Origin of the sequence: Glutamicibacter arilaitensis Re117, from assembly GCF_000197735.1 — a bacterium.
Taxonomy (GTDB): Bacteria; Actinomycetota; Actinomycetes; order Actinomycetales; family Micrococcaceae; genus Glutamicibacter; species Glutamicibacter arilaitensis.
Genome location: NC_014550.1, coordinates 1,493,001 through 1,954,373 on the forward strand (window position 1 = coordinate 1,493,001; position 461,373 = coordinate 1,954,373).

Annotated in this window: 393 protein-coding genes, 11 tRNA genes, 1 other RNA gene and 13 pseudogenes (2 of these 418 running past the window's edge); 254 read left to right on the top strand and 164 right to left on the bottom strand. The window is 57.7% G+C overall.

Going from position 1 to position 461,373, the window contains the following annotated elements; all coding sequences use genetic code 11:
- A protein-coding gene (locus tag AARI_RS07300) for a glycosyltransferase (protein WP_157867114.1) crosses the window boundary here: on the bottom strand, positions 1-1,641 show its 5' portion. Its footprint begins 207 nt before the window's first position; only the first 1,641 of its 1,848 coding nucleotides appear in the window; it begins with the start codon at positions 1,639-1,641; its stop codon lies off the left edge, out of view.
- A 130-nt stretch (positions 1,642-1,771) separates the two neighbouring features.
- Between AARI_RS07300 and AARI_RS07305 the strand changes: the two genes are divergently transcribed.
- The 3 genes from AARI_RS07305 to AARI_RS07315 all read left to right on the top strand — a co-directional run bounded on the left by AARI_RS07305 (position 1,772) and on the right by AARI_RS07315 (position 6,548).
- Positions 1,772-3,217: an IS481-like element ISAar22 family transposase gene (locus tag AARI_RS07305; protein WP_013348684.1), complete on the top strand. Its 1,446-nt coding sequence runs from the start codon at positions 1,772-1,774 to the stop codon at positions 3,215-3,217.
- A 262-nt stretch (positions 3,218-3,479) separates the two neighbouring features.
- Positions 3,480-4,772, top strand: coding sequence for a CDP-glycerol glycerophosphotransferase family protein (locus AARI_RS07310; RefSeq protein WP_013348685.1), 1,293 nt, complete (start codon positions 3,480-3,482; stop codon positions 4,770-4,772).
- Positions 4,773-5,111: 339 nt separating this feature from the next.
- Positions 5,112-6,548 carry an IS1380-like element ISAar9 family transposase gene (locus AARI_RS07315; protein WP_013348686.1) on the top strand — a complete coding sequence of 479 codons (1,437 nt, stop codon included), beginning with the start codon at positions 5,112-5,114 and terminating at the stop codon, positions 6,546-6,548.
- Between the two features lie 354 nt (positions 6,549-6,902).
- Here AARI_RS07315 and ilvD read toward each other — a convergent pair whose 3' ends face one another.
- A complete protein-coding gene (gene ilvD, locus AARI_RS07320) occupies positions 6,903-8,831 on the bottom strand; it encodes a dihydroxy-acid dehydratase (protein ID WP_013348687.1) in 1,929 nt (642 codons plus the stop codon).
- A gap of 85 nt (positions 8,832-8,916) precedes the next feature.
- Between ilvD and AARI_RS07325 the strand changes: the two genes are divergently transcribed.
- Complete coding sequence (locus AARI_RS07325) at positions 8,917-9,696, top strand: helix-turn-helix transcriptional regulator (RefSeq protein ID WP_013348688.1); 780 nt, start codon at positions 8,917-8,919, stop codon at positions 9,694-9,696.
- Positions 9,697-9,859: 163 nt separating this feature from the next.
- On the opposite strand, the gene AARI_RS07330 is transcribed toward AARI_RS07325, so the two are convergent.
- From AARI_RS07330 to AARI_RS07340, 3 genes are all read right to left on the bottom strand, one after another.
- The gene (locus AARI_RS07330; protein ID WP_013348689.1) at positions 9,860-10,552 is read right to left on the bottom strand and encodes a hypothetical protein; all 693 of its coding nucleotides are present in this window, start codon (positions 10,550-10,552) and stop codon (positions 9,860-9,862) included.
- Between the two features lie 264 nt (positions 10,553-10,816).
- Positions 10,817-11,566, bottom strand: coding sequence for an alpha/beta fold hydrolase (locus tag AARI_RS07335; protein WP_013348690.1), 750 nt, complete (start codon positions 11,564-11,566; stop codon positions 10,817-10,819).
- Positions 11,567-11,569: 3 nt separating this feature from the next.
- Complete coding sequence (locus AARI_RS07340) at positions 11,570-12,151, bottom strand: hypothetical protein (RefSeq protein WP_013348691.1); 582 nt, start codon at positions 12,149-12,151, stop codon at positions 11,570-11,572.
- A gap of 206 nt (positions 12,152-12,357) precedes the next feature.
- Here AARI_RS07340 and AARI_RS07345 point away from each other — a divergent pair, with 206 nt between their 5' ends.
- From AARI_RS07345 to AARI_RS07375, 7 genes are all read left to right on the top strand, one after another.
- Positions 12,358-13,086, top strand: coding sequence for an NUDIX hydrolase (locus AARI_RS07345; RefSeq protein ID WP_013348692.1), 729 nt, complete (start codon positions 12,358-12,360; stop codon positions 13,084-13,086).
- A 51-nt stretch (positions 13,087-13,137) separates the two neighbouring features.
- The gene (gene nadA / locus AARI_RS07350; RefSeq protein ID WP_013348693.1) at positions 13,138-14,427 is read left to right on the top strand and encodes a quinolinate synthase NadA; all 1,290 of its coding nucleotides are present in this window, start codon (positions 13,138-13,140) and stop codon (positions 14,425-14,427) included.
- Entirely contained in the window at positions 14,424-16,067 is a 1,644-nt protein-coding gene (locus tag AARI_RS07355; protein WP_013348694.1) for an L-aspartate oxidase, read from the top strand. Before nadA ends, AARI_RS07355 begins: the two co-directional genes overlap by 4 nt.
- Entirely contained in the window at positions 16,064-16,930 is an 867-nt protein-coding gene (gene nadC, locus AARI_RS07360) for a carboxylating nicotinate-nucleotide diphosphorylase (protein WP_013348695.1), read from the top strand. The genes AARI_RS07355 and nadC overlap by 4 nt, the downstream gene beginning before the upstream one ends.
- Positions 16,927-18,069, top strand: coding sequence for a cysteine desulfurase family protein (locus tag AARI_RS07365; RefSeq protein WP_013348696.1), 1,143 nt, complete (start codon positions 16,927-16,929; stop codon positions 18,067-18,069). The genes nadC and AARI_RS07365 overlap by 4 nt, the downstream gene beginning before the upstream one ends.
- Positions 18,070-18,314: 245 nt before the next feature.
- A complete protein-coding gene (locus tag AARI_RS07370) occupies positions 18,315-19,127 on the top strand; it encodes an SH3 domain-containing protein (protein WP_013348697.1) in 813 nt (270 codons plus the stop codon).
- Positions 19,128-19,198: 71 nt separating this feature from the next.
- On the top strand, positions 19,199-19,789 hold the full coding sequence (locus tag AARI_RS07375; protein WP_041648649.1) for an SH3 domain-containing protein: 591 nt from the start codon (positions 19,199-19,201) through the stop codon (positions 19,787-19,789).
- An 83-nt stretch (positions 19,790-19,872) separates the two neighbouring features.
- Here AARI_RS07375 and AARI_RS18940 read toward each other — a convergent pair whose 3' ends face one another.
- A complete protein-coding gene (locus AARI_RS18940; protein WP_013348699.1) occupies positions 19,873-21,300 on the bottom strand; it encodes a D-alanyl-D-alanine carboxypeptidase family protein in 1,428 nt (475 codons plus the stop codon).
- A gap of 438 nt (positions 21,301-21,738) precedes the next feature.
- On the opposite strand from AARI_RS18940, the gene AARI_RS07385 reads away from it, so the two are divergent.
- Both AARI_RS07385 and AARI_RS07390 read left to right on the top strand, forming a co-directional pair.
- Positions 21,739-22,254, top strand: coding sequence for a GNAT family N-acetyltransferase (locus AARI_RS07385; RefSeq protein WP_013348700.1), 516 nt, complete (start codon positions 21,739-21,741; stop codon positions 22,252-22,254).
- Positions 22,255-22,318: 64 nt separating this feature from the next.
- Positions 22,319-22,795: an SRPBCC family protein gene (locus AARI_RS07390; RefSeq protein WP_013348701.1), complete on the top strand. Its 477-nt coding sequence runs from the start codon at positions 22,319-22,321 to the stop codon at positions 22,793-22,795.
- 12 nt (positions 22,796-22,807) lie between these two features.
- Here the strand turns inward: AARI_RS07390 and AARI_RS07395 are convergent, their stop codons facing one another.
- The 5 genes from AARI_RS07395 to AARI_RS07415 form a co-directional block, all read right to left on the bottom strand.
- Complete coding sequence (locus AARI_RS07395) at positions 22,808-23,401, bottom strand: dihydrofolate reductase family protein (RefSeq protein WP_013348702.1); 594 nt, start codon at positions 23,399-23,401, stop codon at positions 22,808-22,810.
- 111 nt (positions 23,402-23,512) lie between these two features.
- Entirely contained in the window at positions 23,513-24,202 is a 690-nt protein-coding gene (locus AARI_RS19630; RefSeq protein WP_013348703.1) for a hypothetical protein, read from the bottom strand.
- A 124-nt stretch (positions 24,203-24,326) separates the two neighbouring features.
- Positions 24,327-24,785, bottom strand: a complete 459-nt coding sequence (locus AARI_RS07405) for a MarR family winged helix-turn-helix transcriptional regulator (RefSeq protein ID WP_013348704.1) — start codon at positions 24,783-24,785, stop codon at positions 24,327-24,329.
- On the bottom strand, positions 24,769-25,902 hold the full coding sequence (locus tag AARI_RS07410) for an LLM class flavin-dependent oxidoreductase (protein ID WP_013348705.1): 1,134 nt from the start codon (positions 25,900-25,902) through the stop codon (positions 24,769-24,771). Before AARI_RS07410 ends, AARI_RS07405 begins: the two co-directional genes overlap by 17 nt.
- Positions 25,903-26,018: 116 nt before the next feature.
- Positions 26,019-26,687 (bottom strand): response regulator, encoded by a 669-nt coding sequence (locus AARI_RS07415; protein WP_013348706.1) that lies wholly within the window; start codon positions 26,685-26,687, stop codon positions 26,019-26,021.
- Positions 26,688-26,833: 146 nt separating this feature from the next.
- Here AARI_RS07415 and AARI_RS07420 point away from each other — a divergent pair, with 146 nt between their 5' ends.
- The gene (locus AARI_RS07420) at positions 26,834-27,568 is read left to right on the top strand and encodes a TVP38/TMEM64 family protein (protein ID WP_013348707.1); all 735 of its coding nucleotides are present in this window, start codon (positions 26,834-26,836) and stop codon (positions 27,566-27,568) included.
- A gap of 84 nt (positions 27,569-27,652) precedes the next feature.
- Here the strand turns inward: AARI_RS07420 and AARI_RS07425 are convergent, their stop codons facing one another.
- On the bottom strand, positions 27,653-31,030 hold the full coding sequence (locus AARI_RS07425; RefSeq protein WP_013348708.1) for an efflux RND transporter permease subunit: 3,378 nt from the start codon (positions 31,028-31,030) through the stop codon (positions 27,653-27,655).
- A 271-nt stretch (positions 31,031-31,301) separates the two neighbouring features.
- Here AARI_RS07425 and AARI_RS07430 point away from each other — a divergent pair, with 271 nt between their 5' ends.
- The 3 genes from AARI_RS07430 to AARI_RS07440 all read left to right on the top strand — a co-directional run bounded on the left by AARI_RS07430 (position 31,302) and on the right by AARI_RS07440 (position 33,972).
- Complete coding sequence (locus AARI_RS07430; RefSeq protein ID WP_013348709.1) at positions 31,302-32,747, top strand: IS481-like element ISAar22 family transposase; 1,446 nt, start codon at positions 31,302-31,304, stop codon at positions 32,745-32,747.
- Positions 32,748-33,151: 404 nt separating this feature from the next.
- Positions 33,152-33,541 carry an OsmC family protein gene (locus tag AARI_RS07435; RefSeq protein WP_197535091.1) on the top strand — a complete coding sequence of 130 codons (390 nt, stop codon included), beginning with the start codon at positions 33,152-33,154 and terminating at the stop codon, positions 33,539-33,541.
- A gap of 152 nt (positions 33,542-33,693) precedes the next feature.
- Complete coding sequence (locus AARI_RS07440; protein ID WP_013348710.1) at positions 33,694-33,972, top strand: hypothetical protein; 279 nt, start codon at positions 33,694-33,696, stop codon at positions 33,970-33,972.
- A 69-nt stretch (positions 33,973-34,041) separates the two neighbouring features.
- Here AARI_RS07440 and AARI_RS07445 read toward each other — a convergent pair whose 3' ends face one another.
- The 3 genes from AARI_RS07445 to AARI_RS07455 all read right to left on the bottom strand — a co-directional run bounded on the left by AARI_RS07445 (position 34,042) and on the right by AARI_RS07455 (position 38,536).
- A complete protein-coding gene (locus tag AARI_RS07445) occupies positions 34,042-35,556 on the bottom strand; it encodes a malate:quinone oxidoreductase (protein ID WP_269446615.1) in 1,515 nt (504 codons plus the stop codon).
- 51 nt (positions 35,557-35,607) lie between these two features.
- Positions 35,608-37,452, bottom strand: coding sequence for an ABC transporter substrate-binding protein (locus AARI_RS07450; protein ID WP_013348712.1), 1,845 nt, complete (start codon positions 37,450-37,452; stop codon positions 35,608-35,610).
- Positions 37,453-37,603: 151 nt separating this feature from the next.
- A complete protein-coding gene (locus AARI_RS07455) occupies positions 37,604-38,536 on the bottom strand; it encodes a 2-hydroxyacid dehydrogenase (protein ID WP_013348713.1) in 933 nt (310 codons plus the stop codon).
- A gap of 173 nt (positions 38,537-38,709) precedes the next feature.
- Between AARI_RS07455 and AARI_RS07460 the strand changes: the two genes are divergently transcribed.
- The 6 genes from AARI_RS07460 (at position 38,710) to AARI_RS07485 (ending at position 40,777) form a co-directional block, all read left to right on the top strand.
- Positions 38,710-38,782 (top strand) — tRNA-Lys (locus AARI_RS07460).
- A gap of 49 nt (positions 38,783-38,831) precedes the next feature.
- A tRNA-Lys gene (locus tag AARI_RS07465) sits at positions 38,832-38,904 on the top strand.
- A 387-nt stretch (positions 38,905-39,291) separates the two neighbouring features.
- A tRNA-Lys gene (locus AARI_RS07470) sits at positions 39,292-39,364 on the top strand.
- Positions 39,365-39,430: 66 nt separating this feature from the next.
- A complete protein-coding gene (bcp, locus tag AARI_RS07475; RefSeq protein ID WP_013348714.1) occupies positions 39,431-39,922 on the top strand; it encodes a thioredoxin-dependent thiol peroxidase in 492 nt (163 codons plus the stop codon).
- A gap of 92 nt (positions 39,923-40,014) precedes the next feature.
- Positions 40,015-40,099 (top strand) — tRNA-Leu (locus AARI_RS07480).
- 117 nt (positions 40,100-40,216) lie between these two features.
- Positions 40,217-40,777, top strand: a complete 561-nt coding sequence (locus AARI_RS07485; protein WP_013348715.1) for a MarR family winged helix-turn-helix transcriptional regulator — start codon at positions 40,217-40,219, stop codon at positions 40,775-40,777.
- 24 nt (positions 40,778-40,801) lie between these two features.
- Here the strand turns inward: AARI_RS07485 and AARI_RS07490 are convergent, their stop codons facing one another.
- Positions 40,802-42,265, bottom strand: coding sequence for an SDR family oxidoreductase (locus AARI_RS07490; RefSeq protein WP_013348716.1), 1,464 nt, complete (start codon positions 42,263-42,265; stop codon positions 40,802-40,804).
- Positions 42,262-43,092: a tryptophan-rich sensory protein gene (locus AARI_RS07495; RefSeq protein ID WP_013348717.1), complete on the bottom strand. Its 831-nt coding sequence runs from the start codon at positions 43,090-43,092 to the stop codon at positions 42,262-42,264. The genes AARI_RS07490 and AARI_RS07495 overlap by 4 nt, the downstream gene beginning before the upstream one ends.
- 115 nt (positions 43,093-43,207) lie before the next feature.
- Here AARI_RS07495 and AARI_RS18540 point away from each other — a divergent pair, with 115 nt between their 5' ends.
- The 8 genes from AARI_RS18540 to idi are packed head-to-tail and all read left to right on the top strand — an operon-like array spanning position 43,208 to position 49,455.
- Positions 43,208-43,693 carry a MarR family winged helix-turn-helix transcriptional regulator gene (locus tag AARI_RS18540; protein ID WP_013348718.1) on the top strand — a complete coding sequence of 162 codons (486 nt, stop codon included), beginning with the start codon at positions 43,208-43,210 and terminating at the stop codon, positions 43,691-43,693.
- A gap of 12 nt (positions 43,694-43,705) precedes the next feature.
- On the top strand, positions 43,706-44,809 hold the full coding sequence (locus AARI_RS18545) for a polyprenyl synthetase family protein (RefSeq protein WP_157867115.1): 1,104 nt from the start codon (positions 43,706-43,708) through the stop codon (positions 44,807-44,809).
- Positions 44,810-44,814: 5 nt separating this feature from the next.
- Positions 44,815-45,759 (top strand): phytoene/squalene synthase family protein, encoded by a 945-nt coding sequence (locus tag AARI_RS07510; protein WP_013348720.1) that lies wholly within the window; start codon positions 44,815-44,817, stop codon positions 45,757-45,759.
- Positions 45,756-47,348 carry a phytoene desaturase family protein gene (gene crtI / locus AARI_RS07515; RefSeq protein ID WP_013348721.1) on the top strand — a complete coding sequence of 531 codons (1,593 nt, stop codon included), beginning with the start codon at positions 45,756-45,758 and terminating at the stop codon, positions 47,346-47,348. Before AARI_RS07510 ends, crtI begins: the two co-directional genes overlap by 4 nt.
- Complete coding sequence (locus AARI_RS07520) at positions 47,345-47,707, top strand: lycopene cyclase domain-containing protein (RefSeq protein WP_013348722.1); 363 nt, start codon at positions 47,345-47,347, stop codon at positions 47,705-47,707. Before crtI ends, AARI_RS07520 begins: the two co-directional genes overlap by 4 nt.
- Positions 47,697-48,053 (top strand): lycopene cyclase domain-containing protein, encoded by a 357-nt coding sequence (locus AARI_RS07525; RefSeq protein WP_013348723.1) that lies wholly within the window; start codon positions 47,697-47,699, stop codon positions 48,051-48,053. The genes AARI_RS07520 and AARI_RS07525 overlap by 11 nt, the downstream gene beginning before the upstream one ends.
- Positions 48,050-48,913 (top strand): prenyltransferase, encoded by an 864-nt coding sequence (locus AARI_RS07530; RefSeq protein ID WP_013348724.1) that lies wholly within the window; start codon positions 48,050-48,052, stop codon positions 48,911-48,913. The genes AARI_RS07525 and AARI_RS07530 overlap by 4 nt, the downstream gene beginning before the upstream one ends.
- A 26-nt stretch (positions 48,914-48,939) precedes the next feature.
- Entirely contained in the window at positions 48,940-49,455 is a 516-nt protein-coding gene (idi, locus tag AARI_RS07535; RefSeq protein WP_013348725.1) for an isopentenyl-diphosphate Delta-isomerase, read from the top strand.
- Positions 49,456-49,615: 160 nt separating this feature from the next.
- On the opposite strand, the gene AARI_RS07540 is transcribed toward idi, so the two are convergent.
- A complete protein-coding gene (locus tag AARI_RS07540; RefSeq protein WP_013348726.1) occupies positions 49,616-50,077 on the bottom strand; it encodes a hypothetical protein in 462 nt (153 codons plus the stop codon).
- A gap of 168 nt (positions 50,078-50,245) precedes the next feature.
- Between AARI_RS07540 and AARI_RS07545 the strand changes: the two genes are divergently transcribed.
- From AARI_RS07545 to ilvC, 4 genes are all read left to right on the top strand, one after another.
- Positions 50,246-51,316, top strand: a complete 1,071-nt coding sequence (locus AARI_RS07545) for an IS1595-like element ISAar1 family transposase (RefSeq protein ID WP_013348727.1) — start codon at positions 50,246-50,248, stop codon at positions 51,314-51,316.
- A gap of 569 nt (positions 51,317-51,885) precedes the next feature.
- A complete protein-coding gene (locus AARI_RS07550) occupies positions 51,886-53,769 on the top strand; it encodes an acetolactate synthase large subunit (RefSeq protein WP_041648652.1) in 1,884 nt (627 codons plus the stop codon).
- A gap of 3 nt (positions 53,770-53,772) precedes the next feature.
- Positions 53,773-54,291: an acetolactate synthase small subunit gene (ilvN, locus tag AARI_RS07555; RefSeq protein WP_013348729.1), complete on the top strand. Its 519-nt coding sequence runs from the start codon at positions 53,773-53,775 to the stop codon at positions 54,289-54,291.
- A 124-nt stretch (positions 54,292-54,415) separates the two neighbouring features.
- A complete protein-coding gene (gene ilvC, locus AARI_RS07560; protein ID WP_013348730.1) occupies positions 54,416-55,447 on the top strand; it encodes a ketol-acid reductoisomerase in 1,032 nt (343 codons plus the stop codon).
- Between the two features lie 189 nt (positions 55,448-55,636).
- Here ilvC and AARI_RS07565 read toward each other — a convergent pair whose 3' ends face one another.
- On the bottom strand, positions 55,637-56,245 hold the full coding sequence (locus AARI_RS07565) for a sunset domain-containing protein (RefSeq protein ID WP_041649615.1): 609 nt from the start codon (positions 56,243-56,245) through the stop codon (positions 55,637-55,639).
- A gap of 247 nt (positions 56,246-56,492) precedes the next feature.
- On the opposite strand from AARI_RS07565, the gene AARI_RS07570 reads away from it, so the two are divergent.
- The 5 genes and pseudogenes from AARI_RS07570 to AARI_RS07595 all read left to right on the top strand — a co-directional run.
- The gene (locus tag AARI_RS07570) at positions 56,493-57,194 is read left to right on the top strand and encodes a class I SAM-dependent methyltransferase (RefSeq protein WP_013348732.1); all 702 of its coding nucleotides are present in this window, start codon (positions 56,493-56,495) and stop codon (positions 57,192-57,194) included.
- A 673-nt stretch (positions 57,195-57,867) separates the two neighbouring features.
- Positions 57,868-60,306, top strand: a complete 2,439-nt coding sequence (locus AARI_RS07575; RefSeq protein ID WP_157867116.1) for a helix-turn-helix transcriptional regulator — start codon at positions 57,868-57,870, stop codon at positions 60,304-60,306.
- Positions 60,303-62,969: a helix-turn-helix domain-containing protein gene (locus AARI_RS07580; RefSeq protein ID WP_013348734.1), complete on the top strand. Its 2,667-nt coding sequence runs from the start codon at positions 60,303-60,305 to the stop codon at positions 62,967-62,969. Before AARI_RS07575 ends, AARI_RS07580 begins: the two co-directional genes overlap by 4 nt.
- Positions 62,970-63,575: 606 nt before the next feature.
- Positions 63,576-64,883, top strand: coding sequence for an ISL3-like element ISAar20 family transposase (locus AARI_RS07590; protein WP_013348736.1), 1,308 nt, complete (start codon positions 63,576-63,578; stop codon positions 64,881-64,883).
- 500 nt (positions 64,884-65,383) lie between these two features.
- Positions 65,384-65,620 (top strand): annotated as a pseudogene (locus AARI_RS07595) (IS110 family transposase); the annotation flags it as partial.
- Positions 65,621-65,627: 7 nt separating this feature from the next.
- Here AARI_RS07595 and AARI_RS07600 read toward each other — a convergent pair.
- Entirely contained in the window at positions 65,628-66,935 is a 1,308-nt protein-coding gene (locus AARI_RS07600) for an ISL3-like element ISAar19 family transposase (RefSeq protein WP_013347368.1), read from the bottom strand.
- Positions 66,936-67,071: 136 nt separating this feature from the next.
- Between AARI_RS07600 and AARI_RS07605 the strand changes: the two are divergent.
- The 3 genes and pseudogenes from AARI_RS07605 to AARI_RS18550 all read left to right on the top strand — a co-directional run.
- Positions 67,072-67,929 (top strand): annotated as a pseudogene (locus tag AARI_RS07605) (transposase); the annotation flags it as partial.
- 126 nt (positions 67,930-68,055) lie between these two features.
- Positions 68,056-69,405 carry a sugar transferase gene (locus tag AARI_RS07610; protein ID WP_231849477.1) on the top strand — a complete coding sequence of 450 codons (1,350 nt, stop codon included), beginning with the start codon at positions 68,056-68,058 and terminating at the stop codon, positions 69,403-69,405.
- Between the two features lie 543 nt (positions 69,406-69,948).
- The gene (locus tag AARI_RS18550; protein WP_013348738.1) at positions 69,949-71,556 is read left to right on the top strand and encodes a carbohydrate binding domain-containing protein; all 1,608 of its coding nucleotides are present in this window, start codon (positions 69,949-69,951) and stop codon (positions 71,554-71,556) included.
- A 75-nt stretch (positions 71,557-71,631) separates the two neighbouring features.
- Here AARI_RS18550 and AARI_RS07620 read toward each other — a convergent pair whose 3' ends face one another.
- From AARI_RS07620 to AARI_RS07635, 4 genes are all read right to left on the bottom strand, one after another.
- A complete protein-coding gene (locus AARI_RS07620; RefSeq protein ID WP_013348739.1) occupies positions 71,632-72,600 on the bottom strand; it encodes a sulfotransferase in 969 nt (322 codons plus the stop codon).
- The gene (locus AARI_RS07625) at positions 72,593-73,123 is read right to left on the bottom strand and encodes a serine O-acetyltransferase (RefSeq protein ID WP_013348740.1); all 531 of its coding nucleotides are present in this window, start codon (positions 73,121-73,123) and stop codon (positions 72,593-72,595) included. The genes AARI_RS07620 and AARI_RS07625 overlap by 8 nt, the downstream gene beginning before the upstream one ends.
- Positions 73,120-74,619, bottom strand: a complete 1,500-nt coding sequence (locus AARI_RS07630) for a GumC domain-containing protein (protein WP_013348741.1) — start codon at positions 74,617-74,619, stop codon at positions 73,120-73,122. The genes AARI_RS07625 and AARI_RS07630 overlap by 4 nt, the downstream gene beginning before the upstream one ends.
- Positions 74,620-74,732: 113 nt before the next feature.
- Entirely contained in the window at positions 74,733-75,668 is a 936-nt protein-coding gene (locus tag AARI_RS07635) for a glycosyltransferase family 2 protein (protein WP_041649627.1), read from the bottom strand.
- Positions 75,669-75,821: 153 nt separating this feature from the next.
- Here AARI_RS07635 and AARI_RS07640 point away from each other — a divergent pair, with 153 nt between their 5' ends.
- A complete protein-coding gene (locus tag AARI_RS07640) occupies positions 75,822-77,147 on the top strand; it encodes an O-antigen ligase family protein (protein WP_013348743.1) in 1,326 nt (441 codons plus the stop codon).
- Positions 77,148-77,217: 70 nt separating this feature from the next.
- Here the strand turns inward: AARI_RS07640 and AARI_RS07645 are convergent, their stop codons facing one another.
- Positions 77,218-77,901 (bottom strand): hypothetical protein, encoded by a 684-nt coding sequence (locus AARI_RS07645; protein ID WP_013348744.1) that lies wholly within the window; start codon positions 77,899-77,901, stop codon positions 77,218-77,220.
- A 197-nt stretch (positions 77,902-78,098) separates the two neighbouring features.
- On the opposite strand from AARI_RS07645, the gene AARI_RS07650 reads away from it, so the two are divergent.
- From AARI_RS07650 to AARI_RS07675, 6 genes are all read left to right on the top strand, one after another.
- Positions 78,099-79,655 carry a flippase gene (locus AARI_RS07650; protein WP_013348745.1) on the top strand — a complete coding sequence of 519 codons (1,557 nt, stop codon included), beginning with the start codon at positions 78,099-78,101 and terminating at the stop codon, positions 79,653-79,655.
- 27 nt (positions 79,656-79,682) lie between these two features.
- Positions 79,683-80,582 (top strand): sulfotransferase domain-containing protein, encoded by a 900-nt coding sequence (locus AARI_RS07655; protein WP_013348746.1) that lies wholly within the window; start codon positions 79,683-79,685, stop codon positions 80,580-80,582.
- Between the two features lie 78 nt (positions 80,583-80,660).
- Entirely contained in the window at positions 80,661-81,947 is a 1,287-nt protein-coding gene (locus tag AARI_RS07660) for a hypothetical protein (protein ID WP_013348747.1), read from the top strand.
- A gap of 280 nt (positions 81,948-82,227) precedes the next feature.
- A complete protein-coding gene (locus AARI_RS18555) occupies positions 82,228-86,541 on the top strand; it encodes a PKD domain-containing protein (RefSeq protein ID WP_013348748.1) in 4,314 nt (1,437 codons plus the stop codon).
- 82 nt (positions 86,542-86,623) lie between these two features.
- On the top strand, positions 86,624-88,435 hold the full coding sequence (locus AARI_RS07670; RefSeq protein ID WP_231849455.1) for an SLC13 family permease: 1,812 nt from the start codon (positions 86,624-86,626) through the stop codon (positions 88,433-88,435).
- 376 nt (positions 88,436-88,811) lie between these two features.
- Positions 88,812-90,089 (top strand): ISL3-like element ISAar15 family transposase, encoded by a 1,278-nt coding sequence (locus AARI_RS07675; protein ID WP_013348066.1) that lies wholly within the window; start codon positions 88,812-88,814, stop codon positions 90,087-90,089.
- 101 nt (positions 90,090-90,190) lie between these two features.
- On the opposite strand, the gene cysC is transcribed toward AARI_RS07675, so the two are convergent.
- Positions 90,191-91,168: an adenylyl-sulfate kinase gene (gene cysC, locus AARI_RS18560; RefSeq protein ID WP_231849456.1), complete on the bottom strand. Its 978-nt coding sequence runs from the start codon at positions 91,166-91,168 to the stop codon at positions 90,191-90,193.
- Between the two features lie 366 nt (positions 91,169-91,534).
- On the opposite strand from cysC, the gene AARI_RS07685 reads away from it, so the two are divergent.
- From AARI_RS07685 to AARI_RS07715, 8 genes and pseudogenes are all read left to right on the top strand, one after another.
- A complete protein-coding gene (locus AARI_RS07685; protein ID WP_013348751.1) occupies positions 91,535-92,293 on the top strand; it encodes a 3'(2'),5'-bisphosphate nucleotidase CysQ in 759 nt (252 codons plus the stop codon).
- Between the two features lie 33 nt (positions 92,294-92,326).
- Positions 92,327-93,250, top strand: a complete 924-nt coding sequence (gene cysD, locus AARI_RS07690; RefSeq protein WP_013348752.1) for a sulfate adenylyltransferase subunit CysD — start codon at positions 92,327-92,329, stop codon at positions 93,248-93,250.
- A gap of 1 nt (position 93,251) precedes the next feature.
- Positions 93,252-94,502, top strand: coding sequence for a sulfate adenylyltransferase subunit CysN (gene cysN, locus AARI_RS07695; RefSeq protein WP_013348753.1), 1,251 nt, complete (start codon positions 93,252-93,254; stop codon positions 94,500-94,502).
- 294 nt (positions 94,503-94,796) lie between these two features.
- A complete protein-coding gene (pssD, locus tag AARI_RS19215) occupies positions 94,797-95,249 on the top strand; it encodes a PssD/Cps14F family polysaccharide biosynthesis glycosyltransferase (protein WP_013348754.1) in 453 nt (150 codons plus the stop codon).
- The gene (locus tag AARI_RS07700; RefSeq protein ID WP_013348755.1) at positions 95,246-95,827 is read left to right on the top strand and encodes a glycosyltransferase; all 582 of its coding nucleotides are present in this window, start codon (positions 95,246-95,248) and stop codon (positions 95,825-95,827) included. Before pssD ends, AARI_RS07700 begins: the two co-directional genes overlap by 4 nt.
- A 357-nt stretch (positions 95,828-96,184) precedes the next feature.
- Positions 96,185-97,780: a phosphoglycerate dehydrogenase gene (gene serA / locus AARI_RS07705; protein WP_013348756.1), complete on the top strand. Its 1,596-nt coding sequence runs from the start codon at positions 96,185-96,187 to the stop codon at positions 97,778-97,780.
- Between the two features lie 1,026 nt (positions 97,781-98,806).
- Positions 98,807-100,528 carry a heparinase II/III domain-containing protein gene (locus AARI_RS07710; protein ID WP_013348758.1) on the top strand — a complete coding sequence of 574 codons (1,722 nt, stop codon included), beginning with the start codon at positions 98,807-98,809 and terminating at the stop codon, positions 100,526-100,528.
- A gap of 282 nt (positions 100,529-100,810) precedes the next feature.
- A pseudogene (locus tag AARI_RS07715) lies at positions 100,811-101,020 on the top strand (ISL3 family transposase); the annotation flags it as partial.
- 278 nt (positions 101,021-101,298) lie between these two features.
- On the opposite strand, the gene AARI_RS07720 reads toward AARI_RS07715, so the two are convergent.
- On the bottom strand, positions 101,299-102,744 hold the full coding sequence (locus AARI_RS07720) for an IS481-like element ISAar27 family transposase (protein WP_013348760.1): 1,446 nt from the start codon (positions 102,742-102,744) through the stop codon (positions 101,299-101,301).
- 225 nt (positions 102,745-102,969) lie between these two features.
- Between AARI_RS07720 and AARI_RS07730 the strand changes: the two genes are divergently transcribed.
- From AARI_RS07730 to metG, 13 genes are all read left to right on the top strand, one after another.
- Entirely contained in the window at positions 102,970-103,242 is a 273-nt protein-coding gene (locus AARI_RS07730) for a helix-turn-helix domain-containing protein (RefSeq protein ID WP_041648670.1), read from the top strand.
- 81 nt (positions 103,243-103,323) lie between these two features.
- On the top strand, positions 103,324-104,601 hold the full coding sequence (locus AARI_RS07735; RefSeq protein ID WP_013348761.1) for an ISL3-like element ISAar13 family transposase: 1,278 nt from the start codon (positions 103,324-103,326) through the stop codon (positions 104,599-104,601).
- A gap of 131 nt (positions 104,602-104,732) precedes the next feature.
- Positions 104,733-105,140 carry a hypothetical protein gene (locus AARI_RS19635; protein WP_013348762.1) on the top strand — a complete coding sequence of 136 codons (408 nt, stop codon included), beginning with the start codon at positions 104,733-104,735 and terminating at the stop codon, positions 105,138-105,140.
- Positions 105,141-105,203: 63 nt separating this feature from the next.
- Positions 105,204-107,015, top strand: a complete 1,812-nt coding sequence (locus AARI_RS07745; protein ID WP_013348763.1) for a glycosyltransferase family protein — start codon at positions 105,204-105,206, stop codon at positions 107,013-107,015.
- Positions 107,016-107,017: 2 nt separating this feature from the next.
- Positions 107,018-107,593 carry a hypothetical protein gene (locus AARI_RS07750; protein WP_013348764.1) on the top strand — a complete coding sequence of 192 codons (576 nt, stop codon included), beginning with the start codon at positions 107,018-107,020 and terminating at the stop codon, positions 107,591-107,593.
- Positions 107,590-112,581: a glycosyltransferase gene (locus AARI_RS18565; protein ID WP_013348765.1), complete on the top strand. Its 4,992-nt coding sequence runs from the start codon at positions 107,590-107,592 to the stop codon at positions 112,579-112,581. Before AARI_RS07750 ends, AARI_RS18565 begins: the two co-directional genes overlap by 4 nt.
- A 115-nt stretch (positions 112,582-112,696) precedes the next feature.
- On the top strand, positions 112,697-114,610 hold the full coding sequence (locus tag AARI_RS07760) for a glycosyltransferase family protein (protein WP_041648675.1): 1,914 nt from the start codon (positions 112,697-112,699) through the stop codon (positions 114,608-114,610).
- 59 nt (positions 114,611-114,669) lie between these two features.
- The gene (locus tag AARI_RS07765; protein WP_269446616.1) at positions 114,670-115,836 is read left to right on the top strand and encodes a glycosyltransferase family 4 protein; all 1,167 of its coding nucleotides are present in this window, start codon (positions 114,670-114,672) and stop codon (positions 115,834-115,836) included.
- 10 nt (positions 115,837-115,846) lie between these two features.
- Positions 115,847-117,592: a glycosyltransferase family 4 protein gene (locus AARI_RS07770; protein WP_013348768.1), complete on the top strand. Its 1,746-nt coding sequence runs from the start codon at positions 115,847-115,849 to the stop codon at positions 117,590-117,592.
- A gap of 131 nt (positions 117,593-117,723) precedes the next feature.
- Positions 117,724-118,956: a UDP-N-acetyl-D-mannosamine dehydrogenase gene (gene wecC / locus AARI_RS07775; RefSeq protein ID WP_013348769.1), complete on the top strand. Its 1,233-nt coding sequence runs from the start codon at positions 117,724-117,726 to the stop codon at positions 118,954-118,956.
- A 26-nt stretch (positions 118,957-118,982) separates the two neighbouring features.
- Positions 118,983-120,167 carry a non-hydrolyzing UDP-N-acetylglucosamine 2-epimerase gene (gene wecB / locus AARI_RS07780; RefSeq protein WP_013348770.1) on the top strand — a complete coding sequence of 395 codons (1,185 nt, stop codon included), beginning with the start codon at positions 118,983-118,985 and terminating at the stop codon, positions 120,165-120,167.
- Positions 120,168-120,290: 123 nt separating this feature from the next.
- Positions 120,291-121,298, top strand: coding sequence for an NYN domain-containing protein (locus tag AARI_RS07785; protein WP_013348771.1), 1,008 nt, complete (start codon positions 120,291-120,293; stop codon positions 121,296-121,298).
- A gap of 57 nt (positions 121,299-121,355) precedes the next feature.
- Entirely contained in the window at positions 121,356-122,906 is a 1,551-nt protein-coding gene (gene metG / locus AARI_RS07790) for a methionine--tRNA ligase (protein ID WP_013348772.1), read from the top strand.
- Positions 122,907-122,975: 69 nt separating this feature from the next.
- Here metG and AARI_RS07795 read toward each other — a convergent pair whose 3' ends face one another.
- Both AARI_RS07795 and AARI_RS07800 read right to left on the bottom strand, forming a co-directional pair.
- The gene (locus AARI_RS07795; protein WP_013348773.1) at positions 122,976-123,668 is read right to left on the bottom strand and encodes a response regulator; all 693 of its coding nucleotides are present in this window, start codon (positions 123,666-123,668) and stop codon (positions 122,976-122,978) included.
- Positions 123,669-123,674: 6 nt separating this feature from the next.
- Complete coding sequence (locus tag AARI_RS07800; RefSeq protein ID WP_231849458.1) at positions 123,675-125,027, bottom strand: sensor histidine kinase; 1,353 nt, start codon at positions 125,025-125,027, stop codon at positions 123,675-123,677.
- A 62-nt stretch (positions 125,028-125,089) separates the two neighbouring features.
- Here AARI_RS07800 and AARI_RS07805 point away from each other — a divergent pair, with 62 nt between their 5' ends.
- The 15 genes from AARI_RS07805 to thiL all read left to right on the top strand — a co-directional run bounded on the left by AARI_RS07805 (position 125,090) and on the right by thiL (position 141,500).
- A complete protein-coding gene (locus AARI_RS07805; RefSeq protein ID WP_013348775.1) occupies positions 125,090-126,148 on the top strand; it encodes a 3-isopropylmalate dehydrogenase in 1,059 nt (352 codons plus the stop codon).
- A gap of 114 nt (positions 126,149-126,262) precedes the next feature.
- Complete coding sequence (locus AARI_RS07810; protein ID WP_013348776.1) at positions 126,263-127,357, top strand: branched-chain amino acid aminotransferase; 1,095 nt, start codon at positions 126,263-126,265, stop codon at positions 127,355-127,357.
- A 74-nt stretch (positions 127,358-127,431) separates the two neighbouring features.
- Positions 127,432-128,463 (top strand): UDP-glucose 4-epimerase GalE, encoded by a 1,032-nt coding sequence (gene galE, locus AARI_RS07815; protein WP_013348777.1) that lies wholly within the window; start codon positions 127,432-127,434, stop codon positions 128,461-128,463.
- Positions 128,464-128,616: 153 nt separating this feature from the next.
- Positions 128,617-130,059, top strand: a complete 1,443-nt coding sequence (locus AARI_RS19640) for a ligand-binding sensor domain-containing protein (protein WP_157867119.1) — start codon at positions 128,617-128,619, stop codon at positions 130,057-130,059.
- Positions 130,060-130,123: 64 nt separating this feature from the next.
- Complete coding sequence (locus AARI_RS07825; RefSeq protein ID WP_013347743.1) at positions 130,124-131,401, top strand: ISL3-like element ISAar13 family transposase; 1,278 nt, start codon at positions 130,124-130,126, stop codon at positions 131,399-131,401.
- Positions 131,402-131,444: 43 nt separating this feature from the next.
- On the top strand, positions 131,445-131,744 hold the full coding sequence (locus AARI_RS19645) for a hypothetical protein (RefSeq protein WP_157867120.1): 300 nt from the start codon (positions 131,445-131,447) through the stop codon (positions 131,742-131,744).
- Positions 131,745-131,847: 103 nt separating this feature from the next.
- Positions 131,848-133,155, top strand: coding sequence for an ISL3-like element ISAar19 family transposase (locus tag AARI_RS07830; RefSeq protein ID WP_013347368.1), 1,308 nt, complete (start codon positions 131,848-131,850; stop codon positions 133,153-133,155).
- Positions 133,121-133,672: a hypothetical protein gene (locus AARI_RS19650; RefSeq protein ID WP_157867121.1), complete on the top strand. Its 552-nt coding sequence runs from the start codon at positions 133,121-133,123 to the stop codon at positions 133,670-133,672. The genes AARI_RS07830 and AARI_RS19650 overlap by 35 nt, the downstream gene beginning before the upstream one ends.
- A 41-nt stretch (positions 133,673-133,713) precedes the next feature.
- Positions 133,714-134,478: a fumarylacetoacetate hydrolase family protein gene (locus AARI_RS07835; protein WP_013348780.1), complete on the top strand. Its 765-nt coding sequence runs from the start codon at positions 133,714-133,716 to the stop codon at positions 134,476-134,478.
- A 102-nt stretch (positions 134,479-134,580) separates the two neighbouring features.
- Positions 134,581-136,086 carry a glutamate--tRNA ligase gene (gltX, locus tag AARI_RS07840; protein ID WP_013348781.1) on the top strand — a complete coding sequence of 502 codons (1,506 nt, stop codon included), beginning with the start codon at positions 134,581-134,583 and terminating at the stop codon, positions 136,084-136,086.
- A 686-nt stretch (positions 136,087-136,772) separates the two neighbouring features.
- Positions 136,773-136,844 (top strand) — tRNA-Gln (locus AARI_RS07845).
- A 48-nt stretch (positions 136,845-136,892) separates the two neighbouring features.
- Positions 136,893-136,968: transfer RNA gene (locus AARI_RS07850), tRNA-Glu, on the top strand.
- 99 nt (positions 136,969-137,067) lie between these two features.
- Complete coding sequence (locus AARI_RS07855) at positions 137,068-138,834, top strand: dynamin family protein (RefSeq protein WP_013348782.1); 1,767 nt, start codon at positions 137,068-137,070, stop codon at positions 138,832-138,834.
- Entirely contained in the window at positions 138,834-140,477 is a 1,644-nt protein-coding gene (locus AARI_RS07860) for a GTPase (RefSeq protein WP_013348783.1), read from the top strand. Before AARI_RS07855 ends, AARI_RS07860 begins: the two co-directional genes overlap by 1 nt.
- Positions 140,478-140,483: 6 nt before the next feature.
- Entirely contained in the window at positions 140,484-141,500 is a 1,017-nt protein-coding gene (gene thiL / locus AARI_RS07865; protein ID WP_013348784.1) for a thiamine-phosphate kinase, read from the top strand.
- Positions 141,501-141,527: 27 nt separating this feature from the next.
- Here the strand turns inward: thiL and AARI_RS07870 are convergent, their stop codons facing one another.
- Positions 141,528-142,253 carry an IclR family transcriptional regulator gene (locus AARI_RS07870; RefSeq protein ID WP_013348785.1) on the bottom strand — a complete coding sequence of 242 codons (726 nt, stop codon included), beginning with the start codon at positions 142,251-142,253 and terminating at the stop codon, positions 141,528-141,530.
- A gap of 122 nt (positions 142,254-142,375) precedes the next feature.
- Between AARI_RS07870 and leuC the strand changes: the two genes are divergently transcribed.
- From leuC to AARI_RS07900, 6 genes are all read left to right on the top strand, one after another.
- A complete protein-coding gene (gene leuC / locus AARI_RS07875) occupies positions 142,376-143,815 on the top strand; it encodes a 3-isopropylmalate dehydratase large subunit (RefSeq protein ID WP_041649644.1) in 1,440 nt (479 codons plus the stop codon).
- A gap of 14 nt (positions 143,816-143,829) precedes the next feature.
- A complete protein-coding gene (gene leuD, locus AARI_RS07880) occupies positions 143,830-144,435 on the top strand; it encodes a 3-isopropylmalate dehydratase small subunit (RefSeq protein ID WP_013348787.1) in 606 nt (201 codons plus the stop codon).
- Positions 144,436-144,692: 257 nt separating this feature from the next.
- Positions 144,693-146,012, top strand: coding sequence for a UDP-N-acetylglucosamine 1-carboxyvinyltransferase (gene murA / locus AARI_RS07885; protein ID WP_013348788.1), 1,320 nt, complete (start codon positions 144,693-144,695; stop codon positions 146,010-146,012).
- Between the two features lie 17 nt (positions 146,013-146,029).
- Positions 146,030-146,794 carry a lysophospholipid acyltransferase family protein gene (locus AARI_RS07890; RefSeq protein WP_013348789.1) on the top strand — a complete coding sequence of 255 codons (765 nt, stop codon included), beginning with the start codon at positions 146,030-146,032 and terminating at the stop codon, positions 146,792-146,794.
- 33 nt (positions 146,795-146,827) lie between these two features.
- On the top strand, positions 146,828-147,862 hold the full coding sequence (locus AARI_RS07895) for an NAD(P)H-dependent glycerol-3-phosphate dehydrogenase (RefSeq protein WP_269446608.1): 1,035 nt from the start codon (positions 146,828-146,830) through the stop codon (positions 147,860-147,862).
- Positions 147,862-148,974: a D-alanine--D-alanine ligase family protein gene (locus tag AARI_RS07900; RefSeq protein WP_013348791.1), complete on the top strand. Its 1,113-nt coding sequence runs from the start codon at positions 147,862-147,864 to the stop codon at positions 148,972-148,974. Before AARI_RS07895 ends, AARI_RS07900 begins: the two co-directional genes overlap by 1 nt.
- A 74-nt stretch (positions 148,975-149,048) precedes the next feature.
- Here the strand turns inward: AARI_RS07900 and AARI_RS19220 are convergent, their stop codons facing one another.
- Positions 149,049-149,498: a DUF3515 domain-containing protein gene (locus AARI_RS19220; protein WP_013348792.1), complete on the bottom strand. Its 450-nt coding sequence runs from the start codon at positions 149,496-149,498 to the stop codon at positions 149,049-149,051.
- Between the two features lie 141 nt (positions 149,499-149,639).
- Between AARI_RS19220 and AARI_RS07905 the strand changes: the two genes are divergently transcribed.
- Genes AARI_RS07905 through rsmD form a run of 4 tightly spaced genes read left to right on the top strand, consistent with a single transcriptional unit; the run spans position 149,640 to position 154,464 of the window.
- The gene (locus AARI_RS07905) at positions 149,640-150,686 is read left to right on the top strand and encodes an LCP family protein (RefSeq protein WP_013348793.1); all 1,047 of its coding nucleotides are present in this window, start codon (positions 149,640-149,642) and stop codon (positions 150,684-150,686) included.
- A 23-nt stretch (positions 150,687-150,709) separates the two neighbouring features.
- Complete coding sequence (locus AARI_RS07910; protein WP_013348794.1) at positions 150,710-151,678, top strand: DAK2 domain-containing protein; 969 nt, start codon at positions 150,710-150,712, stop codon at positions 151,676-151,678.
- Positions 151,671-153,860: an ATP-dependent DNA helicase RecG gene (locus AARI_RS07915; RefSeq protein WP_013348795.1), complete on the top strand. Its 2,190-nt coding sequence runs from the start codon at positions 151,671-151,673 to the stop codon at positions 153,858-153,860. Before AARI_RS07910 ends, AARI_RS07915 begins: the two co-directional genes overlap by 8 nt.
- A 19-nt stretch (positions 153,861-153,879) precedes the next feature.
- Entirely contained in the window at positions 153,880-154,464 is a 585-nt protein-coding gene (gene rsmD, locus AARI_RS07920; RefSeq protein WP_013348796.1) for a 16S rRNA (guanine(966)-N(2))-methyltransferase RsmD, read from the top strand.
- Here rsmD and AARI_RS07925 read toward each other — a convergent pair.
- Positions 154,441-155,223 (bottom strand): spermidine synthase, encoded by a 783-nt coding sequence (locus tag AARI_RS07925; protein ID WP_013348797.1) that lies wholly within the window; start codon positions 155,221-155,223, stop codon positions 154,441-154,443. The two genes, rsmD and AARI_RS07925, sit on opposite strands and share 24 nt — an antisense overlap.
- On the bottom strand, positions 155,220-156,470 hold the full coding sequence (locus AARI_RS07930) for an aminotransferase class I/II-fold pyridoxal phosphate-dependent enzyme (RefSeq protein WP_231849459.1): 1,251 nt from the start codon (positions 156,468-156,470) through the stop codon (positions 155,220-155,222). The genes AARI_RS07925 and AARI_RS07930 overlap by 4 nt, the downstream gene beginning before the upstream one ends.
- Positions 156,471-156,543: 73 nt before the next feature.
- Between AARI_RS07930 and coaD the strand changes: the two genes are divergently transcribed.
- The 11 genes from coaD to AARI_RS07985 all read left to right on the top strand — a co-directional run bounded on the left by coaD (position 156,544) and on the right by AARI_RS07985 (position 168,197).
- Positions 156,544-157,011, top strand: coding sequence for a pantetheine-phosphate adenylyltransferase (gene coaD, locus AARI_RS07935; protein ID WP_013348799.1), 468 nt, complete (start codon positions 156,544-156,546; stop codon positions 157,009-157,011).
- Between the two features lie 92 nt (positions 157,012-157,103).
- Positions 157,104-158,003, top strand: a complete 900-nt coding sequence (galU, locus tag AARI_RS07940) for a UTP--glucose-1-phosphate uridylyltransferase GalU (protein WP_013348800.1) — start codon at positions 157,104-157,106, stop codon at positions 158,001-158,003.
- Between the two features lie 116 nt (positions 158,004-158,119).
- On the top strand, positions 158,120-159,187 hold the full coding sequence (locus tag AARI_RS07945; RefSeq protein ID WP_013348801.1) for an LCP family protein: 1,068 nt from the start codon (positions 158,120-158,122) through the stop codon (positions 159,185-159,187).
- Positions 159,188-159,323: 136 nt separating this feature from the next.
- Positions 159,324-160,172 (top strand): ABC transporter permease, encoded by an 849-nt coding sequence (locus AARI_RS07950; RefSeq protein WP_013348802.1) that lies wholly within the window; start codon positions 159,324-159,326, stop codon positions 160,170-160,172.
- Positions 160,162-161,049, top strand: coding sequence for an ABC transporter ATP-binding protein (locus AARI_RS07955; protein ID WP_231849460.1), 888 nt, complete (start codon positions 160,162-160,164; stop codon positions 161,047-161,049). Before AARI_RS07950 ends, AARI_RS07955 begins: the two co-directional genes overlap by 11 nt.
- A gap of 7 nt (positions 161,050-161,056) precedes the next feature.
- Entirely contained in the window at positions 161,057-162,100 is a 1,044-nt protein-coding gene (locus tag AARI_RS07960) for a glycosyltransferase family 2 protein (RefSeq protein ID WP_013348804.1), read from the top strand.
- A gap of 119 nt (positions 162,101-162,219) precedes the next feature.
- The gene (locus AARI_RS07965; protein ID WP_322786112.1) at positions 162,220-162,915 is read left to right on the top strand and encodes a CDP-alcohol phosphatidyltransferase family protein; all 696 of its coding nucleotides are present in this window, start codon (positions 162,220-162,222) and stop codon (positions 162,913-162,915) included.
- A 39-nt stretch (positions 162,916-162,954) separates the two neighbouring features.
- A complete protein-coding gene (locus AARI_RS07970) occupies positions 162,955-163,845 on the top strand; it encodes a glycosyltransferase family 2 protein (protein ID WP_013348806.1) in 891 nt (296 codons plus the stop codon).
- A gap of 64 nt (positions 163,846-163,909) precedes the next feature.
- Positions 163,910-164,371 (top strand): adenylyltransferase/cytidyltransferase family protein, encoded by a 462-nt coding sequence (locus AARI_RS07975; RefSeq protein ID WP_013348807.1) that lies wholly within the window; start codon positions 163,910-163,912, stop codon positions 164,369-164,371.
- An 85-nt stretch (positions 164,372-164,456) separates the two neighbouring features.
- Positions 164,457-165,794: a stealth conserved region 3 domain-containing protein gene (locus AARI_RS18570; protein ID WP_049862603.1), complete on the top strand. Its 1,338-nt coding sequence runs from the start codon at positions 164,457-164,459 to the stop codon at positions 165,792-165,794.
- 171 nt (positions 165,795-165,965) lie between these two features.
- On the top strand, positions 165,966-168,197 hold the full coding sequence (locus AARI_RS07985; RefSeq protein WP_041648682.1) for a glycosyltransferase: 2,232 nt from the start codon (positions 165,966-165,968) through the stop codon (positions 168,195-168,197).
- 234 nt (positions 168,198-168,431) lie between these two features.
- Here AARI_RS07985 and AARI_RS07990 read toward each other — a convergent pair.
- Positions 168,432-169,909, bottom strand: a protein-coding gene (locus AARI_RS07990) for an IS3-like element ISAar44 family transposase (RefSeq protein ID WP_157867122.1) whose coding sequence is annotated in 2 segments (ribosomal slippage) — positions 168,432-169,519 and positions 169,519-169,909 — 1,479 coding nt in all. Because the reading frame shifts where the segments join, the coding sequence is not laid out codon by codon here.
- Positions 169,910-170,195: 286 nt separating this feature from the next.
- A protein-coding gene (locus AARI_RS08005) for an IS3-like element ISAar46 family transposase (RefSeq protein ID WP_157867123.1) occupies positions 170,196-171,577 on the bottom strand; the annotation gives its coding sequence in 2 pieces (ribosomal slippage) (positions 170,196-171,259 and positions 171,259-171,577; 1,383 coding nt in all).
- A gap of 227 nt (positions 171,578-171,804) precedes the next feature.
- Here AARI_RS08005 and AARI_RS18575 point away from each other — a divergent pair.
- Together AARI_RS18575 and AARI_RS19230 are read left to right on the top strand one after the other, a co-directional pair.
- Complete coding sequence (locus AARI_RS18575; protein ID WP_049862604.1) at positions 171,805-174,654, top strand: bifunctional glycosyltransferase/CDP-glycerol:glycerophosphate glycerophosphotransferase; 2,850 nt, start codon at positions 171,805-171,807, stop codon at positions 174,652-174,654.
- A gap of 327 nt (positions 174,655-174,981) precedes the next feature.
- Positions 174,982-175,437: pseudogene (locus AARI_RS19230) on the top strand (transposase); the annotation flags it as partial.
- Positions 175,438-175,470: 33 nt separating this feature from the next.
- Here the strand turns inward: AARI_RS19230 and AARI_RS08025 are convergent.
- From AARI_RS08025 to AARI_RS08040, 3 genes and pseudogenes are all read right to left on the bottom strand, one after another.
- A pseudogene (locus tag AARI_RS08025) lies at positions 175,471-176,304 on the bottom strand (IS3-like element ISAar45 family transposase); the annotation flags it as partial.
- A 27-nt stretch (positions 176,305-176,331) separates the two neighbouring features.
- A protein-coding gene (locus AARI_RS08030) for an IS3-like element ISAar44 family transposase (protein ID WP_157867122.1) occupies positions 176,332-177,809 on the bottom strand; the annotation gives its coding sequence in 2 pieces (ribosomal slippage) (positions 176,332-177,419 and positions 177,419-177,809; 1,479 coding nt in all).
- 70 nt (positions 177,810-177,879) lie between these two features.
- Positions 177,880-178,244: pseudogene (locus tag AARI_RS08040) on the bottom strand (transposase); the annotation flags it as partial.
- 75 nt (positions 178,245-178,319) lie between these two features.
- On the opposite strand from AARI_RS08040, the pseudogene AARI_RS08045 reads away from it, so the two are divergent.
- From AARI_RS08045 to mutM, 6 genes and pseudogenes are all read left to right on the top strand, one after another.
- A pseudogene (locus AARI_RS08045) lies at positions 178,320-179,015 on the top strand (IS3-like element ISAar3 family transposase); the annotation flags it as partial.
- A gap of 295 nt (positions 179,016-179,310) precedes the next feature.
- Positions 179,311-180,984, top strand: coding sequence for a stealth family protein (locus AARI_RS08050; protein ID WP_013348814.1), 1,674 nt, complete (start codon positions 179,311-179,313; stop codon positions 180,982-180,984).
- A gap of 393 nt (positions 180,985-181,377) precedes the next feature.
- Positions 181,378-181,899: a YceD family protein gene (locus AARI_RS19235; RefSeq protein ID WP_013348815.1), complete on the top strand. Its 522-nt coding sequence runs from the start codon at positions 181,378-181,380 to the stop codon at positions 181,897-181,899.
- 2 nt (positions 181,900-181,901) lie between these two features.
- Complete coding sequence (gene rpmF / locus AARI_RS08060; RefSeq protein WP_013348816.1) at positions 181,902-182,105, top strand: 50S ribosomal protein L32; 204 nt, start codon at positions 181,902-181,904, stop codon at positions 182,103-182,105.
- Between the two features lie 3 nt (positions 182,106-182,108).
- On the top strand, positions 182,109-182,807 hold the full coding sequence (gene rnc, locus AARI_RS08065) for a ribonuclease III (RefSeq protein WP_041648699.1): 699 nt from the start codon (positions 182,109-182,111) through the stop codon (positions 182,805-182,807).
- 11 nt (positions 182,808-182,818) lie between these two features.
- Positions 182,819-183,742, top strand: a complete 924-nt coding sequence (gene mutM / locus AARI_RS08070; RefSeq protein WP_013348818.1) for a bifunctional DNA-formamidopyrimidine glycosylase/DNA-(apurinic or apyrimidinic site) lyase — start codon at positions 182,819-182,821, stop codon at positions 183,740-183,742.
- 201 nt (positions 183,743-183,943) lie between these two features.
- Here mutM and AARI_RS08075 read toward each other — a convergent pair whose 3' ends face one another.
- Entirely contained in the window at positions 183,944-184,756 is an 813-nt protein-coding gene (locus AARI_RS08075) for a serine hydrolase domain-containing protein (protein WP_013348819.1), read from the bottom strand.
- 149 nt (positions 184,757-184,905) lie between these two features.
- On the opposite strand from AARI_RS08075, the gene smc reads away from it, so the two are divergent.
- On the top strand, positions 184,906-188,478 hold the full coding sequence (smc, locus tag AARI_RS08080) for a chromosome segregation protein SMC (protein WP_013348820.1): 3,573 nt from the start codon (positions 184,906-184,908) through the stop codon (positions 188,476-188,478).
- A 74-nt stretch (positions 188,479-188,552) separates the two neighbouring features.
- On the opposite strand, the gene AARI_RS08085 is transcribed toward smc, so the two are convergent.
- Positions 188,553-189,788 (bottom strand): MFS transporter, encoded by a 1,236-nt coding sequence (locus AARI_RS08085; RefSeq protein ID WP_041648701.1) that lies wholly within the window; start codon positions 189,786-189,788, stop codon positions 188,553-188,555.
- A 173-nt stretch (positions 189,789-189,961) separates the two neighbouring features.
- On the opposite strand from AARI_RS08085, the gene ftsY reads away from it, so the two are divergent.
- On the top strand, positions 189,962-191,143 hold the full coding sequence (gene ftsY / locus AARI_RS08090; RefSeq protein WP_013348822.1) for a signal recognition particle-docking protein FtsY: 1,182 nt from the start codon (positions 189,962-189,964) through the stop codon (positions 191,141-191,143).
- A 461-nt stretch (positions 191,144-191,604) separates the two neighbouring features.
- Here ftsY and AARI_RS08095 read toward each other — a convergent pair whose 3' ends face one another.
- A complete protein-coding gene (locus AARI_RS08095; protein WP_013348823.1) occupies positions 191,605-192,252 on the bottom strand; it encodes a DNA-3-methyladenine glycosylase in 648 nt (215 codons plus the stop codon).
- A 338-nt stretch (positions 192,253-192,590) separates the two neighbouring features.
- Between AARI_RS08095 and AARI_RS08100 the strand changes: the two genes are divergently transcribed.
- The 4 genes from AARI_RS08100 to AARI_RS08115 all read left to right on the top strand — a co-directional run bounded on the left by AARI_RS08100 (position 192,591) and on the right by AARI_RS08115 (position 197,955).
- Positions 192,591-193,811, top strand: a complete 1,221-nt coding sequence (locus AARI_RS08100) for an ammonium transporter (protein WP_013348824.1) — start codon at positions 192,591-192,593, stop codon at positions 193,809-193,811.
- A gap of 234 nt (positions 193,812-194,045) precedes the next feature.
- The gene (locus AARI_RS08105) at positions 194,046-196,148 is read left to right on the top strand and encodes a catalase (RefSeq protein ID WP_013348825.1); all 2,103 of its coding nucleotides are present in this window, start codon (positions 194,046-194,048) and stop codon (positions 196,146-196,148) included.
- 97 nt (positions 196,149-196,245) lie between these two features.
- Positions 196,246-197,376 carry a YihY/virulence factor BrkB family protein gene (locus tag AARI_RS08110; protein ID WP_013348826.1) on the top strand — a complete coding sequence of 377 codons (1,131 nt, stop codon included), beginning with the start codon at positions 196,246-196,248 and terminating at the stop codon, positions 197,374-197,376.
- Positions 197,377-197,478: 102 nt separating this feature from the next.
- Entirely contained in the window at positions 197,479-197,955 is a 477-nt protein-coding gene (locus tag AARI_RS08115; RefSeq protein ID WP_013348827.1) for a pyridoxamine 5'-phosphate oxidase family protein, read from the top strand.
- 128 nt (positions 197,956-198,083) lie between these two features.
- Here the strand turns inward: AARI_RS08115 and AARI_RS08120 are convergent, their stop codons facing one another.
- The 3 genes from AARI_RS08120 to AARI_RS08130 all read right to left on the bottom strand — a co-directional run bounded on the left by AARI_RS08120 (position 198,084) and on the right by AARI_RS08130 (position 200,919).
- Complete coding sequence (locus AARI_RS08120; protein WP_013348828.1) at positions 198,084-198,275, bottom strand: CsbD family protein; 192 nt, start codon at positions 198,273-198,275, stop codon at positions 198,084-198,086.
- A 231-nt stretch (positions 198,276-198,506) separates the two neighbouring features.
- A complete protein-coding gene (locus tag AARI_RS08125) occupies positions 198,507-200,216 on the bottom strand; it encodes an MDR family MFS transporter (protein WP_013348829.1) in 1,710 nt (569 codons plus the stop codon).
- A gap of 37 nt (positions 200,217-200,253) precedes the next feature.
- Positions 200,254-200,919, bottom strand: a complete 666-nt coding sequence (locus tag AARI_RS08130; protein WP_013348830.1) for a TetR/AcrR family transcriptional regulator — start codon at positions 200,917-200,919, stop codon at positions 200,254-200,256.
- Between the two features lie 354 nt (positions 200,920-201,273).
- Here AARI_RS08130 and AARI_RS08135 point away from each other — a divergent pair, with 354 nt between their 5' ends.
- Genes AARI_RS08135 through AARI_RS08145 form a run of 3 tightly spaced genes read left to right on the top strand, consistent with a single transcriptional unit; the run spans position 201,274 to position 204,426 of the window.
- Entirely contained in the window at positions 201,274-202,335 is a 1,062-nt protein-coding gene (locus AARI_RS08135; protein ID WP_013348831.1) for an acyl-CoA dehydrogenase family protein, read from the top strand.
- The gene (locus tag AARI_RS08140) at positions 202,329-203,699 is read left to right on the top strand and encodes a bifunctional PIG-L family deacetylase/class I SAM-dependent methyltransferase (RefSeq protein WP_041648703.1); all 1,371 of its coding nucleotides are present in this window, start codon (positions 202,329-202,331) and stop codon (positions 203,697-203,699) included. The genes AARI_RS08135 and AARI_RS08140 overlap by 7 nt, the downstream gene beginning before the upstream one ends.
- Positions 203,692-204,426 (top strand): glycosyltransferase, encoded by a 735-nt coding sequence (locus tag AARI_RS08145; protein WP_013348833.1) that lies wholly within the window; start codon positions 203,692-203,694, stop codon positions 204,424-204,426. The genes AARI_RS08140 and AARI_RS08145 overlap by 8 nt, the downstream gene beginning before the upstream one ends.
- Before the next feature lie 108 nt (positions 204,427-204,534).
- Here the strand turns inward: AARI_RS08145 and AARI_RS08150 are convergent, their stop codons facing one another.
- The 4 genes from AARI_RS08150 to AARI_RS08165 all read right to left on the bottom strand — a co-directional run bounded on the left by AARI_RS08150 (position 204,535) and on the right by AARI_RS08165 (position 208,179).
- Complete coding sequence (locus tag AARI_RS08150) at positions 204,535-204,861, bottom strand: hypothetical protein (RefSeq protein WP_231849461.1); 327 nt, start codon at positions 204,859-204,861, stop codon at positions 204,535-204,537.
- Between the two features lie 442 nt (positions 204,862-205,303).
- The gene (locus AARI_RS08155; protein ID WP_013348835.1) at positions 205,304-206,731 is read right to left on the bottom strand and encodes a phytoene desaturase family protein; all 1,428 of its coding nucleotides are present in this window, start codon (positions 206,729-206,731) and stop codon (positions 205,304-205,306) included.
- Positions 206,728-207,258 carry a hypothetical protein gene (locus AARI_RS08160; RefSeq protein ID WP_013348836.1) on the bottom strand — a complete coding sequence of 177 codons (531 nt, stop codon included), beginning with the start codon at positions 207,256-207,258 and terminating at the stop codon, positions 206,728-206,730. Before AARI_RS08160 ends, AARI_RS08155 begins: the two co-directional genes overlap by 4 nt.
- 195 nt (positions 207,259-207,453) lie before the next feature.
- Entirely contained in the window at positions 207,454-208,179 is a 726-nt protein-coding gene (locus AARI_RS08165) for an esterase/lipase family protein (protein WP_013348837.1), read from the bottom strand.
- A gap of 270 nt (positions 208,180-208,449) precedes the next feature.
- On the opposite strand from AARI_RS08165, the gene ffh reads away from it, so the two are divergent.
- Complete coding sequence (gene ffh, locus AARI_RS08170) at positions 208,450-210,015, top strand: signal recognition particle protein (RefSeq protein ID WP_013348838.1); 1,566 nt, start codon at positions 208,450-208,452, stop codon at positions 210,013-210,015.
- 353 nt (positions 210,016-210,368) lie between these two features.
- On the opposite strand, the gene AARI_RS08175 is transcribed toward ffh, so the two are convergent.
- On the bottom strand, positions 210,369-210,746 hold the full coding sequence (locus AARI_RS08175; RefSeq protein WP_193760142.1) for a hypothetical protein: 378 nt from the start codon (positions 210,744-210,746) through the stop codon (positions 210,369-210,371).
- A gap of 236 nt (positions 210,747-210,982) precedes the next feature.
- On the bottom strand, positions 210,983-211,432 hold the full coding sequence (locus tag AARI_RS08180) for a hypothetical protein (RefSeq protein WP_013348840.1): 450 nt from the start codon (positions 211,430-211,432) through the stop codon (positions 210,983-210,985).
- A 171-nt stretch (positions 211,433-211,603) separates the two neighbouring features.
- Here AARI_RS08180 and AARI_RS08185 point away from each other — a divergent pair, with 171 nt between their 5' ends.
- The 4 genes from AARI_RS08185 (at position 211,604) to AARI_RS08200 (ending at position 215,539) form a co-directional block, all read left to right on the top strand.
- Entirely contained in the window at positions 211,604-212,167 is a 564-nt protein-coding gene (locus tag AARI_RS08185; protein ID WP_013348841.1) for a MarR family winged helix-turn-helix transcriptional regulator, read from the top strand.
- A gap of 226 nt (positions 212,168-212,393) precedes the next feature.
- The gene (locus AARI_RS08190; RefSeq protein ID WP_013348842.1) at positions 212,394-212,669 is read left to right on the top strand and encodes a BAR domain-containing protein; all 276 of its coding nucleotides are present in this window, start codon (positions 212,394-212,396) and stop codon (positions 212,667-212,669) included.
- 332 nt (positions 212,670-213,001) lie between these two features.
- Positions 213,002-214,195, top strand: coding sequence for a hypothetical protein (locus AARI_RS08195; protein WP_013348843.1), 1,194 nt, complete (start codon positions 213,002-213,004; stop codon positions 214,193-214,195).
- Between the two features lie 144 nt (positions 214,196-214,339).
- Positions 214,340-215,539, top strand: coding sequence for an IS4-like element ISAar21 family transposase (locus AARI_RS08200; RefSeq protein WP_013348844.1), 1,200 nt, complete (start codon positions 214,340-214,342; stop codon positions 215,537-215,539).
- 662 nt (positions 215,540-216,201) lie between these two features.
- Here AARI_RS08200 and AARI_RS08205 read toward each other — a convergent pair.
- Entirely contained in the window at positions 216,202-217,509 is a 1,308-nt protein-coding gene (locus tag AARI_RS08205; protein ID WP_013347368.1) for an ISL3-like element ISAar19 family transposase, read from the bottom strand.
- Between the two features lie 204 nt (positions 217,510-217,713).
- Between AARI_RS08205 and AARI_RS08210 the strand changes: the two genes are divergently transcribed.
- The 3 genes and pseudogenes from AARI_RS08210 to AARI_RS08220 all read left to right on the top strand — a co-directional run.
- The gene (locus AARI_RS08210; protein ID WP_081461126.1) at positions 217,714-219,102 is read left to right on the top strand and encodes a glycosyltransferase; all 1,389 of its coding nucleotides are present in this window, start codon (positions 217,714-217,716) and stop codon (positions 219,100-219,102) included.
- 619 nt (positions 219,103-219,721) lie between these two features.
- Positions 219,722-221,029, top strand: coding sequence for an ISL3-like element ISAar23 family transposase (locus AARI_RS08215; RefSeq protein WP_013347623.1), 1,308 nt, complete (start codon positions 219,722-219,724; stop codon positions 221,027-221,029).
- Between the two features lie 133 nt (positions 221,030-221,162).
- Positions 221,163-222,119: pseudogene (locus AARI_RS08220) on the top strand (IS1380-like element ISAar32 family transposase); the annotation flags it as partial.
- A gap of 33 nt (positions 222,120-222,152) precedes the next feature.
- Here the strand turns inward: AARI_RS08220 and AARI_RS19240 are convergent.
- Positions 222,153-222,464 (bottom strand): annotated as a pseudogene (locus AARI_RS19240) (transposase); the annotation flags it as partial.
- 107 nt (positions 222,465-222,571) lie between these two features.
- On the opposite strand from AARI_RS19240, the gene AARI_RS08225 reads away from it, so the two are divergent.
- On the top strand, positions 222,572-223,849 hold the full coding sequence (locus AARI_RS08225) for an ISL3-like element ISAar14 family transposase (protein WP_013348847.1): 1,278 nt from the start codon (positions 222,572-222,574) through the stop codon (positions 223,847-223,849).
- Positions 223,850-223,861: 12 nt separating this feature from the next.
- On the opposite strand, the pseudogene AARI_RS08230 reads toward AARI_RS08225, so the two are convergent.
- Positions 223,862-224,854: pseudogene (locus AARI_RS08230) on the bottom strand (ISL3 family transposase); the annotation flags it as partial.
- Between the two features lie 107 nt (positions 224,855-224,961).
- On the opposite strand from AARI_RS08230, the pseudogene AARI_RS08235 reads away from it, so the two are divergent.
- A pseudogene (locus AARI_RS08235) lies at positions 224,962-225,447 on the top strand (transposase); the annotation flags it as partial.
- Between the two features lie 229 nt (positions 225,448-225,676).
- Positions 225,677-226,876: an IS4-like element ISAar21 family transposase gene (locus AARI_RS08240; protein ID WP_013348844.1), complete on the top strand. Its 1,200-nt coding sequence runs from the start codon at positions 225,677-225,679 to the stop codon at positions 226,874-226,876.
- Between the two features lie 157 nt (positions 226,877-227,033).
- Here AARI_RS08240 and AARI_RS08245 read toward each other — a convergent pair whose 3' ends face one another.
- From AARI_RS08245 to AARI_RS18585, 4 genes are all read right to left on the bottom strand, one after another.
- Positions 227,034-228,746 (bottom strand): AMP-binding protein, encoded by a 1,713-nt coding sequence (locus tag AARI_RS08245; protein ID WP_013348848.1) that lies wholly within the window; start codon positions 228,744-228,746, stop codon positions 227,034-227,036.
- A gap of 237 nt (positions 228,747-228,983) precedes the next feature.
- A complete protein-coding gene (locus AARI_RS08250) occupies positions 228,984-230,690 on the bottom strand; it encodes an AMP-binding protein (RefSeq protein ID WP_013348849.1) in 1,707 nt (568 codons plus the stop codon).
- A gap of 202 nt (positions 230,691-230,892) precedes the next feature.
- Positions 230,893-231,960 carry a thermonuclease family protein gene (locus AARI_RS18580; protein WP_013348850.1) on the bottom strand — a complete coding sequence of 356 codons (1,068 nt, stop codon included), beginning with the start codon at positions 231,958-231,960 and terminating at the stop codon, positions 230,893-230,895.
- 255 nt (positions 231,961-232,215) lie between these two features.
- Positions 232,216-233,274, bottom strand: coding sequence for a thermonuclease family protein (locus AARI_RS18585; protein WP_013348851.1), 1,059 nt, complete (start codon positions 233,272-233,274; stop codon positions 232,216-232,218).
- A gap of 207 nt (positions 233,275-233,481) precedes the next feature.
- Between AARI_RS18585 and AARI_RS08265 the strand changes: the two genes are divergently transcribed.
- Positions 233,482-234,351, top strand: a complete 870-nt coding sequence (locus AARI_RS08265) for a VOC family protein (RefSeq protein WP_013348852.1) — start codon at positions 233,482-233,484, stop codon at positions 234,349-234,351.
- 107 nt (positions 234,352-234,458) lie between these two features.
- Here the strand turns inward: AARI_RS08265 and AARI_RS20270 are convergent, their stop codons facing one another.
- From AARI_RS20270 to AARI_RS20415, 3 genes and pseudogenes are all read right to left on the bottom strand, one after another.
- Positions 234,459-235,232: a CatB-related O-acetyltransferase gene (locus tag AARI_RS20270; RefSeq protein WP_013348853.1), complete on the bottom strand. Its 774-nt coding sequence runs from the start codon at positions 235,230-235,232 to the stop codon at positions 234,459-234,461.
- A 79-nt stretch (positions 235,233-235,311) separates the two neighbouring features.
- Complete coding sequence (locus tag AARI_RS08275) at positions 235,312-237,120, bottom strand: glycosyltransferase (protein WP_013348854.1); 1,809 nt, start codon at positions 237,118-237,120, stop codon at positions 235,312-235,314.
- A gap of 280 nt (positions 237,121-237,400) precedes the next feature.
- Positions 237,401-237,742 (bottom strand): annotated as a pseudogene (locus tag AARI_RS20415) (DUF3237 family protein).
- A 230-nt stretch (positions 237,743-237,972) separates the two neighbouring features.
- Between AARI_RS20415 and AARI_RS20275 the strand changes: the two are divergent.
- Positions 237,973-238,101, top strand: a complete 129-nt coding sequence (locus tag AARI_RS20275; protein WP_013348855.1) for a hypothetical protein — start codon at positions 237,973-237,975, stop codon at positions 238,099-238,101.
- Positions 238,102-238,223: 122 nt separating this feature from the next.
- Here the strand turns inward: AARI_RS20275 and AARI_RS08285 are convergent, their stop codons facing one another.
- On the bottom strand, positions 238,224-239,234 hold the full coding sequence (locus tag AARI_RS08285) for an ABC transporter substrate-binding protein (RefSeq protein WP_013348856.1): 1,011 nt from the start codon (positions 239,232-239,234) through the stop codon (positions 238,224-238,226).
- 211 nt (positions 239,235-239,445) lie between these two features.
- Here AARI_RS08285 and AARI_RS08290 point away from each other — a divergent pair, with 211 nt between their 5' ends.
- The 3 genes from AARI_RS08290 (at position 239,446) to AARI_RS08300 (ending at position 243,279) form a co-directional block, all read left to right on the top strand.
- Positions 239,446-240,435 (top strand): FecCD family ABC transporter permease, encoded by a 990-nt coding sequence (locus AARI_RS08290; RefSeq protein ID WP_013348857.1) that lies wholly within the window; start codon positions 239,446-239,448, stop codon positions 240,433-240,435.
- A complete protein-coding gene (locus AARI_RS08295) occupies positions 240,432-241,487 on the top strand; it encodes a FecCD family ABC transporter permease (RefSeq protein WP_013348858.1) in 1,056 nt (351 codons plus the stop codon). Before AARI_RS08290 ends, AARI_RS08295 begins: the two co-directional genes overlap by 4 nt.
- A 64-nt stretch (positions 241,488-241,551) precedes the next feature.
- Positions 241,552-243,279, top strand: a complete 1,728-nt coding sequence (locus tag AARI_RS08300) for an HNH endonuclease signature motif containing protein (protein WP_013348859.1) — start codon at positions 241,552-241,554, stop codon at positions 243,277-243,279.
- 45 nt (positions 243,280-243,324) lie between these two features.
- On the opposite strand, the gene AARI_RS08305 is transcribed toward AARI_RS08300, so the two are convergent.
- Positions 243,325-243,954 (bottom strand): LysE family translocator, encoded by a 630-nt coding sequence (locus AARI_RS08305; protein ID WP_013348860.1) that lies wholly within the window; start codon positions 243,952-243,954, stop codon positions 243,325-243,327.
- Between the two features lie 250 nt (positions 243,955-244,204).
- Between AARI_RS08305 and rpsP the strand changes: the two genes are divergently transcribed.
- From rpsP to AARI_RS08360, 11 genes are all read left to right on the top strand, one after another.
- Positions 244,205-244,615, top strand: coding sequence for a 30S ribosomal protein S16 (rpsP, locus tag AARI_RS08310; RefSeq protein ID WP_013348861.1), 411 nt, complete (start codon positions 244,205-244,207; stop codon positions 244,613-244,615).
- A gap of 2 nt (positions 244,616-244,617) precedes the next feature.
- Entirely contained in the window at positions 244,618-244,860 is a 243-nt protein-coding gene (locus AARI_RS08315; RefSeq protein ID WP_013348862.1) for an RNA-binding protein, read from the top strand.
- Positions 244,861-245,014: 154 nt separating this feature from the next.
- Positions 245,015-245,557, top strand: coding sequence for a ribosome maturation factor RimM (gene rimM / locus AARI_RS08320; protein WP_013348863.1), 543 nt, complete (start codon positions 245,015-245,017; stop codon positions 245,555-245,557).
- Positions 245,558-245,560: 3 nt separating this feature from the next.
- The gene (trmD, locus tag AARI_RS08325) at positions 245,561-246,385 is read left to right on the top strand and encodes a tRNA (guanosine(37)-N1)-methyltransferase TrmD (RefSeq protein WP_013348864.1); all 825 of its coding nucleotides are present in this window, start codon (positions 245,561-245,563) and stop codon (positions 246,383-246,385) included.
- A 250-nt stretch (positions 246,386-246,635) separates the two neighbouring features.
- Positions 246,636-246,995, top strand: a complete 360-nt coding sequence (gene rplS / locus AARI_RS08330; protein WP_013348865.1) for a 50S ribosomal protein L19 — start codon at positions 246,636-246,638, stop codon at positions 246,993-246,995.
- Positions 246,996-247,008: 13 nt separating this feature from the next.
- The gene (gene lepB, locus AARI_RS08335; protein WP_013348866.1) at positions 247,009-247,656 is read left to right on the top strand and encodes a signal peptidase I; all 648 of its coding nucleotides are present in this window, start codon (positions 247,009-247,011) and stop codon (positions 247,654-247,656) included.
- Positions 247,657-248,079: 423 nt separating this feature from the next.
- On the top strand, positions 248,080-250,521 hold the full coding sequence (locus AARI_RS08340; RefSeq protein WP_013348867.1) for a trypsin-like serine protease: 2,442 nt from the start codon (positions 248,080-248,082) through the stop codon (positions 250,519-250,521).
- Positions 250,522-250,694: 173 nt separating this feature from the next.
- Entirely contained in the window at positions 250,695-251,282 is a 588-nt protein-coding gene (locus tag AARI_RS08345) for a hypothetical protein (RefSeq protein WP_013348868.1), read from the top strand.
- 167 nt (positions 251,283-251,449) lie between these two features.
- The gene (lepB, locus tag AARI_RS08350; RefSeq protein ID WP_231849462.1) at positions 251,450-252,154 is read left to right on the top strand and encodes a signal peptidase I; all 705 of its coding nucleotides are present in this window, start codon (positions 251,450-251,452) and stop codon (positions 252,152-252,154) included.
- Positions 252,155-252,165: 11 nt separating this feature from the next.
- Positions 252,166-252,891: a ribonuclease HII gene (locus AARI_RS08355; protein ID WP_013348870.1), complete on the top strand. Its 726-nt coding sequence runs from the start codon at positions 252,166-252,168 to the stop codon at positions 252,889-252,891.
- Positions 252,891-253,211, top strand: coding sequence for a DUF2469 domain-containing protein (locus AARI_RS08360; RefSeq protein WP_013348871.1), 321 nt, complete (start codon positions 252,891-252,893; stop codon positions 253,209-253,211). Before AARI_RS08355 ends, AARI_RS08360 begins: the two co-directional genes overlap by 1 nt.
- Positions 253,212-253,306: 95 nt before the next feature.
- On the opposite strand, the gene AARI_RS08365 is transcribed toward AARI_RS08360, so the two are convergent.
- From AARI_RS08365 to AARI_RS08380, 4 genes are all read right to left on the bottom strand, one after another.
- Entirely contained in the window at positions 253,307-254,200 is an 894-nt protein-coding gene (locus tag AARI_RS08365; protein ID WP_013348872.1) for a glycine betaine ABC transporter substrate-binding protein, read from the bottom strand.
- Between the two features lie 108 nt (positions 254,201-254,308).
- Positions 254,309-255,205: an ABC transporter permease gene (locus tag AARI_RS08370; protein ID WP_013348873.1), complete on the bottom strand. Its 897-nt coding sequence runs from the start codon at positions 255,203-255,205 to the stop codon at positions 254,309-254,311.
- Positions 255,205-256,473 carry a quaternary amine ABC transporter ATP-binding protein gene (locus tag AARI_RS08375; RefSeq protein ID WP_013348874.1) on the bottom strand — a complete coding sequence of 423 codons (1,269 nt, stop codon included), beginning with the start codon at positions 256,471-256,473 and terminating at the stop codon, positions 255,205-255,207. Before AARI_RS08375 ends, AARI_RS08370 begins: the two co-directional genes overlap by 1 nt.
- Positions 256,474-256,947: 474 nt before the next feature.
- A complete protein-coding gene (locus AARI_RS08380; protein ID WP_013347743.1) occupies positions 256,948-258,225 on the bottom strand; it encodes an ISL3-like element ISAar13 family transposase in 1,278 nt (425 codons plus the stop codon).
- Positions 258,226-258,493: 268 nt separating this feature from the next.
- On the opposite strand from AARI_RS08380, the gene AARI_RS08385 reads away from it, so the two are divergent.
- From AARI_RS08385 to AARI_RS08410, 6 genes are all read left to right on the top strand, one after another.
- Positions 258,494-258,856: a YraN family protein gene (locus AARI_RS08385; protein ID WP_013348875.1), complete on the top strand. Its 363-nt coding sequence runs from the start codon at positions 258,494-258,496 to the stop codon at positions 258,854-258,856.
- Entirely contained in the window at positions 258,853-260,406 is a 1,554-nt protein-coding gene (locus tag AARI_RS08390; RefSeq protein ID WP_013348876.1) for a YifB family Mg chelatase-like AAA ATPase, read from the top strand. The genes AARI_RS08385 and AARI_RS08390 overlap by 4 nt, the downstream gene beginning before the upstream one ends.
- A gap of 8 nt (positions 260,407-260,414) precedes the next feature.
- The gene (dprA, locus tag AARI_RS08395; RefSeq protein ID WP_013348877.1) at positions 260,415-261,659 is read left to right on the top strand and encodes a DNA-processing protein DprA; all 1,245 of its coding nucleotides are present in this window, start codon (positions 260,415-260,417) and stop codon (positions 261,657-261,659) included.
- 25 nt (positions 261,660-261,684) lie between these two features.
- On the top strand, positions 261,685-262,683 hold the full coding sequence (locus AARI_RS08400) for a tyrosine recombinase XerC (RefSeq protein WP_102597714.1): 999 nt from the start codon (positions 261,685-261,687) through the stop codon (positions 262,681-262,683).
- 142 nt (positions 262,684-262,825) lie between these two features.
- Entirely contained in the window at positions 262,826-263,329 is a 504-nt protein-coding gene (locus AARI_RS08405; RefSeq protein WP_013348879.1) for a DUF3145 domain-containing protein, read from the top strand.
- Positions 263,330-263,623: 294 nt separating this feature from the next.
- Complete coding sequence (locus AARI_RS08410; RefSeq protein WP_013348880.1) at positions 263,624-264,004, top strand: VOC family protein; 381 nt, start codon at positions 263,624-263,626, stop codon at positions 264,002-264,004.
- A 2-nt stretch (positions 264,005-264,006) separates the two neighbouring features.
- Here the strand turns inward: AARI_RS08410 and AARI_RS08415 are convergent, their stop codons facing one another.
- The 6 genes from AARI_RS08415 to aceE all read right to left on the bottom strand — a co-directional run bounded on the left by AARI_RS08415 (position 264,007) and on the right by aceE (position 271,829).
- A complete protein-coding gene (locus tag AARI_RS08415; protein ID WP_013348881.1) occupies positions 264,007-264,582 on the bottom strand; it encodes a dihydrofolate reductase family protein in 576 nt (191 codons plus the stop codon).
- Between the two features lie 191 nt (positions 264,583-264,773).
- Positions 264,774-266,021 (bottom strand): beta-ketoacyl-ACP synthase II, encoded by a 1,248-nt coding sequence (gene fabF / locus AARI_RS08420; RefSeq protein ID WP_013348882.1) that lies wholly within the window; start codon positions 266,019-266,021, stop codon positions 264,774-264,776.
- Between the two features lie 120 nt (positions 266,022-266,141).
- Entirely contained in the window at positions 266,142-266,387 is a 246-nt protein-coding gene (locus AARI_RS08425) for an acyl carrier protein (RefSeq protein WP_013348883.1), read from the bottom strand.
- A 222-nt stretch (positions 266,388-266,609) separates the two neighbouring features.
- Positions 266,610-267,533, bottom strand: a complete 924-nt coding sequence (locus AARI_RS08430; protein ID WP_013348884.1) for an ACP S-malonyltransferase — start codon at positions 267,531-267,533, stop codon at positions 266,610-266,612.
- Positions 267,534-267,709: 176 nt separating this feature from the next.
- On the bottom strand, positions 267,710-268,921 hold the full coding sequence (locus tag AARI_RS08435; RefSeq protein ID WP_013348885.1) for a PucR family transcriptional regulator: 1,212 nt from the start codon (positions 268,919-268,921) through the stop codon (positions 267,710-267,712).
- A gap of 133 nt (positions 268,922-269,054) precedes the next feature.
- On the bottom strand, positions 269,055-271,829 hold the full coding sequence (aceE, locus tag AARI_RS08440) for a pyruvate dehydrogenase (acetyl-transferring), homodimeric type (RefSeq protein WP_013348886.1): 2,775 nt from the start codon (positions 271,827-271,829) through the stop codon (positions 269,055-269,057).
- Between the two features lie 332 nt (positions 271,830-272,161).
- Here aceE and AARI_RS08445 point away from each other — a divergent pair, with 332 nt between their 5' ends.
- From AARI_RS08445 to AARI_RS08455, 3 genes are all read left to right on the top strand, one after another.
- The gene (locus AARI_RS08445) at positions 272,162-272,578 is read left to right on the top strand and encodes a DUF3052 domain-containing protein (RefSeq protein WP_013348887.1); all 417 of its coding nucleotides are present in this window, start codon (positions 272,162-272,164) and stop codon (positions 272,576-272,578) included.
- Positions 272,578-273,030: a redoxin domain-containing protein gene (locus AARI_RS08450; RefSeq protein WP_013348888.1), complete on the top strand. Its 453-nt coding sequence runs from the start codon at positions 272,578-272,580 to the stop codon at positions 273,028-273,030. Before AARI_RS08445 ends, AARI_RS08450 begins: the two co-directional genes overlap by 1 nt.
- A gap of 115 nt (positions 273,031-273,145) precedes the next feature.
- A tRNA-Val gene (locus AARI_RS08455) sits at positions 273,146-273,221 on the top strand.
- Positions 273,222-273,463: 242 nt separating this feature from the next.
- Here the strand turns inward: AARI_RS08455 and AARI_RS08460 are convergent.
- Positions 273,464-273,721 carry a hypothetical protein gene (locus AARI_RS08460; protein WP_013348889.1) on the bottom strand — a complete coding sequence of 86 codons (258 nt, stop codon included), beginning with the start codon at positions 273,719-273,721 and terminating at the stop codon, positions 273,464-273,466.
- A gap of 192 nt (positions 273,722-273,913) precedes the next feature.
- Here AARI_RS08460 and AARI_RS08465 point away from each other — a divergent pair.
- The 5 genes from AARI_RS08465 (at position 273,914) to AARI_RS08485 (ending at position 276,267) form a co-directional block, all read left to right on the top strand.
- A tRNA-Val gene (locus AARI_RS08465) sits at positions 273,914-273,989 on the top strand.
- A gap of 111 nt (positions 273,990-274,100) precedes the next feature.
- A complete protein-coding gene (locus AARI_RS08470; RefSeq protein ID WP_013348890.1) occupies positions 274,101-274,709 on the top strand; it encodes a class I SAM-dependent methyltransferase in 609 nt (202 codons plus the stop codon).
- A gap of 259 nt (positions 274,710-274,968) precedes the next feature.
- The gene (locus tag AARI_RS08475) at positions 274,969-275,631 is read left to right on the top strand and encodes a hypothetical protein (RefSeq protein ID WP_013348891.1); all 663 of its coding nucleotides are present in this window, start codon (positions 274,969-274,971) and stop codon (positions 275,629-275,631) included.
- Positions 275,618-275,911 (top strand): transcriptional regulator, encoded by a 294-nt coding sequence (locus AARI_RS08480; protein ID WP_013348892.1) that lies wholly within the window; start codon positions 275,618-275,620, stop codon positions 275,909-275,911. Before AARI_RS08475 ends, AARI_RS08480 begins: the two co-directional genes overlap by 14 nt.
- Before the next feature lie 161 nt (positions 275,912-276,072).
- Positions 276,073-276,267 carry a CsbD family protein gene (locus AARI_RS08485; RefSeq protein ID WP_013348893.1) on the top strand — a complete coding sequence of 65 codons (195 nt, stop codon included), beginning with the start codon at positions 276,073-276,075 and terminating at the stop codon, positions 276,265-276,267.
- Positions 276,268-276,353: 86 nt separating this feature from the next.
- Here the strand turns inward: AARI_RS08485 and AARI_RS08490 are convergent, their stop codons facing one another.
- Both AARI_RS08490 and AARI_RS08495 read right to left on the bottom strand, forming a co-directional pair.
- The gene (locus AARI_RS08490; protein ID WP_013348894.1) at positions 276,354-277,580 is read right to left on the bottom strand and encodes a methyltransferase; all 1,227 of its coding nucleotides are present in this window, start codon (positions 277,578-277,580) and stop codon (positions 276,354-276,356) included.
- Positions 277,581-277,655: 75 nt separating this feature from the next.
- A complete protein-coding gene (locus AARI_RS08495; RefSeq protein WP_013348895.1) occupies positions 277,656-278,879 on the bottom strand; it encodes a glycosyltransferase in 1,224 nt (407 codons plus the stop codon).
- 94 nt (positions 278,880-278,973) lie between these two features.
- Between AARI_RS08495 and AARI_RS08500 the strand changes: the two genes are divergently transcribed.
- The 3 genes from AARI_RS08500 to AARI_RS08510 all read left to right on the top strand — a co-directional run bounded on the left by AARI_RS08500 (position 278,974) and on the right by AARI_RS08510 (position 282,148).
- A complete protein-coding gene (locus AARI_RS08500) occupies positions 278,974-279,615 on the top strand; it encodes a TetR/AcrR family transcriptional regulator C-terminal domain-containing protein (RefSeq protein ID WP_013348896.1) in 642 nt (213 codons plus the stop codon).
- Positions 279,616-279,707: 92 nt separating this feature from the next.
- Entirely contained in the window at positions 279,708-280,877 is a 1,170-nt protein-coding gene (argE, locus tag AARI_RS08505; RefSeq protein WP_041648718.1) for an acetylornithine deacetylase, read from the top strand.
- Between the two features lie 50 nt (positions 280,878-280,927).
- A complete protein-coding gene (locus AARI_RS08510) occupies positions 280,928-282,148 on the top strand; it encodes an MFS transporter (RefSeq protein ID WP_013348898.1) in 1,221 nt (406 codons plus the stop codon).
- Between the two features lie 80 nt (positions 282,149-282,228).
- Here AARI_RS08510 and trhA read toward each other — a convergent pair whose 3' ends face one another.
- Positions 282,229-282,918, bottom strand: coding sequence for a PAQR family membrane homeostasis protein TrhA (gene trhA, locus AARI_RS08515; protein ID WP_013348899.1), 690 nt, complete (start codon positions 282,916-282,918; stop codon positions 282,229-282,231).
- A gap of 113 nt (positions 282,919-283,031) precedes the next feature.
- Between trhA and AARI_RS08520 the strand changes: the two genes are divergently transcribed.
- Positions 283,032-283,964, top strand: a complete 933-nt coding sequence (locus AARI_RS08520; protein WP_013348900.1) for a zeta toxin family protein — start codon at positions 283,032-283,034, stop codon at positions 283,962-283,964.
- Positions 283,965-284,046: 82 nt separating this feature from the next.
- Here the strand turns inward: AARI_RS08520 and AARI_RS08525 are convergent, their stop codons facing one another.
- Positions 284,047-284,307, bottom strand: coding sequence for a GlsB/YeaQ/YmgE family stress response membrane protein (locus AARI_RS08525; RefSeq protein WP_013348901.1), 261 nt, complete (start codon positions 284,305-284,307; stop codon positions 284,047-284,049).
- A 319-nt stretch (positions 284,308-284,626) separates the two neighbouring features.
- Here AARI_RS08525 and AARI_RS08530 point away from each other — a divergent pair, with 319 nt between their 5' ends.
- The 3 genes from AARI_RS08530 to AARI_RS08540 all read left to right on the top strand — a co-directional run bounded on the left by AARI_RS08530 (position 284,627) and on the right by AARI_RS08540 (position 287,500).
- Positions 284,627-285,133, top strand: a complete 507-nt coding sequence (locus AARI_RS08530) for a gluconokinase (RefSeq protein WP_013348902.1) — start codon at positions 284,627-284,629, stop codon at positions 285,131-285,133.
- 67 nt (positions 285,134-285,200) lie between these two features.
- Complete coding sequence (locus AARI_RS08535) at positions 285,201-286,616, top strand: GntP family permease (protein WP_013348903.1); 1,416 nt, start codon at positions 285,201-285,203, stop codon at positions 286,614-286,616.
- Positions 286,617-286,897: 281 nt separating this feature from the next.
- On the top strand, positions 286,898-287,500 hold the full coding sequence (locus AARI_RS08540) for a hypothetical protein (RefSeq protein WP_013348904.1): 603 nt from the start codon (positions 286,898-286,900) through the stop codon (positions 287,498-287,500).
- A 100-nt stretch (positions 287,501-287,600) separates the two neighbouring features.
- Here AARI_RS08540 and AARI_RS08545 read toward each other — a convergent pair whose 3' ends face one another.
- Positions 287,601-288,335, bottom strand: a complete 735-nt coding sequence (locus tag AARI_RS08545) for a FadR/GntR family transcriptional regulator (protein WP_013348905.1) — start codon at positions 288,333-288,335, stop codon at positions 287,601-287,603.
- Positions 288,336-288,544: 209 nt separating this feature from the next.
- On the opposite strand from AARI_RS08545, the gene gndA reads away from it, so the two are divergent.
- Positions 288,545-289,984, top strand: coding sequence for an NADP-dependent phosphogluconate dehydrogenase (gndA, locus tag AARI_RS08550; protein ID WP_013348906.1), 1,440 nt, complete (start codon positions 288,545-288,547; stop codon positions 289,982-289,984).
- Between the two features lie 102 nt (positions 289,985-290,086).
- Here the strand turns inward: gndA and AARI_RS08555 are convergent, their stop codons facing one another.
- Together AARI_RS08555 and AARI_RS08560 are read right to left on the bottom strand one after the other, a co-directional pair.
- On the bottom strand, positions 290,087-290,611 hold the full coding sequence (locus AARI_RS08555; protein ID WP_013348907.1) for a hypothetical protein: 525 nt from the start codon (positions 290,609-290,611) through the stop codon (positions 290,087-290,089).
- Positions 290,612-290,690: 79 nt separating this feature from the next.
- Entirely contained in the window at positions 290,691-291,281 is a 591-nt protein-coding gene (locus AARI_RS08560; RefSeq protein ID WP_013348908.1) for a TetR/AcrR family transcriptional regulator, read from the bottom strand.
- A 92-nt stretch (positions 291,282-291,373) separates the two neighbouring features.
- Here AARI_RS08560 and AARI_RS08565 point away from each other — a divergent pair, with 92 nt between their 5' ends.
- The 3 genes from AARI_RS08565 to AARI_RS08575 are packed head-to-tail and all read left to right on the top strand — an operon-like array spanning position 291,374 to position 293,419.
- Entirely contained in the window at positions 291,374-291,766 is a 393-nt protein-coding gene (locus tag AARI_RS08565) for a DUF1304 family protein (RefSeq protein WP_013348909.1), read from the top strand.
- A gap of 52 nt (positions 291,767-291,818) precedes the next feature.
- Entirely contained in the window at positions 291,819-292,829 is a 1,011-nt protein-coding gene (locus tag AARI_RS08570) for an NADP-dependent oxidoreductase (RefSeq protein ID WP_013348910.1), read from the top strand.
- Between the two features lie 56 nt (positions 292,830-292,885).
- Entirely contained in the window at positions 292,886-293,419 is a 534-nt protein-coding gene (locus AARI_RS08575; protein ID WP_013348911.1) for a hypothetical protein, read from the top strand.
- Here the strand turns inward: AARI_RS08575 and AARI_RS08580 are convergent, their stop codons facing one another.
- Both AARI_RS08580 and AARI_RS08585 read right to left on the bottom strand, forming a co-directional pair.
- Entirely contained in the window at positions 293,420-293,920 is a 501-nt protein-coding gene (locus tag AARI_RS08580; protein WP_013348912.1) for a GNAT family N-acetyltransferase, read from the bottom strand. It abuts the gene before it with no gap.
- Between the two features lie 2 nt (positions 293,921-293,922).
- Positions 293,923-296,184 (bottom strand): ATP-binding cassette domain-containing protein, encoded by a 2,262-nt coding sequence (locus AARI_RS08585; protein ID WP_013348913.1) that lies wholly within the window; start codon positions 296,182-296,184, stop codon positions 293,923-293,925.
- Between the two features lie 130 nt (positions 296,185-296,314).
- Here AARI_RS08585 and AARI_RS08590 point away from each other — a divergent pair, with 130 nt between their 5' ends.
- Positions 296,315-296,866, top strand: a complete 552-nt coding sequence (locus tag AARI_RS08590; protein WP_013348914.1) for a hypothetical protein — start codon at positions 296,315-296,317, stop codon at positions 296,864-296,866.
- A gap of 297 nt (positions 296,867-297,163) precedes the next feature.
- Positions 297,164-298,444, top strand: coding sequence for a dicarboxylate/amino acid:cation symporter (locus AARI_RS08595; RefSeq protein WP_013348915.1), 1,281 nt, complete (start codon positions 297,164-297,166; stop codon positions 298,442-298,444).
- Positions 298,445-298,628: 184 nt separating this feature from the next.
- On the opposite strand, the gene epsC is transcribed toward AARI_RS08595, so the two are convergent.
- The 3 genes from epsC to msrA form a co-directional block, all read right to left on the bottom strand.
- The gene (gene epsC, locus AARI_RS08600) at positions 298,629-299,213 is read right to left on the bottom strand and encodes a serine O-acetyltransferase EpsC (protein ID WP_013348916.1); all 585 of its coding nucleotides are present in this window, start codon (positions 299,211-299,213) and stop codon (positions 298,629-298,631) included.
- A gap of 143 nt (positions 299,214-299,356) precedes the next feature.
- Positions 299,357-300,292, bottom strand: a complete 936-nt coding sequence (gene cysK, locus AARI_RS08605; protein ID WP_013348917.1) for a cysteine synthase A — start codon at positions 300,290-300,292, stop codon at positions 299,357-299,359.
- Positions 300,293-300,418: 126 nt separating this feature from the next.
- Positions 300,419-301,039 carry a peptide-methionine (S)-S-oxide reductase MsrA gene (gene msrA, locus AARI_RS08610; protein WP_013348918.1) on the bottom strand — a complete coding sequence of 207 codons (621 nt, stop codon included), beginning with the start codon at positions 301,037-301,039 and terminating at the stop codon, positions 300,419-300,421.
- 38 nt (positions 301,040-301,077) lie between these two features.
- Here msrA and AARI_RS08615 point away from each other — a divergent pair, with 38 nt between their 5' ends.
- Both AARI_RS08615 and AARI_RS08620 read left to right on the top strand, forming a co-directional pair.
- The gene (locus tag AARI_RS08615; protein WP_013348919.1) at positions 301,078-302,031 is read left to right on the top strand and encodes a Nif3-like dinuclear metal center hexameric protein; all 954 of its coding nucleotides are present in this window, start codon (positions 301,078-301,080) and stop codon (positions 302,029-302,031) included.
- A 12-nt stretch (positions 302,032-302,043) separates the two neighbouring features.
- On the top strand, positions 302,044-302,427 hold the full coding sequence (locus tag AARI_RS08620; protein WP_013348920.1) for a VOC family protein: 384 nt from the start codon (positions 302,044-302,046) through the stop codon (positions 302,425-302,427).
- A 53-nt stretch (positions 302,428-302,480) separates the two neighbouring features.
- On the opposite strand, the gene AARI_RS08625 is transcribed toward AARI_RS08620, so the two are convergent.
- From AARI_RS08625 to AARI_RS08645, 5 genes are all read right to left on the bottom strand, one after another.
- Positions 302,481-302,699, bottom strand: a complete 219-nt coding sequence (locus tag AARI_RS08625; protein WP_013348921.1) for a hypothetical protein — start codon at positions 302,697-302,699, stop codon at positions 302,481-302,483.
- On the bottom strand, positions 302,696-303,736 hold the full coding sequence (locus tag AARI_RS18595; RefSeq protein WP_013348922.1) for a WxL protein peptidoglycan domain-containing protein: 1,041 nt from the start codon (positions 303,734-303,736) through the stop codon (positions 302,696-302,698). The genes AARI_RS08625 and AARI_RS18595 overlap by 4 nt, the downstream gene beginning before the upstream one ends.
- A 68-nt stretch (positions 303,737-303,804) precedes the next feature.
- Entirely contained in the window at positions 303,805-304,431 is a 627-nt protein-coding gene (locus AARI_RS08635) for a hypothetical protein (RefSeq protein WP_013348923.1), read from the bottom strand.
- 40 nt (positions 304,432-304,471) lie between these two features.
- Positions 304,472-306,778, bottom strand: a complete 2,307-nt coding sequence (locus AARI_RS18600) for a purple acid phosphatase family protein (RefSeq protein WP_013348924.1) — start codon at positions 306,776-306,778, stop codon at positions 304,472-304,474.
- A 343-nt stretch (positions 306,779-307,121) separates the two neighbouring features.
- Positions 307,122-307,901, bottom strand: coding sequence for a YaaA family protein (locus AARI_RS08645; protein WP_013348925.1), 780 nt, complete (start codon positions 307,899-307,901; stop codon positions 307,122-307,124).
- Between the two features lie 135 nt (positions 307,902-308,036).
- Between AARI_RS08645 and rnpB the strand changes: the two genes are divergently transcribed.
- Both rnpB and AARI_RS08650 read left to right on the top strand, forming a co-directional pair.
- Positions 308,037-308,391, top strand: an RNA gene (gene rnpB / locus AARI_RS18890) — RNase P RNA component class A.
- A 219-nt stretch (positions 308,392-308,610) separates the two neighbouring features.
- Positions 308,611-310,068 (top strand): glyceraldehyde-3-phosphate dehydrogenase, encoded by a 1,458-nt coding sequence (locus tag AARI_RS08650; RefSeq protein ID WP_013348926.1) that lies wholly within the window; start codon positions 308,611-308,613, stop codon positions 310,066-310,068.
- Positions 310,069-310,148: 80 nt separating this feature from the next.
- Here AARI_RS08650 and AARI_RS20070 read toward each other — a convergent pair whose 3' ends face one another.
- Positions 310,149-310,469 (bottom strand): FAD-binding protein, encoded by a 321-nt coding sequence (locus AARI_RS20070; protein ID WP_041648724.1) that lies wholly within the window; start codon positions 310,467-310,469, stop codon positions 310,149-310,151.
- Between AARI_RS20070 and AARI_RS20420 the strand changes: the two genes are divergently transcribed.
- A complete protein-coding gene (locus AARI_RS20420) occupies positions 310,420-310,527 on the top strand; it encodes a DNA glycosylase AlkZ-like family protein (protein ID WP_353744401.1) in 108 nt (35 codons plus the stop codon). The genes AARI_RS20070 and AARI_RS20420 overlap by 50 nt on opposite strands.
- Before the next feature lie 189 nt (positions 310,528-310,716).
- Positions 310,717-310,875, top strand: a complete 159-nt coding sequence (locus tag AARI_RS08660) for a hypothetical protein (protein WP_157867130.1) — start codon at positions 310,717-310,719, stop codon at positions 310,873-310,875.
- 12 nt (positions 310,876-310,887) lie between these two features.
- Here AARI_RS08660 and def (AARI_RS08665) read toward each other — a convergent pair whose 3' ends face one another.
- The 4 genes from def (AARI_RS08665) to AARI_RS08685 form a co-directional block, all read right to left on the bottom strand.
- Positions 310,888-311,460: a peptide deformylase gene (gene def / locus AARI_RS08665; protein WP_013348927.1), complete on the bottom strand. Its 573-nt coding sequence runs from the start codon at positions 311,458-311,460 to the stop codon at positions 310,888-310,890.
- A gap of 24 nt (positions 311,461-311,484) precedes the next feature.
- Positions 311,485-312,633, bottom strand: coding sequence for an acyl-CoA dehydrogenase family protein (locus AARI_RS08670; RefSeq protein ID WP_013348928.1), 1,149 nt, complete (start codon positions 312,631-312,633; stop codon positions 311,485-311,487).
- Between the two features lie 461 nt (positions 312,634-313,094).
- On the bottom strand, positions 313,095-315,743 hold the full coding sequence (locus tag AARI_RS08675; protein WP_157867131.1) for a LuxR family transcriptional regulator: 2,649 nt from the start codon (positions 315,741-315,743) through the stop codon (positions 313,095-313,097).
- An 807-nt stretch (positions 315,744-316,550) separates the two neighbouring features.
- Positions 316,551-316,626: transfer RNA gene (locus AARI_RS08685), tRNA-His, on the bottom strand.
- 368 nt (positions 316,627-316,994) lie between these two features.
- On the opposite strand from AARI_RS08685, the gene AARI_RS08690 reads away from it, so the two are divergent.
- Together AARI_RS08690 and AARI_RS08695 are read left to right on the top strand one after the other, a co-directional pair.
- Positions 316,995-317,411 (top strand): hypothetical protein, encoded by a 417-nt coding sequence (locus tag AARI_RS08690; protein ID WP_013348132.1) that lies wholly within the window; start codon positions 316,995-316,997, stop codon positions 317,409-317,411.
- Between the two features lie 212 nt (positions 317,412-317,623).
- Positions 317,624-318,427, top strand: a complete 804-nt coding sequence (locus tag AARI_RS08695; protein WP_157867086.1) for a DDE-type integrase/transposase/recombinase — start codon at positions 317,624-317,626, stop codon at positions 318,425-318,427.
- A 348-nt stretch (positions 318,428-318,775) separates the two neighbouring features.
- Here AARI_RS08695 and AARI_RS08700 read toward each other — a convergent pair.
- Together AARI_RS08700 and orn are read right to left on the bottom strand one after the other, a co-directional pair.
- Positions 318,776-318,851, bottom strand: a tRNA-His gene (locus AARI_RS08700).
- Positions 318,852-319,010: 159 nt separating this feature from the next.
- Positions 319,011-319,622, bottom strand: coding sequence for an oligoribonuclease (gene orn, locus AARI_RS08705; RefSeq protein ID WP_013348931.1), 612 nt, complete (start codon positions 319,620-319,622; stop codon positions 319,011-319,013).
- A gap of 212 nt (positions 319,623-319,834) precedes the next feature.
- On the opposite strand from orn, the gene mptB (AARI_RS08710) reads away from it, so the two are divergent.
- The 7 genes from mptB (AARI_RS08710) to AARI_RS08740 all read left to right on the top strand — a co-directional run bounded on the left by mptB (AARI_RS08710) (position 319,835) and on the right by AARI_RS08740 (position 328,399).
- On the top strand, positions 319,835-321,358 hold the full coding sequence (mptB, locus tag AARI_RS08710; RefSeq protein WP_013348932.1) for a polyprenol phosphomannose-dependent alpha 1,6 mannosyltransferase MptB: 1,524 nt from the start codon (positions 319,835-319,837) through the stop codon (positions 321,356-321,358).
- Positions 321,358-322,839, top strand: a complete 1,482-nt coding sequence (gene mptB, locus AARI_RS08715; protein WP_013348933.1) for a polyprenol phosphomannose-dependent alpha 1,6 mannosyltransferase MptB — start codon at positions 321,358-321,360, stop codon at positions 322,837-322,839. Before mptB (AARI_RS08710) ends, mptB (AARI_RS08715) begins: the two co-directional genes overlap by 1 nt.
- A 57-nt stretch (positions 322,840-322,896) precedes the next feature.
- Positions 322,897-324,000 (top strand): VanZ family protein, encoded by a 1,104-nt coding sequence (locus tag AARI_RS18605; RefSeq protein WP_013348934.1) that lies wholly within the window; start codon positions 322,897-322,899, stop codon positions 323,998-324,000.
- Between the two features lie 130 nt (positions 324,001-324,130).
- Positions 324,131-324,907, top strand: a complete 777-nt coding sequence (locus AARI_RS08725; RefSeq protein ID WP_013348935.1) for a DUF2637 domain-containing protein — start codon at positions 324,131-324,133, stop codon at positions 324,905-324,907.
- 83 nt (positions 324,908-324,990) lie between these two features.
- Positions 324,991-326,091 (top strand): GTP pyrophosphokinase, encoded by a 1,101-nt coding sequence (locus AARI_RS08730; RefSeq protein ID WP_013348936.1) that lies wholly within the window; start codon positions 324,991-324,993, stop codon positions 326,089-326,091.
- A gap of 192 nt (positions 326,092-326,283) precedes the next feature.
- The gene (locus tag AARI_RS08735; protein ID WP_013348937.1) at positions 326,284-327,885 is read left to right on the top strand and encodes an ABC-F family ATP-binding cassette domain-containing protein; all 1,602 of its coding nucleotides are present in this window, start codon (positions 326,284-326,286) and stop codon (positions 327,883-327,885) included.
- 67 nt (positions 327,886-327,952) lie between these two features.
- A complete protein-coding gene (locus AARI_RS08740; protein ID WP_157867132.1) occupies positions 327,953-328,399 on the top strand; it encodes a hypothetical protein in 447 nt (148 codons plus the stop codon).
- A 73-nt stretch (positions 328,400-328,472) separates the two neighbouring features.
- Here the strand turns inward: AARI_RS08740 and AARI_RS08745 are convergent, their stop codons facing one another.
- Genes AARI_RS08745 through AARI_RS08755 form a run of 3 tightly spaced genes read right to left on the bottom strand, consistent with a single transcriptional unit; the run spans position 328,473 to position 330,085 of the window.
- The gene (locus tag AARI_RS08745) at positions 328,473-329,384 is read right to left on the bottom strand and encodes an SURF1 family cytochrome oxidase biogenesis protein (RefSeq protein WP_013348939.1); all 912 of its coding nucleotides are present in this window, start codon (positions 329,382-329,384) and stop codon (positions 328,473-328,475) included.
- Positions 329,385-329,630: a hypothetical protein gene (locus AARI_RS08750; protein WP_013348940.1), complete on the bottom strand. Its 246-nt coding sequence runs from the start codon at positions 329,628-329,630 to the stop codon at positions 329,385-329,387.
- The gene (locus AARI_RS08755) at positions 329,630-330,085 is read right to left on the bottom strand and encodes a DUF3099 domain-containing protein (RefSeq protein WP_013348941.1); all 456 of its coding nucleotides are present in this window, start codon (positions 330,083-330,085) and stop codon (positions 329,630-329,632) included. The genes AARI_RS08750 and AARI_RS08755 overlap by 1 nt, the downstream gene beginning before the upstream one ends.
- A gap of 177 nt (positions 330,086-330,262) precedes the next feature.
- On the opposite strand from AARI_RS08755, the gene AARI_RS08760 reads away from it, so the two are divergent.
- The 3 genes from AARI_RS08760 (at position 330,263) to AARI_RS08770 (ending at position 332,508) form a co-directional block, all read left to right on the top strand.
- Positions 330,263-330,985: a beta-ketoacyl-ACP reductase gene (locus AARI_RS08760; RefSeq protein WP_013348942.1), complete on the top strand. Its 723-nt coding sequence runs from the start codon at positions 330,263-330,265 to the stop codon at positions 330,983-330,985.
- A 34-nt stretch (positions 330,986-331,019) separates the two neighbouring features.
- Positions 331,020-331,769, top strand: coding sequence for an SDR family oxidoreductase (locus tag AARI_RS08765; protein WP_013348943.1), 750 nt, complete (start codon positions 331,020-331,022; stop codon positions 331,767-331,769).
- Between the two features lie 373 nt (positions 331,770-332,142).
- Complete coding sequence (locus AARI_RS08770) at positions 332,143-332,508, top strand: hypothetical protein (protein ID WP_231849463.1); 366 nt, start codon at positions 332,143-332,145, stop codon at positions 332,506-332,508.
- A gap of 130 nt (positions 332,509-332,638) precedes the next feature.
- Here the strand turns inward: AARI_RS08770 and AARI_RS08775 are convergent, their stop codons facing one another.
- Positions 332,639-334,387, bottom strand: a complete 1,749-nt coding sequence (locus AARI_RS08775) for a VanW family protein (protein WP_013348945.1) — start codon at positions 334,385-334,387, stop codon at positions 332,639-332,641.
- A 162-nt stretch (positions 334,388-334,549) separates the two neighbouring features.
- Complete coding sequence (gene serB, locus AARI_RS08780; protein WP_013348946.1) at positions 334,550-335,470, bottom strand: phosphoserine phosphatase SerB; 921 nt, start codon at positions 335,468-335,470, stop codon at positions 334,550-334,552.
- A 189-nt stretch (positions 335,471-335,659) separates the two neighbouring features.
- Here serB and AARI_RS08785 point away from each other — a divergent pair, with 189 nt between their 5' ends.
- The 5 genes from AARI_RS08785 to AARI_RS08805 all read left to right on the top strand — a co-directional run bounded on the left by AARI_RS08785 (position 335,660) and on the right by AARI_RS08805 (position 339,707).
- Positions 335,660-336,445 (top strand): ABC transporter ATP-binding protein, encoded by a 786-nt coding sequence (locus AARI_RS08785; protein WP_041648736.1) that lies wholly within the window; start codon positions 335,660-335,662, stop codon positions 336,443-336,445.
- A 29-nt stretch (positions 336,446-336,474) separates the two neighbouring features.
- Positions 336,475-337,272, top strand: a complete 798-nt coding sequence (locus AARI_RS08790) for a sulfite exporter TauE/SafE family protein (protein WP_013348948.1) — start codon at positions 336,475-336,477, stop codon at positions 337,270-337,272.
- A 4-nt stretch (positions 337,273-337,276) separates the two neighbouring features.
- Positions 337,277-338,110, top strand: coding sequence for a TrmH family RNA methyltransferase (locus AARI_RS08795; RefSeq protein WP_013348949.1), 834 nt, complete (start codon positions 337,277-337,279; stop codon positions 338,108-338,110).
- Between the two features lie 146 nt (positions 338,111-338,256).
- A complete protein-coding gene (locus tag AARI_RS08800; RefSeq protein WP_013348950.1) occupies positions 338,257-338,514 on the top strand; it encodes a type B 50S ribosomal protein L31 in 258 nt (85 codons plus the stop codon).
- 137 nt (positions 338,515-338,651) lie between these two features.
- Positions 338,652-339,707: a lipoyl protein ligase domain-containing protein gene (locus tag AARI_RS08805; RefSeq protein WP_013348951.1), complete on the top strand. Its 1,056-nt coding sequence runs from the start codon at positions 338,652-338,654 to the stop codon at positions 339,705-339,707.
- A 12-nt stretch (positions 339,708-339,719) separates the two neighbouring features.
- Here AARI_RS08805 and AARI_RS08810 read toward each other — a convergent pair whose 3' ends face one another.
- From AARI_RS08810 to AARI_RS19255, 3 genes are all read right to left on the bottom strand, one after another.
- Positions 339,720-340,475, bottom strand: a complete 756-nt coding sequence (locus AARI_RS08810; RefSeq protein ID WP_013348952.1) for an MBL fold metallo-hydrolase — start codon at positions 340,473-340,475, stop codon at positions 339,720-339,722.
- Positions 340,476-340,630: 155 nt separating this feature from the next.
- On the bottom strand, positions 340,631-343,279 hold the full coding sequence (gene pepN, locus AARI_RS08815; protein WP_041648738.1) for an aminopeptidase N: 2,649 nt from the start codon (positions 343,277-343,279) through the stop codon (positions 340,631-340,633).
- A gap of 26 nt (positions 343,280-343,305) precedes the next feature.
- On the bottom strand, positions 343,306-343,485 hold the full coding sequence (locus AARI_RS19255; RefSeq protein ID WP_081461131.1) for an FCD domain-containing protein: 180 nt from the start codon (positions 343,483-343,485) through the stop codon (positions 343,306-343,308).
- Positions 343,486-343,604: 119 nt separating this feature from the next.
- Here AARI_RS19255 and AARI_RS08820 point away from each other — a divergent pair, with 119 nt between their 5' ends.
- The 5 genes and pseudogenes from AARI_RS08820 (at position 343,605) to AARI_RS08840 (ending at position 347,269) form a co-directional block, all read left to right on the top strand.
- On the top strand, positions 343,605-344,165 hold the full coding sequence (locus AARI_RS08820) for a hypothetical protein (protein WP_013348954.1): 561 nt from the start codon (positions 343,605-343,607) through the stop codon (positions 344,163-344,165).
- Positions 344,166-344,422: 257 nt separating this feature from the next.
- On the top strand, positions 344,423-344,902 hold the full coding sequence (locus AARI_RS08825) for a hypothetical protein (protein WP_041648739.1): 480 nt from the start codon (positions 344,423-344,425) through the stop codon (positions 344,900-344,902).
- Positions 344,903-345,292: 390 nt separating this feature from the next.
- A pseudogene (locus AARI_RS08830) lies at positions 345,293-345,793 on the top strand (DMT family transporter); the annotation flags it as partial.
- Positions 345,790-346,728, top strand: a complete 939-nt coding sequence (locus tag AARI_RS08835; protein ID WP_013348956.1) for a dihydrodipicolinate synthase family protein — start codon at positions 345,790-345,792, stop codon at positions 346,726-346,728. The pseudogene AARI_RS08830 and the gene AARI_RS08835, both read left to right, overlap by 4 nt.
- Positions 346,729-346,822: 94 nt before the next feature.
- Positions 346,823-347,269: a VOC family protein gene (locus AARI_RS08840; protein ID WP_013348957.1), complete on the top strand. Its 447-nt coding sequence runs from the start codon at positions 346,823-346,825 to the stop codon at positions 347,267-347,269.
- Positions 347,270-347,327: 58 nt separating this feature from the next.
- On the opposite strand, the gene AARI_RS08845 is transcribed toward AARI_RS08840, so the two are convergent.
- Together AARI_RS08845 and AARI_RS08850 are read right to left on the bottom strand one after the other, a co-directional pair.
- Positions 347,328-349,343, bottom strand: coding sequence for an acyl-CoA dehydrogenase family protein (locus AARI_RS08845; RefSeq protein WP_013348958.1), 2,016 nt, complete (start codon positions 349,341-349,343; stop codon positions 347,328-347,330).
- A 46-nt stretch (positions 349,344-349,389) separates the two neighbouring features.
- On the bottom strand, positions 349,390-350,049 hold the full coding sequence (locus AARI_RS08850) for a TetR/AcrR family transcriptional regulator (protein ID WP_013348959.1): 660 nt from the start codon (positions 350,047-350,049) through the stop codon (positions 349,390-349,392).
- A 75-nt stretch (positions 350,050-350,124) separates the two neighbouring features.
- Between AARI_RS08850 and AARI_RS08855 the strand changes: the two genes are divergently transcribed.
- The 3 genes from AARI_RS08855 to AARI_RS08865 are packed head-to-tail and all read left to right on the top strand — an operon-like array spanning position 350,125 to position 353,618.
- Positions 350,125-351,420 carry an acetyl-CoA C-acetyltransferase gene (locus AARI_RS08855; protein ID WP_013348960.1) on the top strand — a complete coding sequence of 432 codons (1,296 nt, stop codon included), beginning with the start codon at positions 350,125-350,127 and terminating at the stop codon, positions 351,418-351,420.
- Positions 351,420-352,757, top strand: coding sequence for a 3-oxoacyl-ACP reductase (locus tag AARI_RS08860; RefSeq protein ID WP_013348961.1), 1,338 nt, complete (start codon positions 351,420-351,422; stop codon positions 352,755-352,757). The genes AARI_RS08855 and AARI_RS08860 overlap by 1 nt, the downstream gene beginning before the upstream one ends.
- Complete coding sequence (locus AARI_RS08865; RefSeq protein ID WP_013348962.1) at positions 352,758-353,618, top strand: MaoC family dehydratase; 861 nt, start codon at positions 352,758-352,760, stop codon at positions 353,616-353,618.
- A gap of 63 nt (positions 353,619-353,681) precedes the next feature.
- Here the strand turns inward: AARI_RS08865 and AARI_RS08870 are convergent, their stop codons facing one another.
- The 6 genes from AARI_RS08870 to AARI_RS08900 form a co-directional block, all read right to left on the bottom strand.
- On the bottom strand, positions 353,682-354,866 hold the full coding sequence (locus AARI_RS08870; RefSeq protein ID WP_013348963.1) for a glycosyltransferase: 1,185 nt from the start codon (positions 354,864-354,866) through the stop codon (positions 353,682-353,684).
- A 66-nt stretch (positions 354,867-354,932) separates the two neighbouring features.
- The gene (locus tag AARI_RS08875; RefSeq protein WP_013348964.1) at positions 354,933-355,910 is read right to left on the bottom strand and encodes an alpha/beta fold hydrolase; all 978 of its coding nucleotides are present in this window, start codon (positions 355,908-355,910) and stop codon (positions 354,933-354,935) included.
- 221 nt (positions 355,911-356,131) lie between these two features.
- On the bottom strand, positions 356,132-356,527 hold the full coding sequence (locus AARI_RS08880) for a hypothetical protein (protein ID WP_041648746.1): 396 nt from the start codon (positions 356,525-356,527) through the stop codon (positions 356,132-356,134).
- 390 nt (positions 356,528-356,917) lie between these two features.
- Positions 356,918-357,002 (bottom strand) — tRNA-Leu (locus tag AARI_RS08890).
- 228 nt (positions 357,003-357,230) lie between these two features.
- Positions 357,231-357,875, bottom strand: coding sequence for an NADPH-dependent F420 reductase (locus tag AARI_RS08895; protein WP_013348966.1), 645 nt, complete (start codon positions 357,873-357,875; stop codon positions 357,231-357,233).
- Between the two features lie 80 nt (positions 357,876-357,955).
- Positions 357,956-359,236: an Nramp family divalent metal transporter gene (locus AARI_RS08900; protein ID WP_013348967.1), complete on the bottom strand. Its 1,281-nt coding sequence runs from the start codon at positions 359,234-359,236 to the stop codon at positions 357,956-357,958.
- 242 nt (positions 359,237-359,478) lie between these two features.
- Between AARI_RS08900 and AARI_RS08905 the strand changes: the two genes are divergently transcribed.
- The 6 genes from AARI_RS08905 to AARI_RS08925 all read left to right on the top strand — a co-directional run bounded on the left by AARI_RS08905 (position 359,479) and on the right by AARI_RS08925 (position 365,133).
- On the top strand, positions 359,479-360,147 hold the full coding sequence (locus AARI_RS08905; RefSeq protein WP_013348968.1) for a response regulator transcription factor: 669 nt from the start codon (positions 359,479-359,481) through the stop codon (positions 360,145-360,147).
- On the top strand, positions 360,144-361,580 hold the full coding sequence (locus AARI_RS08910) for a sensor histidine kinase (RefSeq protein ID WP_013348969.1): 1,437 nt from the start codon (positions 360,144-360,146) through the stop codon (positions 361,578-361,580). The genes AARI_RS08905 and AARI_RS08910 overlap by 4 nt, the downstream gene beginning before the upstream one ends.
- Complete coding sequence (locus tag AARI_RS08915; RefSeq protein ID WP_049862611.1) at positions 361,570-362,328, top strand: TAXI family TRAP transporter solute-binding subunit; 759 nt, start codon at positions 361,570-361,572, stop codon at positions 362,326-362,328. Before AARI_RS08910 ends, AARI_RS08915 begins: the two co-directional genes overlap by 11 nt.
- A gap of 11 nt (positions 362,329-362,339) precedes the next feature.
- Complete coding sequence (locus tag AARI_RS20280; protein WP_269446609.1) at positions 362,340-362,543, top strand: TAXI family TRAP transporter solute-binding subunit; 204 nt, start codon at positions 362,340-362,342, stop codon at positions 362,541-362,543.
- An 84-nt stretch (positions 362,544-362,627) separates the two neighbouring features.
- Positions 362,628-363,944 (top strand): M20/M25/M40 family metallo-hydrolase, encoded by a 1,317-nt coding sequence (locus AARI_RS08920; protein ID WP_013348970.1) that lies wholly within the window; start codon positions 362,628-362,630, stop codon positions 363,942-363,944.
- A 49-nt stretch (positions 363,945-363,993) separates the two neighbouring features.
- Positions 363,994-365,133 (top strand): acyl-CoA dehydrogenase family protein, encoded by a 1,140-nt coding sequence (locus AARI_RS08925; RefSeq protein ID WP_013348971.1) that lies wholly within the window; start codon positions 363,994-363,996, stop codon positions 365,131-365,133.
- A 2-nt stretch (positions 365,134-365,135) separates the two neighbouring features.
- On the opposite strand, the gene AARI_RS08930 is transcribed toward AARI_RS08925, so the two are convergent.
- Positions 365,136-365,369, bottom strand: a complete 234-nt coding sequence (locus AARI_RS08930; protein ID WP_013348972.1) for a DUF5703 family protein — start codon at positions 365,367-365,369, stop codon at positions 365,136-365,138.
- Between the two features lie 44 nt (positions 365,370-365,413).
- Here AARI_RS08930 and AARI_RS08935 point away from each other — a divergent pair, with 44 nt between their 5' ends.
- The 3 genes from AARI_RS08935 (at position 365,414) to mshC (ending at position 367,916) form a co-directional block, all read left to right on the top strand.
- Entirely contained in the window at positions 365,414-365,623 is a 210-nt protein-coding gene (locus AARI_RS08935; RefSeq protein WP_013348973.1) for a hypothetical protein, read from the top strand.
- Between the two features lie 78 nt (positions 365,624-365,701).
- On the top strand, positions 365,702-366,526 hold the full coding sequence (locus tag AARI_RS08940) for an undecaprenyl-diphosphate phosphatase (RefSeq protein ID WP_013348974.1): 825 nt from the start codon (positions 365,702-365,704) through the stop codon (positions 366,524-366,526).
- 127 nt (positions 366,527-366,653) lie between these two features.
- Positions 366,654-367,916, top strand: a complete 1,263-nt coding sequence (gene mshC, locus AARI_RS08945; RefSeq protein ID WP_013348975.1) for a cysteine--1-D-myo-inosityl 2-amino-2-deoxy-alpha-D-glucopyranoside ligase — start codon at positions 366,654-366,656, stop codon at positions 367,914-367,916.
- Between the two features lie 33 nt (positions 367,917-367,949).
- On the opposite strand, the gene AARI_RS08950 is transcribed toward mshC, so the two are convergent.
- On the bottom strand, positions 367,950-368,858 hold the full coding sequence (locus tag AARI_RS08950; protein ID WP_013348976.1) for a proteasome assembly chaperone family protein: 909 nt from the start codon (positions 368,856-368,858) through the stop codon (positions 367,950-367,952).
- A gap of 84 nt (positions 368,859-368,942) precedes the next feature.
- Between AARI_RS08950 and AARI_RS08955 the strand changes: the two genes are divergently transcribed.
- From AARI_RS08955 to AARI_RS09030, 16 genes are all read left to right on the top strand, one after another.
- A complete protein-coding gene (locus AARI_RS08955) occupies positions 368,943-369,656 on the top strand; it encodes an HAD family hydrolase (protein WP_013348977.1) in 714 nt (237 codons plus the stop codon).
- Complete coding sequence (locus tag AARI_RS08960) at positions 369,653-370,780, top strand: site-2 protease family protein (RefSeq protein WP_013348978.1); 1,128 nt, start codon at positions 369,653-369,655, stop codon at positions 370,778-370,780. Before AARI_RS08955 ends, AARI_RS08960 begins: the two co-directional genes overlap by 4 nt.
- 42 nt (positions 370,781-370,822) lie before the next feature.
- Positions 370,823-371,884: a tRNA (adenine-N1)-methyltransferase gene (locus tag AARI_RS08965; protein WP_013348979.1), complete on the top strand. Its 1,062-nt coding sequence runs from the start codon at positions 370,823-370,825 to the stop codon at positions 371,882-371,884.
- A 220-nt stretch (positions 371,885-372,104) separates the two neighbouring features.
- Positions 372,105-373,742, top strand: coding sequence for a proteasome ATPase (gene arc, locus AARI_RS08970; protein ID WP_157867230.1), 1,638 nt, complete (start codon positions 372,105-372,107; stop codon positions 373,740-373,742).
- The gene (gene dop, locus AARI_RS08975) at positions 373,739-375,358 is read left to right on the top strand and encodes a depupylase/deamidase Dop (RefSeq protein WP_013348981.1); all 1,620 of its coding nucleotides are present in this window, start codon (positions 373,739-373,741) and stop codon (positions 375,356-375,358) included. The genes arc and dop overlap by 4 nt, the downstream gene beginning before the upstream one ends.
- A gap of 66 nt (positions 375,359-375,424) precedes the next feature.
- The gene (locus tag AARI_RS08980; protein WP_013348982.1) at positions 375,425-375,610 is read left to right on the top strand and encodes a ubiquitin-like protein Pup; all 186 of its coding nucleotides are present in this window, start codon (positions 375,425-375,427) and stop codon (positions 375,608-375,610) included.
- 78 nt (positions 375,611-375,688) lie between these two features.
- Complete coding sequence (gene pafA, locus AARI_RS08985; RefSeq protein ID WP_013348983.1) at positions 375,689-377,065, top strand: Pup--protein ligase; 1,377 nt, start codon at positions 375,689-375,691, stop codon at positions 377,063-377,065.
- A gap of 118 nt (positions 377,066-377,183) precedes the next feature.
- Positions 377,184-378,119 (top strand): FKBP-type peptidyl-prolyl cis-trans isomerase, encoded by a 936-nt coding sequence (locus AARI_RS08990; protein ID WP_013348984.1) that lies wholly within the window; start codon positions 377,184-377,186, stop codon positions 378,117-378,119.
- A gap of 16 nt (positions 378,120-378,135) precedes the next feature.
- Positions 378,136-378,531, top strand: coding sequence for an FKBP-type peptidyl-prolyl cis-trans isomerase (locus AARI_RS08995; RefSeq protein ID WP_013348985.1), 396 nt, complete (start codon positions 378,136-378,138; stop codon positions 378,529-378,531).
- Between the two features lie 93 nt (positions 378,532-378,624).
- On the top strand, positions 378,625-380,628 hold the full coding sequence (locus AARI_RS09000; RefSeq protein ID WP_013348986.1) for a helix-turn-helix transcriptional regulator: 2,004 nt from the start codon (positions 378,625-378,627) through the stop codon (positions 380,626-380,628).
- A gap of 3 nt (positions 380,629-380,631) precedes the next feature.
- Positions 380,632-380,991 carry a hypothetical protein gene (locus AARI_RS09005; RefSeq protein ID WP_013348987.1) on the top strand — a complete coding sequence of 120 codons (360 nt, stop codon included), beginning with the start codon at positions 380,632-380,634 and terminating at the stop codon, positions 380,989-380,991.
- Between the two features lie 35 nt (positions 380,992-381,026).
- Positions 381,027-381,239, top strand: coding sequence for a Sec-independent protein translocase subunit TatA (gene tatA / locus AARI_RS18615; protein ID WP_081461216.1), 213 nt, complete (start codon positions 381,027-381,029; stop codon positions 381,237-381,239).
- A gap of 9 nt (positions 381,240-381,248) precedes the next feature.
- Complete coding sequence (gene tatC / locus AARI_RS09015) at positions 381,249-382,118, top strand: twin-arginine translocase subunit TatC (protein ID WP_013348989.1); 870 nt, start codon at positions 381,249-381,251, stop codon at positions 382,116-382,118.
- 28 nt (positions 382,119-382,146) lie between these two features.
- The gene (locus tag AARI_RS09020) at positions 382,147-384,930 is read left to right on the top strand and encodes a DEAD/DEAH box helicase (protein ID WP_013348990.1); all 2,784 of its coding nucleotides are present in this window, start codon (positions 382,147-382,149) and stop codon (positions 384,928-384,930) included.
- 56 nt (positions 384,931-384,986) lie between these two features.
- Positions 384,987-386,594 (top strand): amidohydrolase, encoded by a 1,608-nt coding sequence (locus tag AARI_RS09025; protein ID WP_013348991.1) that lies wholly within the window; start codon positions 384,987-384,989, stop codon positions 386,592-386,594.
- A gap of 414 nt (positions 386,595-387,008) precedes the next feature.
- A complete protein-coding gene (locus tag AARI_RS09030; protein ID WP_013348992.1) occupies positions 387,009-387,737 on the top strand; it encodes a polyprenol monophosphomannose synthase in 729 nt (242 codons plus the stop codon).
- Between the two features lie 213 nt (positions 387,738-387,950).
- Here the strand turns inward: AARI_RS09030 and AARI_RS09035 are convergent, their stop codons facing one another.
- The 6 genes from AARI_RS09035 to zapE all read right to left on the bottom strand — a co-directional run bounded on the left by AARI_RS09035 (position 387,951) and on the right by zapE (position 392,601).
- Positions 387,951-388,298 carry an RNA polymerase-binding protein RbpA gene (locus tag AARI_RS09035; RefSeq protein WP_013348993.1) on the bottom strand — a complete coding sequence of 116 codons (348 nt, stop codon included), beginning with the start codon at positions 388,296-388,298 and terminating at the stop codon, positions 387,951-387,953.
- A 184-nt stretch (positions 388,299-388,482) separates the two neighbouring features.
- Positions 388,483-389,421, bottom strand: coding sequence for an SPFH domain-containing protein (locus AARI_RS09040; RefSeq protein ID WP_013348994.1), 939 nt, complete (start codon positions 389,419-389,421; stop codon positions 388,483-388,485).
- A gap of 57 nt (positions 389,422-389,478) precedes the next feature.
- The gene (locus AARI_RS09045) at positions 389,479-389,955 is read right to left on the bottom strand and encodes an NfeD family protein (RefSeq protein WP_013348995.1); all 477 of its coding nucleotides are present in this window, start codon (positions 389,953-389,955) and stop codon (positions 389,479-389,481) included.
- 104 nt (positions 389,956-390,059) lie between these two features.
- Complete coding sequence (locus AARI_RS09050) at positions 390,060-390,911, bottom strand: putative RNA methyltransferase (RefSeq protein ID WP_013348996.1); 852 nt, start codon at positions 390,909-390,911, stop codon at positions 390,060-390,062.
- A complete protein-coding gene (gene def / locus AARI_RS09055; RefSeq protein WP_013348997.1) occupies positions 390,911-391,552 on the bottom strand; it encodes a peptide deformylase in 642 nt (213 codons plus the stop codon). The genes AARI_RS09050 and def (AARI_RS09055) overlap by 1 nt, the downstream gene beginning before the upstream one ends.
- A complete protein-coding gene (gene zapE, locus AARI_RS09060) occupies positions 391,549-392,601 on the bottom strand; it encodes a cell division protein ZapE (protein ID WP_013348998.1) in 1,053 nt (350 codons plus the stop codon). The genes def (AARI_RS09055) and zapE overlap by 4 nt, the downstream gene beginning before the upstream one ends.
- Before the next feature lie 322 nt (positions 392,602-392,923).
- Between zapE and AARI_RS09065 the strand changes: the two genes are divergently transcribed.
- From AARI_RS09065 to AARI_RS09075, 3 genes are all read left to right on the top strand, one after another.
- A complete protein-coding gene (locus AARI_RS09065) occupies positions 392,924-393,271 on the top strand; it encodes an ArsR/SmtB family transcription factor (RefSeq protein WP_013348999.1) in 348 nt (115 codons plus the stop codon).
- Between the two features lie 195 nt (positions 393,272-393,466).
- On the top strand, positions 393,467-393,937 hold the full coding sequence (locus AARI_RS18620) for an SRPBCC domain-containing protein (protein ID WP_013349000.1): 471 nt from the start codon (positions 393,467-393,469) through the stop codon (positions 393,935-393,937).
- 337 nt (positions 393,938-394,274) lie between these two features.
- Positions 394,275-394,736, top strand: a complete 462-nt coding sequence (locus tag AARI_RS09075; RefSeq protein WP_013349001.1) for a DUF3817 domain-containing protein — start codon at positions 394,275-394,277, stop codon at positions 394,734-394,736.
- 133 nt (positions 394,737-394,869) lie between these two features.
- On the opposite strand, the gene AARI_RS09080 is transcribed toward AARI_RS09075, so the two are convergent.
- Positions 394,870-395,844, bottom strand: coding sequence for an arsenic resistance protein (locus AARI_RS09080; RefSeq protein ID WP_013349002.1), 975 nt, complete (start codon positions 395,842-395,844; stop codon positions 394,870-394,872).
- A 144-nt stretch (positions 395,845-395,988) separates the two neighbouring features.
- Between AARI_RS09080 and AARI_RS09085 the strand changes: the two genes are divergently transcribed.
- Positions 395,989-396,363 (top strand): DUF3054 domain-containing protein, encoded by a 375-nt coding sequence (locus AARI_RS09085; protein WP_013349003.1) that lies wholly within the window; start codon positions 395,989-395,991, stop codon positions 396,361-396,363.
- On the opposite strand, the gene AARI_RS09090 is transcribed toward AARI_RS09085, so the two are convergent.
- Positions 396,352-396,894 carry a hypothetical protein gene (locus tag AARI_RS09090; RefSeq protein ID WP_013349004.1) on the bottom strand — a complete coding sequence of 181 codons (543 nt, stop codon included), beginning with the start codon at positions 396,892-396,894 and terminating at the stop codon, positions 396,352-396,354. The two genes, AARI_RS09085 and AARI_RS09090, sit on opposite strands and share 12 nt — an antisense overlap.
- A complete protein-coding gene (locus tag AARI_RS09095) occupies positions 396,895-397,491 on the bottom strand; it encodes a sigma factor-like helix-turn-helix DNA-binding protein (RefSeq protein ID WP_013349005.1) in 597 nt (198 codons plus the stop codon).
- 165 nt (positions 397,492-397,656) lie between these two features.
- On the opposite strand from AARI_RS09095, the gene AARI_RS09100 reads away from it, so the two are divergent.
- A complete protein-coding gene (locus tag AARI_RS09100; protein ID WP_041648761.1) occupies positions 397,657-397,938 on the top strand; it encodes an Lrp/AsnC family transcriptional regulator in 282 nt (93 codons plus the stop codon).
- An 87-nt stretch (positions 397,939-398,025) separates the two neighbouring features.
- Here AARI_RS09100 and trpD read toward each other — a convergent pair whose 3' ends face one another.
- The gene (gene trpD, locus AARI_RS09105; RefSeq protein WP_041648763.1) at positions 398,026-399,093 is read right to left on the bottom strand and encodes an anthranilate phosphoribosyltransferase; all 1,068 of its coding nucleotides are present in this window, start codon (positions 399,091-399,093) and stop codon (positions 398,026-398,028) included.
- A gap of 287 nt (positions 399,094-399,380) precedes the next feature.
- Here trpD and ctaE point away from each other — a divergent pair, with 287 nt between their 5' ends.
- The 4 genes from ctaE (at position 399,381) to qcrB (ending at position 403,683) form a co-directional block, all read left to right on the top strand.
- The gene (gene ctaE, locus AARI_RS09110) at positions 399,381-400,019 is read left to right on the top strand and encodes an aa3-type cytochrome oxidase subunit III (RefSeq protein WP_013349008.1); all 639 of its coding nucleotides are present in this window, start codon (positions 399,381-399,383) and stop codon (positions 400,017-400,019) included.
- Between the two features lie 76 nt (positions 400,020-400,095).
- Positions 400,096-400,890, top strand: coding sequence for a cytochrome bc1 complex diheme cytochrome c subunit (gene qcrC / locus AARI_RS09115; RefSeq protein WP_013349009.1), 795 nt, complete (start codon positions 400,096-400,098; stop codon positions 400,888-400,890).
- Between the two features lie 70 nt (positions 400,891-400,960).
- The gene (qcrA, locus tag AARI_RS09120; protein WP_013349010.1) at positions 400,961-402,010 is read left to right on the top strand and encodes a cytochrome bc1 complex Rieske iron-sulfur subunit; all 1,050 of its coding nucleotides are present in this window, start codon (positions 400,961-400,963) and stop codon (positions 402,008-402,010) included.
- Positions 402,011-402,012: 2 nt separating this feature from the next.
- The gene (gene qcrB, locus AARI_RS09125) at positions 402,013-403,683 is read left to right on the top strand and encodes a cytochrome bc1 complex cytochrome b subunit (RefSeq protein WP_013349011.1); all 1,671 of its coding nucleotides are present in this window, start codon (positions 402,013-402,015) and stop codon (positions 403,681-403,683) included.
- 716 nt (positions 403,684-404,399) lie between these two features.
- On the opposite strand, the gene AARI_RS09130 is transcribed toward qcrB, so the two are convergent.
- From AARI_RS09130 to AARI_RS09155, 6 genes are all read right to left on the bottom strand, one after another.
- Positions 404,400-405,182, bottom strand: coding sequence for a GntR family transcriptional regulator (locus AARI_RS09130; protein WP_013349012.1), 783 nt, complete (start codon positions 405,180-405,182; stop codon positions 404,400-404,402).
- Positions 405,183-405,295: 113 nt separating this feature from the next.
- The gene (locus AARI_RS09135; protein WP_013349013.1) at positions 405,296-405,697 is read right to left on the bottom strand and encodes a cytochrome c oxidase subunit 4; all 402 of its coding nucleotides are present in this window, start codon (positions 405,695-405,697) and stop codon (positions 405,296-405,298) included.
- A 2-nt stretch (positions 405,698-405,699) separates the two neighbouring features.
- Complete coding sequence (ctaD, locus tag AARI_RS09140; RefSeq protein WP_013349014.1) at positions 405,700-407,418, bottom strand: aa3-type cytochrome oxidase subunit I; 1,719 nt, start codon at positions 407,416-407,418, stop codon at positions 405,700-405,702.
- Between the two features lie 2 nt (positions 407,419-407,420).
- Positions 407,421-408,302 carry an aa3-type cytochrome oxidase subunit II gene (ctaC, locus tag AARI_RS09145; protein ID WP_041648767.1) on the bottom strand — a complete coding sequence of 294 codons (882 nt, stop codon included), beginning with the start codon at positions 408,300-408,302 and terminating at the stop codon, positions 407,421-407,423.
- A 214-nt stretch (positions 408,303-408,516) separates the two neighbouring features.
- Positions 408,517-408,891: a HesB/IscA family protein gene (locus AARI_RS09150; protein WP_013349016.1), complete on the bottom strand. Its 375-nt coding sequence runs from the start codon at positions 408,889-408,891 to the stop codon at positions 408,517-408,519.
- 134 nt (positions 408,892-409,025) lie between these two features.
- On the bottom strand, positions 409,026-410,435 hold the full coding sequence (locus AARI_RS09155; RefSeq protein WP_013349017.1) for a dipeptidase: 1,410 nt from the start codon (positions 410,433-410,435) through the stop codon (positions 409,026-409,028).
- Positions 410,436-410,504: 69 nt separating this feature from the next.
- On the opposite strand from AARI_RS09155, the gene AARI_RS09160 reads away from it, so the two are divergent.
- Positions 410,505-411,098: a DUF3043 domain-containing protein gene (locus AARI_RS09160; RefSeq protein WP_013349018.1), complete on the top strand. Its 594-nt coding sequence runs from the start codon at positions 410,505-410,507 to the stop codon at positions 411,096-411,098.
- 367 nt (positions 411,099-411,465) lie between these two features.
- Here AARI_RS09160 and AARI_RS09165 read toward each other — a convergent pair whose 3' ends face one another.
- Positions 411,466-412,530: a quinone-dependent dihydroorotate dehydrogenase gene (locus AARI_RS09165; RefSeq protein WP_013349019.1), complete on the bottom strand. Its 1,065-nt coding sequence runs from the start codon at positions 412,528-412,530 to the stop codon at positions 411,466-411,468.
- Between the two features lie 60 nt (positions 412,531-412,590).
- On the opposite strand from AARI_RS09165, the gene AARI_RS09170 reads away from it, so the two are divergent.
- On the top strand, positions 412,591-413,628 hold the full coding sequence (locus AARI_RS09170; RefSeq protein WP_013349020.1) for an alpha/beta hydrolase: 1,038 nt from the start codon (positions 412,591-412,593) through the stop codon (positions 413,626-413,628).
- A 6-nt stretch (positions 413,629-413,634) separates the two neighbouring features.
- Here AARI_RS09170 and AARI_RS09175 read toward each other — a convergent pair whose 3' ends face one another.
- From AARI_RS09175 to leuA, 3 genes are all read right to left on the bottom strand, one after another.
- The gene (locus AARI_RS09175) at positions 413,635-414,441 is read right to left on the bottom strand and encodes an isoprenyl transferase (protein ID WP_013349021.1); all 807 of its coding nucleotides are present in this window, start codon (positions 414,439-414,441) and stop codon (positions 413,635-413,637) included.
- Positions 414,438-415,187: a DNA repair protein RecO gene (gene recO, locus AARI_RS09180; RefSeq protein WP_013349022.1), complete on the bottom strand. Its 750-nt coding sequence runs from the start codon at positions 415,185-415,187 to the stop codon at positions 414,438-414,440. The genes AARI_RS09175 and recO overlap by 4 nt, the downstream gene beginning before the upstream one ends.
- Before the next feature lie 103 nt (positions 415,188-415,290).
- Entirely contained in the window at positions 415,291-417,030 is a 1,740-nt protein-coding gene (gene leuA, locus AARI_RS09185) for a 2-isopropylmalate synthase (protein WP_041648769.1), read from the bottom strand.
- A 292-nt stretch (positions 417,031-417,322) separates the two neighbouring features.
- Here leuA and AARI_RS09190 point away from each other — a divergent pair, with 292 nt between their 5' ends.
- The gene (locus AARI_RS09190) at positions 417,323-418,495 is read left to right on the top strand and encodes an FAD-dependent oxidoreductase (RefSeq protein ID WP_013349024.1); all 1,173 of its coding nucleotides are present in this window, start codon (positions 417,323-417,325) and stop codon (positions 418,493-418,495) included.
- A gap of 80 nt (positions 418,496-418,575) precedes the next feature.
- Here the strand turns inward: AARI_RS09190 and era are convergent, their stop codons facing one another.
- Genes era through AARI_RS09210 form a run of 4 tightly spaced genes read right to left on the bottom strand, consistent with a single transcriptional unit; the run spans position 418,576 to position 422,320 of the window.
- Entirely contained in the window at positions 418,576-419,538 is a 963-nt protein-coding gene (gene era, locus AARI_RS09195; protein WP_013349025.1) for a GTPase Era, read from the bottom strand.
- Positions 419,531-420,817 (bottom strand): hemolysin family protein, encoded by a 1,287-nt coding sequence (locus AARI_RS09200; RefSeq protein ID WP_013349026.1) that lies wholly within the window; start codon positions 420,815-420,817, stop codon positions 419,531-419,533. The genes era and AARI_RS09200 overlap by 8 nt, the downstream gene beginning before the upstream one ends.
- Before the next feature lie 4 nt (positions 420,818-420,821).
- On the bottom strand, positions 420,822-421,295 hold the full coding sequence (gene ybeY / locus AARI_RS09205) for an rRNA maturation RNase YbeY (protein WP_013349027.1): 474 nt from the start codon (positions 421,293-421,295) through the stop codon (positions 420,822-420,824).
- The gene (locus AARI_RS09210) at positions 421,292-422,320 is read right to left on the bottom strand and encodes a PhoH family protein (RefSeq protein ID WP_013349028.1); all 1,029 of its coding nucleotides are present in this window, start codon (positions 422,318-422,320) and stop codon (positions 421,292-421,294) included. Before AARI_RS09210 ends, ybeY begins: the two co-directional genes overlap by 4 nt.
- 292 nt (positions 422,321-422,612) lie before the next feature.
- Between AARI_RS09210 and AARI_RS18625 the strand changes: the two genes are divergently transcribed.
- Entirely contained in the window at positions 422,613-423,539 is a 927-nt protein-coding gene (locus AARI_RS18625) for a GerMN domain-containing protein (protein WP_102597619.1), read from the top strand.
- Positions 423,540-423,834: 295 nt separating this feature from the next.
- Here AARI_RS18625 and AARI_RS09220 read toward each other — a convergent pair whose 3' ends face one another.
- From AARI_RS09220 to hrcA, 3 genes are all read right to left on the bottom strand, one after another.
- The gene (locus AARI_RS09220) at positions 423,835-424,608 is read right to left on the bottom strand and encodes a 16S rRNA (uracil(1498)-N(3))-methyltransferase (RefSeq protein WP_013349030.1); all 774 of its coding nucleotides are present in this window, start codon (positions 424,606-424,608) and stop codon (positions 423,835-423,837) included.
- Positions 424,609-424,610: 2 nt separating this feature from the next.
- On the bottom strand, positions 424,611-425,735 hold the full coding sequence (dnaJ, locus tag AARI_RS09225) for a molecular chaperone DnaJ (protein WP_013349031.1): 1,125 nt from the start codon (positions 425,733-425,735) through the stop codon (positions 424,611-424,613).
- A gap of 66 nt (positions 425,736-425,801) precedes the next feature.
- Complete coding sequence (gene hrcA, locus AARI_RS09230) at positions 425,802-426,815, bottom strand: heat-inducible transcriptional repressor HrcA (RefSeq protein WP_013349032.1); 1,014 nt, start codon at positions 426,813-426,815, stop codon at positions 425,802-425,804.
- A 127-nt stretch (positions 426,816-426,942) separates the two neighbouring features.
- Here hrcA and AARI_RS09235 point away from each other — a divergent pair, with 127 nt between their 5' ends.
- Both AARI_RS09235 and AARI_RS09240 read left to right on the top strand, forming a co-directional pair.
- Positions 426,943-427,815 carry a DUF3097 family protein gene (locus AARI_RS09235; RefSeq protein WP_013349033.1) on the top strand — a complete coding sequence of 291 codons (873 nt, stop codon included), beginning with the start codon at positions 426,943-426,945 and terminating at the stop codon, positions 427,813-427,815.
- A gap of 88 nt (positions 427,816-427,903) precedes the next feature.
- Entirely contained in the window at positions 427,904-428,305 is a 402-nt protein-coding gene (locus AARI_RS09240; protein ID WP_013349034.1) for a DUF4870 domain-containing protein, read from the top strand.
- Positions 428,306-428,321: 16 nt separating this feature from the next.
- On the opposite strand, the gene hemW is transcribed toward AARI_RS09240, so the two are convergent.
- Complete coding sequence (gene hemW, locus AARI_RS09245; RefSeq protein WP_013349035.1) at positions 428,322-429,551, bottom strand: radical SAM family heme chaperone HemW; 1,230 nt, start codon at positions 429,549-429,551, stop codon at positions 428,322-428,324.
- A complete protein-coding gene (gene lepA / locus AARI_RS09250; RefSeq protein ID WP_041648772.1) occupies positions 429,552-431,399 on the bottom strand; it encodes a translation elongation factor 4 in 1,848 nt (615 codons plus the stop codon).
- Positions 431,400-431,511: 112 nt separating this feature from the next.
- Between lepA and AARI_RS09255 the strand changes: the two genes are divergently transcribed.
- Together AARI_RS09255 and rpsT are read left to right on the top strand one after the other, a co-directional pair.
- A complete protein-coding gene (locus AARI_RS09255; RefSeq protein ID WP_013349037.1) occupies positions 431,512-432,081 on the top strand; it encodes a type II toxin-antitoxin system PemK/MazF family toxin in 570 nt (189 codons plus the stop codon).
- Positions 432,082-432,251: 170 nt separating this feature from the next.
- Positions 432,252-432,512 (top strand): 30S ribosomal protein S20, encoded by a 261-nt coding sequence (rpsT, locus tag AARI_RS09260; protein ID WP_013349038.1) that lies wholly within the window; start codon positions 432,252-432,254, stop codon positions 432,510-432,512.
- Positions 432,513-432,666: 154 nt separating this feature from the next.
- On the opposite strand, the gene holA is transcribed toward rpsT, so the two are convergent.
- The 5 genes from holA to leuS are packed head-to-tail and all read right to left on the bottom strand — an operon-like array spanning position 432,667 to position 440,058.
- A complete protein-coding gene (holA, locus tag AARI_RS09265) occupies positions 432,667-433,659 on the bottom strand; it encodes a DNA polymerase III subunit delta (RefSeq protein ID WP_013349039.1) in 993 nt (330 codons plus the stop codon).
- 34 nt (positions 433,660-433,693) lie between these two features.
- Entirely contained in the window at positions 433,694-435,961 is a 2,268-nt protein-coding gene (locus AARI_RS09270; RefSeq protein ID WP_013349040.1) for a ComEC/Rec2 family competence protein, read from the bottom strand.
- On the bottom strand, positions 435,958-436,605 hold the full coding sequence (locus AARI_RS09275) for a ComEA family DNA-binding protein (protein WP_013349041.1): 648 nt from the start codon (positions 436,603-436,605) through the stop codon (positions 435,958-435,960). Before AARI_RS09275 ends, AARI_RS09270 begins: the two co-directional genes overlap by 4 nt.
- 15 nt (positions 436,606-436,620) lie before the next feature.
- Positions 436,621-437,559 (bottom strand): DegV family protein, encoded by a 939-nt coding sequence (locus AARI_RS09280; protein WP_013349042.1) that lies wholly within the window; start codon positions 437,557-437,559, stop codon positions 436,621-436,623.
- A 9-nt stretch (positions 437,560-437,568) separates the two neighbouring features.
- The gene (gene leuS, locus AARI_RS09285; RefSeq protein ID WP_013349043.1) at positions 437,569-440,058 is read right to left on the bottom strand and encodes a leucine--tRNA ligase; all 2,490 of its coding nucleotides are present in this window, start codon (positions 440,056-440,058) and stop codon (positions 437,569-437,571) included.
- A 288-nt stretch (positions 440,059-440,346) separates the two neighbouring features.
- Between leuS and AARI_RS09290 the strand changes: the two genes are divergently transcribed.
- On the top strand, positions 440,347-442,197 hold the full coding sequence (locus AARI_RS09290; RefSeq protein WP_013349044.1) for an ICP22 family protein: 1,851 nt from the start codon (positions 440,347-440,349) through the stop codon (positions 442,195-442,197).
- A 90-nt stretch (positions 442,198-442,287) separates the two neighbouring features.
- Here AARI_RS09290 and glpK read toward each other — a convergent pair whose 3' ends face one another.
- The 3 genes from glpK to AARI_RS09305 are packed head-to-tail and all read right to left on the bottom strand — an operon-like array spanning position 442,288 to position 446,293.
- Positions 442,288-443,808, bottom strand: a complete 1,521-nt coding sequence (glpK, locus tag AARI_RS09295) for a glycerol kinase GlpK (RefSeq protein WP_013349045.1) — start codon at positions 443,806-443,808, stop codon at positions 442,288-442,290.
- Between the two features lie 17 nt (positions 443,809-443,825).
- The gene (locus AARI_RS09300) at positions 443,826-444,554 is read right to left on the bottom strand and encodes an MIP/aquaporin family protein (protein WP_013349046.1); all 729 of its coding nucleotides are present in this window, start codon (positions 444,552-444,554) and stop codon (positions 443,826-443,828) included.
- A gap of 59 nt (positions 444,555-444,613) precedes the next feature.
- On the bottom strand, positions 444,614-446,293 hold the full coding sequence (locus AARI_RS09305; protein WP_013349047.1) for a glycerol-3-phosphate dehydrogenase/oxidase: 1,680 nt from the start codon (positions 446,291-446,293) through the stop codon (positions 444,614-444,616).
- 106 nt (positions 446,294-446,399) lie between these two features.
- Here AARI_RS09305 and AARI_RS09310 point away from each other — a divergent pair, with 106 nt between their 5' ends.
- Entirely contained in the window at positions 446,400-447,407 is a 1,008-nt protein-coding gene (locus AARI_RS09310; RefSeq protein ID WP_013349048.1) for a sugar-binding transcriptional regulator, read from the top strand.
- Positions 447,408-447,416: 9 nt separating this feature from the next.
- Positions 447,417-448,289, top strand: coding sequence for an alpha/beta fold hydrolase (locus tag AARI_RS09315; protein WP_013349049.1), 873 nt, complete (start codon positions 447,417-447,419; stop codon positions 448,287-448,289).
- Here AARI_RS09315 and AARI_RS09320 read toward each other — a convergent pair.
- From AARI_RS09320 to AARI_RS09375, 12 genes are all read right to left on the bottom strand, one after another.
- Positions 448,286-450,247 (bottom strand): primosomal protein N' family DNA-binding protein, encoded by a 1,962-nt coding sequence (locus AARI_RS09320; RefSeq protein WP_013349050.1) that lies wholly within the window; start codon positions 450,245-450,247, stop codon positions 448,286-448,288. The genes AARI_RS09315 and AARI_RS09320 overlap by 4 nt on opposite strands.
- Positions 450,248-450,256: 9 nt before the next feature.
- Positions 450,257-451,462, bottom strand: coding sequence for a methionine adenosyltransferase (metK, locus tag AARI_RS09325; RefSeq protein ID WP_013349051.1), 1,206 nt, complete (start codon positions 451,460-451,462; stop codon positions 450,257-450,259).
- Positions 451,463-451,562: 100 nt separating this feature from the next.
- Entirely contained in the window at positions 451,563-452,765 is a 1,203-nt protein-coding gene (coaBC, locus tag AARI_RS09330) for a bifunctional phosphopantothenoylcysteine decarboxylase/phosphopantothenate--cysteine ligase CoaBC (protein WP_013349052.1), read from the bottom strand.
- A 97-nt stretch (positions 452,766-452,862) separates the two neighbouring features.
- Positions 452,863-453,123 (bottom strand): DNA-directed RNA polymerase subunit omega, encoded by a 261-nt coding sequence (gene rpoZ, locus AARI_RS09335; protein ID WP_013349053.1) that lies wholly within the window; start codon positions 453,121-453,123, stop codon positions 452,863-452,865.
- Positions 453,124-453,131: 8 nt separating this feature from the next.
- Entirely contained in the window at positions 453,132-453,698 is a 567-nt protein-coding gene (gene gmk, locus AARI_RS09340) for a guanylate kinase (protein WP_013349054.1), read from the bottom strand.
- A 3-nt stretch (positions 453,699-453,701) separates the two neighbouring features.
- Positions 453,702-454,037: an integration host factor, actinobacterial type gene (gene mihF, locus AARI_RS09345; protein WP_013349055.1), complete on the bottom strand. Its 336-nt coding sequence runs from the start codon at positions 454,035-454,037 to the stop codon at positions 453,702-453,704.
- 146 nt (positions 454,038-454,183) lie between these two features.
- Entirely contained in the window at positions 454,184-455,026 is an 843-nt protein-coding gene (gene pyrF / locus AARI_RS09350) for an orotidine-5'-phosphate decarboxylase (protein ID WP_013349056.1), read from the bottom strand.
- A complete protein-coding gene (gene carB / locus AARI_RS09355; RefSeq protein ID WP_013349057.1) occupies positions 455,019-458,297 on the bottom strand; it encodes a carbamoyl-phosphate synthase large subunit in 3,279 nt (1,092 codons plus the stop codon). The genes pyrF and carB overlap by 8 nt, the downstream gene beginning before the upstream one ends.
- Positions 458,297-459,466 (bottom strand): glutamine-hydrolyzing carbamoyl-phosphate synthase small subunit, encoded by a 1,170-nt coding sequence (carA, locus tag AARI_RS09360; RefSeq protein WP_013349058.1) that lies wholly within the window; start codon positions 459,464-459,466, stop codon positions 458,297-458,299. Before carA ends, carB begins: the two co-directional genes overlap by 1 nt.
- On the bottom strand, positions 459,467-459,973 hold the full coding sequence (locus AARI_RS09365) for a PH-like domain-containing protein (protein ID WP_013349059.1): 507 nt from the start codon (positions 459,971-459,973) through the stop codon (positions 459,467-459,469).
- The gene (locus AARI_RS09370; protein ID WP_013349060.1) at positions 459,966-461,270 is read right to left on the bottom strand and encodes a dihydroorotase; all 1,305 of its coding nucleotides are present in this window, start codon (positions 461,268-461,270) and stop codon (positions 459,966-459,968) included. The genes AARI_RS09365 and AARI_RS09370 overlap by 8 nt, the downstream gene beginning before the upstream one ends.
- A gap of 11 nt (positions 461,271-461,281) precedes the next feature.
- Positions 461,282-461,373 carry the 3' end of an aspartate carbamoyltransferase catalytic subunit gene (locus AARI_RS09375; protein WP_013349061.1) on the bottom strand. Its footprint extends 871 nt past the window's final position, so the window shows 92 of its 963 coding nt (coding positions 872-963); its start codon lies beyond the right edge, outside the window; it ends in the stop codon at positions 461,282-461,284.

Below are 461,373 nucleotides of genomic sequence, written 5' to 3' on the forward strand. Positions count from 1 at the left end.
GAACACATGTTCAGAAGCAACCTCACCGCGGGGCGTGATTTCCAGTTGGATGCTATCCAAATCAAGATCGTCGGCATTCCAACCGATCCGTAGGTCTATGCCGCCATCGTCCTGGAACTCGATGCGTTTGGTTGTGGGTTTCAAAGTGGCAAGCACACCGAGAATCAGTCTGTCGTTGCGTACCCTCTTCAGCCATTGCGCCCAATTATTGAAGACAGCTTCTTCAGAATACGACGCGGACGCTGAGAAAGCTTTCGACGAAATTCTCGAACTCAAATTTTCATCGCTAAGCAATCGGATGACGATGCCAACTAAGGCCTGCACATCGCCACGGGCAGAAAGGAACCCGGTTTCGCCGTGCTCGATTACATCACGTGGGCCGAAATTCACATCGTAGGCAACAGGAATGCAACCATTGGCTTGTGCCTCTAATAATGCCAGGGGTTGACCTTCGAACGCGCTGCACAGAAGAAGGACATTAGCTCGTTGGAGATGTTCGCGCACATTATCTACGTGTCCGTGAAATTGAACTATAGGGTCCAAGCCCAATTCGCGAACCAACCGCTCAAGATTTTCGCGCTCAGGCCCCTCGCCCACAATATCCAACGAAACTGGCTGTCCAGATTTGGCGACCGCATGAACAATCCGGATAACATCTCCGACGCCTTTGGCTTCAGTCAACCGGCCAACGTGGATAACCTTTGAGAGATCGCGGAGAGATCGGTCGGGCAAGTTTCCGACTCCTCGTGAGGGATTGCTCAATACATGGGTTTTGCCGTCATCGCCGAAACGTCGGATAAAGGCGTCTTTCTGGGATTTCGTGAGAAACACCAGCCCATCCCAGTTGGAACGGGCATTGATTATCGGCAGGTGGGCTTTGGATAATTTCCCGGACAACGTGTCTTCGCCCGCAGCGACATGCGTGCTATGAAAGTTATAGATCTTGATAGCCAAGGGGTGCTGCCAGTTATTGAGAAACGCTGCAGCATACTTGCTGTCAACGATAACGTCAGTAGTTTTCTCGCCCACAATAGTCGAAAGCCAATGGCGATACAGGCTAGCCGCCGTAGAAAACTCCTGGACGAATAAGTTGCCCCGTCGAAAAAGCTGCAACCGCCGTAGCGTTTTCGATTCATCCTTCGGATCCGGATAGCTGAAATCCACCAAATACTTGGTGCCGTCGCGGCGGAAATATTCGCGACGATTCAACAACGAGTGGGAAGCCGATTTGTAGTCGCGGAAGAAGAGCGAATTGTCTCGCGTGCGATACGTTTCAGTTGGCTTGCCCCAAACAACGTCCGGTAACGGTGTCGGTTTAGTATCGTCGGTCATTCTCGCAGGTGCTTCATGATCGTAATATTCATGCAGGTTAACGATGGGGACTGCACTATGCAACCGTCCGGAAGAAAGTAGCGTTTCACTAATCTGTTCAAAGTTTGGTTCGGGTGCGAAGGTCACAACGGCGGACGGTACTCCTTGTTCATGGAATATTCCTGCGCGGTTTAAACACATGGCAGTCATGCCGCCGAAAGAATCCTTAACTTGCCACGTAACCATCAATGCGCGGCAAGCATTCTCGAGTCGATTCTTCGGCTCGCTAATCAATTTAAAAGAGGTTCCGCCGATGGTAGGATGTGACATGTCCTCTCTCAGAACATCGCTTACACCCTGACTCACAACATCGCTTACAGGATGTATCAGCACATCGCTGACAGGTAGCAAGACATGCTGGCAGGCCCCTTCTGGTCAGCGATCAATTTGATAATTAAACGTGTCAAATTCATTATCGGCGTCGATACGCCGCCAAATCATCGAGTTCGATCCGGGCCTGCCAGACTCCTTGAGTATCTCGCAGTTCTGCAAGGAACTGGGAATCAGCAGACCCTCCTACTACAAAGTCAAAGAGCGATTCGTTGCCGAAGGGAACAAAGCACTCAACCCGCACTCCAGAGCCCCGAAAACAGACCGGCGCATCTACAGCGACCAAACCAAAACCACGGTCCTACGCATCCGCAAGCGACTGGCCAAGGACGGGTGGGACAACGGGCCCTTATCTATCTGGTTCGAAAGCCTTGATACTCAGGAGTTCGGTGAGCTACGCCCCTCGGTGGCCACGATCGGCAGGATCCTTGCCGAGGCCGGAGCTACCAAGCGAAACCCGCGCAAACGCCCCCGTAAATCATGGCTGCGCTTCGCCCGTTCGCATCCGATGGAAATGTGGCAGATCGACGGACTGGAATATCGATTGTTCGACCAGGACGCGACCAAGGCGATGATCTATCAGCTCATTGATGACGGCTCCCGATTCGACGTGGGTACGCGGTGCTTTGAGCAAATGGAGAACGCGCAAGATGCGATGGAAACGCTCAAGGCAGCGTTCGCGGAGTATGGGGTGCCGCAACAACTTCTCAGCGACAATGGTGGTGCTTTCAATCTTTCTCGGCAGGGCCTGGTGAACCAGACTGAAATATTCTTGGCTAGCGTGGGCTGCGAAGCGATTACGGGCCGGTTCAGTCATCCGCAAACGCAAGGCAAGAACGAACGCAGCCATAATACGTTGACCCGGTTCCTCGACGCGCATGCACCACATAACCTGGCGGAGCTTTCCACGTTGTTGGAGCAGTATCGGAATCACTATAACCACCGTCGGCGCCACCAGGCGCTGAAAGTGGGGCACACGTATCTGACGCCTGCTCAAGCGTGGGAAGCCGGTGATCATCGTGGTTCGGATGGCGTGGCCATCGATATTGCCAGGATACAGGCCAAAGCCCAGTCGTACTTGGACAAGGCTCTGGCCGTGAAAGCCGATTTGGTTCCGGAGGGCGTAGTGGATGATGGGCTTCAGGTGTTGGGACGTACGAAGGTTGAAAACTACACCGGTAGCCCCAGCGTACTGACGGATCAACGCGATGATGTGATCCAGATTCGACGGACGAATCCGCAGATCTATTTTCGTGGCCGTGTTTTCAAGGTGCCAGCTCACCTGATCGGTGAATACCAGCTGGTCTTGAGCAAGGATGCTTATACGCTTTACAGCACTGTTGATGGTGAGCAATCACTGTCATTTCCGTTACCGGTCAGGCTGCATTCCAGTGCGCGTTTGGTGCCGTTGTGGCAGGTGTATGGAGCCCGGATCAGGGATCCGAAGCCGGCCTGGACTCAGAAGCGGATCGAGTATGAGGACATCTACTATTCGTCTGACGTCGCCGTTTCCTAGCTAAGGAGATTCGTTGCGCACGGTGTCAGCGATGTTGTGAGTTTGGTTGTCAGCGATGTGCTGATGCCGCGTGTCTACGATGTCCTGAGTTTGGTTGTAAGCGATGTGGTGAGTTCGTGTGTAAACAAACTACCGAGTGATTACATGGTAGAATGTGACATCGTATACTACTTTCGTTGATGAAGCGCTGCTGTTTCCTGTGGCCAATCGTAGCTAAGAATAGGCCGGAATCTTGCTTCAATCGACCATTTAGGGGAAATGAATGATTGGATTCTTGCTAGAACTTGGTACCTCTCTCAAATCAGAGACCAGACAGCTTCTCAGTTCATTGGGGCGAAGCATTAAAATCCAAGAAACTCTGGGATGGATCGGTATTGAGAATGGTAGGACTTTCAACCATGAAATTGAAAATTTGCCAGTCCCGGCTACGGTTGTCGTGTACTTCGGCGATGAACCGGATAAGACTTATCAGCTAATACAGTGGTTGCCGGTGTTAGAGCAGTTGAATCAGAAGCATCCTGTGGTGCTGCTTTTTAGGCGTGTTGAGTCGTTCCGGATGATGCAGCGGCATACTGATCTACCTAGAATCTTCGTCAGAAGGTTCTCCAGCCTCATGGATCTTTACGAGGACAACCGCTACCAGCTCGTCATTTATGTAAATAATAGCCGCACTAACTTTCAGTCTCTTGAGCATCCTCGACCGGTTCATGTTCACGTAAACCATGGAGAAAGTGACAAAGTTTCCATGGTTTCCAATAAGGCGAAGGCCTACGATCGAGTATTTGTTGCGGGGCCAGCGGCGATTGACAGGCATCGGCAACGACTTATTGATTTTGGGCTGGATAAGTTATTGGTCACCGGACGACCGCAGTTAGATATTGAATTCGATCCCTTGGTTGAACCTAGCAATAGAAAAACGGTGATGTACGCGCCCACCTGGCAAGGCGAGAATGAGGACAATAACTATACTTCGATGGACCTTTATGGCCGGGAGATCGTGCAGGCTCTCTTGGCGGATCCCGGCAACAGAGTGATCTACAAGCCGCATCCTCGAATTCTGGATACCAGAGATCTAGAAGTGAAGGCAGCGCACGAGGCGATTTGTAGTCTAATAGCTAAGGCAAATTCAGTTGGTGCCGATCATGAATTTTTTGATTCGGGGAACATCCTTGCCATGTTTGACAGCGTGGATGCCATGATCACAGATGTTTCGAGTGTTGGCTTGGACTTCCTTTACCTGTGCCCAGAAAAGCCGCTAATCCTTACTGACAGGCGCCAAAATGAAGATCAACTCGCGATCGACGCGCCTATATCCCGTTCTTGCCCAATCATCAATCTGGTGACCAAGGAGTCGCTGGGAAGCCTGCTGCCGGTATGGATCGAGGATGACGAAATGGCTCGAATGCGCCTTGAATCGCGGGAGTTTTATTTTGGAAATCTGAAACGCGGAGAGTCGACTCGCAAGTTCTTCGAACAGATCTCGAGCTTGATTGCGGAACGACAGGATAAGATCAGCGGATATCGCGCCTGGCATCCAACGATCGAAAGCGAATGATGTACCTGGGGTAGTTGAATAGCTCGAGCGGCTATTGTTCTCTCAATCTCGTCGCTCAGTAACGTTCAATCGAAGTTCGGTTGCTGCTGTGGATTTGGTTATGGACCCCCATACGCCGTTTACTAGGATGCTGTGTGCATCGACGAGCTAGGAAAACCTGAGACTATCTTCGTTGATCTGAATCCAAATGTTCTGTGTTCAGATTTAGCCTGAGCTAGCCCGGGTATTTCATGAAGGCCGGTAGTCATTAACTGACTTAAAAGATGAAAAGGTGATCTGAACTGGGAAAATGGGAGTGTCTAAGCTTCCAAAATACCCGTTCGAAGGATCACCTTTTCTGTGAACCATTCTACCCAAGTTTTCCCTGCCATCCCGACCCAACTCACCGGCCAAACCTTGGTCTCTCACGCAGGGTTATCTGTACTGACCAGTTTCCTGAACGCCTTGGACTTCCGCAGCCTCTGCGAGGACCGGTTCAGCCAGTTCGTGCCAGCCTCCGCGACGCACCGTCCAGGCAAGATCCTCGGAGCATTGGCTCTATCGTTGGCGGCCGGCGGTGAACAAGCCACAGACATCGACCAGCTACGAGCCGCACCAGACCTCTTCGGTCCTGTAGCGTCGGATGCCACAATCAGCCGATTCATGGGCCGGATCAAGGAACAACCAGAAGCTTTCTCCTACGGGTTCGCCACCATGACCCGGAGTCTGCGTTCCAAGGTTTGGGCGGCGGCCGGGCCCCGGAATCCCGCCCGGCTGGCTACGGCAACCAATCCGCTGATTATCGACATCGATGCGTCGCTAGTTCATGTCCATTCCGAGAAAGAATCCAGCGCAGGAACGTATAAAGGCGGATACGGCTTTTCACCGATGATCGCCATGGCTGACTACGGCAAAGCCCACGGCACCGGAGAAGTCCTCGCCGTGCAGTTGCGCCCGGGAAACCGGGGCGCAAACTCCGCGAAATCCCATATCGAGGTGCTCGGCCAAGCACTGGCCCAGCTGCCTGATGATTTCTATGACGAGCACGGAAACCTGGTCGGTGAGAAGATCCTGGTCCGTACCGATAGTGCTGGGTCCTCCCGGGAGTTCTTGCACCACCTGGATTCGTTGGGGATCCAGTTCTCCACCTCATATTCGCTGCCGGTCATCAAGGAACGGTTCGTCCGGTGGATCGATGAGAAGAAGTACTGGGAACCAGCACTCACCGCTGACGGGCAGCAGCGTGATGACGCGTGGGTGATTGACGCGAGCAAAGTCTTGGAGCTGAAGGACTACCCACCAGGAACAAGGATCTATCTGCGCGCTGAGCCGTTGCATCCCGGTGCGAAAGCAAACTTGTTCGATACCGACGGGAACCGGGTGACAGCGTTCTTGACCAATGCTCCGCGGTTCAACGTGGCGTTCCTCGATGCCCGGCACCGTGCCCGTGGCCGGTGTGAGAACAGGATCAAAACGTTGAAGAATGCGGGGTTGGGGAAGCTGCCGTATTGGTCTTTTGCTGCGAACCAGGCGTGGGCTGACCTGGCAATGTTCGCGGTGAACTTGGTCGCATGGCTGCAACTGGCCGTGCTGCCTGGCGGTCATAAGGCTTCGGTCTGGGATCTTAAGCGATGGAGGTACCGGCTGTTCTCGATGGCGGGGAAAATCGTCTCTGGTGGGCGGCAACGCCGGCTGTTAATCTCGGCAAGAGCACCAGAAGCGCGGCTGTTACGCCAACTGAACGAGGGTGTTGACGTGTTGTTCCAGCGGTGGCGGCACGACCAGCTGGCTACCTGAATCGGTGGTTTCTTTGTTTCTCTGGTTTGAAAGGTCATTCTGGTCCGGGTCGGTGGAGCCTGGCATTCAGCGTCGATGGTTCAGGCGCTCTTTGTCGTGGGTGGAATCAGAAACGGCCGCCGGGAATCCTGGGTATCGGATTTCGGCGGCCGTCAGATAGCTGATGAAAAATCTGGGCTAAACCAAACTTCCGGTGGGCCCACTCAGCGCGCAACACTTTATCGACCGGCAGCAGGAGTGAAAGGGCTACGCGACAGGGTATGGACAAAACTGCCGGGAATATGGGCAAAGCCCGTTTTCCCTGAAGACTTCAGGGAAAACGGGCTTAGCGCTGTGCGGTAGTGCGCAGCTGGTTTATGCCTTGGCAGATCCTGCAGCGCGCAGAGCCGCTGCAGCGCGTTCATCGGATTCACGCATGGCACGCTCGACACGATCCACATCGCGTACGGCGCCCTTGTCTGCAGACAAGGCCATGGCTGCGTAGGCACGCAGTGCAGGAGAGACCACGCGCTCGCGGTTCTTCGGACGGTAGCCGGTGGTGGCGATCAAGCGCTCGCGGCGTTCGTCCAGTACTTCGTCGGAGACGTTCAGGGTCAACTCGCGGGTTGGGATGTCGATGGAGATGATATCGCCATCTTCAACCAGAGCGATCATGCCGCCGGAAGCCGCCTCGGGGGAGACGTGTCCGATGGACAGACCCGAGGTGCCGCCCGAGAAGCGGCCATCGGTAATCAAGGCGCAGGCCTTGCCCAGGCCACGGCCCTTAAGGAACGAGGTTGGGTAGAGCATTTCCTGCATGCCCGGGCCGCCCTTAGGACCTTCGTAGCGGATGACCACCACGTCGCCTTCCTTCACCTGCTTGTTCAGGATCTTCTCGACGGCTTCATCCTGTGATTCGCAGACCACTGCCGGGCCGGAGAAGGTCCAGATCGATGGGTCAACGCCAGCGGTCTTGACCACGGCGCCGTCCACGGCGATGTTGCCGCGCAGCACGGCCAGTCCGCCGTCCTTGGAGTAGGCGTTCTCTACCGAGTGGATGCAGCCTTCAGCATCATCGGTATCCAGTGCGGCCCAGCGTTCGGACTGCGAGAAGGCGGTGGAGGAACGCACGCCGCCCGGAGCTGCATGCCACAGGTCGAAGGATTCTTCCTTGGCCTTGCCGCTGCGGATATCCCAGTCATCCAGCCATTCGCCCAGGGTTGCCGAGTGGACGGTGTGCACGGTTTCATCCAGCAGGCCGCCGCGGCGCAATTCGCCCAGGATTGCCGGAATGCCACCGGCGCGGTGGACATCTTCCATGTAATAGATGGTGCCGTTGCCGGCAGCGTTCGGAGCAACCTTGGCCAGGCAAGGTACGCGGCGCGAAACTTCATCGATCTCGTCCAGGCCGAAGTCCACGCCGGCTTCGCTGGCAGCAGCCAGCAGGTGCAAGATGGTGTTGGTGGAACCGCCCATGGCGATATCCAAGGCCATGGCGTTGCCGAAGGCCTTCTTGGTGGCGATGCTGCGTGGCAGCACCGTCTCGTCGTCTTCGCCGTAGTAGCGGTTGGCGATATCGACAACCAGCTTGCCGGCGTTCTGGTACAGGTCCTTGCGAGCCGTGTGGGTGGCCAAGGTGGAACCGTTGCCTGGCAGGGACAAGCCCATGGCTTCGGTCAGGCAGTTCATCGAGTTGGCGGTGAACATGCCCGAGCAGGAACCACAAGTAGGGCAAGCCGACTCTTCGATGCGCAGCAAGTCTGCATCCGAGACGTTCTCGTTCACTGCCTCGGAGATGGCGTCAACCAGGTCCAAGGTGCGCACAGTGCCATCGACCAAGGTGGCACGGCCCGATTCCATTGGGCCGCCGGAAACGAAGACGGTAGGGATGTTCAGGCGCAGTGCGGCCATGAGCATGCCGGGGGTGATCTTGTCGCAGTTGGAGATGCAGATCAGCGCGTCAGCACAGTGCGCATTGACCATGTACTCCACCGAGTCCGCAATCAGATCGCGCGAAGGCAGGGAGTAGAGCATGCCGCCGTGGCCCATGGCGATGCCGTCATCTACGGCAATGGTGTTGAATTCGCGAGGAATGCCGCCAGCTGCGGTGATGGCCTCGGAAACAATGCGGCCTACCGGCTGCAGGTGGGTGTGTCCGGGGACAAACTCGGTGAAGCTGTTGGAGACAGCGATAATCGGCTTGCGCCCGAGGTCAGCGCCGTTCACGCCGGCTGCGCGGAACAGTGCGCGAGCGCCGGCCATATTGCGGCCATGGGTGACAGTGTGTGAACGAAGTGTGGTCATACATAAAATCTCACCATATTTTTGCCCTCAAACCCAGACGGTGACGATACTAGTAGTACTACTACCATGCAACAAGGTGATTCCAATGAAACCAAGTCAACGACGCCGTGAAGAACTCGCAGCCTTCCTCAAGGACCGCAGAGCTCGGGCAGATAGGTCTTCGCACGGACTGCCGGAGATCGGACGCAGTAGGGTGCGTGGTTTGCGCCGCGAAGAGGTGGCCACCTTGGCCGGTGTTTCTGTTACCTGGTACACCTGGCTGGAGCAGGCCCGCGACATCAATCCCTCGCGCCAAGTTCTGCAGTCTCTGGCCAGACTGTTCCGGCTCACTTCGGTGGAATCCTCGTATCTGTTTTCGCTGGCCGGGCATGGTGAGCTTGAGCCCATCGGAAACGGCGGCATGACCCCAGCCCTGCAACGCCTGCTCGACGCCTTGCAGTTCCCGGCCTTCCTGCTTTCGGCTGACTGGACCATCTTGGGTTGGAACACCGCCTACGAAGAGCTGTACCCGCGCGTGGCTTCGCTGGAGCGCGAAGACCGGAACCTCTTGTGGCTGGTTTTCACCGATGCGCAACTGCGTGAGATGCTCCCGGACTGGGAGGTGCAGAGCCGAGGTTTCGTTGGAAGCTTCCGTGCGGAAACCCGCGGGTGGCTGAGCCCTTCGGGGGAGAGTGGCATCGTTGCCCGAGTCTCCGCGGCTTCCGCGGAGTTCGCTGCCATTTGGAATGAGCGGGACGTTGCAGGATTCCAAACCGGTGAGCGGGTATTCCGTCATCCAACCAAGGGCCTGACCCGCTATGAACAGCACAATCTGACTCCTACGGAAGCCACGGACCTGACCTTGCTGATGTACACGCCGCGGTAGAGGCAGATTGCAGTCGAAAACAATCTTGAGCGAGCTAGAGATGTTACACAGATGTATTCATGAACAGAGGCAAAGTGCGTTGATGGGGCACACTTCGTGATTCAGTCGCTGGTAAGCATCAAGTCCTTCGAAAGCTAGCTATCCAAAACTATGTTCGGGCGGGCTAATCAAGATCCAGTGTGAACTCCGTGCCTGAACTGCGGGGGAAGCTGATCTTTCCGAGATCGCTAGCCGTTTTTGCTTCCATGGCAACGGAGACCAGCCCGAAATCGGTGGCCGCGAATTCCACTAGCGGACGCAAGTCTTCGTGATTTCCTTCGATTTTCAGCAGCTCGGTACGCACCGTTTCTTCGGTGAGGTCAGGTGGAAGCAGGTAGAGCTCCACGCCAGGGGTGCTGCTGGTGGCGTCAACGTCCAGATGCAAACCTTCCTCTTTGACCTCTGCGGGATCCTCGCATTCAACTTCTTCCTCGCTCATTGTGCCGTTGGCGTCTTGCGATCCGTCGTAGGCCCATGCAATCAGGCACAGTTCGCCAGAATCGTTCACGGCAGCGTATTGCTTCGCGTAGCTCATCTGGGCCAATGCTCGGATGCTGTCTTGATCGATTTCAGGATCAGTGACAGGTTCCGGAGTCTTGTCTTGATCCGTGGCGGCATTTTCCAGAGTCGGAACAATGTCAGCTGCCTGGACCGATGCCGGTGAGGAAGGTTGTGCGGAAGAAGATTCTGCTGCGGCGGGTGAGGATTGGGAAGGTGCTGGGGAGGTTCCCGGTGCCGGGTCTTCTGTTGCGGCGCACGCGGTAGCCAGCAGTGCGATAGTACCGAGTGCGAGTGCTGCAGAGGCTTTGCGGTTCATTTTCTACCTTCGTTTACGTGGGCAGTCGCCATGATTCGATTGATGGAGGTGATACACCGTGCCATAAATCATCAGAGCAGATATCGAGGAGCTAGCTTGCTATTCCGACCTTAACGATTCCGAAGCGCGGAGGGCAACAGGAAAGTGAAACTAACAGCGCGAATTAACGAAATCGTTATGATGAAAAGTCGGATTGCCGATTAACTGCACAGCTGGCGGCACCTGTGCGTTGATTCGCGCAGGTGCCGCCAGCTTGGTGATCGGCTAGATGGAGAAGAACTCCACAGCTTTTTCCTTGAACTCACGGCTTGTGACCGCGTTCGCGTGATTGCGTCCTGGCAGCCAATGAATTGATGAGTCGGTTCCGGCCTCCCTGAGCAAGCGGCGCAGCTCGGGCATGGTGGTCGCCAAGTCATCGTGGTCCCCGGCGACCAGCAGAACCGGGCATGCGGGGATCTTGGATGCCGGGACGTACGGATCGGTTTTAATTGCTTCGATCAGGCGGAAAAGCGCTTCGAAATCGTTGCTGCCCTCTGCCTTGGCAATAGTGATGACCTTGGCGGTGTATTCGTCATGCACCTCTTCGCCGTGGTCAATGAATGCGCGGGCCTGGTCGAGTTCGAAGGCTGCCAATGGATCGATGCTGGCAGCTCCGCCCATGACCAGTTTGTTGACCAGCTCGGGGAAGTGCGCAGCGAATTCCCATCCCAGGCGTGCACCCAAGGAGTAGCCCAAGACATCGACCTTGCTGATGCCATGCTCTGCCAATGCGGAGGCGATCGATTCGCGGATCCGGGTCGGAGTCCACGATCCGTCGTTTCGGTAGGGATCGGTGCCGTGGCCTGGCAGGTCTAGCAAGATGGCATCGCGCCCGTGGGTAGTGAAGTGCTGGACCCAGCGTGAGCGCATCCAGTTCATATCAGCCGACGAGGCGAAGCCGTGGATGAGAAGCACCGGAGGTGCGCCGGTCTCGGTATCCGTTGAAATCACACGTAGGTTCAGATCCAGAGTCATGCTCTAGATCCTAGGCGACTTCAGGCTTTCGCGCCTGTCATCGCGGCATTGGCAGATGAATGCGCTCAAAGAGCGGTTGAAACCGTGCTGGCGTAGACAAAATGTCACTTCCATCCCGGCTGCGGGAGCGCTCTGCCTGATCCATTGATACCAGATTCCAGCGTTTGGACTCTGCCGATCCTTGAGGGTCTTGGATGCGCTGCCCAGCTCCAGGATTTGGGCCTTGGCGAGACCTGCATCAGGGTTATCGGACAAAACCGATACGTCTTCGATCAGGCTGGCAAGGCAATTCTTGGCATCCTGAACCGAGCTGATAAGCAACTTGTCGGCTTCAGATTCGATCTCCAAGTAGGCGAATTCTGAGGTGGCAATGTCCAATACCCACCGGGCAATGAGCGGTTTGGCCAGTGCCGGTGCGGACTGAACCCACAATTTGGCGAAGTCCCAATATGGCTGCGCATCATCAGAGATCCGGTGGAAGTCGAAGTTCTCGTAAATCGCTTCCGGGTCAAGGCACAAGGCCAGGGAGGCCACCTCGGTCGGCTGTCCTGCCTCAATGGCATCTTGAATCTGTGAAACCGTCAAGTTTATTCACTCATCCGTCCGTTTGCAGAAGTTTAGGCCTTTTGAGCGAGGGGATATGCCTCAACCAGCGAGTGTGTCGTTGGGTGCATCGCGGTTTGATAAGCATGTTTTGGATTTTCTGGTCTACATGTAGCAGTGCAGGCCTTGTTAATGTCAGAATGACTTTAACAAAATTTGAAAATATCGCATCGGAGAGCACGCGCAAGATGTCATCGGTACCAGGATGGGCGAACGTCAACGAACGCCGGAACCTGCCACCAGCCCTAGCCGTATCCACCGTGATTCTAGGAATCCGGGAAGGGAAAGACGGCGGTCCGGATAAGCTCTGCTTGCCGCTGGTACGTCGCATCCGCCAGCCACACGCCGGCATGTGGGCGTTGCCCGGAGGCCCGGTAGAAACCCGTGAATCCTTGGGCCAGGCGGCCAGCCGCAACCTAGCCGAAACCACGGGCCTGCGTCCGAGCTATCTGGAGCAGCTTTATACCTTCGGGGATATCGACCGCTCGCCAACCCACCGGCTGGTCACCATCGCCTACTTTGCGCTGCTGAACGCAGATCAAGTGGGCGCCACCGTCCAATACGAAAACGTGGCCTGGTTCGATATCGATGATCCGCAGATTGCCCAGATGGCTTTCGACCACCGGAAAATAGTCGACTACGCGCTCTGGCGATTGCGCAACAAGACCGAATACGGCCAGATTGCGCACCGGTTGCTCGGTGAACGCTTCACCCTGGCAGCCCTGCGCGGAGTCTACGAAGCGATCCTGGGACGCCGGCTAGACCCAGCGAACTTCCGCCGCACCCTCAAGAGCACGGCCTCCATTGAGGAAACCGATGAGTATCTGGCCGGAGGAAAGCACCGGCCGCCACGGCTCTACCGCTATGCCGGACACGGACGCGACCCGCTGCAGGTCGACACCGAACAGAACAACTAGGCAACACCAACCACGCCAAGCACGCTGAACAACCCCGCGAAAGGGGACCTCATGAACTCGCATCACATCCAAACCGCTGAAGCCACCGGCTCGGTCGCCCAGAACATTGCCCAGCTGAACCTGCTGGCACCGGAGTCCACCTGTTCCACAGACCTCGCGGCCAGCCCGTGGGACACACCAGCCGGATACGGTCCGGGCGCATCCCAAGAAGACCAGATTCCTTCCGGCTACCCGGTGCAAAGTTCGATTCCCGAGGAATACCTGAAGGCCAGCGACGAGGAATTGGACGCGCGGATCGTGGCCGCCAAGGCAACACTGGGGGATAAGGCCGTGATCCTCGGCCACTTCTACCAGCGCGATGAAGTGGTCAAGTACGCCGACTTCGTGGGAGATTCCTTCCAGCTGGCCAATGCGGCATTGACCCGAGACAAGGCAGAAGCCATTGTCTTCTGCGGAGTGCACTTCATGGCCGAAACCGCCGATATCCTCAGCCGTGAGGACCAAGCGGTCATCCTGCCCAACCTGGCAGCCGGCTGTTCCATGGCGGATATGGCCGATGGCCCCAGCGTCCAGCAGTGCTGGGAAGAACTCACCGCGCTGTACAAGGATGAAGAAGACGATGGTCGGATGCCGGTCATTCCGGTGACTTACATGAACTGCTCGGCTGAACTCAAGGCTTTCGTTGGACGCAACGGGGGACTGGTGTGCACTTCCTCGAATGCCGCCACCGTACTGGAGTGGGCCTTTGAACGTGGACGCCGAGTCTTGTTCTTCCCCGACCAGCACCTGGGACGCAACACCGCCAAGGCCATGGGCATTGCGCTGGAGCAGATGCCCATGTGGACCCCGCGCAAGGCTCTGGGCGGCAATGATGAAGCCATCATGCACGATGCCAAAGTCATTTTGTGGCACGGCTTCTGCTCGGTGCACAAGCGCTTCAACCCTGCCCAGATCGCCAAGGCCCGTCAGGAATTCCCGGGCGTACGCGTCATTGTGCACCCAGAGTGCCCCATGGAAGTAGTGGATGCAGCAGATGAAGCCGGATCCACCGACTACATCCAGAAGGCCATCGCAGGCGCGACCGAGCCGACAACCTTTGCCATCGGCACCGAAATCAACATGGTCAACCGCTTGGCCGCGCAGTACCCGCAGCACACCATCTTCTGCCTGGACCCGGTGATCTGCCCGTGCTCCACCATGTACCGCATCCACCCCGGCTACCTCGCCTGGGTGCTGGAAGAACTCGTGGCCGGGCGAGTGGTCAATCAGATCACCGTTCCGAAAGATCAGCAGGGTGATGCAAAGATCGCTCTGGAGCGCATGCTGGCCGCCAAGCCATGAACCGGGAAGAGAACTCATCACCGCAACTGGTGATCGTAGGTTCCGGGGTGGCCGGTTTATGCGCGGCGCTGCAAGGCGTTGAACTGGGTCTGAACCCCATCGTGCTGAGCAAGGACAAGCTGGGAGACTCGAACTCCAAGCTCGCCCAGGGCGGACTCTCTGCTGTCACCGCAGCTTCGATTTCCCACGGAGACTCCGTTGCCAAGCACGTGGCCGATACGCTCAGCGCTGGCGCAGGGCACTGCGGGGTGGGCCCGGTGCAATACATGTGTTCGGCAAGCGACGAGCTGGTCCAGGCCTTGGAATCATATGCGGTGAACTTTGACCGTGATGAAGCCGGCACCTATGAGCTGGGTCTTGAAGCGGCGCACAGTGCACACCGTATTTTGCATATCGAGGGAGATGCCACCGGCGCCATGATGGTGCACGCCTTGGTTCGCGCCGTACGTGCGTTGGAAGCAGAGCATAAGCTGCGCATCGTTGAAGATGCTGTTGTCACCGACCTGGAACTGCAAGATGGAAAAGTCACCGGGGTGAAGTACCTGCACCACGATGGCGAGCAAAGCCTGCCTGCCCCCGCAGTGCTTCTGGCCACCGGGGGTCTGGGCCAGCTCTATGCTGCTAGCACCAACCCGCAGGGAGCAACTGCCGACGGCATTGGCCTTGCAGTCAGAGCCGGTGCAGTGATTGCTGATGCCGAATTCATCCAGTTCCATCCGACCTTGGTTGACCCGGCCCAATATCCAACAGCAGGCATGGTCTCCGAAGCCGTCCGCGGAGAAGGGGCCATCTTGGTCAATGAAACCGGGCAGCGCTTCATGAAAGAGATCCACCCGGACGCCGAACTGGCACCACGCGACGTCGTAGCTCGCGGCATCCATGGACAAATCCAAGCAGGGCACCGGGTCTACCTCGATGCCCGGGTGGTAGAAGAATCCCGGGGAGCGGGATTCCTAGCCAAACGATTCCCCTCCATCACCGCCAGGCTAGCCGCCTGCGCCAAGGACGGAACCGGGCTGGATATGGCACACGACCTGATCCCAGTAGTTGCCGCCCAGCACTACTTCATGGGTGGAATCTATACCGACACCGCAGGGCGAACCTCAGTGCCCGGGCTCTACGCGGCCGGCGAATGCGCCAACACGACAGTTCACGGGGCCAATCGCCTGGCCAGCAACTCCTTGCTGGAAGCGATGGTGTTTGCCCGAGGTGCCGTAACCGCCATGCGCGGCGATTCGCCAGCTGCCAGCTGCGAGGTCGATCCACTGAGCATCCAGCAGATCGATACGCCCAACCCAGCAGCACCATTAGGCCTTGAACAGCTGCAAACGGCCGCCAGCGCCAAACTCGGGGTCCATCGAACCGCAAACGATCTCGAAGAAATGGCGCAGCTGCTGGCAAAGGGCGCACCGGTAGCCGCAACCGCGCGCGAACAAGCTGAACTGCGCAATCTATGGATCACCGCGCGGATCATCACCGCAGGCGCCATTGCACGTACCGAAAGCCTGGGCGCACACCACCGTGTGGACGCACCGGAGAACCTGTCCGGCAACGCTGGCGCAGGGATTCGCTATGGCTGGACCCTGCACCCCAGCGAGCTGAACAATGAGAACCTTTTGAGCAAGGAAATGAACGCGTGAACACTTTGATCCACCCGGTACCCGTAGCGGCTATGGACCGCATCATCGAGCTGGCGCTCGCCGAGGATAACCCGCGTGGCGATATCACCGCACTGACTATCGTTGCGCAAGATGCCCGAGCTACCGCAGTGGTTAAGGCGCGCCAGCCCGGCGTGCTGTCCGGCGGAGATGTATTCACCCGGACCATGCACCTGGTTGATGCCCAGCTGGAAGTTGAGCAACTGATTCCCGAGGGGGAAAAGTTCGAGGCAGGGGACGATTTGCTCAAGGTAACCGGTCCGGCAGCCAGCCTGCTGACCGCAGAACGCGTGGGACTGAACCTGCTGCAGCGCATGAGCGCTATCGCCACCGCAACGGCGCAGCTTGTGGACCTCGTGGCACATACCAAAGCCCGAATTGTCGATACCCGCAAAACTACTCCGGGCCTGCGCGTCCTTGAACGCTATGCGGTGCGATGCGGTGGCGGGGTGAACCACCGAGACAACCTCTCTGATGCTTTCATGGCTAAAGACAACCACCTGGCCTTGTTGGACAACGGAGAACAACTCACCGCGGCGCTGAAATCAGTTCGCGCACGGCTAGGACACACCACCTCGATGGAAGTTGAAGTAGATTCCATCGAACAGATTCCGCCGGTGCTCGCCGCCGGAGTAGACATCATCATGCTGGATAACTTTGATCCTGCAGATATCCCGGCAGCCATTGAACTGATCGATGGGCAGGCAGTGGTGGAAGCCAGCGGAAACATCAACGCGTCAACCGTCGTGGCTGTTGCTGAAGCCGGCGTTGATGTCATCTCCTCGGGCGCTATTACCCACTCGGTGAAAGCAATTGACCTTGGACTGGATATGGTTATTGCATGATTTACATGGATGCCGCAGCTACTGCGCCACCTCGGCAAAACGTTCTGGACGTGATCAATCCGTTATTGACCAGGGACTTCGGTAACCCGGCATCTTTGCACGAATCCGGGCAGCAGGCCAAACGAGCCAACGACTGGGCCCGCACGCAGGTAGCCGGCCAATTAGGCGTGGCAGCTCAGGAAGTCTATTTTACTTCCGGCGGCACCGAAGGAGCCAATGCAGCGGTCATCGGGGCGGCCTTGGCCAACCCCCGGGGACGAGTGGTGGTGTGCAGCTCGGTGGAGCATCCAGCAGTAATGGAAGCCTGCAAGTATCTTGTTGAATTCCATGGATTTGAACACCGGATCATCCCGGTCACTGGCACGGGCCTTGTTGATCTGAAAGCAGCGGGCGAACTCATTGACACCGATGTTGCAGTGGTATCGGTGATGGCCGTGAACAATGAAGTGGGGACCATCCAGCCGGTGGCTGCAGTTGCCGAACTGGTCCATGAGGCCGGAGCCCTGATGCACACCGACGCAGTGCAAGGTGCCGGGTGGATTGATCTGAAGCCATTGTGTGCCGCCGTGGATGCGCTGAGCATCTCGGGACACAAAATCGGAGGTCTCAAGGGCAGCGGGGCAATGTACCTATCTGCCAAGCATCGCTTTGTGCCACTGCTGCAAGGTGGCGGGCAGCAAGGGGGAATGCGGTCTGGAACCGAAAATCCGGCGGCCGCTGTAGGCATCGCCGTGGCTCTGCAAGCAGCGACCTCACAGCGTGAAGGTGGCCTTGGCGCAAATTTCGGCCCATACCTGATCGAACGGATCCTCAAAGAACTCAACGCCAAGCACCCAGGAAGCGTGCAGCTCACGGGGGACCCAGTCCATCGAGTGGGCGGCATCGTTTCCTTTGTCTTCCCGCAGACCGCCGGTGAAACGGTGCTCATCGAGCTGGCACGCAAGGGAATCCTCTGCTCATCGGGTTCGGCGTGCGCGGCTGGCTCAACCGAACCGTCAGCGGTGCTGACCGCCATGGGGTATGACGAACAGCTGGCGCACACGGCCCTGCGACTGTCGTTCACCCGCACAACGAAAGAAAACGAGATCAGCCAGGTCGCTTCGGCGGTTGTCTCCTGCGTTTCGGGGTTGTTGGGCTGAACGCACTGAAGGCGTAATCCTACTCACTTATGGACCGGCTCAAGAGACTGACTTTGGCATCGAGGATGCTTGACGGCCTCGAATGTGGCAAAGTTGCCTTGAAAATATTCTCTTGGAGTTTCAAGTAACCGGGATTTCCTGGAGAAAATGCACTGCCATTTCCATCCTGCACCAACCACTCAGTCCACTGCTGTGCTGAGTGGCGCGCAGGAAATCTGGCTTCCGAGGATGAAGTTGAAGGGCGTATGAAGATTCCTGGACGCGCCGCTGCACTGGCACTGGCCATGACCATGACCGTCGGAACCGGCGGGCAAGCGTATGCCGCACCCGTTGCGGCTTCCCAAGTGCCCAGCGCGCTGCCGGCAACCGGGCCTGCAATCAAGTCCGTGAAGTCTTCGGTGGCCAAGCGGACCACCGCAAACCTGCGCTTGCGAGCCAAGTCCACGTTGCAATCAAGCACCCTGCGAGTCATTCCCAATGGCGCCAAAGTAGCCGTGCTCGATACCAAAGGATCCTGGGATAAAGTCCGCTACTCCGGGATGACCGGCTGGTCCCACAACTCCTACCTCCATGCTCTGGCCAGTGCATCGAAAACTCCGAGCCAAACGGCTCGCTACACCACAGCCAATTTGAACCTGCGCGCTGGAGCTGGCACCAATCACCGTTCCCTAGGAGTAATTCCCCAGGGTGGGAAGGTCACGTTGCACCGGGTATCGGGCAACTGGGCCCAGGTGACTTCTTCCAAGGGCAGTGGATGGGTCAGCCGCCTGTACCTGAGCAGCAATGCGCAGCCAAGCATTCCGAAGAAACAAGAAAAGCCTTCGGCCCCGAAGCAGAGCCAGAAGTACGCATACGCTTCAGCTTTCCTTAACCTGCGTGCCGGAGCTGGTACCAGCCACCGTTCGATCGGCGTGATCTCGAAGGGCGAGAAAGTCGCCGTCCTGGCAACCTCCAGAGGCTGGTCCAAGGTCCGCTCCAGCAAGGGCACAGGTGGTCCAGCAGCGCTTATCTGGTTTCCAAGGCCCCCGATTCGAACAAGCATGAGACGACCCCGGTAGAGCGCGACAAGCCGCAGTCGGAACATCGGATTAGCCCCACAGGCGGCAGCGCCCGCTACGCCAAGACAAATTTGAACTTGCGTTCCGGGGCTGGCGTCAACCACCGTTCCCTGGGCGTCATCTCTAAGGGCGAGAAGCTCACCGTACACCTGAGCACCTCAGGGTGGTCCAAAGTCACTTCTTCCAAAGGCACCGGTTACGTCAGTTCCACGTACCTTTCTGTTGGCAAGCCAACCGCCGAGATCAAGAGCGTGCGCCCTGACACCCAGCGGGTCATGGACACCGTCCGGCGGCTGTTCAGCGGAGACTACACGTCTTTCGGAACCATTCGTCCAGGCTCGGTAGGGCACAGCTCGGGATGGGCCGTGGATGTGATGATTTCCCGCTACAACAGCGCTGGCGGCGTCCAAGCTGGCGACCGCATCGCCCGATTCCTGATCGATAACCGCAGTCAGCTCGGCGTCAGCTACCTGATCTGGCAGGACCAGATCTGGCTTGGTGCGCAAAAGGGCTGGGAACCGTACTCGACTTCGGGCAAGTACGGCACGCACCTGTCCAAGAACTGGAACGACACCAGCCGGCACATGGACCACATCCACGTGGAAACCCACGGTTCCTCGGCCCGAGGCGGAGCGCTGGATTACAGCGCCTTGAACGACTAGGCCGAAGCAACTGTTCGCTGGGAATTAAAGCAAAATGCCTGGCCTTGGAATGGAATTCCAAGGCCAGGCATTCATGCAGGAGATCAACGCAGGTATTTGCCTGACACCCAGCCGTTCTTGCCTGCGTACTTCACTGGGTACCAGCCGGACTTCTTCGCCCCGCGGATGCTCACCTTCTTGCCCTTGGGAATAGTGAGGATCACTCGCTTGCTCGTTCCGGCGCCACTGCGCATGTTCAAGTTCGCGATGGTCTTCTTGGAAGCAGAGCTCGAGGACTTGGGGTCGGAGGACTTCGGAGAATAAGTCGAAGAGGAGAAGCTTCGCAGGTAGGTACCTGAGACCCAGCCGTTCTTGCCTGCGTACTTCACTGGGTACCAGCCGGACTTCTTTGCCCCGCGAATGGCGACCTTCTTGCCTTGCGGGATAGTCAGGACAACGCGATGGCTGGTGCCCACCCCGGTGCGCATGTTCAAGTTTGCGCTGGTCTTTGCAGACTTGGCATTGCTGGTGTTTTGCTTCGGGGTGCTCTTCTTCGATTCCTTCTTTGGCTTCGAAGGCATTGAAATGCTGCTCAGGTACTTGCCTGAAACCCAACCGGTGCGGGAGCTGTAACGCACCTGGTACCAGCCGGACTTCTTCGAACCGGTCAGCTGCACGCTCTTGCCCCGTGGGATGGTCAGCAGCACGCGATTGCCGGTGCCTGCCCCGGTGCGCATATTCAGATTCGCGGTGGTCTGTGCAGTGCCCTTGGAATTCTTCGGAGCGCTGTCAGACTTCTTGCCGGAAACCCCGTAGTAGGCCTCGAGGCTCTTGGCCCCTGAATTCTTGACGCTCTTGGCCAGCGAGGTGCCCAAGTAGCGGAAGTGCCATGGTTCGTAGGAGTAGCCGGTAACGGATTCCTGGCCCTTCTGGTAGCGCATGATGAAGCCGTACTTGTGCGCATTCTTGCCAACCCACTTGCCCACTGGAGTGTTGGCGAAGCAGGCTTGCAATCCGCAAGCGCCGTTGGCATTTCCAACGTCAATGGCCAGACCGGTCTGGTGCTCGCTGGTGCCTGGTACAGCAGAGATGCGCGAAGCGTAGCTCTTGCCGTAAATGCGGGTGTAGTAGTTGAACAGTTCGGCCTGGCGGTTATACGAACGGTAGCCGCTCACTGCACGGATCTTCACGCCATCCTTGGCAGCGGCCTTGGCCATCTTGTTGTAGGCTTTCGCCGCCGAAGAGCGAAGCCGTACGTTGGAGCCCTGGATCGCTACCGTCTTGGGAGCATACTTCTTGGGACTCAGCGGGTACTTCTTGTTGACGAAGACATCATCCTTCGCCGGGTTGCGCTGGATCTTCTTGGCAGCGATCTGAACTGATGCGTCGACGCTCAACGCTGGGGCCTGAACCTGGATGCTCACGGGCGCAGGTGCCGCAGCAGCCGCTGGCGTAGCCGGTAGCAGAGTGGCGAACAGTGCAGCTGACAGCGTGGCAGTAAGGGAAAGTTTGAAAGCACTAGGCTTCGTCATGGAATTCTCCGTGATAGGTGTCAAGCGATGCGACCCCTATTCCATCATTGATAGCTACTTGCTTCAAGACGTTAGTGCATTCGGTAGAGAATGGGTAGGTAGATGGGCAGGTGATTATTCGCCGCATACCGGCCAACGTATTTCGCGGTGAAACCCTGTGATCACTCCGGATTCCCGAAATTGATGGCACTCCGAATTTCCGGTGCCACTTGTACCCATGTAGCCTTGCGCCGCAGGTTCAAGCTGAATCTCATGCAATGCCCGTGCCTTGGATGCGCGGATAGCACTGGAACTAAAAGTGAGTCAATGATTGAACTGAAGTACGTCACTAAGTCAGCGTAATCTTTGCTTCTAGTGGGGGTGGAAGCGGGTCAAATTGGTTGATGAACGCGAGGAATCAATTTTCCTAGACTCGCGAGATTTGGTAGGTTTGCGTGCATGCGTATCCGTCCAGAAGTCTTCGATGACCGAGCCGCGGTGTATGCATTGACGCATGCAGCGTTTGCTGGGATTGATCCGATGGTCGAGCCAGAAGAAGTCGGGCTGCTGCAGAACCTGTTCAACTGCGAGCAATATGATTCACGCTTTTCCATCGTGGCATTAGATGACACGGCCGTGATTGGACACGTCATTGCAACCTGGGGTGAAGTTGAAGGCGAAGCCCTCTTGGGCCTGGGGCCACTGGCCGTGGCACCGGAATACCAGCATCGTGGCGTCGGCTCGATTCTGATGCAAGAAATTCACGACAAGGCCGAGGAAGAACGCGTTAGCGGCATTGTCTTACTTGGGGCACCGGCTTACTATCGCCGTTTTGGATACGGCCCAGCACAAGCGCAGGGAATCATTCCTACCCAGAGCATGTGGGGCGAACACTTCATGGTTCGCGTTTTCGACGAGGCCCGTCTGCCACGGGGAACATTCCACTATGCCAAGCCTTTTCGCTCCGACCGCTAAAATTTCACTTTGAAAATTTGCAGAAGCATTGCCTGTGCGGGGCATCAGGCGTAAACCATAAAGTATGGAACCGCTCGAAGAACTCAATGAACTGTCATTTAGCGTGAAAGGCTTTATTTCAAAGTCTGTCAGGCAGGTCTACGACGCTGTTGCCGATCCCGAACAGCTCTCGCATTACTTCACCACCGGTGGAGCCCAAGGATATCTGGCAACTGGTGCTACGGTGACGTGGGATTTCCATGATTATCCCGGCGCTTTTCCGGTGCATGTTCTTGAAGCCGAAGTGGGGAAGAGGATCATATTGCGGTGGGGCGGTCAGGAAACGCTCGCGTCCGATGGGATGAACACCGTCACCTTCGAATTCACCTCCGAGTCCGAGAGTTCACGTACCAAGGTCGTGATTACCGAATCGGGTTGGAAACCTACTGCCGCCGGTATCCAAGCGGCCTTTGGGAACTGCGAAGGATGGACCGGAATGCTTGCCGCCATGAAAGCCTGGCTGGAGCATGGGATCAACCTGCGCGAGGATTTCTACAAATAACGCAATCGGCACTTAGCGCCGGCGCTGATAGTAGACATGCGTTGCCAGAGTGGTCTCGCGATGATTCGTGCGGTCCATATGCATTTCGATGTCTTCAACGGTAATTGCCTCACCTTGCCCCAAACGGATTGGTGCAATATGAAGGCGGAGTTCGTCAATCAGCCCAGCGCGCAGGAACTGCACGATCGTTTGTGCTCCGCCGGCGATGGCCACAGGACGCTCGCCAGCGGCATCCTGCGCCTGGCAGAGCGCTTCTTCGATTCCCTGGGTGATGAATTGGAAGGAAGTTCCGCCTTCCAAGCATAGGGTCGGCTTGTGATGATGGGTCAAAACGAAAACCGGCGAATGATACGGCGGGTTATCACCCCACCAGCCAATCCAGTCGGCCTGTTCGTCGCCCGACGGTGGGCCGAACATGTTTTGTCCCATGACGAACGCCGAAGCCTCGGTGATGGCCGCGATCTCGGTCGCGTTCTCTTCGGTTTGCTCGAACTGCCAGCGGTGCAAGTCTTCGCCACCGTCACCGAGCGGGTGCTGCATGCTTTGTCTTGCGCCGGCACAGAATCCGTCGAGGGAAACGGTGACATCGCAATGAACTGGTCCCATGGCAAGAGCCTCGATTCAACCTGTGTGCTGGTGGCCGGATGGCTACTTCAACAGTGAACCCGCTGGCAGGCAGATGCAAGAGTACTGAGGGAAGGTAATAATTCTGTTGGGCTAGGCTTGGGCATCCTTGGGAATACCGGCCGTGTTCCATAGAGAGGCGTGGTGCTTCTGGATCAAGGCGGCTTCCAGCAGCAGCGCGGCCTTGCGGTGGATGCAGATCACCCAGCGCCCCTCAAGATTCAACCGGTCGATGGCCTGGCGTGCCACCTGCTGAATGGTGCGCGGTTCACCGCGCTCGGCTTCGTCGAGAAGTCCGCGCAGCCATTGGGGATCAGCCAAGCCTAGGTCAAAGGCGTACTTGCCCATTCCAGAGGTAGCGCCCTTGCCGCTGGAGTAGATCTTCAGCCGGCCCTTGATTCCTTTGCCGCTGCGCTCACCGGCCTGGCCTACGTAGATTGGTTCTTGTCCGCGTTCGCACTCACCGGCGAAACGGAACATATACACGCCGGGAGCAACCGGAGCAGAATCAACTGTCTGTTCAAAAGAATTCCACTCTGACCATTCCAAAGATTCAATGGTTTGCTCATCAATGGCTTTGAGCTCGATGTTCAGCCCTGGCGCGCCGGCAAATTGAAGCTGTGTCAGCAATGATTCGGACACATGCCAGTTTCCTCCGGGCTGTGGTGGTTTTTGCACGGCACCCTTGGGGCGATGCTGGCGGAGGTAACTGCGCAAATCCTTGGTTTCTACGCCCAGGGTGCTGGCAGCTTCGTCCAAGCCCAGTAGCTTTTCGTCCTTCAAGAGTGTTCTGCCTTCTATGCGCCGAGATCGATCAGTTTCCGCTGATTCAATTTAATCCCATGAGATGCCCAAGAGCTCGGAAGGAGCAGCCCTATGGCATGTCCTTCCGAGCCGCGTGGAATGCTTACTGCACTGCTTGCCGCAGTTTATTACTCAAGCGTTCCAACTCATGGAATTCGTCTTCACTTAGTGCACAGCCTAGTAGCTTGTGCAGATGCTTCACATGCTCCCTGCCGATGTCCTGCTGGAGCTTGCGGCCCTTCGCAGTTAGCGAGAGCTGCATGGCGCGGTGATCATCAGGATCTGCCTCGCGTACCACCAGCTCCTGGTCTTCCAAGCGGTTGACCATGCGGCTCAGGCTCGGCTGCGAAATGAGCAGCTGCTTATTCAAATCCACCATCCGGCTCTTGCCGCCCGGGCAGGTCCGCAAATTGAAAAGCACGTCATACTCGCGCATGGACAGCTTGCCGAACTCGGGCATTGCGGTGATTTCACGCATGACCGCCACCTGCGCCCGGAAAAGTGCTTCCCAGGCGTCGGTGGTGACCTTCAATGAGGCTGCTGGATTACTGGTCCCGGTCACTGACTTCAGGCTCCTTGGTGTTTGCTTGCTCAGCTTCTAGTTTAGCGTTGCGAGCAGCAACCAATCCCTGGTGGGTAGGAGCTGGCGTCAGGTCCTTTGGTGCGCGGGATTCCATTTCCTTGCGCAGCTCAGGCAGGACGTACTCGCCAAACATATCCAGCTGGTTCAGCACAGTCTTCAGCGGCAGGCCTGCGTGGTCGATCAGGAACAGCTGGCGCTGGTAGCTGCCGAAGTACTCCTGGAAGGTCAGGGTCTTTTCCAGCACCTGCTGCGGGGATCCGACGGTCAGCGGGGTCTGGGCGGTGAAGTCTTCCAACGATGGGCCATGGCCGTAGACCGGGGCGTTATCGAAGTACGGGCGGAACTCCTTGACTGCCTGCTGGGAATCCTTGGCCATGTAGAACTGTCCGCCAAGTCCCACGACTGCCTGATCTGCCCGGCCATGTCCGTAGTGCTCGTAGCGCTCGCGGTACAGGTTGATCAGCTGCTGGTAGTGCTCCTTTGGCCAGAAGATGTTGTTGGCGAAGAAGCCGTCACCGTAGTATGCGGCGATTTCGGCAACCTGCGGGGTGCGGATCGAGCCGTGCCACACGAATGGTGCCACATCGTCCAGCGGGCGCGGGGTGGAAGTGAAGTTCTGCAGGGGAGTGCGGAACTTTCCTTCCCAGTTCACTACATCCTCATCCCACAGGCGGCGCAGCAGATGGTAGTTCTCCACAGTCAGGTTCACCGAGTCCTGCATGTTCTTGCCGAACCATGGGTAGACAGGGCCGGTGTTGCCGCGGCCGAGCACCAGATCCACGCGGCCGTCGGCCAGGTGCTGGAGCATGGCGAAGTCCTCGGCGATCTTCACCGGGTCATTGGTGGTGATCAGCGTGGTGGTGGTTGAAAGGATGATGCGCTTAGTCTGCGCAGCGATGTAGGCCAGCGTGGTGGTGGGGGATGAAGAGAAGAATGGACGGTTATGGTGCTCGCCGATGGCATAGACATCCATGCCGATTTCTTCGACCTTCTTGGCGATGGCTACCTGGGCGTCGATGCGCTCTTTTTCGGTAGGGATGCGGCCGGTGGTGGGGTCGCGGGTGATGTCGCTGACTGAGAATACTCCGAATTGCATGTCCACTCCTGTTGCTACGGTGCAAGTGCTTTGTCCTGCTACCAATTTATATGCGTATGCATGTAATAACAAGTTGATGCGTCAAATATTTCCTCTGGAACCAGGCACCCTGGAACCTAGGCGTCGACGATCCCTGCCCGGTAGGCAATCAGCGCTGCATCCACACGGTTCCTGGCATTAATCTTGAGCATGATGCTGGTCATGTGTCCCTTGACTGTGGCCTCGGTAAGAAAGAGCCGACCGGCAATCTCCGAGTTGGTCAAGCTTGCTCCCACCAAAGCCAGTACGTCATGTTCCCGCGCGGTCAGTTTCCTGACCAGCGTTTGCGCGTCGGATTGCCCAGAGGAATCGAGATTCCGCACCTTTTCGATGACTCGTTGGGCGATGCGCGGAGAAAGAGCTGCGGCGCCTTCGGCAACAGCTAAAACCGCGCTAATGAGCTCATCTGGCCCGGAGCTCTTGAGCATGAATCCAGCTGCGCCACCGGATAAGGCGCGGTCAATGTAGCTCTCGTCTCCGAAAGTCGTCAGGATCATGACCTTGGCATCCGGTTTCTGATCCAGGATGGATTCCATGGCACTTAGGCCATCCAGCTGCGGCATGCGGATATCCATCAGGATGACCGCTGGATCCAAGCGCTGGGATAGTTCGATTGCCCGGTGGCCGTTTTCAGCTTCGCCAACAATGCAGATGCGTTGATCGCTGCCCAAGATAGCGCCTAGGCCGGCACGAATCAGCGAGTCATCGTCAACGAGCAGAACTGTCACGGGGGAATCAATGTTCATGGCGAAACGTGATCCTAGTAGGTCGGGTATGCATCGCGACATCAGAACAGAGCCTCTGTGGATTTGGCCGAAATGCAACTGCTCCGTGTCACTGCGCGGGTTGGAAAGAATATCTGCATTCAAAGCAATGAGGATAAGCTACCACTATGAATGCCGAGCCTGCAGTACCTGAGTTTGACCCATCATCCGGTCTTCCTGATGATCCTGCCAAGGCGCCGTCACTATGGGAAAACTACCTGCGCAACGGGCTGCTCATCGCTGTATTCCTGCTCATGGTCTGGCTGGCATTCAATGTACACCTGCCATCCATCGAGGAGATCAGGTCAAGGGTTGATGGGACCAGCTGGAGTGCCCGGTTCGGCTTCATCATCCTCTACGCATTGGTAGCCATCACGCCCATTCCGATATCGGTCATGGCCATCTGCGGTGGCCTGCTCTTCGGCGTATTCCAAGGTACCGCGTTCTCGCTGATCGGCGTGCTGCTAGGCAGCTGGGCTGCTTACTGGCTCGCCCGGGCTCTGGGACGCGCTACGGTCCGCAAGCTGATGGGCAAGCACGCGGTGCGCATCGAACAGCGGCTTGAGTCCCGAGGCCTGCTAGCGGTCTTCATGCTGCGTCTGATGCCGGGCATTCCGTACTGGCCAGTGAACTACGGCAGCGGAGCCTTTGGTGTCTCGCAACGCGACTATTTGGTGGCCAGCGCACTGTCGGTCATCCCGGGGCAGCTGTCTTTGGTGGCCATTGGTTCCTTTATTGCCGTACCGAATGTTTTCAACGGCGTGGTGATAGGCATTTCGTGGATCGTGGTGGGCGTGCTGACCATTTGGGCCTATCTGAGGTGGCGGCGCCAACCCGTGCCGGCTGCCCCTGTCGCTTCCTGAATTTCACAGCTTTAACGACTTCGCCCCACATGATTCCCAACTAATTGCTGGGTTTCATGCGGGGCGAAGTCGTTGCTTGCTGGACTATGCTTCAGGCTTCTCGTTTGAGGCCTTCTTCATCATTTCCTCGAACTCCCTGCGTTCCTTGCGGGAGACCGGGATTTGTCCGGTCAGGGGATTGACCACTGCATCGGACGCAACGGCTGGCGCCGAGCGCTTGGCAGCAGGCTTGCCGCTGGCGGATGCTTTTTCATCCGCCCGGAGCTTGCCTGGTTTCGGTGATTGCTGCTCGGGGGCCACAGATGCTGCTGGGGCCGTGATCTTGGCGTGGGCGCTATTCATGGCACGGGTCAGATCCTGTGTCGCGGTGTGCTGCTGGGCTGAATGCTTGCGCGCTGCACGTGCGTTAGCGTTCTTCTCCTTGCGGGACTCGACCAAACGGTAAAGTACCGGCACCAGGATCAGGGTGAGCAAGGTAGAGGAAACCAAACCGCCGATAACCACGACCGCCAGCGGCTGGGAGATGAAACCGGACTGGCCTGTCAGGCCCAAGCCCATCGGAACCAACGCGAAGATGGTTGCCAAAGCGGTCATCAGAATCGGACGCAGACGCTGGCGGGCACCTTGCATGATCGCTTCTTCCAGAGCCATTGCCGGGCGTTCTGGCGTATCCTCACGGTACTGGTTGATCAGGTCAATGAGCACAATCGCGTTGGTCACCACGATACCCACCAGCATCAGCATGCCGATCAGCGATGGCAAGCCCAGCGGGATGCCTGAGATCAGCAGCAAGCCGATGGCTCCGGTTGCCGCAAATGGAATCGAGACCAACAAGACCAGCGGCTGGATCAGCGACTTGAAGGTCGCCACCATGATGACGTAAACAATCGCGATTGCCGCCAGCAACGCCAGGTACAGCTGGTTGAATGACTCAGCCTGCTCGGTAGCAGCGCCACCGAGTTCAGCGGTTGCACCCTCGGGCAGCTGCACCGATTCCAGGCGTTCGGTGACCGAAGCGGAGACCGCTCCGAGCATATTCTCTGCCGGGGTCAGCGTGAGCGTGGCGATACGTTCGCCGTTGGAGGTGGTGACCTGCTGGACAACATTGGCACGCTCAACGGTGGCCAGATCCTGCAGTTCCTTGACGCCGGTTGCGGTAGGGATCTTCAGCTCGCGCAGCTTGTCCATGCTGTTCAGATCCAAGCCCTGGCCAATCTGCACGGTCATATCCGTGTAGTCCAGGCGCAAGGTGCCTGCTGGCACAGGGGAGACCTGGGAAGCAACCATGCCAGCGAGCTGGGTCTCGGTCAGACCAGCTTCGGCAGCCTTTTCGGCATCAATATCGATTGATACCTGCTCGCGCTTGGCCGAGAGGTTATCGGAGAGCTCGGTAACGTGCTCGGTACCTTCCAGGGCTTCACGCATCTTGGAGGTCGCCTCACGCAAGATATCCTCGTCCGGAGCCTTGACCTCTACCGTGACATCGCTGGACATCATGGCCGAGGAGTTCGAACCGAAGCTCAAATTCAGATCCTTGGCCAGATCCAAGCCTTCGACCTGTTCCCGTACGGTGTTGGTCAGTGATTCCTGATCTTCATCGGCGTTGGTGATCACGGTGAAACTGGCAGTATCGGAACCCGAGGAGAACATTGCGGCCATGCCGCTGGCACTGCCCACGGTCATCTGGACATCTTCAATTCCGTCGATTTCAGCCAGCTTGGCTTCAATCTTCGCCGCTTCTTTCTCAGTGGTTTCCATGGCAGTGCCAGATGGCATTTCTGCGGTGATGGAAATCGAGTTCTCTCCGGTGGAGCCAAGGAGGTTGGTGTTCAGCAGTGGAGTCATCGCTACGGTGCCGGCAAGAATCAGCACCGAGGCGAGCAAGGTGATGACCGGGTGCTTCTGGGTCTTCTTCAGCACTGGAACGTAGGCACGCTGCAACCAGGACTTGTCTTCAGCCACATGGACGGTTTTGGTTTCGCCGCTGCCTGGGCGATGAGGCAAGAACCAGTAAGCCAATACCGGAACGATAGTCAGCGAGACCAGCAGCGAAGCGAGCAAGGCGATGGTCATGGTCAGTGCGAACGGACTGAATAGTTCTCCGGCCATGCCTCCAACCAGCGCGATTGGCAAGAAGACTGCCACGGTGGTCAGGGTTGCTGCGGTAATTGCCCCGGCAACTTCCTTGACCGCCAGCAAGATGGACTGGGCCTTGGACTCGCCATGGGCCAGGTGGCGCTTGATATTTTCAATGACCACAATCGAGTCATCCACCACGCGGCCAATAGAGATGGTCAACGCGCCCAACGTCAGCATGTTCAGCGTGTATCCGAAGACATTCATGCCGATGAAGGTTGCCATCAGCGAGAGCGGAATGGAGATCGCGGTAACCAGGGTTGAGCGGACCGAGAAGAGGAACACCAAGATGATGATCACTGCGAAACCAAGACCCAATGCGCCTTCCAAGGCCAGGTGCTTGATGGAGTCCTCGATGAACGGGGCCTGGTCAAAGACCGTGGTGATGGTGGCCTTATGGCCCAATTCAGCTTCCAAGTCGGCAATCATGGCGGTTACCGCATGCGAGATGGCTACGGTATCGCCATCAGGAGTCTTGGTGACCTGGATGGAAAGCGTCTCTTCACCATTGGTTCGGGTAATGCTAGTTGCCTCATCGGCCTGCACCGAAACCTTGGCAACGTCCTGGAGCAGCACTGGGCCGTTGTCGGTGATCAGCGGGATCTGCTTGATGGCATCCAGGGTATCGGGAGTGGAACCGGCAATAACTGGCAGTTCCAAGCCGTCGACATCCATGTTGCCAATTGGCATGGGGGAGCCGGCATTTTCAATGCCGTCCTTCAGATCCGCGACACTCAAACCAGCGTTCTGCATCTGGTCATCTTCCGGGATCACCGCAATGTGCTGGGAGGAACCGCCGGAGACCGATGCCTCACGCACGCCATCGATCTTCTGCAGCTTTGGCAAGGTGATGCGTTCTACCGCATCGTTGAGCTGTTCCAGCGACTGGTCAGAAGAGACGGCCAGGGCCAGTACCGGGAAGTCGGCGATGGAGCCGGCAAATGCGGTCGGTTCCACATCTTCAGGCAACTGGGCCTTGGAATTGGCAATGGCACGCTCAACCTGGGTGCGGGCGCGGTCCATGTCCGTCCCGTATTCAAAGGTCAGGGCTATGCGGGTGAAGCCGGCCTGCGAGACGGCGCTGGAGGATTCCAGCCCTTCGACGGCCTGCAATGCGGTTTCCAGCGGCTCAGCCACTTGCTCATCGATGACCTCGGGGCTGGAACCCATTTGGGTTGCCATGACGGAGATTTGCGGAAATTCCAAAGCGGGAATCAACTCTTGTTTGAGCGATCCCATGGAAATCACGCCGAAAATGGCGGCGAAAACCGTGATGAGCGCGATCAGCGCCCGGTTTTTCAATGACAATGTGGCCAAGCGCTGCATGCGGGTGAGTTCCTAGCGGTGTCCTGGGTGAATGGGGTTTGCCTATAACTCTAGTTGGTTGCAAATGTTCATCGGACGCCAGGTGGGGTAAAGCACGCAAAATCATCCCAACGGAGTACCCGTTATTGCTCGGAACGCTGTGTCCTCTCTCAGAACATCGCTTACACCCTGACTCACAACATCGCTTACAGGATGTATCAGCACATCGCTGACAGGTAGCAAGACATGCTGGCAGGCCCCTTCTGGTCAGCGATCAATTTGATAATTAAACGTGTCAAATTCATTATCGGCGTCGATACGCCGCCAAATCATCGAGTTCGATCCGGGCCTGCCAGACTCCTTGAGTATCTCGCAGTTCTGCAAGGAACTGGGAATCAGCAGACCCTCCTACTACAAAGTCAAAGAGCGATTCGTTGCCGAAGGGAACAAAGCACTCAACCCGCACTCCAGAGCCCCGAAAACAGACCGGCGCATCTACAGCGACCAAACCAAAACCACGGTCCTACGCATCCGCAAGCGACTGGCCAAGGACGGGTGGGACAACGGGCCCTTATCTATCTGGTTCGAAAGCCTTGATACTCAGGAGTTCGGTGAGCTACGCCCCTCGGTGGCCACGATCGGCAGGATCCTTGCCGAGGCCGGAGCTACCAAGCGAAACCCGCGCAAACGCCCCCGTAAATCATGGCTGCGCTTCGCCCGTTCGCATCCGATGGAAATGTGGCAGATCGACGGACTGGAATATCGATTGTTCGACCAGGACGCGACCAAGGCGATGATCTATCAGCTCATTGATGACGGCTCCCGATTCGACGTGGGTACGCGGTGCTTTGAGCAAATGGAGAACGCGCAAGATGCGATGGAAACGCTCAAGGCAGCGTTCGCGGAGTATGGGGTGCCGCAACAACTTCTCAGCGACAATGGTGGTGCTTTCAATCTTTCTCGGCAGGGCCTGGTGAACCAGACTGAAATATTCTTGGCTAGCGTGGGCTGCGAAGCGATTACGGGCCGGTTCAGTCATCCGCAAACGCAAGGCAAGAACGAACGCAGCCATAATACGTTGACCCGGTTCCTCGACGCGCATGCACCACATAACCTGGCGGAGCTTTCCACGTTGTTGGAGCAGTATCGGAATCACTATAACCACCGTCGGCGCCACCAGGCGCTGAAAGTGGGGCACACGTATCTGACGCCTGCTCAAGCGTGGGAAGCCGGTGATCATCGTGGTTCGGATGGCGTGGCCATCGATATTGCCCGGATACAGGCCAAAGCCCAGTCGTACTTGGACAAGGCTCTGGCCGTGAAGGCCGATTTGGTTCCGGAGGGCGTAGTGGATGATGGGCTTCAGGTGTTGGGGCGTACGAAGGTTGAAAACTACACCGGTAGCCCCCGCGTTCTGGCGGATCAACGCGATGATGTGATCCAGATTCGACGGACGAATCCGCAGATCTATTTTCGTGGCCGTGTTTTCAAGGTGCCAGCTCACCTGATCGGTGAATACCAGCTGGTCTTGAGCAAGGATGCTTATGCGCTTTACAGCACTGTTGATGGTGAGCAATCACTGTCATTTCCGTTACCGGTCAGGCTGCATTCCAGTGCGCGTTTGGTGCCGTTGTGGCAGGTGTATGGAGCCCGGATCAGGGATCCGAAGCCGGCCTGGACTCAGAAGCGGATCGAGTATGAGGACATCTACTATTCGTCTGACGTCGCCGTTTCCTAGCTAAGGAGATTCGTTGCGCACGGTGTCAGCGATGTTGTGAGTTTGGTTGTCAGCGATGTGCTGATGCCGCGTGTCTACGATGTCCTGAGTTTGGTTGTAAGCGATGTGGTGAGTTCGTGTGTAAACAAACTACCGAGTGATTACATTGCTCGGAACGCTGGATCCGGTCGCGGCAACTGGTACTCGGTAGCGCCAGCTCTTCAGCGAACCCTGACCGTGCGTCCTGCAGTCAGGTAATTAGCCCCGGAATTCCGGGGAACACCCGATGGTGATCTCCTCAGGGGGAATGAGTGGTTAACCATGTAGCAAATCCTCGTCGACTGCCAGGATCTTTCGGCCCGGTGCGCGCGCATACTCGGTATATGGGAAAGTCCCACGGTAGTTGACAGGTGAGAAGGGCAGTCATGGATCGGGAAATCCTGCGTAGCGTGCAACGGCCATTGAAACAGCTGTACCGCGAGAAGCCGCAGGCCGGAAGAATTCTATTGGAAGCCAGCGGAAGGCTCGGGGAAGAGGGGCTTTCCTGCTCGGTGCAAACAGGCCAGGCCTTGGTGAGCGCCGGCCTGCACCCATCCACCGGCGGGGACGGGACGCTGGCCTGTTCCGGGGAGATGCTCCTGCAGGCGCTGGTTGCCTGTGCCGGAGTCACCATGGCGGCAGTCGCGGCCAACAGGTCGCTGGGCGTTGCCGGCAGCGTCCACGCGAGCGGTGTGCTTGATGTACGCGGCACCTTGGGCATGAATCCCGAAGTCCCGGTGGGATTCAGCTCGATCAAGCTCACTTTCAAGCTGTAAACCGACGCCAGCGAGCAGGACTTGGCGCAGCTCATCGAGACCACGGAAAAGTATTGCGTGGTGCTGCAGACCTTGCATTGCCCGCCGGATATCGAAATCATCGCTACTAGGCTCTGAGCAAACGGCCGCTGGAAGCATGGAAGACTGGAGTAATGACTGCACAGATGCCGATAGCGGTGCAAGCCACCGCGCAGCAGGGGATAAGGCGGCTGACCAGGATCCGCTACCGCTATTTCAGCTACGCCCTGCGTTTCGCCGATGGGCGGGAAGTCCACGGATTGGGCTGGGCCGAGGCGGACAAGCTGCTGCAAGGCTACCGGTATCCTGCCGATGCCTCGTGCACGCACCACGGCGCTGAGCGGCATTGCCCCGCATTCGGTGCCGGAGCCTGGGTGGACTACCCCTACGGGCGGCCGCTGGCGCAGCAGTAGCCCGGCACTGCCCGGATACGCGAGAACCGCCCACCAGCACTGGTGGGCGGTTCTCGCGTTGCTTGGTGCTTACAGGCCCAGAGTCTTATCGGTGGCTGCCTTGACCTCAGCGTAGAGCGCTGGGTTTTCGTTCAGCTTCTGGCCGTAGGAAGGAACCATGTCCTTGAGCTTGGTCTCCCAGCCAGCGAACTGCTTGGGGAAGCAGCGCGAGAGCAGGCCGATCATGATCGGGGTTGCCGTGGATGCACCTGGCGAAGCGCCGAGCAGACCGGAGATCGAGCCATCCGAGGAAGTGATGACCTCGGTGCCGAACTGCAGTACGCCGCCCTTCTTGGCATCCTTCTTGATGACCTGGACACGCTGGCCAGCGGTGATCAGTTCCCACTTGGAGCCATCGGCTTCAGGGAAGTACTCCGCCAGCGACTCGTCCTTCTTGGCGCGGGACTTGAGAACTTCCTTGATCAGGTAAGTGGTCAGATCCAAGTTGTCCTTGCCAACAGCCAGCATCGGTATGATGTTGTGCGGACGCAGGGACAGCGGCAGATCCAGCTGGCCGGTGGACTTCAGGAAGTTCATCGAGAAGCCGGCGTATGGGCCGAACATCAGCGAGCGCTTGCCATCGACAAAGCGGGTGTCCAGGTGTGGAACCGACATTGGAGGTGCGCCGACCGAAGCCTGGCCGTAGACCTTGGCGTGGTGCTGGTTGATGATGTTCTCATCGGTGCAGCGCAGGAACTGTCCGGAGACCGGGAAGCCGCCGAAGCCCTTGATCTCATCGATGCCTGCCTTCTGCAGCAGTGGCAGTGCGCCGCCGCCGGCACCAACGAACACGAACTTGGCCTTGACGTTCTTCAGTGCGCCCGAAGCTTTGTCCTTGACGGTCAGCTCCCAGCCGGCACCCGAGCGTTTGATGCCCTGGACCTTGTGGCCGAAGTTCACCGAGGCGCCAGCGGCACCCAGCGAATCGGTCAGCTCGCTAGTCAGGCGTCCGAAGTCGACGTCGGTACCGGAGACCACGCGCGAAGCGGCGACCTTCTGCGAGGCGTCGCGGCCCTTGGCAACAAGCGGGGTCCACTCGTTGATGGTGTCCAGGTCGTTGGTGATTTCCAGTTCCTCGAACAGCGCGTTCGGCTTCAGTGCCTCATAGCGGGTCTGCAGGTACTTGGAGTGGTCATCGCCGATGACGAATGACATATGCGGCAGGGCATTGATGAAGCTGTTGTCAGCGACGCGCTTGTTCTCAACAGCCCATGAGTAGAACTGGCGGGAAAGCTGGAACTGCTCGTTGATGCCAATGGCCTTGGCTGGATCTACCGATCCATCAGCCTTGGCGGCGGTGTAGTTCAGTTCGCATAGTGCCGAGTGACCGGTACCTGCGTTGTTCCATGGGGAGGAAGATTCCTGCCCAGCCTTGTCCAGGTTCTCAAAGAGACCGATAGACCAGGTTGGTTCCAGCTGGTTGATCATGGTGCCAAGGGTGGCACTCATGATGCCGGCACCGATTAGTACTACGTCAAAAGATTCGGTTGACGTTTCAGAAGGCACGAGGATCTCCATCGACAGTGATACTTTGCTCTCTCCCAGAGTAGACCTATATAGCCGGGGGTTAGAAATCGTTAGCTGGGTTAACGGTCGCTAACTTGAGATAGACGGTGAATTTGTCATTTGCACATCGGCGTAGCACTCATTGAGCATTGGTGAGGGCGGGTAGAAAGTGACATTTCCGTTAAACGCCAACGCAGAGATGGGGAAGACCAGTGGGAGTACTGGCAGATCAGCATTCAAGATGGTGAGAATATCCGCGTAGGCAGCTGTTTGCGCTTCGCCAGCAGGGATAGAACGAGCCAGCATGACCTGTGAGTCAAGTAACGGCGAGGTGTAGCCGAACTCATTCTCCTTGGAGGACAAGATGCCGGAAAGGAAGTCATCTGCCGAGCGGTAGCCGCCGGAGAAGCCCAGCAGGTGCAGTCCGTTGAAGTCCTTGGACTGCACGGTCTGGACATAACCATCGGTCCAGGCGATGGGACGGGGCTTAACCCGGATCCCCGCGGCTGCCAGGTCATCTGCGATCTGGGCGAAAGTGCGTTCAGGAAGCGGCAGGTAGTTGCGCGAGACCCGCAGCGGATAGGCGAATTCGATTTCTTCGCCGTTGTAGCCCAAATCGGCCAGCAAGGTCTTGGCCTTGGTGGTGTCGTGGTTGGGGGTTTCATCGGGAGCGGGGATGCTCAAGGCAGAGGGCAGCAGGGTTGAAGCATTCTTGGAGCCTTGCAGGAACAATTTTTCGGCCAGTGAGGTGCGGTTGACCGCATGGGCAATGGCCATGCGGAATTCCGGCTTGGCCAGCCACTTATTTCGCTGGTCCATTCCCAGGTACAGCACGGAGAAAGGATCGCGCTGGACAACAACCTTGGCGTTGCGTACCAGCGTGCGCATGGTGTCAACGGAGACCATGTCGAAGCCATCGATTTCATCGGCCAGCAAGGCGCCTTCACGGTTATAAGGCGACGGAACCGAAGAGATCAGGGCAACTTCAGGATGCGTCTTGTTTTCGGCCAGCCGGGACTGATTCCAATAATCCTTGAAGATCTCCAAGCGCACCACACCGTCCTTATTGGATACGAAGGTGTATGGGCCGGTTCCCACAGGCTTGGTGGAAAGCGACTGGGCTGGATTCTCCTTGGGCCCGCCGGTCAACGCGCTTGGGGCGGCGATGGCCATGCCCGGCAAGGTCAAGGCTTCAATCAGCCCTGGCAGGCGGCGGCGCAGATTCAAGGTGACCAGATAGGTATCGGTGGCTTTGACGGACTCGAAGTAGCTTGCCGTTCCACCCTTGGACTTGCCTTCAAAGAGGTCGGTCTTGTACTGCGTGGCCAGCTCTTCGAGCTGCTTGAGGCGCAACTGCTGGGCAGCGAGTTCTGCCTCGGTTGGGCCTTCAACGCCTTGGAACTCCTTTTCGAGGTCCTTTACGGTGGGAAGCTTGGGAATATCGGAGCCGAAGTGGAAAACATCCGTAAAGCCCTGGGTGGAGTCTGCGCGCAGCGTAGCTGACAAGTTCTCCCAGCGGTTGAAGTTCGCGACGACGGCCTTGGCATTCAATTCGGTACCGTCATGGAAGAGGACGCCCTGGCGCAGGGTAAAGGTGTAGCGCAATCCGTCGGGGCTTTCGGTCCAAGCCTCAGCCAGGCCGGCTACCGCGCCACCGGTATCGGGATCGATGTCGATCAGAGTCTCGTAAACCTGGCGGGTGACGCGGAAAGATTCGTTATCTGCCACAATGGCCGGATCAAACTTGACCGGGGGAGCGGCGGCTGCCAGACGCAAGGTCCGTGGAACTGGAGTGGCGCTGGCGGAAGCGGCTGGCGAGGCGGAACCAGCGGTTCCCGAATTGCCGGTGCAGGCGGCCAGGGTCAGTGCGGTCGTCGCCAAAGTACCGGTCAGCAATGCGCGTCGTGATACGAGATTCAATGGCGTTTCGGGCACTGGGATAACTCATCTTCCTTTGGGCAAGTATTGCTGCTTTGCGCAGGGAACAAGCAAGGAACTTTGCGCAAAGGTATTTATCAAAGATAGCGCACTAAAGCGATGGCTCCGGGAGCCAAAACTCCCGGAGCCATCAACTGAGATGAAATCGTTAGCTGCGGTGCACGAGGTTCTCGCCGTCGTGCCCAGCTGCCCAGGATTGGACCTGCTTCTTGAGAAGCTTCACCATGCGAGGGAAGAATGCCTTGGTGTTGCCTCCGTTATGCGGAATGACCAGGGCGTTGGGGTGCTGCCACAATGGATGATCGGCCGGTAGCGGCTCTGGATCAAAGACATCCGAGGCCATGTTCAAGCGACCTGAAGCAACTTCTGCCACTATCGCCTCGGTCTGCACTACCGGGCCGCGTGCAACGTTGACTACTGTCGCACCGTCTGGAAGCTGGGCCAGCAGTTCTGCATCCACCAGGTGATGGGTCGATTCGTTGAGCGGAACGATCAGGATCAGCACTTCGATCTCGGCGGCACGCGCTGCAAGATCTGCGGTGGCGAAAACCTGTCCGTGATCATCGGTTCGAGCAGTAGAGCCGAAGCGAAGCAGATTCACTTCAAAGGGTTCCAGGCGCTTGCGGATTTCTTCTCCGATGCCGCCAACGCCTACCAATGCCACGGTGCGGTCAGCCAAGCCAGGCCACTGCTGTGGATTCCAATGCCCGGATTGCTGGTCGCGAACAGCCTGGGGGTAGCCGCGCAAGGAAGCGATGGCCAAGCCGATGGCCATCTCGGCGGTAGCTGCCGCATGGACGCCGGCAGCCGTGTTGATGTCGGCGCGATCACCGATCAAGTCAACCATTCCGTCGTAGCCGGTGTTTTGGGTCTGAACGATCTTCAGGTTTGGCGCCTGGCGGATGTTCTTGAGCCGTTGCGGGGATGCCATATACGGAAGGACTGCAATCTCAATATCCTCCAGTGGGGTCCGGGGTTCGTTCTCCAAGTCCCAGAGCACAGCTTTGAGGTTTTCTGGAATGGGACCGACTGCGTCGATGAGTTCTTGGGTCGGGAATGAAATTGTTCGTTGGCTGCTCATGGAATCACTGTACAAACACCTTTCATGCTTTGGTAGTAACCCCTAGTCATCTCCTGTAATGAAGGTCACCGCTGAATGCCGGCCCTCGAATTTGCGCTGAGGGAAATTGCTGGTAAAGTTTTATCTCGTTGCGAAAGCGCGAAGCCCAAAAAGCTTCTAGAACATCGCAGCGGGCGCCTCTAGCTCAATTGGCAGAGCAAATGACTCTTAATCATTAGGTTCCGGGTTCAAGTCCCGGGGGGCGCACGAACAAATTGTTCGGCTTGCCAGACAACTTGTTTGCATAAATAAATACGCGCTTTTAGCTCAATTGGTAGAGCAAATGACTCTTAATCATTAGGTTCCGGGTTCGAGTCCCGGAGGGCGCACAAAACAAAGGCCAGACTTCCATCTGGCCTTTTTTGTTTTTCCTAGAGAGGCAAGGCGAGCCGAAGGCAGGGTAGATGTGCTGGGGCTCTGACTCATCGCCTTGCGACCCGGGAGCCGCATTTGCGGTGCCAAAGGCCGCGGCGATCAGCGGTGGAGCCCACGGCATTGATGGGCCGCTAAGGGGGAGAGTGATTGCGAGCCGGGAAAGAAGTTATTTGTGTTTTAGATTACTTTGAAGTCGGATCGATGATGCTATCATAGATTTGACTAGGTCTTTTGTGGATCGAGATCGACTACTGGGCAATTTTTGATTTCATGCAACTTCTGCCTATGATTGTCTACGTCGCAAAGACGAGTTCGCAAAAAGAACTAGTCAGAGCGAATAAGCGCCTTTAGCTCAATTGGTAGAGCAAATGACTCTTAATCATTAGGTTCCGGGTTCGAGTCCCGGAGGGCGCACAGTAGATCCGATCTGATTCATCAGGTCGGATTTTTTGTATACCGCAAAGAAAAGAGGATCAGCTCATGAGTACTCCCGAGAAGACTAGCCGTCTAACCGCCGGTGACCAGGCCCCTGATTTCACCTTGCAGGACGCTGCCGGCAATTCGGTAGCCCCGGCAGATTACCGCGGCAAGAAGACCATCGTGTACTTCTACCCAGCAGCATCCACCCCGGGCTGCACCAAGCAGGCCTGCGACTTCCGTGATTCGCTCGAATCCTTGCAAGGCTTGGGCTATGCAGTAGTGGGAATTTCCCCAGACAAGATCGCCAAGCTGGAAAAGTTTGTCGCCAAGGAAGAGTTGAACTTCCCGCTGCTCTCCGATGAAGACCATTCCGTAGCTGAGGCTTACGGAGCATGGGGAGAAAAGAAGAATTACGGCAAGGTATACGAGGGCTTGATTCGCTCCACCATCGTGGTGGACGAAGAGGGCAAGGTTGCATTGGCTCAATACAACGTGCGTGCCACCGGGCACGTAGCCAAGCTGCGCCGTGACTTGGGTATTGACCCCAAGTAGAGTTTGCCCTTATCTGATTTCATATCAGGCAAGAGTTCCGCTACACTAAATGAGGTCGCCTTCAAGGAAACGCTGTTTCCGGTGTAGCGCTAGCGAGTATGGCGGAATTGGTAGACGCGCTGGATTTAGGTTCCAGTGTCTTCGGACGTGAGAGTTCAAGTCTCTCTACTCGCACCAACAAAACCCTGCGGTCTGCTTCCATGAGCCGCAGGGTTTTTGCATGCATTCGCATGCCGGCCATGAGGCGTAGGATCCAGGTAGGCCAGCGGCCGCGTTCTGAACAGGAGAAGCACTATGGCAGCGAAGGATCTGTCCACCATGTATGGGCTTTCCGAATCCGACCCCGAGCAGAAGCTGATCAACCGGGCGGGCATGTCCGCGTCGGATCTGGAGCAAATCGACCGGATTATGGCTGAAATGGGCCGGATGCGCCAGATTGAGCGCCGGATCATGCGCAGCTCCCAGGAATTCATGAAGCTCAACGAGACTGATATGCGCGCACTCCGCAAGATCATCTCTGCCAAGCACGCAGGAAGATCGGTCACCCCAGGCGAACTGAGCCAGTATCTGGGAATTTCCAGCGCCTCGGTCACCAAGATGATTGACCGCTTGGAGGCCCATGGCCATGTGCTGCGCACCAAGCATCCTACCGACCGCCGTTCCCAGTGCGTCGAGGTGACTGAGGAAACCCACTTGGCGGCTCGCGATCAAGTCGGACGCCATCATGCCAAGAGGTTCGAAGCTGCCAGTAGGCTCAGCAGTGAAGAACGCGATGTGGTGATCAAGTTCCTTGCCGGCACCTCGGATGCCATGGAAAGCAGCCTTGGTTCTCCTTTGGATGATGACGCCCGCTAAGTGAAATCCGCGGGGCGACGATAATCAGTCGGCCTCGTGCTTTTGCGCCGCGCGGACGATGTTCGCGATGGTAGCCGGGAAGATAGCTGCATGGAAGGGGTATACCGCCCACCAGTAGCAGCGTCCGGCAAGGCCTCGTGGGAAGAACACGGCCCGCTGGATCAATTCGGTTTGCCCATCGGTGCCCTTCTGGATTCTGTAATCCAGCCATGCCCGTCCAGGTGCCCGCATTTCCGCGCGCAAGCGCAGCAAACTGTTCTCCTCCAAGGCTTCCACGCGCCACCAGTCCAGCACATCTCCCAGCGCCAGGGTGCTGTGCGAGCGCCTGCCACGCCGGGAGCCTACTCCGCCGGCCAGCTTGTCCAGCAGGCCGCGCAGCTTCCACAGGCCGGGGAAAGCGAAATACGTTGATTCTCCGCCGAGCCGTTGCAGCACGCTGAACAGCTGTGCCTCGGTTGCGGTCGTGGTGGCCCGGCGGATATCGGTATAGGCCTTGTGTCCGGACCAATCCGGATCCGAGGGCAGCGGCTCTGCCGGAGCGGTCACCGGATGCGCAGTAGCCCAGCTGGTTGGCACCGCGTCCGCATCCATCTTCTCCAATGCCAGCTGCACGGCCCTGCGGTAGTCGCATAATCCTTCGGCGGGCGGGGCAATGAGTTCATCGATCTCCCGGGAACCCATTACGCAATCATGCTGCAGGGACTGGACCAGCGCCGAAGCAAGGGTGCGGGGCAAGGGGGTGACCAGGTTGACCCAGTGCGAGGCCAGCCGCGGGGTGAGCAGGGGAAGCGCCCAGATTTTCGGTTCGCGCAACCCGGCAACCTGCGCGTAGATCTTCATCAGCTGGGCGTAGGTGTAACTGGAAGGGCCTCCAATGTCATAGGTTTTATGGACCGGGCGCGGCAAGTCTGCGCAGGCGGCCAGATAGTGCAGGGCGTCGCGGATGGCTATGGGCTGGACCCGATTCAACACCCAGCGCGGGGCTGGCATCACCGGCAGGACCTCGCTCAGATGCCTGACCATCTCGAAGCTGGCTGATCCGGAGCCAATCACCAGCCCGGCCTGGAGCACCAGGGTATTAGCCGAAGTCGAGAGGATCTCGCCCACGGCCACGCGCGATGCCAAATGCTCGCTGAGCGCCCCGGCCGGATGCAAGCCCGAGAGGTAGACCAGCTGGCTAACTCCTTGTTCGCGCGCTGCTTGGGCCATGACCTGCGCGCAGGCTTTCTCCTGTGCTGTGAACTGGCGGGTTGAAGACATTGAATGCACCAGGTAGTAGACCAGGTCCGCATCCTTGCACAGCTTCGCCACTGCGGCGGGATCCTGCAGATCGCCTTCCACGACTTCAACTTGGCCGCGCCAGGGCACATCGCGCAGCCGCTGCGCATCGCGGGTGAAAACCCTGACCTGATGCCCCTTGCCCAACAGCAGCGGCACCAGGCGTCCGCCGATATATCCGCTTGCTCCGGTGACAGCTACCAGGCTCATGGCGCTGGCACCCCGCGCTTGCGCCAGGCGATGGCGATGGACCCGAGCAGCAAAAGCGCGGCGCATGCCAGCGCTGCGTACCCGACCAATTCAGACTGGTTGCTGCCGGCCAGCCGGCTCTGGCCAATCCAAGCCAATCCCCAGGCCATGGCCAAGGCAGTGAAGATCCTGCCCGAGTAGGCGCTGGTGCCAAGCCCGATTGCTACTGCCACTGCCAACAAGGCTACGGCCAGCCCTGGCGCCCAGGATGCGTTCTCGCCGAAACCCAGTGAGAGCAGCCAGGCAGAGGTGTTGGCGATGCTGGCCACGCAGACCCAGCCCAAGTAGATGCCAAAGGTCAACCACATGATCCAGTATTCGGTGCGCGAGCTCGGGGTTCGGGACACCATGATGGTCAGCATCCAGGCCAGGTATGCCACGAGGATGAAGATCACCGCGAAGCTCATACCTAGCAGGCCCAGCTGGACCACGGTAATCCAAGCCGCGTTCAGCAATGCGGAAAGCAATGCCGGGACGCGCAGGCTGGCTGCCCAGTCCGAGCGCCGTCCCGCGGCAGTGAGCTGGAAGATTCCGTAGACGGCCAGCCCTGTGTAGATCACGCTCCAGATCGAGAAGGCTGGTCCGGCGGGAGCCAAGAGCGTTGAATCGGCGCCCAGGTATCCTCCGGCTGCTTGCTGGATCGGGGTGCCGCCCAGTGCGCCGCTTCCGATGAAGGAGACTGCGATGGCCAGCACCAAGGCAATTGCGGTGATCACCGGCAGCGTCCAGGACACTGAAGGTGCGCGGGTTGGAGGGGAGGTGCTTGGGTAATCCGGAGAACTGCTCATGGGGTGCTCCTGAGGTCGGTGGAAAAGTTTTTCCCGTTTCGAGTCGACAAAACGAGATAGTTAAACCATGATGTATCTAGACAAGCTAAATATCAACTTAGCGAGAGAAGTAATCATGGAATGTTCACCTCCGCTGAACAGCTCGGAAGTCTTCCGGATGCTGCTCAGCCTCCACCGGTCCTATGAACTGTGTGAAACGCGCCTGCGCCACCGGCTTGACCTGAACGATACAGACCTGCGCGCGGTGAACCTGCTGCGTTCCATGCAAACACCCAGCTCCGGTCAGCTGGCACGTGAACTGGGCGTTTCCTCGGCAGGAATCACCTCGGTGCTGGACCGGCTCGAGGCCCGAGGGCTAATAGAGAGAAAGCACCATCCAGCGGACAGGCGGCGCACGATGGTGGCCGCAGGGCCCCGATTCCCGGAAGCCACCGGCCCAGGGCAAGTGCTGCTGCGCGGCGTGCACAAGTTCTACGCGCAACTGGATCCCCCTGGGCGCAGGAATCTGGCAGAGCTGCTGCAACAGGCCCGCACAGAGCTGGATCAGAGTGGAACGACCAGCGATGAAAACCAAGCAACCCCCGACAAATCCTTTCAGTAGGGAACCATGACCATGCATACCGCAACACACTTGGCTCAGCCGGCCACAGCCATCAGCGCGGCAATCGGCTCCGGGCTCATCGATGGACCTACCCGGCAAAAAATCAGCGACCGGCTGGAGGAGATCGCTATCCAGGCCCAGCGGCGCAGCGCCGCCTACTCGGCGCAGACCGCACTGCTCTGGTCCCGCATTTCCAAAAGCCTGGCTACCGGCAAGCTCATGCGACCTTCGCTGGTGATGCTCGGCTACCGGGCGTTTGGCGGCGGCAATGAGGCGCGCGCCATCGACCTGGGCTGCGCTTTTGAGCTGCTGCACGCGGCACTGCTGATCCATGACGACGTGGTGGACCGGGACTTCATGCGCCGTGGGAAAGCGACAATCTCAGCGCTGTACCGCGACCAGGCATCAGCCTCCGGCCGCAGCTTGGCCGATGCCGAGCATGCGGGAAATTCCGTCGGGATCATCGCCGGAGACCTGCTGATCAGCGAAGCGATCAAGCTCGCTGCCCGGGCCGCGGCCGGAAGCGACAGCGAAGCGGGTGTGGAGCAGGCCTTCTTCGAAGCCATCGAGCAAGCAGGAGCCGGAGAACTAGAGGACCTGCTCTACTCGCTGGGATCAGCCGCCGCCACGACCAGCCAGGTGCTGCGCATGGAGCAGATGAAAACGGCGGCCTACTCCTTCCAGCTACCCCTGCAGGCAGGAGCCCTGCTGGCCGGTGCCCATCCCGGGCAGGCAGAGGCCATCGGCGCAGTGGGCTGCCAGCTGGGAGTCGCCTACCAGATCATCGATGACGTGCTGGGCACCTTCGGTGATCCGGCGCAAACCGGGAAGTCAATTGAATCGGACCTGCGCGAATTCAAGAGCACCATCTTGCTGGCCCTGGCCAGCGAGGACAAGGAATTTGCCGCGCTGCTGAGCGGATTCCGCGAAGGGAAAGTGGACGCAGGCCGGATCCGCCATGAGCTGGCCGCCCACGGCACCGAGCGCTTCGCCAGGCAGCTGGCAAAGCAGCTGTGTTCCAGGGCCACCGGATCCTCGGCCTTCCTGGATCTGCCCGAAGAAGCACGGACGCTCTTGCACCAATGCAGCGCCCTGATCCTGGAACGGAGCAGCTGATAGCCATGACCCGGGAATTCTCGAGTACCGATACCACCGGCACCGCCGCCTTGGAGCACTACTCGCGTGCCGCCTCGCGCAGCGCAAGGGTAGTGCTGGGCGAATACTCCACCTCCTTCTCGCTGGCCTGCAGGCTACTGGATGCCTCCAGCGCCGGGCATATCGCCAACATCTATGCGCTGGTGCGCCTAGCCGATGAGATTGTGGACGGAGTGGCCTTCCAAGCCGGCCTGGATGATCCTGCCATCGGTGCGTGCCTCGACGAGCTGGAAGCAGAAACCCTGCGCGCCATGGACCGCGGATACAGCACCAACATGGTGGTCCACGCTTTTGCCATCACGGCCCGGGCCACCGGCATCAAAGCCGAGCTCACCACCCCGTTCTTCGCCTCCATGCGCGCGGACCTGTCTACAGGGGAGCATGATGCGCGCAGCTTGCAGGAGTACATCTACGGCTCGGCTGAAGTCATCGGGCTGATGTGCCTGCAGGTCTTCGCGGCAATGCCCGGCGCCCCGCAGTTGAACCGCGCCGAAGAACAACGCACCAAACTCGCTGCCCGCAGCCTGGGCGCGGCCTTCCAGAAGGTCAACTTCCTGCGCGATTTGGCGCAAGACAGCCAAGAACTGGGCAGGACCTATTTCCCGGGCATGGACCCGGAAGGCTTCGATGAGCAGGGCAAGGCCCTGCTGGTAGCCCAGATCAACCAAGACCTCGCCGCGGCCCGCGCCGGGTTGCCCTACCTGGCCCCGCAGGCAGCCCGCGCGGTGTGCCTGGCCCATGACCTGTTCCAGGAGCTGAACGTTCAGCTGGAGAAGGTTCCGGCCGCCGCTTTGCTGCGTACCCGCATTTCGGTCTCTGCGCCGCGCAAGGCGATGATCGCCCTGCGCGTGCTGCTGGGCGCCGGCACCCCCTCGCACCACAAGCTAAGAATGGAAGTATCAAGCAGATGAACCACCAAGACCAAGAGGTCGTTGTCATTGGCGGCGGGTTCTCCGGCCTGGCCAGTGCCGGGCTGCTGGCGGCCCGGGGCTGCAAGGTCACCTTGATTGAACAGCAGGAGCATCCTGGCGGGCGCTCCGGGCGCCTGGAGCGCGAGGGATTCCGCTTCGATACCGGGCCTTCCTGGTACCTGATGCCCGAGGTCTTCGATCACTGGTTCAGGCTCATGGGCACCAGCACCGCCGAACAGCTTGATCTGCGCGAACTGCCCACCGGCTACCGCGTCTTCTTCCAGAACCGCCAAGCACCAGCGGACTTCGGAATCGGCGCTGCAGCCAGCGACCTGTTCGAAACCCTGGAGCCAGGCAGCGCACCGGCACTGGAGAGATATCTGCGCACCGCCAAGGAAGGCTATGAACTGGCCTTGGAGCATTTTCTCTACGACGATTTCCATTCGCTGAAATCGCTGCTTGATCCAAGGATCCTGCGCCGGGCTCCGCAGCTGGCAAAGCTGCTGTCCACCAGCCTGCAGAGCCACGTGGCGCGCCGCTTCGCCAGCAATGAAATCCGCCAGGTGCTCGGCTACCCGGCAGTGTTCCTGGGATCAAGCCCGGAGAAAACCCCGGCCCTCTACCAGCTGATGAGCCACCTGGACCTGGCCGACGGGGTGAAATACCCGATGGGCGGCTTCGCCGCCGTAGCCGATGCCATGGCGCAACTGGCACGAAAGCACGGGGCGCAAATCCAGCTGGGCGCCACCGCAACAGCCATTGAAACCAGTACGGGGAAGAACCTGGCGGTCAGCGCGGTGCGCTGGATCGACGCAAACGGCACGCTGCACCGCACACCGGCAACCAAGGTCATCGGTGCGGCCGATGTCCGCCACCTGGAAGGCGAGCTGCTGCCCGAATCGCTGCAGACCCATACCGCAAAGAGCTTCGCGCGCAAGGACCCTGGACCCAGCGCGGTGCTGCTCTGCCTGGGAATCAAGGGCAAGCTGCCGCAGCTGGAACACCACAACTTGCTGTTCACCGAAGACTGGTCGGAGAATTTTTCGCGCATCCGCCAAGGAAGGGAACTGGAGCCGGAAACCAGCATCTATGTCTGCAAGCCCAGCGCCACCGACCCGGGCACCGCACCGGAAGGCTGCGAGAACCTGTTCATCCTGGTTCCAGCTCCGGCATTGCCAGAATGGGGGATTGGTGCGGCAGATGGCCAAGGCGATGCGGCCGTCGAAGCGGTCGCGGAGGCGGCCATCGACCAGCTCTCGGCCTGGGCACGCATCGATGATCTTCGCGAGCGGATCGTGGTGCGCCAGAGCATCGGACCGGGCGACTTCGCACAGCAGTACGGCGCCTATCGCGGAGGCGCGCTGGGCCTGGCCCACACCCTGGGGCAAAGCGCGATGCTGCGCCCGGGCAACCGCAGCGCCAAGGTGGAAGGGCTGTACTATGCCGGCAGCACCGTGCGCCCGGGAATCGGCGTGCCGATGTGCCTGATCAGCGGGGAGCTGGCCGCGAAAGCGGTGCTGGGGATCAAGGACGCCGGCCCGATGCCTGAAAACCGGTCTGTCATGCGCGCGCAGGAGGCAGGAGCATGATCTACCTGGGCACCTTGGTATTCCTGCTCGTCTGCATGGGACTGCTGGACGCAAAGGGCAAGCTCTTCATCTTCCGGCATCCGCTGCGCGGGTTCCTGGCCTTGGCGCTGGGTACCGGTTTCTTCGTGTTCTGGGACGTGCTGGCAATCAGGGCAGGAATTTTCCTGCACAAGGAATCACAGTTCATGACCGGGATCATGGTTGGCGAGCAATTTCCGCTGGAGGAAGTCTTCTTCCTGGTGTTCCTGTGCTATTGCTCCATGATCGCCTTTACCGGGTTGCCTGTGGCGGCCCGGGCACTGCGCAATCGGCGCCTGGATACCGTGGGGCGCAGGCAGGGAGGAAGCCATGTTTCTTGAAATGAGCTTGATCTTCCTGATCGTCGCGGCAGCCGTATTTGCCGCCGGGATGGCGGTGGGCAAGCAGAGCCTGCGCTCGGTGGCCAAGCCGTTGGGTGCCGCAATGGCGCTGATGCTTGCGCTCACCGCGGTATTCGACAATCTGATGATTGCCGCAGGGCTTTTCGGCTACGGCAGCGGCACGCTGACCGGCTGGCGCATCGGCCTGGCCCCGATTGAGGATTTCTTGTACGCCGCCTGCGCGGTCCTGCTGATACCGGGACTGTGGTGGCTGCTGGGCTTTGGCCGTACCGGTTCCACTACTAGCGCTTCAGAAGGAAGCACAAGCAGAAAGGATGGCTCATGATCCGCGGAATTGTGGCCAGCTCCCGGCCGATCTCCTGGGTGAATACCGCTTACCCCTTTGCGGCGGCCTATCTGCTGGCTGGCGGGGGAGTCGACTGGAAATTCATTCTCGGCACGGTATTCTTCCTGTTTCCCTACAACCTGCTGATGTACGGGGTGAACGATGTCTTCGACTACGAGTCGGATATGCGCAATCCGCGCAAGGGAGGAATCGAGGGGGCGGTGCTTTCCAAGCAGAGTCACAAGGCGCTGCTCATCGCATGCACGGTGTGCTCGCTGCCTTTCCTCATCGTGCTTGCTGCCGGCGGCGATGCAGCATCCAATATCACGCTGGCAGTTTCCATCTTCGCAGTGCTGGCTTATTCGGCACCGAGGCTGCGTTTCAAGGAGCGGCCGGGCCTGGACTCGCTGACCAGCGCTGTGCACTTTGTCTCGCCGGCTGTCTACGGGTGGGTGCTGGCCGGTTCGGCCGTGCAGGCGGAGCAATGGATGGTTTTCTTGGCGTTCTTGCTGTGGGGGATGGCAAGCCATGCTCTGGGGGCCATCCAGGATATTATTCCGGACCGCCAAGGCGGGCTGGGCTCGATTGCCACCGTGTTGTCGGCTCGCAAGACCATCTACCTGGTTCTGGCCTGCTACCTGCTGGCCGGCGGGCTGGTGGCTGTGGGTGTTTCGGGGATTGGCCGCTGGGCGGCAGTGCTGTCGCTGCCCTATGTGCTCAACGTCCTACCGCATCTTGGAATCAGCGACGCAAGCTCGGGTACGGTTAATCGAGGTTGGAAGAGATTCCTCTGGATCAATTACCTGTGCGGTTTCCTGCTGACCATGCTCCTGATCTTTTCAGCGTTTTTCACCTACTAGTCCCGGATGGGGATACAAGGAATTCAATGGACGTCATTTTGCTTTCGGAGGAAGGCCAGCGGATTGGCACCTGCCCGAAAGAATTGGTTCACACCACCGATACCGTGCTGCATCAGGCATTCTCCTGCCATGTGCGCAATGAAGCAGGCGAAGTACTGGTGACGCGCCGTGCGCTGTCCAAGGTGACCTGGCCAGGAGTTTGGACGAACTCCTTCTGCGGGCATCCGCAGCCCGGTGAAAGCTTTGAAGAGGCCATTGCGCGCCATGCGATGCACGAACTCGGTTTCAAGGTCTCGACTATCGAGCCGGCGTTGCCGGACTTCCGCTATCGGGCCGTGGATGCCTCGGGAATCGTGGAAAACGAAATCTGCCCGGTTTTCACTGCAGTTATCGACAGCGAAATCACCGCAAACCCGGATGAAGTCATGGACTACTGCTGGGTGGATCCGGCAAAGCTCGGCCAAGCCCTGCGCGCCACTCCGTGGGCCTTCAGCCCGTGGCTGGTCATGCAGGCAAAGGGCATCGCACTCTACGCCGCGTAGCTAGGCCGGCCCGGCCCGGAAACTGCCAGTTCTGCCGGAGCGTGCTGGTGCCGGGGCAGGCGCCGGAAGTGCTGTGCGCAAAAAAGGTCCTCTGGCCACCAGGTTCAAATATGAACCTGGTGGCCAGAGGACCTTTTGCTTTTGGAAAGTCGTTTATTGGCTAGACGAAGTTTTCAGTGCCTTCGATGGTGTTCATGAAGTGATCCATGAAATCAGCGAAGTCTTCTGCATCCGACTTCTGGTCGATAGTGGCGCCGATGCTGACCGCGTCGTCTACGTGGAAGTCCACACTTGGCGCTTCGGGGATGTTGAAGCGGAACACGCGGCCCGAAGAAATTGCTACTTCATAGCCGCCATCGCTGAGCTCGGCCAGCTGGTTCACGTTCGTGTTGTTGATATTGATGGCGTCTTCAGATGATTCCAAGCTGTTTGCGTTGACTGGCGCAATGATCAGTTCAGCTGGTTGGCGTCGATATCCAATGACCTTGAGCCCTCCGGAACCGGCGACGCCGGTGCCTGCCACGAGGTTGTAGCTGGCGAAGTTGGGGATCTGCGAGTCGAAGGCCGCATGGAGGCGGGCCTTGATCTGCTCGGTTGGATTTTCGTCTGGGCGGTTGTCCATACCTCCTATTCTACCGATAACTTTGGACAATTTGATCAGTCGCATCATTTATCGAAAAGGGGTATCCATTTAGTGGCCGATATCAGGAGTACGATCAGAAGCTAAGAAACTCCCGCGCTGCGTCAACAGCCGGGAGCATGGACTACACACCGTGGAGGGGTGTTCGTCATGACTCAGCCTACCCCTGAATCGACAGGAAACCGACCGCTGGCCGGGCGGGACTACCCGGCAGATCTTGCCCAGCTGCTTGCTTGGTTTTCCGACGATGAATCCTGCGTGGACTACTTGCAGTGGCTACGCTGGCCGGAGGGGATCTGTTGCCCTCGATGCCTTAGCGCGTTCGTGAACAACGAGCCTGATAATCGCTTTCGCTGCAAGAAGTGCTGGTACCGCTTCTCTGCTACCGCTGGCACCATCTTCGACAAGACCCGCACGCCGCTGACCGTGTGGTTCCAAACCGCGTGGTTGATGACCGCAGGAAAAAGCGGAGTCTGCGCGGCGCATCTGCACCGTGTGCTGCCAATATCTTCGTATCAGACTGCCTGGAGCATGCTGGGCAAGTTGCGTAGTGTCATGAGCACGCAAGACAGCTCGTTGCTCTCTGGGCGGGTCGAAGTCGATGAAAGTTTCTTCGGTGGCCATCGCCCTGGTCGCACAGGACGTGGTGCGGCAGGAAAGACTCTGGTGGCGGGCGCGATTGAAATTGCAGATGATGGGTGGGGGCGAGCGCGGCTGGCGATCATCCCTGATGCCTCGGCAGCATCGTTGCGTGAGTTCATCACCGCGAATATTGCTCCTGGCTCCACGATTGTTTCTGACGGGTGGAGGGGATATCGAAACGCGGTGGAAGGGTATGCGCATGAACCGGTGAGTGTCTGGAAATCAGGGCTTGAAGCGCATGCTTCCCTCCCGGCAGTGCACCGATTGTTTGCGTTGGTGAAAAGGATGATCGAAGGGACCTACCAGGGGTCGGGCAGCGTGGGGCACTTGCAGGAGTATCTGGATGAGTTCGTTTTTCGGTTCAACCGTAGGCACAGTACCCATCGGGGACTTGTGTTCATGCGCTTGCTCGAGCGCGCAGTGAAGCGAGGTCCAGTAACCTATCGGAACCTGGTGCGTAAGCCGGAGCCGAAGGCGGTTCATCCTCGCGGTGTTTCCGGACCGCATGCCCTGCCCGGGTCGATGGAGCGGGAGGCCTCGGAGCGGCCGTGGCGATCACCTCGGGCAACGCTAGAATAGCGTTTTTCCTTCGGCCACTAAATGGATACCCCTTTTATCGAAATATGTCATCGACACGTCATGGGTTATCTGATTGGTCATATTGACTCCTAGAATGGAAATTATGAGCCAGGATGCTAATCCATGCTTCATGCCATGATCCCGTGTGGTCATTGGTGCGATTCATGCATCTCTTGGATCAACGCTGTAAGCGAAGCGGCCTGGACGATAGGCGGCTTCCGCGCGGCAACTGGTGCTGGTCGCCGGTAAACCTCGTTTCGACTGGTGCGTTTAGGGCCAGTTGAACGAAAATGCTGAAGGTTGAACGTATTACTACGTCCAACCTTTGGACATCTATCTCATATAATGAGATAAACAGGGTGTCTAGTTGCTCTTTGCCGTGAGGTGGAGAAAACTAGAGGCATGCAAACAAGCACCGATGTACTACTAGTTATCAGGCGCGGAGCCTGAGCCGCTATCCAAGAGAACGGATAGTGCATCGGTAACGCGCAAGCCCCCTTTCGTCAATCGTGACGGCCGCGGGGCGTTTTTTATGCGTAAACGAAGAGATAGAAATGGAAAGGATCCCGATGAGCAACTCAACACCCGCCAATCCGGCGTCGGTTGCGAAGTCAATCAATCGAACCAAGGATGCCCCCGCCGCTGTCTCTTCCGTTGTGGAGGCTTCGAACCCGGTACAGGGTCCGAATAATATCGTTGCTCCCACACAGATGACGGGCTCACAAGCCATCGTCCGCTCGCTGGAAGAACTGGGCGTCAAAGACGTCTTCGGATTACCAGGTGGGGCCATCCTTCCCACCTATGATCCACTGATGGATTCGACCAAGATCAACCACGTCTTGGTCCGCCACGAACAGGGTGCCGGCCATGCCGCACAGGGTTACGCTATGGTGAGCGGGGAAGTGGGCGTCTGCATCGCCACTTCCGGTCCAGGCGCAACCAACCTCGTCACCGCACTGGCCGATGCCAATATGGACTCGGTGCCAATGGTGGCAATCACCGGTCAGGTCAATAGCGCATTCATTGGCTCTGACGCGTTCCAGGAAGCAGACATTGTCGGCATTACGATGCCGATTACCAAGCACGCTTTCTTGGTCACCAACCCAGAAGATATTCCGCAGACGCTGGCAGCCGCTTTCTACCTGGCACAGACCGGTCGTCCCGGTCCGGTGCTGGTGGATATCACCAAGGATGCCCAGACTGCGGACATGACCTTCTCATGGCCGCCAAAGGTCGACCTGCCTGGCTACCGCGTGGTCACCCGCGGACACAACAAGCAGCTGCGTGAAGCTACAAGGCTCATCGCTTCGGCAACCCGCCCGGTGCTGTACGTCGGGGGCGGCGTGATCAAGGCCAATGCCCATGAGCAGCTGAAGGAATTCGCAGAATTCATCAACGCTCCAGTGGTCACCACGCTGACCGCACGCGGCGCCTTCCCGGACTCGCACCAGCAGCACGTAGGCATGCCAGGCATGCACGGGGCCGTTTCTGCAGTGACCGCACTGCAGCAGTCGGACCTGCTGATTACCCTCGGTGCCCGCTTCGATGACCGCGTCACCGGCGTGCTCTCGTCCTTCGCGCCAAACGCCAAGGTAATCCACGCCGATATCGACCCTGCTGAAATCTCGAAGAACCGCGTGGCCGATGTGCCTATCGTGGGCTCGCTGGATGAAATCATCCCGCAGCTGCATGAAGCCTGCGCCACCCGCTTTGAAAATGAAGCCCCGCAGGATCTGACCGGCTGGTGGGGACTGCTCAACCGCCTGCGCGAAACCTACCCAATCGGCTACACCGAAACCCATGATGGACTCTCGGCTCCGCAGAACGTCATCGGGCGCATCGGCGAGCTGACCGGTCCTGAAGGCGTTTATGTGGCAGGCGTAGGCCAGCACCAGATGTGGGCCGCGCAGTTCGTCAAGTACGAGCGCCCGCGCTCATGGCTGAACTCCGCAGGCCTGGGCACCATGGGCTACTCGGTACCCGCAGCAATGGGTGCCAAGGTAGCGCAGCCGGACCGCGTGGTGTGGGCTATTGACGGTGATGGTTGCTTCCAGATGACCAACCAAGAGCTGGCCACCTGCGTGATCAACCAGATCCCGATCAAGGTTGCCATCATCAACAACTCTTCGCTGGGCATGGTACGCCAGTGGCAGACCCTGTTCTACGATGGCCGCTACTCGAACACCGATTTGAACACTGGACACGGCACCGCCCGCATCCCGGACTTCGTGAAGCTGGCAGATGCCTACGGTTGCGTGGGCCTGCGTTGCGAACGCGATGAGGATATCGATGCCACCATCCAGCAGGCACTTCAGATCAATGACCGCCCGGTAGTCATCGACTTCGTGGTCTCGGCCGATTCCATGGTGTGGCCAATGGTCCCATCGGGTGTCAGCAATGACCAGATCCAGATTGCCCGCGGCATGACCCCTGAATGGGAAGATGAGGACTAGAACATGGCAAAGCATACGCTTTCGGTACTGGTAGAAGACGTTCCTGGCGTGCTGACCCGCGTCGCCAGCCTTTTTGCCCGCCGTGCCTTCAACATCCACTCGCTGGCTGTAGGCCCCACGGAAATTCCCGGCATCAGCCGCATGACCGTGGTGGTGGACGTCGAGGGGGATTCCCTGGAGCAGGTGACCAAGCAGCTGAACAAGCTGGTCAACGTCATCAAGATCGTGGAACTGCTGCCGGAAACCTCGGTACAGCGCGACCACATCATGATCAAGGTGCGCGCTGATGCGGCTACGCGCCTGCAGGTGACCCAGGCCGCGGAACTCTTCCGTGCCTCGGTGATCGACGTTTCCACCGATTCGCTGGTGGTTGAGGCCACCGGCAACGCAGCGAAGATCGATGCGCTGCTGGCAGTACTTGAGCCATTTGGCATTCGTGAAATCGTCCAGGCCGGCACGCTGGCTGTGGGACGCGGATCGAAGTCTATGAGCGACCGTGCCTTGAAGACGCTGTCCGCCTAAGCGCACCACGACTTCAAGAGACACGAACTACAAAATTTAGATACTTGGCACCTAGCTTAGAAGAAAAGCAAAAGTGCCTAAGCACAAGACTTCTTTATCAGAAGCACAAATAAGGAGAATTACAGTGGCTGATCTGTATTACGAAGACGACGCAGACCTCTCGATCATCCAGGGCAAGAAGGTAGCTGTCATTGGCTACGGCTCCCAGGGCCACGCCCACGCACTGAGCCTGCGCGACTCGGGTGTCGAGGTTATCGTCGGCCTGGCTGAGGGCTCGAAGTCCCGTGCCAAGGCTGAAGCCGAAGGCCTGAAGGTCGCTACCGTTGCCGAGGCAGCTGCTTGGGCAGATGTCATCATGATCCTGACCCCGGACCAGGTCCAGGCCCAGGTCTACACCGAGTCGATCGCAGAGCACCTCGAAGAGGGCAACGCACTGTTCTTCGGCCACGGCTTCAACATCCGCTTCGGCTTCATCCAGCCACCAGCCAACGTTGACGTGGCACTGGTTGCTCCAAAGGCGCCAGGTCACACCGTACGCCGCGAATTCGAAGCTGGCCGCGGTATCCCGGACCTGATCGCAGTGGAGCAGAACTTCACCGGCGGCGCCAAGGAACTGGCTCTGTCCTACGCAGCAGGCATCGGCGGCACCCGTGCCGGCGTTATCGAGACCACCTTCACCGAAGAGACCGAAACCGACCTGTTCGGCGAGCAGGCTGTGCTCTGCGGCGGTACCTCCCAGCTGGTCCAGTACGGCTTCGAAGTCCTGACCGAAGCTGGCTACAAGCCAGAAATCGCCTACTTCGAGGTGCTGCACGAGCTGAAGCTGATCGTTGACCTGATGTGGGAAGGTGGCATCGCCAAGCAGCGTTGGTCCATCTCCGACACCGCTGAGTACGGCGACTATGTCTCCGGCCCACGCGTCATCACCCCAGAGGTGAAGGAAAACATGAAGGCTGTCCTGGCTGACATCCAGTCCGGTGCTTTCGCAAACCGCTTCATGGAAGACCAGAAGGCAGGCGCTCCAGAATTCAAGGAACTGCGTGCCAAGGGTGAAGCGCACCCAATCGAGACCACCGGCCGCGAACTGCGCTCGCTGTTCTCCTGGATCTCGGATGCATCCTCGGATGACTACGTAGATGGTTCCGTAGCCCGCTAATCGCGAGCTGAGAACTAGCTTTATTATCTGAAAGCAGCTGGCTCCAAACGATAGGAATATCGTTTGGAGCCAGCTGCTTTCGCGTAAGGGAAACTTGCGTCATGTTCAAGAAATCGACCTCGGCTGATTCCCATGCGGGAATCAGCCGAGGTCGATTTTCAGCTAGTTGGATGACTCTGGCTAGGTAGCTTAGATCTTCGAAGCCCGGTAGCCGGCCTTGCGTGCATCGGATCCAGTCTTGAAGCATTCTTCAGGCTTGGTGATGTCGTAGAAGCGCTGGCCCTTGACGTGGTACTTCCATTCTTTCTGGCTGCCTGTGCGATTGCCCTTGACCGGGTATCCCGCAGGGCAGTTCTTTGCCTTGCCGTTCATCTTCACGGAACGTTTGGCCGCCGCTTTCTTTACCAGCAAGGTTTGCGTCTTCTTGACCGTCGAGGTCTTGCCCTTGAGCTGGTACTTGACCGTGGTGGTTACCTTGTAGGTGCCAGCTGCAAGCTTAACGGACTTCTTTTTGCTTGCGATGGTCTTCTTGCCCTTGACCACCTTCAGCAATGCTGATTTGATCTTGACGTTCTTTGCCTTGGAATAGCTTGGCTTGATCGTCGCTTTGGCCGAACCCTTGACAGTTTTCGTACCAATTTTCTTGATGGTTACCGCCGGAGCCTTTTTCTTTGCAGCAACGACGCTGGCGGATGAAATGCTGGCTGGCAATGGAGCGGCCGCAGCCGCGGAGACACCTGAGAATACAAGGGCTCCCGAAGCGATTACTGCGAGCGAACGCTGAACTAGTTTATTCAATTTCTCCCCATGGAAATTCGAGCGAGCATGGGCACCGAATCGGCCCATACGCTGATTCTAAACCGAATGCTGAATAAAACGAATCACTTGCTGTAATGGAGTTCTCCAGTGCTTGAATGGACAATGCCGAATGCGGCACGCTGCGGTGGTTTGGCTCCGGAACGATACCCGATCAGATGCGTGTATTCCCAATGGTTGGTTGAAATCATCTGTAGGCTAGGGCAAAACCCTACGAAGGAGAATTCCGGTGCCGCAGGAAAGCAACTACGACGATTTCGCCAAGGACTATGCCGACGAGAACGAATTCAGCATGCTTAACGCCTACTATGAGCGTCCAGCAACGTTGGAACTTGCCGGAGATGTCGCTGGCCGCAAAATCCTGGACATCGGATGCGGCGCAGGGCCCCTGGCGGAACAACTGACCAGCCGCGGAGCCACCGTCTCAGGATTCGACACCAGCCAGGAGATGGTGGAACTGGCGCGCCAACGGCTGGGCGGCGGATCAGACATCAAAGTAGCGACCTTGGGCGAGCAGCTTCCATATGAAGATGACAGCTTCGATGATGCCATTGCCTCGCTAGTGTTCCACTACCTGCCGGACTGGAGCTATGCCTTGGAAGAAGTCCGCCGCGTGCTCAAGCCTGGCGGCCGGTTGATCATGTCGGTGAACCACCCAATCCTCTATCCGTTCAACCACCGCGGCCAGGACTACTTCCAGCTCACCCGGTACACCGATGAAGTGACTTTCAACGGGAAGCCCGCCGAACTGACCTATTGGCATCGTCCGTTGCATGACACCATGACGGCGCTGATCTCCGCCGGGTTCGCCATTGCGCGCGTCTGGGAGCCACCGTATGCCAAGGATGCGCCTGAAGGCGTGATTCCTGAGGCTTTGCGCGAACGCGACGCTTTCTTGAGCTTCCTGTTCTTCTCACTGCGCGCTAATTAGGTTGTGGATCATCATTCCCAGTTCGCACATCTAAATCGCAATTGACGGGTGTAGGGGAGTGCTGATGCTGCCTGTACTACTTGCCGTTTTCGCGCAGGCAAAGTAACAGGAACGAGAGTCAACGGAAGGTTTGCGATGCCTTGCCGAGGGTGACAATCGTGGAACAAGTGAATTTCGAGTATGAAACAAGTTGCCTGCGCTAAGCCTATGCTTGTTTGGAGTGCCGCACTTCGCGCTAATTCGAAAGCTAATTTGTTCCAAGTCAAATCGAAACCTAGGGTGCTCTGCTCATAGGTGTATACCAACCCCCTAAAATGTGTCTGTCAGATGAATATTCTGAGAAGTGACTGAGGATCATTTTCTGGCGCTGAACCCGTGATTTCTAGATCGATTCGTTCTAGGATGATCAATTACGCAGGTGGAACAAAGTGGTCAACCTGTAATTTGGGGGACTTGAACCGAATGGGGCGGTTTGAAAATGGAGTATTCACGTTTTTCGTCGTTTAACGATGCCAGCTTGGGGCTAGGGCATTGGAGCGAACTAAACTATTTGAAGGAATTGTCGAGGATTCCTGAATTGACGATGGAGAAGATCCTCTCCAATCAACACGTCATGGGAGCAGTGATTTCCGGGCCCCCGGGCAGCGGCAGACGTGCCTGGGTAGAAGCCGGAATGGAAAAACTCGAAAATCCACCGCAGCTGATCCGCTTGAATGGCAGCAACTTCGGTACCAAGGTTCCGTTGGGAGCGTTGTCATACCTTCTTGCCCGGCTGGATCTGGACGACTACACCTCGCGGCATGAACTGGTCCACGGGCTGGGACGTATCTTATGCAGTGAAAACCGGCCGGCCGCCGTTATGCTCGGCCGCCCCGAGCTGATCGACGAGGAATCCAGCTCGCTGCTGGCCCAACTGGCCACCATGGGCAAAATCAAGCTCTTCGTGATTTGCGAGCAAATTCAAGACCTGCCTGGAGACCTTTTCGCGCTGTACCGTTCCGGGCGTATCAAGCACCGGCTGATCCATCGCATGGACAATGCGGAAACACACCAGTTTGTGGAATCCGAGCTGGGCGGACCAGCTTCAACCTTCAGCTCGGCAGTGCTTCGCTACCTCACCAGTGGCAGCCGGGAACTCATGTCCAAGTTAATCCAGTGCTGGCGGGACGACGGGCAGCTGTTGCAGCGCAATGGCAGCTGGATCCTGAAATTATCAGGGTTCGGCACAGGATCTGCCACCCATGGGCTTTATTCGCTAATGACTCGCGGCTTGGACTCCCGCGAATATGATCTAATGTTGGCTATTGCCTTGGGCGGACCGGTGACGCTGGAACGAATACACCTCTGCGAGCTGACTGAATCACTGGATGTGCTGCTGAACCGGGGCCAGGTCAGGTACCTGCCCGGGGCAAGCCGCCGAGTTGGTCTCTGCAACCCGTTGCTTGCGCTTCTAGTGCGCACCGATGAGCAAGAAAACAAAAAGGAATCGGTGAAAGCACTGCTCAAACAGCTTCACGCCGACCCGTTGGCGGCCCAGGTGCTGGCTCAAGTACAGGCGCTGAGCGACATGAACGACCATCAAGCGCAAATTGCTGTGGCTAAGAGATACCAAGCTACTGGCTACGGACCTGACGCATGGCCAGCTGATCCCAAGACACGGATGAAGATCGTGGACATGCACGTCAAGGCCTTGGCCATGACCTCGCAATTCCAGCCGGCTTTCGAAGTTATCGAAGTGGCTCGGACTGGGGCTATGGCAGCGCGTGATAAGAATGCTCCAGATGAGGCCTTGGATGCTGCACTTCAGGAACTGGACCTATTGGCCCAGTTCGTTAGCCACCTCGAAGACGAGATGAGCAGAACGAAGAGCGATATTTCCAGCACTCAGGAACTCGTTGAATCGGCCAACTGGATGAACGAATCCCTGCGCTTGCGTGCCCTGTCTGTCCAGGCCTCGGTATGGGCCGCCCGGCAGCGTCAGGCGGATGCCTTGAAGCTGACGCTCTACGTTGACAGCAGGCTTAAAGACACCCATCTGATGAGCTCTCAAATATCTACTTTCGATCCCGAAGACGCGGTGGATATCGAATTCGAGTTGCTCCAAGCTGAATTGCTCAGTGGACATTGGAACCTAGCACTGGAACGTTCGAAGAAGCTGGCTTCCGGATTCTACAGCAGCCCGCTTTCAGTGACCTTCTCAGAAACCGTGTACGGAATCCTGCTGGCCTTGGACAATGACCTTGATGGAGCCGTGGCCGTACTGAAAAAGAATCGCGAACAGCTGGCTGCCGGGCAGAGGCCACTGTTGCCAGCAATTATCAACGCCATCACAGCATATGAGCTAGCTCGTTCTGGGCAACGTCATGAAGCCTCGGCGATGCTCGAACGCAACAGCTTGTACCACCCGACAGTCGATGTCCCAGTGAACTTCTACCGCTGGGTTCAAGAAATCTTTACCGCGTTGACGCATGCCGAAATTGGTGCGACAGATCTGGCGTTAGACATGCTGAAGAACTTCACCACTCAGATGCGGGGTGAAAGCCATACCCTGCTTGAGTCACTGACATTGGGATACCGGGTTCGGCTTGGAGACAGCGAAGCACTAACGGATTTCCTGCGCGCCAGCGCACTGTGCCAAGGAACAGTAGGTGAAGGCATGTCGCAGGTCGCTAAGGCCATCGCGGCAGGAAATTCATCCTGCACTGCTGCTGGTTTGGGCGATCTGGCCAAGCTGGGCCACGTCTTGTTCTCCACGGCATCCAACAACCGTATTTTTGCAAATCTAGAAATCAGGGACCAACGCAAGATTTCCCGGATTATCAACGAATCCAAACGTTCGCACGCAACGCAATTCAGTGGCATGGCTGCGGAGCTTGAGGAATCTGGTGAGTACCGGCCGGCCTGGATGCGCGAACTGACCAAACGTGAAGTGCAAATTGCCAAGCTGGCAATCGGGGGCAAATCGAATGCGGAGATCGCCAAGGCCAATGGAGTATCAATTCGTACCATCGAAGGCCACCTTTACCAGGTGTATTCGAAGCTGCAAGTTCGCAATCGACAAGAACTGACCGCGCTGGATCGTTCCAGCCAGGGCACAGCAGGGCTCAGATGACACAAGAATTACAGGTGCACCGGACCCATCCAAGTGAATATACCGAGCTGATCCAGGTACTCAAACGCAGCGAGCCTTCTGGAGCGGTCATTCTCGGCGCGTTGGGAATGGGCAAGACTACCTTGGTTGAATCCGCCCTCCAAGCACTGGGGTTTCCAGAACCGGTGATGCGGCTCTACTGCACGCGTTCGCTGAGCGAAGTGCCTCACGGAGCCTTGTCGCCGTACCTTGGCGGTCTTGAGAGCATCGAAAATCCAGTGACCGTGTTGCGCGAACTGAACCGAACCCTGCTCGCGTCACCGAGCGTTTCCGGAACCCGCATCGTGGTGGTGGAGGATGCGCAGTATCTTGACGCCCAAAGCTGCTTCATCCTCTCCTTGCTGGTGGAAAACGGTGTCGTCAAAGTCCTAGCCTTAGGTGGAAGCAGCTTGGAAGAGGGCACGCCGTTGGCCTCTCTCGGCGAGTTGCCCGCCTTCACCCGGATCCAGATGCAGCCACTTGACCGCGAAGGCATAAGACAAGTTGCCCAGAGCATCCTGGGACGACAGCTCAGCGAAGGCTCAATTGGCATCATCGAGAGAGTCAGCGGCGGAAATCCGCGCTTTGTGGAAGCCTATGTAGCATCTTGCATGGATCAGGGTACCTTGTTCCAGGACACGTCACTGCTCCAAGATCAAGCCGTTCATGAGCCACTCTGGGTGGTTGCACGTGCGCTGCCCGAAGTTGATGCACGTCTGCGGGCGCTAGGTCGTGAGTTCTTCCGTTTCGTTACGGCTGAAGAGGAACGTACACTGCTGCTTCTGGCGTTGGCCGGTCCTCAGTACAAGGCGTTGCTCGACGAGTGCGCACTTCCATATCGCAGGATGCTCAGTTCCGGCGATCTGGAAGTGCGCGGCGAAACGGTCTCGGTGCGCTCTAAACTGCTGCAACGTACCTTCCGGGAACTTGCTTCCGTGCAGCAAAATGCTCAGCTGAACGAGCTTTGGGCAAGGGCACTGTCTGCACTGGGGATGGAACCCAATGCACGTGAGATCCTATGGTGCTTGGAATTAGGAGTGGAAGTTCCCAGCGAACAAATCTTGGCCTGTGCATCTGGGGCCGCTGCCGAGATGAATTTCCGTGTGGCTTTGCGCCTGTGCCTTCTTGGGCAGCTGCCACAGCACCACGAGGAAGGCGGCTTGCTGGAAGCTCAGGCGCTTTTGGGCCTAGGGCGGCACTACGCAGCACGGGCCCAGCTGCTTCGGCTCATCGACCAGCTGACAGACCTGGATTTGCTGGGCCAAGCCTATGCCCTGTTGCTGGAGGTAACTAGCTGCATCGGGGTCGATGTCCAAGAAGCAGCGATCATCATGGACAAGTGGCAGGATGCTGCCGCAGGGTACGAGGACAAAGCCGCAGTCGAGCGATTCCTGGCACTGCACACCGACGCTTTAAGGGTCCTCAAATTCTGGGTCGGAATCAATACGCCCTCCGGAACGCTGCCAGAGGTCCAAGACATGCGCGACTACCTTGATGATCCCGATCTGAACGTCCAAGCGCGGATCATTGCCATGTTAGCGCTCGGAGACCGATTGACTAGCGAAGGCTTGTGCCATGATGCCTTAGACGTTCTATACCCAGCGATGCAGCTGCTCAAGGAGCATGCTGTATTGGGTACTTTGTACGAAGTACGCGTGTTCTTCCGCATCGGATGGAACCTGCTGTTCTCCGGTGAGTATGGGAAGGCACAGGCCTTCATTGGACAGTATCGCGGGGACCGTCTGCGGATCATCCACCACTACCGTGGGTCGGTCGCACTATTGGACGGAATTCATGAACTACTTCAGGGAAGGGTACGCAAGGCAATCGAGAAGATGGCTGAAGCCATCACCGAGTTGCGCACATTCGATACAGCGCAGGTACTGGCATTGGCATGCAACGTGTATCGCATGCTGCTATACCGCTTCGGGCTGCCCCAGCCTGAAGCGCTCCAGCAGGCTCTGAATGAAAGCCAAGACAAAGGTGCGTCTGCGCTATCTGGCCAGCTCGGCGAGGAATCATCGGAATACCGGATCTTGGCTCGCGGATTCGCGGCCGCACTTGAGAGCCCTTATGAGGGGGAAAGCATTCGTGACTTCCAGCTGATCCACCGCGAAATCCTGTTCAGCAAGGTCCGGCAGCTCTCGGACGATGAACTATCCAAGAACGCCGATCACGCAAGTTTGCGCATGCTGGCCAAACAACAACAGGGCACGAGAGCGCGCCTGCTGTCGCGGTTGGCGGAACTGCGGATCAGCGAGGGCACTGAAGCGTTGGAACACCTTGCAGACGAAGCATTGCAATGTTGCGAGAACCTGGTGGCCGTCGAAGCACTGGCGCGGGCAGCTGAACGCCACGCTGCCGCCGGTGACCAGAGGCGCTGCGGTGCCTTGCTGCGGCGAGCCACGGAGCTGATCGAGCAGCATCAGATGGACCCGGGCAAGTACCTGGCCAGAGTACTTGCCATGACTGAGCTGACATCCAGGGAAGCGGAGATTGTGAATCTGGCGCGCCGTGGGTTGAATAATGCGCAGATTGCACGGAACCTGATTCTTTCTCAGCGGACAGTTGAAGGTCATTTGTATCGGGTTTTCTCCAAACTGGGAATCAACGAGCGGTCAGAACTCAAGAAAATCAGTTCCTGAGTAGGTATCAAAGCGGAGCAGAACATCCGGGTGCGCGCAATCTTGGAGTAAGTACCACCCGTGTGGAGCCAATGCAGTGTGCGTATTGTGAATCACGGGAGCAGACGAACAAGGTGTATGTTCTCGTTTCTCACGAGTGCGGACCGCTATGGCATGAGAAGAGTGCCTGGAAAGCGAGCCTCACCCCGGAACGGGGCCGGCGGCTCGTTGATCCTCACGGATCGCCCCCAGCACGGTCGCCGGCTCCTTTTGACCGCAGGCTCCGTACCAGTAGGCATATTCGCCTCGTGGTACGGAGCCTTTGCCATGCTCGGAAAGAAGATCCAGGTGGCAGCGCGCAAGTACGATCCGAGTGAATTTCGGGTAGGCGTACTTGAAGACCCAGGCCCAATTGGGTGTCAGGCACTCGTGCACCGCCATTGATTGCACCATAGGCTCAAGCCAACTAGAGAATCGGACTTTGGGGAAAGGGGCTCTTCAGGATTGAGAGTGTAGCCACCTAAAACCAACACCCGGGATCCCGGGCATGTCGCCAAAACGCGAAAAAGTCGAGGTCTTCCAGAAGAATGGAAGTTACCACACAAACATTCTTGAAAGACCTCGACGTTGCTCAATTCTACCTTCACCGAACCAGACCTCACCACTTTCACCGGACTTGATGGCTTAGGACTCACCGCGATTGGGCAGTGTCTGGGCGCAGCGAAAGCCGAGATCCTCTGCCACGTCACCACCCCGAACCCGTGGTGCCGCACCTGCGGGGGCGAAGGAACACCGAGGGATACCGTCACCCGCAGACTTGCCCACCAACCCTTCGGTTGGCGTCCGACCGTCCTGGTCATCAAACACCGACGCTACCGCTGCGGCCACTGCCAACGGGTGTGGCGTGAAGATCTGTCCAGAGCTGCACCGGAACGCCAGAAAATCAGCAGGACCGGCCTGGCCTGGGCCTTGAACGGTTTGGTCTGCCAACACCTCTCCGTCTCACGGATCGCCGAAGGACTCGGCGTCACTTGGAATACCGCCAACGACGCAGTGCTGGCTGAAGGCCAACGCCTGCTGATCGATGACCCTGCACGGTTTTCCGGCGTCAAGGTCTTAGGCGTAGACGAACACGTATGGAGGCATACCCGCACCGGCGACAAATACGTCACCGTCATCGTGGATCTCACCGCCGTGCGCGATGGCACCGGCACCGCACGCCTGCTGGATATGGTTCCAGGAAGGTCCAAAGCCGTATTCAAGACCTGGCTGGCCGGACAAGACGACCAGTGGAAGCAGGGCATTGACGTGGTCGCGATGGACGGGTTCACCGGCTTCAAAACCGCAGCTGCCGAAGAGCTTCCCCACGCGGTGGAGGTCTTGGATCCGTTCCATGTCGTCAAATTGGGTTCCGAGGCCCTGGATCAAACCCGGCAGCGGGTCCAGCGCGAACAGCATGGCCGGCGGGGACGCAAGGATGACCCGCTGTATAAGTGCCGTCGGACCTTGACCACGGGGCTGTCCTTAGCCACTGACAAGCAGAAAGCCAAGCTTGAGGACCTTTTTACGGCGCCGGAGTATGAGCCGGTTCAACTGGTCTGGAGCGTGTATCAAAAGATGGTGGATGCCTACCGGCAACCGAAACCAGAGATCGGGCGGTGGGCGTTGGAGCAACTAATCAACGGGGTTGGCACAAAGGTCCCGAAGGGGTTGCCGGAGCTGAAGAAGCTCGGTGGCACCCTGCGGCGGAGGAAGACGGACATCCTCGCGTATTTTGACCACGTCGGCAGTTCAAATGGGCCTACTGAAGCGCTCAATGGCCGGTTAGAGCATTTGCGGGGTATCGCGTTGGGGTTCAAGAATCTGACGCACTATATCGCACGGTCGTTGCTGGAGACTGGCGGGTTTAGGCCTTGGTTACACTCTCAATCCTGAAGAGCCGGGAAAGGCCGATTCACTTGCTTGGGGAACTTGTATATTTCTTGGGGGAATACAAATGATGTTTGTTGTATTGCCGATTTGCAACGTCCCTTGCTCCACCTTCAAGCTGCACCAGGTGGAAGCAAGCCATGTCGCAAGTTAGCAGTAGGTTAGGGGAATCGGAACTCGGAACCTTAAGCGGTTGGACACTTACACGTCTGTGAGTATTGAAGTGGCTGGTCTGGGACTAGCTGGCAGGATAGGAACCAGCCGTCCCACCCCCCTGGATGTGGCTCATTACACAACTGACCCGAAGGGTGTCATCAGGTGGACTTGTCCATCCACTCGGGGTGGGTCGGCCGGGACCAATCCGGCCCACCACGGTAGCTTCATTAGAAGAATGTCCACCCCTTTTAGGGTCGTGACCCATCACAGTTCTGTTCCGTCGTGACTCCTACCCGGACTGGTACCGGCCGGTCACGGCCAACCACGAAAATTCAGGAAAGGAAAATTCGGTGACCGCCGCATCTATCGTCGCGCATTCTTATCCATTTGTCGTCGGTGTCGACACTCACGCACGCAATCATGTCTACGCCATCATTGATTCCAGCAACGGCGCACTACTTGATACTCAGTCCTTTCCGGTGACCATGGCCGGCATCAGCCGAGCCATTAGCTGGGTCGGGAGACGCACTGAAGGCAACGCAGACACCCTCTGGGTTATCGAAGGAGCTGCGACGTACGGAGCAATCCGGCTCTTCAGGATTGAGGGTGTAAACGCCGTCTAAACCCACCGGTCTCCAACAACGACCGGGCGATATAGTGCGCCAGATTCTTGAACCCCAACGCGATACCTCGCAGATGCTCCAACCTGCCATTCAAAGCCTCGGTAGGACCATTCGAACTACCAATATGATCAAAGTACGCGAGAATGTCCGTCTTCCTCCTGCGCAGGGTGCCGCCGAGCTTTTTCAGCTCCGGCAACCCTTTCGGTACCTTCGTGCCAACTTCGTTGATCAGTTGCTCCAAGGCCCACCGTCCGACCTCGGGCTTCGGTTGCCGGTAGGCATCCACCATCTTCTGATACACGCTCCAGACCAATTGAACCGGCTCATACTCCGGCTCCTTGAACAGGTCTTCAAGCTTGGTCTTCTGCTTTTCCGTAGCCAAGGATAGTCCCGTGGTCAGCGTTCGCCTGCACTTGTAAAGCGGGTCATCCTTGCGTCCTCGACGCCCATGTTGCTCACGTTGAATCCGTTGCCGGGTCTGGTCCAGCGCCTCGGAACCTAGTTTGACTACATGGAATGGATCCAACACCTCCACCGCGTGGGGTAGCTCCTCGACGGCAGCTGTTTTGAAGCCGGTGAAACCGTCCATTGCGACGACTTCAATGCCCTGTTTCCATTGTTCTTCTTGATCAGCCAGCCAGGTTTTGAATACAGCTTTGGATCTTCCAGGGACCATGTCGATCAGTCGTGCGGTACCGGTGCCGTCACGCACCGCGGTGAGGTCCACAATCACGGTGACGTATTTGTCGCCGGTTCGGGTATGCCGCCAAACATGTTCATCGACTCCCAGCACTTTGACCCCGTCGAAGCGGGTTGGATCATCAATCAGTAAGCGTTGACCTTCAGCCAGCACAGCCTCATTGGCGGTATTCCAGGTGACGCCGAGGCCTTCGGCAATTCGGGAGACTGACAAGTGGTGGCAGACCAGTCCAACCAGCGCCCAGCGTAGCCCGGTCCTGCTGATTTTCTGGCGTGGCGCTACTGCTTGGGACAGCTCTTCACGCCAGACTCGTTGGCAATTGGCGCAACGGTAGCGGCGGTGTTTGATGACTAGGACAGTGGGACGCCAGCCCAATGGTTCGTGGGCGAGGCGGCGAGTGACGGTATCGCGTGGAATGCCTGCTGCTCCGCAGGTTTGGCACCAAGGGATCGGGTTGGTGACGTGGCAGAGGATTTCGGCTTTCGCTGCGCTCAGGTGTTGCCCGATTGCGGTCAGTCCCAAGCCGTCAAGATTGGTGAAAGTGGTGAGGTCTGGTGCGGTGAAGGTAGGATTGAGCAACGTCGAGGTCTTTCGAAAATGGCTAGTGTAGTAACTTCCATTCTTCTGGAAGACCTCGACTTTTTCGTGCTCGGCGACATGCCCGGGAATCGGGGTGTTGGTTTCAGGTGGTTACACTCTTATTCCTGAAGAGCCAGCAATCCTTGCCGGCACCGTGGCCGCCCACGGATTCCCCGTCACCGAAGCCCCACGCATGAGCACAAAGCAGAACCGCGGCGTCGGAAAAACCGATTCCTTGGACGCCCACCGCATGGCGATGGCTTCCCTGCCGCTGCCGGTAGACAAGTTGCGTCATCCGCGGCTGAATGAAGGAATTCGGCAGGGTCTGCGCATCCTTGTCACGGCACGCAGCTCGATGGCGAAGGACCGCACCAGGTCGGTCAACGCCTTGAACGCTATGGTACGCAGCAACGGCTTGGGGATCGACGCCCGAAAAAAGCTGACCGGTGGCCAGATCGCTGAGGTCAGCCGGTGGCGGGAACGGGAAGAAGAGCTATCGATGAGAATTGCACGCTCTGAAGCGGTGCGGCTGGCCAAACATATTCTGGATTTGGATCAACAGCTTGCTGCCAACGAGCAGCAACTGGATGAACTGGTCAGGGTCAGCGAAGCGGCACCATTATTGGATGAGACCGGCTTCAAGGCAATCACGGTGGCGAAGTGCTTCGTCGCATGGTCCCATGAAGGCCGGGTGCGCAATGAGGCGGCTTTTGCCTGCCTGGCTGGCGTGAATCCGATTCCTGCGTCATCGGGGAACACTACCCGCCATCGACTCAATCGAGGCGGGGATCGATCGTTGAATTCTGCTCTGCATATGGCTGCGATCACTCGAATGACTTATGACGACGAGACGCGAATATATGTTGAAAAACGGCGGGCCGAAGGCAAGAGCGATCGGGAAATCCGCCGATGCGTTAAACGATATCTGGCCCGTCGCATCTTCAAAATATTCAGTGTTTCAACAATGACTGACGAGGTTCCGGTTGCGGCTTGACAGACATAGAAGAGTCCAGCGGCCAACGACTTCACTTCGAGTCAAAGATCAAAAGGACGGGCGCATCTGCGCAGGCTGTTCATCTCGGATCTTCTCATTGTTGGGGCAGTTGCTGCCTTGCCAGCTGTGGCCGTAGCGCAAAACTCAGCCTTGGGGCTGCTGGCAACAGGCAACACCGCCTACTACGCAATCGCCGGCCTGCTGCTGGCGCTTGCCTGGATGGCCAGTCTGCGGCTATTCAAGACCCAGACCATTGGCACCGTGGCAGCCGGATTGCAGGAGTACAAATTTGTGTTAGTCGCCTGGGCTGCGCTCGCCGGTGGATTGGGAGTAACCATCGGACTGACCGGCCAGCACAGCCTGCGAATCTTCCTGATCTACTCATTACCGCTGGGCCTAGGCGCTTTGCTGGTAAGTCGGTGGACCTGGAGGCAATGGCTGATGCGCCAAAGCCGCAATGGTTACGCCTTGAGCAACGTGCTGCTCTACGGTCAGGCGGTAGATGTGCCATTTGCACTGCGCCAGATTTCCAAGTGCACCAGGCAGGTCTATCGGGTCGTGGGCGTAGTGGTTGATGGCCAATCGGAACCGGAAGCGCAAGTGGACATCCGAGCCGCTGATCCGACCCTGCCGGTGATTTTTGGAGCGGAATCACTACACACTGAAGCGACTAGGCTGAACGCCGATTCAGTTATTGTGGCCGGCCCATTGACCGGTGGCAACGAAGCACTCCAGCACTTGGGATGGAACCTGGAAAGTACCGGGACCAAGTTGATCGTCGCATCTTCGTTGATCGGCATCGCCGATCGCAGAGTGCGGACCAGCCCGTTGGATGGCATGGCATTGCATCATGTGGAACCCGCGAGATTCACCGGGGTACGTTATTTCCTGAAGCGCTGCTTCGATGTGCTGTTCTCCTCTCTGGTGTTGCTGGCGCTGGCTCCGATCTTCGCGTTGATCGCACTGCTGATTAGACGCGATGGCCCGGGGAAGATCTTCTTCCTGCAGGAACGTGCCGGTCAAGATGGCCGTCCGTTCAAGATGTTCAAATTCAGAACCATGGTCGAAGACGCTGAGACACAGCTGGCAACGCTGCAGGAACAGAACGAAGGATCTGGCCCGCTGTTCAAGCTGAAGAACGATCCACGAGTAACGCGTTGCGGCAAGTGGTTGCGCAAGCATTCGCTGGATGAGTTGCCGCAGTTCCTGAACGTGCTGCGCGGTGAGATGTCCGTGGTTGGTCCGAGACCTCCGCTATTCACTGAGGTGGATAAGTACCAGGGACATACCAATCGACGCTTGCTTCTCAAACCTGGTGTGACCGGGCTGTGGCAGGTCAGCGGTCGGTCTAATTTGAGTTGGCAGGAGAGCATCCGGCTGGATCTGTACTACGCGGAGAACTGGACCGTTTGCAGTGACCTTCGAATCATCTGGAGGACGCTGAGCGTGATGCTCAAGCCTGAAGGAGCTTACTGAGCTACTGGAATGATCCAGAGCTCGAAGGCTTTGGATTCAGGAGCGTCAATGTGCTTATAGGCAGGGCGGTCCCGGACTGAAATTAGTCCGGGACCGCCCTGCCTATAGCTATACCTAGGTCCAGGGAAATTCTCTAAGGCGGAGCAAGGGTGGGGGAGCGGTCGATGTGCGAAGATGCTTTGGAACGTGAGCAGATTGGAAACGAAATGTGATGAAAAGTTCTAGATTTGTTTCTTTCGCGTATTCCTGCCACGCAACTTTAATGAAAGCCATGCGCAAACCGTTGCGGACGAGGTCCTCTTTCTTCAGCTCAGACTGGAAAAGTCTGGAACTATGATGATGCCCGATGAGCGGCGCAGGAGGACTTGCGGGAGTGGTCTATCCAAACCCGAAGGTCACATAGAACCTGTCCAGCAACACGCTCAGTCTCGTAGATTGTTATCAAAATGTTGTATAGTTTTTAATCGTGCTGGGGAGCATGGACACTTTTTGCTGATACGTGGCGTGTTCGCTGCGTACCGACGGCCTATGGCCAGGAGATACATGAAAGAACCAACCCCAAGCATTTCCCGACCAAAATACCAGCAGGCTGCGCCCGGCGCTTCGTTGCTGAAGAAGACCTTCGTCACCATTGCATCCGCAAGTCTGCTCACTGGATTGGGCGCGGTCCCCGCCGCGCAAGCAGCTAAGCCAGACGAAGCAAAAAACCTCGTGGTCAACGGTAAATTTGACGCCGGAACCGAGGGGTGGCGGACAAATGATGCCAATACCGAAAAGCTCAGTGTGCGCAAATATGCGCAGGGTGCCGTAGCAGAGCTGCGCACGACGGAAACGAAAACTGCAGTCCTTAACGACATCACCAACACGATTAAATCGACTGAAGCGGACGCGTCCTACACAGTTTCTGCGCGAGTGCGGACTGAACATCCTGGAATCTGGGGGCAGCTACGAACCCGCATCGTGGGCAACGGAGAAACCAAGATCGTGGGCGAGTCCTTTGGGCTGAACGATACCTCGTGGACGACTGTTTCCTTCGACCTCACAGTGCCCACTTCTGGAAGCACTGTGGATCTAAACGTGCTGGCGTGGTCGCTGGATCCGAGTAAGAACCTGATCATCGATGACGTAAAGCTGGTTGAGCGAGATGCAGCTTCGACCCAGCCTGTCCCGGCTCCGGTTGAAGAAGATCCAAAGGGCCCGGCAACGGTTGAAGAAGATCCAAAGGGCCCGGCACCGGTTGAAGAAGATACCCAAAAGCCCGAGCAAAACACCGACACCCCTGCTCCGATCCAGCCGGAACCGATCGACAAATGCGATGTAGCACCGAAAACCGATCGTACGCTCTTCGGAGTCAGCCTTGGCGGTTCGACCACTGGTGCCAAGGAAACCTTCGCACAGAGCATGGCCCGTCAGGATGCCAACTACGACGATACCGAAGTCGTTCGCCTATTTGATCCAGGTATGCCTGTCAGCTGGTCCAAGCGGGCACCATATATCGAAGACAAGACCATTTCGATTTCCTTCCGCCCTGATCCTGCTGAAGTACTTACCGGACAACACGACGCGGCACTACTGAATTGGTTTAATGCTGCTCCGTCGGACCAGACGATTTACTGGACCTACTTCCACGAGCCCGAGCCTAAGATCGCAGCCGGAGAGTTCACCGCGGCCCAGTACCGTGCCGCATGGGCGCGCATCGCCAAGCTGGCAGATCAGGCTTGCAAGCCAAATATGCATGCGACCCTGATCCTGACCGGATGGACAGCTAACCCTCGCTCGAATCGTGATTGGCGAGATTACTATGCCGGTGATTCGGTCATCGATGTGCTGGGCTGGGACCCATACAACGATGCCACCAGCCAGGAAGGACCAAAGTCCTACGCCTCACCGGAATCCATCTTCGGAAACGTTGTCGAGATCTCGAAGAATGCAGGCAAGCCATTTGCCATTGGCGAAACCGGCACCCGATTGATCCCGACTGATCCTAACGGCACCCAGCGTGCTGAATGGCTGAAGGACGTCGCCCGATATCTCGATAATGAAGATGCGCTGTTTGTCGCCTACTGGGATTCGAAGACCTTCGCAGACTTCCGATTGCTAGACTCTGCCTCACGCGATAGCTGGGCCGGAATCATTGACGGAAAATACTAGGTAGCCACAGCTTGTAAACGGAAGTGACCTCCAACCATGGTTGGAGGTTACTTCTGTTTCGAAGGGCAACCTGGATTATGTCCCGAGCTTGCCTGCGTAGCCATAGCAATAGCGCAGCGAGGCTGTCAGTACAGAGACTAGCCTGCGGTCCTTGGAACCCATTTGGGTGCGCCAAGCAGTATCAGGACGAAGTTTCGTTGTCCCTACACTGAAGCGCATAGGATTACCTGCGGCAGAATGGTTCGGCAGCAAATCAATCGTCCCGTCATCAGCGATGGGCAGTTCCAAGTCTTCAGGCATCCCCAGAGACTGGAACATTTTGAGCAGGGTCGGTTTCGGCCGAGCAACGAGATCCTCGTAGCGCATGCGGTAGCGGGGGACACCGCGTAATCGAATGCCCTCTGCTGCAAGGTTGGTGCTGAGCCAAAGGACGCTGGAGATCAAAGGCGAATACTGCTGCATCATGGCATCTTCATCGGTGGTAGCTTCCGGGCGTTGCACTGCCTTGCCCCAACTGTGCGAAACGCCCCGGCTGTCCCTTACCAGATGCACAATCCGCAAGTCGATGTCATTTCGATGCGTCAAGGCCAGCGCCAACGAGGGATGCTTTCCGGAGTCCACGATGATCCGTGCACCGGTTGTCTTCTGCACCGCGTGGTACACCCGTGCGTAGTAGTCGGTGTATTCAAGAAGCTTCCGGGTGCGTTCCTTGGAAGTCCAAGGGGATGCGGTCACGGGCTGGTGTCGCTGCCGGTCTACTTGTGATTTGAGACGTTCCACTTCATCGACTGAAACCTTGTCCCACCCGCCGAAGGCTTCCTGGCCGACTTGGGACCAGAACTCGCACTCGGTGAAGATTTCTGAGCAACCGCATTGCTCATTTTTCCCTATAGCGCGCAACCACATGTGATGCACTTCGCCCAGGGTCTGGACTCCTTCGAGCTGACCGAGCAGGCGTTCTAGCAGCGTTGAGCCGCTGCGCCCGGACCCGGCAATGTATAGAACTAGCGGCTTGGAGCCGCTGATCGCATCTGGATTAGCCACGATTGCCTTCCTCAACGACGGGAACAGGACGCGGTTCCTTGATCACAGCAGGGTTTCCCTTGGCCTGCCCGCCGGCTGGAACATCTTTGGTCACCAAGGCGCCGGCTGCGATGCTTGCGTGGCTACCGACGGTAATTCCACCGAGCAGCACCGCCGAGGCACCGATGTCTACGCCGTCTTCAATCACCGGGCAATCCACACCGTGTCCGGAATTTCCGATGGTGATTCCCTGACGCAAGCGCACATCATCACCGAGTTGTGCGCGGTCATTGATGACCAGGCCCACTCCATGGTAGATACGCAAGCGGCGCCCAATCTTCGTGCCCCAGGGGATTTCGATTCCCAAGACCCACTCCACGAGTAAACGGTAGACCAGTCCGATGGGCAGGGCCCAAATTCGCGGAGGCTGATCCAAGGGCTTGCGCGCAGCATGTGCGAGCCGGTAACCGATTACTGCTAACTGCCCTTTGGGCTGTCCGGCATTGGCCTGCAGGTCTTCCGTGAGTATGGCAAGCAGTTTCATCGCGTGCTCACCTCCTTCATAGAGTCCATCCGTTCAACCCCAGAAGAAGCACGTTGCTTGGCTTCCGCCTTCATATGGCGGGCCCTGGAGCCCTTGGCCATGCGGACTCCGAACACCGCCAGCACTGGCTTTTTCAAGTCAGCGACCAATTCGCCAAAGCGCTTCACCTCGGACTTCAAAGTGGCCTTGAACGGCACTAGAATGACCACGGCATCTGCCAGCCGCGCCGCAGAGAACTTGCTGGATTCAAAAGAACCTCGCGGCAAGGAAACAATGCGGGTGATTGTCTCATCGGTTTCGACCATGCGCTCACGCACGAAATTGGTCACTACTGGATCCGGGGCCAAGCCGTTGGAATCCGGTTTCGCCACGACTAGGGAGAGTTCCTTGAGCACGGCAGAGGAATAGAAGACCGCGTCAGTGGTTTCTTGCTCAATGCGGAAATCGTAGGGTTCTAAGCCCCATGGGAAGTCCTCAGCCGCCGGAGCCAGCACCAGTAGTTCAACACGTTGGCTGGTATGGGCGAACGCAGCTGCGATCTGCGGGCCAAGCCGAGAAGCCAGCCCTAGGTTTCCCAAATCAAGCAGGAGAAGATTCCGCACTGTCGGCGATGAATTCAAAACTCGCTCGCGCAATGTACGGAACAAGTCCAACTCATGGGCTGCAACACGGTCATGGGATGCAGCGGGAGCAGTGATCGTTGGCAGCAGCGCCGGGAATCCGACCAGTTGCAGATCGTTGTGATCACGGATCTTGCGCGAGAACCTATGGCAAGCGAACGCCGCGACGCAACCTGCGAACAACCCCGTGACGCCGCCGCCGGCTACGAACAGTTTCTTGCTTGGTTCACTGAATACCCCGGTTTCCGAAGCCGGATTCAAAACCGATCCGCCGTTGGTATCAATGAGCGCCAGCTGGTTGAGTTGGCGTTCGATGGTTGCGATTTGGTCTTGTACAACCGGTTTCGCCTCGCCTGAAGCGGCGTTGAACACCGGTCGCAGGCTTTCGATGCGATCCTCGAGCTGGTCGCTGATCCTGGCTTTTCGGGAGTCAGCCTGCTCCTGGCGGAAGTCGAGATAGGCGGTGGCAAGGGCATCAGCTACTGCCCGCGCCTCGGACTCTGAAGGTGCATGATACGAAATCGATACGGTTGTCGCGTTGATGTCGGCTCGCACTTCGGTGTTCTGTCGCATCGTCATGACATGCATGTCGTCCCCGAGTTCCTCTGTCGCGCGTTTGGCCACAATCCATGAAGAGGCCATTGCCTCCTCCGTCGTTACATCCAGAAGTCCGGAGGCAGAGCGTGTGGGGTTGAAAGGATCAGAGACAATTGGCGTGATATTCACCCTTGCAGATGCGACATAGCTCTTGGGCAGCGCAAATGCCAGTGCGACACCGGCCAGAGTGAAGAGCACGGTAATGATCAAGATCAACGGTAAGTACCGCTTGAAGATGATCCAGAAGATATTAAGACTGACTGATTCTTCACTGGACATGGTCGCTCCTAGGAGCGATCCGATTAGCTGCAACGCGGTTCGAAGTCCGCGCCGCCTTCCCGAACGGTGCTTTGCACAGACACGGTGCGGTGAAATTCGAATAGTCGCGCATGCTAGATGCCACGCCCCTTGCGCTGAAGTCGGTCAATGACCGTCTGGTCAGAGACCAGACCGGAGGCCACAGCCAGGGCCAGATAAGCCCGGGGTTCGCGCCAATTGGATTTTAGCGATTTCCTGACCCATCCCAGCGCGTTGTGTGGATTCTTCAATGCTGCGTGCCCGAACGCCAGTTGCCCGAAGACACGAGAGCTGCCGATCTTGCTGGTCAGAATGTCCGGGTAGTGCTCCAGCATCCACTGGTGTGCTTGGTTTTTGACATCCCATTGGTGATAGAAATACGAAGTCCCGCCCCACAAGACACGGATAAGTGGTTCATCAACATGCAAGATTGGATGGCGCTTGGAAGCGCGAAGTAGCAAATCCCAGTCCTCGCACATGCTGTTGGGCAGCCCTTCTTCAACGAGTCCGATTCCCTCGATTAGCTTCTGCCTGCGGAAAAGCAGTGATGATGAATGCACCATGGCCATCCGCGAATTCAGGAAGTCTTGGTAGCCAACATGCTGCTTGCCCGCACACCGGACACTCTCAGTACCGTTGTAGATGACTTTCATGGCGGTTGAAGCGACCTCGGAATCAGGCGAGCTTTCCAGCGCGTGGACCTGGCGGGCTAATTTCTGCTCGAGCCAGGTATCGTCATCGTCGCAGAATGCGACCAGTTCAGTTGATAAGGCGAGGATTCCCGTATTCCTTGCCCCTGCCAGCCCCGGAGCCCGGGTGTTGGCAATGGTTCGCACCGTGCGTAAGGGCGTAGAACGTTCCAACGAATAATCGACTGGCGATTTGTCGAAGACAATGACAACCTCGATCGGGCCGTCGTAGTCTTGAGCCGAAATTGATGCCAGCGATTTGCGCATCAACTCAGGTCGATTGTGCGTCGCTAGGACGACGCCTACAGAAAGACGCGCTTTTGAGCGCGCGGAATTAGCCAAGCTGTTCCCCATGACAGAACCTTTCCCCAAATAAAATTCTGCTTTACAACTAGATACCGCGAGTGTAGCAAATCACAGGGCCTCGGCGGTAGGCTATCGAGCGAACGGATAAGTATTCCGTGGTTATAGCGCGAAGTCTGGGGGACAATCGCTATGAATAATTCGTTTGGGGACGAAGAAAAATCGGGACTGGCAAGAGCCCAGCTCAATTCTCCAGCCCTGGTCACCATTGATGCAGTCGGCCGCAAATCGTTGCCGGCTTGGCCTTTCGCCGTTGCTTTTGTCGGATACCCCGTTTTGTGGGTCCTAGGATTGGGCGACACCGGTTGGCCCATGATCGCGGTTTACATGGTCATATTGCTGGCCAAGCTCGTTCATGGCCCGAAGGTTCCAAAGGCCTTTGGGATCTGGCTCCTATTCATGCTTTGGGCCTTGTGCTCGGCACTAATGCTCGATTCCGCGGGCCGTATCGCGGGCTTCGCATTCCGTTATTCGTTGTACTTGGCGGCCACAGTTGTTTTCATCTACGCCTACAACGCGCGTATTAACCTCAATGCCCAACGTGTTCTGGGAATCCTTACGGCCATGTGGTACTTCACCGTGATCGGTGGGATTGCAGGATTGCTCTTCCCCGTATTCGAGCTGCGCACGGTGCTGTCCTATGTGCTCCCGCAGGGGCTGCTGTCCAATGAAATGATCCATGAGATGGCCTTCCGGTCGCTGACCCAGTACAACCCGAATCCAGACGCCTATGTCATCAGTGCACCCCGGCCCAGCGCCCCGTTCCTTTACGCCAATAGCTGGGGCAACGTCTACTCGGTACTTACCCCAGCCGTACTTGTATATCTGGGCATGGTGCGTAGAACCAAGCGCTTCTGGTGGATTGGTGCCAGCGTGCTCGTCTCGCTGATTCCTGCATTCTTGACACTCAACCGGGGCATGTTCTTGGCAATGGGAATCGCGTTGGCTTACGTGGGTGTTCGAGCCATCATGGTTGGGAACATGCGTGTTCTGGGAGCCATGCTGGGGTTGGGGCTGGTGGCTGCCATCGCCGTGACTACGCTGCCGGTGATGGAACGGCTTGATGAGCGCACCTCGAAGGTCAGCAGTGTAGAAACGCGTGAAAACCTGTATATAGAAACCTTCGACCGAACGCTGCAGTCGCCTGCGCTTGGTTATGGAGCGCCTCGGCCTTCAATCCATCCGGGTGCGCCGTCCGCGGGAACCCAAGGGCAGTTCTGGATGGTTCTGTTTGCACACGGATTCCCGGGGGCCATCTTGTTTGTGGGTTGGTTCGCATGGATCTTCGGAAAGACTTTCAAGCGCACTGACAAGCTCGGGCTACTTAGCAACACCGTCGCGCTGATTACTATTATCGAGATTTTCTACTACGGGATTCTCACGACAGGTCTGGTCGTAGTCATGACGCTGGCAGCTATCGCCCTGCGGGAAAAGCCCGGTGGCACTCCATCTGAATAACCCCGGCAAGTCCGCGCAGGAAGCACCTTCGTGGACGCTGAACCGGCGCGAGTGCACAAGTAAGATTCTTCTAGCAGGATGGATCATCTGGGAAGGACATATTTACCAAGACCCAGGATTCATCGTCATTCTGCTGCAACTCGAAAATATTCATTGCACGCCCGGCATTCGACGGCACTCGGGTTCCCGTCGTTGTCGTGATCTTCACCGGGGACGAATCCACGCAGGCGAAAACGGTCATGGTTGGAGGTGCCGCCTCTTCATCAAGCTCGCGGACAGAGCTCGCCACAATTTCCGGCGCTCCGGTCATCACCCAGCCATTCGCCGCGTATTCGGCCGCGCTCGCCTGAACCTGTCCCAGCGCCGCGTCCTGCAGGGTTTTCTCCAAATCCTCGATCAAATTTTCGTCAGCTTCTTCTGGTGCGGCCAAGACCTCCGAGTAGGACTCGAGGAACTCATCTAGCTGTGTATTGGCCGTCTCCACCAGCTCTTCGCTGACGTTTTCCGCTTGTTTAGGAAGATTCTCTGGCTCTGATTCTGGATCTGTCTCAGCGCTGGGGATGTTCGATGGTTTTGGCGCTGCCTGCTCCACCGGGTCATCGGCAGGATCAACTTCATCCATTCCTTGCGGTATTTCTTCAGATTCAGCCTCTGCTGTCGCTGCGGTGCTTGGAACTGAGCCGGGATCGCTGGAATTTACCGTACGGTTCTGCATCTGCAAGCCCCAAATGACAGCAATGATGATGGCTGCCACTAGTAGGATTCCCCACAATAATGGACGGCGCGAAGTTGCGCGAGAGTTGTTCACCTTGATGCCCCAATCATCGAAGTAGCGGCCGGTGCCGGTGCACGTAGCCTAAGGAGATTATGGCTTTGTATTGTGCTCTGAGCAATGCTTGGGATACTTTCAAGTTTGGGTAGCTCAAATTTTTGGGGGAAGGAGGCTACCTGATGAATGTTGGCGACGGCAGTTCTGCCACCAGCAAAAGCAAGAACCCGCATCAGCAACTTGGGGGAGTAGCCAAGAGCGGAATTATCAGCCTGACCGGTTCGATGACCAGTGCCATCATGGGCTTTGGATTGATCCTAGTCTTGGGCAGGTTGCTGGGAGAATCTCAAGCTGGCATCGTTCTCCAATCCATTGCGGTCTTCAGCATCGCACTGGCTGTCGCACGTCTGGGGATGGACACCACCGGAGTCTGGCTGCTTCCCCGACTGAAGCTATCGGAACCCGCACTGATTCGCCCAGCGGTGTTCCGCTTGCTCGTCCCCACCGCTGCTCTTGGGATGCTGGGTGGGCTAGTCCTCTGGTTCGGGGCACCGCTTCTGGCCTCCGAGCAAGGCGGTGCGGCCGAATTGGTCAGCTCGGTGCGGGCTATGGCTTGGGCATTGCCTGCAGGCGCCGTCATGATGGTTGCCCTGCAGATCACCCGTGGTCTGGGTAACATCAATCCATTTGCCCTGATCGGCAACGTCTTTGTTCCAACGCTGCGCCCGTTGTTCGCAGTACTCGTCGTTGCCGTCGGCGGTACCGCGGTTGCAGTGAGTATTTCCTGGGCAATTCCGCTGTTGCTGGGAGCCATTGCGGCCTTATGGGTCGCGGGCCGGCGCGTCAAGAAAGCTTCCTTACTCACGGCCGACCCGCAGATCCAAGATCCGTCAGCGGGTAAGCCGATTGGCCATCGAATTTGGGGCTTTGCCATGCCACGGTGGTATGCCTCGATTCTGGAGCAGTCCATCACTTGGTTTGATGTCGTGGTTGTCGGTTTCATTGCCGGTGCCTCGGCTGCGGGTGTGTATGGCGCGGCTTCACGATTCGTGACCGCTGGATTGATCATTTCCACCGCAATGAGGATTGTGGTCTCTCCGCGCTTCAGTTCACTGCTGGCCCAAGGCAAGCGCACCGAGGTGCAGCACCTGTACACCACCACCATCACTTGGGTAGTCCTGTTCGGAACACCGATCTTCGTGGTCTTCGGATTCTTCCCGCAGACGATTCTCGGTTGGCTAGGCGATGGATTTGAAACCGGAGCCGGTGTGCTGCTGATGCTCAGTGCTGCGACCGTTGGCTGCATGATGTTTGGCAATGCCGACTCGTTGCTGATGATGAGCGGTCGAAGCGGGCTGCTGGCTCTGAACAAGAGCATCGTTCTGGCCCTCAACATAGTGGGCAACCTGGTTCTCATCCCGATCTGGGGAATTGAAGGAGCTGCAGTGGTCTGGTCCGTGTCCATGCTGCTGAACTGTCTGCTAGCGGCAACGCAGAACAAGCTCACGCTGGGCATTGGGTGGGAATCCAAACCGATACTTTATTCGGTGTTCGTAGCGTTGGCCTGTAGCGCGATCCCGTGTTATGTATTCACCCGCTTCATGGGGCAAAGTACCCTTTCGCTGGTGATCGCGGTGCCCGTACTGCTGACTTTTTTAGCTTTTTGGTGTTTCATGGATCGAAGGAGATTGGGATTGGCTGACCTGATGCGCATCAGGCGAGCTACACCGATTGACTGAAATTTGGGGAAAATTTCTGGGGGAGAAATGAATAATTTAACACTGTCGAAAGACTCAGCACCGCGGTGGCTGAAAGATGCCGCTGATATTGCTACGCGTTCCTATGCGCAGCTGACCGCGCCCAACCGGCCGGCACCTGACTACCTGATCACAGGAACCAAACGCGGGGGCACTACCTCGCTGTTCAACTACCTGCTGATGCACCCAGGGGTCATGGGCCTCTTTCCGCAGGTGCGCGAGAAGAAGAGCACAGATTACTTCTTCAAGGAATTGGAGCGGGGTGATACCTGGTACCGCTCACATTTCCAGACCGAGGCCTACCGGAAGCTCAAAGGAAGCCAGCTGGGCTATCGGCCAATCAGCGGGGAAGCATCGCCGTACTACATGTGGGATCCGCGTATTGCTACACGGATCAAAGCGAGTGCTCCACAGGTCAAGTCCATCATCCTGCTACGTAATCCAGTAGAACGAGCGTGGTCTCATTATCAGGAACGCGTACAAAATGGGGTGGAACCGCTGGATTTCGTCACCGCGTTGCACCTCGAAGATGAGCGGATGTCGTCGGAATACGCGGCCATTGAGGATGGTTCCGAAGAGTATTCCGAGGCTTTCGACTTCTATGCCTATCGCGAGCGGGGTAACTACTTGCCGCAGTTGAAGAATTGGTTCGCGAAATTCGATCTGGACCAAGTTTTGGTCATGCGTAGTGAAGACATGTACCAAGATGTGCAGGGCGCCGTAGACCAGGTCTGCGATTTCTTGGAGATCCCGCGCCACGAGCTGCCGACCAAGCGCACGTTCAATGCACGCAAAAAGTCCACGCCCATGCCTTCCGAGGCTCGCGATTACTTGACAAATTATTTTGCCGACAGGAACGCGGAGCTCTTCGATTACTTGCAGGTCGAGCCCTTTTGGAAGATTGGCTAAAGCAAAAGGCGCGAACCGCATTGCTTACGGCAGCACTATGGTGGCCGCCGAACCGTTTTCTTGGGGGGAAACATCATCATGATAGAAAACAACTTGCAATCGGACAAGAAAAAACCCGCGTCGCTAGGCTTTGCCTTGGAGAGGCTGGGGCAGCAGATCTGGGCCGCTGGGATTGAAGATGGATCGCTTCGCTTGGGAGTCAATCCGAAGCCGGACAACCAGTACATGCAGGTCGAAAGCTACTGGGTTATTCCGTCCGCGAAGAATCCAAAGTTCCTGGTTCCAGACGCTTCTTCGAAACTGGCAGCCGGTGCCTTGACTAGCTATCGAGGGTTGCGCAACGGAACTGCGAATGCAGCTCGCTTCATTTTGGGCCTGGTAGCCAAGTCCGGACTGCCGCTTTCGCGCGACCGTTTGGTAGTCCAGCTTCGCACAGGTACTGCCAACTGCAGCCCACTGAGCATCCTGAAACAAAAAATGGATTTCGAACAGCTGCATGCGGCTACCGGCGTTCGATTGGGGCTCAATGCGAAGCCCACCCTGCATCTGTTCGATGAGACGGGCAACCCAGTGGGATTTGCGAAAATGTCGTGGAACAACGCCAGCACCACGCTGGTGGAAAATGAAACCAGAGTGCTGGGAGAACTCGATGGAGGCTCTGCGGCCCTGCGCGTTCCGCGGGTGCTGGACCACGGGGTAATCCAAGGACGCAGCTACTTAGTCACACAACCATTACCCGCCGGTGTGCGGGGATTGAGCCAGGACGATCCAGCCCCAACACCTGTGGAACTGCAGGCGATCGCTCCACTTTCTGGAGAGAGCACGCTCTTAGAAATGAAGTTCTTTCTAGGGCTTCAGACGAAGCTGGATGATTTGATTGTTTTGGACAGTGGCTGTGGACTCTGTGACCCGGTGCAGGAGTTGTCCCGGCGCCTTACACAGCATGATCGCAAGTTACCGGTGGCCACCAGATGGCATGGCGATCTGGTCCCATGGAACTGTGCTCGGGATCGAGATGGAACGCTATGGTGCTGGGATCTGGAAACCTCCGACGACGGCCCAGCGGCCGGCATGGATATCCTGCATTGGCACTTCAATGTCCGCCGGAGAGGCAAGTCTCAAGGCGCAGTTGCCGACTTCGAGGGCGCGGTGCAGGATTCCCGGCTCCACCACCGTGCGCTGGGATTGGATGACATTGCCGTGTCCCTGGTTGCTGCGGTCTACGCCCTGAAGCTGGTTGAGCGAGCATGGACGCTTGCCAGTAACAGCTCCGGTTGGGATCGCTCGTGGATCTCTGCAGAGGAACTCTCGCTGTTGCTTGGCGCAGCCCGGACACAGCTGGATTCTCCGATTGGCCGCAGGTAGCCAACGCGCATGGCGGACGTCAACAGGCGTAGGAACCGCGAATGGGCAGCATCGGTGCTCCCGGCCCAAGTGCATCCGAGGGAAATGGGTGCTGCGGTGGTTAGCCTGACCATGCGGGAACCAAGTAGTTGGGGACCAATATCGAGTACATGATCTGTCTGGCCACTCTAGGAAAAGACCGAGTCGAATCCTAAAATGAACACGGAATTGCACTTCATCCTGCTCTTGGGGAACTTGCAGGAAATGAAGGCAAATTATCACCGCACTGTAGGGGGCACCGGTGAATCTGATCCCGAATGTTCGAAAATTCCTGGGCGTGGCTGCAGCAAGCAGCATGGTGGGAATGCTGCTCGTTGCCGTACCGATGTCTGAGGCAGCCAACGCGGCACCACTTGATGGACTAAGCGAGGCAACTGCGGCTGCTTCATGCTGGGAGATCAAGCAAGAAGACAGCAACGCGCAGGATGGTTCATATTGGGTGATGACACCCGCCATGCATGCACCGCAACAGGTCTATTGCGATATGACCACCGATGGTGGCGGCTGGGTCTTGGTTGGCAAGGGACGCAACGGCTGGGCGACGAACTACGACGGCAAGGGACGCGAATCCGACTTGGCTACGGCCGGGGTTTCGCCCATGAGCTCGCACACCACACAGTATCCATCGACTCTGATTGACGGACTACTCAACGGCCAGCACGTAGACACCTTGGAAGAAGGCGTGCGCGTCAAGCGCGCCGCGTCTTCAGATGGCCAGTCATGGCAGGAAGTGCGCCTGGGCATGTCCAAGCTGGACGGATGGTCCTGGACGTTCGGCGCACTCAATGAGATGAACTGGTATGAATTCGACGGGACGCGCCGCTCCGGTGGCCGGACCAACGATTTCGGCTGGGACAGTGGCGCCAACCATGTGACAACTACTCCGATACCAAGCCAAGGATATTCAAGCGGATTCGCCTACGGCACTTCAGTTCCAGGCAGCACCAGCTCCACTTCCTACCTGTTCTCGCGTACGGAAAACCGTGGACCGGCCATTCCATATGCCGAAGTCTACGTACGGCCCAAAGTCATGACATCTTCAGCCGAGTGGGAGCGCATAGGGGATAGCGGTACCGAGGAATGGACGATTCCCTCGGGTGTGCGCTCACTGGCGCTTAACTCACCGTGGGGAGTTGCCGGACTGGGCCACAGCGCTCAGCGTGAAGGTGACGTCGAGGTCCAGGCTTTCGTGGAATCCAATGGCGTGGTTTACGTCGGTGGAAACTTCAAGTATGTGCAGAAGAGTGCCAACTCCACTGGCAGCGACAGGGTGGAACAGTCTTATTTGGCAGCTTTCAACCGCGATAACGGTGAATTGATCACCTCATTCACTCCATCCCTCAACGGCACAGTCATGTCCCTGGCGGCATTGCCCGATGGAAATATTGTTGCCGGCGGCACCTTCTCTACCGCCAACGGCGAGCCTAGCCGCATGGTGGCACTGGACCCCGACAGCGGAAATACCGTGTCCTCGTGGTGGGTGGAAATAGAGAACAACACTTCATCCGGAGTGACTATCAGGGGCATGGACATTCAAGGCCAATGGTTGTATTTTGGCGGCTCTTTCACCCATATCCGTGGTGGCAGCAGAACGGGCAACATGCTCTACTCGCGCAACGCGGCACGCGTATCACTCAGCGATGGAACCCCGGGCACCAACTGGAACCCGGAGTTCAACGGAACCGTCGTAGACGTTGACGCTTCGGAAGACGGAGATCGATTCTACGCAGGCGGATTCTTCACCACTTCGCGTCGAGTCCCGGCAGAAAATGCGGCAGCGGTGCTGACCAGCAGTGGAGCCTCCTTGGCAACTCCGACATGGAGTCCAACCTGGAGCAGTTCGAAGAGCTACCAGCAAGCGATTGCAGAAGTCGGGGACCGGGTATGGTCAGGCGGCTCCGAACACAGCCTATTCGGGTTCAACACCGCGACGTTTGAACGAGAACGCACCTATATCGAATACAACAAGGGTGACCTGCAAACTATCGCTACTGGCAATGGGAACTTCTACGCCGGCTGCCATTGCAACGAATACAGCTACGACGGTGCCTCGACCTGGCCGAGCTTGGGCAACTCGTGGTCCCGAGCGGATTCCATCGGCTGGATCGGAGAATGGGACGCGGAAACCGGCGACTACAATCCACACTTCACGCCGAATATGGCGATGCGTCTGGGGTCCGGACCGTGGGCTTCACAGGTTGACAGCAACGGAACGCTTTGGGTGGGCGGCGACCTGACAAGTGCCGCGGCTGAATCCTCTCAGGGCCGTTGGGCTGGTGGCTTTGCACGCTTCCCGAAGCTGGATTCCACAGCACCTAGCACTCCAGGGTCGTTGAGCATGTCCGCAGATTCCGCGGATACCGTGCGCCTGGCATGGGGTGCGGCCAGTGATGCCGGGGGCAGCGTCAGCTACCAGGTGCTGCGCGATGACCGGGTCATTGCGACCACGAGTTCCAGGGCGATGACCGTGGCAAAAGGCGGGGAGAATCGCTTCTTCGTCCGCGCAGTGGATGCCAATGGCAACCTGTCGGCCAGCACCGATGCGGTGAAGGCCAGCGGAGGCAATGCGGCGCCGGTGCCCGAGTTCGAGATCGAAGCTGCGGGCAAGACTGTTTCCTTCGATGCCAGCAGTTCCACCGATGACGGGCAGATAGTCCGCTACGCCTGGGACTTCGGTGATGGAAGCGAGGGACAAGAAGCGGTCGCGCAGCACGAGTATGCAACTTTTGGAAGCTATGAAGTGACCTTGGAAGTTGAAGACGAGCACGCAGTGGTGCGCAGCCTGACCAAGACCGTGGACGTGATCCCGGGTGTTCCCGCGGATGCCTATGGGGCCGAGGTTTACGATGATGAGCCATTGATCTACTGGCGTTTGGACGAGTCGAGCGGAGAGCGCGCTGATGACTCTGCCACCGGAGCGAACAGCGGAACCTACTTCGGATCCACCACCTTGGGCGAGCCACCGCTTTCCGATAATGTGCCGGGCACCTCGGCGCGCTTCAGCGGAAGCGAGAACTGGGTGGCTTCCAGCACCCGATTCGATCCTGTATCGGTCTACAGCCTGGAACTCTGGTTCAACTCCCAGAGCACATCCGGCGGCAAGCTGATTGGTTTCGGCAATACCGAGACTGGGCTGTCCAGCTCCTATGACCGGCACGTGTTTATGCAGAACGACGGAACCTTGAAGTTCGGCACCTATACCGGAGCCGAGAACGTGGCAGTTTCACCGCAGTCCTACAATGACGGCGCCTGGCACCATATGGTGGCTACGCAGTCCGATGCAGGCATGAAGCTGTATGTGGATGGCGCGCTGGTAGCAGAAAATCCACAAACACAAGCTGAAGGCTATTCGGGCTATTGGCGCATCGGCGGTGACCGCGTATGGGGAGGGGCTTCGAGCAACTACTTCGCCGGATCCATCGACGAGGCGGCGGTCTATCCGAAGGCACTGACACCGGAACAAGTGGTCGAGCACTACCGTATTGGATCGGGTGCACCGGAACCTGCAAACCAGGATCCCGTAGCCGAATTCACTGCAGAGGTGCAGGACCTGACGGTGAACGTGGATGCAAGCGCATCTACTGATCTGGACGGCGAGATCACGGAGTACTCCTGGGACTTCGGCGACGGGTCCGCTGGGACCGGACAAAGTGCGGAGCACGCCTACGCGGACTCCGGGACCTACGAGGTCACCTTGACGGTTACCGATAACCGGGATGGTACGGCGACCGCGACGCACAGCGTTGAAGTCCAAGCGCCGGCCAACCAGGATCCAGTCGCGGAATTCAACGCCGGAATAGTCGGGTTCGCCCTGCAGGCCGATGCCAGTGGCTCGCAGGATCCCGATGGACAAATCGTGGAATATGACTGGGACTTCGGCGATGGTAGCACCGCTACGGGTGAAACCGTGCAGCATGATTATGCGGCCGCCGGGTCCTACCAGCTGGTCTTGACTGTCACCGATGACCGCGGTGGAACCGCGACCAAGTCGCAGACCATCGAAGCTGAGGTGTTGGCCGATCCGCAGGAAAGTGAAGTGATTGCACTGGACGCCAATTGGTTCTGGTACTTCGACTTGGCCGCTCCGCCGACCGATTGGATGAGTGCCGGTTTCGACGCCAGCGGCTGGGAAGAACACCCCGCACCGCTGGGCTGGGGAAACAGTGCCATCGAAACCGACATCCGCCCGGATAACTGGGACGAGGGAAACGCGGTTCGCGGGCGGGCAGCGTACTTCGTCCGGGACTTCCAGATTGCCGATGCCAGCAAGGTCGTAGCACTGCAATTGGAATCCGTGGCCGATGACGGCGTGGTGATCTACATAAACGGAACCGAAGTGGCACGCAGCAACATGCCAACCGGAACTATCTCGTACTTGAGTTTCGCCAGCTCTTCGCGACGTTATGCAACAGCAATGCAGAACCCGGTCACAGTGGATGTGCCGCCGGATCTGTTGGTGGACGGCATCAACAGGGCTTCGGCAGAAACACATGTGAACTACCGGAACACTCCGGATGCCACATTCCATCTTCAGGCTACGCTCACAAGCCGTTGACCGGGTTCCGGGCAACCGGAACCTCGGTGGATGAAAGAGCACTCGCGCTTCCTTGCAGCCTCATTGGTTGCAAGGAAGCATCTTGCTGGCGTACACCCGCCGGCAAGCGGGCAATACTAGGGGGAGTATTGTGGAAATTGATGCGATATTCACGTTAATCATCGTGGGGTTGGTGCTGGTCCTGCTTGCGGCGACTCGGCTGACAGCGGACTTGATTTTGCTTGGCGCTTGCCTGGTTTTAATGCTTTTGGGGATTCTCGAACCGGTCGAAGCCTTCGTAGGATTCAGTAATCCGGGCGTGATTACCGTGGCTGTGCTCTATGTCGTCGCCGCGGGACTGACCGAAACCGGGGCCGTCCAATGGATTACGCAATACCTTCTGGGCCGGCCGCGAACGATTCGCGGAGCGTATCTGCGGATGCTGTTGCCGGTTGGTGGAATGAGCGGTTTCCTGAATAACACTACGGTTGTGGCCATGCTGATGCCGGCGATCCAGGAATGGTCGGCGAAACTCAAGATCTCGCCATCCAAGCTGCTAATGCCATTGAGCTACATGGCAATTTTGGGCGGTACGATGACGCTGATCGGAACGAGTACCAACTTGGTGGTCAACGGGTTGCTGCAGTCAGAAAAGGGAATTTCTCTGGGCATGTTTGATATCGCGGCGGTGGGTCTTCCTCTGACTATTGCGGGGGCGTTGTATCTGGCTTTCTTCGGAAACCGGCTCATGCCAGATCGCCAAGGAGCACTGGCGCAAATGGAAAGCGCCAGGGAATACGCGGTGGAATTCGAGGTTGCCGCTGGCGGCCCGCTCGCCGGAAAGAGCATCGCCGTTGCCGGTCTGCGGAATCTTGCACATGGGTATTTGGTTCGGTTGGAACGAGGGTCGCAGGAAGTCGTTGAGGTCGCACCGGAAACCATTTTGGAACCGTTCGACGTACTGACGTTCATCGGCGCTCCTGAGTGCGCTGGCGAACTGCGCGGGGTGCGCGGGCTCCACCCGCATGCGGGTGATGTCGGCAAGCTCAAGGTCAAGCATGACTACCGCCGCTTGGTAGAAGCCATTGTCGGCCCTGATTTCAGCGGCATCGGCCAGAGCATCAAGGACAGCAAGTTCCGTTCGAACTACCAAGCAGTGATCCTCTCAATTTCCCGCAATGGAGAAATGCTCCACGAGAAGATTGGAGACGTCAAGCTTCGCGTCGGAGATACGCTGCTGCTAGAAGCCGGTGCGGGTTTCGAGCGCAGATACCGGTTCCGCCGGGATTTCATGCTGGTCAGCGGCATCAGCCAGAGGGCCCCGGCCAACTTCCGCAAAGCGCCGTGGGCGCTGGGAATCTTGGGTGCCATGATCCTGCTGAACGCCTTTGGGGTGCTTGAAGTTATTGAGGCCGCAATGCTGGCAGGTGTTGCGATGATCGTGACCGGTTGCCTTTCCCTGGGAAACGTTCGACGGCATATTGATACACAAGTCATCATCGTCATTGCTGCGTCTTTCGCACTGGGTGCAGCCATGGTCAAAACCGGTGCGGCCCAGTACATTGCTCTGAAACTTCTTGGAGTTGGCGTCGGTCCTTGGGGAGCGCTCGCGTTGGTTTTCCTGCTGACACTATGCTTCACGGAGATGCTGACGAATAATGCAGCTGCAGTGCTGGTCTTTCCCATCGCGATGTCCGTCGCCGATACCGTTGGAGCGAATTTCATGCCCTTTGCCATCACCGTGATGGTCGCTGCTTCGGCCAGCTTCATCATCCCCATCGGATATCAGACAAACCTCATGGTCATGGGCCCCGGAGGGTACAAGGTCTGGGACTATGTACGGGCCGGTGTGCCGATGAGCATGATCACGGCAGTAGTCACGCTGAGCGTGGTCCCACTGGTGTGGCCGCTCTAGCGTGTACCGAACCGCCAGCTGTTCACATGCCCATGAAAGGAAAATGATAAACGGTTTTTAAAATGCGAAAAAAGAGGACATCGCATCACTGGAAATACGGACTCAAAATAATTGTTTTGAGCTGCTGATTCAACGCGCCAAATTTCGGGTAAGGACTAATTTGTACTCAGTGATCGATGAATTTTGGTGCGGCATATCCGGTGAGAAAAATTTCTGAAATTCTGGCATCCAGATTATTTTGAATTACCGACCGGTGCTGGTTCAAACCGGCTCTTCGATTTTTAGCGTGGTGACCCGAAAAAGAAGTAAGGCTCGCAGTCCCTTCTGCGAAAATGGATGTTGACTAAAACAATTCATACGCAAGGAACTACGAGCCGTGATCAAGGATACCGGCCGAATCGATGCTGCGTCGATTCTGTTGAACCTCACCGACTACCGCGTCATCACCGTGACTCAGGAACTTGCCGGACGGCAGGTACTTGTTGAGCCCATCGAAACCGAAGCCGCTTGCCCCTCCTGCGGGGTACTGACTACCCGAATCCAAGCAAGGCCGGTGCACCAGGTCAAGGACCTGCCCGCCGGCGGTGACGACCTGCAGGTGTTGGTACGCAAACGCCGCATGGCCTGCCAAGAACCTGCCTGCGAACGCCGTTCGTTCGTGCAAACCACCGAGCAACTGCCCTTCCGCGCACGGATCACCACCAGGCTCTCCCAACGGCTCGTGGACGAGATGAGCTGCGAACTGCGAGCCGTGTCCCGGGTCGCCGCAGCGCATGGGGTGTCATGGCCAACGGTCATGGCCCGACTGACCACCGTCGGTGAACTCGTCGGGAATGTGGACCGGATGTTCATCCGGCGCCTGGGCATCGATGAGCACCGGTTCCGCAAAGTCCGCTACGCCCTTGGCCGGACCGGGAAAGTCGTTCGGATTGAGCCGTGGTCCATCGTCTTCACCGATCTGGACACCGGAAAGATCCTGGATATCGTGGACGGACGCCGCGGAACAGCGGTAAAGAAGTGGTTGAAGAACCGGCCACGGTATTGGCGCCAACGGGTGCAGTACGTCGCGATCGACATGTCTGCCGAGTTCCGCAAAGCGGTGCGTGAGAATCTGCCCAAGGCGAAGGTCAGCGTGGACCATTTCCACGTGATCGCCCGGGCGAATCTGATGATCACCCAGGTCCGCCGCCGCCGTTCCCACGAAGTGCACGAACGCCGTGGCAGGGCCACGGATCCGGCCTACAAGTACCGGAAGCTACTAACCTGCAACTTAGAGAACCTGTCGATCAAGCAGGTGGAACGGCTGAAGCTGATCCTTGAATCAGACCCGGAACTCGGAGTGATCTATGGAATCAAGGAACACGTGCGGCAACTGCTGAAAACCGCTGATATCCATGAATTCCAGTCCCGGTGGGCGGTGCTGGAGAAATCAGTGAAGGCCACAAAAATGACCGAGGCGAAAACATTGTTCCGCACGTTGACCGCCTGGCGGCGGGAGCTGCTGGTGTTCGTACGAACGAGGTTGACCAACGCCCGGAGCGAGGCGGCGAACCTGACGGCGAAGAACCTGAAACGCATCGGTCGAGGCTATCGGAATCATGGTCATTATCGGCTTCGGATATTGTTGTACACGGCGGGCCTACGGCCGTGCTGAACATCCTGCACCACGCTTAACTTTTAAGAGCCTTCAAACCTCGATTTCGGTGGAGGTTGGAAGGATCGGAACCTTTAGGTTCCGATCCTTGGTTCGCGCACCTAGTGATGAGTCGAGCGGATAAGCTCAAGCACTTGGTCGCTGGCTGCTTCGATGCTTAACGTCGATAGATCCAGAGTCAGCGACGCGTCTTCTGGGACCTCATATGGCGAATCGATCCCGGTAAAATCCTTAACCAACCCTGCTCTGGCTTTTGCATAGAGCCCCTTGCGGTCGCGTGCTTCGCAAACTTCCAGTGGCGTGTTCACGTGTACTAGCACGAAGCGCCCTGCTTGCTCCGCTAACGCTCGCATCTGCGCCCGGGCCTGTGCAAACGGAGCGATGGGGGCACAAAGTGCAATCCCGCCGACCTGGCTGATTCGCGAAGCAATCCAGCCGATGCGAACTACATTGGTTTCCCGATCTTCAGGTGAGAAACCCAAGCCCTTGGAAACGAATCGACGTATGTCATCTCCATCCAATAACACTGCTTCGCGGTTCATCTCTAAATGAATGCGTTCCATGACACTGCGAGCCAAAGTAGATTTCCCGGAGCCGGACAGGCCACTGAATAGCACCACTAGACCTTGCTGAACCAAGCTTTCATCAGTAGGTTTTCGGAAATCGTAGAGCACCTCCATGACTGCCCGTTGTACTACCTGCTGCATGTCGGCTTCCTCTGGAATGATCAGGTGCCCAGCGCCTTGGGCGCCAGCAAGCAGTGCCGCATCGTGTAATTCCCGAAGCTGGTTTGGATAGTCCGTCTGGCTAGCACGCTTACTCGATGAAACCAGTACTAGGAAGGCTTGCGAAGCAACAGTTGATAAAGAAAGCTTATGGATCTCGGAAACAGTTGGCGCTTCCGAAAATAAGACAGCCGACTGCGTGGTCAGTGCGCTCGTTAGACGACTAGCTCGCCCTGGCCCATGCTCACTTCTTGCCAGCGGCTTCAGCTGTGCTACATCCAACGAGTTGTCACTGATGGTGGATGAAGGTCGTACTTCCACGCTGGCCAACGCAGTGCCATCGGGATCGGCCAAGAGCAACCGCCGTGAATTCGCCGAATCCGGATACACATATCCCGCGGCGCAAAGCCAACGGGCCAGGTCCTGCTGGTCTGCCAGCCCGCCTAGAGCCAGTTCAAGAAGGTCCAAAGCTGGCCCGTCAAGCTGGAGGACTGTTTCCAGCCCCTGAAAATTGTGAGTCTTACTCATACCGTCTCCCCAAAATATCGGCACAAATATCAGCGTAGATTCAAACGGTGAATAGTTCCAGTATTTCGTATTTTAAATTGCGCTCTGGAAACACTTCATTCTTAGGTTGAAATGTGGGTAATATGGCAGGACACCATGCGAATTATTGGGGTACGCTGGTGCTACTTGTTGGGGCAAGGAAAGGGGGAACCCGTGAGCGACGTGCAATTCGCTGCTGAAATTGCAAAGGAATCTGGACGGGTATTGTTGCAGCTGCGTGCTCAGGCGCGATCCAAGGCAATGACTGAGTCAGAGCTGAAGGTTGCTGGTGACCGCGCATCTCAGGAATTCTTGAATCGTAGGCTTGTCGAGAGCTACCCGGATGATTCGATTCTTTCGGAAGAAGCCACCGACGACTTGACTCGTTTGAGTAATGACCGTGTGTGGATCATCGACCCGCTGGACGGAACCCGCGAATATTCAGAAGGTCGTGACGACTGGGTCGTTCATGTCGCGCTCTGGAAATCCGGTCAGCTGGTTGTTGGAGCTGTAGCGCTTCCCGGCTTAGATGAGTTGCTCGTGAGCCGATCTGAACCCATGGGGGCATTGAATCGCGGAATGCGTCCGGTCCGTATAGCGGTATCGCGCACTCGGCCGCCACAGATCGTTGCGGAGCTGTCCAATCACTTGGACATCGAATTCGTGCCGATGGGCTCGGCTGGGTTCAAGGCCTGTGCTGTAGCACGCGGTGAAGTGGATGCCTATATCCACGCCGGTGGGCAGTACGAGTGGGATTCTGCTGCGCCTGTGGCTGTCGCAGCAAGCAGAGACTTGCATGTCAGCCGCATAGACGGCAGCCCACTGGAATACAATCAAGAAAATCCGTATCTACCAGACCTGCTGATCTGCAGGAAGGAACTGCGAGCCGCCTTGCTTGGGGCAATGGCCGGCATCACGTTGCAGACAACTTAATACGTTCATTAATTGAATTTGGGGGTTCTATCAATGAAACTGAAACAAGCCACAAGCATGCGATATCAGCTGGACCAGCTCTCAGCGCTAGAGGCTGAATCCATCTACATCATTCGCGAGGTAGTGGCCGAATTGGAACGGCCTGGCCTACTGTTTTCCGGGGGCAAGGACTCTGCGGTCCTGCTACACCTTGCAGCCAAGGCCTTCGCGCCAGCAGTTATCCCGTTTCCAGTAGTCCACATTGACACCGGGCACAATTTCCAAGAAGTCCTCGACTTCCGTGATGCTGAAGTTCTGCGCAGGGGAGTGCGTCTCATCGTCGGATCTGTGCAGGAAGCGATCGATGCCGGTGAAGTCGCCGAAGAGCGCAATGGATCCCGTAACCGCATCCAGACTCCAGTGCTGTTAGATACCATCGAGAAGCACCGGTTGAATGCGCTCATGGGCGGCGCCAGGCGCGATGAAGAAAAGGCCCGGGCCAAGGAGCGTGTCTTTTCATTCCGCGATGAATTCGGCCAGTGGGACCCGAAGAATCAGCGCCCCGAACTGTGGGGCCTGTACAACAGCCGGCTGAATTTGGGGGAGAGCATCCGTGTCTTCCCGCTGTCCAATTGGACGGAGTTGGACATCTGGCACTACATTGCACGCGAAAACATCCGGATTCCGTCCATTTATTACGCGCATGAGCGTGCGGTCTTCGACCGTAACGGCATGGTCTTCGGAGTTCACGAATTCTGTCTACCCATGGAACATGAAGCGGTTGAAATCCGCACGGTCCGGTACCGCACCGTGGGCGATGCAAGCCTGACTGCGGCAGTGGAATCAACTGCTGGCACCACTGAGCAAATCGTCGACGAAGTTGCCTTGACGCGCATCACTGAACGCGGAGCAACACGGGGAGATGACCAAGTTAGTGAAGCGGCCATGGAAGACCGCAAGAAGGAAGGGTACTTCTAAAATGGACTTGCTACGTATTGCTACGGCCGGATCAGTTGATGACGGCAAAAGCACCCTGATCGGGCGGTTGCTTTTTGATTCGAAGGCGATCTTCAGCGACCAGTTGGATGCGGTGGAGAAGACTAGCACCGAGCGCGGTTCCGAATATACGGACCTCGCCTTGCTCACCGACGGATTACGGGCCGAACGTGAACAGGGAATCACCATTGACGTGGCATACCGCTACTTTGCCACGCCTAAGCGGAAATTCATTATCGCTGATACGCCCGGGCACATCCAATACACCCGGAATATGGTAACCGGTGCTTCCACATCCGATCTGTCCATCGTCCTGGTCGATGCGCGCAAGGGCATGGTGGAGCAGTCCAGGAGGCATGCCTTCCTGGTTTCGTTGCTCAAGGTGCCTCACCTGGTCGTCGCGGTGAACAAGATGGATTTAGTGGATTGGTCCGAAGAAGCGTTCGAGGAAATCCGCAACGAATTCGCTGACTACGCGTCACGTTTGAACATCGCCGATGTCCAAGTGATTCCAGTATCCGCGCTGACAGGTGACAATGTGGTCAGCCGCTCGGAGAACATGCCGTGGTACCAGGGATCATCGCTCATGCACCACCTGGAGAATGTGCAGATAGCCAGCGATTCGAACCTAGTTGATGTCCGATTCCCTGTGCAGTACGTCATCAGGCCTCATAGCAACGACTACCATGACTACCGCGGCTATGCGGGCCAGGTGGCAAGTGGCGTGTTGAAACCCGGAGATGAGGTTGTCGTGCTTCCTAGCGGGCTGCCATCTACGATCAAAGAGATTTCCACGGCAGACGGACCTGTTGAGGCAGCCTATCCGCCGATGTCGGTGACCATCCGCTTGAATGACGATGTGGATGTCTCGCGAGGAGACATGATTGTGCGTCCCAACAATCAGCCAATGGTCGCCCAGAACTTCGAAGCCATGGTCTGTTGGATGAGTGATCGTCCAATGCGCGTGGGACAGAAGCTGGCGATCAAGCAAACGACTAAGTCTGCACGGGCCCTGGTCAAGGGTCTGCGCTATGGCTTGAACATCAACACCCTGCACCGGGATGAAGAGGCTGGCAGCTTGTCTTTGAACGAAATAGGGCGCATCACAATGCGGACTACGCAACCGTTGTTGGCTGATGCTTACCAGCGGAATCGGACTACCGGCGGGTTCATACTGATCGATGAGATGACCAATGACACGGTTGCTGCCGGCATGATTATCGAGGGCAGCTGATTCTGTTGTCCTCGGTACCTTGTGTGCCGAGGACACCAGCGGATCCTGCGCAGAAAAAGGGGAGATGCGTAGCGGGGTTTGGTGATTGATATGTCGGCTTCTTGCCTGAACTGCCATTGCGGGTTGGACGTCCGCGTCCGACAGCCGCTCGAGTCATGGGGGAACTCGTAGCCTTCTGAAATGCATTTTCAGGACCGAGCGCGATGCTCAGAGACAACGCACCGGGCTTGGTGTGATTGCCAAATCACGGCGGGCTGGTGAACAACTTGTATTGGGGAACAAGGGGGTAATGAGATGAGTGGTTTGCTGTTTGTAGGGTCTAGTGGAGGCCATCTAGCGCAGATGCTTTCAATGGCTGCATGGTGGAAAGAGCGTGAAAGGTCTTGGGTTACCTTTGATACGCCAGATGCAACGAGTGCGCTTGCCGGGGAACAAGTGGCCTGGGCGTATCACCCAACCACACGCAATCTCTGGAATACGGTGCGTAACCTGTGGCTGTCTTTCAAGGTTCTGCATCGCCAACAGCCTGAGGCAGTCATCAGCACCGGAGCTGGGGTAGCGCTGCCGTTCTTCCTCATGGCCAGATTGAGAGGCATTCCTACAATTTACGTCGAAGTTTATGACCGCATTGATTCGCGAACTCTGACTGGAAAACTTTGCCGTCCGCTGTCCTCGGCATTTTGCGTCCAATGGGAGGAACAGCTTGAATGCTATCCGGGCGCGACGGTGATCGGACCATTGCTATGAACGAGAAAACAGCGGAATTCATGATCCTAGCGCTGGTAGGAACCGATCATCACCCCTTTGACCGCATGGTGGAGCTCGTGGATGCGTTGCAACAGGCAGGGGAGCCGGGGCGTAATGGCAGGAAGTGTCTGATTCAGTTTGGAACATCGAGTCCACCTCGGTATGCACAAGGCATGGATTACCTGCCGAAAAGCGATGTGCAGAGGCAAATAGATCTCGCAGATCTAGTGATTTGCCATGGTGGACCATCAACCATCGTGGAGATTCTGCGCAGTGGTAAGCGACCGTTGGTAATAGCTCGCGATCCACGCAAAGGGGAACACGTTGATGGTCATCAGCAACGGTTCGCCCGGCACATGGCAAATCAGGGACATATCGACTTGGCGGATAGTGCATACGACGTCGAGCAATTGCTGAGTCATGCAGCTTCCACCACGATCTCAGCTTCCAACGCCAATGTATCGCTACCGTCGCCAGATGCTAGTGCTTTGCTCTTGGGTGCTCTGGTGGATGGCCTCATCGCCGAAGGTAAGTCTTATCGGATCTGGCATTCACGGCGAAACGAAAGCAGAGCCTGACTACCTGTGATGAACTGCCACGAGGTCAGTCCCATCCCTGTGCGAAAGCGGTCTAAGACAGAAGCTAATTATGCTGGCGTTCGGATGAAATGAAAGCTTGAGATAACTGGGATAAACGACGATGCAGCTACTCGAATGCAATTAGTGATCTGCACCACTGTGAACTAACGTGTGGTCGTCAAGTAGTCATCATATCGAATAAGTGAAAGTTTTCACAAAGTCGGATTTTCCCTGCGTAACATGCGTGAATTCAAGGGAAAATGGGGGATGCATAGCGCTACTCTGGAAATGTAGGCAGCGAAAAACAGCTGCTTTCATGCCACCATCAGCCCAAGAAATCGCAAAGGTGCCACACCCGTGTCTGACAACAAGCCAATCGTACTTCTGGCCGAACAACTATCCCCAGCAACTGTTGCTGCACTCGGCCCCGACTTTGAAATTCGTCAGACCGACGGAGCCGACCGCTCCCAGCTGCTCGAAGCCATTGCCGACGTAGATGCAATCCTCGTCCGCTCTGCAACCCAGGTAGATGCAGAAGCAATTGCCGCAGCCAAGAACCTCAAGGTCATCGCCCGTGCCGGCGTAGGCCTGGACAACGTAGACATCAAGGCAGCCACCCAAGCTGGCGTCATGGTAGTCAACGCTCCAACCTCCAACATCATTTCCGCGGCTGAATTGACCGTGGGCCACATCGTGTCCCTGGCACGCCGCATCCCCGCAGCCAACGCATCGCTGAAGAACGGCGAATGGAAGCGCAGCTCCTTCACCGGCGTTGAACTCTTCGAGAAGAAGGCCGGCATCATTGGGCTCGGCCGCATCGGCGCCCTCGTGGCCGCACGCCTGCAGGGCTTCGGCATGGAAATCGTTGCCTACGACCCATACGTCACTCCAGCTCGTGCCGCGCAGCTCGGTGTCACCCTGCTGACCTTGGATGAATTGCTGGCCGAAGCTGACTTCATCACCATCCACATGCCAAAGACCCCGGAAACCTTGGGCATGCTGGGCAAGGACGCATTCACCAAGATGAAGAAGTCCGCATACGTGGTCAACGTGGCCCGCGGTGGCCTGGTGGATCAGGATGCGCTTTACGAAGCATTGAAGGATGAAGAGATTGCAGGCGCTGGCATTGACGTGTTCGTCAAGGAGCCAAGCACCGATCTTCCATTCTTTGAATTCGAGAACGTCACCGTCACCCCGCACCTTGGCGCATCCACCGATGAAGCACAGGAAAAGGCCGGCGTCTCGGTAGCCAAGTCGGTTCGCCTGGCACTGGCTGGCGAATTGGTCCCGGATGCTGTGAACGTTGCTGGCGGTGTCATCGATGAGAACGTGCGCCCTGGTATCCCGCTGATTGAGAAGCTGGGCCGTATCTTCAACGCATTGACTTCCGGCTCCCTGACCAGCATTGACGTTGAAGTTGCCGGCGAGATCGCTTCACTGGATGTCAAGGCTCTGGAGCTTTCGGCACTCAAGGGCGTTTTCATGGACGTAGTCTCTGATCAAGTCTCATACGTGAATGCACCGGTCTTGGCTGAGCAGCGTGGTGTTGCTACCCGACTGATCACCACCCCTGATTCGCCTGAGTACCGTAACCAGCTGACCATCAAGGGTTCGACCAATGAGGGCACCCAGCTCGCTGTGGCAGGTACCTTGACTGGGCCTAAGCAGATTGAGAAGCTCGTGGGCATCAACGGCCACGAGATCGAAATTCCTATTTCGGATCACATGATCGTGGTCCGCTACGCGGATCGTCCAGGCGTCGTTGGCTCGCTGGGCAATGTGCTGGGAGAGCAGGGCGTCAACATTGCAGGTATGCAGGTATCGCGCGATGAGAAGAAGGCTGAAGCACTGGCTGTCATCAACATCGATTCTGCGCTGCCACAAGGCGTGCTAGACGTTGTAGGTGCAGCGATTGGTGCGAGCGTTGCGCGCGAGATCAACCTGGCCGACTAATATTTAGCAAACGTTCGTCACGAGGCATAGGCGACCGATCTCGACTCAACTGATTCAGTGAGCTCGGGATCGGTCGCTTTGTGGCACCTCAAGAAAGGTCACAAAGCTACAGGAGCGTTCGTAACGAGAACCATTTGGCTCCGATGTTCGCGGGTTTGTTACGCCATGACGATTCTATCGTTACGAAGCATGCCATGCGCTAAAGCCGGTCGTTACCAGTTACATGACGGTTCTTACTCTTTCCATTGGGAAAGCACCAATTGCTGGCCATTCGATTTTCGCCTCATCACGGGGTTGACTTTGGACTGGTGGCCCGGCTTCAATCCCGGCCACCACGCTTGTTTCATGAAGCTGAGTGTTTCTCTCGTTGTGCGATGCATCAATGGAACGTCCTACCGTATCGCTGCAAAGGAGCTAGACCAACAAGCTTATTTCCTAGCGATCACGGTATTCGCTTTCACGGGTGAGCTTGCCAGGCTGATCAGTGGTTGTCCGGCGGTCAGCATCCTGGGATTGCCATTCAACCCACGTGCAGGCAATGGATTCCATTCTCGGAATGGAGACAAACCAAGGAAGCCTCGATCCCGATGATCGGAGACTTGCAGGCAGGCAGTGGACATGGACGGTGTTAGGGCTCCGAGGATTATATTCGGTCCGGTGTGTTGCGGCGGTTGGCACAAACGGGGAGAACCAATTTTCGCGTAGAGCGCGGAAGTCAACGCGTGCAAGAGACTAGTCAGCACAGACAAACCGGTGTAGGAGACCATTTCTTTACCGGTGAGTAGGATTCGGACAGCGTGGGAAGCATGAGTAGAATGGTTCACAGAAATGGTGAACCGTGATTTTGGTGATATGGAATTTAGAGACTCCTATTATCCCAAGTCGGGGTCATCTTTTCGTTTTGTTGCCTGTTAATGACGTGCCCGTCATGAAGCTGCCGGGCTAGCTCTGGCATAATTATCCAATAATGCATAGTCAACCAAGTTCAAGCATTGAATTTTCTACCTCGTCGAACGCGCTAAGGAAATGATGACAGCTTTCAATACTGACGGACAACTTTTCCACACGTACTCAACAGTTTCCACGAATGATTTGAGCGACCAAGAGTTTCTTGGGCAGTTGCTCACAGGTTCCCTGAAGTTATTACCTCATCGGTCAGTGAACCTTGGACAAACTATCGTGTGGGACTCAGACCCACTCAATGATGACAATTGGAGATTTCAGTTCCATTGCCTCGTATGGTTGGATCGCTTACGTTCCGTTTCGATTACTGAACAATCAGATCGGGGGCTAGAACTTTATGAGAAGTTGCTCAGATCTTGGATTGTGTCTAACCCTACAAGTAGTCCAAAGGATGAATATGCTTGGTTCGACATGGCTGTTGGCATGCGAGCAATTGTTCTTTTGATGGCGGCGAAGCATTTTGATAACCCCGATTGGATAGTCGAGTCGATCCAGACACACGCCACTCATTTAGCAGACCCTGCCAATTACGAAGGACGTGGCAACCATAGTCTTCATCAGGACATGGGACTGATTGCTCTCGCTCAGTACTTAGATCGTTCTGACTGGATCGAACTCGCTAAATCCAGGATATTGAAGATGTTAGACGAAGCCATTGACGAACAAGGTGTGTCTCGCGAGGGGTCAATCGACTATCAATTCCGTAATTATCGATGGTACGAAGAAGCATTCACAAGAATGAAAGCTGCTAAAGCAGATCCTCCGCGAGAAAAATATGAGCTTCTGTCAAAAATGACTGAATTCATGGCGCATGCCACGAGCCCGAGTGGTTATTACGCAATGTTGGGCGATACTGTCTACCACAAGGCACCGCGAATACAAGACACGCCATCTGATTGGACGCGCGACGTTTCCTTAGCGCCTGCGGATAAGTCTAGGATTTACGATTCAGGCTATGTCTTCGCTCGTGCTAGTTGGAGTCATGTTGATAAGCGGAGTAATTCATATCTAACACAGCGGTTTGGGCCAGGTAGGTCCTCGGCCGTGCATGGCCACGAAGATGCCGGCTCGATAACTTTGGATGCTTTTGGTGAACGCCTGCTTTGTGATTCGGGCTTATTTGCCTACGAAGCAGGTGAGGAAAGGCTATACTTCCGAGGTCGAGAGTCTCATAACGTTATCGACGTGGAAGGACGTAAATACTATCCAAGTGCCGATTCCCCGTTGGTCCATAGCCACCAGACTAATGATGTAATGCAGACCACGATCAGAATCCAAGGTCTTCAAGGTGTCGTTTGGTACAGAACTATGGCTTATTTTCCGAATGACGATTTTATTTTGATAGATGATCGAATCACCAATACCTTGCCTGGCGAAATTAAACAGCAATGGAACTTGCCGAAAGATTCAGTAATTCGATCCTCGAAGAAAGACGGCTATGAAAGCGTTAGAACGACTTCAGGATCGGAAATTCGAATTTATTGTCTGAATTCTGAAGTGAGTACCGAGTTCGTTAAAGGAAATCGAGATCCTATAAGTGGGTGGATTTCTGATGAGTATAGAGTTAAAGCTCCATCTCCGAAACTCTCTTATATCCAAGAAGGGAAGTCGGTCAGATTTACCAATTTAATTGAGTGGTCAAACACGAAGTCTCCCTTCTGGTCGAATAAGCTTTATACAAAGCGATCCAGTAAGTCGTTCGTAATCTCTCTCATGAAAACAAATGAGTTAATTGAAATTGACATGGAGAGCGAGAATATTTCAATTAAGCGGACAAAGAAGTGAACGTTTTTCGTGTTCATTTGGCCTATGTTACTTGACGCCTGAAATCAGCAGAAGTGCAAATTGTCGGGTCTTGCAGAGCCGCGGATAATTCGGTTTGATTTCCACGCTTGCTTGTACAGCATCTCTATTTTAGAGCCATTCGTAGCTTGTCAGACCTGCGAATGGCGCTAAATTCACTCTTCGATTTTTAGTATGGTGTCCCCGAAAAAGAATTTGGCTCGCAGTCCCTTCTGCGAATAAGGATGTCGGCTAAAAAAATTCAACCGCAAAGAACAACGAGCCGTGACCAAGGATACCGGCCGAATCGATGCTGCGTCGATTCTGTTGAACCTCATCGACTACCGTGTCATCACCGTCACCCAAGATTCTGCCGGACGGCAACTACTTGTTGAGCCCGTTGAAACCGAAGCCGCCGGCCCTTCGTGCCGGGTACTGACTACCCGGATCCACGCCAGACCGGTGCACCGAGTCAAAGACCTTCCAGCCGGCGGTCCCTGACCCTTCTATATTTGTCAAGCCGGTAACACCTCCGGAATAGCGGCATTGAGGATCCGGTAGATCTTCCTCGCGAGGTAGCGTTTGATGCATCGGCGGATCTCCCGAAGGCTCTTGTGTATAGCAGACGCATTTGGTAGCGTATGTGCGCGTATCGGGTGTGAAATTTCGTGACTTCGTGGACACTGAATCTCGTCACTTCGTGGACAATGGATCTCAATACTTTGTACACAGCTACCGGCGGCTCCCCTTCGAGCGCCGCCGGCAACAGCCAACTACCGATAATCAAAGACCTCGGGCATGTCTTCTTCCCGCGCCTCGTACTGGGCCTGGTACTCGGCGACCTTCCGGCTCCACTGCTTTGTCGGGTTCGCCAAGCGAATTCCCCTGATCGAGTACGAGGACACAAACCGCCGATGAACACGCAACGCCACCATGGGCAACGGGAAACTCAGCACCACTTCCGCGGTATCGGGATCCGACAAGATGAATTCGTCTTCGGTGATGGTCCTCAGGAACTGGCGTCCAGCATAGGTCTGCGGCAGGGAGATCTGCTTGCCACGATAATAGGCTTGGCAATTATCCTTATTGACCCGCACTAGTAACTGATGGCTTTCCCGATCCATGTCAGGCTCGTGCTGCTCCGTGAGCTTCTTCAGGATGTCGCCAGTTTTCGAAACGACAACATCCGCGCGATTCGCCGCCGAGCTTCCGATTCGACGCTTCATCAGGTATTCAGCGGCCTTCGCTTCCAGCACCACCATCGAGATCGGCTCGGTTGCCGGCGTGTGCTCCAGCAGCTCCCAGGCCTTCTGCGGGGTTGCCTGGTTCAAGGATTGATGGGGCCGGCGCTGGTTATAATGCTCACGATAACGTCGAAGCAGCTTCTGCACGTCCGCAAGATTTTGCGGCCTGTTGGCCTTGAGGAACTGCTGAAGGGTCTGGTGCGAACGTTCATTCTTGCCCTGAGTCGTCGGCCTGCCCGGCAACCCCGTGATCGGCATTGTTCCCTGGGACGCCAGATAGGCTTCCACGATGCCGATGGTTCCGCCGCGAAGCTGATTGAACGCCTTGGAGTTATCGCTGAGGACTTCCTTGGGCGGCCCGTAGTCATTGATGGCACGTGCGAGCACCTGTTGCGCGTCACCGCTGTTCTCATGGCGTGCGTACGCGCTGGAGCCCACGTCGAATCGGGTCGCATCGTCAATGAGCTGGTAGACGGTCACCACCTGATCGGAATGGGTTCTGAACTCGAACGCGTCGAGTTGCCACAACGCCATGGCAGCAGAGCGCGCGAAGGGAACGTACGAGGATTTCGGGCGCTTGCGCGGACTGCGCTCAACATGCCCCACACTGGCCAGCAGCCGCGCAATGGTCGCCACGGACGGGATCTGGCCACCAGGAAACTCGTCCAGGATGGTCGCTTCGTAATGGATGGTCTTCGGTCCGTAGTCCCACCCATCCTTTTTGAGTTCCTTGCGGATCCTGACCAGCTCATTGATCACGTCGGGACCGTAGCGTCTGGAGGGTAGTTTCGGGGCTCTGGAGCGCGGGTGGAGCGCGCCGGCTGATTCTTGTGTGGCTCGTTCGCGGATGCGGTAGAAGATGCTTCGCGAGATTTTCTGGGTCTTGCAGAATTCGCTGATGCTCAGGGCCTCGGGCTGTGTGGGATCGAAACTGATGATCATCGCGCGCAGGCGTGGAGAGAGTGCGTTAGGCATGCGATTGAGCGTGCCAGAAAATCACGTCTCGAATGTCCACGAAGGTATGAGACATCGTGTCCACGATGTCATGAGATCGTGTGTCCACAAAGTCTTGAGACAGGACAGTGCGCGTATCGGGTAGCACCAATGTAGGGATCGGGTAGCGCTTTTCGAATGTTGACGGCAAGATGATCCTGACATCTACGACACCGAAGTCGTGGCCGTCGAAAGGAATCACCCGTCATGGCTGATTACCGCAAAATCATGCTCCTGCTCTTGCAGGGGCGTTCCTACCGGCAGGTGCACACGCTGCTGAATTGTTCGCATCGTACGATTTCCAAAGCTCGTCAGGTTTTGGACGAACAAGGGTTCACCACACAAGCTCAGCTCAAAGAGCTCAGTGATGAAGACCTGGAGCGCTGCTTCACCGATGGACGCAGAGCTGTGTCCGCGAGCTTCGTCCCGATTGATATCGAAGCGGTGATCAAAGCGGCTCTTCAAGTTTTAGCGTGGTGAGCCCGAAAAATAAGTAAGGCCCGCAGTCCTCTGCGAAAATGGATGTTGTCTAGACAAACCATCAGCAAGGAACTACGAGCCGTGTTTAAGGATACCGGTGGAAACGACGCTGCGTCGATTCTTCTCAACCTCACTGACTACCGCGTCATCGACGCAACCCAAGAACCAGCCGGACGACAAGTCCTTATCGAGCCCAAAGCCACAGAGGCAGCCTGTCCAACTTGTGGGGTGATCACCACCCGCATCCACGCCAGACCAGTGCACCGGGTCAAAGACCTCCCAACCGGTGGCAACGACATTAAGGTCCTGGTGCGTAAACGCCGGATGGCCTGCCAAGAGACCGCCTGCGAACGCCGCTCGTTCGTGCAAACCACCGAACAGCTACCGTTGAGGGCCAGAATCACTACCAGGCTCTCTCAAAAGCTCGTGGACGAGATGAGCTGCGAACTGCGAGCCGTGTCCAGGGTCGCTTCTGCGTACCAAGTTTCCTGGCCAACCGTGATGGCAAGAGTGAACATGGTCGGTGAGCTTGTAGGCAACGTGGACCGCATGTTCATCCGCCGCCTCGGTATTGATGAGCACCGTTTTCGTAAGGTCCGCTACGCACGCGGCCGCACCGGGAAAGTGGTCCGTATTGAGCCGTGGTCTATTGTCTTCACCGACCTGGATACCGGAAAAATTCTAGATATTGTGGACGGACGACGCTGTGCAGCGGTGAAGAAGTGGTTGAAGTCCCGGCCACGGTACTGGCGTCAACGAGTACAGTACGTGGCCATTGACATGTCTGCTGAGTTCCGCAAAGCGGTGCGGGAGAACCTGCCGAAAGCAAAGATCAGCGTGGACCATTTTCATGTCATTCAGCGGGCGAATCTCATGATTACTCAGGTGCGCCGGCGTCGCTCCCACGAGGTGCTCCAGCGCCGAGGAAGGGCCGCTGATCCGGCCTACAAGTATCGGAAACTGTTGACCTGCAATTTGGAGAACTTGTCGATTAGGCAAGTTGAGCGGCTGAAGTTGATCCTTGAAGCAGATCCTGAGCTGGGCGTGATTTATGGGATTAAGGAACACGTGCGGGAGCTGTTGAAAACCAGGGATATCCATGATTTTCAATCGAGGTGGGCGGTGCTGGAGAAATCGGTGAAGACAACGAAAATGGTGGAAGCGAAGTCGTTGTTCCGGACGCTGACTGCGTGGAGGCGCGAGTTGCTGGTGTTCATTCGTACGCGGTTGACGAATGCTCGGAGCGAGGCGGCGAACCTGACGGCGAAGAACTTGAAACGGATCGGTCGGGGTTATCGGAATCATGGTCATTACCGGGTCAGGATATTGTTATACACGGCGGGGCTACGGCCGTGCTGAGCATCCTGCACCACGCTTAAACTCGAAGAGCCACTATATTGAAGCGGCTCTGGCGTTTTAGTTAGGCGCTCATCCCAAGATGATGGATATACTTGGATAGCCATTCTCTAATCTCATTTTGGGAGTACTTCGTGTCACGCAGTTCGTATGTGAAAATCGCCGCAAAGCTAGCACCTGTAGCTGCCGTCGCATTATTTTTGACAGCAGGCGTAGTATCGCTTTTCAGTTTGCGCTTTGCGCTCTTAGCTCTGTCTGTTGGCCTCGCAGCAACAGTGGTTAGTTCATTGCTACGTCAGAAACAGTCTCTTCATGACACTCGTACGGTCGTGCGTCAGGAACTTCGTGGTGTGAGTCTTGGAGCGGCACCAAGCGCTGATGCTTCGACGAATGAAGCGTCAAAGCGACTCGTTGATATTGCTGACAAGTTGTCGCGTGAGCAGAGTCCGGTCGCGCGCGAACTGCATATCAAAACTGTCGAAGAAATTCGCTTCCTTCAAGCTCAACTTGATTCGTATTTCAAAGGCGGACAGCAGAACTAACTGCGAGTCAACTAAATATATGCCGTAATTTTCGGCAGTTTTGATACTCAGGGAGAGCACTACATGAACGCACCTATCGTTAGAATTCTTGATCATGAGATCTCAAGAACGATCACCCCCCAGGAATCGGGTACTTCCCGAGGGTCAAGGGGAATAGATAACGCCGCTGAAATCACCCGAGCGCTTGAGGCTGCTTCATTTCTCAATACGCCAGGTAATTTTGCGCTGGATCTATCTTTAGGGTCAGCAGACTATAGTGAGATTTCTTTGAATTCTTGGAGCGTACGACATCGTTTCCTAGCACTAGAAATCTATCTCCGTGCTTCAGTTATTGCACTAGTCGAAAAGGTCGGGCTTGATACTTTCGATGATTCGATCGTGTTTGCCACCGAGGGTCCCACGGCTGTGCGTGCAGCTGCCGAGAAATACATTGTGGATATCAGATCGCTTAGCCGTGCTCGACGCTTCGTTACAGCTAGCACGTCGCATGTGTTTCTCTCAATTGAATCGGGCCTATACGAAGAAATTAAGAGTTTTCGTTCGCGTCTGAGCAAAGACGACAGCATTCGCTTTAATGACTTAATGGCAACTGCACCAAACCTTGAGATTGACTGGGCGCAATTAGTAGCTGAATCGAACGCGTTGGCAGTTCTATACAACTTTTCTCCATACACCGACACTGGCGCGGTAGTCGCTTCCAAACGAATTCGAGCTAGCGGCGACACATACGATGTTATCGCTTGTAGCTTCGCGCATAGGAAGAAAATCGACAGCACGATTGATCGCATAGCCGCGCCTTATGTAGCCAGCAAGCAGTTTTTGCCAATGGTTCCCTCCTGGGCAACTTGGAGTGCCTTTAAAGCTTATGCCTTGAAATCCAGTAGGATCGCGCAGAAGAACATTGACTCAGGTAAGAAGTATGAGTATCTCTATACCCGTGCAATGTGGGCGCCTTCGCACTACGCTGGGCTGTTACTGAAGAAAGCCAATCCGACGTTGAAATGGGTGGCAGAGTTCTCCGATCCATTGTCGTTGGATGTTGAGGGGTTGCCACGTGGTGGTGCTCCGCTGGATGATGATTTTGTAACTGACCTGGTCAAACCTATCGAAGAATCATTTGGTCCGATTCCCATGAGCGAACGAACGATCTTTGCTTTGGCTGAACTGATTGCGTACGCTCATGCAGACGAAATCGTGTTTACTAACGAACATCAGAAAACTACAATGCTTGCTCATATCTATAGCGATTCACTGCGCGCAAGGGTAGCGGCCAAGTCACTTGTAAGTAATCACCCAACGCTGCCATCCGAGTTCTATGAAGCTGAACAAGTCGATTACTCTGTTGATAACTCCAAAATTAATCTTGCCTATTTTGGTGAATTCTACGCTACGCGAGGTCTCACTGAAATAACTACCGCGATTCGTATGCTTCCTGCAGAATATCGTCATTTAATCCGCTTGCATGTTTTCACAAACTACATTCCGGTTAGTGGCTCAGGTTCCAGACCACGCGGTATGTCGGCCAAAGCCTACAATGACCTTGTTGATAGAGCCATTAACGGTGTGGGAGCACATGGCATCGAGAATCAAGTGACGCTCAATGGTTCATTGCCCTATTTGAAATTCTTGGCTATTACGAAAAACTTCGATTATCTGCTCGTAAACGACGCGCGCTCCGGTGAACATCACGAAGTCAATCCCTATCTTCCTTCCAAATGGAGCGATTATGCGGGCTCCGCAGCAAAGTCTTGGGCCTTTGTGGAGGACGGAAGCAGTTTGTCTCACAAACCAGCAACGATCCACACACCACTTGGTGAAGTGCAAGCAATCACAAGGGAACTCCACCGGATCATCATTGAAAAGCTAGGAGCATAGTCATGGGTTTAACTCCTCCAAGCGACAACGGATTGAACGAAGTCCTTACCAAGATTGGACGCGCATCAACTCCTCAGGTGCCGCACAACTCTCTGGGCCTTACTTTGCCGCGTGCGCTCCGGTGTGAAAGCTGGTTGAATCAGAAAACGGATTTCTTCGGTGTGATTAGTGGCTATCTGTCCGAAAGTCTTCAAGAGCGCGATTATACAGTTGTGACGGCTACACCAGGCCTCAGTCATCATATAATGCCGGAGAATTTTGCAGGTGTCGTCGTTATTGATCGCTTAGCTTTCGATGAGGGGACCTGGTTCGGGGCAATTTCGGAGACAGCGGCTACTTTGCGGGAAGAGGTTTACGAGTTGTGTCGTAAAGCTCGGCAAAATGGTATTCCGGTTTGGTTCTTGGACCGACCAGCAACCACAGAACCTTTTGGCATAACGAGAATCAAGAGCGCGAGTGATGTCGTCATGCCCATTATCAATCCCGAAGAATTTGAAGAGGGTGCAAAGATCTCCGAATCTTTCACTTTAATTATGAGTCTTGTGGAAGCGCGCTTTGCATCGGAGAACTACAAATGAGCTTAAACCGAAACAATATGGATGAATCTCTTTCCGCGAAGACAATTCTCTGTGTTATTGACGAAGAATCGACAAATCCCCAGGTCTATCGTCGGCTAGTTTCGACGCAGCTTAGTTCTCTTCGAGACATGGGTGCTGAACTTGTATTGTTGCACGTTGATGGACGAGCTGAATTGCTCCCCGCTGAGTACCGTTCGTTGGACGCAGAGTTACTTGTTGACAAGCCTATCGAAGGAGAATCTGATAATCAGCGTTCTCGTAAGTTGGCTCAACGTGCCGTCAAACATGGTAAGGATTCTCGCTACGATATCGTAATCGGATTCGGCTGGACACTGAGCCGTCGAGTTGCGGGTGGACAAGCCTTGTCCAATAAATTCTGGTCAGTTGTTGACGATCCAACCGAGTCAATTGATCGATCTGCATGGACTAATCCAACTATTGTCGATGCTTTGTATCGAGGCTCTCGCAAGGTCTTTGTTTTTAGTGATGAACGCCGATCGATCCTTGAAAATACGTCGAACGCTGCGAACGGCCGCACGTACCTGCCGGCCTTACACGCCTACCTTGATACGAGTGCTTTAAAAAAGAAGACTTATGAGCTCGGAGCGGCCACTCGCGTAATCCTACCTGGACTGACACAACCGGCTCATTACATCGATCTGCTATCTGAGCTATCAGAATTAGCGAAGTCTGGTCGCTCCTCCTACGAATTTTTATTTGATGGTGCCGAGGAGACTTGGGGTGAACTGCAAAATGCGCCGACGACTGCCGTCGCTGCTGCAATTCCGGGCCTAAAGATACTTCGAGGTCACGAACGATTCGACGGTGAGCTTACGCTTGGGCTCGTTCCAAATACTGCGGGAGAAGAATGGCTTTCGTCCTTCCTCATCGGAGAATATCTCCGTCATGGGGTAGTGCCAATTTCTCTTGACCGCTTCTTGTCACTAGACCATGGGAATCCCGCAGAAACTATTTCGGTAGCCGACGAACTTTCTCATCTGACAATTGACGTTGAGCGACTTGAAGATGCCAACAGAGTCATCGCCGCTGCTAATTTAGACACTGTTGGCGGACGATCCGTTGACGGCAACGAGACCGCTCCGCGAAAAGTCGTATTGGCTGGAGCCGATTTCAAATTTGCTGGTGACTTAGTAGAGTTACTTAACGAATCTCCCGACTTCGACCTTAAAATCGATCTCTGGGCAAACAATTCCCATCCGGACCCGACTCAGAGCACACCGTTTGTCGAATGGGCGGATATCGTTATTTGCGAGTTCGCCAGCTTTAATGCCATCTGGTATTCACAGAATAAGCGTCGTAACCAGAAACTCATCGTTCGTATGCATGGCTATGAATTGCTTCAGCCATGGATTGATCAACTTGCAATCGACAACGTTGATCAAATTGTCTTCGTCTCCGAATTCTACCGTCGTAAAGCGATCGAAACGAAGGGTTGGGACGAATCCAAAACTTCTGTCATTTCGAATACAGTTGACTTTGGCGACTTATCGCGACAGAAGTTGCCCGGTGCAGAATTCCATCTTGGGATGGCAGGGTACGTACCAATTTTGAAGCGGCCTGATCGCGCCTTGGATTTGCTCGAAGAACTGCTGAAACACGATGATCGGTTCGTCCTCCATATGCGGGGGCATGAACCATGGAACTATCAGTGGGAATGGAAAAAACCTGCTCATCAAGCCGCTTATCGCGATTTCTACTCTCGTATAGCAACGGATGAGAATTTACGTACTCACATCTCGTTCGAGTCTTTCGGCCCGGACATGGCTGGATGGTTCAGGAAAATCGGCTGGATGCTATCGCCGAGCTATCGTGAAACTTTCCATCTGGCTCCGGTTGAAGGCATGGCAAGCGGTGCATTGCCAGTTGTTTGGGAACGAGATGGCGCAGACGAGATCTTCCCTGCCGACTATGTTGTATCTGACGTTACTGAAGCAGCTCAACTTATCCTCAGTACTATCGAGGACTGTGGGGCGTATGAGACGCGTGCGTTTGAAATACAAAGTTTTGCTGCTCGTTATTCGAGATCCACAGTAAAGTCCGAATGGATAGAGTTAATTCATTCAACGGCCGACATGGAGGTAGAAGCACGTGGCACTTCTGCGTCTCCTCATTCCAGCCTCGAAGCCCTGATCGAACGGCACGAATCCAATAGTTCGGCGACTAGTTTACTGAACGCTGTCTCCGAAGCCTGGAGGATTCGCGATTACGCGACTGCTATCTCTTTGCTGGATGCCAACATCAAGCTGACGGCAAATGACACTGGAGAGTTGAAACAATGGGAGCATTGGGTTCGTGGCACGTTCCAAACGGCAATGAATCTCGAATCTGTATTACTTAAATCTGTCGACGGTTGCGTTTATCATCCAAGAAATGATCGCGCCGTTGTGGTGTCTAGTGAGCAGGCCGGAGCAGTAATATTAAAGTCTGCCGTTGAGGGGCTAGACACAAAGTCAATCGGCATTAAACTTCCCGTACCAGGAATCGAGCTAAGCCACGACAACGATTTGTCGAATGCCTCCGCGGTTTCAAAGGACTATCTAGTCAAATACGATGGGACCTTGCGCAGCAACTATTACTTAGTTCAGGCGGCATCGGAAATCGCTAGTATTTTCAGAGATACTTCTGCGCGCGTAGCTGTAGCTAACGGCGGGTTCTTTGAGTCGTTGGCCACGTTAGTCGCGGCACGTCGAGTAGGTATTCCTTTCATTTGGGCACCCTCAGCGAGCACGGATGCTGCCGAGTTCTTTAGTGCGTTTGATGAGATTCGTAATGACGATCCAGTTCATGAGATCTACCAAGCGATCTTGGAGAACACGGATGCAATACTTAATTCCCAGGACCATAATGTGGTTCTGGCGTCTCTGAAACACAAGATTCCGGTATTTGATTCTATTTCGGTTGAAAACCTCGAATCAGTGATTGCCCAAAAGGGCATTAGGCCGCAGGGAACGCAGAATAAGCTCTCCATTGCTTATGCTGGTGACGGCACGAGTGTCGACACTTTGTCTATCGTGGCGCATGTTGAAGTCTGCACAAGTGACAACGTACTACAAGTACTTGACACAGCTCCTGACGTTTTTGTGCTTGAATTGGCAAGTGGTAACGTTGCGCCTCCTGCATATGAAAAATCAGCCAATTTCGCAGATACCACGAATTTACAACAGATTCAAAAGTCGATACTGCATTCACGGGTTATGGGCGCCCGATCAGTCTTCATCTCCCATAACGATCCAGAGGCGCTCGGTCTTGGTAAAGAAATAGCTCGGAAATGCGATGTAGTTGTATCAAATGATCGCAAGTCGCTCATTTCGTACATGCGCTTGAATCCGAACTCCAATCAAATGGCTGCAAACATCTCTGGTGGTAGACGAACAGCAATCATTCCGAGCATCCCGTCACGAAACATCAAGCCGATCACGCCCTGCGAAGACGGAAGTCTATATCCAGCATCATTGGAAGACGGATTGGTTGCCGGTCGCCCTGTAGTACCTGCTTGGACTTCCGGTCTAAGCTGGGTGGACTCTTCGCAAATTGGCGACCACGACGCCGTGCTTCGGTATGAAGCTACCGGAAAACAAGAAGACGGACTTGCGTCTTTGTGGGCGAATTGCGTGGAGCTCAGCCAAGGTCGCAGTGGACTTGATTTCGCTGTATCTGTTCTCCGCACAGCCGGTTTTCCCGTAATTCACCCACGAGGTGAAACATCGAAACCATTTGGCCAACGGTTGACGGTAAATGCTGACACTACCACGCAGTTCAAGCCGGAAATCGTAGTTAAAGACTCTGTAATTTTGGATGATGGGCTCAAACGTGATCTCGTTGCTTTGTATCGCGTTTCTGATGCGCAGAGGATTGTGGTCGAAACGGGAGCTGACAGTGCTCAATCGATCACTATTACGTCGGCAAATGGTCACGAAAGCGTGGTATCGCGGGCAAGGCGAACAAACCAAAAAAGTTTGAAATCGGCTAGTTTGTCAGAGTTCAGCGATTCTGGCGTCTCGATTGTAGTTGCTACATACAATGGTGCCGCGCGACTGCCGCGGTTATTGAGCACCATTTTGAAGCAGCGGCTACCGTTCTCTTTGCTGGAACTGGTCGTCGTTCCTAATGGTCCCGATGATGGAACTCAAGATTTACTGAGAGCTTGGAGCGGAGAGCATCCTGACATTTCGTTAAAGATTCTTCCTGTAGAAGAAGCGGGTGTTGCCAAAGCACGCAACCTAGGTATAGCAAACGCGTCGAGGCAGTACATAACCTTTGTCGACGATGATGATTATCTGGAACCGAACTACTTGCTTTCCCTCTATTCGCGTGCCGATAACAACACTGTTGTGCTTGGAAGGCTGTCGGATGTCGATGAGGAGACAAACGAGATCGTCCGCGACACGACGACAAACAGGCGAGTTACTGAACTTTCTGGAAGATTATTGCCTCTGGCACAGCGTGCAGGTGCTTTGGGCATGAACGGCGCTAAGCTCCTTCCAACGTGGCTGACTCGTGAATGCACCTATGATTCATCGTTACGCAGTGGGGAAGACGTGGCCTTCATGGCTCAGCTGCTAAGGAAGCCAGGTATATTCGTGACATCTTCGGCAGACGTCGGCGAAGCGGACTATATGCGGGTCATGAGGTTCAATTCGATTTCTCGACGTGAGGAGACCTTCGAATTCATGGTTCTTGAACGGTTAGATGTCCTGGCGCTTCTTCATCGAACTTGGGAACAGAGTGAATACAAGGGTGGAAAGGGCACGATACAGTATTTGGCCACGGGACAACTCGGCTTCATGAAGCGCTTCGTTCTGGAGAGCAGGAGCATCGCGGATTATGAGCGAACACTTCACGCCATTGAAGAGCGTAATATGGATTCGTTAGCAATCCTCCAGCCGTTACTTGCTAATCTGCGTTCGGCAATAAGCGATCCCATGTCGTTGAATGACGGTAAGCGAATTTCGCTAGCACGCGAGTAATAGTGCGAACCGCAGTTTAGAGTTGCTGCAGATGCCTGCTTAAGAATTCTGCAGCAACTCATTGCATTGCTTAGCGTCTGACCCGATTCAAAACCGAGAGAATTTTCAACGAGGCATGAAACTTACATCGATAGAACTTCGTCGTGCATTATGGCATTTGAGAACCGGTGGTATTTCTCAACTGCGAGAATGGTATGAGCGGGAGACGTATACTGCTCGGTCGAATGGGATCAGAGGTTCTCGTGCGAGTTCTTTGGAAAATGAACTAGGTCTTCAATTCCCGGTCATGGTCTCCGAAGACCGCCACCGACCTGTACCTGTAACAAATGTTGCAGTAATTTTGGATGATTTCAGTGCAAAAGCATGGGCTCCAGAATGGAACTGCACATTCATTACTCCTGAATCGTGGAAGCAAGATCTGAAAAGCCAGAAATTCGATTTACTCTTTGTAGAATCTGCCTGGGCAGGAAATAAAAAATCTTGGCAGTATCATTTGACAGGACCAACGGCGCCCCGGCCTGCATTTGTTGAGATGGTGGAAGGCTTCAAACAGCTTTCGATACCTACTGTCTTTTGGAATAAAGAGGATCCACCGCATTTTGCTGATTTTCTGGAGACAGCAAAGCTCTTCGAACATGTCTTTACTTCTGATTCAAGATTAATCCCCGAGTATCGCAAAGAACTGGGTCACGACCGCGTGTCAGCTCTGAGTTTCGCCGCCCAACCTGAGTTCCATAACCCCGTCCGTCCCTTGAACCAAGAACGTCGAGACGTTGCCTTCGCCGGTATGTACTTCGCCGACAAATACCCCGAGCGTAAGGAACAGATGGACATAGTCCTGGGGGGAGCGAGCGATATTTCCTCACGTTTGTCGACAGGGCTTGACATCTTTTCCCGGCAGCATGGCGGGGATAAGAAATATCAGTTCCCAGCGCCGTATGACAAGAATGTCGTGGGCTCACTGGATTACGAGAAGATGCTTTCTGCGTATAAGTACTACAAGGTGTTCCTAAACGTGAATTCCGTTGTCGATTCCCCAAGTATGTGCGCTCGTCGCATCTTCGAGATCACCGCGGCAGGTACTCCAGTAGTTTCTGCGCCAAGCGCTGCAATAGAAAATTTCTTTTCTGCTTCTGAAGTTCTTCAGGTATCCAATAGGAAAGAGGCCTCGGACGCAATCCGTAGCTTAGTACGAAGTCCAGAACTTCGTGATCGCATGGTCCATATGGGGCAACGCCGGATTTGGCAGAATCATACCTATGCGCATCGTGCTATTCAGATTGAGCAGCAAGTTGGGCTACAAAATTCTGATAACCAGCCGTTGAGGATGACCTCTACACCCAACGTCACCGCGATCGTATCCACGATACGTCCGCATCAGTTGCACCACATATTTAAAACTGTAGGAAAGCAAAGAGACGTTAATGTTGAGCTGATCCTTGTTACTCACAAGTTCACGCCTGATTACAATGAATTAGCTTCATATGCTCGTGAAGCAGGAATATCTGAGTACCGAGTCCTGGAATTGGGAGAGCAAAGCACATTAGGTGACTGCCTTAATGCTGCTGTATCCGAAGCCTCAGGTGATTTCATCACCAAAATGGACGATGATGACCTGTACGGAGAGCATTACCTCTTTGATCAAGTAGCATCATTACGATTCAGCGGTGCATCCGTGGTTGGAAAGCAAGCACACTATATGTATCTGGCTGATTCAAACGCGACATTGCTCCGGTTTGCGGAGCGAGAACATCGTTTCACTGACCTTGTCATGGGTCCAACGATGTTGGGGCATGCTTCCGTTTTCAAGGAAACGCCATTTAAAACTCGGAACCGTGGAGAAGATACGCGATTCCTGAAAGACATTGTTGAACGTGGTGGGACGATCTATTCAAGCGACCGATTCAACTTCACTCAGATGCGCGGAAGCGACGGACAGTCTCATACATGGGACTTGAGCGACGCTGAGCTTACTGCTACGGGGAGTATTCAGTGGTTTGGGCGCAATGAAAACCACGTGTTTTTCTAAGAGAGCATGATAGTGCAGATAGTTCGAGCAAGGACGAAAGGGTGTAATCGATGAGAATCATGCTTCTTACGCACTCGTTTACCCCTGAAATCTCGCCACCTCAGCGACGCTGGTCTATTATCGCTGACGAGTTAGCCCAATTGGGACACAGGGTCACAGTAGTGACTCCGAAATCAGATCGAATTGCGACAGAGAGCCAACGTCTTCTGCTCAGTAATGATCGTGTGAAGCTGCAAAATTACCCCTCGATGCGGCGTTCTCGGACGATGCTGGGAAAAGTGGTAAAGCACGGAGTGGATGCCATAATCAGTGTCCCTGCCGCCTTCCTTGGACAAAAGCCTGACGTAATCGTTGCTACTGTGCCCGCGATTCCAACACTTATTGTCGGTTACATCGCAAGTCAATTGCGGAGAGTCCCGTTTGTTGTTGATTTGCGTGATGCCTGGCCCGACTTACTGAGCGAATCGCAAGTCCTGAAACTGCGGTGGCTGGAACCGCTCATATCGAAATTTATCAGTTTTGTGGTGAATAGAAGTGACATGCTGATAACCGTTACCCATGGTCTAGCTGAGAAGATGCAGAGCAATGGAGCTAAGAATGTCGCGACTATTTCTAATGGCGTTGAAACTGAACGGGCCAGTCTCCCAATAACCCCGCGCGCACATAACGACGAATTTCATATTCTTTATCTTGGAAATATTGGACGCAGCCAGGGTCTGGAAACCGTCATTCGTGCTATGACACAAGTCCCGGATAATGTTTATCTACGCGTGGTCGGGCAGGGGACTGAAAAAAATAAGCTGGTTGAAATGGCCGAAACGCTTGGCATCAACGCAGAGTTTCTTGATCCCGTGTATGGGCGAGAAGTGTTAGAAAATTATTCTTGGGCGGATACGTGTCTGGTCTCACTTCGGTCTGACTGGCCGAGTTTCAAATACACGGTGCCTTCGAAGCTATACGAGCTTCTATACCTCAATCAGCACGTGACAGGGCTAGTGCAAGGGGAAGCCGCCGGGATTATCAGAGCTTCAGAAGCGGGTATTGTAGTAGAGCAAAGTGTCCCAGCGCTGGTCGAGTACATTAATCAGATGGCTGCGAATCCGGAATTTTTGCGCACAGAACGTCGAGGGACAGCATGGGTTCTAGAAAATGGCTCATTACGCAAGTCTGGCCGTGAGTACGCCAGTATCCTGAGCGAAGTTATTGAATCGAAGTCCAAGAGATAGAGCAAGTCTGTTGAATCTGAAAGTTATTCCGAACGCAATCAACACGGCTAATCTGGTTATTTCAAATATTGCCGACGATCCGACTTATTTTGCTTTGCAGATTGGTCGTCGATTCCGTGGAAATCCAGTTATTCGCCTCGTGACCAGCTATCTGGATAGAAACAGTGCACCTGTAGAGCAGCGAGCGCTGGGTGCGATGCTCAACGATGACAGCAGCGGATTGCGAGCTGCGTGCGGAGAATGGCTCGGCATGGAAACAGAATTGCCATATTCCGTTTTCTTGGCGAATCTATGTATTGCTTCAGGCGAATGGCACCTGGCAGGCATGTTGCTCGACGGTGATTCCAAATCGAGTCGGAAGATCAGAGCAAAGGCACGCTTAATGTGGTCATTGGGACACATGACGAATGCGATCGAGATTTTGGAGCTGATCGGCCGCGGCAGGCAACTCAGTCACTACCGATCAGAACTGGCGACCTTCCAAGGTCTGGCACCAACAATCTCAGCCCAAGCACAAAGTAAGTCCACATCGAGTGAATTTCGGAGTGTCTTATACGTAGCGACTAATTCGCTGCCCCACACGGGAAGCGGGTACGCTCAGCGCACGCAGTCGATTCTAAAGTCGTTGTCTGGCAAAAAGTGGAACGTCAAAGCGCTAACTAGGGTTAACTATCCGATTAACATCGGTAAGCTAACCGCAGGCAAATCCGATGTAGTCTCCGGAATTACTTACGAACGTTGCTTGCCGTTCCCCGCAAAACACGATTTCGCCGGCAGAGTCCAACAACAAGCGGATGATCTCCTGGCTAGGGTGCTTAATGATCGTCCGGATGTACTGCATACGACCACTGACTTCTCCAATGCACTAGCGGTTCGGGCCGTTGCCGAAGCGACAGGAACTCCATGGATCTACGAAGTTCGTGGGCAATTAGCTGATACGTGGCTCTCGACACGGCCAGAAGATTCAAGAAGCTCTGAACGATATCGGCTTTTTGTGGAGCGAGAGGCTGATGTGGCGCGGCATGCGGACTACGTATTCACGCTTGGAAACGAGATGAAGCAGAATTTAGTGCTTGCGGGTGTCGACGAGTCCAAGATCTCGTTATTGCCCAATGGGATTGGAGAAGAGTTCCTTCAACTTCCTGTCAATCGAGAAGATGCGCGAGGACAGCTCGGTCTGGATTCAAAAGCAATATATGTAGGCACCGTCAGTAGCTTGGTCCCATATGAAGGGCTGTCCACGGTCGTCGAAGCAATTGCGAAGCTGGCAAGCGAACATTCTAATCTTCGTTTACTGATCGTAGGAGACGGCACGGATAGAGAAAACTTGATCCGACTCGCTAAGACGCTTGGCATCGAATCTCGCTGTGAATTCCCAGGACGCGTTGCCCGTGAAGTTGCGCATCTTTACCACGCATCGCTGAATGCGTTTGTCGTACCACGCGTGGATTCAGCGGTAACCCGATCGGTCACACCACTGAAGCCTGTCGAAGCCATGGCCTCCAGCGTGCCCGTTTTGGCCTCGAATCTCCCGGCCTTGAGCGAATTAATCACCGATGGTGAGAGCGGCCACTTGATTGCAGCGGAAGATGTTTCCGAGTGGGCTGAGGCAATCGAGAAGTTAATCCTTAATCCTGAAAATGCAGAGCTCATGGGCAAGTCAGGACGAGAATTTGTGTTAGCCAACAGAACCTGGGACCAAAACGCTCACCACATTGTCGAAGTTTACGAGCGAGTAATAAATAAAGCGCTGTGACAATGAGACTGTCCCTGTTCACAGGCATGAGATATGATTCTTGAGGCTAATCCTTAGTTTTCTTGGCTATAGGATCAGTTTGCAGGCCCTTTCGTAGGGAAAACGCTCGTACCAGAAGGAAAGTCACTTTAGTGAACAACATTAAAGAAGTCGCCGTAATCGGTTTGGGTTACATCGGATTGCCAACCGCGGCAATTCTTGCCTCGAAGGGCATTACCGTAAAAGGCGTAGATGTAACTCCTCGCACTGTAGAAGCCGTCAACAAGGGCGAAGTACCGTTTGTGGAACCAGCGTTGGGCGAGTTCGTATCCGCTGCTGTAGCTGCGGGCACTCTGTCTGCAAGCTTCGATACCCCAGAAGCTGAAGCGTACATCGTAGCCGTTCCCACTCCATTCAACGATGACTACACCGCTGACCTGTCTTACATCGAGGCAGCCGCTGAGGGTATCGCTCCAAAGCTGAAGGGCGGCGAACTGGTTATCCTCGAGTCGACTTCGCCTCCAGGTGCAACCCAGCACCTCTTCGACTACCTGCTGAACAAGCGCCCTGACCTGAACAAGGAAAGCCTGCTTGTAGCACACTGCCCAGAACGCGTACTTCCTGGCTACGTCATGGAAGAACTGGTTACCAATGACCGTATCGTTGGCGGCATCACCCCTGAAGCTGCAGACAAGGCAAAGGCTCTTTATGAGACTTTCTGCCAGGCAGCCATCCTGACCACGGATGCCGTAACCGCCGAAATGGCGAAGCTCGTTGAAAACTCTTTCCGCGACGTGAACATCGCCTTTGCCAACGAATTGTCGGTTATCTCTGACAAGCTGGGTATTGACGTATGGGAATTGATCTCCCTTGCAAACCGTCACCCACGTGTGAACATTCTCCAGCCTGGTCCAGGCGTAGGCGGTCACTGCATTGCAGTTGATCCATGGTTCATCGTTTCGGCGGCTCCTGAAGAATCCAAGTTGATCCGCATGGCTCGCAACACCAACGATGCCAAGCCAAACTGGGTTATCGACAAGGTTGTAGAAGCTACCAAGGCTCCTTCGTTCAACGGTAAGGTTGCCGTTCTCGGTTTGGCTTTCAAGGCCAACATCGATGACATGCGTGAATCGCCATCGATCGCTATTGCCCGTAAGCTGGCTGAGAGCAACCCAAGCATTGAATTCTTGGCAGTCGAGCCACATGTTGACGCATTGCCTAAGAATCTTGCAGGCATCGACAACCTGAAGCTCGTATCCACAGAGGAAGGTCTAGAGTCGGCAAGCGTAATCACTTTGCTGGTCGACCACGATCAGTTCAAGGCTGTACCAGCTACCGCGCTGGCCGGTAAGGAAGTCATCGACACCCGCGGTCTCTGGCGTTAATTTCCGAGCTGACAAGGTTTATGTCTATGAAGAAGATCATGCCAATCTATGGCACTCGTCCCGAGGCCATCAAGGTTGCGCCGATCGTCAAGGCTTTGAAAGAAGCTGACGAGTTTGAGTGCGTAGTTGTTGTTACTGGACAACACCGCGAAATGCTGGATCAGGTCAACGAACTCTTTGGCATTACGCCGGACTATGACTTGGACGTTATCCAGCCTCGCCAGACTCTGAACGGTCTGCTCACCAAGACCATCGCTGGGTTGGATGAGATTTTTGAGAAGGAAAAGCCGGATGCAGTCGTCGTCCAGGGCGACACCACGACCTCGACTGCTGGCGCTATTGCTGCATTCTACCGTGGTATCCCAGTGGTTCACGCGGAAGCCGGACTTCGCAGCTACGACATCTTCTCTCCGTTCCCGGAGGAAGCCAACCGTAAGCTGACCAGTCAGATTGCTAGCCTGCACCTTGCGCCAACTTGGTTGAGCAAGCGAAATCTCGAGCGCGAAACGTTCAAGAGCAGTGACATCGTCATCACCGGCAACTCCGTGATTGATGCGCTGTTGACGGTTGTCGAAAAGAAGGTTCCTTTCTCGGACGCCAAGCTGGAAGAACTTGTTTCTTCGGGGAAGCGAATCGTTCTGGTTACGACTCACCGTCGCGAAAACCAGGGTGAACCTATGCGCGGCATCGGCCGTGCACTAGCGAAGCTGTCCAAGGCTGAGCCCGACGTTGAATTCATCTTGCCGTTGCACCGCAACCCTGCTGTTCGCGAAGCCTTGCTTCCGGAGATTGACGGACTGTCGAACGTAACGCTTACCGAGCCATTGGCTTACGGCGAATTCACTCGTATCATCGATGCATCCAGCGTTGTGTTGACTGACTCCGGTGGAGTGCAGGAAGAGGCGCCAAGCCTTGGCAAGCCGGTTCTCGTGATGCGTCTGAACACCGAGCGTCCTGAAGCTGTGACTGCTGGTACCGTACGACTGATCGGCACCGATGAGAAGCGCATTTTCGATTCGGTAACCGAGCTCTTGCATGATGAAGCTGCTTACAACGAGATGGCTAACGCTGTTAACCCTTACGGTGACGGCAAAGCCTCCGAGCGTACCGTGGCTGCAATCGCAGAATTGCTTGGTGTAGGTTCCCGCATTGAGGAATTCGACTCCAAGCTTTCGGATCCAGAAGACATGATGCGCGCAACCAGCATCTAGTACAAATTCAAAAGACCAGTTCAACGTCCGTTGAGCTGGTCTTTTGAAGTTTAACTCGCCTGGTGCCATACGCGGTACCCGCAACCAATATGGTTTGCGTCGTTTTATCAGTACGATCGAATCATGATGAATCAAACAGCAATATTTATTGACGCCGGATTTCTACTCTCACTAGGCGGTCATCGTGCAGCCGGAACAACCTTACGCTCAGCATTTACAACACATTATGAGTCGCTGGTGCGTGGAATCGTGCAGACAGTCAAGAAAAATACTGGTCTGAATAATCTTCGTGTTTATTGGTACGACGCTTCGAAAGATGGCCTATTTACTGAGCAGCATAAGCGTATTGGCCTGATACCTGGTGTTAAGGTCCGTTTAGGCCGTATCTCCTACAACGGTGAGCAAAAAGGAGTTGATCTTAGACTGGCCTTGGACCTGGTAGGAGTAGCCCGCAACAGGTCGGCTTCAATTGCCTACCTGGTTTCAGGTGATGACGATCTAGCTGAGGCCGTTGAAGAAGCACAAGACTTAGGGATGAAAGTAGTGCTTCTAGGCGTGGCTAAATCCGATAGTCGTCTTGGTGTTGCTTCAGTTGCCGAACATCTGGCTTTGACTGCTGACTACATTGAGACTATTTCTGATCAGCTGCTGGATAGTGCGTTTACCAAGGTCCTCGAATGGGATAAGAACCATTCGGCGAAAACTTCCTTGATCGCTAATGCTTCTACGGCGGATCAATTAAAGCCAACGGGTAAGCCGTTGGTTCCCACGCCTGCTGTCATGGCGCAGAAGCCTGTTAGTAAACCAATTCCAGACCGTGAATCAGAGCCGTCAGTTGTATATTCCAGCGGTGGCGAAGGTTCGGGCTACCAAGGTTCGGCTGCCTATGAACAAAAAGAGCTGAAAGTTGCTGAAGAAATTGGTGCAAAGGTAGCTGAATCCTGGCTTGCCTTCACTACTCAGTCAGATGTTCTTGATTTGGTAGCTGATAAACCACAACTGCCGCCTGAAATCGACAGGACTCTGCTTAAGGATTGCGCGCAAGTATTAGGGGAGTGGAAAACTGATCAGCAGACCATCCGCCGTACGCTTCGCGGTGCGTTCTGGGAGTATCTGGACCGGATCATGTGACGAGTCAGTAGCATCCATAAATCCGCTATCAGACGCAAGCTAAGGTAAATTTAACTCGTGACTTCTCAGCAGAAACCTTTTTACATCACCACGGCCATTTCCTACCCGAACGGCACTCCGCATATCGGGCACGCCTATGAGGTAGTGGCCACCGACGTTATGGCTCGTTTCAAGCGCCTCGACGGTTATGACGTATTCTTCATGACCGGTACCGATGAGCATGGGCAGAAGATGATGCAGACGGCTGAAAAGCTCGAGATCACTCCAGCCCAGCTAGCGCAGCGCAACTCGGATGCGTTCCAGAGCATGAACGACGAGCTGGGCACCAGCTATGACCGGTTCATCCGCACTACCGATGCAGACCACCACGCAGCCGCCCAAGAGCTCTGGCGCCGCATGGAGGCCAACGATGACATCTATCTTGATAAGTACGCTGGCTGGTACTCCGTACGTGATGAAGCATTCTACACCGAGGAACAAACCGAAGTTCGTGAAGATGGCATCCGCTATGCCGCTGAAACCGATACCGAGGTTACTTGGACTGAAGAAGAGTCTTACTTCTTCCGGCTGTCGAAGTACCAGGACAAGTTGCTGGATTACTACCGGGACAACCCTGAATTCGGTGCACCACGTTCGCGCTTCAACGAAGTAGTTCGGTTTGTGGAAAGTGGATTGACGGACCTTTCCATCTCCCGTACGACCTTCGACTGGGGAATCCCAGTTCCTGGCAATGAAAAGCACGTCATGTACGTGTGGGTAGATGCCTTGACCAATTACCTGACTGGTGTTGGTTTCCCGGATGTTGACTCTGCTTCCTTCAAGAAGTACTGGCCGGCCGACGTTCATGTCATTGGTAAAGATATTTCGCGTTTCCACGCAATTTACTGGCCTGCGTTCCTCATGTCCGCGAAGCTGCCTTTGCCCAAGCGCGTCATGATCCACGGTTTCCTGCATAACAACGGCGTGAAGATGTCCAAGTCACTTGGCAACACGGTGTCGCCTGACGATTTCGTAAACCGTTATGGTTTGGACCAGGTGCGTTACTTCTTCCTTCGCGAAGTGCCTTTCGGTGCAGATGGAAACTACAACCATGAAACCATTGTTGCCCGTATTAACGGCGACCTGGCCAATAACTTCGGTAACCTTGCTCAGCGTTCGTTGTCGATGGTTGCCAAGAACTGCGGGGGAGTAGTTCCGACCCCCGCCGAATTGTCGGAGGCCGACAACGCGATCTTGGATGCCGCTGGCCAGCTGCTGGAGATCAACCGTGAGGCATACTCGCGTCAGGAATTCAGCAAGGCACTAGAAGCTGTGTGGCATGTTCTGGGCGACACGAATGCCTATTTCGCTGAGCAGGAACCATGGAAGCTGAAGAAGACCGACCCAGAGCGTATGGCTACGGTCTTGTATGTGACCATTGAAATTGTCCGCAAGGTAGCGTTGCTGCTTCAGCCTGTATTGCCGCAGGCAATGACGTCCATGCTCAACGCATTGGCCGTCGGTGAAGGTTCGGCACGCAACTTTGAATCCTTCGACAGCGCACTTGTTCCGGGAACGGAGCTACCTGTTCCTTCGCCGGTGTTCCCACGCTACGAAGAAGAGAAGTAAAGTCTTCCTTTACAGATGAGGTGTCCTGCTCGATTTAATATCGAGCAGGACACCTCATTTTTTATCTGGCTAGGCAGTGACTACTCCAGTTTGATACGCAATAACTACCGCTTGGACCCGGTCGCGAGCTTCTAATTTTGCCAGAATGTGTCCCACATGGGTTTTAACGGTAGCTTCTGACAAGAACAGTTTTTCCGCGATTTCCGGGTTGGATAAGCCTACCGCGATCAAGCCGAAGACTTCCCGCTCACGGGGAGTCAGGGATTCGACGGCAGCAATTAGATGTTCGTCGTGCTGCGCTGCATTCTTCTTGAGCATTGGTGTCATATGATCCAGCAATCGCCGAGTTGTCGAAGGAGCGATGACTGCATCTCCACGGTTGACGGTACGCACGGACTCCAATAGTTCTTCTGGGGGAGCATCCTTAAGCAGGAAGCCACTAGCTCCGGCTTGTATGGCCCTCAGTGCGTATTCATCCATGTCGAAAGTTGTTAGCACGATGATCTTAGGGCCATCGGCGGCTTTCTTCTCAGGATCCAGTAGGCGTTCAGTAGCTTCAATCCCATCCATTTCCGGCATGCGAACGTCCATCAGGATGACGTCTGCCTGGGACATCAACGGTGCTGCCAAGGCATCACGCCCATTGCCGGCTTCAACGATGACTTCCATGTCATCTTGTGAATTGATGAGCATTCTGAAGCCACTGCGAACTAATAGTTGATCATCAACCAGAGCGACTTTGATGGTTTCGGTGTTAGGCATTGTGTATTAGTCCTCGGAGTAAGGTATTGAGACTGAAACGGCGAATCCGCCACCGGACTGGGGGAGCGCACTGCAACTACCCTCATATAAAGCTACTCGTTCTCGCATTCCCAGCAGGCCCTGGCCGGCGCCTTCAATGACAACGGAACCGGCACCGCGGCCATCATCGATGACACTTAGATTCAAGCCGCGAGATGTCCATTCAAGCTGTACTTGCGCTTTAGCCTCTGGCCCAGCGTGTTTGATGACATTCGTCAGCGACTCTTGGACACAGCGATAAATCGTGAGTTCTGCGCCCGCGGGCAGTTCTTTGCGTGGGGTACCTGTGATCTCGAACTGTACGTTCAATCCGGAGACCATGGCACTTTCTACTAGTTCAGAGACATTCGCCAGTGACGGAAGCGGCCGGTTGTCCAATTCCTCATCCTTGCGCAGTACACCGAGCAATCTGCGCATTTCCTTCAGCGATGCGCGGCCGGTATCTGAGACAGTCTTCAACGTCTCAATGGCAATCTGGGGATCCTTGGCAGCCGCATAACGTGCCCCATTGGCTTGCGTGATAATCACCGAAAGCGAGTGTGCCACGATGTCATGCATTTCGCGCGCAATATGATTTCTTTCGTCGGAAGCGGCCAAAGCTCGCTCGATAAGGCGTTCCTTTTCAAGCCGTTCGGCATGTTCTCTCAGGGACTTCATTGCCAGCCTCCGCGTGCGCGCTAGATCTCCAAAAGTCCATGAGAGGGTGACGACTAGTGCAAGTCCTACGAAGGAGATCATCATGTCGAAGGTGAAAATTGACTGTGGGTATGGGGAATTGCCTGCTGCCGAGAACATGCTGAACGTCGCCAATAAAGCTCCGAACAAACCCAGCCCCAAGGTGAAGAACGATTGCCATCGTTTTCCATAGACCGCCATGGTGTAAACCATGATCGGTACGGAGACTTGCGAGAACAAGATCAGTCCGTCAAAGCCGAGCTGCAGCAGATGCCCCAAGGCAACCACCAAAGTGACAGCCCAAGGATATCGACGACGCGCCATTAGCGGGGCGGACTGCACCAGGGAGAGCGTCAAGATGGACAAGACTGCCGGCGTCGACATCGAAGAAGCAAGGCCGAGAGCCGCTGGAATGCAAAACAGCGTGTATAGAAGTCCAGCGATGAAATCTACGCGTCCGGGATTCTCGCGGATCCAACCGTCAATTCGACGGTGGGGATTGGCAAAGATCAAGTGCTCCTGCAATTCGACGTGTCGGTACTTATGGATCCATATTGCAATGCAAAGAATCTGTTGATCTAAGGCTATAGGCATCAGTGAGGGTTTTGCCTCATGCCCAGGGTGGAAATAGTCGCCAGAAAACATCTTTATCTCATAATTTGAGATGAACTCTCAAATGGCGGACGCAACTCGATAGAATCTGTGGCATGGGAAATTTAATTGATATTGCGGTCATTCCGGGTGACGGTATTGGCCCAGAAGTTGTTGCCGAAGCAGTTAAGGTTCTGAACTTTGTCACCAATGGTGGCAAGAATGAAATCAAGCTGACCAACTACAAGCTTGGTGCCGAGCACTGGCTGGAGACTGGGGAAACGCTTCCGGAAGAGACGCTGGAAGCCATCAAGAAGCATGATGCAATTCTCTTTGGTGCGGTGGGTGCTGCCCCAGGGGATACCAGGATTCCATCTGGGATTATCGAACGCGAAATGCTCTTGAAGCTCCGCTTCTCGCTGGATCATTTCGTGAATCTGCGTCCAGCGAAGCTTTACCCAGGAATCGAGAGCCCGCTGGCCAACCCAGGCGAAATTGACTTCGTCGTGGTTCGCGAAGGAACTGAAGGCCCATACGTAGGCAATGGCGGTTCGGTTCGCACCGGTACGGCACATGAAATCGCGACCGAAGTCTCGGTAAATACTGCCTATGGTGTTGAACGCGTTGTCCGCGATGCGTTCCGCCGCGCCTCAGAGCGCGAACGCAAGCACGTCACGCTGGTGCACAAGCACAATGTCTTGGTGTACGCAGGACATCTGTGGAAGCGTACCGTCGAAATGGTTGCGCAAGAATTCCCTGAGGTTGCCCACGACTACTTGCACGTAGATGCAGCGACCATCTTCCTCACCACGGATCCTTCGCGCTTCGACGTGATTGTGACCGACAACCTCTTCGGTGACATCCTCACCGATCAGGCTGGAGCCATCACCGGTGGCATCGGTCTGGCGGCCAGCGGGAATATCAACATGGACCGCACCTACCCGTCGATGTTTGAGCCGGTTCATGGTTCTGCGCCAGATATTGCAGGCCAGCAGAAAGCGGATCCAACGGCGGCAATCCTGTCAGTGGCCTTGATGCTTGAACATCTTGGACTGACGGAAGAAGCTCGTACAGTTGAGCAAGCTGTTGAAAAGGAGATCACTTCGCGTCAGGAATTGACCGATAATCGCACCACAAGTGAAATTGGCGATGCAATTGTCGCGTTACTGGCATAAGCTGAAAGTGACGTTTCTGGTTAGCCACTAACCAGCAGCAAATCCACGAACGGGTGTTCCGCATAGGCGTGGAGCATCCGTTCTCTGTTTATTGAACTAGGAAGTCCAAGGTAGATGGAATTCACCGAAAATCTCTCAACGAATCGCAAGAGCGAGCAGGAGCGCGCCGAAATCTTGGCTAACCCTGGGTTTGGAGACTTCTTCACTGATCACACCGCAGTCATTGACTGGTCGGCAGACGCTAGCGGACGCAACGGTGAATGGCATGACGCTCGTATTGAGCCATACGGCCCTATCGCCATGGACCCAGCTGCCTCTGTACTGCACTACGGCCAGGAAATTTTTGAAGGCCTCAAGGCTTACCGTCACGCCGATGGTTCAGTTTGGACATTCCGCCCGCATGCCAATGCTGCGCGCTTGAACAAGTCGGCACAGCGTCTAGCTCTCCCGCAGCTTGATGAAGAAGTCTTCGTCGACTCGCTGCGCAAGGTCGTCGCAACGGACATTGAGTGGGTTCCCTCCGGTGACGGCGAAGCCTTGTACCTGCGCCCATTCATGATTGCTACCGAAGCATTCCTGGGGGTGCGTGCAGCTCGCGAGGTCTCCTTCCGCGTCATCGCTTCACCTGCCGGCAATTACTTTGGTGGCGAGCTCAAGCCGGTTGCCATCTGGGTATCGCAGAACTACGCCCGTGCAGGCCGTGGCGGCACTGGTTCGGCTAAGTGCGGCGGCAACTACGCTGCGTCGCTGGTAGCCCAGCTGGAAGCCGAGGAAAACGGATGCAAGCAGGTCCTGTTCCTCGACTCGTTCAATGAGAATGCAGTTGAAGAGCTCGGTGGCATGAATGTCTTCTTCGTCACCAAGGACCACAAGCTGATTACCCCAGCATTGACCGGAACCATCCTCGAAGGCGTCACCCGTTCATCGGTTATCCAGCTTGCCAAGGATCGTGGCATGGTCGTTGAAGAGCGAAAGATCACCCTTGATGAGTGGCGTGAAGGCATCGCCTCAGGCGAGATTGCTGAAGTTTTCGCATGCGGCACCGCTGCGGTAATCACTCCAATCGGTCTGCTGAAGAACGGCGACGAACTCATCGGAGACGAGAACGCTGCAGCTGGTGAAGTGACGATGTCCATTCGTGAAGAACTTCTGGGAATTCAGCTCGGAACCGTTGAAGACCGTCATGGTTGGTTGGAGCGTTTGGCATAGAAACTTCTTAAACCACTACGATAGTCTCAAGACACTAGTCTTGAGACTATCGTTTATCCCAAGTAAGGATCAGAATGCACGTTCTAGTTACGGGTGGCGCTGGCTATATTGGCTCCCATACAGTTCTCCTTCTGCTGAATGAAGGGCACACCGTTTCGGTATTGGACAACTTTAGTAATTCGTCTCCAGAGTCGCTACGAAGAGTGCAGAATCTTACTGGAAGAGAAGTTGCGGTTTATGAGATGGATTTACTCGATCGTGAACCATTGATGCAACTGGTGAGCCAGCTCAGCCCGGATGCTGTGGTTCATTTTGCCGGTCTCAAGGCAGTCGGAGAATCCGTTTCAAAACCGTTGCAGTACTATCGAAATAATGTCGTTGGAACGTTAAATTTACTTGATGCTATGTCCGCGACTGGATGCACGAGTCTTGTATTTAGCTCGTCAGCTACGGTCTACGGTGAGTCCACTGAACTGCCGTTGGTCGAGACCACCGCGCGAAGTGCCACCAACCCTTACGGTCGTACAAAGCTCCACATTGAAGAGATGCTCGAGGAACTTGCCGCATCAGATCCCCAATGGTCGATTGCCACTCTTCGATACTTCAATCCAGTTGGGGCTCACGAATCGGGACAGATCGGTGAGGATCCTCAAGGGATACCCAACAATTTGATGCCCTTCGTTGCCCAAGTAGCCATTGGTAAGCGCGATAAAGTGAACGTCTTCGGAGCCGACTATGCAACCGCAGACGGAACTGGTGTTAGGGACTATATACATGTAATGGACCTCGCCGCAGGTCATCTCGCTGCCCTGGATTACATGAGTAAACATAACGGTGTAGGTGCGTGGAACCTGGGTACTGGGCAAGGCACATCCGTTCTAGAAGTTGTACAAGCTTTTTCGCGAGTCTCGAAGCGCGATGTTCCTTACACCATCGTTGCCCGTCGTTCTGGTGACGTTGCGGAAAGCTATGCCCATCCTGAAAAGGCCATGCTCGAATTGGGTTGGAAAGCTGAACGCGGCCTAGAACAAATGGTGGAAGATATGTGGCGCTGGCAGGAACAAAATCCAGATGGTTACATTCGGGCCACTAGTGATAAAGATTAATTTTAGACGCTGTTCTTGCGGTCCAATGACACTGAACTAGCAGGTAGTGTGGCACTGCACTCTTCAGAATCCAATGGATGAAGGAGAGTGTTTTTGCTTTCGGCTAAAGGAACTGGCTAGCGCAGTAATTAAGCTTCAGAAGTAAAGGAACTAATGCCAGTTACGGACCCGGTAGAGCCTAGTAAAGTTCCAAGGAGAAGAATTCTTGGTCTTGCGCTGCTCGGCGGCGCGGCAACAAGTTTATCGATATTGAGAGCTCCACGTACTGAGCTGTCAGGCTTGGAACCTGCACCTATCCCTAGGGCTGAACTGACGAGGCCGGTCCCGAAAGATCAGCGATTGATCGGTAGACTCAATGAGGGGCTGCCTACCAGAGGTTACTTGGAGAAGCATGCTCACGCATTCTCCACGGTTCGAGTCTTAGACGTAGTTGAACTGCCTGGGCTTGGTGAAACGGCCCCCTGGCTGGCAGTCGCAATTGTTGGAACAACCAATGAACTTCAAATAGTTGATCCTTCCGACGGGAAAATACTGCACGTATTGGAAATTCCTAGTGAGTACGGAACTGGCTTGGAATCTTTAGTGTGGGACCCTCAGCGTAGAAGACTTTATCTATCTATAGATTCGACGTTAATCATGTGGGATTCGAACAACCCTAAACATGTCAGAAAATTTGCGCAAATCGACGGTGCGACGGCGCTATATTCTCTCGATGTCGATCGATCTGGAAATGTTTTTGGTGGCACGTACCCGTTAGGGGCTGTCTTCAGGGTTTCTAATAGTGATAAATCGGTACGAATTTATAAACGTTTTGCCGATGATTCTGATTATGTTCGAAATATTGCAGTGGACGAAAAAGGTAATGTTTGGGCTGGCACGGGCGCAAGTAATCCGCGCCTCTTCTACCTGGATGTAACCAGCGATCGCGAGCCGAGTCAATTTGACCTTCCGAACCGCGTACACAACGGATTCGTCAGCTCAATCAATCTATTTGGTTCGAAAGTTGTTATCTCGGCTAGTGGCGTAGCTCCACAAATGGTCTTCGACCGGAAATTGAATGCTTGGATCGCCCCGATCGACGACATGTGGACTCACCGCCAGATTTCTCGAGTCAAAGATGGACATTTCTTTGCTCTAAGCGCCAACAAATTGATTAGAATATCGGTGGACGACTTCAAGGAAGAAATGATTTCTCCTATTTCTACTGTCACTCCGTTCTGTATTTCTAATTTGGGTAATCGTGTGATCGTCTATTCCCAGGAAGACGAATTATTAAATCTTGAGATATATAACGTCGAATCTGGTGAATTGGAGAATCGTCGAGGAGTTAACCTCAGTCCCAGTTCTTTCAAAATTCAATCTGTTGTCGCTTCCCAGAACAACGAATTATATCTTGGCGGATATAAAGCGAAAGGAATTGCCTCTTTCTCACCCTCTAGTGGGAAAATCTGGAATTCACCTTCAGGTGAAACACTGATTCAACAGATAGAGGGAATGATTCCATTCGGAGATAATCGTTTGTATATCGGTTCATATCCGGGAGGCGATATTATTGGCTCTTCAAGTTTTAGCGTGGTGAGCCCGAAAAATAAGTAAGGCCCGCAGTCCTCTGCGAAAATGGATGTTGTCTAGACAAACCATCAGCAAGGAACTATGAGCCGTGTTTAAGGATACCGGTGGAAACGACGCTGCGTCGATTCTTCTCAACCTCACTGACTACCGCGTCATCGACGCAACCCAAGAACCAGCCGGACGACAAGTCCTTATCGAGCCCAAAGCCACAGAGGCAGCCTGTCCAACTTGTGGGGTGATCACCACCCGCATCCACGCCAGACCAGTGCACCGGGTCAAAGACCTCCCAACCGGTGGCAACGACATTAAGGTCCTGGTGCGCAAACGCCGGATGGCCTGCCAAGAGACCGCCTGCGAACGCCGCTCGTTCGTGCAAACCACCGAACAGCTACCGTTGAGGGCCAGAATCACTACCAGGCTCTCTCAAAAGCTCGTGGACGAGATGAGTTGCGAACTGCGAGCCGTGTCCAGGGTCGCTTCTGCGTACCAAGTTTCCTGGCCAACCGTGATGGCAAGAGCGAACATGGTCGGTGAGCTTGTAGGCAACGTGGACCGCATGTTCATCCGCCGCCTCGGTATTGATGAGCACCGTTTTCGTAAGGTCCGCTACGCACGCGGCCGCACCGGGAAAGTGGTCCGTATTGAGCCGTGGTCTATTGTCTTCACCGACCTGGATACCGGAAAAATTCTAGATATTGTGGACGGACGACGCTGTGCAGCGGTGAAGAAGTGGTTGAAGTCCCGGCCACGGTACTGGCGTCAACGAGTACAGTACGTGGCCATTGACATGTCTGCTGAGTTCCGCAAAGCGGTGCGGGAGAACCTGCCGAAAGCAAAGATCAGCGTGGACCATTTTCATGTCATTCAGCGGGCGAATCTCATGATTACTCAGGTGCGCCGGCGTCGCTCCCACGAGGTGCTCCAGCGCCGAGGAAGGGCCGCTGATCCGGCCTACAAGTATCGGAAACTGTTGACCTGCAATTTGGAGAACTTGTCGATTAGGCAAGTTGAGCGGCTGAAGTTGATCCTTGAAGCAGATCCTGAGCTGGGCGTGATTTATGGGATTAAGGAACACGTGCGGGAGCTGTTGAAAACCAGGGATATCCATGATTTTCAATCGAGGTGGGCGGTGCTGGAGAAATCGGTGAAGACAACGAAAATGGTGGAAGCGAAGTCGTTGTTCCGGACGCTGACTGCGTGGCGTCGGGAGTTGCTGGTGTTCATTCGTACGCGGTTGACGAATGCTCGGAGCGAGGCGGCGAACCTGACGGCGAAGAACTTGAAACGGATCGGTCGGGGTTATCGGAATCATGGTCATTACCGGGTCAGGATATTGTTATACACGGCGGGGCTACGGCCGTGCTGAGCATCCTGCACCACGCTTAAACTCGAAGAGCCATATTATTTCGATGAATATCCATGAACGATCCGTTGGTTCCGCTTATAAATTGTTATCCAGATTAGGCCGAAAGTACAAGCAATCACGGCCCTTTGGGTGGGCAGTAAATTCTAAGAATATATTTTTTGGAACGGTTCCAGATTACGGGCTTGCTGGGGGAGTCGTGGGAATGATTGATCCGGTCAAAGACGAAATCGTTTGGGTGATTGATGCGAAAGCCTCGGGAATTGCCAATGGTCATTCGATCGTTGGATTATGTGCAGACGATGAATATTTGTGGCTCTTCAGGAATAAGAGTGTAACCACCTGAAACCAACACCCCGATTCCCGGGCATGTCGCCGAGCACGAAAAAGTCGAGGTCTTCCAGAAGAATGGAAGTTACTACACTAGCCATTTTCGAAAGACCTCGACGTTGCTCAATCCTACCTTCACCGCACCAGACCTCACCACTTTCACCAATCTTGACGGCTTGGGACTGACCGCAATCGGGCAACACCTGAGCGCAGCGAAAGCCGAAATCCTCTGCCACGTCACCAACCCGATCCCTTGGTGCCAAACCTGCGGAGCAGCAGGCATTCCACGCGATACCGTCACCCGCCGCCTCGCCCACGAACCATTGGGCTGGCGTCCCACTGTCCTAGTCATCAAACACCGCCGCTACCGTTGCGCCAATTGCCAACGAGTCTGGCGTGAAGAGCTGTCCCAAGCAGTAGCGCCACGCCAGAAAATCAGCAGGACCGGGCTACGCTGGGCGCTGGTTGGACTGGTCTGCCACCACTTGTCAGTCTCCCGAATTGCCGAAGGCCTCGGCGTCACCTGGAATACCGCCAATGAGGCTGTGCTGGCTGAAGGTCAACGCTTACTGATTGATGATCCAACCCGCTTCGACGGGGTCAAAGTGCTGGGAGTCGATGAACATGTTTGGCGGCATACCCGAACCGGCGACAAATACGTCACCGTGATTGTGGACCTCACCGCGGTGCGTGACGGCACCGGTACCGCACGACTGATCGACATGGTCCCTGGAAGATCCAAAGCTGTATTCAAAACCTGGCTGGCTGATCAAGAAGAACAATGGAAACAGGGCATTGAAGTCGTCGCAATGGACGGTTTCACCGGCTTCAAAACAGCTGCCGTCGAGGAGCTACCCCACGCGGTGGAGGTGTTGGATCCATTCCATGTAGTCAAACTAGGTTCCGAGGCGCTGGACCAGACCCGGCAACGGATTCAACGTGAGCAACATGGGCGTCGAGGACGCAAGGATGACCCGCTTTACAAGTGCAGGCGAACGCTGACCACGGGACTATCCTTGGCTACGGAAAAGCAGAAGACCAAGCTTGAAGACCTGTTCAAGGAGCCGGAGTATGAGCCGGTTCAATTGGTCTGGAGCGTGTATCAGAAGATGGTGGATGCCTACCGGCAACCGAAGCCCGAGGTCGGACGGTGGGCCTTGGAGCAACTGATCAACGAAGTTGGCACGAAGGTACCGAAAGGGTTGCCGGAGCTGAAAAAGCTCGGCGGCACCCTGCGCAGGAGGAAGACGGACATTCTCGCGTACTTTGATCATATTGGTAGTTCGAATGGTCCTACCGAGGCTTTGAATGGCAGGTTGGAGCATCTGCGAGGTATCGCGTTGGGGTTCAAGAATCTGGCGCACTATATCGCCCGGTCGTTGTTGGAGACCGGTGGGTTTAGACGGCGTTTACACCCTCAATCCTGAAGAGCCATATTTGTTCGGTACAACCTCTGTTAGAAATGGATATGGCGTTCCGGACACAAAGGGTGACGGGCGTGTATTTAAGTTTCATCTGGCTTCGAAAAAAGTTGTTTGGTCAAGAACTCCGGTAAGCCAAGCCGGGGCGCTATATTCGCCGGTGTTACTCGGCGGCTGGCTTTTGATTGCGGATCATCAAGGCATTAAAGTTCTTAATAGGGAAACCGGATCATTAGTCGCGACTCACAATTTGAATCATTCTAACAACGCTGAATTTCGCGCTGGGTGGGCTGAGGCCAAGTTGGCTGTCATAGGAACCGGTGGGAAAATAGTTCATAGCGCGCACGGAAAATGCAGCATTGTGAATTTGCGTACTCGCTCTTACCATCGCATTGGCTCCGGTGACGAGAAGTTTGGGAATCGATTAACAGTTACGGCTGACGGATCAGTCTATAACTCGCTAAACCAAACCGATCTTGTGCAGCTGGATTTAGAACCGGCGCGTCAACGACCTAGCGAATAAACGGCATTACTATCCATAGCAACTAGTTTAGGCTTGTAGTCATGCGCATTGCACGATTTGTAGTAGACAGCGACCCCATGTACGGCGTTGTTGACGGTAACGACATCCACGTCCTTGCAGGGGACCCGTTCTTCCAAGGCATCAAGACCACCGGAACCACGCACTCCTTGGATGATGTGCGGCTGGTTGCGCCGATTATTCCTCGCTCAAAGGTTGTCGGCTTTGGCCGCACTTACCGCGAACATGCTAAGGAACTGGGAAATGAAGTTCCCGACGAGCCATTAATGTTCCTCAAGCCGAACACAGCGGTCGTAGGCCATGGCGACCCAGTTACCTTGCCAGCGTTTTCGGAAGAAGTTTCCTTCGAAGGTGAACTCGCTGTAGTTATCGGACGTATCTGCAAGGACGTACCAGCCGACAAGGCTCAAGACGTGATCTTTGGGTACACCGTAGCTAATGACCTAACTGCTCGTGACGCGCAGCGCACTGACCCGCAGTGGGCCCGTGCCAAGGGGTTTGATGGTTCTTGCCCCTTGGGCCCTTGGATCGAAACCGAAATTGCAGACCCGGATGATTTGGGAATCGTCAGCCGGGTTAATGGCGAGGTTCGCCAAGACGGCACAACCAACGACATGATCTGGCCAGTAAATGAACTGGTTGCCCGTGCTTCCGAAGCATTCACCTTGCTGCCAGGAGACGTGATTATGACTGGCACCCCTGCTGGTGTCGGTCTGGTTAACGCCGGCGACGTTGTCGAAGTAGAAGTTGAGGGTATAGGTTCATTGCGAACTGTCTTCCGCCGCTAGAAACGACAGTTGAAGTTTGTGAGGCTCTCGATCACTAATGTGATCGGGAGCCTCGCGCATTAACTGCAAGTTTCTGCGCATAAGGCATAGAATGAAAACATCATGACTGATCTATCGTTGATTCCCGTTGTTACCGAAGATACCCCGGTACGCGTCCGTTTTTGCCCATCTCCAACTGGTACCCCTCACGTAGGTTTGATTCGTACCGCCCTGTTCAACTGGGCATACGCACGTCACACCGGCGGCAAAATGGTCTTCCGCATTGAAGACACCGATGCCAAGCGTGACTCTGAAGAAAGCTACAACCAGCTTTTGGACGCCCTGGCATGGCTGGGCATTGATTGGGATGAAGGCGTCAACGCAGGCGGTCCACATGAGCCGTACCGCCAGTCGCAGCGCGGGGACATCTACGAGGACGTCATTGCCAGGCTTCGTGCTGCAGGCCATCTGTACGAGTCCTACTCGACCCCAGAAGAAGTTGAAGCACGCCACAAGGCAGCCGGCCGTGACCCGAAGCTGGGATACGACAACTTCGACCGCGAACTGACCGTTGAGCAGAAAGCTGAGTTCAAGGCCGAGGGCCGCGAACCGGTATTGCGTGTTCGCATGCCGGATCACGACATTACCTTCAACGACCTGGTACGTGGCGAGATCACCTTCAAGGCTGGATCCGTTCCCGACTATGTGGTGGTGCGCGCCAACGGCAAGCCGCTATACACCCTGGTCAACCCAATCGATGATGCGCTGATGGGCATTACCCACGTACTTCGTGGCGAAGATCTGTTGTCCTCGACTCCACGCCAGGTCGTCTTGTATGCGTTGCTGCACGATATCGGCGTTGCCCAGTACATGCCGCGTTTTGGCCACCTGCCATACGTTATGGGACAGGGCAACAAGAAGCTATCCAAGCGTGATCCAGAATCCAGCGTATTCTTGCACCGCGACAATGGATTCATCCCGGAAGGCCTGCTGAACTATCTCGCGCTTCTTGGCTGGTCGCTGAGTGCTGATGAAGATATCTTCTCCCGTGAACAGCTGGTAGAAGCCTTTGATGTAACGGACGTACTGTCCAATCCTGCCCGCTTCGATGTGAAGAAGGCAGAAGCAATCAACGGAACCCACGTGCGCATGCTCGAAGCACAGGATTTCCGTAATCGTTTGGTTCCTTACCTGAAGGCCGCTGGTCTGGTGGGTGAGGAGCTGACTGAACGTGAAAACGACATCCTGGACCAAGCTGCGCCACTGGTTCAGGAACGTATTGCCCTGTTGGGTGAAGCGACCGACATGCTTGAATTCCTCTTCAAGTCTGATGACAAAATTGTCATTGACGAGAAAGCACTCAAGGGAATGCCGGCCAACCTGGTTGAGGTTGTCGATGCTACTGTCCAGGGCCTCGAAACCCTTACCGAATGGAATGCCGAAACCATTCAGGCAGCACTGCGCACGAAGCTTGTGGACGAACTGGAACTGAAGCCTCGTCAGGCATTCGGACCAGCCCGCGTTGCTATCTCCGGAAAGCGCGTATCTCCACCGCTCTTCGAGTCCATGGAGATTCTTGGACGCGAGTCGAGCCTCAAGCGTCTGCGCGCATTTGGTGAGTCCCGCTAGCTATTCTCCGAAAGCCCAGTGAAAAGCACTTTGAACGCCTCGGATTGTTCCAGTCCTGTGAGCTGGTCCTGTCCGAGGCGTTTTCGTTGAGATTGTTGACGCACTCGTAGATGTGCGAACGGCCGCAATCCGCGTTTATCGTCCATATCCGAGCCGGAACTGGCGCATCTGTATCCTGAGCGACTGGCCGGGATTGAGCCAGGTTTTGCGGATGATGGTGCTTATGCCCGGGAAAGGTACATGGCTGGCGGGCTTATGTTCATGGGGCAGCGAGAAGTGCGGTTGCTGCGTGCGTGGAGTTTGGCAAGATTAACCGCGTCAAGCGGAGAAGCCTAAACCCCATTTGTGCCCCGTTCCTTGGCCGGCGCGCTGAACTAGAGGGTCTGCCGGCACAGGCGCTTTGCATAGGGGATGACCCTGTTGGCGGCTATCAATGTGCCGTTGACGCGGGACTCCAGTATTTTCTCACGGACAGTGCTTCACTTCACGAGAATTTCCCTGCTTGGCTAGTGGCGGATTTGGTTTGACTGGCAGCTGTTCTTTGCTGATTTTCCGCGGATTCTGCGTGGGGCACCGGTCGCGAGGCTCGATTTGTGTACTGAACATTAGGCCGGTATAGTTTTATCTCGTGCTACGGCAGTGGCCGGAATGATGCTCAGCTGAATTCCGGAAAGGCCAAGTCACAGTGGGATATGGTGTAATTGGCAACACAACGGTTTCTGGTTCCGTCATTCTAGGTTCGAGTCCTGGTATCCCAGCGCTTCACCAAAGAGATTTGGTGAGCTGAAGATTAATCTTCAGCATACGGCCCCATCGTATAGCGGCCTAGTACTCCGCCCTCTCACGGCGGCAACACGGGTTCGAATCCCGTTGGGGTCACCACAGTAAAACCGCGGAGAATTCCGCGGTTTTTGCGTTTCCCGGACAAAATCTGCATCAGGCTCGCGGGTTTCCCTGTTGGCATGAGGCAAGATAGTTCTCATGGAGTCGAATTCAGATCTGGCTAAGAGCTCAGGGCAGGAAACTGCCTCGCAAACCGAAATTGGCAGTGATTCCGCGGCGCGTTTGAGCGAGCTCCAGAAGCTGCTCGAAGAGCTTTCCTTTGTAAATGGCCAGCCACGAGAAGCCTCTGCGTTCGAAGAACTGCGCAACAAGGCATTGCATCAAATCTCGGACTACCTGATTCCACGAGTTTCGAATCTCGGCGCACCGCTTCTGGTGGTCGTCGGTGGCTCCACGGGCTCGGGCAAATCGACTCTTGTCAATTCCCTTCTGGGGGAACAGGTCAGTCTTTCCGGCGCTGTGCGTCCGACCACGCGAACTCCGGTCTTGGCTTTCAACCCTGTTGACCAATCCTTCTTTGAATCTGAACGGATTCTTCCCGAACTTAAACGCGTAGCCGGCCGTGGCTTCAATGCCGACGCCGGAGCAGCCAGTAACCACGCGCTGTTGATGACGCCCCGTGAGCAGGTACCACGAGGTTTGGCCATCCTCGATGCCCCGGATATCGACTCGGTTTCCGACGAGAACAGGGAATTGGCAGGCCAGCTTCTGAACGCAGCAGATCTGTGGATTTTTGTCACCACAGCTAATAGATACGCCGACGCTCTTCCTTGGGATATGCTCACCGAAGCCGGCGCACGGAAAATTACCGTCTGCGTCGTCTTGAACAGAGTGCCACCGGGAGCCGAAGACGATATTGTTCCGGATTTGAAACGCCTGTTAAGCGAGAAGGACCTGGATCCGTCGTTGCTGCATGTCCTGAACGAGACGCACCTGGATGACCAGAAATTGATTCCAAGTGAGCACGTGGAACCCTTGCTCGCGTGGCTGAACTCACTGGCAGCAGATTCCGCTAAACGGCAGCAGATTGCGGCCCAAACACTTGATGGCGCGTTGCGGCGCACCACCGCAGATGTCAGTGAGTTAATCGCTGAACTGCAAGAGCAGGAAAAACAGCTCGGTGAATTGCGAGCCCTTACCAATGAGCGCTTTGAGCAATCGCTGGCCAGAATTAACGATTCGCTCAATGACGGCTCATTGCTGCGTGGCGAAATCCTGGCCCGGTGGCAGGACTTCGTAGGAGCGGGCGAGCTGCTGCGCGGAATCGAAGGCGCCATTGGACGGATGAGGGATCGAGTTGGCGCATTTCTGACTGGTAGACCGCCAGCGACCCATCGTGTTGAACAAGCCATCGAATCAGGCCTGCACATGGTCTTCATTGCCGAGGCAACCAAGGCCTGCCATGACGTTGACAGATCGTGGAAGAACACGCCATTTGGCCAAGCGCTACGCTCTAATCTGCAATCGCCGCGCCCGCCACAGGATCTCAATGAGCAAACGTCGGAAAGCATCCGGCTTTGGCAAAAAGATGTCTTGGACATGATTCGCCAGGAGGGCGCCGGGAAGCGCAAGACGGCCCGCATGGCGGCATTTGGAGTCAACGGGGTGGCAGTCATCCTGATGGTCGTGGTCTTTGCGTCAACAGCGGGCCTCACCGGTCTGGAAATCGGTATTGCCGGCGGCTCCGCATTGGTAGGGCAGAAGCTGCTGGAAGCAATTTTTGGCGAGGATGCGGTACGTCGCATGGCCACCAAAGCCCGCAAGATGCTTGACGCCCGGGCACGGGATCTACTGGATAGGACCTCGTCGATCTACCTGGACGAGCTAGCTGCAAAATCGCAGCCGGAGCTTGCCGATCGATTGGGCAAGATTACCTCAGCCTTGAGCAGCAAAGGGGCTCACTAATGTCCGAGCGCAAGATTCTCAGAGCAGTCAGCGGTCTCAACTCGCAAATCAACAGCGTCGTGGAAGCGATGCAGCTTGCAGAACCATATCTGGAACCAGAAACCATCGATCTAGCCGCGGACGTTATCACGCGTGCTGAATCCCGGCGCCAGTTTTCATCCGAACATGTGGTTGTAGGACTTTTCGGTGCCACGGGCAGCGGAAAATCAACGATGTTCAACGCTTTGGTAGGACAGGAGTTGGCCGCCACGGGTGTCATCCGCCCGACTACTACTGATACTGTCGCTGCAATCTGGGAACCAGAAGGATCAAGTGAATTACTGGACTGGCTGGAAGTGACTACTCGTCACGTCATGGGCGATCAGGACAGCCGGGCACAATCTGGAAAGAAAAAGAAGTTCGACTCCGGTCTATTGCTGTTGGACCTACCCGACATGGATTCCACGGCAGTCGATCATCACAAGATTGCTGCTCGTTTGGTTGGCCAGGTGGATTATTTGGTATGGGTGCTTGATCCGCAGAAATACGCCGATGCGTCTATCCATCATGGATATCTCAATTCTTTGCGCAGCCAGCAGGGGAACCTGCTGATCGTCCTGAACCAGATTGACAAGATTGCAGAACAAGAACGCAAGCAAGTCGTCGATTCCTTGCGCGGCATCTTGGCAACGTCGGGTTTGGAGAACCTTCCCATCGTTTGCGCCTCTGCTGCCACGGGTGAAGGGGTCGCAGATGTGCATGCCAAGATTACGGCCGCGGCGAAAAACAAGGCACTTTCCACGCGTCGGCTCCGCGCAGACGTTGATCAAGTCATCCACCGCCTAAGTGAGGAACTCCAGGTGGAAAAGGTGCGCCTGCCTAGCCAGCTGCACCAAGCGGAGCTGGAGCGTGTGATCGCAAAAGCGCACGGCGCCCAGTACATTGCTGATGCAGTGGAGACCTCCTACCTGCTTCGGGGTGCTTCGCGAACAGGATGGCCTTTGACCACGTGGCTGGTGAAGATGCGCAACGATCCGCTGAAGCGGATGAATCTCGGGCGCCGGCATGAAGACCCGGAATTGTCCTTGACTTCGCGTCCAGAGCTTTCTGTCGCGGAGGCTTCGGCTATCGAACATGGCATCGACCAGTACGTTTCCGAGGCTTCCAATGAACTTCCGGAAAGCTGGAAAGAGCCACTGCGTGAAAAGGTGCACGCGAATACGGAGGTACTAGATGACGGTATCGATGCGGCTATAGCAGGCACGCCGCTAGGTGTTGAACGGTCATCGTGGTGGTGGCCGGTAGTTAAAGTCATCCAATGGGTGGCACTTGTTGCGGCCCTGGGCGGCGCCTTGTGGCTCGCGGGCTATCCGGTGGCTGGATACTTCCAATTCGACCTGCCGCAGGCTCCGCGGGTCGAAGGAATCGCTGTGCCGACGCTGCTGGTTTTCATAGGAATACTGCTGGGTATTGTCCTTGGCTTGGCTTGCTCGTTTGTCAACCGAATAGTCGCTAAAGTTAAGCGTAGGAAAGCGTTGAAGAACATTGAACGCTCGGTATCCCACTTGGTCAGGCAGGCCGTGATTGATCCTGTTGACCAGCATTTGGACACCTTCAATAGTTATTCAGCATTGATCACCTCAGCAGCCAAGAAAGCCGATTAGAACTCTGTGACTACAAACCAACCAAACGTCGATGCAACGGTAGGTGACCTTGGGGAACAAGGCATCCTGGACGCGATGTTGCCGCTGCTTGATTCTGAACAAGCAAGTCTCGGGCCCGGCGATGACGCAGGTGCGTTGCGCGTGCGCGGAACGGAAGTTCTCGTCTCCGTGGATACCTTGGTTGAGAATCAAGATTTTCGGTTGATCTGGCCCAGCGGGTTAGAGCACAGAGCCTATGACATCGGGTGGAAATCCATTGCACAAAATGTTTCGGACATTAATGCGATGGGCGGTGACGCTACTGGCGCCGTGATTTCTTTGTCCCTGCCGAAGGACACTTCCTTGGAATGGGTCAGGGACTTCAGCCGCGGCGTTGCCGAGGCGATACAGGGACTTGGCGCACAGGAACTTACCATTCTCGGGGGAGACCTCGGGAAGTCCCAAGAAATTTCCGTTACCACTACAGTTCTGGGCGAATGCGAGCATGGCAAGGTCCTGAGGAGCGGAGTCCAAGTTGGCGACCGCATTGCCGTGGCAGGACGTGTCGGTGCTGCTGGGGCAGGGCTTTCGGTCCTTGAACATGATCGCAACGAACAAGTCTGGAGTCGGGCGGTGCGCCGGCTGGTCCAGGCGCAGTGCCGTCCCGTGCCACCGTTGGAATCGGGCCCGCGTGCCGCGGAAGCGGGTGCTACAGCCATGATGGACATATCTGATGGGCTGATCCGTGACGCTGGTCGCTTGGCGAAAGCCAGCCATGTGAATCTCGAGTTAGAGTCTTCCGTGCTGCAGGATTATGCTGTTCGCTTGGAAGCCGCGTCAGAACTGACCGGCACCGATCCAATGTCGTGGGTATTGTACGGCGGCGAAGATTTTGGACTCCTTGCTGCCTTCCCAGAGGGACTTGAAATCCCAGAGGAATTCACCGTAATTGGTGCTGCCAAGCCGGCTAATGGCCGCCGCGCAGTAGTGAAACTTGATGGCAAGGTAGCAAAGCCCGAGACAGGCTTTGACCACTTCGGCTAGCTGCTCCGAACGTGCTTCATGACCTGGCTACGCGCGGTCATTCTGGATGCGCAGCAGTTCGGAAAGCTCGTGGGCGGCACTAGTCACGGCTTCGTGGTGAATCTTCCCTGGCTGGCGCGTGAGTCGTTCAATCGGGCCAGATAAGGACAGTGCGGCAATGACTCGCCCGGACTGCCCACGCACCGGAGCGGAGACGGAAGCGACGCCCGGCTCGCGTTCTCCCAATGATTGAGCCCATCCTCGCCGGCGAACACCTGCCAAGATCGTGGGGGTGAAACGTGCATGGTGCAATCCTTCCACCATGCGTTCATTGTCTTCCCACGCGAGCAGGATTTGGGCAGCTGAGCCTGCCTTCATGGACAACTGAGTCCCAACAGGAATCGTGTCACGCAGGCCAATGGGGCGCTCTGCACTTGCAATGCATACGCGGTAGTCGCCCTGCTTGCGGAAAATCTGCGTACTTTCACCGGTCAGGTCGCGAAGCTTGATAAGGACCGGCCCTGCGGCGCTAACCAGCCGGTCTTCACCTGCGGCACTGGCTAATTCCACAAGACGGTTACCCAATTCAAAGCGGCCATGCATATCGCGGCCAACCAATCCATGATGAACCAATGACTGGGCGATGCGGTGAACCGTAGGACGGGAAATTTCAGTCAGTTCCACCAACTGGGATAGGGAAGTGGGTCCATTCTCCAGAGCATTGAGAATGGCTGCTGCCTTATCGAGTACGCCTACGCCGCTACCTATTGTCATAGAACCAGTATCCTGTCTCAGCATTTGAGATTCAAGTCCGCATACTGGAAAAGTCGATCTATGAAGTGTCAAAGTTGGAGTATCAAATGTTCGTAGCTTGAGGAGTGTGTCGCATGTCCGCCATGCAGTCGCCCCAGACATTGGCAGAAAAAGTCTGGAATGCACATGTTGTGCGCCGAGGAGAAGGCGAAGGTGAAGCCCGCCAGCCGGATTTGATCTACATTGATCTCCACCTGCTGCACGAGGTGACCTCGCCCCAAGCCTTCGAGGGCCTACGCCTGGCTGGCCGTCCGCTGCGTCGTCCGGACCTGACGATTGCGACCGAAGACCACAACACTCCCACGCTGGATATTGACAAGCCCATTGCCGACCTGACCAGCCGCACCCAGATCCACACCCTGCGGGATAACTGCAAGGAATTCGGTGTTCGCCTGCACTCCTTGGGCGACAAGGAACAGGGCATCGTTCACGTGGTAGGTCCGCAGCTGGGTCTGACCCAGCCAGGCATGACTGTGGTCTGCGGTGATTCGCATACCTCAACCCATGGCGCCTTCGGAGCCCTGGCTTTGGGTATCGGCACCTCGGAAGTCGAGCATGTCATGGCCACCCAGTCGCTGAGCTTGAAGCCGTTCAAGACTATGGCGATTAACGTCGAAGGCACCTTGAAGCCTGGTGTTACCTCCAAGGACATCATCTTGGCGGTCATCGCCAAGATCGGTACCGGTGGCGGCCAGGGATACGTGCTGGAGTACCGTGGTTCCGCGATTCGCTCGCTGTCCATGGATGCCCGCATGACCATCTGCAACATGTCCATCGAGGCTGGCGCCCGCGCCGGCATGATCGCTCCGGACGAGACCACCTTCGAATACGTCAAGGGACGCCCGCATGCACCGGCAGGCGAAGACTGGGACGCCGCCGTCGAGGACTGGAAGCAGCTGCACACCGATGAAGGCGCGCGCTTCGACGCTGAAGTCTTCTTGAACGCAGACGAACTTGAACCATTTGTCACCTGGGGTACTAACCCGGGCCAGGGTGTCTCGCTGTCCGAAAATGTGCCTTCTCCGGAAGACTTCGAAGACGAGAATGACCGCAAGGCCTGCGAGCGTGCCTTGAACTACATGGGTCTGACCGGCGGCACTCCGCTGAAGGACATCCGTGTGGACACCGTCTTCCTGGGATCCTGCACCAACTCCCGCATGGAGGACCTGCGTGCAGCTGCTCAGGTCATCAAGGGCAAGGAAAAGGATCCTGATGTCCGCATGATCGTGGTACCCGGCTCGGCGCGAGTTCGGCTGGAAGCCGAAGCGGAAGGCCTGGACCAGATTTTCAAGGACTTCGGTGCTGAATGGCGCTTTGCAGGTTGCTCCATGTGCCTGGGCATGAACCCGGACCAGTTGGCCGAGGGGGAGCGCTGCGCGTCCACCTCCAACCGCAACTTCGAAGGACGCCAGGGCAAGGGCGGACGTACCCACCTGGTGTCGCCACTGGTGGCCGCGGCTACCGCAATCCGTGGAACCCTCTCGTCGCCTAGCGACCTCGTCAACGCACCGGCTTCGGTCTAGGAAGGATCACCGTCATGGAAAAGATTGTCAGCCACACCGGTATTGGTGTTCCACTGCGCCAGAGCAATGTGGACACGGACCAGATTATTCCTGCCGTTTACCTCAAGCGCATCACCCGCACCGGCTTCGAGGATGCGTTGTTCGCGGGTTGGCGACGGGATGAGAACTTCATCTTGAACCAGGAACCTTTCAATACGGGCTCCGTGCTGGTGGCAGGTCCCGACTTCGGCACCGGTTCTTCGCGCGAGCACGCTGTCTGGGCGTTGAAGGACTACGGATTCAAGGCTGTGATCTCCGCTCGTTTTGCCGATATTTTCCGTGGCAACTCGGGCAAGCAGGGACTGGTTGCTGCTGAAGTTGCCCAGAGCGACATTGAATTGATCTGGAAGGAACTGGAGAACAATCCAGGCACCACGGTCACCGTTGACCTGGAATCGCGTACGGTCCAGTGCGGTTCCATCTCGGCACCGTTCCAGATTGACGACTACACCCGCTGGCGCTTGATGGAAGGCCTGGACGATATCGGTCTGACCTTGCAGCATGAGGAAGATATCACCGCCTACGAAGCCAAGCGTCCTGCGCATAAGCCGCAGACTTTGCCGGCACGAACCGCAGGCTAAGCACCGAGTTCAAAGTAATTGGAATGGTCCGCTCATCCCTGACGTTGTTAGGGGTGAGCGGATTATTGCATTCCTAATGGAATGAATTTCGGCAGAGCATAATAGGTCTGTCTGAAAGCATGCTCACAATGTGTGCGCCACGAGATGATCTGGGCATACTGGCAGGTACAGAGGCGGTATGCTTACTTAGTCCTGCCAGTTCGAAAGCCTAGAAGCTTCGGCGGGCGATAACGACTACGCGATGAGGTAATTCATACATGGGTAAGATCCTGACGATCCATGGTGGTGTCCCGCTCAAGGGCACCGTACGAGTCGGCGGAGCAAAGAACCTAGTGCCAAAAGCCATGGTCGCGGCTCTGCTTGGCGATACCCCTTCGGTATTGCGCAACGTACCGGAGATCAAAGATGTAGCTGTCGTGCGCAGCCTCCTTGAAATCCACGGTGTCAAGGTTGACCAGGACCCTGAAACCGGCGATCTGACCATGGACCCTACCCAGGTCAAGATCGCCTCGAACCAGGCGATCGATGCCCATGCCGGTGACTCGCGTATCCCTATTCTTTTCTGCGGACCATTGATCCACGCCTTGGGCGAAGCGTTCATCCCGGATCTGGGTGGCTGCCGCATCGGCGACCGTCCGATTGACTTCCACCTGGAAGTGCTGCGCGACTTTGGAGCGATCGTTGACAAGGCAGCCGATGGCATCCGCATCTCGGCCCCTAATGGGCTGACCGGCGCCAAGGTTGAACTGCAATACCCAAGTGTTGGCACCACCGAACAGGTCCTGCTCTCGGCCGTTCGAGCCAAGGGTGTCACCGAGGTCAGCAACGCGGCCATTGAGCCAGAAATCCTTGACCTGATCTCGCTTCTGCAGAAAATGGGCGCGATTATCTCCGTGCACCGTGATCGCGTAATCCGCATTCAGGGTGTCGAGAAGCTCTCCGGCTTTGACCACTCCGCTATGCCTGACCGCAATGAGGCCGCTTCGTGGGCCTCTGCCGCGCTGGTCACCAAGGGAGATATTTTTGTTCAGGACGCCACCCAGCGCGACTTGACCGCTTTCCTTCACGTATACCGCCAAATCGGTGGCGAATTCGACGTCAAGAGCGACGGCATTCGCTTCTATCACCCCGGTGGAGATTTGAATCCGCTGATTTTGGAAACCGACGTTCACCCCGGATTCATGACCGACTGGCAGCAACCACTGGTCGTTGCGTTGACGCAGGCAAAGGGTGTCTCGGTAATCCACGAGACCGTATACGAGAACCGCTTTGGCTTTACTGATGCTTTGGTTCGGATGGGATCTACCGTCCAGGTGCACACTGACTGCCTCGGCTCCACCCCTTGCCGCTTTGGCCAGCGCAACTTCAAGCACTCAGCTGTAGTTGTGGGCCCTGCAAAGCTGACCGGTGCCGATATTGACGTTCCAGATCTTCGGGGCGGTTTCTCCCACTTGATCGCTGCCTTAGCGGCCGAAGGGACCAGCAAGGTCACCGGTATTGAGATCATCAACCGAGGATACGAGCACTTCATGGAGAAGCTGCAAGCCTTGGGTGCAAACGTCGAGCTGAGCAACTAAAAAAGGGGAACGGGTTCGTGGTAAAGATTCTGGCCCCCGGAGAATCTGCAAAGACTAAACGCGTTTTCTCAGTGTTGGCGGGCATTGTCCGTTCAGCTATGAACGCTTTAATTGGCAAAACGTGGAAGGGTTTCGAAGCCCTTCCGCAGGGTGGTTATATCCTTTGCCCAAATCACTTAACTGAGATTGATCCGTTGGTTGTTGGCCATGCTATTTACAGCAATGGCCGGCTTCCACGATGGCTGGCCAAGGAATCCTTGTTCAAGATTCCCGTGCTCGGATGGATGCTGCGCGAGACCGGCCAGGTACCGGTAGCGCGCAGCGCAACCAGCGCCGGTGAATCCCTGAAAGCAGCCAAAAAGGTTTTGGATGCTGGTGGCGTTATCGTTATCTACCCCGAAGGTACGCTAACCCGTGACCCTAATCTGTGGCCAATGGTTGGACGGACAGGTGCTGCACGTTTGGCCTTGCAGACCGGCGCGCCAGTGGTACCGATGGCTCACTGGGGCGACCAGGAACTTCTGCCACGCTATTCAAAGAAAATGAACCTGTTCCCACGAAAGCACGTCACCGTGTTGGCTGGGAAACCGATTGATCTTGAAGATTTGCGAGAAGTCCCGCGTACTCGTGCCGTGCTGGAAGATGCCACTGATCGAATCATGGATGCAATCACCGACCTGACTGCAGAACTGCGTCAGGAAGATGCGCCAGCTGAGCGCTGGGACCCCAGCAAGCACGGGCAGTCGAAAACCGGACGCAATTTCGATTCCCCAGAAAACTAACCACTTTGATCATCACCTTGCAGAGGACTGACATTGACTAAGCCGCTACCACGTAAAATCGCCGTCATGGGCGCTGGCAGCTGGGGGACTACCTTCGCCAAGGTGCTTGCCGATTCCGTTTCAGATCAGGGCATCCCAGTTCAGATTTGGGCGCGGCGCGAAGACGCAGCCAAGGAAATCAACGAACGCCACACCAATTCGCGCTATCTGCGTGAAACCAAGCTTCCTGCCAATATTTCGGCGTCCTCCGACGCGCAGGCCGTACTTACGGACGCTGATCTGGTGGTCCTGGCAATTCCAGCTCAGTCATTGCGCGAAGAACTGGCGAAGTTCAAAGAACTGCTTGAACCTGATGTTGTCTTACTTTCCCTGATGAAGGGTTTGGAGCGTGGCACGGACCTGCGCATGAGCCAGGTTATTGCGGAAGTTACCGGGTTGCCCTCAGCACAGATCGCAGTGCTGTCTGGACCGAACTTGGCGATGGAAATCGCCCGCGAGCAGCCAACAGCCTCCGTGGTTGCCTGCACTGATTCCGATATCGCGCAGTGGATCGCTGAACTGTGCTCCGCTTCTTACTTCCGCCCGTACACGAATGATGACGTCTTGGGTGTTGAACTTGGCGGAATCGTCAAGAACATTATCGCCCTGGCCGTTGGCATGTGTGATGGCATGGGCATGGGGGATAACACCAAGTCCACCGTCATCACTCGCGGCTTGGCCGAAACCACTCGCTTGGTCTTGGCCCTCGGTGGCCGGTTAGACACCTTGGCAGGTCTTTCTGGCCTGGGCGACCTTGTCGCTACCTGTTCTTCCTCGCTCTCGCGCAACAACACCGCCGGACGACTGCTCGGCCAGGGGCTCTTCCTAGAAGAGGTCAATGACCGCATGTCGCAGACCGCGGAAGGCATCAAATCAGCACGTGCCGTATTCGACCTTTCCCGAGCCCATAACGTGGAAATGCCGATTACCGAAGCAGTGGTGATGGTCCTGGAAGGCACCTTAAGCGTTGAGAACATGGCCGCACGCCTGTTGTCGCGTGAATTGAAATCCGAAGGAGAACGTCACTAATGACTGAACGCAAGCTACGCGTCCTCTTGCTCTTCGGCGGCCGTTCCTCAGAACACTCCGTTTCCTGCGTGACCGCTGCCGGCGTCATGCACGCCATCGACCGCGAGCGCTTTGAAATCGTTCCGGTAGGGATCACCCGCGACGGAGGCTGGACCCTGCTGGATGAAGATCCGGAAGGCTGGGCTCTGAACACCGGCAAGCTGCCGGAGATTTCCTCGGTGGATCATCCGGTGCACCTGTCTACCGATGCGCAGAAGACATCATTGCTGTCCTACTCGGATTCCGCTGTGGCGGACCTGGGCGAGATTGACGTGGTCTTCCCGTTGCTTCACGGTCCGTTCGGTGAAGACGGGTCGATCCAAGGCATGCTGGAAATGGCAGGCGTGTCCTATGTGGGCTCCGGTATCGCAGCCAGCGCCATGGGCATGGACAAGCACTACATGAAGGTGGTTTTCGAAGGGGCCGGCTTCAATGTGGGACCGTACGAAGTGATCACCAACAAGCAGTGGCTGCGTGATAGCGAAGCTGCCATGAAGCGTTGCGATAACCTGCAGTACCCGTTGTTCGTCAAGCCGGCCCGCGCAGGGTCTTCGGTAGGCATCACGAAGGTTGATGATCCGTCCGAGCTGCGTGCTGCTATTGAAATCGCCCGGGCCGAAGATCCCAAGGTGATCATCGAGCAGGGGATCGTCGGGCGGGAAATCGAATGCGGCGTTCTTGAAGGCCGCGGCAGCGGACCATCGCGCGCTTCATTGCCAGGAGAAATTGCGGTGGCGGACAACCTGCACACCTTCTATGATTTCGAAGCCAAGTACGTTGATGGAGCCGCAGCTGAGCTCAGCTGCCCAGCAAACTTGAGCGACGAAGCCACGCTCGAAATCCGCGAGCTGGCAGTCAAGGCCTTTGACGCCATCGACGCAGAAGGCCTATCCCGGGTTGATTTCTTCTACACTCCCGAGGGCGACTGGATCATCAATGAAATCAACACCATGCCCGGCTTTACGCCGTCCAGCATGTATCCGCAAATGTGGGCCAAGACCGGAATTGAATACCGTGAACTCATTGATGAGCTGATTGCCCTGGCGACCGAGCGGAACATCGGTTTGCGCTAGGCCAAAGAACAATGGTGAAACTTTGGGGTGTGTTGAATATTCAACACACCCCAAAGCTTTTGTCGAAGGGTTGCTTACAAGTTCACTGACTTGTCAACGCTGACGCACTTCTTAGAAGCTGGGATCTTCTGCGCAGCGTCCGAAAGCGTAGCGAGCACCGTACTTGACGGGATGACATTAGGGTCAAGAACAACTTCGGTCGCTGGCGTGCGGCCATAAGTGGTTAAAGTCCAAATACTTGTTGCTTCATCCTCATGGGCTACCCAATCAACTTCATTCACGGATACGCAAGGGTCAGTTGTTGGTCCTGGAACTTCGACACCGCAACGCAGGACAACTTTTGAAGGATCGCCCCAAGCTGCCGTCGCCTGGGATGTCGTTGAACGGCGTTCCGCATCATCGATGGCTTCAGGCAGGACAACCATCATTTCCGCACAAAGCGGGTTTGCTGCGTCTGGGGCAGCGTCTACGGAGGCAACTGATGCGCAGCCTGCAAGTAAGGGTAGTAATAAAGTACTGCTCATCACCAATGCCGAAGTTTGGGCTAGTTTTCGGTTAAGTTTTGGTGACAGTCGGGCTTTCGAGCTGATTTTAGACACGTTATAAGCCTACATGGGCAGTCTGAAAGATAAGATGTACAGAGTTGAAACTGTGAAAGGTAGCAAATGTCTTTTGAAGAGCATCCAGTGCGACCGCGCAAGAAGAAAAAGCGCACGGGTCGAGCCATTGTCTTAAGTGTGCTTGCCCTTGTGGTGGTCGCGGGACTCGTCGCCGGAGGTTACCTTTGGAACCTAGGCCGAACTTTCGACTCTGAAAGCAAGACGATTACGAACGCCTTCCCAGCGGAAGAAACTCGTCCTGAGGTCAAGGAAGAGTCCAAGGGAGCGGTTAACATCTTGTTGCTTGGTAGTGATACTCGTGCAACTCGCGACGCGGATGAAGACAGCGACGACTTTGGCACCCTGCCCAATGGTGGTCGCTCCGACACCATGATGCTGGTCCATATTCCTGCAGACCGCAAGAACGTGTTTGTCACCTCCGTCATGCGCGATACCTGGCTTGATATTCCGGGCGTTGGCACGGCCAAGATTAACCGCGCTTTTGCCAGCGGTGGCGTGCCAAAGGCTGTTGAAACGCTTGAAGGGCTCTTTGGCGTGCGTATTAACCACGTTGCGTCCGTCGACTTCGAAGGATTCAAGGGACTAACCGATGCAGTAGGCGGGGTTACCGTCAATAACCCCCGCGGGTTCAAGCAGTCGATTGTTAATGGCATGTACTTCCCAGAGGGTGTTCAAACACTGAACGGTGAACAAGCACTGGCATTCGTCCGCGAACGCAAGTCCTTCCCAGGCAGCGACTACCAGCGCGTCAAGAACCAGCAGCTTTTCGTCAAGGCGCTGCTCGGACAGTTGATGTCCAAGGAAACCCTGTCCAACCCGGGTAAGGTATCTGAAGTTGTTTCCCAAATTGCACCGTTTATCGCAGTTGACGAAACTCTGGATGCTGCCAAGGTTGCTTCCTATGCCTCTTCGATGCTGAACTTGCGTTCAAGCGATATGGAATTCTTCACCCTTCCCAACAAGGGCCCGGGACGTTCGGCCGACGGGCAGTCCATCGTTATTCCTGATATGGCAGTGATCGAGAAGTTTGGCAAAGCATTGCAAGAAGACAAGATGGCAGAGTTCGTAGAATCTACTGATTTGTCTCGCTAATTCCACCGAAGGACCAACTTTCCATGACTCCCCAAAAACTCGATACTTCGGTGCGTGCCATCAGAGAATGGTTGGCACAGAGCGTCAAGAGTCTCGGGAACCACTCTGACCGACTCAATGCTATAAATGTTTTCCCTGTAGCGGATGGCGATACCGGCAGCAACCTGTATCTCACAGCACGAGCCGGTCATGATGCGGTCAGCAAATTGGAAAGCGACGACATCGGTGGATTTCTAGAGGTTGCCGCGCGGGCTTCCATGGAATCAGCGCGCGGCAACTCGGGAACCCTTCTAGCCGTATTTCTTAGCGGTCTGAGCGAACCATGGATAGGGCATGATCGCCTGAACGCTTCGCTCTTAGCCGCTGGGCTTGAAAGGGCCAAGGTGCGTTCCTGGTCAGCGTTGAGCGAACCGGTTGAAGGCACCATGCTCTCGGTGATTAACGCCATCGCCTTGGCAGCTGGCTCAACGCTGGCTCACCTGAAGACTGATTTGGATAGCCGGGCAGCGCTGGACACCGTTCTAACGCAGATGGCACAAGCTGCACGGCTGGCAGTTAAAGGAACTGAAACAGAACTGCCGTCCCTAGTTGAGGCCGGCGTTGTAGACGCCGGCGCCGTTGGCATGCTGGTTATCATTGACGAACTCTGCGCAGCGATTCGAAATGATTCACCAGATTTTGAATCCTATGAGAAATTCCATGGATATCAGGTTCAAGATCCCCATGTTCACTTAAACAAAGATACTGAAACCGGCGTCGAGGTCATGTGCACCGTATCCCTGGACGCCTTAGGCGCGGCAACGCTTCGAGGTCAGTTAGACACTATGGGCAATTCGGTGATCATGTCACCGGTCAATCAGGTAGAAGATGACACCTACCGGTGGCGCGTACATGTGCATGTACCGGAGTCTGAAAGAGCATTAGAGCTGATCAAGAAATACGGTGACCCAGTAAATATCAGCGTCACCGATCTGTGCACTCACGATGGCTGAAACTACGCAGACCTCGTTTGAGAATGCAGAGCTGTCCGCTTACCTCGGAAAAAAGAACTCCGCTGCCCTGGAAAAAGCTTTTGGGTACACCACAGTGGGTGAATTCCTCTGGCATTTTCCGCGTCGCTATGTCGAGGTTGGAGAACTAACTCCAATCGCGGAGTTGCCTTTCGATGAACATGTCACGGTCGTTGCCCAAGTTGTGAACGTCAGCCAGCGTCAGATGCATTCGAGACGTGGTTTTATCTTTGAAGTAACCGTCAGTGATGAACTTAGTGCTGGCGGCCAAGAACTCAAGATGACCTTCTTTAATGGCTATCAAGCACGCACCGACCTGCATATCGGTACCATCGCGATGTTTAGCGGTAAAGTCAGCTGGTACCAAGACTACCTGCAGCTGAGCCAACCAGAATACGCAATCCTGGATGAAGCCTCACAGGCTGACCCTCGCCCTATTCCGATCTATCCGGCTTCGGCCAAGATGCCCAATAAGCGCATCAGGGATTTGATGGGCTTGCTGCTCGAACAATTCACAGATCAGAATATCCCCGAATTTCTGCCCACTGAAGTTCTAAGCTCTCGCCATTATCCGGTACGCCATCAAGCTTTCTTGGATCGCCATTTTCCTAAAGAGATCAAGTACGCGTACGTTGCTCGCCAGCGTTTTGCCTTTGAAGAAGCCTTTCTGCTGCAACTGGCGCTCGGGGAACGGGGCCGCCAACTGGGAGCACAGAAAGCTATTGCCCGTCCGCCTGCACCTGGTCGGCTAGCCGCCAAATTTGATGCTCAGCTGCCGTTCAGGTTAACTGAGGACCAGGTATTGGTCGGTCAGCATATCAGCGCGGATCTCGAGCAGTCGCATCCAATGCATCGCTTGCTTCAGGGAGAGGTGGGCTCTGGCAAGACGATTGTTGCGTTGCGTGCAATCTTGCAAGTGATCGATGCAGGGGGACAAGCAGCACTCTTGGCTCCGACGGAAGTCCTGGCCGCACAGCATTATGCTTCGATTCGCAAAATGCTGGGCAACCTCGCAGAGCCTGGGTTGTTTGGCGAAGGCGAAGGAACTGGAGTCGCGCTTCTGACAGGTTCGGCAAAAACTGCGCAACGTCGCGAAGCCTTACTCGGAATCGCCAGCGGTGAAACCGGACTGATCATTGGTACTCATGCCCTGCTAAGTGACCAGGTGCAATTTGCTGAACTGGGTCTTGTGGTCGTGGACGAGCAGCATCGATTTGGTGTAGAACAGCGTGATGCGTTGCGGGCTAAGGCAGGAGACACCGTTCCACATACCTTGGTTATGACTGCTACTCCCATACCGCGTACAGTGGCCATGACAGTATTTGGGGATTTGGAAACATCGACAATTAAACGCCTGCCCGCCGGTCGCGCACCGATCCAGACTCACATCGTGCCAATGCAGCTAAGCGGCTTTCGTGACAGGCTCTTCTCAAGAATCACTGAAGAAGTGCAAAAAGGCCACCAAGTTTATGTTGTGTGCCCAAGAATTTCAGATACAACTGCGGAACAAGGAGTTCTGCTGTCCACGTATGACGATTCTTCAGTCGGACAAACGATGAGTGTAGAAGCAATGCAAGAGATGCTCGCGGGCATGCCTGAATTTGCGGGGATACGTACCCAAACACTTCACTCGCAGCTAGACACAACTGACAAGCAAGAGACAATGGATTCCTTTGCACGTGGAGAGATTGACGTGCTGATTTCTACTACGGTCATTGAAGTTGGCGTTGACGTTCATAACGCGACGCTGATGGTAATTATGGACGCCGAGCGCTTTGGCATCTCGCAGCTGCACCAGTTGCGTGGTCGTGTAGGCCGTGGTGGTCTTCCTGGGACATGCTTGATGACCACATGGTTGGATGCAGACCATCCTTCGGTTGGACGATTGAAAACTATCGAGTCAACAACTGATGGATTTGAACTGGCTGAGGCAGATCTAGCTGAACGCAGAGAAGGAAATATCTTGGGCGTCCAGCAATCGGGCAGCAAGTCGTCATTGCGGGAACTGAGCATCATCAAAGACCGCTCGCTCATCGAGCAGGCCAGAGCCGATGTGGGTCTGGTCCTTGCCAATGGGAAATGGGGCACCCACCATCCAATGCTCCTGGCAGCTGCGGGTAGCTGGATTGATGAACCCACCAAAGAATTTTTGAATAAGAACTAGTTGGAGGTAGATCTAGGCAATGAGCCGTATTATCGCTGGTGCCGCCGGCGGACACCCATTGAAGTCCGTACCTGGTGATGCCACACGCCCAACAACGGACCGAGTCAAAGAAGCATTGTTCTCACGTCTGGAAAGCTGGGACATTCTTTCGGGCGCACGGGTGCTGGACCTCTTTGCCGGTTCAGGATCACTAGGAATCGAGACAGCCAGTCGAGGCGCGCGCCAGGTGGTGCTTGTTGAAAAGGCACCCAAAGCGGTTGCAGTCTGCCAGCATAACGCGGCACTGGTGAACAAGGTTTTGAAAACCAATACTGTGACCGTTCAGCGAGGGAACGTAGACAGTGTTCTAGATGGTTATTACAACGCAATATCGGGAGTTCCCAGCAAAACTTTTGATGTTGTCTTGATGGATCCTCCCTATCCGCTGGCTGAAGAAGAACTAGCCATCACGCTAGAGAAAATATCCAAAATTTTGGCCGAAGACGCCACGGTGATTATTGAGCGTTCCGCCCGTTCGCCAGAACCGGTATGGCCGAGCTCCCTGGAGAAGTTCGCTGACAAAAAATACGGCGAAACCCACCTATGGTTTGCAGAACCCGTCTAAGTCCATCGCATGACGAACTTCTGACGGGAATGGTCCCGCCGCTTGGCACTGTAGTATCTGGTCCTCATGGAACGCTTGAGACGATGCAGTGAGAATCATATTCCCAGGGAAGCGCTTGGTAAACATTTCTGGACTGGAACTTAGCATCACCGTCTCGAAGCTGCTACGTGCTGCTTCAACTTGAGAACACGTGAAATCCAACGGGGGATCGTCGCCAATGTTCACGAAGAGCAATCCGTCATTGGTCAGCGAATTCTTGAGTTCCGCGTAGTATCCGGCAGTCGTCAGATGCTCCGGTGCTTCAGGTCCGGAGAAGATATCCAATACGATGACGTCAAACTTTTCATCGGATAGCTGTTCGGCAAGCACGCTGCGTGCATCAGCGACAATTGGCGACAGCTCGCAGCCTAGAGGCAGAGGCAGATGCGTTAGGACGAAATCAAGTAGTTCTCGTTCAATATCTACAGCTACGTGGGTGCTGGATGGATAAATGACACTGGCCCAGCGGGCAAGCGTTAATGCTCCTGCACCCAAATGCAGCATTTTCAGTGGACGATTCTCCGGGCGCAAAACGGTCAAGTGATTGGCAATGCGCGCCAGATATTCGTAGAAGACTTCTTCTGGATGCGAAAGATTAACGTGTGACTGGGGCGCATCGCCAATGGCGAGAATCATCGATCCAGGAACTATGTCATCATCGTAAATCGTGGCATGCTCTTGGACGAACCCGAGCCATCGTTTAGCCAGTTTCTGAGTCATTTGGAAAGTACCTCTGGAAGCCGTTGCAAACGTTCAACGGCCGCAGAAATGACGTCCGGCTGTTTGCAGAAGGCAAAGCGTAACAGTCCTTGATAGTCATTTTGATTCTCTGGGTGCACAAAAACAGACATTGGTATAGCTGCAACACCCAATCGTTCGGGCATAACTCGTGCAACTTCTGCCGCGTCATTTAGATCAAAACTGCGTACGTCTGCAACTAAAAAGTAGGTGCCCTTAGGGCGGATAACGGGGATGCCTGCTTTTTCGAGCCCCGATGCCAGAACTTCGCCTGCCTGTCCGAGGCTTGCAGCGAAGTCTGAGAAGAAGCCATCGGAAAGTTGAAGTGCCTGGGCAACGGCGGGTTGGAATGCGGGGCCGGAAGAATAGGTGAGGAACTGTTTCACCGTACGAACAGCAGTAATCAGTTCACGAGGTCCAGTTGCCCAACCGACTTTCCAGCCGGTAAAGGAAAATGACTTGCCCGCTGACGAAATGGTAATGGTTCGTTCAAATCCTCCGGGCAGGGTAGCGATAGGAACATGCTGTACCCCAAAGGTCAGATGTTCGTAGACTTCATCGGCGATGATAATGCAGTTGTGCTGATGTGCCAGAGCGATGACTTCTTTGAGCACTGATTCATCAAGCACAGTGCCTGTGGGGTTGTGAGGATTATTCACGAGGATCACTCGAGTTTTGTCAGTGACCGTGCGTCGAAGTTCCGCTAAATCTGGTTCGAAGGTAGGCGCTTTGAGCTGGACAACCTTGTGTACAGCGTTGGCCAATCCGATCATGGCTGCGTAGGAATCATAATACGGTTCAAAAGTTACAACCTCATCGCCGGGTTCCAAAAAGGCAAGCAGGCAAGCCGCGATGGCTTCTGTTGCACCGGTTGTCACGACAACCTCGGAACCTGGGTCAATCTTCAGCGAATAGAAGCGTTCTTGGTGGGCCGCGATGGCTTCGCGGAGGATCGGGGTTCCTGAACCTGGTGCATATTGGTTTGCACCGTTTTGAATCGCTTCCACAGCGATTTGTCTGATTTCGGTTGGCCCTTCGGTATCGGGGAATCCCTGACCTAGATTTATGGCCCCGTGATGATTTGCTAGTGCGGTGATTTCTTCGAAGATAGTCACTCCAGGCTGGCCGGTGGAATCTAGTAGGTTGACGCTGTAAGCAGTCCGCTGCCAGGGAGTGAAATTATTGCTCATGGTTCCATTATCGTCTTGTGACTGGCGGATGTTAGGCATTAAGTCATTGAATCGTTACGAGACATTCACGCCAGATCGCATAATTGACAATAGTTCTTGATAGATTCAGAACATGCGAAGAGCGGTTTGCCCGGGTTCTTTTGACCCGATTCATAATGGACACGTCGAAATCATTGCCCGTGCGGCGAGCCTTTTTGATGAAGTGATCGTCGCTGTATCGACAAACTACTCCAAGAAGTATCGCTTCAGCGAAGACGAGCGTGTAGCCATGGTGGAAGAAACAGTCGGAGGCCTGCGCGGAGTTTCAGCCATGCCCATGGGGCAAGGACTATTAGCTTATTTCTGCAAGGAACAAGGAGCAGAAGCAATAGTAAAAGGATTGCGTAGCACCGTCGATTATGCCTACGAAATTCCGATGGCCACGATGAACCGGCATCTCACAGGTGTTGAAACCGTCTTTCTGCAAGCAGACACACGCTTTACTCACCTATCCTCGTCGTTGCTTAAAGAAGTGCAAGCACTTGGCGGGGACGTAGACGATTACTTCCCACGCGCAGTTATCAAGCGACTTCTGACCTAGTGAAAGCTCGACTAACTTGGTGCTCCCACAGCTTGTGGATAAAATGAAGCGTCCCCAGAATTTTACTCGAACAAACTGAATGGGTTTTTAAAATGCCAAAGTCGGCTATTACTAAGGCAGTGATTCCAGCGGCAGGCTTGGGCACTCGATTCCTACCTGCAACGAAGGCAATGCCTAAAGAGATGTTGCCGGTTGTCGATAAGCCAGCCATTCAATACGTAGTCGCAGAAGCCGTTAAGTCCGGTTTCACTGACTTGCTGATGGTTACTGGTCGTAATAAACGTGCTCTTGAAGATCACTTCGATCGTGTTCCGTCGCTCGAATACTCGTTAGAAGCGAAGGGCGACAAGAAGAAGCTTGACGCGATTCATGAGGCCACTCGCCTAGGTGATATCCACTATGTACGCCAGGGCGATCCACGCGGCCTAGGACATGCTGTCCTGTGTGCCAAGCAGCATGTAGGCAACGAACCGTTCGCTGTTCTATTAGGCGATGACTTGATTGACGAGCGTGACGAGCTGCTGTCCGTCATGGCCGAGGTTCAACGGAAAACTGGTGGTTCCGTCATTGCGCTGATGGAAGTGGAGCCGGAACAAATCAGTGCGTACGGATGTGCCGATGTCTCCCTGGTGGAAAGCGAAGACTTTGTTAAAGTCAACGCTCTCGTCGAAAAGCCCGAGATCAACGAGGCACCAAGCAACCTGGCAATTATTGGTAGGTACCTTCTTCATCCACGTGTGTTTGAAGTCTTGGAGCACACGGCACCCGGTCGTGGAAACGAAATCCAGCTTACAGATGCGTTGCAGATACTCGCTGCGGCACATGGCGAAGGCGCCGGAGTGCATGCAGTCATTTTCCGTGGACGCCGTTATGATACTGGCGACAAGCTCAGCTATCTGCAGGCAAATATTACATTGGCCGTTGAGAACGATGAACTGGGACCAAGTCTAAAATCGTGGCTCAAAGGATTTGTCAATCAGCTAGCGGACTAGCGTTTGGATAGAGGCTACTCAGGATAATCACATTTATCTTGGGTAGTCTTTTTCATTGCACGAAGTCACCCCGGTATGCCGTTGACTTTGGGGATCACTGCCCGGGTGGAGAAGGAATGAAGAAAGAGCAAGACCAAGACCTAATATTTTCGTCGCGAAGCGCACGGAATAGGCTCGAACGTAAGAAGAAGCGGACCCGCAGCATCGTCGTTTCCGTTGTCGTCGTGGTTCTGGTGGCGGTTCTGAGTGCCGGTTACGTTTTGTTTGATTTGCAGCGACAGTTCAACAGCAAATCTAATACCGTCGCGTTGAGCTTTTCGGATGCCGAGGAGCAAGCTCGTCCCATCAAAGATCCCGACGACAAATCGATGAACATCTTGTTGTTGGGTGTTGACCATGCTGACGAAGATACGACGCAGTCCGCTGCCTTGAACGAGGCGGTTTCACAGCGTAGTGATTCCATGATGCTTGTTCATATTCCAGAAGACCGGTCTCAGGTATATGTCATGTCGATGGTTCGAGACATGTATGTGGATATCCCAGGGTACGGAATGAATAAGCTCAATGCTGCAATATCCCTTGGTGGAGTACCGCTGCTGATGCAAACCGTTGAAGGACTCTTTGACACCAAGCTTGATCATTTGGCAATGATTGACTTCGAAGGGTTCCGTGAATTGTCTACGGCACTAGGCGGGGTGACTGTTGACAACGAGATTCCTTTTACGGCCAACGATACGGACTATTTTTACCCTGCTGGAGATATCACGTTGCAAGGTGATCGAGCGCTTCGGTTTGTTCGTGAGCGAAAGTCTTTTACCAACGGTGACTACCAGCGCGTCGCTAATCAACGTAAATTCATTTCAGCTGCGGCTAATCAAGTGCTGTCCTCAAATACGTTAGCTAATCCGGTGAAGCTCTATGAAATCGTCGACAAGGTTTCTCCGTATCTGACCTTCGACCAAAATTTCGATGCAGCAACTCTGGTCGGTCTGGGACTGCAACTCAAGAACGTAGATACGAAAAATATGAAAATGTTTACCATGCCAACTGCTGGGACATCTACTAGCGCAGACGGTCAATCAATAGAACTAGCTAGCGAACTCGCAATTGCTCAAATTAGCGACGCTTTGCAAACCGACAGGATGGCTAACTATCTTCAGGAAAACCCTCCAGAAACGCCCTGAGTTGCAGGTGTGGGATGAACAACACCATGCTGATGGGGAAAAGCCCGAAGAACAGCTTGTCATCTACTAGACTTTGAACATCTATGCTTAGCCGATAATGCATCAAAACGCATTCTAACAAGAGGACATATTTCGCATGACAGTTGCGGATGAAGCCGAAAAATACGGCTTGCACCGAGTTGGCGCAAGACCGACATTGGTCAATTACTTGAAGGAAACGTGGCAGCGCCGCGAGTTCATTTATGAGTTAGCGAAGGCTCGCGTTCAGTCGCAAAACCAGAGAAACCGACTTGGTATTGTCTGGATCGTACTGAAGCCTACATTTAACGCACTGATGTATGGCTTCATTTTTGGAATTCTCCAGGGCGGAAGCAGAGGGATCGACTATCCTGTTTTCGTTGTCATCGGAGTCTTCTTGTTTGAGTTCTTCTCAACTTCCATGACTGGCGGTGCGAAAGCAATCACCGGAAATAATGCCCTGGTCCAGTCTTTGTCTTTTCCTCGATTAGCTTTGCCTGTAGCGCAAATTACCCAGAACGTACTTACGCTCATGCCCATGGTTGTGGTCATGTTCATTTATGCGCTCATATTAGGAACTACGCCCAAATGGTCTTGGCTTACGATTATCCCAATTATTGCTCTGTTTACAGTCTTTAATTTGGGAGTGGCACTCATATGTGCGCGAATTACGGTGCATGTTCGCGACTTTACCCAGATTCTCCCTCTTATAGGTCGTGTCCTGTTCTATACATCTGGAGTGTTGTTTAGTGCTGAACGTCTGCTTAGCCACTGGCCGTGGATGATTGCGATCTTCGACGTTCATCCTGTCTATCAGACGCTTCAACTCGCACGTGGGATGATTATGAACGTGTCCGAGTATGATTCATGGGCTTGGTGGGTACTTACTGCATGGGCTGTTGTCACGCTGCTTGTGGGATTACTTTATTTCTGGAAGGCAGAGGAGCGTTACGGCCGTGCGAATTAGTTTCGATGATTTGATCAACCCTGAACTACATCCAGATTATGAACCTGCACCCATCTTTTCGGATGATACTTCATTCATAGATGTTGTTAAACCAGAAGAAATCAAGAACTCTCAACTCCAAGTTGACGAATCTCGTCAACCAGTCGTGATTGTAGATAATCTGCACGTCAAGTATGAAGTTTTCTCAAGTGGCAAGGCAGTTGGCAATGCTGGAGCACGACGATTATTGCAACCAAAGCTTAAGGGTGTGCGGACCGTTCATGCGCTAAAGGGAATTACCTTTGTTGCCTACGAGAATGAGTCGATCGGTGTCATCGGCTCGAATGGTTCGGGCAAATCGACGTTATTGAAGGCGATTACGGGATTGACACCTCCATCTAGTGGTGCCGTATACGCGCGATCGCGTCCGAGCTTGCTCGGCGTTGGAGCTGCTCTGATTCCAGACCTTTCCGGCGACAAAAACATTACGTTGGGTGGTCTCGCCCTTGGATATTCGCGCGAACAGGTTGAGGAAATGCGCACGGATATAACTCATTTTGCTGAGTTACAGGAATTCATCGATCTTCCCATGCGCACTTACTCCTCGGGCATGAGCGCTCGTTTGAAGTTTGCTATTGCGGCGTCTAAGAAGCACGATATTTTGATCGTTGACGAAGCTTTGGCTGTTGGAGACGCGAAGTTTAAGAAACGTAGTGAAGCCAAGATCAGGGAGATTCGCGATAGTGCGGGCACTATCTTCAACGTTTCACATTCCATGGGATCCATCAGAGAGACTTGCAATCGAGTTATCTGGATCGAAAAAGGTGTCCAAATGATGGACGGCGATCCGGACACAGTGATCAAGGAATACCAGAAGCATCTGAAAGCGAAGAAGTAAGGGCCGAATGACTGAATTTCCTGGCGTCTCTTATGTCATGCCTGTGCTCAATGAATCGGCGTATCTGGAAGAGGCAGTGACCTCGATCCTCGCGCAAGAGTATGCAGGAGAGAAGGAACTGGTCCTAGCACTGGGCCCCAGCCACGATTCCACTAACGAGGTTGCCAAGCAACTATCGGCAGCAGACTCACGAATTATTCTTGTTGATAATCCATTAGGCAGAACTCCGATCGGTCTCAACCTGGCCATTCGTGCGTCTACCTTGCCAATTGTTATTAGGGTTGACGCACATAGCGAACTTCCGAAGAACTATACGCAACGTGGGATCGAGACACTGTACCGCGTGAATGCCCACGATGTCGGTGGGCTAATGGACGCCAAAGGGCGCACCCCTATTCAGCGCGGCATTGCTGCTGCCTACCACTCGAAATTTGGTTTTGGCGGACCTGCCTATCATTCAGGCGCGCCCGAAGGCCCGTCTGAATCCGCGTACCTGGGTATCTTCCGCCGGGAAGTATTTGAAGAAGTCGGTTATTACAACGAAGAACTATGGCGCGCCCAAGACTGGGAACTTTGCCTGCGCATTCGCAAAGCGGGACATACGGTTTGGTTCGACCCCGAACTAAGAGTTGGCTACTACCCACGCGATAGCTTCAAGTCCCTTATTAGCCAGTCCATGGCTTCCGGGACTTGGCGGGCGGAAATTGCTCGGCGCTTCCCTGAAGGAAAATCGTTGCGCCATGATGTGCCACCAATCTTGCTTGCGGGCGTAGCGACGGGATTCGTTGCAGCAGTAGTAGAGCCGCTAACTAGAGAATCTGCACCCACCGGGCTGCGAGTTGTACTAAACGTTGCGAAGACAATCCCTGCCATCTATGCGTCCATTGCATTGGTTGCAGGATTAAGTAGTAACGCAAAAGGACTCAAGGATAAGTTGTTGGCCGCGTGTGCGTTCCCTGCGATTCATTTGCCTTGGGCAGTGGGATACATCAAGGGGCGCGTGTGCGGTGCAGCTGGCACCGTCGACAAGGGACGCGTTAAAAAATCATGATTGTCCGTCCAAAGAACCCGACGCTAGATCAACTACGCGAGGTCTGCCAGCCGCCAGAAGTCCGTGCCCGTAAGAATGCCGAGCATTGGACGGCAGAGCTGTACCTGCGTCATATCTCCATTTACCTCACTGCAGTCCTGGTACGTACGCGTATCAGTGCCAATGGGGTCACCGGCTTGATGATTCTAGCCGGATGGTGCATGTCTTTAGCATTGCTGATCCCTGGCATCTGGGGACCGTTGCTGGCAGTTACCTTGTCTCAGGTACAGCTGTATTTCGACTGCTCCGACGGTGAAGTAGCACGCTGGAGAGCAACGCAATCCCCACGCGGTATTTTCATTGACATGGTTGGACACCACACAACTGAAGCACTGATTCCAATTGCATTGGGCTATCGAGTTTTCAAGGAACTTTCCGCGGATAATTCACCCATCGAGCAAGCTTGGCCGATTTTGTTCATGTCAGCCTGCCTTTCGGTGCTCCTTGTCTTGAACCGGTCCCAATCTCTCATGGTTCATGCAGCCCGAGGTATGGCAGGACTTGGAAAGTTGCCGGATACTGCTGCCGCGAGATCGGTACCAACAACTTCACTTGTTGGAAAGCTGCGTTCCCTGGCTCGCTTCCTGCCATTCCATAAGCTGCTTCATGCGGTCGAGCTGTCTTTGATCATTCTTGGTTGCTCGATTATCTCTTTGATCGTGGGTACGCCGGGAATCGCCGAGAAGTGGATGATCTGGATTTTGTTGCCTGCGTGCGTCCTTGTGAACTTTGGACACTTCCTTTCTAATATGGCCTCGTCCCGCCTCAAGGCCTAGATTGGCCAAATTCGAATATCCCACCGTCCTAGGGGAGTAATGCCTGCAGAGACCAAACCGACCATCGGCGTAGTTGTATTGACCATGGGCAATCGCCCGGTTGAGCTCAAGCGTGCCTTGGAATCTTTGCTAGCCCAGCGATCTGTGGCGATTGATGCCGTCGTCGTGGGCAATGGGTGGGACCCAACGGATATTCCGGAAGGAATCAAGACCCATTTCCTTCCAGAAAATTTGGGTATTCCGGCCGGCCGCAACGCTGGAGTGAAGCAAATACAAGGCGAGTACCTGTGCTTCCTCGATGACGATTCATGGTTCATTGATGATGACTTCCTGATCACCGCTGTCGAGCGATTCAGGCATTATCCCCGGATGGGACTGCTGCAGCCGCGTATCACTGATCCAGAAAACGAGGACCAGAATCCTAGGCGCTGGATTCCACGCTTGAAGAAGCGCACGGCGCTGGAACCAAGCAAGGTATTCCATGTGGGGGAGACCTGCCTGGTGACTACCCGTAATATTTTTGATGCCACGGGCGGTTGGGCCGGCGGTTTCTGGTACGCACATGAGGGCATCGAACTTGCATGGCGTGTCTGGGACACCGGAACTTACGTTTGGTATGCCGGGGATATGCAAATCGGTCATCCGATCGTAGATCCACGTCGCCATGATGAGTTTTATCGTTTGAACGCCCGCAACCGGGTATGGCTGGCCCGGCGCAATTTACCACTGCCACTGCGTTGGGTCTATCCAACAACCTGGATGCTCATTGAGTGCCTGCGCCTGCGACGGAACAAGAGCGCCGTGGCACAATATATAGCCGGATGGCGGGCTGGCTGGGCAGGCAGCCCCTGGTATCGGGAACCACGCCCTAAACTTAGGTGGAAGACGATAGTTCGAATGACCCTCGCGGGCCGTTTACCTATAATTTAACGATGGACACTAGTAACCGCTAGCAGCTAACCCCTTAGCTTCTAAGTTGCTTTGAAAGGGACCAATGACTAAAACTGTTTTGACTTACGGAACTTTTGATCTGTTCCATATCGGGCACTTGAATATCCTGAAGCGCCTCAAGGCAAAGGGCGACCGCTTGGTAGTCGGCGTATCCACCGATGAGTTCAACGCGATCAAGGGCAAGAAGCCCGTAGTTCCATTTGAACAGCGTCTTGAGATCGTCCAGTCAATCAAGTACGTGGACCTAGCCATCCCTGAGGAAAACTGGGCGCAAAAGCGGAGCGACATCAAGAAATATGATGCCAAGGTCTTCGGGATCGGCGAAGACTGGAAAGGCCACTTCGACGACCTCGGCGATGAAGTGGAAGTCATCTACTTGCCGCGCACCGCAGGCATTTCAACGACCGAGATGAAGCGCGTACTCAGCGAGTATGACGAGCGCCATGTTGAATCCTTGAAGAACACTCTTGATACGCTCAGCCAAATTGTCAAGGAATTGAGCTAGAACATCGCAGGCGCCCTGTGTAGCCGAACAAACTTAAAAGGGGAAGATCATGCTCGCAGGATGGCGAGGAAGAATTGGTCGAGCTGTGCCTGAATCGATTATCAGCAAAGTTCTGGAGCGGTCGTTGGCGGCATCTTCCACAGACGTACAGCGCACAGCTCCAGATCTTCGCCGCAGCGCAGAGCACAAATCGATCGAGATTGCCAGCCGCAGAAAGATTGACTTCTCGCGAGCTTCAAAAGACATGCCGCTGTGCGTCGCAGCAAAGGACTGGCAGAGCCTGAGGCGGGATTTTGAAGCCTCGGGCATGATTGTGCGGAAACTGCATGGGCAGCATTCCTTCGCGGCGTCGGAAGCTTGGAGCGTAGGCGTTCAGTTGCCTCACTCGGAAAGCATCGCTGATCTTCGCGGAGCTGGGGCTATCTGGCAGGTGTTCCCAGGGCTGATCAAAGAACCTGTAGACGTACATGATTTTGGCGGAACCGTTGATGCGGTTTACACCTGGGTCGATGCAGAGGATCTGCAATGGGCTTCGGCCTATCAGGATGCCCTGGGAGCATCTGGCCGTGAAATGACCGACAGCTCAGTGAACAGAGCTAGGTTCCAGTCACACGATGAACTTAGATATTCTCTGCGCTCCTTGGAATTGAATTTGCCATGGATCAATAAGATCCATTTGGTCACGGCCGGGCAGCGCCCTTCCTGGTTAGTGAAAGAGCACCCTAAGCTGGTGCTTGTTGACCACCAGACGATCTTCAACGATCCAGAGTCTGATCTGCCAACATTCAATTCGCACGCAATTGAATCACAGCTGGTCAACATCCCAAATTTAGCCGAACATTTTCTGTATGTAAATGATGACGTCTTCTTTGGGCGCTACCTTTACCCCAATGCCTTTTTCGGCCCAGCAGGGCAGGCCAAATACAGCCTGAGTAGCTCGCATTTCGCGCAGGCTGAAGACCCTGGGCTCCCAGTCAATCAGGCAGCTGTAAATAACCGGAACGTTGTTGTCGAACGTTTCGGACGTACTTCATCGCATAAATTTCGGCATGTGGCCCACCCGCAACGGCTAAGCGTGCACCGCCAACTCCATGAAGAGCTCGAAGAGTCTATCGCCCGTGTCGCAGCGAATCGTTTTCGTTCAGAAAACGACCTGTCTATTCCATCTTCACTGGTCCACCAGTTTGCAGCGCAAATGGGTATGGGTTACCCGTCTTCAACTAGCTATCGGTATATCGACATTGGTTCCAAAGCCTCAGTGCTGGAACTGATGAGGCTATCTCGCGATAGGGGAGTTGACATGTTTTGTATTAATGAAGTTCTTGCGTCCAGCGATGCCGACAGGCGTTCAGTTCTGGCTCGGGAAATCCTTGCGAGCAAGTTTCCACTGCCATCGACATTCGAGTTGAGCAAGCCGGAATGATGAGTATCTTCACTGAAAGCGGCATTTCGCGGATCAGCTGAATCTGAGTTAGGAACCACTAAGATCTAATTGGATGTTGGTTTCAGTACGGATGACTACGGTAAGAGCTGGCACGCACAGTGATCAATGCACTTCAACGTGCGTCCAGCAAATACACTACGAAAGAGAATAATGCAGGAAAGCAGTTCGACGACCTACAGCGAGACGGTAGAACCAGTCATCTCGATCATTTCCGCGGTGTATAACGTCGCCGAGTATCTTCCGGCCTACCTCGGCTCCCTCGACGCACAGCTCGTGGATCCCAAAAAAATCGAGGTGATCCTCGTCAGTGATGGTTCACCCGATGAATCTGAACAGATCATTAAGACGTGGATGGCTACTACGCGTATTCCATCCTGTTTGCTGACCAAGGCCAACGGAGGGCAAGCTTCGGCCCGCAATCTCGGTTTGGAATCGGCTCGTGGAACTTGGGTGACTTTCTGCGACCCGGACGATTTTCTGGATCCAGCTTATTTGAGCGAAGTATTCGCCAATATTAAACTGAATGCCGACAATCCGCCGGCGATGTACGCTACGCGTCTTGTTAGCTATATCGAGGCCACTGATTCATATTCACACAGCCACCCGTTGAAGCGCCGGTTCCGAGACGGAACTCGAGTTGTTGATCTCAACCGATCGCCAGATTTCTTCCACATGCATGGGCCAACAGCTATCGTCAACCGGATGACCGCTGAACGAATGTCTTTGCGTTTTTCGGAGGAGCTCCGATTCAGTTTTGAAGACGCGCACTATGTCGCGAGCTATCTGCTGGATCAAGATGTTCCGAGCATCGGATATGTCGATACTGCGGTCTATAATTACCGCATTCGAGCGGCCCGTAACTCGTCGGTGCAGATCGGTGCGACAAAACCCGAAAAGTACACAGAGGTGCTTGAATATGGGCATCTGGACTTGATTGCTCAATGTAAAGCTGCCGGACATCCTGTGCCCAAGTGGCTGCAGTTCATGATGTTATACGACACGCTGTGGTACTACCGAGGCGACCGTCGAGTAGGTGCTCCTTCCAAACAGTTGACTGCTGAGCACTTGGAGATTTTCCACCGGAACATGTCTGAAATTCTGGCTGAAATCGACGATGAGTCAATCGGCGACTTCGAAGTCATGCCAACAGACCAGGAACTGCGCAATGCCTTGTTGCTCGGCTATAGGCACCCCAATTCCAGGCCGTCGCAGATCAACATCATCGAGCATGACCCGCAGCGGGAAATGACCCGACTGGAGTATCTCTACAGCGGTGCTCTTCCTCGGGAGGAAATCACTTACCGTGGACGTTTGGTCGCGCCAAAAATGGCTAAAAGCCAAGCTGTGCGCCTGATGGGCCGAGTGCTGTTCTTCCACCGTCACATCTGGATTCCATCGAACGGAACGTTCACCATCCATTTGGACGGTGTGATGACGCCGCTGGTATTTGGGCGTACTCCCCGGCCCGTATTTACGATTCGACCCATCCAAGTACAACGGCATTTCGATAAGGGCAGCGAGGAAACACTGCCCATCATGCGCGGGCGGCAAAACAGTAGTAAGTTGAAACGCGCCATTGGCCTGGCAGAATTCACGGTTAAAAACCGTGTGGCAGCAATTCGCAAGAGCCTCCCACAACGCAAAACCCCGTTGCAACGGCTGAAGGACTACATCGAATCCCCACGTGCTACCTATGTGTTCGGCGGGTCCTGGGTGCTAATGGACCGTCCAGGTGTTGCCAATGACAATGCTGAGCATCTTTATCGTTATCTGCGCGCCAAGAACCCAAAGATCAACGCATGGTTCGTGCTGGAGAAAGAATCAGCCGACTGGCAGCGCTTGGAAGACGAAGGGTTTAGACTGCTCGAATACGGCAGCCGAAGCCACTATGCAGCGCTGGGGCATGCAGTGGTTTACGCATCCTCCCACCTCGATCGATTTGTCACCAACCCGTTCCCGAAGGGGCTGAAGGTCCCTCAAGCTTGGAAGTTTGTTTTCCTGCAGCATGGAGTCACCTTGCATGATCAATCAGCTTGGTTCAATAGCAAGAAGATTGATCTGCTCATCACCGCTACGCGGGATGAGTACCAATCGATAGTCGGCGACGCGAACACCTACAAGTTCACAGCCAAGGAAGTTGCACTGACTGGTTTTCCGCGTCACGATGCACTGACGGCGTACGACCCAAGCAAATCGTTAAAGCGGGTTAAAACCGTCGTGCTTTCGCCGACTTGGCGAGCTGGCCTATTGACGGTGGCGGACGAACGCGGAAATCGAGAGCTCCTTGAAGGCTTTGAGGAAAGTACCTACGCACGTTCCCTGTCAGCCGTCCTAGGTTCTGCCACGTTCATAGACGGCTTAGCGGATGTAATCACTCGGTAGTTTGTTTACACACGAACTCACCACATCGCTTACAACCAAACTCAGGACATCGTAGACACGCGGCATCAGCACATCGCTTACAACCAAACTCACAACATCGCTGACACCGTGCGCAACGAATCTCCTTAGCTAGGAAATGGCGTCGTCAGACGAATAGTAGATGTCCTCATACTCGATCCGCTTCTGAGTCCAGGCCGGCTCGGAAATTTTCAAGTCAAGTGAGACCAATGAGTGTTAACCAGCTTGCATTTCTTGTCCTTCCAACCGCTTCACCGGCTCATTGATCCACGCCGCTTCGGGCATCTGAAGCTTCTTCGGCAACCTGCGCCGCCCAAAACGCTCAGGATGCTCATCCCAAGCCCTCTGCAATGCAGCCAACCTCTGGTCATCAACATGCCCAGTCATCCCGAAATGAACATCAGCAGGCGTATGGAACCCAATCCCCGAATGGCGATGGTGCCCGTTATACGACTGAACAAACCGGTCCATGAAAGCCCGGGCATCAACAAGTGATCCAAACCGCTGCGGGAATGTCGGAAGATACTTCAAGGTCTTGAACCACGCCTCACTGAACGGGTTGTCATTGCTGACCTTCGGCCGCGAATGCGATTTGAGCACGTCCAAGTCCGCCAACAAAGCCGCCACGGGTTTCGAGGTCATCGAGGTGCCGCGGTCGGCATGCACAACTTTCGGCACCTGGTCTTTGGCGAACACCCCGGCAATGAAATCACGCGCCAGCTCCCCGGATTCACGAGTATGGACCTGGCAACCGACGATATAGCGCGAATAGATATCAATCATCACGTACGCGTCGAAATACACGCCCTTCGTCGGGCCGGCCAGCTTAGTGATATCCCAAGTGAACACCTCTCCAGGCTGATCCGCGACCAGCTCGGGGACCTTTCGTGCTGGATGACGGGCCTGTCGACGGCGTTCAGCCACTTGCTTCGCCCTCCGCAGCAACCGATACATGCTCGATACCGAGCACAGATATGTCCCTTCAGACAGCAGCGTGGCGTGGATCTGCTCTGGGGCTTGGTCCACGAACCGTTCGCTGTTCAGCGTTGCCAGAATCGTGGTTTCTTCCTGCGCGGTGAGCTTGTTCGCTGGTGCCGGGCGAGGAGCGGTAGCCCGCAGTGCTCGCCCTGCGCGGGCAGCGTTTTGGCGGCGGTTCATCGTCGCCCTACTGACCCCGGCCAGCGAGCTGGCCTGACGTGTTGATACCCCGCCGGTGACCAGTTGTTCATAAACGTGGGACAGGAGGTCCTGGGCTGCTATTTGGAATCCGCGCTCTTCGAGATTTGTTCCAAGAGCGCGTGTGCTTTTCCCATGATCTCCAACGCGGTTTGGGTGGTTGCAAGCTTCTGCTCGTTGGCAGCTAGCTGCTTTTTCAGTCGGGCGATTTCCGCTTGTTCCTTGCTCAGCCGGCTACTGGACCGGGCCGGGAAGCTGTTGCTGGTTGAATCTCCGAGGACTCCGGCGTCGCGTAGCCTGCGCCATTCAACGATCTGCGAGGAATACAAGGCGTTGGCGCGCAGGTAGCCTCGGCCCTCGCCGGTTTGGATCGCTTGTTCGTAGCCGTCGAGGTAAGCCAGTTTCTGGGCTGGGCTGATGCTCCTGCGGCGGGGCTGTTCTGGGCGCGAATCGATGGAGTCCATAGTTCCATTCTCCGGCATGTTCCCCGGGGTGGGGTGGATGGAATCGATGCTCATGATGGCGGTTGTACCTGTTCTCGCCCTGTCTGAGGGGAGGTTTACTTGCTATGAATCAGTGGTCTCACTCCAGCCTGACAGACAGGGGGCGCGGACGACCTTCTATGAAGCCATATCAAGTGGCCGGATTGGCGCCACCCATCAAGACGGACGAGTCGTTGAAAAGTCATCCAGAATTCAGTGAAGACATAGTCTTGATGAGTCACATCTTGGTGGGTGGCATCTATCTTGCCAGCGGGTCGGAATTTTTCAAGTCAAACGGTACCAACACGAGTCTAAATAACTATCAAGCAGCCTGAACTGCCCGATCCTTCGGATTGTTAATCCATGCAGCTTCAGGCATCGCCAAAATCTTCGGATCCTGCGACGTACTAAAGCGTTCAGGATGCCGCGCACGAGCCGCTGCCAGCGTTTGTGAACGTTTCGCAGCGACCGAATTAGCCAACCCAAAATGAACGTCCGCCGGCGTATGCAACCCGATCCCCGAATGCTGATGAGCATGGTTGTACCACTGCACGAATTCACTGATAAATAAGCGCGCATCACTCAATGAAGAGAAACGTTCAGGGAACTGCGGAGCATACTTCAAAGTCTTGAACAACGACTCGCTGTAGGGGTTGTCGTTGCTGACCCGAGGCCGCGAATGCGACCTAGTCACTTCCAAATCAGAGAGCAAAGCCGCGACCGTCTTCGACGTCATACTCGTTCCGCGGTCCGCGTGAACAACCAGGGGGATTCCATGGACGCCAAAGATCTCTTTCATCATCTCCACGGCTAGCTGGCCGGACTCGGTTGCGTGCACATGCGCGCCAACGATATACCGCGAATAAATATCGACCATCAAATAGCAGTCAAAGTACTTACCCTTCACCGGACCAGCCAGTTTTGTGATGTCCCAACTATAGACTTCACCTGGTGCATTAGCTTCCAGCTCTGGGATCGCACGCGGCTTATGCCTCGCTAAACGGCGGCGTTCCTTGACCAGCCGGTTCTCATTGAGCACCCGATAAAACGATGAAAGAGAACCCAAATATTGACCTTCATCGAGTAGCTTCGCATAGACCTGCATCGGGGCCATATCCACCCACTCAGGGCTATTCAAAGCACTTAGAATCGCAGCCCGTTCAACATGGCTGAGCTTGTTCGGTGGCGCCGGACGCGGAGTATCCTGCGGCTTGCTCGGTTTGCGGTTCATTGTGGTGCGTGAAACGCCCGCTATGACAGCGGCTTTCCGTTGCGGGATCTTGATGTCAAGCAACCGCTGGTACGCGGCTTTCATTTCTTCTTGGACTTCGCCTCGTCCTGCGACTCGTTGATGGCGTTCTCGAAGAACGCCGAGAGTTTTCCCATGATATCTAAGGCTTCTTCCGTCTGTTTCCGCTTGCCCTCACTCACCTCTAACTGGCGGCGTAGGCGGGCAATCTCGGCCTGTTCGGCGCTGAGCTTGCCGAGACGGGTTCCGGCTGTTTTTCCTTCGAGGACGCCGGCATCGCGTAGTTTGCGCCATTCGGTGATATGCGAGGAATACACGCCATGCTCACGCAGGTAGGCGCCGCCCTTCTGCTCGGTGATAGCTTCGTCGTAACCGGCAAGCAGTTCAAGTTTCTCGGTTGGGGTGAACGTCCTGCGTCGGGACGGTCCACCGGCGCGGGGTCCGGGATTAGTCATAGGACTATCTTGTCCTATGGTGGTTGTGGCTAGGTCAGGCATTGAGGATGATTTCCTGGTTCTCGCCCTACGTGCTGGAGTGGATTTGCTGTGTGGCGTTGGTACCGTTCCAGCCTGACACGTAGGGATATTCCGAGTTCCTACAGGAGACTAGGGCATAATGGGCAGTTGAGCCGGCCTTCGAAAGGCACACGTTTCATCGTCAAAACAGGAGAAGCATAATCTACATGGAAAAGTACGACAGAAATCCGCTCGTTTCATTTGTTGTATCTGTCTACGGGGTAGCGCAGTATTTGCCGGATTTTTTGGATTCCCTGATCCAGCAGTCTGCTGATATACGCCGTGTGGAACTCATCTTTGTCAATGACGGTACGCCTGACAACTCAGTCGAGATCATTGAGGCATGGATTGAAAAGAATGACGTTGTAGCAAAGGTGGTATCGAAGCCCAATGGTGGCCCTAGCTCAGCCCGAAATACAGGTTTACAGCATGTGTCGACAGATTGGGTCTCTTTCCCAGATCCCGACGATGTTCTTGTCCCTGAGTACTTAGAGACAGTCTTAGACACCCTCGATACCAAAGACGGTACGAGTACCGATCTAATCGTCACTAATCTTCAGTTCATGGATGACTTGACGGGTGAAGTAACCGATACGCACCCACTTCGAGTGCGATTCAAGAAAAAGAGTCAGACAGTTGAACTGAACCGGCATCCGGACTACATCCATTTGTCAGCGGCAACTGGTTTCTACCGTATTGCCACGATTCGACAGTTAGAAATCGAGTTCGATTCACGAGTAAAGCCAAACTTCGAAGATGCGCACTTTACCGCTAAGTATTTAATGGGTGTTACCTCGCCAAAGGTAACCATGTTGCGTGAAGCTAAGTATTGCTACCGTCGTCGGAACGATGGATCCTCTCTCGTGCAGACTAGCTGGCAAAAGCCAGAAAAATATATAGATCTGCCAAAGTACGGATACCTAGCTCTGCTTCAAGAAGCTAAGGAAAAACTAGTACGTATCCCTGAATGGGTTCAGAACGTAGTTCTGTACGACATCTTTTGGTACTTGCGCGAAGATGACCGAATGCATTCCGCGACGGCGAATATTGATCCGCAGCTCGCCAAGGAGTTCCACACGTACTTGGAACAAATCATTGCGCTTGTTGACGAACATGTAATTGCAGATTTCCGCGTGGTTAAGACGAATTGGTACCACCGACAGGAACTGCTGCAGCGTTTCAAACCTAAGCCAATTCAGTACACTGATGTTTCCGTAAACGCTCTAGATGTTGATAAGCAAATCGTACGCGCTAGGTACTATTTCTCCGGCGAACTACCCGTTGAGACGTTCCGAGCACGCGGATTTGAAATTCAGCCAATTCATGCCACTGTTCAGAAATACACACTTTTCGGTGAAATCATGATGTACGAGCGTATCGCGTGGTTGCCAGCCACCGGTACTTTGTCACTTGACCTGGACGGTCATCGTATTCCTCTGTCTCCAGGCGGATTCCCTGATGCTCCTTATCGGTTGCCTGCGTCCAAAATTTGGCGACAGCTCAATAAAACAGCTGTCCCCGTAGTTGGGGAACCGACTTTCCAAGATTCGGGTAATGCTGGTTGGCGCAGGGAACTGCTACGAAGCTCAAAGAGAGCTTTGAAAGATACCGTTAAGTCGGGCCTGCGAAAGTACGACAGCTGGACTGTCGACAATACGGTGCGTTCGCTCGAAAGCGTTATTTCCCGCGAGGGGAACACAGGAGGAGACTCCGTTGTAGACCTTTTCGGTAAGGCACATGGCGCCGGTAAGAAATTCGTAGATTCTTTGCAGGGGGACTTCGACTCGTTTGATAAGTTCCAAAGAGAAGTGATCCTTGGTCTTTCGAAGAGTTCTAAGATAAGTTCTCTTTTCAAGAACTCGTGGACGCTGATCGATCGAGATACTGAAGCGCACGACAACGCTGAACACCTGTACCGTTACTTGGCGAAGCAGCGTCCAGATATCAACGCGTGGTTTGTTTTGACGAGCGATTCAAGCGATTGGCAACGCTTGGCTAATGAAGGCTTCAAGCTGGTTCCGCACGGATCGATCGAACATCTGCTTCTATTACTTTGCACCACGCACTTGGTCTCTTCGCAGGTGGATCACTACATAGTCCACCCGTTCACCCCCAAGTTGTATAAGGCCTTCCCATGGAAGTTCACTTTCCTTCAGCATGGGGTCAGCAAAGACGACGTTTCCAGATGGCTCAACCGAAAGCCAATTGACTTGCTCATCACCGCGTCGAGTCACGAGTATTCTGATTTTGTAGATGACTTCGGTCCATATCGGTTCAGCAGCAAGGACACCGTTCTTACCGGTATGCCTCGGTTCGACAAACTCTTTTCCGATGCGTTGGACTTGCCAGAGTCAGACAGGAAGACGTTACTAGTGATGCCGACTTGGCGTCGTTGGCTGTTGGGTGAAGCTGTTGACGGTGGTAACTTGCGCGAAACCCTCGCCGATTTCTGGGAGTCAACGTATGCTGAATCGTGGGTAGGATTCCTGCAATCAGACGAATTGCGTGATTTCGCGGAGAAGTTTAATTTGAATGTTGCCTTCATGCCTCATCCAAATATGCGTCCGTACCTCGAGGATTTCAATCTTCCTGAGCACGTAACTGTCTACAGCTACCTGGATACTGACGTTCAGTCGCTTCTGGTCAAGGGAGCAGTGTTGGTCACCGACTATTCATCGGTTGCTTTCGACGGCGCATATATCGGAACCCCAGTCATCTATTATCAGTTTGACCGGGACGAGTTTTTCTCCGGAAACCATGTATTTAGGCAGGGGGATTGGAGCTATGACGATAAGGGCTTGGGTCCTGTCACTGTGTCGCAAAACGAGCTATTCGCTTCTCTCAACGACATCGCGAACAACGATTTCCACCCGGTAGAAGAGTTTAGCGAACGCGTACATCAGACGTTTGCAGACCCAGATGCGGGATCATGTGAAAGAGTGACCGCTGCAATCGAAAATCTTCGACGTCCGTTGACTTATGCAGAGGCCTATCTACGCATAACGGAGCAAAACTAATAGTTTTATTCCACTTTTGCGCACTTCGGTGGATGCATCCAATGCCTGAATTAGTCGTTGAGAAATAACTTGTAGCCACGACACTAATTCAGTTTCTGGTACATCTATCTCGTTTTGCAGTGGCTAGCCGTTGGTCTCGATTTTTCGGGGCCAACGGCTGCTTTGCTACAACTAAAGATTTCTGATTTCCAACCGTAGGCGCCTTAAGGCATCCGAGGGTACATGATCTTTCGTGATGGAAGCGGGTGGTTGGGTCCCCAGAGAGTAGTCCAGTGACTATGTGAGTACTCGTGTCCGACCATGGACACAGGAGGAATCACAGAAACAATGGCACGCAGACACACACCAGACCAGGTCATCGCTAAAGTCCGTCAAGGACAAAAGATGCTCAACGACGGACACCCGATGATCGAGGTCATCAAGGAACTTCAGATCACTGAAGCTACTTGGTACCGCTGGATCAACCAGTACGGGTCCGAGAAAAACGCTGAAGCCAGCAAACGTACCAAGGAGCTAGAGAAGGAAAACGCGCGCCTCAAGAAGCTGCTCGCTGATCAGATGCTCGCCAACGACATCCTTACTGAGGTTGCCAAGGGAAAATTCTAAGCCCCGAACCACGCCGCCGTGCTGTACGGATGGCGATGAAAAAATTCGGGGCGTCCGAACGCTTCGCTTGCCAAGTTCTGGGCCAGAACCGCTCTGCACTACGTAAGAAAAAAAACACCGATGAGCTTTGACGAAGCGCAGCTACGAGCCGGCTTGAGGGCTGTCGCGTCTAAGCATCGGGTCTGCTGAAGGTTTGGTTGACACCAAGGTTTACGCTGCCAGAGCGACAGACTCGATCATTGTAGCCTCGAATTGGATCGGGGTCATTCTCCCCAAACCTCTTTGCTTACGCTTGCGATGATACTTCCCCTCCAGCCATCCAATAATGGCCAGACGAAGTTGTTGGCGGGAGGACCACCAACGGCGGTCCAGCACATTCTTCTGCAACAGACTGAAAAACGACTCCATGGCCGCGTTGTCGCCGGCTGCCCCGACCCTGCCCATCGAACCGACCAACCCGTGACGTTCGAGAGCCTGCGTGAATTTCTTAGACCGGAACTGGCTGCCACGGTCGCTGTGGACCTTGACCCCGCGCGGGTGGCCACGGTGCGCCACAGCCATTTCCACGGCGTTGACGGCCAGGTGGGCCTTCATCCTCGAATCAATCGAGTACCCCACGATTCTGTTGCTGAACACGTCCTTAATCGCGCACAAATACAGCTTTCCTTCGCTCGTGTGGTGCTCTGTAATATCGGTCAGCCACAACTGGTTAGGCTGGTCAGCGGTGAAGTTCCGCTGCACCAAGTCGTCATGCACCGCAGGGCCCGCCGGAACGTGCTTGCGCTGGCGTTTGCTGATCACTGAGCGGATCCCTGCCTTGCGGCATAACCGCCAGACCCGGCGCTCGGAGACCTGGTATCCGGCGTCTTCCAGATCATCGGCCAACACCCGGTACCCGCCCTCGGGATCTTCCTCATGAAGCTCATGCAGTTTGCCGATCAACTCCCGCTCTTCGATTTCCCGGGCTGAGACAGGGCTCTTCAACCACTTGTAGTACGCCTGGGTGCTGAATCCCAAGACCCGACACGTCACCGCCACGGAAATTTTCAAGTCAAGTGAGACCAATGAGTGTTAACCAGCTTGCATTTCTTGTCCTTCCAACCGCTTCACCGGCTCATTGATCCACGCCGCTTCGGGCATCTGAAGCTTCTTCGGCAACCTGCGCCGCCCAAAACGCTCAGGATGCTCATCCCAAGCCCTCTGCAATGCAGCCAACCTCTGGTCATCAACATGCCCAGTCATCCCGAAATGAACATCAGCAGGCGTATGGAACCCAATCCCCGAATGGCGATGGTGCCCGTTATACGACTGAACAAACCGGTCCATGAAAGCCCGGGCATCAACAAGTGATCCAAACCGCTGCGGGAATGTCGGAAGATACTTCAAGGTCTTGAACCACGCCTCACTGAACGGGTTGTCATTGCTGACCTTCGGCCGCGAATGCGATTTGAGCACGTCCAAGTCCGCCAACAAAGCCGCCACGGGTTTCGAGGTCATCGAGGTGCCGCGGTCGGCATGCACAACTTTCGGCACCTGGTCTTTGGCGAACACCCCGGCAATGAAATCACGCGCCAGCTCCCCGGATTCACGAGTATGGACCTGGCAACCGACGATATAGCGCGAATAGATATCAATCATCACGTACGCGTCGAAATACACGCCCTTCGTCGGGCCGGCCAGCTTAGTGATATCCCAAGTGAACACCTCTCCAGGCTGATCCGCGACCAGCTCGGGGACCTTTCGTGCTGGATGACGGGCCTGTCGACGGCGTTCAGCCACTTGCTTCGCCCTCCGCAGCAACCGATACATGCTCGATACCGAGCACAGATATGTCCCTTCAGACAGCAGCGTGGCGTGGATCTGCTCTGGGGCTTGGTCCACGAACCGTTCGCTGTTCAGCGTTGCCAGAATCGTGGTTTCTTCCTGCGCGGTGAGCTTGTTCGCTGGTGCCGGGCGAGGAGCGGTAGCCCGCAGTGCTCGCCCTGCGCGGGCAGCGTTTTGGCGGCGGTTCATCGTCGCCCTACTGACCCCGGCCAGCGAGCTGGCCTGACGTGTTGATACCCCGCCGGTGACCAGTTGTTCATAAACGTGGGACAGGAGGTCCTGGGCTGCTATTTGGAATCCGCGCTCTTCGAGATTTGTTCCAAGAGCGCGTGTGCTTTTCCCATGATCTCCAACGCGGTTTGGGTGGTTGCAAGCTTCTGCTCGTTGGCAGCTAGCTGCTTTTTCAGTCGGGCGATTTCCGCTTGTTCCTTGCTCAGCCGGCTACTGGACCGGGCCGGGAAGCTGTTGCTGGTTGAATCTCCGAGGACTCCGGCGTCGCGTAGCCTGCGCCATTCAACGATCTGCGAGGAATACAAGGCGTTGGCGCGCAGGTAGCCTCGGCCCTCGCCGGTTTGGATCGCTTGTTCGTAGCCGTCGAGGTAAGCCAGTTTCTGGGCTGGGCTGATGCTCCTGCGGCGGGGCTGTTCTGGGCGCGAATCGATGGAGTCCATAGTTCCATTCTCCGGCATGTTCCCCGGGGTGGGGTGGATGGAATCGATGCTCATGATGGCGGTTGTACCTGTTCTCGCCCTGTCTGAGGGGAGGTTTACTTGCTATGAATCAGTGGTCTCACTCCAGCCTGACAGACAGGGCCACAGGAATATGTTTCCTACCTGTTCTGGCGGCTAATTCTTGGACGAGCCGGCCCATTATTTTGGGGAACGAATATGCGACTGGGAAAGGTAGGCTGCGGCCTTGCGCAGCACCTCGTTCTCCATTTCGAGCTCCCGGATGCGTTTGAGCGCTTGGGACATTTCCTTGCGTTCGTCAGCATCGGAGGACGGTGTCATTCCGTGGGATTGGTAGCGGGCATCGCGGACCCAGGTTTGCAGGGCTGTCTTTGAGACTCCCAGATCCGCGGAGACTTGCTTCTGGGATATCCCCGATTCGACGAGAGCGACGGCGTCCTTCTTGAATTCTTCGGTGAAGATTCTTGGCATGGTTTTGTTCCTTCGTTTGAGCATAACCATAGCTGGGTTATGCGGTCGAAGTGTCAACCAAACCTTCAGCAGACCCATCCAACGTGGGGATGGCGCAAAGCCCGCTGGCACTTGCTGGCCACCGAACGATGGAAAGACACTGTCTTGAACAGCAAGCGCATCCGACGATTATGGCGAGAAGAAGGCTTGGTCTGTAAGCCCAAGCGTCGAAAGAAGCGGCGCACCGGCCCAGACGCTGGGGAACAGAATCGGTTGACCGCCGAGTACCCGATGCATGTACTGAGCTTTGATTTCCAGTCGGATGTCACCTCTTGTGGCCGTCATATCCGGTTCTTCAATGTCATTGATGAGTACACGCGGACCGCTTTGGCGATCAATCCCCGCAGGTCTTTTAAAGCTGCTGATGTGGTGGCTGTTTTGGAGGACATCATTGATGAAATTGGGATCCAGCCAACGTTTGTGCGGTGTGATAACGGGCCTGAGTTCACTGCTGGCGCGCTGGTGGATTGGTGCAACACTGTGGGGGTGTCCACTGCGTTTATCGATCCGGGCTCACCTTGGCAGAACGGTTTTATCGAGTCGTTCAATGCGCAGTTCCGGCGTGAACAGCTTTCCGGGGAAATTATGGACACTATGGTGGAAGCGAAGTATTTGGCTGATGAATGGAAAGACATTTACAATCATGAGCGTCCGCATGGGTCTTTGGATGGGTTGACGCCGTCCCGGTTTTGGGATGAGTGGGTTAGAGAGAATCAGTTAGCTATCGCATAGCTGCTGGATGCTTAAAGGGACCCAACCACGGGGACGGCTGTACCATCCTTGACCCGCATTGCCCGGTATCATAATCGCAGTTTAGGGATCGTCGTCTATCGTAGTTAACTTCTTCGGTATCCTCTGACTCTCGGAGACGAACAACGCGAGGTTAAGATATCGTGTGGGTCTTGTCCGTTTCTATCTACTGATATGAACCTTTGTAGGATCCTAAATCGCGGCTCTCTAACCCAAGATTAAAACTGTTACCCTCGCCGACCATTGAATGACAAATAGAAAGATTGAAGTTCAAGACATGCAGAAGCAACTACCGAAACCATCGTTAACGAATCTAAAGACTGCGGTTAAGAAGACACTACCGGTAGATTTTTACATCAAGCTTAGGTCTGCAGGATTACGTGGCCTCGAAAGTTACGGTGTTGCTGAGAGACGTCTAAAGCTCTTCCTACACCGTGATCGGAACGTGAATTTCATCTGTGACGTACGCAGCTACAAAGGACTACAGTGGAAAGTTGATACACCTGTCCTTCCCAGCACAGTCGCAAAAGAGTCATTCGATCTAGTGACCAAAAAGCTTAACGACGCTGGAATACAGTGGTGGTTTATTGGCGTTGATCAATTTCAATCCGGCATCGTAGCTTTGAGAGACGATGAAAAATCACGTGCTCGGAAGGTGCTTAGCGGAATCGACGACGGTGCGCCGGTATACGCAGCAGGCGAAGATGGAACTACCGTTTTGCCGGTGTCAACACTTGCCAGCAATAGCGTCTGGGATGACCAAAACGTCATCTCGATTTTTAGTCCTCGGTGTTTCAATGACTCCACCCTGCTATTTGGTGCTGAAAGAAATTGCCAGATCGAGTTTTGGAAGTTTGAACCTACTGAGGCTGGAGTGCGTGTAACAGCACCGCGGGAGAACAGAGCCTCTCGGCTACTATCCCAGTCAGACGTTGAATTTAAAGAAATTGAGACTCGTTTTGGGAAAGTACCCACTCCCAAAGTACTGACTCAAACTATGATCGATGACATCACTTTTCCGATCGATGCGGTGTACACATGGGTAGACGGTGAAGACCCAGCGTGGTTAGAGACCAAACGTCGACGCGAGTCGGAGCTTTCTGGCGAGGAATATCACGAGGAAGCGAACCATACTGCGCGTTTTCGTTCCCGCGATGAATTAAAATATTCGTTACGGTCACTTCAAATGTTTGCACCGTGGTTCCGCAAAATTTTCATAGTGACTGCTGGACAGGTACCTGCCTGGTTGGACACCAGCGACCCTCGGATTGTGGTTGTTGATCATCGTGACATCTATCCAGCTGGAGAGTATCTCCCAACCTTTAACAGCAACTCGATCATTTCGCGGTTACATCACATAGACGGATTGAGCGAGCACTACGTCTATATCAATGACGATGTCTTCTTTGGACGAGACCTTGGCCCCGAACGATTCTTCACCCCAACGGGAATCGCGAAAGTTTCACCTTCCAATAATCGGCGGCCATTTGGTGAGGCCACTTTGTTGGACGAGCCTCATTTCAACTTAACCCGCAACATTCGGCGTTTACTTCAAGAGCGATTCAACGTAACTGTTTCGCGCGCGATCAAGCACACCCCTCACCCACAATTGAAGTCTGTGCACTTCCAGATGGAAGAGGAATTTCGGGATGAGTACGAAAATACTTGGGCCAGTCCATTCCGTGACCATCGAGACATCGTCGCGGACCAGCTGCATCATTACTATGCGCAGATTACGGGTAGAGCAATCACCACTGGCCTGAGATATCACTACATCAACATCCGTGACAACAATTACCGTTTGGTTATGGAAAATACTTTGAGGTTGAGAGATCGTGATACCTTCTGCATCAACGATGCGCCGGTCGCTGGCGCCACTCCTATCGACGATGAGTTCGTGAACGACTTCCTCGAATCATATTTTCCAGTCAAATCTGATTTCGAGAAATAAGATTCTTCGACGAACCAGGCTAGGGATGTCGTCTACGGACCAGGGTTGATCTGACGAAATAAAACAAATAGCACGCCAGTACTATTGGCAATAGTCCTTTGTTAGCAAGTAGCGATCTTTCGTACCGTTAGAACGGCTCGTTCAGTCTCGTCGGTAGCCCGTCGACCACCTGCCTGTTCGAGTAATACTTGTCACAAGCGTCGGTTCTGTGCCTTGAACGCTGTTTGTCAGTTTGAGTTCTCCGGTTGTTTCGGGATAGGATGAAATGTCGGATTATGTTCTATAGGAGTCGTCATTAGCGAAAAGCGTTCTGATCGGTCGTCACGCGACGCACTCGATCGCAACTCGCCACTGGTTTTTTCAACCAGAGATCTGGGCCGTTCGCCTGGTTCGATGCATATTCTAAATGAACAAGTTCCGGCTCCCACTGATGTGGGAAATGCACTCATCGGTATTCGTGGAGGATCTGAGCTTGACTTAGATCTTCGCCTTGAATCCGTACATGAGGGAATCCTGGTATCGGGTACCGCTACGGCACAAATTGCTGGGGAATGTGGACGATGCTTGGAGCCTATCGAGTACGATTTCGAGGCTGATATTCAAGAACTCTTCTACTATGAAGAGAGCGAAGAATTCGAAGACGATGACGATGTGGACCAGTATTGGGTGGTCGATGACTTGATTGACATCGATCCGGTATTGCGTGGTGCAGTAGTAACTGCCCTGCCTTTCCAGCCGGTTTGCAAGAAGGATTGCTTGGGGCTCTGCAGTGAATGTGGAATTAGCCTCAACGATGATCCTGAGCATCAACATGAGATCCTGGATCCACGTTGGGCAGCGCTAGCGCAGCTGTCTGACAATGTCGCATCAGATGCGACAAACGATAAAACGTCATTCAAGAGAGAAGAGAAGTAGTCGTGGCTGTTCCAAAGCGGAAGATGTCCCGTGCGAATACTCGTGCCCGCCGTTCTCAGTGGAAGGCTACCGCGCCGAACCTGGTGAAGACCGTTGAAAACGGTCGCGTAACCTACAGCCTGCCTCACCAGGCTAAGGTTGTCACCGACTCGGCTGGTACCGAATTGTTCCTTGAGTACAAGGGCCGCAAGGTCGCAGACGTCTAAGACATGTCTTCTAAAGAAGAACTAATGAAGCGTCTCGGAATCAATATTGATTCCGAGACGTTTCGTCTTGCATTTACCCACCGATCATATTCATATGAACACGGTGGTATTCCAACGAATGAGCGGCTTGAATTTCTAGGCGACTCCATTCTTGGCTTCTGCGTTGCAGAATACCTCTACGCTAGCTTCCCGGATCTTCCGGAAGGTGATTTGGCTAAGCGCCGTGCGGCGATTGTCAGCACTCGTGCGCTGGCCATGATTGCCCGTGATCTCGAAGTTGGCGAACACCTGTTCCTTGGCCGAGGCGAATCACAGTCCAATGGCGCAAATAAGTCTTCGATTCTAGCTGACACCATGGAAGCAATTCTTGGTGCCACGTACCTGGTCCAAGGCATGGACGAAGCTCGTGCCTTAGTACTTCGATTTGTAACTCCATTGCTTGAAGATCCTCGCTTGTTGGGTGCAACTACAGACTGGAAAACCGTTATCCAAGAAGAAGTCGCGTCCCAAAAGCTTGGTGAAATGTGCTATGAAGTCACCGGCTCTGGCCCAGACCATGCACGTACCTATGTAGCTAAATTGTGCATTGGCGCAAAGAGTTACGGTGAAGGACATGGTCCTTCGAAGAAAGAAGCTGAACAGGAAGCCGCGCATAATACTTGGCTTCTGTTTCACCCTGGCGAAGTACTTCCCAAGGGATAGTCAGCGTAACCATGCCTGAGCTACCTGAAGTTGAAGTGGTCCGTGAAGGACTGGACAAGTGGATCCGCGCTCGGACGGTGCAATCCGTTCAAGTCCTGGACCCTCGTTCAGTGCGTCGCCACATTGATGGCGTAGATGACTTCGAGCAGACTTTGACTGGGTGCACTATCACTTCGGTGGTGAGGCGTGGAAAATTTCTTTGGATGGACCTTGAAGGTCTAGAAACCCCAACAGCACTCGTTGCACATCTCGGGATGAGTGGACAGCTACTGGTGGAAGAACCCGATGCGCCAGATGAGAAACATCTTAAAGTCAGGCTTTCGCTAAGCCAAAAATCTGTTTTCCCTAGAGAGTTGCGTTTCGTTGATCAGCGTATCTTTGGTGGAATGTTCCTTTCCCCATTGGTAGCGACTGCGGATGCGTTACCCGCCGGCGCAGGGTCGATTAGGGCTACAATTCCTGAAGCTGCTGCTCATATTGCGCGAGATGTGATGGACCCTCACCGTGCCCCAGAGGACTTGTACGTTTCGCTTCGGAGGCGAACGACTCAGCTCAAACGGGCCATCTTAGACCAAGGGATTATCTCCGGTGTGGGAAATATCTATGCTGATGAGGCTCTTTGGCAAGCGGGCCTTTCAGGATTACGGAATACCGCAACCATTAGGCGTCCAGAGGTAGACCGTCTCAACGACGCCTTGGTTGATGTAATGACTCGCGCCCTAGCTGCTGGCGGAACCAGCTTCGACTCGCTTTACGTCAACGTCAACGGAGCCAGTGGATATTTCGCGCGGTCGTTGAACGCGTATGGGCGAGAAGGAAAGGCCTGTGCCCGCTGCTTGGAAAACGGACGGGATTCTTTGATTAGGCGTGACCCATTTATGGGACGATCTTCCTACAGTTGTCCGGTATGCCAACCGCGTCCGCGAAAGCGCTGAATTTCAACCTAAAGTTTTAGAACGGAAAAGCATCAGGTCGATCACTAGTGATTGGATCTGATCCTCTTCCGTATTGTTCACAAATTTGCCCAGTAGAACAGATTCTGAGGGTTCGCCTAGATCATAAAACTTCTGGGTCGATGGTGTGTCATTCCAACCATGTCCGTGATCGCTAAAAAGGCAGCCGGCGCTGCAACCAGGCTAGCTATGCTTTTGCAATACCTGTTCATTGAACGGTGCCCAAGCATCTACGGCCCATTGACCGAAATTCTTGTCGGTCAGAGTGACGCAAGCCAACCCATGCTGTGGATCTACCCATAGGAAGGTTCCCGACTGCCCAAAATGCCCAAAAGTATCAGTTGGGTGCGAAGCGCCAGTCCAATGAGGGCTTTTCGTTGAACGAATTTCAAAGCCGAGGCCCCAATCGTTTGGATTTTGTCGGCCGTAACCTGGTAAAATACCTGCCAGATTTTCAAAGTGCACACGTGTGGCATCAGCCAATGTTTCTTTGGCCAAGATTGTTGGATTCAGTAACTCAGCTGCAAACTTGGCAAGGTCGGCTGCCGTGGACCGACCATCCTTTGCACAACTACCGGCAATCACGGTGTTGTTCATTCCTAATGGAGCGAATACTGCTTCTTGAGCATACTCTGGCAAGGAAATGCCGGTTTGGGCTTCCAAATGCTCCGCGAGCTTATCGAATCCCGTATTCGAGTATCCACGCTTGGTGCCCACAGCAAAGCGGATTGTCTCACTGTCAAAGTCATAGCCTGCAGTATGTGCCAGTAAATGATGAACTGTTGATCCCTCGGGGCCTGCCGGCTCATCGAGTGAAATTGCTTCTTCTTCTAGCGCCACGAGGAACGCATAAGCGCTGAGCAGTTTAGTCACTGAAGCCAAGGGGAAGGCATGTTGAGTATCGCCATGCTGGTCAATGATCTGGCCAGATACGTCAACCACCACGCTTACCGCATGCCCGGACGGCCACTGGTCAATCTGTGTCAGAACGCTCATAGAATGATCTATCCCTCGATTTTCTTGCTGAGATTTGCGAGCAGAACCAGAGAATCCCCACCATGCTTCGCTAGAATTACGACGTAGGGTTGAGTTTAACTGGTCAAACCAACCTTAGCGACCTGACCCAAACTTAGGAACTTCACGCCGTGCATCTTAAGACTCTCACCGTTCGCGGATTCAAGTCTTTTGCTTCAGCGACCACTTTTGAGTTTGAGCCAGGCGTGACAGCGGTGGTGGGACCAAACGGTTCCGGGAAATCCAACGTCGTAGATGCGCTGTCCTGGGTGATGGGGGAGCAAGGTGCCAAAACGCTCCGTGGTGGCAAGATGGAAGACGTCATCTTCGCTGGTACTTCCGGACGTGCGCCGCTAGGACGTGCTCACGTTTCCCTGACCATCGATAACACTGATGGTCAGCTTCCCATTGACTACGCTGAAGTTACAATCTCACGTACCTTGTTCCGTGCCGGTGGTTCAGAATACGCGATTAACGGCAGCTCCTGCCGCCTGCTGGATATCCAAGAACTGCTTTCGGATTCTGGCCTTGGCCGTGAAATGCACGTCATCGTAGGACAGGGGCAGCTAGACCGGATTCTTCATGCCACGGCTGAAGACCGTCGAGGATTTATTGAGGAAGCGGCGGGTGTACTTAAGCACCGCCGACGCAAAGAAAAAACACTTCGCAAGCTTCAGGCAATGCAAGGCAACCTGGATCGACTTGAAGACCTCAGCAGCGAGGTACGCCGTCAGCTTGCCCCCTTGGGCAGACAAGCCAAAATTGCCCGCCGTGCAAAGACAGTTCAGCTGGATGTTCGTGATGCAAAGTCACGATTGCTCGCTGATGACCTCGTGACGCTGAATAATAAGCTTGCCCAAGACATCGATGATGAATCAAGAATTCAGGCTCAGCAGGATGACGCGAATGCTCGTCTGGAGCGGGGTAGAAAACACCTAGCCGAATTGATCTCAAAACTAGAGCTGCTCAGCCCGCGTCTCGGTACTGTGCAAGAAGCATGGGTGTCGCTGAGCACTCAGGCTGAACGATTCCGTTCCCTTTCCGCGTTGGCGCGAGAACGTGGAAAGCTACTGCAGAGCAACGAGACACACTTCGACTCAAGCCGAGACCCGCAGCGCCTTGAAGCCCAAGCTGAGCGTATGAGCGAAGAACTCGAAGAGCTGGAAGAAGCTTTGGAGGACCGCCACGAAATCCTTGCTGAAGCTGTCGAAGCCAAAGAGCAAGCAGAAGAAGCGTCCCGTGCCGAGCAACAGCGGATGGCTACAATGCTCCGTGCAGCAGCTGACCGACGCGAAGGCATGTCGCGACTTGCCTCGCAGGTAGCCTCGGCACGTAGCCGTGTGGATGTCACTCGCGCCGAAATTGGCCGGCTACAAGAAAACGCGCAGACCTTTGATTCTGATGTGGAATTGGACCAACGGTCATACATCCAGATTTCAGCTGACCTTGAAACTCACATGGGCGCTGAAGCACAGCTGAATTCAGCTTTTGAATCGGCGGAAAACGCTTTTAGCGTGCTTGATACTGCCCAGCGCAATGATAATCAACGTGAGCGAGAACTTTCTGTACGAGTTTCGGGTCTTTCTGCTCGCCTTGAAGCCCTGAAGCTGAATAGCAAGCCAAACGATCAGTCTGCCAAGCTGCTGGAATCAACTTCTGCGCAGCTAATGGGACGTCTCGGTGAGCTGCTGACGGTTAGAGCAGGATATGAACAAGCTGTGGCCTCGATTCTGCGAGATAACGCTGAAGCGTTGGTAGCAGAAAACACCTCAACTGCGCTGAACCTTGTTGCGCAGCTGCACTCGGAACAAGCCAGTGCCATTTTCCTGCACACGGATATTCAAGCGCCGCTCAATGCAATGCCGGTAATTCCTGATGCCGTCTTTGCCCGAGAAGTTGTGAGCGCTCCAGCAGAACTTGATGCCTTGCTGGAGCGACTATTTTCCGGTCAGTACATTGTTGAAGATCTTGGCCAGCTGCAGGCCATTCTTGACCAATATCCTTCAGCTCAACTAACAACGCTAGAGGGAATATCTGTCAGCGCAGCTCGAAGCGCAGTGGGGGATTCAGCTAGTGCTTCGCTAATCGCCCAGCAGGCATTGGTAGAGCAGACTACTGCCGAGCTGCAATCCTGCCGGGAAGAACTCGGCGCCATAGAATCACAGCTTGCCCAGCGCGGTCCCCAACTATCGATTGCTCAACAAGCACGCGATGAAGCGGCATTTGCATTAAATGAATCTGACGCGACTATTGAAGAACTTTCTTCCTACCTTGCTCGGCTGGGGGAGAAACTGCGAACGACGCAGGCCTCCAAACAGAAGCTGTTGCTCAAACTAGAGACGCTCAACGAAAAATTTGAGATCGAGCAGGAATCTCTGGAAGAGATTACCGAGCGTATGGAGCTGGCCTCTACCGAGCAAGACGATGAAACAGTTGATGATGCAGGGCGGGCAGTCCTAGTTGACGCTGCTGCTTCGGCACGCCAGCAGGAGCTGGAAGCACGTCTTTCATTACGTAGTAGCGAAGAACGCGCGGTAGCACTGCGCTCTCGCATCGAGGGGCTGCGTCGTACAGCTGCGGCTGAACGCAATCACCGTGAAGTGGCAGCCCGCCTAGCGGAACAGCGAAAGGCTCAGGCTGCTAACGCTAATCGTGTTGAACAGGCTGCTGAGCGCGTATTGCGTTTCATTGAAGTCTCTACTTCAATGGCAAGTCAGGAGCGCGACGAGCTTTCTGTCAAGAAGACGGAACTCGAATCGATGATCGGCAGTCAACGTACCGAAGCGGAACAGCTATCGGCTGAACTGACGCGTCTGGCTGATGCCGTACATCGTGATGAGATGGCTCGCGCTGAATTGCGCATGCGTATCGAAAACTTAGAGACTAAAGCGTTGGAGGAGCTGGGCTACACCCCAGATCATCTGATCGCTCACTTCGGTCCGGACCAGTTGATCCCTGAGGCTCTTGACGAAGATGATAAATGGGGTTCACTGCGTCAGAACGTAGATGAAGATGGTAATCCGATTGGAACCAAACCCTACGATCGCGGTGAGCAAGAAAAACGCCTGAAGAAAGCAGAGAAGGATCTTTCTGCTCTGGGTAAGGTCAACCCGTTGGCGCTGGAAGAATTTGCTGCGCTTGAAGAACGCCACAAGTTCCTATCCGGGCAGTTGGAAGATCTCAAAAAGTCTCGTAGCGATCTCCAGCAGATCATCGTTGATGTAGACTCCCATGTCGAGAGAGTCTTCACCGAGGCCTATGAAGATACCGCGGTACAGTTCAAACGCATTTTTGAACGGCTATTCCCTGGGGGAGAAGGACAGCTTGTTCTTACCGATCCAGGGAATATGCTCGCCACAGGTATCGAAGTTGAAGCACGCCCTGCAGGTAAGAAAATTAAACGACTCTCTCTACTCTCTGGCGGTGAACGCTCGCTAACCGCAGTTGCTTTGCTGGTGGCAATTTTCAAGGCACGCCCTTCACCGTTCTACGTGATGGATGAGGTTGAAGCCGCCCTGGATGATATGAACTTGGGTCGTTTGATCACGATTTTTGAAGAGCTACGTGAATCTTCGCAGCTGATTGTGATTACTCATCAGAAGAAGACCATGGAAGTTGCTGACGCGCTGTATGGCGTGACCATGCGTGGAGATGGTGTTTCAACTGTCATTGGTCAGAAGATGGATCGCGCCCCAGCTGAGTGACTGTCTGGTGGGGAAATATCCCAGCGGCGTTGCTAAAGGCTCAACACTGCTGGGATATTTCATTTTTCTGCTCGTTAGTCATTCACGGTGACTGGTTTGATGGTCTTAGGAACCAGCAGCCAGGCGATAACGCCTACCAAACCAACAATTGCAGAAATGTTGAAGGCTAGCTGGAAACTAATGAGGTCAGCCATCGCGCCTGCAAATAGTGGACCAATGATGGACCCAAGGTCGGTGCACATTTGGAACCCGGCAAGTGCCTTGCCGCCGTTACGGCCTGAGCCAATGACGTCAGCAACGGTTGCCTGCTGTGCTGGTCCAAGTAGCCCGCCACCCAAACCTGCCAAGACTGAGAAAACCACGAATCCGACTAAGGAAGTCGAATATCCCATAGCGCCAATGGATAGCAGCAAGACGCTCATGCCTACGATCACCGGAAGCTTGCGTCCGATACTGTCCGTCAAACGTCCGGAGAACACCAAAGCGCAACCGTTGCCAATGGCAAAGGCAGTCATCGAAATGCCGGCTGCAGTCGCGCCCATGGATTGGCCAAAGACTGCCAGGGCAAAGAGCGGGATCATGCTATTACGGACACCAAAGGCTAACCAGCCGTAGCTGAATCCAGAGAATAACGCAGCACGGTACGCGGGGGAGGCTAGCGCCTCACGGGTGGTGACTACCTCAATGTCAGAATGTTTGGTTCGTGGATTAGCAGCGTCCGAATCCAGGTCACGGCGTCTTCCCAGTGCCATGTAGACCACGCCGGCTGCAATGACCAACGCCGTGCCATAAATGAGGAAAGGGATACGCATTCCCAAAGGTGCCAACAAGGTACCCAATACTGGGCCAAAGACGTTGCCTAGCAAGAATGAGCCTGCATAGAGGCCAGAGATACGTCCGCGTGACTTATCCGGAGCCAACCGGGCAATGAGTGCCATAGCCGAAATGGTGAACATGGTGGAACCAAAGCCACCAAGGCCACGGGCAATCAATAATTGCGTGTAATCCTGTACTACCGCACAGAGCAAGGTGGAGACGGCCACCAAAAGCACACCGGTGACATAGATCTTTGGTTCGCCGAGTTTCCCAACAAGCACTCCCGCAACGGGCGCAAAGATCAGGCGGGTAAAGGCAAAGATACTGACAATGATTGTCGCTGCAGCATTGCCCACGTTGAAGCTCACCGCGTACTGCGGCAAGATCGGGGCAATCAACCCGAAGCCAAGCGCGATAATGAATGCCGCAACAAGCAGCACTCGAATCTCTTGGGGGATCGGTGGCTTAGCTTTGCGGGTAGGTGTCAATGACATATCTATATAAGTGATGGTTCTGCTATCGCTGCGCAGTAACCCTCAGCCTTTCTGCAACAGGTTATGGGCCAGAATGCCCACCTAGCAGTCTATCCCTGAATCAAATACTGTTCCCGCTAGTTCTACCTGCCACATAAACCCTAAACGCGTGCAGGTATGAGACGATTTAAAGCGTGACTGATTTGCTTATTACAATTATCATCGCTGTCGCGGCTGTCCTCATTGTGGCTATTGGCATCATTGCCTTCGTCGCCAAGGGCCGCAAGCCAAAGACTCCGTACACCTCAGAGCGGGACTTAGATGACCTGCCAACTGGCCAGAGCGCTGAGGGCGATACTGATGCCGCAGCATCGGAGGCCGGCGCCACCGATGTAGCCGTAGCGGTCGAAGAGCCTGTCGCACCGGCTGCCCCGCAACTCGATGTACCTGAACCTGTTCAGAGCCGCCTGGCTCGCCTGCGCGCACGCCTGACCAAGTCCAACAACATGTTCTCCAAGGGCCTGCTGGCCCTGCTCTCCCAGGACTCGATTGACGAGGATGTCTGGGAAGAAATCGAAGAGAATCTGCTGATGGCAGATCTGGGCACCGAACCTGCCTTGGAACTTGTTGACGCACTGCGTGAACGCGTGAAAATTGAAGGCAGCACCGACCCAGCACGCGTCAAGGCCATGCTGCGTGAAGAACTGCTCAAGCTCGTGGATCCAACCATGGACCGCAGCTACCTGCCAGCACCCCACCCGGACCGCCCAAGCATCATCATGGTGGTAGGCGTCAACGGTGTAGGCAAGACCACCACCATCGGCAAGCTGGCTCGTGTATTGGTAGCAGAAGACAAGGACGTGCTCCTTGGCGCTGCTGATACATTCCGTGCCGCTGCAGCTGAACAGCTGGCCACCTGGGGAGACCGCGTGGGCGTGCCTACCGTACGTTCAGACATTGACGGTGCAGACCCAGCATCTGTAGCTTTCGAAGCCGTATCTGCCGGTATTGACCAAGAAGTCGACATCGTCATGATTGACACCGCGGGACGCCTGCAGAACAAGGTCGGCTTGATGGATGAGCTGGGCAAGATCAAGCGCGTGGTGGAGAAGAAGGCTGCCATTGATGAGGTCCTGCTGGTCTTGGATGCAACCACCGGTCAGAACGGTTTGCAGCAGGCCAAGGTCTTCTCGGAAGTTGTCAACGTTTCCGGAATCGTCTTGACCAAGCTGGACGGCACCGCCAAGGGCGGGATCGTTGTGGCGATCCAGCGCCAGCTCGGCGTTCCGGTGAAGCTTGTTGGTCTGGGTGAAGGCCCAGATGATCTGGCACCGTTCAATGCAGAAGATTTCGTAGACGCATTGCTCGAAGGCTAAGCGTAGCGCCTGCTACCGGTGAACTCCCTGTCATGAATCCCATGGCCGGGAGTTCGCTGTTTAACCGGTGTTTCCCGCACCGCGCGGCAGAGGCAGCACGTTGCTTGCTGAAGATCCTTGTAACTGAGGATTTTCTTGGTCAGTGCAAACGCTCTTCCAATAGAAAGAATCCGGTAGAAGAGAACGCGTTTGCAGTTTGTGCTCATGATTCTCCGGCGCCGCACGTAGATCTGAGAGCCATCGCAATAGATAGCGTGGTGCCGCAGCACTGCTGGGGCACCGCTTGTCCAGCTGATCTATCTGAGTTGATATTTCATGCGCTCGCAGGCTTGCTGGTTTCCTCCTGAATGATCATTCTCGCTGGATGCACGGCTGGGAAGGCGCGGGACTCGCGGATGCTGTTTCGGCCGCATGAACACCAGCCCCCCGGTGAATGATCGCCAAAGCCTCGCTTTGCCGTTCTAGCGCGGTGCGTTGCGTCCGGGACGGAAGGCCGAGACGCTCGGCTCTCCGGGCAGCCAGAAGCGCCAAGGAAATTCCGGGCCGCCCGCAACCCCGGCCACGCCCACGCGCGGGCCCGCCATGATGTCCTGCGCCGGCTGTTCCGGCCGGAAGATCCGGAACGGCGCAGCGAAAAGATCCCGCCCGTCATGGGCCTCGCGGGTGATGCCCAGCGCCGTAGCCAGGTTGCCTGGACCCCGGGCCAGCTGCGGCTCCTTGAGCGGGCTGGCGCCTTCCTGCTGCGGGCGTTTGGCGTGGCGACGCGCAGCGGCCAGCGCAACGCCGTCGACCACCTGACCGGCGCGCACCAGCACCCCGGAAGCCGTGTCAGCCGGCGAGCACACCAGATTCAAGGCAAAGTGCATGCCGTAGCTGAAGTACACGTACGCATGGCCTGCTTCCAGGAACATCGATGCATTGCGCTGGGTCTTCCGGTCCTTGGAGTGGCTGCCCGGGTCATACCGGCCGGCAGTCCCCACGCCCATATACGCTTCGGTTTCCGTGATCCGCACGCCCACCGCACCTTCGGGAGAATCCACTTCCAGAATGGCCCCGAGCAGTTGCGGGGCGACATCTACGGCATCAGGCAGGAAAAAAGAACGGTCCATGGCCCCAGTATGCCAAGCGAAGCTACAGCGTCCCTGAATGCCAGCAAGTTCAGCGGCACCTTGATCTGGAGGAATCCCGGCAAAAGCCAGCATGTCCGCCCCGCAACTCCGCTGGCATCTTGCGCTGATGGCGCTGCGGGGCCGCTTGATTCCTGTGGCACAGATAGCGCAGTGAATTCTTTGAAACGATCGCGAAACATTAACGAGAAGCAACCGTTACCCCGCGAGTCATCTTGATACACAGCCGAAACGAAGCAGCCAGTGTCCGGAAACATCTGCGGCGTTGAATAGTCATAACAACACCGATACACCGAACACCTTGAGGGGATGTGGTCCAGATGGAATTGGATGTAGCCAATTTATGGATCCTGATAGCCGCCGCACTCGTACTGCTGATGACGCCAGCACTGGGGCTTTTCTACGGCGGCATGACTCGCGCCACCGGCGTAGTGAACATGATGCTGATGAGCTTCTCGGCCGCGGCGATCACCGCGGTGGTCTGGGTGCTCTGGGGCTACTCGTTCTCCGCCGGGGAACCAGCCATCGCCGGAATCGTCGGCAATCCAATCAGCGACTTCGCCATGCACAACACCGAGCAGTCCGAATTGCTCGCCGCCGGATTCGCCGGTACCTTCGCCATGATCTCGGTAGCCATCATCTCCGGAGCCATCGCCGACCGTGCCCGCTTTGCGCCATGGCTGTTCTTCGTCCCGCTGTGGGTCACCCTGGTGTACGCACCGGTGGCCTTCTGGGTCTGGGGTGGAGGCTTGCTCTCAGCAGACGGATTCCTGGGCAGCATCTTCGGCGAAGCCATTGACTTCGCCGGCGGCGCAGTGGTCCACACCAACGCAGGTATCGCAGCCCTGGTCCTGGCCCTGAAGCTGGGCCAGCGCCACAACTTCCACGACCGTCCGCAGCCGCACAACACCCCACTGGTCATGCTCGGTGCCGGTCTGCTGTGGTTCGGCTGGTTCGGTTTCAATGCCGGTGCGGCGACCACCGTCGAGCAGGCTGGACTCATCTGGGTCAACACCCTGGCAGCTCCGGGTGCAGCCGTCCTTGGCTGGATCCTGGTTGAAAAGCTTCGCGGTTCCCGCCCCAGCTCGCTGGGTGTCGCCTCCGGTCTGGTGGCCGGCCTGGTCGCCATCACTCCTTCCTGTGCAGATGTGGCCCCGTGGGCCGCGATGCTGCTGGGCGTCCTGGCTGGCGCCGGTGCAGCCTGGGCAGTGAACCTGAAGTGGAAGCTGGGCTACGACGACTCGCTGGATGTTGTCGGCGTGCACCTGGTCGCCGGCTTGATCGGAACCCTGTTCCTGGGCTTCTTCGCCCTGCCAACCGAGGAGAGCGCTGGCGGACTGTTCTACGGCGGAGGCGTTGCCCAGCTGATCGCCCAGGCAGCCACCCTGATTGTGGTCATGGTCTTCTCCGCGGTGATGACCTGGGTCATCGCCACGGTCATTGGAAAGTTCAGCCCATGGCGTGTCGCGGCAGATATCGAAATTGCCGGGATCGACGAGGCGGAGCACAACGAAAATGGATACCAGCTGGTTTCCAAGTAAGGAGCGGAATCTGGAAAATAACGCAACACAAGCACGAGGGGCAGGGCGTTTCTGAAACGTCCTACCAGGACCGCCGGTGGGCCATGCAGCCACCGGCGGTCCTGGCGTGTTCACGCCCGGTGGCGGGCACATGTGTAAATCATGGGAATCGCCTAGTGCGCTGGCATCAGCGGTGCACCGGCCCCTAGCGTGGCATTCACCAGCCGATTATTCCCAAGCAGCTAGGAGAGTGCCATGGCCAGCGAACCAGAACAGCAAGCAAGCCCGGGAGGGGAACCGGTGTTGTCCGGCCCCGGCCAGGACAGCGAATTCCTGACCACCAACCAGGGAGCTCCCGTCAGCGATACCGACCATTCGCTCAAAGCCGGAGAGCGCGGGCCCACCTTGCTGCAGGATCACCACCTGCGCGAGAAGATCATGCATTTCGACCACGAGCGGATTCCGGAGCGCGTGGTGCACGCCCGCGGCGCCGGTGCCCACGGCTCCTTCATCAGCTACGGCAACGCCTCCGAGCTGTGCCGGGCCGATTTCCTCAAGCCCGGGAAGCAGACCCGGGTCTTCGTGCGGTTCTCCACCGTGGTCGGTTCCCGCGGCTCGATGGACACGGCCCGCGACACCCGCGGCTTTGCCACGAAGTTCTATACCGAAGAGGGCATTTTCGACCTGGTGGGCAACAACATCCCGGAGTTCTTCATCCAGGACGGCATCAAGTTCCCGGATCTGGTCCATGCCGCGAAGCCGCACCCGGATGTGGAGATCCCGCAGGCGCAATCGGCCCACGATACCTTCTGGGATTTCGTCTCCCTGCATACCCCTGCCCAAGCCCACGTGATGTGGCAGATGAGCGACCGCGCGATACCCCGCTCGCTGCGCATGATGGAAGGGTTTGGCGTGCACACCTTCCGCATGGTCAACGAGGCGGGCAAAGCGTCCCTGGTGAAGTTCCATTGGAAGCCCAAGCTCGGCGTGCACTCGCTGGCCTGGGAAGAGTCCCAGCTGGCCGCCGGTGCGGATCCGGACTTCCACCGCCGCGATCTGGCCGAAGCCATTGACGCAGGCGCCTACCCCGAATGGGAACTGGGCGTGCAGATCTTCCCCGATGACGGCACAGCGGTCTTCGAAGGCATCGACCTGCTGGATCCGACGAAATTCGTGCCAGAAGAACTGGCCCCGGTCCAGCCGCTGGGCAAGATGGTGCTGGACCGCAACCCGGAGAACTACTTCGCGCAGACCGAGCAGGTGGCCTTCCACCCCGGCCATCTGGTTCCGGGCATCGATATCAGCGATGACCCGTTGCTGCAGGCGCGGCTCTTCTCCTACCTGGACACCCAGCTAACGCGCTTGGGCGGGCCCAACTTCGCGCAGATCCCGATCAACGCTCCGGTGTCCCCGGTCAATGACATGTTCCGCGATGGCTTCCACCAGCACCGGGTGCCCAAGGGCATCGCACCGTACAAGCCCAACTCGCTGGATGGCGGCTGCCCCTACATGTCGCAAGTGGTTTCCGGGCAGCAGCCTCCGCTGGACTTCCCGCAGCCGGTGCCTGAAAGCAAGAAGGTGCGTTCTGAGCCTGCCAGCTTCTCTGACCATTACAGTCAAGCCCGCTTGTTCTACATCAGCCTCTCGGCCGTTGAACGCGCCCATGTGCAGCAGGCCTACTCCTTCGAGCTGGGCAAGTGCACCGATCCGGTGATCCGCCAGCGCCAGGTGGAATGCCTGGCCAAGATCGATAGCCAGCTGGCCGCCGGCGTCGCCAAGGCACTGGGCTTGCCTCAGCCGGCAGCCATGGAGCTGGCTGACCCGATAGCCAGTCCCGCGCTTTCGCAGATCGGGAAGTCCTGGCCGGTGGACGGGCGCAAGGTCGGGGTGGTGTTCAATACCGGCAACCACCAGCACGTGCCGGGAATCGCCCAAGCGCTGGCCGAACGCGGAATGTCCCCGCTGCTGGTCTCGGCCTCGGGCGGCGAAGTGGCTCCCGGGTTGCCCATTGACCGCACCTACCTGACGGCGCGGTCCATCGAATTCGATGCGCTGGTGCTCATCGGCCCGCTGCCTCCGGCCCCTGATGCTTCGGTTGCCTTGGATGCCAAGGCCGGTGCCGCCGGCGCGGGCGGGGTTCCCCTCGACCCGCGTCTGGCATTGCTGGTGACTGAGGCCTACCGGCACAACAAGGCCATCATCACCCTGGAAGGGCTCTCCGATGGCCTGCTCCAGGCAGTCGGCCTGGAAGATGATGCCCCGGGCATTGAACTGGTCCAGGTAGACGGGGTTGCCGACAGCGCTCAACAGCTGCTGTCCACCCACCGTGCGTGGGAACGTTTCCCGGTCAAGGACTAGCGCACCCAGGCGGGCGCGGCGCGGCCGGTGCATCAGCTGGTGCGCCTGCGCGCCGGCGCTGCCCGCTGGCACAAGTAATTGTTGAGGAGATTTGCACATGACTTCAGAATCCGAGAGCCATGATGGAAAAGGCAGCGCGGGCGCAACGGCTGCGAAAGCCAGGCGTGCTCCGGCACCAGATGCCCGATCCAAGCCCGATTCCCCACCGGACATGCACCCGCGGTCATGGAAGTACGCGGCCGGGCGATCCATCAGGGAATTCTCCCGGAAGAAATGCACGGATCTGGCGGCATCGCTGACGTATTTTGCGATGCTCTCCATTTTCCCTGCGCTGCTGGCCGTGGTTTCCTTGCTGGGAGTTGCCGGCCAAGCGGAAAACATGACCCGCAATATCCTCTCGCTGATCCAGGAACTGGCCAGCAAGGAAGTGGTCGAAACCCTGCGCCAGCCCATCGAGCAGCTGGCGTCGGCCCCGTCGGCAGGGCTGGCTCTGGTAGCCGGTTTGCTCGGCGCCCTGTGGAGCGCTTCAGGCTATGTCGGAGCTTTCGGGCGAGCCATGAACCAGATCTATGAAGTTTACGAAGGCCGTCCGTTCTACAAGCTGCGTCCGCTGATGCTGGCGCTGACCCTGGTGCTGCTGGTTGCCGTATCCGTGCTGGGGATGCTGCTGATCGTCTCCGGCCCGCTGGCCCAGGCGATCGGGAACGTCCTGGGACTGGGCGAAAGCGCCGTGGCCATCTGGAATATCGCCAAATGGCCGGTGATTGTGCTGTGCGCGATTGTGCTGGTGGCCGTGCTCTACTACGGGGCGCCTAATGTGAAGCAGCCGAAGTTCCGCTGGGTCAGCCTCGGATCGGCCATCGCGCTGCTGGTGCTGGCGGTGGCTACCGTGGGCTTCTTCTTCTACGTCTCGAACTTCGGCAACTACAACAAGACCTACGGCGCCATTGGCGGGGTCATCGTGCTGTTGCTGTGGCTGTGGATCGCCAACCTCTCGCTGCTGTTCGGCGCGGTCTTCGACGCGGAGGCCGAACGCGGACGCCAGCTGCAGGCGGGAATCGCTGCCGAACGCTCGGTCCAGCTTCCGCCACGGGATATCAAGGCCAGCGTGAAGCAGGCAGAAAAAGAAGAGCAGGACATCAGCGACGGACGGGCGCTGCGCTTCACAAGTGAACTGCAGGCCGAGGAGCAAGCCGATCCGCAGCCGGGGCGGAGCCCGGAGCGCTGAGCGGCAGCCGAAGCTGGCAATCATCTGGGTGCGCCTTGGCGCGGGCCGGCACCTCGGTAGCGTGGGATACGACCGGAAAATTCCAATTCAAAGGAGCTGAATATGGCCAACGAAGAGGCAAGCAAGGTTATCGGCATCATTAAGGACCTGCGCATTGCAATGGTCTCGACACACAGCGCGGGAAAGCTGGCCAGCCGCCCGTTGACACTGATTGAAGCCAGCGAGCAGGGAGAACTCTGGTTCTTCTCCACCGCGGATTCTGAAATTGTCCACGAAATCCGGGCCCAGGGATTGGTCAATGCCGCGTTCAGCGGATCCAAGGCGTGGGTCTCGGTCAGTGGGCAGGCGCAGGTGGTGCAGGATGTTGCCAAGAAGAAGGAACTGTGGAATACCGCAGTGGAAACCTTCGCCAGCGAAGGCCCGGAATCTGCGCAGACAGTGCTGCTGCGCATCGATGCCGACTCCGCTGAATACTGGGAGAACCCCGGCGGGGCAGCGAGCCTGGTGGCCGGCTGGGTGAAGCAGAAGCTCACCGGAAAGCCAGCCGAGCCAGGGGATTCGAATACAGTCGAGTTGTAGTCCACCGGAAACCGGCATCGGCCGCTGCTCCTGATTGAAGGAGCAGCGGCCGTTTTTTTGTGCAGGGTGCCTAGCACACAGCTGCGCCCCATGGATTTGCATCCATGGGGCGCAGTTGGCTGAAGGGCTTAGGACAGGTCGTCTCTGACATCCTTGGCGGCGTCCTTGACGTGTTCTCCTGCCTGCTTTGCCTTGGCTGCGGCCTGGTCCTTCATGCCTTCAGCCTGCAGCTTCTCATTATCGGTGGCATCTCCGTAGGCTTCCTTGGCCTTTCCAGATGCTTCCTGGGCCTTGTTCTGGATCTTGTCTCCAATACCCATGATTCTTACCTCCTGTGTGGATCTGGTTACTGACAATTTGGACTATAGGCCAGTTTGCAACCAGGGGATCCGCAACTGGATGTTTGCTTGCGGCCAACTTTGCAATTCATCAAGAAGGTTGCTTCGCGGTGCTGAAGCGGATTAGGGAACGCTCCCAGTTATCCGGCCACATTCTATGCAAGAGCTTTTGGGCCGCGCATGGTCCAGTTCTATCTGAGAACACCGGTGGCACTACTTGGCCGCATCACCAGTACCGGCCTTGACTGCGTCACCAGCATCCACTGGGGAGCCTTCCGGCTGGGTCTGCACGCCCTGCGGCGCCGTCGCGGCCAAACGCTGGTGCTTCTCGATCTTCTCGGCCTCGGCACCGCTGATGGCTTCGCCTCGGGCCACCATGCCGGCGGTATCGGAGAGCGGAACCTGCTTGAGCAACAGCGCCAAGGCGAAGGCGACGACCAGGAACGGGATCAAGTACCAGAAGACCGGTGCCAGCGAACTGGCGTAGGCATCCACAATTCCATCCTGCAGCGCTTGCGGCAGGGAGGAAAGGGTTTCCGGGTCAAGGGTGGCCGTGGCCTGGCCGGCATCGGCGGCACTTGCTCCGGCGCCGGAGAAGACATCCATGAGCTTTTCGGACAGGCGATTGGTGAACATGGCTCCGAAAATGGCTACGCCCAGCGAAGCACCGACTTCACGGAAGTAGTTGTTCGTGGAAGTCGCGGTACCGACCATCTCCGGTGCCACGGCGTTCTGCACCACCAGGACCACGACCTGCATGATCAAGCCCATGCCTGCACCCAGCACGAACAGGTACGTGCAAACTAGCCACAGCGGGGTCTGCGCGGTCAGGGTGGTGAAGGCCAGCATTGCCACCGCGGTGATGGCGGTGCCTGCGATCGGGTAGCCGCGGTAGCGGCCGGACTTGGAAATCGCCATACCGGAATAGATTGACGTGCCCATCATGCCGACCATCATCGGCAGCATCAGCAGCCCGGAAACCGCGGCCGAGGTGCCCGAGGACATTTGCAGGAATGTCGGCACGAATGCGATCGCCGAGAACATGCCGATGCCCAGGGTGAAGCCAATGGCGGTGGCATTGATGAAGACCTTGTTCTTGAACAGGCTCAGGGGAATGATTGGATCCTCGGCCTTGGCCTCAACCAGGACGAACAGCATGGCCGCAACCACCAGGCCGGCGCCCCAGGCCCAGGTCTCCAGCGCGCTCCAGCCGTGGTTGGCCGAGCCTCCGAAATCGGTGAAGAAGATCAGGCAGGTCGTGGCGATCGACAGCAGCAGCACGCCGAAGACGTCGATTTTCCTCTGCGACTTCTTGGAAGGCAAGGTCAGGGTGAACCATGCAATGGCAAAGGCTGCGATGCCCACGGGGATGTTGATGTAGAAAGCCCATTGCCAGGTGAGGTGGTCAACGAAGTAGCCGCCCAGCAACGGTCCGCCTACGGCGGCCAGGCCGAAGATGCCGCCCATCGGGCCCATGTACTTGCCGCGGTCGGAGGCCGGGACGATGTCTGCGATGATCGCCTGCGAGAGGATCATCAGGCCGCCGCCGCCCAGGCCCTGCATGGCGCGGAACACCACGAACATCCAGAAACTGGTGGCGAAGGCAGCCCCGACGGAGGCGAGGGTGAACAGGGCGATGGCAATCAGGAACAGGTTGCGCCGTCCGAGCACGTCGCCGAACTTGCCGTAGATCGGCATCACGATCGTGGTGGCCAGCAGGTAGGCGGTGGTGATCCAGGCCTGGTGCTCGACGCCGCCGAGCTGGCCCACGATGGTGGGCATGGCTGTGGAAACGATGGTCTGGTCCAGCGATGAGAGCAGCATTCCTGCGATCAAGGCCGAGAAGATGATCCAGATGCGCCGCTGGGTCAGCACCAGCGGACCATCGGCCGGGGTTTTCCGGGAACTGGTAGAGGTGGTCATTGCAATCCTTGCAAGATATGTATTGGGATGTGTGGGGTTATTCGGACGCGCGGCGCAGGGGCTGGCTCAAGACCTGCTGGCCTTGGGCGATGTGCTCCAGGAAGAGGTCTCCCAGAGAGGATTCGCCGGATCCTTCGACGTAGCGCTCAATGGCTTGGATGGTGGCAAAGTGCAGGGTGTGTATCACCAGGGGCAACGCCGGGTGGTCGGGTTCCACGCCTTCACGCGAGGCGATGCGTTCCAGGAATTCGGCGACTTTTTTCGGCCCGGATTGCACCATGTGCTGCAGCAGCTCTGGCTCCCGCCGGGCTGCGGCGAAGAATCCATGGGTGCTGACAATGGCTTTTTCATCGAAGCTGAGCTGCTCCAGGACCAACGCCACCAAATCAGCGAGCAAGGTCGGTGAGATTCCTTCGATTCCCTCGGGCCGGGCTGCCATGAACCGGTCGATGGCACCCTCGGGCAGTTCTTCGGTGCCATGTCCGAAAACTGCATCGAGCTTGCCTGGGAAATAGTTGAAGAAAGTCCGGCGGGAGATCCCGACACGTTCGCAGGCCTGCTCGATCGTGAAGCCGTTGAAGCCGAATTCAGCAGTCAGGTCACGGCAGTGGCGGGTAATGGACAGCCTGGTTTTCTGCATGCGACCGCTGAGCGTCGGCGTACTTGCCGTGGGCTCATCGGATTTGTTTGCACTATTTTCCATAAAGTGTAGTTTTGCACTTTAATCCCAACGGTGCAAATTCGATGGATGCGGCGCAGCGTGGTGCGTGCGGGCCCTGCGCGCATCGCCATTTTTCTGCGCTGGCTCACCGCGCAGCCGCACTACCCGGGCATCCGCCACTGGGTTCAGGCAGGGAGCGAAAGCAAGCGATTGCCACAGGGCGCACGCTTGGAAGTTTTCCAGCCGAGGCGCAGCTCTTGCTCCCGCTGTTTTCCAAGAATTGCAGCTGCACCCGGCGCGATGTTCCCGCGGTTATCAGGAGCCATTCAGCTGGGCCGAAGGTGGAATGGCTGTCACTTAGACTGGCCGAAAGTTCAGAGCAAAGAAGGAGGCCTGATGGACCAGCAGCCGGTCTCATTCAGTGCTGCGAACCAAAGATCTGGCAGCAAAAGCGCTGAAACGTGGTGGAACGGCGAAGCAGCGGTGCGTGCCGCCGCCGTACGCTGCCAGGGCAACCCCGAAGCGATGTTGCGCGCACTTCAAAGCGCACAAGGAGCACCTCCAGCACCGGCAGCCGGGGATACCCGGCGGCTCTGGGAACTGCTGGCCTCCGTGGCGGCCACCGACTTGGTCGCGGCCAGGACGCTGGAACCGCATCTGGATGCAGCAGGAATCCTCAGCCAAGCAGGCATTGGCTGGGAGGACGGAACCACCTGGGGAGTATTCGCCGCGCAGTCGCCCACAGCCAAGCTGGAAGCGGCCCGGCTTCCCGGTGGTGGATGGATGCTGAACGGCACCAAGCCCTGGTGCTCGCTGGCTGCACAGCTCTCGCACGCCCTGGTCACCGCCGGCACTCCGCACGGAGACCGGCTGTTCATGCTCTCCTTGCGCCAGACCGGGGTAGAACCGGCAACCGGGTGCTGGGTCAGTCGCGGCATGGCGCAGCTGCCCAGCGGCGCGGTGGACTTTGATGCTGTGCCGGCCCAACCGGTCGGAGAAGCCGGCTGGTACCTGACCCGTCCCGGGTTTGCAGTTGGCGGGGCCGGCGTGGCCGCCTGCTGGTTCGGGGGAGCAGTGGGAATCTACCGCCATTTGCTGCGCAGCGCCCAAGCGCGCACTCCCGACCAGCTGGCCCTTGCCTGGCTTGGCGAAGCAGAGCGCCTGCTGGCCGGGGCAGCCGCGATCCTGGAACATGCCGCCGGGCTTGCCGATGCCGGTCAATTGGATGCCATCGCCGCCCACCAGGTCCGCGGACAGGTAGCCGGGGCCTGCACGCGAATATTGCAGCTCAGCGGCCAAGCCACCGGACCCGGCCCGCTGACCGCAGATGAGGAACATGCTAGGCGCGCAGCAGATCTGGGAATCTACTTGCGCCAGCACCACGCGGCCCGCGATGACGCGGCGCTGGGCCAACTGGTCCTGGATAGCGCCGCCACGGCAGGAAGGAGCCCATGGTGAGCTTCACGCATCGAGAGCCCGGAACCTGTGCTGCCCGCTGGCAGCAGGCAGGACTTGAGCAGATTTCCGCACTGGAACCGGAAAAGCTGTTCAACGCGACCACATCGGTGATCGTGCTGGCTGCCCACCCGGATGACGAGAGCCTGGGAGCCGGAGGACTGATCAGCATGGCGCTTGAACGGGGCATAAAGGTGCACGTCATCGCCTGCAGCTTCGGTGAAGCATCGCACCCGGATTCCAAGACACACACCGCCGCACAGCTGGCCTCGCTGCGCAAGGCGGAGCTGGCTCAGGCCATGGACAGGCTGCAGCCGCAGGGAACGCACGCCGGGAAGCTGCACCTGCACTGCCTGGGGTTGGGCGACAGTCAGCTGGAAACCCAGCAGGAGCAGATCCGCGCGGCCCTTGAGCAGCACGCCGGCGAAGGTTGCCTGATTGCCAGCACCTATCGCGGCGATGGGCACCCGGACCATGAGATCCTGGGCAGGATCGCGGCAGCCTGCGCCGCCGCGCACGGTGCATGCCACCTTGAATTCCCCATCTGGTACTGGCACTGGGCGCAACCGGGCAGGCAGGTGGGCTGGAAGCATTGGCACCGGCTGGCCTTGGATGCCGCCGGCGCGAAGGCCAAGGGACGCGCTTTGGAGGCGCACCGCTCCCAAACCCTTCCGTTATCCGACTTGCCCGGAGATGAAGTGCTGCTGGGCGCAGGGTTCATGCAGCACTTCTCCCAAGGCGCGGAGATCTTCCGTGCCACTTGGCCGGGCCACAAGGACGCCGCGTCGGCTCCGGCCACCTTCGATGAGCTCTACTCTCAGCGCGAGGATCCGTGGGAATACCGCAGCAGCCGCTACGAGCAGCGCAAGCAGCAGATCCTGCTCGCCTCGCTGCCACGGGTAAGGTACGGAGCGGTCCTGGAACTGGGATGCTCCATTGGGGTGCAAAGCGCTGAACTGGCCCGCCGGTGCGCAACGCTGCTGGCCGTGGATGCCAGCGCCACGGCACTGGCCCAGGCCCGGGATGCGGTGGCTTCAATGGATCATGTCACCTTGCTGCAGGCCACCGTGCCCGAGCAATTTCCGCAACTGGAACCGGGCAGCGTGGAACTGGTAGTACTCAGCGAGATCGGCTATTTCCTGGCCGCGGACGAGCTGGATCAGGTGCTCGCCGACAGTGCAGATGCGCTGGCTGCCGGCGGAGAGCTGGTGCTATGCCACTGGCTTCACCCCATCGAAGGCTGGCCGCTGGACGGTGAAGCGGTGCACCGCATGGCTTCCGGGCTGGGGTTCGAGCGCATCGTGGAGCATCGGGAGGCGGATTTCCTGCTCGAAATACTACGCAAGCCAGCTGGTGCCCATGGGTAGGGGCCTGGCGGGGATGGCGGTGATCATCCCGGCCCATGATGAACAAGAGCGCCTGGGCTGCTGCTTGGATTCGGTGCGCGCGGCTATGGACCATCTGGCCGGTGCCTGCCCGCAGGTCGAGGCGATGGCCATTGTGGTTGCCGACAGCTGCAGCGATGGCACCGCGCAGATTGCCCGCCGGCATATCAGCGAAGACCCGCGGATCAGCTTGCAGCAGGTTGGCTACGGCAATGTCGGAGCCAGCCGGGCGGCCGGCGCACGCTACGCGCTGGCTGGCTTGGGTGAGCGGATGGATCCCGGTTCCATCTGGCTGGCCAGCACCGATGCGGATACTTCCGTCCCCGAGAACTGGCTGGCGGGCTTTGCCGAGCTTCACGCCAGGGGAGCAGATGCGGTGGTTGGAACCGTGCAGCCGGATCGCGGGGAACTCGATGAGGACCTTTTCAACCTGTGGCAGCAGGCCTACCATCCGGTCGAAGGGCATGGGCACATCCACGGGGCGAACTTCGGGGTGAGCGCCGCTGCCTATCTGGGGGTCGGGGGCTTCGAGCCGCTGGCGGCCCATGAGGACGTGGCGCTGGTGACGTCCTTGCGCCGCGCCGGTTACCGGGTGCAGGCCACGGCCCGGATGCAGGTACTGACCTCGGGGCGCTTGCACGGCCGGTTGCGCGAAGGTTTTGCCGACTACCTGGCCGGGTTGGATCACCAGATGCTGCGCGCCCGCTAGCGCAGCCCAGGGGATTGATGGCCTAGGGGCACAGGAAAAGCCCCCAGGGAACACTGCGGATACGCGTGTTTTCCCTGGGGGCTTCTGGCCGTGGTGGCGGTGCTGCTATCAGGAACTGCTGCCCGGGTGCTGCGCGGCGTACTTGCCGGCGAGCAGCTCGGAGTTGAATGCAGGCACCGCGTGGGCGACCGCACTGTACTGCCAATACTTCACGCGGAATGAGGTCATTCCGTTCTGCTCGGCTTCGTCGAACAAATCCTTGATCTTGGTGCGCGGTGCGCTGGGCCGAACCACTTCCAACACCGGTGAAGGCTCGGATATGTGCAAGAACTTCAGCTCGTCGGTTTGGGTTTCAACCATTGCGACCAGCACTGGACGCCTATGTACTGAAACCAGGCCCATCACATCGTCGAGCGGTTCCAAGGGCTGGGTCATGACTACTGGCATTCCCTGGGTCCAACCGTAGTTGCCTAGATGCCTTCTACCCTCGCGTGAGCCCAGAAGTTCTGCAACGCGTAGCGCTGTCTGGGACCTGACTAGCCTTCCTGGCATGTGAACTACCCTCCACTTCTAGACGATACTTCTCAATTCAACTGTGCGGTTCTCCATCCCCTCACTTCTCGTCGTTGCCCAAGAAGGCATCATGGGCGATGCGGCACGTGGTGGGGACTTGAGAAGAAATTATCATTGGCACGCCAACGAGTTGTGAAGACGCCCGAATTTTCAGGTAATTCTCAGGCTTTATTAGCTACTAGTCAGTAGATCCGTCAGGTAACTGAGACTTTTCGTAGCACGCAGCGGGATTTGCCAACGTCCATCCCTGGAAAATCGACCCCACGGCCGGTAAACAGAAGGCGCAGGCGAGCCAGGCAGTGGATCAGTTTTTGCGCAGGTCGTCCAGCGCACGGTGCGCCGCATTCCAGCCAGCCATGCCGTGCACTCCACCGCCCGGAGGAGTGGAGGAAGAGCACAGGTACAGTCCCGGCACGCCCAGCGAATAGGGATTGAGCGAAGGGGTGGGGCGGAAGAACTGCTGGGTGCCGGCTAGCGAACCGCCGCCGATATCCCCGCCCACCAGATTCGGATCCCACGCCTGCAACTGCGCCGGGCCGGTGTCCACCCGGTGCATGATCCGATCCCTGAAGCCCGGCGCGAACCGCTCGATCTGCGCATCGATCAGCGCTCCGGCATCCCCGCCATAGCCCTGGGGCACATGGGCATAGGACCAGATGACATGCTGGCCGGCCGGGGCACGGGAAGCATCAGCGCTTGAAGGCTGGACCACCATCACGAACGGGCGATCGGGCATGCGCCCGGATCCGACCTGGTGCTCGGCCTCGGCCAGCCGCGCGGCGTCACCGATCACATGCACCGTGCCGGCCTGCGAAGTGCGCGGATCGCGCCAGGGGATTGGGCCATCGAGCAGGTAGTCCACCTTGTAGGCCGCGGTGCCGTAGCGCCAGCGCTCGAACCGCCGGCGCAGGTTTCCGGGCAGCTGGTTGCCAGCGAGCTGCAGCACCTGGCGTGGGGTGAGATCCAAGAAGGTAAGCTGCGCCTCGGGGAGCTGGGCGAGGCTGGTGATCTGGTGCCCGGTATGGATCTGCACGCCCAGATCATCGAGCACCCGCAGCAGTGCCTCGATGATGCTCCCGGTTCCTGCCCGTGCCACTGGCCAGCCCCAGGACTGGCCCAAGGCTCCAAAGAGCACGCCGAAGCCCGAGGTGAACGGATGGGACAGCGGCAGCATGGAGTGCGCACTGGATCCGGCGAACAGCGCCGCGGCCTGCTTAGTCCTGAAAGCCGCCGCGCCCAGCACCTTGGCCGGAGGCAAGGCGCGCAGCCCGAACCGGGCCATCAGGATCGGATGCGGCGGGATGCCCAGCAGCGGGCTGGTGGCATTATCCAGAATCTTCTGTGCGTTGCGCACCAGCGGCTCATGCAGCAACCGCCAGGCCCGCGCATCGGATGGGAACTGCTCCATGGTTGCTTCCAGATCCTGATGCAGGAACACCGAATCAGCGTCGTCAAGCGGGTGGGCCAGCGGATAGTCGTGGAAATCCCATTCCAGCCCATGGCCAGCCAAGTCGAAATGCGCGAAAGCGCGGCTGCCATAGGCGAAGGGGTGGGCCGCCGCACCCAGATCCGCGATGGTGCCCTCGCCCAAGGTGCTGCCAGAAGCCGCCGCTCCGCCGGGATGCGGATTGCGCTCGAAGACCTGGACATCCCAGCCCTGTTCGGCCAGCACTGCCGCGGCGATCAGCCCATTGGGTCCGGCGCCGACAATATTCGCCTTGCCGGTCTTCAAGGGCGGCCCTCCTTCCGGCCGTGGTGAACTTGCGGGGCGAAACGCTCTGGCCAGGTCTCATCGCTCAGTGCCTTGAGCTGGCTGATCTGCGATTCTGCGCGATGCGACAAATCCTGTAGCAGCTCCTGGTCCAGCCGCGGATCATGCGGCAGCATCAGCAGCATCGTCTGCCACATGCGCAGCTTCGCGTTGAGCAGGCCGGTGAGCACATCGAGCTGCACCTGCGCGGCGGCCAGCTTGCGCATGCGCAGCGGATTAAATGGATTGACGTGCCCGGCGAGCTTTGCCGCCGGAGCCAGCAAGCGGGACATCGGCCGCTTGGTGCAGCCCAGCTGGTCCATGATCCGCTTCAGGTCATCCTGGTCGGCTTGGACCTGCTGGTGCAACGATTCGAAGCGCTTGGCATACGCAGTGTCCGCCCAGGTATGGTGGGCGGCCTTGAAATGATTCAGCCCGGATTCGGAGCCCAGCAGGTGTTCGCTCAGGTACCGGTGCATGGTCTTCTGGTCAATACTGGTGCGCGGCATTGGCTCATCCTCGTTTAATGTCATGGTCGCTTGGAGTGCTGCTGAGTGAAACGCTAGGGCACCATCAGGCACCGGCCAATGGGCGTCAGCTGATCTGCAGGTTGCACCCAGCAACGGGGAAACTGCCCGACTGGGCAGTCAGGAGAATTGAACGGTCGCACCAGGTGGGCGGCGTCGCGCAGCACCTTCCGCGGTTCAGCGCTCCAGGGATGCCGGAGGCGCCAAATGCTTGAGTACTGCATGGTGCAGGCGGACATCGGAAAGCAGGCGGAAGTGGCCCAGTGTGGGCAGTTTGATATTGGTGGCACCGGCTAGGTCGCAGCCACCTGGGATATGCGGGTCGAAGCTGCTGTAGATGGAGATGATCTTCGCATTCACGCTCAAGTTAGCCGAGAGCTTGAGCAATCCCAGGTCGTTGGGGGATAGCGAGCGCAAGGAACGGATGGGGGCGTAGCGCGCATAGCGCGACCCGGAGAACGGGGTGCTGATGGCAATCATTTTATTGACCCGGTAGCCCTGCAGCGAGGCGGCCATCAGGTACTTGCCGATCAGCCCGCCTTTGCTATGCGCTACCAGCACAGCATCTTCCAGCTGCATCTGTTGAAGATAGTCCGAAACCACCTCGGCCATCTGCGGTACCGAGCCACGGTTGTACCCCAGCTGCGGGATGACATGCACGCTGTGCCCTGCTTGGCGCAGCACTTCGGCCAGCGGGAACATGAATTTCCAGGGTTCCCAGATCCCGGGGATCAGCACCACCGGTTGGAGACGGGATACGCCGCCAGTGCGCAGGCGCTTGGCGGATGCGGCCGGCAACATGGAGCGCAGCTGCCAGGCTCCGGCGTACAAGTAGTCCTGCGCCCATGCCGCGGCCAGCTCGGTTCGCCGGGCAAGAGTACTGGCCAGGGCGGTTTTCTCCACCTGTATTCCTTTGCATTGTGCGGTGCTGCTGGAAACCGTTGGGACAGCAATGCGGTCCCAACAGCAATATGACCACAGACCTCGTGCTCAGCCCGGCAACGACATTGCCCGGCGGTGATAATAGCCCTCAGGTGAATCGGTCCACGAAGTTTTGACCACATCCGGCGCGCAGACGGTTAGCCGTGCGCCTGATTATTGATATTCTTAGGAGTTGAGTCCTGTGCGCTGTTGATGCGCACCACAAGACCTATCGAAAGAAGTGCCCGGCACGTGTTCAATTCACTTTCCGATCGCCTGACAGCAACCTTCAAGAACCTGCGCGGCAAGGGCCGCCTGACTGAAGCGGATATCGACGGTACCGCACGCGAGATCCGTCGCGCCCTGCTTGACGCCGACGTTGCCGTACCGGTGGTCCGCGGCTTCGTAGCCCAGGTGAAGGAACGCGCCTTGGGCGCCGAGGTTTCCGAGTCGCTGAACCCGGGCCAGCAGGTCGTCAAGATCGTCAACGAGGAACTCGTTGGCATCCTCGGTGGCGAAACCCGCCGCCTGAACCTGGCCAAGAACCCTCCAACGGTGATCATGCTCGCCGGCCTGCAGGGTGCCGGCAAGACCACCCTGGCCGGCAAGCTGGCCAAGCACCTGAAGGCTGAGGGGCACACCCCGATGCTGGTGGCCTGTGACCTCCAGCGTCCCAACGCAGTCAAGCAGCTGCAGATCAACGGCGAACGCGCCGGCGTTCCGGTCTACGCACCGCACCCGGGCGTCTCCTCGGAATTCGACACCCCCACCGGGGATCCGGTAACCGTAGCCCGCGACGGTGTCGCCGAGGCCAAGGCCAAGCTGCATGACATCGTCATCGTGGATACCGCCGGCCGCTTGGGCGTGGACACCGAGATGATGGCCCAGGCCGCGAACATCCGCGCCGCCATCAACCCGGATGAAGTGCTCTTCGTCATCGATGCGATGATCGGCCAGGACGCGGTCAACACCGCCCAGGCTTTCCATGAAGGCGTGGACTTCACCGGCGTCGTGCTCTCCAAGCTTGATGGCGATGCCCGTGGCGGTGCGGCGCTGTCGGTAGCTTCGGTCACCGGCAAGCCAGTGATGTTCGCCTCCACCGGCGAGAACCTGGACGACTTCGAGATCTTCCACCCGGACCGCATGGCTTCGCGCATCCTGGACATGGGCGACGTGATGACGCTCATCGAGCAGGCCGAGAAGAACTGGGACAAGACCGAAGCCGAGCGCATGGCGAAGAAATTCGCCGACCAGGAAGACTTCACCCTGGACGACTTCCTGGCCCAGATGGCCCAGATCAAGAAGATGGGCTCGATGAAGAAGCTGCTGGGCATGATGCCCGGCGCGCAGATCTCCCGCCAGCAGCTCGAGCAGTTCGACGAACGCCAGATCGACCGCGTTGAGGCCATCGTCCGTTCGATGACCCAGCACGAGCGCGTGGCTCCTAAGATCATCAACGGCTCGCGCCGCGCGCGTATCGCCAAGGGTTCGGGCGTTTCGGTCTCCGAGGTGAACCAGATGCTGGAGCGTTTCGCCGAAGCGCAGAAGATGATGAAGAAGATGGCTGCCGGCGGCGGCATCCCGGGCATGCCGGGGGCCGGCAAGGGCGCTGCCCGCAAGGCGAAGGCCAAGGGCAAGGGCAAGAAGCAGCAGAAGTTCGGCAACCCGGCCAAGGCCGCGCAGGCCGAGCTGGAGGCCAAGAACAAGAAGGCCGCAGCACCTACCGGAGCTTCCTTCGGCCAAGGTGCCAACCAGGACTTTGATCCTTCAAGCCTGAACCTTCCAGCAGGCTTCGAGAAGTACTTGGGCAATAAGTAGCCGATAGTCTACACAGGGCGGTGACCAGCGTTTACGCTGGTCACCGCCCTGACTGTTTTGCCTGGAGCGTTCCACACACATAGCTGACCGCATCGGTTGGCGATGGCCCGGACGCTGAGAGCGCCCACGGGGGCGGCCGACTCGCGAATAATCCCGGCGGGGTGACCCGGGTTGTGGGCAAGACCAGTGATTTCATTTGATCTTCCTGCCCAACGGCGCGCGCTTCCCCGATGGCGTCCGATGCCTCTGGGCCAGTCGCGAGAATTCGGGTGGATTCTCAGCGGTGAAGCAATAGCCGCGCTCACCGCTCCCTTCGGGATGCGGCAGGCGCGGCTATGGGGCTAGCAAGGTGCTTATCTGTTGGACGCCGCAGTGGCCAGCGCTGGCTTGACACCTTTTGTTGGCAGAGAATAGCGTGCAGTTGCGGTGTTCTGTGATTGCATAGCAGCGCACGCGGGAATTTTGTGGGCTACGGCCGTGTGCTTCCAGAACTTCATGCGGAACTCAATCATGAGGTCCGTCCCGAGGCGGTCAAAGAACTCTCCTACGGTGAGCCGATCTGAAGATGGCTTCGCCACTTGCAGGGCGGGTTGCGGTACGGTGACATGCATCAACTGCAACTCATCAGTTTGCGGATCGAGCATCGCTACCAGCACCGCACGCCCATGGATCGAGACCATGCCCATTGCATCGTTGAGGGATTCAGCTGGCTGCGTCATGACGATGGGCATTCCCGGAGTCCAGCAATAATCGGCTAGGTGGGCCTTGCCTTCACGGGTGGCGAGAAAATCAGCGACTCTGATTGCTGTCTGTGTTCGAACGATTCGACCTGGCATGTTAGATACTTCCCTTTCTTGCACTGCACATGAATGAAAATACTGATGCTTCCAGGGTCCGGGAGGTTATGTTGGCCTCGCACTGGACCCTGGTTTTAACGGTGGATTCTTCTTGCTAGGGGCCGGAGCTTCTAGGCCATGCTCAAAATCGAAGGTTGATCTTCCACAGCCATTCGCGGCCCGCTGGCCTGCTCGGCGGTGAATGGATGGTCCAGCCAGCTCTTGGGCAGCCCAGCGGGGTCTGCGTGTTCGGGGGATGCCAACAGGTTTTCCCTGCCGGCGACGGCGAACTGCAAATTCCGCACTTCAAACCGGACGCCGAGGTCCTTTTCCATCTGCGGCAGCAGAGTGCCGTTGGCGTACTGCATCAGATCAGACACGCTGTCTTCACTTTTCGAAGTGCATGCCAAGTTGACGGTCAGTTGATCTGGTGATCCGGTGATCGTGCAAATCGCTGAATGCACAGTGTCCTTGTTCTGGCACTGCTGGGAACCGAAGGCTGCGATCTTGTGAATCCGCGCCTGCCAGGCCTTGGCTTCGCGCGTGGTTTTTTCTAAGGGAACTGCTAGGGGCTTATTCATGTTCCGCTCCGATGATCGTAGCTGTTTCGTAGTAAGATATATGTAGGTAGGCTAACTATTAGCTAGGCTACATTAATATTTTCAAATTATGCAAGCTGGACTTCAAATAAGAGTGGATCCTACTTTTGGAGTTCACGGACTCGGCGTTGATATTGGGCGAAGGGAGTTCCCATGAGCAGTTTTAGAGCCAGCGGGTATTGGTACGACGAGGGCAGCTCGGTGCCCCAGGCCGTTGATTTGCTTAATCTCATGCGCAGGTACCGTGAGGCAGAGCGGAGCATGCGAGCACAGACTCGCGGTTCGATGGGAATGAACGAAACCGACATGTCTGCGCTCCGATTCCTGCTGGCAGCCCATCGCAAAGGCAAGATTCTCCGCCAGCGTGACTTCGCTGAAGAATTGTGCATCTCGAATGCATCTGTTTCGGCTTTGATCGACCGATTGTGCCGTGATGGCTACGCAGATCGTGTTGCACATCCCGCAGATCGTCGGTCCGTGGGCATCGTGCCCACCGAATACAGTGATACAGAAGTACGCGGAACGCTGCATAAGATGCACGAGCGAATGATCGAGGCGGCCGGTACGCTTTCCGAGAGCGAGCGTCTTGCCACGGCAAAATTTTTGAATGCCATGATCCGCAGTGTTCAGATCACTGATGAGCCAGGGCATTCCGCTCTGCGCGACTCAACGATGCCGCAGAGCACTGCATCTTCTCGGCAGGGGCATGGCACATAGCGTCAGCTCCTGCCCGTGGGGTATTTGGTTGCATTGGAAGGAAACGCTTGAAAGGTGACCATGTTGCTTCCTGCAGGTTGTCTCATTGGAAGAACGTGTGAGGCATCCAAGGTTCTGTCACCGAGTTCCTGAGTAAAACATTGTAGCCGCTGCCCTGCATCGCTCCTGCACATAAGTTCGGAACAACTAAAAAATTCCGCCCGTCTAACAAGTTAGGAAGATTCGAATGCCTCGAAAGCATATTGATGTCAGCGTCAGTCACGATGAGTTCGAAGATCTGAATAACGCTTTGGAAGACCATCGCGATAGTTTCAAGCAAATGGCTGAGGAAGCAATCGGCGGTTTCGGCTTAGAGCCCGAATATTGGGCAGGCCGGGCGCAGGAAGTCGAACGCCTGCGCAAGACGGTTCATGAACGCAGCACCGAGGAACGCGAACCGCAGGAGGGTGCCGATCCTGGTTCAGCACGAGGCCATGATTTCGAGTCCGATTCCCGCGAATAAGCCTCGTATGCGGATAGGGCGCGTTGGACTTCGAATGCGAAGGGGAATAGCCGCTGCGAGTCCATAATGGGCTGTTGCCGTGGAAGCGAGCAAACAACCAACGGGCAGGAATCATAGCCGGGATATGCCTTAGTCGAACCGTGTGGAGCCAATCCGCTTACCCATCACCGCGTCCACGGTGCCAAGTAGCAACTCATCGAGCCAGCTGGTCACGCTGTTGTTAAGGCTCTAAGCAGCCTGGCATGTTAGCGGTGTACTCGACGATGACTGGGGTAATCTCAGCCTATGATTGATTTATCTCTAAATCCAATCAATCAAAGGGGTTGCTTTTCGTGGATTCAACTGAGTTCAATTACCTCAACCTGGAGTTCATCTTCATGGGCGATAAGCCCGAAGTGGCACAGCTGGTACGCACCGCGCTAGCCGACCGCCGCCTGCTGGGCTTTATCGGCGGAGCTGTTGAGCGTGAGAATTCAACTCAAGTCACCGCCGAAGTGGCCACGGTAAGCGAAGCCCGTGATGCGGTGCTCTACCGCATTGATGCCAAGGGCAAGCTGCGCGAAGGGTCGCGCGTGACCAAGCTGGTCCACGAATTGAAGAACTCCACCGGAGCAAGCTACGTGTTGGTGGATGGGGATGAGATTGATGGCCCGACTCCGGATGATGAGGTCCTTGGGGACTTCGGCAGCACCAACGAGCTGCTGCACGGTCCCAAGCTCAAGGGCTCAGAGCTTGTGCTGGCAGCAGGATTCGCGGATAACGAGATCACTGTGTGGGACAGCGCCTCGGGACTGATGGCAATGCTGAAGGAACCTGTCTATGCCCCGAACATCTCGCGCTCGAACCGCCCGTTCTTGTCTTTGACTCGAATGGGTAATGTCATTTCGGCAAGCATTGAAGCCAAGGGATCACGCCGCGATATCTTCAGTTCCTCGCTGGGTATTGTGCTTGATCTGGAGCGCACGCCAATCCTTGAACCAGTTGCCGGTTCGCCGGCAGCATTACGGCTTGAGGAGCTAGAAAGCCTGCTCTATGGCTACGGTGAAGAGGATACCGAGCTGCTTGAAAAACTGATCTCAGATCCTGCGGCCCGTGCAGAAGCCCAGCAGCTATTGGCGCACTCTGCGGATTTGAAGGATTTGAAGCGTCTGCTTTCGCTCTTCGGGTTTGACCCGCGCAGCGTGGATTACCTCACCGGGCGCCCGCTGCCCGAAGACCGCCGAGTACTTGCCACCGGCAACCCGATCAAGACCCTGAGGGCAGCGTTGGCTGAGCAGGAACGTGAAGCCAAGGGAATCGAAAGGTTGCTGTACCGCCACAGTTGGAATCCCAAGGCGCTCATTGGCTCTGGCATCGCGGTGCTCGCATCCGGTTTGGTGGCGCATCAAGTTCTGGCACGCAGCCAGAAGTTCGAGTGGCTGCCCAAATCAGCACGCCAAGTCCTGATGGCGGCTTGGTATGCCGATGGCGCGTTCTACCTGGGCAAGGGAATCATTGACGCGCTGAAGGCCAAGCGCAGCAACTGAACGGCCAAAGAATTATAGATAGCGAGATGGGTCGCAGTTCATTTGAACTGCGACCCATCTCGCTATTTTAAGCGTTCAGTCTCTGGAGGTTCCCGCTAGCCCCAATACCGTTTACTTAGTGCATTCATGTGTTAATCTGCTCCCATGGCACGCAGCGGATGGATGAAACCCGTAGAACCAACACGACTTTCGGACCACGTCTCCTTAGGCGTACTAGCGAAGGTTTTCCCGCCTTCGCTGGTCAACGAGGTGGTCACCAAAGTCGGCGCCGGCGAGCAGCGCTCACGCCTGCTGCCCGCGTGGATGATGGTCTACTACGTGATGGCCCTGGCCTTGCATGCTGCAGCTTCCTACGAGGAGGTCATGCGCAACCTGCTCGGCGGTCTGCAATGGATTTCCCACCGTACTAGCGAATGGAGCATGCCTACCAAAGCAGCCATTTTCAAGGCCCGTACCCGTCTGGGCGCACCGGTGATGATCGAGCTGTTCGACCAGGCAGCCAAGCCCTTCGGGCTTCAAACCCCACGGGGGTTCCTGGCCGGGTTGCGCCTGGTCAGTGTGGACGGGACGACCATGGACCTTGCTGATACGCCCGCCAACGAGCGGGCCTACGGACGACCGGGAACGAACACCGAATTCAAGAGCGCTTTCCCTCAAGCACGACTCCTGGGACTGGTGGAATGCTCCACGCACGCCATTATCGGCGCGGTGACCGGGCCTTACACTACCGCGGAAAACGACATGTATCCCGGGCTGCACCACAAGCTGGATTCGAGCATGCTTCTGATGGCTGACCGCGGTTTCTTCAGCTACCGATCTTTCAAGGACAGTGCCGCAACCGGAGCCCAATTGCTCTGGCGGGTGCGCGGAAACATGGTCCTTCCCGTGCATGAGGAATTCGAAGACGGCTCGTACCTTTCTGCCGTCTACGAAGGGACCAAGGAACGCCGGAACAACGTGGATCCCATCCGCGTGCGTGTGGTGGAATACGCGGTCGGTGACGGAGAGAAGACCAGTGAATTCCGGTTGCTCACCACAATCTTGGATCCCGGTATCGCCTCGGCGCGCGAGCTGGCCGAGGCTTATGCGAAGCGATGGGAGATTGAGTTGTGCTTCAAGGAAATGAAAACCCATCAGCGCGGGCCTTCGGTGGTGCTGCGGTCGAAAACCCCTGAGGGCGTCCTTCAGGAAATCTATGGGTACCTTTGCGCTCACTATGCGCTGCGCACGTTGATTGGCGAGGTAGCTGCAGAGTTTGACGAGGATCCGTTGCGGATCTCATTCACCCGTACGTTACGGGCCGCCCGGCGTTCGATGGCCACGCGGCCCGGTTTTTACCCCTGAAAATCTGCGGACATCATTTGCCGCGTTCTGTTCAGAACTTCTTCACGAGCTATTACCCGAGCGTCGAGACCGGGTCAATCCACGTGTGGTGAAGCGGGAGATGTCTGGCTGGCTGGTGAAGAAAGTCCCGAAACCCGTTAAGTAAACGGTATTGCCTTTAGCTGGCAAAACGTTCAATAGATTAAGGCGGGTGGCGTGATTCATTTTGCTGGTGTGCCAGCTTCGTCACCGTGAGCGTAAGGCAAGTAGTCACCGGAACCGTTGTCGACGATCGCGGTCAAACCACCCTTGGTGGGCGCGCAACCTTCTATGGGCCGCAGGTTCGGTTGGCAGATGGAGGGGACACAGCGGTTCCATCAACTACGGTGTTCGAGTTCAATGCGGATTGAATGAGCAGCCCTGAAAACTACGCTGCAGAACACATATCAGGCAAAGCTCAAAGGCGGGGTCGAATATTGATTACTGCGCTGTTGTCGGATCATCACTTCAGATGGCACGGTCCTGGGGATTTGAGTTCTGTCATTCATTTCGCCGGTCGGACTGCCAGAGGACACAGTGATATCAGATGATTGTAATCAGTGTCACGCGTGTTTCTTGAATTCATGCTGATGTAAACACCACTACTCAGCTCTGAATGCGAGCCAATCATCTATGATGGCTCTTCAGGATTGAGGGTGTAAACGCCGTCTAAACCCACCGGTCTCCAACAACGACCGGGCGATATAGTGCGCCAGATTCTTGAACCCCAACGCGATACCTCGCAGATGCTCCAACCTGCCATTCAAAGCCTCGGTAGGACCATTCGAACTACCAATATGATCAAAGTACGCGAGAATGTCCGTCTTCCTCCTGCGCAGGGTGCCGCCGAGCTTTTTCAGCTCCGGCAACCCTTTCGGTACCTTCGTGCCAACTTCGTTGATCAGTTGCTCCAAGGCCCACCGTCCGACCTCGGGCTTCGGTTGCCGGTAGGCATCCACCATCTTCTGATACACGCTCCAGACCAATTGAACCGGCTCATACTCCGGCTCCTTGAACAGGTCTTCAAGCTTGGTCTTCTGCTTTTCCGTAGCCAAGGATAGTCCCGTGGTCAGCGTTCGCCTGCACTTGTAAAGCGGGTCATCCTTGCGTCCTCGACGCCCATGTTGCTCACGTTGAATCCGTTGCCGGGTCTGGTCCAGCGCCTCGGAACCTAGTTTGACTACATGGAATGGATCCAACACCTCCACCGCGTGGGGTAGCTCCTCGACGGCAGCTGTTTTGAAGCCGGTGAAACCGTCCATTGCGACGACTTCAATGCCCTGTTTCCATTGTTCTTCTTGATCAGCCAGCCAGGTTTTGAATACAGCTTTGGATCTTCCAGGGACCATGTCGATCAGTCGTGCGGTACCGGTGCCGTCACGCACCGCGGTGAGGTCCACAATCACGGTGACGTATTTGTCGCCGGTTCGGGTATGCCGCCAAACATGTTCATCGACTCCCAGCACTTTGACCCCGTCGAAGCGGGTTGGATCATCAATCAGTAAGCGTTGACCTTCAGCCAGCACAGCCTCATTGGCGGTATTCCAGGTGACGCCGAGGCCTTCGGCAATTCGGGAGACTGACAAGTGGTGGCAGACCAGTCCAACCAGCGCCCAGCGTAGCCCGGTCCTGCTGATTTTCTGGCGTGGCGCTACTGCTTGGGACAGCTCTTCACGCCAGACTCGTTGGCAATTGGCGCAACGGTAGCGGCGGTGTTTGATGACTAGGACAGTGGGACGCCAGCCCAATGGTTCGTGGGCGAGGCGGCGGGTGACGGTATCGCGTGGAATGCCTGCTGCTCCGCAGGTTTGGCACCAAGGGATCGGGTTGGTGACGTGGCAGAGGATTTCGGCTTTCGCTGCGCTCAGGTGTTGCCCGATTGCGGTCAGTCCCAAGCCGTCAAGATTGGTGAAAGTGGTGAGGTCTGGTGCGGTGAAGGTAGGATTGAGCAACGTCGAGGTCTTTCGAAAATGGCTAGTGTAGTAACTTCCATTCTTCTGGAAGACCTCGACTTTTTCGTGCTCGGCGACATGCCCGGGAATCGGGGTGTTGGTTTCAGGTGGTTACACTCTTATTCCTGAAGAGCCTCTATGATTTGAGAAGAATAGGAATCTATTTCTGTATTAGTTCTTCTGCAGCAGAGGTTGGTTGGCTGAATGTCACGACGTTCGTTCATGATCACTTGGATAATTGACGAGAAATTCGGGGGATTGACGACTGCGTGCTTGCAACGTGCTAGTAGCTTCGCAAAGAAAGATGGCAAGTCGAATGTTGTAACATTCGCTTATACGCAACACCTCAATTCTACGGTTGAGCGATTGCGCGGAATCGGGCTAATTGCTTCTGGTGTGAAGGTTCATAACTTGTATTCCGACTATGCCTCCAGAGTCTCGCACCCGCCGGTGAAGAAGCTGGCCGCAAAGGCGGAAGGCATGAAATGGTCTGTGGAGCCAGTAGAGTCCCAGGTTAATGATGCCGGGATCTTCAAGCATGTGTATGCGCACACGGACGATTCCGCTTCCTCGAGGATCATCTATTCTCGACCGGATGGCTCCAAGTTCATGTCTGATGCGAAATTCGTGGTTGGTGGTGAATCAAAACGAGAAATCGCGATATTCAACGGGGCAGGTGAGGTCCTCAAGAAGTTCTCATCCGCCTCATCGCTGTACCGACATTGGCTGACTGAAATTGTCGGATATGAAGAGTCGATCGCTGTATTCGACAGCAGCTTTGTAGCCTCAATGATGGGACCATGGCGTGCGCCGAAGACAACCAAAATGTTTGTCTTTCATTCGTCACATGTTGTGGCCGGTGCTGAACCGGAAACGGGTCCAGTGGTACCAAAGCATCAAAAAATTGCAGCAAACGCCGATAATTGGGATGTTTTCGTATTCCTCACTCGGCAACAGGCTGATGATTTCAACGCGCGCTTTGGCCACGAATCTAAGTCTGTAGTTATCCCGAACATCATCAAGAGTTCCTCGCTCAAGAAATTCTCTCGTCGTAATGACCCTAGGCAAATCATTTCAGTGGGAAGCCTCGACAGCAGAAAACAAGTAGATCATGCTATTCGCGCAGTCCATGAACTAAAAGAATTGGGGGTCGACTGCAAGCTCACAATCGTTGGAAAGGGCCAAAAGCAGCAAGAGTTGCAATCCTTGGCAAAGGAACTCGGATTATCTGACCGTATTGAGTTTGCAGGGCACGTAGATGACGTACCGCGGCGACTTGCAAATAGTGGGATCTTGTTATTCACAAGCAAGCTGGAGGGCCAGGGGTTGGTTCTCTTGGAGGCGCAATTCCATGGCTGTGTGCCTATTTCGTATGACGTTCGATATGGCCCAGCGTCTGTGATCGATAGCGGTGTTAACGGGCTGCTCGTTGGACCCAACGATATTCACGCATTGTCGTCGCACGTTGCGTCACTGATTGATAATCCGAAGGAATACAAGCGGCTTTCCAAGCAGGCCCACTCATCGGCCAAGCGTTACGCTCGGCAAGACTTGACCAATCTTTGGATCAAGGCGGCAAAAAACGCAAGGTAGCCGACAGTTCGTGAGCTTAACAGCGACGGATAGCTAATTTCGCTGAGAATACCTCTCGCGCCACTTTACCTTTGGCCATTGACTGCGGGACGAATCTCACTGGAGATCGGTGGATTGAGTACCGCACGCGTTGTAGCCGAAGAAACGCATTCCTTCAGTTATGACAGCCCTTTTCCCTACCGAAATATCACCGCGGGAACGAAGGCGGGAAGGATTCCGTCGCGTTGCCGCGAAGAGAAGAACAGAAGCTCAAATCAAGGCCGACCTGCGCCTCTCTGAAGCAAGGTGTTTATCTAACCACCTAAGTTGAGCACCTAAATAAATCTGGGAAAGTGTTGTCAAATTGTAACAACACTAATCAGAGCGCAATTACCTTCCCGTTGGTGCGCAGGTTGATGTTTCCTTGGGAATATACTTAAGTTTGAAATTCATTGAAGCCTAGAAGGTTTCACTATCAACGGGAATCAAATGGCACTGTTTAACCGGCTCTTCAGAATTGAGAGTGTAGCCACCTAAACCCAACACCCCGGATCCCGGGCATGTCGTCAATGCATTAAAAAGTCGAGGCCTTCCAGAAGAATGGAAGTTACCACACTAACCATTTCTAGAGACCTCGACTGTGCACCATTCTATCTATACCCCCGCAAATCTCACGACTTTCACCAACCTTGACGGACTGGGACTCACCGCCATCGGGCAGCGCCTCACGCCGAAGAAAGCTGAGATCCTCTGCCAAGTGACCAACCCTGACCCATGGTGCCAAACGTGCGGAACGCCCGGAAATCCACGCGATACCGTCACCCGGCGCCTGGCCCACGAACCGTTCGGATGGCGGCCCACCGTCCTGGTGATCAAGCACCGCCGCTACCGCTGCAACCACTGCCAACGAGTCTGGCGTGAAGACCTCAGCCAAGCGGTAGCGCCACGACAGAAAATCAGCCGGACCGGGCTACGCTGGGCTTTGGCCGGGCTAGTCACCCAGCACCTGTCAGTCTCACGGATTGCCGAAGGGCTCGGTGTCACCTGGAATACCGCCAACGAAGCAGTGCTGGCCGAAGGCCAGCGCCTGCTGATAGATGACCCAACCCGGTTCAACGGAGTCAAAGTGTTGGGAGTTGATGAGCACGTGTGGCGGCATACCAAAAGTGGAGACAAGTACGTGACGGTCATTGTTGACCTCACCCCGGTGAAGGCTGGCACTGGCACCGCACGATTGCTCGACATGATTCCCGGACGTTCCAAGGCCGTGTTCAAGACCTGGCTTGCTGAACGCGGTGAAGCATGGAAAAACAATGTTGAGGTGGTCGCGATGGACGGGTTCACCGGCTTCAAAAGCGCTGCTGCTGAGGAACTGCCCCAAGCCGTAGAAGTCTTGGACCCTTTTCATGTGGTCAAGCTCGGCTCCGAGGCGTTGGACCAGGCCAGACAACGAGTTCAGCGTGAACAATATGGGCGGCGTGGCCGGAAAGATGATCCGCTGTATAAGTGCCGGCGTACGCTGACTACAGGTTTATCGCTGGCCACAGAGAAACAGAAACAGCGCGTTGAAGACCTGTTCAACGTTGCGAAGCACGAGCCTGTGCAATTGGTCTGGAGCGTTTACCAGAGGATGGTTGATGCCTACCGGCAGAAGAAGCCCGAGATCGGGAAGTGGGCCATGGAACAACTGATCAACGAGATCGGTACCAAAGTGCCGAAGGGTTTACCGGAGTTGAAGAAACTCGGTGGTACGCTGCGCAGGCGGAAACCGGATATCCTCGCGTATTTTGATCACATTGGCAGTTCCAATGGGCCTACTGAAGCACTCAATGGGCGGTTGGAGCACCTGCGGGGTATCGCTTTGGGGTTCACGAATTTGACGCACTATATCGCACGGTCATTGTTGGAAACCGGTGGCTTTAGATCGCGTTTACACCCTGAATCCTGAAGAGCCGTTTAACCCGGGTATTTCATGAAGGCCGGTAGTCATTAACTGACTTAAAAGATGAAAAGGTGACCTGAACTGGGAAAATGGGAGTGTCTAATCTTCCAAAATACCCGTTCAAAGGATCACCTTTTCAGTGAACCATTCTACCCACGTTTTCCCTGCTCTCTCGACCCAACTCACCGGCCAGTCCCTGGTCTCTCATGCAGGGTTGTCGGTGCTGACCAGTTTCCTGAATGCCTTGGACTTCCGCAGCCTCTGCGAGGACCGGTTCAGCCAGTTCGTGCCAGCCACCGCTACCCACCGTCCAGGCAAGATCCTCGGAGCACTGGCTCTATCGTTGGCGGCCGGCGGTGAACAAGCCACAGATATTGACCAGCTACGCACCGCACCAGAACTCTTCGGCTCCGTAGCGTCGGATGCCACGGTCAGCCGATTCATGGGCCGGATCAAAGAACAGCCAGAAGCTTTCTCCTACGGGTTCGCCACCATGACCCGGCGCCTGCGCTCCAAAGTCTGGAATGCGGCCGGGCCGCGGAATCCCGCCCGGCTGGCTACGGCAGCCAATCCGCTGATTATCGACATAGATGCGTCGCTAGTGCATGTCCATTCCGAGAAAGAATCCAGCGCTGGGACGTATAAAGGCGGGTACGGTTTTTCACCGATGATCGCCATGGCCGACTACGGCAAAGCCCACGGCACCGGCGAAGTCCTCGCCGTGCAATTGCGCCCGGGAAACCGGGGCGCGAACTCCGCCACCTCGCATATCGAGGTGCTCGGCCAAGCGCTGGCTCAGTTGCCTGATGATTTCTATGACGAGCACGGGAACCTTCGTGGTGAGAAGATCCTGGCCCGTACCGACAGTGCTGGGTCGTCCAGGGATTTTTTGCACCACCTGCATTCTCTGGGGCTCCAATTCTCCACGTCGTATTCGCTGCCGGTTCTCAAGGAGCGGTTCATCCGGTGGATCGATCAGAAGAAGTACTGGGAACCAGCCCTGGACGCTAACGGAGATCAGCGTGATGATGCATGGGTGATTGATGCAACGAACGTCTTGGAGTTGAGGCAATACCCGCCTGGAACTCGGATTTACCGGCTCTTCGAGTTTAAGCGTGGTGCAGGATGTTCAGCACGGTCGGAGGCCCGCCGTGTATAACAATATCCGAACACGGTAATGCGCATGATTCCGATAACCCCGCCCTATCCGCTTCAAGTTCTTCGCCGTCAGATTCGCCGCCTCACTCCGAGCATTCGTCAACCGCGTACGAATGAACACCAGCAACTCGCGCCTCCACGCAGTGAGCGTCCGGAACAACGACTTCGCTTCCACCATTTTCGTTGCCTTCACCGATTTCTCCAGCACCGCCCACCTCGATTGAAACTCATGGATATCCCGCGTTTTCAGCAGCTCCCGCACGTGTTCCTTAATCCCATAAATCGGCTCTTCAAGTTTTAGCGTGGTGAGCCCGAAAAATAAGTAAGGCCCGCAGTCCTCTGCGAAAATGGATGTTGTCTAGACAAACCATCAGCAAGGAACTACGAGCCGTGTTTAAGGATACCGGTGGAAACGACGCTGCGTCGATTCTTCTCAACCTCACTGACTACCGCGTCATCGACGCAACCCAAGAACCAGCCGGACGACAAGTCCTTATCGAGCCCAAAGCCACAGAGGCAGCCTGTCCAACTTGTGGGGTGATCACCACCCGCATCCACGCCAGACCAGTGCACCGGGTCAAAGACCTCCCAACCGGTGGCAACGACATTAAGGTCCTGGTGCGCAAACGCCGGATGGCCTGCCAAGAGACCGCCTGCGAACGCCGCTCGTTCGTGCAAACCACCGAACAGCTACCGTTGAGGGCCCGGATCACCACCAGGCTCTCTCAAAAGCTCGTGGACGAGATGAGCTGCGAACTGCGAGCCGTGTCCAGGGTCGCTTCTGCGTACCAAGTTTCCTGGCCAACCGTGATGGCACGGCTGAACTTTGAAGGTGAGCTCGCCGGTGACATTGACCGGATGTTCATCGGCAGGCTCGGTATTGATGAGCACCGTTTTCGTAAGGTCCGCTACGCCCGAGGTAGCAGCGGGAAAGTAGTCAGGATTGAGCCGTGGTCCATAGTCTTCACTGATCTGGATACTGGGAAGATCCTCGATATCGTGGACGGACGGCGAGGTGCTGCGGTGAAGAAGTGGTTGAAGTCCCGGCCACGGTACTGGCGTCAACGAGTGCAGTACGTGGCCATTGATATGTCTGCTGAGTTCCGAAAAGCGGTGCGGGAGAACCTGCCCAAGGCAAAGATCAGCGTGGACCATTTTCACGTCATCGCGCGCGCGAATCTCATGATCACCCAGGTGCGCCGGCGCCGTTCCCATGAAGTCCATGAACGCCGAGGCAGAGTGGCTGATCCGGCCTACAAGTATCGGAAGCTATTGACCTGCAATTTGGAGAACTTGTCGATCAAGCAAGTTGAACGGCTGAAACTGATCCTTGAAGCAGATCCTGAGCTGGGCGTGATTTATGGGATTAAGGAACACGTGCGGGAGCTGTTGAAAACCAGGGATATCCATGATTTTCAATCGAGGTGGGCGGTGCTGGAGAAATCGGTGAAGGCAACGAAAATGGTGGAAGCGAAGTCGTTGTTCCGGACGCTGACTGCGTGGAGGCGCGAGTTGCTGGTGTTCATTCGTACGCGGTTGACGAATGCTCGGAGCGAGGCGGCGAACCTGACGGCGAAGAACTTGAAACGGATCGGTCGGGGTTATCGGAATCATGGTCATTACCGGGTCAGGATATTGTTATACACGGCGGGCCTCCGGCCGTGCTGAGCATCCTGCACCACGCTTAAAATCGAAGAGCCCATAAATCACGCCCAGCTCAGGATCTGATTCAAGGATCAGTTTCAGCCGTTCAACTTGCTTGATCGACAAGTTCTCCAAATTGCAGGTCAATAGCTTCCGATACTTGTAGGCCGGATCAGCGGCCCTTCCTCGGCGCTGGAGCACCTCGTGGGAGCGACGCCGGCGCACCTGGGTGATCATGAGATTCGCGCGCGCGATGACGTGAAAATGGTCCACGCTGATCTTTGCCTTGGGCAGGTTCTCCCGCACCGCTTTGCGGAACTCAGCAGACATGTCAATGGCCACGTACTGTACTCGTTGACGCCAGTACCGTGGCCGGGACTTCAACCACTTCTTCACCGCAGCACCTCGCCGTCCGTACACGATATCGAGGATCTTCCCAGTATCCAGATCAGTGAAGACTATGGACCACGGCTCAATCCTGACTACTTTCCCGCTGCTGCCTCGGGCGTAGCGGACCTTACGAAAACGGTGCTCATCAATACCGAGCCTGCCGATGAACATCCGGTCAATGTCACCGGTGAGCTCACCTTCAATGTTCAGCCGTGCCATCACGGTTGGCCAAGAAACTTGGTACGCAGAAGCGACCCTGGACACGGCTCGCAGTTCGCAGCTCATCTCGTCCACGAGCTTTTGAGAGAGCCTGGTGGTGATCCGGGCCCTCAACGGTAGCTGTTCGGTGGTTTGCACGAACGAGCGGCGTTCGCACGCGGTCTCTTGGCAGGCCATCCGGCGTTTGCGCACCAGGACCTTAATGTCGTTGCCACCGGTTGGGAGGTCTTTGACCCGGTGCACTGGTCTGGAGTGGATGCGGGTGGTGATCACCCCACAAGTTGGACAGGCTGCCTCTGTGGCTTTGGGCTCGATAAGGACTTGTCGTCCGGCTGGTTCTTGGGTTGCGTCGATGACGCGGTAGTCGTTGAGGTTGAGAAGAATCGACGCAGCGTCGTTTCCACCGGTATCCTTAAACACGGCTCGTAGTTCCTTGCTGATGGTTTGTCTAGACAACATCCATTTTCGCAGAGGACTGCGGGCCTTACTTATTTTTCGGGCTCACCACGCTAAAACTTGAAGAGCCGATTTACCTGCGTGCTGAGCCCTTGCATCCGGGGGCGAAAGCGAACTTGTTCGACACGGACGGGAACCGAGTCACCGCGTTCTTGACCAATGCGCCGCGGTTCAACGTCGCGTTCCTCGATGCCCGGCATCGGGCGCGGGGCAGGTGCGAAAACAGGATCAAGACGTTGAAGAATGCGGGGTTGGGCAAGCTGCCGTATTGGTCTTTCGCAGCGAACCAGGCGTGGGCGGACTTGGCGATGTTCGCGGTGAATTTGGTGTCTTGGCTTCAACTTGCTGCGCTACCTGGCGGGCATGAGGCCGGCTGCTGGGATTTGAAGCGGTGGCGGTACCGGCTATTTTCAATGGCCGGGAAAGTCGTCACCGGCGGCCGGCAACGCCGGCTGCTGATCGCCGAGAAGGCGCCTGAAGCGCAGCTGTTATGCCAGTTGCAGAAGGGTATCGGTGAGTCATTCCAGCGGTGGCGGCACGGCGAGCTGGCCGCCTGAACTGGTGATTGTTCTGTTGTTTATTTGGTTTCGAAAGGCCAATTCAGTCCAGATAAGTGGAGCCTGGCACCCAGCGCTGGTGTTTCGGCGCTCTTTGGCGTGGGCGGAATCAGTAACGGCCGCCGGGAATCCTGGGTATCGGATTTCGGTGGCCGTCAGAGACCTCATGAAAAATCTGGGTTAAACGCAATACCGTTTACTTAGTGCATTCATGTGTTAATCTGCTCCCATGGCACGCAGCGGATGGATGAAACCCGTAGAACCAACACGACTTTCGGACCACGTCTCCTTAGGCGTACTAGCGAAGGTTTTCCCGCCTTCGCTGGTCAACGAGGTGGTCACCAAAGTCGGCGCCGGCGAGCAGCGCTCACGCCTGCTGCCCGCGTGGATGATGGTCTACTACGTGATGGCCCTGGCCTTGCATGCTGCAGCTTCCTACGAGGAGGTCATGCGCAACCTGCTCGGCGGTCTGCAATGGATTTCCCACCGTACTAGCGAATGGAGCATGCCTACCAAAGCAGCCATTTTCAAGGCCCGTACCCGTCTGGGCGCACCGGTGATGATCGAGCTGTTCGACCAGGCAGCCAAGCCCTTCGGGCTTCAAACCCCACGGGGGTTCCTGGCCGGGTTGCGCCTGGTCAGTGTGGACGGGACGACCATGGACCTTGCTGATACGCCCGCCAACGAGCGGGCCTACGGACGACCGGGAACGAACACCGAATTCAAGAGCGCTTTCCCTCAAGCACGACTCCTGGGACTGGTGGAATGCTCCACGCACGCCATTATCGGCGCGGTGACCGGGCCTTACACTACCGCGGAAAACGACATGTATCCCGGGCTGCACCACAAGCTGGATTCGAGCATGCTTCTGATGGCTGACCGCGGTTTCTTCAGCTACCGATCTTTCAAGGACAGTGCCGCAACCGGAGCCCAATTGCTCTGGCGGGTGCGCGGAAACATGGTCCTTCCCGTGCATGAGGAATTCGAAGACGGCTCGTACCTTTCTGCCGTCTACGAAGGGACCAAGGAACGCCGGAACAACGTGGATCCCATCCGCGTGCGTGTGGTGGAATACGCGGTCGGTGACGGAGAGAAGACCAGTGAATTCCGGTTGCTCACCACAATCTTGGATCCCGGTATCGCCTCGGCGCGCGAGCTGGCCGAGGCTTATGCGAAGCGATGGGAGATTGAGTTGTGCTTCAAGGAAATGAAAACCCATCAGCGCGGGCCTTCGGTGGTGCTGCGGTCGAAAACCCCTGAGGGCGTCCTTCAGGAAATCTATGGGTACCTTTGCGCTCACTATGCGCTGCGCACGTTGATTGGCGAGGTAGCTGCAGAGTTTGACGAGGATCCGTTGCGGATCTCATTCACCCGTACGTTACGGGCCGCCCGGCGTTCGATGGCCACGCGGCCCGGTTTTTACCCCTGAAAATCTGCGGACATCATTTGCCGCGTTCTGTTCAGAACTTCTTCACGAGCTATTACCCGAGCGTCGAGACCGGGTCAATCCACGTGTGGTGAAGCGGGAGATGTCTGGCTGGCTGGTGAAGAAAGTCCCGAAACCCGTTAAGTAAACGGTATTGCCGCTAGCCCAGACTCTTCAACTCCGGAAAATCCGTGTCCCGGTATTCGCCGCTGGGCTTGGCGCCTTTGGCCTGCTGCTCTTCCTCGGCCAGGCGAAGTTCCACACGGCGGATCTTGCCGGAAATGGTCTTCGGGAGCTGGGAAAATTCGAGACGGCGGATCCGTTTGTAAGGGGCCAGCTGCTCACGGCAGAACCCGAGGATGTCCTTGGCAACCGCCGCTGAAGGCTCGACATTCGCGGCCAGCACCACAAATGCCTTGGGTACCGAGAGCTTGAGCGGATCCGGTGATGGAACCACCGCTACTTCGGCAACCGCTGGATGCTCCAGCACGACCGATTCCAGCTCGAAGGGGCTGAGCTTGTAATCGCTGGATTTGAAGACGTCATCGGCTCGGCCCACATAGGTCAAGACGCCTTCTTCATCGCGCTCGGCAATATCGCCAGTGTGGTAGACCCCGCCCCTCAGGGCTTCCTCGGTCTTCTGCGGATCGGCAAAGTAGCCTTTCATCAAGCCGGCAGGCTTGGGATCCAATCGCAAGCAGATCTCGCCGACTTCAGCCAGTTCTCCGGTGGTCGGATTGCGCAGCTCCACCACATAGCCTGGCATCGGGCGGCCCATTGCACCGACTTTCACCTCGGTGCCCGGGGAGTTGGCGATCTGCACCGTAGTCTCGGTCTGGCCGTAGCCATCGCGAATCACCTGGCCCCACGCCGTGCGCACCTGGTCAATGACCTCGGCATTCAACGGCTCTCCGGCCGAGACCAGCTTGCGCGGGGGAGTCTTCAGTGCGCTCAGGTCTGCCTGGATCAGGTAGCGCCAAACCGTAGGCGGTGCGCAGAAGCTGGTGACGTTCTCGGTGTCCATCTGATTCATCAGGGCCAGCGGATCAAAGCGATCATAGTTGTAAACGAAAACGGTGGCTTCAGCGATCCACGGACCGAAGAAATTGGACCATGCGTGCTTGCCCCAGCCGGGGGAAGCGACGTTCAAATGAACATCTCCGGGCTCCAAGCCGATCCAGAACATGGTTGCCAGGTGGCCGATGGTGTACGAGGTGTGGGTGTGCTGGACCAGTTTTGCCAACGACGTGGTGCCCGAGGTGAAGTAGAGCAGCATGTTTTCATCGGCCAGCGTTGGGCTCTGAAGGCTGAATTCAGCTGGCGCATCGAAGGACTTGGCGTAGTCCAAGGTGTGCTCGGTTGCCTCGCCGCGTACCTGGACAATCCGGTAGTCTCCTGGCACGGTGTCGAATTTGGCGACGTGTTCATGGCTGGTGATCACCCAGTTCGCGTTGCCGCGCTCAATGCGGTCGGCAAGGTCTGCGCTGACCAGCTGGGTGGTGGAAGGGATGATCACCGCTGCCAGCTTCATGCCCGCGAGCATCAATTCCCACAGGGCCACCTCGTTGCCGAGCATCAGGATGATCGTGTCCCCGCGTTGCAGTCCTTCGTCGGAAAGCCAGCGGGCCACTTGGGTAGAACGGTGCGAGAGCTGCGCCCAGCTGTAGCGAGCTGTACTGCCATCTGGTTCGGTGAGGATCAATGCTGGCTGATCAGCCCGCTTTGGGTCCTTGGCTACGGCATCAAACCAGTCATAGGCGAAGTTGAAATCGGTGAATTCCGGCCAAGTGAACTCTGCCCGTGCCCGGTCGTAGTCATCGCGTGCTGCCAGCAGCAGATCGCGTGCGGCCCGGAACTTATCGGTATTGCTCATTGGAGTCCTTTGCAAGCGGGGCATCGGTGCCCAATAGAATTCGTCGGTCGTCAGTATCCAAATATACTTCAGTGACCAATTTAGACGAATTGTTGCGACATCATGCGCACCATTGTGGATTAATGTCTCCAATATTGTCGTGAATCAGATACAGCGCCGGTCAGAATGCTGAAAATAACCGCTTAGGGCCAGTTCCCGGTATCGCCACCTGCACAGCGGCGATACCAGGATGGCGGCTCAGTTCATTAGGTTCGGGAAATCGGTGTCCTTATATTCGGTTCCTGCCGGGGCGCTTCCGCCATGGCGTTGCTCTTCTGCTTGGCGCAGCTCCACACGGCGGATCTTGCCCGAGATCGTCTTGGGCAAATCCGCGAATTCGATCCGGCGCACGCGCTTGAAAGCCGAGAGATGCTCGCGGCAATAAGCCAAAATCGATTCGGCCAATTCCGGGCCCGGCTCATAACCGCCAGAAGCAACAATGTAGGCCTTGGGAACGGTGAGTCGCAGTTCATCCGGTGCCGGAACCACTGCCGCTTCAGCGACCCCTGGGTGCTCGATCAATACCGATTCGAGTTCGAAAGGGCTGATCTTGTAGTCACTGGATTTGAACACGTCATCGGCTCGGCCCACATAGGTCAGCACGCCGCGTTCGTCCCGTTCAGCGATATCTCCGGTGTGGTAGACCCCGTCGCGGAAGACTTCGTTGGTCTTTTCCTCGTTTTCGAAATACCGCTTCATCAGACCCAGCGGGCGCTGGGCGGTGACCAGGCAAATTTCACCCAGATCTCCTTCTTCTCCGGTGGCTGGATCGCGCAGCACGATCTCATAGCCTGGCATGGGGCGCCCCATCGCACCGATAGTGATCTGCTCGCCCGGAGGATTGGCGATCTGCACGGTGGTTTCGGTTTGCCCGAATCCATCGCGGATCACTTGGCCCCAAGCTTTATTGACCTGGTCAATGACTTCGGCGTTCAGTGGTTCGCCGGCCGAGACGAGCTTCTGCGGCGGATTCTTCAGTTCGCTCAGATCCGCTTGGATGAGCAGGCGCCACACGGTGGGTGGTGCGCAGAAGCTGGTGACATGCCGGGCATCCATCTGGTTCATCAGGGCTGCCGGGTCAAAGCGTTTGTAGTTGTAGATGAATACCGTGGCTTCGGCGATCCATGGGGTGAAGAAATTGGACCAAGCGTGTTTCGCCCAGCCCGGCGAAGCGACATTCAAATGGATATCGCCGGGTTCCAGCCCAATCCAGAACATCGTGCTCAAGTGCCCTACCGGGTACGAGGTGTGGGTGTGCTCCACCAGCTTGGCTTTCGAGGTGGTGCCGGAGGTGAAGTAGCGCAGCAAGGTTTCATCGGCACGGGTGGGGGAGTCTAGCGAAAATTCAGCTTCGGCGTGTGCACTCTGGGCGTAATCGAGAATGCCCGGTGCAGGCTGACCGCCAATTTGGATCAGCGTGTAGGTTCCGGGTACCGATTCGAATTTGGGGATCTCGCTTTCATTGGTGATCACCCACTGGATATGTCCGCGTTCAATGCGGTCTCGAAGATCGGTGGGTGTCAGCTGCGTGGTGCACGGAACCAGCACCGCACCCAGCTTGATCCCTGCCAGCATTGATTCCCATAGTTCCACTTGGTTGCCCAGCATGATGGCGATGGAATCCCCGCGTTTTACCCCCTGGTCGCTAAGCCAGCGGGCGATTTGCGTGGACCTGCGCGAAAGCTGCGCCCAAGTGCGCTGTGTTGAACTGCCATCCAGCTCGGCAATGATCAGCGCGGGTTGATCGCGGCGTTGCGGATCCTTGGCCACGTGATCAAACCAGTCGAATCCGAAGTTGAATTCGCTGAATTCTGGCCAGGTGAACTCTGCGCGAGCCCGAGTGTAATCCTCACGCAGTTCCAGAAGCCGGTCGCGGGCTGCTCTGAATTCTTCGGTAACGCTCACAAGTAACCTTCCGTAGCTTTGGGTAAGCCACCAAAACCCATGGTGAGGTGGATCACTAGCCAATATACTTGGAAGTCCTAGTTCGTGGAAGAGCTTGCTTCGCTTCAGGTCGTAGATGCCAGAACGCGCCCCGCATGGTGATGAACCGTGCAGGGCGCGCACTGTGCTTGGCCATCCTGCGGCCCCTAATGGAGCGAGTGAACTAGCCGCAAGGTTTCCAGGTTTTGCCACCCGGGGCATAGCAACGCGGGCCGGTGTAATTCTTAGGCACGGAAGGCCTCTTCGGTTCGATGCGTCGAGGCGTCGTCGTCCGTGGCTGAGGCGTGCTCCGGCGCTCTGCCGCCCGACGTTCGGTTGCCCGACGCTCGGCAGCTTGCTGGGCAGCCTGCCGCTCAGCGGCTTCTTGAGCTTCTCGCTTGGCCTTTTTCTCTGCCTCGCGTTTGGCCTTTGCCTCAGCTTCCTTCTTCTTTCTCTCTTTTCCTTCCTTGACTAGTTCGCGGTGCCGCTCAGAATGCTGGCCTTCCAGGTCCTGGGCCTTCTGCACCGAGCTGTCTAGCTTGCTCAGTGCGTTGGGGAACTTCTTTGCCAGCAGGGCATAGGTCACCGGGTGGGTGTCCGGCGTCAGGGACTTCAAGCTCTTGCTGACCAGCAGTCCTGCGGCCGCGGCGGCTGCCGCATCTGCCGCCATTGACTCGGCTTCTTCGACAGTTGTTGCTGCTTCGCTTGGCACTTGGTCGAGCTCTGTGAGTGCGTTGCCAACTTGTGAAGGGATTGCGCATGAAACTTCGGGGCTGAAGAGCCCGCTTGTTTGGGCTTCGGCTTCGAGCTGGCCGGCCAGAACCTCGTCGTAGAACTTGGTGTTCGGCTCGTACTTCACTGCGATGCCCAGTCCGGCCGCTGCGATAGACCGATTGATGAATTCGTCGTCTTTGTAGACGGCCGCCAAGGTGCGCCCATATCGGTCTTCCCGTTCGACGTCATACTGCAACTCGACCTTATCGCCGGGCTGGAGCAACGATTCCAGGTGTTCGGAGGCCTCTGGCCCGAGGCACTCAACGGCCTTGCTGGGGTCGACCGTTTCAGGAGTATCGATATTCAGCAGGCGCACGCGCGTCTGGGTGCCGGCTATGGTCATGTCTACGGTATCGCCGTCGATGACCCGAGTGATGACTCCATGCTTGTCTGACTTATAGGTCGTCGCGTAGACAGCACCTCCGGTGATCAGTGAACCGGTAAGGGCAATAGAAATCCATGCACTTGATTTCTTCAATTCTGGATCCTTGTAGTGCGAGTGATTTTCCCACGAGTGGCTCGTGGGAATGTGGTGACGTATTCAAGGTACCCATTTATGTTGAAGATACGAATTTATCGTCCCGTATGACTTAGTCGAGAGTGCAATAGGTGCTTGCACCTCAGTGCTATCCATCGCTCTGGGTGCTAATGCATGGCTGGAAGTAGGGCTTGTGGGCGTGGAAACTGTTCTCGCGCGGCCATTGGGGCAGGATGGGTGAAGGTCGGGTTGTGACTAGCAGTTTTTGCTTGATTGCCCGTTGGGCGCTTCACAATTGGCCCTTGGGTTCACTCGCGAGCCGAGGTGCTCGCGCGAAGGCTTCTGCTCTAAGGGGTTGTCATTCACAGGCTTGCGGTTAGGGTTGACGCGCTTGGGCTGATTCTCCGGCTGGCTCTGTTTCTTGCTTTTCCGCGGAGAATTGGTGTGGGACTTTTTGGGCCTTGGTTCTTCGGCCTTTGATTCCTCCGGGAGCTGCGTCGGTGACTGCTTGCCAGCTGCTTTCCTCCCGGCATTTACTTTCTTGCTGGGGGTGGCAACTTGCTGTTCGTGCTGGATTTCCAGGTCGGCGGTTTGTTCAATGGTCTCGGCTAGATCCTCCAGGGCTGGTGCCAAGGAATCTTCGGCGAGCGCCGCACTGACTAATTGTTCTTTTCGATCTTGAGCTTGCAATGCATCAGCCGCGGCGCGGCCTGCAGCTGCCTGCTGTGCGCGTGCATCTGCTTGCTCAACAGTCTGGCCCAATTCAACGGGTACGGAATGCATTGCCTTCATCGCGTCATTGATCTGAGCGGGGATGGTGCAGGCGATCTTCGTGCTGAACAGCCCGCGCTCAGCGGATTCGGCTTCCCGCTGGGCTTGGCTCACCTGTTCGTGGAACTTGGTGTTCGGATCGAACTTGATAGCGATACCGAATCCCTGTGCGGCAATTTCGCTATTGATGAGCTGATCGGCTTTATAGACCACTGCGAGCGTCTGGCCCTCATGATCTGTGCGCTGAGCATCGTGTTCGAGGGTGACTTTTTGCCCTGCTGGCAGTGTGCGCTCAAGGAATTCGGCCGCTTCTGGACCGAGGCACTCAGCGCTTCGCTGTGGTTGCTTAGTCTGGGGTGTGGCGACATTCAGCAGCTGGCTTCGTGTTTTGGCGCCAGAGACCATGATGTCCACGGTGTCGCCATCAATAACCGGGATAACCGTTCCGCGATGCTCTGAAGCGCTGCTGCTGGTAAAGGCCGTTGCGCCGACAGCCATCGCGCCTGCGACGAGGAGGCTGACTCCGATGGCCTTCTTGGTCATTGCTGCATATCCCTTGGTGCGCGAGCGGTGAGACCCCGGGCTTGTCCTGAGGGGTTGGTTGTACCTTCAGGCTATCTAGATGGAGTGAGGTTTCCAAACCAAGGGCATTGTGAGCGGCTAAACACACTTGATTGCTTGAAGCATCAAGTAAATTACGGTAAGCTGATAATCAATAAGCAATCGAGGTACTTGGGAAAGGAACTTGCCATGACACTTCTGCAGCAAGACAAACTAGCGGCCACCACCCACATGAACGCCGTCCAGCTCAAGGTTGGCGATATGAAGACCATGAGCGAGTACTACCAGAAGGCCTTGGGCCTTGAGATTCTTGACGAATCTGCTGCCGGTATCCGCCTGGGTCGTGGAACTCAGGAACTGGTCAACCTGCGCAACGCGCCGGGACTGAAGGTGCCATCGCGCAATGAGGCAGGCCTTTTCCACACCGCATTGCTCTTCGACACGAAAGCCGACCTGGCGGCCACGGTGCTCTCGGCAGCCCAGTTTGATCAGACCCGCTTCGTAGGCAGTTCCGATCACCTGGTATCCGAAGCCTTCTACTTCACCGACCCTGAAGGCAACGGCATCGAGCTGTACTGGGACCGCCCGCGCGACACCTGGAACTGGAACGATGGCCAGGTTGCCATGGACACCGTCTACTTGGATCCAAACCAGTTCCTCAACACCCATTTGACTGAGCGGGCCATTGCCCAGCAGCGCAACGCAGCTGCAGATGTCGGACACGTGCACCTGCAGGTGGGAAATGTGGCAACCGCCCGCAAGTTCTATGTGGACACTCTGGGATTTGATGAAACCACCACGCTGGGCGAACAAGCACTGTTCGTCTCGGCTGGCGGCTACCACCACCATATGGCCATGAACGTATGGAACTCGGCCGGAGCAGGACCGCGCAAGGACACCTTGGGGCTGGGCGAAGTGCTGATCAACGTTCCAAGCGAAGAAGAGGTAGGCAAGCTGGCCGAACGCCTGAACTTCGCGAAGGTGGGCAACCACCACACCGGAGCCGAGCTTCGATTCAAGGACCCGTGGAATAACGAACTGCGCGTCGCCGTGGGCTAAGTCCCAAGCGGCCCAGAACTCCGATGCCCCAGGGAGCTCGCCGATCCGGCGAGCGCCCTGGGGCATTGCGCGTATTCAGGAGGCATTAGCCGCGGTAGCTTCGGTGCTTAGGCCTGCAGGTGCTCGGCGATGTGCTTGGCAGTGAGCGGTTGCGTTTGGAATGGCTGCAAATTACCCGCGGCCGCTTGGCCAATGACCTGTTGGGCGAAGATGGCCGGGTTAGCGACATCCAGATGGGTCAAGTCCTTCGGTGCATACTGCCACCACTGCGAAGACTGCAGTGCTTGTACTACCTCGGTTTCGAAGCGGTCGCGGATCTTCTTCGCTGGCAAACCTCCAACAACGGTGTAGGCCGGTACATCCTTGGACACCACGGAGTTCGAGGCGATCACGGCCCCATCGCCAATGGTGGCTCCGTGGCCCAAGGTGACTTTTTCACCAATCCACACGTCATTGCCGATGCTGATGTTCCCCGGCTTGTAGCTGAAGTCCGCTGCGTTCAGCTCGACCCCGTGATCAGCGCTGTAGGTCTGCATCAGCAGCCGCTGGTTATAGAACACCGGACTGGTCGAGGCCCACTCCAGCGGGTGCTTGGCACCCATCACTTTCATCCCCTTGGCAATGGAAGTGAAGCGCCCAACGGTAATGGTCTTATTGAGCTTTGAATGCGTATAGGAGAAAGCTCCCATGCGGGGCAGGGCGGTTCCGCTGGTTCCCCAAAAGGTAGTGTAGGGATCCAGTGCGAGGTCCGGTTCGTAGCTGATCCACGCATCAGGATCGTAATTGGTACCGGTTTTCTCAAAGTCCTCCATGCCTGGAACTGTCATGAGAATCCGGTGGCTGATGAGCAATGGGCGCAATTGGGACATCTGAATTCGCATGGAAATCAGCCTATGTTGCACAACTTGGAGAAACTTAGGGGTCTGCCGTATTGCCGCTGTGCGCTCCTTGCTCCTTTGATTAGCCCCTGCGGTTGAAGGAGAGGTTCTTATGCTTGGTGAAGTACGGCAGGATCTTCGACTCGGGCAGTCCCAAGCGCTTGAGCTGCATGGCTTTGCCAATGCGCAGTCGCAGGTTCATATCCACCGCGGCATCTTGTTCCTGGGTTTCGCCCAAGAGTGATGGTTCCAGGTCAAAGGCTGCGAGCTGTTCATCCACGCTGGAAGCGGCCACGCTCGCGATTTCCTCAGTGCTCCGGCGGTTGATGAAGACCAGCTCAAAGATTGCCGGCTCTGGCAGGTCTTCGAGTTGCGCCTGATGTTCCACCCGAACATGCAACCGCTGTCCGTCAAGGAAATCAACGCCGCGCAGTTTGGCTTCAAAGTGCGGGACGCGGTTCTTCGCGCCAAGGTTTTTGAGCATCTTGGTCAGTGACAAGGTTTCTTCCCAACGTGAGACGAGATCGCGAGATTGGTACTCGCTGGCAAAGGTGCGGGCGTTTTCTGATAGCTCGGCGGCCAGGATTGGATCATCCATTAGCGACTGGACCCGATCAGCCATAGCCTGGATATCGCCATGGGGGACGAGGAAGCCATTATGGCCATCGATGATGCTATCCGAAGGTCCGAAGTTGATGTCGAAGGACACCGGGATGCATCCTTGGGCCTGGGCTTCGAGGATGACCAGAGCCTGGCCCTCATTGGTCGAGGTGAACAATTGGGCCGTGCAAGAAGCGAAGTGCCGTGGCAGCTGGTCGGAGTAGCCGTGGAACACCACATGCGCTCCCAGCTCAAGCTCATCAACTTTTTGAACCAGAGCCTCGGATTGGTTGCCCTCGCCTACTATGTGCAGGGTCGGCTGCTTGCCGCGGCGTACCAGCTCGGCAATGACCTCCAGCGCGGCGGCGACATTCTTATTCGGGGTCAGCGAACCGGCGGCAATCAGATTCAGCGGACTGCGCTGCGGTACCGGGGGCTGTACCGCCGGAGCGTTGAGTGGGTTGGGAATGACAAAGGTCGAGTCGGTTTCACCGAAGCGGTCAACATAAGCCTTGCGCTGGGCACGGGTCAGGAAGACGAACCCATCCCAGGTTGAACGTTCAGCGATGATAGGCCCGTGGCCCTTGGACAGGTGGCCGCTGGCAAGATCCTGCCCCTTGGCCACGTGGACGCTGTGGAATGCGAAGATCTTGGGTACATGTATCGGCGTCCACGAGGCAAGCAGCTTCGCAGTGAATTTGCTGTCGACCACTACGAGGGAATCCGGGTGGTCCACGATCTGCGTCAGCCAGTGGCGGTAGAAAGCCGCAGCGCTGGGAAAGCGCGCCACCAGTATGCCGCTGCGGTCAAAAGCCTCCACGATGCGCCGGGGTTTCGTATCCTCGAAGCTGGTATCGGTTAGGAATACCGTGCCGTCGCCGCGGTAGTAGGTCATCCGGGTGATCTGCTCATCTGGCCCAGCCGTGCTGTGCTCGCAGAAAAGGGTGCCATTGTCACCGGGAAGGTAAACCTGTTCAGTGCCGGTGAAGTCTTGGTGCTCCGGTTCGCTTGCCGGCTCAGGAATGCTGGCTTGCGGATCCAGTTCATGCTCCGCCAAGAACGCATAGGGGTTCAGTACGTGCACCTTGGGGGACAGCTTGCCGCGCTGCACCAACTCAGCGGCGATCTGGTCCAACTGCGGGCTAGGAGGGAAAGTCACTACCGCAGCTGAACCATAGCGTTCGGCGAAAGCGGCCGCGCGCTGGATGCACACGGTGGTCATGCCACCGAATTCGCGTTCCAGCTTCCATGTCACCATATAGGCGTTGAGGTGCTGCTGCGTGCTGTCCACAGTGAAGATTCCTTAGGTTGAACACGGGGAAGTTAGTTTCGCTTCAAGAAGTGGTAATACCGACTCCCACCAAAAGGGTACCGGCTGAAGCTAGGCAGGGGCTGGGCGTGGGCCGTTGTGTTGCTCTCAACTCGCTTTATGATGCCGGTTCTTGATCCAAGGCAAAGAATTCGAGCAGCACGCTATCTGGCAGGCGCCGGCCGGTACCGATAAACACCTTGTGGTTGACCCATGCGAAATCGCTGTCCACCGGTGCGGTACTACGTGGGGAGAAGCAGAATTAGATGTTCTGCGCCGGAACTTCTTCTCCGCCCACCAGCTTGGCCAGATCCCGGGCCGAGCCGGTGCGCAGAGCCTGGTTAGCGGCAAAGAGGCGCGTACCATCTTCCCGCTCCAAGATATACATCGCTTTCAAGTACGCTGTCGTGCCCAGCGGGTAGAGCTGGACGTCCGCCCCTGCAATCAATACTTTGCCGGTGAATCATTCACCCAGCACGGTGCCACCGGTAATCGGCACCACCCTGCGCTCGCCAACAATGGTGGTTCCGATGCTGATCGCTTCGCCAACCTGAACCGTGACGGAAGCAAAGAAGGACAGTGTTGGCGGTTGCAGTGCATTCATGGTCCTGTTTCCTTGCTCCTCGATGCTCTTGTTGTGCTCAGTCCAGGACTCGCCGCAAAAGCAGCGCACGGCAACCACACGTCCACTTCCACCATCTTGGTGAGATGCCGGCGGGAATAGGTGCGCTGCACCTTGCTCTTCTGCGCAAAACTTCCTATGGTTCAGGTTATGGGGTACTTTCCCCAAATTTGTTGGAGGCCGTTAGCGTCTCCGGTAAAGGACGGCACGTTATGTCGAGCAAATCCCCACGTAAGGGCGAAGCGAAAAAACCTGGCAAGAGCATCAAGGAGAAGCGCGCTGAGAAGCGGCTGAAGCACGCAGAGAGCGTTATCGAGCCAGTGCGCAAGACTGCCAGATAACCACAGATTGACACCGGCCCCCGATTATTGAGGGCCGGATAACGAGTTCGAGTCCCTGACCTACGGCGAATTACGCCGGGTCAGGGACTCGAACTCGTTTAATGAGGTTTTTCGAGCTCAGCCTATGGCAGCTGCGCGTCCACCTCGAAGTGCTCTGCTACCTGGGTGATGACCTCGTTGGCGCCCTGCAACGACACCGAGGAAAGGAATACGGAGTCATCGACCTGCATGACTTCGCCTTCCAGCTTTTCCCACAACGGGTTGGAGGTGAACTTCTGTTCCTGCGCGCGCGAGGCATCGCCTTCGGCTCCCTCGGGAGCCCACGTGGACTGGAAAATCACTTCGGCGTCAGCCTTGAGGATTTCCTCGGGTGACAGCGGCACGAAGATGGACTCGGTGGTGTCCGGCGCATCCTTTGGGCGCGGGATTTTCATGTCGACCATGATCTCACCGATAAAGGAATCGGTGGCGTACAAGCGGGCGGTGTCCTCGCCAGCGAAGCGAAGCAGGGAGTAGGTGGTTTCCGGCTTCGTTTCCAGGATTTCCTTGCCCACCGCTGCGGCGCGGGCTTCATAGCTGGCTACCGCCTCTTCAGCTGCTTCCTTCTTGCCCAGCGCTTCGCCGAGCAGCACCACGTTCTCCTTCCAAGTCGGTCCGGTGGACTCCGAGAAGATGGTCGGTGCGATTTTGTTCAGCTGGTCGTACATGGCGCCCTGGCGCACATCGGCGGAGATGATCACGTCCGGCTCGGCGGCCAGCAGCTTTTCCAGGTCCGGCTCGGTGATGGTGCCGACGTTTACGGCCTCATCGGTGAACTTAGAGGTATCTCCGAGATATTCGGGGAACGGGTTAGTGCCCTTGCGGTATTCGGTGTAGGCCACCAGTTCGGCGCCCAGCAGGATGGTGGCATCCACGTAGGAAGGGTCCAGTGCGGCCACACGCAGCGGGCGCTGGGCCAGCTCGGTGGTGCCGCGGAAATGCTTGATGCTGGCCGGGAAGTTGGCATCTTCCTGTGCAGAAGTGCCGGCGGATGGCGCCGGCTCAGTGCTTGGAGCCGAGCTTGCGCAGGAGGCCAGGGCCAACGAGGCCGCGGCTAAGGCGGCGGTGAGGGCGAGGATGCGAGGCGATTGCATGCGAGTGCTTTCCGTGAAGACGATTTACTATTTATCGCGCGATGTAATTTTGCTCGACCTATTTAGGTAAGGGTAAGCTGAGTGCGCGAGAAGAACACTAGCACGGATTCTGCCACCGAGGTCAAGTCCCTGCGACATAAACGATTCGCATCATCCGCACGCACCCGCCGCACACCTCGCGGACCGAGAAAGGCCCCAGATTATCGACCGCATGACACCGCGCATCAGCTCACTGCTGATCCTGGCCGCCGGCGTGGGCGCCGCCATCGGGATCAGCCTGTGGATCGGCAGCACCACCTCCAGCTTCGCCGAGCTGCGCCACGCACTGCTGGCTCCCGACGGGCAAGTCTCCGATATCGCGATCCGCGAGATCCGCTGGCCGCGCACCGTCACCGCGCTGGCCGCCGGGGCCGCCTTGGGCATGGCCGGCACGCTGATCCAGGGCCATACCCGCAACCCGATCGCCGAACCCGGATTGCTGGGCATCAACCAGGGTGCGGCCCTGGCGATCGTCTCGGTCGTCGCATTCACCGGACCACTGCCAGCCTGGACCCAAGCGCTGCTGGCCCTGGGCGGGGCGCTGGCCGCGGCCCTGCTGGTCTTCGGCATCGGGCGCATCGACGGGCGCGGGGGATCGCCCATCACCTTGCTGCTGGTGGGCGCCGCGGTCACCGCACTGTGCGCCGGGGTAGTCTCGGCCATCGTGCTGCTCAGCGAAGCGGCACTGGAGACGTTGCGCTTCTGGCAGGTGGGCTCAGTAGTCCAAGGCTACGAATCCTTCCTGTCGCTGTGGCCGCTGCTGGTGGCCGGCACCGTGCTGGCCCTGGCCAATGCCCGCGGGCTGAACGCCCTGACCCTGGGCGAGGACTCCGCGCGCAGCCTGGGAATCACCGCCCTGCATGCCAGATCCCTGGGACTGGCCGCGATCGTGGCGCTCTCCGGGCTGGCGGTCACCCTGGCCGGTCCGATCGCCTTCCTGGGCCTGCTGGTGCCGCACATTTCGCGGCGCATCTTCGGCGCCGACTACCGCTGGATCATTCCCGGCTCCGCGTTATGCGGTGCACTGCTGCTGTGCGTGGCCGACGTGCTGGGCCGCATGCTGGCCCGCCCCGGGGAACTGCCCGTAGGCGTGGTCATCGCAATGCTGGGCGCACCATTCTTCATCTATGTGGCCCGGCGCCGCAAGGCGGTCACCGTATGAGCACCCAGATGATGCACCCATCGGCTTCGGCCCTGCGCGCCAAGCGCACCCTTGCCACCGGCGTGCTGTTGCTGACCGTCGCCTTCGCCGCGTTCTGCGTGCACCTGGCCATCGGAGGCACTCCGATCCCAGTGGGCGATGTGGTGGCTACGCTCTTCGGCGCGGCCCCCGATGCCCGCACCGAATTGGCCATCCTCGAATTCCGCCTGCCGCGCAGCGTAGCCGCAGTGCTCGCCGGGGCAGGCTTCGGCGTCGCTGGCGCACTGACTCAGAATGTCGCACGCAACCCGCTGGCCAGCCCCGACGTCCTCGGGGTGACCAACGGCGCGGCCCTGGGCGCGGTATCCGTCCTGGCGATCGGCGTGCACACCGGCGGACGCTCCGAGCTGCTGGTGCACTACGGACTGCCCATCGCCGCCACCCTGGGCGGACTGATGGTTTCCACCTTGGTCTTCGCCCTGGTCTGGCGCAGTTCACTGGAAAGCAACCGGCTGGTGCTGGTGGGCCTGGGCTTCAGCGGGCTGTGCGCCGCACTGACCTCCTGGATGCTGACCCTGGGCGAAATCTACAACGCCCAGCAGGCGCTGACCTGGCTGGCCGGGACCGTCAACGCGATTTCCTGGGCCGATCTGGCCATTGCCCCGGCGATCATCGTGCCCGGACTGATTCTTGCCATGCTGCTGCGCAACCAGCGCGAAGTGCTGGCCCTGGATTCGGATACCTCCCGCGCACTGGGCATGAACCTGGGACGCGACCGCGTGCTGATGCTCGCGCTGGCCTCGCTGCTGGCCATCGCCGCCACGGTGATCGCCGGTCCGTTGGCCTTCGTCGCGCTGGCCAGCGGGCATGCCGCGCGGCTGGTGGCCCGGGGCACCATCCCGCCGGTGCCCCACGCCGCATTGATCGGGGCGATCTTCGTGCTGCTTGCCGACCTGGTTGCGGCCCGCGCCTTCCCGGTGATCCTGCCTGCAGGGGTAGCCACCGCGGTCATTGGTGCGCCGTATTTGATTTTCCTGGTGATCCGCCAATCCAAGGTGCGCCAACGCGGCTAGCAGGTTATCCACACTCGGCGGCTTGCTTCAGCTGGCAGATGGTCACTGGACCCATGGTTGGTCCATGAGCATCCACCAGCTAGTTGCCGCGAGCCAGACTCTGCGCGAGGCCCTGACCGGGTCTTTGCCGCGCGCAGCGGCCCAAATGCTACTTGAGCTGATGGCATCTTGCTGCGCACTGCTGGTCAAGCTCTCGGTGTCCCTGCGCGAGATTGATGACCCGCGGGTGGCGGCGGCCCACGCAAGGCTGGTGGAAACCATCTACCGCTACACCCTGAGGGAACAACTGCACAGCGCCATCCACCTGGAATCCACCGGCGCCCACATGCTGGAGGATGAAGAGTTGGTGGCGGTCGCCGAATCGCGCAGCAGCTTCGCCGTTGGCGCCCGCCAGCATTCAGGACGGGCCCACTATCAGAACACCGGGGAGTTTCTGGCCACTTGGCTGGGACTGAATTCCCATGAAGGGCAGAACCGCGTGCGCGATGCGCACCTGCTCATCGCCCGCCGCCTGATGGATGGCAGCACCATCGCGCCGCGCATGAACCAGCTGGCCACGCTCTATACGCAGGCGCCAGCACTGGACCCGCGGCTCGTTGCCCGTGTCGCCCGCGCACTGGATAAATTCGAACCTGCAGACACCTGCTTCCAAGGCCAGCCGCTGGAACCTACCGCCAGCAATGAACAAGGCCAGCTTCTGGAACACCTCGCCGCGGAACTGCTCCAAGAACCAGACCGGGCCACCCGTGAATCCAAACTCGCCGCCCTGCTTGCTACCCAGCGCAAGGCCCGCAAGAAAACCAGAAACCCCGAACCGGGAATCTACCCCCGAGGAACGGTGGGTGACTGCGACAAGTACGAGCTGTATGTCGCCGGCACCCAGCGAGAAGAATTCCGCTCCACACTGGCCCAGGCGGATAACCCGCGCACCAACGCCGGCAAAGCGGCCCGCTCAGGCGAATCATCGGATGGCGTTGACATGGATTACGGGGCGGAGGAAAGCGGCAGTCAGGGTGAAGCGCAACCGGGCCAGAACGCCGGGGATCCTGCAGTCGATGAATTGTTCAGCAGCAAGGAGCCGCCACCGCCGTGGGCCAGAGAAGACCGAGGAACATTCTTTGGGCAGCAGTCAGCCGAAGAGCCTGAAGCTGAACAGCCAGCGCACGGCGCAGGCGAAGCAAACCCTTCGAGGAACCTGGATTCGTCCCTGCTTGGTGATGGGGAAGTACCCGTGGCCCAGCGACGGTTGAATGCACTAATGGCTGCACTTAGGCGACGTTCCACCGGCAAGGCTGCCAATGGCATTACCCCGAAGATCGGCATGCTCATCCAGCTGAGCGACCTGCAGGATCTTCGCGAGGCAAGCAAGCTGCGCGCCACCACCGGGCATGGGCTGAACCTGGATTCCGTGGACACCGCGCAACTGATCTGCCAAGGCGAGATCTACCGGGTGGTCTTCGGCCCCGACGGGCAACCGCTGGATGTCGGACGCAAGGAACGCTTCTTCACGGACGCCATGAAACGCGCGATCTTCGCCCGCGACCGTGGTTGCATCGTCCCCGGATGCACCGCGCCACCGGAAATGATCGAATACCACCACGACAATTGGTGGGAACGAGGCGGATGCACCTCTGTGCGCAATGGCAGTTGTCTGTGCCGACGGCACCATCATGCAATCCATGCCGGCCTGATTGGGCTGGTCACCGTCGGAGGGTTGGCACACATCATGCTGCCCAAGCATCTGGATCCGCTGCAAATACCGCGAAGAAATAGTGTTCCGGTGGCCGCCTGAGCACCGGAACCATGAACTGCTCCACCTGCCGGCTTGGGAAAGAAGCTATGGGCGCGAGAGCGCCACCTTCAGCCCGAAACCGATCAGCACCGTCCCGGTGATCCGGTCCATCCAGGACACCGACTTCGCTGAGCCCAGCCAGCGGCCAGCGATCCGAACCCCGTACACCAAGGCCACTGCCCACACCAGAGTCAGTGCAACATGCACCGCCGATAGCCCCATGCCCATGAGCAGGGCGTTGGTGCCCGCCGGGGTGAACTGCGGGATCGCCGCGATATAGAAGACGCCGATCTTCGGGTTCAGCACGTTGGTCACCAGCCCAGTCAGGTAAGTTCGATAACTGCTTTGCGGCATCGGGATCCGGGCGGCCGGCGACCGCTTCTTCTGCAGGCTCCGGTAGATCATCTGCCCGCCAAGGAACACCAGGTAGGCTGCACCGGCATAGGTTAAAACCTGGTAGGCCAGATTCGAAGCGGCCAGAATCGCCGACGCGCCAGCGGCCGCGGCCACGCCCCAAACGAACACTCCAGTGCAAATCCCCAGCGCAGCCAGCATCGCTTCACCGCGTCCACGGGTGATAGCTGAACGAAGAATCAACGCGGTGTCAACACCTGGAATCAATGTCATCAAAGCGGCAACGACACCGAAAGCCAGGAAAGCAGAAGGAACGGTCATACAATTAATACTAGGAGCTTCATCTCGGCGCGGTTTCCAAGGTGAGCAAGCTCATGATGATTGCTCGACGCGCGGTGCCGGATAGAGTTGGCCAGCGCGCATGCTCTCTGGCATAATTGCAGGGTACTCGATTTGCAGTGGACCCTCTCTCCGCTATAAATCCTGTCCTTTTAGAGTCTGGTAAGTAAGGCCTGCCCCACAGGTGCTAAAAATCGGATTCGACCATGTTGAGAAACAGGAGACCACAAAAGTGGCCGTAAAGATTCGTCTGAAGCGCTTCGGTAAGATGCGCGCACCTTTCTACCGCGTTGTTGTTATGGACTCGCGCGCCAAGCGCGATGGCCGTGCCATCGAGGAGATCGGTAAGTACCACCCAACCGAGAACCCTTCGGTTATCGAGATCAACTCGGACCGTGCACAGTACTGGCTGTCCGTTGGCGCTCAGCCAACCGAGCAGGTACACGCACTGCTGAAGATCACCGGTGACTGGCAGAAGTTCAAGGGCATCGATGGCCAGGAAGGCACCTACAAGGTTGCCGAGCCTAAGCCAGCATTCGTTGCTCCGGACAAGGGTTCTGTGATCCTCCCAGAGGCAATCACCAAGAAGGCTGAAAAGCCAGCTGCTGAAGAAGCAGAGGCCGAAGCTACCGAGGCTGAGTAACAGTGCTCGTTGATGCGCTAGACCACTTGGTACGCGGGGTCGTCGAAGAACCGGAAGACGTCAAGGTTGCCTTGAAGTCCACCCGTCGCGGCGACCTGCTCGAAGTACGTGTGAACCCTGAAGATCTCGGTCGTGTGATCGGACGACAGGGACGCACTGCTCGGGCACTGCGCACCGTGTTGGCAGCGTTGGCCAAGGAGCCGGTACGTGTCGATGTGATCGACACTGACCGACGCCGAGGCTAAACAACTTAGAGGTCTGACTTTTAAGTTGGCTTCGAAACGAAAGGAGTTTCCGTCCTAACTAGTGACGGGAGCTCCTTTCGTGTTTACCCCCAGATTTTTATTCCAGTCTCCCGGCACACCGCCACAGAACACAGTGCAGAAAGAGCAGCAGAATATGCGATTGCAGGTTGCCCGCATCGGCAAGCCCCACGGCATCCGTGGTGAAGTCACCGCCCAGGTTATGACCGACACCCCGGACGAGCGCTTCACCTCCGGTGAAGAACTGATCGTCGTGGACGGACCGGTCAAGACGCTGACCGTGAAAAGCGCGCGCTGGAACAAGACCATCCTGCTGCTCTCCTTCAAGGAAATCAACGACCGCAACCAGGCCGAAACCCTGCGCGGCGCCCGTCTGGAAATTGACGTTTCCGAAGAGCCAGAAGATGACTCCGATGAATGGTACGAGCATGAACTGCTCGACCTGAAGGTCATGCTCGACGGCGAACAGGTCGGTGTCATCACCGCACTGCGCACCAACCCAGCCCAGGACCTGCTGGTGTTCGAGAACTCCGAAGGCCAGGAAATCTACCTTCCCTTCGTTGACGAATTCGTGCCGGAAATCGACCCTGAAGCCGGCATCGTGGTCATCACCCCGCCTGCAGGCTTGCTGACCTTGAACAGCGAAGAGTCGGAAAACGACGAAGAGGGAAGCAAGTAAGCCATGCGTCTTGATGTCATCTCGATTTTCCCGGAGTACCTGCAGCCGCTCTCGCTCTCGCTGATCGGACGCGCCGCAGAAGACGGCATCCTGGATCTGAACGTCACCAACCTGCGCGACTTCGCCACCGACAAGCACCGCAAGGTCGATGACACTCCTTATGGCGGCGGAGCCGGCATGGTGATGATGCCAGAACCTTGGGGCCAGGCACTTGACTCGGTGCGCCCGGCAAATGCTGCCGGCGCCAAGCCGACCTTGATCGTCCCATCGCCGGCAGGAACTGTTTTCAACCAGCGGATGGCTTACGAGCTGGCAGAAGAAGAGCACCTGGTCTTCGCCTGCGGCCGCTATGAGGGCATTGACGAACGCGTTATCGAATACGCGCACGAGAACTTCAACGTCATCCCGGTCTCCATTGGAGATTACGTGCTCAATGGGGGAGAAGTAGCCGTCATGGTGATGGTGGAAGCCATCGCCCGGTTGATCCCTGGAGTCATCGGCAATCCCGAATCCTTGGTCGAAGAGTCGCACTCCGATGTACTGCTGGAATACCCGGTCTACACCAAGCCTGCTTCATGGCGCGGCCGCGACGTTCCCGAGGTGCTGCTGGGCGGCAACCACCAGCGCGTGGGACGCTTCCGCCGCGATGAGCAGATCAAGCGCACCGCCGTGCGCCGTCCGGATCTGATCACCCAGCTGGATGCCGAATCGTTGAACCGCCGCGACCGCGATGCGCTGTGGCACAGCGGATTCGCGCTGGTAGACGGTGAGATCACCCCGAAGTCCAAATTGGACTGGGCCACCGGGGCCGGCACCGAAAAGGACTAAGAGGCCAACATCACCTGAAAGTCATTTCGGGCAGACTCGCATCGGCTTCGCTGATACGGCATAATTGTTTCTTGGTGTGTTTTTGTTCGACTCCTGCCGCAGGGGGAAGTTCGAGCCATAGGAAACCACCGCACCGATTGCTAGAGGCAATTGGTGGTACAACGTTCCGGGGATTTCACTGGCCTAGGCCGGTGTCGGACCCCGCTACGAGGATTCGGTGACCTGCGGCATTGATCCTAGGAGATGCACCATGCATATTCTTGACTCTGTTGACTCAGCTTCGCTGCGCTCTGACGTTCCTGCCTTCGGCGCAGGTGACACCCTCAAGGTGCACGTCAACATCATCGAAGGTAAGAACTCCCGTGTTCAGGTCTTCCAGGGCTACGTCCTTGGTCGCCAGGGCCGCGGCGTAGGCGAGACCTTCACCGTTCGCAAGGTTTCCTTCGGCACCGGTGTTGAGCGTACCTTCCCAGTTCACTCCCCAATCATCGATAAGATTGAGGTTGTGTCCAAGGGCGACGTACGTCGTGCAAAGCTGTACTACATGCGCGATCGTCACGGCAAGGCTGCACGCATCCGCGAGAAGCGCGACTTCGGCGCAAAGAAGTAATCTGCGTTCTTCTATGAACCAGATTGCACGCACCGAGCGAGCAACATCGAAGCGCCGGGCCTTTTCATGGGTCTGGCGCTTCGCTGTACTCGCCATCATTCTGGGCCTGCTGGCCACCATCTTGATCCGCGCCACGGTGATGGACGTCTTCCATATCGAGTCGAACTCCATGGAATCCACGCTTAACCCTGGCCAGAGCATCGCAGTGGACCGCAGGGCCTACGCCGAAAGCGCACCGCAGCGCGGGGACGTCATCGTATTTGACGGCCGTGGATCCTTCCTGCCTTACGCGAAAGCCAGCTTCGCCGATGATCTGCTCAACGCGTTCAGCCTCACCGGCAGCAACAACAAGTACGTCAAGCGCGTCATTGGCGTAGGCGGAGACACCATCGAGTGCTGCAGTGCAGACGGGCGCCTTCTGGTCAATGGCGAACCGATAGATGAGCCGTACATCTTTGCCGGGGATGCGCCCAGCGAGCAGAAGTTTTCCGTAGCGGTTCCCGAAAACCGATTGTGGGTCATGGGGGACCACCGTTCCACTTCCAAGGATTCGCGAGCATTACTCGGGGCCAGTGGCGGAGGAATGATCAGCATAGACCGCGTCACAGGCAAGGCCACGCACGTAGTCTGGCCACTGGATCAGCGTTCCGAGATCGAATGACACGGTGAAACAAAAAGAGATTTCGCTAGCGTCGAATGGGTAGAACTACCCATTCGGCGCTATTTTTCTATGCGCATGTATTTTATTTCGAACGTAAATTTCGACACGCCTGAAGCTGTGCAGATGATGTGCAAATTGTGCGGTGGCACTCAGATATCACCAAGCTGACTAGGGTGTAGAAAGAGTAGTCCAATCTTAAACCAACTCTACTGACGCGTAAGTTGTGACCTGATAGGAATGGTTCATCGTATTATGACTAGGCCAAACAGGAAGTGGAATTTGTATTTTCGTTGGATTCGGTGGTTGAAAAACAGTGGCGCAACCAAGTAGTGTTTCATTTTGGTAACAACACCTGTGCCTATGCGCACGTCCTGGGGTAGGGTCGGCGCGGGCACTCGCACCATAAATCTGGGAGAAGCATTAATGCCACATCCAAAAAAGAAGACTGCGCAACGCGGCATCGTTGCAGCAGCCGCGACCGCCTTGGTGGTCGGCTCTAGCTTCATGCCGGCACTAGCGGCGCCGACGGCTTCCGAGTCGCCATCTGCGCCTGCAACGGCTGACGACAATGTTTCCGACACTTCGGGTTCAGTGGATACCACTGGCCTGGCTGAAGCTATTGAACGCGACCTGGGCGAAACCCCAGAAGAGTACTTGGCAGAAGCTAAGGTTTCGGCCAAGGCCAGCGACATTAAGACTGCATTGCGCGAGGCCAAAATTGACAGCAACGTTGTTGTCAAGGACGGCGTTGTCGTCGTGCAGGTTGGCAAGGGCGATCTGAGCGCTTCGAAGAAGGTCATCGCCGAAGTTGAAGCTGCTGAGACTACCGTAGCTGGCGAGGAGGTAGTCCAGGCTACTGCTACTGCTACCGCAGAAGCTGCAGAGGAATCTGTTCCTGCCGCGGTTGCGCCAACCGAGGCCACTAAGAAGGCTGAAAAGGTTGAGAAGAAGTCGGTAGAGCCTTCAGCAACGGAGAAAGCGACCGAAAGCGCAGCTGTCGAATTCGAAACTGAAGAAGTCTCGAGCATTGACGAAGTTCTGAAAAAGCTGAAGAAGACTGCTTCACCAGAGGCTCTGAAGGAACTTACCTCGGTCACCATTGATGAACACGGACAGGTTATTGTTCGTGCTGGTGAAGCCAGCAAGACCAAGTCAAGCGAAGCTTCAGAATCCGCCTCGAAGAGCAACCACCCGGAGCTTTCCCTTACAGAGGCAATCGAACGCCTTGACGGTGCCAAGCTGAAGCTGTCAAAGGATGGCGGGCCGGCCACGCCAGCTGCTCTTGAAGATGTTTACGGTGGCATGGGCTACGCCACGACCGCTGACGGAGATTACTCCGGGTCGTTCGGCATCTGCTCCGTGGGTTTGAATGCTTGGAACGCAGAGGGTGAAGACGCAGTCATCACCGCCGGTCACTGCACCACCGACGGTTCCATGAAAGACGTCAACATCCTCGAACACGACGCGATTAATAAGCCTTCGGCAATTGGCATTGACCTTGGAACCTTCGGGTTTAGCCAGTTTGGTACCGCTGGCAACGGTGGCCACCCGTGGAATCCTGAAGAAGCAGGCGACTGGGAAATTGGCACGGACATCGCAGTCATCGATGCTATCAACCCAGCAGCAAACCTTCATCCAGCAGTCACTAAGTGGCCAGCTGGCGTGGATGAGCGTGAAGCGACTATCAATATCACCAGCGCTGGCGCAGGTGTCGTTGGTCAATCCGCATGCAACTCCGGCCGAACCACCGGCTGGCAGTGCTCCGAGCTTTTGGAAGAAGGCGTCTTCTTCGTCGGCGGCTACGATGAGAACGGCGAACAGACCGATCAAAGCGTTCGTACCGTTTGGGGCTACACCGGTGCCAACCCTGAGGGGAACACCCTTCTCCCAGGCGACTCCGGTGGCTCTGTTGTTCAAGGCACACGAGCAATCGGTGTCAACAGCGCCTACGGCGCAGGCGTGGCTCTCTACACCTCACTGGTGGATGCTCAGGCAAAGACTCCTGTTAAGGATTACGCTGTGAAGCTGTTCATCTCGGCTCCACAGATTACCGCGGACAACGGCACGGAAGTTGAAGCTGGCGATGCAATTACCGGCACTGTTGCCAATGCAGCAGATGGTACCAAGGTAGACATCATCGTTGAAGGCAAGGTTATCGACACCGTCACCGTTAAGGCTGGCAAGTTCTCCTTTACTGCGCCAGAAGAGCTAGGCGAGTTCAGCTTCACCGTGCAGGCAAAGAACGGCTTTGACAAGTCGGCAACGACTAACGCGAACGTAGTTGTCATCGCAGCTCCAACGCCAACTTCGACTCCTACCGAGGAGCCTACCGAGGAGCCAACTTCGACTCCTACCGAGGAGCCTACCGAGGAGCCAACTTCGACTCCTACCGAGGAGCCTACCGAGGAGCCAACTTCGACTCCTACCGAGGAGCCTACCGAGGAGCCAACTTCGACTCCTACCGAGGAACCGACTGCGGAGCCAACTTCGACTCCTACCGAGGAACCGACTGCGGAGCCTACCGAGGAACCGACTGCGGAGCCTACCGAGGAACCGACTGCGGAGCCTACCGAGGAACCGACTGCGGAGCCTTCGGAAAGCACGTCGCCATCGCCTTCCGAGGACGAAACTGAGAAGCCATCGACCTCGCCTTCGGCAACCGAAGATGACAAGTCGGAAGCTCCAAAGGATCAGAAGGACGATGAGCCAACCAAGTCGGTTACTCCGAAGGAAAACCCTAAGGACGACGACGCACTGGCAGATACCGGTTCGAACAGCGTTCCGCTGATCGCCGCCGGTGGCGCAATGGCCTTGGCCGGCGCAGCCTTCCTGCTGTTCCGCCGCAGCGCACGTCGCCAAGGCTAAGGGAATCTTTCCCGGCAGGACAAGTTCCTGCTGAAAGTGCCCCGCTACTTTGGAAAAAGTAGCGGGGCATTTTCACTTGGTACACATGTAGCTCCGTGCTTGCTCTACGAATCGGGTATTAGTGTCATAGCTAGGATCGTAGTGGCCGCGCGAATATCACCGAGGTGTAATTTATGAATTTCCAGTTTAGAACTTCACGCACTCCCATGGTGCTGGCCTCCAGTGCCACAATAGCCGCCTTGATGCTTACCGGCTGCGGCCAGGAACCCGCACCGGGTGCGCAGACTTCTACGTCTGCCGAAGCCTCCGAATCCGCCCAGCAATCCGATAATACAAATGGGAGCACCGTGGACCAGGACGAACTGTTGCAGATCAATGATCAACTATCTGAGACTCTGGGCGATGAATATGTCCAGGGATGGGTCAAGGATGGCCAGCTAAATGTTTCAACCACCAACGAGAAACAGCTTGACGCCATTGAAGCGGCAGGGGCGGTAGGCCACTTGGTCCAGTTCAGCAATGAAGAATTGCGTTCAGCCATCCAGGAAATTATGAAGTGGCAGGGCAAGCAGGAAAATCCTGTACGCAGCGCCATTCACGCCTATACCTTGAACCCGGAAACCGGCGGCATCACCCTGTCGGTCGACAAGAGCCAGCTTGAAGAAGTGCAGAAGCTGATTGAAGCCGACCAGCCCGTTGGCGACATCCCAGTGGATTACAAATCAAGCGGTGGCATAATGACGCCGGCAGCAACACAGTAGAAGAATATCTGCACGAGCAGATACGCAGCAATGGCCAGTCCCTTTCGTCGGGTCTGGCCATTGCTGGGTCCAGGGGCAACTGGCCGTTGCGGAGCAATGATCAGTTGGGTCTTTGCTGGCACGTAAGATAGGGATCAGACGCAAGCATGGAAGGTACTAATCGAATCGTGAGCGCAGCATCAGCCGAGAATCCTCAAAGCAGGGGACCGCTTTATAAAATATGGCGCTTCGTCCGCGAGATTGTCATCATCATCGCGATTGCCTTGTTGCTCTCGTTCGTGATTAAGACTTTCTTCTTCCGTGCCTACTACATCCCATCGGGCTCCATGGAACACACCTTGGAAGTCGATGACCGGATCTTCGCCAATCTCATGGTTCCCGGCCCATTCGAGCTGGAACGCGGAGATGTCGTTGTATTCCGTGACGACCAGCAGTGGCTGCCACCGCTGACCGAGTACCCCACCGCATTCCAAAATGTGCTCTCGTTTGTCGGTGTGCTTCCAGCGGCCGATGAGCAGTACCTGGTCAAGCGCATCATCGGCATGCCCGGTGACACCGTGGAATGCTGCACCGCAGAAGGTGCCATCACGATCAATGGCGAGCCCATCGACGAGCCGTACATCTATGACGGAGACAGCCCATCAGATATGGAATTCAAGGTGACCGTCCCAGAAGGAAAGCTCTGGGTGATGGGCGATCACCGTGGCGCCAGCGCGGATTCCCGCTTCCATGCCGATCGCCAAGGCGGATTCGTCGACATTGAATCCGTCCAAGGCCGCGCTTCGGTGATCTCGTGGCCTACTTCGCGCTGGGGCACCATCGACTCCCATGAAGAAGTCTTCGCCAATGTCCCGCACGCAGTAGCTAAGTAGAGTACCTTTCCATGGCCGATTCCAAGAGCAAGGCAACCACACTCGAACACGAGCGCGCCCTGGCCGCCAAGCACGGCGTCCGCTATATCGCTGCCGTCGATGAGGTGGGACGAGGCGCGCTGGCTGGTCCGATTACCGTCGGAATGACCGTGATAGATATCCAGCAGGTCACCGAATTCCCTGCGCTGCGCGATTCAAAGCTCCTGAGCCCGGATACCCGGATGGCACTGGTTGACCCAGTGCGCCAATGGGCCGTTGGCTACGGCGTGGGGCATGCCTCGGCAACTGAAATCGATGAGCTCGGCGTCACTGGCGCCCTGCGCCTGGCTGGATCGCGGGCCATGGTGCAGTGCGCCATCCAGCCCGAAGCGGCACTTCTGGATGGCAGCTACGACTGGCTAACCGCGCCTGAACCGGATCTGTTCGATATCCTGGCCGACGACCGCGAGCCCGTTGGCCTGCGTATCCCGGTGGCTACCATCGTGAAGGGCGACATGACCTGCCAGGCGATTGCCGGGGCTTCCATTCTGGCCAAGGTCGAACGCGACGTGATCATGGTTGGGCTGGCGACCGAGCACCCGGACTTCGGATGGGAGATCAACAAGGGCTATGCGACCGCCGCGCATCGTGCCGCGATCGTCGCCCAAGGTCCCTGCGACTACCACCGCAAGAGCTGGAACTTGACTTCGGGTGCTGATCAGGCCCAAGGTGAAGCCACGACAAAGAAAGCAAAGTGATGGCTGCCGACGACCTGGAAAACTACGAGTCCGACATGGAACTGCAGCTATACCGCGAGTACAAAACCGTGGCGGGGCTGTTCAATTACGTGGTCGAGACCGAACGCCGCTTCTACCTGGCCAACCAGGTGGACGTGAAAACCCTGAGCAACGCCGGGGAAGTCTACTTCGAACTGAACCTCACCGACGCGTGGGTGTGGGACATCTACCGGCAAGGGCGTTTTGTGAAGTCCGTGAAGGTGCTGACGTTCAAGGACGTCAACGTCGAGGAACTGAATCGTGACGAGCTGCAGATCCCCAAGGAGGGGCTGGACTCCTGAACGAATCAGCGTCTAATTAATCAAAGGCCGGCGCCAGTCCACATGAGTTGGACCGGCGCCGGCCTTTGCAATTGAGGTCCGCAGCCCCAGACTTACTAGGAAGCGGTCATGCGCTCGACGATGTCGGCGTGCTCTTCCATCCACTGGCGCACCAGCGGCTCGTAGTCATCAGTGTCGTTGTCTACGAACAAGAGCTTCTCAAGGGTGTATAGCTCGTCCAGGCTCAACTTGAAGCCGCCCATCCAATCGGCAACCTCAGGGAAATCCTTGGCGAAGCCGGCACGGGAGTAGTTGTGGATGCTCTCGGTGTTGCCCAAAGATCCCTTTGGATCTTCCAGGTTTTTCACCGGGAACGAGGAGTAGGCCCAGTGTGGTTCCCACAAGGTCACAACGATGTTCTCGCCGGCATCGGTGGCGGTTTTCAGCTCGGTGAGCATGGCCGAGGTGGAGCTGGTGACGAAGTCCATGTCCTCCAATCCGTAATCAGGGATCACCGACTCCTCCATGGTGCGAGTCAGGCCAGCGCCTGCCTCGATGCCCACGATTTTGTTGTTGAACTTGTCGGCGTTGGCGGCCAGATCTTCCAGGGAATCGATCGGGGCGTCTTTGTTGACGGCAACGGTCAGCTTGGATTCGTCATTCCAGGCGCCCAGGTCCTCGATATCGGTCCCGAACTTGTCCAGGTAGTCCTTGTGGGTGACCGGCAGCCACACGTCGGTGGTCAGGTCGTAATCGCCCGAGGCCAGTCCGGAGAACAGTGGGGCAACGTCGGAGTATTCCAGGTTGACGTCGTAACCTTTGTCCTCCAGTACGGCCTTCCACAGTTCGCTGGTGGCAATGCCCTCATCCCAGCCGTTGAAGACCGCGATGGTTACTTCCTTCGACGCTTGTGCGTCGCCTTCGCCTCCGGCATCGCTGCTGGAGCACGCGGTAAGTCCCAATGCCGCAGTGGCGGCCAGTGCGCCAAACTTCATAATGGTGCGATTCATGATCTATCCCTTTCCATGGCGCTGGTCTTTCCAGTCGCCGTCCGACCCCGGGGATCCGAAGCCGGTGGCGGAAGTCGAGCTTCCGCCCATGCTCGTTGCGCGTTGCCCTCAGGCGGCCAGCTGCTGCTCCCTTGCGGTGCGAGCGGCCTTGCGCTTCTTGGCGAACAGCGCGAACAATCCAGATTGCCGTCCGAAGGCGTTGGTCAGCCGGTCCAGGATCATCGCCAGGATGACCACGGCCAGCCCGGCTTCCACGCCCAGCGCGGTGTCCAGGCGGGAGAGCGAGCTGATCACATCGCCACCCAGGCCGCCGGCGCCGACCATTCCGGCGATCACGACCATGGACAGCGAAAGCATGATGACCTGGTTAACGCCGGCCATGATGGTGGGCAGTGCCAGCGGAAGCTGGATTTGCCGCAGGATACGTCCCGGTGAGGAGCCGAAAGCCTGCCCGGCCTCAACTACTTCGCTATCCACCGAGCGGATGCCCAGCTCGGTGAAGCGCACGCCAGGGGCCAGCGCGAAGATGATAGTGGCCACGATGCCCGGTGCTACGCCGACGCGGAAGAGCATCAGCGCAGGGATCAGGTAGACGAAGGCCGGCATGGTCTGCAAGAAGTCCAGCACCGGGCGGACAACCTGCGAGAAGCCGTCGGATTTCGCGGCCCAGATGCCCAGCGGAAGCGCGATCAGCAAGGCCCAGAAGGCGGCGACGATGACCAGCGCCAGGGTGCTCATCGCATTTTCCCACTGGTCCACGCCAACGATGACCAGCAGGCCCAGCACTGCGCCGAGCATGAATTGCCAGCCGCGGGCCAGCAGTGCGATCAGGCCGATCAAGATGGTTACCACAGCGAAACTCGGGGTAGAGAGCACCAGGTAGAGTCCGTCGTACATCTCTATGAAGATCGTGCGCAGCACCGAGAAGAAGCCGTCGAGATTGGCAATGATCCAGTCGATGGCATCTTCGGAGACGTCGCCGATCGGGATGCGGAAGTTGTCCATTAGTTCTTCTCCGGTTCAATCTGCAGCACCGCGTCAACGATGTCGCTGGGCAGCGGGCTGTCGAGCACGCTGATTTCCTCGGTCTGCGGGGTGGTGGAAGCAAGTGCCGCCAGCAGGGTCACCCGCGGGATGACTCCTAGCAGGCGGTTCTCGGCATCGGTGACGGTGACGGGCAGGGGAGATTCCACGGACGGGACGAACAAGTCGATCAGCGCCGTGTCTGCATCCACCGTGGACAGCGCGGAGATCTTCGAGCTCAGCGAGCTTTCGCCGCGGCGCACCAGCTTGAGCGCATCGCGGTCGGTGATCATGCCGAGAACCTTGCGATCCCGGCCCGTAACGATGGCCGCCGAGGCAACGGCGTCGCGCATCTGCCGCAGGGCGGCGCGCGGGCCGGCGTTTTCCTGGATCACCGAGCGGCCAGGAACCATGACCGAGGCGGCGGTGAGCACGCGGGCGCGGTCTACGTCCTGCACGAACTGCTCGACGTAGTCGTTGGCTGGATCGGTGAGGATCTCCTCAGGAGTGCCGATCTGCACGATGCGCCCATCGCGCATCACCGCGATGCGGTCGCCGAGGAACATGGCCTCATTCAGGTCGTGCGTGATGAACACGATCGTCTTGCCCAAGGTGGCTTGGAGCTCCACGAGTTGTTCTTGCATTTCGCGGCGGATCAGCGGGTCCAGCGCGGAGAAAGCTTCGTCCATGAGCAAGATCTCGGTGTCGGCCGATAGCGCGCGGGCGATGCCTACGCGCTGCTGCATGCCGCCGGAGAGCTCGCTTGGCATCTTCTCGCCCCAGCCGTCCAATCCCACCAGCTTCAGTGTTTTGGCGGCGGTGGCCAGTCGTTCGGCGCGTCCCACGCCCTGCTGCTCCAGCGGGTAGGCGACGTTTTCGAGCACGCTGCGGTGCGGAAGCAAGGCGAAATGCTGGAACACCATCGAAACGCGCTTGCGGCGCACTGCGCGCAGCTTGGCCGGCTGCATCCCGGTGATTATGTCTTCGCCGAGGCTCACGGTGCCGGCACTGGCTTCCCACAGGCCGTTGAGCGTCCGGATCAGGGTGGATTTTCCGGATCCTGACAGGCCCATGACAACGAAAATCTCCCCGGTCTTGACTTCAAAGGACGCGTCGATGACTGCCGCTGTATTGCCCGAGGGCAGCTTCTCACGCGGTGTCCCGGATTCAAGTTGCTTGACCGCGTCTTTCGGCTTGCGACCGAAGACCTTGTAAAGCCCTTCAACCTTCAATGCGATATTGGTGGTCATTGTCTCCACTGCCCATCTGCCCGAAGGCATTGGCTGGTAATGGACCAGCATGCAGGAATTGTTCCATCTGCAATTCGCGCCGTCCGAGGAAAAGCATTCCGGACCGCGCAGGTCCTGGTTCGAGTGTTATCGGTGATCGTGTCGGACGCGTCGTCACCGATTGCCCACCCTAGCAAAAATGCGCCTCTGGGCGGGGCCAACTCTTTGTATTTCGAGGTCTGAACCCCCTTCCGCGACCTATTCTGCCCCGGAATTACGCTACAAACCAGATGTTATGCAAACGTTATTAGATCTTTGCAATTCATCCATAATTCGAGTGCAACGCCCACCAAGGCAATAACCTCGCCCATTGGCCGCTGGGAGAAATCCCGTCTACGTGAATCTACCCAGAAATAACTGTCTGGCACCATGCATTTGCTTGCCGAATCCAACAACTTTTGAGGGCTCTTCGAGTTTAAGCGTGGTGCAGGATGCTCAGCACGGCCGTAGCCCCGCCGTGTATAACAATATCCTGACCCGGTAATGACCATGATTCCGATAACCCCGACCGATCCGTTTCAAGTTCTTCGCCGTCAGGTTCGCCGCCTCGCTCCGAGCATTCGTCAACCGCGTACGAATGAACACCAGCAACTCCCGACGCCACGCAGTCAGCGTCCGGAACAACGACTTCGCTTCCACCATTTTCGTTGTCTTCACCGATTTCTCCAGCACCGCCCACCTCGATTGAAAATCATGGATATCCCTGGTTTTCAACAGCTCCCGCACGTGTTCCTTAATCCCATAAATCACGCCCAGCTCAGGATCTGCTTCAAGGATCAACTTCAGCCGCTCAACTTGCCTAATCGACAAGTTCTCCAAATTGCAGGTCAACAGTTTCCGATACTTGTAGGCCGGATCAGCGGCCCTTCCTCGGCGCTGGAGCACCTCGTGGGAGCGACGCCGGCGCACCTGAGTAATCATGAGATTCGCCCGCTGAATGACATGAAAATGGTCCACGCTGATCTTTGCTTTCGGCAGGTTCTCCCGCACCGCTTTGCGGAACTCAGCAGACATGTCAATGGCCACGTACTGTACTCGTTGACGCCAGTACCGTGGCCGGGACTTCAACCACTTCTTCACCGCTGCACAGCGTCGTCCGTCCACAATATCTAGAATTTTTCCGGTATCCAGGTCGGTGAAGACAATAGACCACGGCTCAATACGGACCACTTTCCCGGTGCGGCCGCGTGCGTAGCGGACCTTACGAAAACGGTGCTCATCAATACCGAGGCGGCGGATGAACATGCGGTCCACGTTGCCTACAAGCTCACCGACCATGTTCGCTCTTGCCATCACGGTTGGCCAGGAAACTTGGTACGCAGAAGCGACCCTGGACACGGCTCGCAGTTCGCAGCTCATCTCGTCCACGAGCTTTTGAGAGAGCCTGGTAGTGATTCTGGCCCTCAACGGTAGCTGTTCGGTGGTTTGCACGAACGAGCGGCGTTCGCAGGCGGTCTCTTGGCAGGCCATCCGGCGTTTGCGCACCAGGACCTTAATGTCGTTGCCACCGGTTGGGAGGTCTTTGACCCGGTGCACTGGTCTGGCGTGGATGCGGGTGGTGATCACCCCACAAGTTGGACAGGCTGCCTCTGTGGCTTTGGGCTCGATAAGGACTTGTCGTCCGGCTGGTTCTTGGGTTGCGTCGATGACGCGGTAGTCAGTGAGGTTGAGAAGAATCGACGCAGCGTCGTTTCCACCGGTATCCTTAAACACGGCTCGTAGTTCCTTGCTGATGGTTTGTCTAGACAACATCCATTTTCGCAGAGGACTGCGGGCCTTACTTATTTTTCGGGCTCACCACGCTAAAACTTGAAGAGCCCTTTTGAGCAATATTTCTCGCGGTTTTTACGAGGAGATTTCAGGAGTTTATCCCGATATTGCTAATTGCAGTTATCCACAGACGGCGATTGGATCCCGGCTGCTCTCGATCATCGCTTCGAGGATTGAAGTATCGATCAGATTGCATAACAAGGAGAGCCACATGCGTACCGCAAGTCAACGCCTCGGAGCGGCCGGCGAACTGGCCGCTGCCCGCTTTCTTCGTGAAAACAACTATGAAGTGCTCGATCGCAATTGGCGTTGCCAGGCAGGGGAACTTGACTTGGTGGCGCGGGCCGGCAACGGCCAGCTGGTCGCCATCGAAGTCAAGACCCGCAGCTCCCAGCGTTTTGGCACCGGCTTCGATGCGATCAATGCCGCCAAGTACCATCGGCTGCAGAAGCTGCTGATCTTCTGGGCGCAGGCGCACCGGATGTTCATGCCCCAGTTGCGCGTGGACGTCGTTGAGGTCTATCCCACCGCTGGCGGGTTCGAATGCCAGTTGCACCAAGACGTGCGCTCATGAGCACCGCGCGCACCAGCGCGGTTGCGCTGCATGGGGTCAGCGCCTCGCTGGTAGAAGTAGAAGCCGATCTCGGAAACGGCATCCCCGGCTTCACCATTCTGGGCCTGCCTGATGCCTCGCTGAATGAGGCACGGGAACGTATCAAGGCGGCGGCGCGGAACACCGGCATTCCGCTGGCCAACCGCAAACTGACGGTTAATCTGTCCCCGGCGACCCTGCCCAAATACGGTTCCGGCTTTGATCTGGCAATTCTTGTCGCCGCGCTGGCTGCCGATCACCAGTTGCTCGCCAGCCCCTCCACGCTGTACCTGGCCGAGCTTGGACTGGATGGCACTTTGCGTGCCGTTCCCGGTGTTCTGCCCGCAGTTCAACTGGCCAAGGAACATGGATTAGATCGTGTCATTGTGGCTGAAGCCAATGGCAATGAGGCACGGCTGGTTGAGGGAATCGAGGTGAAGTCCGCCCGGCATCTGGGGCAAGTGCTGGAATTCTGTGGCGCGCAGAAGGAACTGATCACTATGCATTTGCACCACCCGGGCCCTGCCGTCGCCCCTGCGCAATCCACTCTGGCCAGCACCAGCCATGACGAGGCAGACTTGCAGCTGGTCAACGGCCAGCAGGAAGCGCGCCTGGCTCTGGAGCTCGCAGCTGCCGGGGGACACCACCTGATCATGGTCGGTCCGGCAGGCGCCGGGAAAACCATGCTGGCCAAATGCCTGCCCACGATCATTCCCCCGCTGGATGACAGCCAGGCCCTTGAGGCCACGGCAGTGCATTCCATTACCAGCGGTGCAATGCACGAGGTCAACCAGCTGCAGCGCACCCCGCCCTTCGTCGCACCACACCACACCTCTTCGTTGTCGGCGCTGATTGGCGGTGGAACTGCGCAGCTGATCCCCGGGGCGATAACGCGGGCCCATCACGGGATCCTGTTTTTGGACGAAGCCGCCCAGTTTAATACCGGCGTACTTGACGCCCTTCGCCAACCCATCGAGGAAGGCTATATAAACCTGGCCCGGGCCAGAAGCCATCAGCGATTGCCCGCCCGATTCCAGCTCATCCTCGCATCCAACCCCTGCCCTTGCGGGAGGAATTTCGGGACGGGAACCGGCTGCACGTGCACGCCCATGGCCCGCCGGCGCTACTTCGCCAGGCTATCCGGGCCCATTCTGGATCGCGTTGACCTGCAAGTTCGAGTGAATCCGGTACACCAATCGCAGCTGTTGAGTACCGCGCAGAATGAATCCAGCGCCATAGTTCGAGAACGAGTCCGCACAACAAGGGAACGCAGTCAGGAGCGGCTTCGCCCCTTCTCCATTAGCTGCAATGCCCAAATTCCAACGCAAATACTGCGTCATGACCTGAGATACCCGGCAAAAACCAAGGCCGCTTTGGAACAACTTGCTGCTCGCCGCGGGCTTTCGGCCCGCGGTATCCACCGTCTGCTGCGGGTGGCCTGGACAGTCGCCGACCAACAACAGCACACAGCTCCCACCGAGGACGACTTGGCCGTTGCAGCGCATCTGCGCCAAAGTCTTGAGAATAGTTAGGCCATCGAATGTCCATCAATTTAAATCCTGTTCCAGTGGGCGATCGCACGAATCAGGAACGGCTGACATATGCGCACTTGAACCAGCTGATTGAGCCCAACGACTACACCGCGAGTGCCCTGCTGGAACTCATGAGCCCCCAGGAACTGCTTGCACTGATTCGAAGAGCAGACTTCGTGCCATGGGGGCTCAAGCCCCAGGTTGACGACATCCTCGGGGTGAAGACCACCTCGAATATGGCGCAGGACCTGAAATCCGCACTGACTCGTTGGCGCAAGAGGCTGCCGCTGAGCAACCCCGTGGCCGCATTGGATACCGCGGCCCGGCATAATGGAGGGCTGCTGATCCCAACGGACACAATGTGGCCAATTCAGCTTGACGACCTCAACCTGGGACGGCCCCTGTGTCTATGGTGGCGGGCCAGCGATCCCCAGCTCCTTGCCGGAGCGCAGGTAGCGAAGAATGTAGCGATCGTCGGCTCTCGTGATGCCAGTGACTATGGCGACCAAGTGACCTTCGACCTTGGCAGGGCCCTTGCCACGCATGGGTACACCATCGTCTCCGGGGGAGCCTACGGCATCGATGCCAGCGCCCACCGGGCAGCTCTGACAGTTGAAGACTGGGCCTACTCGAACCCGCCGACCATTACCGTGATGGCCGGCGGTATCGATCGGCTCTATCCATCAGGCAATAGCAACTTGCTCAACCAAATTGTCGCGCGGGGCGTCCTGCTGTCGGAAGTCCCGCCGGGGACCACATCAGCTCGTTTTCGATTTTTAAACCGCAACCGGATCATTGCCGCCTTGAGCAGGCTGGTTATCGTCACGGAGGCACGACACCGCTCTGGAGCGCTGAATACAGCCAGCCATGCGGTTGAGCTAGGTCGCGAAGTCGCAGCCGTCCCCGGAAGCGTGTTCGCTCCGAATTCCGCCGGCTGCCACCGGCTGATCGCCGAGGGAAGCGCCGCGCTGCTTGCTTCACCGCAAGATGCCCTCGCTCTCGTCGGCGCCGACCGCAGCACCCAGGCTTCACGCGTGGATCAGGTGCCCCGGAGACCAACAGATCAGCTGGGCCGCGATGAAGGCATGGTCTACGACGTCATGTCGTTTTCCAAGTCGCTGCTGGTTGATGAAATTTCAGCGCGCAGTGGTGTGCCGATGATTCAAACGCTGCAGGCGGTAGCCCGCCTGGAGGCACTCGGGCTGGCCAGCACCGATGGCCTATCGTGGAAACTGGTCTACCAGGGCAACTAGCTGCCTTCGGGTAAGCTCGGTGGTGATGAAGCACGATCCGGTCTCGAAGCATTCCACCGGCCCGTCGGCAAAATTCTCCGAACCCGTGGCCGACTATTTGGAGTACCTGCAGCGCGAACGCGGCCGCAGCGAAAATACCCTGCGCGCCTACGACGTAGATCTCCGAAACCTCGGACAGTTCCTCAACGAACACGCCGGGGATCCGGCATTGAAGCAGATTTCTGTCCAAATGCTTCGAGACTGGCTGGCATACCTGCATGAGTCCGAAGTTTCTCGGACAACATTGGCCCGCCGCATCTCCGCGGTGAAAAACTTCTTCGCTTGGGCATTGAAGAACCACCTGGTTGAGAATGATCCGGCCTTGCGATTGGCAGCACCGAAAAAAGAGCGGCGGCTGCCGCACATACTTCAGCCCAGCCAGATTGACAGGCTCCTGTCGGAACATGCTGGTCTTACAGAAGAAAACGAGGCAGCCAGGCAGAAAGGCGATGGAACCGACCAGGATCCCAAAGCCAGGGCGATCCAGTGTCGAGACAGGGTCATTGCAGAATTGCTCTACGCTTCGGGACTGCGTATCAGTGAGCTGGTTGCCTTGGATATCTCAGACATCGATTTCGAGCGAAGGACGTTGAGGGTCCTTGGCAAAGGCAACAAGGAGCGGATGGTGCCCTTCGGCAAACCTGCCGAGCGGGTGATTATTGAATGGATACGCTCCTACCGACGAGTCGTGGCCGCAGAGCAGGCGGAGGACGCCTTGCTGGTCGGAGTTCGCGGTTCCAGGCTAAATGTTCGACAGGCGCGTGAAGTCATTGCCAGCGCCCTGCGCTCACTTGGCGACACCTCCGCCAGCGGGCCACACGCCTTACGCCATACAGTCGCCACCCATTTGCTCGATGGAGGCGCTGACCTGCGTGCGGTGCAGGAGTTCCTCGGGCACGCATCGCTTGCCACTACCCAGCTCTATACGCATGTTTCCGTGGATCGATTGCGGCAAAGTTACCGCCAAGCACACCCTCGGGCCTGAAGATTTTCGTCCAATCTGTGAATTTAGCCCGCCTGGGTAGCGAAAAGTGCTGTTCATCGGGCAAAATAGAACTATCGGCGGCGATAGCACCAGTTCGATGTTGACGTAGGGGAAGACGATCAACACCGCAACGGAGGATGGCATGTCTACACCGATGACCAGAGGCGTGATATTTGTACATTCCGCCCCTGCTGCACTATGCCCGCACCTGGAGTGGGCAATTGGGGCCGTGCTCGGAACTCCAGTCAAGATGGACTGGACCGAACAGCACGTCGCACCCGGATTTTGTCGCGCCGAAATTGAGTGGGTTGGCCCTCAGGGAACTGGCGCACTGCTCACCAGTGAAATGCATGGATGGCAGCATCTGCGTTTCGAAATCACAGAGGATCCAAGCCCTGGCGCCGACGGCAGCCGTTGGTCCGTAACTCCAGACTTGGGGATCTTCCACGCGACCGTTGATGTTGCTGGCAACATCATGGTCGGCGAAGAAAGAATCCGCTGGGCCTATGAAAAGGGCGATGGAAACCCGTCAATTTTCTATCAAGAAATGTCCATCGCATTGGGCGAAGCCTGGGACGAGGAACTCGAGCCTTTCCGCCATTCAGGCGATGAAGCACCTGTACGATGGCTCAACCAGGTGGTTTAGCAACTGGTTTTAATGTCTCTGGGTGAGTTTACAACTGCACTCAGATAGACCCCGGTGGTGCGGGGTTGTTACCACGAGAAGTGGGATTCCATATTGGGATCCCACTTCTTGGTTTTACCCTGAAGACATAGTCAGGCGCGCGCTCAGGATGCTAGACTCATTGGCGATGAAGACCAGTCAGGCTCTAGGCAGCCATTCCCGGAACGGCTATCTGGTCGTTCCCTGATCCGCGGACCACCCTTTCACCGGAAGATTTAAGCTACAGAATTTTCGGACATATTTTGAAAGGGACAGATGACCGCGCAATTCAACCACACAATTATCGCTTCAACGGATCCACAGCGCATGGCAGAGTTTTACACTGACTTGCTCGAAGCGAAGCCCGCCCCCAGTTGGGGGCCATTCTGCAACATCAGCCTTGACGGTGGGGTGTTGCTGCAGTTTGCGACGGCACCGATTGATTTTCCGCCTCAGCACTATGCGTTCCTGCTCAACGAAGCGCATTTTGACCGCGCTTACCAAAAAATTTGCGCAACGGAGCACGAGCATTGGGCCGATCCGCAACGCCAGCACCCCGGAGCAATCAATCATGAGCACGGTGGCAGGGGAGTCTATTTGCTAGACCCATCGGGACATTATCTGGAACTGATCACGAAGGAATACATCCCGCGATGAGGTCACCGGACGACGTCGAAAACATTCTTCTGGATACCATTCGAATATGTTTGTGAATCCACGAGCTTGAGCTTTTGCGCGTCCATGCTTTCCTGGCTGAACAAGCGCTTGCCTGCACCGAGCAGGACCGGGAAAACCAGGAGGTTGTACCGGTCAATAAGCTGGTGCTCTTGGAGGGAACGAACCAAGGTTGCCGAACCATGGATGCTGATGGGTCCACCCTCGCCCGCGCGGAGGCGTGCGACGTCGGAGATCGAACGCAGGATGGTTGTCTCGCCCCAGTTGTCTACGGGGTCCTTCTCGGCCAGCGTTGTGGAAAGCACGTATTTCGGCATGGCGTTATAGTGCGGAAATTCCTCGGTCATCGATGGCCAGATGGGGGAGAAGGCCTGGTAGCTGATCCTGCCCAGCAACATGGCTGAAGCTTCAGCCTGTTCGGTGCCCTTCAGTTCGTATGCGGCTGGATCGAACTCGACACTATTCATGGTCCAGCCGGAATTGCGGTATTCGGGTTCGCCGCCCGGAGCTTCAACGACTCCGTCGAGCGAGACAAATGCGGTTGCGATGAGTGTGCGCACGAGGGTGGCTCCTGAACTGATCGAAGTAACAAGTTCCCACGCCAGGTGGGCGGATCTTGAGCGTAACAAGCACAGGTGCGATCAGACAACGCTTTGCCGAAGAAGCCAGAGAATTAAAGCAGGATGGGCTGGTCCAAGGAATCCCTTGGACCAGCCCATCGGCTATTTGGTTGCACGCAACCGGGATATTGCTAGACGCTGCGGATTGCGACGACTGCGTTGTGGCCGCCGAAACCGAAGGAGTTGTTCAGCGCAACGATGGTGCCTTCAGCTGGCAGCTGTGCAGGCTCGCCGGTGACGACCTTCAGCGGGATCTCTGGATCCTGGTTGTCCAAGTTGATGGTCACCGGAGCCTTGCGGTTGTAGATCGCCAGTGCACACAGCACGGACTCCACAGCACCGGAAGCACCCAGCAGGTGGCCCATCTGGGACTTGGTTGCCGAAACCCAGACATTATCCAGGTGATCACCCAGGGCGTTCTTCAGCGCAGCGTACTCTGGCTTATCGCCAACCGGAGTGGAGGTCGCGTGCGCGTTGACGTGGACAACGTCCTCTGGCTGGATACGGCCATCGAACATCGCGGCCTTCAGGGCACGGGTAGCCCCGGTGCCTTCCGGATCCGGTGCGGTGATGTGGTGCGCGTCGGAGGTCACCGAGGAGCCGGCCAGCTCAGCGTAGATGCGAGCGCCACGGGCAATGGCGTGCTCTTCAGCTTCCAGCACCAGTGCCCCAGCGCCTTCGCCCATCACGAAGCCATCGCGGTCCACGTCGTAGGGACGCGAAGCCTTGGTTGGATCATCGTTGCGGCGCGAGAGAGCGTGCATTGATGCGAATGCGGCCATTGGCATTGGGTGGATCGCAGCTTCAGCGCCGCCAACCATCACTACATCGGCCTTGCCCGAGCGGATCAGCTCCAGGCCCACGTGCATGGCTTCGGTACCCGAGGCGCAAGCGGACACTGGGGTGTGCGCGCCACCGGCTGCACCCAGATCCAGCGACACGGCAGCTGCTGGGCCGTTAGGCATCAGCATTGGCACGGTCATTGGCAGAACGCGGCGTGGGCCCTTTTCGCGCAGGGTGTCCCAAGCGTTGAGCAGGGTCCAAACGCCACCGATGCCGGTTGCGAAGGCAACGGCCAGCTTGTTCTGGTCCATCTCTTCCTTGACCAGACCGGAGTCGGCCCAGGCTTCACGGGCAGCAACCACAGCGAACTGGGTTGATGGGTCCATGCGCTTGGTTTCTGGGCGGGTGAGAACCTCGGTCGGCTGCACAGCAGCGCGGGCGGCGAAGGTGACAGGCAGGTCGTATTCCTTAACCCAGTCGTCTTCCAGGGTTACGGCGCCGGAAACGCCTTTGAGGGCGTTTTCCCACAGGGTGGGAACATCCCCGCCGATTGGGGTGGTGGCTCCGAGACCGGTGATCACTACTTTGCGCGCCATCATCAAACTCTCTACTGTGCGGATAAGAACTATGCTTTGAAATTCAGGGGGCCGGCTTGACGTACCGGCCGGTGTGCGCGGCTTGCCCGCACAACGGTCTGGCGATGAACGCCAGGAAGCTTAGGCCTGTGCGCCAGCGATGAAGGTGACGGCGTCGCCGACGGTCTTCAGGTTCTTGACCTCTTCGTCAGGGATCTTAACCTCGAACTTTTCCTCAGCCTCAACGACGATGGTCATCATCGAGATCGAGTCGATGTCCAGGTCCTCGGTGAAGGACTTGTCCAGCTGCACGTCTGCTTCGTCCAGGCCGGTCTCGGAGTTGACGATTTCGGCGAGGCCCGCCAGGATTTCTTCGTTGCTAGCCATGGATGGCTCCTTTTCTTCTTAGCCGGAGGACTCCGGTCATTTTTGTGGCCAGTACCGGATCCTGTTTTCCAGGAACCGGCTCCGGCCGGCTTAATGAAACTTGGGTGGTGCATCAACGATGCGCGGCACGTTTCGTCGGTTTAAAGCTTAGGCCAGAGATGCGCTTGGCAGCCGCAACATGACGTTCCCGGCGTGCACAATCTTTTCAGTGGCCCCGCATGCCTAGCTGGCGGTGTGCTCGGCGATGAACGCCTGGGCAGCTTCCAGATCCGCAGGGGACTTCACAGCCAGGGTCTTTACGCCCTTCAGGCCACGGCGGGCCAAGCCTACGAGGGTGCCAGCTGGCGCCAGCTCCAGCACGCCGGTGACGCCGGCTGCTGCCAACGACTCCATGCACAGGTCCCAGCGGACCGGGCGGGAGACCTGGGCTACCAATGAATCGAGGTTCGCCTGGCCATTGGCAACAGCTTGGCCATCGAAGTTCGAAAGCAGGGTTGCTGCCGGATCCTTGGCGATGAGGGTGTTGGCAAGTTCCTGCAGGGTGCCGACCGCTGGCTGCATGTGAGCGGTGTGGAATGCACCGGCAACCTTCAGCGGGATGACCCGGGCCTTGGCTGGCGGGTTCTCGCCCAGGGCAGCAAGCTGCTCAAGGGTGCCTGCGGCTACGGTCTGCCCGCCACCGTTGGCGTTTGCTGGTGTCAGGCCCAATTCTTCGAGCTTGGCCAGGACCTCTTCAGGGTCGCCGCCAAGAACAGCGGCCATGCCGGTCGGGGTGGCTGCGGCGGCTTCTGCCATCGCATTGGCGCGCACCTTCACGAAGTTCATCGCGTCGGCTTCATCCAGCGCGCCGGCCAAGGCCGAGGCAGTGATCTCGCCGACTGAGTGTCCGGCCACGATGACGTTTGCCGGCAGCTGCTGGCCGAAGAGTGCACGGGCCGTGATCAGGCCGGCGGCAACGATCAGCGGCTGGGCGACGGCGGTGTCCTTGATGGTCTCTTCATCAGAAGTGGTGCCGTGGGCAGTGAGGTCGCGCTCGGTGATCGAGCTGAGCGCCTGCAGATGCTCGGCAACACCGTCGACGTTGAGCCATTCGGTGAGGAAACCTGGGGTCTGGGAGCCCTGTCCAGGGCAAACGATTGCTAACACTCTTACAGCTTTCCAAATATTGGGAGCTTTTGGCTCTTCATTTGAGTACCAAGCTCGTGGTGACTGTTTGTAGGATCTCTACAAAAGCTTAGCGTATCCAGAAGCTGGATTCCGCTGAAATGCGCGATCAACTCGGAATTAACCGTGCTGGCAGCTTGATGCTCTTTGGTTGAAGCCTACAAGTTCGACTCGTGAAGCCGTCCAAAGAGCAATGCGGTTTGCAGGACAAAAGCATCGCGTGGAACCAACGGATCCCACCCGGTGACCTCGCTGACCCGCTTGAGCCGGTAGCGCACGGTGTTGGCGTGGACGAAAAGTTCGCGTGCGGTGCCTTCCAAGGAGTGGCCCAGCGCCAGGTAGCTGGAAAGAGTTTCGGCCAAGCCATTGGAGGCCTGCTGCAAGGGCCGGTAGACCTGCTCGATCAAGGCGGTGCGGGCCAGCTCATCGCCATTGCAGGCGCGCTCTGGCCACAGGTCATCGGCGCCGATCGGATTAGGCGCCTGCGGCCAGGCCTTGGCGGCGCTGAATCCTGCCACTGCCGAGGCAGCTGCCTGATGCATTTCCTTGACCGTGGGTGCCAAGGGGGAGTAGACCACGGGTCCGGGTCCGAAGAACCGGGTGAGGCGGCTCAGGTCGGCTTCATCGAATTTGGTATCCGAAAGCATCAGCACCGAACGATCGCCGAGCACCCCCACCAGGGAATCGCGCGAGTAGCGGATGGCCATGCGGCGCAGAGCCGAAACGAAGGTGGCGGCATTGGAGGACGGGGTGGTGCCCACCAGGATGCGGATGTTCTTCTGCGACTTCCAGCCGATCGCGGCAATCCGCGAGGCCAGGGAATCGTGGGCTTCGCCATGCAGCACCGCATCGACCACGTGGGCTTCGAGGCGAGAGTCCCATGCGCCGCGGGTTTCAGCGGCGCGGGCGTAGACATCAGCGGCGGCAAAGGCCACTTCACGTGAATAGCGCAGCACCGCTTCGCGCAGGGCGGCCTGTTCTGCTTCGGGGGCAATATCCGGGACCTGGGATTCGACGACTTCCACGATGGTGCGCAGCAGGCCCAGGGCTTTTTGCAAGGAGATGGAGCGGGTCAGCTCGGTGGGAGCGGCACCGAAGACATCGGTGACCACCCAGGAGGGGGTGGAGGAAGGATCTTCGTACCAGGAGACGAACGTGGAGATGCCCTTTTGGGCGATCAGGCCCAGGGCCGCGCGCTCATTGGGGGCCAGGGAACGGTACCAGGGCAATTGCTGGTCCAGGTACTTCAGCGCGGTGGTGGACAGCACGCCAATATGGTTTTTGAGTCGCTTGAGCGTTGCACTGCTGGGGGCCGGGGATTGGCTGGGGCGATTCTTCGGAGCTGCTGCGGCATCCATTTCAGGACTCATGGTTTCCAGCTTAGTTTCTTTTCCCTGCCGGTGCCCTGTGCAGAGGGTAGAGGTGAGATTAAAAGAGCCAGCTGCCCGCCTGCGAATTGCTTCGCAGGCGGGCAGCTGGTCAGCTGGACTTATCCCGCTTCGCTTAGGCGTCTCCGCCAGCGTTGCCGGACTGGCCGGCGTTCGGGTTGTTCAGGTCGTACTTGGCGTGGGCCTTCACTGCGGTGTCCGCAGGGATTTCGCCACGCTCTACCAGCGACTGCAAGGTCTGTACTACCAGCGAGTGCGCATCGATCTTGAAGAAGCGACGGGCTGCCGCACGGGTGTCCGAGAAGCCGAAGCCATCAGCACCGAGGGTGTGGAATTCACCTGGTACGTATGGGCGCAGCTGTTCAGGCACGGCACGCATGTAGTCGGTGGTCGCGATGACTGGGCCCGGGGTGGACTCCAGCTTGCTGGTCACGTACGGGGTACGGCGGGCCTTGGAAGGATCCACCAGCACCTCGGCGTCGGCGCGCTGGCCGTCGCGGGCCAGTTCGTTCCACGAGGTAACCGACCAGACATCGGCCGATACGCCCCACTCGTCGGCCAAGATGGCCTGTGCTTCCAGGGCCCATGGCACGGCCACGCCGGAGGCCAGCAGCTGTGCGCGCGGGCCGTCGGTGGTAGCTTCCTTGAGCAGGTGGATGCCCTTGATGATGCCTTCCACGTCAACGTTCTCCGGCTCAGCTGGCTGGCTGATTGGCTCGTTGTACACGGTCAGGTAGTACATCACGTTTGGATCGGCGTGGTTGCCGCCGTACATGCGTTCCAGGCCGGAGCGCATGATGTGCCCGATTTCGTAACCGTAGGCAGGATCGTAGGTGATCACTGCCGGGTTGGTCGAAGCCAGGATTGGCGAGTGGCCATCGGCGTGCTGCAGGCCTTCACCGGTCAGGGTGGTGCGGCCGGCGGTAGCGCCGATGATGAAGCCACGGGTCATCTGGTCGCCGGCAGCCCAGAACTGGTCGCCGGTGCGCTGGAAGCCGAACATCGAGTAGAACACGTAGATCGGGATCAGCGGTTCGTCGTGGGTTGAGTAGCTGGTGCCGGCAGCGGTGAATGCTGCGACGGCGCCGGCCTCGTTGATGCCCGGGTGGATCAGCTGGCCCTGAGGGGATTCCTTGTAGGCCAGAACCAGGTCGCGGTCTACGGACAGGTAGTTCTGGCCGCCTGGGTTGTAGATCTTCGCGGTCGGGAAGAACGAGTCCATGCCGAAGGTACGCGATTCGTCGGGGACGATCGGCACGATGCGGTGGCCGAATTCCTTGTCGCGCATCAGGTCCTTGAGCAGGCGCACGAAGGCCATGGTGGTGGCCGCCTGCTGCTTGCCCGAACCGCGCTTGGCGATCGCGTAGGTCTTATCGCCTGGCAGGGACAGCTTCTTGGAAGCTTCCTGGCGGCGGGTAGGAACCGAACCGCCAAGAGCTGCGCGGCGCTCCATCATGTACTTGTACTCAGCCGAATCCTCGCTTGGGCGGTAGTACGGAGGAGTGTAGAGGTCAGCTTCGAGCTGCTCATCGGTAATAGGGATGCGCAGGTGATCACGGAACTTCTTCAAGTCTTCCATGGTCAGCTTCTTCATCTGGTGGGTCGCGTTGCGAGCCTCGAAGTGCGAGCCCAAGCCGTAGCCCTTGACGGTCTTGGCCAAGATGACAGTTGGCTTGCCCTTGAACTCGGCGGCTGCCTTGTAGGCTGCGTAGACCTTGTGGTAATCGTGGCCGCCGCGCTTCAGGTTCCAGATCTCGTCGTCGGTCATGTCGGCAACCAATTCCTTGGTTTCCGGACGCTGGCCGAAGAAGTGCTCGCGAACGAACGCGCCGGACTCGGCCTTGTAGGTCTGGTAATCGCCATCCGGGGTCTGGTTCATGACGTCAACCAGGGCGTTGGTTTTGTCGGCTTCGAGCAGGGCATCCCACTCGCGGCCCCAAGCAACCTTGATGACGTTCCATCCGGCACCGCGGAAGAAAGCTTCCAGCTCCTGCATGATCTTGCCATTGCCGCGAACCGGGCCGTCAAGGCGCTGCAGGTTGCAGTTGATGACGAAGTTCAGGTTATCGAGCTTCTCGTTGGCAGCAAGCTGCAGGAAGCCGCGCGACTCTGGCTCGTCCATTTCGCCGTCGCCCAGGAAGGCCCAGACCTGCTGGTCGGAGGTGTCCTTGATGCCGCGGTTCTGCAGGTAGCGGTTCAGCTGTGCCTGGTAGATGGCGTTAGCTGGGCCGATGCCCATCGACACGGTCGGGAATTCCCAGAAGTCAGGAAGCGAGCGTGGGTGCGGGTAGGAAGGAAGCGCATGGCCTTCCTTCGACTTTTCCTGGCGGAATCCGTCCATGTCCTCTTCGGACAGGCGGCCTTCGAGGAACGCGCGGGCGTACATGCCCGGGGACGCGTGGCCCTGGAAGAAGATCTGGTCGCCACCGCCTGGGTGGTTCTTGCCGCGGAAGAAATGGTTGAAACCTACTTCATACAGGGTCGCTGCACCGGCGTAGGTGGAGATGTGTCCGCCAACACCGATGGCGGGGTTCTGAGCGCGGTGCACCATGATGGCTGCATTCCAGCGCATGAAGGCGCGGTAGCGGCGCTCGATGGCTTCATCGCCCGGGAATTCTGGTTCCTGGTCAACAGGAATGGTGTTCACGTAATCGGTGGTGGTCACGTGTGGCACGCCCACGGACTTGGCACCTGCGCGCTGCAGCAGCGAGCGGATAATGAACTGGGCACGCTCGGTGCCCTGGCTCTCTACGAGCGAGTCAAACGAGTCCATCCATTCCTGAGTTTCCTCAGGGTCCCGATCGGAGAGCTGGTAAGTCAGCCCGCTACGGATCTGGGAGATGTGTTCCTCTACAGCCACGGAAGCTCCTTGATTGAATTGCGGCTCCATCGCTTTGCAGTTATCCACTGCGGTGCAACGGTATTGGGACAACGGGTGCAGTAACACTGGAGTGATGTGCACTGTCGGTTCATATGCAACTCTAGTGTTAAAAGCACCGGTTTGGTGCCTTGATTTCCAGCAAAAACAGGCATAAAACATACATTTGAAGTGACTTGTGCAACCTTGTAGTAGGTCTATCTCCCACACACTCATGTGAGTATGGTGCGGGTCACGTCGATCTGGGTTATATTTGTTCGGCGTGTTATCGCTGCAGCGCTTGAACGGAACGGCAAAACCGTGTTTCGTTGGTAGTAACGCTTTGCACCAGCAGGAGGAATGAAGTGAGCGACGCCGTATCGGCAAACTTGGAGCCCGCCAAAAAATTGGGCTTCGCTAATGAAGACCTTATTCAGGAACTGGGTTACGACGATGACGTGGATTACGATCTGCGTGACTCAATCGAGGACCTGATTGGTTCAGAGCTGCTCACCGAAGAGGACCATGACGTTGTCGACGCAGTCATTTTCTGGTGGCGCGACGGCGATGGAGATCTAGTTGACGCATTGATGGACTCGCTGAACTGCTTGGACGAGAACGGCATTATTTGGCTGCTCACCCCGAAGCAGGGTCGCGAGGGACATGTATCCCCAGCACTTATCCAGCAGGAGGCACCAACCGCCGGCCTGCATGTAACTACTAGTGAAGGCGTTTCGGAGGATTGGTCCGCAATCCGCCTCGCCCCACGTAAGAAGAACTAATGATCCAAACAGGTTCACGCCTGTTCGACTTCTCGCTGGAAAATCAGTACGGCGAAACGATAACCAGTACCGGGCTGTCTAGCGGCCGGGTGCTGGTTGTCTTTTATCCCTGGGCGTTTTCGCGGGTATGCGGGTCGGAACTGGCAACACTCCAAGAGCACTACGAATTTTTTGCACGGCATCAGGTACGCATCGTGGCCATTTCGGTGGACCATAAATTCACCCTGCGCAACTATGCGCAGTCGCTTGGCCTGGACTTCGAGTTGCTGGCTGATTTTTGGCCGCATGGGGCGGTGGCGCAGCAAGCCGACGCCTTTGATCGAGATCGCGGGGTCGCTGCCAGATTGTCGCTGTATCTAGTTGACGGTGAAGTTCGCGATATTTTCCGCAGCGAGATGACGCAGCCAAGAAGCATTGATGACTACAAGGCGGCTGTGGAGCGCGGCGTTTAGCGCGCCCAAATATGCTGTGCTCCAGCTCACGCAAAAAAATGACTCCTCGATTTGCCCGAGTGCGAAAACCTGTGTACAGTTATTCCTCGTTGGCTTGCAAAAGTGAACATGGTAAGGGCCTTTAGCTCAGCTGGTAGAGCGTCACGTTTACACCGTGAATGTCATCGGTTCGATCCCGGTAGGGCCCACCAAATAAGAATCCTCGATCCATTCGGATCGGGGATTTTTTGTTTCCGGCAGGCTATTTTCCAATCGGACAAATCCTGCGGTGCCCAATGATGCCGGCTTCATGAGATATTTGATCCTCGGTGAAGCTGAACTTCTTGGCGTCCTCACCCGAAGCCATCATGGCTGGATCGGTGGCTTTTTCATTGCGCTTGGAAATCCAGGTATATGGTTACGCTGCATCGGCGGGTGCACCGAAATTGCCAACCTAGTGGAGCGATTTGGCGCCGCCGTCATCCATGGCCCAGCGGATGATGATGACGCCGTCTTCGACAACCGTTTCTTGGTGAGTGAGATCGCTCATCGAATTGCTTTGCTTCCGGCTGCCGGCCAGGCCCGAAGATTTTGGTGCCTCGTGTTCTTCGGCGCAGGCCCTGGCTGGTGCCTTGGAAGGGATGGTCCCAGGGGTGCAGCTTGAAATGAGCGGGCATAGGGCAAGGCCGGCAGCTGCGAATCTCTTGTTCATGCCACCAGCCTCTCCTGTGCCTGCGGCGGAACAGAATGTTGATTTCCCGATTGGCCCATTTGGTGACGCTCGGCACTCTTTTGTGAAAACCTCCATTTCAATTTGCCAAGTCAGTTCGGGATGCACTAGATTATTACTTGTTGCAGAGGACGAATGAGGGAAAGAAACTTTCCAAGTTCACACGCTGCAGGAGGGCCTTTAGCTCAGCTGGTAGAGCGTCACGTTTACACCGTGAATGTCATCGGTTCGATCCCGGTAGGGCCCACCAAAACGAAGACCGCTTCAAGAACTCTTTTCAGGGTGATCGAAGCGGTCTTCTTCGTTTTCCGGCCGGTGCCAGCCAATCGCCGAATGCCAGCGACAGTGCGAAACTGGATTCATGACTGCACCAGAAGAAAACCTTTGGCTCGCCACCGTTCGCAAGAACCCGGACCACTCGCCGAATTTTGCCCAGCGCTGGCGCACGCTTGCTGCAGAAGGCCAGGATATTTTCGGGGAAGCTCGCACCGTTGACGCGATGGTTGCCCGAGGCAGCAGGATCCTGGATGCCGGATGCGGGACCGGGCGCATCGGCGGCTGGCTTTCCGAGCAGGGGCACCAAGTGGTTGGAGTGGACCTCGACCCGCATTTAATCGATGTTGCGCGCGTGGATTACCCCAAGGCCCAATGGCAGGTCGGCAATCTGGCTGATTTCACCATCGCTGGCGCAGCGGGGGAAAGGCAGGAATTCGATCTGATCGTTTCTGCCGGTAATGTCGTCACCTTCCTCTCCGAATCCGAACGCCTGCCGGCACTGCAGCAGCTGCGCGAGCAGCTGGCGGCAGACGGGCGCATGATCATCGGATTCGGCTCGGGACGCGGCTACGCGTTCGATGACTTCGAGGCCGACGCACGGGAGGCCGGGCTGGCACTGCAGCAGCGCTATTCGACCTGGAACTTCCACTTGCCTGCCGACGATTTCCTGGTGGCCGTGCTCGGGCGCAAATAGCGGCAAGCGCCAAACCAGCCACTGCAGGAAAAAATCCATTTCGATTCCATGCTAAGTGCGAACGCCCCTGAAGGACCCTTGGCCTGCGGCTTCTCACGTTGTCCGAAATGGGCGGGGCGCAATTCTGCTCAGTTGCCAAAACACGCCGCTTGCGCGAAGCGGACTCTCGCGCTATCTTGAACTTTGTAATGCAAAGTGGTTTTCGTCACGGACTGCTTTGGGGCTCGGAGGCGGAAATCGCCGAAGGAGGAAGGGCATCATGGAAAACGGGAACAGCAACGAAATCGACCCGGCCCGCATACTGCGAGGAATCGAATCGGACGCACAGCAAGCCCGCGAGGGCATGAGCCCGAACCAGCAGCTGCTGTTTTCCATCTGGGGCGTTGCCTGGATCATTGCCTTCCTCGGCCTCTACTTCGCACTCGCGCCGCAAGGCGCGCCGCTGCTGCCAGCGGCGGTTGGAATCGGCACCGCAGTTGCCTCATTCCTCATCGCGATCGTGATTTCCGCAGTGCATTCGGCCAAGCGCGGTTCGGGGACCAGAGGGCCGTCGATGGCGCAAGGGGCGATTTACGGCAACACCTTCAGCCTCGGCATGATCATCACTGCCCTGCTCGGATGGCGGCTGCATGCCGAGGGGCTGAGCTCAATGGGCATGGCGACTTTTGCCCTCGCCGGCCTGTGCCTGGTGATCGGCGTGCTCGTGGTTGCCGGATCGGTACTCTTCAACGACCGGACCCAACTGATCTGCGGGGCTTGGATCCTGGCCATTGCCCTGCTTTCGCTGGCGGCACCGGCGCCGCTGAACCTCTTGGCCGGAGCGGTTGGCGGTTTGGGGTTCATCGTGCTGGGCCTGCTGCACGGCAGCAAGCCGGAACTGGTGTCGGGAGCGTTGATCCGGGGTGGGCATGCAGGAGCTTGACCCGCTTATCCACGCCCAGGCGCGGCTGAGGACCATCACGGTCCTGGACACCTTGCGTGCCGGGGATAGCATCTCGTTTCCCAAGCTGCAGGGGCTGCTGTCGATGACCTCGGGAAATCTGGCCACGCACTTGCGCAAGCTGGAAGAAGCTGAATACGTGAAAGTGGATAAGGTCCTGGAGGGGCGGAGCCCGGTCACCTACATTGCCCTGACCCGCACTGGGCGAACCGCCTACGAAGAATACAAGGAACAGCTGCGCGCATTGCTGGACACGGTTTGATCGTTGGCCGAACCCGCAAGCCTACGCCGAATTGCGTGGAGGGGGAGGAACCGGGAGAATCTGCCAGCTAATGCAGAGGCCCAGGACAGGTGATTCACCTGCGCGGCCCACTAGGCTGGGAAAGGTACGCTGTCGAATCAACTGCAGAAGGAGATTTTCCAATGGGCCTAGGCGATAAGATCCAGAACAAGGCGCAAGAAGTTTCGGGCAAGGTTAAGAAATCCGTAGGCGATGCGACCGACAATGAGCGCCTGCAGGCTGAAGGCGTGAAGGACCAAGCCGCTGCGAAAGCCAAGCAGGCCGGCGAGTCAGTCAAGGATGCGGCCAAGGATGTTCGCGACGGCCTGGACAAGTAGCAACCTGCACACCGGAACTTAAGCAGCAAAGGTGCCCGCGAATTACGCGGGCACCTTTGCTGCTTCTGCATGGAACGCTGCCAGGGCTACTTGGCCTTGAGCCTCCACAGCGAAGTGACTTCCTTCGAACGGGCCGCATGCAGCACGTCCTCGGCATCCTGCGCGCGGTGGTGCCTTGGCGCGGTGTCGATCTTGTCGATGACTTCCAGGCCTGCCGCCTCGATGGCCTCCAGCAGCAGCGCGCGGGTGCGCAGACCCAGCAGCTCGGCGAGATCCGAGATGATCAGCCATCCTTCGCCGTTCTTAGTCAGGTGGCCGGGCAATCCGCGCAGGAACTGCATCAGCATCTTGCTCTCCGGATCGTAGATCGCCGCGTCCAGGGTGCTCGGCGCGCTGCCCGGCAGCCACGGGGGATTGCACACAACCAGCGGTGCCCGTCCTTCGGGGAACATGCTGGTCAGTTGCGCATGGGCGGCAGCGGAGATGCCCAGGCGCGCGAAGTTGTCGTTGGCGCAGTCCACCGCGCGCTGGTGGATGTCGGTCCCGATGACCTGCTTGACCCCGCGGTGGGCCAGCACTGCCGAGAGCACTCCGGTTCCGGTGCCGATGTCGAAAGCCAGCGAGAGATCCTCCAGCGGTGCAACCGCGACCAGATCCACATATTCCTGCCGGGTGGGCATGAACGTCCCGTAGGCCGGATGGATCTTCGCTCCTAGCGCGGGGACCTCAACACCCTTCAGGAACCACTGGTGGGCGCTGAGCATGCCAGCTAATTCCTGCAAGCTGGCCACGGCGCGGTGGCCGGCCAGGTCCGCGGCCTGCTCGTAGCCGAATGCAACCGCCGGTCCGACGATCGGCGCCCGGGGCAAGTCCAGGACTGCCAGGCCGTCCTCGGCTTGGAAATCCAAGGGAACCAGGATCAGCGACAGCATCCGTGAACGCTGGGCCCGGGCCTGCCGGATGGCGTAGAACTTCTGCGCATCATCCAGGACCTTCTTCTTGGCCTTCGAGCTGCCTGCCTTGGCCGCGTTGGCGGCGGCCATGCGCCGGTCCATGGCAGCGAGCAGCTGCTTGGCGTTGTGGAAGTCGCCGGTCCACAGCATGGCCGTGCCGCGGGCGGCATGGCGCATGGCCGCATCTGCGCTCAACCGGTCATCGGCCACTACGATTTGTGCTGGTGCCCGGCGGGAATTGGCGGACATCCAGATGGCCGTGGTGCTGGTTCCTTCGTGGTCCCAGGAAACAGTTCCAGGGGCGGTGGCGGAATGGGAAGCGATGGGATGGCCTTGTCGATCAGCGTTGCTCAAACGCATGGCAACCGCGCATGAGCTGTACCGTTGCGAGGGGCTGGACTTCCAATTCTACCGGTCCCGGCCAGGCTAGCTGGCTCAGCGCCTGGCGCGCAGCTGTTCGAGGATCCTGATCACCGGAATCGAGCTGTCCGATTCGGCTGCCAGCTGCCGGGCAATTCGCCGGGCGCCATCGGCCAGGTCCGCATTGGCCAGGACCCCGGTAATCGAGGACGCGAGCCGCTGCGCAGTCAAGTGCTTGTAGGCAATGGGCTCGGCAGCCGAGCCGAGCCGGTGGATGCGCTGGGCCCAGAACGGCTGATCGGTGAAGACCGGAACCGGAACTGCTGGGACGCCTGCCCGCAGGCCAGCGGCCGTGGTGCCAGCCCCGGCGTGGTGCACGACGGCCGCCATCTGCGGAAACAGCCAGTGGTGCGGTACCGCGCCGATGCCCAAGATTCCGGGTTCGTCGATTTCCGCTTCCCCTTGCACGATGGTGCGCCTTCCGGTGCGCCGGGCAACATCCACGATGAACTCCGGTTCCAGCGCCTGCGTGCTGCCGAACCCAATGAAGACCGGAGGCTGCCCGTCGTCGAGGAAATCCAGCAGCCGCTGCGAAGGGGTCCACCCGGGATCAGCCGCCGGCCACCAGTACCCGCAATTGACGATCCCTTCGTGCCAATCCGCGCTGCGGGGAACGATCGCTGAACTGAAGCCGTGGAGAATCGGGTTCCGGTGCTGGCGGCGCAGGCGTTCGGAGGACGCCCGGCTGCGCGCGGGCAGTCCCAGGGATTGGCGCACCCGCTTTGCTGGCGGATCATAGGGCGCCTTGGAGGCGGCGAAGAGCTGGCCCAGCACCTTGTTGCCCAGCGGCCCGAAGCTGCGCGATGCGCCCAAAGCCATGGGGGAGTACGCTGCGCTGGGTTCGTTGGGCTGCAGGTGCCCGCCTATGGCAGGGATGCCCATGGCTTCGGCCACATCGTAGGCGTAGGGCGCTACCGCATTGGCCATGATGATATCGGCGCCGTGCTCGGCCGCGGCCATCGTTCCGGAGGCGGCCAGTTCGAAATAGTCCTGCAGCTCCCGGAGGTACCGGCGCAGGTCCTTGGGGCTGGCTTTGGCACCCGGCGCTGCCGGGTTGACTAGGGCGCGCATGTCCCCGGGCAGCTCCCGGAAGCGGCAGCCTGCCGAAACCACAACGTCCTGGTATGCAGGGTTCGCCGCGATAGCCACGTCGAAACCATGAGCCGCCAGATTCTGGCCGAGGCCGGCCATCGGCGCGACATCGCCGTGGGTTCCTGGCGCGATCATCAGCAAGCGCATGGGTCCTCCTGTAGAGTTAATTGCGAACAGTGTTCGCGGTTAACTATACAGCCAGAGAGCGGCGCGTGACGCGCCCTGCAGGAAAGGACAAGTGATGGCCGGCAACCAGCCTCGCACCGGGCCCAGGCCCCGGCACTCCCGGGCCAAGATCGCCCTGGCGGCGATCGCGCTAGCCGATGCCGAAGGCATCGGAGCGGTGTCCATCAGAGCCGTTGCTGCAAAGATCGGAGCCGGAGCCGCCTCCCTGTACCGTTACGTTCAGTCCCATGAGGAGCTCACCGGCCTCATGGTCGAGCAGATCAGCGCGGAATATGAACTGGAATCGCTGGCCGGATCCGCTGCCCAGCAGCTTCTCGGCCTGGCCACCCAGGGCCTGCAGATCATGCGCCGGCATCCCTGGGTCCCGGCGCTGGCCATGGGCAAGCCGCCCATGGGCCCGAACGCCTTGGCCTACCTGGAACGCGGATTAGCCGCCCTGGAAGGCAGCGGGCTGGAGGCAGGGGCCAAGCTGCATTGCCTGGCGATGCTCAACGCCATCACCGCAGCGTTCGCGCTGAATGAGCAAAGCGAGCAACAGCCCCAAGACCCGGCGGCGCTGTTCGCGCAGCTGGAAACAGGCCGCTACCCCCACCTGTCAGCCGCGCTGGGCCAAGCGGCAAGGCCCGTGGACCTGCAATATGCCTTCGAGAACGCGATCATGAACTATCTGCGTGGTGCCGGTGTTATTCCCGACTAGCCAAATGGCCATTCTTTGACATCTTCTAGGCGGTGCAGGGGCAATATGGAAGCATGAATCCATAGCATTATTGCCTAGATCCAGGAGCTGAAATGCCCGCGCCCAGCGAAGCAAGCATGAAAGAAATCCACGAGCTCATCGCCGTGGACACCACTAGCCGCGACAGCAACCTTGCGCTGATCGAGAATGTCGTGAAGAAGCTGGACGCATATGGCATCAGCTCGCAGCTGATCCACAACGAGGAGGGCACCAAGGCGAACCTGCTGGCCACCATCCCGGCCGCCGATGGATCCGTCCAAGGCGGTATCGTGCTTTCCGGGCACACCGACGTAGTTCCGGTTGACGGGCAGAACTGGAGCAGCGACCCATTCGATGCCCAGGTACGAGGAGACAAGCTCTACGGCCGCGGCACCTGCGACATGAAGGGCTACCTCGGTGTGATCCTGGCCAAGCTGGATCAGCTCACCAGCGCCGAGCTGGCCGAACCGATCCATCTGGCCCTGTCCTACGACGAGGAAGTCGGCTGCGTCGGTGCGGTATCGCTGGTGCAGAAAATCGTCGATGACGGTTTGGCCCCGCGCGGTGCGTTCGTCGGAGAACCATCGAGCATGCGCGCGATCCGCGGACACAAGTCCATGAACGTGTTCCGTGCCGAATTCAACGGCGTGGCCGCTCACTCCTCGCTGCCTTCCGAAGGAGTGAACGCGATCTCCTACGCACTGCGTTTTGCGAACTTCGTCGAAGAGGTCTCCGCCGAGCTGCGTACCTCGGGCCCGCGCGATGAGGCCTTCATCGAGCCGACCACCACCATGAATGTTAATAAATTCGATGCCGGCATCGCGGTGAACACGATTCCTTCCGAAGCAGTAGTGTACTTCGAATACCGTTCGCTGGCTGTGGTGGACCGTGATGCGTTGACCGCGCGCTTCCGCGAGAAGGCCGCCGAGCTGGAAGCTGAAATGCGTGCGCAGAATCCTGCCTGCTCGGTCAGCGTCCAGCAGCAGGCTGGAGCTCCCGGGCTGGACACGGCACCGGGCGAGGAAGTCGTTGCCCTGGCTGCGGCCTGTGGTGCAATTGCCACAGACGAAAAGGTCACCTACGGCACCGAAGCGGGCCTTTTCTCCGCGGCCGGCATTCCCACCGTGGTATGCGGTCCTGGCGATATCGCCCAGGCGCACGCACCGGATGAATTCATCGAGCTGGAGCAGATCGTCGCGTGCGAGAGCTTCATCGATTCGCTGATTGCGCAGCTGAGCTCATGAGTACTCAAGCCAAGGCAACGCCTGAATAGATCTCCAAAGCACGCAAGGCGGTGATCTCCAGTTCCATCGGCGCGGCGCTGGAATGGTTCGACATCATTGTCTACGCCACCTTCGCCACCACCATCGCCAAGGTGTTCTACCCGGAATCGGATGGAACATTTGCGCTGATCCTGACTTTTGCCACTTTCGCGATTTCCTACCTGATCCGCCCGCTGGGCGGCATGGTGCTGGGCAGCTATGCGGACCGCAAGGGACGCAAGAACGCACTGACCCTGACCTTGGGCCTGATGATGCTGGGCACGCTGATCATGGCCGTAGCCCCACCCTATGAAATGGCTGGTGTGGCAGGTGCGCTAATCATCTTGCTTTCGCGCATGATCCAGGGATTCTCTGCCGGTGGCGAGTTCGGCACGGCCACTGCATTCCTGATTGAAACTGCACCGCATAAGAAGGCGTTCTACTCGTCGTGGCAGGTGGCCAGCCAGGGTGCATCGATGCTGCTGGCCTTGGCTTTCGGCTACTTCCTGACTACGGGATTGAGCCAGGAAGCCCTGGAGAGCTGGGGCTGGCGCGTGCCGTTTTTCGTTGGCCTGCTGATCGGGCCGGTGGGGCTGTATATCCGCGCCAAGCTGGAGGAGACCGAGGAATTCATTTCGGCCCCCAAGGAGAAGTCTCCGCTGGGCACGCTGTTCGCACAGCACTACGGCCGCCTGTTGGAGGCCGCGGCAACCATTGGCGTGGCGACCATGTCGGTGTACATGATCCTGTACATGCCGACCTTCGCAGTGACCAACTTGAAGATCCCTGCGGATGCGGCCTTCCTTGGCGGGATCTCGGCGGGCATCATTACCCTGTGCGGTGTCCCGCTGGTGGGGCACTTGGCTGACCGCGTGGGCCCGGCCAAGGTGATGACCTATGCGGCCATCGCCGCATTCGTGCTGGCCTACCCGCTGTTCAAGCTGATGACCTCGAGGCCGAGCGTCATCGTGATGGTGATTGTCATTGCGGTACTCGGAATCATCATGTCCTTCTACTTCGGCCCGCTGCCGGCGTTGCTCTCCAACCTGTTCCCGGCGGCCATCCGCGGTTCGGGACTCTCGGTGGCCTACAACGTCGGGGTGACCCTGCTCGGTGGCATCGCGCCGCTGGTGCTGACCTGGTTGCTGGATGTCACCGGATCTTTGGATGCACCGAGCCTGTACTACATGGCAATTTCGGCAATTTCGCTCATTGGCCTAGTTGTGGTGCGAAAGCGCTACGGACAGCGCTAGAACCTAAGTAATTAGACAAAGAGTGCCGCAAGCTTGGTTTCCAAGCTTGCGGCACTCTTCTGTTGCCCGATTCCAGCGGCCTACAGGGCGACCAGAAGCACCGCTGTCCAGTGGCACAAGAACGCAACGATGGTGCAGGCGTGGAACAGTTCGTGGAAACCGAAGATCTTCGGCAGGGGATTAGGACGCTTGGCAGCGTAGAAAACCGCGCCTACCGTATAGGCCAGCCCGCCGGCAAGAATCAGGATCATCACCGCAGGATTCGCTGCCCAGAACGCTGGCAGCTGCATGAGCGCGCCCCAGCCGAGCAGGATGTACAAGCTGACACCGACCCAACGTGGAGCGCCGGGCCAGAAAGACTTGATGGCGATGCCTGCCAGCGCGCCGGCCCAAATGACGGAGAGCACGATGATGGCTTGCTTGCCCGGCAAGGTCAGCGCAGCTACCGGGGTGTAGGTGCCGGCAATGAGCAAGAAGATATTCGCGTGGTCGGCCCGGCGGAAAAGTCCCATCACCTTGTCGGTCCAATTGCCGCGGTGATACAGAGCTGAGGTGCCAAAGAGCAGGATGGAGCACAGGGCGAAAACCGCCGTGGTCCATTCGGCGAGCCGTCCGTTGGCCAGCACGATCAGCACGAGGTTCATTACGATCACGCCAGGGGTCGACCAAGCATGGATCAATCCGCGCCACCGGGTGCGCTCGGTGCCAATATGCGAAAAGGCGGGAGCGGTTCGCCGTTGTGAATTGGGGTTCAGTGGTTCCGTAGCCATGTGGTCCTTAAATGTCGTGCGCAGGGCACAGGGCCCATCATTGGATTCTACGATATCCAGCTGTCCGCGTGCTGCATGAGCCCACGCAAAGATTCCCCCGATAGAATGCGGATATGGCAGATGAGCAAGAGATCACCGAACACCTGAAAACCATTGCCGACCTCAATGAGCCTGGTCAAGCGCTGGCCAATGACTCGCCACATATCTCGGTACGCAACCCGCAGTGGTTCCACGAATTGGCCCCGGGAAAGTGGGAGGCCATCGGGCAACGCGAGCAACTGCACCGCAAACTCATTAGCCAGCAGCTGCGTGAAGCGCACGGCGCCAAGGCGGAGTACCAAGCGGTGGTGCTCGCAGGTGCCCCAGGAGCTGGGAAGAGCAGCCTGCTGCGGCAGGTGCTAGGGGATCAGCAAGATCGATACGTCGTGATCGACGTTGACGAGTTCAAGGAACTCTTGCTGCGCGAAGCCCAAGAAGATGGCAGCTATGAGCAAGTCTTCAAGCCGCACGAGGTCCGCGAGCTTGAGCAGCAAGGCGAACAATTCTTCCCCATGGACATGGCGAGCCTGGTGCATGAGGAATCCTCGATGCTCGGTGACCGCCTGCGGGCCGCCTGCCTGGATAAAGGGCTGAATGTGGTGATCGACAAAGTCCTGTCCTCGACCGAGTCGGCGCGGAAACTGGCTGGGCAGTTGGAAGAAGCGGGATATGAAATTTCGTTGATTGAGGCCTATGCTCCGCAGGAAGTCTCAGAAGAACGGATCATCGAACGCTGGGAAGAGCAGCAAGAGGCGTCCCTGGATGGAGAAGATGATCTTGGTGCTCGTTGGGTCCCCGAAGAATTTACCGAAAAGGTCTTCGACGCTCCGGGCCAGCGCTCCCGTCCGGCTGTCGTCGCCCAGATGTTCGCGCGCAGCTGCCCTGCGGTTGTGAGTTTCAAGCTGTTCCATACTGCGCTGGATCAGGGGTCGAAGACCGATGGCAGCCGCCTGCTTTTCGAATTACGACGAGAAGCTGTAGGGGCCCAGCTCTTGCCCGTTAAGTAGAAAACCCACCGGCAACAGCGATAAGTGCTGTGCCGGTGGTTTAGCTGCCAGTATCCAGGGGAGTACTGGTCAGCGGGCCGTACTATGCGCGTCTCTTGGTGATGAATCCCCAGATAATCAGGACGATGAGCGCGCCGCCGATGGCAAGCAGCCAACTTGAGATCGAGAAGAACTCGTCGACGCCTTCGCCAAATATGGCACTTCCGATCCAACCGCCCAGGAGTGCGCCGACTACGCCGAGGACCAATGTTGCGATCCATCCGCCGCCTTGCCTGCCGGGAAGAATTGCTTTTGCGATGGCTCCAGCAATCAAGCCCAAAACTATCCATCCAATGAATCCCATGATTCGCTCCAATGGTAAGACTTCCTAGTGGTCGGGTTTGAGCCACTTAAACGAGACAATACATGTCTTTGAGCAGGGGTTCTATGGGTAACCCGATGAAATCTAGGGTTTTAACAGGCTAGCTTCAATCCCCAGTTGAAGGATGTGCCAATTTGGAGCAATTTACGCACTTTGACGTGGTGCTTTGGGGAAAGCGGCCGAGCTGGCGGATTTTCCTGTTGACAGCAATGCCCGCCGCTTCTAGTCTGGATAAATCATACTTTATGGCTTCAGGTAACTCTTAAGTCAGATATTAGGTTCACGTACGACGGAGTAAAGCATGAGTGAACAGGTCCCGCCCATTGTTGTAATGGGTGTTTCAGGCACTGGCAAGAGCACCATCGGGCAACTGCTCGCTGACCGGCTGGATCGCGAATTCATTGACGGTGACAACCTGCATCCGAAGGCCAATAAGGACAAGATGGCTGCAGGGCATGCGCTTGACGATGCAGACCGCGAGCCATGGCTTAGGGTCATCGGTGCCAAGCTGGCTGAAAGCAATCAACGCCAAGCTCCACTGGTCATCGCCTGTTCGGCACTCAAGCGCAGCTACCGTGATCTCATCCTCACCTTGGAACCAGCCACCATCTTCGTTCACCTTGCCGGCGTGCCAACTTTGATTCGGGACCGAATGTCGGCCCGCTCCCACGAATACATGCCAACCAGCCTGCTCGATAGCCAGCTGGCTACCTTGGAGGCACCGGACCAGGATGAGCCGGTGCTCAGCGCAGATATCACCGATACACCAGAGCGCATTGTGCGCCAGCTGATCTCCCAACTGTCCTAAAGCAAGATTGCTTTCTGCAACCTGCAGACCATCATTGGCATAAGCCACCCATTGATCAAGGAAGACAATGACAACAGAGCTTGAACTGAACTGGACGCTGGGCACGCCCGGCCTCCTGATGCTGGCGGTAGCAGCAGTAGCCTTGCTGCTGGTGCTGATCATCCGCTTCCGCGTCCACGCATTCTTGGCACTGGTTCTCACCAGCTTGCTGACAGCTGTGGCCTCCGGCATCCCTGCCGAATCCGTGATCACCACGCTGACCAGTGGCTTCGGCTCGACCTTGGCCAGCGTGGCGCTGCTCGTCGGCCTGGGTGCGATGCTCGGACGCATGCTGGAAACCAGTGGTGGCGCCGATGTGATGACTAGCTGGCTGATCTCCAAGTTCGGAGAGAAGCGCGCCCCGCTGGCACTGTCAGTGGCCTCGCTGCTCTTTGGCTTCCCGATCTTCTTCGATGCCGGCCTGGTTGTCATGCTGCCGATCATCTTCACCGTCGCCCGCCGACTGGGTGGATCCCTGCTGCTGTACGCAATCCCGTCAGCCACCGCGTTCTCGGTCATGCACGTCTTCGTACCACCGCATCCGGGCCCCGTGGCAGCCTCAGGCTTGCTTGAAGCCAACGTCGGCCTGGTGCTGGTGCTCGGCTTGATCGTAGCCGTCCCGACTTGGTACGTCGCCGGTCACCTGTTCGGCAAGTTCGTCGGCAAGAAGTTCGACATCCCGGTACCAAACATCCTGGCCGCAGCGCTGGGCAACGGAGCTAATAAGAACGACTTCAAGTCCTCGCCATCGGTGGGCACCGTCTTCAGCCTGTTGCTGCTGCCGCTGCTGCTGATCTTCATGAACACCGGACTGAACATGCTTGGTTCTGCCGGGGTAGTGGATCCGGAAGTTTCGTGGGTTCGCTGGCTGCGCCTGCTGGGTGAAACCCCGGTAGCACTGCTGATCACCGTGCTGCTGGGCATGTTCCTGCTGGGCTTCCGGAAGGGCAAGGACAAGACCCTGACCGAAACCATCGTGGATTCCGCGCTGGGTCCGGTCTGCTCGATCATCTTGATCACCGGCGCCGGCGGCATGTTCGGTGGAGTGCTGCGTGCCAGCGGTATCGGCAACGCCATCGCGTCCTCGCTTGAATCAGTGGGCATGCCGCTGATTGTCGCGGGCTTCCTGATCGCGGCCATTGTCCGCCTGGCGCAGGGTTCGGCAACCGTTGCACTGACTACCGCAGCGGCCATCGTGCAGCCAGCGGTGCTGGCAGATGCCTCGCTGACCGTCTTCCAGGTCGCCACCATGGTGCTGGCACTGGCTGCTGGCTCGGTCTTCGCCGGCCACGTCAATGACTCGGGCTTCTGGCTGATCTCCCGCTTCCTTGATATCGATGTGCCAACCACCTTGAAGGTCTGGACCGTGGGCCAGGCACTGGTTTCGGTCGTCGGCTTCGCCTGCGTCATGGTGCTCTACGGTCTGGCGACCGCGCTGGCCTAGCACCTTTGCTATCGACCCCTGGTATGAATAGTTTTCCAAACCAGGGGTCGTTTTCATGCACTGCCGATGAAATTCTGCGTATTGGTGAAGGCGTTTTCTTAGAATAAGATTAGTTTGACGCTTCAATAGAATACTGATGCTCATATTCTCGTTTCCTTCAGAATTGAAGGCATAGTGCGCAGATGCAAAATAGAAGTCGTCGTCATCAAATCTCGACGTGGATCGTCCGTTCGGTTTACACCGGTAGCGACCGGTCTGCGAAATCTGAATATGGGGGAATCATGGCTCCAGAGAACAACGTCGCCCGCAAGGGCAAGAAGCCTTTGGTGATCGGGTCGGTAATCGCGCTGGTTGTGGGACTTGCAGGAGGAACCGGACTGGGTCTGGCAGTTGCAGACCCGACTGACTCGAAGCAATATATTGAGCAGTCGGAATTGCTGCAAGCGACTGAAACTGAACTGGTTGAAGTGAAGGGCAATATCGACGAGCGTGAAGCCAACGTCAAGACCCGTGGCGAAGAGCTTGATGTGCGGTCGGGGGAGTTGGATAGTCGTTCATCCGATCTGGACAAGCGCGAGAAGAGTGTTGAAGCAGAGTCTGCAGCAGTCTTGGAACGGGAAAAGACCGTCGGTCTTGTTGAAGAAGAGCAGAAGGCAAAGTCAATTGGTGATGGCGTATATACCGTCGGAACGGATATTGAGCCTGGCACATACCGCGCAAAGGAAGAAGTGGAGACGAACTGCTTCTGGGGAATCACTAAAGATGGTACCAACGGTGAAAACTATATTGCTGCCGGAAACCCGCTTGGTGGTCGCCCAACGGTCGTGGTGAAAAAGGGGCAAGTTCTTCACCTGAGTTATTGCGGAACCTTCGTGCGTCAGTAACTGAAGCCTATAAACCGTTAAAAATGGGCTAAAAAATCCGCCGGGGCAGCGATCTGCATCGCTGCCCCGGCGGATTCGCATTTAAAAAGGGAATGCCGGTTTACTGGGCGCTCTTGGCCGGGTCCACGAAGAGCCGTGGAGCGCCTTCCCAGAGGCTGCAGATTTCGTTGTGCGTGCGGCGCATGATGCTTTCCATATTCTTGCGCGCGCTGGCTGAATCCGAGTTGGAGATCGCATCGGCCACCGACTGGTGCCAGAGCAAGGCTTCCTCATGCGGGCGTTCGGGCATCAGGCCCAGTTCGGTGCGTCCACGCAGGATCGTGCCGATCGGGGTGGCCAGGTTGGCGAACATTTCGTTGCCCGACGCTGCGAGCACCACGGCATGGAAGCGGATATCCAGTTCCAGGAAGCGTCGCAAATCGCCTTGGCGTCCGTAATGGTTCATTTGCGCCGAGAGCATCATCAGTTCTTTGCGCATCGCTTCGGGGGCGACTTCGGCTGCCAGCTCGGCGGCCATCGGCTCCACGGAGATGCGCAGTTCAGTCAGCGAGCGAAGCTGTGCGCCTTTATGGTCGCTGGCCAGCCGCCATCGGATCACATGATCGTCATAGGGATTCCAGAGTTCGGCCCCAAGTACTCGTATGCCAACCCGTTTGGTGCTGGTGACTAGGCCGCATTGGGCCAAAACACGGATTGCTTCACGAATTACCGAACGAGAGACCTGGAGCTTCTGCTCGAGCTCAGCGGCGAGGATGATGGAGCCACGGGGGATATTCCCGCTGACGATGCGAGAGCCGAGGTGCTCAACCACATGAGCGTGCAGACTAGTTGCCATGGGCTCAGTTTAGCCAATGACTTGCGCCAGAGCAGGTTATGGCGAGTCATTCCGCGAAATAAATATGGTTTAAATTATGCGATTCACTGTAAAACACCGGCCTCGCCCTTGTAGGATGGAAAAGTCACGTGGCCGTGAATCAGGGATCGTGACTCATCCGGTCTCTGCTTGGCGGTTCAACTCCCCGTAATCGATGGAGACTTATTTTTATGCCTGCACAGATTGGTGTCACAGGTCTGGCCGTCATGGGCGCAAACCTCGCCCGTAATTTCGCTCGCAACGGATACACCGTCGCCCTGCACAACCGCTCGGTTGGAAAAACCGATGCCCTGCTTGAAGCTCATGGCGATGAAGGCGATTTCATCCGCACTGAAAGCCTGGAAGAGCTCGTCGCAAACCTTGAAACTCCACGCCGCGTGCTGATCATGGTCAAGGCTGGCGGTCCAGTGGACTCTGTCATCGATCAGCTGGTGCCACTGCTTGAAGAAGGCGACGTCGTTATTGACGGCGGCAACTCGCACTACACCGATACCCGCCGCCGAGAAGCAGCCCTGGCAGAAAAGGGACTGCACTTCGTAGGCATCGGCGTTTCCGGCGGTGAAGAGGGCGCGCTGCTTGGCCCATCGATCATGCCAGGCGGCTCGGCTGAATCCTACAAGTCGCTGGGCCCAATGCTGGAAAAGATCTCCGCCAAGGCTGATGACGGCGCACCTTGCTGCGCTTGGATCTCCACCGACGGTGCCGGTCACTTCGTGAAGATGGTCCACAACGGCATCGAATACGCCGACATGCAGGTTATCGGCGAAGCCTACGACCTGATGCGCAGCGCGGCAGGCATCGAGCCAGCAAAGCAGGCGCAGATCTTCAACGAGTGGAACCAGGGCGAGCTTTCCAGCTTCCTGATTGAAATCACTGCTGAAGTACTTGGCCACACCGACGCTGCCACCGGCAAGCCGCTGGTAGATGTCATCCAGGACTCGGCCGGCCAGAAGGGCACCGGCCGCTGGACCGTGCAGTCCGGCCTGGACATGGGTTCGCCTGTTTCGGCCATCGCCGAATCGGTCTTCGCCCGTTCGCTGTCCAGCCAGCGCGATATCCGCGCCGTAGGCCAGGAAGTGCTCACCGGCGAAACCGCCGAGGTCACCTTGCCAGAGAACTTCGTTGAAGACGTGCGCCAGGCACTGTTCGCTTCGAAGCTGGTTTCCTACGCACAGGGCATCGACATGCTCACTTCTGCTGCCGGTGAATACAACTGGGAACTCAAGCTTGATGAGATCGCCGGCTTGTGGCGTGAAGGCTGCATCATTCGTGCCGCCCTGCTCAAGGACATCACCGCCGCATACTCGGCAGATGAAAAGCCATCGAACTTGCTGTTCGCCCCGGCATTCGCCAAGGCCATCAACGACGCAGTTCCAGCATGGCGCCGCGTGGTTTCCGTTGCCGTGCAGCTGGGCATCCCCGCACCGGTATTCTCCTCGTCGCTGGCTTACTACGACGGCCTGCGCCGCGATCGCCTGCCAGCAGCCCTGACCCAGGGCCTGCGCGACTACTTCGGTGCGCACACCTACCGCCGTACCGATAAGGAAGGCACCTTCCACACCCTGTGGAGCGGTGACCGTACCGAAATCGCAGCCGAGGACACCCACTAGGCAGCATCTGGGCGCTGCAGTTCTAAGCAACCCGGCAGAAGAGTCCGTGCATTCCGTTTGGAATGTGCGGGCTTTTCTCGTTTCCTCCCGAGGCGCGCGGTGCTATTGCGCAGGCAAGGCCAACTGCCGGGCGTGGAAAGCGAAGTGCCGGCTGGGGTAGGCGTAGATCTGCTCCACGGACATCGCTGGGGTGAAAAACGGATCCCAGCGGTCGGGGAAATCCGTTCGGCGTTGCAGCGATGCCGTCGTTTCGGCCGCCAGCCAGGCTTCCAATGCGGCGATAGTGCGCTGAAGCTTGAAGGCCATGCGCCGGTGGTTGTACACGGCAGCCGCGGCGCAGGAGCCGAGGTAATTGACTGGGTGGGACAGTGCGGTGCCCGCATTGAGCAGACGGCAGAAGGCCGACCGTGCCGATGGCGGGCAGCGCACCAGCACATGCACCAGGGGCAGCAGTGCGCGCACCACCATGTACCCGAAAACCATATGGAACAGCAGCTGCTCATTGGTCCACCGGGTGCCGTGGCTGCGCCGTTTCAAGTCGCTGGCGTTCGCCGCCACGAGGAAGCTGCGCAGCATCTGCAGATCGTGGTGGTAGTCCTCGGCAATGCGTGTTCGTCCCCGATCCATGTCCCCACCTCGCAGGCTGCTGTTCCGGCCGGCCCCGCCACCGGCGGTGCCCATCGTACGCTTGTGCGGCTCGGCGTGCCTAGTGCCCGGGTTCAACGCCGAGCAGGTTTTCGGCGCAGTGCAGCAGGCGCACCGCTTCGTGTGGGCTGATCCGCACCAAAGCGAAGGCGGCAACTACCAGGCCGGTTATGGCTTCAGCGAGCACGCCGCGGCGTTCGCCGGCCAGCTCCGGGCGTGCGGCGTGCAGTCCGCGGTCCAGTGCCTGATGCAGTTCATCGCGGTAGTCGCTGATTACGGAGGCGACTTCCGGATCCGCTGCCAGCGGAGCGCTGGCGGTGTTGATGAGCAAGCATCCGTGGGCTGCCGGCAGGGATTCTGGCTTGGCGAAAACCTCCGCCAAGGAGCTCAGGTACTCTTCCAGGGCACTCGGGGAGACGTTGCCTGCAAGCAGGGGTTGCAGCCGCGGGCGCACAATTTCGTTCAAGTAGCTGTCTACAACTGCGTCGAAGAGTCCGCGCTTGGATCCAAACGAGTTGTAGATGCTTGAACGGCTCAGGCCGGTGGCAGATTCAAGTTCCGGTATGGAGCTGGTTTCATAGCCCTTGGACCAGAAGATGGAGCGCGCCTTTTGGATGACTTGTGCCCTGTCAAATGCTGATGTTCTTGCCATCACACTCACCTTCCCTTTTCGTAACAACCATTTCAGTATATATTGAAATGGTCGTTACAGAATAGTTCCCAGCCCCGCACCTAGGACAAGCCATGATTATTGCCGCACTGATCGCCGCCAGCATTGCAGCCTTGCTGCACGTCTATATCTTCTCCATGGAATCCTTGACGTGGACCAGCAAGCGGACTCGAGCTGTATTCAATGCCACCGAAGAGGAAGCTGAAGCTACCCGTGAGATGGCATTCAACCAGGGGTTCTACAACCTCTTCCTGGCTCTGGCATCCCTGATCGGCGTTCTGCTAGTCGCCCTGGGGAATCTGGCCATCGGCGCAACGTTGATCTTCGCGGGAACCGGCTCGATGCTAGCCGCAGCGGTAGTGCTTGCTGCCGGCAGCCCCCGCAAGGCCACGTTGGCTGTACGCCAAGGCCTCTTCCCGCTGCTGGCTGTCGTGCTGCTTGGACTCGGCGTGGCCATGGGCCGCTAACGATGACTAACTGAATTTTCGAAAATAATGAGAACTGAAAGACCTGGTAATCATGACTGACGCAATCAGCACACAGATCCTGCTCGCCTCGCGCCCAACCGGCTGGCCGACGCAGGACAACTTCACCACCGTGAAGCGCGAACTGGCAGACCTCAAGGCCGGCGAAGTGCGCGTGCGCAACGAATTCGTTTCCGTTGACCCCTACATGCGCGGACGCATGAACGATACCCGTTCCTACATCCCGTCATTCCAGATTGGCGAGCAGATCCTGGGCGGAGCGATTGGCCGTGTTGTCCTTTCAGCAGATGAAGCACTGCCAGAAGGAACCTTGGTTTCGCACCAGCATGGCTGGTCGGACCTCGTGCAGGCCGAAGCCGCCAGCTTCAAGGCAGTTCCGGACCTGCCAGGAGTTCCGTCCTCGCTGCGCCTGCATATCCTGGGCATGACCGGCCTGACCGCCTATGTCGGCTTGAGCCACATTGCCAACTTGGAAGCGGGGGACACCGTCTTCATTTCCGGCGCGGCCGGCGCCGTGGGTACTGCGGCCGGGCAGATTGCCAAGCTGATGGGCGCCAAGCGCGTGATCGGTTCGGCAGGCAGCGCCGAAAAGGTTGAACTGCTGACCAGCAAATACGGCTACGACACGGCCTTCAACTACAAGGACGGCGATGTCCGCGGCCAGCTGGCTGCCGCCGCACCGGAGGGCATTGACGTGTACTTCGATAATGTGGGCGGGGACCACCTGGAAGCGGCACTTGCTTCATTCAACGACGGTGGCCGGGCCGCGCTGTGCGGCGCGATCTCCAGCTACAACACCAGTGAAGTTCCTGCAGGCCCGAACAACATGACCAACATGGTGACCCGTGGGCTGAAAATGCAGGGCTTCACCCTGTCGAATTACCTTTTCCTTTCCCCGGAGTTCGGCGAGCGCATGGGCCAGTGGTTCGCTGAAGGAAAGATTGCCTATGACGAGACCATCGTTGAGGGCATTGAGAACACCGTGGATGCCTTCCTGGACATGATGCGCGGTGCAAACACCGGCAAGATGCTGGTGCGCATCTAATACGCCAACCGAATTTGCTCCGGTCCGAACCCCATTTGCGGGGTTAGGATCGGAGCATGAACGGATTTGCGGGTGGACTTGGCTGGTGGCTGGCAATCCTGGGTTCGCTGTCCCCAATTTTTACCGTGCTCATCGCGGCGATTGGCGTGATCCTTGCCCTGCGCACCCTGAAGCTGCGCTCGAAAGTGGATATCGCCGGGCAATGGTGGGTGCGAGTCCAATACGCCATGGACCGGTGCTTGTCCCCGGACCTAACTGAACAGAATGTCGGCATCACGATGCTTGACTACCTGCAGGGCCAGAGCGAGCCGCCTGAGCAACTGGATGAAGAACAGCGCGAAGCCTGGTTACGTGCCCATAGGAACAGCTGGCGGGTGCAACCCGAAGATCTCGCGTTGATCCATGAAGTGGTCAAGGAACTGGCACTGGGCAAATCGGCAAAGCTCGCTGCCGCCGGAATCCGCGCGGAGCACGAGCACGATCGCGAATACGACACGTTGCTGCGCCAAGCAAAGCTGGTACAGAAACTAGAGGCCAAGCTCGGCATAGCCCAAGACCCGGAGATCTCGCGGATCCTGGCCCAAGACTAGCTATCGGACCATCCGGGCATCGGTGATCTTCGGCGCCATCGGGTCATCCTCGGTAACGCCATCAAGAGCGAATCCATTGCGCTGATAGAACCTGATGGCTCGGGGATTCTGCGACTCCACCCAGAGCATTGCCGGTTCGCCGCCTAAGACTGCGTCCAGCAGCGCCTGTCCGGTTCCATCGCCATGGAAGCCCTGCAGTACATAGAGGTTGTAGAGCTGGCGGGAAACGCTAGACGGAATCCCCTCGGTATTTCCTGTTGGAGCAGCAGAGAAAGCGAAGCCGACAAGCTTGCCATCGGCATTTTCGGCCAACGAAATCCTGAACAGTGGATTGGGGTCAGCTAGTACCTTGTTCCACATCTGCAGCCGCTGTTCATCGTGCGCCGAGTCGAAGAAGCCTTCGGGCAGTAAATCCGAATAGGTCTCTTTCCAGCAAGCCACATGCAGCTTGGCCAATTCGTGGGCGTCGGCAGGCGTTGGCGTTCTGAGTTGTTGAGCCACACTTATCCTTTGCTGTATTCGGCCAGGTGGACTCCGGTCAGGGTACCGGAGGCAGCAAGATCCTTCGGGGTTCCTTCAAAGACTATGCTCCCGCCCTCGTGTCCAGCCCCCGGGCCAAGGTCAATGACCCAGTCGCTGTGGGCAACGACCGCAAGGTGGTGCTCGATGACAATGACGGTGTTGCCTTCATCAACCATCTCATCGAGCAGGCGCAGCATGTTCTGCACATCGGCCATGTGCAAGCCGGTGGTCGGCTCATCCAGGATGTAGGTGCCGGCACCCTGTCCTAGATTGATGGCCAGCTTGATGCGTTGGCGTTCACCACCAGAGAGCGTATTCAAGCGCTGGCCTAGTTTGAGGTAGCCCAGTCCTACCTGATTGAGCCGCGCAAGGACGGGCTTGGCTTTGGGCACGTTGAGCTGCGCCAGTGCTTCTTCCATGCTCAAATCCAGTACTTCAGCAATGTTCAAGCCATCGAAGGTGTATTCCAATACCTCTGCGGTGTAGCGCTTTCCGCCGCACTGTTCGCACGGCAGGGCAACACCGGCCATGGAAGCCAGATCGGTATAGGTGAAGCCAACTCCGTTGCACCCCGGGCATGCCCCAGCCGAGTTGGCACTGAATAATGCTGGCTTGACCCCGTTGGCCTTGGCAAAGGCCGCACGGATCGGATCCATGATCCCGGTATACGTGGCGGGGTTCGAACGACGCGATCCCCGGATGGCGCTCTGGTCCACCACGGCGACATCTTCGCGTTTGGCGATCGTGGAATGGACCAGCGTGGATTTGCCCGAACCGGCCACACCGGTGATCGCGCACATGACTCCGGTGGGGATATCCACTGATACGTTCTTCAGATTGTGCAAGGACGCGCCACGGATTTCCATTGCTCCTTGGGCCTTGCGCGGGTTCTGCTTCAAAGTGGCACGGGTATTGAAGTGCTTTCCGGTCAAGGTATCACCGGCCAGCAGCCCGGCCACGTCGCCGCTGTAGCAAACGGTGCCGCCGTGCGTACCGGCTCCCGGGCCCAAGTCGACCACGTGGTCCGCGATTTTGATGACCTCGGGCTTATGCTCCACCACCAGTACGGTATTGCCCTTGTCGCGCAGGTTGGCCAGCAACCCGTTCATCCGCTGGATGTCGTGGGGATGCAACCCTACGGTGGGTTCATCAAAGACATAGGTGACGTCGGATAGCGCCGAACCCAGATGACGGATCATCTTAACGCGCTGCGCTTCGCCGCCAGACAGCGTTCCTGCCGGGCGGTCAAGGGAGAGATAGCCCAAGCCCAAATCCACCATGGACTTGAGCACTGCCTTCAAATTCGCAATCAGTGGTGCGGCATCCTCGTGCTGGACCTTTTCCAGCTCGTCGAGCAATTCGGTGACCTGCAGTGCAGTCATGTCCGCGATGCCCCGGTCATTGATTTTCGATGCACGCGCTTTTTCGCCCAGGCGGGAGCCGTCGCAAGCAGAGCACGGGGCAGTCGTGGAGATCCGCTCGATCCATTCGCGGATGTGAGCTTGCTTGATCTCGCGCCCGGAATGGATGTAGTTGGACTTGATGCGCGTGATCAGTCCCGAATAGCTCATGTTGGCCCCATTGAGCTTTACCTTGCCTGCTTCTTCATAGAGCAGGCGGTCAAGCATCGGCTTGGGCATATCGCGCAGCTTCAAATCCAGATCAGGCTCGGTGCCTGCAGTCAGTGTCTGCCACAACCACGCGCCAGGAGCGAAGTTAGGTGCCGTGATGGCCCCCTCATTCAGGGTCTTGTCCCAATCCAGCAGCTCATCAAGGTCAATGCTTGCTTCGGTGCCAAACCCTTCGCACACCGGACATGCACCTTCCCCGAGATTGAACGAGTACGCACCGGCTCCGCCAGCACTGGGGGTGGAATACCGTGAGTACAGCACGCGCAAGAGCGAATAGGCATCGGTTGCCGTGCCAACGGTGGAACGCGAATTCGCGCCCATGCGTTCCTGATCAACCACGATGGCCGCAGAAAGATTTTCCAGCACCTCGACATCAGGCCGGGGCATCGATGGCATGAAACTCTGGATGAACGTCGTATAGGTTTCATTGATTAGCCGTTGGGACTCAGCGGCGATTGTGCCGAACACCAGTGAGGACTTCCCCGAACCGGAGACGCCGGTGAATGCGGTAATGCGCCGCTTGGGGATATCGACGTCAACACCCCGCAAGTTATTTTCACGGGCTTGGCGGACTCGAATCTTCTCATGGCTGTCGGCTGGGTGCTGGCTCATAAACCAAGCCTACGCAGAAAATAGTCGCCAGACACGTGCGCACTTGGGCAAGCTTGCAATTATGGCCGGACACGGTGGAGGATCAAACTACGAAAGAATCCACGATTCCCATGCGAGAGCGGAGAAAGCCATGTCAAACAGACCTCGGAAACTAGTGAAGCTCGGCCCGCTGACGGTCCTGTTCGGGTGCCTGGCGCTCGCCGGTTGCGGCAGCACCACCGCTGGCAGTGCCAGCGAAGAACCTTCAAGCCCGACACAGTCCGCTTCGCTGGAAAGCTCCTCACCACAGGCCTCGGCTCCAGAAGCAAGTACTTCGCCTACGGCTGCTGCAAGCTCCAGCGCGGCAGGAGAGTCTGAGCAAACCGAAACCATCGGGGGCCAAGAGCTGGGCAAGCTGCCTTCAAACGCCATTGAATACGCTGATGCCTTGGTGGTTGCCTGGGGCAACGGAAATGAAGCGCAGATGCAGCAGCTGGCCACAGCGCAGGTAATTACCTCCCTGACAGGGCATTCGAAGGAGGGCGGAGCCCACTGGTCACAAACCAGCAGCGATGCTGGAGCCGGATCGGTATTCGTGAGCTATGAAAATACCGAAGATGGATCGGTGCTCAATCTTCGTGTGCAGAACCAGGTCGTGGGCCAAGGCCATGAACAAGGGGTCGTCGAAGCGAACTTCGAGTAAGCCAAAAATTCTTCACCTGGGCGGGACTGCTTAATTGGGCAAACCCGCCCTGCGGTGGTTAAATCGCCGAAAATTCAATCCGGGATCAACTTATTCGCCACGGTTCGAACGAGTTGGAAGTTCTTACAGGTTCTTGCTCTAAAACATTCGGCAAACGAGCGTTTTCTCGTAACACATAAATAATTCACAGGATTTCGGTGTACCGAAATTTACGTCTACCATGATTGAGGCGTGTGCCACGACACATCTGTGGCCGCCAACAGAGCGCTCCGAACCCCAACCGTTTAAAGGACCTCCATGAAGCTGCTTAAAAAAATCCCACTGCTCGGCTGGGTGCTCGTTGCCATCGTGCTCGGTATCCTTCTGGGTCCCGTCATGCCCGTATGGCTTGGAAGTCTCTTCCTGACCTACAACTCGATCTTCTCCGGATTCCTCGGCTTCATCGTGCCGCTGATCATCTTCGGTCTGGTTGCCCCAGCGATCGCTGAGCTCGGCAAAGGCGCCGGCAAGTGGCTGGGTATCACTGCGCTGATCGCGTACACCTCGACTCTTTGCGCTGGCTTGCTGGCTTACTTCGTCAGCCGCTGGCTCTTCACCAAGTCGCTGTCCGGTGGCGGCGTGGAAGAAGTCGGCGGAGGCGAAGGCTCCGGCTTCGCACCGTATATCTCGCTGGTCGGCGAAGCTGGCGATGGCGCCACCGAAATCGTGCTGACCCCGCTGATGGGTGTCATGACCGCGCTGGTGCTCGCCTTCATGCTGGGCCTGGGCCTGACCGCCTTCCGCTCCACCGTGCTCTTCCGCGGCACCGTCGAATTCCGCAGCATCGTGGAAATGGTGATCCGCAAGATCATCGTCCCGGCTCTGCCGCTGTTCATCTTCGGCATCTTCCTGGATCTATCCGCTGCCGGTGATGCTGTGGTCGTCGTGCAGAAGTTCTTGTTCGTCGCCGTGGTCTCCTTCGTGCTGACCCTCGTAGTGCTGCTGGTGCAGTACACGATTGCCGGCGCCATGAACAAGCGCAACCCGCTGTCCGCGCTGTGGGGCATGCGCAATGCCTACTTCACCGCATTGGGTACTTCGTCTTCGGCAGCCACCATTCCAGTGACGCTGGAATCGGCTAAGAAGAATGGCGTCTCCGATACCGTCGCAGGCTTCGTGGTGCCACTGTGCGCCACCATCCACCTGTCCGGTTCGATGACCAAGATCACCTGCTTCTCGATCGCAGTGCTGCTGCTGACCGGCGGCGATGTTTCCTTCACTACGTACTTGCCGTTCATCTTGATGCTCGGCGTCATGATGATCGCGGCTCCTGGCGTACCAGGTGGCGCAATCGCTGCCGCCGCTGGCCTGCTGACCCAGATGCTGGGCTTCGGCGAGGTCGAGGTCGGCCTGATGTTCGCTGCCTACATCGCACTGGACAGCTTCGGCACCGCGACCAACGTGACCGGCGACGGCGCGCTGGCCATGATCATGCACAAGCTGACCAAGGGCAAGCTTGGCGCCCAGCCCCAGGATCCTGAGGACGAGGTCGTAGAGCTGGCCGATGGCACCGAAGCTGCGGACCACAAGCTGGCCTAAGAAGTTCCCTGCACTCGCATCAGCATCGATGCCCGGTACCGCCTCTTGATCAGGCCGGCACCGGGCATCGGTGCTTTTCTTTGCCTGAATACTTCAGGGCAAGGCAAAACCCGCCCTTCGCTCAAACCTTGATCGGTTTGCGCGAAGGGCGGGTTTTGCCTATTGGCCTATGGCCTGGAAAGCACTAGATCCACATGGCCGGATCGATGTACTCTGCCGGGTCCACCGCTGGCTTGCGTTCATCAGGACGGCGTTGGCGGTTCTGTGCCGGGATGCCGGTGACGATGGATCCTTCAGGTGCATCCTTGACCACCACAGCGTTGGCTCCGATGGCTGAATCGGCACCAATGGTAATTGGGCCCAAGACCTTTGCCCCGGCACCGATGACCACGCGGTCTCCGATGGTCGGATGGCGCTTGACCTTGGCCAGCGAACGCCCACCGAGGGTCACCCCGTGGTACAGCATGACGTCATCGCCGATTTCGGCGGTCTCGCCAATGACGATGCCCATGCCGTGGTCGATGAAGAATCGGCGGCCGATGGTGGCACCTGGATGGATTTCAATGCCGGTTAGTGCTCGGTTTGCCTGGGACAGCAAGCGGGCTGGCCACTTCAATGAGGGGTTCTGCCACATCTTGTGGGCCAGGCGGTGCATCCAGATCGCGTGCAGTCCGGAATACACGAAGAAGTTTTCGGGATCGCTTCGCGCTGCTGGATCATGTTGGCGTGCGTTGGCCAAGTCCTCACACAGGCGGGAGAAAAAACTCATGAATACTACCTTAGTGGTTTCGGTTCGCTCCGGGAGAACCCGAAGATGTCACACAGCAAATCGGCGCGAGCTGCACCATTCAAGGATCTGCCTATAGACCCAACGGTGGCTCGCGCCGATTTATTCTGTTTGCGCAGATTCAATTAGCCGCGGATGTCATCGAACAGCAGGGTGGAGATGTAGCGCTCACCGAAGTCAGGGATGATTGCAACGATCTGCTTGCCGGCGTTCTCTTCGCGGGCTGCGATCTGTACCGCACCCCATACAGCGGCGCCAGCGGAGATGCCGCCCAGGATGCCTTCCTTGACACCCAGTGCGCGAGCGGTGGAAACCGAATCCTCGATGCTGGCATCCAGAACTTCGTCGTACAGCTCGGTGTCGAGAACCTCTGGGATGAAGTTCGCGCCCAGGCCCTGGATCTTGTGCGGGCCTGGCTTGCCGCCATTGAGGATTGGCGAATCCTTTGGCTCAACGGCCACGATCTTCAGGTCAGGGTTCTTTTCCTTCAGGTAGCGACCTGCACCGGTGATGGTGCCGCCGGTACCGATGCCGGCAACCAGAACGTCGACCTTGCCCTCGGTATCAGCCCAGATCTCTGGACCGGTGGTGTCTGCGTGTACCTGTGGGTTGGCGGTGTTGGCGAACTGCTGTGCCCAGATGGCGTTCTCGGAAGTCGCTACGATTTCCTTGGCCTTCTCCACTGCACCGCGCATGCCATCGGCACCCGGGGTCAGTACGATTTCAGCACCGAAAGCGCGCAGCATGACGCGGCGCTCGGTGGACATGGTCTCAGGCATGGTCAAGATGACCTTGTAGCCGCGGGCTGCGCCAACCATGGCCAGGGCGATACCGGTGTTGCCGGAGGTACCTTCAACGATGGTGCCGCCTGGCTTCAGTGCGCCGGACTTCTCTGCTGCATCAACGATGGCTACGCCGATACGGTCCTTGACCGAGTTAGCTGGGTTGTAGAATTCCAGCTTCACAGCGATGTTGCCTGGCAGGCCTTCACCGACACGATTAAGCTTCACCAGTGGGGTGTTGCCAACGATCTCGGTGACGTTGTTGTAGATCTTGCCCATGTTGTATGCAATCCTTACGTGACTTTATGCAGCCGCATTTATTTGCGACGAAAATATGTCAGTACCAAGCTAAAACGCTGGGCACCGATGAGGTTCACTTCTAACCCTAATAGGCAAAAAGCCTACCTATGCTTCGTTTAGCCATTGAGCGTAATATTTCCTGACTTTTACAAGCTTCGGATCGATAATTACTCGGCAATACCCGACTTCTTGGTTCGCAGAGTAGTAATCCTGATGGATTTGTTCCGCCGGGTAGAAATCTTTCGACTCCTCCATGGTGGTCACGATCGGGTTCGGGTATATGCCTGCAAACTTTTGTATCGATTGCTCGAAGAGCTCACGCTGCTGATCATCCAGCGGGAACATCGCCGAACGGTACTGGGTTCCCACGTCATAACCTTGACGGTTCAACGTGGTTGGGTCGTGGACCGTGAAGAACATGTCCAGAATGATCTCTTCGGGGACCACCGCTGCATCGAAAATAACGGCAACGGCTTCTGCATGACCTGTCATACCACTGCAGACCTCTCGGTACTGCGGATCAGCAGTGTGCCCGCCGATATAACCGGAGATTACGGCGTACACCCCGCGGGTGCGTTGATACACCGCGTCGAGACACCAGAAGCATCCTCCGGCTAAGACAAAGGTGGTTAGTTTGGTGCCCTGTACTTCGAGGGACGGGCTGAATTGATGAGGCGATTGAAGGCTGAGAATACTCACATTGTTCACAACGTTGCGGCGTTGCATTCTGTTCCATCCTCTTCTACAACGCGTAGGCTGGAGGTATGCAGAGCAAGGCAAATAACTCGCAAGACCTGGGGAAGAACAATGATTCCGCAGAGGCCGCAAAGCTCAAGCCCGTTGCCGATGAAAAGGTCGAACAGCCGGTAGGAGAAACCCCTGCTGTCGAGACTACTTTGGGTAATGTGCTTGAAGCTGTCGAAGAACTTTGGCCGAAGTCATTGGCTGAAGGCTGGGACGCCGTAGGCCTAGTAACTGGTCGAACCAGCCAGAAGATTTCAAAGATCGTCATGGCTGTAGATCCGACGCTAGAGGTGATTGAAGATGCGATCAAGCGTGGGGCTGATCTGCTGATTACTCACCACCCGTTGCTTTTGCGCGGGGTTACCCAGGTAGCTGGTACCAGCTTCAAGGGCGAAGCGATTCACCGCTTGATCGAATCAGGTACTGCTTTACTGACCGCACATACCAATGCCGACAGTGCTATCGGGGGAGTCAACGACGCGCTGGCCGATGCTTTCGGACTCAAGGGCTGCGTGCCGCTGGTCGAATCTAAGGACGGACTTCCGGAAGAAGGCTTGGGCCGTGTCGGGTTCTTGGAGAAGCCGATGAAACTCGAAGATTTCGCTGAACGTGTCTACACCGTATTGCCAGCAGTTGCCGGTGGCGTACGTGTTGCTGGTGACCGTACCGGGATCGTCCGCAAAATTGCGCTCTGCGGGGGAGCCGGCGATTCCCTGTTTGATGCAGTGCGTTCACACCAGGCCGACGTTTATGTCACCGCTGATCTACGCCATCACCCAGCAAGTGAAGCTCGTGAAGCTGCCGATGGTGGTTTCCCGTACCTTATCGACGTTTCACATTTCGCTTCGGAATGGGTCTGGCTTTCGGCCGGCGCCCGTGCCCTGGGAAATGTTTTGAAAGATACGGGTCATGAAGTAGAAATCGAAGTTTCTCAAATAAATTCGGATCCTTGGGACTTTGTCCTGACCCCGTAGTCAGCGCATCTTATGCTGCATCATCTAGAAATCTGGGTTGAAGATTTAGTAGCCAGCACCGCCTCTTTGGGCTGGCTACTAACTCGCCTTGGCTACCGGCTTGAATCGCAGTGGGCCGATGGTGCCAGCTATGCGCAGGATAAGTTCTACATTGTCTTGGAATCTGGTCCGGATGTACGTAAGCAGGCCCATGATCGCCTGGCACCGGGACTGAACCATCTGGCATTTTCTGTTGCAACTCGCGGCGAGGCGGAAATGATCGTTCGCGAGGCGCTCGAACACGGATTCACGTTGATGTTCCCGGAAAAGCACCCCTATGCCGGCGGGCCAGAGCACTATGCAGCCTATCTAGAAGATGCTGCAGGGTTTGAAGTTGAGCTCGTAGCGACCCAGTAATGAGCATTCGGTTCGTGACGAAGTCCTAGCCCCTGGGCGATGATTCCTGAACGTTAGGAACCGGTCATTCGTTTACGGCGAGAAAACCTTGTCGCGAACGCACCGAGTGCGAACACCGCCACCGCGATCAAGAGTATCCAGGGGTCGGCTCCGGTATCGGCCAGGTCGAGGGGAAGCTGTTCCGGCGCGGGAGTCGGAAGACCGCTTGTAGGCAGCTGCGTGATTTCCACCTGTACCTCGATGGCTTCACCCTGTGATTTTTGGTAGCTCATGCGTTGCTTTCCTGCCGAGCCTGCTCGGCTCCGTCGCGTCGGGCCTGATCCAGTAATTCGTCCATGCGTTCGGTCTGCTTGGTTTTACGTCGGCGTAAGCCCAAGAAGCAAAGCGTCGCGCCGAGCAGGACAAATAGCTGAGGTAATGGAAGAGTCCAGACCCATACTTTTTCGGTGCGCAGTACCTGTTCGGCGCCACCGTTATCCGTCCCGGTGACCTCCAACGTTACCGGGGTGAGAAAGGTGGGCCAGCTCTGATCCAGCTTCATCGTTACCTTCGCCCCGTCACCGGGTAACAGCGAGCCGGACTCTAAGCTTTGTCCCTCGGCATTTTGGAAACTAAAGAGGGCGCTTTGGGGCTGTAACTGAAGATTCCCGTCGTTATGAAGCCGAAAATCTGCGGTGATTGACCCGGGCGCAAAAGGATTCCACGACTGTTTGTAACCGGTGTGAAGTTCTTGCACCGCCAGCGAGGGATTCAGCTCACCCTCAACTCGGGTGATCACACGAAAACCGATGCGGGATTCAACCCCGAGACTGGCGCCGTCGGCTGATTGACCGATACTCGTGGTTGATGAGGCTACTCCGGCGGCGTGATCACCTGGGGTGGCATTTTCCGGAACGGTCACGGTAAACCTGACGTTTTCACTCGCTTTGGGTGCTACCGTGATCTCCTCCTGGATGCTGATCCAGGTACCTGCGGCCTCGGAAGGTTCATCTGAGGCGAGCATGTTGAAGCGACCGGTGTCGGTGAAGTAGCCATCGGCGGCCTGCAATCCAAAGGTTGCTTCCTGTGCGCTGTGATTCTTCACCACCAACTCACGCTGCACACTTTCCCCGGGTTTCATATCTAACTCAACCCATTGTGTATTGCTTTGGTTTTCCTCCGGCAGCGGGCTCATGGACCACGTGATGGGTGCCTGCTCGTCGGAGGGAGTGGGGCTGGCGGCAGCTGGCAGTGCAGTGCTGAAACCAAGGCCAGCGGCGAGCATCGTTGTCAGCGCAACGCGGGTGAAAGTACGGGGTGTATGAGACATGTCTATCCAATGGTGGTGAAGTGATTCGGGCGGTCGATGACCGCCCGAATCACGGTAGTACTAACTGATTACTCGAAGAGCGACAGGGTCAGCTTAGAGCTGTAGGAGCCTCGCTCCACGTCGGCCGGAGTGCGCAGGTAGAGGTCGGCATTCGCAGTCCACGAACCTTCCTCAAGCAGCTCGTTAGAATCCCAAGCCATGGCCAGCAGTTCCTGGTCAACCAAGCCAACATTGTTGTTTCCAGAATCCAGAACGGTGTCCACGGAATCGCCTTCGGTGACGCCGCCGCTGGTTCCACCATCGATCAGTCGTGGGGTCCAGCCCAGGTGCTCGGCACCGATGGTTTCGCCGGTTTCGCTGCTGAAGGCACTGGCGGTACCCAATACGTACCAGTAAGCACCTTCGGCGACGTCTTCAGCCGCACGGGTATCGGTAACGCTGACGGTAGGCAGGGTACCGGTGAACTGACGGATCAGCTCGTCGGAGCCACTTTCCACCAAGGAGGTGGAGCTGGCGCCAGCTACCGTCATGGCCAGAGCGCCAGGTCCCTCTAGCTCGGCGATCTTGACATTGACATCAATTTCATTGCTGCCGTGTTCCACAGGGTTTGCGATCGCCGCGGCGCCCACACCCAGTAGGAGGGTGCAGCCGGCGGTGAGCGCTACTGCGCGGGGTAATACCTTGTTCTTGCTCATGATCTGTAAATGATCTTTCTACTGAAGAATGTGCGGGGAATTAGCAGCCGGTGGCTGCGAAGTCGACCTTCTGGGTGCTGCTGGTGGTGCCATCGGATGCTTCAACACTGATGGTGCCTTCAGCGAGCTCGGCCTGACGGGTGGAGAAGGCTGCGGTGCCCTTCTTGCCGCTATTGACCTTGTTGAACTGCTTGGTGCCAAAGTCGCTGACGATCTTCAACGAAATTGGACCGGCCTCACCATTGGTGGCTGCCACGGTCAAGGTGGCCTTGCCGGCTAGGCAACGCACAGAGGTGTTCACGTCCACGGCCAGAGCCGGCTCAGCTTCCTCTGGTGCCTTGACGCCAGCCTCGGTAACCCACTTGGTTCCGGCTTCATCCTTGGTGACGGTGAATTCGTCCCACAGGTCTCCAACAGCAAGATCGGTGGTCGAGGTGCTGGTCTTTTCAGCCACGTAGGACTTGTAGGTCAACGCATCCTCGGTTACATCGATGATCTGGTAGGTGGTGAAGCCACGGCCGCGCAGTACCTGGGTGGCGTCGTTCTGGGTCCAGACATTGTCTGCAGCCGGGGCAAGGTCGTAGTGCTTGGCACCGGAGTTGGAAACGACGTACACCGGACCGTCGGTAACACCCTCATGTTCGGTGGTATTCGAGTTGTGGTAACCGCGAGCGTAGACGTGGTCGTGGCCCATCTGCACGAGGTCGATATTGTGCTTCTGGAAGACCGGAACCCAGTGCTCACGCAGCACCGGCTCATTGCGGCCGGCGGAAGCCGAGTAGACCGGCTGGTGGAAGGTGACAACGTTCCACTTGGAATCGCTATCTTCTAGGATGTGGTCCAACCAGGCGGCCTGGAACTGAACCCAAAGCGAGCTGACATTACCGGCCGGGCAGTCACTGCCTTCACAGGCCGGCAGGTTATCCGGAACCAAGAAACCAGTGCTACGGGTGGCGTTGATGGTAATGAAACGCACGCCCTGGTAGTCAGTGAAGTAGACGGTTTCCTTGGCGAATTCGGTCCAGTGCTCGAAGAGTGCGCGGTACTGGATGGCCTGTGGGGTGTCGCCCACGGTCAGCTTCGCCAGTTCGCCGGCGGTCTCAACGCTTGGGTTGTTGCCTGGGTACTCGAAGTTGGCCTTCCATGCCAGAAGCTTGTTATCTCCGGAGTACTCGTGGTTACCCGGAGCTGCCATCACGTTGGTGGTCGCGCCGGAATCCTTCATACCTTTGAACCAGTTGGTCCACTCGGTCTCGTTGCTGCCGGTGTTGATGAGATCGCCCGCGTGTACCGATCCCACAATATTTGGGGCGGCGGCCATGGCCTGCTTAACAACCTTTGGCCAGGTAGTATCCAAACCGATCTGTGCATCGCCAAAGTAGATGTACTGGAAATTCTTTGCGTTCGGATCTGCGGTCTTAAAGGTGTACCACGGGCTGTAGGAGCCCGCGTTACCCACCCGATAGGTGTAGCTGGTTGCCGGGGTGAGACCGGTGAGCTCTGCCGAGAAATGTGGCAGCGGGTTGTTATTTACCCGATCCACGAAGCGTGCGTCGATGCTGCGTACTTCGGTGCCAGCGGTTTCGCGGATCTCAACCACGCCGGTTTCCTCATTAGCGATTCCACCGAGCCAGGAAACGTACTGGGAAGTTTCCGGGGTTTCGGTCGGGGTGAGGATAACCCGCGATGGTGGTTCATGGTGCTCGGTGGTGTGCAGGCTCAGCTCTGGGAAATCCAAGTAGATGTCCGAGCTGACTTCACGGTCCTGGTGCAGGCTGACGGCCACAGTATTTTCTCCGTCAACCAGCACATCGGCTGGAATACGGAAGGTGCTGGTGACCGGGTCACCATTGGAACTACCCGCGTATTCCTGGTTGTTTTCGCCGGTGAGGCGATCGTCGAGAAAACCGGCAACCTTGGTGCCATTAACCCAGATGACTAGGGCATCGTCGTAGGTGGCTTCGCCGCTGAGTTCTACATACTGATCCGCTTGGCCGGCTTCAAGATCGAAGCTGGTGCGGAAGAAGTAGGTAGGGACGGTAGTCTTGCCCTGCTCGGGTAGATAGTGGTTCAGCAGAGTCTTAGGGGTGTAGGGGCCTACCGCACCCAATGAGCCGTTCTTGGCTCCGAAACTTCCCTTTGCGTTCTTCCATGTACTGTCATCGAAATCATTTTCGGTCCAGGCATTTAGCGAGCTAAGGCCAGCGGCTGGGTCGCTTCCATCGTCAAGGAATTTCCACTCGGTATCAGCAGTGGTGATGACGGTCTGATCTTCAATGTCAGTTTCAGGTGCAGCCAGTGCCGACTGGCCAGTAATAACTGTCGTTCCAAAAAGTGCCAACGCCATTGCGCCGACACCCGTTCGTTTAAGCCACGTTGTGGCTCGAGGATCTTGTCGCATCTCAACCTTCATCGCACGTTGTATAGATGATTCCCTCTCAGGTCGTTGAGGGGGCGTAATTCATCTAAGGCGATGGAACTAACCAGCTGGGTAACACCTAGTAAACGGCTGATTAATCTATTGGAAGTTGATGAACAGTGGGCAAAGTTGAGTTAATTCTTCGTTTGCTCATTCGGCCTGGCATGCCGTGCTTAAATCTTCGACGGTGTGGTGCGACTCAAAGGCACACCTTTGGATTGCCAGGCCTTCGGGCAACCCAAGGTGTGAATCCACGCGACGGTGGCAGTTCCTACGAGGCGGTGGTGAACTTATGACCTTCAGACAAAAGAATGTTTAGTGCAACGCCCTTCTTATCTTCGACCAATGAAGCTTCCCACTTGCTCTGGATCAAGGCCAGTAGTTCGTCTTTGTTCGTTGGTGCAACCGGCTGCTGGACCAGGAAACGGGCCACCTCACCGCGGGTGTGCTTGGCGAAGTGTGAAACTACTTTAGGTACTCCGTTGCGCAACTGGAAGACATTGACCGCAACGCTGTTGTCATTGGTTGGCTTATAAGCCGCAGCGTAGGTGCTCGACCGTGCATCAACGATCAGCTCATCCCCGGCGGCCGCATCTAATACGGGGGTCAGGCGTTTCTTCCACCAGCTGGCAAGCTTGCCCAAGGGTTCGAGCTTGACCGACATGGATAGGCGGTAGGGCGGAATGCGATCGGCAAAGCGAACGGCTCCCCACAGGGCGGAGATCACCAGGATGGACTCATCGGCTCGCTGCTGTGCGGCCTCATCCAGACTTGCGTAGTTCAAAGCTTCAAAGAGCACACCTGAATAAATATCGTGTGCTTTGGCGGCTGGTTCGGTGTGCAGAGAAATATTGCGAGCCACTTCATTGGCCAAGGTGGCGCCGACACCGAGGATCTCCATGGCGTCCTCGCGGGCTGACACCTCGGTCAGCGCAGCAAGTACCTGAGCGCGCTGCTCAGCAAGCTCCGGAAATGAAAGATCTTCGAATTCAAAGGGTGAGCCTTCGGTGTGGGCGTTCTTACCCTCGGAAGGCGGCAACAAAATAAGCACGCTTTCCAGCTTATCGGAAGATCATTCTTCTCCCCATCTGGGCAGTAATCTGTAGCTTTGGGCTTGTCAGTGTGTTCAGAGGCTCATGGTCACGGTCAGCGCAGGTGAACTTACGGGGCTAGAATAGTAACTGAATGGGATGGCCAGACGGTCGCGTGGCAAGTTATTGTCCCGAGGAACGTCCGGGCTCCGCAGAACAGGGTGGTGGGTAACGCCCACTCGGGGTAACCCGCAGGCTAGTGCCACAGAAAATAGACCGCCAGGTTTCCTGGTAAGGGTGAAACGGTGGTGTAAGAGACCACCAGCGCCCCAAGTGATTGGGGCGGCTAGGTAAACCCCACCCGGAGCAAGGTCAGACAGACTGCGTTACGAGGGCTGTTCGCCCCATGCAGTCGGGTGGACCGCTAGAGGCTGTCGGCAACGGCAGTCGTAGATAGATGACCGTCCCGCTTCGGCGCGACAAAACCCGGCGTATCGGCCATCCCATTCACACTCTTCCTTCCCGCGATTGCGCCGGCATCAGCCCCTAATGCGCTGGTGAGATGATTCACAATCCGTAGCTCTCAGAATTTCTGCGCACGGTCTAGAATGGATCATGTACTTACGAGGATGATCCTGTTACCTCGTACCACCGCAAAAGCAATGGTGCTTCCCACGGTGCCAACCGACTTTATGGATCTGCGAGTCGGCTGAATTGGAAGGATTTTCTGTGACCCAGCAGTCTGTCGTTGCCCAGCAAGAATGGAGCGGGCGCGAAGAGCTCGCCGAGGCCATGATCCCACTGATCGGACGTCTGTACCGCAAGAACAATGTGGTGACCTCCGTCTACGGCCGCAAGCTGATCAATCAGTCCGCCATTGACATCATCAAGGCCCACCGCGTGGTGCGCCGCATCGATGGCGAAGAACTTGACCTGAATGACACCAAGGCCATCCTGGATGCCATCGAGACCCTGAATGTTGGCTCGGTTGCCGTTGACCTCGGTCGCGTGAACAAGAAGTTCAAGGAATCCGGATCCGCTGATCTGAACGCATTCCTCACCGAAGAATTGGGCGAGAAGGTTGGCCAGGCTGGCGCAACCGACGCAGAACCACAGGACGTAGTGCTCTACGGCTTTGGCCGCATCGGCCGCCTGCTGGCTCGCATTCTCGTCGAGCGTGGCGGCTACGGCCTGCGCCTGCGTGCCATCGTGGTCCGCAAGGGCTCGGATGATGACATCGTCAAGCGCGCTTCGCTGCTGCGCCGCGACTCGGTCCACGGCCGCTTCGAAGGCTCGATCACCGTTGATGAGGAAAACAGCACGATCCTCGCCAACGGCACCCTGATCAAGGTCATCTACTCGAACGACCCGACCACCGTTGACTACACCGCACACGGCATCGACAACGCCATCGTGGTGGACAACACCGGCCGCTGGCGCGATGAGGCTGGCCTGTCCCAGCACCTGCAGGCCAAGGGCGTTTCCCGCGTCCTGCTGACTGCACCGGGCAAGGGCGATCTGAAGAACATCGTCCACGGCATCAACGATTCGTGGATCACCGCAGATGACAAGATCGTCACCGCTGCATCGTGCACCACCAACGCCATCACCCCAGTGCTCAAGGCCCTGAACGACAAGTTCGGCGTCATCCACGGGCACGTCGAGACCGTTCACTCGTTCACCAACGACCAGAACCTGATCGACAACTTCCACAAGGGCGAGCGCCGCGGCCGTTCGGCAGCGCTGAACATGGTGATCACCGAAACCGGTGCCGCCAAGGCAGTAGCCAAGGCCCTGCCGGAGTTCGAAGGCAAGCTGACCGGTAACGCCATCCGCGTACCGACCCCAGATGTCTCCATGGCGATCTTGAACCTGAACCTGGAAAACGAGACCACCAAGGAAGAGCTCAACGCCTACCTGCGTGAAACTTCGCTGACCTCCAGCCTGCACAAGCAGATCGACTACATCGATTCGCCTGAGGTTGTCTCCACCGACTTCGTTGGCTCGCGCCGAGCCGGCATCGTTGATGGCCTGGCCACCATCGTGACCGGCAAGAACGCTGTTGTCTACGTTTGGTACGACAACGAGTTCGGCTACTCCTGCCAGGTTGTGCGCGTCATCGAATCGATGGCCGGCACCCACCCAGCAGCAGTTCCAGCTTTGAAGGCTGAAGCCGTCACCGTCTAAGACCTTCCCGGTTTTATGCCAAAGGGACCTTCTCCAACGCTTTACGCGTCGGAGAAGGTCCCTTTGTGGTTCAACGGCTGCTAGCTCGCGATGGATGAGGAACTATTCTTCGCCTCGCGTGAGCGCTGGGCCCCGTCATCGGCAATGATGGTGCCGTAGACCAGCCCCTGGCCGATAGTGGGGCCGGCGCCCGGGTAGACCTCGCCGAAGATATTCGAGGCAGTATTTCCCTGGGCGTAGAGACCTTGGATCGGCGAATCATCTTCGCGCACCACTACGGCCAAGCTCGTCGCCCAGGATTTCGTGCTGGTTGACCAATGGGTCACCGGGCGCCATGAACCGGCGCAGCCCTTGGCAGAGCTCTTGCGCAGGTACCTTGCGTCCCATGGGCCAGCAACCATCCGCTACGCTGCCTGGTACTCGGGGCAAACCCTCAGCGATATGCGAGCAGCCAGCTAGACATTGGCAGAAGATCTCATCCGCGTAGGCAAGGATGAACGCGGTGAGGACTCCTGGGTGATAGCCCAAAGCCTGGCACACGTAGTACTTCAGCCGGAGCGAGTATCCTAGCTACCGTTGCGCCTGCGTGGACCCTTCGATGAGTACTGCCTGGGCTATGGCACGCGCACCCTGGTAGCTGATGAGCAGATGACAGCGCAGATCCTGCCGGGCAAGAACGGCATGTTCCTACCCTTCTGTCAGCAGGAGGGAAGGGCAGCAAAGATCTTGAATGCAGAAACAGCGCCGACCGATAGTATCGGTGCGGCGCTGCATCAGCGGTATCTGGACTTCAAGACCGCCCGCTAGACGGCCAAGTCGCTAGTGGCCGAATGGATCCTCATCGGTACCCGGCAACCAGGTATTGCCCGGTACGCCCCAACCCAGAGCTTTCTTGGCCTTCTTCCAGCGTTTCTCCCAACGTGGCTGTAGCTTATCCACGTAGAGGTAGCCATCAAGATGGTCGTACTCGTGCTGCATGATGCGGGCGAACCAGCCATGAGCCTCGAAAGAGATCGGATTGCCGAACTCGTCAAAGCCTTCCACCTTCGCATAGTCTGCGCGCTGCAGCGGGTAGTTCAAGCCGGGAACCGACAAGCAGCCTTCTGAGTCCTCATCAGGGTGCGCAGGAGCCTGCGAAACCTTGGAGAGGGTCAGCTTCGGGTTGATCACCACGCCACGTTCGGGCGCATCGTCCTGATCGGCGAATACGTAGGTGAACATGCGCAGGCCCAAGCCGATCTGCGGAGCTGCAAGGCCGACGCCATGCGCTTCATCCATGGTCAGGTGCATATCGGCAACGAGCGCGCGCAACGCGTCATCAAACTCGGTTACCTCAACGGCACGCTTGTGCAATACCGGTTCGCCGTAAACAGTGATCTGCCGAATAGGCACGTGATCAGTTCCTTTCAAAAGTGCTTAGAGTGCTCGTCCAATAGTTTCACGCATGATCTCGCTTGTGCCACCGAAGATGGTCAGCAAGCGCGAGGCAGTGAACGACTGGGCAATCGGGTACTCCATGATGTAGCCATAGCCGCCATGCAGCTGCAATGCCTTATCGGAAAGCTTTTTCGCGCTCTCACTAGCCCAAAGCTTCACCTCGGCGGCATCGGAAGCATTCAGCTCACCCTCATTGAAAGCCAGCACCGCACGGTCAACGAAGCTCTGGGTGACATGCGCCTCAGTTTTCAAATCAGCCAGCTCAAAACGCGTGTTCTGGTATTCGGTGAGTACCTGGCCGAAGGTCGAGCGGTTCTTCGTATGCTCAAGCGCCTGCTCGAAGGATGCAGAGCAGATCGCCGATGCGGCCACGGCGAGAGCCAAACGAGCCTGGGGCAGCTGCGCTTTGACATAGGACAGGCCCTGGCCGACTTCGCCAACAAGATCCGTCGCAGAGACGCGGACCTCGTCAAAGAACAGCTCAGCGGTATCTGAGGCGCGCAAGCCCATCTTGTCGAACGGCTTGCCGTTGCTGTAGCCCTCGGAACGCTCAACCATGAACAGCGAGAAAGAATGCGCGCCGGCCCGCGAGCTCTCGCCATCGGTACGCGCAAGCACTAGAGACGCATCGCCAAAGGCCGCATTGCCGATGAAGGTCTTCTGCCCGCTGATCAGCCAGTCATCGCCATCGCGCACCGCCTTCGTGCGTACGGCACGCAGGTCAGAACCCGCGCCAGGCTCGGTCAGCGCGCAGGAGGTGATGGTAGAGCCGTCCACCATGCGTGGAAGCCACTTGGCCTTGAGCTCGGCAGAACCGTAGGACAGCAGATAAGGCAGCACCAGATCGTCATGCAGGTGGAACGCCAACGCCACGGCCAGGTGCCCGGAACGCACGAACTCCTCATCAAGCACTACACGGAAACGGTAGTCATCAATCCCCATGCCACCGAATTCTTCAGGCACGGCAAGACCTAGCAGGCCGTTCTCGCCGGCAGACTGCCACACCTCGCGAGGAATCTGGTGGTCCTTCTCCCACTGAGCGTATTTGCCGGAAATCTCCCGGGCATTGAACTCCGTAGCCAATTCACGGAACTGCTCGTGGTCCTCTTCAAAGAGCGCGCGTTTCACAGGGGGAGTACCTTTCGGTAGAGGGGCGGGGCCTAATTTGGGGCAGGCCAGGAACATCGACCTGCCCGACTGTTCACTTCCATTATGGTCTTACCCAATGACATGCGCCTATTTGCGGCCGAGTATCTGTTGCCCACGTCATGTTTGAAGCAATAAGTCTCAAAAAACACGGGTGTAGACTCCTCGCAGCCAGTGATTCGAACATAACTTCGAATATTGTCGAGGATCTGGTGTCACAAAGCTTAACGACAAGGTGCCAGCATCAAAGATGCTGGCACCGGTCTGTATCGGTGGGAGTCATCTGCGCTCATTGCGAGTGAATGCAATCTAAATTCCCGTGATCCGCTCCATCAACTACTGTGATTCCCCCAAGAGCCCACCGCATTGGTAGATCGAACAAGAATCATCCTATGGGCAAGTATGGACATCTAAGCTGCAAAACTGGGTGACTAGGTACGTCATCACTCAAAAACAGGTAGGGCTAGAGTATCTTCTGCGGCCTGGAGCACTCCAGCATCCGTCGCGACACGCTCAGCCAGCAGTTGCCGACGGTCCGTGATACCCAATTTCGCGTACGAGCGCTGCAAATGTCCCTCCACCGTACGCGGCGACAAAAACAGCTCCTGGGAAATCTCGTGATTGCTCGCCCCCGAAGCGGCCCTGATGCACGTTGCATATTCACGAGCCGTCAACAGCGATTCATCAACACGAGCCCGACCCAATGCCGACGTATTAACATGTTCCAACGGCTGGGCGATGTCGACCGAAAGTCCCAGAAGATGGCTGGCCACCGTGCGCCGCCCCAGAACCCGAGCACGCTCCGAAGCACTCGCCGCCAGCTGGGCCGCCAGCAGCAGCTGCCCTCCCTCGATATGGGCCTGCACAAGCTGTCCCACATTCAGTTCCGCTGGATCCTCAAGCGCCGTCTGGTAGCCAGCCAGCGTCGCCGCCAACGGTCCCTGCACCTGCAACGCAGCTTCCGACAGCCGTGACGCATCGGCCAACAGTCCGCACTGCCATGCTTCGAGCAACAGGCGCATCACCAGGTTCTTACGCCCGAAGGACTCGGCCTCAGCAAGCAGCTTGTGCAATAAATCCTCAGCGGCCTGCTCGCCTTCAAGATCCAAAACCACCGATAGGAGAGACCGTTCGGCGATCGGACGCAAGATCTGCCCCGAAACCTCAGGCTCCGCACGCGACATGTCCAGATAGTACGACGCCTTGGCCCGGTCGCCCAGCAGAGATGCAGCATACGCGGCAAACGCCGCGGCAAAACCCTTGACCAAATACGGGTCGCCTACCGACAGCAAACCTATCGCCTGCTCCAACGCCGCCAAGGCCTGTGAAGCCATCCCGGACTCCAGATAGCCCATGCCGATGCCCACGATGACGTTGCCGTGATCGACGTTTGCCTCCTTGAGGTTGTCACCCACCGTCAACTGGGCAAACTGCGCAGGATTCATCCCCAGCGCGAACGCCATCGCGGGGAACGCGAAGAGCAACTCGGAGCGTACCGAGGCAGACTCCGTTTTCCACTCCGGCGACGACGAGATCCGGACGTACTCGGCCATCGCCTCCTCGGCCGACCCGGAGTGCGACTTCTCGATCAGCACATGGGCCAGGCATGAAGCCCGACCTTCACTGCGCAGCTCGGGCATCGACGCATACTGGCGCAACGAGGCGATATCAACAACCTTGTTGGCCCGCGACCGGATCAGCAGCAAGTACGCGGCAATGCCCGGTGGATCGCCAGGCCGGGGTTCCAGGATCTGTTCAGCCAGCTCGAGACGCCCCAAACTCGCATACGCGATCTTGGCAGCGATAAAACGAATCTCCGGCGACCCCGTTGGCAGATGATCCTGCAGCAAGGCCAACGCGGCCTCCGGCTTGCCAAGTTCATACAACGCATCCGCTCGGGCAATCAGCAATGATTCCAGCTGGTCGGGGGAGTCGACCCGCTGCTGGTCCAGCAAATCGGTCAACGCGATCACCTGCGGAAACTGCCGTGCGCTAGTCAACTGCTCGACATCGGAGAGCAACTCGCGAATCGGAACGGTCAGCCCCATATCCAGCCGATGCCGGGTGAACCGGCTTCGCGACTCCGCGTCGAACAGCTCCCAGGACAGCTTCTCGTCGATGGTATTGATATGCCGGCGCAGCGTGGACGAATCGAAACTGCTGAAAACTAGCTGAGAGGACAGGCCCGCACCGAGCCGGACGTGCTCCGTGCGCTCGCCGGTGACAGGGTTCTCCGAAACAAAATCGAGGCGGACCAGACCGGCGTCAATGGCATCGTAGATTGACTGACCCATGAGTTTGCGGGCAATCGGCAGTGGGAGCGGGCCGGTGACTGCCAGGAGCTCGAGAGCTTCCCGGACGTCCTCTGGCTGGTTGCTCAAGCGGGCGTTGATGAGGTCTGTGGTGCGCTTTCCATGCGGAGTCCAGCTCCGGTTCAGCGTCCAATAGTCCTGTTGCTTGCTCAGCGCCCCGGTCGACTGGGCATCCAGTGCCAGCTCGCGCAAATGCAGCGCATGCCCGCCGGAGAACTCCAGCAGCGAAGTGACGGCGCTCGAATTCACCTCGCCACCGAGGACCTCTGAAAGCATCACGCCCGCGTCGTCATAGGTGAGGGGCCCGAGTTCCATGCGCATGAAATTCGGGGAGGAAATCATGGATCGCAGTTCCGAAGGCATCGCGTGAACCGCTGTCGTGGCGACGACCAGGCGAATATTGCCAGCCGTGGCGAACTGCTTGAGAACTGCGGCGCTTTGCTGGTCTACGTATTCCGCCTGATCCAGGAAAATCCACTGGGTGCGGTTGCTGGTGGCTCGGCCGATGCCGGTAACGAGTTCAGTGGGCGATGTCCCTGTCGAACCGTGGGGCAGCTGGGTTGCGAGTACGCTCAACGTGGAAAAAGGAACCGAGCTCAGCGCCTGGGAGCCGATGATCCAAATGAAATTGGATTCGATGCGATCCATCAGTTGCAGTGAAAACGTCGTGCGTCCGGTCCCGACCTCGCCAATAATGAATATCGGGCCGCCAGTGCGGGCTGCTGTGAGCGCGGTGTTCAGGGCTTTGACACGGGAAGGCAGTACTTCTCTGCGTTCCATCTGGAAGCCAGGCATCTTATTAATATCGAACTCCCAGGTTGAGCCAGTCAAGTAGCGTTCCCTCTCAACTCGAGTAGTTTTGAGGGTATGCAAAAGTGACATTACTAGCAATAATGCCCCGGTCAGCAACGAAGATTTTCCGGGTATTCGACAGATGCGAAAATGCGGACATACGGCTCAAATGTTTGTAGCTATAACGCCGTGCGTACGACGGAAGATGAAAATCCCCACTCGATCGAAACAATTTGGCTCTACTGCGTAATAATCCAAGAGGAACTTGGTCTTTGTGGAGTTAGTCCACAGGCAGCGTTGCCAAAATGTTGCTGTCAACTGAACCAATCGAGTTACTCGAACCCCTGCATCAGCACTTAAAGCATTTCCAGAGGTGTTTGACGCTTGGGTGGTGGATGCGCGCGATGATCGAGGTCGAGATGGTGGTTGGAGAGCGCCAGCGGCGTTGCGTTTTCGTCAACATGCGCTGTATTCGATGCTTTCGGGATGGCGATGGTCCGGCCGTCTCGGATGGCTCAGGCGATCAGGATCTGGGCAACGCCGGCTCCAAGCTCCTCCGTGACCTCGAGGAGTTCAGGGCTTCCCAGAAGCTGGTCTTGTGCGATGGGGCGACTAAGTGCCAATGAGCTGGCTGATCCCGCGAATCGGGAACGTTGTTCGAGGATAGTCGTACTCGGAGAATCGCGCCTAGTCGGGCCGACGGAATGCTGCGAAATTTTGATGGGTGACGTACCGGAATGAAAACGAGGTGCGAACCTCGACTGATTCAACAGTCAAGGGTTCGCACCTCGATAATGGGGTGAGTAACGGGGTTTGAACCCGCGACCTTCTGGACCACAACCAGACGCTCTACCGACTGAGCTATACCCACCATGTTTACTTCGATACTAGTCAGAAGCGATAGCTCTGAAGATTTCGTACCGGGCAACGAGAATTACTATACACGTATTCGAACCAGAAATTCCAATCCACTGGGTGCCTTCTGCGGGATTGTGACGGGATGCTCATTTTTCAGTGTTCAGAACTGGTGGCGTACCGCTGAACTGCAATTACTGGTAGATCCCCGTGCCGAATTATTGCCATTTACTGCGCTACCTGAGTCCAACGTTTTGGCAAGAGGGTCAGGTATGCCGACGCTCCATGGTGGGTATAAGGGCCGTCGTGGATCGAATCAACGCCCCTCTCGGTCAGGCTGTAAGTGAGTCAACCACGACCCACCACTGACCAGAAGGAACCACCATGAGCACCGTCGGCGTCACCCGCGAAGAAATCAGGGACTACGTCCACCAATACAACCTGCAGCCCCACGGCACCCGGACTGCATGGCTGCAGCAACAGCCCTTCTCCAGGGCCACGTTCTACCGCTGGAACCAGCTCGTCTTCGAAGGGGACCTCGACCGCAATCTCGTTCCACGAGATCATGGACAGATGAACACTACCCCGAGCCAACGCTCAGCCTTCGAGCAAGCCCGTGCCAAGGAACAAGCAGAACACGAGGACGAGCTCAAGGCGCTGCGTGAACGCGTCCGCCAGCTCGAAGGAACTAACGAGGCCCTGGGAAAAGCTATCGGGCTCTTGCACGCGTTGAACGAGCAAGAGCCCGCCACGTCAACGACGGACGAGCGCAAGAATTCATCGCCACGGAAAACGAACTGATCCGAGCCCTAACGAGCCTTAACGGTTCGCAACGCCAAGCCCTCAAAGTCACCGGTCTTTCCCGTTCGACCTGGCACTACCGGAGCAGTCCGAGGCCCAGGGCAACGAACCCGATCCACCAGGCGGATCGCGCCTATTCCACCAGGATCAGCCCCGGGGACTGTGAGCGCATCGAAGAGCGTATTCTTGCCGGGTGGGCCGAGGGGAACTCGGTGGACCATTCCTTTGCCACAGCCTGGGATGAAGGACTCATGCTCGCCTCGCGGCGCGCATGGTGGCGTATTGCCGCAGCGCTCGAAGAGCAGATGCTCCGCCCGAAGGTGCCCACCCGAAAACAAAACCGCACAACACGAGGACAAAAGCCTGTGTTGAAAGCCACCGGTCCTGGGCAGATCTGGTCGTGGGACATTACCGACTTGTATTCGCCGTATAAGAACCGCGTGTTCAAGGCCTATTCGATCATCGATATTTTCTCCCGGCAGATCGTCGGGTACCGGGTGGAGGAGCGCGAAGCGGATCATCTGGCCGTGGAGATGTTCCAAGACGCTTTCAAAACCTACGGCGTGCCCCATGTAGTACATGCCGATTCTGGGCCGGCCATGAAGTCCAATGCCTTGAAAGACGCGTTGGAGGCCAAAGGTGTTGAGCTGAGCCATAACCGGCCCTACGTATCGAATGACAACCCGTTCAGTGAGTCCGGATTCAGGACGATGAAGTATCGTCCCGATTATCCAAAAGTATTCTCCGCGCTTGCCGATGCGCGAGCCTATTTGGATGGGTACGTGCCGTGGTACAACGGGCAGCACAAGCATTCGGGGATTGCTTTGTTCTCTCCGGCGCAGGTCCACGACGGGTCTTGGGAGCATGTTTGGCAGGTGCGGCAGCAGGCATTGGAGGATTATTACCGGTTGCATCCGGCACGTTTTCATTACCGTCCGGTGACGCCTGCGCCTGCGGGGGTCGTGGGGATTAACCTGCCGTCAGAAGAGGCGGGTGTTGCGTTGCAGGCAGCTTAGTGACTCCACACAGCTTGACATTTTTCGCGCCTTCAAGGGATGGTGGAAGAAGTTGTGGATGTTGATGAACTTTGGGGGAGCATTGGATTCCGGGCGGCGATTTAACTCAGGGCTTGGGTCGCGAGCGGCACTTCTGTACTGAACGACGGCTGCCTCGGCCTAGGTGAAGTAGTTGGGTTGCTCCGATGATTGGCTGGCAGCAGGCATGCCCCTGGCTCGGTGGCTATGATACTCAACGCTTGGGACGTCACGATCGGCGGCATCCAGGGCCGGCTCATCGGCAAAAATCACTCGGGTAAAGCAAAAGACCCGATTCAGAATTTTCATTCCGAATCGAGTCTTTTCTCTTGGGGTGAGTAACGGGGTTTGAACCCGCGACCTTCTGGACCACAACCAGACGCTCTACCGACTGAGCTATACCCACCATGTTCACTTCGATACTAGTCAGAACGCTTTTGCGAACCGTCTTTGTATCGGGCAACGAGAAATACTATACACGCAATTTCCGGTTCGATGCCAATCGGAAAGCCCCTGGAGCACTGTGCAGTGCATCACCCATGCTCCAGAGGCTTTCGCCTGGCAACTAGCCGGCGTTCTGGCTGATCTCCGTGGCGATCTTCCGGGCCTCATCGGAGGTTGGGCCCGGAGCCGGAACCATGATGGCATCGCGGTAGTAGCGAAGCTCATTGATCGAATCCTGGATGTCACCGAGCGCCCGGTGGTTTCCGGTCTTAGCTGGTGCGCTGTAGTGCGCCTTCGGGAACCAGCGGCGGCTCAGTTCCTTCAAGGTCGACACATCGATAATTCGGTAGTGCAGGTGCTCGATGACCTCAGGCATATCGCGTGCCAAGAAGTTCTTGTCGGTGCCTACCGAGTTGCCGCCCAGCAATGCCTTGTTGGGTTCCGGAACGTGCTTCTTGATGTAGTCGATCACCAAGCGCTGCGCTTCATCCATGGCGATGCCGTTCTCCAGCTCGGGCAGCAAGCCGCTGACCATGTGCATGTTGCGAACGAAATCATCCATCTGCGCCAGTGCTGCCGGCTCAGGCTTGATGACTACCTGAATGCCTTCATCGACGATCTGAAGATCCGAGTCGGTAATGAGTACTGCTACTTCGATCAATGCGTCATTAACCAGATCCAATCCGGTCATCTCGCAATCGATCCATACAATTTTTTCTGAATTACTAGCCACGTAACCAATCTACACTTCAGTGAACGCTGTGGGGGAGCGCACCTTGGCAACGGGGCAGAATAACAGTGTCTCAACCGGATTGTGCGCATTGTCAATGCTAAAATCATCTGAGATTTCCGGCTGTTGAAACGCCACGCCTGCAAGGGCAAAGCAACTACGACGCTGGCTTAATTACTCTCGAACTCAAGTCCGCTACAGCCCGAGGTGTCAGTGTGTCAGCCAGCAAGCCAGCAGTGAGCTCTCCGCCCTACGCTGGAGTGAATAGGACCATTCTCAGCGGCGTCATCGGCTCATCCCTGATCCTCTTCGGGTCCTTCGGCACAGGTTGGCTGGCCAGCGTATCCCCGCTGAACCGCGACCCTTTCTTCATCATGCTGCGCACCGAACCAGCAGGCGTGATCACTTGCGTCGTCCTGCTGGCACTGGGCTGCTGGATCCTCTTCCGTTCCTGGTGGCGTCTGGGACAGAAGCTCAAAGGCTGGGGCGAAGGCTCGCTGACGGTGGTGCGCAAGGCAGTCTGGCTGTGGAGCATCCCGATGCTGGTCACCTTGCCGATCATGAGCCGCGACGTCTTTGCCTACATTGGCCAGGGCCGGTTGGTAGATGCCGGACAGGATCCCTATGTAGACGGAATATCCTCGCTGAACAACTGGTTCCAGCTGGGAACCGACACCATGTGGGCCCAGGACGGAACTCCCTACGGCCCGCTGTACCTGAGCATTGAATGGCTTGTAGTCAATATTGTTGGAGGCTCCACCGATGTGGCCATCCTGGTCTTCCGCGCCATTGCCTTCATCGGCGTGCTACTCTGCCTGCATTTCGTGCCGAAGCTGGCCGAACTGCATGCCGTGCCAGGGGCCAAGGCCACGTGGATGACCGTGGTCAACCCGCTGTTCCTGGTGAACTTTGTCGCCAGCGCCCACAACGACTCGCTGATGACCGGACTGGCCGTATGGTCGGTCTACCTGGCGTGCAAACGCTACGGCTTCTGGGCCATTGTCGTGCTCGCAGCCTCGGTAGGCGTCAAGCCAATCACCTTGGTGCTGCTGCCATTCATCGGCCTGCTCTGGGCCGGCCCTGAGGCAAAATGGCCGCGCCGGATCCTGTACTGGTTCTACACCGGCATGCTCTTCCTGGCCTTGATGACTTTCGTAGGCTGGCTCAACGGCTACTGGTTCGGCTGGCTCTCGGTCATGCTCAACTACACCGGTGCCGGTTTCTCGATCTACGCACCACTGGGCCTGGCGACTATTGGCATCCAGAACATCTTCAATTCCTTCGGACTGGAATCCGGCGGCGTGCTCGACGTGGTCAAGACCGCTGGCCGTTTGGTCGGTGTGGCCATCGCCTTCATCTTGATGTTCCGCGGAAAGTATTCGCACCTGGTCCAGCGCATGGCCATCGCCTTCGCCGCAATTGTCGTGCTCTCTCCAGTGATCCAGCCGTGGTACCTGCTGTGGCTGCTGCCGTTCTTCGCAGTCACCGGCCTGCGCGATGACTGGCAGATGCTCTGGCTGCATCTGACAACGATCTTCTTCCTGGCCTATCAGGCCGCCGACCAGATCTTCGTCTGGCAGTTCCTGCAGGAGTCCTTGGTGCCGCGGATCCAGATGATCTCCTGGTGCATTTCCATCGCCTGCGCCGTATACCTGGTCTTCTTCGATCCCAAGACCAAGAACATCTGCCCTGACCTGCTCAGCTCGACCAACTGGCTGAAGAGAACCAAGGAAGCCTAGTGGAAGTGCAAGAGCGAAAGCTCGAAGCCAACCGCCTGAGCCTGCGCTCCTTGGCATGGCAAGGTTTCAGCGCTTCGGCGCTGGTCACCATTGCCTCCTGGGGTGTCGGGTGGTTCCCGCGCAACCAGCTTTCCCCACTGGCACGCACCGGGTTCTTCATCGAATTCCGCACCGATGCGATCGGCGTGATCAGCTGCATCGTGTTGATGGCACTGGGCATTGTCTGGCTGACCCGATGCTGGATTCTGGCCCGCCCCTGGGTGCAAACCGCCGGGGAGATCACCGGCCGCCAGCTAGCCAGGATCCTTGCCATGTGGTCCGCACCGCTGATGCTCAGCTTCCCGATCCTCAGCCGTGACGTCTACTCCTATCTGGCCCAGGGCCGGATGCTGCATGCGGACAAGTCGCCCTATGCTGAAGGCATCTCCGCGCTGCCGGGCTGGTTCGACGGTGGATCCGATGGCCTGTGGGCGCAATCGCCTTCGCCCTACGGACCGTTCTTCCTGGTGATGGCCCGCATCATCTTCTTCGCCTCGAACGGCATTCCCGAGGTCGGGGTGGGACTGCTGCGCATCATCGCGGCACTGGGAGTCTGGGGATGCTATCACTTCACAGCCAAACTGGCCCAGAAGATGGGACAGAGCGCCGATTGGGCCAACTGGGCCATCGTGGGCAACCCGCTGTTTTTGCTGACCATGATCGGCGGCGTGCACAACGACGCGCTGATGATTGCCGGTGTTTTCAGCGCCTTCGCCTACGCCTATGATCGCCGGCCGATAGCGGCCACGATGGCACTGGCCATTGCTGTCTCGGTGAAGCCGATCGTGCTGCTGGCCCTGCCGTTCATCGGGTTGATCTTGCTGGGCAAGAACCCGACCATGCGCCAACGCTGGAAAATCTGGGCCAAGGTAGCGGCCATGTCCCTGACCTGGCTGCTGCTGATCGGGGCAGTCACCAACCTCTGGTTCGGCTGGCTGCTTGCAATGTTCACCGCCGGGGATGCGGCCTTCCCGTATGCGCCGGTGGGGCTGATCGGCTGGCTGGTGAGCAACCTTGCCGGAGCGCTGGGCGGAGATATCTCGCTGGTCAACTCCATCGTGGTGGGCATCTTCCAGGTCATTGCGCTGATCATCATCGCGCGCTTGGCGCTGGCAAAGGACATCTCCAACCCGGTACGCCTGGCAGCTTGGGCGCTGTCGGCCGCAGTGCTGCTGGCGCCGATCATCCAGCCTTGGTACATTCTGTGGCTGATGGCCCTGTTCGCCATTTCGCACAGGGTCTCCTGGGGATCGGAAAAGCTGATGATCCATGTCTCCAGCGTGATCCTGGTAGCCGTGTTCGTGGACCAACTGTCCATTGAGCAGTGGCATTCGGCCTGGATCATGAAATCGCTGGCCGGGGTGCTGGCCCTGGGGCTGTTCATCGGCCTATTCACCGCGGATCGCAAAACCAGGCATGTGCTGCGCGGACCTAAAGCATAGCCAAGGTCACATGGCCCGGCACAGCTGCTCACAGGCTTCATCCGCTTAGATAGAAATATGCAAACGATGTTCTGGCCCGCAACTATCGCCATCCTCGGTGGTGCGCTGTTCTTGGGTGCTGCCGGCATCTTCCTGCTTGCAGTCCAGTACCGGCGCCACGGCCGGTTGTCATGGCGCCGGACGATCACTACGTCGATGGCCGCTGTGTACGGGTTCGGCCTGTTCAGCTACACCATGCTGCCGCTGCCTGAAACCCGCGACGCCTATTGCCGTCCGGGCGTGGCCATCCCGCAGCTGGTCCCGGGCCGGTTCCTCGATGATTTCAAGGCGACGATCGTCGAACGCGGGCTAACTGGCTTTGCCACCAGCTTCACGCTCTGGCAGGTGCTGTTCAACATCATCTTGTTCATGCCGCTGGGAATTCTGGCGGTGCGCTGGCTTCGCTCAAACATCTTCACCGGGCTGATCCTGGGCTTCGCAGCCTCATTGGCTATCGAGCTGACCCAGTACACCGGCATCTGGGGTCTGTACACCTGCGCCTACCGCGTGGCTGATGTCGATGATTTGATCGTGAACACCACCGGTGCGCTGATGGGCGCCATCATCGCCTACCTGCCAATCTTCAAGTTCCTCTCCGGCCCGGTCGAAGCAGACGCTGCAACGGCTCCGGCACGTGCGGTCACCCGTTCGCGGCGGATCCTGGCTAACATCTTCGACGCGGCAATCACCACCGGAGTGCTCTTCGGCGTGACCGGCGCCGTGGAATTGCTTGAACGCCTGGGTGGCCCGGTGCTTGATGCACAGTGGAAGAACTTCTGGATCCCGCTGATCGTGGTCGCGTTCACCTTCTGGTTGCCTTCCCTGGCTCCAGGGCGAGCCAGCTTGGGCCAACGCTGCGCGTGGCTGATGCTCACCGATGGGCAAGGGAATCCGGCAAGTGCCAGCCGGGCTCTGCTGCGCAGCCTGCTCGGGTTCGGAGGAATCAACTTCCTTTTCCACATTTCAACCAATTTGGGCGAAATTACCGCCTACCCGCTATTGAACATGCTGCTTGTGATCTATATCGCGCTGAGCGCTTTCTACTTCATCTTCGAGGCCAATCACCGCGGGCTTGCCGGAAAAATCAGCTCCACCGGTTTCATTGACCGCCGAGCCCTTTGAATCAGCACACCCCAGCAGTGCACCTCGCACGCTAAAATAGAACGCGGTGGTCTGCGCCTTGTGTGCGGTCCAGCAAACTCGCGTTTGAAGACATACCGTTATAGCTCAAAAGTTAGGTCTGCTCAGCAGCATGGAAGATAAGAAACCAGAGATCCCGGCCGAACCGCATCGCGCCGTACTAGGCACGGCCGTTGGCGCGACGGTCCTCATTGCCGTGGGCGCATTCGTGCTCTCCTTCGCTGCCCTGACCGACTTGGCAGAACGCTCGGGCATCAGCCCGCGCCTGGCATGGATCTGGCCGATCATCATTGACGGCATGATCGTGGCAGCCACCGTGGCCATCGTGGCCCTGAACGGCTTCAACCGCAAGGCCATGATCTACCCATGGTCGCTGCTGTTCTTCGGCGCGATCGTATCCACCGCGGCGAACTCCACCCACGCAATCCTGACCGTGGACTCCATTGAGAATGGCGTCCCGCCACTGGTTTCGGCGCTGGTGGCCGCAATGCCGCCAATCGTCTTGCTGGCAATTACCCACTTGACCGTGCACATGTACCAGAAGAAGTCCGAGGCTGCGAAGTTGCGCGCTGAACTGGAATATGACGAAGCGCAGGAAAACGCCGAGAAATACGGTGTTGCCTACGACGATGGCTACAACGCGGCCCTGACCGACACCAAGACCGCCGAAGATGAGCGCCTGTCCCAGCTGGAGCAGGAACACCAGGATGCGCTGGCCCGTGCCCGCGCCGAAGGAATAGCCGCCGGCCGCTCGGACTCCAAGGTGACTCCGATCAAGTCCAGCGCCCAGCCAGCACCTGCCAAGCCAGCCAAGGCCGCAACCGCACAGCCAGGCGAAGACAAGGCACCATTGTTCGACGACATGGCCAAGCGCCTTTCCCGCCCATAAGCTTGCAGGCACACCCGGCCGGTAAGGCCAGATGAACATAAGGACAGCATTTACACTTTCGCTTTAGCACTCAGGAGGCATCAATGATGGATCCAGCTCAGGGCCAGGAACACGACGAATTTTCCGAACAGATTGCGGCCGCCGTTGAGCAGTACAAGTCTGTTACCGGCGAGCTGAATACCGTCATGTCGGCCATGAAAGCGAAGATCCGAAGGTTGTTTGCCAACTCCGAGGTGCAACCGCTATTCATCACCGGCCGGGTGAAATCCCCGCAGTCCTTTGCGGCCAAGGCCTCGCGCCAGCTGAAAGAGAATTCCGAGACCGCACCGGTCTTGGAATTCCCCAATCCGCTACGCGAAATCCATGACATGGTGGGCATTCGGATCATCGTGATGCTGCCCCATGAAATCCAGCAGGTGGCCAGCCTGATCAAGTCGCACCGCGACTCCTTCGACTGCCGCAGCGACCGCGAGAAGGATATCGGTTCGGTGGAGTCCGGAACCTACGGCTACTCCTCGCGCCACCTGCTGCTCAAGACCCGCAGCGAACCAATCGTGCGCAAGTTCCAAGAAGCCTTGGGCAAGCCCGTGGTCGCCAGCGGCAATTTCGTCTTCGAAGTGCAGATCCGCACCGTGCTGCAGCATGCCTGGTCCGAAATGGAACACGACATCCGCTTCAAGCATCCTGGCGAAGCAGCCTGGAACCCGCAGATCGACCGGCATTTCACCGCCACCGCGGCGATGCTGGAAACCGTGGAAGACTATTTCACCGATATCGACGAGCTGTACCACCGCCTGAACGGCTACCACGACCAGCAGGGTGCTGGATCCGAGCCGTTGACCGGCGAGAAGATCGGCGAAATCTGGCAGACGCTGCTGCCGCACGTTGACCGCAAGCGCGATGACGATTGGTCCTGGGCCGCCGAGCTGCTCGGCTCCCATGGCATCGACCAGACCTGGCAGCTGGCGCAGCTGCTGGACGCGAACGTGGTCACCGATGTGCGTGCCGCCTTGGACCACCGCTACTCGCCGGGTCCGGACCGGTTGCTTGACGACGTGCTGCTCTGGCGCTTCGGCAAGGACCACATCGACAAGACCAGCGGCGGGGACCTGCGCCGCGAAGCTTCCTTGCGCCGCCGCCTGATCCAGATGATGGACTACCGCTCGCAACCCAGCACCAAATAAGCATTGGATATCGAAGCCTGCACCACCACTGACGTGGACGGTGCGGGCTTCGGTGCTTCTAACAGCACAACAAGTCAACTGTTAGTTTGTGCACGTTCGGCCAGCCAACTGGTTGTTGGCCGGTAGACTAGTTAAGTTGCCCAATTTGTGGGCCGCAAAGTTTTATGTACCCGCGTGAAAGGGCCACACCATATGATTTCCGTAGCCAACCTTGAGCTACGCGTCGGCGCCCGCCTGCTGATGGACGAAGTAAACTTCCGCATCGACAAGGGCGACAAGATCGGACTGGTGGGACGCAACGGTGCCGGCAAGACGACGATGACCAAGGTCCTCGCCGGCGAGACGCAGCCGGCCGCGGGCGAAGTGACTTTCAAGGGCTCCATCGGCTACCTGCCGCAAGACCCCAAGACTCCGGACATGGAGCAGCTTGCGCGCAACCGCATCCTCGGCGCCCGTGGCCTGGATGTCGTCGTCACCAAGCTGGCCCAGAACCGCGAGGAAATGGCCAGCGAAGACCCGGCCGTCTCGGCCAAGGCCATGCGCCGCTATGACCGTCTGGAAGCAGAATTCATCGCTGCCGGCGGCTATGCTGCGGAATCCGAAGCAGCAGCTATCTGCGCCAACCTGGATCTGCCGGACCGCATCCTGGACCAGCCGCTGCGTACCCTTTCGGGTGGCCAGCGCCGTCGTGTGGAGCTGGCCCGCATCCTCTACTCGGATGCCGAGACCCTGCTGCTCGATGAGCCGACTAACCACTTGGACGTTGACTCGATCATGTGGCTGCGCGACTTCATCAAGAACTACGCCGGCGGCGTGCTGATGATCAGCCACGACACCGGACTGATGGAATCCACCGTGAACAAGGTGCTTAACCTGGACGCCAACCGCGGCGTGGTGGATGTCTACAACATGAACTGGAAGCGCTACAAGCTGCAGCGCGAAACCGATGAGCGTGCCCGCAAGCGCGAGCGTGCCAACATCGAGAAGAAGGCTTCGGTTCTGCTGACCCAGGCCAACAAGATGAAGGCCCGTGCTTCGGGTGCTTCGGCGGCCCAGTCCATGCTCAAGCGCGTGGACCGCATGCTTTCGGGTCTGCAGGAAGAGCGTGCCTCCGATAAGGTCGCGGCTCTGCGCTTCCCGGATCCGGCTCCTTGTGGCAAGACTCCGCTGATGGCAGAGGGCCTGTCCAAGGCCTACGGCTCGCTGGAAATCTTCAACGATGTGTCGCTGGCTATCGACCGCGGTTCCAAGGTAGTGATCCTGGGCCTGAACGGTGCCGGTAAGACCACCTTGCTGCGCATGCTGGCCGGAGTTTCCGAGCCCGATACCGGCAAGATCATTCCCGGCCACGGCCTGAAGATCGGCTACTTCGCGCAGGAACACGACACGCTGGATCCCGAGGCTTCGGTGCTCGATAACATGCGCCGCAACGCGCCGGATCACCTGAACGACGCAGATGTGCGTTCGATCCTCGGCTCCTTCCTGTTCGTTGGCGATGACGTCACCAAGCCTGCCGGTGTGCTCTCCGGCGGTGAGAAGACCCGTCTGGCTTTGGCCACCATCGTGGCTTCCAGCGCCAACGTGCTGCTGCTCGACGAGCCGACTAACAACCTGGACCCGGCCTCGCGCGCCGAGGTGCTCGGCGCACTGTCCACCTTCCCGGGCGCGGTAGTCATGGTGTCCCACGATGAGGGCGCAGTGATGTCGTTGCAGCCTGAACGCGTGGTCATCTTGCCTGATGGCGACGAGGACCTGTTCAGCGAGGATTACCTTGAATTGGTTTCGCTGACCTAAGTCCTTACCAATAGGGATGATTTCTCATAGGCTTGGCACAACCCCAGCAGAAGGGATGTGCCAAGCCTTGAGTGCTTTAAAACGCAGATTGCCCGGGATCGCGGCCATGGCGCTGCTTGCCGCCAGCACGCTGGCCGGATGCTCCTCCCAGGTACCCGATGAGGTGAACGCCCAGTGGACGCTGATTGACCCGGCCGGGGTGAACGAATCGAGCACTTCCCTTCAGCTCGGGGTGATGGCGATAGCCTGCACGTCAGGGACTACCGGGGAGATTACCGCCACCGATGTCGAACTGTCTAATGACCAGATCGTCATCGGGATCGCGGTGGAACCGGCAGAAGGGGACACGCACACCTGCCCGGGCAATGAGACCGTGCCCTACACCCTTGAACTCGATGAACCGGTGGGGGACCGCACCCTCATTGATGCATCGTGTCTGGAAGGCATAGGACAAAAAACTACAGCTTGCCAGGACGGCGGAATACGCTGGAGCCCGCCGGCAGAACAAAGCTAGCAACTACCTGCATTAAGCAGAAGAACCGCGCGGCTGCTGGATCATTCCAGCTGCGGCGTGGTTCTTCGCTTCTCTACTGCTGCTTATGTCCACCTGGCGTGTTTTCCGCCTGGTCCAGCAACGCATCTTCGATGGCCTCATCGGTCAGCGTGCCGTCTCGGCGGACCTTCTTATCTGCCTTGATGCGGATCTTGCGCACCTTGTGCATCGGCTCTTCCAGGCCCAGCGCTTCGGCCTCAGCCCGTTCGGCGGCATCCTCGGCGTTCAGCTTCTTCTGCTGGCGGGCGGCATACCAGAAGCCTACGAATGCCAGCACACCGAAGATGTACCACTGGATCTCATAGGACAGGTGCGGACCCTCGTCCATATCCGGAGCATCAAGCTGCAGCGGAGAGGTGGCCGGTGCCGGATCCTCTTCGTACATCAGGCCGTAGGCGCCCTGGGCGATCGGGTAGTCCAGGTGCTTGGCGTAGTCCTCAAGCTGGATGGAAGCCAGCTGGCCCTCAGGTGCACCGCGGTCCAAGCGGATCTCCGCTGGCTTCATGCGCACATCGACGTTCACTTTGCCAGTTGGGGGAGCGGGAACCGTATCGGGGTGCCCGCCTTCCTTATTGCCGATGGGCAGGTATCCGCGGTCCACGATGACCGTTGTTCCCTGCTCGGTCTTGAACGGGACCAGCACCTCGTAGCCAGGACGTCCGGCCTTGATCCGGTTGCGCACGATCATGGTGTCTTCGGCAAGATATTCGCCGGTCAGTTCCGCTGTGATCCAGATCTTCTGCTCATCGAGGTGCTCGAAGTTCTCCAGCGCCTGCTTGCCGGTGACCGGTTCGGCGAAGTAGTTGCGGTTGACCCGCTCGATGCCTTCAAGAACTTCAGTACGCCGGTCGGACTGCCAGTTGCCCAAGCTGATGCACGCGGCGGCGAAGATCGCCACCAGGACAAGCCAGCCGACCCAACGGGTACTTGCCAGAAAACGGTACATCTAGTTGCGTTCTCCTTCATTGCCAGCCATTGGCAGTGTTTCCTTGTAGAGCAATCGTTCCTTCAAATACGTTTCAAGCCAATCGCGATGCTCTTGGCAGGCCAGCCAGATCTTGCGCCGCTCGGGCGTGTGGATCTTCGGGTTGTTCCACAGCAGCTGGTAGTCAGCTGCGTTGCGGCAGCCCTTGCGCGAGCACTGGATTTCAGGGGCGGCAGAAGAGCCGCCCAGCGAACCTAGCAGATCCACTAGTCCTCCTTGGGCGCAGAAGTAGTCGGTGGGCCCGAGGCATCGTCATCGATGAAGTTTCCGTCGATGACCTCAGGATCCTGGGCCTCTTGCGGTGCAGTTTGCTCCGGAGCGGCAATAGGCCGGGCATCGGGAGTCTTGTAGAACTCGGCAGGCGGTTCACGCTTGGTCAGATCTGCTCCGCCGTTGGCGATGACCACTGCAATGTAGGGAAGCACGATGGCCCCGGCCAGGAAGACCCAGCGCAGCCAGCCGTCGACGAAGAAGGCGAGGATGAAGCAGATCAGGCGCACCGTCATTGAAATCGTGTATTTGCGCACACGTATATCGCGCTCGGAGGTATGCGACTGCCGAGCTTCGGTGATGCGGTGAACTTCCGGCCGGTTAGAACCGTGATTCGTGGGCTGAGAGGACATGTAGAAGACTTCGCTTTGCACTGTGGGATCTGCTCCCATTGTCTCACCTGTGGCACGAAGAGTGTAATTTCTACGCGCTGTCGAAGCGGTAAAACTGGTCAGTAACTAATAGGATTGTTCACGGAGAAGCTACTTAACTAGGCAAAGTGCGTTTTGCGGCTGGTGAATCCAGGGATTTCCATGCCACGACAGTGAACGCATGAACGGAGAAATACATTGACTACGGAACCAACCACTGGCCGCAGCGTCCTCGTGACCGGCGGGAACCGGGGCATCGGCCTTGCAATTGCCCGCGCTTTCGAAGCCAACGGCGATAAAGTGGCCATCACCTACCGCAGCGGCGAGGTTCCCGCCGGACTGCTCGGCGTCAAGGCCGACGTCACCGACAGCGAATCAATCGACGCTGCCTTCAAGGAAGTTGAAGCGGCCCACGGCCCAGTCGAGGTACTGGTCGCTAACGCCGGTGTCACCAAGGACACCTTGTTGCTGCGCATGAGCGAAGACGACTTCACCTCGGTGATCGACACCAACCTCACCGGTGCCTTCCGCGTGATCAAGCGTGCCTCCAAGGGCATGATCCGCCTCAAGCGCGGCCGCGTCGTGCTGATTTCCTCGGTGGTCGGCCTCTACGGCTCGCCAGGACAGATCAACTACGCTGCCTCCAAGGCCGGCCTGGTGGGCATCGCCCGCTCGCTGACCCGCGAATTGGGCTCGCGCGGCATCACCGCGAACGTCGTGGCTCCAGGGTTCATCAACACCGAAATGACTGCGGTGCTTCCAGAGGACACCCAGAAGGAATACCTCTCCAACATTCCTGCTAACCGCTTCGCCGAGCCTGAAGAAGTTGCCAACGTCGTGCGCTGGATCTCCAGCAACGAGGCAGCTTACATCTCCGGTGCTGTGATCCCGGTTGATGGCGGCTTGGGCATGGGCCACTAGAAGTTTTAAAGCAAGAAATCTAAGGAGTATCACCATGAGTGAATTCAAGGGTGGCATTGTCACCGGATCCTCGCGCGGCATCGGTGCGGTTACCGCACAGCTGCTGGCCGAGCAGGGTATCGGAGTAGTCGTGAACTACCGTGCCAAGGCACCACGCGCCAATAAGATCGTCGCTTCCATCGAAGAAAAGGGCGGCAAGGCCGTAGCCGTGGGCGCGGACCTGACCACCGTCGAGGGCCCGCAGGCCCTGGTTGACGCGGCCGTAGAGAACTTCGGTTCGCTCGATGTTGTCGTACTCAACGCCTCGGGCGGCATGGAAACCTCCATGGGCGAGAACTACGCACTGCGCCTGAACCGCGATGCCCAGGTAGCGATGCTCGAAGCTGCGCTGCCGAAGCTGAGCGAAGGCGGCCGCGTGGTATTCGTGACCAGCCACCAGGCACACTTCATCAACGACGTATCCACCATGGACGCGTACGACGCAGTGGCCAAGTCCAAGCGTGCCGGTGAAGATGCGCTGCGCGAGATGATCCCGAAGCTGGCCGAGAAGAACATCACCTTCGTGGTGGTCTCCGGTGACATGATCGAAGGCACCATCACTGCCACCCTGCTCAACCGCATGGAGCCAGGTGCTATCGATGCCCGTCGCGAAGCTGCCGGCAAGCTGTACTCCGTGGAGGAGTTCGGCGCCGAGGTCGCAAAGATGGTCTTCGCCGACGTCGAGACCGGCCACACCGAGCTGGTAGGCGGCGCAGGAGACTTCCTGAAGGCCTCGGGCAACTAAAGCCTCCAGAGAGCTTCTGTAAGCTGGCGTCCGGCATCAGTTCGAGCCGGGTTCTCACGGTCGTTGCAACACCCTGATCAATCAGGAGTTGCAACGGCTGTCTCTCGTTTAACCCAGATTGATCACCTGGAATCCTTCTGGATCAAGCCCCAGGGCAAGGAGCGCTGATCATGGAAAGCTACGCACCAATGGCGTGCCGAAGTTTTCGCGGTACAGCAACAGCACCGGGTACAAGCAACTCACTGCGATGAAAGCGCTGAAAGAGCAGTGGTGTGCGCCTAAGATCGAGTCATACTGCCCGTTCGACTAGCGAAGGCCGCTGATGAATCTACGACGTACCTGCCGCATTGCCGCCGTTTCATTGGTTTTGCCGTTGGCTTTGGCTGCCGTTGGATGCTCAGCGGTCCATGAGGAAACCTGCGACGGCGGTTGGCCTGTCAGCGATCCGCAAACGGCTGTGCAGGGTCTGCTTGAAGCGGCGGAGAGTTCTGACTACGAGAAAGCGTGTTCAGTCATCAGCCTGAAGCTTGATGATGAGGCCATTGAAGAGCATTTGACACCGTTGAAAAGCGAAATGGATTCGAAGCAGGTCAGCTCGTCGAACTTCAAGATGCACAAGTATGAACGTGGCGGATCAGCGCATTTCTACAATGTCTATGCCGAACAGCCTGAAATGGCCATCGATATTGTCGTGGTCAATGTCGGCAAAGGATACCGAGTAGCCTTCGGCGAAGAGTAATGCTCGTCGGCCTGCAGGCACCCAGTGGTGTTCTTGTGGCATCCAGCTTTGCATCTGCCCTGCGACTGCGCAGGGTATGCAAAACGCCGGGCACTTCCTTTGGGGGAAGCACCCGGCGTTATTGATGGACTTAGTCCTTAGGCTTCTCGCCGCAAACGATCTTGTGCCATGGGCTGTAGGTCCAGCTCTTGGTCTCGGCTGGCAGCTTCTTGGAGCCATCGAAGGTCTCGCGGTAGCGGGTGATATCGATGCTGAAGCCCTTCTTGCCACCGGATTCGGAGACGCACTTCTCAGCAGGGTTATACTTGGTCTCAGGGTTGGTCAGGTTGTACTTGCCCGAGCTCTTTTGTGATACATCCCAGTATTTGGTGGACCATAGGCGGGTGTTGACCTTGTCGCCCGAAACCCATGCCTGGATCATCACGCCGTAGGGAGTGTTGTTCTCCCAGATCATGTCGATCTGGCCTTCCCACAAGGTTGCTTCGCGGCCTGCAGGGTAGCGTTCGAACCAGCGCGAGTGCGGCTTGTGGGTGATGTCGTCATAGCCGGCAAGGAAGCCGACGTTGTACATCTGGGTGGAGATCTGGGACAGGCCGCCACCGACAGCTTCGGTACTGAAGCCGCTTTCCACCACACCGGAGCTGAAGTAGCCATTGGCCACGGTGATTGGGCCCAGGGCCTCAAGCAGGGAGAAGCGTTCGCCGGGTTTGATGATGTCGCCGTTGACGCGGGCCGAACCAGCGTAGAGGTTCTTGGTGCGTACCTTATCCGAGGCAGGGTACGGGGTGGAGAAGGTAACGATCGGTTCCTTGATGCCCAGCTTCTTGGCATCTGCGGTGGTGAACTCCGCTTCGGTTTCGGTCATTTCCACGGTAGCCGTACGCTTCTTATCAGCGGTGGCTGCCAGCACCTTGGCGCCCAAGCCTTCAGTCTCCAAAGAGACGCCCTTGGAGGACTTCACGATGGAAGGCTTGCCATCCTTCAACACGATTTTTGCGTTCTCGGCAGTGCTGGAAAGATCAGAATTCTTGGTTGCGGCCTTGTACAGCTTCTTGTCATCCAAGGTGATCGCCGGGGCGCCGTCCTTGGGCGTGTAGCTTGCTGCCGCGACAATGGACTCTACCGAGATGGTTGCCTTCTTCTTATCCGAAGACAGGGTGACATCGTCCTTGAGCAGGGCCTTGATGTCCTTATCGTAGAAAGCCTGCAGGCTTTCTGCGGAAATCTTCGGCTTAGTTACTTCTGCGGGCAAGGTGAGCGCCGGACCGGCAATTTCCCATTCATCGGTGATCAAGCTGGCCGCTTCATCAGCCTTCAATACGACCCCGTCAATCGGCTTGGTCAGCTTGGCAGTACCGTCCTTGAACTCGATAGCGCCTTCGGCCAGCTCAGCGTTGGCTTTCTTAGCCAAGGCTTCGAGCTGGGTGGAAAGCATCTCCTGGTCCACATCAACGGCCGGGTCCACATGGACATCTCCGGTCAGGCGCTCGTAGAGCTCAACAGGGTTGATTTCGTAGGAAGTCAGGTCATTGATGGTTTCATCAACGTTCAGCGCCAGACCGGCCTTAGCCGGATCCAACGTGTACTTTTCGCCATTGACGGTGACGTCAATGTCTTTTTCAGCAAGGGGGAGTACCTCGCGTTCCAACTCGCTGCGCGCTTGGTCCTTGTTCATGGACCCGATGTTCACGCCTGCAATGGATGCGTTAGCTGGAACCTGTGAGCTGACATAGGCCGCTCCGCCGAAATACGCTGCGGCTATGGCTGCAACACAAGAGCCGGTAATGATCCAAGGCTTGGCCTTGCTCTTTGGCTTCTTCTTGTCCTGCGGGGAGTGCGTAGGCGTAGTTGAGGAACTGTCCGGGGAGGGGGTCTGCACTGGTCTAGTAGCTCTTTCGAAAGCGATAGGGGCTCGGCATCAGGCTCGGGGACAATTCCACAGGCCTTAAGACGCGTCAATAAAAATACTATCTGCTAGAACAACCGATCAAGATATCGAAAGCCCAGATCTGCAAAATCGTTATGCAGTTGTTGGATTTCACTAAGCCAAATCATCGAGAACTAGGTCAGCGATCACATCCAGCCAGGCAAAGTCCAAGCGGACATCTGCCTCGTTGCGCAGAGCAGGCTTCGCATTGAACGCAATGCCCAACCCGGACGCTGCAACCATCGCGAGATCGTTGGCTCCGTCGCCGGCGGCAATGGTTGCCTCCAATGGAATCTGGTGTTCCTCGGCCCAACCGCGCAGCATGGTTTCCTTCATTTCACGATCCACGATCTGGCCGTGAACGGTGCCATCGAGCACTGCGTCGGTGATGCCCAGGGTGTTAGCCAGCGCGTGATCCAGATCCAGCTGTGCAGCCAGCGGATCCAGGATCTGCTGGAACCCGCCGGAAACCACGCCCACCTTGTGCCCAGCGGCATGGAAGCGCTGGACCAGGCTCTGGGCGCCCTCGGAGAAGATGATGCGCTTGCCTACCTCGACCAGGACCGTATCTGGCAGGTCCTTGAGCGTTGCAACGCGCTGAATCAAGGACTGGGCGAAGTCCAGTTCACCGCGCATCGCGGCCTCGGTGACTGCGGCTACCTCTTTTTCGCGTCCGGCGTGGGCGGCCAGCAGTTCGATGACTTCCTGCTTGATAAGGGTGGAATCAACGTCCATGAGCAACAGCAGCTGGGGAGCATTGGTGAGTTCCGCAGGGACTGCCGCGAGGCACAAGTCGGCGTAATCAAGTGATCCGCCGGCCACTAGGGCATCGACGAATTCAGCGGCGGCCTGCTGCAACTGTGGATGGTTGGCCTGTTCAATCTGGAACTTGGCGACCAGCCGCTGCCCACTGGTTTTGATCGAGTTCTCATCTGCTTTGGAGATCAGCCCTTGTGCTGCCGCTTGCTGCAATACAGCAATGAAGTCGGTGCGGGAAAGTGCTGGACGGGAAACGAATACCAATGATGAAGCCATGCAACCATTTTTCATTGTTCTGTGCATTACGACCAAACATGACGTGCTTGCATATCAATTGGTTACCGGGAACCAGGGAGTCAGGTGCCTTTGCCGTTGAACGCAATACAGGTCAATCCGGCGATTTTTAGGCCTCGTTCGGCATTTCCAATTAGTGAAACAGGGGTGAAAAGTCTAATCTTGAATACCATGAGCGAAGTGCTAACTTTCAAAGATGTCAGCGTTGTACGCGGGCGAAAAGACCTGCTCAAGGACGTGTCCTGGGAAGTCAAAGAAGGACAGCGGTGGATTGTGATCGGCCCGAATGGCGCCGGCAAGTCGACCTTGATGAATATTGCGGCCACCCGGCTGCACCCTACCCGCGGTACCGCGGACATCCTTGGCGAGCGCCTGGGCAAGGTTTCGGTCTTCGATTTGCGTCCGCTGATCGGCCTGAGCTCCGCTCTGGTGGCCAATTCCATTCCAGCCAATGAAACCGCGCTGAACGTGGTGCTCACTGCCGCTTATGGCATGACCGGGCGCTGGCGTGAAAAGTACGAGAAGCTCGATGAGCGCCGTGCATTCCACCTACTGCACAACTGGGGCATGTCTACCTTCATGAACCAGCCTTTCGGCAAGCTTTCCGAGGGTGAGCGCAAGCGCGTGCTGATCGCTCGTGCACTGATGACCGACCCTGAACTGCTGATCCTCGATGAACCAGCAGCGGGCCTTGACCTTGCAGGTCGTGAAAGCCTGGTTGGCAAGCTGGCTGAACTGGCTGCCGACGAGGATGCGCCGGCTTTGGTTCTGGTTACCCACCACCTCGAAGAGGTACCAGCAGGCTTCACGCACATCATGATGATGCGCGATGGCCAGGTTGTGGCTGCCGGCGAAATCGAATCCACGCTGAACGAAGCGAACCTGGAAGCTACCTATGGCATGGCACTGAGCCTGCGCCATGAAGGCGGACGCTACTCGGCATTCGCACGTAGCTAACAGCAATATCTATAAGGGGAAAACTCCACGTGATCGAATTTTGGCGTGAAGCCCTGGTCTTCCTAGGCGGACTGTGGGCTGGAACTATCAACACCGTTGTCGGTTCGGGCACGTTGGTCACCTTCCCCATACTCGTGGCGTTGGGCACGGCTCCGGTTAATGCCGTGGTCTCCAATGCCATGGGTTTGGTTGCTGGCGGCTTCTCCGGTGCCTGGGGGTATCGTCGAGAAGCCGCCAGCGTCAGGAAGACGCTGCTCAAGCTCGTCCCAGTTTCACTGGTCGGCGGCTTGATCGGCTCCCTGCTCCTTTTGAACCTGCCTGAGTCGGTGTTCGGTGTTGTCGCACCGGTTCTGCTGGTCTGCGCGCTGGTGCTGGTGATCTTCCAGCCTCGCCTGTCCAAATGGGCCGAGACCCGCCAGGCCGCTTCCGGCGGTACGGACCCCGATGATGCGGACCGCGCTAAGATTCCGCTGATCCTGTACATCCTGGTGTTCATCATCGGTGTTTACGGCGGGTACTTCACCGCGGCACAGGGCGTGCTGCTCATGGCCGTCTTCGGCGTCTTCCTGCATGCCTCCTTGCAGCAGTCCAACGCCATCAAGGTGATCCTTTCCTTGATCGTCAATCTGGTGGCCGCCGCAATGTACCTGGTCATCGCCCCGGAACGCATTCACTGGATCATCGTCTTGCTGATTGCCGTCGGCTCGCTGATTGGTGGATTTGTTGGCGCCAAGATTGGCCGCAAGCTTTCCCCGGGCCTGCTGCGCCTGGTTATCGTGATCCTGGGCCTGGTCGCCCTGGGCAACATGCTCTACAAGTTGGTGTAGGTTCGTGCCTGAAATCCTGAATCCAGAACGGATCATGCAGGTCGCTGACCTGTCCGATGCCCGCCTTGATGAATACCTGCGGCTGTCCGAAGCGCACCTGCGGATGCGCACCGATGTCGAAAACGGCCTGTACATCGCCGAGAGCACCAAAGTAGTGCAGCGCGCGATCAATGCCGAGCACGTGCCACGCAGCTTCTTGCTGGCCGAAAAGCATTTGGATCAGCTGGTGGAAGAGTTCAATCGATTCCCTGACGCTCCAATTTTTATTGGCGATGATCGCCAGCTTGAGGACTTGGTGGGCTTCCACCTGCACCGCGGTGCGATGGCTTCGATGAATCGTCCTGAGCCGCTGGATCTTAGCCAAGTGCTTGAAGCCAGCTCGCGGGTTGCCATCTTAGAAGACATTGCCGACCACACCAACCTTGGCGCCATTATTCGTTCTGCTTCCGGGCTGGGCGTTGACGCGGTGCTGTTGACCCCTAAATGCGTGGATCCCTGGTACCGGCGCAGTGCGCGCGTTTCCATGGGCACGGTCTTCGACCTGCCTTGGGTGCGCATGCTTTCGTGGCCAGAAGATATCCGGACCTTGAAGCAGCACGGCTATCAGATGCTGGCCATGGAACTGACCGACGATGCGATTCCGCTGAATGAAGTCCAAATCACCGCAGGCCAGAAAGTCGCTATGATCTTGGGCAATGAAGGCCGTGGCGTGACCGCCCAAGCTCTGGAAGCCGTGGACCAGACGGTGATCATTCCGATGCACCGCGAGGTCGACTCGTTGAACGTTGGTGCCGCTAGTGCGATTGCCTTCTGGCACTTGTGCTCGGCGCCACGCTAAGACGGTTTCGGGGCTCAGGCAATTTGCGATAGGATGGACTGTCTGTGTATCGAGGTTTCTTCACCGAGCCTTGAATGCGGGCACAATTTCCGAGTAAGTAGCTGCTGGCAAAATCCAGTGGCCATTAACAATAAAGGTGTATAGCTATGAAGGCTGATATCCATCCACAGTACGGCCCAGTTGTCTTCAACGACCTGGCGTCCGGCGAAAAGATCCTGACCCGTTCGACCGCTAAGTCGGACAAGACCATCGAATGGGAAGATGGCAACACCTACCCAGTAATCGACGTCGAAATCTCGGCTGCTTCGCACCCGTTCTACACCGGCAAGCAGCGCATCATGGACACCGCTGGTCGTGTCGAGCGCTTCAACGCCCGCTTCAAGGGCTTCGGCGGCAAGAAGTAATAACTTCGCCCCAACGCAAGCTTATTACGGCGTGCTTCCTTCGGGAAGCACGCCGTTGCTGCTTTAACCAGCATTCGTGCCAGACAGAGCCGACTTGGGTGATTCGACCAGCTCACGCTCGGCGATAGAATGGAGGCATGATGCATCATGGCGAATACAAGGTAGTCGGTGGCAAATTAGTTGTTGTGGATTTGGATACCGCCGATGGCGTGATCACTGACGTTTCATTGAACGGCGACTTCTTCCTTGAACCCGATGACGCACTTGAAGACTTGAATGACGCGCTCCGCGGATTGCCGGTAGACGCCAGCAACAGCACCATTCGCGATGCAGTGAATCAGAACCTGCGCGAGGGTGCGGTGATGTTCGGCTTCGACGCTGACGCCGTGGCCCGCGTGGTGCGCCGCGCCCTGGGCCACGCGACCAAGTGGGAAGACCACGAATGGGAGATCCTGGCCCCGGAAATCATCCCGATTACCGAGCAGGTGGCCCTCGATGAGGTGCTTACCCGCCAGATCGCGAAGGGTACGCGCAAGCCGACCATCCGCTTCTGGGATTGGAACGAAGGCGCGGTAGTCATTGGATCCTTCCAGTCGCTGAAAAACGAAGTGGACATGGAACAGGCGAACAAGCATGGCATCCAGGTAGTCCGCCGCATTTCAGGCGGAGGAGCGATGTTCATGGAAGCGGGTAACTGCATCACCTATTCGCTCTACGCCCCAGAATCTCTGGTCGATGGCATGAGCTTTGCCGATTCCTACCCGTTCCTTGACGCGTGGGTTATGGAAGCCCTGGAGAGCATCGGCCTGAAGGCCCACTACAAGCCGTTGAATGATATTGCCACGCCCGCAGGCAAGATCGGCGGCGCGGCACAGAAGCGCCTGGCCAACGGTGCGATGCTGCATCACGTGACCATGAGCTACGACATCGATGCACAGAAGATGACCGACGTGCTGCGCATCGGCCGCGAAAAGATTTCCGACAAGGGCATCGCCTCGGCCGTCAAGCGCGTGGATCCGCTGAAGTCCCAGACCGAGCTGGAGCGCATGGAAATCATCGAGATCATGATGGACACTTTCGCCAAGCGCACCGGGGCAACCCGCACCCAGCTCGATGAAGCCTCCCGCAAGGACGCCCAAGAGCTGGCCGAGACCAAGTTCGCTACCGAGAAGTGGACTGCGCGCGTTCCATAAGCCTGCAGGTGCTCAACGCGGGTTGCGTGCCAGTGCGGCGTGCACCGCTTCAGCCGGTTGGCAGTGCAGTGCCTTGCCATGGCCGGGCAGGATCGAGTCGGCGTCGAGGCCATCGAAGGCCGTAAGGGCTTGATAGGCCTGCTGCCGCTCGTGGTGGAACATAGGGTGCAGCATCTGCGCCCCGGTGGTGGTACTGAGCGCGTGGCCGGAGATCAGTGCATCTCCGGAGATAAGTACCTTTGCATCCGGCAGGTGGAATGCGCTGTGGCCAGGAGTATGACCTGGTGTAGGCACGGCCACCGGTGCACCGGGCAGTGCGGCAAGTTGCTGGGTTGTCCAAATTTTTGCTTCAAGAACCTTGGTTCCCTCGGTGCCTCCGACAGTGAGTACATGGCGCATCCATTTGAATACCCGAGGCTGCCACGCGCGGACCAGGATTTGCACGGGGGAGACTTGGAAGCGTTCTTCCCCGGTCATCTGCGTATGCTCGGCGTGAGAGCTCAGCACCGGAACACATAATTCCGAGGCGAAGTAGGCTGCCGCTCCGGTGTGGTCCACATGCCCGTGGGTGATCAGCATGGCCGCGGCATCCTTGACCGAAAGGCCAAGCCGCCTAATTGAGTCGAGCACCAGCGGCACATCCCCGGGGTAGCCTCCGTCAATCACCGTGTAGACTCCATTGTCTTCCAAGATGATCCAGTTCGAGGCCGGACCTTCAACCATGTAGGTGCCTTGGGCATGCTCGGTGATGTGGAACTGATGTGGCAAGAGGACTCCTGGATCTATCAGGCGAAGTTCGCTGGCGGCGCGATGCCCTCAGTATGCCAGCGGGCCAGGCTCCGAGAAAGGGCCGGGTAAATGCACCACGCCCGGTTCCGCTTAGACGAAGCGGAACCGGGCGTGGATTGATCTCCCCAGAAGAATTAGCCTCTGGTGCGGCTGTAGGCCTGGGCCTTCAGCGAGCGTTCCAGCTCGGCACGTTCCTCCAGCAGGATGCGCTTCAGGGCCGTTGGCGCGCCTTCATGGCGTTCGAGCCAATTGGTTGAGGCAGCCAGTGCCTGGTTCTGCTCAACTGCCCCATCCAGATCCTGGTGGCCTGGGAATAGGCCTTCGATCACGCGGGTGGCGAATTCCATGCCCATGGTCTCGAAGACCGGAAGCACCGCGGCCCAGTAACGCTGTTCGAATGGTGCCAGCAGCGCAGCTGATCCCATGGTGAAGCCCAGTGCGGTGGCCGAAAGCGCATCGTTGGACAGCTCGCCCTGCTCATCGCGGGCCATCAGCACGGTGTCGAAGGCGGTTTCCTTCACCTGTGCATCCGGGCGTGCGGCCAGCGCGGTGCGCACCGCGTTCAGAGCCACACTGGTTGGCTTCGCTTTGGCCGCTTCATGCATGCGGGCCTCAGCAGCTTCATCCAGCCGGCCTGCCGCGGCCAGCGCAATGTAGGAAGCCCACAGCAGCTGCTCGTCTACGGTGACTTGGTACTGGTTCGGCTGCTCGCCAAGGAAAGCATCGATCACTTGGCCAGCCACTCCGGCGCGGGCCAAGCGGGCCAGGGTACGCGCGGTGGTGGTCTGCTGATCGCTGCCGGACTCGAATTCGGTCAGCCAGCCGGTGAGCACGCCAGCGGCGCGGGTGCGCAGTTCGGCGCGCAGCTCAGGGGCCGCATACTTGGAAATCGAGGTGATCAGCTGGTCGGTGAGCACGCCGAAGACGCCTGCGTCGGTGACCGTGTGCGCGTGGTCCAAAATGGCCTGCACATAGCTTTGGGCATCCAAGGTGGCTGAACGCACCGCATCCCACAGCGAAGCCCAGCAAGTGGCGCGCGGCAGCGAGTCGGTCAGGCCCGAGAGATGAGCGAGCAAGGTGGCCCGCGAAACCTGGTCGAACTCAATCAACGCATAGGTTTCATCGCCATCATTGGGCAACACCAGGTCCGGGACCTTGGAACCTACAAGGAAGTCCAGGGCTGCCGATTCGCCGGCCAATTCCACACGCGCGGAGTCGCTGCGGCTCAGCTTGCCATCGGCCAGCTGGTAGGCGCCCACAGAGAGCACATGCGGGCGCGCGATCTTTTCACCGGTGACCGGATCGGTGCCGGACTGGATCAGCGATGCGGCGGTAATGGTGCCGGCTTCATCGGTATCGTACTGCACGTGCAGCTTGGGCACGCCACTGGTCTTCAGCCACGCCTCGGCCCAGGCACCCATATCGCGTCCGCTGGCCGTTTCCAAAGCCTCGAGGAAATCATCCAGCGAGGTATTGGAGTAGGCATGCTTGCGGAAGTAAGCGCGGGCGGCGTCGCGGAAAGCGTCGGCTCCAACGAAGGCAGCCAGCTGCTTGAGCACGCTGGCGCCCTTGGCGTAGGTGATGCCATCGAAGTTCTGGTCCGCGGCCAGCAGGTCCGGGATGTCAGCGACAATCGGGTGCGTGGTGGGCATCTGGTCTGCCACATAGGCCCAGGCCTTGCGGCGGGCGGCGAAGGTGGTCCAGGCGGTGGTGAAGTCGGTGGCCTCGTCATTGGCCAGGGTGCCAATGTAGTCCGCGAAGGATTCCTTCAGCCACAAATCATCCCACCACTTCATGGTGACCAGGTCGCCGAACCACATGTGCGCCATTTCGTGCATCAGGGTGTTGGCGCGCTGCTCGTGCTGCGCCTCGGTGGCCTGGGAGGTGAACACGTAGCGTTCGGTGAAGGTGACCAGGCCCGGGTTTTCCATGGCGCCGAGGTTGTATTCGGGCACGAACGCCGAGTCGTACTTGCCCCATGGGTAGGGGTAGTCGAAGAGCAGGTGGTAGTAGTCCAGGCCCTGGCTGGTGAGCTTGATGATCTCTTCACCATCGAAATGCTTGGCCAGCGAGGCGCGGCAGGTGGCGGCCATCTCGATGCTCAGCTCTTCGCCGTCCTCCAGCTTCTGGATGTGCTCGCCGCGCACCACGTGGTACGGGCCGGCCAGCACTGCGGTGATGTAGCTGGAAATGGGGGGAGTCGGGGCGCAGGCCACGGTCTTGGTGCCGTTATCGTGCAGTACCTCATCAACGATCGGCTGGTTGCTGGCCAGGTGCCAGGCGGCCGGTCCGGTCAGGGTGAAGCGGTAGCTGGTCTTCAAGTCTGGTTGTTCGAAGCAGGCGAAGACGCGGCGGGCCTCGGAAGGTTCGAATTGGGTGTAGAGGTAGGTCTGCCCATCTTGCGGATCCACGAAGCGGTGCAGGCCCTCTCCGGAGCGCGAGTACAGTGCCGTACCGGTGATCTTCACGGTGTTGGGCACGTCGGTGCGCAGGTTATCCAGGTAGATGCGCGCGTCGAGCACGGCGCTGTCCAGGTCGACCGCGGTGCCGTTGACCAGCACTTCGTCCACGGATTCGTGGATGAAGTCGATGAAGGTCTCGGCCCGCTTGGAGCTGAAGTTCAGCGTGGTGATTGAGCTGTATCCGGAGGCGGAAGAATCGGTGGCGTTGGAGACATCGAGCTGGATTTCGGCGAAATGCCAGTCGATGTTCTGTGCGCGCCAAGCCGCTTCATCGCGCCTGAGGTTTTCATTGGGTGCATAGCGTTCTAATGTGTCCACCATCCCAGCTTAGCTGTGAAACGAATGCTTTAGGGTTTTATCTGGGAAACTTCTCGCTGGGCCAGCAGTGTGCGGATGCCGTGGAAGTGCCCGGAGATCAGCTCGCGGGCGGTGTCCACGTCCTTGCTGCGCACCGCATCGAGGATATCGCGGTGATCCTGGGCGGTTTTGTCCGGCTGGGTGTGGTGGTGGGAACCGCGATTTCCCATCCGGCCAGCATCACCGGTTGGTTCGACGCCGCCCTGCGCGCCTAGGCATTTTCACCGGGGCTGGTATCTGACCTACGCTTAAGCGCAGAACCTAATTCCTGCAGAATCGGAGATACCCCGTGGACGTCTTTATCAAAGGCCCTTCCAAGCGCGATGTAGCTGGCATGAAAGCGGCCTTCGGCGAGGTGGCGGCCGGAGACGTGATCTCGGTGCTGTACAAGACCACCCGCTTTGGCAACTTCCTGATCACTGGTGCCGCGCACGCCACCGTGCTTGATGACGTGATGGTCGGCGGGCTGAACGCAGCCGCGGCCAAGAAGAAAGCCAAAGACGCTGATGGTGGGGAAACCATGGCCCGCCAGCCCGATAAGGATGTTCGTGCCTTCCCTGCAGTCTTCGAGGGCGAATTCGCTCCCGAGGACATCGAGGTTTCCGAGCTGTCCCACGGCGACCTGGTCGTTGCATCTTTCAGCCAGGAACCTTACGGCGATTTCGTGATCACCGGTGTGGTCACCGAAGCAGAAAATGATCGCAGCTACCTGATGGTCGGTCCGTGGATCCTGCAGACCGCAGAAGAGGCGGCGCCGAGGCTGCTTTCGGTGCAGCGTGTGGCTGCCAATGGCACGCATGTGGCCCCGGTGCCTACGCTCCGCGGCTTGGTCGAGGTCGACGGCTTGTAACGAGCAAAGAGTCCGACAGGCCCCAGTGAATGAAATTATTTTTCATTCACTGGGGCCTGAGCTCTTATATGAGTCGTCGGGGCGCAGCGAACTGATTATTGCTTTTAGAACCTACGAGGCGCGCGCATGATGACGACTAACTTAGCCAACTGAATCGCCACGCGTTTCGTGCCGCTTTATCTTGGGCTTTCCAGACGGGCTCAGGATGAGTCTTATTTGTCCTTCCTAATCGCTACGATCCGGATATGGATAAGGTGATGGACTCAATCGGGCAGCTGCGCTCAAGCAGGAAGTTCAACTGGTTTAACGCCACCGAGCTTGATGCCCTCTTGGAGGAGGAAGTGGCCCCGGAGGAAATCTGGTGGGGCACTAGCCGGCATGACGAGTTGCATAAGCTCGAATCGGTGGCCCAGATCCCCTCAATATTGCGCATGGTCCTTGAATGGGGAGAAAACTATTCCTTTGAAAACGATCCGATGACCAAATATGCCCAGGGCACCAAGCTCGTCGACGGGAACTACACTTTGGAGCTCGCTGTCGTTGGCCATCAGGCGTGCAACATCAGGATCGGCTACGGTGCAGACCCGGACTGCCTGTCGAGCCATCCTGATGCGGACGTGGAATTCGAAAGCCCGCAATCCCTGAGCATCGCCCAGGTCACCGAAGTGCTCGGCCAGTGGTTGCTAGGCCGAGGTCTTCCCTCCGGGTATGGCGGCAGCATCCATATCTACGGGTAGCACCGAATACTGAAAACAGTAGTGGGAAACCTTCTGGCATCCTGAGTAGCAGGACAATGCCGCAATGCTGGCGAAGACCTTGCCGGACAAAACGGAGTTGATGATCTTAGGTCCTGTCCTCGACCCTCGGACCTCGCAGCCCTACGAAGACCAGACGCTTTAGCCGGCCCCTTCGCATTGGACCTAGCCACGCAGCACCTGGCCGATGATCTCCACTCCCTGGCTGAAGGCTCCGGGATTCGGGCCAGCAAAGTTCAACCGCAGATAGCGTCTGGTCGGCTCGGCTGGGAACCAGCTGTCGCCGGCCACGATCGCCACACCGCGCATTTCGCAGTCGCGCACCAGTTGTGCTGGATTAGCGGTATCGGGCAGCCGAACCCACAAATTCAGTCCGCCCTGGCGTTTGCCGCCGTGCAAGGCGGTGGTCTTGGCGGCCTGCACACAGCAGACCTGTTGCTCTTCGGCGCCGTACTGGCTTGCGCCATCGGCTACGCGGAAGGCGGCCTGCTCTCGCGCGAGCTCGGCTCGTGGCAAACAATCTCTTGGGCGCTGGCTCTCGCCGCTCCGGTGATGTTGACGCTCACCGCCAACTGAGCGGTGCAGCACCCGCCCACAGCAACGCCGGGCGAGTGGGTGGCCTTCGCCTATCTCGGTGTAGTGAGCTTGTTCCTGGGTTTCATCGCGTGGTATCGCGGACTGGCTATCGGTCCCATGGCGCAGGTCAGCCAGGTGCAATTGGCGCAACCGGTGATGACCATCTGCTGGGCAGGTCTGCTGCTGCACGAACGCATCGGTTGGCCTACCGTCGTGGGCGGTTGCGCGGTCATCCTCTGCGCATTGCTCGCCGTAAGATCGAGGAACCAACGCATCACCGAGGAGAACCGAGCATGACTTTGGCAGCGAAAAGTACCGCAGGACCAGCAACTGCGTGGACTGGGCTCAGCGCCTTCCCGCTTACGCCATTGCGAGATGACCGGCTCGACGAGGCGGCGTTCATTGGCCTGGTGCAGCGACTGGCCCGGGCCGAGGTGGATTCGATTACCGTGCTGGGCTCAACTGGTTCGTACATGTATCTGGATCGCGCCGAGCGACGGCGCGTGATCGAGTTGGCCGTGCAGCATGCGGATCGGATCCCGGTGCTTGCCGGCGTGGGTGCACTGCGCACTTCCCGCGTCCTGGAACATATTGACGATGCCCGGATCGCCGGTGCCGTCGGCGTGCTGCTTGCCCCAGTGGGCTATCAGCCGCTGAATGATGATGAGGTCTTCGCCTTGTTCAAGGCAGCCAGTGAACACAGCGACGTGCCGGTAATTGTTTATGACAATCCCCGGACCACCCACTTCTCCTTCAGCAATCGGCTCTACGGGAGGATCGCGCAACTGCCAGGGATCGTGTCAATCAAGATTCCAGGGGTTCCCGCCGATCCGGTAAAGGCCAAGGAGCATGTAGCGGCGATTCGTGCGGTGCTGCCCGAGCACGTGGGCATCGGTGTATCGGGCGATGCTTTAGGGGCAGCTGGCTTGATCGCAGGATGCAACGCGTGGTTTACCGCGGTGGGAGGAACGATCCCCGGCCCGATGGTTGGGATTACGCGTGCGGTGCAGGAAGGCGACCCGAAAAAGGCGCTGGCGATCTCGGCCAGACTGGAGCCGCTGTGGGAGCTGATGGCACAATGCGGCGGGAGCCTTCGGATCAGTGCCGCCATCGCCGAGCACTTCGGCTGGGTTGCTGAAAATTGCTTGCCGCTGCCGGTTCAGGCGGTGAGCCCAAAGCAGCGGGAACTGGTAGCCAAGGTGGTGGCCGACCTTTCTCTGGGGGCAAGCTAGTTTGCAAGTTGCCGAAAGGCAGCTGGGTTCTGGTTCGCCTCCCTCCAAGCACGTAAGCTGAAGCCCATCTTCGATCGAGAGCGAGCCGAGTCCGATGCCACGAATAATCCGCTTTGACCACATAGGCGTGACCGTTTCCGATCTTGATCTGGTCACCGAGTTCTTCACCAGCCTGGGGTTGGAAATTGAAGGCCGGGCCAACGGGCTTGAAGGAGAGTTCTTGGAGACCGTGTGCGCGGTGCCCGACTCGCGCACGAACATCGTGATGCTCAAGGCTCCCGGAACAGATGTGGGAATCGAGCTGTCCAGTTTTGAGAAGCCTGGGCATCTGCCGGGCAACCCTAAGGTGATGGCCAATGAGCTGGGTCTGCGCTCCATCGCCTTCGAGGTCGATGACCTGGATGCGATCCTCAACCAGCTGGCGGCCGATGGCTATGGCCTGGTCGGGGGAGTCGGCCAGTACCAGGGAGCCTGGAAGATGGCCTACGTTCGCGGACCAGAGGGAATCATTGTCGCGCTGGCCCAGCGTTTAGATGATTAAGCAGGCAGATGCCCGTACCCAAGAAGTTCTTGGGTACGGGCATCTGCCAGGCTAGGGGTTAGCCCTTGGGCTTCTGCAGCGACTTCTCGCTGATTGGCGCGTCATCGCTGGCGCGCAGCTTGCGGAAGTACTCCATGGCCTCGTCCTGGCGCTCGGCTTCGCCGCCCGAGGAGATGTCCGCACGCAGGTGGTCCTGGGTGTAGGCGAAGGCCTCGACCAGGTCCTGGGCATGCGGGCGCAAGCGGGCCAGCAGGCGATTGAGGTAGCCAGGCAGGGTGCGAGCACGCTGCATGGAGAGCAAGCCGTTGGACAGGTACCAGCCCAGGTCATCTTCGATCAGGCTCAGGGCGAACACATCGCGCAACCAGGTCAGCACCTCCTTGGTGGCCGCATCCGAGGTATTTTCCAAGGCGGCGGTGAACGCTTCCCAGCGCAATAGCTGGCCATGATCGCGGGCGGCGGAGATCAGCAGGTCCTGGTTCTCATTGAATGCCGCAGCGCCCTTGGCCTTGTCCTTGCCAGCAGTGCGCAGGGCGCCGGCAACTTCTGCCACCTTGGCCTTGATGCGCCCGGTGAGCAGCGCGCGCTGGTTGTCCGGGTCCTTGAAGAAGTTGGCGCTCTTGCGCTCATCGGAGATATCGGCGAAGGCCTGGCCGACGCTGCGCAAGCCCGAACGGTGCAGCGCAGTGGTGCCCACCTGCTTGGCCACGTACAGGGCCATCGCGCCGGTGTCGAGCTTGCGGAATTCCGCGGCGTAGTCGGTGAGCAGGCGCTTGCCCACCAGCTGCAGCAGCACGTTGTTATCGCCCTCGAAAGTCACGTAGACATCGAGGTCAGCGTAGAGCTGGGTGAAGCGATTCTTGGCGATGTACCCGGCGCCACCGCAGGCCTCGCGGGCCTCCTGCAAGGTGTCCAGCGCATCCCAGGTGCTCAGCGGCTTCAATGCAGCGGCCAGGGTTTCCAAATCCTGGCGGTCCGTGTCGGTGTCTTCGCGGCCGGAGAAGACCGCGTCGAACTTCTCCAGCAGCCCATCGTGGGCGAAGGAGGCAGCGTAGGTGCGGGCCAGGCGGGTGATCAACCGGCGCTGGTGGCGCTGGTAGTCCAGCAAGGTGGTTTCCTCGGTGTCCGAGGTGGAGTTGAACTGGCGGCGCTGGTTGCCGTAGGTGATCGCGATCTGCAGGGCGATCTTCGAGGCGTTGGTGGCGGCGCCATCAAGCGATACGCGGCCCTGGACCAGGGTGCCGAGCATGGTGAAGAAGCGGCGTCCCGGGGAGGGAATCGGCGAGGAATAGGTGCCGGTTTCATCCACGTTGCCGTAGCGGTTGAGCAGGTTGGTGCGCGGCACGCGGACGTTGGTGAAGTGCAGACGGCCGTTATCGATGCCGTTCAGCCCGCCCTTCAGCCCGTCATCTTCGCCTCCGATGCCTTCAAGGAAGTTGCCTGCTTCATCGCGGATCGGCACGTAGAAGCAGTGCACGCCGTGGTTCACGCCCTTGGTGATCAGCTGCGCGAAGACGGTGGCGGCCTTGCCGTGCAGGGCGGCGTTGCCCAGGAATTCCTTCCAGGCGGCCTTGAACGGAGTATGGATGACGAACTCATCGGTGGCTTCGTCGTAGGTAGCGGTGGTGGCAACTGCGGCCACATCGGAGCCGTGGCCGATTTCGGTCATGGCGAAGGCGCCGGGGGTGTCCAGGTTCATCGCCCCTGGCAGCCAGGCCTTGTGGTGCTCTTCGCTACCCAGGTGCAGGATCGCCCCGGCGAACAGGCCCCACTGCACACCGGCCTTGATCTGCAGCGACGGGTCGGCGGCGACCAGTTCCTCGAAGGCGGCGATGGAACCGCCGTGGTCATTCTGTCCACCGAATTCAGTGGGAAAGGCGCGCTGGACGGCTTCCTGCTGCACCAGGATGCCCAGCTGGCCCAGAACGCGTTCGCGGTGCTCATCCATGCCCAGCAGCGGGTCGCGCTGCAGCTGCGGATCCGCGGCGCGGGCGCGGGAGGCCTTGCGGATTTCGGCATAAGGACCGAAGAGCTGTTCGGACAGGGCGTTGACGTTGATGCGGTTCTCGCTCATGACGTACCTTTCATTCAATGGTGAGGCAGGGATGGATGCTGGTAATTCAGCGGGTCGTTGGTGCATTGGTGGAAGCGATGCCGTAAGCCAGCCAATTGGTCAGTTCTTCGGCCAGCGATTCCAAGCTCGGTTTCTGCTCCGAATCCGGTTGGCGCAGCCAGCGTTCGCCGGCGGCCCGAACCATGCCCAGGGCCGCGCGCGGCCACAGGTCCAAGGTGGCGGTGGTGGCTTGCTGGTCGTAGAGCCTGAGCAGGCGTTCACTGATCAAGGCGGAGGCTTCTTCGAAGAAGGTGGTCAGCGCCCCGGCTGCTTCATCTTCGGCCGAGCGCGGAGCGCTGGTGACGAAGAAGTAGAGGTTCGGGCTGTTGGTGGCCAGCTCCAAGTAGGCGGAGACCATGGCATGCAGCGCGCTTCCTTCATCTTCCTTGGCTTGGCCTGCGGCGATGACGCGTTTGCGGAAGTCGTTGATGACCATGGCGCTCAGTGCCTGGCGCAGGCCTTCCTTGTCGCCGAAGTACCGGTAGTACACCGGCTTGGAGGTCTTTGCGTGTCCGGCAATGTCCTCCATGGAGACCTGGGGACCGAGCTTGTGCACGGCTTTGCGTGCCAATTTGAGCAGTTCCTCGTGGCGCGCGGTGCGATGCGCTTCCCAGCGAGCTGCCCGGCCGTCGGTCTCGCGGTCGATTTCCTCAGTGATCTTGTTCACGTAACTCAGAGTATCATGTACTCTTGGTTACAGTAATACTTGTCACACCAGAATATTTGTAGGAGTTCAACGAACATGAGCCAGCCTTCTGTGCGCAACGCCGTGATCATCGGTGGCAACCGCATTCCCTTCGCCCGTTCCAACACCGCCTATGTGAATGCGTCCAACCAGGACATGTTCACCGCCGCACTCGAGGGCCTTGTTGCCCGCTACGGACTGCAGGGACAGCGCATCGGTGCAGTCTCCGGCGGTGCGGTGCTCAAGCACTCCAAGAACTTCAACCTGATCCGCGAATCGGTACTCGGCTCCTCGCTGGACCACGCCACCCCGGCCTACGACGTGCAAATGGCCTGCGCCACCGGCATGGAAGCCATCGGCTCGCTGGCCAACAAGATCAAGCTCGGCCAGCTCGACTCGGCCATCGGCGGCGGCGTGGATACCACCTCCGACGCGCCCATCGCCGTATCCGATTCGCTGCGCGCGATCCTGATGGAACTATCCCGTGCCCGCTCCACCAAAGCCAAGCTGGCCGCGTTGGCCAAGCTGCGCCCAGGCCACCTGGCCCCAGCGGCTCCAGGCACCGGCGAACCACGCACCGGACTGTCCATGGGCGACCACCAGGCGATCACCACCAAGAAGTGGGGCATCAGCCGCGAAGCACAGGATGAACTGGCCTTGGCCAGCCACAAGAACCTGGCTGCAGCCTATGATCGCGGTTTCTTCAACGACCTGATCACCCCATTCAACGGCCTGGCCAAGGATAACAACCTGCGCGCCGACTCCAGCATGGAAAAGCTGGGCAAGCTCAAGCCGGCCTTCGGCAAGAACCTGGGCGAAGCAGCGACCATGACCGCTGGCAACTCCACCCCGCTGACCGACGGCGCCTCGGCAGTGCTGCTGGGCAGCGAAGAGTACGCCCAAGCCAACGACCTGCCAATGCTGGCGAACTTCGTGGACTTCGAAGCCGCCGCGGTGGACTTCGTGCACGGCGAAGAGGGCCTGTTGATGGCCCCGGCCTACGCCACCGCCCGCATGCTCAAGCGCAACAACCTCACCTTGCAGGACTTCGATTTCTACGAGATCCACGAAGCCTTCGCCGGCACCGTGCTGTCCACGCTCAAGGCATGGGAAGACGAAGAATTCTGCCGCGAGAAGCTTGGCTTGGATGCCCCGCTGGGCGCCATCGACCGGTCGAAGCTGAACGTCAACGGCTCCTCGCTGGCAGCCGGACACCCATTTGCCGCCACCGGCGGCCGCATTATCGCCAGCACCGCAAAGATGCTGCATGAAAAGGGCTCGGGCCGCGCACTGATTTCGGTCTGTGCCGCAGGTGGCCAGGGCGTCGTCGCAATTCTGGAGGCTCGCAACTAATGGCAGACAAGTACATGGAACTGGTCAACACCGGGCTGACCAAGAAGCTGGCCACCATGCTGGGCCTGCCGCGTCCGCCTCGGCTGCGCCGCTACAGCCCGGATGCCGCGCTGCTGCCCGGCCCGGTACTGATCCTCGGCGCTTCGGCCAAGGCCCAAGACTTGAGCGACACCTTGGTCTCCTGGGGCCTGGATGTGCGCCGCCACGACGCCGGGGATGCCAAGCTCGGCGCTCTGGTCCTGCTGCTTGACGAGCTCGAGCGCCCCACCGACCTTTCGCCGCTGATGCTGGCGGCCGGACAGGCGGTGCGCAAGCTGCTTCCCGGTGCACGCGTCGTCGCCATCTCGCGGGAAACCACCGATGAAGATGCCCCAGCGCTGGCCGCCGTACGCCAAGGCATTGACGGTGCGGTGCGCTCCCTGGGACGGGAAATGCGCGGGGGAGCCACGGCCAACGGCATCGTGCTTGCCGAAGGCACCCACGTTGCCAGCCCTAGTGCGCTGGCCGCTGTGCGCTTCTTCTTCTCCGGACGCAGCGCGTATGTCGATGGGCAGTTCCTGAACGTGCGCACCAACGACGGCGTGCTGCCAGCCGACTTCGCCAAGCCGCTGGCTGGCAAGGTCGCTGTGGTCACCGGGGCCGCCCGCGGCATCGGCGCGGCTATTGCCAAGACCCTGTCCCGAGATGGCGCCCAGGTAGTCGTAGTGGACATGCCACAAGCCGGAGAAGCCTTGGCCAAGGTAGCCAACTCCATCGGTGCAACCACCTTGCAGCTCGATGTCACTGCGCCGGATGCCGGACAGCAGATCATGGATCACGCCATCGGCCGCCACGGCTCGCTGGATCTGGTGGTCCACAACGCCGGCATCACCCGCGACAAGCTGCTGGCCAACATGGATGCCGGACGCTGGGACTCGGTGATCGCGGTGAACATTGCTTCGCAGCTGCGCATGAACGAAGCCTTCCTGGCCGCCAAGCTGCCCGGGCTGCGCATCGTTTCGCTGGCTTCCACCTCCGGCATTGCCGGAAACCGCGGCCAGACCAACTATGCCGCTTCCAAGGGCGGGGTAATCGGCATGGTGCACTCCAGTGCCAAGCTGTTTGCAGAAATAGGCGGCTCTATCACCGCGGTGGCCCCTGGCTTCATTGAAACCGAAATGACCGCCAAGATCCCATTGGGCACCCGCACCGTGGCACGCATGGTGCTGCCTTCGCTGATGCAGGGCGGCTTGCCGGTAGACGTGGCTGAGGCCATCAGCTTCCTGGGATCCGATGCGGCAGCCGGGCTGAACGGCCAGGTGCTGCGCGTGTGCGGCCAGTCGCTGGTAGGTGCCTAGATGGGTGCGCAGATCGTAACAGCGATTCCCTCGATGGCCTCGGTTTATGCCAAGGCCGTCAAGACGCTGAACCGAAAGCCCAAGAACCCCGTGCTTCCCGATACGGTGCTGGTCTTCCAGGGTGCCGTCGCGGATCCGGTGAAACTGAGCGAGTACCGCAAGGCCGTGGGCGCGCCGATGACCGGTGTGCTGCCGAGCCTCTATGTGCATTCCTTGGCGTTCCCGCTGGCCATGAGCCTGATGGTGCAAGATGATTTCCCCTTGCCGCTGCTGGGCATGATCCACCTGACCAACCAGGTCGATGTGGTTGCGCCGCTGGCTGAGGATGAGGTTTTTGACATCGAGGTGCACAGCGAGAATCTTGTGGCTCATGCCAAGGGCGTGACCTGCGATCTCGTGGTGCGCATCGTGGTGGACGGACAGGACCGGATGCTGCTGCGCAGCACCTTCCTGGCCAAGGGCATGAAGCTTGCAGGCGAAGCTCCGCAGCAAAGAACCCAGGTGCCATTCTCCGCGCCGCAGCGTACCGCCAGCTGGAAGCTGGACGCCGGAACGGGACGACGCTGGGCTGCGGTGGCCGGGGACTACAACCCGATCCACCTCTCGGCACTCAGCGCCAAGGCGTTGGGGATGCCTGCGGCCATTGCTCACGGCATCTATCTGGCCGCCAGGGCGTTGGCTGGAATTGAACCGGCCCAGGGCAACTACTCATGGAATATCGAGTTCAAGACTCCGGTGGTCCTGCCAGCCAGTGTGGATCTGGCATTCGCCGCGCAGGCTGAAGGATTCACGGTGAACGCGTGGCATGCCCGCAAGGGCAAGCCGCACTTCGAACTCGAATTGGTTCGTACCGAGTCCTGAAGAAAACACGGTTGGCTGCTCTTGGTTTTCCAAGAGCGGCCAACCGTGTGCTTTAACCGCAACCTACAGTTGCGACTTGGCCATCCGATAGCTGGCCAGAGTCTCTACCGCCGCACGCTCCCAGGTGAACTCACCAGAATGTTCCAACGCTCCGTGGCCGGCCAAAGTGATCTGTTCGGGCTCGCGAGCTAACTCAATCAGCTTCGCTGCCCACAGCTGCGGATCGGGTTCGGGCATCAGCCAGCCAGATTTGCCATCGTGCACCGCGTAGCTCAAGCCGCCCACCGCGTTGGCCAGCACCGGGGTGCCGCAGGCCTGGGCTTCGGCGGCCACGAGTCCAAAGGTCTCCGAAAGCGATGGCACAGCGACCACATCTGCGTTCGAAAAGACCAGCGCCAGTTTTTCGGGGGATAGTGGATCGTAGAACCGCACGACATCGGTCAGCTCTTCGGCTGAGGCCAATGCCGGCAGGTCGTACTCAGTAGATCCGGAGAGCGCCCCGAACAGCGATGCGGTAATGCGCAGCTCGGGAGCTTCACGTCGGGCGATGCCCATGGCTTCAAGCAACAGGTGGGCGCCCTTAAGCGGTTGCATGCGTCCGGCATAGATCAGATGCAGATCATCCTCACCCAACGGCCGGCGCAGCTTGTCCTGGTTCGGGTGGAAAATACGGTGGTTGACCCCGGGCATCACGACATCAAGCTTGCCCGCAGGAACCGAGTAGAAACGGGCCAGTTGCTTGGCTTCCACCGGAGTATTGGCGATGATCCGGGCCGCTTCAGCTAGCAGCAGCGTTTCGGCGCTCTTGCGCTCGGCGGGCTCGCTGATCCCTGATTCATGTTCCTTGGCCGCCGCTGAGGTATGCATGGAGACCAGCAGCGGAACATTCCACTGGGCCGATAGCTGCAGCCCCACCATGCCCGAAAGCCAATAGTGCGCATGGATGATATCGATCTTCAAGCCCTGCAGATGTGCGTTGATTTCCTGCACGGCAGGATCGATGATCTGCGCGAGGTCTTCCTTGCTCAATTTCTGTTCTGCGGCGACCTGTACCTGATGCATCCACACGCCCTCACTGACCTGAAGCGATTCTGATTCGTTGGCGGTGCGGGTGATCATATGGACTTCGTGGCCCAAGGCTCCAAGCGCGTAAGAAAGGTTCTGGATATACACGTTCATGCCCCCTGCATCGCCAGAGCCGGGTTGCTGCATGGGAGAGGTATGCAGGGACAGCATGGCAATGCGCATTAGAGAGCTCCAGTAAGGCTAGGGGAGTGACGGAATTTTTCATTCAAAACTCCGCCTTTGATGCTATCAAGAAGCCAGGTCGAGCATCTTACTGTTCGCTGAATTCCAATGCTCCACCATCGATTGGCCTCCGTGGCCATCGTTCTCGCAGATGACCAGTTCGGAGTTCGGCAAGGCTTGATGCAGCCTCCACGCGGTGCGCACCGGTCCGGAGATATCGCTGCGTCCGTGGATCAGCACCGCCGGCAGATGCGCAATACCAGCCATGTTCTCGAGCAGTGGAGGATCGCAGAACCCATCGTGTGCCCAGAAGTGCGTGGTCAGCCTTGTCAAGGAATGACGCAATCGCTGGTCCTGCCAGCGCGGATCACGGATCACCTGTTCACTTCCCAAGGAAATATGGGTATCTTCCCACAGCGCCCACTGCTGCGAAGCGGCATCGCGAAGGGATAAATCGTCGCTGTTCAGCAGCTGCGCATAGGCTTCAACCAGCCGCAGGCTTCCGGCGGCATACCCGGGAGCATGCTCACGAGCGAATCCTGCCAGGCGATCCCATGCTTCCGGGAAGATGGCTCCTACGGTCTCGGTAATCCAGGTGACTTCTTCGCGGCTGGTACTGGTGACGGCAAAAAGCACCATGCCGATGACACGCTGTGGATGCGCTTGCGCATAGGCCAGTGCCAAGGTTGATCCCCAAGAGATTCCATTGAGAATCCACTTCTCAATGCCTAGGGAAATGCGAAGCTCCTCGATATCTGCAATCAACTGCTGCGTCGTGAAGCTGTGAATGCTGGTTTCTGCATCTGCCGCTGAGGGGATGGACCGTCCGCATCCACGCTGTTCGAGACCAATGAGCCTGGTACGAGCCAGATCCCATCGATTGCGATAGCCGCCAGCCCCAAGTGTGCTGCCTGGGCCTCCGTGCAAATGCAGCGCGGGGATGCCGTCAGGCACTCCGGATTCTTCCCAATACACGTGGTGCCCACCGGCAACGGGCAACAGTCCATGGAGCGCATCAGCATTCTGCGGGGCGGGGGATGTCATGTGAACAGCCTATGCCTGATGCGCTGATGCAGTGGAAGTGCACTCGCTCATCTCCAGACGGAACTTCTAATTAAGCCGAGTTCCTGCCGACAACGAATAGGCCCAATGAAGTTTTCCATCATCGAACGCAGTGCCGCGTATTTTATTGATCTGATGGAACCCGCAGAACGGGAGATCTGGGAATCTAATGTGCCAAAAGGAGCACTTGATACTGAGCTCGCTTAGGCTGCGCTGGGACTACTCAGCTTCGTTTTCTTGGCCAGCAAATAAATGGTGATCGTTGAAGGAACGAGAGCAGTTGCCATCGCTAACAAAACTCGCGCGCCCTGCGCCTTAGGACAAGGCCAGGTGCCCTCATACTGCGGCAACATCACGTATGTTTCTGGATATATGAAAATTCCGAAAGCCGATTCTTCCATGCAATTTGCTCCGTCGCCCTGTGTTGCGGGCGAGCTAAGCAGGTAAAGCGCGATTGCGTGAGCCACCCAGATAATGAAGAGGCCGGATAAGGCCATCGATTGATGGTTAGTATTCTTCTGCCGATATGCCATGAAGAAAAACGCAAGCAAGCTGACGCCAATAACTATGTACGACAAGTAGCCAATAAATTCGTTCAACTCTCCCTACTTATTATCTAGTCGTGAGATTTGGCGTACCGAACTATTTTGTAGACTCTATCCTATTTAGGCGTTGTTGAGTGACGCCGCAATGAGGATGCTAAGCCGGTGAGAGTTTTTCTGATGGCCGAAGAATTTGTCGAGCTTGCGTGGAATCGAACCACTTAGCTGAAGCAAAAATTTCTTACCCTTGGAGAATGAAGATCCGTAGCTAGAACGTGGGGTCTTCTTTTTAGTGGGGAAGACGGTAAGGGGCTCTAGAAAGATCTGGCGGTGCGGTGGCGTTAGCCCCCTGAACGCGTTGGGGCATGTGCCCAACTTGTGTAAGAAGACCTGCCGATTAAATAAAGAAATCCCCGGTTGACCGAAGTCAACCGGGGATTCTACCTGTGCGCGAAAGGGGACTTGAACCCCTACCCTCTAAACGAGGACTAGCACCTCAAGCTAGCGCGTCTACCTATTCCGCCACCCGCGCAGGTTGTCTGTTGTTCGCGTTGTTATCGCTGGCAACGAAGTAAAACTTTACCACCCTCAACTGGGGATTTCCAATCGACGAACTCTGGGTCGCTCTTGCGTGAAATCCCCGGAATTCCGCGGGAAAAGCGGGTTTGATTAGAGGTTTAAGGGCCAATATTCGAAATTCTGTGTCGAGCGTCACGGAAAATTGGTGCGATTTGCCTAGTGAAGTCCGGGTTTGGCTTCTTTAGTCGGTGTTCAGGCCCAGTCGCTCGGCCAGCTCCACGGCATCGAGCACCTCGTTGAAGACGGCACCACCAGGTTCCATCCCGCGACCAGCGGCCAAGCTGGGCAGGGCTACGGGTGAAAATCCCAGTGCTTGGGTAAGTTCACAGACCGTACCAGCATTCTCACTGCTGTCCGAGGCCACACCCAGGGCGCGCTGCGCGGCCTGCTTGGTTGCACGGTCTGCGTCCATGTCCCAATGGCTGATGTGATTCAAGGCCTTGACGACATGAGAGCTCTTGAAATGGGCTGCGATCGCTTCGGAACTGGACAAGCCGGCATCCAAGGCAGATTCAAACCAGTGGGGAAGGGGTTCATCTTCCCAACGGTTGGTCGCATCGATGAGCAGCGTACCTGCCAAGGAGGAGACATCAATATCATCGAGTTCTTCCTGCGGAACCATCAGCACCACCAGATCAACATCGTGCGCAATGTCCTCGGCCAGTACTCCGGTGGCGTGGGAGGCGTACTGTGCCAAGTGGTACTTCAGCATCCTTGGTGGCCGTGAAGCTGCAATATGCACTTCAATGCCAGCTGAAGCCGCTGCGCGGGCGAGGGCTGTTCCAGCGCGGCCCGCTCCAAGGATTCCAATCCGTTTGATGCTCATATCACCAGCCTAAACGCGAAGGCCGTGGTGGCATGCAATTTATTGCATGCCACCACGGCCTTCGCTGAAGCTCTAGGAAACTAGCTCCAGAGCGGAGACAGCGTCTTTATCAGCTGTTGTACGCCCAGAACGATGAATAGTACTGCGGTGATCGCCAGTGCAGTGTTGGTGTGCCAGCGGTTGGCCCACGCCTTTGGAATCCGCTTGCCGTTGAGCAGGCCCAAGAGGGTCACAGCGAGGAATGGCATGAACAGCGCACCGAGCACACCGTAGGCCAGGATCAACGCAATTGGCTTGTCCAGCAGGAACAGCACCATTGGCGGGAAGGTCAGCCACAGGACATAGAACTTGAAGTACTTGCCGCCGGTCAGGGTATCCGGGTGGTTTGCCGGCTTCTTGCGCATGTGGCCCCAGAAATCAGCGAACATCAGCGAAACACCATTCCATACGCCGATGATCGACGAGAAGGAAGCGGCCCAGAAGCCAATCAGGAAGCCATTGCCAACTACGGTGCCGTATTCGGCTCTCAGCACGTCGCCCAGTTCAAGCAAGCCCTTGTCGCCACCGGAGATGGTCACGCCAGCGGCGCGAACAACTTCAGCGCCAACGATGAGCATGGCAAGCACGAAGATACCGGTCATGACGTAAGCCATGGAGTTGTCGATGCGCATGACGCGCATCCACTTAGGGGTGTACCAGCCCTTTTCACGCAGCCAGTAGCCGTAGGCTGCCAAGGTGATGGTGCCGCCAACGCCGCCGGCTAATGCCAGAGTGTAGACCACGCCGCCCTCTGGAATCATCGGGATCAGGCCCTTGAGCATTTCTGGAATGTTCGGAACAGCGATGAATGCCAAGCCGACCACGGTGATGAACATGATGCCCACCAGCACGGCGGTGACCTTCTCGAAGAAGCTGTACTTGCCGAACCAGACCATCACGAAGCCCAGCAGGCCCATGATGACTGCCCAGATCTTCAGATCCACAGCCGGCATCAGCGCAGCCAGCGGGAGAGCCGCGGAACTCATTGCCGTCGCACCGTACACGAAGCCCCAGAGGATGATGTACGGACCGAAGTACCAAGTGGTCCACTTGCCCAGGGTCTTCCAACCCTCGAAAATGGTCTTGCCGGTTGCCAAGGTGTAGCGGCCGGCGCCTTCAACCAAGACGATCTTCAAGATCACGCCGACAATCACTGCCCACAGCAGGGCGTAGCCGTACTGGCTACCGGCTACCAGGGTGGCAACCATATCTGCTGCGCCAACGCCGGTGGCGGCAACTACGAGGCCGGGTCCGATAACTTTCCAGCGCGGTGGCCCGCCGCCGTCCAGGTCGGCGCGTGGCGCCTGGGTATTTTCGCTCATCTAGTATTCCTTTGACACAGTGCGAGTCCACCATGGACTTGCGTCAGCAGTGACGCGGACCACGGGGGTATGAGATCGTATTCAATCTTGGTAGTGATCTTCCTTACGGGCAAACTCCCAGTCAAGTACTAACACTTTCTTAGGAAAGCACGTGACGTGAAAAACACTGCGCGTTCCAATTGCTAGAATCAAGCAGTTACCTCCGGGCATTTGGCCCGGATCCGGACACCGAGGATGATGCCGTGCAGCTTTTGATCGTCGAAGACGACCAAGCCGTCGCCCACGCCCTTATTGACGCCGTACGATCGGCAGGCCATCAGGCAGAACATGTCAGCCGCGGAGCCGACGCCCTGTTGAACCACCACAATGCCCAAGTGATCCTTCTGGATCTCGGCCTGCCGGACATGGACGGGCTGGAAGTCCTGCGCAAACTGCGTCAGGTCAGCGAGGTTCCGGTGGTGATCCTTTCAGCCCGCAATGACGAGCGCAGTGTGGTGCGCGGCCTGCGCCAGGGTGCCGATGATTTCCTGGTAAAGCCCATCGGGCTCACGGTCCTGCTTGCCCGTCTCGAAGCGGTGGCTCGCCGCGCCAAAGTCGAGGTGGCTGAGCGTGCCGGAGTGTTCAACACCGGCGGGCTGAGCGTGGACGCCAGCAAGCATGAAGCAAGCCTGGATGGACGGGACCTGAAGCTCACGGCCAAGGAATTCGACCTGCTTGCCTTGCTCGCGCAGTACGCAGGATCCGTAGTGACCAGGGAGCAGATCCTTGACCACCTGTGGGGAGATGCGTTTATTGCGGTCTCACGCTCCTTGGATGTGCATCTGACCGGCCTGCGCGCCAAACTGGCAACACCCGGACTGATAGTCAACGTGCGCGGAGTCGGCTACCGGCTGGAAACCCGGAACCCATGAGACTGCGCGTACTGGGCATCGTAGGCACCTTGCTGCTGGTGATCGTCGGGATCGTCAGCGGCGTGCTGCTGCAAAGCGTCAGCCGTGACGCCACCGCAGATCTCCAGCTGAATCGGCTGTCGTCGCTGAACCGGTTCGTCCACCTCGCATCCCAGGCCGATCGTCGCAGCGATTTGTCGATGCTCCAGCTGGAAATGGATACCTACAGCCATCTCTACGGCGAGGGCCTGCTGGTCACCATCGGCCAGCAGCAATTGGTCTCCGGACCCATCGATCCGGCGAATCCTGAAGTCGCAGGCACCGTGCGCAACGCCGAGCTGAACCTGGGGCTGAACCAGATCCCGGCAATTGATCCATTCTCGAACTCATCCGCCTTGCTTTCCCAACCTTTCGGCAATTCCGCACAGGTACTGGGCTCGGTCACGATGCAAGTGAACTTGGAAACTGCGCGTGCCAAGGTGCTGGAAAAATCCAGCCTGTTGTGGCTGGTTGTCGTCGCCATCGGCGCCGGCCTGCTGCTCTTGACCAATCGCGTCACCTCGTGGGTGTTGCGTCCGGTGCACCGGCTCAACAATGCGGTCAACGATATTGCCCGACACCAAGCACCAGTGCGCTTGGAAGAACAGGGGCCGCCAGAATTACGCGAGCTCGCACGGTCCTTGAGCGAGATGGCCCGGACGCTGGCAAACAGCTTGAAGCAGCAGCAAGAACTCATCGCGGAGACTTCCCATCAGCTGCGGAACCCGGTGGCCGCCTTGCGCCTGCGTGTAGATCTGCTGAAAATCCGCCTGGGCGAAAGCGTAGACCTGGATGGAGTGCAGGCCGTTGAAAATGAACTAGACCGGGTCGAGACCTTGTTAGATGGGGTCATGCGGTTGGCTAGCGCGGAGCATCGGCTCACCGAGCAAAGTGCAGGGGAGTCGATGCTGCCGTCAGTTGAGCACGGCCGCTGCATCGATGTCGTTCAAATGCTGGCCGAGGAAGTGGAACGCCAAACTGAGGCGGCCCGGCGCTTCGGAAACCTACTGGTACTTGATCTCGACGAGGCGCCCACGGCACCAGTAGTAGCCTGGTGCAATGGGTTCGACCTGCAGCAGATGCTTGCAGAATTGCTGGAAAACGCGTTCAAATACGCTCCAGCTAGCAAAATTGTCCTGAGCGTGGCCTCAACGCCGAAAGCAATCGAAATCCAGATACAAGACCATGGAGCCGGCATGAGCGAGGCTGAACTTGCCAGGGCCGGAGAACGATTCTGGCGTGCTGAACACGTGCGCCAAAGCCCGGGAACAGGTCTGGGCCTGGCCATTGTGGATCGGCTGGCACGCGCCAACAATGGCGAACTGATACTCGCATCCGTTGCCGGAGCTGGATTGAAAGCGAGTATCATCCTGCCCCGCGCCGTACAACATGAGGCGGTGAGCCATGATTCGTGAATCCGGCATCAGCAGGAGGAACCTGCTGAAATACCTGCTGGCGCTTCCGGCAGTAGCAGCGCTGCCCGCACTGGCTTCCTGCAACCAGATGGCACAGGTAAGCCAGCTGAACATCGCCTCCGGTGAAGACGGAGGCATGTACTACCAATTCGCGTCATTGCTCTCCAAGGCTTTAGTGGAAAATGCTGTTGCAGAGCAATCGCAAGCGTTGAATACCCAAGCCAGCGCGCAGAACTTGAGCATGCTTGCAGGAAACAAGGCAGAATTGGCCTTGGTACTGGCCGATACCGTGGACCAATACCGCAAAAGCAACCAGCAGAAAACTGACGTGATGGCGCTGGGACGGGTCTACCAGAACTACTTCCATTGCATCCTGCGCCCAGACTCCGGCATCAAATCCTTGCAGGATCTAGCTGGCCGGACCATTGGCACCGGCGCCCCTGGTTCAGGAACCTGGGTGACCGGACAACGCATCCTGCAGGCCGCGAAGCTCAAGGGCACTGATAAGGCTCCGAAAGAACTGCAATACGGATACGTCGCGGGGCTCAAGGCCCTTGACCGAGGAATCATCGACGCATTATTCCTCTTTGGCGGGCTGCCAGTAACTTCACTGGCTGAGCTGGCTTCGTCGACGGATCTGGCTTTATTGGATGTTTCTTCAGTCCTGCCGCAGCTTCGCGAGCAATATCCGAATCTTTACGACCGGGTGGTCATCCCGAAGGCACTTATCGCGCAATCCCATCCGTAGACACCATCGGTGTGGGCAATCTGTTAATGGCCCGGGCAGATATGCCCGAGGAGCTGGCCGGGGCGATCGTGAAGCTCTTGGCGAACCACGCAGATCAGCTCATCCCGGAATCCAGTTCCGGCATTCAGTATTTGACCCCGGAAACCTTGATCAGTACCGGAAACCAGCCCTTGCACCCCGGAGCGCGCAAAGCCTACCAAGAGCTTCACGGCTAGGGTTTACGCACGTCAGCACAAGACGAAAGCGGTATTGAGCACTAGTGTGTAATGCAAAGTACTGTTGCGAGAGGATCATTTGGGATGCCCACCGTTGACGCGATTGCCGTGATGGAAAATGAAGCCGTTGAAATCTGCAGGAAGCTGATCCAGATCGACACGACGAACTATGGCGGAAATAAGGGAGCTGGCGAGCTGGAAGCCGCACGCTATGTTGCCCAACTGCTTCAGGAAGTAGGCCTGGCGGCCCAGATCTACGAGTCCGCCCCGGGCCGAGCCAACGTACTGGTCCGCATCCCCGGAGCCGACAGGACCTTGCCCGCACTGGTGGTGCACGGACACCTTGATGTCGTTCCGGCCATCGCCGAAGACTGGAGCGTGGATCCCTTCGGAGCTGAAATCATCGATGGAATGATTTGGGGCCGTGGCGCAGTGGACATGAAGAACATGGATGCCATGATCATCGCCGCCGTGCGCCACCTGCAACGTGAAAACATCACCCCGCCGCGCGACCTGATCATCGCCTTCTTTGCTGATGAAGAAGCAGGCGGGGACTACGGCTCAGGATGGATGGTCCAGAACCATCCAGAACTTTTCGCCGGGGCAACCGAAGCGATCAGCGAAGTCGGCGGATTTTCGGTGGAAATCAACGGCCGGCGCGCCTACATGCTGCAGACCGCGGAAAAGGGCATCGCCTGGCTGAAACTGACTGCCCAGGGAATGGCAGGGCACGGCTCGCAGCTGAACCCCGACAACGCGGTCACCGCCCTGGCCGGAGCAGTGCACCGCATCGGTGAACACCAGTGGCCGCTGTCGTACACCAAAACCACCCGGGCCCTACTTGAACAGGTCGCAGAGCTGGCCGGACTGGACTTCGATGAAGCCAACCCGGCCCCACTGCTCACGGCCATGGGCAACGTTTCCAGATTCGTCGGAGCCACCTTGCAGAACACCGCAAATCCCACGGCGCTGGAAGCCGGCTACAAGCACAATGTGATTCCCGGCCAAGCCCACGCGCTGATCGATTGCCGCACGCTGCCCGATCAGCACGAAGCCACCCTCCAAACCCTGCGCGAGCTGGCCGGGGAGCATGTGGAGGTATCCATGATGCATGAACAAGACTCCCTGGAAGTACCATTCGCCGGGCCGCTGGTTGAATCGATGGTCCAGTCCTTGCTGGCCGAAGATCCTGACGCGGTGGTGCTGCCGTATATGCTTTCTGGCGGAACCGATAACAAATGGCTGGCCAAGCTGGATATCACCGGATACGGTTTTGCGCCGCTGCAGCTTCCAGCCGAACTGGATTTCACCGGCATGTTCCACGGCGTAGACGAACGCGTGCCGGTGGACTCGATCAAGTTCGGAGTCAGAGTCCTGCACAAACTCTTGCAGGAATACTAGAACCCACAGTTGGCGCAGCCAACCTATTGAATATTCAGGAGCAGAACCCTTGTCCATTGAATCAGTGCTGACCGATCAGCTGCTTGAACGCTTCCGCACCCGTGCGGCCGGATATGACCAGGAAAACACCTTCGCAATCGAAGATTTCAAGGAACTGGTGGAACTGGGCTATCTCAAGGCATTGGTTCCGGTAGAGCGCGGGGGACTGGGCTGGGACTTTCAAATGCTGGCCCTGGCCCAACGCCGACTGGCTACCGCGGCACCCGGCACGGCTCTGGCCATCAACATGCACCAGGTGTGGGCCGGCGTGGCCTACCTGCTGAACGCACGCGCAGATGATCGCCTGAACATGGTCACCGATTGGATTGCCGACGGGGAAGTCATGGCCTTTGGCATCTCGGAACCGGGCAATGACGCGGTACTCTTCGACTCGAAGACCAAGGCGCGCACCGCCGATGACGGGTCGGTGGCATTTGACGGGGTGAAGATCTTCACCTCGCTGGCCCCGGCATTCACTCGCTTGGGAGTTTTCGGCAAAGACGAGGCAACCGGGGAACTGGTCCACGGATTTGTTGCCAAGGGCCCCGGAGTGAATTCACTGAACGACTGGAATACCTTGGGCATGCGGGCCAGCCAGTCCCACACCACCAAATTGGAAAATGCTGTGGCGCCGAGCCAGTGGGTGCATTCGCGGCTGCCGGTGGGGCCGAATGCCGATCCGCTGATTTTTGGAATCTTTGCCTCATTCCTGACCCTGACTGCCAGCGTCTATGTGGGTATCGCCGATCGCGCGGTCACCTTGGGCCAAGAAGCCTTGAATAAGCGGGTGCATCACGACGGCAGCAAGTATTCGCAGGATATCCGCGCCCGCGGGCTGCTGGCCGAATCGGCGATGCGCCTTTTGACCTTGGATGCCTTGCAGCGTTCGGTCGCCGGGGATTTGGAAGCAAAGGTTGATCACCAGAGCGCCTGGTTCCCCAAGCTGGTCACCTTGCGCACCGTGGCAGGGGATACCGCGCGGGAGAACATCCAGAGCGCAGGGCAGCTGCTGGGCGGCGGGGGATACTTCCGCGGCTCGGAATTCGAACGGCTCTACCGTGACGTTCAAGCCAGCTGGTACCACCCATCCAACGCCGCGTCGGCCGCGAACACCATCGCGTCCTGGCTGGTTGGTCCGCTGGAAAGCTAAGCTCAGGTGCCCAGGGTGCTGCGGATTCGCATCACCCTGCGGCGCAACCAGTACTTGTAGGCGCCGCCTTCGTAGCGGCAGGTGCGCATCAGCTCCCATTTGCCGTTATCGGCATGCTCGCGCAAGGCGGCGCGAGCCAGGTGCTTGGGCTCGCCGGGGAAGGACGTGATGACCAGATATTCGAAGCGCTGGTCATCTTCATGATGCAGGGCTGGCTTAATTCTTTCTTCGAGCATCTTGCCCCCTATCTAAAGAACGCGGTGCGTTGTAGCCTCAAGCTATGAGTACTGAACCGAGTTTTGCACTGCAAGCCCTTATTGCCCGCCTTGAGCAGCATCTTGCAATTGTGTCGCAGAGCCGCGGGGCTGGTGAAGCATCCATCGATGCAGCTTTTGGTGCGCTGGCTGATGCCTTCGAAGACTATGAAGATGCCCTCTACGATCAGTATTCCGAGCTTTTGCCTTTCACCATACCCTCGGATGACGAGTGAGTACGACCACGGAGTGAATTTTGCAGATTCCGTGTTTCTGAGTCCCGATAGTCGCCTAGGGTGAAGTAATGTCGAGGGGTGAATTGGTTTGAAGCAGCTTTCCTGGGATTGATCCAAGGCCTGACCGAGTTCCTCCCGATCTCGTCCTCAGCCCACTTGCGAATCGTTGGCGAACTCCTGCCCAACGCCCAAGACCCCGGCGCGGCATTTACCGCCATTACCCAGCTGGGTACCGAAACCGCAGTGATCGTCTTCTTCTGGCGTGACATCGTGCGGATCATCGGCGCCTGGTGCAAGGCATTGGTCGGCAAGATCCCGCATTCGGACCCCGACGCCAAAATGGGTTGGCTGATCATCATCGGCTCCATCCCTATCGCGGTGCTGGGCCTGCTGCTGGAAGACTACATCGATACGAACTTCCGTTCGCTGTGGATCGTAGCGACCACACTGGTGGTCTTCGGCCTGATCCTGGCCATAGCCGACCACTACGGCAAGCAGCAGCGCACCTTGGAGAAGCTGACCGTCAAGCACGGCATCTTCTACGGCCTGGCCCAGGCCATGGCACTGATCCCGGGCGTCTCCCGTTCCGGTGGCACCATCACCGCAGGCTTGCTCATGGGCTACACCCGTGAAGCAGCGGCCCGCTATTCCTTCTTGCTGGCAATCCCCGCAGTCTACGCCTCGGGCCTGTACAAGCTGGTGAAGTCCTTCGACGAACCAGGGGTGTACACCCTGGCGCAGACCGGTGTGGCCACTGCCGTGGCCTTCGTAGTCGGCTTCCTGATCGTGGGCTGGTTCCTGAAGTTCGTTTCCAACCACTCCTACAGCTTCTTCGTTTGGTACCGCATCCTGCTGGGTCTGGCGCTATTCGTCGCACTGGGCTTGGGCTGGATGGCCGCCTAAAAGCAAGCTTCCAAGATGTCCGTGGAACACTTCACGGACATCTTCTGGTTAAAGGGAATAAACCCAGCCCTGTTTCACTTGGAGTTAAGGGAAGTATTTCGTCGCATCTGCGAAAGGATGTTCATAAGTGCACGCGTGGAAAGACCCTGAGGTACCTCAGGTGGCTGGTTCGGCACCAACACTGGAACTTTTCAACACCGCCACCGGAACCCAGCAGGTAACCGCGCCAGCGGACCAAGCTGCCGCCCCGGCAAGCATGTACGTCTGCGGCATCACCCCGTATGACGCCACCCATATGGGCCACGCCGCCACCTACGTCACCTTCGACTTGGTGCAGCGCACCTGGCGCGATGCCGGACGCTCGGTGGCCTACACCCAGAACATCACCGATGTCGATGACCCGCTGCTGGAACGCGCCGAGGCCACCAACGTGGACTGGCGCGAGCTGGCCGAGTCCCAGATCCAGCTCTTCCGCGATGACATGGAAGCGCTGAACGTCATCCCGCCGCAGAACTACATCGGTGCCGTGGAATCCATCCATTGGCTGGTCCCGGTTGTCGAGCAGCTGCTCGAAGCGGATCTGGCCTACGTGGTTCCAGCAGGTGCCGACGGAGTGGAAGGCGATGTGTACTTCGATACCATGGGCGCGCAGAACGATGCCTGGAAGCTGGGCAGCGTCTCGAACTACGACCGCGAAACCATGCTCCGCTTCTTCGCTGAACGCGGCGGAGATCCACAGCGCGCCGGCAAGCGCGACGCGTTGGATCCGCTGTTGTGGCGTGCCGCGCGTGAAGGCGAACCGTCATGGGATGGCGGCAAGCTCGGTGAAGGCCGTCCCGGCTGGCACATCGAATGTTCGGTCATTGCCCGCAAGACCCTGCCGGCCCCGTTCACCGTCCAAGGCGGCGGCTCTGACCTGATCTTCCCGCACCACGAATTCTCCGCCGCGCACGCCGCTGCCGGCGATCATGCCGAACTGGCCCAAACCTACGTGCACACCGGCATGGTGGGCCTGGACGGCGAAAAGATGAGCAAGTCGCTGGGCAACCTGGTGCTGGTCTCCAAGCTGCGCGCGGCCGGGGTGGAGCCGGTGGCCATCCGCGCCGTACTGCTCTCCCAGCACTACCGCACCGACTGGTTCTGGACCGACGAGCTGCTTGCCGGCGCACAGCAGCGGGTGGCCACCTGGCGCAAGGCATTGGAATCTGCCAGCATGCAAGACGCCCAGCAGGTAATTGCAGGCATCCGCGAGCACATGGCCAATGACCTGGATGCGCCATCGGCGCTGAAGGCCATTGACCAGTGGGCAACGCAGCCTGCCAGCTCGCAGGGCGAAGGCGCTACGGCGCTGCGCGATGGCATCAACGCACTGCTGGGGCTCAAGCTCTAAGCATCTGGCAAAAAGTGTTCACGGGGTCCGGCTTCAGATATCGAAGTCGGACCCTGAGCCGTCTTTGCGGTACTTGCCGCGACGGCGCAGGTAGCGCTCGAACTCGCGGGCGATGGACTCGCCGCTGGCTTCGGGCAGCTCACTGGTATCCGTAGCCTGCTCCAGCAGCGCAACGTACTTGGCCACGTCCGGGTCCGCTGCCGCCAGCTCATCGACACCATGCTTCCAAGCCAATGCGTCTTCGCGCAGCTTCTGGTCGGGCACCGAGACCGGGATGATCTCCTCGAGCAGCTCGATGATGGCTAATTGCACCCGCGGGCTGGGGGACTGGGCCACATAGTGGGAGAGCTGCGCCCAGAGCGAGAGGCTGGGAATCCCGTACTGCTCAAACTGCACGCCGAGCACCGAAGGGATGCCCGTGGGTCCCTCATAGGTCGAGGCGCTGATCTTCAGATGCGCTTGGAGGCGCGGATCATCGCTGGCCAGCGAGGTCGGTACCGGACGGGTATGCGGTACATCGGCCAGCAAAGCGCCCAGGGTGATCACCGCATGGGCGTTATGGGTTTGGGCTTCCCTGATGATCCGCGAGCAGAAAGCCTGCCACTTGAACGTCGGTTCCACCCCGAGCACCACCAATAGGTCAGCTGCCGCGTTGGGCAAGAGGATCTTGTAGATCTCGGTGCGCGGCCACTGCACTTCCCGCCCGGTTTCGGTGCGCCGTGTCGTGGGCCGGGTGAACTGGTAGTCGTAGAAGTCGTCTTCGCCCACGGTCGCCACATGCTCATAGGCATTGGATTCCAGCAGCAGGCGGACCGCATCGGTGGCCGCCGAGCCGGCATCATTCCACCCCTCGAAGGCAGCCAAGACGATGGTGGGACGGATCTCATGCTGGGTCTTGGCGATATAGCTGTTCAGCGTCGGGGCGTGGTATTCCTCGTTCATTTCAAGACTCCTTAGCAGCACTGGAGCTCATCGGCGTGGCTAGCCGAAGCGGCTTAGCCCCACTCTTCCATCTAGAATGGACTCATGCCAAGCACCAGTTTTGACTTTGACGCCGGAAGCGAGAGCCCCGTCCCACACGCTGTCCTGTGGGATATGGATGGAACGCTGATCGATACCGAGCCCTATTGGCTTGCCGCCGAAGACCAGCTGGTGAGATCCCACGGCGGAACCTGGAGCCATGAACAGGGACTGGCACTGGTCGGCAACGCCCTGCCAGATGGCGCCCGCGCCCTGCAGCAAGCCGGCGTGAAGCTGGAAATCCGAGAAATCATCGACTGGCTCTCCGCGCAGGTTGTCGCAGGCATCCGCCGCGAAATTCCGTGGCGCCCGGGAGCGAGGGAACTGCTGGCCGCTTGCAAGGAAGCTGGCATTCCCCAGGCCTTGGTGACCATGTCCGAGCGCAGCATCGTCGATGAACTGATGCTCAACATCCCTGCCGGCACCTTCCAAGCCAGCGTCACCGGCGAAGAAGTCGAGCAGGGCAAGCCGCACCCTGAACCTTACCTGGCCGGCCTGGAACTGCTCAGCGAATACACCGGCCGGGACCTGGTACCGGCCAAGTGCATCGGTTTTGAGGATTCGGTGCCCGGCATCGCTTCGGCCTCGGCGGCCGGATTGCATGCGGTGCTGATTCCCAATGCCACCGATCCCGGAGCGGGCAATTGGCGCCGGATCGACAGCTTGGAATCCGTAGATGTGCAGGAAATGACTCGATGGTTGGTGCAGGTTAGCGCGTGAGCGACACTCAAGAAAAGTCCCCGGGAATCAAGCTGGGGCGTATCGGCGGAGTTCCGGTCTACCTGTCCAGCTCGTGGTTCATCATCACCGCGGTGATCACCTTCAGCGTTGGCATGCAGCTGGCGCGCGGGGGAGTCATCCCTCCGCTGAACGCCTACCTGATGGGCCTGTCCTGTGCGGTGGCCATAGCCGTGGCAGTGCTGATCCACGAGGTGGCGCACGCGATGACCGCGCGCGCCTTCAAATGGCCTGATGCGCACATCGTGCTCACGCTCATGGGCGGGCACACCCAGTTCGGTTCCTTCAAAGCCAAGCCCGGCGCCTCGCTTTGGGTGGCCCTGTCCGGTCCGCTATCCAACTTCGTCCTAGCCGGCCTGGGCTGGCTGGTCATGGAGAATATCCAGCTTGGCGTCTACCCGAACCTGCTGCTGGACTTCTTCGTCTACGCAAACCTGCTGCTCGGCGCCTTCAACGCACTGCCCGGACTGCCGCTGGATGGTGGGCGCCTGGTGGAGTCGATCGTCTGGAAGGCGACCGGCTCGCAATTCAAGGGCACCATCGCCTCGTGCTGGGTTGGCCGGGTCATTGCCGTAGGAATCGTCTTCTACTTCGTGCTGCTGCCATTCTTGCGCGGGCAGCAGCCGCAGATCATCACCGTGGTGGTCGGCATCATGGTGGCAATGTTCATGTGGCAGGCTACCACGCAGCTGATCGGTCACTCCAAGATGATGCTGAACCTGCCTACCGTGATCGCCTCGGATCTGATGAGCCCGGCCTCGGCCATGGTCTCCCATGCGATGGTTTCCGACGTGCTCAGCCGCAAGGCCGCCCGCGGGGGAGAAATCATCCTGGTTGATCCCAAGGGCATGCCGGTAGGCGTGATCGATGCTCAGGCTTTAGCCAAGGTGGATCCACGCCAGGGCGGCAACGTGCCGGCCTTGGCCGTCTCCCGGGCCTTGGGTCAAGGCGCCATTGTGGCCGAGGAATCAGATGGCCGTGCGCTGATCGACTACCTGGCCAGCGTTGAAAGCGCCGAATACGCGGTGATCAGCGCCAGCGGCCACGTAGTGGGCCTGCTGCACCAGCGCGAGATCATCAAGGCCGTCACCGGCCGCCGCAAGTAAACTTTAAACAGACTTCAAAGCACCAAGAAAAGGATCACATCAGTGAGCGAAGCTAAGAGCCAGGCACCCCACGGAGCGGCAGCCCGCCGCGGCCCATTCCGTGTAGGGGACCGCGTGCAGCTGACCGACGAGAAGCGCCGGATCAACACCATCACCTTGCAGCGCGGGGGAGAATTCCACACCCACAAGGGCGTGCTGCCGCACGAGGACATCATCGGGTTGCCCGAGGGTTCGGTCATCGAGAACATCGATGGTTTCCGCTACCAGGCCCTGCGCCCGCTGGCCAAGGACTTCGTGCTCTCCATGCCTCGCGGCGCGACCGTGGTCTACCCGAAGGACGCCGCGCAGATCGTGCAGTTCGGCGACATCTTCCCCGGCGCCCGCGTCGTGGAAGCCGGCGTCGGCTCCGGCGCGCTGTCCATCTCGCTGCTTCGCGCGGTCGGCGACGAAGGATTCCTGCACTCCTTTGAACGCCGCGAAGAATTCGCTGATATCGCACGCGGAAACATCTCGACGGTATTCGGCGGCGAGCACCCATCGTGGAAGATCTCCATCGGAGACTTCCAGGACCGGGTCGTTGAGCTCGAAGAACCGGGCAGCATCGATCGTGTGGTGCTCGATATGCTCAGCCCATGGGAATGCCTGGATGCGGTAGCTACCGTGCTGGCTCCGGGCGGGGTTTGGACCAACTACGTTTCCTCGGTCACCCAGATGTCCCGCGTGGTCGAAGCGATTCGCGCCTCGGGCCAGTTCACCGAACCTGAATGCTTCGAAACCCTGGTGCGTGGCTGGCATGTGGATGGCCTGGCAGTCCGTCCGGATCACCGCATGGTCGCACACACCGCATTCCTGATCACCTGCCGCCGCCTGGCGGACTCGGCCGATGGCATCCCCAAGGCCAAGCGCATCAAGGAGCACTCCTACTCGGATGAGGATTTGAGCGCCTGGACCCGCGATCACTCCGAAGAGGAGTGGACCGCCGAAGCCCTGGGCGAACGCGGCCTGTCGGATAAGAAGCTGCGCCGCGCCGCCCGCGATGCAAACCAGTCGGTACGCGTGCGCGCCGGCGAAGAAGGCACCGAAGACGCTGGAGCCGAAGCCTAAACGGGACCATGGTATTGGGAATTTTGTGTCTCAATATATGACATCAGGCCCCGGGTGTTCTGCGCTCGGGGCCTGCAGTTCCTAGGATGGAAGTAAGCCGGTGCGCCACGCACCGCAAAAAACCTCATCGGAGCAAAAACCGCTCTCGGTGACGTTGGATGTTGGAGGTTGGAACGTGAACGAAAATCGCGAGGCAGAGGAATTAGCCCAGCGGCTGCAGATGACCGAACGTCAGGTCAACGTGCTACGCGACAAGAATCGCAACCTCGACAAGCAACTGGCCGGGATCAGCGGGAACAACCAGCGCCTGGTCGCGCTGCTTGAGACCACTCGCGAACAGATCATCAACCTGAAGTCCGCGCTGGAAAAAGACGGCGATACCCCCTTCAGCCACGGCACCATCGTGGCCAAACACCCGCGTAAGCACCCTGAACCGGGGATGGGCATTGAATCCACCGGCGCCCAGTCGCTGGACGTGATCTATTCGGGACGCAAAATGCGCGTTTCGCTCAGCCCGTTGCTGGACTTCGACAAGCTGGTCATCGGCCAGCAGGTGCTGCTCAATGAAGCACTGGTCATCGTCGCAGCCTTGGGCTTCGAAGAAACCGGTGAACTGGTCACCGTCAAGGAAGTGCTGGAAAACCACCACGCGGTAGTCATGGCCCGCGCCGATGACCAGCGGGTCATCGAACTGGCCGGACCGTTGCGCGAGATGCACCTGCGCGTCGGCGACCAGCTGAGCATCGACGGGCGCACCGGTATGGCCGTATCCCGCGTGCAGCTGACCGACATGCAGTCCCTGGTGCTCGAAGAAGTCCCGGATATCGCGTATTCGGACATCGGTGGGCTGAACTCCCAGATCGAAGCCATCAAGGATTCGGTGGAGCTGCCCTTCACCCACCCAGAGCTCTACCGCGAACACGGGTTGAGCGCGCCCAAGGGCATCTTGCTCTACGGCCCTCCAGGTTGCGGCAAGACACTGATCGCCAAGGCCGTGGCACACTCCTTGGCCCAGCGCGTGGTCGAACGCAAGGAAGGTACCAATAACCGCAGCTACTTCCTGAACATCAAGGGCCCGGAGCTGTTGGACAAGTACGTCGGTGAAACCGAACGCCATATCCGGCTGATCTTTGCCCGCGCCCGCGAAAAGGCCTTGCACGGGGACCCGGTCGTGGTGTTCTTCGACGAAATGGAAGCATTGTTCCGCACCCGCGGCACCGGTGTCTCTTCGGATGTGGAAACCACCATCGTTCCGCAGCTGCTGGCTGAAATCGATGGCGTGGAGCGCCTGGACAACGTCATTGTCATTGGCGCCTCCAACCGCGAAGACATGATCGATCCGGCGATCCTGCGCCCAGGACGCCTGGATGTGAAGATCAAGATCCGCCGCCCCGATGCCGAAGGTGCAGCAGAGATCTTCAGCAAGTACCTGACCACCGATCTGCCGCTGCACCCCGAGGAGCTGGCCGCGGACGGCGAAGATGCCCGTGCCACCATTGAACGCATGATCCGCGGGACCGTGCAGGCGATGTACTCCACCGAGAAAATCAACGAGTTCCTGGAAGTCACCTACATCACCGGGGCCACCGAAGTGCTCTATTTCAAGGACTTCGCCTCGGGCGCGGTGATCCACAACATCGTGGACCGGGCCAAGAAGCACGCCATCAAGGCACTGATCACCGAGCAGCAGCGCGGCCTGAAGATGGAGTACCTGCTGCGTGCGGTACGCGAAGAATTCGCCGAACACGAAGACATGCCCAACACCACCAACCCGGATGACTGGGCCCGTATTTCCGGACGCAAGGGCGAACGCATCAGCAATATCCGTTCCCTGGTCAACCAGCAGGCCAGCAAATGAGCGCGCGTCGGCTAGTTGGTCTGGAAACCGAATACGGAATTATCCGCCCGAGCATGCCGAAGGCCAATTCCACGGTGCTTTCGGCGCAGATTGTCGATGCCTACGCGCAGCTGGTTGCCGAGCAGGACTCGGCCGCCAAGGCCGCCCGCTGGGACTACACCGACGAGTCTCCTTTGCAAGATGCCCGCGGCTTTGCCATGGACCGCGACCAAGCCCACCCCAGCCAGCTGACCGATGTTGAACCGGGGCTGGAGGACGAGGAAGGCATCTGGACCGCCGAGTCCATTGCCTTGGATGGCAACGACGCGCATGTGGGATCCACGCTGTACCAGGAGAAGGATTCCACCGATGTGGTGATGAACATGGTGCTGGGCAACGGCGCGCGCCTGTACGTGGACCACGCCCACCCCGAGTATTCCAGCCCCGAATCAATGACTCCGCGCGATGCGGTGCTCTGGGACCAGGCCGGCGATGAGGTGATGCGCCGGGCAGCTGCCACCGCGCAGCGCCTGGGCAGCGGTGAGCTGCTGCTGTACAAGAACAACACCGATAACAAGTCGGTCTCCTACGGGTCGCATGAGAATTACCTGATGCCGCGCGATGTCGAGTTCTCCTCGATTGCCAGCGGGCTGACCCCGTTCTTCGCCAGCCGGCAGATCTTCTGCGGGGCTGGCCGCGTGGGCCAGGGGATGCTCAACGAGCGTGCCTCCTTCCAGATTTCCCAGCGCGCGGACTTCTTCGAAGCTGAGGTGGGCCTGGAAACCACGGTGAACCGTCCGATCATCAACACCCGCGATGAACCGCATGCCAATTGGGACAAGTACCGCCGGCTGCACGTGATCATCGGGGATGCGAACCTGGGCCAGATCTCCACGCTGTTGCGGGTGGGCACCACCAATTTGGTGCTCAGCCTGATTGAGGCGGGGATGGCTCCGCGTTTGGAACTGGAAGAGCCGGTTGTTGCACTGCAACAAATCAGCCACGACCCGACCTTGAAGACCAAGGTCCGGTTGCGTGGCGGAGTTCAGCTGAGCGCCATCGAAATCCAGCGCCATTACCTGCAGGCGGCAGAAAACTATTGTGCAGATCGTGGCATCGATGATCCAGATACCACCGAGATCCTCAACCGCTGGGCCGAGATTCTGGATATGCTCGAGCGTGATCCGATGGAAGCAGCGGACCAGGTCGACTGGATCGCCAAATACAAGCTGATTACTTCCTTCACCGCACGCCACCAGCTATCGCTTGCCGATCCGCGCGTGGCCATGATGGACCTGCAATGGGCTGACCTGCGCACCGATAAGGGCCTGTACTACCGGATGGCTGAACGCGGAGCGATCCAGGGCCTGTTCAGCCAGGAACAGATCAACCAGGCGGTGGCCAATCCGCCGGAGGATACCCGCGCCTACCTGCGCGGCATGACCCTGCAGCGCTACGCACCCTTCGTGGTGGCGGCGAACTGGGACGCACTGTCCTTTGCGGTTCCCGGGGCCCGGAAGATCAGCCGGTTCCACATGCCTGAACCGCTGCGCGGAACCCGGAACCAGATTGGCGAGCTCTTCGAGGCGCAGCTGGAGATTGCGGAATTTATCGACGAATTGGCAAGGCGTCGCTAATCGGCGCAGAATAGGCATGAGTCCTGGTGCGTAATTCCGGGACGCACTACTTCTTAGGAGAAAACGATGACTCAGGAAAGCTTCTCGGCTCGCCGCAACACCCAGAACCAGCAGACCGAAGCAGAACAGGTCCAGGTGAACACCACCGGCCAGTCCGCTGGCGTCGATGACCTGCTCGATGAAATCGACTCGGTGCTGGAATCCAACGCTGAAGAGTTCGTTCGCGGTTTCGTGCAAAAGGGCGGCCAGTAAGCCCAACGGGCTGAAAGCATTGAAAGTCGAGTTCTGCCTCAAAGGCGCAGAACCGCAGTTGAGGGGAAGTAGCTACGCGTGGATCGCAGAATTTTCGGACTGGAAACCGAGTTCGGACTGAACTATGTCCCGTCCGATGGGCGCCGTTTGACCCCGGAAGATGCCGCACGGCACTTGTTCAAGCCCGTGGTCAGCTGGGGACGCAGCTCGAACGTGTTCTTGGAGAACGGGTCACGCCTGTACCTGGACGTGGGATCGCACCCGGAGTACGCCACCGCGGAATGCGACCAGCTCGAACAGCTGATTGCCCATGACCGCGCTGGCGAGGTGTACATGCTCGACCTGGTCGACCAGGCCGAAGACCAGCTGGCAGAAGAAGGCCATGAAGGCCGGATCTACATGTTCAAGAACAATGTGGACTCGGCTGGCAACTCCTATGGCTGCCACGAGAATTATCTGATTCCGCGAAAAATCGAGTTCAAGCGCCTAGCTGACATGCTTATCCCATTCCTGGTCACCCGCCAGATCTTGTGCGGTGCCGGGCATCTGGTCTCTGACGACCAGGGACAGGTCAACTACGCGTTCTCTCAGCGTGCCGACCACATGTGGGAAGGCGTTTCCTCAGCGACCACGCGTTCACGGCCGATCATCAACACCCGCGATGAGCCGCATGCCGATGCCGAATACCACCGCCGGCTGCACGTGATCGTGGGGGACTCGACCATGAGCGAGACTACCCAGCTGCTCAAGATCGGTGCCACGGACCTGGTGCTGCGGTTGATCGAATCCGGCGAGATCTACCATGATCTGCGGCTGGAAAATCCGATTCGTTCCATCCGCCAGATCTCCCATGATTTCACCGGCCAGAGCGTGGTGCGCCTGATGGGCGGCGACGAGCCGACGGCCTTGCAGATCCAATGGATCCTGTTCGAATCAGTCAAGGAATTCATTGCCCGCCACGGCGCTCACCATGATCAGGTCGATACGGTCTTGGAACTGTGGGAACGCACGCTGAACGCGGTGGAAACCCAGGACTTCTCCCTGATCGATAAGGACATCGACTGGGCCATCAAGCACAAGCTGCTGATGGGCTATGCACAGAAGAACTCCCTGGAACTCTCAGCTCCTCGACTGGCACAGCTGAACCTGACCTACCACGATATCGACCCGCAGCGCGGCTTGTTCCACCTGCTCAAGCGACGCGGCCTGGCTACCTCCGTGGTCTCGGACGCGCAGATCCTGGACGCGGTCAATAATCCGCCGGCCACGACACGCGCGGCGGTGCGCAGTAAATTCATTCGTGCGGCCAGGGCCAATGGCCGACGCTACAGCGCCGATTGGGTGCACATGAAGTATGAGGACGGTCCGGGCGGCATTGTGCTGTGCAAGGACCCGTTTGCAACGGTTAATGCACAGGTCGACGAGCTCATCGAACTCATGGGACAGCAGCTTTAGCTAGCTGAAAACAAGTATTTACACAGCAAAAACCTCTAAGCTGGACGCAGAACATTGCCCGCAGGTTCCATCAGCGGCGGCAATGCATTACCAGCTAGTCCAATCGGAAAGAAGATTCGTGCGAAAAGTTTTGGCAGTATGCGCCACCGCGTCCATCCTTGCTCTTGCGTCCTGCGGTTCGGGTTCGTCATCCCTGAGCGACATTGACGTCAAGCCAGCAGCAGATAACAAGACCGCACCGGAAGTCACCTTTGACGCTCCGCTGCTGACTGAGAAGGCAGAAGCCGTCACCGTGGTCGAGGGGGAAGGCGCCGACATCAAGGAAGGCGACACCATCCAGATCCAGTCGGGCCTGTACAAGACCATCGACGGCCTGCTGACCAACGAAAACTTCACTGCAGAACCAGCTCCCATGAAGGTGGACGCAACGCTCAAGGAGCAGATGCCTGAGCTGTACGAAACCCTGCTCAAGTCCCAGATCGGCGACTGGATCGCCTACGCGGCTATCGAAGGCGTCCAGCAGGCTGATGGCAGCGTATCCGAACCAGCAGAAGGTTCGCGTGCCGAACGGTTGATCGTGATCAATATTGCCGATTCCAAGAGCCCGAGCAAGGCACTGGGCAAGGAAGAGGTCCAGAAGCTCAAGGACGAGGGCAAGCTTCCAACCGTGAAGACCGGCAAGGGCGAACCGAAGATCACCATCCCGAAGGACACCGAAGCTCCAGCAGGCCTGGCAGTGGACATCCTTGAAGAAGGAGATGGCCCAGCGGTTGGCGCAACTTCCAAGGTCACTGCCCACTACCACGGCGTGCGTTGGGAAGACGGCAAGAAGTTCGACGGCAACTTCGGCAGCAAGGAAGGCTACGAAGCCGATATGGCTGGCGGAGTCATCGAGGGCTGGCTGCAGGGCTTCCAGGGTCTGAAGGAAGGCAGCAAGGTCTTGCTGACTATTCCTACCGACCTGGCCTACGGTGAAACTGCCGAAGCCCAGGGACGTCCTGCAGGACCACTGGTCTTCTACGTAGAATTAGACAAGGTAAGCGAAAGCAAGTAACAGAAAGGCCGTGACTATGTCGTTCGGAGAACGCAACTACGACCGCACCAAGCCAGAGATCGATTTCCCAGGCACCGACGCTCCTGAAGAACTGGTCATCACCGACCTGGTCGAAGGAACCGGCGCTGAGGTCACTCCCGGCACCACCGTTGAGGCGCACTACGTCGGTGTTGCCTGGTCCACTGGTGAAGAGTTCGACTCTTCCTGGGGCCGCGGACAGACCCTCGACTTCCCAGTGGGCGTCGGAATGGTCATCCAGGGTTGGGACCAGGGCCTGTTGGGCATGAAGGTCGGCGGACGCCGTCGCCTGGATATCCCATCGCACCTGGCCTACGGCGAACGTGGCGCCCCAGGTGCCATCGCCCCTAACGAAGCACTGATCTTCGTTGTAGACCTGATGGGCACCAAGTAATACTTAGTGCTGGCAAATGGCCCCGATAAACAATCGGGGCCATTGCTGTCTTAAAAGTCATCCTTATAGTCAAAAGTTGGTTAGTGTAGGCACGTGAGCACAAAGCAAACCTCGGGACCCAGCAAAGCAGAACGCTTGACCAGCCTGATTTACGCGCTGGCAACGACTTCTCGGAAGTTCAACGCTGAGCGCATCGGATCATATTTGGCGCCAGAAGGTTCCAAAGAGACACGCGAAAAAGCGTTGGATCGTCTTAAAGACGACATCCGCAATGACTTTGGCCTGCAGCTGAACAAAGAAGTGATCGATGGTGTCACCTACTACAGCATCGACACCACCGACTGGTTCTTGCCTCCGGTGGAATTCAGTCCTGCCGAAGCCGGCCTGGTGGCCTTGGCTGCGAGCCTGTGGAAGGACACCAAGCTGCAGTCCCTGGGACTCAACGCCGCAGCACGAGTGACCGGTCACGAAGGCGACACCTCACCGGTGGCATCCCTGGCTGGCTCGCTGGTCCCGCGCCTGTCCCTGGATGAACCAAACTTCCGCGAGTGCGCACTGGCAGTGTTCAACCACAACACGCTGAAGTTCGACTACAGGTCCTCCAATGGAGCACCGAGCCAGCGGATCGTGGACGTGTGGGGGATCGGGCAGCGCTACGGCAACTGGTACTTCACCGGCTATGATCACACGCGCCAGGACACCCGCGTCTTCCGGCTCTCCCGTGTGCAGGGAAAGTTCGTCAACTACCGCCATGGCTCCGGGGCTTCGGATCCGTCGTACCGTGCCCGCCCTGAAGATTTCGACATGACCAAGGTCTTGCAGGACTTCGATCTGCAAAATCCAGGCCTGGTGGCCACGGTCAAGCTCCTTGGCGAAGAAGCCATCCCTTTGCGCGCCCAGGCCGTGAATGGACGCAGCGACCAAGATGAGCTGCAGATCGGCTACGCGGATCCGCATTCCTTTGCCCAGCAATTAGCCGGTTATGGTCCAGCGGTTAAAGTGCTGGCCCCTGGCGAACTGGTCAACCAGGTGCGCCAGATCCTTGGCGACGCGCGCACCGCGCAGCTTGAACAGGGCACGAAGGATTCCTACGCCGATACCAAATTCCGTCCTCACAGAGCGACCGGTCGTGGAACCACAACGACTCAGGTCATGCGAAATATCGACATGATCCAGTACGTGCACGCCCACGGGATCGTAGAAGTTGAAGAACTGGCTCAACGCTATTCGATGACCGTGGCCAAGGTTCGTGAAGAGCTGGCCATGATCATGATGTGCGGTGTTCCGTACGGCCAGCACGATGAGCTGATCAACGTCAACGACGGCGACGTGGAATCCGATACCGTCACGATTTCCAATGCGGCGTTGCTGGCCGAGCCGCAAAAGCTCGCCCCACTGGAGGCCGTAGCCATCCTCGGCGGCCTCAACGCCCTTGCCAGTATTCCTGAATTCGAGCACCAGCAGGTACTCAACGCCGCTTTGGCCAAGGTCAATTCCGCAGTAGCACGCTTTGACGGATGGAACGGTGCGCTGGGATTCGCCCTGTCCAAAGCGCGTGAAAACGACATTCCGCAACAGCTGATCCAGGCGATCCGCGCCCAAGAAGTGGTTCGCATTGATTACTACTCGGCCAGGTCGCGGACCCACCAAGAACGCGATGTGGAACCGATCCGGCTCATTGAAGATGGTGCGGTTCAGTACCTGCGTGCGTGGTGCCGGAAACGTGAGAGCTTGTTAACTTTCCGGGTGGACCGGATGTTATGCGTGGAAAATGCAGGTGAACAATTCGCGCTGGCAGTGCGGCATGAAGACCAGCAAGATGTGCAGATTCGATACGAGTCGAGCGCTGACGATCTTGAGGTCATGGTGCATGTTGACGCGGAATTCTTGCCAGTTATTGAAGCTTTCCACCCGCTTTCCTGGTCTGCGGGAAAGGTCGGCGCTGGCTATTTGGCCAACGTCCGTTTCTCCGATCACCAAGTAGCTGCGCCGCTGGTGGCTCGCCATAGCGGTAAACTGACAGTGGTCTCTCCTGACGCTACGCGCGAACACGTAGTGAACTGGTTGGACGAGGCTATCCGATTGTATGAGGATTAATAAATGCTTCCTTGGTGGTTCTGGGTCCTTTTGTGGACTGTACTCGTTTTGGCGACGGTACTCGTAGCGGCCCTTGCCGGCTTCCGCTTGTTCAAGCGGGGTATGGCAGTAGTTGAGGGCCTTGGCGACGCTGCTGATCACATCAGCGCCGGTTTGAGCCAAGAAGGCACCGTTGTCCAGTACGCACCGAATCCACGGCGCTACCCCCACGGGACCGATGCTACGCATGCGGATCCGGAAGAGATCAAAACGCTTCGCGATCAGGGAAAAGCCGAAAGAATTGAGGCGCGTCGGGTACGTCGCGTTACACGTCGCGCGGAGCGCGGCCAAGCTCAGAACATGCGTGACCTACGGCTGTTCTGACGTAGACTTTATACAGAGAGAAGGGAATCCACATGATGGGTTTGCAGGGATGGCATATCGTCATCATTATCGTACTTGCACTGCTGCTTTTCGGCGCTCCAAAGCTTCCAGGCTTGGCTCGCTCGATGGGCCAGTCGTTGCGCATTTTCAAGTCCGAGGTTCGCCAGATGAAGGACGACGATCCTAAATCAGAAACCGTTGACGGCACCGTCAACGAACAGAACCCCAACGAAAAGAACAACTCGTAGACCTCTTCAGTGGCAACAAATAAAGACAAGACCCCTCGCAGCAAGAAGAAGCGGGTCAAGGACGCAGAAGGCCGGATGGCTCTTAAAGAGCATCTGATCGAAGCACGCAACCGTTTATTCAAGTCGCTCATTGCGCTGACCTTAGGTACGATTGCCGGCTTCTTCGTCTATGACTGGCTGCTTGCCTTGCTGATCGCCCCCGTGAAAGCGGCAGGCGGATCCGTAGTATTCACCGCGGTGATGTCTCCCTTCGACATCATGATCAAGGTGGCGCTATTCGTCGGCCTGATCGTTTCCTCTCCGGTGTGGCTCTATCAGCTGTGGGCATTTATCGTTCCAGGGCTCAAGAAGAACGAACGCCGTATGAGCTACAGCTTCGTTGCTGCCGCCGTACCGCTGTTCCTTGGCGGAGTCGCGATGGCTTACTTCGTCTTGCCTTTCGCACTGGAATTCTTCATCAGCCTGTCGCCGGAGAATTCAGATAACCTGCTGAACATTTCCGAGTACCTGCCATTTATCATCCGGCTGCTGCTTGCCTTCGGGCTGGCGATGCTGGTTCCGGTTTTGATGGTTGGCCTGAACTTGGTCGGCATCCTGCCGGCCAAGCTCATCTTGAAGCATTGGCGCATTACCGTCTTCCTCATCGCTTTGGTTGCCGCGATGGCAGCACCAGGCGGCGACGCGATCACGATGTTCGCGCTGGCCGGACCACTGTTCCTGACCTTCGCCGCAGCTACCTTGATCTGCCACTTCAACGACAAGAAGCGCGCAAAGAAGCTGGCAGCCCAGGAAGCTGAAAATGAGCGCCTGGCAGCAGGCGGCGTTGCAACAGACATCGACGCTCCGAGCACGATTGACGAACCAAAATCCCAGCTCTGACATAGGGCGAGAAAGTGAACGACCACAAGTGACTTCACCCGCGGAACGCTACGCGAATTCCAAGGCACGGCAGGTCGAAAACGGCACTGCACTTCCAGACTTCCGCGCAAGCCTCTCTTTCGACTTGGATCCATTCCAAGCCGAAGCTTGCCAGAAAGTCGCCGAAGGGCATAGCGTGCTGGTTGCCGCTCCTACCGGCGCCGGCAAGACCGTAGTTGGCGAGTACGCCATCTACCAGGCGCTGCGCGAAAACCGCAAAGCTTTCTACACCACGCCGATCAAGGCACTGAGCAACCAGAAGTATTCGGAACTGGTCAATCGCTATGGCGCCCAGAAGGTCGGGCTGCTCACCGGTGACACGTCGATCAACTCCGAAGCCCAGATCGTCGTGATGACTACCGAAGTACTGCGAAATATGCTGTACGCCGATTCCCAGACCCTGGATGGGCTCGGCTACGTGATCATGGACGAGGTCCATTACCTCGCCGATAAATTCCGCGGTGCCGTCTGGGAAGAAGTCATCATCCATCTGCCCTCCAACGTGCAGATCATTTCCCTCTCCGCCACCGTCTCCAACGCCGAGGAATTCGGCGGCTGGCTGGACACCGTGCGCGGTCAAACCGACATCATCGTGTCCGAGCATCGTCCGGTACCGCTGTTCCAGCACGTAATGGTGGGACCGAACGTCGTGGATCTCTTCGCTGAAGACGTCGCCTTCGACAAGGTGGCAGAAGACGATTCCAAGGCATCGGTCAACCCCGAACTGCGCAAGCTGGTGCGCACCCACAACTCTGGCGGGCGGGTTCAGCGTGGCCGAGGCCGCGGGGGACGTGGTCCTCAGCGCAGCGCTGGCATGGGCCATCGCATCAACCGGCCATCGGTTATCGGAAAGCTCGACCGCGCGGGTCTGCTGCCAGCCATTTTCTTCATTTTCTCCCGCAAGGGCTGCGATATGGCGGTACAGCAGTGCGCCATGGCCGACCTGCGCCTGACCACCAATGAAGAAGCAGCAGAAATTGCCCAAGCGCTGGATGAGGTTGCCTTCAGAATCCCCAGTGAAGATTTGGACGTGCTCGAATTCTGGTCGTGGCGCGATGGTCTGGTTCGAGGTTTCGCCTCCCACCATGCCGGCCTGCTGCCGATTTTCAAGGAGATCGTCGAAGACCTCTTTGCCCGTAACCTGATCAAGGTCGTCTTCGCCACCGAAACCCTGGCACTGGGCGTGAACATGCCAGCACGTTCGGTCGTGTTGGAAAAACTGGTCAAATTCAATGGCGAATCGCATGTCCAGATTTCTTCGGGGGAGTACACCCAGCTCACCGGACGTGCCGGGCGCCGAGGCATTGACGTGGAAGGCCACTCAATTGTTGTGTGGAATCCGGATCTGGAACCGGAAGCGCTGGCAGGCCTGGCCTCCAAGCGCACCTACCCGCTGAATTCTTCTTTCCGTCCGACCTACAACATGTCGACCAACTTGCTGGCGCAGTTTGGGCGCGAGCAGACACGACAGATTCTCGAGTCCTCCTTTGCCCAGTACCAGGCTGACCGCTCCGTGGTGGGCATGGCCCGCCAGGTTCGATCCAAGGAAGAATCCCTGGCCGGATACGCAAAGTCGATGGAATGCCATCTCGGTGATTTCACCGAGTACCTCAAGCTCCAGCGCAACCTGGCGCAAGTGGAAAAGAACGCCGCCAAGGACCGCCGCAATCAACGCCGTTCGGCGGCCGAGCAATCCTTGCAATCGGTAATCCGCGGTGATGTCGTGGATCTGCCAGGAGGCCGCCGCTTTGGGCGGGCCGTAATTGTGGAGCTGGATAAGGCGATGTACAACCCTCGCCACACCGTGCTCACCGAGGAAGCCCAGCTTCGTCGGATCTCCACCGAAGACCTCAATGGCCCGGTGCAGATCGTTTCGCGTATCAAGGTCCCCAAGGGCTTCACCGGGCGTGCTCCCAAGGAACGCCGTGACCTTGCCTCGTCGTTGCGCAATGCGATCTACGAGTCTCGTCCGCCGCGCCAAGATGCCCAGAGCTTCGACTTTGAAGGCACTGACTCTTTCGAGCGCGAAATCAACGAGTTGCGCCTTGAACTCAAGGACCATCCTTGCCACGCGTGTTCGGAGAAAGACCAGCATATGCGCTGGGCGGACCGGTATTGGAAGCTGAAAAAGGACACGGAAAAGGCTCGACGCGCCATCCGTGGACGGACCAACACGATTGCCACCCAGTTCGACAAGGTCTGCAAGGTGCTCGAGCAGTTCGAATACCTGATGCCTGCCAACGATGGTGAAGACTTCGAGCTGACCGGCTCGGGCCGCCGCTTGCGCCGCATTTACGGCGACCGCGACCTGCTCACCAGCCAGATCCTGGAAACCGGAAAGCTGACCGCGCTGAACGCCGAAGAGCTGTGTGCTGTCGTGGCCAGCCTGGTCTACCAGGCCCGGCGTGATGGGGATCGTGCCGATCCGAAGATGCCGACGAGCAAGATTGATGAGATCTGGAACAGCACCATTAAGATCTGGGGAGAGCTCTCGGATGCCGAAGAAGCCTTGAACCTGGATCCAACTGCTCCACCAGAATCCGGACTGATCTGGCCAATGTACAAGTGGGCCCGCGGCTCGAGCTTGAACAGCGCACTGCGCGGTACCGACCTGGCACCCGGCGACTTTGTGCGCTGGGCCAAGCAAGTTATCGATACGCTGGATCAGTTTGCCAAGAATACTGACCTTCCGCCCTTGCTGGTTCGCAACGCCTACAAGGCAGTTGACCAGATCAAGCGCGGGGTCGTTGCGTACTCGAACGTGCTGGATTAACCGGCAGCAGCGTTCGAAGAATTTATTAGTCAGTGCACGAGAAAAGGGAGACCCTGATGGCGAAAACACTCTACCGAAACGGTTCCATCTACTCGGCAGCCGATCCATTCGCGACCGCGATGGTCGTGGATGGGGACACTATCGCTTGGTTGGGCGGAGAAGACGCTGCCGAACGCCATGCCGGCACCGTAGATGAAGTCGTTGACCTCAACGGTGGATTGGTCGCCCCGGCCTTCGTTGAATCCCACACGCACCTGGCGGCTCTGGGACGCACGCTCTCGGGTGCTGACCTCGGTGCAGCATCGTCGGCTTCCTCGCTGCTGTCCCTGATCGCCGAGCATGCGCAGAACTCCACCAATATGGTGCTGGCCCAGGGTTGGGACAACTCGGATTGGGCCAACCAAGAGTTGCCGGCTGAAACCGATCTGACCAGCGCAGTTGGCGGCCGAGGCTACTACCTGGCTCGCCGAGATGTGCACAGCGCACTGGTTAACCAAGAATTGCTTGACCTGCTGGATCTGGGCCACCTGTCTTCGGGCACGATCGCAGGGGCTGACCACGATGCGGTCCGCGAGGCCCTGACCAAGACCCAGAAGGCCGAACAGGAATACCAGCGTCTTGCTCTTGAGCACTATGCTTCCCGAGGCTTCGCAAGCGTTGTCGAGATGGCGGCCCCGCACCTGGAGGGCCGTGAGGCCCTGGACCAGCTGCTTTCCATCGACAGCTCCAAGCTGCCGCAGGTCTACGCCTACTGGGGAGAGCTGGTGGCCGATGCCGATCATGCCCAGGAACTCACCGCTTCATTCCCTGCAGGCAAACTGCTGGGCTTGGGCGGAGACCTGCGGGTGGATGGCTCGCTGGGTAGCCACACCGCCTACCTGCGCGAAGATTACAGCGACAAGCCAGGGCAGCGCGGCACCCTGTACCTGAACCGTGAAGAAATCGCGGCTCATCTGGTCGCATGCAGCTCCCGCGGAATCCAGGCTTCGTTCCATGTCATCGGAGATGGCGCCCTGGACGAGGTGCTGGCAGGGTTCGACCTGGCTTCCGAACAGATTGGCATCGCCAAGCTGCAGATGTGCCGCCACCGCCTGGAGCACGTGGAGATGGTTGACGAAGCTACACGGGCGCGTCTGCTGCAGTACGCCATCATGGTTTCCATGCAGCCGGTCTTCGACCAAGCCTGGGGTGGCTCGAACGGCATGTACATCCAGCGGCTAGGCGAGGAGCGTGCCGCGTCGATGAACAACCTCTCGGCCATGCTCTCCGCGGGCGTGCCCATGGTGCTCGGCTCTGACGCACCGGTCACCGAGGTCGATGGCTGGCAGGTAGTTCGTGCCGGCATGAACATGAACAACACCGATGCCCGCATCTCGGCTCGTGCGGCCTTCCTGGCGCAGACGCGTTCGACCTATCGAGCCATGGGGGAGATGAACCCGTACGCGGGGCAGCTGGTCATTGGAGCGCCGGCAACTTTTGCCGTGTGGACTGCCTCTGAACTTGCTGTGCAAACGCCGGATGTGCGGATCAGCTCTTGGAGCACCGACGCCCGCGCAGGCACCCCGATGCTTCCGGTTGTTGATCAGGAGATTCCGCAGTGCTTGCGTACTGTACGCGCCGGCGTCACCCTTTTCAATGCCCTTGAGCCAAGCGAATCTGCCTGAAGTCAAACAAATGCTCAACAAGCAAAAGAAATTCACTAATTTTGCCCTGACTTGCGGACTCTAGGTAAAGCGTGAAGTCATTTGATGGTTGACAGCGTAGGTGGGTAAGCGACTAGGCTAGCCTAGGAACCTCTTCGAGAGGCACAAACATTGCGTTGGAAACTTCGCAATCTGAACAACGATCCTCAGTGACCTTAGATAACATTCTGTGCGCCTTGCGGTGTGCAGAATAGGGCCGAAGTCACTGAGGATCGTTCGTTAAAGCGGTGTCTGCAGTTCGCCGGCTGGTAAATCATGACTATAATTTGAGTTTGGACTAACTCTTTTCTGGCTCCGGAATCCGGCAGGACAAATCCGAAAGTATCCTGAGCAGACGAGAAGCTTTGTGTTGTATACCAAGAAAGGTGCCGCCGCGTGCGCGTCATTACAATCATTCCGACTTACAACGAACTGGAGTCGCTCCCGCTGACCGTAGGACGCTTGCGTACCGCAGTTCCTGACTCGGATGTATTGATCGTCGATGATAACTCGCCAGACGGCACCGGTGAACTCGCAGACAAGATGGCTGCAGAGGATTCGAACATCAATGTGCTGCACCGTACCGGCAAGGATGGCTTGGGAGCGGCCTACATCGCTGGTTTCGAATGGGCGCTTGCCCGCGATTACGACGTGCTGGTAGAGATGGATGCCGACGGCTCGCATATGCCAGAACAGCTGCCACGCCTGTTGGAAGCCAGCGCTGCTGGCGCCGACCTGGTGATCGGTTCGCGTTGGGTCAAGGGCGGCGAAGTCGTGAACTGGCCACTGCTGCGCAAGATCATCTCCCGTGGCGGCAGCTTCTACTCCCGCACCATGCTGGGCTTGCCGTTGCGCGATATCACCGCCGGTTACCGCGCCTTTAAGCGCGAAACCCTTGAAGCTATCGACTTTGATGCTGTTGAGTCACGCGGCTACGGCTTCCAGGTGGACATGACCTTCCGTGTAGCCATGCTTCGCAAGAAGATCGTTGAAGTTCCTGTTACCTTCGTCGAGCGCGAATTGGGCGCCTCGAAGATGAGCGGAAACATCGTTTTTGAAGCAATGTGGAATGTCACCCGCTGGGGCCTGGGTGCCCGCTGGAAGAAGCTGACTTCCAAGAAGTAGACACGAACTTATTTCTCTGGCGTGCAACGATCTTTCGTTGCACGCCAGATGAACTTAACCGCGATTTTTTCCAGTGGGGGAGAAGCACCCACAGGCTAAGCCAGTAGCAGATTAAAAGGGTGAGGGCTGGGTTGATAACCAATGGTTATCAACCCAGCCCTCACCCAGTCCCAGACGGCCATGCTAGAGCAGCCAAGCCGTCAACGCGGGATATTAGACAGCGTCTCCACGTGCAGTGCGTAGCTGCTGCAGGCGGTCTGCCAGAGTCTTTTCCAGTTCCTCTTCGGAACGGCGCTCAAGGAGCATGTCCCAGTGGGTACGAACAGGCTTTTCATTTCCTGGCTCTTCGGCCTTTGCCTCGCCGTGGACGAGCTTAGCTTCCTTACCGGTCTTGGTGTGCCAGATTGCTGGAATTTCAGCTTCAGCTGCAAAGACGACGAAGACGGTCTCGCCCTCTTCGGTACGGTATTCCACACGCTGACGGGCAGCCGGCTCCACACCTGCCTCAGATTCCATGCTCTGTGCACCCAGGCGCATGCCTCGTAGGCTGCGATCGCTCATGTTTTCCCTCCGCGATGATTGAAGAATTCGCTACACGTACCAACGTTTGGCACTCGGAAATAATTCCCTCCGACTAGAGGGGAAGATAATCCTTGGTACCAAAACATCCATTATACGCGTCTGCGGCGAGGTGCATTGTATGCACCTCGCCGCAGACGGCTATTCGGTTCTGAACCGGTGGCTACTACAGGCCGTTTTCAGGGGCCGATGGAGCCTCGGGAGCTGCAGGCTTGCTGCTAGCTCCGGATCCACCCAGTGCGCCGCCGATGCCCTTGAGCGCCTCGGTCAGCTCGCTTGGAATAACCCACAGCGTGTTCGAGGTGCCCTCAGCGAGCTTCGGCAGGGTCTGCAGGTACTGGTAGGCGAGCAACTCCTGGTCCGGCTTGCCGGCGTGAATTGCATCGAAAACCTTTTGAATTGCTTGCGCTTCACCATCTGCGCGCAAGATCGATGCCTGGGCATCACCTTCGGCCTTCAGGATCGAGGACTGGCGTGCGCCTTCGGCGGTCAGAATCGAGGACTGCTTGACACCCTCGGCGGTCAAGATTGCGGCACGGCGATCACGATCTGCGCGCATCTGCTTTTCCATCGAATCCTGGATGGAAATCGGAGGATCGATAGCCTTCAGCTCGACGCGTGAAACACGAATGCCCCACTTGCCGGTAGCCTCGTCCAAGACTCCGCGGAGCTGTCCATTGATCTGGTCGCGACTGGTCAGGGCCTCTTCCAGATTCAGGCCACCGACTACGTTACGAAGCGTAGTGGTGGTTAGCTGTTCAACAGCCTGGATGTAGTTGGCGATCTCGTAGGTCGCCGCACGTGGCTCGGTGATCTGGAAGTAGATCACGGTATCAATGGAAACTACCAGGTTGTCTTCGGTAATCACCGGCTGAGGTGGGAAGGAGACAACCTGCTCACGCAGGTCCAGCAGCGGCAGCAAACGGTCCACAAACGGGATCAGGATTGTCAGGCCGGGATTTAGGGTTCGGTTGTACTTGCCGAGGCGTTCAACGATGCCAGCACGTGCCTGGGGCACAATGCGCACGCTGCGCAGCAGGACGACAATCACGAAGATTGCCAATACGACAAGCACAATAGTCAAGCCAAAACCATCTGATTTCATGGTTCGTACTCTCTTTCCTTGTGCAGGGGTGATGAAAAATTGGGTGCGTCAGGCTAACTAGCCGTCGGCAGGGTCAGGAGACTTCGCTGTCAGGTAAGCGGTGGCTCCATCAATGCGTGAAACTACTGCGTACGTACCCGGATTCATGCTTGGAACATTTGCGTCGGCACGAGCAGTCCAGATCTCTCCACGGATCTTGGCCGAACCTGACATGCGCGAAGTTGGTTCAAGAATGAGCGCATCCGCACCGATGAGTCGTTCGATGTTGGTGCGGAATCCCTCGGGAGATTTCCGTAAGTGCTTGACCGCGATAGGCCGGACCAAGAAGATCATTAACAATGAAATGAGGCAGAAAACAAGGACCTGCAGCCACATCGGACCGTTGAGCAGTGCAACCGCTACTCCACCTAGGGCGCCAACGCCGAGCATGATGAAGTAGAGATCAAGTGAGAGCATCTCGATGATCGCCAGCAGTAAGAACAGTGCCAGCCAGATCACCCAAGCGTTGCTGATGATCCATTCAGCCGTTGTCATGGCATCCACCTAAATTCTGTTAGGACACTGGCCAGTAATAACTGGCCTTTCCTACATTCTGCCGTAGAGAGCACGATAAAGGTGTAGTCATTTTGGGGTATTTTCTAGGCCTGCGGAACAAATGCATGTACGCCAAAGGAGGCTGTTACCTGCTGGGGACCTAGTGCTAAGGCTTGCTGCTCTAGGGTCTCGGGGGAGAGGTGATGTCCGGCTGGCCCCATAAACGCAAGGTTAAAGAGATCTTCGCTCTGCAAGTCCATCTGGTAAGACAACTTCTGCGATTCGACATGTCGCAGTCCTTCGGCACCAAATTTTTCTGCCAGTGCCGCTTGCTTTCCCTCGGCGACGGAGAGCATGCCTAATGGTTCAATGACCTCATTCAGGTGGTCGGGTTCACCGGTCACTACCAGGCACAGTCCGTTGGGCCGCAGCACACGGCGGAACTCTGCCGGGTTATGCGGAGCGAAGCAGTTCAGAACCACATCGCGGGATTGATCTGCGGTCGGCAGCTTGCGCCAGACATCCCACACGACTGCCAGGGTTGCCGGAACCTTGGCCGCCTTGCGCATGGCGTAGCGGGAGATGTCCAGAGCCAAAGCATCGTGGCTTGGAGCAGGGGAGTGCTCCAAGATCTTCTCGAGGTAATAGCCGGTGCCGGCTCCCGCATCCAAGACATCGAGGGTGGAAGCCTCATGGTGATCATTGATCAGCTTAGATAAGGCCAAAACAAGTGGTTCGTAGTGTCCCTTGGACTGGAACGCATCACGGGCCTGGACCATGGCCGAGGTGTCTTCGAGGAAGTTGGTGCCCTTGCCGGTGAGGAAGTTGAAGTAGCCCTGTTTGGCGGCGTCAAAGCGGTGGCCGGATTCGCAGTTCAGGCTGCGGCGAGGCGTTTCATCCAAGCTCAGAGTCTGCTCGCAGACTGGACAGGTAATCGTCGTGGTGCCAGATGACATTAGAAGTTCAGAACCTTCTGTGCTGTTGCCACATCCATGCCTTCATGGCGCCACAGTTCAGTCTCATCAATCAGTGAGCGGGTTTCGGCCTTGTCGATGTACACGGTGCCCGACAGGTGGTCGGCTTCATGCTGCACAATGCGTGCCTGCCAGCCAGAGAAGCTTCGGGTAATTTCTTGCCCGTCGCGATCCTTGTATGTAGCACTGATGTCGGCAGGACGGGTCACGACACCTTGGAACCCGTCAAAGGACAGGCAGCCTTCATAGAAGACTGCCTCGCGCTCGGAAGCGGACACGTATTCCGGGTTGAAGATTTCAAAGTATTCCAGTGGCTCGCGCTCACGCATCGTGGCTGCTTCCTCGGGAATCGGATACAGATCTTCAAGTACGGCGATCTGCAACGGGATGCCTACCTGTGGCGCTGCCAAACCAACTCCAGGCGCGTCATACATGGTCTGGCGCATGGCCTCCAAGAGTTCCTCAAGCAGATCCGTTGGCAGCTGATTCTCATATGCCACAGCCTGCTGCCGCAGAACCGGATGGCCTAGCTGGACAATGGGCAATACGAGGTTTTCATCAGCACTGGACAAGACGTCGCGGACAATCGTCTCGATATCCTGTGCGGTGTACTCGGTATTCATGAGGAAGCGCTGGTCCGTTCGTATTCGTTGAGTTGCAGTTGAGCCAGACGCGAGGTGAGCCGGGCCTTTTCAGTATCGTGCAGCATATGCCCTAGGTTGCCCAGGTTGTCTGCGGCATACAAATGTACTTCCACGTTCTTGTCGTAGAAGATATCGATAAGGTTCGCCAGACGACGTTCCTCATCCATTGGCATGTTGGTACTAGCTGGAATCCCGGTGACATGCCAGCAAGAGTATCTTCCTGCCAATTCCAAATAGTCAGCGGTATTGCGTCGAGTTCGACAGATCTGATCGAAGGTGATCCAAATAGTCTCTGCGTTCAGATGCACGGGACCGATCTCGTCGTAGCCGATCTGGATCATCGTATCGTGTTCTGGCTGCGCAGCCGGGGTCTCGAAGAGGTTCAAGCTGCCCAGGCGATAGCCTTCGAGCACCTGTTGGGGATCAGCATCAAGTTGCCGGTAATCCACCTGATGATCAAGCGCGAAGATGACGAAGTCATTTTTGATTCGATCGATCGTTGGCTGAACGAGATGATGGAACGTGTCATCGTCCAACAGTTTCTCCGGACCATAGTTGGACGTGGTGATCAACTGGATCCGGTGTTCGGCACAATGCCGCACGAGCTTGGCCATGAACATGGCATCGCCTGGTTCGGTGCAATGGAACTCGTCGAAGACCAGTAGTTCTAGTCCAGCGAGTTCGCGCTCAAGTCCTTGCGCAAAGATTGCACCCAGCCGCTGGCCGGGGATGCGATTGGCGGGGGAGTTCAAGCGCTGGAAGAACTCGTGGAAGTGATAGCGTGCCGTGGTGGCAGGCGGCATCAGCGATACCAAGGTGTTCATGATCAGGGTTTTGCCGCGGCCTGGAGGTCCGTAGATATAGATTCCCGGGTGTGCGGCCGACTTCGACTTGCCCAGACAGCGATCAAGGATCTCAATGAGCTCGCGCTGAACAGGGTCTACCTGAATGTGTTGCTGCTCGAGTACTTTGGTAATTTTCTGAGCGTACTTATTCCTATCTGGAATGCGCAGCAACGGAGTAGTCATATCTAAATTTTGCCATCGACCAGGGACCTGACCAATCTTCTGTGATCCGATCGCCATCAAATTAGACCATCGGTAGACTCAACGACATTCTTCTTCTGCAGCTAAACGCCTAGTCATAGACGAATTACTTTATTTCGAGTTGGATGATTTATCCAAGGGGAGTGACGTAGGGAAACTCTGCGCGGACGGTTATTCCATGGGAATCTGGCGTATGCCTATCGCTTTATGTCGATCCGTGGCCATAATGGACACACCCACAGAGCTGGACCATACGAGATGATCTGCAGCGAAGCAGGTGAAGTTCGGAGAGGGAGTGCGTGAGATGACCAGCGAATTCATTGCCCACGTGGCTGAAGATGAGATCGTCTCCAGTGATCTTTTGGACATGTCAGTAACCGTACTTAAGACATTGTCAGATCCAGCGCGGCTCCAGATGCTTTGGGCATTATCTACGGAGGATCTTTCCCTGTCGGATTTGGCTCAATTGGTTGGCGTGAGCTCAACTGTTGCCAGCCAATTGCTGTCCAGGTTGCGAACTGCCGGCGTACTGCAAACCAGAAAGTCTGGACGCCACGTCATCTATTCCATGCATGATGAACGATCACGCGAGTTCATTAGGCAGACGTTGGACTTCGCTAGGCATCGGCTGGAATTGCAGGACAAGGCTTAGTTGATATATGGATCGAACGCGCGATAATCAGGCACTTCCGTACAGGTTATCTGTAAGCCGATAATCTACATTATGTAAAGTAATGGAAATCTGAACCTCCTCCGTGCGCTTGGAATGCCTTGAATACAGCAGAGTGCGTGCAGCTGTTGACCACGAGCGTGTACCCCGCGAACGAAGCTAGTTAGTCTGGTGCCTATGCCACTGCTCCGCAAAAGTTTCGACGTCCCATCTGGCACAGTCTGCCTGCAATGGACACTTGATGCATCCAGTGGCCTGATCTGGCGTGCGCTCACTGGCATTGAACCGTTGCAGCGCTGGCTCGGAACGCTCCTGAGTGGAACCTTCAGCATTGGCTCAAATGTCGAGATTGAGCATGCGCAAGACTACGTCTGCACCAGTCGAATCATCAGCTGCAAGCCTGGCCAATCACTCGAGATGACTTGGAAATTCCCCGATGAGGATCCTTCCCAAGTCTCGTTCACCATTGAATCAACGGCTGGTTCGCAAATACTGACCGTGCGACACATCGGTCTTACCAAAGAGGTGGGCGAATACCTCACGGGGTGGCAAACCCACCTTCTATATCTGGAGGATTTCCTGAACGGTACACCCAGACCGATGTCAGACTTCTGGGGTGAGTACGAACGGGTGAAGAACGCGCCTTAGCTCGTGTTCCACTCCCCTTATTTATCAGGTCCTGATAACCAGCTATGTGTTTCTGACCTTGAATCTGCCACCATCAGCAAGGACTAGCCCTATTATATGCGCGTGCGCTGCCTGGCAATCTGCTGGGGCCAGGTCCACTCTAGGATCTACTTCGTGCATGAGCTATTAATCTATTGAATCGTTGAAGTGTTTGTTGGACAGTGGTCCCTCCATGCACCCTTAGATTGCGCTTATGAGCAGTCCGGCTCGTTTCGCCGAGTTCGTGGGGCAGCAGATAGGCTAGTTCCTGGCTACTAAATGGTTCACTCCCCTAGTTTTCCAAGGATGTAATCCCCTAATGACTCCCAGCTCTCTCTACCGTACTGTCGCTCGCGCCGAAGCAGTCACGTGGACGATGCTCATCATCGCGCTAATTCTCAAATATGGTGTCAAGATCGGTGACTGGCCAGTGTCCATCGCCGGCTTCATCCACGGCTTCGTATTCCTGACCTACGCAACGATGGCCGTTCTGATCGGCATGAACCAGCGTTGGCGCAAGGGATTGATCGTCGGCGCTGCAGCAACAGCTGTTGTACCGTTCCTGACGATTCCTTTCGATAAATGGCTCGAGCGCAACGGGAAGCTTGAGGGGCCTTGGCGTACCGCGGCCACCGATCACCCTGATGATCGCAAGTGGACGGACGCCACTATGCGTTGGCTCGTTGCCCGTCCTTTGCTCACTACCGTGCTGCTCTTCATCGTGATCGTCGCGATCTTCGCAACCATGCTGGTCGTTGGTCCTCCTGGCGGAGAACACTAGCCACAGGCTAGCGGTCCCCTTCAATGGGCGTGAAATAGTCCTGCTGAAGGTCCAAGAACAATGGCCTGTCCAGGTACCGAATATCGGTGCCTGGACAGGCCATTTGCGTATCTCGAACCAACAGCCTGCGCGGTCAGTTGGATTTCTGCCTGATCAATGCAGGAATGAACCTAACCATCAGAAGCATGCCGAGCAGTTCAACAAGCGTTTGGGTGACCACAACGGTGGAAGCGAAAGCCAGTTCGACAGGCAAAGCCAATGCCAACGGCAGGACGACCAGGGAATTCCTCGTCACGCCACTGAAGGCAACCGCTCGCAATGACTGTATGCCGAGCTTGAATATCCGCCCAATGGCCCAGGCGATGAACACCATGAGCAAGATGAACAGCGCAAAAATCATGATGGCTTGGAAAAGGCTGCTTATCTGGGCGGCCACACCGTGGATTTGCGAACCGACGACACTGAACAAAGTTCCCATCATCAGGGGAACCATCAAGTAATCTGCCCAGTCCCCCACCACAGCAAATTCCGAATACTTGCGCGTAATCATCTGGGTGATTGCCGCGGCCGCCAGGGGAAGAACGATCAACCCCAGCAAAGAGCGCACAAACGGTTCGGGTTCGATCAATCCGGTGGTCGCCGGGCCGGCAAAAAGATACATGAAAACTGGCAGAAGCAGCACCTGCGAAACTAGCAGCAACGGAGTAGCTGCAAGTAGCTTGTGACTATCTCCGCCAGCAAGACCTGTAAACACGATGACATAGTCAACGCACGGGGCAAGAAGGACCAGCAGGACCCCGAACAGCAGTGCTTTGTCGTGGGCGATGAAGCGGGTTAGAGCGAACACGACTAGAGGTACTGCCACAAAATTGGCGAGCATCAGGGCGCCCATGAAGCGAATGTCGCCCAGTGCGCCGGCCAGCTTGGTCAGCGGCATGCTCAGGAACGTCGCATATAACAGCAGCGCCAGAAATGGATTGATCGCAGACTGCAGTGCCGGGGCAGCAGCTGGTAGAGCCAATCCGGTCAGAACACCAGCGGCAATAGCCAGGAGATAAAGCAAGATTTGGTGCGATTGCATCCTTGCGTACCCCGGCCAGCTGTTCATAGCTCCAATGCTAGGTGAAACGGGTGTCGGATCCTTAACCGCCGGCATGCTGCCTTAGTGGACTCCCGTCCTGTACGCGAAGAGACACTGCTAAGCAGAGCCCGCAGTTCTTCATCGGACTACGCGGAAACCTATGATGAGTACATGAAGGAAAGTATTCAAAAGTGGCCGCTCTGGGCTGCCATCGATTTGGTTCTAATCATTTTGTTCGCGCTGCTCGGACGCCGTGAACACGAACATGCGTTGAGCATTGTCGGCATCTTGATGACCGCGCTGCCGTTTTTGATTGCCTACGTGATCATGACCTTGCTCTCCAAGCCGAACAAGACGATCAATAAGCTCTTCCCTGTCGGACTGCTCGTATGGATCGGCACTGTGGCCTTGGGGCTGGCACTGCGCATAGCTCTTGGCTCCACCGCAGCTGTCCCGTTCATCATCGTCGCTTTCCTGGTGCTGGGCGCATTCTTGATGGGACGCCGCTTAGTCACCTCGCTCGTTGCCCGGAAGCTAAATAAGTAGCAGACCCAGCCCGTAGGAACCGGCTGCCACCAGGCCGCTGGAGAAGGTCCCCAGAATGAACTGTTCTGCCGCGCGGTGGTTCTTCAATTCCGAGAACCGTCCAAGCCCCTTCACGGCTAGCACGATGGCGATGCCTTCCGGCCAGCCTGCCCAGAGGCTTGCCACGATAGCGGTGCGTTCCAAGAGTCCGATCCACAGTCCACCACGCAGTGGCGAAGGGTCGGACTCTTCTTTAGCGAGCTCGACATCGTTTTTGGCAGCGAGCCGGAAAACGAGTTCAGTAAAGGGGCCACCGAAACTAATGGCGAATATGGAACTCAGGGCGATGGCGTAGACAGGCGCCAGCGGGCTCTGCTCCACCGCAGTCTGCGAAGCAGCTGCCAGCACGGCAGCGAGCAAGGCAAAGAAACCAGCCGCGACGGTGAGCCATTCGCGCGCACGAGCGCGTTTACCCATGGCATAGCCAAGGTAGGCACCGACGCACGCGATAACGGTCGCTAGGCTCAGACTCCCCCATGCGATCCAAACCATCTACTGCTCCTTAAGCATATTCAGCTGACGATTCAGCGACTTGGCAGCTTCATCCATCATCCGGTTCGCTTCAAACCATAGCGCCGCGGACAGACGAGAAGAGACAGCTTGCTGGGTGATTCCCAATTCTTTGGCAATCTCTTGCTGGGTCATGCCCTCATCGGCCAGGGTGCCAGCTTCCCACGCTGTGGCCCGGCGCTTGGAGACTATGCAAGCGGTCAATTGGAGCTCTGCTTCGAGCCGGGTAGCTTCATGCGATGGACCGTGGACCGCAAGGTGCGCATTGGTGTTCTTTGCGCGCTCTACCGCGACGCGGGCAAATTCAAAGGCCGGGCCGCGGCCGGCACGCGTTTCCTCAGGTAGTGGAGTTTCAACCTGGCCGAAGCCCAGTCCGACACTCCAGTCCCCCGAAGCTGCCATCATCACTGCCAAGCGAATGGCTTCATTCGCGTCATCCAAGACAGCCTGGACTTCGTCTCCGGCCGTACGCTGAAATGGACGAACCACGGATACCGTGGCGTTGGCTTGCTTGACTAGGGCCTCCACCTTGTCTTCAGTGGAACGGGAACGGCGCTGGTCAATGGTCAAGACAATCATGGAACAATTATAAAACATTGTAAGACTAGATACAAATTAAAACCTTTGTATATTGCTAAGCAGAGTGATTTTCCCATGCCTCTGATCTTCTGCTTTTCGACTAGAGTTGAGTACAGATCAACCGTCTCTTGGCAGGCGATAAGTTAGAACGGAAAGGGCACAGTGATGGTCACCGCATTCGTCATGATTCAGACGGCAACTGACAGTATCCCAGAGTGCGCACAGCAGATCTCTGCAATCTCGGGTATCAGCGAGGTGTACTCGGTCGCTGGCGACTGGGATTTGATTGCAATTGCACGAGTTAACAAGCACGAAGACCTGGCTGAAGTCATTGCGAACAAGCTATCCAAGATCCAGGGCATCCGCGGCACCCAGACGCATATCGCGTTCCGCGCTTACTCCGAGCACGATCTTGAAGCTGCTTTTTCCCTCGGACTAGGCGACTAGCAACAAGTACAAAAGCTAAAGCCGGCCTTTGGTTCACGATTGTAAAGTCGTGAACCAAAGGCCGGCTTTGTTGCCAGCCAGTTGGGGTTACTCCCCTACGATTGCCTGCGTGGTTGATGCCCAGGAATCCAAGGTTGCCTTCGCAGCTCCTGAATCAATGGACTGAGCTGCCTTCTCAATGGCCAGGCGCATGCGATCTTCGAAGCTACCGTCAGCGTCATTGGCGTAAGCGACCATTCCGGCTGCCGCATTGAGCAGAACGGCATCGCGTACTGGTCCGGTGGCTCCATCGACAATCTCGCGGACAACGCCTGCGTTATGTAGGGCATCGCCACCGCGCAGATCGTCGAGTGTCGCCCGGGCAATCCCCACGTCTTGGGCGTCAAAAGTGAATTCAGAGACTTTGCCGTCGCGAACTTCCCACACACGGTTAGGCGCGGTCGTGGTCAATTCATCCAGTCCGTCGTCCCCGCGGAATACCAGTCCACGCACGTTGCGGCTTGCCAAGACGCCGGCCATGATCGGTGCCATGGTCGCATCGGAGCAGCCGATCGCTGAAGCGCTTGGCAAGGCCGGGTTGGTCAATGGGCCCATGAAGTTGAAAGCGGTTGGTACGCGCAATTGGCGTCGCGCACCGGCAACGTGGCGCATAGAGGGGTGGAAGACGTTGGCGAAGCAGAACGCAATTCCAACCTTGTTGTACACCTCTACAAGGCGCTCAATTGGTACTTCCAGGCGGACCCCCAATGCTTCGAGGACATCGGCGGAACCGGACGACGAAGAGGAGGCACGGTTCCCGTGTTTAACGATGTTCACTCCGGCGCCAGCGCAGACCAGAGTGGACATTGTCGAGATGTTGACGGTGTTCTGACGGTCACCACCGGTGCCAACAATGTCTAAAGTTTGTGCATCAATACTCAAGGGGCGCGCATTTGCCACCATGGAGTCCACCAGGCCCGTCAATTCGGCGACGGTTTCGCCCTTGGAACGCAGTGCAACCAAGAAGCCGGCAATCTGTACGTCGCTTGCCTCGCCGGACATGATCTCATTCATCGCCCAAGCGGCCTGTTCGCGGCTGAGATCGCCACCGGTAATCAGGGTGGCCAATAGATCTGGCCACGTCGGGAACTTTTCGTTTACAAGGCTCGTTGACACATGAGAAAGCCTATCGAGATACCTGCTGGCTGACCCAATTCATGTCGTTAGATGATGTGGCTCAGATCGCTAAAAACGCCTTGTTTCTAGGGTTAAATAGGCCACATTTGTGTTGCGTATATGAATGTTTCGTAAGACTCGCCGGTTCAAGCTCTACGAATTGTAGAAAGAGTTTTCTCTGTACTTCCGCATGTTTCCGCGGATGTTGCCAGCATGTGGCGCAAAAAACCTCCACGAACCCGCTTTTGCATTGGTATCTGAGGGGCATTTAGAGACATAATGTCAGTGTGACAACTGCGACTCATGCCCCAAATACGACGGCGCCACATGCGCCGAACCGCCCAAACATGGTGTCGGTGGGAACGATGGTGTGGCTCTCCAGCGAGCTCATGTTCTTCGCCGCCCTCTTCGCCATGTACTTCAGCCTCCGGGCTGCCGCGCCCGAACTCTGGGCGAATGAAACTGCCAAGCTCAACGTACCGTTCGCGCTGGTTAACACCATCATCTTGGTGTCCAGCTCGTTCTCGTGCCAGCTAGGCGTGTTCCGTGCCGAAGAATTCAAGCCTCGCCGTACCGGCGGGATTTTCAACTTCAAGGAATGGGGAATGATTGAATGGTTCATTCTGACCTTCTTCCTTGGAGCGATCTTCGTTTCGGTCCAGGCCTACGAATACGCTGTCCTAGTTAGCGAGGGCGTGGCATTCAACTCGAACTCCTACGCTTCGGCCTTCTACATTACGACCGGCTTCCACGGCATTCACGTCGCTGGTGGTCTGATTGCATTCTTGCTGATCATTGGTCGTGCGATGCTGGCTAAGAAGTTTGGTCACTTCGAAGCAACCGGCTCCATCGTTGTGTCCTACTACTGGCACTTCGTTGACGTTGTTTGGATCGCCCTGTTCGCGATCATCTACTTCTTGAAGTAGCAACTTGAATTCATTAGTTGCCTCAACAAGAAGTTCGGCAACACCACACCAAAGAAACTAAGTGAGGAACCAGCAAGTGAAGGCTCTTTCGAAAAAGCGCCGCCACCCGCTCGCCGCTGTGGCCCTGCTTCTGTTCGGATTGCTGATTACCGGCAGTCTCTACACTGCAGCGGGTAACATCAGCGAAGCGAAGGCAGCTGAGACCACTACGGCATCGCAGGCCGATGTCGAAGAAGGTCAGAAGCTTTTCGTCGCCAACTGCGCTACTTGCCACGGCATGAATGCTGAAGGCTCCGACTCCGGTCCATCGCTGATCGGCGTAGGCGCGGCTTCTGTTGACTTCCAGGTCGGCACCGGCCGTATGCCAATGCAGATGCAGGGCCCACAGGCCCAGGTCAAGCCAGTACAGTTCGACGACGAGCAGATCTCCCAGCTGGCAGCGTATGTCGCTAGCTTGGGTGCAGGCCCAGCGATCCCTGATGAGGAATACCTGGACACCACCCAGGGCGACGCCGCTCATGGCGGCACCATTTTCCGTGTGAACTGCGCAATGTGCCACAACGCGGCTGCTGCCGGTGGCGCACTGACCCGCGGTAAGTTCGCACCAACCCTGAGCGGTGTATCCGAAAAGCACATCTACGAAGCGATGGCTACCGGCCCACAGAACATGCCCGTGTTCAACGACTCGAACATCACCCCTGAAGAGAAGCGTGACGTAATCACCTTCTTGAAGACCATTGAAGCCAATGGTTCTGCTGGCGGTGCAGCCCTGGGCTCCCTGGGTCCAGTTGCTGAAGGCCTGTTCACCTGGACCGCAGGTCTGGGTATCATCATTGCCTTCACCATTTGGTTGACCTCGCGTCCTTCCTAAGGCAAACCACGGCCCCGGCCGTAACCATCACTACGTACATAAATTCCTAACAGAAGGATGAGAGAGAAACATGGGCGACCATAGTCACGGCAGTCCCGAAAACTCGGGCACCGTTGCTAAGGCTGACGATGTAGCTCAGGATCGTTTCCCAGATCCGGGCTTACCACCGCATCGTCCGCGTCTCGCAGACCGCGATCCGCGCGCAGCCAAGCGACATGAGCGTCAAGTAGCGCTCCTATTTACCATCTCCATCATCGGCACGCTCTTCTTCTTCGTGGCCTACTTCGTCCTGGGCCACCTGGGCGAGATGACTTTCGCTGAACTGCGTGTGCAGAACGCTGCACTGGGACTGGGCACCGCCTTCGCGATGCTCGGTATCGGTGTAGGTATTGTTCACTGGGCCAAGACCCTGATGCCGGATCACGAGCTCATGGAAATGCGCCACGAGATCCGCTCGGAAGAAGATCGCCAGGATGCCGTTGAGATCATCGATACCGTACTCGAAGAATCCGGCATCAAGCGTCGTCCGCTGATCCGCAACACCCTGATTGGTGCCATCGCCTTGGCTCCAATTCCGGCAATCTTCATGTTCCGCGATCTGGACCGTACCGGTAACACCGCGCACCAGATGATCGATTCCCTGCGCCACACCATGTGGGACAAGGGCATCCGTCTGACCCGCGACCCATCCGGTACCCCAATCAAGGCTTCGGATGTGCAGATCGGTTCCGCATTCCACGTGATTCCAGAAGGTCTGAACGAGACCGAGCACCCGCTGAACGAAAAGGCCAAGGCCGTTGTTCTGCTGATGCGCATGGATCCAGCGGAAATGCAGATCTCCGAGGGACGCGAAACCTGGAACGTAGACGGCATCGTCGCCTACTCCAAGATTTGCACCCACGTTGGTTGCCCGATTGCCCTGTACGAGCAGCACACCCACCACCTGTTGTGCCCATGCCACCAGTCGACCTTCGACCTGACGCAGGAATGCAAGGTCATCTTCGGCCCAGCTGGTCACGCACTGCCACAGCTGCCAATTACCGTGGACTCCGAGGGCTACCTGGTAGCTCAGAGCGATTTCCATGAGCCAGTTGGCCCGTCCTACTGGGAGCGTGGTTAATCATGACGACGACTAACGAATACCAGGCATCGACCGCTACCGGTCGCATCGCCAACTTCGTGGATTCCCGCGTCGGCGCTTCGGGCATGGTCAAGGAATTCGGTCGCAAGATCTTCCCTGACCACTGGTCGTTCATGTTCGGCGAAGTGGCAATGTACACCTTCGTACTGCTGCTGCTCTCGGGCACCTTCCTGACCTTCTTCTTCGATCCGTCGATGGCTCACGTCATCTACAACGGCTCGTACGTACCGATGAAGGGTATCGGCATGTCGACGGCTATGGCCTCGACCATGGATATCTCTTTCGACGTACGCGGCGGCCTGTTCATGCGACAGGTACACCACTGGTCGGCACTGCTGTTCGTTGCTTCCCTGTCCGTGCACATGCTGCGCGTATTCTTCACCGGCGCATTCCGTCGCCCACGTGAACTGAACTGGGTTGTCGGCGGCGTGCTGCTGATCATGGGTCTTGCTGCTGGCTTCACCGGCTACTCCCTGCCAGATGATCTGCTTTCCGGTAACGGTCTGCGCATTATCGATGGCGTCATGAAGGCACTGCCTATCGTTGGCACCTACCTGTCGATGTTCTTCTTCGGCGGCGAGTTCCCTGGCGATGCCGTGATTCCGCGACTGTACTCGTTGCACATCATGATTGTTCCTGCGGTCATCATCTTGCTGATCGTTGTGCACCTGTTCATGGTCGTGACCCACAAGCACACCCAGTACCCTGGCCCAGGCCGCACCAACGACAACGTTGTTGGCTTCCCTGTTGGTCCGGTATACGCAGCTAAGGCCGGTGGATTCTTCTTCATCGTCTTCGGCATCGTGGCATTCATCGCTGGCGTGTTCCAGATCAACCCGGTATGGAACTACGGTCCATACGACCCATCCCCTGTTTCGGCTGGTACCCAGCCGGACTGGTACATCGGTTTCGTTGACGGCGCTCTGCGCTTGATGCCTGGTTACCTGGGCAACTTCAGCTTCGAGTGGATCATTCCGTTCCCATGGGGCGACAACACCCTGGTGATGTCGGTTCTGCTGCCAGCTCTGGTTCCTGCAGGCGCACTGTTCGCAGTGATGTTCGCGTGGCCATGGATCGAACGTTGGATCACCAAGGACAACCGCGAGCACCACTTGCTCGATCGTCCACGCAACGCTCCATTCCGTACCGCGGTTGGCGCTGCCGGCGTAGTCTTCTACTGCGTCATGTGGGCTGCGGCATCCTCCGACTTGATCGCGACCCACTTCCATGTGTCGCTGAACGACGTCACCTACTGGCTGCGTACGCTGTTCTTCCTGGGCCCAATCTTCGCTTTCTGGTTGACCCGCCGTATCTGCCTGTCGCTGCAGCGCAAGGATCGCGAGATCGTCTTGCACGGCCGCGAAGCCGGCATCATCCAGATGTCCCCTGAGGGTGGCTTCTCGGAGAAGCACGAGGAAGTTGACGTTTACAAGCGTTACCTGCTGACCAACTACGTTGATCGCCAGTACATTCCGGCTCAGCCTGATGCCGCAGGACACGTCTCCGGTTCGGAGAAGCGTCGTGCAGCAATCTCGAAGTTCTTCTTCGAAGATCGTGTTGCCCCAGTTACCCCATCGGAGCTGGAAGCTGCTCACGCAGCCCACGGCCACCATGAGGTCGAGGGTGACAAGCAGGACGCAGTTCAGAAGTAATCTCGACTCGCGTTAGTCACAAAAGGAGGGACACACCGCAAGGTGTGTCCCTCCTTTCGTGTATCCATCCACTGTTAGGCCTTACAAGCTCCGTTGGAAGCCCTTCAGTGGCGTAGCTGAACTCGTGCTCGTCGATAGCCAATCCATCGCCTTAGATCAGGTTCCAGCGCCGCATCGTCTTTACAGGCCGGTTCCACGCACCGCTGCACCCCCCTTGTCATTGCTCGAAAGCCAACCAGCGTCCCTGCACATATCGGGCCAAGGCGTTTCCAACCCTGCAACGAGGGCCGCACATGAACTTGGTTTCTGTCCAGGCGCTGGCTCCAGCGCTTCAGGCCAGGCGGCCCACTATGCACGCGTTGCTTGCTGGACGCTTCTACTCGCGGCATAAACGCAGAGGGAGCCAGTAGCGCGCTGTTGCGCACCTAGCGTTGCCGGATCAGCAACCCTCGGTAATGGAATCACCTGTTTGCGTGGCGGCTCACCAGAGTAGGCCAGAGTCATTTATGAACGCGCGGTCAAAGCCCGAGGGTTGCTAGAGTTAGGCGGGCTGAAACTGCAACCAGTGAAGAGCGCCAAACTCGAGGCGATCAGGGCGCTGGGAGACATAGCTGGGAGACATAGCAGGGCAAGTGGCTTCGATGGCTAAGACAGCTCACTCCCCTGTTCTCCACCCATCAGGATCGCTTGTGGAGCGCTCTGAGGAATGCGCTGGCCTAGAATGTGTCGGTGTACCGCGGTGTGCGCGTACCCACACGCTGCAGTGGCACGAAGAGCTTGTAACGGTCTGAACGGTAGAGCGACACCGAGTAGTCGGCGAGACGGTCGCCAATGTAGGCGTACCGAGTGATCTGTAGCAGCGGGAAGCCCGGTTCGACTCCCAAGAGCACCGCCTGTTTTTTGCTGGCTGCCGTGCTTTCCACTTGGTCCTCGCCCCACTCGAGCAAGATGCCATAGCGTTCGTGCAGCGCCTGGTAGAGCTTTGAGGGCGGTTCGCCATCCACGAAGCCTGGCACGAGGTCCGCTGGCATGTAGTTCTCATCCAAGCTCATCGGAGTGCCATCGGCCAGCAGCAGTCGCTTGAACTGGACCACGGGAGTGCCCTCGTCAAGCATCAGCTGCGAAGCCAGACTCGCCCCTGCCTTGATCTCCGCAAATTCCAGCACGTGGGCATCGGGAACCATGCCACGGCGCATCATGTCTTCAGAGTAGGAATGCAGGCGAACGCGCAGATCCAGTTTCTCGGGCACGACGAAAGTGCCGATACCCACTACGCGCTTGAGCACCTGTTCATCGACCAGGGCGTCGATGGCCTGGCGGATGGTCTTGCGCGCTACCGAGAAGTGTTCGGCCAGCACGCGTTCTGGTGGAAGCTTGTAGCCCGGTTTGCACGCTTCGCGTGCGTGGGTTTTCAAGATCTCCCGGATCTGGCGGTATTTGCTTTGCTTGCTTGTGGGATCAAGGTGCGCCTGGACATCTGGCTGCGGTGCGTGGCGCATGGTGCTTCTCCTCGAGCTAAGTTTCTTCACGGTTCGCCGTTGCAGAAAAACCGTTGTTAAAAGACTAACGGGGTGGCAAGCAAAATTGCTTGCCACCCCGTCAGGGTTACTGCTTAGTGAGCGTGATCGCCACGGCTGTATTCGTAAACCCAGCCGGTAACGCCAACGACTGCCAGTCCGGCGCCGATGAAGAAGACCCACCAGCCAACAGCCAGGCCAAGGAAGCCAATTGCTGCAGCCGAAGCCAGGACCAATGGCCACCAGCTCCATGGGGAGAACATTCCGATATCACCGGCGTTCTCGTGGATTTCGCCATCCACGCGGTCTTCTGGACGATTGCCAACGCGCTTGGCGGTGAACAGCAGGTAGCCGCCAACCATGAGGCACAGGCCAACCAGCATCAGCAGGGCTAGGAAGCCGACCCATTCGTTCCAGTTGGTCATGTAACCGTAAACGATGGCTACAGGAGTGAAGAAGAAAACTCCACCCAGGAAAATCCAGGATTCAACCTTCATCGTTACACGTCCTTCTGATCAGCTGGTCCGAAGATCTTCGCAACAGGTGCTTCCGGAGTAATACGTCCGGTCAGCTCCGGGTGGTGCAGGTCCAGAGCTGGACGCTCCGAACGGATGCGAGGAATCGAGTGGAAGTTGTGACGTGGTGGAGGGCAAGAGGTTGCCCACTCCAGCGAAGCGCCGAAGCCCCATGGATCGTCAACTTCAACCTTCTTGCCGTTACGGTGGGTAACCCACACGTTCCAGAAGAATGGAATCATCGATGCACCCAGGATGAATGCGAACACGGTCGAAACCTGGTTCATGGTGGTGAACCCGTCTTCTGGCATGTAGTCAGCGTAACGACGTGGCATACCCATGACGCCCAACCAGTGCTGGATCAAGAAGGTGCCGTGGAAGCCGATGAACAGCAACCAGAAGTGGATCTTGCCAAGGCGCTCGTTGAGCATCTTGCCAGTCCACTTTGGCCACCAGAAGTAGAAGCCAGCGAACATTGCGAATACCACGGTGCCGAAGACTACGTAGTGGAAGTGAGCAACCACGAAGTAGGTATCCGAAACGTGGAAGTCCATGACAGGAGCCGACAGGATAATACCGGTCAGGCCACCGAACAGGAAGGTGATCATGAAGCCCATGCTCCAGAGCATTGGGGTTTCAAAGGTGATCGAGCCGCGCCATAGGGTACCGATCCAGTTGAAGAACTTCACACCGGTTGGAACTGCGATCAGCATGGTCATGAAGCCGAAGAACGGCAGCATTACCGAGCCGGTGACGTACATGTGGTGTGCCCACACGGATACCGACAGTGCAGCAATCGAGATGGTTGCGAAGACCAGGCCCTTGTAGCCGAAGATCGGCTTGCGGGCGAACACTGGGAAGATCTCAGAGACGATGCCGAAGAACGGCAGCGCAATGATGTAAACCTCTGGGTGGCCGAAGAACCAGAACAGGTGCTGCCACAGTACGGCGCCGCCGTTATCAGGATCGAAGATGTGAGCACCGAAGCGGCGGTCGGCACCCAAAGCAAACAGCGCAGCTGCCAGCGGTGGGAATGCCATCAGGATCAGCAACGAGGTGATCAGGGTGTTCCACGAGAAGATCGACATGCGCCACATGGTCATACCAGGGGCACGCAGGCAGATGATCGTGGTGATGAAGTTGACGGCGCCAAGAATGGTACCAAAGCCCGACAGTGCAAGGCCGAAGACCCAGAGGTCTCCACCGATGCCTGGCGAGAAGGTGGTGTTCGACAGCGGAGCGTAAGCGAACCAACCGAAGCTAGCTGCACCCTGAGGGGTCAGGTAGCCGGCCAGAGCGATGATCGAACCCAGCGAGAAGAACCAGAAAGCCAAGGCGTTAAGACGTGGGAAGGCCACATCCGGGGAACCAATCTGCAGAGGCATCATGACGTTGGCGAAACCTGCGAACAGCGGGGTCGCGAACATCAGGAGCATGACAGTGCCGTGCATGGTGAACAGCTGGTTGTACTGTTCCTTGGTCTGCAGGATCTGCATACCTGGTTCGAACAACTCTGCACGAATCAGCAGCGCCATAACGCCACCGACGCAGAACAGGATGAACGAGCTGATCAGGTACATGTACCCGATCTTCTTGTGGTCGGTCGAAGTGATGTAGTCGACGAACAGACGACCCTTGGACTTCGGCACTACGGCTGGGGCAATCGACTTTGCGTCGTCAGTTGCATATTCAAACGTTGTCATGATTACTCTCCTTCCCCGTGCTCTACTACTACTCCGTTGACGACGTCAGGCTGACGATCGTACTCTTCACCCAGATGTCCATCTTCCATCTTGGCCAGCTGAGCCTTGAATTCAGACTCATTGACAACCTCGACGTTGAAGAGCATCTCCGAGTGGTACTCGCCGCAAAGCTCGGCGCACTTACCGTCGTAGCTACCCTCAACCTGTGGAGTCAGGTAGATGTAGTTGGTCTTGCCCGGGATCATGTCCAGCTTCTGCAAGAAGGCTGGAACCCAGAAGGAGTGAATGACGTCGCGGCTATTGAGCTTCAGGGTGACCGACTTGCCAGCTGGCAGGTACAAGGTTGGCAGTTCTTCGCGAACGCCTTCCGAGCCATCGGTGTTCAAGTGAGCCTGTTCGCCCGCGTAGTACTTCTCAGTTCCCTGGTAGCTGTAGTTGAAGTCCCAAGACCACTGCTTGGCTCGGACGTCTACTACAACCTCAGAATCAACAGGGGTGTTGATCTGCTTTTCCAGGTTGTTGTTAAAGCTAAAGAAGACCAGAACAAGGACCAAAGGAATGGCCGTGTAGAAGATCTCCAATGGCATGTTGTAGCTCAGCTGACGCGGGTAACCCGTATCGTTCTTGCGGCGGCGGTAGGCGATGACGCACCAAAGCATCAATCCCCAGGTCAATACGCCGATGACGATAACAGCGATCCACGAGTTAACCCAGAAATCCTGGATTGCGCCCGTGTGGTTAGTGGTGTCACGCTCCACGTTTGGGAGCCAACCGCGTTTTGCCTCCGCTGAACATCCCGTCAGCAGCAATGCGCCAGTGCCGACTAAAGCCAGTACTTTGGCTTTAGCGGACCCACGACTGCCGGTTCGGTCTTGCGAACTCACAGACGGCCCTTCCTCTTTGTTGGTGCAGAATGTGGTCTTCATAAGTCACCTCGTGTTTTAAACGAGTTGCACGGTGAGGTGGCTCACGAAGGGAAACATAGTTTTACTACTTAATGTAGAGCTTACCCTCTTTGGGGTCAGAATGCCGAAAAACGCCGCTGTACTAACGAGAAATTTCTTCAACGTTTGAACAGCGGCGTTAGTTCCCTGCGGCCTAGTGGAAGGAATCTCCACAGGCGCAGGATCCGGATGCGGCAGGGTTGTCGATGGTGAAGCCCTGCTTCGAGATGGTGTCCTCGAAATCGATCGAGGCACCTGCGAGGTAAGGGACGCTCATCTTGTCAACGATGACCTCAACGCCATCGAACTCGCGGACTGCGTCACCTTCGAGCATGCGCTCATCGAAGTAAAGCTGGTAAATCAGGCCCGAGCAGCCGCCTGGCTGTACGGCAATGCGCAGACGAAGATCATCGCGGCCTTCCTGTTCCAGAAGTGAGCGCACCTTCTCGGCTGCCACGTCGGAAATGTTTACCTCGTGGGTTGGCACCTCGGTTGGGTCGCCCTTGGTCTGTTCAACAGATGCAGTCATGATTTTCCTCCCATACTGCTCGATGCGGTACCATGTTCCAGCTTTGTTACTGGAACTGGTACCCCTGTTCTTGCTTCTATCCTACGTCGCGAAGCCTAGGATTTCTCCCCCTGCGTCACGTCGTATGACGCGGCTCATAGTCCTTCGGCGTTAATTCTGGCCAACAGCAACGCTTCAGCCTCAATGGCATGCTGGAAGTCACCTAAATGCAGCGACTCATTTGCCGAGTGCGCCCGGGAATCGGGATCCTCGACGCCGGTCACCAGAATCTGCGCCTTAGGGAAGACTTCGAGCAAATCACCGATGAATGGAATCGATCCGCCTAGTCCCATGTTCACCGGAACAACACCCCAGGGTTGTTCCAATGCCCAACGTGCGGTGTCATTTGCCGAAGCGTCAAGGTCAGCCTTGTAGGCATTGCCTGCTTCGGTAGCTATGAACTCGACTTCGGCACCGCGAAGGTCAACATTCTTCACATGTGCCTCCAGCGCCTTCAACGCCTCGGCCGGGTTCTGCCCTGGTGCCAAGCGCATCGATACCTTGAAGCGGGTAGCCGGCAGCAAGGTGTTCGACGAGTGATCAACACCAGGGATATCCATGCCAATCACGCTGAGCGCTGGTTTATTCCACAAGCGGTCGGTGATCTTTCCGGTGCCTGCGAGTTTGAAGGAGTCCAGAACACCTGAATCCCGGCGGAATTCGGCTTCATCAAAGTCAACTTCGGCCAAGTCATTGGCAACGAGGCCAGCAACGGCAACCGAGCCATCTTCGTTGTGGAAGCTGGAAATCAATTTGGCGGCCATGATTGGACCATCAAGTACCGGCCCGCCGAACATGCCGGAGTGAACGGCGTGGTTCAGCGAACGAACGGTGATCTCTGCTGCACACATGCCGCGCAGCGAGCTGGTCAGGGCCGGGGTGCCTACGGACCAGTTGGACGAGTCGGCAACGATGATGACATCTGCGGCCAGCTTGTCCTGATGGGCCTCGAGGAAGTTGCGGAACGAAGGGGAACCCGCTTCTTCCTCCCCCTCGAAGAAGTAGGTGACACCGACTCCGAAGTCGCCAACCAGATCCAGCACGGCGCGCATTGCTGCGATATGAACCATGATGCCGGCCTTATCGTCGGCAGCTCCACGGCCGTACAGCCGGTCCCCTACCTTCGTGGCTTCGAATACCGGGGTGTTCCAGTCGGCTTCATTGCCCGGAGGCTGCACATCGTGGTGCGCGTACAGCAAGACCGTTGGCTTGCCCGGTGCTGCCTTGCGCTGCGCAACGACAGCCGGTGCGCCCATGGCGCCGTTGTCTGCTGGTTCGCGCAGGATTTCCACGGTCTCCATGCCTGCGGACTTAGCCAATTCAGCTACGGTTGCAGCGGATTTCTCCAGGTTCTGCGGGTCGAAGGATTCCCAGGCAATGCTTGGGATTGCGACCAAAGCGGTGAGCTCCTCGAGGATCTTCTCGAAGTTTGTTTCGATGTGGCTTTTTAGCGCTGTGATATCGACACCGTTTGCAACTGCGTCGAAGGTAGTATTTTTGCTCATGTCTTCAGCCTAGCAATTCCTTGCGTATCGAATGTCACGCGGCTAACTTTTTCCGGCTAGAATAGAGGGGTGTTTGGACGTAAGAAGGATGAATCTAAATCCCCCGTAAATGTAGAGCCTGTTCAGCAGGCTCCGGAAACTACCGATGGCCGCAAGTCCGGTCCAACGCCCAAGCGCAGTGCGCAGCAGGCGAACCGTCAGCGCCCGTTGGTTCCTACCGATCGCAAGGCTGCGAAGGAAGCCGAGCGTCAACAGCGTATTGAAGCGCAGAACCGTTTGCGCATAGCCAACGAAACTGGCGATGAACGTTACCTGATGCCACGTGATAAGGGCGAACAGAAGCGTTACACCCGTAGCTTCATTGACTCCCGCTGGATGTTTGGCGAGTTCATGATGTTCATCATCTTGGCATTCCTGGTCATTTCATTGACCTTCCAGCGCAACCTGGAGATCCAGATGTTCGTGCAGGTTGCCCTGTGGGTTGTCATTGCATTGATCATCATTGAAGCAATCGTGACCACCATTATCTTGAAGAAGCGCCTGGTCGCTAAGTTCGGTCATATGGAAAAGGGCGTACGCATGTACGCAGCAATGCGCGGAATGCAGTTCCGCAAGTTGCGCCTTCCGAAGCCACAGGTCAAGCGCGGAGCGAATATCGACTAGTTCCACCTAGGCTCTGAAAAGGGACAAGCTCACACCTGAGCTTGTCCCTTTCTTGATTTTATCCGTATGCAAAATACAAAACTTAACTCTTGTATTTAAGGTTACAAATCTTTTGTTCTTCAGGCGGGTGCTCCTGCTCCGGACGAGAATTCTACGACCGCGGATCCCGTACTTTGGTCTTGTGGAGCTACTTACAAAGTCTGGACTTGCCATCACTTCCTAAAAACTCCTGCGCCACTACCCCACCGGCTTATCTTGTTCAGACTGCAGCGCGAGTGAGGAGGCTGAACCGCTCACGAGCCAAGCGCTTAAATAGATCTGGCCCCGAGCACTAGGTACTCGGGGCCAGATCTAAAGGCATTGCTTCCTAGATCAGGCGTTCCAGTTCCTTATTGATGGAACGAGCCCAGAATGGACCTTCGTAGAGGAACGCGGTGTATCCCTGGACCAAATCAGCACCAGCGTCCAAACGTTCTTTGACATCCTTGGCGTTTTCCACGCCACCAACGGCAATCAGCGCCATCTCGGATGGAACCAGGGAGCGCAGCTGGCGCAGTACTTCGAGCGAACGCTGCTTCAGCGGAGCGCCGGAAAGTCCTCCTGCTCCGATTTCTTCAACCTTCGATGAGTCGGTCTTCAACCCTTCACGGCCAATGGTTGTGTTGGTGGCAATAATTCCGTCCAGCTTCAATTCGATAGCCAGTTGGGCCACGTCTGCGACATCTTCATCGCTCAGATCTGGTGCGATCTTCACCAGCAACGGGATGTGACGGCCTGCCACGCTGTCGGCAAGCTGGCCGACCTCAGAAAGCAATGGGCGCAGAGTCTCCACGCTTTGGAGCAGTCGAAGCCCTGGAGTGTTCGGGCTCGAAACATTGACCACCAAGTAGTCGGCGTGGTTCGCCAAGTGGCGGGTCGAGGTCAGGTAGTCCGCCACAGCGTCCTCGAGCTCCACGACTTTGGTCTTGCCAATGTTCACGCCGATCACGGGACGTGTTCCGGAATAGTCCTGCTTTAGTTCCTGACGCGCCCCGGCAACGCGTGCGGAGACACGTTCAGCGCCCTCGTTGTTGAACCCCATGCGGTTGATGACCGCGCGGTCTTCAACGAGGCGGAAGAGCCGTGGTTGCGGATTGCCCGGCTGCGACTGGCCGGTCACGGTACCGATCTCCACGTGGCCGAAGCCGATGTCGCTCAAGGCGAGGATGCCGGTGGCACCCTTGTCGAAACCTGCAGCCAAGCCAAAGGGTGAAGGGAAATTAATGCCCATGACGGTGCGCTGGAGCTTGGGATCCGGAGCAAAGAACTTGCGAGCTGCCTTGGTCAAACCTGCGCGTTGCGCAATCTTGATGGCATTGAAAGCAAAATGATGAGCTTGTTCAGGATCCATTTTGGTGAACACGTGCTTGAAGACCAGTGGGTATATGCGCATGTAATCATTTTCCCGTGAAGAACCCGAAACAGACAACTTCTGATGGGTAGTATGCAAGATATGAAGGAGCCGATTTTCCTAGGAACCAACTCGTGGCCAGACTTTTTACTCTCCAGCGAGCCAAATGAATGGGTTCAAGATCCACTGGGCAAGGACTTCCAGCACCAGACTTTGGACTTCGGCACCGATGCCGAGGGGCCGGCAGTTGCCACGCTGGTTCGCTACCGCCCCACCGGCTGGCGCAACAGGCTTGGGCGCAAAGCCCAAGGAGTAGTGCTGAGCATCCACGGGTGGAGCGACTACTTCTACAATCCTGAGCTGGCCACATTCTGGCACCATCACGGCTACCATTTCTATGCGCTGGATCTGCGTCACCATGGTCGCAGCCTGCGCACCGAACATGAACTGCCGGGCTACGTCGATGATCTTGCCACCTACGATGAAGAGCTCAACGCGAGCATGGAGATCCTGCGTGCGGCTCATCCCGGACTGCCAGTAGTGGCCCAAGGCCACTCCACCGGTGGCCTGGTGCTCAGCCTCTGGCTAGCTCGGGCCAAACCCGATATCAAGGCATTGGTATTGAACTCGCCCTGGCTGGAATTCCAGGGAACGGCTTTCTTGCGCATTCCTATGCATGGGCTGATGGAAGCGATCACCCGCACCAACCCGCGGCGCAAGCTTTCCGGACCGGAATTCGACCATTACTGGATGTCGCTGAGCGACCAGGCGCACGGTCAATGGGACGTGCACCGGGTGTGGCGCCCGAGGATCGCCTTCCCCAATACCGCGGGGTGGCTGAAGACAATTTTCGACGGCCATGCGCAGGTAGCCAAGGGGCTGAAGCTACAGTTGCCGATCTTCGTCATGACCTCGGACCGTACCCACATCGGCACCACGTACTCCCCCGATATGCAGCACTGCGATTCGGTGCTCGATGTCCAGCAAACTCGTCTGAGGTCACTGAAGCTAGGAAGTTTCGTGACCCTCTGCGAAGTGCCCGGGGCCATGCACGATGTCTTCACCTCGGCCGAACCGGCGCGTGCGGCCGCCTATCGGGACCTGCACCTGTGGCTGCGCATGGTCGGAAGCACGCGCTGAACCTGCTCAGGCCTGCGGTTTGTCCACCGCGCCACCGTAGCGGCGATCGCGGCGGGCATATTCTTCTACGGCCCTGAACAAAGTACGGCGGTCAACATCTGGCCATAGTTCATCTAAGAACACCATCTCGGCGTAGGCCGACTGCCACAGCAGGAAGTTGCTGGTGCGCTGTTCGCCGCTGGTGCGCAGGAACAGGTCAACGTCCGGAAGCTCTGGTGCGTGCAGGTACTTGCCGATGGTCTTCTCGCCTACCGAGCTGGCCCGCAGCTTGCCTGCTGCTACGTCCTTGGCAATGGCACTGACGGCATCGCCCAGTTCGGCACGGCCACCGTAGTTCACGCACATGGTCAGCTGGCAGCCCTGGTTATCTTGGGTCAATTCCTCAGCGGCACGCAACTCGTTGATGACCGACTTCCAGAGTTTGGGCTCGCGGCCGGACCAGCGGATGCGCACACCCCAGGAGTTCAAGGTATCGCGCTGGCGGCGCAGCACGTCACGGGAGAAGCCCATGAGGAAGCGGACTTCCTCAGGGCTGCGCTTCCAGTTCTCGGTGGAGAAAGCATAGACCGAGACGTACTTGACGCCCAGTTCTACCGCTCCTGCCATCACGTCAAGCAGCGCTGCTTCCCCGGCACGGTGGCCCTCTGTACGCGGCAGGCCCCGCTGGTTGGCCCACCGGCCATTGCCATCCATGACGATAGCGACGTGTTCCGGTACCAGCTCGCGGGGAATAACTGGCATCTGCGGGTTCTGCGGATGCGCGAATGGTGCGACGGGGCCGCGACGGCCGGTGATCTTAGGAAGCTTCTTCAATTTCTCTCCACAAGACGTAGTGAATTTACTGCACGTTCCAGGTGCCACTGAAGGTAGTTGGCAACGATATCTGCTGCTTGCTTGCGTGCTCGCGGGCCGGCCTCGGCCACTGTGGCCCAGTCCCCCTCGAGCAGTGCCTGCAAATATCCAATGGTGATCGGGTGCGGCGACAGTGAGCCCGAGGGACGGCAGTTGGTGCAGACCACTCCGCCGAGCTGGACATGCACCGCCTGATGCGGCCCGGGGGCGCCGCAGCGCACGCAGCTGGTAAAGGATGGTGCCCAGCCAGCCACCGACAGTGCCCGCAGGATATAGGAATCCAGTACGGCACCGGAATCGACCCGCTGCTTGGACAGAAGTGCGATCGCACCGTGGAAGAGCTGGTACTGCTGCTGCGTGGAATCGCTTTCGGCCTCAAGCAGCTTTTCGGCAATCTCGGACATCGCATTGGCCACCGTGTAGCTGGGGTAATCCATGACCAGCAGCTGCCCATAGGAATTACGCAACTGGGCTTGGGAGACGATGTCGAGGTTGCGGCCCATGACCATCAGTGCGTCGACTTCCATGAATGGTTCAAGCGTCGCACCCATCCTTGAGGAGGTGCGGCGTACGCCCTTGGCTACGGCGCGGACAATCCCCTGGGGCGTGAGCAACGTGATGATCCGGTCGGCTTCGCCCAGTTTATGGGTACGCAAGACCAAACCACGGGTGTGGTAGCTCTTGGAAGCGAAACCTGATCTGGACACGGATAATATTCTCCCACCTTTGCTCCGGCAGAACGCAAAACGCCACGGCCAGCAGGGTGTGCTGGCCGTGGCGTTTTGCAAGCAGCAGGCTTGCGGTGAAGCCTTACTTGCTGTCGCGAATAGCGCGGTTGACGGCCGAAACCACTGCCTTCAACGCCGCGATGTTGGTGTTGGTGTCCAGGCCGATGCCCCACAGGATGCGATCGCCCACAGCACACTCGACGAATGCGGCCGCGCGAGCGTTGCCGCCCTCGGACATGGCGTGCTCGGTGTAGTCCAGCACGCGCAGGTCTACTCCGTCATCGTTGAGCAGCTTGACCAGTGCGGAAACCGGACCATTGCCCTGGGCGCTGCGCTCGTGCGCCACGCCGTCGATGATCAGCTTGGTATCGAGCTGGAATGAACCGTCCTCTGCCGAAGCCGCAGTAGCCGAAGCAATTTCGTAGTGGCCCCAGGTTTCCAGGCCCGAGCCCTCGGCTGCTGGCAGGTATTCGTCCTGGAAGACTTCCCAGATGTGCTGCGAGGAAATCTCGCCGCCCTCGGTGTCGGTCTTGCGCTGGATGACCCCGGAGAACTCGATCTGCGCACGGCGCGGCAGATCCAAGTTGTAGTCGTTCTTCAGCAGGTAGGCAACGCCGCCCTTGCCGGACTGCGAGTTCACGCGGATCACGGCCTCGTAGGAGCGGCCGATGTCCTTCGGATCGATCGGCAGGTACGGAACAGCCCAGACCAGGTCGTCGACTTCCTTGCCTTCGGCACTGGCCTTGGCTTCCATCGCTTCCAGGCCCTTCTTGATCGCATCCTGGTGCGAGCCGGAGAAGGCGGTGAAGACCAGGTCGCCACCGTACGGGCTGCGTTCTGCCACCGGCAGCTGGTTGCAGTACTCGACGGTGCGGCGGATGTGGTCCATGTCGGAGAAGTCGATCTGCGGGTCGATGCCCTGGCCGAACATGTTCATGCCCAGAGTCACCAGGTCCACGTTGCCGGTACGCTCGCCGTTGCCGAACAGGCAGCCTTCGATGCGGTCCGCACCAGCCAGGTAGCCCAGCTCGGCGGCGGCCACACCGGTGCCGCGGTCGTTGTGCGGGTGCAGCGAGAGGATGATCGAGTCGCGGTTGGCCAGGTTGCGGTGCATCCACTCGATGGAGTCGGCGTACACGTTCGGGGTGGCCATTTCCACGGTGGCGGGCAGGTTCAGGATCATCTTGTTTTCCGGAGTCGCCTCCAGCACCTCGGCCACGGCCTCGGAGATGCGCTTGGCAAAGGCCAGCTCGGTGCCGGTGTAGGACTCCGGCGAGTACTCGTAGGTGATCTTGGTGCCGGTCAGCTGCTCTTCGTACTTCTTGCACAAGCGCGCGCCCTGGACTGCGATGTCCACGATGCCGTCCTCATCCTGGCGGAAGACGACTTCGCGCTGCAGGATCGAGGTGGAGTTGTACAGGTGGACGATGGCCTGCTTGGCGCCTTCCAGCGCCTCGTAGGTGCGCTCGATCAGGTGCTCGCGGGACTGGGTGAGCACCTGGATGGTGACATCATCGGGAATGCCGCGCTCGATCAGCTGACGGACGAAGTCGAAGTCGGTCTGCGAGGCGGATGGGAAGCCCACCTCGATTTCCTTGAAGCCCATTTCGACCAGCAGGTCGAACATCTTGTGCTTGCGCTCGGGGCTCATCGGGTCGATCAGCGCCTGGTTGCCATCACGCAGGTCGACGGCACACCAGCGCGGAGCCTTGGTGATGTACTTGTCGGGCCAGGTGCGATCGGGCAGATTGACCTCGATCTGGTCCTGGAATGGAACATACTTGTGGATTGGCATGTTCGAAGATTTCTGCATGTTCTGCATTTCTGTGGGTCCCCTAGACAAAAATAGTGCTTAGTTTGTGGGGCCAGACAAGAGCTACTCCGCGACGAGGGGTCGGCCTGTAGACCACTAACGGTCCTTTGGATCCTCGTAGCGGCTGAGTAGTAGTAGAAGCTCGAAATGCACGAGTTGAGCATAACACCGTGCTTTGGAGCCAGGTGAAACTTGTTGCGGATTCATGTCACATTGTGGACAGATACGCTTCGCGCGATGGTGGACAGGAGCCGCCAGCGGGTCAAGAATGGGAGCATCGGCTGCGATCAGGAGGTCCGTGATGAAGGCCATTATTATCGGCGCGGGGATCGCCGGGCTCGTGGCGGCTCGGCAGCTGGGCCTGGCCGGTTGGCAGGTCACCGTGCTCGAGCGGGCTGAGGCGCCGCGGCCTGACGGCTACATGATGGACTTCTTCGGCCCGGGAGTCGAAGCCTCCGAACGCATCGGACTGCACCCCTACCTCGCTAAGGCCGCCTACCGGGTTCAGGCCGCCGAATATGTGGACGCGCACGGTACAACGACAGCCAGCCTCGATTATGAGAAGTTCTCGCAGATTGCCGGGGGCAATGTGCTCACCTTGCTTCGCCCGGAGATGGAAGCTGCGGCTCGTGCCGCGCTGGACGACGTGGAGCCGTCGCTGATCAGCCTGCACTACGACGTGCAAATTGAACAGCTGGAGGCGACCGGACAGCAGGTGAAAGTGCAGCTTGCCGGCTGGTCCCAACCGATTACCGGTGACCTGCTCGTGGGCGCCGATGGGATGCACTCCACGGTCCGCGCTGCGTTCTTCGGCCCCGAGGAAGCGTACCTGCACCACTTGGGCATGCGGGCCGCGGCCTTCATCGTCCACGAGCCGGACCTGAACCGACGCTTCAAGAATCGGTTCGTGATGACCGATACGGTGGACCTCGCCGCGGGTATCTATGGGCTGCGCACGCAGGAAGTGGCCGCGTTCTTGGTGTACCGCCAAGATACGGACACACCGCTGGGCACGACCAGGGATCGTCTGCGCCATGTCTTCGCCGGGTGCGGCGCGCACGTGGACCGGTTGCTGGAGCTGTGCCCCGAGGAACCCTATGACGATTCGGTCGCCCAGGTACTCATGGATTCATGGTGTGCCGGTCCCGTGGTGCTGATCGGCGACGCGGCTGCCGCGGTCTCGTTGCTGGCCGGGCAAGGCGGGGCGATGGCCGTATGCGCCGGCGCCGCGTTGGGCGATGCCTTGGGGCCTGTTACCGAGCCGCGGCAACTGCCAGCTGGCCTGGCCCGGTACGAGGCGCTCATGCGGCCCAAGATCGCCACCGCCCAGGCTTCGGGCCGGCGGGCAGCCAACAGTTTCCTGCCGCGCAACCGGATGGCCCTGTGGTTGCGGCGCAGCGTCATCAAAGCGACCAAGCTGCCCGGGATCGACCGGCTGGTGGCGCACCAGATCATCAAGCGCTTAGCGAAGTAGACGGTTATCCAGAACGTCCCCCGGAACCGGTCGGGTTCCGAGGGACGTGCACTACGCTGACGCTTTCTGGGTGCGCTGGGCTAGAAGCCGAGGCGGCCAAGCTGCTTCGGGTCGCGCTGCCAATCCTTGGCGACCTTCACATGCAGGTCCAGGTACACCTTGGTGCCAAGTAGCTTCTCGATGCCCTTGCGGGCGTTGGTGCCTACCTCGCGCAAGCGGGAACCGCCACGGCCAATGATGATGGCCTTCTGGCTGGAGCGCTCAACGAACAGCGAGACGTGGATATCGATCATCGGGTTGTTTTCGCTGCGGCCCTCGCGCGGAACCATCTCTTCAACAACTACTGCCAGGGAGTGCGGCAACTCATCGCGCACGCCTTCCAGCGCAGCTTCACGGATCAGCTCGGAAACCATCTTGGCTTCTGGCTCATCGGTCAGTTCGCCGTCCGGGTACAGTGGCGGGCCCTTGGGCAGGTGCTCGACGAGCACGTTGGCCACTTCTTCAACCTGGAATTCCTTCACTGCGGAAACCGGGACGATCGCGGAGAAGCCGTTCTCGCCGAAGGTCTGGGTGCCCATTTCGGCTACGGCGATCAGCTGCTGTGCCAGCTGTTCGCGATCCACCAGATCCGCCTTGGTGACCAGGGCGATGATTGGCTTGCGCTGCAGCTGTGCCAGCTGGGTGGCGATGAAGCGGTCACCCGGGCCGATCTTCTCATTGGCAGGGATGCAGAAGCCGATTGCGTCGACCTCGGAGAGGGTGTCTGCAACCAGGTCGTTCAGGCGCTGGCCCAGCAGGGTGCGAGGGCGGTGCAGTCCGGGGGTGTCCACCAGGATCAGCTGGGCGTCCTCGCGGTGCACGATGCCGCGAATGGTGTGGCGGGTAGTCTGCGGCTTAGCCGAGGTGATTGCGACCTTCTGGCCCACCAGGGCGTTGGTCAGGGTGGACTTGCCGGCATTCGGGCGGCCTACGAAAGAGGTGAAGCCCGAACGGAAGCCCTCAGGCCATCCGCTTGATGCAAGCAGGTTGTGGTTTTCACTCATGTGAGGAATCCTCGTCGTTCTCAATATGGTCGGATGCATCTGTTTCCAGATGCTCTACATGGATTTTTCCGATGCGGTTGCGGCGGCCAGCAAGGGCCACCACGGTAAGGCGCAAGCCGTGCACATCAGCAGTGGAACCGAGCACCGGTACCGATTCCAAGGCCTTGGAAAGCAGTCCGCCGACGGTGTCGACATCCTCTTCCTCGATGTGCATGTCAAAGTGGTCGGCGATATCGTCGATAGATGCCGCGGCCACGGCGAAAAGCGAACCATCAGGGTTCTGGATCAATTCGGTCCTCGAACGATCATACTCGTCATCAATTTCGCCGACGATTTCTTCGAGCAGGTCTTCCAAGGTCACTAGGCCCGCAGTTCCCCCATACTCGTCGATGACAATCGCCAAGTGGATGGATTCTTGCTGCAGTTCCTGCATCAAGTCGGCAGCCGACTTCGATTCAGGTACAAAACGCACCTTGCGCGCCAGCTGCGCGAGGTTCTCTGCTTGCTGCAGGCCGTGGATCTCGCGGATCAGGTCCTTGAGATAGATGATGCCCTGGATGTCATCGGTGTCCTCGCCAATCAGCGGGATACGTGAGAAGCCGGAAGCGATGAACAGGTCCATCGCACTGTGGAATGAATGGTCTGCATCCAGTACCACCATGTCTGTGCGCGGCACCATCACGGATCGGACGCTGGTTTCTTCCAGGTCGATCACCGAGGAGATCAGTTCCGCGGATTCTTCGTCCAGGTCCTCGCCTTCCGAAGCGCGGTCCACCAGATCACGCAGGCGTTCCTTGCCCAGGTAGCCATCTTCATCCACACCGCCGGGGCTGAGCGCCTTGGCAATGGAAGCCAGCCACGTGGTGATGGGCCCGAGGATCAGGCGCAGGAAGCGCACCAGGGTGGCGGTGGACTGCACGACTTTCTGGGCGTTGGAACGGCCGTAGCGGCGTGGCGAAACGCTGACCAGGACGAATCCCAGGGCGGCCATGGCAATGGTGGAGATCATGCCGATCAGCCAGACGTTCTCCAGCCACTGCGAGACCAGCAGGGCCACGGCCACGGCGGACGCGGTCTCGAACCAGATACGCCAGAACTTCACCGACTGGGCGTGGGTTTCGGTCTCATCCAGGATCGCCGAGAGCGATTTGGAATTGGACTCAGCACGCAGGCGTTCTGCCGCGTGCCTTGATAATGCGTAGAAGGCTGAGTCTGCTGCGGTCAGCACGGCCGAGAAGGCCATGAAGACGAGGGCGAGAATCAGCAAAACTATTTCCACTGGGTTATTCCACCGTTTCCTTCGGCGCTGGGCGGCCGGTGTAGGACTCCAGAAGCTGTCGCTGCAAACCAAACATCTCTTCTTTTTCTGCTGGTTCCATGTGGTCGAATCCCATCAAGTGCAGCAGGCCGTGCGTGGTCAGCAGAAGGATTTCATCGTGGGTGCTGTGCCCGCCGGCTTTGGCCTGGGCTTCGGCGATGGAAGGGCAGATCACGATATCGCCTAGGATGCCGTTCTCCCCCGGTGCCCCGGCGGTCCCTGGACGCAGCTCGTCCATGGGGAAGCTCATCACGTCGGTGGGGCCTTCGAGGTCCATCCACTCCACGTGCAGTGCGCTCATGGCATCTTCATCGATGAAGACGACCGAGACTTCGGTTTCAGGATGCAAGAACATGGCCTGCAATACCGACTCGGCCAAGGCGTTGACGTCTTTGAGGTCGACCTCGTAGTCGGTTTCGTTATTTACTTCAATGCTCATTTGCTGCGCCGTCCCCGGTTGTGTTCTTTGCGTCGGGTGTCGTCCCAACGATCGTAGGCTGTGACAATGTCGGCAATCAGCCGGTGCCGGACGACATCTGAGGAGTCCAGGCGGCAGATGCTGATATCCTCGATGCCTTCGAGCACATCGCTGGCCATGCGCAACCCCGAGGTCGCATTATTCGGCAGGTCCACCTGGGTGACATCGCCGGTGACGACCATCTTGGAACCGAAACCCAGACGGGTCAGGAACATCTTCATTTGTTCGCTGGTGGTGTTCTGCGCTTCATCCAGGATCACGAACGCGTCGTTCAACGTGCGCCCGCGCATGTAGGCCAGCGGAGCGACCTCGATGGTTCCGGCTTCCAGCAGCTGCGGAATGGTTTCCGGATTGATCATGTCGTGCAACGCGTCGTAGAGCGGACGCAAGTAAGGGTCGATCTTCTCGGTCAGCGAGCCAGGCAGGAAGCCCAGCTTCTCCCCCGCTTCAACGGCAGGGCGGGTCAAGATGATGCGGTTAACCTGCTTGTCCTGCAAGGCGGCCACAGCCATGGCCATGGCCAGGAAGGTCTTGCCGGTACCTGCTGGGCCGATGCCGAAGGTAATCGTCGAGTCCTCGATGGCGTCGACGTAGCTCTTCTGGTTCACGGTCTTGGGCCGGATGGAACGTCCGCGGCCCGAAAGGATCTTCAACCCCAGAACGTCGGTCGGCGCATCCGGGTTACCGGCACTGAGCATCTTGATGATCTGCTCGATCGTTTCGGCACTCATGCGCGAACCGCGGGAGGCCAGCGAACGGGCTTCTTCGGTGACGCGCTGGGCCTTGCGCACTTGCTGAGGTTCGCCGACCAGAGCCAGTGACTGGCCATTGGGACGGAAGCTCACCTGCGGGTATGCGCCGGAGAGAATGCGCAGCAGCTCGTCGTTGGGACCTAGCGTGGCAATCATGAGCTCAGCTGTATCGAAACTGATGGTCAGCGAAGCGGATCCGTCCGCTGCTTTCGCGTTATTCTGTTCAACCTGCATGCAGTGCGTGGCGCCCCTTTACGAGCTTTGAAGTGATCGAGATTAGTCCTGCTTGCTATTCTATCCAGTTGCAGGCCAATCCGGAGATAATTCAGGTCTCAGCGTAAGCGAAAATACCTGAAAGTAGCATTGAATGCTACTAATCCGAGCAAGTCGCGAACATATAGATTTGGTTACGGATTAGTAAGTGGGCCCATTTTTCTCCTGTTCGGCCCTTCAATATGGCAAGCTGGAAAGCGGTTCTAAAGCCTTTGGGGCCAAAATAGCCAGAATCACCACGGATTGGTACGCATTGCAGTCAAGGAACAAGCAGAGGATTTCGCGCCGGATCGGCGTTGTCGGAATCACTGCCGCGCTCGTCGTCGCCGCAGGCTGCGGTCTGACGAATCGCGAGAGCTCCTATGAGATGCCTACCAGCGCAGCAGCTGAAACGCTGAACCTGCCCGATGCAACTGATGCTGGCGAAGATGTCGCGGTGTCAACCAAGCTGCCGGTCTACTGGCTGGAAAATACCGAATCCGGCGTGTTCTTGTACCGCGAGTACCTGCAGGACAAACGCCATCAGGAACCCATTGGCGATGCAATCTGGACGCTGCTCTCCGCAGAGCCAACCAAGCCCAAGCGCTACACGCATTTGAAGCCCACCGATGAAATCGGTGTCTCCATCAATCAGTCCAACGTGATCACGCTGGATCTTCCCGCCAAGGTCTTCAGCGCCCATCTTGACCAGGGCCTGTCCGAACGCGCCATCCAGCAGCTGGTCTTCACCGCTACGGCGGCTGCTTCCAGCACCGGCCTGCTCGCAGGCGATGGTGCTCCAACGGTGCGAATCCTGGTCGACGGGCAACCTAACGCCACCGTGTTCGATGACTACCAGCTCGCAGATGTATATGAGCGGGATCCCGAGTACATCGCTCCGATCTGGATCATCGATCCGCAGTACGGTTCCACCGTAGACGCGGGATCGATCAGGATTCATGGCCGCACCACCCAATTCGATGTTGGCACCTTCTATTCCTTGCAGCGTAAGGATGCCGACGGCAAGCTCTCGGTGATTACCGCCCAGAAGCAGGTCAATCCCGGACAGATCAAGGAAGATGGATCGTTCATCCTGACCACCGAATTGAAGGCCGGCTCTTACCTATTGACTTTCTGGGGCGTCGAATCTGAATCTGAACATCAGGTCGGCAAGGTCACCAGTAACTTCAAGCTCGAGTAGCACAGCCATGCGTCATATTCTCCGATGCCTCTTGAGCGTGACTGCCCCTAGCTAGCTGTCCGATGGCACGCCAGGCTTGATGGCTGAAGATCACCGCTCGATCGGTTTGCTCAGCGCCAGTCCCCGAAAATGCAGTGGCTTGCAGGAACCCCAGAGCAGATCCTTGCTGAATCTGCACCTCGTCATTTGCATCAAACCTGTGTTCTCGGCCAGACGCAGTAAAAAGAAAATGCTCCGCAACAGCTCTGCACTGACGTGCATTCGAGCTCTTGCGGAGCATTTTGATCTTTGCGTCCTAGATTTCGCCGATCAGGTGCCTGATCAATACCAGCGCGGCAGGTCCTGCGGTTGAAGCGCGCAGCACATGCTGGCCCAGCAGGGCTGCATGGGCTCCGGCATCAATGAAGGACTGCAGCTCCGTGTCGGAGATGCCGCCTTCTGGTCCCACGATCACGATGACTTCTTGCCCAGCGTGGGCCCTCGGCAGCCAGGAAATAACCCGCTCGGCTACGGAATTCTCTGCCTGCTCGTGGAGCACCAGAACCAGTGCCCCGTTGGCCACGTCGGCTGCAATCGTCTTGGCCAGCTCCTTGGAACCCAGCGGAGCAAGCACCTCGGGCTCGTAAGCCCGGCGGGACTGCTTCTGAGCCGAACGCACCTGAGCGCGCCATTTGGCCATGGCCTTGTCGACCTTGGCAGCATTCCAGCGCACGATCGAACGGTCAGCCTGCCACGGACGCACAGCCAGCACACCCAGCTCCACGCCGGATTCCACGGCCTGCAGGTCACGGTCGCCCTTGGACAGGGCCTGGACCAGTGTGACCGGGTGGTCGCTGATCGCTTCTTCGGTGCGTCGCAGAACCTTCACTGACAAAAGGTCCTTGGCGGTTGCGGTGACCTCCACGGTCAGGCGCAGGCCCTTGCCGTCAAGCAGATCCAGATGCTCGCCGGCGGTGACACGCTTGACGGTGACCGCGTGGTGCGCCTCGGCGCCAGCCAGTTCGAGGATGTCGCCAGGAGCCGCCTCTTGAGCCTGCTGCCCTTCGATGACGAAGCTATGGTTGCTCATGCTTAGCGCTGGTTCAGCTTCTCACGCAGGCGGGAGAACATGCCGCCGGTGTGCTCGACACGACCAGCTGCCATTTCCTCGCCACGCAGCTTAGCCAGCTGCTCGAGCAGCTCGCGCTGTGCAGCATCGAGCTTGGTTGGGGTCTCCACCTGCAGATGCACGATGATGTCCCCGCGCTTGCCGCCACGCAGGCGTGGTACGCCAAGCTCGGACAAGGTGACGGTATCGCCATCCTGGGCTCCTGGCTCCACGTTGATGCGCTGCTCGCCGTCGAAGGTTTCCAGCTTCAACTCGCAACCCAGTGCGGCGGCGGTCATCGGCAGGCTCATCTTGGCGTGCAGGTCGGTGCCGGCACGCTCGAAGACCTTGTGGCGGCGCACATCGACCTCGACGAACAGGTTGCCGTTAGGGCCGCCACCCGGGCCGGCCTCGCCCTGGCCGCGCAGCTGGATACGGGTACCGGAGTCAACACCGGCAGGCACGTTCAGCGACTTGGATACATGCTCTCGCACGCGGCCTTCGCCGTTGCACTCCAGGCATGGATCAGGGATGGTGGTGCCGAAACCGCCGCAGGCAGCACAGGTTTCCACGGTCATCATCTGGCCCAGGAAGGAACGTACCGGACGCTGGACCTGGCCGGCGCCATGGCAGATGTCGCAGGTGACCGGGCTGGTGCCCTCACGGGTGCACGAGCCGTTGCAGGTCTTGCAGGTAACCGCAGTTTCCATTTCCAACGGGTAGACGGTGCCCTTGACGGCATCTTCCAGGTCGATGGTGATGGTGATCAGCGCATCGCGTCCCGGCTGGGTACGCGAGGCCGGGCCCTGGGCTCCGCCGCCGCCAAAGAACTGCTCGAAGATGTCGCCAAAACCGCCGAAGCCCTGGCCGCCACCGCCGAAGCCTGGATGGCCATTGCCATTTTCGTCGCCCGTGGTGTCGTAGTTCTGGCGCTTGGTCTGGTCGGAAAGGACTTCGTAGGCACGGGTGACCAGCTTGAACTGCTCTGCAGCATCGTCGCTTGGGTTTACATCCGGGTGCAGCTTACGCGCCAACTTGCGGTAGGCACTCTTGATTTCCTGCGGGGTCGCGTCCTTGGCAACGCCTAGGGTCTCGTAATGCGAGCTCACGTTATTCGCCGTGTCCTTTCCTAAGAAACTTGAAAATCGGTAATACCGGGCCAGTGCCCAGCGAGGCTAGTTAGCCAAAATCTTCGACAGGTACCGTGCCACTGCCCGCACCGAGGCCATGGAGGTCGGGTAGTTCATCCGGGTGGGGCCCAGCACGCCGAGCTTGTTGCGCACGTCGGTGCTGTACGTCGTGGCAATCACGGCCGCATCGGAGAGCTGCCCGTAGTGGTTCTCCGTGCCGATGGCCACGGCCACGCCGCGCGAATCCGCTTCCAGCTCGGAGAAGAGCTTGAGCAGCACTACCTGCTCCTCCAGTGCTTCAAGTACCGGGGTGATGCTCAGCGGGAAGTCGCCCTCCACACGTGCAAGGTTGGCGGTGCCGGCCATGATGATGCGCTGGGCGTTGGCCGCCTGGGCCATTTCCTCCAGCGCGCCGAAGACCTGCTGCACCAATGGTTCGGCCTGGTGTGCCGGACTGACTTCGGTACGGTTGAGCTTGTTGGCAAGTTCTGCCAGCTGCACTCCCCCGAAGTTATTGAGCAGCCACTGCTTCAAATCATTCATCTCGTTATCCGAGTACGAACGCTGCACCGGCATCATGCGCTGATCCACCGTACCGTTGGAGGCGATCATCACCATCAGCACCTGGGTGGAGCCGAGGCCTACCAGATCCAAGTTCTTCAATGAGGCGGTGTCGTAATGCGGCACCTGTATCATCGCCACCTGGTTGGTCAACCGGGCCAGCAGCCGAACGGTGCTCTTGAGCATCTCATCCAGGTCCGTGGAGCGGTCCAGGATCTTGTTGATGGCGTCACGTTCAGCGCGCGAAAGCGGCTTCAGCTCGCCGATCTCATCGACAAAGCGGCGGTATCCCTTTTCGGTGGGAATGCGTCCAGAAGAAGTGTGCGGGGCTGCAATGAGCCCTTCTTCTTCTAGCAAGGCCATGTCATTGCGGATGGTGGCTGCGCTGACCCCGAGGTTGTGCCGATCCAATAGGGCCTTGGAACCCACTGGCTCGCGGGATTGGACGTAGTCCTCCACGATGGCGCGCAGAACGTCTAAACGTCGTGGCTCTGTCATCACAGCACCTCCTTGGAATCCTCGTGCCCGGCTTTGGCACTCTAACCTGTCAAGTGCCAAGTCTAATACGTTCAGCTGTTGCTAGCATTGGATTTCGAGCGTATTCGATCACAGCGAAAGGCAGTACGTGACTAATTACTCCTGGGGACCGCAAGATCTCAGTGCACCGGCACCGAAAAAACTCCGCCAGGTCCCCGTTGAGCGTGGCATGGTTCTTGAAGACGCCACCACCGGATGGGTGGGAGAAGTCATCCGTACCGAAAAAGCCGGCGGCATGCGGGTGATCGTGCTCGAAGACCGCCACGGCAAGACACGCTCCTTCCAAGCAGGGTTCGGCTTCTTCCTCGAGGGTGAAGCTGTGGAAATCGTGGAACCGGTAGCCAAGGCCGACATGCCGAAGAAACTGGTCTCCGCCTCAGGCTCACGGGCAGTATCCGGGCTGAAGGCCCGTGAAGCCCGCGCCAGCCGCATCTGGGTGGAAGGCAAGCACGATGCTGAATTGGTTGAAAAAGTTTGGGGCCATGACCTGCGTGTCGAAGGCATCGTTGTGGAGCCATTGCACGGCGTGGACGATCTAGCAGGGGCGATCCGTGACTTTGCGCCTTCCGGGCAGCGGCGTCTGGGGATCCTGGTGGACCATCTGGTCGAAGGCACCAAGGAATGGCATATCGTGGCCGAAGCAATGAAGGTTCCTGGGGCGGCGCAGAACGTGCTGATCCTCGGCCACCCGTACATCGACGTCTGGCAGGCGATCAAGCCATCCACCCTGGGCATCAAGGCGTGGCCGGTGATCCCCAAGGGCACCGAATGGAAGACCGGGGTGCTCAAGGCCTTCGGATGGCCGCATGCTACGGCAGAAGACATCGGTATCGGCTGGCAGCGATTGCTGTCCACGGTGCAGCATTACGGACAGCTTGAACCGCAGCTTCTGGGCAGGATTGAAGAATTGATCGATTTTCTCACCACCGAAGATTACGGTTTCCTAACGATTGACCAATAGTTAGACATTAGTTGGTGAATCTGCCTCGTCTGCTAGATGGTGGTCGCTATGATAAGAGAGACCACACTTAGCAAGACAAGGAATAATAGTGACATCACGCCAGACGAAACCATCGGAGAACGCACGCTTCGAAGGTTCCAAGACTTCTGCGTTGCCGCTGACTCCTTCTGAAGATCGCCAGTGGGCAACGATAGCCCACTTCGGCGCGATCTTGGGTTGCGTCCCTTCAGCGATCGTCTTTGCAGTGTTCCGCGACCGCGGTCCGTTCACTGCACAGGAATCCAAGGAAGCGTTCAACTTCACGTTTCCACTGACGATTCTTGCCATCATATTCAATGTGCTCATGATCCTGCCATTCATCGGCTGGCTCTTCGCAGTCCTGGCGGTAGCGTTATGGGTCTTTATGACAGTATCGGGCGCCCTCGCAGCCATTCAGGCCAACAAGGGACGCCCTTACCGTTACCCGCTGAATCTTCGTCTAATGAAGTAGCAGCGGCTATTCAGTTCTAGAAATCGAGAAGTTCTCGCACCACGAGGTCGGCCAAGAGCCGGCCTCGTTGCGTTAACACCAAAGTTCCGGCAAACGCAGCCTTAGGTTCAATCAGCTCATCGGCGATCAAACCGGCAACCTTCTTGCGTCCGGTCTCCTCCAACTCACTGATCTGCATTCCCGAACTCAGTCGGGTCAACAGCATGGTGCGTTCAAGCTGGACGGCCTGTGCATCTGGATATTCCCGTCCGTGCCCAGGCGAGATGCCAGCGTCGATGCGCTGCTGGTACGCAGCAGGATGCTTCACATTCCACCAGCGCAAACCGCCAACGTGCGAGTGCGCGCCAGGGCCGGCACCCCACCAATCCCCGCCCTTCCAATAAGCAATATTGTGCTGGCAGGCATTGGCTGGCTTCTTCGACCAGTTGCTGACTTCATACCAGGAGAAACCGGCAGCCGCGAACATTTCGTCAGCCAGCTGGTACTTCTCAGCATGGTCGTCATCATCAATGTTCGGCACTTGGCCACGGCGGATCTGCGCGGCAAGCTTGGTGCCTTCCTCGATGATCAGCGCGTAGGCGGAAATGTGGTCCGGTTCGTAGCTCAGCGCGGCTTCGATGCTGGTGCGCCAATCTTCCAGGCTCTCCCCCGGAGTGCCATAGATCAAATCGACGCTGACATCCAACCCTGCTTCGCGGGCCCATGCTACTGCTTGCGGAACCCGTTTCGGATCGTGGGTGCGCTCCAACACCTTGAGGACGTGCGGCACTGCGGACTGCATGCCGAAGGAGACGCGAGTGAAACCACCGTCAGCCAATTCCTGCAGGGATTCACGAGTCACCGAATCAGGGTTGGCTTCGGTAGTGATTTCCGCACCGGGCTTCAGGCCGAATTCTTCACGAATCTGCCCGAGCACCGAAACCAGATCACTGGCAGGCAGCAACGTGGGGGTACCCCCGCCAAAGAAGACGGTTTCAATTTCACGGTGCGGCTGGCCCGAACGGTCCATCACTTCGCGGGCGAAGCTGATTTCCTTGCTGACAGTGGCAGCGTAGGTTGCTTGGCTGGAGCCGGAGCCCGGCTCCGTGGCGGTGTACGTGTTGAAATCGCAATAACCGCAACGGACGGTGCAGAACGGAATATGCACATAAAAGGACATGGTCCGCCCCGCTGCCTCATGCGCGCATGAGGCAGGGAGCAGACCATCGGCCGGAGCCGGATCGCCGTCAGGCAGAACTGAAGGCATTTACTTCTTTTTCGGCTCGGCGGTGGACAGTGCGGCAATGAAAGCTTCCTGCGGAACCTCCACGCGGCCTACCATCTTCATGCGCTTCTTGCCTTCCTTCTGCTTCTCGAGCAGCTTGCGCTTACGGCTGATATCGCCGCCGTAGCACTTGGCAAGAACGTCCTTGCGGATGGCGCGGATGTTTTCACGGGCGATGATGCGCGAACCGATCGCTGCCTGGATCGGAACTTCGAACTGCTGGCGAGGAATCAGCTCGCGCAGCTTCGAGGTCATCATGGTGCCGTAGCTGTAGGCCTTGTCGCGGTGCGTAATCGCGCTGAATGCATCGACCTGTTCACCTTGAAGCAGGATGTCGACCTTGACCAGATCGGCAACCTGCTCGCCATCGGCCTTCCAGTCCAGCGACGCGTAGCCGCGGGTCTTGGACTTGAGGTGATCGAAGAAGTCGAACACAATCTCGGCCAGAGGAAGGTGGTAGCGCATTTCAACACGGTCTTCGGAGAGGTAGTCCATCCCGCGCATGGTGCCGCGGCGGGACTGGCACAGCTCCATAACCGAACCGATGAACTCACTTGGCGCAAGGATGGTAGCGGCAACCATTGGCTCATGAACTTCCAGGATCTTGCCATCCGGGAATTCCGAGGGGTTGGTCACCGTAATCATCTGCTTGTCTTCGCCCATGACTTCGTACACCACGTTCGGTGCGGTCGAAATCAGGTCCAAGTTGAATTCAGATTCCAGGCGCTGGCGGGTGATTTCCAGGTGCAGCAGGCCCAAGAAGCCCACACGGAAACCGAAGCCCAGGGCCACGGAGGTCTCTGGTTCATAGGTCAGCGCAGCATCGTTAAGCTGCAGCTTGTCCAGTGCGTCGCGCAAGACCGGGTAATCAGTGCCGTCCATCGGGTACAGGCCGGAGAAGACCATAGGCTTGGCCTCTTCGTAGCCACCCAGGGACTGGCTAGCTGGCTTGAGGAAATTGGTGACGGTATCGCCGACCTTGGACTGGCGCACGTCCTTCACGCCAGTGATCAGGTAGCCTACCTCGCCAACACCCAGGCCCTTGGTTGGCTCAGGGTTCGGCGACGAAACGCCGATCTCCAGCAGTTCGTGGGTAGTGCCGGTGGACATCATCTGGATCTTCTCGCGAGGAGAGAGATTTCCGTCGACAACACGAACATAGGTGACCACACCGCGGTAGGTGTCATACACGGAGTCGAAAATCATCGCACGGGCCGGGGCCTTCGCATCGCCTACAGGCGGTGGCAGCTGCTTGATGACTTCATCGAGCAACTCTTCAACGCCCTCGCCGGTCTTGCCCGAAACCTTCAAGACCTCTTCTGGTTCGCAACCGATCAGGTTGGCGATCTCAGCTGCGTACTTCTCCGGCTGGGCGTTAGGCAGGTCGATCTTGTTCAGCACAGGGATGATCGTCAGATCGCCCTCGATAGCCAAGTACAGGTTTGCCAGGGTCTGCGCTTCGATGCCCTGAGCCGCGTCGACCAGCAAAATGGCGCCTTCGCAGGCGGCCAGCGAACGGGAAACTTCATAGGTGAAGTCAACGTGCCCCGGGGTATCGATCATGTTCAGCGCGTACGGGGTGCCGTCTTCGGCTCCCCATGGCATGCGAACTGCCTGGGATTTAATGGTGATGCCGCGTTCGCGCTCGATATCCATGCGGTCGAGGTACTGTGCCTTCATGTCGCGGGCAGCGACAACGCCGGTCAGTTGCAACATCCGGTCGGCCAGAGTCGACTTACCGTGGTCGATATGGGCGATGATGCAGAAGTTACGGATGAGCGACGGATCGGTCGCGGCAGGCACCGGAGCGGTGCGGGCCAATGGAGACACCTAAACAGACCTCACTAGCTGACTAAAAGACATAGTTGGATTAGCTTCCATTCTGTCATGATTTCCGCGTCATCTCATATTTCGACAGCCTGAAACTGATAGTTTGTCGTGCATGGCACTGAATCCACAGAAGATATTTAGCATCGTCATGCGCGTGGTCAAGGAGATCAACAAGGTCCGCGCAGGTTCCACCGGCAATCGACCAGCCAGCAACCGAGGAGGCAGCAGCCCCCGAAGCACAGCTTCCCACGGCTCGTCTTCACACGCCGGGCGCGGCTCTTCAGCGGGCACCGGCTACCCAGGTGATTACCGTAGCGGGATTCACTTCGAGTACAACCCTTCGAAGGACGGCAATGCCGACCCGGGAGAAATCGTGTGGACCTGGGTCCCCTATGAAGAAGACTACTCGCAGGGCAAGGACCGCCCCGTATTGATCGTGGGACGCGATAACGGATGGCTGCTTGGCTTGATGCTCACCAGCAAGGACAAGAACAATTCGGATCAGCACAACCCGAATTACATGGATATCGGCACCGGCGATTGGGACCGCGAGCGTCGCCCGAGCGAGGTCAAGCTGGATCGCATCATTCGAGTTGATGAGCAGGCCGTGCGCCGTGAGGGAGCGATCTTGGATCGGGCGCGATTCTCGAATGTGGTGAACGTCCTAAACGAACGCGCATAAGCACTCGTTGCCAGCTTCCTTATCTGATAGTGTTAATCCTTGTGTGTTGCGCAGGTTGGGCAACACGCCCCCTTCGGGTCGCCATAGGTGCCCCACACCGCTCAGTCGATGGCCTGAAGGATGAACCCTCTACCGACCGTATAAAACGATAAACGAGAGAGTTTATTAAAGTGGCTAACATCAAGTCCCAGAAGAAGCGTAACCTGACCAACGAGAAGGCACGTCTACGTAACGTAGCTGTCCGTTCCGAGGTTAAGACCGTGATCCGTAACGTCAACGAGGCAGTAGTCTCCGGTGACAAGGAAAAGGCAACCGAGGCATTGCGCCTGGCTGGCAAGAAGCTCGACAAGGCTGTAAGCAAGGGTGTTCTGCACAAGAACAACGCTGCTAACCGCAAGTCGGCTATTGCCAAGAAGGTTAATGCCCTCTAAGCCGAGCTTAGACTTCATCATCTCCCCCGTACTCATTGAGTGCGGGGGTTTTGTTTTGCCCAGAAACCCTTGATATACGCTTGAAGTGTGAAACGGCAACGGGCACGCACGAACGATTCGTGCGTGCCCGTTGCTTGTTCCCAGTCGGCAAGACTCAGCGTCGTGGAGCCTTGCCCGCGATGAACATGATTGCATGTTCCAAGGCGTATCCCGGCGAACGGCTGCCGCCCTTGACCATGCGGTCCGTATTGGCGATTTCCTCTACGCACAGCGCAAGATCCCCGCGTTTCCAACCACGTGCCTGCTGCTGCGCCTGCTGAACCTGCCAAGGCGCCATGCCCAGCTCAGAAGCTAGGGAAGCAGCTGGCTCGTTGACCCCAGCGACCTTGGCTATCTGCCGCACCTTCATCGCCAAGGTGGCCACAATGGGAATCGGATCCGTACCAGTGCTCAGCGAATGGCGCAGCGTGCGCAACGCCAAGACTGCATTGCCGGAAATCGCGGCGTCGGCAACCTTGAACGCGGTCGCTTCAACACGACCACCATAGTATTTGTCGACCATATCCTGGTCGATCGTTCCGGTGGTATCTTGGATCAGCTGGGAGCAGCTCGATCCCAGCTCGGCCAGCGAATTGCCTACCGCGGCAACCAATGCTTTGACCGCATCGTTGGTGATTCGACGCTTAGCGGATTTGAACTCGGCCTGGACGAAGTCGATCTTCTCGGCGTCCTTCTTCACCGGCTGGCAGTTGACGATCAAGGCGCCAGCAGCTTTGATCGCGTCGAGCAGCTTCTTGCCACGGGTACCGCCGGAGTGATGCATGATCAGGACATTCTCTGGCGCCTGGTCCTTCAGGTAGGCCAGCGCATCCTTGAGGAAGTATTCGTTCATGTGGGCCAACTCGTGGACTTCGACCAAATTGGCGCTGGAGAACAGCGACGAGCTGGTGGCCAGCAGCAGTTCACCGGGTTCGTACTTGGCCGCGTCCAGGCGGGTATGCTGGATGTCTTCGCGCACGGCTGCTTGGGAACGCAGCAGTTCGAAGGCGCGGGAGGCCAGATAATCTTCTGAACCGCTGAGCAAAATCAACGGTTGCGGGCTGAGCTCCCGCCATGAGATACCCGGATTTGCTTGGGCGCGTGCCATCGAACTCCTTAGTGCATTGGTCGATATACCGATCCTACCGAACTGGAGTACCTAGTGAGGTACCCAGAACACCCTCAGTGGTAAATGTGAGCAGTACGGTACCGGATTGATCGGTCCGGAAAACCTCAGCCCCGATCTGCTTCGCCACTTCCAAGGTCTGCGGATGCGGGTGTCCATAGCTATTGTCTTCGCCCACGGAGATCAACAGCACCTGCGGATGGATCTGCTCAAGAATTTCGGTTCCACCGTTACGCGCCCCATGATGGGATGCCTTCAAAATCGCCGCGGGTCCTTGCGGATGCAGCTTCAGCAATCGATCCATCGCCTCGGTTTCCATATCGCCGGCGGCAAAGAAATCGACGATTCCGTTCTTTGTGGCAAAGCTGAAGCGCAGCACCAACGACGTATCGTTGGGTTCGGCAAACTGCGCGAACTTCGCCTCGGGTCCGATCACTTCAAAGCGTATATCCCCGGCAACTTGCTGCGTTCCCGGTTCCAGCACCTGCGCACCGGGCCACAGTTCCAGATCGAAGCCGGTGGATACCAAGCGCTCATCGATCTGCACGCCAGAATCTTCCAATTCCTCGACTCCACCGAAATGATCGTTGTGCGTATGGGTAATGAACACCTTGCTCAATGACTGGATCCCCAACCGATCAAGGCATGCCAGCAGTCCACTTTCCGGTGGGCCGGTATCAATCAGCCAGCCGCGGGCATCACCCAGGTTGATCACGAAAGCGTCGCCCTGGCCAACATCGCACATGGCAATACTCCACTGCGGGGGCACCTTTTCGCGGTAGAACAACGTCGCAGGCAGCACCAGCGCCAGCACGCAGACCAGAATCGCTCCCAGCACCCCCAGAGCGACCTGGCGTACCCGCAACTTCTCGGTCTCCCGCCCCACAATCAGCAACGTGCATAGCACCACTGCGAGCATCACAGCCAAGATAATTCCGCCCAGTCCCTCGGGCCAGGGCCGGGCAGCCCCGGGCAGTCCCGAGGCGAAATGGGCAACTTTGCCAATGGCTTCAGCCAGAAGGCCCGGCACCCAGATCAAGACGCCGGAAAATCCCGGCAGCGGCGTGCACAGCAGCAGGCACACCATGCCCACCGACGTAATCAGCGGCAACAGCGGAGCCACCAGCAGGTTGGTAGGCAGCGAGTACAAGCTGAAATTCGAATTCAACGCAATGATCACCGGCAGGCAGGTGAATTGCGCCGCGCAGCAAATTGCGGTCAGCTGGGCAAGGCACGATGGGAGGAACTGGGCAAGTATTTCGGTCAGCGCCGGTGCGAGCATGATGATGCCCAAGGTCGCCAGCACCGAAAGCGCGAAAGCCGGTTCAGCCCCCAGAGAGCGATCAGCTACCAGCAGCACCGTGCCGGTCAGGCACAGGATTCCCAAGGAGCCCTGGCCTCGTCCCAGCAGTACCGAAATCACCGCGATGCTGCCCATCAGGCTGGCACGAAGGACACTGGGATCTGGTCCGACAAACCAGGTGAACAGCCCCACCACGCCGATCGTCAAGATCGCACTTGGCGCCCGTGGAACGCTGAACAGCCGGAAGAGCACCAGCACGATCGCTGCGATCAGCGCGATATTCGATCCGCTCACGGCTGTCAGGTGGCTCAGGCCGCTGGTTTTCATGGCATCACCCAATGCCTCATCCTGCCCCGAGCGATCCCCGTAGAGCATGCCCGGAAGCAGTGCCTGCGCGTTGTCGGGCAATTGCCCCAAGCTGAGCACGAACCGTTGTTTGAGGAAGTCGGCGGCCGTAGGTTCAACCCAGGATCTGACCTTCGGCTCGCTGGCGGCCCGGGCCCACCAATCGAAGGAACCTGCCTGCGCTGCGTCCAAATCGAGGATCACCTCGAATTCCCCGGCATGAGCGGGCAACCCGTACTCAACGCTCAGGTACACCGGCACCTGGCATTGCACCCACCGGTCCTGGTTCCAATACCGTTGGATTTGCGCTGGACCGGCCGCCGACGCGCCCCCTTGCGCTGATGCCGGATCCTGGAAGCTGACCACGGCCCGTCGCTGCTGCTCGCTACCGGCTGGCAGCTGGCACGGCGGGTTGGACAGCCCCAGCATGCTCACGGCAATCAGCCCGAGCAGCAAGATCAGCGGACCGCTAAACCACGGTGCTGAATGGGCCTGGTCATGGCGGGCTCGAAGCAACAGTGCCAGCAGCAGCACAAGCAGCGCGAGCGAACACCACAACACCCAGGCCGGCAAGGTGAAATAGGCGGCGACCCACGCCCCGGCCAACAGCCACAGTCCGCGGAAGTCGGTGTTCACGGGACCACCAGCTCACTGAGCTGGGAAAGCAATGCCGGGCCGATGCCGGATACCGCGTCCAACTCTTCCACAGAGGTAAACGGGCCGTTCTTACTCCGGAAGTCGATGATCCGCTCAGCTAAGGCCGGGCCGATTCCCGGCAGCTCTTGCAGGGTTTGGGAATCAGCGTTGTTGATCGATATCTTCGAGCTGGAGGGCGCTGGTTGGGCTGAAGGCAGTTGTTCCCCCGGTGCAGTGCCGGGCAGGATGACCTGCTGTCCATCGACCAGCTTGGCGGCCAGGTTCACCAGCTGCGGTTGCGCGTGCTTGGACAGTCCGCCGGCAACGTCCACAGCATCGGTAATCCGTGAGCCTGCTGGTAGCTGGTATACCCCGGGCTTCTTGACCGCACCGACCACGTGCACCGTTACCCCGGGGCCGGTTGTGGTCGGCGACGCCGGGGTTTGCAGCGGATCGCGAGTCGGTTCGGAGACCAGCGGAACAGTTTCCAATTCCTGTGCCACCGGTGGCGGGGCGAGCAGGATGGAAATCGCAATCCAGGCGAGCACCACAATGACCAGCACCAGCACGGCCACGCGCGAGATCGCAAACCTGAGGCGACCGGGACGTGGCGCGTACTTGCTGAAGAAGTCGTGGCGGCCCATAGGCCACAGTCTGCGCTATTGGTGCTTTTCGGTATCCAGGAATGATGCCGGTTGTGGATTCAGCGGGGCGGCGCACACGCCAATCACGCCCATCCCGGTATGCGCTGCGAGCACCGCGGGCAGCGATTCGACGACCACCGGGCCGGAGCTGAATGGGGCCAGTTCGGTGGCGATCTCCACGGCCAGTTCTTCGGCGCCAAAATGCATGACCCCTAAGCGCACCTGGCCGGTGGCTTCGCGGGCGTCATGCAAGGCCAAGGAAACCAGCCGTGCGGTGGCGCGAGCGAAGGAGCGCGGCTTTTCCAGGGCGATAATCGCCCCGTCGCTGATCCCGAGGATCGGCTTGACGTTCAGCAAGCTGCCCAGCACCGAGGACAGCGCGCTGATCCGCCCGCCGCGGCGCAGCTGCTCCAAGCTGGGCACCGCGAAGTAGACGGTGTTGGCGGTAGCGGTCCGTGCGATCTGCTCGAGCATCTGCAGCGGCGCGCCGGCGGACCGGGCCTGCAGCACATCAGCCACGGCAAAGCCCTGCGGCAGGCAGACGGTGTTCGAGTCGATTACGGTGATCGGCGCGTCAAAACTGCGGGCAGCCAAGCGGGCGGCATCCACGGTGCCCGACAGCGCCCCGGACATGTGGATGGAAATGATCGATTCGCAGCCTGCATCCAGCAACTGCCGGTAGGCGCGTTCAAACTCTCCGGGGGCCGGGCGTGAAGTTTTCACCGCCTTGCCCATGGCCAGGCCCAGCAGCAGCGCCTGCAGGTCCTCGCCATGCACGTGGTTGTCCACGATGATCGGGATCGGCACTTGGATGAAGTCCGGCAGTGCGCGCAATTCCTGCGGCAGGCACGAAGCCGAATCGGAAACTACCCCGATCCGGGTACGAGAAAGCCCGCGCGGGGCCAGCCACTTGGGCAGCCAGCCCGCGCGCGAGCTTTTCTGTCGTTCAGTCATGAGCTGAGCTTACGGGGCGGGAACCACGTTCACGAGCTTCGGCGCACGCACGATGACCTTCAGCGGTTCCTTGCCATCGAGCATCCGGATCACCGACTCGTGGGCCAGGGCCTGCTCGCGCAGTTCGTCCTCGGTGATGTCTACCGAAACTTCCAGGCGGGCGCGGACCTTGCCCTTGATCTGCACGACCGCGGTGATGGTGTCATCGACCAGCAGCGACTCGTCCACTTCTGGCCACGCACTGGTGACCACCGATGGTGCGTAGCCCAGGGCTTCCCACATGTCCTCGGCGGTGTACGGGGCGAACATGCTCAGCAGCTGGGCGACGACGGTGGCCGCTTCGCGTACTGCCGGGTCGGTTGCGCCGGCACCGGAGTCGATGGTCTTGCGGGTCGCGTTGACCAGCTCCATCGTCTTGGCGATGACCACGTTGAACTTGCCCGAATCCAGCAGCTGCGCCGATTCGTGCACGGTGCGGTGGGTGACCTGGCGCAGTGCCTTGTCCCCGGCCGCGTAATCCGCTCCGGCTTCGCTGGTGGTGTCCTGGGCGATGCGCCAAGCGCGGGCCAGGAATTTCTGCGAACCCGATGGGGACACATCGGCCCAGTCCACGTCATCCTCCGGCGGGGAGGCGAAGATCATGGTCAGGCGCACGGCGTCCACGCCGAACTTGTCCAGCTGCTCGCCCAGGTCCACGCCGTTGCCCAGCGACTTGCTCATCGCCTTGCCGCCGTTCAGCACCTGGCCCTGGTTCAGCAGCGCGGAGAACGGCTCGGTCGCGTCGATCAGGCCCAGGTCGTGGATGACCTTGGTGAAGAAGCGCGAGTACAGCAGGTGCAAGATCGCGTGCTCGACACCGCCGACGTACTGGCCCACCGGCATCCAGTCGCGTACTGCCTTCGGATCGAATGGCCCTTCGGTGTAATCCGGGGAGACGAAGCGCAGGAAGTACCACGAGGAGTCCACGAAGGTGTCCATGGTGTCGGTGTCGCGCTTGGCATCCGCCCCGCACTTAGGGCAAGCCACGTTGACCCATTCCTCAGCTGCGGCCAGCGGGGAAGTGCCCTTGGGAGCCAGCTGCTCGCCGCGCAGGTTATCTGGCAGGCGCACTGGCAGCTGGTCATCGGGAACCGGAACCTCGCCGCAGTCAGCACAGTGGATAATCGGGATCGGGGTGCCCCAGAAGCGCTGGCGGGACAGCAGCCAGTCGCGCAGGCGGAAGTTGATGGTGTGCTTGCCGGTGCCGGCAGCTTCCACGATCTCAATGGCCTTGGCGATCGCCGCACTCTTCTCCAGCCCGGTCAGCTCGCCGGAGTTCACCAGCTGGCCTTCCCCGGCGGTGGCGGTACCGGTTTCGTTCGGGTCCTCTTCACCGGTGTCCACGACCACGCGCACTGGCAGGTCGAAGGCGCGGGCGAAGTCCAGGTCGCGCTGGTCGTGCGCAGGCACGGCCATGATCGCGCCGGTGCCGTAGTCGGCCAGCACGTAGTCGGCAGCCCAGATCGGCAGCTTCTCCCCCGAGAGCGGGTTGATGCCGTAGCGGCCGGTGAACACACCGGTCTTCTCGCGTTCGGTGGACTGGCGCTCGATTTCGCTCAGCGCCTTGACCTGCTCCTGGTATTCCTCCAGGGCGCCGCGGTGCTCATCGGTGACCAGCTCGCCGGCCAGCTCCGCATCGGCGGCGACCACCATGAAGGTGGCGCCGTACAGGGTGTCCGGGCGGGTGGTGAAGACCGGGATCTGCACCGCAGGCTTGGCGTCGGTGGCTTCGATCTCGAAGGTCACCTCGGCGCCTTCGGAGCGGCCGATCCAGTTCTTCTGCATCAGCAGCACGCGCTCAGGCCAGTGGCCCTTGAGCTGGTCCATGTCTTCAAGCAGGCGATCTGCGTAGTCGGTGATCTTGAAGTACCACTGGTTCAGCGACTTCTTGGTCACCGCGGTGCCGCAACGCTCGCAGGCGCCGTTGACGACCTGCTCGTTGGCCAGCACGGTCTGGTCCTTCGGGCACCAGTTGACCGGGTGGTCCTTGCGGTAGGCCAGGCCCTTGTCGTAGAACTTGTTGAACAGCCACTGGGTCCAGCGGTAGTACTCGGGATCCGAGGTGTGCAGGCGGCGATCCCAGTCAGCGGAGATCGCGTAGCGCTTGAAGCTGGCAGCCTGGGTGTCGATGTTCTTGTAGGTCCACTCCGCAGGGTGCGCGTTGCGCTTGATCGCGGCGTTCTCCGCAGGCAGGCCGAAGGAATCCCAGCCGATCGGGTGCATCACATCATAGCCGCGCAGGCGCCAGTAGCGTGCGACAACATCGCCCATGGCGAAAGCCTCGGCGTGGCCCATGTGCAGGTCGCCCGATGGGTAGGGGAACATGTCCAAGACATAGCGGCGTTCGCGGCTGCCATCATCGGCGGGCTTGAACACCTTTAGTTCGTCCCACACCGGAAGCCACTTGGACTCGATGTCCTTGAAGTCGTAGGTCCTGGGTTCGTTCGTCGATGATGTCACGCTGCTCTTCTCACACCTTTGCGGAAATATTTCCGATAGGAAAAACTTGCTATTGGTTCCAGACACAACAAAAGCCCCCAAATTTACACTCGGGGGTACGGCCAGCAGGCCGCGCTTAGACTAGGTTGCGCTGAGAATTCATATCGCGATTCTATCGCATATCCCCTGCCCACGCGCGCATCGATGAAGCGCAAGATTGAACACAGCGGCCAGCACCACGCTTGAGCGCTTATCCACATCCGGTCAGTGCGCCGCATCAAGCCGTTTGCAGTGTTCGATCATGGTGCCATGAGTACGCCGCATTTGATCGCCAGCATGCGCACCGCGTGTTCGGCAGCACTGCACTTCGGGCCCCAGCTGTCCGGGGCCGTGCTGCTGCGCCTTGGCTATCTGTGCCTGGCGCTGTTCACCGCCGTGGGCAAGGCCGTGCACCAAAGCGGGGATCCGCGCCTGGTTCTGGCGCAACTGCAGCTAGTCGAGCGGTTCTCGCAGCAGCTTCATCGCGACCAGCTCGCCGGGGCCCTTGATGCTCAAGCCAGCGGCGCGCACGCGCTGAGCTTGGAAAGCTACGCCGCACTGCGCCTGCCCGAAGATGATCCCCACGCCATCACCGATGACCTCTTTGCAGGTCCACCTCCTGTGGTCCAGGGACGCAGCTGCCATAAGAACGCGGAAGAGCTGCTGGCAGCCTGGCTGGGTATCGCCTACTTCGAAGCCCAACGGCGCATCGCCGACGCCCACCTGCTCATTGGCCGGCGCACACCCGATGGCAGCATCTGCGCACCGCGCTTCACCGAACTCGCCAAGCTCTATGACCAGGGCACCGCCAACCGACGCGCCATCGCCAGCGCGGCCCGCCGCTTGGAAAAGCTCGAGCCGCAGGACACCACTTTCGAGGGCACTGCTACCGAACTGGTGGCCCGTGGGGACGATGGCCGCACCTTGGATGAATTTGCGGCGCAAACACTGAAGGATCTAGGCCCCAGGGCGGCTCAAAAGAAGATCAATTCCGCCATCAAGACCTACAAGCAAACTCATGGAAAGCAGCTGCCACCCAAACTCGGATTCTTCCCCGGTCCGGTGGTAAACGGCGTGCACTTCTTCTCCCTGCGCACCAACGCAACCGACGCGCAGCTGATTCATTCTGTATGCTCCCAGTCCGGCAATCCACGCACCGAAGCCGGCCGCGCTGATCACCAGGCATCTCAAGAGCAGCCCGAGGGCGCCGGTGAGGATATTGAGCAGAACGACGAAGCTGAAGCTGGCACACAACAAGAATCCAGCTCGGCCTGCCAGGAGCCAGGCCCCGTACCGGAGTGGTTGCGCAGCGAGCAGCCTATGCCACCGTGGGCCGCAGAAGCATCAGAGGACGACGCCGACGAGCCCGACGGCGAAGAACACCCGCCCAATACCGAAGCGCACGATGATCCAGCCGCCGAACCTGATCAGCCCCTTCGCCGGCTGAACGCATTCATGGCGCTGCTGCGGGCCCCCTTTACCGGCGGCAAGCGAAAGGTCATCATCCCCAAGTGCGTTGTGTATCTGTGGCACGCTGACCTGCAGAACTTGGCCGATGCACACGGAATGAGCGCCAACGGCGTGGACATCCCACCCGGAGAACTGCGCCAGATGCTGGCGCGGGCAAATATCATCCCGGTGGTCCTGGGCGGCAACAGCCAGGTGCTGGATATGGGCCGGCGCATGCGCTATCACCAAGGGCCCATCCGGGAAGCGATCCTGGCCCGGGATCGTGGCTGCATCGTGCCCGATTGCACTGCGCCGCGAGATCAAGTTGAAATGGATCATTATCTCAAGGCCTGGTCTGAGGGTGGAGAGACCAGCGTGTACTCCGGTGCGGGCATGTGCACCAAAGATCACCACAAGCGCCATGCCGGCCAGCTCAAGGTTCTCGATGTCGACGGACTTCCCCACGTGCTTTTGCCCGAACACCAGGACCCCGAACAGATTCCGCGGCGCAACACCTACTGGGATGCGCGGCAGGCAGGCGAATCCCCCGCCCGCACCAACTCAGGTACGTGCGATTCTTGCAACGGCACCGCCCCTACCGGCGCTCCTAGAGCGCATTTCCCGGGGTCCGACGATGATAACGAGGATCCGCTGGCGTCTGACGGTGCCTGAATCAGACTCCGGGTTAAACCGCAAACGCTCGAACCACCATCACGGTGATTCGAGCGTTTGCGGTTTTCAGCGGATCAGCCCACCAGCGGCCTAGGCCTTGGTGTCTTCATCGACCCAGTCGAAGGTGCGGGTAACAGCCTTCTTCCACAGGCGCAGGCTGCGCTCACGCGTAGCCTCATCCATGGCTGGCTCCCAGCGCGTATCCTCGGACCAGTTCGCTTCCAGCTCGCCCAGATCCTTCCAGAAGCCAACGGCGAGACCTGCAGCATAGGCGGCACCCAGCGCGGTGGTCTCGGTGACCTTCGGACGGACCACTGGTACGCCTAAGATGTCGGCCTGGAACTGCATCAGCGCTTCATTGGCGACCATGCCGCCATCGACCTTCAGCTCGGTCAGTGGAACCTCGGCATCGGCGTTGACCGCATCCAGAACTTCACGGGTCTGGAAAGCCGTAGCCTCCAAGGCCGCACGAGCGATGTGGTTCTTGTTCGCAAATCGGGTCAGGCCCACGATCGCGCCGCGGGCATCCGAACGCCAGTACGGTGCGAACAGCCCGGAGAAAGCTGGAACGATGTACACGCCACCGTTGTCCTCGACCTTGGCTGCCAGCTCCTCGATCTCCGGAGCGCTTGAAATCATGCCGATGTTATCGCGCAACCACTGGACCAGGGATCCGGCCACAGCGATCGAGCCTTCCAAAGCGTAGACCGGTGCTTCGTCACCCAGCTTGTACGCCATGGTGGTCAGCAGGCCGTTGGTCGAGTTCACGATCTCGGTGCCGGTGTTGAAGATCAGGAAGCAGCCGGTGCCGTAGGTGTTCTTCGCGGTACCTGCGGTGAATGCCGCCTGGCCGAAGGTTGCAGCCTGCTGGTCACCCAAGATGCCTGCAACAGGAACCTCGCGCAGCAGCTGGTTGGTGTGCACGGTTCCGTAGACCTCGGAGGAGGAACGGATTTCTGGCATCATCGAGCGCGGCACGCCGAAGTCTGCCAGGATCTTCTCGTCCCACTGCAGGGTCTTCAGGTCCATGAACAGGGTGCGGGAAGCATTGGTCACGTCGGTGACGTGCACGCCGCCGTCAACGCCACCGGTCAGGTTCCACAGAACCCAGCTGTCGGTGGTGCCGAAGAGCAAGTCGCCGGCTTCGGCACGTTCGCGAGCACCTTCGACATTGTCCAGGATCCACTTGATCTTGGTACCGGAGAAGTAGGTGGCCAGCGGCAGGCCCACGGTCTGCTTGTAGCGTTCAAGTCCTTCATCGCCAGCCAGCTCTTCGACGATGTCCTGGGTGCGGGTGTCCTGCCAGACAATGGCGTTGTAGACGGCCTCGCCGGTGCTCTTATCCCATACCACCGCGGTTTCGCGCTGGTTGGTGATGCCGACAACCTCAATGTCGTGACGGGTCAGATTGGCCTTGGACAGCGCCTGGCCGATCACTTCGCGTACATTGTTCCAGATTTCAGCTGGATCATGCTCGACCCATCCTGCGGCTGGGAAAATCTGCTCGTGTTCCTTCTGCCCTACCGAGTGGACCTCACCGGCATGGGTGAAGACGATCGCACGGGAACTGGTCGTTCCCTGGTCAATGGCAATAACGAATTTTTCACTCATGATTAACTACTCTCCTTCTAGAAGATTGCCGCGGCAAACGCGCCGCCGACGATACCGCCGATTGCTGGGCCAGCTAGTGGAACCCAGGAGTATGCCCAGTCCGAACCGCCCTTGCCCTTGATTGGGAGCAACTGGTGCGCCAAGCGTGGAGCAAGGTCACGGAATGGGTTGATGGCGTAGCCGGTGGCTCCACCAAGGGACAGGCCGATGGCAACAACCAGCAATGCTACGGCCAGTGGGCCCAGCTGGTGCGGAGTCTTGCCCAGGCCAGCGATCACGAAGACCAGGATGAAGGTACCGAAGATCTCGGTGACCATGTTCCATCCGTAGGAGCGGATAGCCGGGCCGGTTGCGAAGACGCCCAGCTGGTTCCCGGCATTCTGCGGGTCATCAAGGTGCTTCTTGTAGGCCAGCCAGACGCCCACGGCACCAAGGAATGCGCCGATGAACTGCGCCAGGAAATACAGCAAGGTGTTGGCCAAGGTGATGGCAACTCCCGGAGCGTATTCGGTGACGTCGCTATTGACCATCAGGCCCAAGGTCACCGCAGGGTTCAGGTGCGCACCGGAAATACCGGCAACCCACACGCCGCAGTAAACAGCAAAGCCCCAGCCGAAGCTGATGGACAACCAGCCAGCGGCGCTACCTAATGTGCCTTTCAAGGCGACATTGGCGCAGACGCCGCCACCCATCAGCAATAGTACGAAGGTGCCGAGCATCTCGGCGAAAAACACGTGAGTGGACATCATTGACCTCTTAGGTGATTTCAACTGCCGGCAGCAATCTGCCGCCGGCCAAAAGCAGATTAATCCAGGAGAACTCCGTGGGAATCTGCAAGGACCGAGACAGAATGGTCGATCTCGGCTTGGATCTGGGACTTGTCCCAGCCCATCGGATCAGCGAGGCAGTTAGCGACCTCGATCACCAAATTCTTTGTTACCAGGCCACGGAAGGCCAGATTGGTGCGGCGGATGAAAACGTCGATCAAGCGGCCGACCTGCTCGTAGTTGGCCATGTAGGCCAATTCTTCGCAGCTCAGTTCCTTGGTGTGCTCCAGCAGGGTCTCGTTCTCGCCGATGGCCTCGAGCAGCGCGTCGGCGCCGGTTCCATAGCGTTCAAGCAAAATGCGCAGGCGTTCGCGTCCGGCACGGCTTTCACGTGCTGCGAACCAGGCGGCAACTTCGCCGTCGTTGCGTGGGAAGTTCTTGCCGCCGCCGATAGCCACCCCGGCGGTGGACTTCACTTCGCGGGCACCCAGGAATTCCAGGGCCTTGCCGCCCAGGTTTTCGCTCAGTGCGCGGAACGTGGTCCACTTGCCACCGATCAGCGAAAGCATGGTGGTGGTGTCTGTCAGGCGGGTTTCCTTGATCTGGTAGTCACGGGATACGAACCCTGGAGCGGTATCGTCGTGGCTTGGGAGCGGGCGGACGCCGGAGAACTTGTAGACGATCTGCTCTTCGGTGGCCTTGATGCCCGGGAAGACGTGGTGCACCAGGTCGAAGAAGTACTCCACTTCCTCATCGGTGCATACCGCTGGTTCGTTCATGTCGTGCTCGAGGTCCGTGGTGCCTACCAGCACGCGGCCTAGCATCGGGTAAATCAGCACGATGCGGCCATCTTCATGTTCGAAGAAGATCTCGCGGCCGCCGGTAGCGGCAAGCAGTTCCGGGTGGTCCAGCACGATGTGCGATCCCTTGGTGCCACCAGTCCACTTGGTTTCGCGTCCCAGATCCTGGTTGGTCATGTCGACCCATGCGCCGGTTGCGTTGATGATGACCTCGGCGTCGAAGTCGAATTCTTCGCCGGAGAGCACGTCGCGCAGCTTGGCGATGCCTGATTCGACTCCGGTCAGCTCAACGTAGTTGCTGGCTCGTGCCTGGTCGTTGGCGTTCAGCCCTTCGCGCAGCACATCCAGGGTCAGGCGTTCGGGGTTGTGCACCGAAGCGTCGAAGTAGGTGGCGGTGTACTTCACGTCATCGCGCAGTTCCGGCAGATCTTCGCGGGCGGCTTTGCCGGCCTTGAAGTTGTGCCAAGGGGTGTTGCGTCCGCCGATGCCAGCGAACACGTCATACATGATCAGCCCGGCCTTGATCAACGCTGCGCCGCGTTCGGTTGGCTTGCCGGACTTGTGGGTCAGGAAGCGCATCGGTGCGCTGAGGATGCCCGAGAAAGTGGAGAAGATCGGGATGGTGGTCTGCAGCGGCTTCACATAGTGCGGAGCGATTTCCAGCAGCGAGTTTCGCTCCTGAACGGATTCATGAACCAGACGGAACTCGCCGTTTTCGAGGTAGCGGATGCCACCATGGATCATGTGGGAGCTGGCGCCCGAAGCGCCCTGGCAGTAGTCGCCCCGCTCGATAAGCGCCACATCAATCCCCTGCATGGCAAGGTAACGGAAGGTTGCAACTCCGTTGATGCCACCGCCAACAACCAGAACCTTCGCCTGCGGACGTTCACGCAGTTTGGCTAGCTGTTCCCGAATCACGATTTGTGCCCCTTATGTAACTAGTGAATAAGTCTGAAGCTAGTCTTGTTACTAAACGGCAAATCGGTCAAACAAAATGCACAAACGTGCAGAAGTGGTCTGAATCATGATGAAATCTTCATCCGGCGGCACATATAAGCGGGGGCTGACTGGCACATCCGTGCAGAGCACCCCGAAAGCCAAGGACGCGCTGCGCGCCGCACAGCTGTACTACCTGCAGGATATGAAGATGGAAGTGATCGCCAAGGAGCTGGGAACATCGCGTTCCACAGTCTCCCGCCTGCTATCCCATGCCAAACGCACCGGCATGGTTTCCATCAGCATCTCCCCCAGCGCGAACATGTCCGCACTGCTGGGAAACCAGCTCTCCGAGCACTACGGCGTCAGCTTCAACGTGGTGCCCACCGACGGGAATATGGATGATTCCGAATTGCTCGCCCGGGTCGCCGCGCACGCGGCCTACCTGCTGGGCGGCATGGTTTCCTCATCGATGACCGTGGGCGTTGCGTGGGGCTCGACCATGCAGGCTGTGTCACTGGCGTTGGGCTCGCACCCAACCCACGACACGCAGATCGTGCAGCTGAACGGTGCGGCGAACCCGGTAACCAGCGGCGTGCGCTATGCCAGCGACATCCTCACCCGCTTCGGCCAGGCATTCACCGCCCGCACCGAGCAGTTCCCGGTTCCTGCCTTCTTCGACCGCGCCTCCACCCGTGAAGCCATGTGGCAGGAAACTTCCATCCGCCGCGTGCTGCAAGTTCAGAAGGAAATGAACCTCGCGGTCTTCTCTCTGGGATCGGCCGCCTCCGCGGTGGCTTCCCAGGTGTACCGCGGCGGCTACCTGACAAAGGCCGAAACGCAGGAACTGCACGAAATCGGCGTGGTCGGCGATGTGGCCACCGTGTTCTTCGACAAGGACGGGAACAGCTCCAATATTTCGCTGAACGCCCGTTCCACCGGCCCCAACCTCGAAGCCCTGCTCAAAGTGCCGACACGTTTTTGCGTGGTCGCCGGACGGGGCAAGCTGCAAGCCGTGCGCGGTGCGCTTAAAGGCGGGTTGATTACCGATCTGGTGATCGATGAAGGTACCGCACTGGCACTGCTGGACGGGTAGGGTTAAACCATGGCCCCACGAGAACAACGAGTGACCACCCACCATCTGAACGGTGCTGAAATTCGGGTCTACACCCACCTGGCCCAACAGCCTTCGCGGGCAGTGATCTACGCGGTGCACGGATTCCGCGGAGACCACCATGGACTGGCGCGCATCGTTTCGCACCTGGCGCACTACACGGTGATCGTTCCCGACCTGCCAGGTTTTGGCTCGTCCACCTCCATGGCGGACCTGGAACACGACGTGAACGGCTACGCGGCCGTGCTCGCGCAGCTCGCCCAGGAACTGCAGCTGGATTCTTCGGTGCACCTGCTGGGGCATTCTTTCGGCTCGATCGTAGCGGCCAAGCTGGCAACCACGCGCAGCTTCGCTTCGCTGATCTTGCTCAACCCGATCTCCGAGCTGGCCTTGGAATCAGACCAGGCGCTGCTGGCCAAGCTCACCAGTGGATACTATGAGGTATGCGCCAAGCTGCCAGCACGTATCGGCGAACCACTGCTGCGCTCGAAGCTGTTCAGCGACGCCATGAGCCTGGTGATGACCAAGAGCAAGGATCCTTCGACGCGCGCCTATGTGCGCGATCAGCACCGTGCCTACTTTGGCGGTTTCCATTCCCGTGCCACCCTGGCCCAGGCCTATCGTGCCTCGATCAGCGCTACTGTCGGGGACTACGCCCCGCAGCTCGACTTGCCCACGCTCATGGTCGGCGGAATGCAAGATGAACTGGGCACCCCGCAAACCCAGGAGGCCTTGCGGGCCCGCTTCGCCGATGCGCACCTGGTGATGCTGGAGAATGTCGGGCACCTGATTCATTACGAGAAGGCACCGCAAACCGCCGACGCGATCGAGAACTTCCTGCAGGAGCTGGCTGCCAGCTCCTAGAGCGCGTCGTCCGGATCGATGGCGATATTCACGACCGGGTCCTTGGCTGCCGACATGCTCGCGCGCAGTTGGCGCAGGGCCTTGGTTACTGCCGGTCCGTCGGCGTAGGAGAAGAACAGCACGTACCGGTGCTGCGCTGGCGGCCCGTCAATGACCGTCGGACCGTGTACTTGCACGCGCTGGCGGGTTTCGGGATCCAGGTTGGCGATGAGCCGTTCGGCTCCCAGCCCGGAAATGACCGCGCTGCGTACCGCCGGGGGCAAACCCACCTCCCGGCGTTCGGCCAATTCGCGTTCGGCAAAGGATGCCGGGTCGTAGCGCACCAGCGCGGCCCCGGCAGGACTTGGATTTCCGGTCAGCACCACTACCCCGCTGGAGCGGGCCATGGAGGCGGCGGTGAACCAGCGGGCGATGACTTCTTCGGCGTTGCGCAGCGAATCGTGGGCCAGCATCTTGTCGGCGTCAAGCAGCAGCACGGCGGCGTATCCGGATTCAGCAAAGGGTTCGACCCCTGGTGTTGCGACCACTAGAGCCGGTTTATCAGGGATTTTCTCCACCGGTTTAGCTCCGGTTGATGAAATAACGCTGACCTTGGGGAATGCTAGGCCGAGTTCTTCGGCCGTGCGATCGGCTCCGATGCTTGCGGCGCGGATCCGTGAAGAAGAGCAGTTCACGCAACGGTAGTCGTGGTACTGCTCGCCGCACCAGCGGCAGGCCACATGCGAACCTTTGCCTGCGATATGCAGCGGCCCTTGGCACAGCGTGCAACGGGCCAAAGTGCGGCAATCCTGGCAGGCCAATGCGGGCATGAATCCGGTGCGCGCCACCTGGACGAGCACCGGGCCGGTTTCCAATGCCTTGGTGGCTTCGCGCCAGGCCAAGGAGGGAATGCGGGCGCGGGCCAGCACCGGGTCGCGTTCAAGTTCGAAATCATTGGTGGTGGCCACGATACGTGCAGTTTGGGCACGCAAGATATCGCGTGGGACCTTCAGCTCAGTGGCCCAGCCGGTGGAAACCAAGCGCTGGGCTTCAACCGAGCGCGATGGCGAGGCGATGAGCAGCGAAATGCCGGCCAGGGTGCTGCGCAGCAACGCGACCTCGCGGCTGTGCTGGTAGGGGGCGCGCTGTTCGCGGTGCGACTGGTCGGCATCCTGCCAGAGAATGATCAGTTCCAGGTCCGGCACGTGGCACAGGGCTGCGGAGCGGGTGCCGATCACGATCTGCACATGCCCGCCGATGGCACGCAGGAAATTGCGGTAGCGCGGAGTCGGTCCGTCATCGGCCTGCAACTGCGCGTAGGAGTCAGCCCCGAAGTGCTCGTCCAGATAGCTGCCCAGCAGCAGCAGATCGCGCTTGTCGGGCACCAGCAGCAGTACGCGCTTGCCACGCTGCAGCACCGGGCGGGCCGCGTCCATCAAGAAGCCAGGCCACGCTCCGTAGAAGTTCGGCACCCAGGTAGCTACCGCGCGGAAGCTGCGCCCATCGGCCCAAGCCTGCAGCGCTTCTGGCCCGTGCTCGTAATGCTCCAGCTGGTTCGGTGCCTCGGGAAGTACCGGGCTGATGGTAGCCAGCTCTTCTTTTTCGACCTTGGCGGCGCGGGCGGGCACGGCCAGACGCACCACATCCCACAGGGTCCCGGAGTAGCGCGTGGCGATTGCTTGGGCTGCTTCAACAATTTGCGGATACAACGCCACCTGGGTGCTGACCAGCTTTGCCAGCGGGCGAAGCTTCATTTCCGGGGCGTAGTCTTCAAGTACTTCCACGATGAACCCGGAGAGCTGCTGCGGGCCAAAAGGCACTTTCACGCGCACCCCGGCCACGGCGTCCTGGGTCATCGAGGGCGGGATCTCGTAGTCGAAGAAGCGGTCCAGATGCGGGACCGAAGAATCAATCAGCACCCGAGCAACCCGCTTGAGGCGGGCCGGTTCGGGTGCTGAAATCAGGACATCTTGCTGCACTGAATGATCCTAGGCGTTAAACCAGTTGCGTAGTGCGTCTACGCGGTCCAGCTTCTCCCAGGTGAAGTCGTTGTCCTCGCGGCCGAAGTGGCCGTGGGCAGCGGTCTTGCGGTAGATCGGGCGCTTCAAATCCAGATCTTCGATGATGCCCAGCGGGCGCAGGTCGAAGACTTCGTTGATGGCCTTGGTGATCTTGGCTGGATCCACGGTCTCGGTGCCGAAGGTCTCCACATACAGGCCCACCGGGCGCGCAACGCCGATCGCGTAGGCTACCTGGACCTCGGCACGGCGTGCCAAGCCAGCGGCAACTACGTTCTTGGCGACCCAGCGCATGGCGTAGGCGGCCGAACGGTCGACCTTGGAAGGATCCTTGCCGGAGAACGCGCCGCCGCCGTGGCGGGCGAATCCACCGTAGGTGTCCACGATGATCTTGCGGCCGGTCAATCCGGCATCGCCCACTGGACCGCCGATGATGAACGGACCCGATGGGTTCAAGATGACCTTGGTGTTCGAGGTATCCAGGCCCGAGCGCTCCAGGATCGGAGTGACGACCTCTTCGTGCAGGTCGGCCTTCAGCGTTGCCAGCTCGTATTCGGCGGCGTGCTGGCTGGAAACGACCACGGTGTCCACCGAGACCGGCTTGTCGCCGTCGTAGCCGATGGTGACCTGGGTCTTGCCATCCGGGCGCAGCAGCGGCATGCGGCCGTTCTTGCGGACCTGGGTCAGGCGCTCGGAGAGGCGGTGCGCCAGGAAGATCGAGGTAGGCATCAGCGAATCGGTTTCATCCGAGGCGTAGCCGAACATCAGGCCCTGGTCGCCGGCGCCCTGCATGTCGCGCGGGTCCTTGGCGGTGCCTTCGCGGGACTCCAGCGAGTTGAAGACGCCGTCGTGGATTTCCTGGGACTGCTGGCCGATGGACACAGACACGCCGCAGCGCGCCCCGTCGAAGCCGTTGGCCGAGGAGTCGTAGCCGATGTCCAAAATGGTCTTGCGGACGATCTCAGGGATCTCCACATAGCCGTTGGTGGTCACCTCTCCGGCCACATGCACCAGTCCGGTGGTGGTCAGGGTCTCGACGGCGACCTTGGAGTCCGGGTCCTGGGCCAGCATGGCATCGAGGATCGCGTCCGAAATCTGGTCGCAAATCTTGTCCGGGTGTCCCTCGGTCACGGATTCCGAGGTGAAAAGACGAAGTTCAGGGGTTGTTGAAGTCACCGTATTACTCTATCTGGTCTGGTGGACCGGTAAGCAGATCTGGTACGTTTCGTGACCAAGCACCGCATGGCGCAGCTCACTTTGTTACCGCTGCATGACTTTATATTGCGTTTGAGATCTGCTCGATGACCACGCGGGCCACTTCGAGCTTGGAGCCGGAGGATTCGACCGCGGCGCTTCCATCGGCGAAAAGCACGTGGATGGCGTTGGTTTCCTGCCCGAAGGTCAGCGACGCTCCCACCTCGTTGACCACGAGCATCTCGCAGCCCTTGCGCTCCAGCTTGGCCTGGCCGTATTCCAGCACCGTGCCCTGCTCGTCCCCGGTCTCCGCGGCGAAACCGACAATGAATTCGGGCAATGCCGGTTCATCCTTGCGAGCTGCGACTATGTCGGCCAGGATGTCCGGGTTGCGCACCAGCTCGATCACCGGAGCCGAATGCTCGTCGCGCTTCTTGATCTTGGAGTTTTCGATGGTAGCCGGACGGAAGTCGGCGACCGCGGCGTTCATGATCAGCACATCGTTGCCTGGCGCGTGGGTGAAGACAGCTTCGCGCAGCTCCAGGGCGCTGGAGGCGTGCACCAGCTGCACCCCATGCGGGGCCGGCACTTCCAGATGGGTGGCGATCAGCGTAACCGTTGCACCGGCATCGCGGGCGGCCTGGGCCAGAGCGACCCCTTGGCGGCCTGATGAGCGGTTGCCCAGGAAGCGTACCGGATCCAGTGGCTCGCGGGTGCCGCCGGCAGTGATCAGCACCTTGGTGCCGGCCAATAGCGGTTCACTGAGCAGATCCTGCACGGAAGCAAAAATTTCTTCGGGTTCGGGCAGCCGTCCCGGCCCCGAGTCCTTGCCCGTCAAACGTCCCGATGCAGGTTCGATTACCCGCACCCCGCGATCGCGAAGGGTTTGCACATTGGCCACCGTCGCTGGGTGCTGCCACATTTCGGTGTGCATGGCCGGAGCCATGACGACCGGGGCGCGGGTGGCCAGCAGCGTGCCGGTGAGCAGGTCATCGGCCAACCCTGAAGCGGCCTTGGCCATGATGTCTGCGGTGGCAGGAACGATCATCACCAGATCGGCCTGCTGGCCCAGGCGGACGTGATTGACCGTATCGACCACGTCGAAGACGTTCGAGGTGACCGGATTGCCCGACAGGGCCTCCCAGGTCGCATTGCCTACGAAGTTGGCGACGTTTTCGGTGGGGATCACGTCGACGTGGTGCCCAGCTTCGCGCAGCAGGCGCAGCAGGAGCACTGACTTGTAGGCGGCAATACCGGCGGAGACGCCTAAGACGATTCGCTTCACGAAGTTCTTCCTCGAGTATTCGGTGCGGGAACAGTTGGGTTCTGGAAAGGTGCTTAACGAAAAAGAAGGCGCCCGCTTCGGGGCGCCGACTTTTCGATTAGTCTTCGATGACCTCAGCTGGAGTTACCTTCAGCAAGCTGTCGTCCAGTTCGCGCAGTGCGATGGTCAGCGGCTTCTCGTTCAGCTTGGTTTCCACCAGTGGGCCAACGTACTCGAACAGGCCTTCATTCAGCTGTGCGTAGTAGGCGTTGATCTGGCGTGCACGCTTGGCTGAGTTCAGCACAATGGCGTACTTCGAGTCGTTGGTCTCAAGCAACGAGTCGATCGATGGGTTAATGATTCCCTCTGGGTTGGACACAGGACTCCCTATTTGTCGTTCTTTAGCCCCATGAGGGCTACAAGCTCTTCGGCGGCACGTGCGACATCGTCGTTGACGATGGTCACGTCGAATTCAGATTCCGCTGCAAGTTCTAGTTTAGCGGTTTCTAGGCGGCGCTGCTGTTCTTCGGCCGTTTCAGTGCCGCGTCCCACAAGTCGGCGCACCAATTCGTCCCACGAAGGTGGGGCCAGGAAGACGAATTTTGCCTCAGGCATCGACTCCTTGACCTGTCGCGCGCCCTGCAGATCGATTTCCAGCAGGACCTTTTTGCCCTTCGCAACAGCATCTTCAACCGTCGAGCGGATCGTGCCATAGCTGTTCTGGCCATGGACAACGGCCCATTCCAGCATCTGGCCTTCCTCAACCAAGGCTTGGAAGCGCTCGGGGCCCACGAAGAAGTAGTGGACGCCGTCTTGCTCACCCGCTCGAGCGTTTCGGGTCGTTGCCGACACCGAGAGCCAGACATCTGGATAATTATCGCGGATGTAGGTAGAGACTGTGCCCTTACCTACTGCCGTGGGGCCGGCTAGAACAGTTACCGACGCAGCGGTCATTGACTACACTTTCGTTTTTGGCGGGCTTTGCTTGAAGTGCTCGGTGATTGCGGTGCGCTGCTTGCGTCCCAGTCCGCGCAGTCGGCGGGAAGGGGAAATGCCAAGACGTTCCAGCAAATTTGCCGCGCGTACTTCACCTACGCCCGGTACCGATTCCAGAAGATCCATGACACGCATGCGTCCCACGGCTTCATCTTCGTATACCAAGTCTAGTACCTCGGTGATGGAAATCTTGCCGGCACTGAACTCGGCCTTGATTTCCGCACGACGAGTGCGTGCGGCCAATGCCTTGGCGCGGGCGCGGATACGATCTTCGTCAGAGAGTTCTCGCAGTACCATCGTTCAGCCATCCTTCAGTTGTAGTGGACTAAGGCTTATGTTGAGAAACATAGCGAGCTAACGCTGCTTTTGCAAGACTAAACGCGTTGTGGCTACTAGAAACTCTAATGGCCACAACGCGTTTGTGTCACTTATTCAGTTTTTTGCTAGCGAGCTGCCAGCAATTCGTCGCGTACCCTAAGGGCCTTTTCGCGAAGAGCTGCCGTGCTTGGACCCTCTTTAAGAATGTCCCGGCTGCTTGTGCCCAACACCTGGCCGTAGCTGGAGGCGAATGACTTGGCAATATCTGCGGCCGTCGCCCCCTGCGCACCGAGTCCGGGAGTCAGCAGCGGAGCCTTGCTCGCTGCCAGATCAATTCCGAGTTTCGCCGGCGCGTCCCCGATGGTTGCTCCGACGACCAAACCAACGTGTCCCAAATCTTCTGCAGCGGCATTATCCGCTGTGACTTGGTCAATAATTGATTTAGCAACCGAGTTTCCACCACCTACGTGCTGGACAGATGGCCCTTCCGGATTGGAAGTCAGTCCTAGAACGAACACTCCCCTGCCGGTTTGAGCCGCCAGATCCAAGGCCGGACGCAGCGATTCATAACCCAAATATGGGCTCAGCGTCACTGCATCGGCAGCCAGTGGCGAAGCATCATCGAGCCATGCCGTAGCGTAAGCGGCCATGGTCGAACCGATGTCCCCGCGCTTGGCATCAGCCAGCGTCAGCAGTCCTGCAGACTTCGCGGCACTCAAAGTTTCTTCCAAAGCGGCAAATCCCTTGGACCCGAATCGCTCGTACAAAGCGACCTGGGGCTTGAGAATTGCCGCTGCACCGGCCATCGCTTCCACAACGGTCAGTGAGAAAGATCGCACACCCTCGGCCGTGTCCTCCAGCCCCCAGGCTTCCAGCAACGCTGGGTGCGGGTCGATCCCCACACACAGCGGGCCGGAAGCCTGCATGGCTGAACGAAGCCGTTCTCCAAATGGGATGGGCTTAGGCATTGCGCGCCGCGTTGAGGTTCGCGTCGTGCACCTGCAAGCTGGTGACGTCCCATGCGTATTCGCGCAGGGCGTCGATCGCCTGCACCGAAGCGTTGAACTCTGCCACGGTGGTGATCACCGGGGTGCCAACCGAGGTCGCAGCGGCGCGGATTTCGTAGCCATCGCCACGTGCGTCCGAGCCCGAAGGGGTATTCAGGATCAGCCCGATCTGGCCATCGATGATCAGATCGACGATGGACTCGCCGCCTTCGTGCAGCTTGCCGACCACCTGGGTCGGGATGCCGTTGCGGCGCAATACTTCTGCGGTGCCGCCGGTGGAGATGATCTCGAAGCCCTGGTCAGCAAGGTGCTTGACCGGAAGCACGATCGAGCGCTTGTCGCGGTTGGTGACCGAGACGAAGACCTTGCCCGAAGTTGGCAGCGGGTTGTTCGCGGCAGCCTGCGACTTGGCGAAAGCGGTGTCGAAGTACTTGTCGAAGCCCATGACTTCGCCGGTGGAGCGCATTTCTGGGCCCAGCAGCGAGTCAACGACCTTGCCCTCCGGGGTGCGGAAGCGAGCGAATGGCATGACTGCTTCCTTGACCGCGATCGGAGCCGAATCCGGCAGGTGCGCGCCGTCGCCAGTTGCTGGCAGGTAGCTGCCGCGCAGTTCGGCCAGGGTCTTGCCCACGCCGATCAGTGCGGCGACCTTGGACAGCTGCACGCCGGTAGCCTTCGAGGTGAACGGCACGGTGCGCGAGGCACGCGGGTTCGCTTCGATGACGTAGAGGATGTCCGAAGCCAGTGCGAACTGGATGTTGATCAGGCCGCGTACGCCGACGCCTTCGGCGATGGCACGGGTTGCTTCCTTCACGCGGTCGCGCACATCGGCACCCAGGGTGATCGGAGGCAGGGTGCACGCCGAGTCGCCGGAGTGAATGCCGGCTTCCTCGATGTGCTCCATGATGCCGCCGACGTACAGGTCGGTGCCGTCGAACAGGGCGTCGACGTCGATCTCGATGGCGTCTTCCAGGAAGCGGTCCACCAGTACCGGGTGGTCCACGGTGATTTCGGTGGCGTTGGTGATGTAGCGCTCGAGGTTGGCCTCGTCGTACACGATCTCCATGCCGCGGCCGCCCAGCACGTAGGAAGGGCGCACCAGGACCGGGTAGCCGATGGAGTCGGCGATGGCCTTGGCGTCGGCGAAGGATACGGCGGTGCCGTTCTTCGGTGCGATCAGCCCGGCGTTATCCAGCACCTGCTGGAAGGCGCCGCGGTGCTCGGCCAGGTCGATGGCTTCTGGCGAGGTGCCCAGGATCGGCACGCCAGCGGCCTTCAGCTCGGCAGCGAGCTTCAGCGGGGTCTGCCCGCCCAGCTGGACGAAGACGCCCAGCACGCCGCCGGTTTTCTCTTCAGCGTGGATGACTTCGAGCACGTCTTCCAAGGTCAGCGGCTCGAAGTAGAGGCGATCGGAAATGTCGTAGTCGGTGGACACGGTTTCCGGGTTGCAGTTGACCATCACGGTCTCGTAGCCCTCGGCGCGCAGTGCCATCACCGCGTGCACGCAGGAATAGTCGAACTCGATGCCCTGGCCGATGCGGTTCGGACCGGAACCGAGGATGATCACGGACTTCTTCTCGTGGCGTCCCAGTTCGGTTTCTTCATCGTACGAGGAGTACATGTACGGGGTGAAGGCCTCGAACTCGGCCGCGCAGGTGTCCACGGTCTTGTAGACCGGGCGCACGCCCAGCGCGTGGCGGATGCCGCGGATAACAGCCTCGGACTTGCCGGTGAGCTGAGCCAGCTGGGCATCGGAGAAGCCGTGGCGCTTGGCTTCGCGCAGCACATGCTCCGGCAGGTGCTTGTTTTCGGCCACCAGCTGCGCGACCTCGTTGATCAGCTGCAGCTGATCCAGGTACCAAGGGTCGATCGCGGTGGTTTCGAACAGCTGCTCGATGGAGACACCGGAGAACAGCAGGCGCTGGACCAGCGAGAGGCGCTCGGTCGAACCCTTGACGATCGAGGCCAGCACGGCTTCGTGCTCGGACTCCGGGATCGGCTCGAAGGACAGCTCCGAACCCTTCTGCTCCAGGGAGCGCAGGGCCTTCTGCAACGCTTCGGTGAAGTTGCGGCCCAGGGCCATTGCTTCGCCGACCGACTTCATGGTGGTGGTCAGGGTCCTGTCCGCAGCCGGGAACTTCTCGAAAGCGAAACGCGGAACCTTCACGACCACGTAGTCCAGGGCCGGCTCGAAGGAGGCCGGGGTCTTCTGGGTGATGTCGTTCGGGATTTCATCCAGGGTGTAGCCTACGGCCAGCTTGGTGGCGATCTTGGCGATCGCGAAGCCGGTGGCCTTGGAAGCCAGTGCCGAGGAACGCGACACGCGCGGGTTCATCTCGATGACCACGACGCGCCCGGTGTCCGGCTCGATGGCGAACTGGATGTTGCAGCCGCCGGTGTCTACGCCGACTTCGCGGATGACCGCGATGGAGATGTCGCGCAGCTTCTGGTATTCGCGGTCGGTCAGGGTCATGGCCGGGGCCACGGTGATCGAGTCGCCGGTGTGCACGCCGACCGGATCGAAGTTCTCGATGGAGCAGACGACCACGACGTTGTCGTTCTTGTCGCGCATCATCTCCAGCTCGTATTCCTTCCAGCCCAGGATGGACTCCTCAAGGAGCACCTCGGTGGTTGGCGAGTACTGCAGGCCGGCGCCGGCGATGCGGCGCAGGTCTTCTGGGTTGTAGGCCATGCCCGAACCCAGGCCGCCCATGGTGAACGAGGGACGCACGACGACTGGGTAGTTCAGCTCTTCGACGGCGGCGAAGGCTTCGTCCAGGGTGTGCACGATGACCGAGCGGGCCGATTCGGCGCCGCAGCGCTCAACGACGCCCTTGAACTTCTCGCGGTCCTCGCCCAGCTCGATGGCTTCGATGTTCGCGCCGATCAGCTCGACGTCGTACTTTTCCAGCGCGCCGGACTTGTCCAGCGCGATGGCGGTATTCAGTGCGGTCTGGCCGCCCAAGGTTGGCAGGATCGCATCCGGGCGTTCCTTGGCGATGATCTTCTCGACGACCTCGGGGGTGATTGGCTCGACGTAGGTGGCGTCGGCGAATTCCGGGTCGGTCATGATGGTGGCCGGGTTCGAGTTGACCAGGATGACCCGCAGGCCTTCCTCCTTCAGCACGCGCAGGGCCTGGGTGCCGGAGTAGTCGAATTCAGCGGCCTGGCCGATGACGATCGGACCCGAACCGATAACGAGAACTGATTTCAGATCGGTGCGCTTAGGCATTACTTGCTGTCCTTTTCTGCGGCGGAATCCAACGCGGTCATGAAGCGGTCAAAGAGGTAGGCGGCATCGTGCGGGCCGGATGCTGCCTCTGGGTGGTACTGCACGGAGAAAGCCGGGATGTCCAGGCAGGACAGGCCTTCGACCACGTGGTCGTTCAGGGAGTAGTGCGAAACCTCGACCTTGCCGAAGCGCTCTACCGGTGCGGTCATCGTGCCTTCGATTGGCGCGTCGACGGCGAAGCCGTGGTTCTGGCTGGTGATCTCAACCCGGCCGGTGGACTTGTCCATGACCGGCTGGTTGATTCCGCGGTGGCCGAAGCGCAGCTTGTAGGTCTCAAACCCCAGGGCACGGCCCAGGATCTGGTTGCCGAAGCAGATGCCGAAGTACGGCATGCCTGCATCGAGCACCGAGCGGACCAGTTCCACCTGTGCGGTGGCGGTGGCCGGGTCACCAGGACCGTTGGAGAAGAAGACGCCGGATGCGCCGGTGGCCTTGATGTCTTCCAAGGTGGCGTTGTAAGGCAGCACGTGCACGCGCAGGCCGCGTTCGGCCAGGCGGTGCGGGGTCATCGACTTCATGCCCAGGTCGATGGCGGCCACGGTGTGCTTGGCCTCGCCGGTGTAGCCGTGGTCGGCTGGCTCGACGATGTAGGCTTCGGAAACCGAAACCTCGGCCGAGATGTTGCGGCCGGCCATCGATGGCTGCGCCTTGACGGTCTCGATCAGCTCGGCGTCGGACTTCGCGGCGTCGTCGCCGGAGAAGATGCCGGACTTCATGGCGCCTGCTTCGCGCAGGTGGCGGGTCAGTGCACGGGTATCCACGCCCTGGATGCCGACGATGCCGTATTCGACAAGTTCTTCATCCAAGGTGCGTTCGCTGCGCCAGTTGCTCGGTCGTCGGGCCGCGTCGCGGACCACGTAGCCGGCGGCCCAGATGCGGGTGGACTCCGGATCTTCCGAGTTCACGCCGGTGTTGCCGATGTGCGGGAAGGTCTGCACGATGATCTGGTGCGCGTACGACGGGTCAGTCAGGGTTTCCTGATAGCCGGTCATGCCGGTGGTGAACACGGCTTCGCCTAAGGTGGTGCCCACGGCGCCATAGCTGCGTCCGCGGAAGATGCGGCCATCTTCAAGTACCAACACGGCTGGTAGGTTGCTCAGGGAATTCACTTATTTGTCTCCTGCTCGGCTTACGTCGACGTGCGACGCCAGCAACTGATAAATCTTTGGGGTGTCTTCGGAGTACCGCGGGCGGAATCCGGTGTCGAAGGTGAAGCCATCCTTGGTCCAGGTGATCACGATCAGGCCGTTCTTTTCCACGACCTTGCCGACCATCCCGTTGCTTCGCTTGACCTGTACGTACTGTTCCCACGGGATATGCACATCGCGTGCTCCGGATCGGATCAGGTGGATCCCGGCGCGCCCCAGTTCCAAGGTGGCGTTGGTGCGCACTCCCAGGTCGTGGACGGCGATGCGGGCCAGCCAGTCATCGAATTCGGTGGTGACCACGTACATGCCGGCGAAACTGTGCTCAGCCTGGTCCTCGAACGCCGCATAGGGCTCGGGGATCTGGGACTGGCGGGCCTTGAGGTTCCGCCATCCGACCAAGATCAGGGTGATCGCCAGGACGATCGCGAAGATCGTCCACAGTACCGGGGTCCAGGCTCCCTCAGGCATTGGCTGCCCTCGGGGTTCCCAGCTTGCCATCCAGTACGGTGGCGTGGCCGTGGAAGAAGGTGGCGCGCACCGAACCTGGCAGCTCCATGCCGGCGAACGGCGAGTTGCGGCCCTTGGTGGCCATGGCCGATGGATCCACGATCCAGCGTGCTGCCGGGTCCACGAGGGTCAGGTTGGCCGGTTCGCCCACAGCGATCGGGCGGCCCTGGTCGGCTACGCGGCCGATCTGCGCCGGAACTTCCGAGGTGATCCGCGCAACCGCGTCCCAGCCCAGCAGACCGGTTTCCACCAGGGTGTGCTGCACGATGGACAGTGCGGTTTCCAGACCGGTCATGCCCATGGCGGCAGCGCCCCATTCGCAGTCCTTGGCTTCGGAAGGGTGCGGCGCGTGGTCGGTGCCGATCACGTCGATGGTGCCATCGGCGACGCCGTCGCGCAACGCCATGACATCTTCTTCGCGGCGCAGCGGCGGGTTGACCTTGAATACCGGGTCGTAGGTGCGCACCTTTTCGTCGGTGAGCAGCAGGTGGTGCGGGGTGACTTCGGCGGTGACCTGGATGCCGCGGGCCTTGGCCCAGCGGATGATCTCTACCGAACCGGCGGTGGACACGTGGCAGACGTGCAGGCGGGCACCGACGTGCTCGGCCAGCAGCACGTCGCGGGCGATGATCGACTCTTCGGCCACCGCTGGCCAGCCTGGCATGCCCAGGATCGAGGAGACTTCGCCCTCGTTCATCTGGGCGCCTTCGGTCAGGCGCGGTTCTTGTGCGTGCTGGGCGATGACTCCGTCGAAAGCTTTCACGTATTCCAGGGCGCGGCGCATCAGCAGCGGATCCCAGACGCAGATGCCGTCATCGGAGAACATCTTCACCTGGGCGCGCGAGTCGGCCATGGCGCCGATTTCACTCAGCTGCTTGCCGGCCAGTCCGACGGTGACTGCGCCAACCGGGCGGACATCCACCCAGCCTGCAGCGCGGCCCAGTTCGAAGACTTGCTCGACGACGCCGGCGGTGTCGGCTACCGGGGTCGAGTTTGCCATGGCATGCACGGCGGTGTAGCCGCCCAGGGCTGCTGCCTGCGAACCGGTTTCCACGGTTTCAGCATCTTCGCGGCCTGGTTCGCGCAGGTGGGTGTGGGTGTCGACCAGCCCGGGCAAGAGCACGAGATTCTTCGCGTCAATCATCTGGTGCTGGTCGGTGGCTTCAATGCTGCCGATCTGCGCGATCTTGCCGTCGACGATGAGCACGTCGGTTGGTTCGCCGCCGAGGATGGATACCTGCTGGATTAAGTAGTTCATGGGTTCTTCCTTCAGATCAGGTCGCCGGAGAGGAGCATGTAGAGGCTGGCCATGCGCACGGCCACGCCGTTGGTGACTTGGTCGAGCACGGTGGATCGCGGCG

Coding starts and splice junctions, on each gene's coding strand:
- murA (WP_013348788.1), top strand. CDS start 144,693: ATGGGTAAGATCCTGACGATCCATGGTGGTGTCCCGCTCAAGGGCACC.
- AARI_RS07930 (WP_231849459.1), bottom strand. CDS start 156,470: ATGCCTAACATCCGCCAGTCACAAGACGATAATGGAACCATGAGCAAT.
- AARI_RS19645 (WP_157867120.1), top strand. CDS start 131,445: ATGAATATCCATGAACGATCCGTTGGTTCCGCTTATAAATTGTTATCC.
- AARI_RS08100 (WP_013348824.1), top strand. CDS start 192,591: ATGGAATTGGATGTAGCCAATTTATGGATCCTGATAGCCGCCGCACTC.
- AARI_RS08495 (WP_013348895.1), bottom strand. CDS start 278,879: ATGCGCTTGCTGATGATCGCGCCAGGAACCCACGGCGATGTCGCGCCG.
- AARI_RS09315 (WP_013349049.1), top strand. CDS start 447,417: ATGGCCCCACGAGAACAACGAGTGACCACCCACCATCTGAACGGTGCT.
- AARI_RS20270 (WP_013348853.1), bottom strand. CDS start 235,232: ATGCGAATTCAGATGTCCCAATTGCGCCCATTGCTCATCAGCCACCGG.
- AARI_RS09090 (WP_013349004.1), bottom strand. CDS start 396,894: ATGGTTTGGATCGCATGGGGGAGTCTGAGCCTAGCGACCGTTATCGCG.
- AARI_RS08835 (WP_013348956.1), top strand. CDS start 345,790: ATGACTTTGGCAGCGAAAAGTACCGCAGGACCAGCAACTGCGTGGACT.
- AARI_RS07750 (WP_013348764.1), top strand. CDS start 107,018: ATGGGTTTAACTCCTCCAAGCGACAACGGATTGAACGAAGTCCTTACC.
- AARI_RS08475 (WP_013348891.1), top strand. CDS start 274,969: ATGGAAAACGGGAACAGCAACGAAATCGACCCGGCCCGCATACTGCGA.
- AARI_RS07425 (WP_013348708.1), bottom strand. CDS start 31,030: ATGCAGCGCTTGGCCACATTGTCATTGAAAAACCGGGCGCTGATCGCG.
- AARI_RS07355 (WP_013348694.1), top strand. CDS start 14,424: ATGAACCGGGAAGAGAACTCATCACCGCAACTGGTGATCGTAGGTTCC.
- AARI_RS08930 (WP_013348972.1), bottom strand. CDS start 365,369: ATGCTCGAAGAAAGAATTAAGCCAGCCCTGCATCATGAAGATGACCAG.
- AARI_RS08995 (WP_013348985.1), top strand. CDS start 378,136: ATGTCGTTCGGAGAACGCAACTACGACCGCACCAAGCCAGAGATCGAT.
- AARI_RS07950 (WP_013348802.1), top strand. CDS start 159,324: ATGACAGTTGCGGATGAAGCCGAAAAATACGGCTTGCACCGAGTTGGC.
- ctaD (WP_013349014.1), bottom strand. CDS start 407,418: ATGACAACGTTTGAATATGCAACTGACGACGCAAAGTCGATTGCCCCA.
- AARI_RS08345 (WP_013348868.1), top strand. CDS start 250,695: ATGAATTTCCAGTTTAGAACTTCACGCACTCCCATGGTGCTGGCCTCC.
- AARI_RS08570 (WP_013348910.1), top strand. CDS start 291,819: ATGACTGACGCAATCAGCACACAGATCCTGCTCGCCTCGCGCCCAACC.
- AARI_RS08245 (WP_013348848.1), bottom strand. CDS start 228,746: ATGAGCAATACCGATAAGTTCCGGGCCGCACGCGATCTGCTGCTGGCA.
- rnc (WP_041648699.1), top strand. CDS start 182,109: ATGTCTTCTAAAGAAGAACTAATGAAGCGTCTCGGAATCAATATTGAT.
- aceE (WP_013348886.1), bottom strand. CDS start 271,829: ATGGAGCCGCAATTCAATCAAGGAGCTTCCGTGGCTGTAGAGGAACAC.
- AARI_RS07455 (WP_013348713.1), bottom strand. CDS start 38,536: ATGAGCAGCCAACGAACAATTTCATTCCCGACCCAAGAACTCATCGAC.
- trmD (WP_013348864.1), top strand. CDS start 245,561: ATGCGTCTTGATGTCATCTCGATTTTCCCGGAGTACCTGCAGCCGCTC.
- AARI_RS08950 (WP_013348976.1), bottom strand. CDS start 368,858: ATGAACGAGGAATACCACGCCCCGACGCTGAACAGCTATATCGCCAAG.
- AARI_RS08980 (WP_013348982.1), top strand. CDS start 375,425: ATGACTCAGGAAAGCTTCTCGGCTCGCCGCAACACCCAGAACCAGCAG.
- AARI_RS07365 (WP_013348696.1), top strand. CDS start 16,927: ATGATTTACATGGATGCCGCAGCTACTGCGCCACCTCGGCAAAACGTT.
- AARI_RS07630 (WP_013348741.1), bottom strand. CDS start 74,619: ATGTCCAGTGAAGAATCAGTCAGTCTTAATATCTTCTGGATCATCTTC.
- AARI_RS07385 (WP_013348700.1), top strand. CDS start 21,739: ATGCGTATCCGTCCAGAAGTCTTCGATGACCGAGCCGCGGTGTATGCA.
- AARI_RS07700 (WP_013348755.1), top strand. CDS start 95,246: ATGAACGAGAAAACAGCGGAATTCATGATCCTAGCGCTGGTAGGAACC.
- AARI_RS09300 (WP_013349046.1), bottom strand. CDS start 444,554: ATGTCCACTCACGTGTTTTTCGCCGAGATGCTCGGCACCTTCGTACTA.
- AARI_RS09075 (WP_013349001.1), top strand. CDS start 394,275: ATGACTCCCAGCTCTCTCTACCGTACTGTCGCTCGCGCCGAAGCAGTC.
- AARI_RS09370 (WP_013349060.1), bottom strand. CDS start 461,270: ATGAACTACTTAATCCAGCAGGTATCCATCCTCGGCGGCGAACCAACC.
- AARI_RS07975 (WP_013348807.1), top strand. CDS start 163,910: ATGACTAAAACTGTTTTGACTTACGGAACTTTTGATCTGTTCCATATC.
- AARI_RS08095 (WP_013348823.1), bottom strand. CDS start 192,252: ATGGACCGTTCTTTTTTCCTGCCTGATGCCGTAGATGTCGCCCCGCAA.
- AARI_RS08845 (WP_013348958.1), bottom strand. CDS start 349,343: ATGAGCGAGAACCGCATCAACGTCAACGCCCTGTCCGAACAGCTCTTC.
- AARI_RS08540 (WP_013348904.1), top strand. CDS start 286,898: ATGGCTCCAGAGAACAACGTCGCCCGCAAGGGCAAGAAGCCTTTGGTG.
- AARI_RS07330 (WP_013348689.1), bottom strand. CDS start 10,552: ATGAACCGCAAAGCCTCTGCAGCACTCGCACTCGGTACTATCGCACTG.
- AARI_RS07870 (WP_013348785.1), bottom strand. CDS start 142,253: ATGACAATAGGTAGCGGCGTAGGCGTACTCGATAAGGCAGCAGCCATT.
- AARI_RS09310 (WP_013349048.1), top strand. CDS start 446,400: ATGATGAAATCTTCATCCGGCGGCACATATAAGCGGGGGCTGACTGGC.
- AARI_RS07545 (WP_013348727.1), top strand. CDS start 50,246: ATGACTCAGCCTACCCCTGAATCGACAGGAAACCGACCGCTGGCCGGG.
- AARI_RS08340 (WP_013348867.1), top strand. CDS start 248,080: ATGCCACATCCAAAAAAGAAGACTGCGCAACGCGGCATCGTTGCAGCA.
- AARI_RS08480 (WP_013348892.1), top strand. CDS start 275,618: ATGCAGGAGCTTGACCCGCTTATCCACGCCCAGGCGCGGCTGAGGACC.
- AARI_RS08180 (WP_013348840.1), bottom strand. CDS start 211,432: ATGAATAAGCCCCTAGCAGTTCCCTTAGAAAAAACCACGCGCGAAGCC.
- AARI_RS09280 (WP_013349042.1), bottom strand. CDS start 437,559: ATGACTGAACGACAGAAAAGCTCGCGCGCGGGCTGGCTGCCCAAGTGG.
- AARI_RS08935 (WP_013348973.1), top strand. CDS start 365,414: ATGAGTACTGAACCGAGTTTTGCACTGCAAGCCCTTATTGCCCGCCTT.
- AARI_RS08085 (WP_041648701.1), bottom strand. CDS start 189,788: ATGTCATTGACACCTACCCGCAAAGCTAAGCCACCGATCCCCCAAGAG.
- lepB (WP_013348866.1), top strand. CDS start 247,009: ATGAACCAGATTGCACGCACCGAGCGAGCAACATCGAAGCGCCGGGCC.
- AARI_RS08675 (WP_157867131.1), bottom strand. CDS start 315,743: ATGGAACGCAGAGAAGTACTGCCTTCCCGTGTCAAAGCCCTGAACACC.
- hemW (WP_013349035.1), bottom strand. CDS start 429,551: ATGCCTTCAGTTCTGCCTGACGGCGATCCGGCTCCGGCCGATGGTCTG.
- AARI_RS08635 (WP_013348923.1), bottom strand. CDS start 304,431: ATGAGCAAGAACAAGGTATTACCCCGCGCAGTAGCGCTCACCGCCGGC.
- AARI_RS08290 (WP_013348857.1), top strand. CDS start 239,446: ATGACACCGCGCATCAGCTCACTGCTGATCCTGGCCGCCGGCGTGGGC.
- AARI_RS08620 (WP_013348920.1), top strand. CDS start 302,044: ATGCTGCATCATCTAGAAATCTGGGTTGAAGATTTAGTAGCCAGCACC.
- qcrB (WP_013349011.1), top strand. CDS start 402,013: ATGACGACGACTAACGAATACCAGGCATCGACCGCTACCGGTCGCATC.
- AARI_RS08210 (WP_081461126.1), top strand. CDS start 217,714: ATGTCACGACGTTCGTTCATGATCACTTGGATAATTGACGAGAAATTC.
- AARI_RS07945 (WP_013348801.1), top strand. CDS start 158,120: ATGAAGAAAGAGCAAGACCAAGACCTAATATTTTCGTCGCGAAGCGCA.
- AARI_RS07390 (WP_013348701.1), top strand. CDS start 22,319: ATGGAACCGCTCGAAGAACTCAATGAACTGTCATTTAGCGTGAAAGGC.
- AARI_RS08765 (WP_013348943.1), top strand. CDS start 331,020: ATGAGTGAATTCAAGGGTGGCATTGTCACCGGATCCTCGCGCGGCATC.
- AARI_RS08855 (WP_013348960.1), top strand. CDS start 350,125: ATGAGCCAGCCTTCTGTGCGCAACGCCGTGATCATCGGTGGCAACCGC.
- AARI_RS08285 (WP_013348856.1), bottom strand. CDS start 239,234: ATGCAATCGCCTCGCATCCTCGCCCTCACCGCCGCCTTAGCCGCGGCC.
- AARI_RS07345 (WP_013348692.1), top strand. CDS start 12,358: ATGTCATCGGTACCAGGATGGGCGAACGTCAACGAACGCCGGAACCTG.
- AARI_RS08400 (WP_102597714.1), top strand. CDS start 261,685: ATGAAGCACGATCCGGTCTCGAAGCATTCCACCGGCCCGTCGGCAAAA.
- cysK (WP_013348917.1), bottom strand. CDS start 300,292: ATGGGCAAGATCTACAACAACGTCACCGAGATCGTTGGCAACACCCCA.
- AARI_RS07765 (WP_269446616.1), top strand. CDS start 114,670: ATGCTTCTTACGCACTCGTTTACCCCTGAAATCTCGCCACCTCAGCGA.
- AARI_RS08755 (WP_013348941.1), bottom strand. CDS start 330,085: ATGGGAGCAGATCCCACAGTGCAAAGCGAAGTCTTCTACATGTCCTCT.
- mihF (WP_013349055.1), bottom strand. CDS start 454,037: ATGGTACTGCGAGAACTCTCTGACGAAGATCGTATCCGCGCCCGCGCC.
- AARI_RS08405 (WP_013348879.1), top strand. CDS start 262,826: ATGTCTACACCGATGACCAGAGGCGTGATATTTGTACATTCCGCCCCT.
- AARI_RS08390 (WP_013348876.1), top strand. CDS start 258,853: ATGAGCACCGCGCGCACCAGCGCGGTTGCGCTGCATGGGGTCAGCGCC.
- AARI_RS08120 (WP_013348828.1), bottom strand. CDS start 198,275: ATGGGTATTGGAGACAAGATCCAGAACAAGGCCCAGGAAGCATCTGGA.
- galU (WP_013348800.1), top strand. CDS start 157,104: ATGCCAAAGTCGGCTATTACTAAGGCAGTGATTCCAGCGGCAGGCTTG.
- nadA (WP_013348693.1), top strand. CDS start 13,138: ATGAACTCGCATCACATCCAAACCGCTGAAGCCACCGGCTCGGTCGCC.
- epsC (WP_013348916.1), bottom strand. CDS start 299,213: ATGAGTTTTTTCTCCCGCCTGTGTGAGGACTTGGCCAACGCACGCCAA.
- AARI_RS08625 (WP_013348921.1), bottom strand. CDS start 302,699: ATGAGCTACCAAAAATCACAGGGTGAAGCCATCGAGGTACAGGTGGAA.
- carB (WP_013349057.1), bottom strand. CDS start 458,297: ATGCCTAAGCGCACCGATCTGAAATCAGTTCTCGTTATCGGTTCGGGT.
- AARI_RS07655 (WP_013348746.1), top strand. CDS start 79,683: ATGAATAATTTAACACTGTCGAAAGACTCAGCACCGCGGTGGCTGAAA.
- AARI_RS07650 (WP_013348745.1), top strand. CDS start 78,099: ATGAATGTTGGCGACGGCAGTTCTGCCACCAGCAAAAGCAAGAACCCG.
- AARI_RS08265 (WP_013348852.1), top strand. CDS start 233,482: ATGACACTTCTGCAGCAAGACAAACTAGCGGCCACCACCCACATGAAC.
- AARI_RS09045 (WP_013348995.1), bottom strand. CDS start 389,955: ATGACAACGGCTGAATGGATCATCAGCAACGCTTGGGTGATCTGGCTG.
- AARI_RS08745 (WP_013348939.1), bottom strand. CDS start 329,384: ATGTACCGTTTTCTGGCAAGTACCCGTTGGGTCGGCTGGCTTGTCCTG.
- AARI_RS07745 (WP_013348763.1), top strand. CDS start 105,204: ATGAACGCACCTATCGTTAGAATTCTTGATCATGAGATCTCAAGAACG.
- AARI_RS18550 (WP_013348738.1), top strand. CDS start 69,949: ATGAAAGAACCAACCCCAAGCATTTCCCGACCAAAATACCAGCAGGCT.
- AARI_RS08485 (WP_013348893.1), top strand. CDS start 276,073: ATGGGCCTAGGCGATAAGATCCAGAACAAGGCGCAAGAAGTTTCGGGC.
- AARI_RS08875 (WP_013348964.1), bottom strand. CDS start 355,910: ATGACATCCCCCGCCCCGCAGAATGCTGATGCGCTCCATGGACTGTTG.
- AARI_RS07640 (WP_013348743.1), top strand. CDS start 75,822: ATGAATAATTCGTTTGGGGACGAAGAAAAATCGGGACTGGCAAGAGCC.
- AARI_RS08860 (WP_013348961.1), top strand. CDS start 351,420: ATGGCAGACAAGTACATGGAACTGGTCAACACCGGGCTGACCAAGAAG.
- AARI_RS08370 (WP_013348873.1), bottom strand. CDS start 255,205: ATGGACAACTTCCGCATCCCGATCGGCGACGTCTCCGAAGATGCCATC.
- galE (WP_013348777.1), top strand. CDS start 127,432: ATGCACGTTCTAGTTACGGGTGGCGCTGGCTATATTGGCTCCCATACA.
- AARI_RS09220 (WP_013349030.1), bottom strand. CDS start 424,608: ATGAGCAACCATAGCTTCGTCATCGAAGGGCAGCAGGCTCAAGAGGCG.
- AARI_RS08735 (WP_013348937.1), top strand. CDS start 326,284: ATGATTTCCGTAGCCAACCTTGAGCTACGCGTCGGCGCCCGCCTGCTG.
- ilvN (WP_013348729.1), top strand. CDS start 53,773: ATGGCAAAGCATACGCTTTCGGTACTGGTAGAAGACGTTCCTGGCGTG.
- AARI_RS08545 (WP_013348905.1), bottom strand. CDS start 288,335: ATGGCAACTAGTCTGCACGCTCATGTGGTTGAGCACCTCGGCTCTCGC.
- AARI_RS09065 (WP_013348999.1), top strand. CDS start 392,924: ATGACCAGCGAATTCATTGCCCACGTGGCTGAAGATGAGATCGTCTCC.
- AARI_RS07580 (WP_013348734.1), top strand. CDS start 60,303: ATGACACAAGAATTACAGGTGCACCGGACCCATCCAAGTGAATATACC.
- AARI_RS07495 (WP_013348717.1), bottom strand. CDS start 43,092: ATGAGCAGTTCTCCGGATTACCCAAGCACCTCCCCTCCAACCCGCGCA.
- AARI_RS08560 (WP_013348908.1), bottom strand. CDS start 291,281: ATGGCAAGAACATCAGCATTTGACAGGGCACAAGTCATCCAAAAGGCG.
- AARI_RS08435 (WP_013348885.1), bottom strand. CDS start 268,921: ATGAGTCCTGAAATGGATGCCGCAGCAGCTCCGAAGAATCGCCCCAGC.
- AARI_RS07415 (WP_013348706.1), bottom strand. CDS start 26,687: ATGAACATTGATTCCCCCGTGACAGTTCTGCTCGTTGACGATGACTCG.
- AARI_RS07970 (WP_013348806.1), top strand. CDS start 162,955: ATGCCTGCAGAGACCAAACCGACCATCGGCGTAGTTGTATTGACCATG.
- AARI_RS08660 (WP_157867130.1), top strand. CDS start 310,717: ATGACAGCGCAGATCCTGCCGGGCAAGAACGGCATGTTCCTACCCTTC.
- serB (WP_013348946.1), bottom strand. CDS start 335,470: ATGGCTTCATCATTGGTATTCGTTTCCCGTCCAGCACTTTCCCGCACC.
- AARI_RS07490 (WP_013348716.1), bottom strand. CDS start 42,265: ATGAGCCTGGTAGCTGTCACCGGAGCAAGCGGATATATCGGCGGACGC.
- AARI_RS07960 (WP_013348804.1), top strand. CDS start 161,057: ATGACTGAATTTCCTGGCGTCTCTTATGTCATGCCTGTGCTCAATGAA.
- AARI_RS08865 (WP_013348962.1), top strand. CDS start 352,758: ATGGGTGCGCAGATCGTAACAGCGATTCCCTCGATGGCCTCGGTTTAT.
- AARI_RS07540 (WP_013348726.1), bottom strand. CDS start 50,077: ATGGACAACCGCCCAGACGAAAATCCAACCGAGCAGATCAAGGCCCGC.
- def (WP_013348997.1), bottom strand. CDS start 391,552: ATGAATACCGAGTACACCGCACAGGATATCGAGACGATTGTCCGCGAC.
- AARI_RS07310 (WP_013348685.1), top strand. CDS start 3,480: ATGATTGGATTCTTGCTAGAACTTGGTACCTCTCTCAAATCAGAGACC.
- AARI_RS08910 (WP_013348969.1), top strand. CDS start 360,144: ATGAGACTGCGCGTACTGGGCATCGTAGGCACCTTGCTGCTGGTGATC.
- AARI_RS07805 (WP_013348775.1), top strand. CDS start 125,090: ATGGGAAATTTAATTGATATTGCGGTCATTCCGGGTGACGGTATTGGC.
- fabF (WP_013348882.1), bottom strand. CDS start 266,021: ATGGCGCGCAAAGTAGTGATCACCGGTCTCGGAGCCACCACCCCAATC.
- AARI_RS09095 (WP_013349005.1), bottom strand. CDS start 397,491: ATGATTGTCTTGACCATTGACCAGCGCCGTTCCCGTTCCACTGAAGAC.
- AARI_RS07420 (WP_013348707.1), top strand. CDS start 26,834: ATGAATGCCGAGCCTGCAGTACCTGAGTTTGACCCATCATCCGGTCTT.
- AARI_RS07530 (WP_013348724.1), top strand. CDS start 48,050: ATGATCCGCGGAATTGTGGCCAGCTCCCGGCCGATCTCCTGGGTGAAT.
- msrA (WP_013348918.1), bottom strand. CDS start 301,039: ATGCAACGCCGCAACGTTGTGAACAATGTGAGTATTCTCAGCCTTCAA.
- AARI_RS08240 (WP_013348844.1), top strand. CDS start 225,677: ATGGCACGCAGCGGATGGATGAAACCCGTAGAACCAACACGACTTTCG.
- AARI_RS08385 (WP_013348875.1), top strand. CDS start 258,494: ATGCGTACCGCAAGTCAACGCCTCGGAGCGGCCGGCGAACTGGCCGCT.
- AARI_RS09025 (WP_013348991.1), top strand. CDS start 384,987: ATGGCGAAAACACTCTACCGAAACGGTTCCATCTACTCGGCAGCCGAT.
- AARI_RS09210 (WP_013349028.1), bottom strand. CDS start 422,320: ATGCAGGTTGAACAGAATAACGCGAAAGCAGCGGACGGATCCGCTTCG.
- AARI_RS08555 (WP_013348907.1), bottom strand. CDS start 290,611: ATGGATCGGGGACGAACACGCATTGCCGAGGACTACCACCACGATCTG.
- AARI_RS07440 (WP_013348710.1), top strand. CDS start 33,694: ATGACTGCACAGATGCCGATAGCGGTGCAAGCCACCGCGCAGCAGGGG.
- AARI_RS09130 (WP_013349012.1), bottom strand. CDS start 405,182: ATGCGCCACGCACCGCAGCCAGATGTCCAGGCGCACCTTGATCCCACA.
- AARI_RS08105 (WP_013348825.1), top strand. CDS start 194,046: ATGGCCAGCGAACCAGAACAGCAAGCAAGCCCGGGAGGGGAACCGGTG.
- AARI_RS07855 (WP_013348782.1), top strand. CDS start 137,068: ATGGAGTCGAATTCAGATCTGGCTAAGAGCTCAGGGCAGGAAACTGCC.
- AARI_RS08050 (WP_013348814.1), top strand. CDS start 179,311: ATGCAGAAGCAACTACCGAAACCATCGTTAACGAATCTAAAGACTGCG.
- AARI_RS08575 (WP_013348911.1), top strand. CDS start 292,886: ATGAACGGATTTGCGGGTGGACTTGGCTGGTGGCTGGCAATCCTGGGT.
- coaD (WP_013348799.1), top strand. CDS start 156,544: ATGCGAAGAGCGGTTTGCCCGGGTTCTTTTGACCCGATTCATAATGGA.
- AARI_RS07800 (WP_231849458.1), bottom strand. CDS start 125,027: ATGTTTTCTGGCGACTATTTCCACCCTGGGCATGAGGCAAAACCCTCA.
- AARI_RS18545 (WP_157867115.1), top strand. CDS start 43,706: ATGCATACCGCAACACACTTGGCTCAGCCGGCCACAGCCATCAGCGCG.
- pepN (WP_041648738.1), bottom strand. CDS start 343,279: ATGGTGGACACATTAGAACGCTATGCACCCAATGAAAACCTCAGGCGC.
- AARI_RS08185 (WP_013348841.1), top strand. CDS start 211,604: ATGAGCAGTTTTAGAGCCAGCGGGTATTGGTACGACGAGGGCAGCTCG.
- AARI_RS08590 (WP_013348914.1), top strand. CDS start 296,315: ATGTCAAACAGACCTCGGAAACTAGTGAAGCTCGGCCCGCTGACGGTC.
- AARI_RS08175 (WP_193760142.1), bottom strand. CDS start 210,746: ATGCCCATCGTCATGACGCAGCCAGCTGAATCCCTCAACGATGCAATG.
- AARI_RS08375 (WP_013348874.1), bottom strand. CDS start 256,473: ATGACCACCAATATCGCATTGAAGGTTGAAGGGCTTTACAAGGTCTTC.
- AARI_RS18620 (WP_013349000.1), top strand. CDS start 393,467: ATGCCACTGCTCCGCAAAAGTTTCGACGTCCCATCTGGCACAGTCTGC.
- holA (WP_013349039.1), bottom strand. CDS start 433,659: ATGGCACGCGCCCAAGCAAATCCGGGTATCTCATGGCGGGAGCTCAGC.
- AARI_RS08410 (WP_013348880.1), top strand. CDS start 263,624: ATGACCGCGCAATTCAACCACACAATTATCGCTTCAACGGATCCACAG.
- tatA (WP_081461216.1), top strand. CDS start 381,027: ATGGGTTTGCAGGGATGGCATATCGTCATCATTATCGTACTTGCACTG.
- AARI_RS08125 (WP_013348829.1), bottom strand. CDS start 200,216: ATGACCACCTCTACCAGTTCCCGGAAAACCCCGGCCGATGGTCCGCTG.
- AARI_RS07550 (WP_041648652.1), top strand. CDS start 51,886: ATGAGCAACTCAACACCCGCCAATCCGGCGTCGGTTGCGAAGTCAATC.
- AARI_RS09005 (WP_013348987.1), top strand. CDS start 380,632: ATGCTTCCTTGGTGGTTCTGGGTCCTTTTGTGGACTGTACTCGTTTTG.
- AARI_RS07710 (WP_013348758.1), top strand. CDS start 98,807: ATGATGACAGCTTTCAATACTGACGGACAACTTTTCCACACGTACTCA.
- AARI_RS08450 (WP_013348888.1), top strand. CDS start 272,578: ATGATCCAAACAGGTTCACGCCTGTTCGACTTCTCGCTGGAAAATCAG.
- AARI_RS09190 (WP_013349024.1), top strand. CDS start 417,323: ATGAAGGCCATTATTATCGGCGCGGGGATCGCCGGGCTCGTGGCGGCT.
- gltX (WP_013348781.1), top strand. CDS start 134,581: ATGACTGATCTATCGTTGATTCCCGTTGTTACCGAAGATACCCCGGTA.
- AARI_RS09290 (WP_013349044.1), top strand. CDS start 440,347: ATGAGTACGCCGCATTTGATCGCCAGCATGCGCACCGCGTGTTCGGCA.
- wecB (WP_013348770.1), top strand. CDS start 118,983: ATGAAGAAGATCATGCCAATCTATGGCACTCGTCCCGAGGCCATCAAG.
- AARI_RS18595 (WP_013348922.1), bottom strand. CDS start 303,736: ATGTCTCATACACCCCGTACTTTCACCCGCGTTGCGCTGACAACGATG.
- leuD (WP_013348787.1), top strand. CDS start 143,830: ATGGAAAAGATTGTCAGCCACACCGGTATTGGTGTTCCACTGCGCCAG.
- AARI_RS08160 (WP_013348836.1), bottom strand. CDS start 207,258: ATGCCGCGCACCAGTATTGACCAGAAGACCATGCACCGGTACCTGAGC.
- AARI_RS08365 (WP_013348872.1), bottom strand. CDS start 254,200: ATGAATCGCACCATTATGAAGTTTGGCGCACTGGCCGCCACTGCGGCA.
- argE (WP_041648718.1), top strand. CDS start 279,708: ATGCCCGCGCCCAGCGAAGCAAGCATGAAAGAAATCCACGAGCTCATC.
- AARI_RS08115 (WP_013348827.1), top strand. CDS start 197,479: ATGGCCAACGAAGAGGCAAGCAAGGTTATCGGCATCATTAAGGACCTG.
- AARI_RS08615 (WP_013348919.1), top strand. CDS start 301,078: ATGCAGAGCAAGGCAAATAACTCGCAAGACCTGGGGAAGAACAATGAT.
- AARI_RS07925 (WP_013348797.1), bottom strand. CDS start 155,223: ATGACTCAGAAACTGGCTAAACGATGGCTCGGGTTCGTCCAAGAGCAT.
- AARI_RS08955 (WP_013348977.1), top strand. CDS start 368,943: ATGCCAAGCACCAGTTTTGACTTTGACGCCGGAAGCGAGAGCCCCGTC.
- AARI_RS08130 (WP_013348830.1), bottom strand. CDS start 200,919: ATGGAAAATAGTGCAAACAAATCCGATGAGCCCACGGCAAGTACGCCG.
- AARI_RS08825 (WP_041648739.1), top strand. CDS start 344,423: ATGGACTCAATCGGGCAGCTGCGCTCAAGCAGGAAGTTCAACTGGTTT.
- AARI_RS07435 (WP_197535091.1), top strand. CDS start 33,152: ATGGATCGGGAAATCCTGCGTAGCGTGCAACGGCCATTGAAACAGCTG.
- AARI_RS08920 (WP_013348970.1), top strand. CDS start 362,628: ATGCCCACCGTTGACGCGATTGCCGTGATGGAAAATGAAGCCGTTGAA.
- AARI_RS08725 (WP_013348935.1), top strand. CDS start 324,131: ATGGAAGATAAGAAACCAGAGATCCCGGCCGAACCGCATCGCGCCGTA.
- AARI_RS07410 (WP_013348705.1), bottom strand. CDS start 25,902: ATGCAATTCGGAGTATTCTCAGTCAGCGACATCACCCGCGACCCCACC.
- crtI (WP_013348721.1), top strand. CDS start 45,756: ATGAACCACCAAGACCAAGAGGTCGTTGTCATTGGCGGCGGGTTCTCC.
- AARI_RS08530 (WP_013348902.1), top strand. CDS start 284,627: ATGAGTGAACAGGTCCCGCCCATTGTTGTAATGGGTGTTTCAGGCACT.
- AARI_RS07900 (WP_013348791.1), top strand. CDS start 147,862: ATGACTGAACGCAAGCTACGCGTCCTCTTGCTCTTCGGCGGCCGTTCC.
- rsmD (WP_013348796.1), top strand. CDS start 153,880: ATGAGCCGTATTATCGCTGGTGCCGCCGGCGGACACCCATTGAAGTCC.
- trhA (WP_013348899.1), bottom strand. CDS start 282,918: ATGGCTACGGAACCACTGAACCCCAATTCACAACGGCGAACCGCTCCC.
- AARI_RS08895 (WP_013348966.1), bottom strand. CDS start 357,875: ATGAGCATCAAACGGATTGGAATCCTTGGAGCGGGCCGCGCTGGAACA.
- AARI_RS09170 (WP_013349020.1), top strand. CDS start 412,591: ATGAAGGAGCCGATTTTCCTAGGAACCAACTCGTGGCCAGACTTTTTA.
- AARI_RS09165 (WP_013349019.1), bottom strand. CDS start 412,530: ATGCGCATATACCCACTGGTCTTCAAGCACGTGTTCACCAAAATGGAT.
- AARI_RS08840 (WP_013348957.1), top strand. CDS start 346,823: ATGCCACGAATAATCCGCTTTGACCACATAGGCGTGACCGTTTCCGAT.
- AARI_RS08355 (WP_013348870.1), top strand. CDS start 252,166: ATGGCCGATTCCAAGAGCAAGGCAACCACACTCGAACACGAGCGCGCC.
- AARI_RS18600 (WP_013348924.1), bottom strand. CDS start 306,778: ATGGCGTTGGCACTTTTTGGAACGACAGTTATTACTGGCCAGTCGGCA.
- dop (WP_013348981.1), top strand. CDS start 373,739: ATGAGCGCGCGTCGGCTAGTTGGTCTGGAAACCGAATACGGAATTATC.
- AARI_RS07860 (WP_013348783.1), top strand. CDS start 138,834: ATGTCCGAGCGCAAGATTCTCAGAGCAGTCAGCGGTCTCAACTCGCAA.
- AARI_RS07510 (WP_013348720.1), top strand. CDS start 44,815: ATGACCCGGGAATTCTCGAGTACCGATACCACCGGCACCGCCGCCTTG.
- AARI_RS08075 (WP_013348819.1), bottom strand. CDS start 184,756: ATGAGCGTTCTGACACAGATTGACCAGTGGCCGTCCGGGCATGCGGTA.
- AARI_RS07795 (WP_013348773.1), bottom strand. CDS start 123,668: ATGCCTAACACCGAAACCATCAAAGTCGCTCTGGTTGATGATCAACTA.
- AARI_RS19220 (WP_013348792.1), bottom strand. CDS start 149,498: ATGAGCAGTACTTTATTACTACCCTTACTTGCAGGCTGCGCATCAGTT.
- AARI_RS19235 (WP_013348815.1), top strand. CDS start 181,378: ATGCATATTCTAAATGAACAAGTTCCGGCTCCCACTGATGTGGGAAAT.
- AARI_RS08300 (WP_013348859.1), top strand. CDS start 241,552: ATGAGCATCCACCAGCTAGTTGCCGCGAGCCAGACTCTGCGCGAGGCC.
- AARI_RS08200 (WP_013348844.1), top strand. CDS start 214,340: ATGGCACGCAGCGGATGGATGAAACCCGTAGAACCAACACGACTTTCG.
- AARI_RS18565 (WP_013348765.1), top strand. CDS start 107,590: ATGAGCTTAAACCGAAACAATATGGATGAATCTCTTTCCGCGAAGACA.
- AARI_RS20275 (WP_013348855.1), top strand. CDS start 237,973: ATGTCGAGCAAATCCCCACGTAAGGGCGAAGCGAAAAAACCTGGCAAG.
- AARI_RS08295 (WP_013348858.1), top strand. CDS start 240,432: ATGAGCACCCAGATGATGCACCCATCGGCTTCGGCCCTGCGCGCCAAG.
- AARI_RS08805 (WP_013348951.1), top strand. CDS start 338,652: ATGATGCATCATGGCGAATACAAGGTAGTCGGTGGCAAATTAGTTGTT.
- AARI_RS07335 (WP_013348690.1), bottom strand. CDS start 11,566: ATGACTCTGGATCTGAACCTACGTGTGATTTCAACGGATACCGAGACC.
- AARI_RS08800 (WP_013348950.1), top strand. CDS start 338,257: ATGAAGGCTGATATCCATCCACAGTACGGCCCAGTTGTCTTCAACGAC.
- AARI_RS07395 (WP_013348702.1), bottom strand. CDS start 23,401: ATGGGACCAGTTCATTGCGATGTCACCGTTTCCCTCGACGGATTCTGT.
- AARI_RS07485 (WP_013348715.1), top strand. CDS start 40,217: ATGGCAGCGAAGGATCTGTCCACCATGTATGGGCTTTCCGAATCCGAC.
- AARI_RS19255 (WP_081461131.1), bottom strand. CDS start 343,485: ATGGGAAATCGCGGTTCCCACCACCACACCCAGCCGGACAAAACCGCC.
- AARI_RS09050 (WP_013348996.1), bottom strand. CDS start 390,911: ATGTCATCTGGCACCACGACGATTACCTGTCCAGTCTGCGAGCAGACT.
- pssD (WP_013348754.1), top strand. CDS start 94,797: ATGAGTGGTTTGCTGTTTGTAGGGTCTAGTGGAGGCCATCTAGCGCAG.
- idi (WP_013348725.1), top strand. CDS start 48,940: ATGGACGTCATTTTGCTTTCGGAGGAAGGCCAGCGGATTGGCACCTGC.
- AARI_RS08110 (WP_013348826.1), top strand. CDS start 196,246: ATGACTTCAGAATCCGAGAGCCATGATGGAAAAGGCAGCGCGGGCGCA.
- AARI_RS08135 (WP_013348831.1), top strand. CDS start 201,274: ATGGACCAGCAGCCGGTCTCATTCAGTGCTGCGAACCAAAGATCTGGC.
- AARI_RS09365 (WP_013349059.1), bottom strand. CDS start 459,973: ATGCCTGAGGGAGCCTGGACCCCGGTACTGTGGACGATCTTCGCGATC.
- AARI_RS07985 (WP_041648682.1), top strand. CDS start 165,966: ATGCAGGAAAGCAGTTCGACGACCTACAGCGAGACGGTAGAACCAGTC.
- AARI_RS09150 (WP_013349016.1), bottom strand. CDS start 408,891: ATGACTGCATCTGTTGAACAGACCAAGGGCGACCCAACCGAGGTGCCA.
- AARI_RS09035 (WP_013348993.1), bottom strand. CDS start 388,298: ATGAGCGATCGCAGCCTACGAGGCATGCGCCTGGGTGCACAGAGCATG.
- AARI_RS18575 (WP_049862604.1), top strand. CDS start 171,805: ATGGAAAAGTACGACAGAAATCCGCTCGTTTCATTTGTTGTATCTGTC.
- AARI_RS18540 (WP_013348718.1), top strand. CDS start 43,208: ATGGAATGTTCACCTCCGCTGAACAGCTCGGAAGTCTTCCGGATGCTG.
- AARI_RS07525 (WP_013348723.1), top strand. CDS start 47,697: ATGTTTCTTGAAATGAGCTTGATCTTCCTGATCGTCGCGGCAGCCGTA.
- AARI_RS07720 (WP_013348760.1), bottom strand. CDS start 102,744: ATGCCTAACGCACTCTCTCCACGCCTGCGCGCGATGATCATCAGTTTC.
- AARI_RS07915 (WP_013348795.1), top strand. CDS start 151,671: ATGGCTGAAACTACGCAGACCTCGTTTGAGAATGCAGAGCTGTCCGCT.
- AARI_RS08500 (WP_013348896.1), top strand. CDS start 278,974: ATGGCCGGCAACCAGCCTCGCACCGGGCCCAGGCCCCGGCACTCCCGG.
- AARI_RS08425 (WP_013348883.1), bottom strand. CDS start 266,387: ATGGCTAGCAACGAAGAAATCCTGGCGGGCCTCGCCGAAATCGTCAAC.
- AARI_RS08525 (WP_013348901.1), bottom strand. CDS start 284,307: ATGGGATTCATTGGATGGATAGTTTTGGGCTTGATTGCTGGAGCCATC.
- AARI_RS09275 (WP_013349041.1), bottom strand. CDS start 436,605: ATGGGCCGCCACGACTTCTTCAGCAAGTACGCGCCACGTCCCGGTCGC.
- AARI_RS08870 (WP_013348963.1), bottom strand. CDS start 354,866: ATGCGCATTGCCATGCTGTCCCTGCATACCTCTCCCATGCAGCAACCC.
- AARI_RS07520 (WP_013348722.1), top strand. CDS start 47,345: ATGATCTACCTGGGCACCTTGGTATTCCTGCTCGTCTGCATGGGACTG.
- AARI_RS07910 (WP_013348794.1), top strand. CDS start 150,710: ATGACTCCCCAAAAACTCGATACTTCGGTGCGTGCCATCAGAGAATGG.
- AARI_RS18585 (WP_013348851.1), bottom strand. CDS start 233,274: ATGACCAAGAAGGCCATCGGAGTCAGCCTCCTCGTCGCAGGCGCGATG.
- pyrF (WP_013349056.1), bottom strand. CDS start 455,026: ATGCCTAAGCCCATCCCATTTGGAGAACGGCTTCGTTCAGCCATGCAG.
- AARI_RS08150 (WP_231849461.1), bottom strand. CDS start 204,861: ATGACCCAGCCCTTGGAACCGCTCGACGATGTGATGGGCCTGGTTTCA.
- AARI_RS08360 (WP_013348871.1), top strand. CDS start 252,891: ATGGCTGCCGACGACCTGGAAAACTACGAGTCCGACATGGAACTGCAG.
- gmk (WP_013349054.1), bottom strand. CDS start 453,698: ATGACCGCTGCGTCGGTAACTGTTCTAGCCGGCCCCACGGCAGTAGGT.
- AARI_RS08145 (WP_013348833.1), top strand. CDS start 203,692: ATGGGTAGGGGCCTGGCGGGGATGGCGGTGATCATCCCGGCCCATGAT.
- AARI_RS09040 (WP_013348994.1), bottom strand. CDS start 389,421: ATGAAATCAGATGGTTTTGGCTTGACTATTGTGCTTGTCGTATTGGCA.
- cysN (WP_013348753.1), top strand. CDS start 93,252: ATGGACTTGCTACGTATTGCTACGGCCGGATCAGTTGATGACGGCAAA.
- AARI_RS08585 (WP_013348913.1), bottom strand. CDS start 296,184: ATGAGCCAGCACCCAGCCGACAGCCATGAGAAGATTCGAGTCCGCCAA.
- AARI_RS07660 (WP_013348747.1), top strand. CDS start 80,661: ATGATAGAAAACAACTTGCAATCGGACAAGAAAAAACCCGCGTCGCTA.
- AARI_RS08305 (WP_013348860.1), bottom strand. CDS start 243,954: ATGACCGTTCCTTCTGCTTTCCTGGCTTTCGGTGTCGTTGCCGCTTTG.
- cysD (WP_013348752.1), top strand. CDS start 92,327: ATGAAACTGAAACAAGCCACAAGCATGCGATATCAGCTGGACCAGCTC.
- ybeY (WP_013349027.1), bottom strand. CDS start 421,295: ATGAGCATTGAAGTAAATAACGAAACCGACTACGAGGTCGACCTCAAA.
- AARI_RS09100 (WP_041648761.1), top strand. CDS start 397,657: ATGGTCACCGCATTCGTCATGATTCAGACGGCAACTGACAGTATCCCA.
- rimM (WP_013348863.1), top strand. CDS start 245,015: ATGCGATTGCAGGTTGCCCGCATCGGCAAGCCCCACGGCATCCGTGGT.
- AARI_RS07325 (WP_013348688.1), top strand. CDS start 8,917: ATGAAACCAAGTCAACGACGCCGTGAAGAACTCGCAGCCTTCCTCAAG.
- zapE (WP_013348998.1), bottom strand. CDS start 392,601: ATGACTACTCCGTTGCTGCGCATTCCAGATAGGAATAAGTACGCTCAG.
- AARI_RS08565 (WP_013348909.1), top strand. CDS start 291,374: ATGATTATTGCCGCACTGATCGCCGCCAGCATTGCAGCCTTGCTGCAC.
- qcrA (WP_013349010.1), top strand. CDS start 400,961: ATGGGCGACCATAGTCACGGCAGTCCCGAAAACTCGGGCACCGTTGCT.
- AARI_RS18605 (WP_013348934.1), top strand. CDS start 322,897: ATGCAAACGATGTTCTGGCCCGCAACTATCGCCATCCTCGGTGGTGCG.
- AARI_RS20070 (WP_041648724.1), bottom strand. CDS start 310,469: ATGGTTGCTGGCCCATGGGACGCAAGGTACCTGCGCAAGAGCTCTGCC.
- AARI_RS08490 (WP_013348894.1), bottom strand. CDS start 277,580: ATGCGTTTGAGCAACGCTGATCGACAAGGCCATCCCATCGCTTCCCAT.
- AARI_RS19640 (WP_157867119.1), top strand. CDS start 128,617: ATGCCAGTTACGGACCCGGTAGAGCCTAGTAAAGTTCCAAGGAGAAGA.
- AARI_RS09155 (WP_013349017.1), bottom strand. CDS start 410,435: ATGAGCAAAAATACTACCTTCGACGCAGTTGCAAACGGTGTCGATATC.
- AARI_RS09135 (WP_013349013.1), bottom strand. CDS start 405,697: ATGAAGGTTGAATCCTGGATTTTCCTGGGTGGAGTTTTCTTCTTCACT.
- ilvD (WP_013348687.1), bottom strand. CDS start 8,831: ATGACCACACTTCGTTCACACACTGTCACCCATGGCCGCAATATGGCC.
- hrcA (WP_013349032.1), bottom strand. CDS start 426,815: ATGACAGAGCCACGACGTTTAGACGTTCTGCGCGCCATCGTGGAGGAC.
- AARI_RS07370 (WP_013348697.1), top strand. CDS start 18,315: ATGAAGATTCCTGGACGCGCCGCTGCACTGGCACTGGCCATGACCATG.
- AARI_RS07575 (WP_157867116.1), top strand. CDS start 57,868: ATGGAAAAACTCGAAAATCCACCGCAGCTGATCCGCTTGAATGGCAGC.
- AARI_RS08730 (WP_013348936.1), top strand. CDS start 324,991: ATGATGGATCCAGCTCAGGGCCAGGAACACGACGAATTTTCCGAACAG.
- AARI_RS07835 (WP_013348780.1), top strand. CDS start 133,714: ATGCGCATTGCACGATTTGTAGTAGACAGCGACCCCATGTACGGCGTT.
- AARI_RS08595 (WP_013348915.1), top strand. CDS start 297,164: ATGAAGCTGCTTAAAAAAATCCCACTGCTCGGCTGGGTGCTCGTTGCC.
- AARI_RS07785 (WP_013348771.1), top strand. CDS start 120,291: ATGATGAATCAAACAGCAATATTTATTGACGCCGGATTTCTACTCTCA.
- AARI_RS08690 (WP_013348132.1), top strand. CDS start 316,995: ATGAGCACCGTCGGCGTCACCCGCGAAGAAATCAGGGACTACGTCCAC.
- mutM (WP_013348818.1), top strand. CDS start 182,819: ATGCCTGAGCTACCTGAAGTTGAAGTGGTCCGTGAAGGACTGGACAAG.
- AARI_RS09085 (WP_013349003.1), top strand. CDS start 395,989: ATGAAGGAAAGTATTCAAAAGTGGCCGCTCTGGGCTGCCATCGATTTG.
- leuC (WP_041649644.1), top strand. CDS start 142,376: ATGCAGTCGCCCCAGACATTGGCAGAAAAAGTCTGGAATGCACATGTT.
- AARI_RS07730 (WP_041648670.1), top strand. CDS start 102,970: ATGGCTGATTACCGCAAAATCATGCTCCTGCTCTTGCAGGGGCGTTCC.
- bcp (WP_013348714.1), top strand. CDS start 39,431: ATGAGTACTCCCGAGAAGACTAGCCGTCTAACCGCCGGTGACCAGGCC.
- gndA (WP_013348906.1), top strand. CDS start 288,545: ATGCCTGCACAGATTGGTGTCACAGGTCTGGCCGTCATGGGCGCAAAC.
- rplS (WP_013348865.1), top strand. CDS start 246,636: ATGCATATTCTTGACTCTGTTGACTCAGCTTCGCTGCGCTCTGACGTT.
- AARI_RS09255 (WP_013349037.1), top strand. CDS start 431,512: ATGGCACTGAATCCACAGAAGATATTTAGCATCGTCATGCGCGTGGTC.
- glpK (WP_013349045.1), bottom strand. CDS start 443,808: ATGAGTGAAAAATTCGTTATTGCCATTGACCAGGGAACGACCAGTTCC.
- arc (WP_157867230.1), top strand. CDS start 372,105: ATGACCGAACGTCAGGTCAACGTGCTACGCGACAAGAATCGCAACCTC.
- AARI_RS07760 (WP_041648675.1), top strand. CDS start 112,697: ATGAAACTTACATCGATAGAACTTCGTCGTGCATTATGGCATTTGAGA.
- AARI_RS07810 (WP_013348776.1), top strand. CDS start 126,263: ATGGAATTCACCGAAAATCTCTCAACGAATCGCAAGAGCGAGCAGGAG.
- AARI_RS08190 (WP_013348842.1), top strand. CDS start 212,394: ATGCCTCGAAAGCATATTGATGTCAGCGTCAGTCACGATGAGTTCGAA.
- AARI_RS09080 (WP_013349002.1), bottom strand. CDS start 395,844: ATGAACAGCTGGCCGGGGTACGCAAGGATGCAATCGCACCAAATCTTG.
- AARI_RS08535 (WP_013348903.1), top strand. CDS start 285,201: ATGACAACAGAGCTTGAACTGAACTGGACGCTGGGCACGCCCGGCCTC.
- AARI_RS18940 (WP_013348699.1), bottom strand. CDS start 21,300: ATGACGAAGCCTAGTGCTTTCAAACTTTCCCTTACTGCCACGCTGTCA.
- AARI_RS08140 (WP_041648703.1), top strand. CDS start 202,329: ATGGTGAGCTTCACGCATCGAGAGCCCGGAACCTGTGCTGCCCGCTGG.
- AARI_RS08915 (WP_049862611.1), top strand. CDS start 361,570: ATGATTCGTGAATCCGGCATCAGCAGGAGGAACCTGCTGAAATACCTG.
- AARI_RS07625 (WP_013348740.1), bottom strand. CDS start 73,123: ATGAAACTGCTTGCCATACTCACGGAAGACCTGCAGGCCAATGCCGGA.
- AARI_RS08460 (WP_013348889.1), bottom strand. CDS start 273,721: ATGAACAAGAGATTCGCAGCTGCCGGCCTTGCCCTATGCCCGCTCATT.
- dprA (WP_013348877.1), top strand. CDS start 260,415: ATGTCCATCAATTTAAATCCTGTTCCAGTGGGCGATCGCACGAATCAG.
- AARI_RS08900 (WP_013348967.1), bottom strand. CDS start 359,236: ATGAGCGAAAATACCCAGGCGCCACGCGCCGACCTGGACGGCGGCGGG.
- era (WP_013349025.1), bottom strand. CDS start 419,538: ATGAGTGAAAACCACAACCTGCTTGCATCAAGCGGATGGCCTGAGGGC.
- AARI_RS08785 (WP_041648736.1), top strand. CDS start 335,660: ATGAGCGAAGTGCTAACTTTCAAAGATGTCAGCGTTGTACGCGGGCGA.
- leuA (WP_041648769.1), bottom strand. CDS start 417,030: ATGCAGAACATGCAGAAATCTTCGAACATGCCAATCCACAAGTATGTT.
- AARI_RS07905 (WP_013348793.1), top strand. CDS start 149,640: ATGTCTTTTGAAGAGCATCCAGTGCGACCGCGCAAGAAGAAAAAGCGC.
- AARI_RS08520 (WP_013348900.1), top strand. CDS start 283,032: ATGGCAGATGAGCAAGAGATCACCGAACACCTGAAAACCATTGCCGAC.
- AARI_RS08470 (WP_013348890.1), top strand. CDS start 274,101: ATGACTGCACCAGAAGAAAACCTTTGGCTCGCCACCGTTCGCAAGAAC.